Below are 461,373 nucleotides of genomic sequence, written 5' to 3' on the forward strand. Positions count from 1 at the left end.
TTCGCTTTAGGCTTGGCTTTCGCTTTAGGCTTGGCTTTCGCTTTAGGCTTGGCTTTCGCTTTAGGCTTGGCTTTCGCTTTAGGCTTGGCTTTCGCTTTAGGCTTGGCTTTCGCTTTAGGCTTGGCTTTCGCCTTTGGCTTGGCTTTCGCTTTAGGCTTGGCTTTCGCTTTAGGCTTGGCTTTCGCTTTAGGCTTGGCTTTCGCTTTAGGCTTGGCTTTCGCCTTTGGCTTGGCTTTCGCTTTAGGCTTTGCCTTCGCTTTAGGCTTGGCTTTCGCTTTAGGCTTTGCCTTCGCTTTAGGTTTAGCTTTTGCCTTTGGCTTCGCCTTCGATGTTGCTTTTTTCTTAGCAGTTGCCATTATGCATCTCTCCAGACTGTTGTTGAGGATCCCGCGAATCCAAAACTAACAACAATGCAATACCGATACAATAAAATAAATTGTAGAAAGTTCGCATCTGCATTTGGATTTTTCCAGCGCAGTTTTTAAAACAACTACGCGGCTTTCAGATCATCTAAGTTTTTTTATTCTAAGAAATAAACCCTGTCAGGATTCGAGCGCTGCGATAACGGCATTGCAAATATCATCAACGCTGCCAACACCTTCAACACGATGATACCTAGGACTGGATTCGCCCTGCATATCCTTGTAAAAACTGATCAATGGGCTGGTTTGCTCGGCATAGATCTGTAAACGTTTTCGCACTGTTTCTTCAGTATCATCGTCGCGTTGTACTAGAGGTTCGCCCGTCTCGTCGTCCACACCTTCAACTTCCGGTTTGTTAAATAGCACATGATAAACACGACCCGAACCCGGGTGCACACGCCGGCCACTCAAGCGGGCGACAATCTCCTCATCATCAACAGCAATCTCTACCACATGATCTATCGTTACGCCGGCATCGATCATTGATTCCGCCTGTACGATGGTGCGGGGAAAGCCATCGAACAAAAAGCCCTTGGCACAATCGTCATGTGTAATACGTTCTTTGACTAATCCAATAATGATGTCATCGGATACCAGACCACCTGAATCCATGACTTTTTTGGCCGCCAGCCCCAGTTCTGTTTCCGCTTTTACCGCTGCTCGCAACATATCGCCGGTGGATATCTGCGGTATACCGTACCTTTCGCATAAGAACTTGGCTTGTGTACCTTTCCCAGCACCTGGCGCACCCAGTAGGATCAATCGCATTAGAAAAACTCCTCAACCTTGTTTGTGATACGCAGGAACTTCGGCTGCCGTATTGACCTGCCAGCTTCGTTCACTGATGGAAGGGCGCTTACGATACACAGCGCAAGAAAAGGTTACAAGCCCCGTTATTTGGTCTCCAACCGGGCTTTTGCCTGTCGCCATAGCTGATCGTAACGGTCTTCACTCAGCGCGGACAGGTCGCCACCTTCGGCGATTACGGTGGATTCCATTTCCCTGAAACGTCGTTCGAACTTCGAGGTTGCATCGCGCAGGCTTTTCTCTGCGTCCGCACCAAAATGTCGCGCGAGATTGACACAGGTAAACATCAAATCACCGAGTTCATCTCGAATCTCATCTTCTTTCTGTGCGGCAATCGCTGCGCGCAACTCATCCAGCTCTTCCTGCAACTTGTCCACTACAGCAGCGGCGTCCGCCCAGTCAAAATTCAACGTGGCTGCACGTTTTTGTACTTTCTGGGCTCTCGACAACGCGGGCAAGGCAAGAGGAATATCGGCCAGCGCACCGGATTGATTACGGGCATTGCGCTCGCGCTGTTTGATCAGCTCCCAGGTTTTCCCAACCTCATCGATAGAACGTTTACTGGTCACCACACCCTCGAGTTCACCATCAGCGAACACATGGGGGTGGCGACGAATTAATTTCTCCACCAATGTGCTAACGATCTCGTGAAAGGAAAACAGATTTTCTTCTTTGCCTAACTGCGCATAGAAAACGACCTGAAACAGAACGTCACCGAGTTCCTCAGAAACGTGTTGGTAGTCTTCATGTTCAATCGCATGCACCAATTCGTAGCACTCTTCCAGAGTGGAAGACACGATACTCTTGAAATTTTGTTTCAAATCCCAGGGACAACCCGTTTGTGGGTCGCGCAGGCGTTCCATTACACGCAATAAATCCGCGGTAGTGTATCGCGGAGCAGTCATATGACAGTGTTCATTCGGATACCCGGGCTACGGAGACGACGTTTCTCAGCCTCTCTATCCGCTCCAATAGCTTGGACAGGGAACCCAGATCAGGGACCTCTACCCGCAATCGCATAGTTGCTGTATTGCTCTTCTTATTGGTCTGCGTATTGATCGTCAGGACATTGATACGTGCATTGGCGAAAAGCCCGGTAATATCGCTCAACAGCCCCTGCCGATCGAACGCTTCTATGGATACATCAACCTCATAGTTATCCTGGGGACCTTCACTCCACTCGGTTTCGATGACACGTCTGGGAGTGCTTTGCTGTAACTTCGCCAGTCGCGCACAATCGACCCGGTGAATGCTGACGCCGCGCCCCTTGGTGATATAGCCTGCTATCAAATCACCCGGTAATGGCTTGCAGCAGCCAGCCATATGCGTATGAAGGCCACCTACACCGTTGACACTGGGTTGGCTGTGATGATTGTTTCCGGCAACGCTGTTAATGCGCATCAGGGGTTCTGGTGCCCTGTCGACGAGATCGTGTGCGGCGTTGAGGACCTGCGACGATGTCAACTCACCCGCACCCACGGCTGCGAACATATCCTCCACTGTGCTCAACTGCAATTTTCTGGCGATTCGCTGATAGTCTACGCTGGTCAACGCGAGGCGCTTGAATTCTTTCTTCAGCAGGTGTCGCCCGGTGGTTATATTGTCTTCGCGAGCCTGGGACTTAAACCAGTACTGCACTTTGGCCCTGGCCCGGGAGGTTTTCAGGTACCCCAGGCCGGACTGCAGCCAGTCCCGTCGAGGCTGCACTTCATTACTAGTAAGAATTTCGACCCGCTCACCGGTCTGTAGTTGGTAGGTGAGCGGTACGAGGGAGCCATTCACCTTCGCACCACGGCAGCGGTGGCCAATTTCAGTGTGCACGTGATAGGCAAAATCAAGCGGTGTTGCGCCATACGCCAGGTTCACGACATCGCCATCGGGCGTGAAGGTGTATACCCTGTCCTGAGCAACGCTGAAACTGAATTGCTCAGCGACGCCCCGAGCATCGCCGGTCTCCTCGTGCCAATCCAGCACCTGCCGCAACCAGGCGATTTTTTCCTCATAGGAACTCGCAAGGCCGCTCTCTGCATCCGATCCTTTATAGCGCCAGTGGGCGCATACCCCCAGCTCCGCTTCGAAATCCATACTCTCGGTGCGGATCTGCACCTCAAGCGGCTTACCCTCGGGACCGACCACGGCAGTGTGCAGGGAGCGATAGCCATTTTCCTTCGGGTTTGCAATGTAGTCATCGAACTCATTGGGTATGTTGTGCCACAGGCTGTGTACCAACCCGAGCGTGGCGTAGCAATCCCTGATCTCCGGCACCAAAATGCGAACTGCTCGGATATCGTAGACCTGCGAAAAGCCGATGCCCTTGCGCTGCATCTTCCGCCATATACTGTAAATATGCTTGGCACGACCCGCAATTTTAAACTGCAGTCCCGCGCCGCGCAAAATATCAGTCAGCTCTTCAGTGACCTTTGCGATGAATCGATCACGCTCCAGACGCTTGCCATCTAATAGGCGTGCGATCTTGCGGTATGACTCGGCATGAGTGTAGCGAAAGGATAGATCTTCCAACTCCCACTTCAATTGTCCAATGCCGAGGCGGTGCGCCAGCGGCGCGTAGACCTCAAACACCTCACGGCCAATCTGCTTCCGACGCGATTCATCTTCTTTAACGGAACGGATTGCACAGGTACGTTCAGCCAGTTTTATCAACGCAACCCGCACGTCATCGACGAGCGCAATCAGCATTTTGCGAATATTGTCTTTCTGGCCATGCGCCTGTCCCAGCACCGGACTCTCGGTTTGAAGGGGCAAATCACTGATTGCCGCCATACGCAACACACCTTCTATAAGGTCTGTTACGCCCGCACCAAACTGCTGTTGCACCTGCTCCGCGTCGAGCCGCCCCTCACGCACGGCGCGGTATAAAACACCGGCCAGAAGACAATCCAGATCGACATGCAGGTCTGCCAGTATGATGGTGATATCCAGACCGGCGATTAGACAGTTTGACTCCCGGGCCCAGTCTCCCGCATCAGCGGCGGGTCGCTGCTGTGCTTGCTCTACCAACTCACACGCCTGCAAGAGACGCGACCTGTCACTCTCCTCCAGTGCCAGCGGTAAGTGCTCGAGCCACTGGTTGAGGTCGATTGCACCCTGTTCATCCAGCAGCGTTTGTTGACGGACCTGAACCATTACGGCCTCGCTTCGTTACCGCCAAAAATGCCGGTAGAGAGATAACGATCTCCACGGTCGCAAATAATTGCGACAATCACCGCATTCTCCACCTCGCGGGATACACGCAGCGCTCCTGCGACGGCCCCACCAGAGGAGACGCCGCAAAAAATACCCTCCCGTGAGGCCAACGCACGGGTGGTCTCCTCCGATTCTGCCTGGGAAATATCCATTACCGTGTCGACACGCGCCGCCTCATAGATTTTAGGCAGATACGCCTGCGGCCATCGCCGGATGCCCGGAATGCTCGACCCTTCGAGAGGCTGTAGACCAACGATTTGGATATCGGAATTCTGGTCTTTTAGAAAAGCGGAACATCCCATAATGGTGCCAGTGGTGCCCATTGAGCTCACCAAATGAGTCACTGTACCCTCGGTCTGCTGCCAGATCTCCGGCCCTGTACCCACGAGATGGGCACGGGGGTTATCGGGGTTGCCAAACTGATCCAACACCTTACCCCGACCCTCAGCCTGCATCCCCAACGCGAGGTCGCGGGCGCCCTCCATTCCCTCTTCCTGCGAAACTTCTATCAGTTGAGCACCATAGGCCGACATCGCTTGCTTGCGTTCAAGGCTCATATGCGAGGGCATAATCAGTACCATTTTGTAACCGCGTATAGCAGCGGCCATCGCCAGCGCAATACCGGTATTCCCACTGGTCGCCTCGATCAACGTATCACCGGGCTTGATCTCACCGCGGGCCTCGGCCTGCGCAATCATACTCAGCGCGGGGCGGTCCTTGACGGAGCCGGCGGGGTTCGTACCTTCGAGCTTGACGAGAATGGTATTGCTGGTGTTCCCAGGCAAACGCTGCAGGCGCACGAGTGGCGTGTTGCCAATGCATGCTTCGATGGTTGGATACTCTGGCATAAAAAAGCTACCGCGAATCGAGTGACAGATTATATAGAAAGTGCGCCGGTAAAGGCCACGTTGAATTGAACTGGGCCGGATATACCACTGTCATTCGGCCAGCACTGCGAAAGCGACCACATAGTCCATCTCGTCTGCCAGACTCAGTTCAACTCGCGCGCCGCCGCGCTCACTGGCCACGCGTAATGCGCCGCCACTTAACCGTACCAAAGGTGCACCGAATGCATCGTGATCGATCTGGATATCCTGCCAGCTCACACCCCTGCCAATACCCGTACCCAGTGATTTGGCTATCGCTTCTTTGGCGGCAAAACGCTTGGCCAGCAAACGAACAGCCTGCTTGCTGGCATGGTATTCGTCCTGTTCAGCTGCGGTAAGAATACGCTGGACAATACGGTCACCCTGACGCGCCACCAACTCTTCCATTCTCTCAATCTGAAGAATATCGGTACCGACAGCAATCAAGGTAAGTCTCCCGGCACAGTTGGCTCCTGTTTCTCCCTCTCTGCGATTCTGACGCCATGGCTGCTCATTCGACGGAACAACTCGCGGCTGCGCAGAGGCACCCCCCCCAGATGTTCCGCCAGCGCTTCGCGCAACAGTTTTTTGGCGCTCTGGCGGGCGCCCCCGCCGAAGTCGCCGCCGGCCATGGCCAGCAGTTCGGCACCGGGATAGAGCCCCCTGCGACAGACCCCGACATCGGTGACGACATCCGCGCTGGCGACAAGCCCGACGCCGCTCTCATAGCGGTACCACCATCCGGGCCGCACCGGCGCGCCACTGGCACCATCCACATCAAAATCAAAGTTGTAACCCAATTCTTCCAACAGGCGGTATTCAAAGTGCCGCAATACCGTATCGGCCGAACCGTCGCCGGCGAGCGCTTTCAGCGCCTCATCGTAAGCAGCAAACAGCGCGGGGTGCGCATCGTCACGGGGCAATAACCGTACCAACAACTCATTCATATACAGGCCGCAGAAGACCCTCTCATGGCGCAGTGCACAATCGCCCTGTGCCCGCTCAGTCGCCACCAGGGTTTTTAATTCGGAGCGTCCGGAGAATGACAGCAGCAGTGGCACGAACGGCTGCAGCAGTGCAGTGGCACTGCCCTTTCGCGTCTGGCGCCTTGTGCCTTTTGCCACGACTCCGATACGGCCGTATTCAGCGGTAAAGACATCCAACAGGGAACTGCTATCGCGATAGGGGCGACTGTGGATCACGTAGGCTGGCTGCAGGTTGACTCGCATCAATTGCCTCGGGGCGAATCCGGATTCCGGTCCAGCCGCGAATGAAAACAAGACAATTTAGCCTGTCTGAACACGCGCTATTCCTTTTTATCATCGTAGCCGAGACTGCGCAGCGCCCGTTCATCGTCCGACCAGCCAGACTTGACCTTGACCCAAAGACGCAACATCACCTTGCTGTCGAAGAGCGACTCCATATCGCGTCGCGCTTCCGAGCCTATTGAACGCAGGCGCGAACCCTTTTCACCTATCAGTATCCGCTTCTGACCATTGCGCTCAACAAAAATAAGCGCGGAGATATGTAATACCTCGCCCTCCTGGGCAAATTCTTCTATTTGTACTGTCACTGCGTAGGGCAATTCGTCACCCAACTGGCGCATCAATTTTTCGCGTACGATTTCCGCCGCGAGAAAACGTTGGCTGCGATCGGTTATCTGGTCCTCGGGGAAAAAATGCTCAGATTCTGGTAGCAGATCGAGAATTTGTTCCTCCAGTGCGTCGATATTGTGCTGGCGCAATGCTGAGACAGGCAGTATCGCAGCAAACTCTCCCTTCTCAGCCAGTTTCTCCAAATGGGGAAGCAGTGCCGTCTTATCATCCAGCAAATCCACCTTGTTCACCACCAGCATGGTCGGCAAGCCGGCGGCCTGAACCTGCTCTAGAACGACCGCATCCTCTTCCGTCCAGGCTGTGCGATCGACGACAAAGACGACCAGATCGACATCGCGAATGGCGGATCGGGCCTCCCTGTTCATAAACCGGTTGATTGCTCGCTCCGCATTCATATGCAAGCCAGGGGTATCGACGAAGATAATCTGGTGGTTGTCTTCGGTTTTGATGCCCAGTACCTGATGCCGTGTGGTCTGCGGCTTGCGCGATGTAATGCTGATCTTCTGACCCAGAATATGGTTCAACAGAGTAGATTTACCGACATTGGGCCGACCGACTATAGCCACATAGCCGCAGCGCAGAGGCGTTTCAGCGGTCATCCCGGGACAACCTCTGAAGGGCCGTCGCAGCGGCATCCTGCTCTGCTTTCCGGCGACTGGTGCCATTGCCCTCTACCACCAGTGATGGCTTGCTCAGGCGACAGGCGACTTGAAACTGCTGGGCGTGATCGCTGCCCTGTACATTTAGCAGGTCGTACTCGGGGAGGGGACAATTGCGGCCCTGCAGATACTCCTGCAAACGGGTTTTGGCATCCTTGTGGGCGCTGGAGACCGAAAGCGCCTGCAGGCGAGGCTCAAACCAGGACAGCACCGTGCTCCGGCACTGTTCCACATCGCTATCGAGCAGGATCGCGCCAGTGACCGCCTCCAGTGCATCGGCCAGTATTGAGTCGCGTCGATGTCCGCCACTTTTGCGCTCTCCCGAGCCCAGTACGAGATAACCACCCAGCTTCAACTCCCGCGCAACTTCGGCGAGTGTTTCACCCTTGACCACGGAAGCGCGCATTCTACTCATTTCACCTTCGCTCGCTTTGGGAAAGCGGCTGTACAAGGCCTCTGCCACTATGTGGTTGAGAATGGAATCGCCGAGAAATTCCAGCCGTTCATTGTTCTGGCTGCCGGCACTGCGGTGGGTCAGCGCCTGTTGCAGGAGTTCACGATCACTGAAACTGTAGTCCAGCGCTTTCTGCAGGCGCGCAACGTCAGGCATACGCTATTTTTTGTCTTTTTTCGGCAACGGAGGTAATGGATCGGGATTGCCCACCTGGTACAGCAAGTCATCGAACTTCATCACTGAATCAATTCGCCACATCACCGGCAATCTCACCTCGTAGTTGGCATCAATATAGGTGTTGCCGCCCTTGCTGAATACCTCCACATCCTTCGGATCGAGCAGGTAGATCTGGTTGGTGTTGAAAACAGTGGCAATTTTTCGTCGGATTTCTGAGCCGCTCTGATCTCGCGTATCGGGATCCATCGCCACTCTGGAAATGATATCCCGCACACTCAGGTATTCAAGATATCCGGGGAGCATGCGAATGATACACATGGCAAAGAAACCCAGCATCAACAAAATACAGAGCATGCCCAGTATAGACATACCCGATTGGCTACGGCGTGTGCTCATATCATTCCCCCTCACGATGTCCCAATTATTACTGTATTGATCCTGCACGATCGAAATTGGGGATACTTAAAATGGAATCCCAGTGCATCCAGATCGCGAACGCCTTGCCTACTATATCCCTTTCGGGCACCTGGCCCCAAACCCGGCCATCACTGCTATTGTCGCGATTGTCTCCCATCATGAAATAATGTCCGGGCTTTACTACTGTAGTGAAATCATCAGAGGGGCGGAGTTTGTCGACCTGCATGAGGTGCGACTCATCCCCAATCAACTCTTCTTCCAGACGGTATCGGGGTTCCAGCGCGACATCATCGGCCTGAGTACGCGCCAGTTTTTCACCATTCACATAGAGCTGCTTGTTACGGTAGCTCACGGTATCACCGGGAACACCAATCACACGCTTGATAAAATAGGTGTCATTCATGTGCGGGGGGAAAAAAACCACAACGTCTCCGCGCTCGGGCTCACTGATATCGACCACTTTGGTTCGAATCACCGGGAGCCGGATACCATAAGTGAATTTATTAACGAGGATATAGTCTCCAACCAATAGCGTTGGCTCCATCGACGACGAGGGTATCTGAAAGGGTTCCACCAGGAAGGAGCGCAGTACGAATACGATGAACAGCACCGGAAAGAACGATTTGGCGTACTCGATCACTGCCGGTTCCCGGGCACTTTTTGCGGCTTTACCCTGATAGTTCAAGGCATCTGTGCTGCCCTCTACGGCCCACTCCGGGTACTGACTCTGCAAATCGTCGATGGCGCGTTTACGACCCGGCGCCAGGAACAAAGCATCCAGCACCCACAACAGACCACTGACAAAAACCAGAATCACCAGAATCAGGGGAAAATCCAATGTTATATTACTCACTTGTTATCCATCCACCTTAAGTACTGCCAAAAACGCAGACTGGGGAATCTCTACCCGCCCCACCTGCTTCATGCGCTTCTTGCCGGCTTTTTGCTTTTCCAGCAATTTGCGTTTTCGGCTGACGTCACCACCATAACATTTTGCCGTGACGTTTTTCCGTAACGCCTTCACAGTCTGCCTGGCAACAATCTTGCCACCTACCGCTGACTGAATAGCGACATCGAACATCTGCCTCGGGATCAACTCTTTCATTTTTTCCGTCAGCACCCTGCCCCGGTGCTGGATATGGTCACGGTGCACGATAATAGCCAGCGCATCGACGCGTTCGCCGTTAATCAAAACATCCAGACGGGAGAGGCTCGCGGCCTGGAAACGCTCGAAACTGTAATCCAGTGAAGCGTAGCCCCGGCTCACCGACTTCAATCGATCAAAAAAGTCCAGTACCACCTCGGCCATTGGGATATCGTATACCACCGATACCTGGGTGCCCAGGAACTGCATATCACGCTGCATACCGCGTTTTTCCACACACAGCGTAATCACATTACCGAGATAGTCCTGAGGTACTAGGATATTGCAACGCGCGATGGGTTCACGCATTTCCTCAATCTCACCGACATCAGGCAGTGCAGAGGGGTTATCTACTTCAATGACCTCGCCGTTCTTCTTCACCACTTGGTAAATTACGGTAGGCGCAGTGGTAATAAGATCCAGATCGTATTCTCGTTCCAGTCGCTCCTGGATGATCTCCATATGCAGCATGCCGAGGAAGCCACAGCGGAACCCGAAACCGAGGGCATCAGAGGTCTCCGGTTCATACTCCAATGACGCATCATTGAGGGTCAGCTTGGCCAGTGCATCGCGGAAATCCTCGTAATCATCGGATGATATGGTGAAAATCCCGGCATAGACCTGCGGCTTGACCCGCTGGAATCCGGGAAGCGCTGGCACTGAGGTATCTTTGGCATGGATCAGCGTGTCACCGACCGGTGCACCGTGAATATCCTTGATACCGGCCACCACAAAGCCGACTTCACCAGCCTGCAGGATATCCTTCTCCACGCGTTTTGGCGTAAAAATACCCAGCGTGTCGACCTGCTGCGTCTTGCCCACGGACTTGGCGACCAGTTTGTCTCGCTTGCGCAACACGCCCTGCTTGACCCGCACCAGCGACACCACGCCCAGATAGTTATCGAACCAGGAGTCAATAATCAACGCCTGCAATGGCGCGTCCCTGTCACCCTCCGGGGGAGGAATATGTTCAACCAGATGCTCCAGCGCATCTTCAATGCCCAGACCGGATTTTGCACTCACCAGACAGGCATCGCTGGCATTGATGCCGATGATCTCTTCGATTTCCTGTTTCACTTTATCCGGGTCCGCCTGCGGCAGATCCATCTTGTTCAGGATGGGGAGAACTTCAAGCCCCTGCTCGATCGCGGTGTAGCAATTGGCGACGGACTGGGCCTCAACGCCCTGCCCGGCATCGACCACCAGCAGCGCACCTTCACAGGCGGCTAGCGAACGGGATACCTCGTAGGAGAAATCCACATGGCCGGGAGTATCAATAAAATTGAGCTGGTAGACCTGTCCGTCACGCGCGGTGTAATCCAGCGTCACGCTCTGGGCTTTGATGGTGATACCGCGCTCGCGCTCGATATCCATGGAATCGAGGACCTGGGCGTCCATTTCACGTGCGCTGAGGCCACCACAGTGCTGAATAAATCGATCCGATAGCGTCGACTTACCGTGATCGATATGCGCGATAATAGAAAAATTCCGGATGTGCTTGAGATCGCTCACGATTTTTTTGCTCGACTGATGCTGGATGGGACAGACACAGCGTCGGCCCTTGGGGTTGAAAAAACGCGCGATTGTACCCCAATGGGGCTACAACCGCCACGTCCGCTGGCCAGCATCAGCCGGCTGCACCGAGGCTCGGTGTCCCGGCAGTGATTGCGACTAATCAGGCACCTTGAGGCCGATGAATAACGGTGAGCCATCCCGTATCAGGCGCATTGGTACAGAGCTGCCATCCGACAAATCATCGACTGCGTCCTCAAAAGCCTCAGCCGATTTTATCGGGCTGGTATCGATGAGAGTGATAATATCGCCGACGCGGATGCCCGCCTGTGCAGCCACAGACCCGGGCGTGACATTGCGTACCACGACGCCGCCATTGAGTCCAAAACGCTCCAGGCTATCACCTGACACCGTTTCTACCTGCATGCCGAGTCGCCCGCCGCTCTTGCCCTCGGTTTTGCCCGACAGCAGCGAGTAGCTTTCATCGGCATCGAGCCCACCCACTTCTACGGTCAAGATTTTTCTCGACTTGTCCCGCATGACCTCTACCTCCACAGTCGTACCCGGTGCTACGAGTCCGACGACATGGGGCAGATCGGAAGAACTGGGAATATCCTTGCCATCAAATGTGAGAACAATGTCGCCACTGCGCAGACCGCCTCTCTCGGCCGGACTGTCGCTGGAGACTTCCGCCACCAGTGCCCCGCGCGGGCGCTTGAGCCCGAAGGACTCGGCAAGATTTTTATCCACATCCTGTATGGTGACACCAAGCCAGCCCCGGGTTACGCGACCGCTTTCCTTCAACTGCTCAAACACATTGCGCGCCACTGCGGCAGGAATGGCGAATGACAGACCGATTGAGCCACCGCTGCGGGTGAAAATCTGGGAATTGACACCGACCACCTCACCATCAAGGTTGAACAGCGGGCCTCCCGAGTTGCCAGGGTTGATTGCCACATCAGTTTGAATGAAGGGAACGTAGTTTTCGTTCTCCGCAGTGGGCAGGCTACGGCCTTTCGCACTAACGATGCCGGCAGAAACGGAGTAATCGAGCCCAAAGGGCGAGCCTATCGCCAAAACCCACTCACCGACCTCCAGATCTTCATCTTTTGCCAGTTTTAGCGTGGGCAGGCCCGACGCATCGATGCGCAGCAGAGCGAGGTCAGAGCGCGGATCAGTTCCAATGATATCGGCGTCAAATTCGCGGCGATCGCTCATCCGGACCAACACACTATCGGCCCCCTCGACCACATGGTTATTTGTGAGAACATAGCCGTCCTCCGACACAATGAAGCCGGACCCTAGCCCCATACGCTCCTGCTGTGATGGCGGCGCCCCCCTGAACTCGAAAAAGCGCCTCAGCTCTTCAGGAATATCGCCGGGGCCAGGCTGCATCGACCCGCCACTATCCATTCGCTGCTCAACAATGATTTTGACCACGGCGGGAGAATTTTCGCGCACGATCTGTTGAAAATCAGGCAATTGTGCAGCGCGCACTATCCCGGTACTAAAAAGCGCAATAAACAGCGTAAAAAAACCGACTATTGGGAGTTTGGTCTTCATAGATTCAATCCAATCCTGTAACAACGATATTCAGAGAAGAAAGTTCAACGCAGGGTGACAGCCTCTGCCGGCGAGTCGATGACCCGCAACAGCACCGGCTGGAAATCCGGGTCACCGCGGTGCCGGCTGCCATGCCAGCGCATCAGGGTATATCCCAGTGTCAAGCCGCCTATCGCACCGCCCACGGCCAGCAAGTCTTCGTTTCCCGGCAACCAATTGACCGCCAACAGCGCGCCTGCCAGCATGGTCATCAGTGGCAACACATAAGCAATGATCGATCCGCGCAGAATGACTTCTTCAGGAATACTGATCAGCACCTGATCATCCACTTTGTAGTGATCCACCGGATGATCTCCAGGTAAAACGCGGATATAGCCCCGTTTTCCCTCGGCGATACGGTTAAGAATGCCGTGACCGCAGCCTTTTTGCGCGGAGCAGGTCCCACAGGTACTGCGGCGAATCGTCTCCACCCACAGACCATCCGTTTCCAGACCGACAACTCGCCCGCTTTCTGTCAGCATATTACTGTACCCAACTCACTGAATTGGCAACCATTCTGGCGGTATTAACCGGCACCTCGCCTATCACTGTGACCAGTACCGGCCTGCCCGCTATATGCAGGCCCCGGGTATAGGTGATGGTGCCTCCCCGACGTACCAGCCCCTCTCCGGATTGTATTTCGATATTGAGATCTTCCAAAAACACCGAAAATACACTCAAACCATCGGTATAGGTCCGGCGACCGCTGTTACCCTGGCTCGCGTCCGTGGCAGCGAAACCGCGTGGCAGCCAACCGACCGCCCATGCATGAGCGACCGAGTGCGCAGCCTGTGCTTCGCCTTTGCGCGGGTGCTGTGCCGCGTGCACCACGGCGATATTACCGGAGGCAGGTCTTATCGGTTCCGGCTCCGCAGCTGCAGCACTCGCTGCTACAGATACGGCTCTAGCAGAATCGCCTGTCGCAGCAGGTATGCCTGCCGCAGTCTCCTCAGGTGTAACTGGAGGTTCGCCGTAGGTCAAATCCGCGAACTGCATGGTCTCTACTACCTGTTGGCCATTATTGAGGATCTGCGATTTGAGTAACAGACCGGTTTCCGCATCGAGCGCCATCATATAACCGAAGCGGTACATGTCCAGAGGTTCAATCCTGATGCGTACCGCGTTGCGCCCCGCTACTCGTTCGGCATCGGCAAGGGTAAAACGATAGTGCTCGGTGATACCGCAGCGGTCTGCCGGGGACAACGCCTCAAGGCGCAACAAGCGATCGCCGGGATGAATACAGTCAACTGGGTGATAGTCTCGCTCCACCTGCGCGCCCTGACCGGTAAGTTCGGTAAGCCGCTCGGAACTGACACCGTCATGGACGGCATGGGAAACTTGCATCACTTGCATTTCGTCTCCGCGCTGCAGTGTCACCACGCCCTGATAATTGACCTGTCGAAGGCTGCGCGACATTTTGTCCAGCCATTGTAGCGCCGCGGGATCGGCGTCCGGGCAATCTCCAGCGGCCGCCTCTGCTGTGCCCCCTGCTGCTGCGAGCACTGACAGCAGCAGCACCGAGGACGGTTTATAGATGTACTTTAGCCGTTTCAATAACACTCCAGACAGACCTATTCGCGAATCTCGGGCACACGCGCATACGGTACCAGACCCTGCGGAGAGTTTAGTGCCGCCTGCTCTGCATGCAGTTGCATATATTTGCGCAGACGCTGCTCGGCCAGGTCCTGGTAAGCAGTACGCACCGCTGGCTGCAGCTGAGGCACGGCCGGATCCGTGCCAAAACTGGCCTGCACAGGCACCGCACCGGCAATGTTTAGCAAGCCGACAGGTGAAGGATTGCCGGGCACGGATTGCTCAACTGCGTAAGTATCGGGATTGTCCACGCCCGCGAGTTGTTGACCACCAATAACCACTGTAAACGCCACTGACGCCGCCACACCGACACTGATCAACGGTCGCAGCAAACGATTCCTATAGCCTTCGCCCGCGGTACTGACAGACGACGAGCCGGATGTACCCGACGATGCGAGCGCCGACTGCACCCGTCCGGAGATATCCCAATCGAGGTGCGCCAGCTGATCTCCCTGCGCTGCATTATGCGCCAGATTATAGCGCGACCATGTCTGCCGTAATTCGTCGTTGCTGCCCATCTGTGACAGCACCCGCTCCAATTCCAGCTCATTCGCCTCATCATCCATCAGGGCTGAAAGTGATTCGCGCATTCTTTCATTCATACTCTGCTACCTTCCCAGCCGCACATTGTGTCGGCTTTATACCCGTGTAGTTAACTTGCAAACAGCCCACCGTTGAACGCTCACACATCCTGCGCCAAGCTCTCACCATTCATCTGCTGCCCTACCAATCCATCAATTGTCTCTCGCGCCCGAAATATTCTCGATCGCACAGTGCCTATCGGGCAGCCCATGATGTCGGCGATATCCTCGTAGCTGAGCCCCTCAAATTCACGCAGTGTGATAGCAGTGCGTAAATCTTCGGGCAATGCACTGATTGCGCCTTCCACTACGGCCTTCAACTCAGCACCGAACAAGGCATTTTCAGGGTTTTCTATCTCCCTCAAACTGCCGCCATTCTCAAGATATTCGGCATCCTCGAGCTCAATATCGGAACCCGGTGGCCTGCGCGAGCGCGATACCAGGTGGTTCTTGGCCGTGTTGATTGCGATACGGTACAGCCATGTATAGAACGCGCTGTCTCCCCGGAATCTGGGCAGTGCTCGATAGGCCTTGATAAACGCTTCCTGAGCAACGTCCTGTACTTCATCGGCATCACGCACATAGCGACCAATCAATCCAAATATCTTGTGTTGATATTTCAATACAAGCAGATCGAAAGCCCTTGAATCACCTTTCTGCACCCTGGCGACTAGTTGCTGGTCCGTCACCCCGGCTGTCACGTCTGGTTTCCCTCCCTAACTCCTGAAACCACACGATCAATTGATGCAGTCCACTCCCTCAATTGACAACAATAGTGATTTTTAGTTCGCAACAGGTTCCACGAACCCCGATTAAGAGTACCTGCGCGGAGGAAAGTTCCGGTCCGGATTGTTTTCGTATTACCCACGAGGTCGTATATACTCCACTGATTGATCTTTAACCAAAGCTAAGTCTTTGAGACGCATCATATATTTCACCTCCCCGAGCAGCAAGCACTGAACACTATGGCCACTAGTTACCAACACGATGTTCTGGTTATCGGCAGCGGAGCGGCCGGTCTCAGCCTCTCCCTGCGCCTGCCCGGTGATTGCCGGGTCGCCATGCTGTCAAAAGCGGACCTCAATCAGGGCTCAACGTTCTGGGCACAGGGCGGCATGGCTGCGGTATTACACAACCGCGATACCGTGGATTCCCATGTCACCGACACCCTCGCCGCAGGCGCTGGCCTGTGTCATCGCGATGCGGTGGAGTTCACTGTCAGCAATAGTCGCCGCTGTGTTGAATGGCTGGTGGAACAGGGTGTGGATTTTGATCTGCGCAAAGAACAGAGCGACCAACAGAGTCGCGAATTTCACCTGACGATGGAGGGCGGCCACAGCCACCGGCGCATTATTCATGCAGCCGACCGCACCGGGCGCGCGATATCGGAGGTACTCACCGAACGCGCTATTGCCGCTGATAATATCGATATATTTGCGCACCGTGTGGCGGTCGATCTGGTCATTACGAACGGCCGCTGTGAAGGAGCCTATATTCTCGATCAGCGCACCGGACACGTCGACCTCTTTCAGGCTTCGGCAGTCGTGCTGGCCACCGGCGGCGCCAGTAAGGCCTACCTGTATACCAGCAACCCGGATGGCGCCAGTGGCGATGGCGTGGCAATGGCGTGGCGCGCCGGCTGCCGGGTAGCAAATCTGGAGTTCAACCAGTTCCACCCCACCTGCCTGTACCATCCGAAGGCAAAATCTTTTCTGGTCACCGAAGCCATACGGGGTGAAGGTGGCAAATTGATACTGCCCGATGGCACGCGCTTCATGCACCGTTTCGACGAGCGCGGCGAACTGGCACCGCGCGACGTAGTGGCGCGAGCAATAGATCACGAGATGAAGCGCCTCGGTGCCGACTGCGTCTATCTCGATATTTCGCATAAACCCCGAGAATTTCTGCAAAGCCACTTTCCCACGGTGATGTCGCAGTGCATGGAATTCGGCATCGATATTAGTGCCGAGCCCATCCCTGTCGTACCGGCGGCGCACTATACCTGCGGCGGTATACTGGTCGACCAGCACAGTCACACCGATGTCCCGGGGCTGTATGCAGTCGGCGAAGCATCCTGCACTGGTCTGCACGGCGCAAATCGCATGGCGAGTAATTCTCTTCTCGAATGCATTGTCTACGCCGAGTCTGCAGCCAACCATATCGCCGCCAACCGCCGAAAGATGCCCGCTCCCGGCTGCGCCGCGCCATGGGATGAAAGCCAGGTAACAGACTCCGATGAAGACGTAGTGATCTCCCATAACTGGGATGAATTACGCCGCTTCATGTGGGACTACGTGGGTATTGTGCGCACCAACAAACGACTGCAGCGCGCCCTGCACCGGGTCCAGTTGCTGCAGACAGAGATAGCGGAGTACTACGGCAACTATAAAGTCAGCAATGACCTGCTGGAACTTCGCAACCTGGCCATGGTTGCCGAGCTTATGATTCGCTGTGCGATATCACGCAAGGAGAGTCGCGGCCTTCATTACACACTGGATTACCCCAACTTGCTGCCGGAAGCACACGACACAATTCTGCAGCCCGATAACTCACCGCTCTAGCGCAGCAATTTCAAACGGACACGTAACCTTCGCAACTCCTGCTCGGATGAACTGTCCCTGAACAGCCAAATATGCCCCGCACGACCTGAAGGCTGTTCGGCAAACGCCAGATAAATCACCGCGCTCGTGCCGGTACTGCGTTTTGTGGGAGTAATTCTGCGGCATGTGTCACCGCGTTGTAAACACCACAGGCGCTGCTTATAAATGAGCTCAGCTCCGACCATCGGATCGCGGCGCATCTGCCACAGCAACAGGAGTGCTGCAGGTAACAGCAGAAGAGCAATAAGCGCGTAACCGCGTGCACAGATCGCGCCCAGAGCGCAGACAGTGGCAACGCAAAGCGCCACATAGAGCAATGCGCGGTGTCGGGACTCACCTATCCTCAGGTGCAGACTGGGCGAAGTGGAGTATCTGCTTGACAATTTGCGCGTGCTCCTCGTCCTCCGGTGTGACCCGCTGCATAAACCAGGCAAACAAATCCTGATCTTCACACAACATTAACTGCTGGAAGCGCCTTCGATCCGCATCGTTCAGCTGTGCGTAGCGCCATGTCACAAACGGCTCCAACACCAGATCGAGTTCCAACATGCCGCGCCTTGCGGCCCAACGCATACGGTTTATTTCTTCACGTTCAATCATGCCAGTAAACTTGTCCAGGTGGGTCACCAATTGCGGCTAGTATATCGTTATTGGAGCGCCTCTGTGCATTCTCCTTTGCACGCCCGGTATTGCGACAGAATCGCCCATTACCCTTGCCGGTTGCTGACACAGCCGGAAACAGCGCATATCATGGGCGAACCAACAATGAGGTTACGCGCTTGAACTGTTATTACGCTTCTCTTGAGACGGAAGCCCTGCTGTACATCGCCGGGCCGGATACACTCAAATTTCTGCAGGGACAGACCACCTGCGACACGCGCAAGATGGATTCTCATCTGGCAATCCCTGGCTTGTTCTGCACCCCCAAGGGAAGAGTGCTGTGCGACTTCCTCCTGTTTGAGGTCGCGCCAGAGCACTATGCACTGCGTATGCGACGCGATATTCGCGCCGACAGTGCAGCGGCGTTTGGCAAGTACATTATTTTTTCCAAGGCCGAAATCGATGCCGAAAGCGAGGATTGGATCAGTGTATCGGTCTGGGGTTCACAGGCATCGGCTACGCTGGCCAAAGTCTTCCCGGATATCCCCGCAGAACGCTTTGCCACGAGCCGCTCAGATGATTTCGTACTGGTACAAATGGATCACAACGGCCAGCAGTTCGAGTGCTTCCTGTCGCGGGCGGGTAGCGCAGAACGCCTCGCACGCATGGCTGAGCTGATGATTGAAGGCATCGAGGCCGACTGGCAGGCACTGCAAATTGGCAGCGGCATTGCCCGTATCGAAGCGAGTACTGTCGGCGAATTCGTGCCACAGGTGCTCAACTATGATCTCACCGGACATATCAGTTTCAAGAAAGGCTGCTACACCGGCCAGGAAGTGGTAGCACGCCTGCATTACCTGGGGAAATCCAAGCGGCGCGCCTACGCCGCAGAGCTGCCGGTGCAAGTGGACTGTGCAATCGGTACGGCGCTGTTTGATGCAAGCTCCGGACAAAACGTTGGCAGTGTCATCAACTGCTGTAGCAGTAAGGGTAAAACGCGGGTGCTGGTATCTGCAGTCACCGAAAGTGCGACAAATGGACTGCTACTGGGGGCTGAAGACGGGCCCGCTCTGGAACTGCTTGAGTTGCCCTATCCGCTGGAAACTGGCTGAATTATCTGAGCGGGCTGCGCAGCGGCTGTGCCAGACTGCTGGTACATCTCAGGGGTTTCGCGACAGCCGCCAATCGATGGGGGTCTGTCCAAGGTCCTGCAGATACCGATTGGCGGCAACAAAATGCCCACACCCGAAAAAACCCCGGTGTGCGCTCAACGGTGAGGGGTGCGGCGCCTTGAGCACACAGTGTCGGGTACTGTCGATAATCGCTCCCTTGCGCTGGGCGTAGCTGCCCCACAGCAGAAAGACAACGCCCTCGCGCTGTGCATTAATCACCTCAATTACCCGGTCGGTAAATTGCTCCCACCCTTTGCCCTGATGTGAGGCCGCCCGGGCGCACTCCACTGACAGTACGCTGTTGAGCAATAACACACCCTGCTCTGCCCAGGCGGTGAGACAACCGTGATTGGGAATGTCAAAATCCAGCTCAGCCTGCAATTCCTTGTAGATATTTTTCAACGAGGGTGGCACGGCGACCCCGGGTTGTACCGAAAAACACAGGCCGTGCGCCTGACCTTCGCCGTGGTAGGGATCCTGTCCGAGGATCACCACTTTTACCTTGTCCAACGGCGTGTGCTTGAAGGCGTTGAAAAACTCGCTACCTTTAGGAAATATCCGCTTGCCGGACTTTTTCTCCGCCAGCAGAAAATCCCTCAGTTGCTGCATATACGGCTGATCAAACTCTGCGGCTAACGGTAGTCGCCAGCTCTGTTCTAGATCGATGCGCCTGTCTGCTTGCGGAGTACTCATCTCAGCGTGGGGCCACGTCAGTTACAGGCCGCCATCAACACCACACTTTCATAGACGGAGGAATCTGCCGGCGACTGCACCCATGTCACCGGTAGTGCCTGCGGCGTGATATCGGCAGTGATGGCCTCGCCAATCCGCTTGCTACGCTGTCGCTTGCCGGCGGTAGCGCTGTGCACCTCGGCCAGGGGTGAAGCCGCAAACGCGGCCTTTTGTCGCTGCTCACCGGCATCAGCATACAGCGTCGTGCGCATCCGTGGACGGCGACCGGCTGCGCGAATACGCTCCTCCAATTGCGCTGGTGCCCACTCCTGACCGTGGTCTGAACCCGCAGCGCGGGTGATACTTTCATTCATCAGTGAACCGCCGAGATCATTGACGCCGGCGTTCAGGCACACTGCAACACCGTCTTTACCCATCTTCACCCACGAGGCCTGAATATTATCGATCAGGCCATGGAAGGTCAGTCGCGCCACGGCGTGCATCAATACCGCCTCGCGAAAACTCGGCCCGCGCCTGGCCTTGCCCTTGAGGTACATGGGCGCCTCCATATGCACGAACGGCAATGGCACAAACTCGGTGAAGCCGCCGGTGCGCTGCTGCAGTGACCGGATATGCAGCAGGTGGCTGGCCCAGTGCACGGGCCGGTCAATATGGCCGTACATAATTGTCGCCGTAGTGCGCAGCCCCTCGTTGTGCGCCGCCTCCATCACCTCCAGCCACTGAGCGGTATTGAGTTTGTCCGGGCACAGACTGGCTCGCACATCGTCGTGCAGAATCTCGGCCGCGGTTCCGGGCAGTGTACCGAGCCCGGCCGCGCGCAACTGCCGCAGAAATGCCGGAACACTGATGCCCAGCGTCGCAGCGCCCTGCCAGACTTCCAGCGGCGAGAATGCGTGAATGTGCATCGCGGGTGTCACACTGCGTACGGTGTGTACGATATCGAGGTAGGTCTGGCCGGTGTAATCGGGGTGAATCCCGCCCTGCATACAGACCTCAGTGGCGCCGCGCTCCCAGGCTTCAATGCAGCGCTGAGCGATATCCTCTGCGCTGATGTCGTAGGGCCTGCCGCGCAGGTTTTCGCTCTGCTTGCCCTTGGAAAAGGCACAGAACTGACATTTGAAATAGCAGACGTTGGTGTAGTTGATATTGCGGTTGACGACATAGCTTACTGTGTCGCCATTGACAGCTTCACGCAACCGGTTGGCCTGCGCCACCAGGTAGGCGAAATCTGCCCCGCGCGCCTCGAACAACCGCGTCACATCCTGTTCCGTCAGTGCGGCTGTCTCTGTGCAGCGCCGGACAATCTCCTGCACATCACCAGACACTGCAGATATTTGCGGCACGGTTGCCAGCAACTGCGCATCGACAGCGGGTACGGCGTGTTCCTCACCGGGCACCCAGTTGTCGCGGCGGGCAAAACCTGCGGCATCCGACTGTCGCAGCACCGCTGGCACCACTTCAGCATCCAGCCAGCGCTTCCCGTCGACAGCATACGCAGGGTAGATCGTCAGCCGCTGTTCGAGAAACTTTCCGGCCGCTGCGGTCTCTGCCGCCAACCGCTCCAAGTGTGGCCAGGGCGCCTCCGGGTTCACATAATCCGGCGTCAGTGGCGATACACCGCCCCAGTCATTGATACCCGCTGCGACCAGTTGCGGCAGCACCCCGGGGCTTAGATTGGGCGGCGCCTGAATATTCATCTGCGGGCCGAACACCAGTCTCGCCACAGCGATGGTCCAGAGCAGTTCATTCAGATCCGGCTCTGGCGCGGAGGACATCAGCGTACCGGGCTTGGCGCGAAAATTCTGTACGATAACTTCCTGTAGATGACCGTGCCGTGCATGTATCTCACGCAGCGCCAGCAGTGATTCAATTCGCTCTTGACGGGTTTCGCCGATGCCTATGAGTATGCCCGACGTGAACGGTACAGCAGCGCGTCCCGCCAGTTCTATCGTCTGCAGGCGCCGCGCAGGTTCTTTATCTGGCGACCCGTAGTGTGGCATACCCTTCTGGCAGAGCCGCTCCGACCCGGACTCCAGCATAATGCCCATGGAAGCACTCACCCGGCGCAGACCGGCGATTTCGTCGACATCCATGCACCCTGCATTGATATGCGGCAGCAGCCCCGTTTCCGACAATACCCGGCGCGCGACTTCCGCAACGTAATCCAGCGTGCTGGCAAATCCCATCTCTTGCAGCGCCTGGCGCGCCGCGTTGTAGCGCAATTCGGGTTTCTCTCCTAGCGTAAACAGCGCCTCCTGGCAGCCCATTTTTGCGCCTTCACGGCACAGTTCAAGCACATCCTCCACCGGCATATAAGGCTGTTCGATTTTTTTTGGAGTGCGCGCAAACGTACAGTAATGGCAAACATCCCGGCACAGGTGTGTCAGTGGAATAAAGACCTTGCGTGAATAAGTGATTACGTTGCAATGTCCGCGGTCGCGCAGCGCAGCTGCAATCTCCGCCAGTGCAGCGGTATCGTCTATTTCCGCCAGCAACAGCGCCTGTTGATCGCTAGGCACATTGCCCTGGCGCAAGTGCTCTTGTAATGCCTGCCAATCTGACATCAACTGTGCAATCCCCTATTTCCAGCGTCGACAGCCTCTGCGCTGTCTACCATTGTGGCCAACGCAAGCGTAATGCGTGCTCCCAGTTCAGTGTTATAAAGCAGTGCGGCGGTGTTGCTGTGAGGTCGCAAATGCAGGCTGTTCATCACCTGTTCCAGGTCTGCGGGTTCATCCACATCAACGCCGATACCGGATCTTTGCAGTATTTTGACCGGGATGCCAGCACTGCGAGCACTTACCTCATGCCCGGCACAGCTATTTATCCCAAAGCAGAATTGCGGCACACAGCGTGCGCCAAATGCCAGCAGATTGGTGCCTCTGCCCTGCTGATCGCAAGCGACAATAAGGCCGTCTATCTCGCGCTGCGCAGCCAGTGCAGCGCTGACATCCTCTCCCCTCAGCAGTGGCAGATCACAGTGCAGGACCAACAGTGGCTCCTCACTGTGAGCCAGTAACCTGGTGCTGGCGCGCTGCATAAGCGGGTTGAGACCGCAGCATTCAAGGGCATTCTCCGACCAGCAGTCGGCGCCGAATTTGGCGGCGAGCATTGCAGCACCCGGATCATCCGATACCAGGGTGATCCCGGTAATTTCGCTGTGTGCTGCCAGTACCGTCAATACATCTTCGGCCATAGCCTGCGCCAGCGCCCGGCGCTCCGAAGGCCGCAGCAAACCACTGAGGCGCGTTTTGGCCTGTACCAGATCCTTCAGCGGCAACAGTGCGCGGGCCATCGTCTCAGCCCCCCATTAAAGACAGGGTGAAACGCGCCAGGCGCTGTTTGTCTTCCCTGCTCTTCATTACTGTCGATGTCACTGCCACCTCCACGCCCAACGCGGCGATATCAGCGGCCAGTGTAGCGTCACTTTCATCGATCACGAAACAGTCCAGCAAGCCGGGATACCGGTTGCAGTAGTGCTCTGCTACGCCCCTGGCGGTTACTGGCATCGCCAATTCGGCCATCATCTTAGCTGCCGGGCCCTTCAGCGCCATACCGGCCACGATCGGCGACACCAGCACCACTGGCGCTACACTGTCGCGTAAGCTCTGCCACATGCCCGGAATTTGTAACACTGGATCGATACTGACGAACGGGTTGGAGGGGCAGACGACAATGGTCGATACGGCATCGCCGCTTAGCAACTGCATCACATATTCATTGGGCCTGGCGTCGGAAATACCCTCAAAACTGAAACCCGAGACTACGGGCTGGCACTGTTCTTTCACAAAGTAGTGCTGAAACGGCAGGTCGCGCTGTTCGCTGTGCACAGTTGTGCGCACGGGTGAATTGCACATCGGGTGAATATGGCTGGCGATACCCAGCCGCCGGGCCAGCAAATCAGTAACATCGATAAGGCTGTCACCCTGCGCAAGCCTATCGGTTCGCCACAGGTGCGTCGCCAGGTCTTTATCACCGAGGCGAAACCAGGTCTCTCCGCCCAGGCGCTGCAGTGCATCCATCGCATTCCAGCTTTCGCCTTGTAGGCCCCACCCCTGCTCTGCGTTGGCACTGCCCGATAACGTGTACAGCAAGGTGTCGATATCGGGACTGATATGCAGGCCGAGATGGCTGAAGTCGTCGCCGGTATTGACCAGCACGTGCAGCGCACCGGGCGGCAGTTCGTCGGCCAGCCCCAGCGCCAGTTTCGCACCGCCGACTCCACCGGACAGCGCCAGTACAGATTTTTCAGTGGTATTCATCAGCGGAACATGTCGCGGGACTTTTCGCGCAGCAGGCTGTCGGACCCGACATCGGCAGGTTTGAGGCAGGCTCCGCGCGCCAATACAACCGGGCAGGCTTCAGCGGCCTGCCCCATCACCAGTGAGGCGCCCGCCGCCAGTTCATCTGCCACGGCAGGTTCCGTCACCTCCAGCACATTGCCGAACATGTCCACATCCCCAATCTGGTTGTACAGCGGCAGCAGCCCAGCGGTTCCTATGGCAAGGCCCACTGTACCATTGCGCCAGGCCCTACCCATACTGTCGTTGATGATGATCTGCGGTGCCAAACCAGTCCGCTCGGCAAGGCCGCTGCGCAGTGCGCGCGCAGAGGCATCAGGGTCTTCGGGTAATAACAGTACGCGAGGGTCGCAGTCGTCCCTCACGATATTCGATTTGTCGATTCCGGCATTGGCATGCACATACCCGTTGCGATGTTCGACAATTATCACACCCGGCCGCACCCGCAGCACTTCCCTGCTCTCCTGCAAAATCAACTGCACCTGACGCGGATCCTTGTCGGCCTGCGCCGCCAGCGTCTCCGCCTCATCGCCCACGCTCACATCGGCCAATCGCACATAGCGGTTCTCAGACTTGGACACGATTTTTTGCGCTATCACCAGCACATCACCGGCCTGCAGTGACAACTCGTTGTCACCGAGGGCGGCAAAAATAAGCTGTACGAGATCGTCACCGGGTTCTACCAATGGAAAGCGCAGGAGGGGAATCAGTTCCAGTCGGGTTGTCATCTACAGCGGGGCTCCGGGAGGCGACAAAAACGCGAGGCCAATCAATCCAGCCCGCTGATTTTGATACCTGCATGACAACCGTACTGTTTGTTAATGGTAATCAAAACCGAAGTCAGGGCCTCAGCGGCGGCCGCGTTGTTGATCATCCCCGCGTGGAAACCGCGCATCCCGGCCGCTTCCACCAGCTTGATGACTTCCTCACGCGCAGCCTTCTTGTTACCGCACACCAGTACATCACATTCGAGGCCGTGACCTTCCTGCAAATGCGCAGCGGCAACATTCTGGAATGCGGAGACTACGCTGACATCTTCACCGAGCAAATCCTGGGCGATCTGCCCGGCGCTGCCCTGTTCAGGTAGCTGTACACGCGCAACCTTGGGCGGTACCAATGGCACAGTCACATCGATTAATATCTTTCCCTGAAGAGCCGGCTTCACCAGTTCCAGCGTGCCCGCCTGATGGCTGAAGGGCACCGTGAGTGTGACGATATCAGCAGCCTCTGCCGCCGCCAGATTTTCCATTGCCTGCACAGTAATTTCAGCGACGCCGCGCTCCGCCATGACCTCGCGTAAATCAGCCACCGCTGCCTCTGCCTTTTCCTGAGTCCGCGAACCGATGATGACCTGGTATCCGGCCTGCGCCCAACGACGGGCCAACCCCGTACCCAAATCCCCGGTTCCACCCAGAATGGCGAGTACTGGCAAATTTTCGGTAGTCATAGCTTCTATTCCTGATAATGTGCAGCTGCTGGCTGAAACAGCATGTGCAACCGCTTTTGGATTGAATTTCGCGTCTGGAGTTGAGCGCCCGTCGGAAATTTCCTGTCAATGGGAATTCGGTTAGGATACGCGCAGCCCGAGCATCTTATGTAAATCGTGGATTGATCTCAAGCGTGGAAAGCCGCAAGGCACACCCCGCACAAACAGCAGGAGCAACAGAATGGAAAACACGCTGAATTTTAGCGGCAAGGTAGTTATCGTCACTGGCGGCGGCAAGGGCGTTGGCCGGGGCATCACCCAGAGGTTTCTCGAAGCGGGCGCCGATGTTGTCATATGTGGCAGGGCTGAGCCGGACACCCTGCCGGAATTCGAAGGCCGCAAAGCGCTGTTTACCAACTGTGACGTGCGGGATTTCGAGCAGATCGAGGCCTGTGTCGACTTCGCTGTGCAACAGTATGGACGACTGGACGTATTGGTGAACAATGCCGGAGGCGCGCCGTACGCCGAGGCGGCAACTGCCTCGCCTCGCTTTTCGGAGTCCATCATTCGACTCAACCTCATAGCTCCGCTGAATTTCAGCCAGGTAGCCAACCGGGTAATGCAGCAGCAGGATGAAGGTGGTTGTATCATCAATATCGCCAGTGTCAGCACTATTCGTCCGTCTCCAGGGACCGCAGCCTACGGCGCCGCCAAAGCGGGCCTGGTGAACCTGGGCACCTCGCTGGCCGTTGAATGGGCGCCCAAAGTGCGCGTCAATGCGTTGGTGGTAGGCCTCACCAAAACAGAGCAGGCGCATTTACACTATGGCGACGAAGAAGGTATTGCCGCGGTCGGCGCAACCATTCCACTGGGACGGATGGCCGTACCGGAGGACATTGGCAATGCCTGCCTGTTTCTCGCATCGCCAATGGCCTCGTATGTGAGTGGCACTAACTTTGCCATCCACGGCGGCGGCGAGAAACCGGCGTTTCTGGATGCCGCCAACAGCGGATAGTAACCGTCATTTCTGAACGGCTTGCAAGACAATATCGCAAACCGCGTACCAGGCCAACCACCCATTCGGGGGGGTTGTTGTGACACTGGCAGATCAAGGTATACTTCTGCCAATGTTCGTCGAGTTTCGACCACCGCATAAAAATTCGAGGCCCAATGCCTAACGATCAGCAACAGCCCGCAAAGTTATCCGCTTCACTTGCGCTGGGCGATGAAGTGCAGCTGTCTGGACAGTTGTCGTCACTGTCTGACGGGCGCCTGCAACTGGAAACCGTACTGGATGCGGCGGCGGCTGAAGCCCTGTTCAACCTTGCAGTGGACGCTGCTATCACGCTCTCAATCACCGACACCAGCAAACTCAAGCACCCACCTGGCGATGCCAAAGTTAAAATCGCCAGACTCTATCACGACAGCATCACACTGGAGTTCGATGCATCGAACGCCGATTTATCCACGCTCTATCTGAGCGCTATTGAACAGGCACAGTCCGCCGAGGACGATACGCCTGCTGAGGCGGCCTCACCTGTCACCAACAACAAGGTAGGTGCGACAGCAGGTAAAAAACCGGCACCGGGCAAGGTGGCAACATTTGCCGCCGCCACCGTCGCGTCGAAAACGCTCGCTGCCACGGCGGAATACGCTGTTCTACTCGACAAGGTGGAAAAGCAAAGTCTGGAAAAACTGCAATCGGCACTGACACCCTTTTTCGGCGAATTGACCACCTATCTACACGAGTGCGCTTCTCGCAGCAGGCCGCGTGAAGGTGAAAAAAACTTCCACTTTGAAGCGGCTAGTTTTCTGCGCCGCCGGGCAGACAGCGTCGTTGACCGGGTCAGATTGCACATTTCAAACTACTTCCGCGATTTCACGCCGGATCACACTGAGGATCATCTGTGGCGCTATCAGATAGGCAGCGCCGACGAACTGGATCTGATAGACCAGCAGGAGTATGAAGATTTCCTCGCAATAGACCGTATGGTACTGCTTGGCGAGAGTTTGTATAAAATCTCACTGGAGGCACTGACATTGCGTCTGGCGACGCTTGTCGACCTTGACCCCAACGAAGTTCGCTCCCCCATCCATATTCGACAAATCTGCCGGGCGTTCCAGCGAGCACTACTGGATGAGGATGTCCCGCACAGTGTACTACCTGGAATTTACGACTTTTTCACCAAACATTTCATTCACGATATGGACGGCTATTACCTGCCGCTAAACACCCTCCTCGCAGAAGCAGGGATACTACCCGACATAGAGGCGGAGATAGAAAAAAGAGGCTCTCTGCTGAAGCAGGCCCCCCTCGACACGAGGCCGGAACCCCTGATCCGCAGAGACAGACCCCACAAGCCATCATCCTCAACTGCCCAATCACTCTCGGAGCCGCAACCACAATACGTATCCGAGGCGCAACTGAATGCCACGCGTGCGGCGATCCAGCCACTGACCTCCGCCATCACAGAATTGAATGAGGCCGAGAAACAACTGGGCGCGACAATGGGCGGGGCATTCAGCAATGTAAATCCCGCCAACCTGTATCGCTCGGTGGTCGACGCACTCAACTTCAAACGCGAGGCGGAGGGCCTGGCCGAGGGCCGGGTACTGGCCAAAGGTACTGCAATGAGCGGAACCTGGGACGGTGCAACGGTGGCGAGCACAGACCTTGACCAAAGCCGACTGGCTGACGCCAAGTCCATTGCCAAGGCACTCAGCGCGCTACAGCGGAATTCACAGGCGCGCGAAGCGGTGCAGCAAAGTGACTCCCTGCGCGCATACCTGGCGAGTAACAAGGACGATATTCGCGGCCTGAAAGATAGCAGCGGCCTGACTGCGGACAGCCTCAACCAGCTGGATATGGTTGACAACCTGTTCGGTACAATCAAATCCAAACTGGATGTGAGCACCGAAGTAAAACCGGCACTGGGTAACCTGCAAATCCCGCTGGCCAAACTGGCACTGCTAGATCCCCAATTTTTTGTCGATCACACCAACACCGCTCGCAACGTGGTCAATAAACTGTCCCGTCTCGCCTCCTCTGCCAACTTCCCCAACAAAGCGCTGGAAACCCGTATCAACGAGATCGTCGAAGAGATTCTCGCGGACTATGAAAACGACGACTCGGTGTTTGACGCTGCCCTTGAGAAAATCGACGTACTGACGGCTCAGCAGGAGCGCGCACTGGCGCGCAATGTCGATCGTGTGGTGCGCACGCAGGAGGGGCAGCACAAGGTGGCCGAGGCCAGGCGAGAAGTCAGCAATGTCATCAATGAACGGATCAAGCCACCGAGAGCACCGAAGGTACTACTGGACCTGATTGAGAATGGATGGCGCGACCTACTGGTACTCACGCACGTCAGGGATGGCCCCGACAGCGAGGCCTGGGCTGAGCAGGTGCGGACACTGGACGTCTTGAGCGTGTGGCTGGACGAACAGACACACGGCGATGTCGGCGACGATATGCACGTGCAGCGTAGCCTCGAAGCCGAGCCTTTTATCGACCTGATCAACCAGCAGATCTCCAGCGCCCTGCCCACCAACATCAGTCATGAGGAGGTGCTGGATACGCTGCGCGGTATTCTGGCGGGAAATATCAACATCGAATCCGCGCCCGTGGATCCAGAACGGCTGAGTCCCGGACCGGAGCCGTCCGAGGTTCGGGCAAAAGTCGATGAACTGCCACGCCTGCGGCGCTGGGTGAAACGCGTCGAGCAACTGGATTATGGCAACTGGCTGACATACCGCGATAAGAACGACACCAAAAAACGCATGCAACTCGCCTGGATCAGCCCGACACGCGACCGCTTTATTTTCGTCAACGAGCGGGGACAAAAAGTCGGCGATCTAAGTGCGATTCAGCTGGCGAGATTGCTGAGCCGCGGCGCGCAACCTCCGGCGCCGACTGACAACCTCTCTGTTGTCGACCAGAGTATGTACCACGCTCTGGAGCACGTACAAAAATCGCTCAGCTTCGCCCGCAATCACGACATGCTGACCAAACTGATCAATCGCAAAGCGTTCATGGGACAGATGCAACGCGCACTGCAGCACAGCCAGTCAAAACTCTCACAGCATGCGATCCTCTACCTGAACATCGACCAGTTCAAACTGGTTAACGAAGTATACGATCGTATTACAGGCGATCAGGTGCTGTTGGAATTTGCAAAGCTGCTGGCCCAGATGCACGGCAAGAAAGCCTCGTCTGCCAGAATGGAAGCCGATGAGTTCGCAGTATTGCTGATAGATCGAACGCTGGAGCAAGCGGCACAGATCGCGGAACAAATTCGCAGCGATATCGAAGCTAGCTCCATGGACATCGAAGGCGAGAATGTCAGTTTTACTGTTTCCGTCGGCGTGGCACCCATTCTTGAGCACAGTCCCTCCGTCGAGGAGGTCATCGAGGATGCACAGTCAGCAATGCGACACGCCAAACAACAGGGGCGGAATAAGGTAGTCACCTTTGAGGAGGAACAGAGTCGCATCAGTGACTACAAGCTCCAGAAATCACAAAGCCGGCAGGATCTTGAAAGCGCACTGGCGTCAGAACGGTTTATTCTTCGAGCGCAACCCATTGTACAAACGGCCATCGGTGATCGCAGCAGTTCCACACTGCACTATGAACTACTACTGGGTCTGCTCAACAAGGACGGATCGGTGGCATCACCGGAGGAGTTTATCCAATCTGCGGAGCGCTACGGCTTTATGACACTGGTAGACCGCTGGGTAGTGCGTGAGGCCTTTGCCTGGATCAGCCAGCTGATGGATGAGCAAAAAGTCGTCCCCAATCTATCCATCAACCTTTCGGGTGCCAGCGTGACGGACGACAGCTTTATGGAATACCTGCTGGAAAAAATCTCTGAATTCGGTGTGGGCACTAGCCGCCTGTGTTTTGAAATCACCGAGACAGGTACGATTTCCAACCTGATCAAAGCGTCCGATTTTGTGCGAGCGTTCAGGAATATAGGATGCAAGTTTTCCATCGATGACTTCGGCACTGGCCCAGCCAGTCACAATTATCTACGTGAGTTGCCCGTCGACTACGTAAAAATCGACGGTAGTTTTATCACCAGTATTCATACCAACCGCAACGACTACGCGATGGCGCGCTCCATTAATGATCTCGCGCACTTTCTGGGTCAGGAAACGATTGCAGAATCCGTCGAGAACGATGAGATCATAGTGAAGCTAGAGGAACTGGGAGTCGACTATTTACAGGGCTGGGGCATAGGCCGTCCCAAGCCGCTGGCGCACGTCACCGCCGACCTGTCCAACCTCGAGAAGTAAGCTGAACTGAAAGTGAAGCCATCCAGCCGGATCGATCAGGACTTCAGCCGTCTCATTGAGCTGATATATCGCGGCGCACTGGAGCAGCAACCGTGGCAGGCGGCCCTGCCCGCACTGCGTGAGGCAATGGACGCCCAGGTGGTGTCGCTCGTGCTGCGCCCGCCAACAGAAGACGACCAGGGCGTGATATTGAACAGTGTACGCCCTGATCCGTCACGCGCAGACTCTGATACAAGACTCGCCGACCCAAACGACTGGGAAGCCAGCGCCTACCGCGAACAGTTTTTTTCGCTGGACCCATTCGTCAACCTGCCTCCGGATAAAGTCATTGCTTTGGCGGACATACTGCCCGACAAAGAGCTGTTGAGCTCGGATTACTACCTGCACTACCTTAAACCCATCGGGCTGTTCAGAATTCTCGGCGTGGACACCACTGAGCCGGGCGGTATGCTGGCCCGATTGCGCTTCGCAAGGCGCGATACTGAATCGCGTTTCGGGAAACGGGAACGCACCCTGCTTGATGCCCTGACGCCACACCTGCGGTTGGCAATAGAGATTTACGCCAGGCTGAACCGCATGACGTCGGAAAGAGACGTCTACGCAGGTGCCGTCAATCAACTGTCGGTAGCCAGTATCATCCTCGACGAGCGTGGCCGACTACTTACCACGAATGCCGTGGGCCAGGCGCTACTCGATCAGGGTGAAGGTCTCAGCCTCCGGGACGGCTGCCTGCATATCGAAGGCAGGGATATCAACAAGGAATTACAACAGGCGCTGTCCGTTATTATCAAGGCACAATTGCGTGGAGAAACATCTCTGGTGCGCGCTCTGCGGGTACCGCGCTCGACCGGGCGCGCCGATCTGGGGCTGGTGATTCGGCCTGTGCCGGCCTCGCAGTGGAGCAAGGGGCAATCTAGCCCCTCAGTCGCTGTGTTCATCAGTGATCCAGATCTACAAGAGTCAACCTCAGGCCAGATTCTCGGGGAGTTGTTTGAACTAACCCCAGCGGAAGCAAACCTCGCCACCCTGCTGGCGCGCGGCCTCAGCCTGGCGGAGGTATCCACCGCTCAGGGCATCTCACAGCACACCGCACGAGCGCAGTTAAAATCCATTTTCGCTAAAACGGGCGTATCGCGCCAGGCAGAACTGGTCCGGCTGGTACTGAAAAGCGTGGCCTCTCTGGGCTGATCATTACACTGCGCAGGATTGCATTTACCAGCTCATGGGAATCTGATTTTTAGGAAAATTTAGCGAATCGAAGAACCAGGTTTCGATCGCATATCTGGGCTGTTCAGCACTGGAAAGCGACTGTGTTCTGTGCAGTAGCAGGTGATCAAAAAACAACAGGTCACCCTCGCGGAATGTCGGCGCCTTGATGACCTCTTCCGGGTATTCATCCAAAATCGCCTGCGCTGCAACAGTCCAGTCCATTACGCCAGAGCCGGTTCGAAACTTCTGCATCAATCTTATCGGCACAATATCCAACCCGTGCACGTCATAACCGGGCCCACAATTCGACAGGGGTATCCAGCAATTCAAACTGGCTATCTCCTCCCCCATAAAGGCACCATCCTGATGAAAATCGATGGGCTCGGCCGGCGACTGCGATCTTCGCAACGTCCACTTGAAAACGGACACACAGGGTGTGTTACCGAAATAGTCGCGCAGCAGGGTTTTCATCGACTTCCGCTCAAACAGATCGAGAAGTTTCTCGACCACATTCGGCATTTTCACTGTCAGGATCGATCCGCCAAGGCCGAGAGAGCGCCCCAGTTTTGCCCCGTTGGAAACGGTATTCGCATAGGTAGGATTGGATTTCTTCTTCATCGCGATGCTGTCGTTTGTTTCTTTTAGCACCGGGGTGATATCGCATTGTTTAGTCAAATATCGCCCGAGTCGGCCACGGCCACGAGTTCTTACGGAAAAAGAGTAGTCGATATACGATTTCATCGTTTTCACGTCATTCTGATCAAAAAAATTCCTTACGATGACACACCCACTCTCTCGCATCGACTGCTTCAGGAATTCAACCGTGAGTTCTGATGCTTCGACTTCAGGCACACGGCAACTGGCCACCGAGATGGTGTCGGTTCGCGCGTCAATGACACGTTCTGAGGGCTGTGACTCTAATTCCTTGAAGGAGAGAATCCTGTTATTGAGGCGCGACAGGTATTTGTTTCTACTGAGAAGATGATCGCCATAAAGGCTCAGCTTCCGGATGAGATTGGACACAATTACGCTTCGCTCTCGGGAATTCACTAATCGCGCGGAGTCTATTACAGGTATGCGGTAGGCACAACTTGTGGGAACCAGAGTTAGCCAGGACTTTAGCCTGTTGACCTGAATCAACGAAACGATTCCGATCCCCTGTTATTGTCAGGCCTTCGTCGCTACCAGACATGACAAACTGAGTTGGACATGGCGCAATTGCCCACGGATGTGAGCCACCTTGACCGGACAGCCTCTGAGATTCTGGCTGGGCGTGCACTGGCAGAAAAGTATAGCTGTCAGGGGCCTCGCTATACCTCCTATCCCACCGCGCCACAGTTTCGCGAGGACTTTCCCCACGACCAATACACGCATTGGCTGTGCAATAATGACGAGCGTAAAACCGCGCCACTGTCACTGTATGTTCACCTGCCATTCTGCCATGACATTTGCTATTACTGCGGATGCAACAAGGTCGTCACACGCGAGCAGTACGCCGTTCGAAACTACCTGCGTCGCCTCAAAATAGAGGTGGAACACCAAGCTTTTGTGGTCGGCAGTAGTCGACCCGTGACCCAGTTGCACTGGGGTGGCGGGACGCCGAACTACCTGGACAACGGCGAACTGACCGAGCTGATGCACCTACTGGCCAGTCACTTCCGCTTGCTCGACAGCGGCTACCGGGAATACTCTATTGAGATCGACCCCAGAGTAACGGACTTCGATACCATCGCTCTGCTCAAGGGCCTGGGTTTCAATCGCATCAGCCTCGGGATACAGGATTTTGATCCCCTCGTGCAAAAAGCAATCAATCGCATTCAGCCTTACGAACAGGTTGCGCCATTAGTTGAGAACGTTCGCTACAACAACTTTCGCTCATTGAGCTTTGATCTGATTTATGGCCTGCCCCATCAGAGCCGCGAAACCATAGGTGATACGCTGGAAAAGGTTATTGGCCTGAAGCCTGATCGCATCGCCTGCTACAACTATGCCCATATGCCGCAACGCTTCAGCAGCCAGCGCGCGATAGACCGATTGGCCCTGCCAACACCGGATGAGAAGTTACTGATGCAATGTATTATCAGCCAGCGGCTGCAGGATGCTGGTTATCTCCATATCGGCATGGATCACTATGTATTGCCTGAGGACGAGCTGGCCATCGCGCAGCGCGAAGGACGTTTGCAGCGTAATTTTCAGGGCTATTCGCTCAATATCGCCGAAGATATGTTGGGGCTCGGGGTTTCCGCGATCAGCCAGTTGGGTGATTTCTACCTGCAGAATGAGCGCGACCTCGCCGCTTACTACGAGGCGATTGATCAGGGCAGGCCCACCGCGTACCGCGGTTTTAAAGTAAGCCGTGAGGACAAACTACGACGGTTTATCATCATGAGCCTGATCTGTGAACTCAAGCTGGACATTACCGAGTGCAATCGCTGCTTTGGCGTCGACTTTAACGCGAGGTTCCGGCGCGAAATCGACAGGATGCGCCAAATGGAAACGGACGGCCTGCTGCAGATAGGCTCCGATGAAATCCTGATAACGGAACTCGGTAGACCCTTCCTGCGCAATATATGCATGCTGTTTGATGCCTATCTGGATACCCGGGTAATCGACGCTTCTGCAAAAACCTTTTCGGCGACAATTTAACGACTATGGATAGTTTAGCCTACACTGGAAATCCTCTATACTCGCCCCTACGCTATGTAGGGAAAAGCCCGATGACTTCCAACATCTCAACTCCAGCCGATGAAGAGTTCATACCCTGCCAGCACGAGTACCGGGTGAACTGCGGAAACTGCCGTCTCAACAGTATATGCCTGCCCCTCACCCTGGAAGATGACGACATCGTTCAATTGGACGATATTATCCAGCGCAGCAAACCATTGCAGAAGGGGCAACACCTGTACCGTGAGGGCGACGAATTTCAATCTGTGTACGCCGTGCGCTCCGGCACGCTAAAAGCCTACAAGACAACCGATGACGGCCGCGAGCAAGTCACGGGGTTCTACTTTCCGGGCGAAATCGTCGGCATGGATGGCATCAGTAAGAATGTGCACGATTCATCGGCAAGAACACTGGAAACTTCTGCCGTGTGCGAAATCCCGTTCAGCTCCCTGTCCAGGCTCAGCACCCTGATGCCAAACCTGCAGCACCACTTTTTCCAACTGATGAGCCAGAGAATCACTGAAGATCAGGTGTTAATCACACTACTTAGCAAAAATTCCGCCGATGAACGTGTCGCGGCCCTGTTGCTCAGCATCTCCACTCGCAATGCGCGCCGCAAGTTGAGCGCTACCCATTTCCGCCTGCCGATGTCACGGGTCGATATCGGCAACTATCTGGGATTGACAGTAGAGACCGTGAGCCGTGTTTTCAGCCGCATGCAGAAGCTGGCGATTCTTCGTGTCGATAACAAGGAGATCGAAATCCTTGATGCCCAGGCCATGCGAGCTATGGCGAATGTAGCCAACTGAGTACACATGCAAACCACGCTTCTCAATCAACTCTGCCCGCACCAAATACCGATGTTACTCGGTAGAACAAAACGGCATTGTCGTCAAATAAAAACTCCAACGAGGGAGATCTGCCCCCAATGATTCAGCATACCTTTGGTTTATTGGTCAGGCCCACTACACAGTGGCACACCGTTGCCGCAATGAGTGAGAATACCCTGCGTACTCTGCTTCTCTACCCGTGCCTGCTCGCAATACTGCCCGCTGTTGCATGGTATTACGGCACCACAGAAATAGGCTGGACAGTCGGCGATCACGGCGAAACCATACGCCTGACACGTGAAAGCGCTCGCCAGATATGTATCCTCTTTTACCTGACCATGCTCGCGTGTGTCGCGATCATTGGTTATTTCGTGCACTGGATGGCGGCCACCTACGGGGCGGAATCCAGTACTGTGCGGGGCATCGCGATTATTGGCCTGACGGCTACGCCGCTGTTTCTCGCTGGCGCGGTCGGTTTCTACCCGGTGCTGTGGCTGGATATGCTGATCGGCGTCGTCGCTGTCAGCTGGTCGGTGTACCTGATGTATCTTGGAATACCCATTGTGATGAAAATCCCCGAGGAGCGCGGCTTTCTGTTTTCCAGCGCTGTTTTGGCCATCGCACTGGTCATTCTGATCTGTTTGATGGTCGGTTCTGTGATCCTCTGGGATTTCGGCGCCGCACCGGCGTTTACCGATTGAGCGGGCGCTACGGATAGCGCTGCCACTACCTTGCATACTTTTTATATTGGAATAGAACCATGAGCGAGCTCAACACTGCACTGGAACACCCCACATACAACTACAAGGTGGTGCGCCAGTTCGCCGTCATGACGGTGGTTTGGGGTATTGTCGGCATGTTGGTAGGTGTGCTGATTGCAGCGCAGTTGGCTTGGCCTGCCCTGAACTTCGACCAGCCGTGGCTGCACTTCGGCAGACTGCGACCGCTACACACCAACGCCGTTATTTTTGCGTTCGGCGGGTCGGCGCTGTTTGCAACCTCCTATTACATCGTGCAACGCACCTGCCAGACGCGGCTGATGTCCGATGGCCTGGCGGCCTTTACATTCTGGGGCTGGCAACTTGTCATTGTTGCTGCGGCGATTACCCTGCCCATGGGTATCACCACCAGCAAGGAGTACGCTGAGCTCGAATGGCCGATTGATATCCTCATTGCGGTGGTCTGGGTGGTCTATGCGATTGTCTTCTTCGGCACCATCATGAAGAGGAAAACCTCGCACATCTATGTCGCGAACTGGTTCCTCGGTGCCTATATCCTCGCCGTTGCAGTACTGCATATCATCAACAGTATGGAAATCCCCGTCGACATGACCAAGTCCTACTCGGTCTATGCCGGTACAGTGGATGCGATGGTGCAGTGGTGGTATGGGCACAACGCCGTCGGTTTCTTCCTGACTGCGGGATTTCTGGGGATGATGTACTACTTCGTGCCCAAGCAGGCTGATCGGCCGGTATATTCCTACCGCCTGAGTATCGTCCACTTCTGGGCACTGGTCGCCGTATACATCTGGGCCGGCCCGCACCACCTCCACTATACCGCACTGCCCGATTGGGCTCAGAGCCTGGGCATGGTGATGTCCATCATACTTCTGGCACCGTCATGGGGTGGCATGATCAACGGCATGATGACGCTGTCCGGCGCCTGGGACAAACTGCGCACCGACCCCATCCTGCGCTTCCTGGTGGTGAGCCTCTCCTTCTACGGTATGTCGACGTTCGAAGGCCCGATGATGTCGATCCGCACGGTGAACGCCCTGTCGCACTACACAGACTGGACTATCGGGCATGTGCACTCCGGTGCGCTGGGCTGGGTGGCGATGATATCCATCGGTTCCATCTACCACTTGATACCCATCCTGTTCGCGAAGGAGCGAATGTACAGCGTATCGCTGATCAACACGCACTTCTGGATGGCAACCATCGGCACAGTGCTCTATATCGTATCCATGTGGGTGAACGGTATCCTGCAGGGCCTGATGTGGCGCGCCTATAACCAGGACGGCACACTGACCTACAGCTTTGTAGAGGCCGTCGCGGCCAGCTATCCGGGCTATGTAGTGCGCTTTATCGGCGGTGCCATATTCTTCAGCGGCATGCTGGTGATGGCCTATAACGTCTATATGACAAGCCGGCGGGACGTGGAGCCCCTGGCTGCACCCGCAACAGCGAACGCGGCGTAAGGAGTAGATCATGAAGCATGATGCAATCGAAAAAAATGTCGGCCTGATGATCATACTGACGCTGGTGGCACTGAGTTTTGGCACGCTGGTGGAACTGGTACCGTTGATGTTTGCCAAGGAAACGCATGAGCCGATCGCTGGCCTCAAACCACTTCCGGCGTTGGAACTGGAAGGCCGCGACATCTATATCCGCGAGGGCTGCAACAACTGCCACTCGCAGATGATCCGCCCCCTGCGCGCGGAGACTGAGCGCTATGGGCACTATTCAGTCGCCGGCGAATTCGTGTACGACCACCCCTTCTTATGGGGCTCCAAGCGCACCGGGCCTGACCTAGCGCGCGTTGGCGGGCGTTACAGTGACGACTGGCACCGCGCCCATATGTACAACCCGCGCGATGTTGTTCCGGAATCCAATATGCCGGCGTTCAAGTGGCTTTTCGATAACGAGATCGATGCACAGCGCACCCCGAAAAAAATGGCGGCACTGTCCAAAGTGGGCGTGCCCTACACAGAAGAAGATATCGCAGGGGCATCAGCAGCGGTCGAGGGTAAAACTGAAATCGATGCACTTGTCGCCTACCTTCAGCAGCTCGGTACGCTGCTGCAATCACGACGCTAATGCAAGGCTGATCTGATGGACATCAATGATCTGAGAGGCCTGAGCACTGCATTCCTGATGTTCGCATTCATCGGTCTGTGCTTTTGGGCGTATAGCAAGAAACGCAAAAAATCCTTTGATGAGGCGGCGAACCTGCCCTTCGCAGACGAGGAGATGAACCAGCGCACGCTGCAGGAGGAAGAGAAGAATGACTAGTTTCTGGAGCCTATGGATCATTGTGCTCACCAGTATCACCATAGTAGGCATCACCTGGATTCTTTTCGGCAACCGCAAGCGGGAACAGCGCCAGACCGAGCGGACAACCGGGCATGTCGCCGATGGCATTGAGGAGTACGACAACCCCCTCCCCGCCTGGTGGTTCTACATGTTTGTCATGACGATAGTCTGGGGGATTGGCTATCTGATCATTTATCCCGGCATGGGCAACTATCCGGGGCTTATCGGTTGGACGCAGGTCGGGCAGTACGAAGAACAGGTGTCTGTGGCCGATGAAAAGTACCGTGCGATGCGGGACCGGTATCTGGCCCTCCCTATCGAGGAAATTGCCAGCGACCCGGCCGTGCGCAAAATGGGTATGCGGATGTTTTCAAACAACTGTGCGCAATGCCATGGTGGCGATGCCCGCGGTAGTTATGGTTTCCCCAATCTCGCCGATAACGATTGGCTGTTTGGCGGCACGCCCGCCGATATCAAAACCAGTATCACCGCAGGTCGACAGGGCTCCATGCCTGCATGGGGCAGCGTGATCGGTGAGAAGGGCGTTACCGACGTAACCGCATATATCATGTCAATCAATGGCCGCGATGCCGACGAGAAGAGCGTCAACGCTGGCGAGAAGGTGTTTCAAACCTACTGCGTGGCCTGTCACGGGGCGGATGCCTCGGGCAACACCGCAATGGGCGCGCCGAATCTGAAAAATGGTATTTGGTTGTACGGCGGCAGCGCAGAGCAAATCAGCCACAGCATACGCGCTGGACGCGGCGGTGTGATGCCCGCCCACGCCGACACACTAAGCGAGGACAAGATTCATATCATCGCAGCCTATGTTTATGGCCTGAGCCAGTAGGCTGGGTTTCAGGCCGCGGCACGCACACTCGCAAGAGGTCAACCTAATCGCGAGGAGCGCGCCGCTTTACTGTATTAGAGGCTTATGACTGACCCCAACCGGATTGATCTGGAAGAGATCGCGCCAGCGGAAGTTGGCGAGATCGACCTGTACCAGCACCGCGAGAAAATCTACACCCGCAAGATCGAAGGCTTTTTCCAGCGCATTCGACTGTTTTCTGGCTGGCCGCTACTGCTGGGCTATCTCGCGCTGCCCTGGCTGTACTGGGACGGACGCCAGGCTGTACTGTTCGACCTCCCCGCACGCAAGTTCGATATTCTGGGGCTCACCTTCTGGCCACAGGATTTCCCCATGCTGGCCTTTTTACTGATCATAGCCGCCTTTGCACTATTCGCCGTCACCACGCTTGCAGGGCGAATATGGTGCGGTTACACCTGTCCGCAAACTGTCTGGACCAGTATTTTTATGTGGATCGAGCAGAAAACCGAGGGCAGCAGGAACCAGCGCGTCAAACTGGATCAGGCACCGTGGTCTGTAGAAAAGTTTATCCGAAAAACCGCCAAACATACCGGCTGGCTGATCGTTGCGTTCGTCACCGGATTTACATTTGTTGCCTATTTCTACCCTGTCAGAGAGCTACTCGGCAGCCTCACCAATCTGGATATCGACAGCTGGCCACCCTACTGGATCGTCTTCTTCACGCTGGCCACCTACATCAATGCCGGTTGGATGCGCGAACAGGTGTGCAAATATATGTGCCCCTATGCACGTTTCCAGTCTGTAATGTTCGATCACGACACCCTGATCGTTTCCTATGACGAAAACCGCGGCGAACCGCGCGGCTCGCGCAAGCGCGATGCCGACCCCTCGCAACTCGGCCTGGGGGATTGCATCGATTGCGAATTGTGCGTGCAGGTCTGCCCCACCGGGATTGATATTCGCCACGGGCTGCAGTATGAATGTATCGGCTGTGCGCTGTGCGTGGATGCCTGTGACTCCGTAATGGATAAAATGCACTATCCTCGCGGACTCATTCGCTATACCAGTGAGCGGGAACTGCAAGGTGGCAAGACACACTGGCTGCGCCCGCGCATCATCGGGTATGCCATGGTATTGTTTACCATGGTCGGGGTCTTTTCCTACACGATGTTCACGCGGGTTCCGCTGGAACTGACTGCAATCCGCGACCGCAATCAGCTGTTCGTCGCCACAGATACGAACGCCATCGATAATATTTATACGTTGCAGTTGGTGAATATGGACCGTGAAATGCACGAATTCGAAATTGGCCTTACAGGCCTGGAAGGGGCAACCCTCATTGGGGATACCGTGTATACACTCGACGGTGGCGAAGTGCGCTCTATCGGCATGCGCGTGCGTATGGACCCGGCCCTGTTAAGCACACCCAGCACAGAGATCATGTTTGAAGTGCAGGCCACCGATGAACCGCAACTGCGCACGAGTACAGAATCGCGCTTTGTGAAACCGCTGTGACCAACCCCCTCCCCGGTGCAGACACCAAACCGTGGTACCGGCACTTCTGGCCCTGGTTCCTGATCACCCTGCCCGCTTGCGTGGTCGTCGCAGGCATATGGACAGCCTTTATCGCCAGCAGGCACGCCGATGACCTGGTGGCCGATGAATACTATAAAGATGGGCTCGCTATCAACGTGCAATTGGCCAAGAAGCAGCGAGCGGCCGAACTGGGCCTCTCTGCCCAACTGCACTTCAGTGGTGACCTCGTGACGGTGACGTTGTCCGGGCCGGTACAGGACTCCGGTCTGCGTTTAAAGCTCTCTCACCCGCTTGAGGCCGATCGCGACTTTGCGATGCCTCTGACACGGATTGCGCCTGGCTCGTACCGCGGTTCACTGGGCACCGAAATTGCACCCCACTGGCACTGGACACTGCAGGGTCTGCGGCGGGATGACTGGCGCCTGGATGGCAAGGTACAAGCGGCCGACATTGACAATGCCCCCTCCGGCTGAAGCGCGCATACTGGCTACACCGCAGCTGTGTTTCCACTGTGGCGAGCCTGTCCCCCCAAATCTTGAACTGAGCGTGTCCATCGACGGCGAACCCCGCGCGATGTGCTGTCAGGGCTGCTGTGCCGTGGTCAGCCTGATCGCCGGCAGTGGACTGGAGAGTTTCTACCGCCAGCGCACCAACTACAACGAACGTCCCTCCGACGACGAACCTTCCCAGCGCGAGCAGTATGCGGTGTATGACGACCCGGCGCTCGCCGCCACGTTTTCTACGCCGGATAACGAGGGCCGGGTTGAAGCCAGCCTGCTGCTCGGAGGAATAAGCTGCGCGGCCTGCACCTGGCTGATAGAACACTCGCTGACCCGACTTCCGGGAGTCTCGCGCGCGCTGGTGAACCTGCAACAATCCCGATTGGATATTGCGTTTGATCCCGCGCAACTGTTGCTCAGCGACATCTTTAGCCACATCGATGACCTGGGCTACCGCCCTCGCCCCTATCACACGGACGTCGCGCGGCAACAATCCCAGCAGCAGTACCGCGCAGACTTACGCAGGCTGGCCGTGGCCGGGCTCGGCATGATGCAGGTCGGCATGTTTGCCATCGCACTGCACGCCGGTGAAATACAGGGCATGGAGGCGAACTACCAGGCACTGTTGCGCTGGGTCAGCCTGCCGGTGGCAGGGTTTGTAGTGTTTTATTCAGCAAGCGCGTTTTTCAGCTCGGCGTGGCGCCACTTAAAGCGCGGTGCGCTGGTGATGGACCTGCCGGTTTCTCTGGCGATTGGGCTGGCGTTTGCGGCCAGCGTCTGGGCCACCCTCAGCGGCACAGGGCAGGTGTATTTCGACTCCGTCGTAATGTTTACTTTTTTACTGCTGCTGGGCCGCTTCCTTGAACGGCGATCCCAACAGCGCCATCTGTTCACCTGGTCGGATGCCCAGAACAGCTTACCCAGCGCGGCTACCGTGCAGCGCAACGAGGAATGGGTCACCGTACCGCGGATGCAGCTACTGCCGCAGGACACCATTTTGGTCAAGACCGGTGAATCGGTGCCTGTGGACGCCAGAATTCTGCACGGCAGCAGCGCGGTGAAGGAGGATGCCTTCAATGGCGAACACCTGCCGCGCGCGGTAACAACAGGCGACACTATCTATGCCGGCACAGTGAACGTCGACGCAGCCCTGCAAGCACAGGTACTCGTCGACTATGCTGACAGCCGTCTGGCAGCGCTGCAGCGCTCCGTTGAAAGCGCGCAGATGAGCAAGCCGCGGTTGACCATTTTGGCAGACCGTATCGCATCCTGGTTCATTGCCGGCATTCTACTGGTGACTGCTGGCACCGCCCTTGCTTGGTGGCAGGTGGCGCCCGATCAGGCCTTTTGGATAGCCCTCTCCGTGTTAGTGATCAGCTGTCCCTGTGCGCTGGCGCTGGCAACCCCGGCGGCGCTCACCAACGCGGCCAACGCATTGCGCGCCAGCGGCATCATCGTGCGCACCGAGAATGCGTTAGAGTCGCTGTCGGGCTGCACACACCTCGTGTTTGATAAAACAGGAACGTTGACTGAAGGCACCCTGACCGTGGCAGAGGTAAGCCCCCTTGCTGATATGGGCCGCGACACTGTACTGTCGCTTGCCGCCGCACTACAGCGCTACTCTACACACCCCGTTGCGAGCGCCTTCAATGCTATCGACGCGGCCGCTGGCTGCGATCAGGTGGAGTATTGTGTGGGCGCGGGGCTCGAAGGACGCTGTAACGGCCAGCTGTACCGCATGGGCAGCCTGTCGTTCTGCCGCGAGCTGGCCCCTGCGTTTCCCGACGCGCCGGACGCCAACCTCTACTGGATTGGCCTGTGCCGGGAAGGCCAGCCGCTGGCCTGGATAGGCCTCAACGACATTCAGCGGCAAGAGGCTGCGGCCGTCGTAAGTACAGTTCGAAAACTGGGCCTGCAGGTAGAGCTACTCACGGGAGACAGCTCAGCCCAAGGGCCTGTTCTGGCCCGCGAACTGGGTATCGAAACTGTAAATGCTAATCAGACCCCACAGCAGAAAATGGCCCGTGTTGAGCAGCTCCAGAAGGACGGAGCGGGAGTCGCCATGGTGGGAGACGGACTGAACGATGCCCCGGTGCTGGGCCTGGCTGACGCTTCCTTCGCGGTCAGCGGTGCTACCGATCTGGCCCGTAGCCAGGCTGACTTTGTGATAGTTGGCGGCGATTTGGGCAAAATTATCGAAACACTCGACAAAGCCCGACAGTGCCGCCGGATCGTTCGGCAAAACCTGGTCTGGGCGCTGGGTTACAATGTCTGTGCGATTCCGCTGGCGGCACTGGGGTTTGTACCTCCCTGGGCAGCAGCCATCGGTATGTCGCTCAGCTCCCTGCTGGTTGTTGGCAATTCAATGCGATTGAATCGAAGAACGTCATGGCAAGCCTCTACATATTAATACCTATCGCACTACTGTTCTGCGTCATCGCCATCAAGCTACTGCTTTGGGCAATTAACAGCGGCCAGTACGAAGACCTGGACAAGGAAGCTTGGCGTATTCTGGCCGATGAAGAAAAACCGGCAGACTCCGGCTCAGACACATCAGAGAAAGCCGCTACAAACAAAAGTGACGAGCCATGATAGACGCTGCACAGGCCGGATCGGCATTTCTCCTCGGCCTGTCCGGTGCGGGGCACTGCCTTGGTATGTGCGGTGGTATCGCTGCAGCGTTGAATCTCGGGAACGCCCGCACTCCCTCTATCACGATTGCCTATCATGCAGGCCGTATCGCCAGCTATACCACGCTGGGCGCGCTGCTGGGGCTGGCCGCAGCCAGTATCGATATCACCGCGTGGACGATTGCTCTGCGCTATCTCGCCGGGGTGCTACTGATTGGCATGGGGCTGTATATCGGGAACTGGTGGCGTGGAATGGCGTGGCTGGAACGCGGCGGCGCCAGACTGTGGCAGCCGGTGCAACGTCTCTCAGGTCGTTGGCTGCCACTGCGGCGATGGCCTCAGGGTTTCGCACTGGGGTTGTGCTGGGGGCTGATGCCCTGTGGCCTGATCTACAGCAGCCTTGCCTGGGCCGCAACGGCGCAAAACGCTACCACCTCCGCGTTGATGATGTTGCTGTTTGGTCTGGGGACACTGCCGGCGATGCTAACGACCAGCTTTGGCGCCGATCGACTACAGAAGCTATTGCGTCAGCGCGGCTTGAAAATTGTTATTGCACTGTTGCTGATCGGTTCCGGTGTGTGGACACTGTATCTCACTGTGTCGCACAGTGGCCATGGTAATCACACACAGCACACTCCAACTGAGCAGCACCAGCACCATCAACACTGACAGTTTGGATCACAAAGTGCTGCATTTACACATGAAAAACCGGGGCAGATGGCCCCGGTAGCAGAACACGCCGGAGAGTCATGCCCCTATTTGAGCGCTGTCACTGACGGGACCTGAACGCAAGAGCGATTAGAACCTGTAGGCGATACCGATGTTGTAGACCCAGGGATCGATATCCACATCGAACTTCACCGTAGCTGCTGTCGCGCCATTTGCTTTGGCAGTAATTTTAGCGGTGGTATCGATATCGAGGTACCAGACACCGGCGTTGAATGCCCAGTGATCGTCGATCGGGATATCGACACCGGCCTGCAGCGCGAGTCCCCAGGAGTCATCGAGATCCAGATCGGCACCGTTAACTGCACCACCGGTGAGACTTCCAAGCAAGCCAATCAACTCGTTATCCACGTCCTCGTCAAAAAACGTTGTATAGTTCAAACCTGCACCGATATAGGGCTGCCAGCCACTCTGCCCACCGCGGGGGTAGAACTGGAAACTGATTGTGGGAGGCAGTTGCTTGGTAGACCCAGCGTCAAGGTTAGTACCCTTGATGGCGCCCTCGCCCTTCGCTTCGATATTGTGGCTAAACGGTGTTGCGGCCAACACTTCGACAGCAAAATGCTCGGTGAACATGTACACGGGAATAATACCCAACTGCGTATCGTCATCGACATCGGCCTTTGCGACAAGGCCTGTTGGCAGGTAGATATCGTCACTGTCGGTATCCGGGCTAACGGTGGTAGCGCCCACGCGCAATATCCAGTCACCTTGTTCATAAGCTTGCCCTATAGTTGCCGTACACGCCATCGCAGCGGCAGCTGTAATCGTAAGTACTCGTTTCATGGCTCTCCCCATTAGTAGTAGAAAATATACTCGGCTAGCGGTGTATGCGGAAATAGTAAGGCAGTGACTCGAGGTGTACATTGATGCCAATCAAGACTATGCGGTTCTTGCAATCCGGTGTAACTACCAGAGCACAGCAGAGTTGTTGAGGAAATCAGGAACTGAGTACGGACGCTCGAGGGCGCTAATGCCCCAGATGATGAGAATCCGTTTTTCCTGCCCACTGAGGGTGATTGCGAAACAGGCGTCTGGTGTGAGGAGTCTTACCCATCGACCCAATTTTACCGGGAGCTCTGTACCGACTCTCGACAACAGCTCCTACTACTGGGTAGTATCTGCGGATAAAACTCTAACAGGATCTATCACCATGGCTCGCAAACGACCTCATACCCTGCCTCTGTTATTAGTGCTCGCCTCCATCCTGACCTTGCAGGCGTGTTCCAACACCAGCGACTCCAATCACGACTCGGGGTCGCAATACCTACCGATTCCCAACCCCGTGATGTCGATGCCGCCGGATGTTGGCTCAATCAACCTGCTGTCACAGAATTTTGATCTGGGCAGTGTCGGGTATGAGCAGGCAGAGTACTTTTTGGAAGGTACCGCGTCGGCATTCACCAATGTCAGTGAGTTGGGTCAGGATGGCATGTGGACAGTCGAGCCAGGCGAACAGGCCGCCTACAAGACACGCATCGTGGTGTATCGCCCTATCGATCCCGCCGACTTCAACGGCAATGTACTGGTGGAGTGGTTGAACGTCACTGCCGGCTTTGAAACACCGCCGAGTTGGGGTACAGGGCAACTGGAGATGCGCCGCGGCGGTTCGGTATGGGTTGGCGTATCGGCGCAGATTGTCGGTATTGAGGGAAGCTCCGGAGGACTGCTACCCCTCTACCTCAAGGCTGTGGACCCGGCGCGCTACGGCTCGTTGATGCATCCGGGCGACAGCTTCTCCTATGATATGTTCAGCCAGGTCGCTCAGGCTATTCGCAACCCGTCAGGTATCGATCCACTGGATGGCCTGGAGGCAGAACACATCATTGCCTATGGCGAATCACAGTCTGCCGGCCGCCTTGTCACGTATGTCAATGCCCTCCACCCACTCTACAACGCCTACGACGGGTATATGATTCACAGCAGAGGCGATGGCAGTTCACCACTGGCGCAGGACCCTCTGGTATCCATCCCGACACCCGAGTCACCGAAAATTCGCACCGACCTGAACGCACCGGTGATGACCTTTGAAACGGAGACTGATGTCGTTTTTCTTGAGTATCTGGAAGCGCGTCAACCCGATACAGATATGATCAGAACATGGGAGGTAGCCGGCACGGCACACGGCGACTACTATACATTTGTCTCAGGCCGCGACGACACGGTTGGCGACCCTGTCTTTGCGTCCGTAGTTGAAGAGAACTCCGTACTCGGTTTCATCACCTGCGACAAACCGATGAACAACGGGCCACAACACTACGTATTCAACCGGGCGGTGCGCGCACTGAACGATTGGGTGGCCAACGGCACATTGCCGCCTCAGTCCCCTCGCCTGCAGGAAAACGATGATGGTTCCGACTACCTGTATGACGATCTGGGCAATGCACTGGGCGGTATAAGAACCCCGTATGTGGATGCACCATCGGCCGTTTTGCGTGGTGAACCGAATGTGGGAAACAGCTTCTGCCGCCTGTTCGGCACCACAGCATTGTTTAGCGCAGCACAAATGGCCAGCCTCTACAGCGATGAAGCAGGCTTTGTCTCTGCAGTAACAGCAGCAACAAATGAAGCGGTAACCGCAGATTTCCTGTTGCAGGAGGACGCCGATGCCATCATCGCCTGGGCGCCGAACCAGTGGAGAGCACAGACAGCAGCACCCTGATCATGGGGTCTAACCACTCTAACGCATAAGGCCGCGAATGGATTTTCAGTCCGTCATCGAAGACATTTATCAAGAAGTGCTGCCACTGTCCGGCCAGGGCAAGGTGGCCGATTACATACCAGCTCTAAAATCAGTTAACCCCAGAAAACTGGGTATCGCTATAGAAACCATTAACGGCGAGTGTTTCGCGGTGGGAGATGCACAGGAGAAGTTTTCCATCCAGAGCATTTCCAAGGTGTTCAACCTGACCCTGGGTATACAAACCAAAGGCGACAAACTCTGGCAACGCGTGGGTGTCGAGCCCTCAGGCAACCCCTTCAATTCACTGGTCCAGCTGGAGTACGAAAATGGCATCCCGCGCAATCCCTTTATCAATGCCGGCGCGCTGGTTGTCGTGGATGCCTTGTTGGATGACCTGGAGCAACCGAACGACGAAATGCTTGCCTTTGTCGACCGGCTGCGCTGTTCACAAATTGACTATGACGAGGTAGTGGCCCAATCCGAGCAAGATACTGGCTTTAACAATCGTGCGCTGATCAATTTTATGCGAGCCCGTGACAACATCCGCCATAGCGATGAAGCCATACTCGATGTGTACTGCCACCAATGTGCGATAACGATGAGTTGTGCCGGTTTGGCCCGATCTTTTCTTTTCCTGGCGAATAACGGTGTTGTACCCTCTTCGAACGACCGCATCCTCAGCCCAAGCCAGACCAAGCGTGTCAACGCCATCATGCTCACTTGCGGGTTCTATGACGAGGCCGGGGCATTTGCCTATCTGGTTGGCCTGCCGGGAAAAAGTGGCGTGGGTGGCGGTATCGTCGCGATCGTTCCCGGACAACTGAGCATTGCGGTCTGGAGTCCGGAGTTAAACCGTCACGGCAACTCATTGCTCGGCATTAAGGTGCTGGAGATGTTCACCACTAAAACCGGTCTATCCATATTCTAGTGTCCGCCTGGCTTGACCACTGTGAAAGCGACGACCGCATCTTCAAATAATACGCGATCAACAGCGATTATTTGAACCGCTCGTTCCAATTGCCGCTGTTCTCATCGCAAAACCAAGAAAACCAAGGGGTCAGAGTACTTGATCTTTAGCTCTTAGCGGATCAAGTACTCTGACCCCTTGGTCTTAGCTCTTAGCGGATCAAGTACTCTGACCCCTTGGTCTTTCCTGGTCGCTTCAGTAGGATCAAATAAGCAAACTCCTTGATTGACCGTAATTCCGAAATATTACACAAGATAGTGTCAGCGACACTCTTTCGCACAGCCCATGATTTCGCTAGGCTTTTAGGATGACTACAATAATTAGATCTTCGATTCTGTTGGCAGCCATAGCTATTTCCAGTGCCGGTTGCAGTAATAAGAGTGATCCAGACACAGTTGGAGCGACATGCGACGCTGCGATGCCGCCACCTGCACCTCCTTCAGAGTTTTGCTTGACGGAAGCGCCACTCAATCCAGTGGCACCAGCTGGTATTTTTCAAGACCCCGCTTATATGAACACGGCAGATGGGCAGCGCATGATGGAGTGTTTTGCATGGGAAACCTTCATTGCGTACAACTGGCCTGCAGAGCCCGGATGTCGCGGTATTCCTGATACCACGGCGCAGTTGGATGCAACGCAGAAACTGAGCGTACTCGACACTTTCAAGGCCACCTACGAGCTATTCCAACCGACGAACACGGAGTGGGATGCTGGTTCAGTCCGTTGGGAAGACCCGGTGCCTGACACCGGCTCTTGCGGATCACCCATTGTGGAAAACGCCAGCAGTGCTGCACCTTCAATGAATCAAATTGTGTACCAGAAGTCCCCGGCATTTCTAAAAAACACCTCCGTGATTGCCGATCAGAATGGCGAAACTGTCGTTTACACCGTGACCATCAACCAAGACCAGTTCGAATATATCCGCGAGAATGGTTTTGCCGAGCCCAAGGCCTATGGTTTCGCGGGGCCTTCAAGCAGTACAGCCAAGGTTAGCTTTCCGACCAATGCCGACAGCACAACAGGTTACGGCTCGGCGGAACTCAAAACCGCCTGGCGAGTGCTCAGCGATGACAGCGAATGCGATAGCTACGTGTGTCGTACGGCCAAAGTGTACGATGAGGATGAATCAGACTGCAGCGAAGAGATCCTCGGGCTGGTAGGCCTGCACATTGCACGCAAGGTAGACAACAGCCCGAAGTGGATCTGGGCTACCTTTGAGCATGTTAAAAATACCCCGCCGGTAGATGTAAGCGATGATGATGACACCTCGTATAGCTTCTACTCCCAAAGCTGCGCGGCAACAGTGCCAGACGACTGCTATTCCGTTGCAGTAGCCGCATCTCCCGCAGAGGCGGACTATACCTGCTGCGCGAACATTCTGATGGAGGTAGCCTATCTGGGATCGCCAAACCAGTTGACGCGACTGGAGCCCATTCCAGCACTGGCTGATATGAATGACATGTTTCAGGGTGTGCTGGCGGCTCATGATTCAGTACTGCAGAACTATTTCCTGGTGGGTGCCCAGTGGGCAAAACCCGACATGCCCGGCACCGACGCATACGATCGTCCCTGTAACCCCAATGGCGCCTGGCGAGTGTCAGAACCGGCTGACGGCACAGCATGCTACACCCAACTCCCGGCGCACGTGCGAAACGCGGTCATTGAAGGATACAACATCGCAAATGATACTGATGGCGGCCAGTCACTCACTGACAGTTGTATGAACTGCCACTGGGCAACCGGTATTGATGGATCGTTTATCTGGCTCAGCGTGATGAACGACATTTACGAACTGGATCAGTCTCCAGACTGACAAAGCGGTCAATTGAAAATGCCAAGTACAGTAATTGTAGGAACCCCCCACTGGAAACGGTCTGCCACACTGGCGGTAGCTATTGCGCTGTTGCTGTTGTGCATGGTCGTCGTGGCTGACGATAGTTTTTGCAGTGTTGATACCAGTTGTGACAGTAATGTGGCACTGCCCACTGCCACAGAATGCGCGGCTGACGATTGCGCCTGCGCGCAACAAATACAGTGTTTCATCACCAATTCATCACCAGATGACAACTGGTCGACGATCCCAACCGGAGAACTGCACTGGAACGCGTTCTTTTGGCATACGCGATTCCTGGAAACCTATGTCTCACCCACCGGCGAGGATGCGTTTCACGCCGCGTTGGACCCTTCGCAGCCGATGAAACCGCTGCCGGAGGGAACCATACTGTATAAGGCGGGCTATGACCCCATCGATGGTGAGCCGGGAGAGCCAGACATCGATCAAGGTGCTGAAGTATTTGTCGCGGCCAAATTGGAAGGCGGCTACTGTCCCAGCGAATACCAGATCAATGGCTCTTGTCAGGGCGGAGCATGGTTCTGGTATATGGCTGACTATACTGAATCTGATTCGGCCCCATTCTTCTCCGCCTGGGGAAAACCCGACAAATGCACCGCTTGCCATAATACCGCTGAACGCGGCGACTGGATGCTGTCAATAGACATTCAACGCGCCTATCCGCCACAACCTTAACGGATTTAGCTGTCAAGAAAGTTTAAGAAAACCCAGACCCGCGACGGCCAGTCATACGCATATGTAACCGATATCGAGAAGCGATCTATACCGCGTCACTCGGATGATCTTCCCCGTCCAGCGTCGGCGCATTGAGCAATTGCATCTGTGGGGCTCAATCAGGCCCTGTTCTAGTCTCATGATCAAGGGGTCAGACTGCTTGATCAAGGGTGCGGCGACTTGGTCAACCTCGCTCCGCCTCACAGTTTTCAGGGGTCAAACGTCTCTCCCAGTTCTACACTTCCGCCTGAAGCGAGAATTGGGCACCCTTTTGCCATCACGATAGCATCTTCCAGCGAATCTGCTTCGAACAAGCCGTAGCCAGTAGTTGGATTGCTTCCTCCATCACTAGCAACAGAGCCGTCGCTGAGCACGGTTGTCGAGCCACCGATGGGGTTTCCCCCGTCGATTATGGCGGCACCCAGCGATTCGAACCAGCGACCCCACGCCTCCATCGCTTTCTGGCCCTCTTCGGGACTGTCTGGCATGCCCCCACCGTGGTAGATAAATAGATACTTTGCCACACTCACTCTCCTCTACATTCACCCGAAGCCGGAATTGGGTAGCCCATAGCCATTGCGATCAAGTACTCTGACCCCTTGATCTCTGACCCCTTGATCTCTCAGGAATGAATAACCTTGGAAAGCTGCGCTCTCTTTGGCACTAACTGACTTCCCACACCGTAGACTTTTACCTGTGAAAAATACGCCTCAGTGTTCTTCAATTTCGCATAGCGCTACCCAGGCTTACCGCCGTTCAACTTTACGCGCTATGATAAAAACGCTAATGCCCTTCAGGCCATGATGCCATTGGGTTTCGATTGAAAAGCCAGAGTTTCTGATCTCGTCGGCCAACTCGGATTCTGACAGCACAATCAAATCGGGCATTATCCCGAGCAGTTTTCCCAGTGGTGAAAGCAGTTTAATAAAACGGAAGTACGAGCCTCCCAGGCAAGCGGTACTGCTGACAAAAACGCCACCAGGCTTGAGAATTCTGGCTACCTCTGCAAGCTCAGACCGCCAGTCTGGTAGCAAGTGAATGATATTTAGACCCAGCACAGCGTCCAAACTGGCGGTTTCTGCATTGAACTCAACCAGCGTTGCACGAGTAAATGTAATGTTACTAATGTTTGACGCAGCAGCCCTCCCGCGACCAATATCCAGCATGTTCTGTGAAATATCGATCGCATCAATGTGCTGTACATGCGGTGCGTGATGGACGGCTGTTGTGCCCGTCCCACAGCCAAACTCCAAAATTCGCATATTCGGAGAAAGGACAGCTTGAGTTTGCTTGAGCTTCTTCTGATAGAACTCTTCGTCTGAAATCTGACTCTTTGCATATCCTTCGGCTTTGCGGTCCCAGAACTTTTGAGATTGTTTCATATCGGTTCCTTACAAAGACTCCCCAATCTAGCCATACCACGGCAATAATACGCGTAAACCAGCTTCTGTTCAGGCACTGTCATATCGAAATCTTATACGACAACGCCGGTCGCTATCGTGGTATCTGGCGCCGAACCTAAGCCACACCGAACCCAATGCAGGTTTCGGAGGGGGTATTCGCAAGCCCGTGAGCGAATAACCCCATTTCCTACACACGAACCATGTAATACAGACCTCCAACTTGTATTACCAGACCGGTTAACCTAGAGTGGATCAATGGCTGATGGATGTAGAAAAGGGAAGTTATACTAATAATTAGGCAGTTGCTCTGACTTTTAGCTTCTCTGATTTTAACACGAGAGTGTTTCTATGGAGTGTTCTTATGAGGTGTAAAACCAATCGAGCCGTGCGCGAATCACTTCGTTACATTTTCTGTCTGTTCGCGCTGTGTGCCGCGAGTTCACAGGCGTTAACTGTGCCTGTTACGTTTAGTGTCGATGTGCAGACCAGGCAAACGCACGATGGCCTGGGGGGATACAGAGACACAAACTGGATGGTGGATCCATCCTTTACTGGTCGTAACTTTCTAGTCGATTTGGTGTTGAATATTCAGGACACAGATATTGAGGTTTCAGATTATCAAATTGGCATTCGATCAAGTTTCGCGGGTACGCTGCAAAGCCCTTTTACTCCAGAAGTAATGTCTTACTATGCGGGCGGGGAAGTAACCGGTGATTTATCGTTCGCTATTAGCGAGGTATTTCTAGCGGACAGTCGGGTCGGTGTCAGTAGAGGACGGACCGAAACTAACCACGAGGACCCTTTCCAGTCCACACAATTAACTGGATACAGCTACTCACTGAATCACGCCTATGAAAATTTCAAGATTTTTCATCCGGGAGGATTTCCCGTCCAATCGACGCCAACGGCAGAAGATGTCCGTGACGGTCTGTTGGCTCTTTATAACAGCGGTGCCTCATTCGACTTTATTGAATCAGGGACTATCGCCACTGGTACCGCGACCGAATATTTGAGTTCTACGGCTCAACTCACTGGGTTGCGATATACAGGAACCGCTACACTGGTGGCCGTCGGTGATATGGGCCGTGTTTCGGTACCTGCCACAGCCTCATTGCTGATGTTCGGTCTTGTCCTTATCGCAAAATCTCGCAGGGCGTTTAAGGGGTCAGAGCCCTTTAAAGGCGAATCGGGCGTAGTTTCTGCAGTAAAAGGGCTCTGAGTCCCCCATAACTGCGTTGCATTATTGAACGGCCACCACCGTCAATGTACCAGCGCCCTTGGGCACATCGAACCGAATATGGGCGGGGCCATTCGATGTCGTCCACTGCGCAATATACTGGCCAAGAGTCCCGCTGAAAGTGATTGCGCCATCCCCATCGAGGTGGGAAACCAATCGTGTGCGCCAGCGGTCATTCAACAAGGAAAATATCGCCTCTCCGTGCCGGGTGAGATTGCCATCCTCATCATACAGACCAAGATTGAGTCGGCTGCGAGGGCCGAGTGGATTCCAGAAATTCCAGAAAATGATCTCTTCAACTTGCGGGTGCCCCCACCAGATTCGCATAATGGCCTCTGCCTGTGCAGCACGCAGTTCGGGATTATCAGGCGCGGCAAAGGTCACTTCCGTGATATGAATCGGCAACCCTGCTTCGGCAAGTGTTTCCAGTGCTGCGCTGTAGTCATCGACCCGAGTGCGCTGATCAAGCCCTTCGTCGACTCCGACATTGACCAGACCCGGGGCGAAATGCCCCTGTTGCCCGAGCGCATCAACCTGTACACCCGCATCCAGCAGCGCGATCACGCGATCACGCACGGCAATAGCATCTGGCCCTCCCAGGCCGGTGAAGATATCGTTGATCCACTCATTGTAAACCAGCTCGACACCCGGATCTGCCTCTCGCGCCCAACGAAACGCGTCGTCCACAACCGTCGGGCCCAATCGATCCACGAACCAACTGGTGAGCGGATTCAACATCTCATTGGTGACTTCCCAAACATCTATGCGACCGCTGTATCTGGAGATCAAAGCCTGAATATGCGACTTGATCAGGCCGCGCAGGACTTCTTTTTCTGCGGGGCTCAAATCGGTCTCAGGAAACTGTTCGCGCAGCCAATCCGGCGTTCCACTACCGGAAGCCAACGGCGGCTCATTACCCCACAACAGAACGTGCGCCTTAACGTCGAAGCCCAGGGACTCGGCCCACGCCAATTCGAAGTCGGCGAGGTCGAAGGTGAGGTTCCCCGCCTCACGCTCTGTATTGCGCCATTTCAAACTGGTTTCGGCGACCAAAAGAGTCGTGTGTTTACGCGCGATATCGCCATAGAACTCAAGACGACCATCCCCTTCCTCAAATTCGCGGCTATCAAGCGGTACACCAAAACGAAACGCATGTTCAACCTGGGTAATCGATATCTCGGCGTCAGGCTCCCCGACCACGAGGCGTACCTCTCGCTGTCGATGGGTCGCAGCGCGCTCATCCGCAGCTTCGACAACTGCTAACTCTGCATCATCCAGTGCTGCGGATAACACAGCGGGGGCACCGCTTGGAAGCATCGGTAGCGCCACACTGCCCGGCGCAACATTCACCGGCACAAAGCCACACCCGGCCTCGGAACTGGCTCGCTCAGTAAGACACCGATTTTCGCAGTAAGTATTCCCCGGCCCGCATTCAGTTCTACAATCAGCAAACACGACAGAGGCTTGTTCCAGACATGCACTGACCCCGGCCACGCAGGCGGGTGTTTCACATGCGGAGGGAGGTGACACTGACGCGCCCTCACACTGGGATTGCACCGTTGACTGGCTATCGACACATACTGTACTGCAAGCCGCCTGCATCGATATATCACCAAGTCGTTGACACTGTGCTTTACAAACATCCGTTTGTGTCGTTGAGGCAACTACACAGGCATTCGCTACCACCTGCGACCATTGCGCACTAAAATCCCCAGGCGAATCGGAGGAGTTGGAGCACCCTGATACAAGCAATATGCCGAGCAGCAGTGCGGATGCGAGCCATTGAGTCACGGTAGCTTGAGGCATCAGGTAGTCTCCTTTAAAAGCAACATCCCGCGCAGTGCTTGCAAGATGACAGCCTTGCGCCTGCGTGAGTCTTCAGGTGGAAGTTTCTTTGGCCAGAAAGTGGTATGCCCGAGATGCTCAACCACCTGTATCGCTGCTTCATAAAGCAGTGGCTCGCTAGTCACTGGCAAGCCCTCGCTAGCTCGTTGAGTAAACAGCTTCAACAGTGCACTCAAATTATGTGCGCGATGTGCACTGGCTGGTGAGGCCGGATCATGTATCTCCTGATAGATAGGGCCAGCCATCGAACCTATGTTGTCACCCCAGGTAAAATAGGCGTCGACAACTCGCTCCAAAATCAATTCAACATCGTCGGTACCTGCTACCGCAGACACAATCAAGTCACGCAAACTTTCATTCACCCGGCCAATAGCGGCATCAAGCACCTCATATCGGCCCGAGTAGTACCGGTAAAACGTCGGGCGGGATACCCCGGCAGCCTTGAGAATATGCTGCACGCTGGTGCCGTGATAGCCGCGCTCGGAATACACCTTGGCGGTAGCTTCCAGAATCAATTCTTTAAACTGCTCTCCTGAGACCGCCTGGCTTGCAGGCCTGCCCGGACGTCGCGAGATACGTTTGCTCTCGACCTGTGATCTAGCGGAATTTGGCTGAGCTGTCATATGCGCGAGCCGGCCTTTGCTAATTATTATAAGAATCCATTCGCTTAAAGTAACATCAATGTTACTTTAATGGCAAGCCGTAGGCAATTGAAGCAAACCGCACGCAGAAACGCGTAGCCACTGACCTGAAATCAAAGCTGGCATGCGGCGTAAACTGGGCGATATAGCGACCTGATTGAATGCCGATATTGCTCAACAGTGTCACCGCGTCTTTAAGTGTTGCGTATCAAAGGCTCCAGTTCCGGTCTTTCATAAACGACATGAAGCAGCGCACCCTGGCGGCATTGCGTAGATCACCGTGGGTAAGCATCCATAATCCAAAGGTGACCAATGGGCTGTCCAACGCCGTTTCCAGTTCCGGGTAAAGTCGCGCTGTTTTGGGCGCCAACAGGCCCAGCATGCCGTTTTCCCTAACCATTGCCAGCAGCTGACTATTGCTATTAGTGCGCATGGCTATCTGTGCGTTCGGATTGAGGTTGTGCAAAAAACCATAGGCCATAGCTGCTCCGGGCTCGGGCTCCCAAACCACCCACTGTGCCGAATTGATATCCCCTCCCAGCTCCATCAAATATTGCTTGGTGCCATAGGCATAAAGCGAGATATCCGTTAGCCGCCGCCCGACGAGTAGCTCTGGGGGGTTATCAGTAATACGCAGGACAACATCAGCCTGTAGTTCGTTTACGTCCACGTGTTTGGAGGTGGCGAGCACATTGAGGGTAATGCCGGGATAAGCGCGCATGAACGCAGCCAGAGACTGTGAGAGATCTACCAATGTGGTTTCCGGTACCGATACTGTCAGCAGCCCTTCGGGCACATCGGACAAACCTATCATCTGCCGCTCGAAAAAGAGGCAGGCCTTTTCTACGGCCTCACCCTCGGCAAACAGGCGCTCTCCGGCAGCAGTGAGACGGCAGCCATTCTGGCGTCGGTGAAACAGGCGAACGCCCCGCAGGGCTTCCAGTTCAGAGATACGGTTGCCGACCGTAACGTGGGTGACGCCCAATGTTCTGGCCGCCGCACTGAGTGAACCTGAGCGCGCCAGGACGAGGAAGTAGTGAATATCGTTCCAGTTCATTGTAATTATTTTTACATCATTTGAATTTTTATTGAACTATATCTTACTAATGGTCCTCTCGTACACTAGCGTCGCTTCACACAGCCACCACCGTACGAAACATCACTAATTCTAAAAACAGGACGATACCTATGGATAATGACAACGCCTTCCCAGCGGCTCATCTATTCGCCGCCGCGTTAATGATTTCAACAACAAGCTTAACGCTCATCGCTAGCGCACAGGCGCAGGAGCGCGCAGCGGAACTGGAAGAAGTAATCGTAGTTGCCCAACGGGTCGAGGAATCATTACAGGACACGCCCATAGCGGTGTCCGTCTTCTCGCAGCGAAAACTGGAGAACCTGGGCATCCACTCGGCCAATGAAATTGCCCATTACACGCCCAATATGACAAGTGAGAGCCAGCCTGGCTCCACCAGCACCACCAACTACGCGATACGGGGGATAACCACGACAGACCCAACCCTGAGTGTTGAAGCCAGTGTGGGTGTGTACGTGAACGGCATCTATGTTGCGCGCAGCAATGGCGCAATCTTCGACGTTGTGGATCTGGCCAGCATTGAGGTGCTGCGGGGCCCCCAGGGTACGCTGTATGGCCGGAACACAACCGGTGGTGCTATCAATGTCATTACCGCTCGCCCAAAGGGTGAACTGGGCTTCAAACAGGCATTCACCGCGGGGAACCTCAACCGTTTTCGCAGCACAACGACGATCGATACGCCCGAATGGCAGGGTCTGGCGGGCAAGTTTTCCTATATGCACTACCAGCAGGACGGGTTTGTGGACAATACCACCAAAAATTTCCAGCAGGGATCAGCCGGGGATTTCGGGGAGCGCAACGATGATGCGTACAATATTGCACTGACGTGGGCCCCCACCGAAGCGCTGGTGCTGGATTTCAATTACGACCACACCGACAGCACCTCGGTGCCACAGGGCTCGCAGTTGACCTGGGTAGACTCCGATGTTGCCAGGGTAGTCACCGACTACGCGGCTTTCTTTCCGGGCTGCTTTGATACCAGCCCACTATGCGCACCCATCAGGGAAGCCTATGCTACGGCGGAGAACGCGGCGAGCTCCAACCGCGTGAGCAGCCTGAACATGCCCTACGCCGGGGAAGAGGACCTGAATATCAGCGGTTATAGTTTAATTGCCAACTGGGAGTTAAGCGAGCAACTCACGATCAAATCACTGACGGGCGCACGCGACATGAAGATTAAACAGCGCACGGATCTGAGTGGCGGCGGCTTCAGCACTAATCCCGGAGACACAGGCAGCAGTGTGACCACCCTGTTTGCGGCGGGCGCCCCGAATATCAAGAAGCAGGATCAGTTCAGTCAGGAGCTGCAACTTATTGGCAGCCTGGACAGGCTAAGCTTCATCATGGGCCTCTACTATTTTGAGGAGGATGCGAAAGAAACGACCATGGAGCAGACTGCCCTCAACCTCAGTTTCTGGAGCGCCCCTAAAAGCTACAAGATCGATAATCGAAGCTATGCGGCTTACGGCCAGGCGACCTACAGCCTGACAGACACCCTGCGCTTGACCGCCGGCCTGCGCTATAGCCAGGATGATAAAAAACTTTTCCAGGATCAGGCTCCCGATCCGCTTAACCCGCAGGATCGCGTACAGGCTGACTTCAAAAAGGACTTCGACAATGTGAGCGGCACGCTGACACTGGACTACGACTGGACTGATGAGGTATCCACCTACCTACGGTACGCATCAGGATACAAATCCGGTGGATATTTCAGCCGCGCCTCCATTCAATACCAGCAACCCTTCGACGACGAAACACTGGATTCGTATGAGCTGGGGATGAAATCACAATGGCTGGACAACCGCCTGCGCGCGAACGTAGCTGTGTTCTACAGTGAATACGACGGCCTGCAGATATCCCAGTTTGTGCCAGGACTGGGCGGTGCTGAAAGTGTGCTGAGCAATGCCGGCAAGGCCAACTACACCGGCGCGGAAATTGAATTGCTGGCTGTCCCGGTGGTCGGTCTGACACTGAACCTGACCTATGGCTGGCTCGACCCCGAGTACGATGAGTACGAGTTTTTTGACCCCACCGGGCAGTTCTGTGGTGCACCGGAGACCAGTTGCGATGTCAGCGATCGCGGCGTCTTTCCGAATACGTCAGAACAGAATGCCAGTTTTGGCGCTGAGTACGAGTTTGCCCCCCTGCCCTATGGCATCTGGTCAGCCCGGCTGGATCTGGTATGGAACGACGGCTACTCGTTCGGAACGATCGAGATTTCAGACCCGTCAAGAATCGAAACCGACAGCTACGCGCTGCTGAACGGACGAATCACCCTGGATGACATCGACGTGTTTGGAACCGGTATAATGAAGTTGTCACTGTGGGGCAAAAACCTGACAGACGAAGAGTACCGCACCAACTCCATCGGCGCATTCGAGAGCCTGGGTTTTACCACCACTGTCTACAACGAGCCGCGCAGTTGGGGGCTGGATCTGTCTTATGAGTTCTAACAATGACACGACCGAATTGATGGCTTTGGTAAACTGCTATGCGCGGGCGATAGACCGCTGTGAGCCCGACACACTCCGGGAAATATTGACCGAGGATGTGGTGTTGGTTGGCCCCGGGTTTGCAGTCAACGGCATCGAAGAAGCCTGCGCAGTGCCCGCTGGGTTAAGGGAACGGTTTAGAGCCACGCGGCATGTCGTGCATAACCAGAGCGTGACGTTCGATGGCAATACTGCACAGGGTGAAACCTATAGTACCGCTTCCCATATACACCACTGTGAAACCGGTGATGCACAGGTGCTAGTGTGGGAAGTTCGCTATCAGGACCAATTCAAACTCGACGCCGGGCAGTGGCGTATCAGCCGGCGAGAACTACTGATCGACTGGACGGAAACCCGGCCGATCGTACTACCTGAATAACACATCCAAAGAACGACAAACAAAAGACAACTTTGTGGAGAGCGTATGAAAATATTAGTAGTGGGCGGGACCGGTATGATCGGTGGGCATTGTGCAACATTCCTGCAAGCGCAGGGGCATGAGATTACCGTCGCGGCCAGACATGCGCCTATGGCCGGCACACCCATGGCAAGCATGGACCTTCTACTGGGGGATTACGCCGCTGGCGACTTCCCCGCCAGCGCGCTGCAGAAATTTGATGCGGTGGTGTTCGCCGCCGGCAATGATATTCGGCATATTGCCGAAGGTGAAGACCCCCAGCAAGACAGTTATTGGCAGCGGGTGAACTCAGAGGGCATCCCGGCATTTGCGAGAACAGCTCGCGATGCCGGTGTAACACGTTTTGTGAATGTAGGCAGTTTCTACCCACAGGTCGCACCGCAACTCATCGAGCAGAACGCCTACGTCCGCTCAAGGCATCTTGCAGATGCCGGCGTTCGTGCATTAGCTAATGATGCCTTCCATGCCTGCAGCGTGAATGCTCCCTTCGTCGTGGGCACCGTTGCAGGCCTCGCATCCCCGCTCTTCGAGGCCTACACGGCCTACGCACAGGGCAAAATGGAAGGCATGCCTGTTTTTGGCCCGGCCGGTGGCGCCAACTTTATATCAACCTTGTCACTGGCCGAGGCCGTCTCAGGTGCATTGACACGGGGCATATCCGGCACAGCGTATTTGGTGGGTGACGAAAACCTGACTTTCGCCGAGTTCTTTACCGCATTCTTTCGTGCTGTTGGTAGTGATGAGGTTGTGCAATCAAAGGATCAGGAGCATCCACTGCTACCTGACATGGCAATCCTGGCCGGCAGAGGCAGTGTTATCGCCTATGAGCCGGATGCGGCTGAGACAGAGCTACTGGGGTACCGACGACAGGAGATCGGGCGAGCGATTGAGGAGATTGTGGCGCAGTTTCGTACCTAGCTTAAAAAAATGCAGCAAATAGATCTGTCGCAATTGTTTTCACCAACCACCGGATGCATCAAGCGCTTGCTGATGCATACCCGCGCAGGACACTCGCCTCGTCCAGCACCCTTGTTGCCTCGCCTTGGACAAACAACACAACGGTAGGGCTTTTGGGCCTGAAATTGACTATGCTGACGCCCTCCTTGCCGGACTTGAAGGAATAGGGTGTATTAGCCGCAATCGCCAGCGCGGTTCCTGGTGTCAATACACGCCGCCCAAGGTGTAGCTCCCCGGAGCAAACGAAAATAACTTCATCTTCGGTGTGGTAATGGCGCATGACTTCCTTCTCAGGATAGAACCGACTCTCATGGAACCAGACATCACACTGCGGGCACTGGGCATCCAGGTAGGCCGTGTGGAAGCCCAGCCCGATCTCGTCTTCCCCACCCTTGACCTTGCCAGCAGGAACAATGTGCACACTTCCTCCTGACTTGCTTGAGGTATTGGGTTCCCGTTCATGGAAGTCGATAAGTAGCGCATCCTCAGAAGCCTGCAGATTAAGTTCACCGCTAACTTCCACAGCAACTACAGATCCTGATTCGAGCTTCTGACCAGCACACATTACAGAACCACGCCAAACGTAGATTACGTGACTGACCTTCTCGTCTGAAATAGAAAGCTGCTGTCCGTTGGGCAGTGCATGGCACGCCATTAGGACCGACTGGGCACCTTCGTTTGTCACCACCTGGGTGAGCAGGCCTTCCTTATCACTCTTAAGGGCTTCTAAATCGATATGATCTACCTGAAGTTTAGCCATGATCAGAAACTCCTAGTTCCATAGAACCGCACCAAAAAATCTTCCGAAGCGCTCCCGTAAGGCATGTTTTTCAACACCTCAATAATATCGGCAGGCTCACAACGGGTTCGGTAATCAACATCGACAAAGCGCCATACCACTACGCCATCAGGACCCAGTACAAATGTGGCGGGAATCGGCAACACACTACCATTACCGTTATTGATGGTTTCAAGATCAAGGTTGCGATCTACTCGCATGTGCTCGACCAGAAACTCCGGGACTTCCCATGCGATACCATATTGTGACGCTACTTTGGTATCCTGGTCAGACAAAACCAAAAATTCCATTTCGCTGGTTTCATCTGCTGTCATTGATCCGTCAGGGACCTCTGGGCTGATAGCCACTAACGTAGCGCCCAGTGCCTGAATCTCCTGCAAGCGCGCTTGCAAGGCTCTAAGTTGTAGATTGCAGTACGGACACCAGCTGCCACGGTAAAAGGTAAGAAAAACAGGGCCTGTTGATAATAAGGCATCCAATGATATCGATTTCCCTTGCGAATCAGGCAAATCGAAATCAGATGCTTTTTGGCCAAGCGTCATCGCATCATCGCCCTGCTGGAAGGCTTTCGCCTTCTGGATAATCTCGTCGACGCCTTTCATAAAATCAGGATTGGCCTGTCGTCCCGCTGCAATCTTGGCGTCGGTTTGTTCTTTCAACGTTTTCATACTTGCCCCCATACTATTACAGGATTATGCGTTACGAACTGAAAGTCGGGCTAGCTAAAACGCCTGAGGGAAAAGTACCGCGCGACACCTCTTGAAGCAAGGCAGCAATCCGTCGAAAGATGTATCTATGAACGCTCCATGGGACGAGGAAGCTGACGTAATGAGATCCGCCCCTATTATTGCTACTTCACAAGCTATCAGGAAAAGCTCTGAATTGCGGTATGCTCCCGTACGGTTCACACCAATCAGCTTTCGATGCCACGTTGATATGAGCGGCAGGTTTCAAGTCCAAAGGCGTATCTACAGTTGACAATGCAACACAGAAAAAGCTTGTTCTGTCTGGAGAGTAGTTCATTAACCGGGTCCCGCATTCCGAGCAGAATGCTCGATAACCGCCGGCACCACTCTTATGCTCTTTCAAGTAGCCATTCTCATCTTCGACAATTAGGGTTGATGCATTCCCTACGGCCATGGTCACGTAGTCTGCACCATGAGCCTTTCGACAAAACTGACAATGACAGTTAAGTACCTGGTCTCGATAAATTTCGACTTTGTAGCTGATACTGCCACAGAGACAACTTCCTTCGATCATTATGTTTTCCTGTTTCAGACATCTAAAGTTTGCAGAGAGCTGTTCGCCCTGAAGCTTATGGCCAGCTGCGCCATGACACATTAATCTGTTTCCACCGGTCCATTCATTACGGCCTTAACCACGACTGATATTCGATACTTTGGTCTTTCATATCCAGGTACAACCAGACCATTCTATCCACAAACCACGCCTTAAAGACCATGATTAGAATATTACCCAAAAATAAGGACCAAAAATGCAAATACAATGCACCATACAGAAAGAAAGGCACACCCAGCGCGGACATAAACTGCAGTATTCGACACGGAAAACGATGATGCACGGGGAGCTGTTCAGCACTCGATTCCAAATATATCCGTTCTCCAAACGTGCCCATTGATGCCCAATTATTCGTTGATTGTGGCTTAGCAAATATACGAGGATTGACCCAAATCCAGATAACAGACAGTACAATTGGAAATATCGAGAAAATTCCAATCCAGTCTCTTGACCATAGCGCAACGGAAAGTAAGGGTAGAACTGTAAATCGACTATAGACGCTCCAGGGGTTTGCATGCCTCTCCCATGTTTCATCTGTCATCGACATGATTTTCTCTGACCATTTGGGAATACTCAAACAATTACCTCAAGTCATGACGAGACTGTAGAAAAACAGTTTCGATACTACGCTCTTTCAGATCGAAATTCGCGCCAATCTTATTGCAGAACCTTCATAGTGGACATAATCGAGCAGTAATTAAATCTGAACACCATGTAGCCAGCCTCCGCTGCCCAATACTACTGAAGCAGGGGCGGACTGCGCAGCAGACCTTCCTGCACGCGTAGCGTGTAGTATGGCGCGTCTGGTTATGAGCCTTTGTGTTGAATATCGTATTTTTGTCTATGGAGTCCAATTAGTTCTTTCTCCAGCTCTAGAAGAGCCTCGTCATAATCTGTTGGATAATAGCTCCATGAATCAAAGACTTTATTGGTTTCCTTTCTAGTATGCTCCGCCACTCGAAGCAGACAATTCCAGCTTTTCCCGATATAGACTAGTTCTTCGTCGTGAAATAGAAAGTAGACCCCCGGACCATTGCCCTCGAGTCTCTTCGATTTTTTCTGCAGCACTGCTACATCTGGAAGCTTCATGGTCTCACTGGTTTGGCACATAATAGTTTTATATATATTGTAGCAAGTAGCCACTCTGTCGACATCGAACCATACGTAGGCACATCTAGCGATGAATGGCTAATAGCCAAGTCCATATATAGTAACGCCCCTATAAAGCCCGCAAGAGACTCATCCAAACACAAACATTTCACGACTCCAGATTCTTCCCAGGATACTCAAGATATCGCCCACCCCCTATTAATGGACATTGTAAAACCTCACCACGGTATATTGAGGAAACTGCTCACCGATCATGTTATACACAAGGGCCATTGCTGATGATGCGCAATGGCATGGATATGCCTTATGTCAGTACCGCAGCATCCGCCCAGGACTTGAATATTTGGTAACAATCTAGTCAGGTGACTGTATGCCTCGCCCAACTCCTGGGGATTGCCGATATCGAGCTTTTCTGAGGAATCGAGTTCTTGGTGACTGCACTTCGAAGCATTGGCTCGAATACCGCCGATGCGTGTCACCCAATCCGAATCAATATCCAGTACAGGCTCAAAGTGTTCCGGGTGTGCACAGTTGACCATGAAGTAAGCGGGTGCAGATTCAGTCGCTGCATCCACACGCTTAATCGCGTCCTCCAATGATTCACCTGTCACTAGTCGGCCGTTGGTCTCAACCGTGAAAGAGATAATGCTTGGCACATTGACCATCCTGGCCGCGAGCGCAATGCCGATCGCCTCTTCAACATAGTTAATGGTCATTGCGGTTACGCAGTCAACGCCAGCGTCAGCGAGCACTTCTACCTGGCGAAGATGATAGTCCTGTGCCTGTTTCTCCGTCATCCGCTTGTCGGGGACATAACCGTCACCACGCGGCCCGATACAACCACTCACCACAATCGGTGTCTGCGCGGTTTCGTACTCCTGGCTCAATGCGAGCAGTAAGTCGATTGCCTCTCGGTTGAGTTGATCGAGTTCGTCGGGCGTGAAGCCCAAGGCTTCAGCCCATCCCCAACTGCTGCGCCAGGTTGGACTCTCCAAAACGAAGCCAACACCCTGCTCAATAGCCATCTTCAGGTAGGGGGCAAAGTAGTGCCGCAAGTGATTCCGCTTGTCTTCGCTGGCCACCATCACTATCGACGAGAACTCTGGCAACTCAATTTTGTCATGGAAGACCAACGTCGTTTCCATTCCGCCATCGGACAAGCAGAATGTGCCATTCAATTGGGGTAAATTCTGTCTATACTTCATATTCCAGCCTCCCTGGTTACTGCATATTCATACCGTCGCAACGGTATTGTAGGTGCTGATCTATCCTCGGCGGTTTCTCTCTAGCAGTCGCTCACAGCACTAGCTGAGTCTGTGTGATGAGCGCGACCGCTTTACCGTCTTCGCGCTCAATCCGGGTCTGCCAAACAGACAGCCTCTTACCCAACTTCACCGGGGTGGTGATTCCCAGCACAAGACTATTCTCCGGTGCTGCACCCAGAAAGTTGGTCTTGCTCTCAATAGTCGTAGTCCCCGCGGCGCCTTCCGGGAGACTCATGAAAGCACCGATAGCTCCGAGGCTGTCGGCAAATGCCATGGCGGCGCCACCGTGTAGTATCCCACCGGTCGTGCACAAATCAGGTCGCACCGCGAGACGCCCTGACACTCTCTCTATAGAGGCCTCTGTGATTTCTATGCCCATCAATTTCGAAAAAGGCATTACATCAGCTGCATTGCTCATTGCTTTCTCCAGTATCTCATTCATCGATCAGTGTCCATTACAGAAAGTGCAGACCCAGCAGCGCACCGGTGGCTCCAGCCGCGTCAACCCAGTAAAGGGCCCTAATGGGGGTCGTCAGGTTTTCGTCCTGGGGCATCAGCAAAGCTGCCAAGCGCCCCATGATCAGGCCGCCGAAAATCACCAGCGCGACAATCAGCGCCGTCGATTGGCTTAGTACTCCGATGAAAGGGCTAAATTGGCTCAAGGCGGCTGCGCAAAAGAATCCTCCATATTGTGCGCGTATCTCGACCCGCCCCGATCTACCCTGCGTTTCCAGTGCCAGCATTCGAGCAAACACTGTAGGCTGCCAAAAACTCATGACACCTGTGTAGAGAAAGAACAAACCAAACACTACGAGCGTATACGTCACTAAACCCTCCATCACACGACCTCCTTGCGGATAGCTTCAATTTGTCGGGGGAAAGGGCACTCGCTCTTCCGGAATAAACCGCATCATGCCCTGTCAATCGACGATGGTTTCTGCCATTGGCAGTCTCTCGAATACAGCTCGATGTTACATAACATTATTATGTTACGTCAAGAAAAACATAACTATGTTATGTTGATTTTCTAGAACGACATTGATGATGAATACATGGAGTATCTGTGAAGAGAAAGGAAAGCCGAAGCGTAGCTACCCAAGCGCGTATTATTAGTACAGCACAGCGTATTTTCGCCAGGGACGGCTTTGCAAAAGCTTCGCTAGCGGAAATTGTTAGTCAGGCTGAGGTCACCACCGGTGCTGTCTATCACCATTTCGGTGACAAGAAAGGGCTGCTCAGAGCCGTTGCTGAGCACCTGGAGGAGGAGATTTTGCTGGAACTTGCCAAGCTGGTACCGCAGAAAGACCCTTGGGTCGCTTTCGAAAAAGGCGTCCTTGCAACATTGGAAATATGCGCTCGCCCTGATATCCAACGTATTGTATTCCAGGAAGCGCCTAACGTTATGGGTCCCGCAGCTTGGCGAGAGATCGAGGTGCAGTATGCATTTGGCGTGATGCAAAAAACAATCAGGAGTCTCGCAGAGGCTAGGCAGATCCAGGCGCCGGACCCGGACCTCACAGCTCAAATAATCCTGGGCGCTGTCATCCAGGCAGCTCACGGCGTGGCGATTTCAAAGTCCAAGCAACAAGCCCTGGCCGATGCTCAATCCACTGTAACACTCATAATTCGGGCGCTGCGAACAGGGTGAAAGTATAGGCGGGATCAACACTATACGCGCTTATACACACCCTCAACTCCTCGCCGGAGTCGCAATCATTCCCCCGAGTTCAAAGCGCGAATCGCAGTACCTGCTATAGGATGCATCAGGTTTAGATCTGACTGGCTATCCAGGTTAGACATACTGTGTCCATCTAGCCATGTGACGGTGTATCCGCCATGAGTGACTAATCACTATGTCCAAATAGGGCTACAACCACAAAGAGCCCGCGAGAAACACCCAAAACCATAGTAATCACTACTCCAGGTCCTGCCACGGATACTCAAGATACTGCCCGCACCCCTCATAGTGGACGTTATCAAACGTCACCACGGTACGGTAAGGAAACTGCTGATCGCTCATGGTATCCACACAGGCCTGTTCCAGTATTTCCACCTGCATCTCGCGGCCTCCAGCGTTTCCCTTATAGACACGTACGTCATCCTTGTCGGTGGCTACAGGGTTCTTCGCGAGGTCCCGCTTCATACCGTAATCGGAAACGAACAGCAATTGCCGTCCATTCTGGATTTCCAGATGCCAGCCCGGCTCGTTGCCTGTTGCTCGAAAATCCACACCGCGGCGCCGAGCATCCTCCCACGGCACCCGTTCCGGTTGCAGTTGGCAGTTCAGATAACTTTGCCCTCCTACTGTCAGCATGGCCTCATCCCCCTTGCTCCAGAATGAGATATCCTCCTCCTCATACAGGGTGCCGGATGCGCTTCGCACCTGGGAGAGAACAACATATTCATCGGGCAACCATATCGCCATTTCGCCGGGGCCGAGGCGGGCTACAAAGTCATAACCATTGCAGTCATAGACGAAGGTTGTCGCCAGAGGGCGTTCGTCTGGGAGGAAGTTGCCACTCTCCGCAGAAAAACCAGGAATGACATTGCCAGCGCCACAGCCGGCAAGCGTTAAAGATATCAGTGCAGCAACGCGGAGATTCATCCGTTATAGTCCTCTGGAGTGAGTAATACTAATGTCCTGCGGCATCCCGTTGCGGGTCTGCGCTCAGCTTCAATGCTCCGCCACAGTATACCGGTGTTCTGCCGATTCACGGTGCTAACCGAAATTCGAAGTGCCGGTTTTTCATTCAAAATGCCGCCATCAGCGGGAGGGCGATCATACGCAGCGCCAGTAATGTCACCATCCAGCGGAACAGCCGCTGGAAATTAATCTGTGGCACGAAGCGCCGCAGCCGTGTTCCCACCCAGGAGCCGACAATGCTCGCCGTGATCATGCCCGTGAGTAGCGGCCACCACGCTGCAAAGCTGAAACCAATGCCAACAAAGGCCGCCACCCGTATAGCGTGGTTGAGCGTCATATACACCGCCGTGTTGACGACCAGCCAGTCTCGCTCGGTATTGCGCCGGAGCAATACGGCCGCCCCAACGGGCCCTGTGGCGCCTGCCAACATGCCCAGGCCCGTTTGATAGAAGCCCAGCAGTAATAGGGACAACTGCCCTCCCCCGCGAACCGCGGGTAGCGGTGCCCAGGTAAACAGGAGTATCAATACGCCGATTATCGCGGGCAGCCAGTACATATCCAGCCGCAGGTAAATTTCAGACCCCAGCCACGCTCCCAAAATTGCACCCACGACAAACGCCGGAATGATGCCGGGGTCTATATCGCGCCAACCAAACGCGGCCCTTGAACTATTGCTGGCCAGTTGTGTGGCCGCGTGCAGCGGCAGGATGACAGAAGCGGGAACGAGGCCCGGCATCACGGCAATCAGCAAAACCCCACCGCCCATACCCATAACCCCTGTCAGGCAGGAGGTGAAGAATACAATCGGCACAAGCAACAGTTCGCTCATATCTTTCCAATCGCACATGGAGCATCAGGGTATTGGGTTTGCCGGTGGAGCTACAAACCTCAAACAGCGGTGCGCTGTGCTATTCGTCCGCCACAGCATTGCAGCGGCGATCAACACCAAAGCCAACTAGCCCATCGGGTATGGCACGTCTTTCGAGACAGCGTCGATCGCCGCCAGCGTTTCCGGTGTTAACACGACATCCGCTGCCGCCAACAATTCGGGCACCTGTTCCGCCGTGGTGGCACCGACAATGGTGGAGGCGACAAAATCGTGCTGCTTGCTCCAGGCAATCGCCAGCGTTACCACGGAGATACCCAGTTCAGCGGCAATGGCCTGATATCGGCGGGTAGATTCCAGCGTCTTTTCATTCACGAAACGGTGCATCATCACCTGCTGGCGTTTGGGTGCGTGCTGGTACATCGAAAAGCGCGCCCCCTCGGGGAATGCACCATCATTATATTTACCGCTGAGAACACCGCCGGCCAGCGGCGAATACGGCAGCAGGCTGACGCCCTCCTGTCGGCACGCCTGCGCCAGTTCGTCCTCGAAGCGGCGATTATTCAGACTGAAGTTATTCTGTATGGTGTGATGTCGCGCCAGCCCGTGAGCATCGGACGCCCACAAGCTTTTCATCAGGCCCCAGGTGGTTTCATTGCTGCAACCGAGGATGCGCACCTTGCCCGACTGCACCAGTTCATCCAGTGCCATCATGGTTTCTTCCAGCGGGAAGTCCTCATCCGGCCAGTGGGTCTGGTAGAGGTCAATGTAGTCGGTATCCAGCCGCTGCAGGCTGGTCTCCACCGCCCGCACGATGTGGTGTCGGTCCAAGCTGGTCTTGCTTCCGCGCAGCGGCGCTTTTATCCACGAGTGGCTGGGGCCCGCGACCTTGGAAGCAATAATCACCGAGTCGCGATCCTTGGTTTTCAGCCAGCGCCCGACAATCTCCTCCGTCGCACCCACGTATTTCGCATCGGGAGGGACGGGATACATCTCAGCCGTGTCATAAAAATCGACACCCGCGTCGTAGGCCATATCCATGATACGAAAGGCGGTCTTCTCATCCGCCTGGTTACCAAATGTCATGGTCCCCATACAGATATCCGATACCACAATTCCGCTTTTACCCAGTCGATTGCTGTTCATGAATACTCCCTACGTCTGCCAGTTTGTTCGAGGGCATACAGACTACAGGCGTCAGCAGAAAAAATGAACTGTTGCTCCTGCAGGCAGGTCAATTAAACTCTGCGCCATGATCCGCTCCCGCTTTTTTCTTGTCTGCCTCGGCCTCGCCCTGCTGGGAGCTGTGGGCGCCGGGATCTACCTCTACCACAACCTGCCTGAGTTGCTGCGCTTGCAGGCACAGCGCTATCTGCAGCAGTACGGTGTCGAGGATATTGCCTTTGAGCGCCTGCGCATGACCCATAACGAAGCGAGCGTCGCTTCCCTGATACTCGTCGGTACCTACGAGAGTTATACGTACACGGTGCAACTAGAATCAGCAGAATTACAGTATGACTGGGGCATCCTGCTGGGCGGGAAAGTGGATGACCTGTCGGTGGCCTCGCTGGCCATTGCCATCAAACAGACCGGTGAGTCCAGCAGCGGTGAACAAGGGGAACTTGCACTGGATGCGTTGCTACCCCACCGCCTGGTAGAAAAATTGCCACTGGAATCGCTGAGCGTCCCGCTGTGGAGCCTTGACTATCAGGCACCGCAAATCACACCCTTTACCGCCAGCGGCTCAGTATTTCTCAATCACCAATTGGACGCACAGTTGTCTACCACGCTGGCCGGGCGTGATCTTAAGGCGGAACTGCAAGCGGACATCGACACAGGCGCGTCGCAGCTGAGTCTTTCTCTGACAGGAAGTGAGCAGGAGGCAAGCAGTAAACTGCAGGCCCCCAACGCCACCCTCTCTGCCACACTGGCTCTCGTTGATGACGGCAACTGGCAGTGGGACTTGCAGAGCCGGCTAGAGCACACTGCAGTATTGTCGTGGTTGCGTGATTTGAATCACGAGCACTCTCTAACGCCGCATATTCCACCGGCCGCAGAACTCTCACTAATGGGTGAGAGTAATGTAACCGCACAGATCCAACACGCCGATGACCTGACACTCGCCGCCGGGAATGGCTCCGTCGAGGCGCTACTTGAATCGCTGCAAGCGAGTTTTCAACTCTCCAGTGATGTCAGTCAACTGGCTATTCAGGGCCTTGCCGACGCGGTAACCACTGCTGTCACTATCGATGGCAACATCGGCGACGGGCGTGTGCAGGTGGTCTTGCAGCCGTTCAAGCTGACGGGGGAACTCCCGACTCCGCTGCTAACGTTGCCCGCCGATTGGGTAGAGTGGTTGGAGCTGGCGAATACCGTACCTGTGGCACTTGAAATTGCTTCCCCCCTGCTCATCACCTCACTTGAATCCGGCCAATGGTCTGTAAAGGCAAACAATGCACTGGTGACTCTGGGTGACAAGGATAACCGCATCAACCTGCAGAAGCTCAATCTCGATGCAGCCGTGAATGGAGCCTTGAACACCGCCGATAAGATCAAGGCGAAAACGATACTCAGCACGGTTCTCAGTACGCGTGTGCAGAAGCAGACTTTTCCATCGCTGCAGATCGCGCTATCGCAGAGCGGGAGCGCCGCTAACAACACATTCAACCTGCGCCTTGCCGATACCGCAGAGAGCCTGAATGCCACTCTCGAAGGCAGCCATAGCCTGACAACACAAAGCGGAGACGTCCAGCTCAATGCACAGATTACAGACCTCGCCTATTTCTGGACTTCGGTTACACCGCTGCTTCGCCATTTCAAACTGCTGCAGGATGAAGTCGATATCCGTTCTGGAGCAGTACGTCTCCACACCGCACTTATTGGCAAAACTTACGATATCGCCAACTGGCAACAGCGTTCGCAGCTGACACTGGAAAATATAGCGGGCACCGTAAATACCTACGATTTCGAAGGTCTGTCGCTCAGCGCCGGTTGGTCCGGTATTGAGCACTGGAAAACATCGGCGCCACTGGAGCTTGCACTGGCCAGACTCGCTGTCGGCTTTGAAATCAAGGATACTCAGTTACGTGCAAGCTTGCCGAACACCACGCCCGTGGCCCAGCCACACCTGCGAATAGATGCGTTCTCTGCCGACATGTTCGGAGGGCAAATACGCATACCAGAAGTACAACACTGGGATTTTGCCGCAAGCAGCAACAGCATCACGGTGCAGGCGAAACAGTGGCAACTGGGCGAGCTGGCGGCATTGCAGCCCAATGCTGAGATACGGGCCGATGGTGTACTGGAAGGCGAATTGCCCCTGACGATCGCCAACAGCCGAGTCATTATCAAAGATGGCTACCTGCGCGCCCTGCCCCCCGGCGGCAGTATTCGCTACAATCCCAATGATGAAGCCCGCGCAATGGCCGGCAGTAACCCTGAGCTACAGCTCGCATTGAACTTGCTGAGTGATTTTCAGTACCAGGTTCTGAGCACAGAAGTCGCACTGGACAAAGAGGGAAACCTGTTACTCGGGCTGTCGCTGGAAGGCAGTAACCCCGCGCAGTATGAAGGGCAGGCAATCAACTTCAATATCAATGTGGAACAAAATCTGGATCCCCTGTTACAAAGCCTGAGGCTTAGTGATAACTTGTTACACGAAATTGAAGGCGGGCTGAAATGAACTTTTCCCGCAACTGCTGCTCCAAGCTTTCAGCTCAATCGATAATACGATCAACCAGGTCCACTTAAGGAATCTTCATGCGAATCGTTATTTTCTCATGCTTGTTAGCGCTGGTTGCCGCCTGCACGCCCACGGTACAGGTTAATACGCCGAAAGAGCCCATCACCATTAACCTGAACGTAAAGATTGAACACGAGATACGGGTCAAGGTGGACAAAGAACTCGACGAGCTGTTCTCCGACGACAGCGAACTTTTTTAGGAGATAATTACCATGCAACGCACTCACTTCTTTCGCCGCACTCTGGCCGGCCTGGCACTGTCGCTCACTATGACAGTGTCAGCGCTGGCAATGGATCTCGATGAAGCCAAAGCCAGTGGCCTCGTCGGTGAAACCAATATGGGCTATATCGCAGCGGTAAAGCCGTCAGCGGAAGTGGATGCACTGGTGGTGAGTATCAACAGCCAGCGCAAGGTGTACTATCAAGAGATCGCGAAGAAAAATGACATCAATCTGCAGGCTGTCGAAGCCCGCGCCGGCCTCAAGGCCATAGAGAAGACCGCTCCAGGTGGTTACATCAACACCGGCGACGGCTGGATACAGAAATAGAGCCCTTAGCCTAGTCTGGAGCCCTTAGCGTAAATCTGTAGCCCCCAGCGCAGCAGTCGAGCTCTCAACGCACCACAAGAGCCCGATGCGCCACCGGCGCTGATGCCTCACACACCACGCTCTTTGGCCATATCCAGCGCCAGATCCTCGATCATATCTTCCTGGCCGCCCACTGTTTTACGGCGCCCCAGTTCAACCAGGATGTCGCGGCTGGAAAGGCCGTACTTCTCGGCGCTGCGCTTGGCAAACAACAGGAACGAGGAATAGACACCGGCGTAACCGAGTGTCAATGCATCGCGGTCGATGCGTATCGGATGATCCATCAACGGCACGATCAAATCTTCGGCCACATCCATCGCCTTGAACAGGTCGACGCCAGTCTCAATACCCATGCGGTCGCACACCGCCAGAAATACCTCCAGCGGTGTATTGCCTGCACCGGCGCCCAGCCCTGCCAGTGAACCGTCGATACGGTTGGCACCGGCCTCGACAGCCGCCAGTGAGTTGGCGATACCCATGGCCATATTGTGGTGACCGTGAAAGCCGAGTTCGGTTTCCGGTCGCAGTTCTGCGCGCGCCAACGCTACTCGCTCTGTCACGTGGTCTGGCAGCATATACCCGGCTGAATCGGTGATGTAGACGCAGTTGGCACCGAAGTCCTCCATCATCTTCAGTTGCGCCACCAGCTCTTCAGGTCCGATCATATGGGCCATCATCAGGAAGCCGACGGTGTCGAGCTCTTTGTAGTTGGCCGCCATCGCCAGATGCTGTTCCGATACGTCGGCCTCGGTGCAGTGAGTGGCGACACGAATGGTGGAAATACCGCAATCCACCGCCATTTTCAGGTGGTCTACCGTACCGATACCGGGCAATAACAGCGCCGAGACGCGCGTGTTCTTCATCTCCTTACAAACTGCCGTCAGGTATTCCTCATCGCTGGCCGCCGGAAAGCCATAGTTCACCGACGCACCGCCAAGGCCGTCACCGTGGGTGACTTCGATCAGCGGAATGCCGGCTTCGTCCATGCCCTTGGCGATCGTAACCATCTGCTCCACCGTAATCTGGTGTTGCTTGGGGTGCATGCCATCGCGCAGGCACATATCGTGTACGGTGATTTTCTTTCCGGAAAGGTTCATTGTTGTGTTCTCTCGTCGTCTCTCACAATTGTCTGTATCAAAAGGCTGTCTGCACTGCTTCTCGCGGCGCCTTGCCCGGCTGCGGCTCCGTCCGGCACACCCGGTAGCCAGTCAGCAAATCAGGCAGCGGTGGGCACAAAATTGCCAGACAGAATCTCCTGTGCGTACATCTCTGCGGTGCGCAGGCCTGCAGCCGTCATGATATCCAGATTGCCTGCGTACTTGGGCAGGAAATCGCCCAGGCCTTCCACTTCCATATAAATGGATACGCGATTGCCGTCAAACACCGGCCCGTTCTTCAGGATGTAACCGGGCACATACTTCTGCACCTCGGCAATCATCTCGTGCACGGACTGGGTAATAGCGGCCTGATCAGGCTCAGTCTCCGTCAGGCAGTGAATCGTATCGCGCATAATCAACGGTGGCTCTGCCGGATTGATCACGATAATGGCTTTGCCACTTTTGGCGCCGCCGACCTTCTCGATTCCGTTGGCAGTGGTGCGCGTGAACTCATCGATATTCTTGCGTGTTCCCGGCCCTGCCGATTTACTGCTCACTGTGGCGACGATCTCACCGTAGCTCACCGGCTGCACCCGGCTGACGGCCGCTACCATCGGGATAGTCGCCTGCCCGCCACAGGTCACCATGTTCACATTCATGGCCTTGGCATCCACGGCCTGGGCAAGGTTTACCGGCGGCACACAAAAGGGACCGATCGCGGCCGGTGTCAGGTCGATCATCACCGCGCCCTGCTCGTTCACCTTGCGGCTATTCTCAGCATGGACATATGCGGAGGTGGCATCAAAGCATATCTGCACACCGTCTTCACGCATGGTTGGCAGCATACCGTCAACGCCCTCTGCAGTGGTCTTCAGGCCCGCTTCTGCTGCCCTTGCCAGACCGGGGGAATCCGGTACAACGCCGACCATCCACACGGGTTCAATCAGTTCGCTGCGCATGGCCTTCATCAACAGGTCTGTGCCGATATTACCCGGGCCTATGATTGCTGCTTTTACTTTCTTACTCATGACGGTTCTCTTGTTGCTGATCATGTCGGTTACCGATCAGGGCCTGCTGCCGCACTACCCGGATCGCGTTGTGTTCTGTGACTGTAATGGACAGTGCTGCCTTAGAGTGTCGGCGCCGTTCGAGGGTAACCTCTTATGGGCGGCGCTGCAGTTTGAAAACAGTCTATTCTCGGATAAAGGACAATCCGCCTGCTCACACAAACCGGCAGCTGCAGCCACCAATGCCTTCGATTTCCAGCGACATCTCATCCCCGGCTACCACCGGAATCAACGGCGCCAACGAGCCGGAAAGTATCACCTCACCCGCCTTGAACGGAATGCCGAATTCACCCAGGGTGTTCGCCAGCCAGGCCACTGCCGTCAGCGGGTTACCCTGCACCGCGCTGCCGAGGCCCTCGGCATTAAACTCACCATTTTTGTGTATCGTCATCTTCAGGTTGGGCAGATCGAAGTCGCGTGGATCGACCTCATTCTTACCCAGCACATAGACGCCGCAGGAGGCGTTATCCGCTACCGTATCCTGTATCTTGATTTTCCAGTCCTGGATACGCGAATCGACAATCTCAAAACAGGGCATGATGGTGGCGGTGGCATCGAGCACATCCTGCTCGGTGACGCCGGGGCCGACCAGATCGCTTTTCAGGCGAAACGCTATCTCACCCTCAGCGCGCGGCGCGATCATGTTCGCGGCGATAGGGATGTCCGCACCATCAGGATATTCCATGGTGTTGGTGAGAAAACCGAAATCGGGCTGGAACACGCCCAGCATCTCCTGCACAGGTTTACTGGTGACACCGATTTTTTTGCCCACAATGCGCTCGCCATCGCGCTCCAGGCGCAGGTTCACCATGCGCTGGGAGATATGGTAGGCGTCCTCGATGGTGATGTCCGATTCTCTATCCGTCAGCGGAGCCAGGGTCGACTGGCTGCGCAGCGCATCGTACAGTTCCTCGCCCAGCGCGTTAATTCTGTTCTTGTCCATCATCTGCTCTTGTTCCCCAGAATGCCTGTTTCGAGCGCGGCAATATCAGCCGTTCTGCAAGAAATCCAGACAGGTGCGATTAAACATCGCCTCGTGTTCCACCATCACCCAATGGCCGCACTCTGTTACCAGCATCAGCCGCAGGTGCGGAATGTTTTTTGCCATCGCCATGATACCGTTCTCCGGCATCATCTTCTCGTCCATGCCCCAGAAACCCAGCACCGGGCACTGCAATTCGTGCAGTCGGTCTACCAGGTTGGGCACGTGCATGGTCGCCATCACATGACCGTTCATAATCTGCATGATCTGCATGCGCTCTTCCACCAGTTCATCGGTGGCGTGTTGCGGATCATGCATCAGCCCGGTGGCGAACAGATCCTTCATCACTGCTGGCGTCACCGGTTCTCCGGAACCGAATACCTGAAAGACCTTCTGCATGCCGGGCATCTGCTGGTACTCGGGGAGATCACTGAGCCCACCCGGTGCCATCAGGATCAGCTTGTCGACCAGGTCGGGGTAATCCAGCGTCAGCGCAATCGCCACTGCACCACCGAGTGAGTTACCGACCAGTGTACAGCGTTCGACCCCGGCCACATCCAGCGTCTGCTTGACGCACTCGACAAAGAACGAAAGCGGGTGATCGACATCGTCGGGCTTGTCGGAGAACCCGTAGCCAATGAGGTCGGGAATAATACAGCGATAGCCGGCCTCCACCATCTGCGGGTAGTTACCCTTGAAGTTGCTGTAGCCGCTGGCACCGGGCCCAGAGCCGTGCAGAAACACCACGACCTCACCCTGCCCTTCATCCAGATAATGAATACGGTAGCCGTTCGCGCAATCCGCGTAACTACCTTCGAGCAATCGACCCTGTCTTTTCATACTGCCTCCTGCTGCAAGTACTTCGCCCTATAGGGCGAAGTCTGTGTTGGGTTCATCAAACAACACACCGCCCATGTTCACGGCAAAGGGTATGGAATGATTCGCCACATGCGCCTGGCTGGCGAGAATATCGAGGTGGAAAGACAACAGATCGCTGTCCATACGAATACCCCCGCTGCCTGCTGCCTTGAGCATTTTGCTGGAGAGCGCGAGACAGCGATCAGCCACCACCGCAGAATCGTACCGGTAACGCACCCGGTCCTCAATAGGGATGGGTTCACCATTACGGCAGCACTCCATCATCGCATCGAAGTTGCGAATCAACGTCAGTTTCATTTCCTCGATTGATGTTTTTACTTCAGTCGCTATAACCCGTGCGAAGGGATCATCCTTCATTTTATTTGGCCCTACCCGGCGCGTTTTAGCCACTTCGATGAACGCATCCAGTGCGCCATCACAGGCGCCCAGCGTAGCGGTACAAACCGCGCGCACAAACACCTGCATAAAGGGCATACGATACAACGGCGCGGTATTGACCGCGTTTCCGGGATTTTCGCACAGGAATCCGTCTATGGATTTGTGGGTGCGGTGCTCCGGCACAAAAGCATCCTCGACGACAATATCGTGGCTGCCGGTACCCTGCAGGCCCACCACATCCCAGTTCTTCACGATCTTATAATCGCTGATCGGCACCAGAAAGGTCCGGTAGTTGGCCATATCAAACGGTGCTTCGGGTGTCGGCACAACAGCGCCGAGAAACGCCCATTTGCAGTGTTCGGAACCACTGGAGAAGCTCCAGCGACCACTGAGGCGGAAACCGCCATCAACAACCTTCACTTTACCCACCGGCGCATAAGAGGATGAAATCAGGGTTGTGGGGTCGTCCGCCCAGACATCCTGTGCCGCTTGATCGTCAAATACCGCCAGTTGCCAGTTATGAACAGCGATAACACCCAGAATCCAGGCACTGGATGGGCAGAATCGGGCGACCTCCAGACCTACGGCATAGAACACCTGGGGGTCCATCGCGTACCCACCCCATTGTTCGGGCTGCAGTATCTTGAAAAATCCGGCTGCAGCGAAATCGGCCACTGTTTCATCCGGTACGCGCACTTCGGCTTTGGCGCGCGCGCGGCGCTCGATCAGCGCCGGCCCCATTGCTGTCGCCGCATTGATCAATTCCTTTGCGCGCGGGCTGTCCAATCCGTATTTATTCATGCTCTTTGCCTCGTTGCTGTGTCCCCATTGGGGCATCGATATGCGGTAGTTATCTGGCTCCGGCCACCCCGTACGGTGGAGGGAGGGTTAGCACTGTAGTGCTCAGCGGCGCACGGTGCATCCTCCATTTGAGGTATCAGCTGATCTGCTGCCGCGCCGCAATCATTCGACGACAGCATCACCATAGGTGGTCGGGTCGCCGAAAAAGGCCCGGTGCGACATGGGGATACTGCCGCTGGCATCGCAGATACCGTATTCCTCGCCCAGTTCTGCCCCGATCAATACCCTGCCGCTCTTGTCCATGCGTTGCGGGTCGTTCGCCAGTGCATCTATTACCCGGCCGCTGAATTCCGGTGTTTCAGCGGTGGCCACCAGGTCGGCATACTTGTCCGGCTCCGCATCAAAGACCTTGCGGCTGCGTTCGGTCAGCAACAGGCCCATCCAGATCGAAACGACGGCGACATTGAACGGGCGAAAGTCGACCGCCATATCGTGTGCCATTTTATCCACTGCGGCTTTTCCGGCGCCGTACGCAGGGCCGTGCATATAGATACGTCCGCCGAACGATGAAGTATTGACGACCAGGCCTTCGCCGTTTTCCACCAATAGCGGCGCCGCATGCCACGCGGCCGTGTAGTGGGAGCGCATGCCCACATCCCATATCTCTGTCAGCGCCAGCGGTTTTTCCCAGAACGGCCCGGTCTGCGTCAGCGCGTCGTGCAAACTGGTGGCATTGTTCACCAGGATATCGAGCCGCCCCTGCTCCTGTTTCACCTGTTCGAACAACTGCGCGACCTGGTTGTCATCGGCGTGATCGCAGTACAGCGGAATACCTTTGCCACCGGCGGCGGTCACAGCCTGTGCAGTCGCCTCGACGGTGCCGGGCAGTGGCGCATCGCCTTCATTGCGGGTGCGCCCGGTGACATAAACAGTGGCACCAGTGGCACCCAGCGCCAGCGCAATGCCCTTGCCCGCTCCACGACTGGCCCCGGTGACGACAACGATGCGCTCTTTTGAGAGGCCCATAGGCTATTCCTTTACCTGAGTGTGCTGGTTATAGTGTCGACGCACTATCCTAAAGGCAGCAATGCGGGAGGCCAAGCGGCATTAGCGATACACTGGTCACTTAATCATGCCAATCGAGAATAATTAGCGGGACACCCCATCAAAACCGGCACTTTCCAACACCTTCTACGATTTACCCTACTACTCTGGACGATGTCTGCGTGGTCGATGACAGCCGGCGCTACTGACGCGCGCCAGGTGTTCTCCGGTGAATCACACAACTGGCTGCGCGCCGTGGGCAAGCTGAAGGTACCGGGACAGCGCTATGCCGAGGGACGCCGGTCTCACTACGTGGAAGACTGCAGTGCTACACTGGTGTCCAGGCCCGGTCGCAGCACCGCCGACACCATTATCACCGCCTGGCACTGCCTGGAGTGGTACAACGACCTGAGCAAGCCGATCATATTTACAGCTGTCTCCATCGCTGGTGAGCCGCTGCAGCGCGAGGCCTACCGCCTGAAAGATGGCGGAGGCATGCATGCCGACTGGGCCATTCTGCGGCTGCGCAACGCCGTATCCAACAAACAAATCGCAGCGCTGCTGGTGCACCCGGCAATGGCGGACCTTAGTCGCCCCGTGACAATGGCCGGATTCTCCAAAGACGATGGTCTGGGTGCCGGCGGTCTCGCTCTAACCTTCGATGCAGACTGCAATATAAAGGCGCAGAAAAGAAGTTTCGGCGATACGGACTGCACGGCATTTAAAGGCGCCTCTGGCGGGGCGGTGATACAGCTTAGCGAGGCGGGAGAACCGAGGGTGTGCGGGGTCATTTCACAGGGAAACGGTTCCGGAAGAAGTACTTTCGTACCCGTGAGCGGCTTCAGAAGCGCGTTAAAACGCCATGTCAATTGAGCGCGTCTGACGACGAATAGGGCGAAGGCACAACTTACCGCGATCCAGGCCTGACAGACCGTGCCTGATCAACTAAAGTTTCATTGCCGGATTATCCCGAAACCGCGCAGTACCAAACGCCATGCTGTGGGGATTAGGTCTCGAGTTACCTGGCTGCTTCCGGCCAAGCCCAAACACGCAAGCAGCATAAGTAATGCGGTAGAAGGCGCGGGGACACTGCTCACATGTAGTTGCAACTCATAATCCCACTCGTCGATTATGTCATCTAAAAGAAACCCCATGGATAGAGGAGATGTCAAGCGATATAGCCCCGCCCCAAGGGGCAGTACTGTTTCGAATCCCACCTGAAAATCCAGCTCTGCGACTCTGAACCAATCCGTCTCCAAGAAAAAACTGGGCGGCGAAGTCTCAGAGGCATTAAGCCAATATCCAATACTCAACTGGCCGTTCCTCGGATCAACGCGCTGATTGAAAGCCCTGAAGAGAACGTTGTCGAGAATCAGTCCGGGCTCCAACAGAAAGGATATGCTGTCTGAGTCGGGGCACTCCGCCGCCGCAGCTCCGAAGCACCCACTCCCGATTACACTACTTGTGCCCTCAACGAGAGTAAATACAGGCTCCCCTAATCCGGGAAGGTCGCCCGATACCGACTCATCGTAGATGATGCTACCGGTTGCTGTCGGAGAGACCAGAATTGCCATAAAAGCAAGGTCGCGCAAAGTGCAACGTCTCTTTTGCTTCAGTTCCATTGAGTTAGCTAGTCCTTATTCCAAGCGACGGGGATAACTGAGCAAGGTTCATGCCTACGCTCTACACTGTTGAAAAATCTATAGTTTCATTCTGCCTTTTACGGCATGTGTAAAAATACCTGACACTAAAACGGAGAGGCCGCATACATTACACTATGGCTCGGATTTGTAGGTTCTCCCGAGAACGCGAGTTTGCGGTCGCCTATTCGGGGTGGGCTGCTGACGTCTCAAATCACCTGCCTGCGGTCGATGCGATTTAATCTAAGAAGGAGTATGCGCATCAAGCTTTCATAATCAGCAGGAAGAGAGCTTCTGATTAGTAGCTACAGGAGTTCAATAGTGGGGAAACCACCTGCAGATTATGGCTACTTAATGTCCACAATAATAAAATTCTGATCTGCCTCACTCCAGCGAACTACCGCCGTTTCACCCGGCGTGGGGAAGTCTTCCAGTTCATAATTAGCTTCCAGCCCTGTCACAAAGGGCTCATCCAAACCGGCCACCTCAAAATCAACACTTGCGATTTCTCTATCGTTAATAAACGTTTTCATGGTGTGTGGCCCATGGCCGAGCGAACCCCATGCAAAGACTGCTCCATAACCATTGTTGCTATCGCCACAGATGGACTGCGTATCAGTACGCGATGTGCCATAGCCAATCTCCATTCTGGGCAAGTCATCAAACTGAACTTCAACTCTCTTGGCATCGCAAGCCCATCCTCGTATCAACCCAACTCCACTTTGTACCGATCCAGCTGATGGTGTTTCTGGAAACGCAGCAAATGGCGGGTTTGATCTGAGACCCACAAGAAAATTTGCAACCATATTTTCAGGTGCAAAGCGTGGTGCGTCCCGCGGATATCCCCCCTCCAGAAATATCTGCACTTGGTAAGGGACGCCGCCTTCAGGGTGCCTTAAATCACCAATCAAAAAACGTTTAACATCTGGGGCTGGACAGCCCGTAAACACTGCGCTACTGGTTTGTAACGACACTTTGATTTCACCGCTCGCTGAATTAACGGATATAGCATTTTCCCAGATACTACAGACAGCTGAATCCTTTTTAGTCACTTTCAACCAAACCAATTCTGATTCGGTTGGCTGCGCGGGAAACAGTTCGAATACGTAATCGTCAGTCTCCATGCCGGGGCTAAGCCTCTCAGCGAAAGCGGTAAATTCATCCAGAGACATTGTTTCCCGAACCAGTGCACAGCTATTTGGATCCGGAAGCGTGCATCGATCTGGAAGCAGGTTGCCCTCTACCTCATCACCATGGATGACTGCAAAGCTGTCTGTCCATCCGCCGCCGAAGCTACCGTATGCATTAAGTCCAGCCACAGCAATCATCATCTGTGTGCCAACCGGATATTCATGGAGCCAGTTTCCACAGCCCGCAGAAGCTGGAAAGTAGCTACTGTCCAAAACAATTTTATCGACGCTTAGCTCACCGGCGAATACGCGCGACAACTCCACTTCAATCGAGCCGGCATACTGGGGCGGGATGGCAGCTAAATGGCGCAGCACGGTGACTTCCGCAACGAGGGTATTGATCGAGTCAGGTGCCAAAATCGCCTGGGGTCGAAACGTGTGTTGAAACATTGGCGGGCAATCCGAGGCATATACTTCCCTGGACAGTAATATGCTAAAAAATAGCGTAGTTGTAACCAATAGTTTGTACACCGCCTGAAATCCCTCCATAGATAGCGCTATCAAGTGTGCAAAGTAGCGCACAAACAATTATGAAACAAGCCAATCAACTCTTGAGTAGTCTTGCAATGGAAATGTCAAACTCCTTGAGGTGATGGCTGGAGCCATACCATGGAAAACATCAACTGGTAGCGGCGGGAATGTGTTGAAAACAATCTGACTCGAAGTCGTTCCCTTTGTATCCACTGGCGTTGGGAAACCCGGGAACCTCCAATACGCCATTTAACGCTCGTTGCACGGCTGCTGCTTTGCTCGGGGCATGTAGAACTGACTGACCCACTGGCGCATCGATCGGAATTGTCCATCGTGAGGTATCTGAATTAACTTGATTGCCGCCTCCTTATTTTTACAAACTTCGAAGTCAGCGCTAAATGTCTCAAGTCCGCCCGCTTGTTCCTCCCTTGCTTCCCTGCGCTCTGCCTCAGTTGGCACGTCTGTGCTAGCCAGTGTGAGCACGGCGTGTCAAGCACGCGTTCTCCCGTCTTGTACCGGGGTAACGACGACAAATTCGAAACGCACAGTATCGCTATAGCGATGCTTGGAGAACAGAATTCCGGGGCCTGTATACCATGTCACTGTTTGCAGGTAGGCCTGGAAGTAGTCGATAAAGCCACCTCGCCGCTGAATGACTTTGGCACCGGGAAACTCATTTTCGAGATGCTCACAAGGGGCACCGTGCGTCGGCCCCTGGTGGTATACGACAGCTTGATCATGATCCCCTAACTGGTCTACAGGGAACGCCATAAGCAACATTACAGATATTAATCAACCTACATGAAGCAGCGCGCGTGAACCAGGGGAGTTAAAGGCATCGTTAGTTTGTGGAAGGGAGTTACGTTCGGTAATAGATGATATCTTCACGTGATAGAGCTGCTGTATCCCGAATTCCGCCCCAATCGACCGTTGTTGTTCGATGAGATGCTTCAGCCCAAACCCGAGCTTGACCGCGTGTCGGAAACGCTGGGGACAATGCCCCGTTAGATAATTTCCGCAGTATGGTGACCGCTAATGCAAGTGACAACGGCTGACACTGCGGTTGCGGTCAAGTGTGAACCCGGATCTAGGCAGAGGTCTTTTTCTGGCGCGCTGGTGGTGGTGCGCCTACATGCGGTTCACCGCGCTGCGCCGCCAACCGGACCTGCTTCTGGCGCTCGCGAAAACGCGCCTTCTGGTCCGCCGTCTGCTTGTCGAAGCAATGCGGGCAGCACACCCCCTCCTCGTATTCACCGGAGAGTTTGTCCGCCTCGGTAATGGGGTGCCGGCAGCCGTGGCACTGATCGTACTGCCCTTTCTCCAACTGGTGATCCACCGCCACACGGTTGTCGAAAACAAAACACTCACCCTCCCAGGTGCTTTCCTCCTGTGGCACTTCCTCGAGGTATTTCAGGATACCGCCCTGCAGGTGATAGACCTCCTCAAACCCCTCATTGAGCATAAAGGCCGAGGCTTTCTCGCAGCGGATGCCTCCGGTGCAGAACATCGCTACCTTTTTGTGTACACCGGGGTTGAGATTGCTCCGCACATATTCGGGAAACTCCCGGAAGTTGACGGTGCGCGGGTCTACCGCGCCCTTGAAACTGCCGATATCGCATTCGTAATCGTTGCGGGTATCGATCAGCAATACCTCGGGGTCATTGACCAGCGCGTTCCAGTCCTGCGGCCGCACATAGGTCCCGACACGGGCATTGGGGTCCACGCCTTCGACCCCCATGGTGACGATTTCCTTCTTCAGTTTGACCTTCATGCGGTAAAACGGCATCTGCGCGTCCTGCGATTCCTTGTGTTCCAGATCCGCCAGACGGGGGTCGCTGCGCAGGTAAGCCAGCACCTTGTCAATGCTTTCACGCGTGCCGGCTATGGTGCCATTGATGCCTTCGGCCGCAAGCAACAGCGTGCCGCGCGTGCCCGCTGCAAGGCATACGTCGAGCAAGGGCTCGCGCAGTTCATGGTAGTCCTGAAGAGAGACAAACTTGTAAAGCGCTGCAACGACGACCGGATTCATAACTGCGCCCTACTGCTGCTCGGCCTTGCTGCCGCCGTGGCACTCCGGCGATGCCGGTGCTGGCTGCTCGCGGGCCTGCCACTCGTCGGGAGAATAGGTGTGCAGGGCCAATGCGTGCACCGGCCCTGCCAGCTGCTCGGCCAGCGCGGCGTATACCTGTTGATGGCGCGCCACACTCCGACAGTCTTCAAAGCTGGCGCTGACCAACACTACGCGAAAATGCGTCTCGGAATTGGCCGGAACGCTATGCATATGGCTTTCATTGGTCACTTCCAGCACATCGGGTGAAAATGTGGCCTGGAGCTGCTTTTCAATGTCCTGCTGCACCGTCATGAAACTACCTGCCTGTTACGAGATCGGGAAAGTCGCGAATTATAGCGAAGCGGCGGGAAGGGTGACAGCGCTGCGCTCAGCTTTTACGCGCCCTGCGGCTGGTGCGAAACTGGCCCGGTGTCTGCCCAGTCCACTTTTTGAATGAGCGATGAAAGGCACTCGGGTCGGTGAACCCCATCTGTAGTGCCACCTCATTGATCGACAACTCCGGCCTGTCGAGACAGAGCTTGGCCGCTTCACAGCGCGCCTCGTCCTTGAGTTGCTGGAAGGTGGTGCCCTCGCGCTTCAATCTGCGCCGCAGTGTCGGCGCAGACATATGTAGGGCGCTGCTGATTGCCTCGAAGCCCGGAAAGCCCTCGCTGAACTCATGCCCTATCATGGCCTTTACCTGGGCAGAGAGGTTGTCGCCCTGAGGGTTACTCTCCATCAACAGCAGCTGATAGGGGGCGGTGCGCAAAAACTCGCGCAATGAGTGCTCAGTGTGAACCAGCGGCCATGACAGGCAAGCACTGTCAAAATACAGCAGGTCGTTCACCTGGTTAAAATAGAGCGGGCAGCCGAACAATTCCTCGTATTTTTGCGGTCGCTCCGGTGGGTCACCGCTGAAATCCACCCGTTTCAGTTCCAATGGACGACCACACAACCAGCCAAAAAAGCGATGCCAGAGGGACAGGCCGTAACCGTCCGCCACCTCTACCTGCGGGCGCTCCTCCCGCGAGATGGTGCGGTAGCCCACGCGCGCAACCTGATCGCTGAAGTTGGCGTAAAGCTGGCTGCGCTCGTCAAAAAACGTGCGGTAGAACTCAGAGGCCCGCTGAATCGCCTGACCCAGGTTACGGCAGGAAATAATGCAATAACACATCATCCGGAATGCACCCGGCGCGACCAACTCACTACCTCTGGTGCCAAAGGTTTCATCCTGCAGCAGGCTGAGAACACCTTGATAGACCCGCGAGTACTGCATCGCACTGATCTCATCGCGGTAGGCCGGGTCATTGTCATCGAGCGGATTAAAATCGAGCCCGGCATCATCCAGCATGGCACTGAAGTCATAGCCCCTGTCGCCCACCATACGCAGCAGGGTTTTCACAAATCGGGTGGGAACGCGGTCACTCATAAGAAATTTGGGTCACATCACTCTGACGGGCCATCTTATCAGAAGCGCCGGCCGCTGGTCAGGCCTCAGCTGCGAGCCAGCACAAGACCCAGGCGCACGTAAACGTTATACTGGCAACAGAATAATGACGGGAGGGCCGCCCAGTGGAAGAGCGCTACAACATCTTTTTTGCCGGTCAGGTGATGAAAGGGGCCGACGCCAGTGTCGTGCGCAGCAAACTGGCGAAGCTGTTCAATGCGAATGAGGCCACACTGGACAAACTGTTCTGTGGCAAACGCCAACTTATCAAGCGCGAATGCGACAAGGCCACTGCCATCAAGTACAAAAAAGCGCTGGAACAGGCCGGTGCAGTACCGGTAATCCAGCGCGCGCAGGCGCCGGCCACCGAGCCACCCGCTCCTGTGCGCGAGATGACCGCAGCGGAAAAAATAGCGGCTCTGGCCGCTGCCCCGGACGAGACTGACTATCGACAGCGCAGAGATACGCCCGCACCGAAAGTCGCAAAACAGGAGGCTCCTTCTGATGACAGCGGCATAGTGCTGGCACCACCGGGCACGGAAGTGCTGCGCGAAAATGAACGCGCCGAACCGGTTGTGCGCGAGGTGGATACTTCAGGGCTCACCATCGATGCCAGCGCAGAGCGCCTCTCCGAGGCATCCCCGCCGCCGCCTCCGGCACCGGATACAGGCCACCTGAGTATGGGCGAAGTCGGCGATACCATTCCCACACTGGACGCATCCGAAGTACCATTGTCGCCGAATCTGGATGGGCTGGCGCTATCGGCAGCAGGCACGGATTTCAGCGACTGCGCGGCGCCGGAAACAGTAGCCCCGCCGCTGGACCTGAGCCACCTGAGTGCACTTGCACCGGGCGATGCAAGCGCCGATGAGCAAGCGCGCAAACCCGCTCCCCCCGCCTCGCCGTCTACGGATCATATCTCCCTGAAAGAATGATCCAGCTCAGGGCAACTCGACCCGGACCTGCAATCCGGGATTGTTACTGCCCAGTGCCACAGAACCGTTGTGATACTGCGCGATGGCCTGCACCAGGCTTAAACCCAGCCCGTGCCCCGGCTGTTCTGTGCGGCTGGATTCCACCCGGTAGAAACGGCGAAACACATTCTTGCGCTCCACCGCCGGAATGCCCGGCCCGGAGTCGGAGATTATCACCTTGTGCCCGACACCGGCGTATCCAGTGCTCAGCAGAACCTTGATACTCCCCTGCTCTGGTGTGTACTTGAGCGCATTGTCGAGGATGTTGGCAAACATCTGGAACAGCAGGTCGGCCTCGCCCCTGCAGTGCTGCGAGACGGGCATATCCACCAGCAGTGTGATATCGCGCTCCTGAACCAGAGGTTCATACAACTCAACCACATCCCGTAACAGCGCACTCAGATCAACCTCTGCATCTGTGGCAAGCGGGCTGCCCGACTCGAGCGCAGAGATACGCAACAGCGCATTGAAGGTGGACAGGAGATCATCGCACTCCTCGATAAGGCCTTCCAATTGCGCTCCTTCAACTGGCGTCTTGCGGTTGCGCAACTGGCTCAGCTCGTTGCGCATACGCGTCAGCGGCGTGCGCAGATCGTGGGCGATATTATCGGATACCCGGCGCACGCCCAGCATCAGGGTCTCCATCTGCTCCAGCATCTGGTTCATCACAGTAGCCAGGGCGCGGAAGTAGCCGGCTTCCCCCTCTATTTTCAGACGCTGCCCGGGCCCACCGCGCACAATACGAGAGATTTCCTGATTCAGAATTTCCACCTGATTCAATGCGCGGGCCGCGCTGAAAAAGCCGCCGATGATACCCAGTATCAACGTTACGATCATCACCCTGAACAGCGTCTGGAACACCAGTTGGGCGCGCTCCTCGATATCGGCATAATCACTGGCGACCATTGCGCGATAGCCTTCACCCAGCGCAACGGGGAGCGCCACAAAATCGACATCCACTGCCTTGCCCCAGTTCTGCACGTCCATCTCGAAACCCAGCCAACCGTCGTCGAACTCCTGATAGCGCGGCGCTGCCGGCAAATCACCGGCCACCTTGGCGCCGGTGCTATCGGTGATGAGGTAGTAAAAGCGATTCACTGAGGGCAGCGCAGTTTGGTCGGCTATGTACTGGTCCACCCCCTCCAGCCCCTGCCCGCGATAGATCAGTTGCAGGGTGTCCAGTTCATCCACCACATTATCACCGAGTGCCTTGAACGAGGTGTAGCTGAAATACAGATAGAACGCACCCAGCACCAGAAATACGGCAGCACTGAGCACCATCATGTACTTGACGATATAACGAAACGTGAGGCTGCTGATGACTTCCCTGACCTGCACGGCGGCTGACTCAGCTGTCTATCTCGGAGCCCAGACGGTAGCCGGCACCCCGCACGGTGGTGAGCAGGGGATGCTCGAAATCCTTGTCGATTTTCTGGCGCAGGCGGGAAACATGCACATCGATAACATTGGTCTGGGGGTCGAAATGGTAACCCCAGACGTGCTCCAGCAACATGGCCCGTGTAACCACCTGGCCTGTGTGGCGCATCAGGTACTCCAACAGTTTGTACTCGCGCGGTTGCAGGCTGATTACGGTGTCATCGCGCTGCACGTGCTGGCGCAACAAATCCATCGTCAGATCACCCACCGTGAGCTTAGTCGGTTCGTCGGCAGCGGGAACCTTAACTCGCCGATAGAGCACGTCCAGCCGGGCCAGCAATTCGGCCATCGCAAAGGGTTTTACCAGATAGTCATCGGCGCCACACTGCAGACCCTGCACGCGATCATCGACATCACCCAGCGCGCTGAGCACCAGTACCGGTGTGTAATTTCCTTCCTGGCGCAGCGCGTTGACCAAGGTCAGACCGTCCATGCGCGGCATCATCCGGTCGATGACCATCACATCATATGCCGCCTCGGTAGCGGCCCGGTGCCCCTCCTCACCATCGTGACAGTGGACGCACTGATGCCCGGCCTCGCGCAGCTCGCTGACAATAAAGTCGCCCACCTGTTTATCATCTTCCACCAGCAACACATTCATCGGTCACACCTCTCAATACTCGGGGCAATGTAGCACGCACAGGAAAAGGCCCTCAATTTACTTTTCGTTAATACTGCTGGACGGGAAAATGGTAAACTCGCGCCCATGACAAACATTCAAACTCTCCCTCGGCCGTCACTGCTGCGTCATCTGGCGGCGATGTTGTACGACACATTTCTGGTTGTCGCGCTGGTCGCTGTGGTGAACGCCATAGCCCTGGCCGTGGTTGTCAAAGCCACTGGCGGTAAGCAGGAAGTACTGAATGCCCATCTGGTCCAGGCGCTGACTGCCGCTACCATCATCGGTTTTTTCAGCCTGTTCTGGGTGAAAAACGGACAGACGCTGGGCATGCAGGCGTGGCGCATTCAACTGGTGGATTATCAGGGCGCTCGCCCCACTTTCGCCAAAGCGGTCGTGCGCTGTTGCGCTGCCCTGCTCTCCGCTGCCTGTCTCGGCCTTGGCTATCTGTGGTGTCTGGTCGATCGCAATAAACGGTACTGGCACGATTATCTCTCGCATACCGAACTGGTGCTGCTGCCAAAAACCTCGCGCACAAAAAAGCCCTGAAAACTACGCAATTGCGCGCAAGCGGCTTTTTTCGGTTCAGTTTAGCCGCCACCCGACTTAAACTAATGCGCTTTACGTCAAATGAGGATTTCCAATGTCAGCCATGACTTTCAATGCACGCGATATTAAAGATGTCACGACCACCGGCACGCAATGCGCGATAGTCCCGCTGTTTCAGGATGCAAAATTGTCCGGCGCGGCGCTGAAACTGGACAGGGCCGCGTCCGGTGCCATCAAGAGCGCGCTCGCGTTGGGCGATTTCACTGCCAAGGCAGGCGAGACCCTGATGCTGCCGGGCGTTGGCGCCATCAAACGCATCCTGTTGGTAGGCTGTGGCGATGCGAAGGCGTTCGACCGTGCCGGAGTCAGGAAATTCTGCCAGCAGGTGTATCGCGCACTGGAGTCCAAGCAGGCTACTACTGCAATGTTGCACCTCGCCGGTCTGGGCTTGAAAGAGAAAGAGGTGGTCTGGGCCCTGTCCTACCTCGCCCGGCATCTCGTCGCGTCCTCTTACCGCTATACTGAAACTGTCTCCAAACCCAAAGCTGCATGGAAACTTACCCGCCTGGTGGTCAACACCAGTGGCGCATTGTCTGCCCGCAGCGCCGGCGACGCCCTGCGCCAGGGTAGAGCGATGGGTATCGGTGTCAATGAAGCGCGCAACCTGGCCAATCTGCCGGGTAATATCTGCACGCCGGCCTATCTGGCGAACCACGCACGTAAACTCGGCCGCAACAACGCCAAACTCAGTGTTACCGTCCTCGAAGAGAAGAAAATGCGAGAGTTGGGCATGGGTTCCCTGCTCTCTGTCTCTGCCGGTAGCGACCAGCCCGCCAAACTCATCGTCATGCACTACAAAGGCGGCAAAACAGCAGACAAACCTCATGTGCTGGTGGGCAAGGGGATTACGTTCGACACAGGCGGCATCTCCCTGAAGCCCGGCGCCAAAATGGACGAAATGAAATTCGATATGGGTGGCGCCGCCAGTGTCTTCGGCACCATGCGCGCCGTTGCAGACCTCGGCCTGAACATCAATGTAGTCGGCATTGTCGCCGCGGCCGAAAACATGCCCAGTGGCGGTGCCACCAAGCCCGGTGATGTTGTCACCAGCATGTCCGGCACAACCATCGAGGTGTTGAACACCGATGCCGAAGGGCGGCTGGTGCTGTGCGATGCCCTCACCTATGCCGGGCGCTTCAAGCCGGCCTCGGTTGTCGACATTGCCACACTGACCGGCGCCTGTGTCGTAGCGCTGGGCTCGCAGGCTTCGGGACTGTTCACCAATGATGATGCCCTGGCGGAGCAACTGCTGGCCGCAGGGACAGATACACATGACCGTGCCTGGCGCATGCCCCTGTGGGATGAATACCAAAGCCAGTTAAAGAGTAATTTCGCCGATCTTGCCAATATCGGTGGCCCCGGCGGCGGCAGTATCACCGCCGCCTGTTTCCTGTCGCGTTTCACCGAGGACTACACCTGGGCTCACCTCGATATCGCAGGTTCGGCCTGGGACAGCGCACCCAAGGGTGCGACCGGCCGCCCTGTCGCCCTGCTGACCCGCTATCTAATGGACCGCGCCGGCCAATGACGCTGGTAGGCTTCTACGTTGTGCAAAGCGCCGCACCCGGGCAACGCCTGAGTGTGGCCGCGCGACTGGCAGATAAAGCATTTCAGCGTGGGCACCGCATCTTTATCAATGCAGCTGATGAAGATCAGGCGACCGAGTTGGACAAACTGTTGTGGAGTTTTCGCCCCGCCAGTTTCCTACCCCACGGGCTGATCGGACAAGCGCATTCTGACACCATCGCCATCGGCTGGGGCCAGGAACCGGAAAATCACAATGATCTGCTGATCAATTTGCATCTGGCCATCCCCGCATTCTTTAGTCGTTTCGCCCGTGTCGCGGAAGTGGTGACACAGGAGCCGGATAACCTCGCCGCGCTGCGCGAATCGTGGAAGTTCTACAAATCGCGCGGTTACCAGTTGGAGAAGCACGATCTCTAAACGGTGCCGCTTGCGGCGCGACTACAGTATAATCCCCCGCTCGCGCCGCCAGCCCCGACACCTCTCTGGCAGTCGGCACGCCCATAAACACCCGGATTTCCCAAGATATGGATAAAACGTTCAAACCCGCCGAGCTAGAAACCCGTTGGTACCAGGAGTGGGAAGCCAAAGGCTATTTCGCACCACAAGGTGGCGACAAGGCCTACAGCATCATGATTCCGCCACCGAACGTCACCGGCAGCCTGCACATGGGGCACGGCTTCCAGGAGGCGATCATGGACGCGCTGATCCGCTACCACCGCATGCTTGGCGACAACACGCTGTGGCAGGTGGGTACGGACCACGCCGGCATTGCAACGCAAATGGTGGTAGAGCGGCAACTCGCCGCGCAGGGCATCAGCCGCCATGACCTCGGGCGGGAAAAATTTATCGAGAAGGTCTGGGAGTGGAAGGAGGAATCCGGCGGTACCATTACCCGCCAACTGCGGCGTCTGGGCTCGTCACTGGACTGGTCGCGCGAGCGCTTCACAATGGATCCGGGGCTCAGTGCCGCAGTACAGGAAGTGTTTATCCAACTGTACCGCGAAGGCCTGATCTACCGCGGCCAACGCCTGGTGAACTGGGATCCGGCGCTGCACACCGCAATCTCTGACCTGGAAGTGATTTCCGAGGAAGAGGACGGCCATTTATGGCATTTCAACTACCCGCTGGCCGGCGGCGAAGGCCATTTGACGGTGGCAACTACACGGCCTGAAACCATGCTCGGTGATACCGCAGTTGCGGTTCACCCCGAAGACGAACGCTATGCCCACCTGATCGGTCGCACCGTGCAACTACCGCTGTGCGACCGTGAAATTCCCGTCATCGCAGACGACTACGTCGATCGCGAATTCGGCACCGGCTGCCTGAAGATCACCCCCGCGCACGATTTCAACGACTATGAGGTGGGCCGCAGGCACGGCCTGCCGATGATCAACATCTTCAATGATGACGCCGCTATCAACGACAACGCACCGGCTGCCTATGTGGGGCTGGACAGAACAGAAGCACGCACCCGGGTCGTGGCCGACCTCGAAGCACTGGGGCTGCTGGCGAAAGTGGAAAAACACACCCTGAAAGTGCCCCGGGGTGATCGCTCCGGTGTGGTTATCGAGCCCTATCTCACCGACCAGTGGTATGTCGATGCCAGAGAAATGGCCAAGCCGGCCATCGCTGCTGTTGAGAACGGCAATATCCAGTTTGTACCCAAACAGTGGGAAAACACCTACTTTGCATGGATGCGAGACATTCAGGACTGGTGTATCAGCCGCCAACTTTGGTGGGGCCACCGCATTCCGGCCTGGTACGACGAGGACGGCGCATTCTACGTCGGCGCGAGCGAAGCCGCCGTACGCGCCGAAAATGGCCTGGGCGACAATGTCGTGCTGCGCCAGGACGAAGATGTACTGGACACCTGGTTTTCATCGGCGCTGTGGACGTTTTCGACACTGGGCTGGCCCGAGGAAACCGAGGAGCTGAAACTGTTTCACCCCAGCTCGGTGCTCGTGACTGGCTTCGATATTATCTTTTTCTGGGTCGCGCGCATGATCATGATGACCCTGCATTTTCGCAAGGAGGTGCCCTTCCACACCGTCTATGTGCACGGCCTTGTGCGCGATGGTGAAGGGCAGAAAATGTCCAAGTCCAAGGGCAATGTGATCGACCCTATCGACCTGATCGACGGCATCACGTTGGACGAATTGCTGGCCAAACGCACTGCCGGCCTGATGCAACCCAGGCTTGCGTCAAAGATCGAGAAAGCCACGCGCCGGCAGTTCCCTGACGGGATTGCCGCCTACGGCACCGACGCACTGCGCTTTACCTATTTTTCACTGGCCTCTACAGGACGTGATATCAAATTCGATATCGGCCGTATCGAAGGCTACCGCAACTTCTGCAACAAAATATGGAACGCCGCGCGCTACGTCCTGATGAACTGCGAGAACGAAGACTGCGGTATCGAAGAAGGCGCCGAGGTGGAGCTCAGTCTGGCTGACCGCTGGGTTATCGGCCAGGTGCAAGCAACCGCCGCAGACGTGGCTCGCGCCATTGAAAACTACCGTTTTGACATGGCCAGTTCTGCGTTGTATGAATTTATCTGGAATGAGTACTGCGACTGGTATCTGGAACTGTCCAAGCCGGTATTGTGGGACGACGATGCATCGCCACAAGCAAAACGCGGGACCCGCCAAACCCTGATTCGCGTACTGGAAACCTGGCTGCGCCTGCTGCACCCGATGATGCCGTTTATCACGGAAGAGATCTGGCAGACAGTCGGCCCACTGGCGGGAAAATCAGGGCCTACAATCATGCTACAGCCCTACCCCCAGTCTGTTGACAGTAACATCGATCCACTTGCCAGCGACGACATCGAATGGCTGAAGGCGGTAATAGTCGGCATACGCAATATACGCGGAGAGATGAATATTCCTCCGTCCAAGGCGCTCACCGTGCTACTGCGAAATGGCGGCGCAGAGGATCAACGGCGGCTTGCACAAAATTCGCAATACCTCAGAAAGCTGGCTAAACTGGACGAGGTCAGTTGGCTGGCTGAGGGCTCAGAAGCACCTATGGCAGCAACAGCATTGGCCGGCGAGCTTGAAATCCTTGTCCCCATTGCGGGTTTGATAGACAAGGATGCAGAGATTGCCCGGCTCAACAGGGAAATCGGCAAGTTGGACAGTGATCTATCGCGGTTGCGCGCTAAACTGGGTAACGCAGCCTTCGTCGATAAAGCACCGGCCGCTGTCGTCGACAAGGAAAGGGAAAAGCTGCAGGCACAGGAACAGGCGGTGGAGACATTACAGGATCAGTTGCGACGTATAAATAGCATCTGATCACGCGGTCGCCTGCCGAGGCTGTCAGCAGCCACCCTGAATAATAAAAAGCAACAGGTTAGTCCGAGGAAGCTGAGATGAGTGATCGACACAACGGTACGGTCAAATGGTTCAACAACGCCAAGGGATTCGGTTTCATCAACCGCCAGGAAGGGGAAGATGATGTTTTCGTTCACTTCAGGTCGATTCAGGGTGAGGGCTTTCGCACCCTCGATGAAGGTCAGGAAGTGGAATTCACGCTTGTGGAAGGCCCCAAGGGTCTGCAGGCCGAAGATGTACTGAAGATCGGCAAACCGTCCAAATAACGCGCGGCCCACGCGGCATCTTTCAGGCTGCCTATATAGGCGCGTGGGCAAATAGCGTTGCCAGCTGATTTCAATAGTGACTCAGTTTGAAATTCGCAGAAACTGGCGAAGACCGCGGTACTTTCAAACCGGGCCACTGCCAAATTTTCCAGGAAGCAGACCAGACGCCGGGTTTGGTGGTACCATACGCGCCGTGAAATTCCGTGCAATCCTGACGCGGAACATCATTGGGAGAAACCGATGAACCTTATTAGCAAACTGCTGCTCAGTCTCGTTATCGCTGTTATTGCATCCACACTGACCAACCTGCTTTTTACCGGTGAAATATTCGATGCACGACTGCTGCTCGCTTTTTTCGTCGCCACAGCCGCCACCGCCTTGATCGTGGGGGCACAGCGTTCACCAGCTTCTCAGGTCGCGCGAAAAGTCACACAGCAACCAGCCGCCCAGCCACAGGCCCAGGATGGCAAGCGTGAGCACGGCACGGTGAAGTGGTTCAACACATCAAAAGGTTTCGGTTTTATCGTCAAGGAAGATGGCGAAGAGATTTTCGTACACTTTCGCTCCATCCGCGGTGAAGGCCGTCGCAGCTTGCGCGATGGTCAGAGTGTCAGCTTTATTGTGGCCGAGAGCGAAAAAGGCCCGCAGGCAGAAGATGTCGTGGGAGAGGCATGAGCGCCACCCCTACTCGGACTCCATAAAATCCCGCCAGTATAACCGCATCATGCGGGAGGCCTCCTGCATAAGCAGTTCAGGAGACAGCGAGTCATCCTCCAGTGCCATCTCCACAATGGCGTAACCGGACTCGATCGTCAGCCGCGCCTGTACTCTGATCCGGTCGTCTGCCTGTTGACCCAGCACCTCGCCAACAAGCATCGCCAATTGCTCGGACACCAGCCGGTTGGACGCCAGGCGTACCTCCCGCAACGGCGCCACAGCTCGCAAAGCCTGCACAATCTCCAGTCCACCCACCTGCTCCTGGGTCACATCGAAGGTGCGCTGTAGAAGCTCGTAGACATTGTCCAACAGGAGTTCCAGGTCACCAAGCTCAAGATAGTGGTCCAACCACGCCTTGAATACGGTGTTTTGTTTATCCATCAACGCCGCACCCAACGCATTCAGCACAGCGTACTTGTTGGGGAAGTACCGATAGAGCGCGGGCACCGTAATACCTGCTCTTTCTGCAACCAGATTGGTCGAGATACGCTCCACTCCCACCTCAACCAGCAACTGCGCGGCTGCTGCAAGAATGGCCTCGTAGGTGCGTTTTGCCCTCTCCTGCTGTGGCTTGTTCTTCTCCAGAAGCTCTACATTCTGTCTCACAGCCGCGACTGATGACCTCTCCATTGGTCCCTCACATCTCTATCTCAACAACAGTGTGCAATCGTATCGCAGGCGGCCTACAGGTACCAGTGAGGTATTACCGCCTTTTGTTCACCCTATTCCGGGCTGGTGCGCTGCGCCAGACAATGTCACACTATGCGGCTTTGTTAAGGACGCAGACGTGGACAACAAAATCTCCACAGTTCACGCTGGCTTGCTGTCCAGCCTCTGTTACGCCGTGACCATCTCACTGGCCGTGCTGCTGGCATCAACCCGTTTTTCTGCCGCAGAGGCTTTTGAAAGGACAGAGCAACGCCAACCCTGCACAGATTCAGTTGCCATCAAACGTCCGATGTTCGGTGACCTGCATGTTCACACCAGCTACTCGTTCGACAGCTATGTGTCTAGCCAGCGCAACGATCCGGACGCGGCCTATCGCTATGCGCGCGGCGAGGTGATCATACTGCCGGATCCCGATGCCGAGCAAACAGTAAAAGCACAGATTCAACGGCCCCTTGATTTTGCAGCAGTAACCGATCATGCAGAGTTCCTCGGCTCGATCAATTTGTGTACCGAAGATGCATCCAAACTCGCCTACTGGTTTCCCGCTTGCATCGGTACCCGCAGCGAAATCTTTATGGTTCAACTGCTATCTGCCAACTACTGGGTTTCGCTGGGCGTTACCGACACCTCAAACCATAAAAAGCAATCGTTTGTGTGCAGCCTGGATGACTGCGACGCCGCGCACAAGGCCACATGGCAACGCATACAGGACGCCGCCGAAAAACACTACGACAGAACTAGTGACTGCAGCTTCACCACATTTGTAGGTTACGAGTACACCGATGCACCCAACTTTGCGAACCTGCATCGCAACGTTATTTTTCGCAATGAGCATGTCACCGACAGCGCGATCTCCACCTATGATACCGGCTCCAGAAACTATCCCGAGCTGTGGCGACGTTTACGCAAGGAATGCACCGATGGCGACGAAGGCTGCGATGTAATGTCCATCCCACACAACCCCAACCTCAGCCGCGGCCTGATGTTTCCAGATCCGGCAAGCGAGGAGGAAGCCAGGGACCGTCTGTTCTTTGAACCACTGGTCGAACTGGTACAGCACAAGGCGGCCAGCGAGTGTCGCTTCGACCGTATGCTGGGTCGAGGGGTGGCCACCGAGGATGAACTGTGCGACTTCGAACAGGTACAGTCTGACAACCTGTCCATGCTAGGCACTGTGTACGGCGAGGTTCGAATAGAGGACGCCAACGCCGTCACTATCGATGACTTCGGTCGACGCAACCTGGTACGCAATACACTCAAAGATGGCCTTACGCTGCAGCGTACTAGCGGTATCAACCCTTTCAAACTCGGCTTCATTGGCAGTACGGATACCCACAGCGCCACACCCGGCGGTGCCGAAGAAGACAATTATCTAGGACACCTCGGGCGCCGGGATGCCGGGTACCGCAATGTACAGGACCATTTTTTCGACAACCCCGGCGGCCTGGCCGTGGTCTGGGCAGAAGAAAACTCCCGCGACAGCATTTTCGAAGGTATGCGCAACCGCGAGACCTACGCCACCAGCGGCACCCGGCCGGTAGTGCGTTTTTTCGCTGCTGCGGAGTATCCGGCCAATCTGTGCACTGACCCACAGATGATTGAACACGCCTATGCAGCCGGCGTGCCCATGGGCAGTGAAATCTCTGCGCCACCGACGTCGCCGGCGTTTCTGGTCAGCGCCAGCAAGGACGGTGGCAGCCCGGGACACCCCGGTATCGACCTGCAGCGAATCCAGATTATTAAGGGGTGGCTGGACGAAAAAGGCCAGACACATGAGCGGGTGTTCGATGTGGTGGGCAACGCCGGCAATAACGCCGGTGTAGACCCCGACACTTGCGCACCGGTGGGCACGGGCCATGAGAACCTGTGTACCGTATGGCGCGATCCGGATTACAACTCGGGGCAACCGGCCTTCTACTATGCCCGCGTGCTGGAAAACCCCAGTTGCCGCTGGAGCACGCTGCACTGCCAGGCCGCGGGGATAAACCCGTTTGCCACTGACTGCGCCGAGCAGGCCGCCGCGAGAACTGCGCAACTTGTGGATCAGGGTGCTATTGGGGATGTCTATGGCCAGTGCTGCCTCGACCCCGCAACGCAACCCTTTTATTCACCCACCCTGCAGGAACGCGCCTGGACGTCTCCGATCTGGATCAATCCGACCGCCCATAGATGAGGTACAACAGTGAAACCAGGCAAACCCGCTAGCGGTTATCGCTTTCGCGGCATCACCCTACCCAACAGCTCCCACCCGGCCATCCGCAAGGTCAGGCGTCAGGGTATCAAGCCTACGATTCACGGCAATAAACTGTGGAGATCAAGCCTCCTGCTGATCGATTACCTGAACCGGCACAGGCCAGCGCACTGCAATAACGTCATCGACGTGGGCAGCGGCTGGGGTGCCTCTGGTATCTGGTGTGCCAAAACGCTGGGGGCGCATGTCACCGCTGTCGATGCCGACCCGAATGTCTTTCCCTTCCTCGAGGCCTCCGCCATACTCAATGAGGTTGCCGTGACGCCGGTAGTTTCCACTTTCGAAAAGCTCACCACACGGCAACTGTCGCAGTTTGATATGTTAATTGCCGCCGATATCTGTTTCTGGGATGAACTGGTCAACCCCGTTTTCAATCTAGTGAATCGCGCCGTCAAGGCCGGTGTAAAGCATATCGTCATTGCTGATCCGGAGCGCCCGACCTTCTTTGAGATGGCGCGGCGGTGCGAAATCCGCCACTGTGCAGAAATCCTAGAATGGACCACCAGCACCCCGATAAAAGCGAGCGGCGCACTGCTGGTGCTCGAAAATGCGTGAGTCCTCTCGGCGACCAATGATAGTGCGCTTGCAGAGCACGATCAGATTTATCGGGAATAGTTGGCCTGTTGACCAATTTTTGACCAGCGCCAGTGGTCAGCCGCTCTCAACAGTGATATAAACGCGCCGTATTTAACGGGCCGGAATTGCGCTGCATTCGGCGCACTCCCTCTCCCCTGAAGACATGGCTACCGCGGGACCTGAGACATTATGAAACAGTTAGGCATACTCGATTCTGCATTCGTCAATCTTGAGCAGACCAACACTCCACAACATATTGGCGGCCTGGGTATTTACGATCCTTCCACTGCACCGGGCGGATTCGTTCGATTCAAGGACGTGATAGCGAGCTTTGAACGTCGCCTTGGCGATCTGCCGCTATTCCGCACGCGCCTGGTCGAAGTGCCTGGTGGCCTGGATCGGCCCTACTGGGTTAAAGACGCCAATTTCGACGTGGAATTCCACCTCAGGCACATCGCCCTGCCCGAGCCGGGTGACTGGCGGCAGTTGTGTATTCAGGTTGCCAGGCTGCACTCACGCCCGCTGGACATGTCGCGACCACTGTGGGAGGCCTATATCATTGAAGGGCTGGATAATATCCCCAACCTTCCCGCTGGCTGTTTCGCCGTGTATACGAAGATGCACCACTCGCTGGTAGACGGTGCCGGGGGCGCCTCGTTTATGACGGCACTGCACGACCTTGTGCCAAATCCAGACCACTCGAGGGACCCGGAAGCTGAACCCCGACTTGTCGATACCACGCCGTCCGTCGGTGAGCTTTTGACCAAGGCGACGATCAACAATGTGAAGAACACAGTGCAACTCATAACCGGCTCGGCAAGAACGGTCCGCGATATCGGCAAATATGCGCTGGATGTAGCTCGCAAGGAAGTCCCCGCACCGGATGTAAGTGCTCCGAAGACCATACTGAACCGACCGGTGGGGCCGCATCGCGTATTCGATGCTGCTGAGTTCCCACTGGAGGGCTTCAAGGATATCAAAAACGCGGTTGGGGTCACCGTCAATGATGTCGCGCTGGGCGTTATCAGTGGTGCATTGCAACGCTATCTTGAGGCCAAAGGCGAGGCACCTGCCGAAGGATCGCTGGCAGCGGCGCTGCCACTGAATATGCGCATGCGAAGAAGCAGCACAGAAGAAAATAATCAGGTGGGATCTGTGTTCGCCTCCCTCCACAGCGATATCAGTGATCCTGTAGAACGACTGCTAGCAATCAGGCAGTCCACCGATACCGCCAAAGCCAGCGGCGAAGCAAGCCCAATGGTCGATGCCCTGAAACTGGCCGGTGTATTTTCGCCGGTGATATCAAAATCTGTAGCCGGTTTCTGGTCGCGCAATGGGCTGTCTCAACATATCCCATTGAATATCTCGACCTGTATATCGAACGTGCCAGGGCCGAACTTTCCGCTGTACTGTGCCGGCGCAAAAATGGTGGATTACTACGGACTCGGTGTGCTGACACCCGGGATGGGCATATTCCACCTCGTATTCAGCTACTCTGGAAACATCACCCTGTCTGTGCTGGCCGACAGGGGGATTATGCCGGACCCCGAGTTCTACCACGATTGCCTGGTGGCATCCTACGAGGAACTCTACAGTGCAGCTATCAAACTGGGCCCGAAACTGCCAAAAGCAGAAGTAGCCGCCAAAGCGAAGATTCGCTCCCCGAAGCGGGCGAAAAGTACCAAACGTACAGGCAAGGCTGTACCCAAACTACAGGCCAAAACAGCGACATCCGGAAATGCGTCGCCAACCGGCAAAGACAAAACAAAAACCAGAAAAAAAGCCGCCCCCAAAGCCAAGACGGCCAGCAAGGCCAGGAAACCGACTGCTGCCAGACCGAAAACGGCACGACCCAAAATCGGTCGACGCAAAGCCGCCGCAGCCAAACCGAAACTGCAACAGTAAACCAGAGAAAACCCGAAACGCACCGACAGAGCGCGTCGCCTTAACCGGCGGCGCGCTGTCAGTGATTTCCTTCCCCTCCTGACATCCTGCAACACTTTGATGCAACGGCCCGCCCCTTTGCGAACAGACATACCCGGCAAAAAAAAACCCGCCAATGGCGGGTTTAGAGTAACTCAGCAGGACCGGTTGGGGCTCCACACTACTACAAGTGGAGTTCGCTACCCCTGAACACATTGAGGGTAGAACTAGAGTTACCAATAGAGTACATTCAACAGTGATATATATCTAATACATTAAAAATATACAAACCATGAATATGATTCATATGATGTGCTATGGATACCAGAGAGCTTAGTAGAATCGATCTTAACCTGCTGATTTCACTTCAAGTATTGCTGGAAGAAAGAAACGTGTCTCGCGCTGCCGAGCGGCTCTTCATTACGCAACCGGCCATGAGCAAAACACTGGCGCGGCTGCGGGCATTATTCGGGGATGATCTCTTCACCCGCAGCAGTCACGGCATGCAGCCCACTCCGAGAGCGCTTGAACTCACTGCGGGCTTGAGCGCGATCATCGGTGATATCTCGCACCTGTTCTCGGGGCCGCGCTTTGCCCCAGAGACTACCGACGGCGAGATCACCATCGCTCTGTCGGAACACGCAGGGTTTGCACTCCTGCCCCGCTTGCTGGCGCAATTAAGCAAGCGCGCCCCGCTTCTGAACATTCATATAATCACCCGAATAGAGAACCAGCTTGAAGCGCTGGCGCGGGGCGATCTCGACTTTGCCATTCAAATCAGGCAATCCGACTACAGCGCCGATTATAAAGTGGAGAACCTTGGCGTCAGTCCGCTGTCTATACTGGTGAGAGAGGAGCATCCACTGGTGGAGCGACACATAAACTGGGAGATACTTGGCAACTTTCCACTGATCAAACTGTACGCGTCTCCTCAGGAACGCATGGAGTTTGAGAACACAGGTGGCGCTCCTCTCAACGCGCCGGAACACCCCTTGGCAACGCTGGAGATATCCCATTTGCTGACAGCCCTGGAACTACTGCGCCAGAGTGACTATTTTATGCCGGCACCGGCATACCTGCTACACCAGGAGAAAGCCACCGCCGGCATCACCGGCCTACCGCTCCCGCGCGAGTCCGAACTGAATGTTCACTATGCGCTTGTCAGTCATAGGCGCACCTCCAACTCACCACTGCATAACTGGTTGTGGGAACTGATCACGTGTACTATCCGCGAATTGCGGCCCACGCCACAGCGTAAATTACGCCGTCGAATGACCGCGGGCAGCACCAATACCCCATCATAGGATATTATGAGTAACAAGAAACGACGCGACATTCCACACTTTGACACCCCCATCATCGAGACACACTGCCATCTCGACTATCTCGACCAGTCAGCGCTCAGTGTCACTCTGGACAAGTCACTCGCTATGGGCGTTGAACGCATTCTCACCATCGCCGTCTCTGCGGATAATCTGCACCGGGTCATGGAGCTCACCAGAACATCACCCTGTATATGGGGCACGCAGGGCATTCATCCACACGATGCCGACACTTACACACCGGCAGTTGATGACATTATTCGCGCGCACGCTACCGATACGCGCATTGTCGCGATTGGAGAAATCGGGCTGGACTATCACTACGACCACGCGGACCGATCGGTGCAACGCAAGGCGTTTGAAGCGCAACTGCAAACGGCAGTCGATCTGGACCTGCCGGTGGTCATCCATACGCGAGAGGCGGACGATGACACCCGTGCAATCCTGCAAAACTACAGCAGTAAACTCAGGCGCAAAGGTGTTATACACAGTTTCACTTCCAGCCTTGCTCTGGCAGAGTACTGCCTCGAGGAGGGCTTCATGCTCGGCTTCAATGGCATTATCACGTTCAATCGCGCAGACAACGTACGCGAGATTGTCGCTGCCACGCCGCTGTCACAGCTTGTCTTAGAAACCGACGCCCCGTATTTAACGCCCGTCCCCTATCGTGGGAAACCCAATGCACCTTACTACTTGCCCTTTATCGCAGAGGCTGTAGCCGCTATCAAGGCAGTTGATATTGAAGATCTGCTAGCGCAGGCTAACAGCAATAGTCGGAAACTTTTTTTCAGCGACGCACAACGCGACACCAGAACTACACGATGACCAAGCTTCTTTACTCGTTCAATGATAAACTAGCGCCGTTTCGAATGTGCAGCTAGTGCATCTCTGATAATCACAGGCAAAATTCACTGATGGATTACATAGTCGGACAGCGTTGGGTAAGCCACGCAGACGCTCAATTAGGACTTGGTATCGTTGTTGATCTGGAAGGGCGCCGTGTGACACTGGCGTTCCCCGCTGTGGGCGAGGAGCGCACCTACGCCACCGAAAATGCTCCACTGACCCGCTTGCGTTTCAAAGCAGGCGATCACATTTCTACCGTCGGCGATGTCGAAGTTCTGGTCACTGAGGTGAAGGAACACCAGGGTCTGCTGATCTACAAAGGCACGGATCATCACGACGAGGAGGTCGTTGTTTCCGAGCTTGAACTTGATGCGTTCGTCCAGTTGACCACACCACAGCAACGCCTGCTCAATGGGCATTTCGACAAACACAGTGAGTTCGCGCTTCGGGTTTCTACCTTCCACCATACCGATGCCCTGCAACGCTCCAAAGTCCGCGGCCTCACTGGCTCGCGCACCAGCCTGCTGCCGCACCAGATATACATTGCCAATGAGGTGGGGCAACGGCACGCACCGCGCGTGCTGCTAGCCGATGAAGTCGGGCTCGGCAAAACCATCGAGGCTGGCATGATCCTGCAGCAGCAGTTGTTGACTGGGCGTGCCTCACGAGTACTGGTGCTTGTGCCCCCGAGTTTATTACATCAATGGCTAGTTGAAATGCTGCGTCGTTTCAACTTGCACTTCTCGCTGTTTGATCGCGAGCGTATAGCCGAAAGTGATGTCGACAATCCCTTCGAATCTGAGCAGTTGATTCTTAGCAGCCTTGATGTGTTTTTGTCGCAACCGGAAACCCAGGCCCAGGCATTGGCGGCGCAATGGGATTTGGTCGCCATCGACGAGGCCCACCACTTGCATTGGTCGCCCGATGGAGCTGGCGAAGATTATCGCTTCGTGGAAGCACTCGCCCATCAGACAGCCGGCCTGCTGCTACTCACAGCGACGCCGGAGCAAATAGGCCAGGAGAGTCACTTCGCCCGTTTGCGCCTCCTCGATCCCTCGCGTTTTCACGAGCTGCAGGCGTTTCAGGAAGAGGAGCAGCAGTACCGCAAATGGAGTGCGCTAGCAGACCGCCTGGAAGCGGGTGACACCGACGTGGAGCTTCCGCCTGGCATAGATGGCGATGCGCCACCTTCAACCATCATCGACCAGATTCTCGATCGCCACGGTACTGGCCGTGTATTGTTCAGAAACACCCGCGCTGCAGTAGAGGGCTTCCCACAACGGGTACTGCACCCCTACCCGCTACCGGCACCGGAGCAGTACGCGCTTGCGCAGCTCGACCTGAAAGAAAAGCTCTACCCCGAATTACCCTATCTGGATGACAGCTGGCTGTCTTTTGATCCGCGTGTTAGCTGGCTGGAGCAGACTCTCAAGCAACTACGCCCAGCCAAGGTACTGGTTATTTGTGCGCATGCGGCAACGGCCGTCGCACTTGAACACCATTTACACCTCCGCGCAGGTATACGTTCCAGTGCTTTCTACGAAGCACTCTCCATCATTGAAAGGGATCGGGCCGCCGCCTACTTTGCGGATGAAATCAACGGCGCACAAACTCTGGTGTGCTCAGAAATCGGCAGCGAAGGACGCAACTTCCAGTTCGCCCATCACCTGATCCTGTTCGATCTGCCGCTGAACCCGGACTTGCTGGAACAGCGTATTGGACGCCTCGACCGTATCGGACAGAATCACGACGTCAACATCCATGTCCCATATATTGAAGACTCGGCGCAGCACGCACTGTTCCAGTGGTATGACAGCGGCATGAATGTTTTTCGGGAGAGTTGCTCGGCTGGCTATATGATATTTGAGGCATTCGAAGATCAGTTGATTCCACAGTTGGAGAAGCGCACAGACGAGTTCGATGCGCTACTTGAGGAAACTGCGACCTTCACTGCCAAAGCAAGGCAGGAGTTACGCGAGGGACGAGACAAGCTGCTGGAGCGAAACTCATGCAAACCAGAAGTGGCCCAAAACCTGATAGATGACATCGTTGCGGCGCAGTCCAACGATGAACTGCCGCAATACCTCGAAGCGCTGTGTGACACCTTTGGTGTAGACCAAGAATACCATTCAGACCAGGCTTTGATACTGCGCCCTTCCGAACACATGCTCACCGGGCATTTCCCGGGTTTGCGCGAAGACGGCACCACTATTACCTTCAGTCGCGAGCAGGCGCTGGCGCGCGAAGATATGGAGTTTCTCACCTGGGAACACCCCATGGTGCTGGAGGCGATGGATATGGTGCATTCCACAGAGCTCGGCAACGCCGCGCTGGGCACCATAAAACTAAACGGCGTGGCACCGGGCACCATGTTGCTCGAGGTAGTCTACACCGTCAATTGCGTGGCGCCCAAAGACCTGCAGTTGGAGCGGTTTCTGCCAATCACGCCGATGCGGCTTCTGGTGGATGCCCGCGGCAAGGACCTGGCGGACATCGTTCCCCACGAACGGCTCAATCAGCTGATAGAAAAGGTGAAGAAATCCACTGCGCTGGCGATTATCAAGCAGGTCGGAACGGAAGTGGAATCCAAAATGTCGCTGGCCTCGGCACAGGCTGAAACCCAACTACAAAAAATACTGAGCGAAGCAGAGCAGACCATGCGCGCCTCCCTGACCGTAGAACTGGATCGCCTCACCGCCCTGCGCACGGTAAACCCGTCCATTCGACAGGAAGAGATCGACCATATCAACTACAGGATTGAAGAGTGTGCGATACACATCCAACACGCCAACCTGCAGTTGCAGGCTCTGCGATTAATCATCACCACCTGAAGCGCTTTCGCTCTGCGTTGCGTCCCGCTGGAGGCTAGGCAATAGCGCGGTACACCTGCGCTGTCTCTGACGCACAGCGTTCCCACGAAAACCGTGCCGCCTGTTTCAGGCCTTTCCCTGCCCACTCGTTGCGCATTGAACTGCTGTTTAGCAAGGCGTCCAGATTGATAGCCAACTCCTCAGGCTCACCGGTTTCACACATTACACATGCTCCCTGTGAAAACTCTGCCATGGATGTGCCCGCGCGGCAGATCACCGGCGTGCCACTACTCATGGCATCCAGCACCGGTAACCCAAAACCCTCATACACTGAGGGATAGCAGAAAACTGCCGCCCCCGAAAAAAGTACTGCCAGTTCTTCGACGGGAACATAGCCCAGATGGCGCACGGTACCCTGTGCGGCAAGGCCGGCAACCTTCTTAATCAGGGCCTCATTGCGCCAGCCACTGGAACCGGTTAGAACCAGTGGGTAGGCGCGGCGCAATGCTTCTGGAAGCAAGCTCCATGCATCCAGCAACACATCAATGCCCTTGCGGGGCTCAAGCGTCGCGGAGAGCAGCACATACTGTTTATGCCCCAGTCCGAGCCGCGACAGAACAGCGGCCGTCTGCTCTTCGCTGCGCGGCCTGTAGCAAGACTCAACGCCCTCATAGATGGTGCAGACCTTTTCTTCCGGGAGGTTGAAATGCTCTATCAATTCTGCCCTAACGATATCGGACACGGTTATGACACAATCTGCGCGGTTCAGCGTTTTCTGCAAATTGGCGTCAAGCCATTCAATCAGGTGATCGGCATGATAGTGAGGAAATCTGACATGAGAGAGGTCGTGCACGGTCGTCACACAGGGCCCAGCATACGGCCGCAGCACATAGTTTGTCTCGTGGTAAACCGCGTTCGGAATACGATTCGCGCTGCGCTCAAAGCGCCGATCCATCACAGATGTGAACAGCGCCTGCGTGCCGGGAACCTTACTGACGGTATCACGCAGCAGTGAAAATACATCGTCCAGTCTGCTGCGGGCATTTTTCTCTCGCCTGGCGCGTATACCAGCGGTAAGTGTGCGCTGTTCTTTCCCCGCCAGCCAATGGCTGCCGCTGAAGCAGTGCACCTCATCTATATCGTGCCCCTGCAGAAACTGTTCCAGGAGATGATAGGTATAATTGCCGATACCCGTTATCGGTGGGCGCAACGCCTTCGCATTGAGTATCAGCTTCACAGGGCAATTACTGGCCCCACCACGTTATGCCGCTTCGCCGGCCGCTGGCCTCGGCAGAACATCGTGACCGAGCAGGTTCAATTCTGCTTCTGCAAGCAACCTGTCGAGGTTCTCCCGGAATACCTTGCGGTTAAAGAGACCGCTTCGTCGATAAGCGCGCTCGGCCAGCCGGCGACAGTGGCTCCTGTCCCCCATCACAGTCAGGCTGAGTGCCATCAGCTCATCCAGCGTCGAGAAGCGGAAGCCAGATTCTCCGTGCTCGACAATCTCGCGCTGCCCGCCGCCATCAATCACAATTGGCACACAGCAGTTCTGCATGGATTCGACGGTGGTCATGCCGAAGTGCTCAACGCGCTCCGGCCTTTCCTCGTCAAGCCCGCAGGCGTGCCAAAATATGGACGCTCTACGATAATAATCCTTGATCTGGCTGACGGCGGCATTGGCGATGTATTCGATATTGCATTGCGCCCGGGCTATCGCCTCCTCGACTTCTGCAATATAGGTGTTACCCGGTGTACTGCCGCCGATCAACATCAGTTTCCATTCGCGTGTTTCCTCAGGATACTCGCGCACCATCCTGGCGAACGTATCAATCATTTCTACCTGTTTTTTACTCCCGCTGATTTCAAACCGCGATACCGATAGAATGATCTTTTCCTTGTCATCCGGGTTACTCAAGGGGTTATACATATTTACCGGGGGATAGAGCTTCGTGGTGGGCTCCATATTCCAGCGCCGCTTGACCCAGCCACCGGTGTAATCACCGTTGATAACCAGGTGATCATATTTGTCGACCTGGAAAAAACGTGTCCTCTCCTGATCGGGGAAGTGGCAGATAAAGATCGAAACCGCCGAAAGCGGGTTTACCTTGCCCAGCATATTGGCATTGATAAAGATATCGTAGTTAATTGTTTCCCTGGCGATAATATCAAACGGATTGGTGCGCTCTCCCAGCACCATACCCTCGTCCGCTGTATACCGATTCCTATCCTCAAAGAAAGGAATCTTGATAATTTTCATCGAGCACTTGTCCAGGTTCAGGTCGAACCACTCCTTGTACTCGCTCAGTTCCACGTCATTGTTGAAGATATAGCCGACATCGTATCGATCTTGAATGTGATCTGCCATTTCGGCAACATAGCGCTGCCCCCCCCCGGCAAAGTGCCCGGCGTGATCGTAGATACCAACACGGATTTTTCGAAGCCCGAGCAACACTTCCAAATGGGAGAAGAACGTATAAGTTGCGACATCACCCAGATACTCCGGCAGGCGCGCTCTCAGATCCTGGAGTACCTTTTTGACCGTGGCCGCGTCCTGGCAGGTAGTCATTTTTTGCACGGCGTGCAACAGCGACCGATAGAGGTGATCAAGTTCTCCCTTCTTGAAAAAGTGCGATGTGGGTATGCATTCCACCAGCTCTAACGGGAAGTGTTTGGCAACAAACAGAAAGCGGTTACGTGTGCAGAAGTATTCACACAACGCCTGAGACGTACTGCCGTGATACTGGTGATAGAGGATGCTGTAAGGCGAATACCACAGCTTCCAGCCGTGCTCACGACAGCGGGCGCTGTAATCAACATCCTCCATGAACATAATGAACTCTTCGTCCCAGGGCCCTACTTCATTGAGGCATTCCCTGCGGAACATCACAGAACCGCCGGTGACATATTCGCGCTCCTTGGGCTTGGAGTATCGGGCTGAGTCTTTCAGATCAAAACCGATATCACTAAAATAGAAGTGTTCAACTTCCTGAACCCCTACGCTATTAATGGTGTTGGAGTCAGAGAAATATATCTTGCTCTGCACCGCGCCAATCTTGCTATCGCGCTTAAAGACTTTGAAGAATCCCTGAAGCCAGTCGGGGTGTACCGTCGCGTCGTTGTTGGTAATAACCACATACTCACTGGATGAGTTGGCAATCGCGAGGTTCAGTGCACGCGCGTAATTGTTTTCGTCGTTCTCAATTACCCTGACCTGATGAAAATGTTCTCTGACCCAATCGACTGTACCGTCCGTTGAACCGTTGTCTACCAGAATGACCTCCAACTCTATGCCCTGCTGATCTGCCGAGAACAGCGAGTTAAAGAACGTCTCGAGAAAGGCCATACCATTGAAGGTAACCGTTATCGCAGTAACTTTTTTCGTGTCAGACATTAACCCTAGCCTCTCTCTCGAACATTGAAGGAAGAAAGAATAGCCCGCAGCTCGCCTTTCACTTCCTCTGAGTCTGCTCTCATGGTTACCGTTTCAACACGCTTGAAATGAGTAGGTCGGTAACTCGGGGGTTGCAGCTTGCGCCTGTCGATATATTCCGAATCGAGGTCTGGAACATCTGCCGGCGCACCGGGGGATCCTGTCTGAGAGTCGAAACTGATTTGACCCTGACTGCGTACTTCAGCATAGGTATTAATGCGATTTCTGACATTGTTCAACTGGAATTCAACTTCGCTGCTCAGGCGCTGCAGGAATTGTTTGAAATCGCCCTGCTTCAACAACCAGTAAGCATTGGACGCCCTGTCCTTCACATAGCGTATTTTTCTATTTTTGGATGACATTACGTCTCTGCCCTCATGTAAATCTTTTAAGCTTGCCTGTGCAAGGTTCAAGTATTGTTACTTTCCATCAGCGGGCTCATTGCAACCAAGCGTGACCCTTCGATGCTCACTGTGCATAGGGAACAGTAATTTCAGATACTTCCAGAGTCCCACCTGTCTCCAGATGCGGACATTTCTTCGCAATAATAATAGCCTCCTCCAAAGAGCCGGCCTGAAATATGGTATATCCGACCATGGAAGATGGCTTCTCATTCTGAAGAATACCATCTGCCTTCAATACCTTGTTATCCTTCACTGGGACCAACGAGCTACCCCGGGGAACTTGCAATGTTTCCAACCAGCTTCCAAACCGCTCATGCAACTTCTGATAGGCCTGCCGATCCGAAGGCTCAGCGCCGCCGTGATAGGTAACAATAAAGTCCGACGGCTGCCCAGTATCATCCTTCTTTTCATATTGCTTCAGTTTATTCTTGATCACAGGGGCATTGGGCAACACCCTGCTCGCCAGAGTCATTAGTTTGAAAGTCGCCTGCGGGTACCTCTCTTCGATTCGAAGCGCAATGTCCTTTAACAGGTGTCCATCCTTGGGATTCAGCGTAACAGGTGGCGGTCCGATGCGCATACCACCCTGAAAATTAGCCATTTCCGTAACACAGGTAGAGATCACACTCCAAAGACGCGAGTAGGCCTTGGGCATCTCCATATCGATGCCACTCTCTTTTATCAGCGCCACAATCTCAAGCAACAGCTCCGTAAACTCATCGTCGATCATATTACGTGGCAGTTCCATTTCGAACGGCTCGACAAATAACGTATCGACATCGGAAAAGAACTTCTGTCGAAGTAGCTCGTTTGAATCGGCAAAGTCTTGATAGATGGACTGCCATGTCTTCAGATCAGGTTGCTGGCCTCTACCCGCCATTCTCTGCGCAATCAGACCTTGACACTGCTCCCTGAATGCCCTGACCTCCGGCACCCTGGATTTCAAAGGGAACACCAGGTTCACCGCTCGAGCCAATACCTGACCGGCAGGCCGCAGCGATTCATTCTCCAGGCGCACATCCTGATTTAGCGTTCCCACCAACGCTGGATCGATTTTCGCTGTGAAATCATCTAGCAAACTGCTGTTCAAAAACCGGTCTTTGGTAAACAGTGACACATCCAATGCATCAATACCGAAGCACCGTTCCCAATTGGCCAACATATCCAGATAATTGTATTGAATGTTCTTCGGCTTGCATTCTTCCAAGAATTTTTCGAAAGAAACCCTGCCCCCAGCCTTAAGAAACGTAGAGTACCGCCTTGCGCAGCAGGAAACCTGTTCGCGGAGATAACAAACAATCTTCACTTCCTCGAAATGTCCCGAAAAAAACTGATGGACGTTGTCCATATCGCCTTCAGTGACAATTCTGGTGTGAAAATGCTCACTGGAAATGAGTACAGTGTGCACGCTATCGGGCAGACCTCGCAATTCGGCTTCAAAATCGATCAAAAATTGCTTGTTAAACGCTGCCCGCTCTTCGGGTGTGGTAATGCCATCGATACGAAAATAGTCATCGATGCCTGGTTTACTGACACAGTAGGCCGGAAGTGCACGATTATTGGTTTCCCCGGCGCTCTGCAGAAAATGATAGCCTGAGTCCTGTAGATTCTTTCTGTTCAGATACAGAAACTGTTGTATAGAGCCCGCATTGGTTTTTTCCGCGCCTATATGAACAATAGCTTTCAATTCGTATTCCTTGAGATCTCTGAGGCACTGCGAACCAGACCGTATTCACACCCTATGTGCGCTAATAACACATGTTGCGATACCGACTTACTCTGTATATCTGAGCTATGCTCTACAACTGTAGCATCATAACCAAACAACATATCATGTCAATTAATGCATCAGTTAGCGGGGCCTTGTGACGATTTTAAAACCTTTTATTATTAATAACTTATAACGCTTTTCTTGACCGATCCTAGACCGTGAATATTACCCTCCGACTAGAAAAATAACCAGTTGACCGAATCGAGCGGTTTCGCCAGCACTAGCCGTATAGGCTGTCACGAGATTTTACGGCGACGCGCGTCTGTTATGGCCCGGGGCGCACTGAAGCAGCGCATTGCTCTTTCATACAGCGATGCTCAAGCTGGCTGGGAAAGTTGATCGGCAGTCGGGGTATATCGCCCCACCAGCTGCTCCTTAACGTCTGCTGCAGACTGCGAAGACGCCAACAACTCATAGACATCACCGGGCGTCGCATGCAACAGGTTTGTGATCACTTCCCGCTGGTGCGAGTGAGATCCCAATGACGCGGAAAACTCCTCAATCCAGGCAAAAATGTCACCGTGGTGAACGTGAGTAACACCACCAACACCGGAATAGGTACGAACCAGCTCATTCAGAAATACCCGAGTGAACACTGCCCCGTCGGTCTCAGACAGCAGTTGCATCATATCGGCCAGCTGTTCCTCCACCCTATCGGACACCACATCCGGCAAATGGAGTTCGGTGATCCGGGCCTGGTCGACGTTAATTCTGGTCGCCACATATCGCTTCGAAGCCTGGACAAGATAGTTCGATGATTCTCCAAGCACCACAACAGGCACTCGCTTCGAAGTCTTGTCCTTGCCCTTGGTATACTGGCTAATCACAGAATTTGAAATATCGAGCCGAGACTTCAATCCATTCAAGCGATTCTCCGCCACCAGGAAACCCTCAAGGCGTTGAATAAGTTCAATGAAATTTTTACGGTTTTCCAACTCGACCCTGGAGGGCTTCTCCGGGGGAATATTATCCTTGAAGAAATCAATGACCGCCTGCAACTCGTTTGTCGGGAGCGTATGCAACGAAAAATTCACGGGGGAATCCACCTGGTTATACATCAGGGTGATACCTTTTTCGTTACAGAACTTGACGGTATCGGGGATCTCCTTCCAGTTCTGACGCATTGGGCAGTAGCGCCAGGTGTAGGGAAGCCCTTTTCGTTTCATCAGATCCAGATAGTACATGCAGTTTTCCATCACCTGCTCAAACGATGCACCTTTACGGATAGACTCGTAAGTCTCTTTGTACATAGAGTCGATGGACACATGCATCAGGCAGTTAATCCGCTCGAGTAACTCCTTGATCTTGTCATCCAAAATGGTGGCATTCGTCAGAATGCACAATTCCATCTTGGGGTTCACCTTTGCAATACGCTCCCACAACATCTGGTAGGAGTGAATCAGGAAGGGTTCACCACCCATGAAATCGGCTTCAACGACATAGGGAAGAAACGGTTCAATCTGATCTACAAACGCCTCATCATAGGGGTTGGGCATTGGCGACAGTCTCTCGCGGCGCGTACGTATCGCAGAGGACGCCAACCCGTGGCACATCACGCACTCCAGGTTACAGGAGTTGTGGATGTTAAATTCAAGTCGCATCGGTAATGGTGTGATGGCTTGATCTACGTCTGGCTGCAAACCGCGCTGGATTCGCTTCTCTTCGGTCATCCTGGCATATACTGAATAAAACAGCGCATGCGCGCCACCGTAGTCTCTGGCTTCGAGTTGCTGCTCGCACTTCTGGCAACCCTTGGACAGATCGTTATTTTCCAGCGCTTCCCGCAATTCCCGAATCGGTTCGCCGTTCCATATCTCGCTGACAGAATTCTCGGGGTATACGCCCAGTACCTGTTGTCGATTGAAACAGCAGGCGGTGACAACACCCTGCTGAGAGAAGTGCAGATTGATGGAGGCCGCTGGACACGCCGAGGTACCGGCAGGCGTGTTTCGGATGCGATTGAATTCTTCTACTATTTCAGGGGAAAGCATAAGTTCTGGTCAATCTCCGTGATTGCATGAGGCTGGTTCAAACGAGTGTCCCAGTACTTCGTAACACCGCAACTAAAACTCTACGCACCTCTTGAAGTCTATCACTTCATTACCGGCTGCACGACCCCGTCGACACACCCGTCACAAGGTCGTTTCGGGCCACTGTGCACTCTACTCTATGCCGACAGGCAAGTCCGGGCTATGAAGATTGGGTAGAACTGTGATGTGATTCGCACAGACCCCGCCTCGGCCTGAGAAAATGTGATCACCACAGCGTCTGGCAGCTAAATACACGGCGACGGAGGCCGGTAAAATTCAGCGACTCTGTCACGGCAACGCCAACGCTCTCATCTCGCGAACGACAATTTCCTGCCAGGTTATGTGCTCAGGCGCCATCTGGTCGATAGCTACCGATGTGGCACCAATATCAGGTTGGAAAAATGCCAGCACCATGACACCGTTCTTGTAATTTGCCCGCGCCTCCTCATCACTGGCAGATTCCAGCATCATGGATAGCGCGGCAGTGATCTCGGGTTTGGAGTACGGCAGGTGTGAAACGTCATGCACAATCTGACCGTTCATGCCAATACGGCTTAGCTCTGTCATATAACGCTGAGCGATCTTCGCTGCGTCTTCGAACGAGAGTTCTACTGGTTCTGCGGAGGCGTCCTGTGACTGCTCTTGCTCTTGCTCTTGCTCTTGCTCGTGTTCCCGGGCTATCGGATTTCGCTCACTGAGGTCACTTTTAATCAGACAGGCCAACTGCTCTTCAAACAGCGTAACGTATCGCTCTCTGACCGACTGACTCTCTCCCGCCGATAGCAATTTGAATGCCTCGGCATACTGCGGATGGGAGCTTTCGAATACGCTCAAAAACTGCCCGATAATTTTACTATCGTTATTGCTCTGACTGTGTTTCAGCGCATCGGGGTAGTAGCAGCGACAGCAAACGGTGTCTACATCCTCAAGCCCGTCGACTTTCTCGCCGGAAAAAACCGCTCGTGATTTGCGGTAGTTTTCGTTGTTCCAGACATCCCCGAGGGAAACCTTTCCTGGTACGACCGTGCCATAGCGGTCGCTCTCTTTCGCTGTAATACAGCATGGCGTCAACTGCCCACCAGGTTGAATTACGGCTACACTGTAGTGCCAGCCACAAAATGAATCGACCTGGGGGCCATGAGTTGGAATCCAATTAAGGTCAGTGGCTACCGGCATGTAGTAAGCATGCTTCTCATGCTCTTTCCAATAACCGGGTTGACCCGCCTGCTCCCACTGCTTGTCCAGCACATTGACGTCGTCCAGCGAAATAAACGGGATTTCATCCTTTCTGTAACTCGGCAGCCATTCAGCGTCCGGCACCATACCATCCTGGCGCAGAAAGATCAGACCGTGCTCGTCGCAGAACTGCTGGGCGGCCGCGATTTCCCCTTCATTCCAGCTAAACACCAGAAACTTATAGATGATTGCGTTAGTGAGGCCGAGTCGATCTCGAACTCTCGCCGCTTTTACCAGGTTCTCCTTGACGAGTTCGATATCGCCGCCAACACGAAACCGTTCATAGGCCTCCTGTGAAAAACCGTCAACCGAAGCAACCAGCAGGTCTAACCCCGCAGTAAGCACATTCTCTAGTTGCTGCTCTGATAGTTTCAGGGACAGGTTCGTATGCATGACAGTTTCGATCTTGTAGGCATTCGCCTTTCTGATAAATTCAGGCGTATGCTCGTTAAGCAAGGGTTCTCCCCAGCTGTGAAAATCAATCAGAAACAGGTATTCACCCATCTCGTCCAGCAACGTATCAAATAGCTCCATGGAGAGTCTGGATCGATCATTTCGATAGAGCGTGTCATCCAGCGTCCTAAGCCTACGCCCTTCATTTTCGATGCCTGTTGGGCAAGTCGGACAACGCAACTGGCATAGATCACAGGGATCTATCATGGCATAGTATGGTCTGGATTTGACCTGCGACGCCCCCGTATAGGCATCGTATTTTGCCTGCAGGAAATTCAGGTACGCCGGGAGATGGTCTTTATGATAAGTCTGCATAATTTCTGTTCGCAGCCATGATTCGCTACGCTCTCTTGTTCAATTATTCTGTACACCGCCAACGGCAGACAGCACTCCACCCAGACGCACCGACTGACCTTTTTGGCAAGACTGTGCTTCATTCTAGCACTTTTGTGCCTACATGAATGGTCCACTGTAACGCTTCAATCTAACCTGTGAAGACTATGTGCTGCAGCACTACCACATTGACGACCTGCAGCGTGATATCCCCAACCGTGTACGCTAATTGTAGGTCCAGCCCCCGCACTGCCGACTGCCCAACTACCAAGTGTAATCTGCACGATAAACCCTATCACAGGCCCCCTAAACATCGACAATTCCAGAAGGTTGAAGCGCCAGAAAAACTCCTGGCTGCCAACTGAGTCACTATCTGCACAGCACGGGATTGAAGGGGCAAAATGCGTTTGATACGATGCCAGAGCGACTTGACACACGCATTCGGCCACTGCCTGATGGCTGTCAGGCGACGCAACCAGCTCTATAAAACCAAATGGATACCGCATGCCGGATAGCAATACACCGCTCATACTGGTCGTCTGCAACGACTACGGTGAACTCGCGCTCGCCATGTACCTGATTGGCCAACAGTCATTCGCTCAGAATACGACGCTAATGTTGCCGCCTAAGCTGCACGCGCAAAACCCCGACATCCTTCCGGGCAGGACATTTGTCTATCACTCTATAGCTGATATTCAGAAAAGCATGGCACAACAACCTCCAGGGGTGCTTGGGCTGTTCTCTGGATACCTGCTGCCGATACACCGTCTGTGCTCCGTAGATGAGCTGAACTCGCTGTTACACTCCGCGCAGATGCAGGGTTGGAAGCACTTCACAAGTGATCCATTCCTCGCGCTACTGGATGACGTGGATGCCAGTGAACTGGTCACTCTCACGGCGCCAAAATGGAACATCATCTGGGCGTATTTCGCAGCGAAAGAGAAAAAGCGGCTGTCGCAATTGCTCACGGAAACCAACCGTGAGTTGAGTCAGACATTGCATGTGTACCCCTGCGGCGCGTCGACGAGGCATTCGACAGCGAGTCAGAACAACCCTGGACGATTGCACTTTCACAACAACGATTTTTTGTCGCAACCGGGATACACACCCGCAGCCACCGACAAGTACACCCAGCGCTGGCTGTTCATACTGGGGGACCAGGATTACACCGTTCAGGAAGGAAAGTATGGTTCGACAATATGGGCACAGGGCATGTCGCGAAAATTTCGCAAAGTCCTGGTCCGCAAACTGAATGAAGCGCTGGAAGCGGGCCGTGTTCCCACACTGATCGCGCCGACCAAGGTGATCGAATCAGTTCGTAAACACAGCCATGCAGCCGATGCGATGGAATTACTGGGTCATTGCGACTATACCCATTTCCAATCACTGTTACTGGAGTCGGAATACGTCTTCTACTGGAACGCCGTTTCCTTCAGCTGTCTGGTGAGAACGCTGTCGGGAAAACCGTGGTTTACATTCGACGACGGACATCTTCTCAGGGGTATGAACAGCGACTACGCAAACCGTATTTTTGACTGGTTCTATCAAGGAGGTGAACCACCCCGCCTCGACATCGAGACTACGCTCACGGCCGACTCGCTGCTGCAGGCAACACAGCAGTACCTCAAGCCAGCATGGCGTATTCAACAGGCACTTCAGTCCACGGCAGATGTGCAGACCCTGTTGTCTACGCTCTATCCGAGTGAGGCAGAAACAGAGCCAGAGCAGGCCTCCACCTCCGAGGCGTTTCAGATCCTGCAACAACTCGGCGAAGTCATTTCAACCAACCAATTAGACGGAAGCTTCGTCGTCGATGCAGGCCTTCTCGCCCATTCAAAAAATGATATTACTAGCGCTGCAGCGCTGCTGATTGAACACGGAGAGTCTGATCAGGCGGAATTCGCCCGCTCGGCAGTGCCAACACTGGCTTTCTTTCAGTCCGGCGTCGGCGACAGTCCTCATCCCATCGATTCCGCCAGCCCAGATGGCAAACCCTGGAGAGCGGCAGTTGAGAGCGACATGCTCAAAATAGTCGGAGGCCTCCCCGAGGGACCGGCATCCACTCCGTAAAAACTGGGGTTCACAACCACACTGCTGCAACTATCTCAACCAGGCCATTCCCGCAGGTTAGCCTGCCCTCCATCCACTGGCAGAGATGCTCCCGTAATCCAGCGCGCCTCATCACTGGCCAGATACACGGCAGCCCACGCCACATCCCAGGGAGTTCCTTCAGTTTGCAGTGGTACTGCCAGACGCCTTCTTTCCCGAGCCTCCTCGCCGAGTTTCTGCAAAGCAGGCGTGTTTACCATTCCCGCAATCAGGCTGTTGGCGCGAATGCCATCGGCTGCATAATCAGCGGCGATGGACAGCGTCAAACCTATCAACCCTGCTTTGGAAGCTGTATAGGCGGCAAAGCCGATGTCGCCGCGCCGAAATCCCTGCACAGCACCCACTGTCGAAGTATTGATGATGGAACCACCGCCCCCGGCGATCATATGCGGAATACTGTATTTGCAGGTCAACATCGTCGCCTGCAGGTTGGTTTTCATGGCGCGGTCCCACACAGACTGCTCGACGCTCACTACTGTTCCGGGCGCACCGACACCGGCATTGTTATGCAAAATATCTATGCGCCCGTAGGTCGCAATAGCTGTTTCGACCATGTGTTTTACATCGTCTTCGCATGTGACATCGCCGACAAAAACGGCTGCCTCACCGCCCTGTTCGAGGATATCATCACGCAACCGCTGCGCATGCGCTTCAGTCCGGTTGACCAGCAGTACCTTCGCGCCTTCTCGGGCGAATAGTATCGCAGTCGCTGCGCCTATCCCAACAGCGCCATCTGCCGCTGCCGCACCTGAAACAATCGCCACCTTATCCGACAACCGTCCTGTCTGTATAGCGCGTTCTTCAGTCATCACTCGATCCCAGGTGCATGCACATTATTGTTTACCAATGAGCAGTGAACAGTACAGATACCGCCCTGCTATTCCAACCCACAACGCTTTGCTACCGCAATGATCGATTCGATAGACCGGTCTACTTCCGCTTCGCTAATACCTGAATGAATGGGAGGACACAGTTGGCGCCTCAGAGTGGACTCTGCCACTGGAAACAACCCCTCGCTGAATCCAAATTTTTGTCGCAGTACCGGTTGCAGGTGACAAGGTGGGTTATAGATCGCCCCATTCTCTATTCCATAGCCTTCAAACAACATTCGACGAAATACCATACAATCTACTTCTGGTGCCAGTAACGTCGGAAATTTGTAGTACGCGTGCCTGATATTGTCCGTGTAGGCCGGTATCGTCAACCATGCCCTGCCCTGCAGGGCCTCACGATAGCGCTCCACCATGCGATTGCGGTGATCAACGTGAGCATCGATGTGCTGCAACTGGGAACGCCCCATCGCCGCATGGAGTTCACTCATGCACCAGTTATTCCCCAAGAGCACGATATCTTCGAGTCCGCCACCGACCCCATGATGCCGTACCGAGCGCGCATAGGCGGCCAATTTCGGATTGCGAGTGGTCAGCATCCCCCCTACGCATGTCGTCAATATTTTGGTGGGGTAGAAGGAAAAACAACCTACATCCGTCAGCGCACCGGAACTTTGGCCATCAATTTTTGCACCGTGTGCGTGAGAGGCATCTTCGAGTAAAAACAGTCCTTTTTCATCACACACCTGTCGCAGCCGGGCTACATCCGGGGAGATAAGACCGGCGATATGAACGACAATAATACCCGCTGTTTTGTCGGTGATTCGAGCCAGAATGTCATCGGTGTCACCACAGAATGTGTGGGGGTCCATTTCAGCGAGAACGGGTTGCCCGCCCTCGGCAATCACGGCGCTTACCACACCGACAAAATTATTGGTCGGAAGAATAACCTCGCGTCCCTGCACATTGTGAAATCGTAGGGCTATCTGGATCGCAGCTGTACAGCTGCTAACGGCCACTGCATACTCTGCTCCGACATACGCCTTGAATTCCTCCTCAAAACACTGAGTTTGTTCTCCCAGAATGAGCCGGCCCGATTCCAGCACGCTGGCAAAGGTTTCCTGAAGCCCCTGAATATCATTTTTTGAGAACAACGGCCTGGCAGCTGGCACCCTCGGTTTCGAACTTTCGTCGCCAACACTCATCGTGACAGAGGCTCCCATGATTCTCTTTTATTGAATATGTATTGGTCAGCCATCAATCAGAATGCCTGTCTGTAGGCGGGAAAAAACTTATCGCTAAAAGCAGTCTTTTCCACCAGCGCATTATAGCGGGACGCATTGAGAATTCGTCCGCAAAAGTAGGCTGTGCGCTTTTCAGTCGTCCACCCTTCTTTAAAGCGGTGAAGGCCGCTGGAGGCACTATCGCTGTTGCCGGCCACACCGCCAATGTCACACCACCGCACCTTGTCCGAGAAATGATTCAGCGCAAACCAATAGAGCGCATAACTGGCGCCCAGCTTATACCCGATATCGGTAAATGCCAAAACATGGCCAAAGGCGACCTTGCGCTGTTGAATCCACAACTGGGCACCTACTACCTCATCATTATGCTTTGCAACAAGGACGACAATACCTGGTGTTTGCAATTGTTGCTCGAAAGCCCATCTGGAAAAAGCGCGGACACCGGTAATGCTATGTTTTCGTACCAGGTTCTGATGCAGGTCAATCCATTCATCCAGAAACTTGTGCGGATCAAGGCACACTTCGGTTCGAATTTTTCGCTGCGCCTTGCGAATGGCAATCTGGTGATGACGGGAGACCGTTTCATCGAGTGGTCGTTCCATATCAATCACGTAATGTTGTTTGAAAGGTACTACCAGGTCACGGAATGACTCCCGCAGATAGTCAACGTCGTAATCCCCAAACGGATCGGGAACCATCGAAAGACTGACCAGATCATCGCCGATAGCGTCAAAATCGAGATGAATCCTGGACCAATCGGAACAACTGAATATCGGGTAGCAACCCATTGCATCGCGCAGATTGGAGTCCGGGATGCTCCTCTCCAATAGCCAACCACCCGACTCGACAAGTTGCCGCGGGGTACCAAACTCACTGAGAGATTCTGCATAGGCAGAACACGCGTAACCTAACTCCTGCATTGCACACCGTGGCCTAACTATTTGCATTGGAAGTATAAGGGAAAAAACCGCACAACCAACAACACGATATAACAAGTTGAGCGGTCAGTCGCATCACAATGTCCGGATTCCTGAAATTATCCGGACTTTGTGAACTGCAACGTACTCCCTATTCCAATTGCTGTTCAGTGAACAATCAGGGAGGAGAAGTTCCGTTGAACATATCAGCTGCGAGATTGAACGCATCAACGCCTATCTCAATACCCATCAGCCTTCCAGGGATATCATCAAGTGGTGGATGTATGCCGCCCCAGATCCGCGACAGACTGCACTGATCAGAAGCATCGCGGTAGGTCGCCCACTCCAGCGTTATATCGACACTGGGACCTTCTTCAAATACCAGGAACTCGTTGGCTGGCACCGCAAAACCACTCATGCCACCGGGGAAGAATGCATCACCGGTTAACGCCGTCATGATCTCAGCCGCCGCACGTGAGAAGGTCGAGTGGCCCGAGACATAACCGGCGAAGGGCGGTGTGACAAAGCTGGGACGCTGATACGGCCACCAATTCTCCGCAAGAATCCAATCCACGCCGGCATCGTCACTCGCGGGATCGACGATATAGTCTGGCCCACGCCAGGCGAGTACTTTTATTTTACCAACGTGTTCGTTAGCAGTACCTGCCAGAGGGTCACCCACCCCTACCAGTTCCACATAACCCGCTTCCAGCGGTATGCCATTCACATGATATGACGGCAGCGCAGGATCTGAACTCTGCCCGAGATCGGCCATCGCACGCAGCGAGGAGATCGGACGGATATAGTCGTACCACCCCTTCACACCCCAGGCCGTAACTGCTGCATCATGCATACCGCCGCCCAGTGTGAAGTAGGATTTGACCTCCCACTCAAGGTGGCCGAGTTCCGGGCCAGCGCCGGCAAAGCGACGGGTTGACAGCGGATGGTCGTTAACCTCGTTCAGAATGACAAACCAGTGCCCCGGCGGCGTTTCCGATTCCGGGCCGTCGGCCCAGAACTCTGCCAGAACGCGTGCATAATCACCACGCGGTACGATCTGAGGAGCATATGCCTGACCGGTTACCGGGTTCACCGTGTAACCTACGCTCGCATCACCCCCTGCCAGTGTGTTGTAGAACTGGTCATAATCCTCAAACTGTGTCGGGTAGGACTGAATGTTACCGATTGAGGCCGGCGAAATATCCATCATCACACCGTCACCGGGATCCAGATGAGCCGACCAGATAGAGACCAGTGAAAAGGCCCACTTGTAGACATCACTCAGCGTACCATCAACAGTCGGAGGCAATCCGGGATCGTGATATACCCAGTAATCGAAACCCTCGCGCTGGTAAACGTTCAGGTCCGAAGTCTGCAATGCAAACGGTACAACGCTGCCCCACTCCGGCCCCAGGAAAGCCGGCGTATTGCTCACCGGATTGCCGGACTGGTCGATAGACTCCACCAGCGAAAGCGGCTGCCAGCGATTCAAATCGCTGATATTCGGATTCCCGGGAAATTCAGGTTGCAGCGCGATATTGACTGGCTGATAGCTTCTGTTCCTGTATTCGTTTGCCTCATTTGAGCCATCGGCAATACCGAAATCGATATAACACTGCGCAATATGGTTGCCCAGCGCTGCGGCAGAGCCAGGTGTATTATCATTGGCGTTGTAGCCAAGATATGCCATCAGTGCATCCGCATCGCGGGTCGTTGTCCACACACCGGGCGAACTCACAAAGCGGTGATTAAGCAGACGATAGACGGCGTGGCTGATCGCCTCGCGACGCGCGGCCTCTATATCCTCAGGAGGAGTAATGCTGACAAGCGGACAGTTGATGGCCGCGCGCGTTCGGCCGTACAACCAGGTTTCCTCGACATCAGCATAAGCGGCCCAGGCGTCGTACATCGCTGCCGAGATATGGAACAGGTTACGAGCGTGAATCGTCGGTCGCGCAAAATCTTTGCGAATGGCCTGCACCAAAACCTCATTCCAGCGTCTGGCCAAACCGACATCGGCGTCGGGCGAAACCCCGGGCAGGTAGTTCGCCGTTACGATGGTAGCGCCCTCAGGCATCACCAGCGTTGTCGCTGCCGCATGGATATCCGAGATGACACTGCCGTCTGCGCCGGACCAGTGCGAGAAGTAATAATGTGCATCAGCCGGGGCCGCCGTGAGCGTGACTTCAGTGCCCGGTGTATAAGACCCATCGCCATCGCCATTCACTACGAGCAATTCGGCAGGCTGCAGCGGTTCATCCAGCGTAAACAACATCAGGGTGTTCACATCAAACGCCGCCGAACTGCCAACATTGCGGGCATACGCCACAATGACAGAATCCCCGGCATCCGTAGGCGTAAGACCAAAGCTGTTAGACGTGCTGTAATCCTGCCCAAGCATCCAGTTACCCGCGGGAGAACGCACCCAGAATTGGTATTCAACATTGGGCGAGCCACCCGTCGCTGAAGCGGTGAACGTGACTGTCCCGGTTGTTTCATAAGGCCCTGGGCTAGGCTTGTCAGCCTCCAGAGTGAGGCCGGCGATCTGCGGCAGATCGAGCACTTCTACCAGCGTTGCACCAAGCGCCTCAAAAGCAGATGCGCTACCGGCGTTGCGCACAAACACCGATATACTGTAGAGGCCTGCTGCCTCAGGCTGCCAACCCAATACTTCTGAGGTTCCGTATGCCTGGGTGAAAATGGGTGTGCCATCGGTTGAATTGACCTGAAACATATACTCGTAATCGCCACTGCCACCGGTGGCCTGAGCGGTATAAACCGGGACGTTGACGTCTTGAAGTATAACCGGGCCTGACTTGCCGGAACTGACTCCCACGGTTTGAGCCGTAGGCGTGTTCAGCAATTCAAAAGTGAAGAACCCCGGCGCGCCGAGCGGATCAGCACTACCTGCGGCACGGGCATAGACTACGACATCAATACTGCCTACTGACGTGGGAACGGCCGCATAGGTAGCACTTTCGCTATAGTCCTGCACCAGCTGCCAGGAGCCGGCATTTGTACGCGCAAAGAACTGGTACTCGGTACCAGAATCATGTCCGCCGACAGTCGCGGTAAAGTTCACACTACCGATGCCTTGGAACTGCGCCGGACTTTGCTTGTCTGCAGTGATCACAATCTCGTTGGGCGCGGGCGCATCCAATACGTCAAAGATCATCGCATTAATGGCTTCGTAGGGCGCTGTGCTTTCGGCGTTGCGCACCGCCACAGAAATTATATAGCGCCCAGGGCCGGGAGGAGTCGACACATAGGTCGACGATGGCCCGTAATCCTGGGCCACAACGGTGAAACCCTCGGGCGTAGTAACGATAAACTGGTACTCATAGCTACCCGAACCACCGTTTGCTGAAGCGATAATGGCCACCTCTCCCAGTGTGTCGTGAAGCGCGGGTGTGGGTTTGTCAGATGTCAATCCAACGGCCAGTACAGGTGCGACAGGGAACACCTCGAAAACTGTGGCGGTCTCCGCTTCAAAATCGGTGATACTTCCCGCATTCCTGGCCCTGCCAACGACGGTGTATGACCCGGCTATAGTCGGTGTTACATCGAGTGTTGCCAACGAACTCCAATCCTGCACCATGGCCCACTCATCGGCAGGGTCCTTTAGCCAGAACTGGAATTCAGGCGTGCCTGCATCTCCGCTGCTTGTGGCTGTGATAGTCGCCATATCACCATTGTTTAAATACATCGGGTCTGGTTTGTCGACCGCAAGAGACACACCCGTTAAAGGCGCATCCTGGGTGACTACAAATACAAGGTTTTGCTCAATCTCGAACTCGGCGTTGCTGCCGATATTGCGCGCGCGAGCCATTATTCCGTATTCGCCCACGGATACCGGTGAGAAGATATAGGTATTGGCGTGGCTGTAGTCTTGTGTAAGTTGCCAGTCACCGCCCGGCACAAGCTGCCAGAACTGGTATTCATACTGCCCGAAGCCCCCATCAGCGGAGGCAGTGAATGTAATGGCACCCAAATCCTGTAGGCCGCCTGGTGAGGGCTTGTCGGCAACCAGAGACAGGGTGCCGGGCAGCGCATCTGCAAAGGTAATCCGTTGATTCACTGGCTGTGCCGTGTGAAAGGTTTGCACACCGGTGGGCCAATCAATCTGCACATCGACGGTACTGCCCGAGGCCAGCTCACCAAGCCCGAAGTGAAGACTACCTGAGCCATCCTGCGCCATCCAGGTGCCACTGGCACTCACCTCCTTGGTCTGGCTGGCGCCACCGGCCGAAGGTGTCACGGTGACATAAGCGCCGATGCCATTGGCAGCAGAGGCTGTAGTGTTGAGCTTTATCTGCAGCCAATCGCTGTCGTTGACTGTGTCATTGCGGAAGAGGTTCGGTGCAATACCGCGGTTTATTTGCAACAGGTCCTGGTCGCCATCGCCGTCGTAGTCAAATGCAATGACGCCAATCGACACCTCGTTTACAACGATGCCATTGGCCACGGCAACATCTGTGAACACCCCGTTGCCGTCATTTTGAAAAAGCAGAGTCGGTTCGTCGAGAAAGCCACCAACCCAGTTTACGTCCGGAAATTCCTCGACGCAGGACGGGCAGTCGGCAAAGCCATTCGCCTGAAACAAATCGAGATCACTGTCGTTGTCGAAATCGACAGCGACCACTCCCCAGCCCCAATAGCCCTTGCGAATACCTGCGGCATCGGTACCGTCTGTGAAAGTGCGATCGCCATTATTGAGATAGAGCCGGTTACCATCCCAGTGATTATCCGGGACACCGTCATCATCCTGATCCAAAAAAATGGAGGTGGTAACAATATCAAGCAGGCCATCACCGTTGATATCAGCTGTGTCCATGCCCATCTCGGTTCGACCGGTGGCGAACCCTGAGTTTGCAGTCCCATCTGTAAATGTACCGTTACCGTTGTTCCAGTAAAGCCGGCTTTCATCATAGTCAGAAGCGATAACCAGATCCGGCCACCCATCACGGTCGAGATCGGAGAAGCGCGGAGTGTGTGGATAGACTCCGGGGCGGTATCCGGGAATACCGTTTTGAACGAGACCCGCGGTAATAGTGACATCGTCGTAATATCCGGGCTGCAATGCCCCCCGGTTTCTCAGCAAGCGGCTGATGGGTCCGGTCGTTTCCAGCACTTCCATCCATGGCTCGAGGTATTCGGCGACGAAAATATCCAGATAACCGTCCTGGTCATAATCGCCGAAAGCGACTCCTCGGCCAAAGCGAAAACCACCCGGTATAGACGCGCCACGCAGTCCCGCCTCTTCGGTAAATATGCCACTGCCATCGTTGATGTAGAGGTAGTGCCCCTGCTCGATATGGGCTGTGACATAAACATCCAGATCACCATCGTTATCGATATCACCGGCCGCTGCGCTGCGACCATCGGTGACCAAGGTGAATCCAACCTGCTCACCAATTTCACTGAAGCTGCCATCGCCATTATTGCGAAAGTAGAGATCGCGGTCTTCCCGCGTAGGTATGATGATATCGATATCGCCGTCGTTATCGAAATCTCCGGTGGTAGCACCGCCGTCCAGATTAGGCGGCTGACCATTGCTCATGGTCGGCATCGGCAGAGCTGTCGTCGTCACCTCTGTAAAGCTGGCCTGTGCGTGACTGGCCAGGGTAGCCAACCCCAAGAGCAGTACAGCGGAAAAGTGAGTGGGCAGTAAACCTGCCGATGCGGATCGAAACATTTTCATCATCAATTCCCGGGAAGTGTCACAATACGCGATTCTGAGTTATTGCTTATATCTCTCCCGCCGGTCACGCCACGGGGCTCAGGGCCGCTCATATCCATCAGTTGTGCAGTCGTCACAAGGCCATTCCCTGGGCTACACCCGATACTTTATTTGGTCGAGACTTCACTCACAGCACTCCTTGCATTACTCAGGTGTCGACGGATAGTCGCTACCTGGCTCCTATTGAGCTGCACGCCTTGTAGCCTGCTTAGCTTCTTGCAACCTACCTCGCTGCAAAAAAGATGCCATTCTAGCGAAAAGCAGACACAGCAAGCCTTCTAGCGCATCCTGAGCTGCCCGTATTCCCACTGTGTAAAATTTGCTGACACCGGCCCTGCATACGCTTACGCTCCTACAGCAAACAAACTAGCAATGGCTATCCATTCGCAGCCAAAAACAGGGCGCCTCCCGCCCTGACGACACACAATGTCCCTGCCGGATGCTACAAGCTCTCAGCCACCCGAAGTGCATTGGCGGCGATGGTCAGACTAGGGTTGGTTCCGCCGCTGGACGGAAAGAAAGAGCCGTCCACCACATACAGGTTGTCGAGGTCGTGAGCCCGGTTATTGCTGTCGAGTACACTGGTCTGTGGGTCATCACCGAATTTGCAGGTCCCGCAAACATGGCCGTAGTTGATGTTGTTTCGGCCACTGAGTACACGGACACGGTGCTTTCGCGACAGTGTCTGCTTGACCCGCTTGCGGAAGTACGCATTGCGCCATTTCAGCTCTTTCGTGTACTCATATTCGAAGCGCATACCATTGGGCGCACTCTCATCCAAAATGATACGATTATGCTGGTAGGGCAAGTCTTCCACGATAGTCGCAAACATCGTTGACCGGGCGAACAATCGCGGCGCGTACTCAGAGAGCTTTGGCAGTAAAGGGTTGCTTATCTTACGCCACCAGCGAGGGTCGGCATCCGCAACATGACGCATATAGGCAAGGATAAAGACCGATTCAAAGGGAAAACCCACCGTCTGGAAAGTGCCCAGCTTATGCCCGTTATCCATGTAGAAATCGTTCAGCGCCAGGGTTTTTCGAGGACCCTCCGGCGAGAGCCATTCCGGGGAGTCCAGTGCCATAAAATCACTGGTGTGCAACATCAGGTTGCGCCCCACCATGCCCGAGCGGTTGGCCAAGCCGTCCGGCCAGGTCGCCGATGCGGATTTAAGCAATAATCGCGGCGTCATGTAAGCGCCTGCGGCCAGCACGACGGTGCCGGCCTTGATAATAATTTCCTTGCCCTTGTAGTTAGCGCGTATTCCGGTTACCCGCTGTTTATCCGCGAGCAACTCCTCGACCTCACACTCGGGCAGAATCTGGGCACCGTGCTCGGAAAGCGCTGGCAACAGACAGACCTGCCCCGCCTCTCTTTTGCAATTTTTTGGACAAATCTCCGTGCACTCGAAACAATTGGGAACATACTCATAACCAACGTGCGCGCGATAGGGATGCAGGCCTAAATCCTTGAAGGAGTCGTGCAAGGCCTGATCCCGCTCGGCCAGCGGTGGGGGTTCGCGTAAATTTGCGCCCTCGTCTGTATTCAGTACATCCTGGGTACCGCAGACATGAAAGAGGGATTCCGCCTGCCGGTAATAAGGTGTCATAGTTTCGAGCGAGACCGGCCAGTGATCCGGCAGACTGGTTCCCTCGACATGAGCAAAGTGCTCTTTCGGCGAAAAGTCACTGCGCTGGAATCGCTCCAGTTGCGCGCCGTAGTGCCCCGTGGTGCCACCCGAGCCGCAGCCTAATGGTGCGAAGAAATCGGCTTTGCCAAACGTGGTCGTACCCTGCAAGCGGCTGGGCCACCAACCGGTATGTAATCGCATGTCTTCCTCGGACATTGCACCTGAGGGTGGTTCGGGCGCATTGAGCGGCCCGTTGTGGAGGAACTTTCCTTTTTCCAAGTACAGCACTTTGCGCCCTTTTCGCGCCAAGGCAAGCCCGATAGTGGAGCCTCCCATTCCTGTACCCACCACTACCACGTCCCAATCGCCGTCTTCCGGGTTCTGTGGTATGTATTTAGATACGTCCATGCTTCGCCGCTCCTGTCAGTCGCGTACCAATTGGTATCGCATGATGTAGTGTTCGCTCGGGAGCATCACTTACCTGTCCCCGCTGCGTCGAGTATTTGCTGAATCATTGCACCTGAATCAGGCGCACGCTGAAAGCCCCGAACCATCTGCTCCGCTATTCCATTGAAGCCCGCAGTTGCCGCGTCGAGCGACGCCAATGTCAGCGGCTGGTGATGATCCATATAAATTGGTTGTGAACCCTGATAGTACCATTGCACGACAGGCTTATAGATCGCTTCCACATTCCTGACCAGATGCCCGCGGTCGAAAAGAATAACAGGCAAGCCATTAAAGGATCTCAGCAAAATCGTGTGTGATACTGAATTCCAGTAAAAGGCATACTCTGCAGTCAACAATAGCGAGACGAGGCGTGTAAAAGAACAGAAACTGATTAACTCAATATCGTCGTACCCGCGCAGATCTCGTGCCAACTCCCGAATGAATTTTTCCGGAGCGATGAATATCGGTCGCCGCCCCGCGTCCCGTGCCTGCTGTAACAGCCGCACTACAATTTCTCGAAAACCGTGCACCGCCTCAAACATCAGTTGGCCTTCAAGATCAGTGGATGACAGTACGAACAGCCAGTGCGGCCTGGTACTGGTGTCGGGTTCCAGCGATGCTTTGTAGAGAAGATTCGGGTTAAAAAATGCCACCTCGCGCGCAGCTGTCGCCTTCGTCTGCCCGCACTCTGCACTTGCGTGTGCCGGATACAGGTGAAGATGCTCGCGAAGAATGCACTCTGCGCCGGCCAATTGCTCTACAATCTGCTCGTCCTGCTCCTTCTTCACACTCTCCAGATGCTGGAAGACATGCGCGGGCAGCTCCAGATCAGTGGCATCGGGAACATCGATCGATATCAGCTCGGCGATGGGTTTCTGCGACAGCACGCCAAGGAACGGGTCGGCAGTCACCACTTTGCAACCTCGCGTGACCAGCGTGTCGACAAAGACCTCCAGCGCCTGATGTGAGCAAATATCGTGCATGCTATAAAGATATCCGGAACACAAAAACACGATATCCGGTGAAAACGACTCGACCGCCTGATCCAGATCAGCGAACGATTGGTAGCAGAATGTGCGCCCCGGAAACGCATCGCTATTAGCCTCGTAAACGCGCTGTGGCATCTGCACCATGATCCTGTCCGCGCATTTCAACCCCAGAAGCAGATACATCACAGTGGTCAGTTCGCCAAAATCGTTGTCGAGAATAAACAGCATGCGTGCTGTTTGAGCCGGCTGACGGCTACCGGGTTCGGGGTTTTCCGAGCATCGCGCATGCCCGGGAACAAGGCTCTCAAGCCAGCGTTCAACTTCAAACACCCGCGGACCAAAGCGGGCTTCACTCCAGTCCAACTCTGGCAGTGGCAATTCCTCATCTCTGGGTGATGGAGCATGCAATACGGCGCCGGGATTAACCGTCAGGTACGCTTTCTGCGTTTCGAGTTTAAAAACGGCAATACCCAGGTTTCGTTGCAACTGGGCATCATCGGGCCTGGCCACGAGGCATTGCTCATATGCAGACGCCGCTTGCTGCCAGCGTTCCAGTTTCAACCATACACCGGCCTGCAGCTCGGCAAGGCGCAGATCATCAGGCAGCGCCAGCCGGGCCTGGGCATATGCTGCCTCTGCCTCGTGCCAGTATCCCAACTTCGAGAATGCTGTGCCCAGATTAAGGTGAGCTTCGGCATCATCATCGGTGATTGACACACAGTCCTGATAGGCTGCAACCGCTTCATCTAAACGATCCAGCTGCAACAGCGCATTGCCGAGGTTCTTTAATGTCCATGGGCTATCTGGCGATAATGCGAGCGCTTTTTCATAGGCCGGAACTGCACCCGGATAATCTCCCAACCTGCCAAGAGAATCGCCCAGATGGTGATGGGCCCAGGCATTCTCGGCATCCAGATTGATAGAGTTACGATAAGCCTCTACAGCGGCTTCCCACCTGCCCTGCTTCGCGAGTGTTTCGCCGAGTTGCAGGAAAAGCTGAGGCTGCGTGGCATCGGTGGCCAAAGCCTTCTGATAAACTGCTTCAGCTTGTTCCCATTCACCCTGCTCTGCCAGCGCACGACCCAGATTCTTCAACGTCCAGTAATTTTCAGGTGAAAGTGCCAGCGCCTGCTCATACGCGGTTACCGCCTCTGCATACTCGCCGAGATGGCACAGTGCATCACCCAGATGGTGATGTGGCCACGAGTTGTCCGCATCCAACCGAATGGAAGTGCGATAGGCATGTGCAGCGTCTTGCCACTGCCCCTGATGCGAGAGCGCTTCGCCCAGGTGGAGAAATGTCATAGGCTCGGTCCAGTCATAACCGATTGCACTGCGATAGGCAGCCTCGGCCTCATCCCAGCGTCCGAGTCTAGATAATACGTTGCCAAAATTCTTGAGTGTCCACGGACTCTTTGGCGATAGCGCCAGTGCCTGCTCATACGCGACCATCGCCTCAGACAAGTGTCCGAGCCGGGCCAGGGCATCACCGAGATGGTGATACGGCCAAGCGTTCTTCGCATCCAGCGCTATGGATTTTCGAAACGCCTCTACAGCGTCCTCCCAGCGCTCCTGCTTTAATAACGCCTCACCCTGATGCAGGTGTGACAAAGATTCAGTCACCGGTACGCACCATGTCATTGCAGACATTCACCAACTGCGTGCTGCATACCGCCCACAGACATCGATCACAAGCGCGTAAGGCCGATTGTGATGCACCGGGGTCGATTTCAACCTTCTGACCAAACAACTCAGCAGCCTCTTCCAAGTGCTATTTTATAACTGCCTGAATGATACCCCATGAAACCACCCCAGTATCGTATCGTGACAATAGATATGCATAGTGGATCACATTTCGCATGCACCGCGCCGGTGTCCGGCAGCCAAGCAAGTGGTATAGTTCAGGCATGGATATTGACGGCGAGGGATGCGTTCTCGCGTATCAGCGCTTCAACTATTGAATGATCGAGAGAAAATATGAACGAGCAATTATCTGACACCGACTATTTTCGCCCCGATCACTACTTGAAGTATCCCATCGTCTTAAAATCCGCCGACGGCAGTACCATTACAGATGTCAGCGGGAACAAATACCTGGATTTCAGCGCCATAATGGGTGCCGTAAACTGTGGCCACAACGTACCAGAGATCAACTCCAGGCTGGTTGCACAGGTAGGTGCGGTGTGGACATCCAATTTCTTTGCAACGGAAATTCAGTTGGAAGCCATTGCAAAAATTAACGCCATACTTCCGCAGGACCTAAGCCTGGCAGCGCTTTACAGCACCGGTGCTGAGGCCATTGAGTTCGCATTGCGCTTTGCACGGGCGGCAACAGGTCGCAATCGTATCGTATCCTTCAAAGACCATTTTCACGGTAAAACCCTCGGAACGATGCATCTGGTGCAGCATTTCCCCGATTGCTACGGTCCGGTCCCGGAGTCCTACAGAACGGTCATTGACAGCGATGGATCGGATGACCCGGCAGTGATTGAAGCATACCTGAATGCCCTGCCAGTAGAGGATATCGCGGCGCTTATTTTTGAGCCCGTGGTCGGATACTCAGGCCCTAGACTGCTGCACCCCGGATTCCTGAAAACAGTACGCAAATTTTGTAACAAGCATAATATCGTGATGATCGCCGATGAAATACTGACCGGCTTCCATCGCTGTGAGGGCTTTTTCTGCTCTGTTCAAGAGGACATCAAACCTGATGTAATTGTTTTCGGGAAAGGCTTGGGGAATGGGTTTCCCATTTCCGGCGTCGCCTGCTCGCGGCCGCTGTCAAAATATTTGAATAGCGCTCTTCCGGGCAGCACATTCGCCGGTAACAGCCTTGCCTGTGCTGCGGCATGCGGTGTTCTGGAATTAATGGAGCAGCAGAATTTCCCGGAGAAAACGGCGATGCTGGAACGAGCTTTCTACGGGTATTTCTCCCAGCCAGAATTTGAGTCGTACGACATAAAAATCGATGGGCGGGGAGGACTTTTGTCTATCAGTTTTGCAAACCCGGCTCTCAACCGGATACCCGATATCTACTTACAGCTGCTACGGGACGGCGTCATCACGTCTCACACACAGCAATGCATCAGAGTTTCACCGCCTCTAACCATCGATCCGACTGAGTTTAATCGCGGCCTGGAAATCATCGGGAACTGCCTGCATAAGTTATGCGCGCGTTGAGAGCCTCGCAAGAGACTCAATTGGGGTTACTTAGTACGTCGATTGAGGGCACTGGCTAGCCGGTCCAGTAGACGGGGTGCGTCACCCATTTTCTGTCCCGCCAATTTCAGCTTCTCCCTGTCCGCTTTGCGCTTCTCCTTCTCCTCCTTCACTTTCGCTCTGCGCTCCCTTTCGTCCGCCCTCATCTTCTCCTTCAGTTGTTCGGTCTGCCTCTGTTGCCGCCGCTTGCGCTGTCTCTCCTCCTTCTCAGCCTGCCGCTTCGCCGCTCGTATCTGCTGTCTGGCCAGTTGTCTTGCCTGTTTCTCCCGCTCCCTTTCCTCTGCCTTCTCACGCTCTTTCATGGCATTCAGATCTTCGAGTATTGCATCAAACTGTTCGGGGGTTACTCTCTCCAGTGGCTCACCTTCATATAGCGGATAGGAAAACCTCTGTCCGTTAGTGAGGATATTCTCCTCAACCCAACGATTGGAATCAGAGTATTTTTCGCGCACTGCTTCAGTGATCGCTTGCGGAATCTCATACTTTGAAGTGTCGGCTTTACTCAGTTTGCCCAAACCAAAATAGACAGTTCCGTTATTTGGGAGGCCTCGTTTATTGTATTCAAGCTTGAATGCTAATGTTTCACGACTCAGAGAGGGGTTTTCATCGCTCAACATCTGTAGGTTCTGCAACTCCTCACTGGTTAAACCCAGAATGGCAATCAGGAAATCTCTAACCGCATCACCGTCCGTCAGACTACCTCTGTCAAACACCCTGACAGAGATGCCTCTTTCAAAGGCGGCCTGCCATCTTTCCAGAAAAACCCGATAGTTCGGGGAAAATCCTTCCTGATAAAACTGCTCAACAGTCCCTGCGTAGTCAGTTGCGTGAACTTTCTGCAGATAGGAGGAACGCAAGTATGCAGCCTGCTCTCTCAGATAACATACAGGTACGACATCAAAATCCCTGAAAAAATCAGCTACCCTTGCTGGATCACAGGCTTGCAGCTGTTCGCTACTGATAATCACATTTCTACAATTGGTGAGTTCAATCTCACTCTTGAGTTCCAGATATAACTTTTCCAGCGTAGCCTCATCCGCCGAGGGCATTTTATTGCTCAGCGCTTCAGCGATCTCGTGATGAGCGGCAACTCTGATGCCTGCGAGTGGATAGTAATAACCGGACTCAAAGAGCTTGGTTCTGTTGTGATACAGCGTCTTTTGGATAGAGGTAGTGCCACACTTATGCCTACCGAAATGTAAAAACAACCTCTTCATACTTCCATCAATTACCTTGAGATGTGATCACTCCGTAAAAACCGACCGGGACGAATATGTAACGCTGTATAGATTTTAGCGCGCACTCCGTATTCTGGCTGAGCCACCATTGTAGCCCACCGAACAGCTTTTATCCGTCGGTCAGCACTGACCCAAGCAGTCCGGATAGATGAGTATCGCTGCATAGACATGGCGCTTTAAACGACCAATAATCGCCCTACTGGCTTGCACCAGACATCTCGAGCTGAAGTTTCTCAAAGCGTTGACGAGTCTCTTCATCTCCGACACTTATGGCAACTGCCTGCTTGTAAATCATCAGTGCGTCTTCAGCTCTGCCCACTTGTTCGAGCAATGCTCCCAGGCGATTGTAGATGAGCGGGATACCAGCATCTATCTCCATGGCCCTGCAATACGCCGGTATCGCGATTTCTTTTTGTCCAATCTCTGACAGCGCGTCGGCCAACGTTATTAGCAACTCCGCTGAAGATATCATAGTGATCAGTTGGCCATAAACTTCCGCCGCTTCCGAAAGCTTTCCCATCCTTAGAAACAAACGGCCGAGGCGCTCGCGACAATCCGGATTCTCTGGCTCAAGTGAAATACCCGTTCTGTAGCTCATGATTGCTTCCTGCGACCGGCCCAGATGCTCCAACACCTGAGCAAAATTACAGAATGGCAAATACCAGTCGGACTTCAGCTCGATGGCCTGCTGATAGGCGGTGGCAGCTTCGTCCCAACGCTTCAGCTCTGTTAGGGCGCGTCCGAGATTGTAAGGCGGCCAGAAGGAGGTTGGATCGAGCAGTTTGGCATGCCTGAAGGCTACTGCTGCCTCGTCCCAACGCTCCAACTCGAGCAGTGACTGCCCAAGGCGAAAATAGGACCAAAATTCATCGGCTTCAATTTCAATGGCCTTACTACAGGCGGCTGCTGCCTCTTCCCAGCGCTGCAGTTCAACCAGCGCCTGTCCCATTTCAAAATGCGGCCAGAAAAGGTCTGCGTTAATCTGCACGGCTTGCCGGTAGGCCGTGACCGACTCTTCCCAGCGCCGCATCTCCAGCAATGCATGGCCGAGGTGGTAATGCGCCCAGAACACGTTTGGATCTATCTGGATGGCGAATCGATAAGAAGTCGCAGCTTCTTCCCATTGCTGTAACTCAGACAGGGCTCGCCCCAGGTGGTAATGAGACCAGAATTTGCCGGGATCAACGCGGACAGCTTGCCGGTAGGCTGTAGCGGCTTCCTCCCACCGCCGCAATTCAGACAGAGCCTGCCCCAGATGATAGTGCGACCAAAACTTATCCGCATCGATATCAATAGCCAACCGATAAGCGGTCGTCGCCTCCTCCCAGCGCTGCAATTCAGACAGGGCTCGGCCATGGTGATAATGTGCCCACACCTGCTGCGGACTGATCTGGAGCCCACGCTGATAGGCCGCAGCCGCGTCTTCCCAACACTGCAGCTTTGAAAGTGACTGCCCCAGGTTGTAGTGCGACCAGTACACATCGGGATCGACCTCGATCGCCTGCCGATAGGCCGTCACCGCCTCTTCCCAGCGCTCTTGCTTGAACAGCTCGTTGGCATGCTCTTGTGGATTATTGTCGCCCATGCTCTCAGTCTTCTCGTTTCGTACGGTCGTTTGATCGCGCCTCATTGTCACTGACACGCGAAACTTACCTGCCAAATATTTCTTCAATCACCTCTTCGGGAGGAGGCAGTTCTCTCAAATTCTTCACTATATCGTCTGTTTCTTTCTTGTAATCTTTGGAAAGCTCTAGCAGGGCGGCTGCGTCCAGCGCCCGGTGCTGATTTAGACTGGGCGGGGTCCAGTTCTGATAGTACCAACGGACCATACGCTCATGCATTGGTTTTACGTGCCGCGCAAGATGCCCCTCATCGAACATGAACATGGGCAACCCGTTGATGACACGTAAAAAGGTGGAATAGGAGGCCAGATTCCAGTAGAACACATACTCGGCATTTAGCAGGCGGGCATTAAAGTCTTCATACGCACAAAATGTCAGTAAGTCTTTTCGAGCTTGGACGGGTGCGCGAGCCCGCAGTTTTTGCACACACTCATCGGGTGCCAGAAATACGGGGCGTCTGCCGGCCAGCAAAGTCTCTTCCAGCTTCTTCTGCAAAATACCGAGGAACTTCTCTTCACCATAGAATGACGTTTGAAGGTCATAGTCCACTGAACCAAGAATAAACAACCAGTGCCTGTCACTACCTTCCTCAGAGGATATTTTTTCGGCCGGGGTATTCCCGTTATCAGAATCTGCCACATCTCGAACCAGGCTGGGGTTGAAGAATGTAATATTATCAGTACCAACTTCAATCGACTCATCATCGGGATGGGTACGGGTATAGTACAGGTGCGTCGTGTTTCGGATGATGTGAGACGCTCTTGCAAACTGGTTCAATATCCGCATATTGCCAAACGTCGTGCTGAGCCTGTACGGCCAGGGTTGACCCTTGATGATTTCCGTTTCAAACAACTGTAAAGCCTCCGGCGCTGAAGCCTCGGCGGGGTTCAACTGGGAGAAAATCCCGAAAAAGGGATCACTTGTTACCACTTTGCAACTTCTGCCAGACAATAAGTTTACCAGCGCTTCCGTTTCCTCAAGTGAGATGATCTGGTGAAGTGGCAATATATAACCGGAGAATAGGAATACAATGTCTGGTTCGGTTTGATCCACTGTACGGAGAATGTCCTCGATGGAGTCATAGCTGTATGTTTTGCCGGGTAGGGTGTCTTTGTTCTTGGAAAATAAACGCGGTGGAAGTAGTAGCGTTGTAGTGCTCGCCAGATTTCGTCCCTGCAGAAAATACATCGCAAGGCCAAGCTCACCATAATCGTTGTTGAGTATGAACAACAAACGGGGACTTCGAGTATCTTGGCTACTAGTCATAGGATCAGGTTTCAATGTGTTTCGTTAATTGAATAAATCATGGCAACATACTCTGTGGTGAGAGTCCGTTAGCCCCAGAAAGGCTAGCACCTATTCTGCACAGCGATCAATGCTGGGGCTCTCCAAACTCGCCTTATTGACTGTGAAATTGCCGTAACTGTGAATTACGTCCCTCCGCTCTCCGGATTGCGACACCACTATAGAATGAACTGACTCATACCAGCTGCCGCGAATGTGCGCTGGTTCAAGAAACTCCGTGATTACAGGTCGATTTACAACATTAGCGTGCGCTCTTACGAGACAGATAATGACAGTTTGTGCAGCAAGTTCCACTGTAGGGATGAATATTTGCATTGACCTTGGGTATTGGCTAAGTTTGATCGGCGCATTTTATTGAATCAGGTTCCAAACCTACCCCAAGAGGACCCCGCATGATCGTGTCGATAGAAACTCCAGTGTTCAAGGGTAAATGGCTGCAAAAGTGTATCAACTCTGTACTGACCCAATCGTCAAAAAACTGGATATTCTCTCTCGTGTGGGATGGGGGAGACGAAGAATCCTATGCGGTCCTGAAAGAGCTGGAGGCGCAGAACCACCCGAATATCCGCATCTATTTTGAAGAGAACCGCGGTATCGCCAATGCGCGCCATTTCCTGTCTGAGCGCTCTGAGGGGGATTACATACTGCCGCTGGATGATGATGATGTCCTCACCGCCGATGCAGTTGAAAAACTGCTGGCCTTTGCCGAGTCGAAACCGTGGTGCGGAATGGTGCGCGGCCTGCGCAAGTTCATTGATGAGGACGGACGAGTCGTCGACGAGGAGCAATGGTTTCCGTTTGAGCCGCGCCACTATCAACACGGTATGGTGACTGATGTTTTCAATCACTCTCAGCCCTATCTAATCAATCGCGCCATGTACGACTGCACCGAGGGCTGGGCAGGATTCGAGGACTTTATGTTCGCTGGTGAGGATTGCGACATCATTTTGAAAGTGGAGGAACTCGGCCCCATCGAACTGATCGATGAGGTGCTCTACTACTACAGGCTCAATCCGAATCGGGCCAGCGACACACTGGAAGTTCAGGGCGCGCATGAAATGTGGAGACGCCTGGCAGACATAAGCATCGACCGCATCGGTTTACCGATAAAGCGCACAAATGAAGTTCCACCCTACACCTATGAGCGCCTACCGCTTCCCCGCCCGGATAAAGCGATGATCGACTTTATAATCCCTCTAGCTAGTGAGACGGAAGATTCCGAGCACATAACTCGACAACGAGAGGCACTGGCAAAGCATGGTATTGCCAAGGATGCGATACATTTCGTTGCGCCTTCGGACTCTGGTCGAATCGCCAGCTACAACCAGGGCTTTCAGAAAACAGACAGGCCATTGATTTGCCTGTTGGATAAAGAAACCCAAATCGAAGACCCCAATACGCTTGACGCTTTGCTGGATGTGATGCACGAGCAGTTGGCAGATGTTGTCGGCCCCAAATTCGTGAACGCCTCGGGACTGATCGCTTCGGCAGATCCCGGTTTTGATGAAGATCAGCTTCCTGTTCCCAAAGGCGCAGGAGAGCAGGATACACAGCAGTTTGACTACACATGTAATGCGAAATGGCTACCGGACAACTTGCTGCTGATCCGCCGCGAGGTGGTAAATGCTGTCGGTGGGTTTGACGCCGCCTATGAGTGCAGAGTAATCGCAAGCGCAGACTTTTGCCTGAAGGCCAGGGTCAGGGACTTCAAGGTATTGTATAGCGGGAACAGCACCGCAGTCTGTGAGCCCCACAGCCACACGACAGATGCTGCCAGTACTATCAGCAGGTATCACAATAAGTGGTTCGACCACGCTTCCCTGTTCTATGAGCAAAAGCCCGCAGGATAGTATCGCCTGGTACACCGCGGAACGCACAAGCACGGTGTTTTTCCTCTGGACATTACGCCGGACATTGGTCCGGATATAGCATCCCAACGCATGTTTTTTTGTGCTGTATGTCATACCCCGGGGACAATCTATTCGCTAGAAGCCAAACATCCAGCCTATACTAGACGCGCAACTGCCTTCGAATGAGATTTCAGTAACCTATGCAATACCGACCAGATATCGACGGATTGCGCGCTCTGGCCGTATTGAGTGTCCTCTTCTTTCATCTCGGATTCTCAAGCTTTGGCGGCGGCTTCGTAGGGGTCGATGTCTTCTTTGTGATCAGCGGCTTTCTGATTACCCAACTGATCAGGGCAGAAGTAACAAGCACTGAATCTTTCAGCTTCTCCAACTTCTACATGCGTCGCGCCCGTCGTCTCGCGCCCGCCTTGTTCTTTACCTTCGCACTGTGTCTCGTATTTGCCTTTTTACTGTTCTCGCCCAGCGACCTGGAGCGCTTCTCTGGTGCGTTGGTACACGCAGTCGTCAGCCTCTCAAACTTCTACTTCTGGTCAGAAAGCGGCTACTTCGATACCGCTGCGACCATCAAACCGCTGCTTCACACCTGGTCGCTCAGCGTTGAGGAACAGTTTTATCTGATATGGCCGGCCACTCTGGTGTTTTTGCTGCTCAAGACACCCCGCTATGTCATCCCTATAGCACTGCTACTCGCCGGGCTCTTTAGCCTCTACCTGAACCTTGTGTTTTTTACCGGCGACAGTACATTTATACAAAAATATGCGCCATCCATCAACGACTGGTTTTCCGATGGAGCGGCCACCATCTATTACCTGGCACCCTTTCGGATATTTGAATTTGCCATTGGAGCCAGTCTGGTTTTCTTCGACAGCCGCAAGGAGAGTAACCCCGTACTGGCAGAAATCGCTTGTTTACTGGGGCTGGGACTGATCTTTCTCGGTGTGCATTTCTATACTGATGGAACCCCCTTCCCATCGATTTTCGCGCTGCCACCCTGCCTGGGAACTGCTCTTTTAATCCACTTCGGACGTTCGTCCAGATTGTGCAAAATGGCATTGAGCCAGCGTTGGGTCGTCAGATTAGGGTTAATCAGCTACTCGCTGTACCTGATTCACTGGCCGATTATTGTTTTTTACACCTATTACACTAAGACCGTGCTTACCGTCACTGAGCAATGGATAATTGTGGTGACTTCAATTGTCGCAGCGGAAATGATGTACCGCTGGATAGAGAGGCCTTTCCGTTACAACCGCAACGCAGGCAAACAGATGTCTTCATCCAGTTTCGGCCTGAGTTGTGCATTGATTGCGCTGGCCTTCTGTTTTGTCGGTGCCAGTGGCTGGGCAAATCAGGGCTGGGCCTGGCGCTACGGCGACGGCGTGGTGGTACAGGCCCTTAGTGATATAGGAAAACTGCAGCGCGAACGTGCGGCCCACCTGCTGCAGAATCCGCCGGGAGATTTTTCGCAGGATGCGGACAAGCGCCAGATTCTAATAGTAGGGGACAGCCTTGCAGACGACATGCTGGTTGGCCTTGTGCAGAATCTGGGCGACGAGGCCGAAATACAGACACAGCGTTACAACCAGCTTTGTTACCAGATATTTGCCGCACAATCGCCACTGACCGAAGAACCCTGCGCGAGCATCCTGGCAGGCCTTGAGAGTTCAACCAACTTGGGGCTGGCCGATGAAGTCTATATCGTGTTCAGTATGGCACCTAATTTCTGGGCGCCAGAATTTGTTCCGCTCGTGAAATATGTAAAAAGCAGGACAAGGCCAGGAACACGTATCGTCCTACTTGGCCGTCGCCCACAGTTCCCTGACTTTCACTCAATCGCGATTTCAATGGCAGATACTGACAATGCTGTAGAACTCATAGAACGACGTGCGAGGGAGATCGCCGGTGATATTGCACCGCTTGATACACAGGTGAAAGCCACTGCTGAGCAACTGGGGATTGACTTCATTTCTTCATTCGATATTATTTGCCCCGGTGATCGTTGTAAGTTTTTTCTCGACGATGGGTCACTGCTGTTCTGGGACACCAGTCATTTTACTGTAAAGGGAGCCCAATGGTTTGGGTCCCAAATCGTCGATCCACACGATAAAGATCGTCAGGAATGACTACATTTCACAATGATTACACCTAAATAATAGACAGGAGAATATTTTGTCATCAGCACTGGATGAGTTTGAAGATCTGCCACTGGAAGAATCACTGGAGCTCATGCAGAGCTATATGTCGGAGTTAAGCCGTATTGGCATGGACGGCCAGACTGCACATGACATCTCCGTTCTCCCCGACACCAAGGGTAAAATTGCTTCAGCCCTCATTAAGCTGATGAGTGTCACCGACGATCAGGAGACCAAGTCAAACTACCGAACCGGAGTTGCCGTACTTGCCTTCTTTCAGCCAGGCGTTGGCACCGACGGCGTGAGTCTTGATAAGAACGGACCCGGTGAAGAGACCTGGCAGGAAATCGTGGACGAAGAGATGCGAATCCTGAACAAAAAGCTAGCCGGTCTGGGATACGGCATTTAGAAAGAAGCTGCGCAACAATAGTTCAAACAACCTCTGAACAGTTTATCGAGGCAGCGCCTGTGACGTTCAGGGGTATCATCCTGCAGTGACCCTAACACCCTGCTCCGGTTTAACCAGGGGCTTCCTTTCGTGCAGCTATTTCTCGATGAAACCTCTGCATTTCTGACTCGACATCCCGTCGCCAGGCGCTCTGATCTGAGCGTAAGGCGTCGACGTCAATCGCGACTTCCCCTACCATGGGCTGGAAGAATGCCAGAACCGGCGCCGCCTCCCGGGCAAAGCTCTGCTGATCGCTGGGGCCTGTCCCATTGAGGATAGTCACTATCGCAGAAAAAATCGCGTCTTTGGGGTGTTGCAACAAAGAAGCATCATAGACCTTGCTCCCGATGTCGCTTAGAGTCGATACGACAGAGCCAAACTGCTGTAATATTTCGGTCGCCTCTTCGCTCGACAGTTCAGGTTGCGCTGTATCGATATTCTCCACAGGGATTGTCTGTGGGATCTCGTCCCCACTCAAGTGCTGTTCGTAGTGCGCGATGAAACCAGCGACGTCAGCAGACCCGAAACCATCACCCAAAAATGTAAACGCCTTTGACATCTCGGGTTCGGCGGTACCGAACACCTCGGCAAAGCGCTGCGCAACCAAATAGTCATGGCTGTTGTGAAGGTGATGCACCAACTTGGGGAAGTAACAGCGTGTACAGACTGCATCGACATGCGCCAAAGCGTCAGTTGATTTTCCGGCCATAGCCCTGCGAGATTTCGTGTAGTGTTCATTGTTCCACACATCGCTGAAACTCACCTCGCCAGGTACCACAGTGCCGAAGTCATCCGAATCCTTTGATACCGCACAGCACGGCGCGACCGGGCCACCGGCTGTGACCACTGAGTAGCCATAGTGCCAACTGCAGGATTGTGGCAGGATGGCCTCGAGTTCTTTGGGAATGATGTTCCAGAAGGGGTGATGCTCGTGCTCGAAAAAGTAGTCCTCTCGCCCTCCCGAGGATTTCCAACGCTCGACCAGAGCATCCGTCTCGTTCTGTGAGTAATACGGCACCTCATCCTGGCGGTGGCTGGGCAGCCAGCTCTGGTCATGAATAAAGGCGTCACCTGAGAGGAACTGAACGCCGATGTCCTCGGCAAACTGGCGCGCATCCTCAATCTCGTGCTCATTGTGTTTAAAGATAAGAAACTTGTAGAAGATTTCTGTATCCAAGCCGAGTCGATCGCGGGTCTGCGCCAGCCGTTTCAGGTTGTCGTGCACCAGACTCACGTCGCCCCCAACTCGATGTACCTCGTATGCCTGCTGTGAGAACCCGTCTATGGACGCGCTAAGTCGGCCGACGCCTGCACTCAGGAGCTGCTCTATACGCTCATCAGAAAGTTTCAGAGAGAGGTTCGTGTGTAACTCTGTCGCTATGTTATTCGCGGTGGCCTTGGCGATGTACTGATGAATACGCGGGTTCAGCAGTGGCTCGCCATAGTTATAGAACATTATGAGAAACAGTTTGTCTGCCAGTTCCTCCAGCACACTGTCGAAGAGTTCAGGGCTGAGTTTCTTGCGGTCTGCGCGATAGAGAGTCGTGGCTATACCCTTCTGCTTCTTACTCTCATTCTCAATACCAGTGGGACAGGTAGGGCACAGCAGCTGACAGGTATCAGAAGGGTCAATGGTAATGTAGTACGGCAACGTTTCAACCCGCTCGGCCGCCGTGAACATCTCATATTTTGAGCGCAGGAAATTAGTGAACGCCGATCGATTCTGTTTCCGGAACGCCAAAGCCATTATCTTGAATCCCCTCCATCAGGCCGACGAGTCATGGATACAGGGCACATCACTGAGTCGCAGGGCTCGAAGCCAGGTCGCGACTGATTTGCTGTATCTCCGCCTCCACGATACTTCTCCATGTCTGTTGATCAGGGCGCTGTTCATCCAGAGCTACCCCGGCATCCCCAACATCAGGCTGAAAGAAAGCCAGGACGGGAGCCGCCTCTCTCGCGAAAGCCTTTTGATCCGGCGCAACATCTCCATTCAGAACGACAATAATCGCGGATTTTATGTCTTCCTTGGGATGGTGCAGCAGGGATTCATCCATCACCCTGGTACCGTCTATGCCTACAGAAGATATCACGGTGCCAAACTGGCGCAGGACTTCAGTAGCCTCATCTGTCGGGTCGGGAGCGTATTCCGTATCAGAGGCCTCAACCGGTTGTGCAGTAGGAGTTGCGACAACGCTCTCCTGCACAGGTAGTGCCATTGATCTGTCTGGCGGCATCGGATAATCCGGTACCTCAGCGCCAGAAAATTTCGCTTCAATCAATTGCGCAAGAGCGCGACCGGCGACTTCGTTACCGCGCGCGTTGAAGTGCGTGTCGCGCAGGTGATACAAGTGGAGCTGACCGTCGTCGAGCGGCTTCTCAGCCAGAAGCAAAGGCAGCAGGTCCATAATATCGCGATTACCCTCGCGAGCCCATTCGCGGATCTTACGCTGCGGCAAATCGCGCTGTAGCGGCACTTCATGCTTCGCAACAACCGCCTGCCAGAGTTCATCATTAACCTGATATTCATCAGGAATAATCAGAAACGCCAGCGGGATATCACCTGCTGCCTTTTCAATTTCCCCTAACGCCGCGAAAAAGCGGTCATACACACCCGGGTGATCAATAGCTCCCTGATACGCATTGCGTGACTCCAGCTCAAGGTAAATATCCTCGCTCATACTCGGCGTCTCCTGAGACGGATCAGCAACCCATGGATAGCGAGTGACAAGATCCTCGCCCATCACTTCTCCAGTTTCCTTGGTCCAGTCGCTGGCACCCTTCGCACGATCGAGTATCTGTAAACGGTGCCAGACAATACCCGCCATATAATTCTGGGCATCGTACCAGCCGAGTGACGAAGTTGGTGCCGCTTGAGCCACAATGTCATTGCCGACAAAAATTGCTATCACAATCAGATCCGGCTCCAGCGGCAGCGCTTCGTCAACCATCAGATGGCGGTAGTCGACAGGGTTCGTCCCGGGAAAACCGATATTGTAGATCTCTGCCTCTGGAAATGCTCGCTCGGCAACCGTCGAGTAATGATAATAGTGCGGTACCACACCGTAGCTGAATGAGTCACCAATGCTGACTACCATCGGTAAAGAGCGTTCTGAGCGCGGCAGGAACTCGGTATCATAGTGTCCCGTGGAATTTATCGGGAACGAAAATCGGGGCACGCCTGGTTCGATGCGTTCAGAGTCACGACGAATCTCGGACGAGCTATGCTCGGTAACCAGTAAAGGGGTGGGCCATACGGCCGCGGCGACACGCAGTGTAATTTCTGCCAATATCAACGCAATGAATACATTCATGGCGATCAAGTCGGCCCACCGACGCATTTTTGTCGGGGCTCCAAATCCCAGTTTGGGAAGAGCACACCAAAAGCTATAGGCGAGGCTGGCAGTAATCCAGGCAAATATCGTATGCCGTATCCGGAACGGACCTGAGAATGTATCGGGCGTCGAGAGGTAGAAGACACAGATGCACAGACATCCCATTGCAACATAGAGCACGCATCGCAAACGGAACGGCGCATCGGCGGTTAACGTATCCATATGCCGGGTACGCAGCAATTGAACGACAGCACCAGCCCCCGCTATCAGAGTCGAAAGTATTATCAGATAGAGAATCGCCAGCAGTGCAGTACCGCCCATCAAACCGATGATTGGAATGCGTTCGAGCAGCAGGCGCACCAACACCCGGTGCTCCCACATCTGGTCCAGCGTATACAGACACAATAAGGCACCGAGCGTGTGAATAACCACGAATAGCATGCCGTACACTTTATCTTTACCAATCCCGGCCATGGCGATGACTCCGAACCTTTATTTTTGGAATAACGCTCTGTAGACCCTCGCGCTGTGGGCGGCAGGGGTACTTGCTATCTCAACGGACTTTCCCGCTATGGCACGAGACCAACCGGGCTTTGTCCGCCTAGAACAATGTGTATATGAACGGGGCTACCGCTGAACCCTGTGCAACCACAAGGAGCACACCCAACAGGAGCATTACGAGAATGATCGGCGCCAGCCAGAACTTCTTCCGCTCCCGCATGAAACCCCATAAATCTTTTAACAGGTCGACCATTAGAACGGTTTCTCCAAATTCTTCACCGGATTGTCTTTAGAAATAATCCGGTATGTATCAACATCGGCATCCAGCTTTCGTGCCATCGAATCTTTGCCCAGAATTCTCATCACAAAGCCTATAGGTGCAAACACAAGATAGAACACGATGCCCATAATCAGCGGCGTCATCACCTTACTCATCATGATACCGAACTTCATCCAGACGGAATAAATCCCCTTGAGGCTCATGGGCGCAACAATGCCCCAGATGACGAGTAACCCGCCGAGTAGAAAAGGCCAGCGTAAGCTTGTTACGGCCGGGTTCAGAGCACCCCAGAAATCATAGCTGTGTAACAACCGAATCTGCGAGAATATCCACGGGAAGAAGACACCGAACAGGCCGATTATAATAAGACCTGTCACGACTCCGAAATCGCGCAACCCCTTACGATCCAACTCTGGTATTTCATGCATAGCCATCAGTCCAACTCAAACTCATCTTTCCAGCTATCGCTGCCCTCCCAGGCGGGCTGATCCGTTTTCGCGAGCAGGAAGTTATCTATTATCAGGTAGTCCATCTCAGTACGCATAAAGCAGCGGTAGGCATCGTCCGCCGTCATCACAATCGGCTCACCGCGCACATTGAACGAGGTATTGACGAGCACACCACACTCAGTCAGTTTATTGAACTCACTGAGGATACTGTGGAAATAGGGGTTGGTCTCTTTGTGTACGGTTTGAATACGCGCAGAATAATCTACGTGCGTAATGGCCGGCAAGTGTGATCGTGGCACGTTGAGCTTGGCAATACCGAACAATTGCTCCTGCTCTTTCGTCATCGCAATCCTTTGCTCTTCCACCACCGGTGCGACAAGCAGCATATACGGGCTGGGGCGGTCCTGTACAAAGTAGTCGGATACCCTTTCTGCGAGTACTGCCGGAGCAAACGGTCTGAAGGACTCACGGTATTTGATTTTCAGATTCATAACTGACTGCATCTTCGGACTGCGCGGATCACCTATGATCGAGCGCCCACCCAGTGCCCGGGGACCGAACTCCATACGCCCCTGCGCCATGCCCACGACATTTTCATCGGCGAGAATCTGTGCCACGCGAGGAAACAGTTCGGCGTCTGGAAGTTGCTGGTAGACGGCACCGTAGGCATCCAGTTCCCGCTTGATGCCCTGCTGGGAGAATTTTGGCCCGAGATAGGCGCCGGTCATCAAATCGGCCTTGTTATCCACCTCGCGCGGGCCTTCCTTATAGTGGTGCCAAACCACTGAAGCGGCACCGAGTGCTCCGCCGGCATCGCCGGCAGCGGGCTGTATCCAGATATCCTTGAACGGCCCTTCACGTAGCAAGATACCATTGGATACACAGTTTAATGCGACGCCGCCCGCAAGGCAGAGGTACTCCGCGCCCGTTTCCTTGTGCAGCGTCTGGGCCAGGCGCATTACAACCATTTCGGTCACTTTCTGAATCGACGCCGCCAGATCCATTTCGCGTTGGGTGATCTCTGTTTCCGATGTGCGCGCCGGCCCGCCGAACAATTGCGCAAACTTGTCATTGGTCATTGTCAGACCGGTACAATAATTGAAATATGACATATCGAGACGGAACGTACCGTCTGCTTTCAAGTCGATCAGATTTTCCAGGATGAGATCCACATAGACCGGCTGGCCGTAGGGCGCAAGGCCCATCAACTTGTACTCGCCGGAATTGACCTTGAAGCCGGTGAAATAGGTAAACGCTGAATACAGCAGGCCCAGAGAGTGAGGAAAGTCTATCTCCCACAATGGGGTGAGCCGGTTACCCTCCCCCATCCATGCCGATGTGGTAGCCCACTCTCCTACCCCATCAAGGCACAGCACGACTGCCTTTTCATAGGGGCTGAAAAAGAACGCCGAAGCCGCATGGGATTGGTGGTGCTCGGCAAACATCAGCTCGGGCAAATCACCCTGTTTGCAATTGCCGAGCTTGGCCAGTTCACGCTTAAGCGTAGTCTTCAGGTAGAGTTTATCTTTCAGCCAGACCGGCATGGCAGCTATGAACGAGCGGAATCCTTTCGGCGCATACGACAGGTAGGTCTCCAACAGGCGTTCAAATTTGACAAAAGGCTTATCATAGAACACCACGTGATCGATATCGGTGACGCCGATTCCCGCCTCCTCTAGGCAATATTGGATTGCTTCGGCAGGAAAATCCGGATCGTGCTTTTTTCGGGTAAACCGCTCCTGCTGCGCGGCCGCTACGATGCTGCCGTCGCGAATCAACGCAGCCGCGCTATCGTGATAATAGGCTGAAATCCCAAGAATGTATGTCGCGCTCACGCTGTTCTTCTCTATCCTGTTAACACCGTCATACCTGCGACGAGTGTGTGGAAAATTCTTATGTCCAACTTATGCGGAAAATACTGTACAGCCCCGTCAACCCCAGAGAGTACAGGATTACCGCACACCTGGGACAGTGCGTTTTGTGATCACAGTCTCGAAATCGGCCATCGCACTACATCCCTTTCACAAATATGTGCTGACACTACGAGTTCTGCCAAAACATCACCGCCTAAGCCGGAACCCGATGTCTGACCACCTACTGGAACTCTGCTTCGAGTGGTTCCAGCCCCTCGTTCCCCAGACGCTATTATGATGGAGACACAGCAGAAATATCACTAAAACTTGCTGTCTACGGATTCAAAAAACGCGATATCGTCCTGATTCGCCTCTATAAGAGCTCGATACGTTTGGGGAGACATCTTTTCCCGAATGTCTTCAAGCTTCTCATCCATTGTCATATCTATGTCTCTAGAAACATTCTGCTGCGTACTTTTCAATACTATATCTTTAAAACCAAACTCCCGCAGCGCACTCTCCAACTTCTCTAGCGACTGGTCAAAGCGAGAAACCACACCGACAAACGGGAGGTTCATTGCTGCCTTTTGGGCGCGTTCCAATACAGTGCCCGGAGAGCGGGGAAACATTGCGGAAAATCGATGCACGTGAAAGTTCCGACACTGGTAATCATGCAGTCGCGCCAAACGCGCTTCAACATACTGGGACAAATTCGTTCTTCTGGCCAGCTCCGAGCCGTAGGTATCGCTGCCCTGCCTGCGCTCGAACGCATACACCGATGCTACTCTGTCTATAGGGTGACGTAAGAATATGACGGGGAAAATTCGCACGCCCTCAACCTTTGGTAGTGGCAATTGCGCGGTATGCGACGAAAAACATTTGGCATTAACGCTTTCTGCAATCCAGTCGTGTAGCTGCCTCTGATTCTTAGGCGCTTCAGATGAAAACTCCTGGGTCACCCACTGACTCGGCTCAAAGTTGGCCTTAAAACTCTCATCCAGCGAGGTGCCTGCATTTTTAAACAAATGATAATGGAGGATTACGCTCCGCATACCGTCGCACCTGCCCTTTTTCCCCCGCATGAGCTTGGCTATGGTTTTTCGCACCGTCAGCCCTTTACTGCGCGCTTAAGGTTATTTTTGCTATTGAGGCTTGTTTGTTCATGCAATGACGTTACGAGTAGAGTTCGACACTCGCAAGTATCTTTCGGAACTCATTGACGCCGTGTTCAAAAGAGTACTTTTCATTGGCTATAATTTTTTCGTTCTCGGAAAACTTATCCCAGAGATCCTCGTTGTCATACAACTTGATGATGGCGTTCACCCAGGCATCCGGGGTATCAGTGTCGGCTATCAATGCGCTGATACCATGAGACAACCCTGTGCCTTCCGCTGCCATTTCCGAGATGACACAGGGCGTACCATAGGCCATGGCCTCCAATACCTTCCCTTTTATGCCAGCGCCAGAAAGCAACGGTGCAACGAATACCCTGTGTTCGTGAAACACCTCGTCCAGAGTTTCGGCAAAGCCTACGATTTCGATGTTTTCGCAATCGAGCTCATCGTAATCATCCGGCATATTGCTACCGTAGACTGACAGTTTTATATCCGGGCGCACATTCAACAACAGTGGCATAACATCTTCTACCAGATAGTTTAGTGCTTCCCTGTTGGGTGGATGATTGTAACTACCCAGAAACGCAATACCCTTTCTTTGTGCGAAAGCAGGACCCTCTTCTTTCTCTTCCAGTACCCAGGGTGTCAAATGCAGTTTATCCACTTCGCAAATATGGGATGTGATTACTGCGTGCTCCGTATGCGTATAACTCAGCACGGCATCCGCTTTTCTGCAAACATCCAACTCGGCGTCGCGTGTTGCCAGTGCCTTTTGCAACTCCTCCTCACCCGCATTGCCGGACAGGGACGCGCGCATTCTTCGCAGAAAATGTAGATCGGCATTATTGAACAAGATACGAGCGTTCCCTTGTGAACGTATAGTGTCGATATACTTTTCGGCCACGACATAGCGCGTCAGGTAGACCGCGTCCATTTCAGGGAGTCTTCTGGCGAATATCTCACTGATAGTGCTGTAGAAAGGTGCGTACAAAACCTCTACGCCCATACGCTGCAAATCCAGCGTATAAGACCCGAGGTGAGCCAGATTTTCCGGCACGAATGTGACCTTGCATCCCAGCGCCTGGAGTAACTTGATTTCCTGAATCGCTGCGTAGCTGCCTGCATCCTTGTCAGGCTGCGGCGTGGCATAGTCCAGCACAAGGACGCGATGTTCAACATTCCTGTCCTTTTCTATCAGCAAATTGTCGAGGCTGGCGACACCGTTATCCCGAAATGCTTTAAACCATTTTGCGCCAAATTTTTTCTGATTGAGGACCTGGTTTTTCTTCAGCCCTTTGGTGACATCCGTACCGTGACTCTGGCCTTCGAAGTGCACCACCTGTGAAAACGGAGTGTAGATTGTCTTGTAACCTGCCTTCCTGACTTTGAATGCAAGATCGGTATCTTCAAAGTAACACGGTGCAAACTCCTCACTGAACAGCCCTACCTCCTGCCAGAGATCACGGCGAATGCACATCGCAGCTCCGGTCAGATAGTCTACGTTTCGGACGTAGTTGAATTCCGGAGCGATCGGGTTGCAGTTTCGCCCAACATTCCAGGGGTTGCCATCACTCCAGACAATTCCGCCCGCTTCCTGCAAACTGCCATCTGCATTGATCAGTTTGGAGCCAACCATGCCGCACTCCGGATCAGCATCCAAAACCGCGACCAATTCATCCAGCCAGTAGGATGTCACTTCCGTATCGTTGTTCAGGAATAGGATGTACTCACCCTTGGCGAGACTCGACGCCTTGTTACAGTTGCGCAAAAAACGTAGGTTTTCGCTGTTTCTGGACACCACGAGATTACCGATGATCTCCTCTGCTGCGCTGGTCTCGTCGGTGGAGTAATCGTCTGCCAGGATAACTTCATAGCTCGTTTTGTTATATGAAAACGCAATTGACGCGAGACAATGATATGTCAACGCAAACTTGTTGTGTGCCGGGATGATGATACTGACTCTTGGATTATCATATTTGGGCAGTTTGAAGGGCGGGAACTGCTTCCGATTTTCAAATGACTTGACCAGTGCGTTGTGCAGCAGATTGAGTTCTTTAATCGTTAACGACGTCTCACCTCTGCTAATCGCTTCGATCTGATATTCCAGTGTTTCGTAACGATGGCCGGCTTGCTTGGGTAACGACAGAAAACCGGGCTTTTTGTAGCTCTTGTTTATGTGCGTCCAAGGCGTTGGAATACACTCACATTTGACAATTTCCATCCCCAGCATATTGGGAGACCCTTCGATCCCAAATTTCAGGAGTTTGTCTGAACCATCCAACAGGCTGGCGGGTAACGGAGCGCGTATGCCGATGGTTTCGTCATGGCCGGAAATGGTCACCGTGCTGATCGGCTCGTCATCCGAATAGACGACAAACTGCCGACCTTTTAAACTGGCTTTTGCATGCAGCGTTGTATGGATATGCCCATCCGCATACCGGATAGAACCAATGAAGACATCGGTAATATCAGTACATACCGAGAACTCTGAATGCTGTATCGGCTCCAGGGATTCGGCCTCACAGAGAGATAATTCAACGCTCTTTTTATCCGTCACGATATCCTGCAATTCGATAGTGAAAAAATGAAATCCCTTGTGAATATTCATCTCTTCGAGGTCTTTCCGATATTGATCTGCCTTTCCAGTACCCACAATACGCCCCTCACACATTACACTTACGAGCACCGGTTCATCACTAATCGATGAAGCTGACCAGCCAGTTAACGTACCTGCATCCAGGGACTCAATGTGACCGTGAAGAACCTCCTCCTTCACAGAGCGTTTATCAAACTCAGGCTTCCTCCACTTTCTGGTTTTTCTATCTTTGGCACTTAAAAAGCTCATAGTACATCCCTATTTACTAGCCCTATGACTAGCTCTAACGCTATCGCTTCTATCATTTTGGAAAACAGGTACATTTTCAAGAAAAACTCATTTATCCAGTTCTGTCACTGATACAGGTCAAGCAGGTTGACTTAGCAGCTTTAGGATGATTCTACATTCAGAGTGAAAAGATCACTATTAATTAGCTATCAGACTGAGAACGGAGTCCGATTCCCACACGGTTCTGTGCGCCAGTACTCATTCCAATGGCAGCGACGGCCCGGTGCCGGGGCTCCCCGCACCAACATGGTGCCAATAACACCGACACACCAAAAAGCATATAGTCACTAACAATATAGAGTAAATCACTTCAGGTAGTGCGCAAACGCAGCGTGGACTTTTCCGCTGTGATTGAAGTGAAACGATTCTGCTGACAACCCCCGAACTCCGTTATAGATGATTGTAACGCTATTCGAACCTGTTAAAACGTGGAGCTTTTCGAACTTCAAATCTGGGTATTTCTGAAAAGCCTTTGACCAGTAGGCCTTCACTTTTTCCTTTCCTTTGAGAGTCCCCGATGGCTCCTGCATTGCCTCGACAATAACTGGGGATGACATCTCAAAATCACTCGTATAGTGAGACAGAATCTTCTCGAGATCGTGCTGGTTCCAGGCCGCAATCCAGTGATCGGCAAACTCGTTCGCCAATGCGGCGTCCATAATGGCTTCATCTTGTGACACTTTTATTGTCGCCTCCATGTACCAACCCATCATGATGTGTCTGCTGTTAACCTTTCCACACTCAATACTTATTGGCGCAGTACGATTGTATGATACCTCGCCCGCACCCTGGCATGTGAAATAAAAACAGGCATGGAGGATATCGACATTCCAATGGGCAGCCCCCTGCGCTGACACGGTCAGCGGTTCGCACGCGGTGCTAGAACCAAAAAAACCGACACTCTCGCGAATGCCGGCTTTTTGTTTGGTGGAGCTAAGCGGGATCGAACGGGCAGGCCCCCTGCGCTGACACGGTCAGCGGTTCGCACGCGGTGCCAGAACCAAAAAAACCGACACTCTGCGAATGCCGGCTTTTTGTTTGGTGGAGCTAAGCGGGATCGAACGGGCAGGCCCCCCCTGCGCTGACACGGTCAGCGGTTCGCACGCGGTGCCAGAACCAAAAAAACCGACACTCTCGCGAATGCCGGCTTTTTGTTTGGTGGAGCTAAGCGGGATCGAACGGGCAGGCCCCCTGCGCTGACACGGTCAGCGGTTCGCACGCGGTGCTAGAACCAAAAAAAACCGACACTCTCGCGAATGCCGGCTTTTGGTTTGGTGGAGCTAAGCGGGATCGAACCGCTGACCTCAACACTGCCAGTGTTGCGCTCTCCCAGCTGAGCTATAGCCCCAAAAACTGTGCTAACTTGTTGATCAAAATAGCTTTTTAACGCGACTTGATCCACAGGAAGCAGCGCATTCTAGTGTTAGCCACCCCCTCTGTCAACTCTACAAATACCTCAGTGTACACCTTCAGAGGCGAACCAGGTCATCCGGGCGCGCGCATGTGCTAAGCTTCAGCGCACCCCCCACCGATCTTCAGGAGACAATCATGTTGGGTAGAGCACTTCTTTGGGTTTCAGCGCTGGTGTTTATCGGTTATGGATTGGCTTGCCTGTACTCCCCACTACTGCCTGCCGGATACGCCGGTTTCACGCTGACCAACGGCGATGCCTATGCCGAAATGGGGGCTATGTACGGTGGCCTCCAACTGGGCTTTGGGGTTTTTTGTCTACTGGGAGCACTGCGCATGGATTTCAGGGGACCAGCGCTAACAGCGCTACTGTTGCTGGTCGGAGGGCTCGCTATTTCCCGTTTGTACTTCACAGCAACCGGTGCGGAGCCTGTAGCGGGCTATACTTACGGTGCCCTGGTGTTTGAATGGCTGACAGCCGGACTGGCGGCGCTGGCATTAAAGAAAGCCTGACAATACGCGCTGACTAGGTTTCTATATCGGCGGCGCAGATAAACAGACCTTCGGCGGTTGCAGTCACCTTGCCGTTCACGCGCATTTCTCCGCGGCTATGCTGTTTTCGTCCGTCCTTTCGCACATTCATACCGCGCAATTCAATAGGCGTATTCAAGGGCGTTTTGTCATGGTACTTAATCGTAAGGGTACCGGTAAAGCCGGCGCGCCCCGATACCACATTGGCCATCGCAAGGATTTCATCGAATACGGCGGCGATAATACCGCCATGAACCGAGTTGGGTGGGCCGGCATAGGTCGATGAAAAAGTGGCTTCGCCGCGGACCTCATCATCGCCGTGCTTCCAAAGCCTCAGCGGCAGCGCAATAGGGTTGCGCCTTCCGCTGACCGGGCTGTAGGGCATCACGGAGGTGATGTCATCGTCGCGCCAGACAATTTGGGACATGTCGCTGCCGATGGATATCGTAGACCATCCCTCGCCCTGTTGTAACCAGGGCTTGAGTGTTTCCATCGCTCGCTGGATATGCCGGGTTGTTTCCGCCAGCACCTCGTCCGGCGCGTCACTGCAGCGCAGGTGATTCACCAATTGGGCGACATCCTGACTGATCGCCTCGGCCAAGCTTTGAGATTCTACCTCAGCGCTTTCCCCGTGAATGCCCGCAACCTGCTCGTCGGTCACAGGTGCGACCATAGGTCGCGACGATTGGCGGTTCTGGAAACTTCCAGAACACCGCCGGCTTCGAGAAGTGGGCAACTACCGGCAAGTGAGAGCACGGTATCCATATCATCAATTTCCACCAGCGTATAACCGCTCATCGCCACCCCCTTGTCAATCGGAGCGGCATCATCGCGGCTCACAAGCGTGGTATTCGCTACCGCATTGATACTGCTACCTACGGTATGCTTCGAAAACGTGGACAACCAGTCGCTGAATTTCTCACCTATCTCCGCACCCATATCCTCACTCAACGAATCGCCGTCAAAAAAATAAGTGATGATATGTGCAGGTGTGCGGGATTTGGGTTCCCCGGCGGCGGGTTGCGCCTCAAAAGCGTTATCGGTTGCTTCGTGACTGCCGGTATCGGCTTCCCTGGCAAACTCACCCTGTACACGCTTGAGCTTCTGCTTAACCGCCTTGGCATCATCCGCTGAAAACTCCTCGATGAAAGTAACAAGTTTCTCCAGGAAATCCGCAAACTCCATTCTAACGGCTGCTCCCGGATTAAATTCCAGAGCCCATCTGACCACCGGTTGATAGGACTCTCGGGTAGGAACCGGCGGCTCAGCGCTGGAGTGCCCATCGTAATTGTCTGAGGCAACTGGAGTAGGTATTTTGAAATATTCATTGACCCAGAGCAGATCCTCCTCGGTGGCATCCCGGACCTGCTCCAACAGCGCGCGATCATACACAATAGGCGTATCAATATCGGGCGAGGCCTTGATGATGAAATCAGAAATATTTGTCGCAAAAATACCGCCGTGCAGTCGGTTCATGCGCCGCAGCACTTCAGCCTCCTCCAATGTCAAGCTTCGGTTGACCTTCTTCTTCAGCCTTTTCAGACCCTTGGTGTCGATGCCTATAATTTCCGCGAGCGAGCCGTATATATCTTTCTTTGCAACGTCATAATTAACTGCGATTACCTTGTCGCCAAACACACGCACATAACGCCTGAGATATTCCACCGAGCGGTCAAATGCAATATCTGAACTCTGCTCCCCGAAACGGTGGGCGATGGAGCTCCGCTTGATGCCCTGCAGATAGGTTGAATACTGCTGCTCATAGACACTGCGTATGTAAACAATGACAGTGACGTCTATATCGCATTTGGTGCAGATGTCATGAATTTTCTTTACAAATGGCGCCCGGATCCCCTGGAACAATTCACAGCTGACAAGTGCCACATTATTCTTGGGGTTGAAAAAGTAGGTGGTGGTCAACAAGCGTTCCACTTCGTCAAAGTCCTGATCGATCAGCGCGCGTTGCAGGTCGTAGCCATTGCCGGATGAAACCTCACCGGTTTTCGCATGGGGTACCAGATCAGCGTAGTCGACGCCCTGTTTGGACAATTCCTTGGAGTTGAGAGAAAGCCATGATTGAAGTGCAGAGGACCCTGTTTTACCCAGTCCAATATGCAAAAACAATTTCTTCATTTTTAACGTCCACCGAATACGCCATCGGGCATAGTAGTCAAGTCGTAGAAAGGAGGAATGCCGCTTGTTTCAGGCTATACCTGTCTCGGAGCCCTGCGTGCCCTCGTCACCTTTGGGTTCTGATACTATTCGTCCATAAGTACTTGTCTGGAAAAACAATTCACGTATTGTAATGCGAAGCGGCCCTACCATCAAAGATGAATCAAGAGCTATCGGACCGGAATGCGAAAGCGCTCACACCTGAGTCCCTCGCAGATTCCCCATACTGACGTATCGAATGTCACACAGCAATAGAACAGGTAACAGGGCCGCTCTACCGTATAGCGGCTCAATCCGGTTAAGTCAGGGCTAGGAGTTTCCGACTTATGCCTTTACTATCTGCACACCACCCGGCAGAGGAGACAGGCAGTGCAGATAGGACCCGAAACAGTAGTCAGCTTTCACTACACTTTATGCGATGAGTCGGGCAAAGAATTGGAGACTTCACGCGAGGGGGAGCCGGCAACATACCTGCACGGCGCCAACAATATCATCGCCGGGCTGGAATCTGCCATGGCTGGCAGGCAAAGCGGGGACCAGTTCAGCGCCACCGTGAGTCCCGAGGAAGGCTATGGCGTGCGCAATCCCAACGGGGTCCAACGGGTACCGATCAAACACCTCGCTTTCAAAGGCAAATTACGTGCAGGGGCTGTGGTGCAACTGAGTAGCAGTGAGGGTCTGCGCACCGTCACCGTGGCCAAGGCGGGACGGCATACGGCAGATATCGACACCAACCACCCGCTGGCTGGCCAAACGCTGGTATTCGATATCGAGATACTGGAAACAAGAAGCGCCAGCGCCGAGGAACTGGCGCACGGTCATGTGCACGGCCCGGGCGGGCATCAGCACTGAATCGACTGGGTAGCGAGTTCTATCATCGCCGCGCTTTGACGTAAATTACTCGCTGTAGACATCCCACAGGTAGTCGAGAATATCAGCCGACTCAAACAGACCCCGCTCCGTATTCGGGTCATAGAGATAGGGTATTGAAACCTTGCCTTCCGTGTCCTGCAGCAATTGACGGTTCTCCACCTCGCTGTCCGGGTTGATATTCAGGCGTTCCCGCAGTGGCGGCAGCACCCACTCCTCAAAGCGCGTGCGACCACAGTTGCGCAGGATGTAGGGTATTTCCATCTCGCATAACAACTCCCGAACAGGTCTCGCGTAGGGGCTGGATTCAAAGCTGTACAGCTCAAGCATATACTCGGGCAGCCTGCCCGGCTTCGCCTTCATCCCACGGCCAGCCCGCGGTGCGCTGGCCAGCATCGAACCCAGTGTCTGTAACTTGCCCGCCTTCCATTTCAGCGGCAGTTCACGCTGCCCATAAGTGCGGAACAAATAGGCGACGATGTCCAGGGACTCGTACATCTCTGCACCGGTATTGGGGTCAACCAGGTACGGGAACTGGGCCTTACCACCGCGTGCCATCAACTCTGGCCGAAAGCGCTCACCGGCTTTGGGACAGGGATAAATCTCTACATCCAGATCCAGTTCTGTCAGGGCCTCTCGCACCAGTCGGCAGTAAGGGCAGTTTTCGATGTCATACAGTTGCAGGGTTTGCTCCGGCTTCAGCGCCGCTGGCGCACTCTGAATACCGTTGCTGGCGCGCAGCAGCGTCGCCATCATCGAAGAAGCCATATTGCCTGCCATCACTTAACCCTCATTTAACACCCGGTAGCTCTTTTCCAGTTTTTTCATCGCTTTTTTGGATACGCCGCCCAGCACGGTTATCGCGTGGCGTATGCGCGCGCGGCTCATATCAGGCCCTAACAATTCCATCGAGTCTACCACTGAAAACGAGGCACTGGAGCCGGCAATGGCAATAAAAAGCGGGGCCAGAAAATCCTTTACCTTGACATCCAGTACATCTGCCAGCGCCTTCAGCTCATCCCAGATATTGTCTCTGCTCCAGTGTCGCAACTCTTCCAGCCGCCACAGCGCGAATTGCATGTTTCTGACGATATCCTCGCGCTCGCCTGAAACGGAGGAGAAACTCTCTTCGCGGATGGGCAGCGTGCCAGAGACCAAAAAGCCCGCCAGCGGTGCGAGATCACTCAAGGTCTCCATGCGTTTGCGTGCATGGGGCAGAACCTGCATGAGATTCTCGCGGTTGTAGGCCCAGTCTACCAATCGCTGGGCCAACTGGTTGTCATCCAACTCCTCCCGTATCCACATGCCGTTCAGCCAGCTGAGTTTCTCCACATCGAAAATAGGGCCACCGAGGGAAACGCGTTGGATGTCAAAATTCTCCACCATATCCGGCAGTGAAAATTTCTCTCGCTCGTCCGGCATGGACCAGCCCATTCGGCCCAGATAATTGAGCAATGCCTCCGGCAGATAGCCCATGCGCTGGTAGTACAGGATACTGGTTGGGTTTTTGCGCTTGCTCAACTTGGACTTGTCCGGGTTGCGCAACAGCGGAAGGTGGCAGAGGGTGGGCATCTCCCAGCCGAAATACTCATACAGCAATTTATGCTTGGGCGCGGAGTTGATCCACTCTTCACCACGCAATACGTGGGTGATGCCCATCAGATGGTCATCAACCACATTGGCCAGATGATAGGTCGGCATGCCGTCGGATTTCAGTAGTATCTGGGCATCGACCATGCCCCAGTCCAACTCTATCGTGCCGCGCAACATGTCTTCGATGGCGCAGCTGCCCTCCTCTTCCGGCACCAGCATGCGTATCACATGTGGGCTGCCGGCCTGGCGACGCTTCTCCGCCTCCCCTTCACTCAGTTGTAAATCCGAGGGCTTGAGCGCAGTGCTATTACCCGCCGCGCGGCGCGCCTCGCGCAGTTCATTCAACTCCTCTTCTGTGCGGTAGCAAATGAACGCCTTACCGGCCTCTACCAATTGCTGTGCGTACTGACTGTATATCGCCATCCGTTCGCTCTGGCGGTACGGGCCATGCTCACCGCCGGTATCCGGCCCTTCGTCCCAATCGAGACCCAGCCAGCGCAGAGAATCCAGAATGGCCTGCTCAGACTCTGCAGTGCTGCGCGACTGGTCGGTGTCTTCGATGCGCAGCAAAAACTGTCCGCCGTGCGCGCGCGCAAAGCAATAATTGAACAGGGCGATATAAGCGGTGCCTACATGGGGGTCACCGGTGGGAGAAGGTGCAACACGGGTGCGTACAGTCATGGGTATCGGTTGTCTGGAAAAAAGAAGTCGCGATTATACGGTGTCGGGGTGGTAAATCCCACTTGCAACGGTGCTTTAGTCTGCGTCGTGAAGGGGCAGAGCACTGCCAGCACTGGATTACGAATTCGCTGACCAGTCCCAGTAAAAATCAAGCGATGCGATGCGCAACCCTGCTGTCTGCAGTTCAAAATACACCACGCCGCTATGCTGGCCAATCGGCCCGCTGTAATCTACAGTCGCCGATACCGTGTTACCGGCAGCCAGTATTTTGCCCAGACGCAGCTCGCCGCCCTGCGCTATGCAATCGGCAATGCTCAGGCGGCGCCGGGCGTAGGGGAAGCTGATCAAGGCTGTGGGCTCCAGGAACAGGGCCTGTGCACCGGCCACATTACCGGCATTGAAGAACTGCACAAAGCGACCTGCCTGTGCCTTGCCGGCCTCGCCGACACTGGACAGCGCGCGCATAAAGCCCGCCATTCCCAATAAGCCCTGATGGCGCAGCATACGCGCAGTGGATGCTACACCGACACCAATAAACGCCCGGCCTTGGGCCACCTGCTGCTGCAGCATGGGCCGCAGCTCCCAGTGTGCTGCCAGGCGAAATATCTTCAACTCCCCTGCTTCCACGGTGAGCTCATACAGCAGATGCATCGGAACACGCACCACCACCTGCGGTGCCATGGTGATCTCGATAGTCAGGTCCCGAACCACGTGCAAACCGCAGACACTATCCCGCTCAACGTCAAAACGAATCGTATTGGGCGCGATAAACGTGTCGTAGAAACGACTCAGGCGACCTTTTGACCGATACCCTGTGGGTGCATCGAAGACGCCAGTGACGTAAGGCGCGGCACCTACCGGGTCTTCCACAATGCAATACTGAGCAAACAGCGACAACCAGGCTGCTTTATCATGGGCTGCAACCGCCTCGGGTGATCGCTGAACAAATGCCAGGCAATCCTGCTCTGTGAAGCTTCTGGATGCCACGCCCCCTCCCACACGCTATCAGGATAGCTTTAATTAACACACTGTAACCCCCATGCCAAACCAAACCCAAGAAGAGTGACGAGCTTTGAATGTCCAAAGTCATCTCTTGTTACAGGCCGCTTGGAATTTGGCAATCCAACCCCTATACTCCTCGCCTCAATCCTAAGGGGTGGCTTCGGCCTGAGATGTCTGTTGCAGAAACAGACAAACCCTTGAACCTGATCCGGTTAATACCGGCGTAGGAATAGGTGCTCTAAGACCGCTCTAACGTCGTTCTCCGGGTCTCTTATTTTTAGAGGCTCAATATGTCAAAACGCTATTCAATCCTGCCCCCACTGCTTGCTGCGGCAACTTTTTCAGGCTCCCCTGTTACCTTATCTGCAGAAAACCCGCGACTGGAAGAAATTATTGTCACCGCAAACTTCCGCGATACCGCACTGATGGAAACCGTCGGCAGCGTCAGTGTCATCTCAGAAAGCACTATTACCGACCGTGCCGCCCAGCATCTGGAGGATATACTCAACGCCGTCCCCAATGTGACCTGGGCATCCGGTGCATCGCGCAGTCGCTTTGTGCAAATTCGCGGTATCGGTGATCTCGAGCAGTACTACGACCCCAAATACTACCCCTCAGTCGGCATGCGGCTGGACAATCTCGAACTGGGGGACAGCGTCAACGCCGGTATGCTGTTCGATGTCTCGCAGGTGGAGGTGCTGCGCGGACCACAGGGTACCCGCTACGGGTCCAGTGGCCACGCGGGCATGATCAATATCATCAGCAATGCGCCGACAGAATCCTTTGAGGGTGAATTGAGCGGCGGCGTCGGCAACTACGACAGCTACAACGCGGGACTGGTTGTCAGCGGACCTCTGCACGATACCGTGCGGGGGCGTCTGGCAGTGCAGCAGAACAACAGCGATGGCTACATCGAGAACGAAAATCTCGACAAGCACGACACCAACGATTTTGATGAATTTACCAGCCGGGGCAGGCTGCAGTGGTCGCCCACAGAAGCATCACTGTACGAGCTGGGCGTACTCTATTTTGATGCCGACAACGGCCACGACCCCTGGTCAATTGAAAATGAGCGCACCACCTGGTCGGATGAACCCGGACACGACCAGCAAGAGACCTTCGCTGTTGACACCAGCGGCAACTGGTTGCTGTCGGACACCCTCAGGCTGGAAGCCACCGTCAGCTACATCGATATGAAGCTGCACCAAAGCTATGATGCCGATTGGGTGTCCGATGAGTTTTGCGAGATATTCACCTGCTCTGGTGGCCATGAAACAGCGCAGGAAATTTTCAAACGCAACCGCGAGCGCTTGGTCGCTGATGTACGCCTGCTTGGGGGCGAGAACACCTTGTCCGCTGGCGAAGGTAACTATGTGATCGGGCTGTACGCCAATGACGGCAGCGAAAACTACGACTACCGCTTCCCGAGCGTATGGTACGGTGATTTCTCCAGCAACAGCGACTACGACACCACACGGTACGCGATCTATGGCGAGTACGAGTATGCCGTTTCCAGCCAGCTATCCCTGGTAGCGGGCGCGCGACTGGAGCGCTTTGAAGATGATTACAGCGACAGCAACGGCTTCAACAGCGACAACAACGACAACCTCTGGAATGCCAAACTCAGCGCGCGCTACCAGTTCGACGACAACACCATGGTATACGCCACCATCGCGCGCAGTGCCAAACCCGGCGGCGTGAACACGTCAGCCACGGCGAACCAGCCATTCATGTCGCCCGTCTTTCAGGACTTCACGCAAGGCAAGCTGGATTTCGACGATGAGAGTCTGCTAAATACAGAAATCGGTATCAAGACACTGCAGTTTGACCAGCGCCTGGCACTGAGCGCTGCGGTTTTCTACACTGACAGAAGCAATGCGCAGCTGGAAAACTGGATGTGGGATGATGCCGCCGGGTTGTGGATCGGTTATCTGGATTCCACCAGCGATGCACACAACTACGGTCTGGAAGTCGAAAGCAGTTTTGTTCTCAATGACTACTTTGAACTCTTCGCGAATATTGGTCTGCTGCATGCGGAGGTGGACACCATAGAGGCCTTTGATCTCGATGAATTCCAGTTTGTCAGCAAGGACAATCGCGATCAGGCCAAGTCCCCCAAATACCAGTATAACGTGGGCACACGTGTCACTTTCAACGACCAGTGGAGCGGGCACATCGAAGTTGAGGGGAGTGGGGACAGCTATTACGGCTACTACCACGATGGCAAGCTGGACAGTTACGACCTGCTCAATGCCAGCCTGCACTGGCAGCGTGACGCAATTGGCGTAACCGTTTGGGGTCGCAACCTGACGGACAAGGATTTCGCGGTGCACGGCCTGTATTTCGGGAATGACCCGCGCGACGACTATGGTGCCTACCAGAACGAAACCTATACACAACTCGGCGAACCCAGAACCTACGGCATAGAATTCACCTACGCGTTTTGAACACGCAGATGAAACTGCGGCTCAGTAGTCCCACAGTCCACAGTACTGCGCAAAATAGGCCTGCGCTGTCAGCACCTCGGGGCTTTCACCCGGGGTCTGCGCGGCCCGCGCTACCGTGGCGCCAGGTGCCGGAATAGAGAACACGGCGAATGAATAACGTTCAACGCTGTGATCAGTATCAAGACGGACCCGGTGGTTCAACGCCTTTATCCTGCCGCCGCTTAGCCACTCCAGCAGATAACCGGGAAAGGCAATCATGCCGTCTGTAACCGGCGCAGGCACCCACTGGCCACGCGCGTCCTTGTATTCGAAGGCGTTATCGAGTCCAAAGGGAAAGACCGTGAATAGCGACACGTCGGGATGAGCGGAGAGACGGGTATTTCCCTGCGCCGTTGCATCGAACTGTTGCACGGGCGGATAGAAGTTGGCGGACAGCATGTGTGACGCATACTGCCGGTACCACGCTGTGACCTCTACCGGCACAGCGTCCAGCAGCGACAACTCCAGTGTGCGTATCCTGGACACCAGTGATGTCCAGTGTTCCCGGACAAAACCTTGAAATGCTTTCGGGTAGCGCTCGGCTGGAAAGCTGTCCGAAAGGACGAACGAATGCAAAAGGTCATCCGGCGCCTGGTGGGAGCTGTCGGTCTGACCGCAATGGGAATAACCGTCAAAGGCCACGCCATACGCCTTTTGCAGAAAATTACGGCGATAGTGCATGGGCGTCGACATAAAGTCCCGCATAGCGTGCTGTACCGGTGCCACTGGCAGGACGGGTATCTCGGTGAGGATAAGCCCCTGATCGAGGTTCCACTGCGTCATCGCGAGTGTTTTCGGGTAACGACGAACATATACTGATTTCTCTGGGAGTTAAACATTGATGGACGGCGACATTTCAACCGCACTGATTGTAGAAATACTGGCTACCGCTGCCAATCTCTTTTATGTGATTCTGCTGATCCGGGAAAACATTCTCTGCTGGGCTTTTGGTATCATCGGCAGCCTGCTCAGTGTCTACCTGTTCATCGACGCCAGGCTATATTCCGAGGCTTTCCTGTACGTATTCTTTGCCGCGATGGGTTGCTGGGGTTGGCTGCGCTGGCGTCAGCGCACCGCTGAAAATGCCAACCCGGTAACTAAATGGCCGGCACTTTTCCATTGGTGCGCGCTGTTCGCGGGCAGTGCGCTCGCGTTGGCCCTGGGCTACAGCGTGCAAACCTATAGCGATGCGGAGCGCCCACTGCTGGACGCATTCACGACTGTGTTCAGTATTCTGGCCACCTATATGGAAATCGCCAAAGTGCTGGAAGCCTGGATTTACTGGCTGATACTCAATCTGGCATCAGTCTGGCTCTACCACGATCGCAGCCTGGACATTTACGCAGTACTTATTGCGCTTTACAGTGTACTCTCGGTCTGGGGATTTTTCAGTTGGCGAAAAACCTATCAATTGCAGCAGGAGTCGCGATTACATGTATCTGGGTCCTAGAATCTGGCTGATCATCGCCAGTGTATTATTGGCGGCATGTACACCGACACTGCAGGTGACACCCGTTGAGAGCTTTACACCGCAATCTGCCGCTCTCGACGCCGAACACGCTGAACGCTACTGGTGGCAGGTTCGCTTTCGACTGAAGTGGCCCGAAGACGAGCCTCCCGATTTTGCCGCACACCTGCTTATTGCCGAGCAGGTACTCCTACCCGTACTGATAGAGAATCAGCAGGACCTCCCGCTGTGGCGCATTCATCGGCGCGCCGGGCGCGACCGTGCCGGGAACCAGTTCAGCTTGATATTCTACTCCGACCGGGCGACCGCAGACCGCATCGATGAAGAAATCACGTCAGCCCCGGTCACCACGTGGCTGATGGATAGCGGCTTGCTGGACAAAGTCAGCTTCGCACAGCGCAGCCCCGAAGAGCTGGCCCGCCTGGAACTGACCAGCGACCCTGAGTGGCCAATCGAAATCCAGCGTTCATGGCCGTACTTCATAATGGGCGTGAGCCAGACCTGGTTGATGCTGGTGCAGGAGTTAAGCCAGCAAGCGCCGCTTGAGGGTGAGGTGGACTACACCGCGCTGCTGCAACATTACCAGAATGTCGATTCACGCCTTAACGACCAGTGGCGGCGCAATGGGCAACACGCCTACCTGCATCACCTCAGCGCTGTATTTGGCTACCAGCCGCTACAAATACGCTCAAGCCAGCTCAAGACATTCTAGGCTGTAAACCGCGAGCACAGCAGTCACGCCAGCCCCGCACCTGGCAGAGTGATCGGGGCGGCAGCGCACTGGTGCATACCCGTTGAAAATGGTGCCTCACCAAATCCGGAATAATTCCCGCTCCCCGCTCGCATTTCTCCACCCGCCCTTCGCAAAATGTTAAATTGCAAGACCGCTGGGACAGATTCACCTCGATATTTGGACAAACGTACATGACGGGTACCACGACACTGGCAGATCATCGGCGATTCTCGATCGCTCCCATGATGGACTGGTCAGATCACAACTGCCGCTTTTTCTGGCGACTACTGTCCCGGCAGGCGCTTCTCTATACCGAAATGGTCACCACCGGCGCACTCATCCATGGCGATAGGGAACGGTTCCTCCACTACAATGCCGAGGAGCACCCGGTGGCACTGCAACTCGGGGGCAGCAACCCCGATGACTTGGCTCGATGTGCGCAGTGGGCGCAGGAATGGGGTTACGATGAAGTGAACCTCAACTGCGGTTGCCCCTCAGACCGTGTGCAGTCCGGCATGTTTGGCGCCTGCCTGATGGCCCGCCCGCAACTCGTCGCAGATGGCGTTAGAGCCATGGTGCAAAACTGTGACATACCTGTCACGGTGAAGCACCGAATCGGCATCGATGATATGGAGTCCTACAGTGAACTGCAGGCCTTCGTTGAGCCCGTGGCTGCTGCTGGTTGCTCCGTCTTTATTGTGCATGCGCGCAAGGCCTGGCTGCAGGGCCTGTCACCCAAAGAGAATCGCGAGATTCCACCGCTCAATTACGATTGGGTGTACCGGCTCAAGGCCGATTATCCTCAGCTCACGATAGTAATAAATGGCGGCATCCAGACACTGGACGAATGCCGGTTACACCTGCAACACGTCGATGGCGTAATGCTCGGTAGAGAGGCCTACCAGAACCCGTGGATGCTGGCGGACGTGGATGAAGTCCTGTTCGGAATGGACAAACCGGCCGAATCCCGCGATGATATTATCGCTGCGTTGTTGCCATACGCCGAGGCGCAGCTCGCTCGCGGTGCTTCACTGAATCATATTACCCGCCACATACTCGGTTTATACCAGGGTGTTCCGGGAGCCAGGAAATTCCGCCGCCACCTGAGCGAAAATGCTTACAAGAAAGGCGCGGGAATAGACGTACTCGCGCAGGCTTGGGCACTGGTAGCCGATCACTGATAGCAGGATGTAATGAACAGCAAACTCGACCAGTTAAAAAGTATGACAGATGTGGTGGCCGATACCGGCGACATCGAAGCCATTCGACGCTACGCCCCGCGCGACGCCACCACCAATCCCTCGCTGTTACTCAAGGCAGCGGCAATGCCGCAGTACGGGGCCCTGCTGGGCAAAGCCAAACAATGGGCCATCACGCTTGGCGGCAGCGATCAGGAACAGCTCATCAATTGCACAGACCGCTTTGCGGTCGATGTCGGAGCGGAGATTCTCGGTATTGTTCCCGGTCGCATTTCCACCGAAGTCGATGCCCGCCTGTCGTTTGATACCAAGGCCTCTATTGAACGGGCGAAAAAGCTGATCGGGATGTACGAGGAAGCCGGCTTTTCCCGGGAGCGCATATTGATCAAGCTGGCATCTACTTGGGAAGGTATCGCCGCTGCCCGGCAACTGGAGCGCGAGGATATCAACTGCAATCTCACGCTGCTGTTCAGCTTTGGCCAGGCCGCCGCCTGCGCCGATGCGGGTGCCTACCTGATATCACCCTTCGTAGGCCGAATCCTGGATTGGTACAAGGCCAATACAGATATCAGTCTGGAGGATGCCGAGGATGACCCCGGTGTGCAATCGGTAACCAGAATCTATAACTACTACAAGCAGCACCAGTACTCGACTGTCGTAATGGGCGCCAGTTTTCGCAACAGCGGGGAGATCGAAGCGCTGGCGGGGTGTGACCGACTCACCATCAGCCCAGCCCTACTGGAGGAGCTCGCGAACGACAGCGGTGAGTTGGTGTGCAGACTTAGTCCGGATACCGCCAGCAGCAAAGACGCTAGAACGCAGCCCACTGAAGCGGCATTTCGCTTTGATTTGAACGAGGACGCAATGGCCACCGAGAAACTGGCCGAGGGTATCCGTAACTTTGTCGCCGACCAGGCCAAACTGGAACAATTGATAGGTTCGCAATGATTCACGTATTAAAAACTCTGTTCGAACACGCGCCACCGCAAAGCGAAGAATCCAAAGCCCGCAACCTCCGGCTGGCCGCCGCGGCCTTGATGGTTGAAACTGCGAGGGCTGACTTCAACGAATCCAGTGTCGAGATGACCACGCTTGCCAAGTTGCTTCCCACCGTACTGGAGCTGGAAACTTCCGAGGTTGACGCATTGGTCGCTGCTGCGCAGGAAAGTGTGGAGGAAGCTACCTCACTCTACGAGTTTACGCGCGTAATCAACGAGGGCTGGAGCCTGGATCAAAAGGTTCAGTTGATCAGCGCGATGTGGGCCGTCGCCTATGCCGATGGGGATGTGGACAAGTACGAGGAACACCTGATCCGCAATGTGGCAGACCTGATCTACGTGCCGCACTCAAACTACATTCACTGCAAACTGGCCGCGCAGGCCTGAGTCAGCTGCGCTCCAGGGCCGAAATCAAGTCCTTAAAACGATTACGATTTTCTTCTGAAACGCCCATCAGGACCCGATGGGCCTCAAGTACTTTTTCCTTAACAGACTCCTCACTACCGATCACTGTGGGAATCTCTTCGATATCGCTTGGATTCGCACACGCCTCTTCATGCAGTACAAACAGGCGATTGAAATCCATGCTTCTAAGCAGGCGGTTTATACCCGCATCACAGGAGTAGATAGCGGGAGCAAACCCGAATTGCTCCTTCACCCTCAGAGCCAGTTTGGCCAGTAAGCCCAGGGTTGTACTATCGAGTCCCTGTGCGTCACAAAGGTCCACCCAGACACTCGCAAAATGGGGATCCGCAAACATCTGCTCAACAAAATCATCGATAGTGGTACACAGCGTGAGACGTACATCGCCTTCAAGGCGAATGACGTAGGCGCCATCCTGACTGGCGGCGAGAATTCGTCCCTCGCTCACATCAGTCACGTTTTATCACAAACAGCGCTGCTATATCGTCAGGCGCGGTCTCCACATGGTCCAAACCGAGGTGTGACGCCAGCTGATCCGGGGAATCAGCCGTCTGCTCAAACACCTTCAAAAAGTACTGCTCCTTCTCGATGAGGCTCATTGGCGGCAAAATCTCAAGAATGCCATCGGAAAACAGCGCCAGCATAAAACGGTCGGGCAGATCAATCGAGTGCTCCTCATAAGCAGCTTCCTCCATCAAGCCCACAGTGGACCCCTCTCCGTCGAGGTAGCGCGCGCCCTCGTCGGACACCAGTACCGGTAGAGGCAGGTGCCCGGCGACGCTGTAACGCAAGGTATTCCGGCGCATATCAAGCAAACCGACCACCATGGTGGCGAATTTATCTACATCCAGGTCCAGAAGTTCCTTGTTCGCATGTTTTAGCATAGCAACCGGTTCCAGAATTGTCTCATCGTGGCGCCGGGAGTAATCTGAGCGTTTGCGGGCGAAGAGGTTTTTCAGCAGAACGGTTGCGAAAGCGGATGAGCTGCCATGGCCGGAGACATCCGCCATGAAGAAAATCACATAGTCGTCACCCACCGTAAAGTAATCGGTAAAATCGCCGCTGAGGTAAAGCGACGGGATGACTGTATGGCTAAACACATAGTCATTGAGCACCATTGGGGTCGCCGGCAGCATACGCATCTGCACCTGCCGGCCCGCCTGCTGATCCTGCTCAAGCATCTTAACGGTGCCGCGCAACTCCATATTAGCCGCTTCCAGGCGATCGCGTGAGTCCTGTAGCTCCCTGCGCAAGTTGCGCTGACGGACACAGCGCTCTATAGATCTGACGAGGGCATCCTTGTCTTCGATAGGGCGCAGGAAAAAATCGCTGGCACCGAGCCGGAGCGCCGTCATCATTTTCTCGGGGTCAGCAACATCGCAGAACATGATCACCGGAACCTGAACATCCATCTCTCGCAGGGCGTGGCGCGCGGCCACCCAGGAAAAGTCACGCAGATCCAACTCACACAAAATGACGTCCAGATCACTGTCCCCACCCAGTGAATAGGTAGAATTACTGACGTCTGTGATCACCTCGACATTGAAATCAGAATGCGATAGAAAACTCGCCAGCGTTTCGGCGCGGCCGGGGAGATCATCAACAATAAGGACATTGCCATTTGAAGCGGTCATAGCAGGCTTTGATTGTGTATTGGGCGTGACACTACGCCCATCGCGAAGTGCAGGCAACCACGGCAGAAACGCTTTGGCAGGATTTTACAATTTTACTGGTTCTTTCGGCCATTCTGTTCAATCCCATCGCGCCGTAAGGCATTCAGAATTCGAGGTAATCTTCTGGAGGTTCCTGCTCTGTAAAGCTGTCGTTAAGCTCTCCCGTGAGGAAATATTCGCGGCGCTGCAAGTAGGCATTGCGAATGAAGATGTAGCGATCACCAGTGACCAATTCATCTGCATCTATCAGATTGGCACGCAAATCCACGGCTTCAACCGCCCAAAACAGGTAGGCCCATTCCCTATCCTCTATCACACCGGGCAGGCCGGGCAGAGAGGAGTAGGTATCCACCAGGTAGCCGACACTGCCGCGAACGGTACGAGGGCCGAACATTGGCAGTACCACATAGGGGCCCGAATCGACCCCCCAGGTGTACAGCGTCTGGCCAAAATCTGCGGGGCTGTGCTCAATCCCCATCGGCGTCGCTACGTCTATCAGGCCCAACAGACCCACGGTGGAATTCACCAGCAGACGCCCAGCGCTGCGCAATGCGTTTTCGGGGCGGCCCTGCAGCAGCGAGTTGAAGATCGAATTGAACTCGTACACATTGGAAATGAAGTTGGTGACACCCTTTTCTGCCGGATCGGGCATCACATAGCGGTAACCCTTTGCTGCGGGGAGTAGGACATACTCATCCAGGGATTCATTGAAGCTGAAAATATGCCGATTCATCGGCTCCCAAGGGTCAATCTGACTCTCGTCTTCAGACGCACCCGACGAATAATGCGGGAGTGCCATCAGCAGTAGAAGCACGAAACGCTTGAAAGTCATTTCTGGGGCTTGCCAAGGATTAAAGGGAGGGATGGTACGCTGAGGTCGCGGAGGGATCAACTGGTGAATAACTCCCGAATCAGGGCATTGAGACCTGTATCACTCCACTCGCAGCAAATTGGCCCATCTGTTCGCCACCGTGAGCGACTATTTGTTCGGGCGGGAGCCCGAGCTCGGCAGCGAGGCCCTCCAGCACTTTTTGCACGGTTTCGGCGCTGTTTTCGCGGACCAACTCCAGCAGGCGCGCCGTCGCGGCATTGAGTTCGATGAACCCCAGCTTGTCTGCCCAATCCCGGTAGACCACCAGATACGTCGGCTCAGAGGACTCTGTCGGCCTGAACCGGGGGCCAATGCGATGCACCGGAAACTGGTAACACAGGCACCATGCCAGCGGCGACAAGGTCACGACAGCCGTGAGAATATCCTCCACTTCGACCTTTGCAGGCAGTACCTCTTCTGAGACATTCAGGGCCAGTTCCACCCATTCATAATGCGCCAGTTCTGCCAAAAAAGGTGGATCACTGTCCTGCGGCTGATAATCCTGCATCAGGAATTGCAGAAACTCCTGGCTGATCTCCAGAAAATACGGCGTGTGGCAGCGGTGCTGGTGGACAAATGTCCGTACCAGGGAATGCCATGTATCCTCCTCGTAGAGCGAGCGCAGCACCGGGAAACCTCCGCTGATGAAGCTCTCAATATTATTGTAGACAAGGCGCTCATAAATCTTCATACGTCGCGGCTCAATACCTGCCGGAACCGGGTATTTCCCGGGATTGCGCAGGTAGCGCGCCATCTCGAGTTGACTGGCCTTCAATACAGATTCAGCCATGGGAGCCGACCGAGCCGACGTTGCGATGCTGTGCCTGCTGTTGCACTGACCGGACCTGCGCCACCTCCTCCAGCAGGTTTTCCAGTGGCGGCAGGTTAAAATCCCTTTCAAGTAGTGTGGGTACTGGCCCAAGCCGACTATAGGCCGCCGCCAGCAGTTCCCAGACCGCTTCGATGACATCGGCACCGTGGGTATCCACTTTCAGGTCCGGTGCCTCGTCATAGTGCCCGGCAATATGGATATATCGCACTCTGTCGAGCGAAAGCGCATCGAGAAACTCGTTGGGGTCATAACGGTGGTTGATCGCGTTGACGTATATATTGTTGACGTCTAGCAACAGATCACAGCCGCTTTCGCGCTGCACGGCATTGATAAATTCTGCTTCCGTCAGATCCGTATAGGGTTGCGCGTAGTAGGAGGCATTTTCCAGTGCAATGGGCTGGCCGATAATATCCTGCACCTGTCGCACACGTTCGGCCACATGGTGCACGGCCTCCTCGGTAAACGGGATGGGCAGGAGATCGTACAGGTGGCCACCAGCCGCGCAGTACGTCAAATGCTCGCTGTAAAGCGGCACATCGATGTCACCCATCAATGCGCGCACGGCTTTTACCAGGTTTGTATCAATAGGGTCCGGCCCGCCGATGTCCAGCGACAGGCCGTGCAGCACGATGGGGTAGCGTTCAGCCATCGCCCGGAACTGCTTGCCATAGCGGCCGCCAACACCGATCCAGTTCTCCGGTGCTGCTTCCAGAAAATCGACCGCTCCCTGGTCAATAGATGATAACGGGCCCATCAGGGCCCGCCGTAAGCCGAGTCCCGCTCCGTGGAGTACCCGGTCAGCTTGCGGCACTACCTACCCGCCGCAGCTGCCTTCACCATCGGCTTTCTCACCACCGCAGCTGCCTTCGCCGTCAGCCTTTTCGCCACCACAGCTGCCTTCACCATCGGCTTTCTCACCGCCGCAGCTGCCTTCACCGTCAGATTTATCGCCACCACAGCGACCTTCGCCACAACTGCCTTCTTCGTGTTTGTCATAATTGGCGAGATCGTAGCCGCCGCTGAGCTGCTGTGCGGAGAAAGGGTTGGACTCTGCCGTTACCAGAGGAGAGATCGAGCTTGCCAGAAAAGCTGCACCGAGTGCGGCCGCCAGCGGTTTTTTTGATATAGCCATAATATTGTCCTGTTAGTGGTCAGTGATTATTTGAGTACAGTGCAAAACTGCCCGGTGCGCTGTTGGCGTTAATCGGCTAGAAAGTCGACATGCCTCAAGCCTGCCCCGTGGTAGTTAGGACAGAATAGCAAAGGATAAGTTTCACGCCATAAATTTCCCACGGTAAATAAATGCGCCTTTACCTTACTTTAATGAGGGTTATTCTGCAGGTATTGAACGACCCGCTGCCACTGTTCCTCGAGACGTTTTTGCGACACCGCCTGCCGCGTCCCCAGATTCTGTGCAAACAGGGACACGCGGAACTCTTCCAGCATCCAGCGATAGGTGCACACTTCCTCGCTCAACAGCAACAACCCAGGGCGCTTTTGGAGTAGCTCAAATAATGGCTCCTGCAGCGCCTCAAGCACGCCGGTATATTTCTGGTCTTTCGGATACTGCCCCGCCAATCGCTCCAGACGCAACTGTAGCGCCTTCATATAACGGGGATACTGCGCCAGCCACTGTTCCGGCGTATCGCGCTGAAAGGACTCGCGCCATATGCGCGCCAGTTGCGAGTGGATATCCGCTTGCGTATCTAGCCACTTACCGGGCTCCAGCGCCGCCATCTTACGCCGCACATCGCCCAGCGGGCGCAGCGCATTGAGCAGTAGTGCCTCGAGGTCATTGCCGCGCGTAATAACCTCGCCACGAACAGCTTGCTCGACGTTCTGGAACTCCAGCTCCGTATACGGCAGTTCCGGAAAGGCGGCCATGCCCTGCAGATAGGCCGCATCTATCATATCGTCCACCAGCGCACTGCGCTCCAATTGCGCCGCCGCCAGCAACAGGTTGAACTCATTCCCACGCAACAGTTGTTTACGCAGGAACTTCACTTGCTGTGCGCCCGCCAGCCGCAACAAACGCACCACACCAAGCCGATGTCGCAGAAATGCCTCGCCGGAATAGTCGCACAGCTCGATGGCCACGCTGTCGACTTTATCCACCAACGCCGGGTAGGCGACGATATCGATACCGGCCTGTCGAAAGCGCCACTGCCGCGGTATCTCGCCCATGTCCCAGCGTGTGATGCCCTCCCGCGTCAATGATGGCTGAGGGTTAGCACTGATACTCTGCCGTGTATCCGCACGAAACTGCCGCACCAGAACATCCAGATCACGCCCCTGCCCCAACAGCTTGCCCTGTGCATCAACCACGCGAACATTCATGCGATAGTAATCATCAAGCTTCTGAATATCCCAGTCATCGACGGTCAGACGTATGCCCCCCAGTTTTGACAGGTGCCGGGCGAGGCTGGCCCGCAAATCCACATTGTCTGGCTGCAACTCTTGCAGTGCGCGATCGACAAAGTCCGGTGCCGGCACCAGGTGCTTGCGCTTTTCTTTTGGCAATCCCTTCACCAGTTGTATGCATTTCTCCCGTAGCAGACCGGGCACAAGCCAGTCGAAAAGGTCACGCGGCGTCCGATTCAACAGCGCGACCGGAATCGTCACGGACACACCATCTGCAGCGTGACCCGGCTCGAACTGGTAACTCAGCTTGAAACGCATATCCTCCCAAATCAAATGGTCCGGGAACTGCTCACCGACAGCCTCTCCGGGATCGCGTGCGACCAGTACCTCGCGCGTTACATAGAGCGCGCGCTCGCGCTCGGGATTACGCTTCAACCAGGCGTGCAGCGCTGCGGCTGTGTACATCTCCTCGGGAAGACGTTCATCGTAGAACTCAAACAACACCTGTTCATCCACCAGAATATCCCGGCGGCGGGTGCGCGATTCCAGCTCTTCCACCTGCTGTACCTGGCGCCGGTTGTGCTTCAGAAACCTGGGGTACTGACGGAAGTTGCCCAAGACCAGGCCCTCACGAATCAGCAGTGCGCGACTTTCATCCGGCGCCAGCGGCCCATAGTGCACCACGCGCTTGTCCGTCAGGGTCAGCCCATACAAACTGATTCTTTCATAGGCCACGACCTGCCCGCGACGGGATTGCCAGCGCGGTTCATAGTAATGCCGTTTGAGCAGCTCGGGATTGATGTCCAGCGCCCAATCCGGCTCAATGGCACCGACTTCGCGCGCATAAACACGCGAGGTTTCGACGATTTCAGCGGCCACCAACCACTTGGGCGGTTTCCGTGCCTGCGATGATCCGGGAAAAATCTGCAGCTTGCGATTGCGACTACCGAGGTATTCGCGGCGCTCACTGTGCTGCGCAATATTACTTAGCAGACCGCTGAGCAAGGCGGAGTGAATGCCCTGATAATCTTCCTCTTGGGGCAGTGCCGAGGGGACTTTCAGACCCTGCTGGCGGCAGGCGATACTGAGTTGTGTGTGGATATCCCGCCACTCCCGCATCCGCATGAAGGACAGGAATTCACGCTTCAGCAGTTTGCGCAACTGATTCTGGCTCAGCGCCTGGCGCTGTTCATCGTAGTAGCGCCACAGGTTGAGCCACGCTATGAAGTCGGAACGCGGGTGGCGAAACCGAGCATGCATCTGGTCTGCCTGCTGTTGTTTGTCCGCAGGCCGCTCGCGCGGGTCCTGCACGGTCAGTGCACTGGTGATTACCAGTAGCTCCTGCAGACAGCCGCGCTCATCGGCGGCGAGTACCATACGCGCCAACCGGGGGTCTACCGGCAGCCGGGCCATGCGCTTGCCGATAGCAGTGACCTTGCCCGCTGAGCTCACCGCGCCGAGTTCTTCCAGCAATTTATAGCCGTCGCGCACCATGCGCGAATCGGGGGCATCAATAAATGGAAATTGCTCCACCTCACCCAGCCCCAGGGTCAGCATCTGCAGGATAACCGCAGCGAGATTGGTGCGCAGAATTTCCGGGTCGGTAAACTCCGGGCGGCTGGCAAAATCCTGCTCGCTATACAGCCGGATACACACGCCGGGGCCGACACGTCCACAGCGGCCCTGGCGCTGGTTGGCGCTGGCCTGTGATACCGGCTCAATCGGCAGGCGTTGCAGTTTGGTACGATGGCTGTAGCGACTGATACGGGCTTCGCCGGGGTCAATCACGTAGCGGATACCGGGGACGGTTAGCGAAGTCTCGGCCACATTGGTTGCCAGGACCACCCTGATACCGGATTTGCGCCCCGTGCGCTCAAACACGCGATTCTGCTCAGCCTGACTCAGCCTCGCGTAGAGCGGGAGGATCTCCAGTTCGGTGGACTGGCGCAGCACCTTGGCAAGTTCCCGGATATCGCGCTCGCCCGGCAAAAAGACCAGTATATCGCCGCGCGCCCCGAACTGACCCGCGTCTATCTCCTGCACCAGAGAGACAATCTGTGCCTCCGCGCCCTCCTCCGCGCCATCGTCCCGGCTCTTTTCCAATCCCAGGTAATGGGTCTCTACCGGATAGGTACGCCCAGACACCTCGATGATCGGCGCATCATTGAAGTGCCGGGAGAAACTGTCTACATCGATGGTCGCCGAGGTGACGATCAGCTTCAGGTCCGGCCGCCGCGGCAGGATACGCTTCAGGTACCCGAGCAGAAAATCGATATTCAGGCTGCGTTCATGCGCTTCATCAATAATCAGGGTGTCGTACTTGCGCAACAATCGATCATGTTGCATTTCGGCCAGCAAAATACCGTCTGTCATCAGCTTGATGGCGGTATTCTCGGACACCTGATCGGTAAAACGCACCTGGTAGCCCACCAGATCACCCAGCGAGGTCTCCAACTCCTGTGCGATACGCCCGGCCACGGTGCGCGCTGCCAGCCGACGCGGCTGGGTATGGCCGATGAGGCCCATACTCCCACGCCCGAGTTCCAAACAGATTTTCGGAAGCTGTGTGGTCTTGCCGGAGCCCGTCTCGCCGGCAATGATCACCACCTGATGCTCAGCGATCGCGCGCGCAATCTCCTGCCGACTCTCGGCAATGGGCAGTTCTGGTGGATACTTGATGACCGGAGCGAGCCTCTCGGGTCCGGGTGAATCTTGCATGCGTAGGGTCCATCAATCAGATTATTCACGCTCAGGCGCGCGAGTGGGTTAAGCTTCTGCGGGTGTAAGGTCAGGGAATCACGAACATGTCACAAATCAGCAATTATACGTATAACGAGATAACGATAGGGCAAACAGCAACCTATTCCAAGCAGATTGAAAAGCGGGACATCCAGCTTTTCGCTGCGCTGTCGGGCGATGTGAACCCTGTTCACCTCGACGCAACCTATGCTGCAAAAACTCAGTTCAAGGAGTGTATCGCACACGGGATGCTCAGCGGCACCATCATCTCTGCCGCCATCGCGATGAAACTACCAGGGCCCGGCTCGATCTATCTCGGTCAGTCTCTACGTTTTCGCCTGCCGGTGAAAGACGGGGATACGATCACAGTGACGTTGGAGGTGACAGAGAAAAAAGACAAGCGCGGCATCATTGTTCTTGATTGCACAGTACTGAATCAGCACGACAAGCGCGTTGTGACCGGCACCGCCGAAGTGATGGCCCCGACTGAAAAACTCATATTGGAGAGCCCTGAGCCTCCGCAGGTACAGATCGAGAGCTAGGCCGTAGCATCCGGCGCCGAAGTCCCGGCGGTGACAAACTGTGACGGATCAAGGTACATCAGCTGTAGTACGGTAGCAGCTTCGCCCTCACTGGAATCAGTCGCCAGCACCATAACATTGTGCAGATCGTCCTCCAGCGTCACCGCAGTGATACCGAAAATCATCGCACTGCCCTCATTAAGCGCATTGAAGACCTTCAGTTCCCGCTTTTCTTGCAACGCTCTGGAAATATTGGATACCAGCGTCGCCACGCTGGCACGAAAGGCACCGAAATTGAGTCGCCCCTGAAATTCACTGTAGGAAAGCGAGAGCTGAAAGGTCGCCGTAGAGTCGTCGGCCAGTGTCACCTTGGTCAAATTGACGATCTCGTCGTCGGTAATGCGCTTATAGAGTGTCTTGGCCTCGGTCCTCGTCGCCTCGATAAAGGCTTTGTGTAACAGATTCACCGCCACCAAGAGGAATGTTTCCTGTGGCATGGACTGGACTTGCGATTGCGACATGGAGACCTCCGGCTGTAAAGCACGCAGTCTAATGCCCTCACGCAGGACGGGCAATGCCTTGCGCCACGCTTGTACGGCGCAGTTGCAGAACGCCCGCAACGCCGCTGTGCTACTGGCGCCACCACTGCAAACTAAGTAGTATGCGGCTGTGAAATTACCCGCATACCCACCGCTAACAGACATCGTGCCGAAACTCCTCGTTGCGGTCAGCTTGTTGGCCGGTTTTTTATCTCTGCTTTTCAATTGGTTCTTCTGGGCACGGTTTCGTATCGATATACCGATCGAAGACACTGTGAGCCTGCTACCCCTTGTGCAATCCGTTGTGGAAACAGGTTGGAGCAGCATCTCGCTGCAGGACTGGATTGCACCCCACGCCTCGGCACACAGAATTGCCGTCGGTCGCCTACTAATGGCGGCGGATTACACCTATCTCGCAGGCGACAACACGCTTTTTTATCTGGGAAGCTGGCTGAGCATCGCGACCCTGTGCTACCTGTATTTCAATGTTGCCCGCTTATCGAAACCACTATACGCACATGTACCGCCTTTCATACTGGGAATGGCGTTGATTTATACCTGTAGCTATACGTTGACGAGAAACTTGATCAGCCCGATAAACTCCCTGTGGTATATCAGTGCAGCGTGCAGTGCGCTTGGCATCTATCTGTTTATTGCACCCGGAAGAAAAATAACGGTGCTGCGGGCGGCCGGTGCGTGCCTGCTGTCAATCATCGCGGCGTATACCACTTTCCTCGGAGTTATCGGCGCGCTGGTGCTGGTGCTACTGGCTGTGCATTTCCGCTCCAGACACAGCCTATGGGTCATCCCTATTATGCTGGCTTTCGTCGCTCTCTATATGCACGACATCAGAACCGTGGCCCAGATGGCACTCGATGCTATCAATGCGGGAGGCGGCCCCAATCCATACGGCAACCATCTGGATGTTTTGATCGATTTCAGGGAACGATTCTTTGACTTTACTATCGGGTTTCTCAGTGCGCCCATGTCGAAGTCCCCGACTCTGCTGGCCTACCTCTATGTCATACCGTCGGTTTGCCTGATTCTTTTTGGCTGGGTGAAATTGGCTCGCCAGCGGTTTGCCGCGCAGCCTGATAGCGGCTCAGCGGAAACATTCTATCTCGCGATGGCCACCCTGCTGCTGGGTACAGCGCTGGCGTGTTCCCTCGGCAGAACAGGTTTCAATGAACCCTCAGACCCGAGATATCAAACCATCGTAATGCTGTACTGGTTGAGCGTGGGCAGCTTTCTAATTAGCCAACTGCAAGACGTGCAACTGCCTGGTGTCAAGGCAGGTAGTATGTTGTTGGTGCTGCTGATGCCCCTTGGCTTGCTCTATCATCAATCAGCTTTTGACTTGATTTCGGTAGTTCAGAAAAGTTCTTCTGCGAAAAATATCGAAGTGAGCACGCGTATGGGGGTTCCCGTATTCGAGGACCCTCGCCACGCTGGCGCTCTTCACTTTTCACAATATCTTAAGTTCGCAGAGTTCCTCACGCAGAACACGAGAATGGGTGCAACTTCCTGGCACGATACCAACAATGAACGCGCTATCACTCGCGATTGCGACGTGATGCGTCTGGAGTTAGCACCCGGGCAAAACCAAAAGTCCAAGGTTATGGGCGTCAAATTAACAATAGATGACAGCCAGTTGCAGCGCTTCAGGGAGGTGCGCCTGTCAGGAACCGATGGCGGTTGGGGCTACTTATATGAGAAGCCCTCCTCACCGTTGTCGTTGATGGACCTGGTGTGGGGCGGCATGTCATGGAGTGGTTACTACAGCGGTGAAGATGTCTCATCATCCTACACATTGGAGTTTGATTCGATTCTGGGACCAGACTTTCGCTGTCGGTTGAATACTGAATCTTGAGAGACGCGAATGCACTGCTTTCTGTATATTATGGGCTCATGCGAAGGGTATTTCTAAAAATGCAAGAAGTTAAGCGCCACCGCCTGGTTCACCTGGCGCTGCTGTGCGCATTTGTGGTGAGTGGACCTTCAGGTGCGCAGTCTCCCGAGGTCAACAGGAAGCTGCAATTCCTGACCGACCAACGCCTGATGCTGACAGCAGAGCTGGACCAATTCCGTGAAACCCTGGAGATGGTGCATCCCGACGAGACTCCCCCGGAACAAAGTCCCAATTCGGCGGTGCGTACACTGGCAATCGGTGCAGTCGATATCAAAGAACGTTTGATCGAGGTCACCGAAGAGGAAATAGAACTGTTACAACAGCAGATTCGCGCGGCAAGGGGCAAGATCAGAGTCACACAGCAGCTGAGTGCCTCCGACACGTCAGACGAGATCACCGCGGCGACAACTTCTACCGCTAAAGCCACAGCTCCCGTTGCAGAGTCAATAGAAAGTCAACACGCTGCCCCACTCGAGGATCAATACTCACTGGCGCGGGAAGCCGAGAATGTCGAACGCCTACACGAATTGCTGCAAAACTACTATCAGGAACTAGAAGAGTCCGCACGCATACTCCCAACGTCCGAAGAATTGGCCCAGCGCGAACTGGCACAGCGCGACGCTGAGTCGCTAGACAAGATACCCTTCAGCGAAGACAAGGTGCGGCTCAGCGGCAGTGAGGCCAGCACTGCACTGGCGGAGATTAGCCAGCGACTGATGGACCCCCGCATACCTGAAAGTCGTCGCGACATCGCCCCAATCTGCAATATCAAAACCCACTTGCTCGATACGCTTGTCAGCATGGAGAACAGGAGCCTGAAACCGGTCGGCAAGAATCACTTTATCGGCAAGGTCAGACTACAGCCAGGAGAGACAACGATAAGTCTCCTGTCGGATCAATGGGCCGTGGAACTACCCGAACACAGTGGCGTACAGGATTTCGTGATTACTCTGTATCGACCGGTGGACGGCGCACCAGAATTGCACGTATTCGCAGTGGACGATCTGCTGGCCGAAAGCAAGCCCCACATTCCTGCGTGGCTTCCCGAGGAGCTGGATATCAAGATGCAGGCCGGATGAAACGCGACAATCTGCCGTGGCGGCCGCTACCGACAGCCACACTTCGCTGGAGTGAAACCGGGGTACCGACCTCCGACAATTTTGGCGACGTATACTATTCACAGGACAACGGGCTGGAGGAAAGCCGACACGTTTTTTTGCAGGCGAGCGAACTGACCCAGCGTTGGAAAACACCATCCTGTACGCGATTTTGTATCGCTGAACTGGGCTTTGGCACCGGCCTCAACTTTCTACTGACCTGGCAGGCCTGGCGCGATATGCCGCTGCCCCGCCCGCAACTGCACTTCGTGTCGATAGAGAAGCACCCCCTCACAAGGCGGGACCTCGCGCGCGCACTGTCTGCCTGGCCAACGCTGAGCCACCTAACTGAGCAACTGCTGGCTGCGTACCCCGAGCCTTTGGCTGGCTTGCACCGTCTGTTGCTGGAGGAAGGTCTGCGGCTTGATCTCTGGTGGGAAGACGCAGACGACGCCCTCGCCGACTTGGCGGGCAGGGAACAGCGGCTGATAGACGCCTGGTATCTGGATGGATTTGCTCCCAGCCAGAATGAAGAAATGTGGTCGGCGTCGATAATCGATGCGGTGGCGGCTCTCAGCCGCCCCGGCGCCACGCTAGCGACCTTCACGGCTGCCGGCCACGTCCGACGCAAACTGTCGGCGGCCGGGTTCTGTGTCAGCAAGGTACCGGGCTATGGCCGCAAACGAGAGTGCCTGCGGGGCGTCATGAATGCGACAACCCCGGCATCACCAACCACGGGCCTGTCCCCATGGGATCTGCCCAAAGACTCGCCGGACAGGCCCGAACATGTGCTAGTGCTCGGCGGCGGGCTGGCAGGCTGCACCACAGCCGCAGCACTGGCCAACCGCGGGATAAACGTCACGCTGCTGGAACAGGATGCACTGTCCAGCGGTGGCTCGGGCAACGATCAGGGCGTTCTCTATACGCGACTGTCACGCAAGCACTCTGCACTGGTGGATTTCGCTTTGCAGGGATTTATCTTCGCAAGCACGTTCTATCGCACCCTGTTCCGTGATGGCCAGTTACAACAAGATCTCGATGGCGATCTGTGCGGCAGCTTTCAACAAACGGACAATGTCGATGAGATGGCCGCACTGCGCGAAGTACTTGCGGGGCTGGAGGACCTGGCGCAGGTACTTGACGCCGAACAGGCCAATCGCATTCTGGGCATTGCGCAACCTCGCGCGGGATACTGGTACCCGGGATCGGGCTGGATACGCCCGGCGGCAGTGTGTCGAGCGCTCACTAATCGGGACAATATCCGCGTTCTGGAATACTGCGGCAATGTGAGCCTGCACAGCGATGGCACTGCGTGGCACGCCACAGCCGATGGCCGAACGCTGGCCCGGGCCAGTGTTGCTGTCGTCGCCGCAGGTACCGGCACCACCGCACTTCAACCCCTAACTTGGCTGCCATTGCAGACGATACGCGGCCAGATTACCGAATTACCTTTAAACGACGAGACCGCCACACTGCGCGCCGCGCTCTGCCATGAGGGCTATATCGCCCCCGCCCGCGAGGGCACCCACAGCATGGGTGCATCCTTCAACCTAAATACTGCAGACCCCGCGCTACGCGAGGAGGACACGAGAGACAACCTGGCCAAGCTGGCCGCTGCCGTCCCGGGCTGGAGTTCGACGCTGACGGCGCTGGACCCATCGGTGCTGAAGGGCCGCGTTGGATACCGCTGCGCCAGCCCCGATTACCTACCCGTAGCGGGGCCGGTGCCGGAGATTGACGAGTTTATTGATACTTTTGGCGCGCTGCGCAAAAATGCAAGGCAGTCGATCCCACAGCGCGGACGGTATCTCCCCGGCCTGTATGTCAATGCGGCGCACGGGTCGCGCGGCCTGGCCTCAACACCGCTTATCGCGGAGTTGCTCGCCAGTATGATCTGCGGAGAACCCCCACCGCTTAGCCGCACCCTGTGTCGCGCGCTGTCACCGGCGCGCTTTATCATCCGCGATCTGTCCCGCAACCGGATACCGCAATGACCTTACTGCGCATTCTGCTGTTACTCACTGCCTGCCTGCCGGCCTTTGCCGACCCGGTACAGCAGTACCGTGTCATAGTCACGGACCAGAAACCCCAGTCGCGAGACCACTTTGTGCAGGGTCTGGAGATCCTGGATGACTACCTCTATGTGAGTGCTGGCAATTACGGTGAGTCGCGACTGTTGCGCTACCACTTCCCCGACGGTCGGCTCGATGCAGGAACACACCTGGACAAGCGGTTCTTCGCCGAAGGGCTTACCGTGTTGGACGGCTATATCTACCAGCTGACCTGGCGCAATCGCGCGATGCTGGTCTACCGGCAATCCGACCTTGCATTGCAGCGCTCGCTGCCGATTAGCGGTGAGGGTTGGGGCCTGACGAACAATGGCAGCGAACTGATCTACAGCGATGGCAGCGCCCGGCTGCACTTCATGTCACCGGCCACTGCACACATCCTACGGTCCATCACTGTCACTGAGGCCGGCAGACTTGTCACCCTGCTGAATGAGCTCGAATGGGTCGATGGCGCGATATGGGCGAATATCTGGTACAGCGACCGTATCGTCATCATCGATCCGCGCACCGGCAAGGTCACCGCCAGCATCGATTTGCAGGGGCTGTTGCCGGCGGAGGAATATCGCCCGGGCACCGATGTTTTGAACGGCATCGCCCGCAACCCCTCCGACGGCGGAATCTGGGTAACCGGCAAGCGCTGGCCGTGGATGTACCGGATTGAATTGCAGCCAGCGGGTGATATTCCGCAAACCCCAGTACAGTGAATCAAATTCGCGTTAGAATAGCGCCCTTTGCCGGTTCCAAACTGGGCAACACCCTCGCCCACACATACATTTTTGTCGAGATACACTATGAGTAACAGCGCCCGCGCCCATCCCAACGCCCACCCCGCCTTTGAGGCTGTCCGCGAGGAGAGCATTGAATCGCTGAATATACGGGTGGAGCAGTACAAACACAAAAAGACCGGCGCGGTCCACTACCACCTCGCCTCCAGCAACAGTGAGAACGTATTTCTGGTCGCACTGCGCACGGTACCACAGGACTCTACCGGCGTTGCTCACATTCTCGAGCACACAGCGCTCTGCGGCAGTGCCCACTACCCGGTACGCGACCCCTTTTTCATGATGCTGCGCCGCTCCCTCAACACCTTCATGAACGCCTTCACCAGCTCGGATTGGACAGCCTATCCATTTGCCAGCCAGAACCGCAAGGATTTCGACAACCTGTTGCAGGTCTATCTGGATGCCGTGTTCTTTTCACGACTGGACCCGCTGGACTTTGCCCAGGAAGGCCATCGAGTTGAATTTTCCGAGGCTGACAATCCCGACAGCGATCTCGTATTCAAGGGTGTTGTGTTCAATGAGATGAAGGGTGCAATGAGCTCCATCACCAGCGTACTGTGGGGCAAACTGTGTGAGCACCTCTTCCCTACCAGTACCTACCACTACAACAGTGGCGGTGATCCCCGGCATATTCCGGATCTGAGCTATGAACAGCTGCAGGCGTTCTACCGCAGCCACTATCACCCCAGCAATGCCATATTTATGACGTTTGGCGATATCGCAGCCAGCGAACACCAGCGAATGTTTGAAGAGAAGGCTCTGCACCACTTCGACAAATTGCCCGAGCGCATTCAGGTACAACCAGAGCAACGTCTGCCACAGCCACTGCGTGTGCAGGACAGCTTTGTCTATGACGAGAACGACACTACCGACAACAAAACACATCTGGTAATTGGCTGGATGCTGGGTGAAAGCTCGGACCTGAAACAGCTGCTGGAAGCGCAGCTATTGTCCAGCGTACTACTGGACAATAGCGCCTCACCCCTGCAGCACGCGCTGGAAACCACTGAGCTGGGACGCTCCCCTTCGCCGCTTTGCGGTCTGGAGGACTCCATGCGTGAGATGGTATTTTGCTGTGGCATCGAAGGCAGTGAGGCGGAACACGCCGATGCACTGGAAACACTGGTACTCGGCGTCATCGAGCAGGTCGCAGAAGAAGGTGTAAGCCAGGAGCGACTGGAGGCAGTACTGCACCAGTTGGAACTGCACCAGCGCGAAATCACCGGTGATGGCTATCCCTATGGCCTGCAACTCATTTTGCAGGCTCTCGGTTGCGCCACACATTACAGTGACCCCATCGCCGTGCTGAACCTGGAGCCTGTGATCGCCGACCTCCAAAAGCAGATCCAGAACCCCGACTATATCCGTCAGTTGGCGCGGCAGCTGCTGCTGGATAACACGCACCGCGTAACACTGGTGATGACACCGGACAAACAGCTCTCTACCCGCCAGCGCGAGGAAGAACAAGCGCGCCTGGCCGATATCAAATCCGCTATGACAGCAGAACAGCGCGAAGCTACCGTGCAACTGGCCGCCGATCTGATCGCGCGTCAGGCGCAAGTCGACGACGACAGCGTACTGCCCAAGGTGGAACTTAGCGATGTACCCGCCTCGCTGCCCGAGCTGACTTTCAAGGAAATGCAGCTGCACGGACTCCCGTTTACCACGTATGCTCAGGGAACCAATGGCATCGTCTATCAGCAGACGGTGGCCCCGCTGCCGCCACTGGACGATGAACAGCTGCAAATTCTACCTCTGTACAGCAACATTCTCACCGAAGTGGGCCTCGGTGAGGAATCGTATATGGCAGTGCAACAGCGTCAGGCGGCAACCGTAGGTTCGATTTCTGCATTTGTCGCCATGCGCGGCAACGCCGACAATGAACAGTCGATCAACGCGCATTTTTCACTGTCGTCCAAGGCGCTGCTACGCAATACCGAAGCGCAGTCGCAGCTCATGCACGACACGCTACACAGCGTGCGCTTTACTGAGACCAACCGCATTCGGGATTTAGTGAATCAACAGCGCGCGCGCCGCGATCAGTCAATCACCGGCAATGGTCACAGTCTTGCGATGACAGCAGCCTGCGCGGGTATGAGCCCTCTGGCGCAGCTTCATCACCACCAGTCCGGGCTGGCCGGCATACGTAAACTGCGCCTGCTTGACGACAGCCTGGCGGAAACCGATGGGCTGCAGAAACTGGCGGATCGGCTGTCGCAGCTACACGAAAGCCTGCTGGGCTCTTCTATGCAATTTGTTGCAATTGCGGAAGAGCACAAGGTAGGCGAAGTCGCAGAGACCGCCAGTGCGATCTGGTCACAGGCCGAACCCGGTGCGCAACGCCCCGCTTTCATCCTGCCAACCATTCGCGAACGCCGCGCCGAGCTGTGGCTGACCAACACACAGGTCAACTTCTGTGCCCGTGCTTACCCCACCGTGCCGGAACAGCATCCCGATGCCGCCGCACTCACGGTACTCGGTGGATTCCTGCGCAACGGTTATCTGCACCGGGCCATACGCGAGCAAGGCGGCGCTTACGGCGGTGGCGCATCGCAGGATTCTGGTGTGGCGGCATTTCGTTTCTACTCCTACCGTGACCCAAGGCTTGCGGGAACCCTGCAGGATTTCGATCTGGCGGTGTCATGGATGCTGGACAATCGCCATGATTACCGCGCGCTGGAAGAATCGATCCTCGGCGTCATCGGCAGCATGGACAAGCCCAGCTCACCAGCCGGGGAGGCAAAGCAACACTTCCACAACCGCCTTTTCGGTCGCAGCCACGAATCCAGGGAATTGTTCCGACAACGCGTACTAGGCGTTACGCTGGATGATCTGCGCCGAGTCGTGGAAACATACTTGAAGCCAGAACTAGCCAGTACGGCAATAATTACCAGCTCAGGACAACTGAATGCGACCGCTGCATTGCGCGAGGAGCTGGGTTTGAGTGTAGAGGAGCTCTAATGGGGTTCTTGCAGTTCCCCTTCAATGGGGCTGTGGGAGTCAGGTATAACGCAGCGTACCTATCTGTATTTGAGAAGCAGCAAAAAAGGGCGGCCGAAGGGCCGCCCAACAGGACCTGGTAAGGGGGTTACCAGAGTTCGCTAAAAGGGAGCCCCACGGTGGCCGCCGCGCTTACCGTCGCGCTCACGCCTGTGCTCGGCCATTTCGGCCATCATTACGCGCTGCTCATCATTGAGTAACTGAAAAATTTGGGCACGGTCGTTTGCCCTGCGGTATACCATACGACTGGTGATCTGCCCGATTTCGTCTGCAGCCGTCTGGGCGGTGGCTGAATTAAAACTGCCCGGCTGCCCGTACAGCTGATCTCTCAATTCCCGCAGTCGCTCCCTGTCAGCTTCGGACTCATCAAACGAGGTGGTCAGCAAAGTCTGCACTGTGGACTCCTGCTCGTCAGTGAGTTCGAGCATTTTTGCCAGATGTGTGATGCGGTGCTGGGGATCGGGTCGCTTCCCACCGTCCTCGGGCAACGACCAGCTAGCAGCGGCGACGAATAGAGTTGCTATGGCAGGTGCGACGATACTCAGAAGGACCTTCTTCATGTTCAATTTCACGGTGTTCTCTCCTGCAAAAATTAAATCGTAGTGTCCGCGATGCGTTTGCGTGCTGTGCCACGCATCGCCTGACGTGAAGAATAATACGCCCGGACCGCCGTTAATCTCTGCCCTGACAGCGTAAAGAAATGTTAAATAAAGCCGACTGCGGTTAAGCTGGGTGACAAGCTTCTACGCTTTGTTCACACTGCGGCTGTAAGAACAACGGGAGCGCGCTGAATGAGTACCAATGTACTGATTATCGATGATGACAGGGAGCTATGTGCCCTGCTGTCCGATTTTCTGTCTCTGGAGGGATTTTCCACACAGGCGATTCACGATGGCGCCGAGGGCGTGTCGCACTGTCGCGAGCACGAGCACGATGCGATCGTACTGGACATAATGCTGCCTGGCTTGCAGGGGCTGGATGTATTGCGCCAGATACGCCATTTCAGTAACACTCCGATACTGATGCTGACCGCACGCGGTGAAGACACAGACAGGATACTGGGACTTGAACTCGGTGCCGACGACTACCTGCCCAAACCCTGCAACCCGCGGGAGTTGGCAGCACGGCTTCGCGCCATCCTGCGCCGTGGAAGCCGGCTGGCCGACGATACTCCGACGTCAGTCCTGCAAGCGGGAAAAACGACCATGAATACCGCGGATCGCAGCGCCATGTATGACGGTACCGACCTGCAGCTCACCAGTACCGAATTCAATGTGTTGCACGTGCTGGTGACCAACGCCGGCACTGTGGTCAGTAAAGAACTCCTCAGCGAGAAGGCACTGGGCCGAGCGCTGTCCGCCTATGACAGGAGCATTGATGTTCACATCAGCAAAATACGCAGAAAGCTCGCGGCTCTCGGTGGTGATAACCTGATTGTCAGTGTGCGCGGCAGCGGCTATCAGTACCGCACGGGCGGCTGATTCATGAAATTGCGGGGCAATCTGTTTCTCAGGATTTTTCTCGGCTTCTGGCTGATGTCGATCGCCATTCTCGGGAGCTGGATGCTGGCCTCAAACTATTTCGAAGAACTGCCGCCGGGGCGTGAATGGGGCGATAATAAACGTCCCGGGCCGCCGCACCGGTTCCTACTGCGCACAATCTACAGCCTGGAGAACCAGCAGGGCCCGGAGCTGGCGGCAACAGTTGACGATGTGCGAGACAGACACGATATCCAGATCTACGTGATATCGCGCGAAGGTCATGACCTGCTGAAACGAAAAGTACCCTCGGCAGTGGCGCAAATCGCTGAGCAATTGCGCTCTCGCCCGAACATGCCGATCGTGCGGCAACCGAATAACCATATGGTGGCCTACCGTATCTATCGACCCTACGAGGGTGCCGCTGCCGCTGTTTTCGTGTTTCCCTCGCACCGCGGCTTTATTATCAATGCACTTGGTGACAGCCTGTGGCTGCGGATTGTTCTTGCAGTATTGGTCAGCGGTCTCGTCAGCTTCGTGCTATCGCGACTGATGACCAACCGGCTGAAGGATTTGCGCCTGGCATCTAGACGGCTGGCCAATGGCGAACTGGATACACGCTTGCAGGTACGTGAAAAAGGTGGTGATGAGACCGACGAACTTGCTCGCGATTTTAATACGATGGCAGAGCAGTTACAGGAGCGGATACAGGCGCAGAAGCGTTTACTCGGGGATGTCTCACACGAATTGCGCTCACCATTGGCGCGCCTGCGCATCGCGCTGGCGCTGGCGCAGGAAAAGCCTGGCAATGTAGACAACTATATGCAGAGAATTGAACAGGAGGCTGAGCGACTGGAGGAGTTGATCGGGCAATTGCTGGCCACTCAGGCGCAGGACCTCACGCTCGATACGCATATCGATCTTGTATCCCTGCTGGAACAGTTGTGTGCGGATGCCAACTTTGAAGGACAGGTGGCGGGCAAGCTGTTCAGCTTCAACACAAATACTCCCCAGGCCCTGGTCGACAGTTCAGGGGATCTTCTGCACAAGAGCTTTGAGAACATCCTCCGCAATGCCCTGCAGCACACCGCTGCTGACACCGAGGTCCGTGTGTCCCTACTCTCCAAGGGGGGGCGTTATTTGGTGGTTGTCGAAGACCGTGGGGCGGGTGTACCAGTGGGCGACGAAAAAACGATTTTCGATGAGTTCTACCGCGTCGATACCGCCCGTACGCGAGAATCCGGGGGCTATGGACTCGGCCTCGCCATCGCCAGGCGAGCCCTACAGCAACACGGCGGGGAAATTACAGCGCAGAACACTGGCACGGGGCTGAAGATTACCGTCAGCCTGCCCGCGATGGATGAAGGGAGCGTACAGGAGTAGCGCAGAAAGCACCGGGAACTTAGCGGAATATCAGACGATAGATTTTTCTATACATATGGCGATACGCATAGAACGTGCGATTGTCGAATACCAGCTTGTTAATTTCTGCCTTGGTGTCTTTCTTGTAGCGGGCATAAATCGTTTTCAGTGCCCGCTCCGTTTTGGTCTTCTCAATGCCACGCAATACATTGAAGATGGTGCCGGCAAACTGTAACGGGTGATAAATTATTCGCGTTAACATAAAGCTCAGGTAGGCTTTCTTGCGCACCCAGTCCAGCTCCTTGCTACCGACCTCGTCGTTAAACGATACCGCTTTGGCCAGATCGCCCACAGTCAGAAGGTCCAACCAATCCAGATCCTTGATCTTGTGCTTGCTGGGTTCCCATAACGGCGTGCCCGGCAACGGAATAAACAGCCCGAAGTTGACCTCGTCCACGCCCACTCTGGCGAGTTCTTTGGCATAGGAAATGGTCATCTCCATATCTTCGCGCGTTTCACCAGGCAGACCCAATACAAAATAGGCCGCCACTTTCAAGCCGAGCTTGTGCGCGGTAGCACCGCAGTCTCGCAAGTGATCGAGGTCGAAATCCTTGCCTTTCTGGATAATGTCAGTGAGTACGCGGGGCGAGCCACTCTCAGGAGCCAGCGTCACATGCTCACATCCGCTTTCTTTCATCGCCGTGAGCATTTCTTCATCGATACGGCTGGCGCGAATACCATTGGGTGTCTGCCAGCTGATATCCAGCTTGCGGCGTTTAATCTCATTACAGATCTCTATCAGGCGCTTGACGTTGATCGTCATATTGTCATCTTCAAAATGGAATTCACGAATGTTCCATTCATTGATGCAGTACTCGATTTCATCGACGACATCAGTCGCACTGCGCGAGACCCAGCGCGTTTTTCTGGACGCACAAAATGTACAACCATACGGACAGCCGCGCGAACTAATCAGTGACGTCCAGCGGCCATTGGAATAACCGTGCGACTCCTGTGCCTTGATATATTCTTCCATCGGCAGAAGGTGGCGCGCTGGAAACGGTATGGTGTCCTGATTCAACTTGGTGTTGCGCTCGAGCTTTTCGGTGCCCATCACACAGTTGCCGTTGTCATCGAGATAGGCAAGATTACTGATGTCACTACCGATATTGCTCTGGAACAGGATGTTGTCCTGCAGTAGTTTCTGGCACAGGTAGAGGAACGGATTCTCACCCTCACCAAGCACAACGAAGTCGACGAGTTCGCGATCCTCTTCCAGAATCTCAGCATATAGTGCGCTGGGGTGGGGTCCACCGAGCACGATCTTAATCTCACTGTTGTGCGCCCGGATCTGTCGGCACAGTTCCTGCACCACCGGGTAGGCAAAAGAGAACAGATTGGATATACCGACGATTTTCACCTCGTCGTCGAGTCGCGCCACGATGTCCTCAAAGCTCAAACCGCGGACAAAGGTTTCTTTTTCGAAGGCGTTGATAGAGCCGGGGTCAAGCCCCACTGCATCGATAATATCTACCGATATATCGTGATGCTCCAGCACGGAGGCAAGATAGGCAATCCCCAGCGGAGGCGTAATACCGCTCGCCACCTGGTTCTTGGTGAACACCTGTGGCGGGTTAATCAAGATAACCTGGTGACTCATCGGTGATTACCTGAGATGAGCATGTTTAATGACCCGTTCGCGTGTGCGTCTTTTTTAAAAAACCCTAATAAAAACAAGGGTTTTTACCAGCCTGCTGTTAGTATAGAAACTTATGACTGGGTTGTACAGACAGCCCATGTCGCAATTGCCCTGTGGAACCTGCACCTTTTATTCATAAGGAGGATGCGCGAGCATTTATGCATTTGTAAAGGAAATGCTTGTTTGCCACAAGCCAGGCGCAAAAAACTTCCTCCCAGAGTGTGACAAGGTTCAATATTCCTGCGCCCCGGTGCGGTGCCCAGTACGCTAGACCTTCCGCCCCTTCACGCTCCAGCTATAGCCATGGCGATGGTGAATTTCAATGTCCTTGAAGCCCGCAGCCTCGAGTAACGCGATGGCCTCATGCTTTCTGTAGTACTTTAGATACGTGGGGTTAAGCTGGTCGTAAATCACCAGGCGCCGTTTTTTGGCCGACATCGGCCACCAGATTTTATCGAGGTAGCGCATTAACGGCAGTGGTAGTAGCTTGCCGATCAGACGGTAAAAACACAGTGCCCAGTAAAGAAGGTGCACTATTCCCACCAGCATAAAGTGCGGGAGAAACGTCGTGAGCTTGCGCAGGGGTTGCACGAACTTCAGGTAGAGTTCGTTGCCCTCATAGCTGCAGAGCCAGAAAAAGATATCGCCACCGGGCTTCAACGCCTCATAGCAGCGCTTTACGGTGGGGCCCGGGTCGCTGATGAACTCAATCACGCCGATCGAGATGGCGAGATCGAGAGGTTCATCGACAGCCCAGTCATCGCCGCGCGTATTCAACGCGGTGACATCCCTGCCCCGCTCCATGGATGCCACATTGTTTTTCAGTTTCTCGAAAGCACCCTTCGCAGGCTCCACCGCGTACACATGGTCAGCGCCGGACTCAAGTAACATGCCGACAATCCTGCCGGTACCGCTGCCGATATCGACAACCTTCTTGCCCTTGAAATCATCGGTATGCATCAGCGGCGATACAATGTCAGAAAACAGGCCGAAGGATGCATACCAGCCATCATTATCATCATAACGAGACCACTGCTCGTCAAAATCCTGAATCGTTTTGTCGTCTAAGGCTGACATTCATCAACTCCTGCTGGCGGCTTGGGTTCCCGATTGCTCTCGGTGATCATCGCTATGATACTCCCTCAGCGGTCGGTACGTTTGGGGCGGCACACTACGCCCTGGAGAAACCATGAATCAAGCAGCGGCGATAGCAGATACAGTGCCGCCACTGCCACGCGTTGTAAGGGTTGCAGTGTCAGCGTGCGCAGCGGCAGGTTCCGGCTGAAACGGTGCACGACCTCAAACCCCGATTTATCCAGCGCGTACTCCAGGCTCCTGCGATTGAAATGGTTTAGGTGGTGCACCTCACAGATACGTTCCAGCGCACCGAAACTCCGTCCACCGGTAATACGGTAGAGTATTTTTGCCATGCGGAAGATCAGTGAATCTGAGTCGACAGTCATGCAGATAAAAATGCCATCCTCGGCCAGACTGCGCCGAATACCCTCCAGAAAGGGCACGGGATCAGCAACGTGCTCAATCACGTAGATATTGGTGACCACCGGGAAAGGGATTTCGGGGACATACGTCTCGATATTGGCCGCCTGCAGGCGAGGAATTTTCAGCTCTTCGGTGCCGTAACGCACGGCATCTTCGCTGATATCGAGCCCGCAGCTTTCATAACCAAGCGCGCCAAAATGTCTGGGCAGATAGCCGGTGGCAGTACCCACATCCAGCGTTCGCACCTCAGCCCGCTGTCGGGGCATATATTCCTGAATCAGGGCGTCGAGATCATTGAACAACACCTCTTCCGGGTTCTCCCAATGCTCGGCGTTGGCTTCGAGGAAGTAGTCTGCTTCATACGCCTCCGGCTCCACTTTTAATTGTGAGAACAGATGCGTACAGCCCGGGCAAACCAACAGATTAAACCGCGGCAGTGTGTAGGCGATGTCAGTGCACTGCGTATCGCACACCGGGCAGACCTCAACCGTCCCCGCATGCGCTTCGGCCGCACCGCCACTTTTATTACTGTTCATCACAATACTCGCTATGAATTCCTGACATGCTAAACCCCTTAAACAATATGCTGCTTTTCTGTTTAGGCAACTACCACAGGCAGCACTGGGGAATCGTTCAAACCGCTTTTCGCAGCCGATGAGGGTAACTTGTTACGCGAACGCTATAGTTATAATTTACCAACGATGTGAGACCTCTCCCGAGACAACAGCCCGTATCCGCCTGAACGGCTCCCTCAGTCTCCCCCGAGAATCTCCTCCACCTGGTACATCGGACGCTTTTTGACCTCCATGTACATCTTGCCGACATACTCGCCGACCACCCCGATAGCCAGCAACTGCAAGCCGCCGAGCAGGTACATGGGGATAACTGTCGAGGCCCATCCGTCTATGCCCGTCTCGATGTTTGTCAGCTTGGCCCACAGCGCCCAGCCGCTCAGCCCCAGCGATACCAGAAAAACAACAAACCCAAAAACAGCGATCGCGCGCAGCGGGCTGATCGAGAATGAGGTGATACCGCGCACCGACAGGCCGAACATTTCACGCCAGCCGTACTTGGACTCCCCGGCGTAACGCTCTCCCCGCGCATAGTAAACCTTGCAGGATTTCAGCCCCAGCAGCGGGACAACCCCGCGCAGGTAAATATTGTCCTCGCGGTAATTTCCCAGCATAGCGATGGCTTTTTTACTCATAAGCCGGAAGTCGGCGTGGTTGGGTATCGTTTTAATACCGAAACGGGCCGCCACCCAGTAATGCAGTGCGGCCGTCCATCGTTTGAACTTGCCGTCTGTATGCCGATCATCCCGGACGCCAAAAACGATCTCGTTGCCTTCGCGATAGCGCTCCACCATCTCATCGACAGCGTTGATATCGTCCTGAAGGTCGGCGTCGATAGACACCAGCGCATCGCCCTCGGCGTGCATCAATCCGGCATAGAGGGCGTACTGATGCCCGTAATTCCTGGCTAGCTTGATACCGCGAAACTTCCTGTCAGAACTTACCAGCTTGGAAATAAACGCCCAGGTGCCGTCGGTACTGCCATCATCGACAAAGTAAATACGGGAATCCGGACTTATCAGCCCCTTCTCCACCAGCGAATCGAGTTTCGAGCTCATTGTTCTGGATGTCTCGGGCAGCACCAATTCCTCATTCAGACAAGGTATCACGATCGCGAGGATGGGCAGGGACTTCGTCGACATGGAGCTGACCTTATTTCCACTCTGAAAACGGTAATTGTATATCAGAACACCAGCGATGTTGCTTGCGCAAGCAGCTTGGCTGTAATTTCTTCAGTTTTAGAACCAGCGCGCAATAGTCCTGCCATATTTCTGTTATCTCGCTGTTTGGGCGGCACATGCGGCGGGAAAAAACGGACCAGATTCGTCACAGCGGCGCAGCACACCTCGGCGTCGGCGAAGGACGTTATTCTAGCCAACTGTCTCGCCGAAGGGTATATTGTTGCACTCTTGATTGCTGCGCGCCCACTCCTCCAGCACACATAATAAGCGCTGCAAAACTCATAATACGCCGAACGACTACCCTATGAATACAACCTTCTCTGACCAACAGTTCGAACTGTGCTATCCGGAGGGAATTCAGTTTCACTGGTGGAATATTGCCCGCAACAGGTTGCTGGCGAGTATTCTCAAGCGCGAATCCAGCGACAACAGTGTCTTTCTGGAAGTGGGCTGCGGCCGCGGCCCGGTGGTAAAAGGCTTGCGAGAGTACGGCTTGAATGTCCATGGTGTCGAACTGGCAGAAGTCCAGCCGATAGAAGGCATGCAATCATTCGTGGATGCCGGGGTGGATGCCTGTGACCTGTCCTTTGAGCGGCGCTCACAAGTGACCGGGCTACTGCTGCTGGACGTCATCGAACATCTGCCCGAGCCGGAGCAGTTCCTGGAGAAACTGGTAGCGAGCTTCCCCAACTTGTCGGTTGTGATTATCACCGTCCCCACCCGTCAGGAAATCTGGTCCAACTTCGATGACTTCTATGGTCACTATCGACGCTACACGCTGGAAATGCTCAATGACCTTGCGCGGCAACTCAACTGGACCACCAAGCGCGCGGCGTACTTCTTCCGCCTCCCCTATATCCCGTTGAGAATGATGTCTGCACTGGGCATTGAGCGTGAGACCCAGATGAATGCCCCCGGAAAAGCGATGCGACCGCTGCACCGGCTGGTGTCATCGCTGTGCCACCTGGAGGAGACATTAATGCCGCAGCAAGTCAGGGGGACCAGCGCCTATGCCGTGTACCGCCCTACTCCTGCCGGCGAATAGGTTTCCAGACCTGCACACGAAATGTCCCACCGCCGAGACGATCCATTAGCGGCAGCTTGATCCTGGCCGACAGATGGTAGTGCTCCCGCAGCAGGGCTTTGGTATTGACCTCGGGTTTGAGCAGTGACTCGGGGAGATTCATCTTGTTGTCTATCAGCAACAGATCAAATTCCTGATTCTCGATTTTGCGCTGCATCTGCGCGACAAATCGCTCCCACACAGCCACCACATCGTCCTGCTCCTCGGCCTTCTTCAGGAAACCCGGTTTGTCGCCCCCGAAAATAAAGTAGCGCGTACCGCCACTGAGGTAGATAGGCACACCCTTTGCGACGACCTCCTCCAGCACCAGGGTGGATGCGTAAACATCTTCGGCCCCCGCTATCTCGCTGCGGATCGCTTGCCAGCCCCCATCCTCGACCGTAAAGTCACGGGGCAACATTGTGTAGCTATTATAGAAGGCCAGTACTATTAGTAACCTGAAAGGCCAGCGGGCCCTTGGCATATTCGATATAAGGGCAAACAGCCCCACCAGAAAAAAAGGCGAGACCAACTGAAAAAGATAGGTCAGGTGATTCCCGCGGTTCTTCCCCAGCACCAGTACAAAAATAGTCAGCGAGCAGACCAGACAGAACCAGATATAGTTTAACCTGGGTTGCAGTAGTGGTTTATCCAGTTGCGCCAGGTTAACAGCACCTCGCGGTGCGTTGCCCCCAGCATGCTGCGGTTCCCGTGTTTTGGCGTACCACCGTAGGGCTATCGCAGCAACCCACACTGCCAACAGTGGAAGGTAGATCTGTCCATATTCCTGCAATTGTGTAAAAACGTGCTCTTCGGAGGCTGCCATCCGATACCCGCCGCGAACGGCAAAAAAGGTCGCTTCCAAATAATAGGGCGATGTATAGCAAACCACGACCAGAGCTGCGACAAACACCGCAGCTGCCGCGATGCCAAAATACACCGCGCGCTTCTTGGAAACAGCCAGAAACATGTACAGGGCCACATAGCCCAGACAAGCGACAAAATACTGCTTGGTGTAGAACGCAAGTACCCCAAGTACAATCGCTACCGCAAGACTGCGGGTAGAGAACCCACTCACCCACGGGATGGTGATCGCTGAGAGAAACAGAAACAGGCCGAAGCTGTTGGTACTGGCAACCGGCGTAGAGTAGTAAAGCATCGCGGCATACAGCATCGCCGCTGCAGTCAGGCTCTCCACCGTCCCCGCAGATTCTTTACGACAAAGGTAACAGCACAGCGCGCAGCAGGCGAGAATAAAAAAACCCGAGACAGCGCGATGTAATTCAAACGTATTGCCAAAAATACTGGCCAGTGGCGCCACTACTATATTGTAGAGAACCGGATACAGGCTGATATGTGTTGGCTGGCTGGCGATGGAGTACGGATTGCCACCTTGAAGGATGGTCGACGTGGTTACCAGCATACCGCCTTCGTTGTAATCCAGCGGGAAGGCATGCGAGATCAGCTGGACGTGATTGTGAGCTATCGCAATGGCGAAAACAGCAACACAGATCAGAAAAATCCAGTTCAGGGCAACGCCTGCTCTGGCGGGCAGACTTGTCGTCATACTCATCCTGTTGTTAGCGTTTTAATGCAAAAAATCCCAGAGAATATAGCATAGGCCCCGCTGCGTGAGGCATCATTTTCTGCATTCTGCAGAGCCGGTTGCGAGACCTGCGACCCTGATGTGCCTGTACCCTGCAAACTCTCAGCGCTGAACGGAGATGCCTGTCACAGAACGCAGCTTCTGAAGGGCTTTTTCAGAGGCGACATATGGAGCCCTTCACCTGATTCCACTAGAATCGCCGCTCTGCAAAAACAATCCAGGGCAGGCAGATGGTCGATACCACAAAGTTAATCCGCCACACCTTTGTCGGGGGAAGCAGCGCCGTCCTGCTGATGATTCTCACCTGGCTACTGGTTGATGGATTACAGTTGGAAGTCATTGTGGGTTCCAGCATCGCAGTTGTTCTCACCGGCCTGTACAACTATTCAATGCAATACCACTGGACCTTCTCCACCGACGCACCTCACCAATCGGTACTCGCGAGATACCTGTTGATGTGCGTAGGCATTTTCACCATCAATACACTGGTGATGTACTTCGGAGTCAAAACCTTCGAATTTCACTATCTTATTGTGCAGTTTATTGCCAACGTGACGATGACAGCATGGAGCTTCTGCCTCGGCTCTATCTGGGTGTTTGGCGGTCAGGGTTGAGCGTCCGTCAACGTCCCTGAATGACGTTCTTCACACCGGTTGTGTAGCTGTAGTTGCTGTCATACACCACATAATTACCATCGATGATCAGGGCATGTTGTTGCTCTGACCCACGCCATATGCGCGCATTGATATCCGGCAGGTGCTGGTAACTGATCCACGGCCATAAGTGGTGCTCTGCGTGGTAGTGAAAGTTTATCTTTGAGAAGAAGAGACGCTCCAACCAGGTTGCCCTGACCGAGCGCAGCATCGGCCCGGGCGTATTCATGAAATAAGGTGTTTCGGGTGCTTCAACACGTTCTGAGTGCTCGGGCTGATGCTCGATCAGCGCACGGATTTTGGCAAATAGAAAGCTGACCGTCAGCAGCGGCCACAGCCAGAGTATGAAGTAGTAGGTCGGTATACCGAAATGCAAGGGGTCAAAGGGCAGAAAAATCAGAAAGAGTATACCGTTCGCGACCAAGATGGTGGTCTGGCCACGGCGCAGATTGGACTCAAACTTTTCTATTTCGCCGCTTTTACCAGACTGCATCGCATCGCGCACCTTCACCAGATACTCCAGCCCGGACAGGCTCCTGAAGACCTCGGCAAAGAAACGCCAGCCACGCCAGTCGCGGATATAGGCATCCTTTGAGTCACCGGGCTGCGAAACCAGGCGGTGGTGAATAATATGGCGCTGTCGATACACATTGAAGGGCAGAACGGCCGGCGCAGCAAAAAACCAGGTGCCAATAAAATCATTGATCCGCTTATTCTGGGGCCAGATCAGAAAATGTGACGCTTCGTGCGCGATCAGCGACAGGCCATGCTGCCCGCCGGCGATAATGCAAATGGCGACCAGCCAGCTCCAAATTGAGGGATAGGCAATAAAAAGCGCACAGCCGAGAATAATCTGTAACCACGGCAGTGACAGGTCGACAATTAGACGGGGTATTCTGGGCCGGCGATAGTAATGCCGTTCTTCCGCGGTAAACGGTATGCCCTGGTGGATTGCACTTGAGGTATTCGCCATCATTTGCGCGCACTGAAAATCATGCAGTCACTGCGGCGAAAGAGGTAATCAAAGATACTCAGCGGCGCAGTGAGGAACACGAGCAAGGTCCAGATTCGGGAGTGCCCCGCCTCCAGTTTCAGTGGCGCACCTAACTTGCCCAGCAGGAAATTCTGCAATGTGAGGGCCGGAAACAGGTTGAGTTCCTCAACGATCTCAACCTCGCGGAAACCGCACCTGTTCAGGAGCAGTTCCAGAGACTCCCGAGTAAAAAGTTGCAGGTGACGAGGAAAGTGATAGCCTCCCCAGTAGCGGCCAAAAAACCGGTGCCCGGTACTGGCCAGCTTTGGCGTGCGCCCGGTAAATATACCGCCCTCGGCCAGCAACGAATGCGCTTTTTGCACGGTATCGTAGGGGTCTGTAACGTGTTCGATCACGTGGTTAATCGTAAGCACATCGACCCTTCCCGCGTTGTCTGCTGGCTCGAACTCCTCAAACGTTCCGGCGACAATATCAAACCCCTCATCACAGGCGGCCTGCGCCATCTCCTCATTCATCTCGACACCCGAAAACTTGAAATTGCCGGCCGGTGCCATCGCTTTGAAACGCCGGCAGTCCCCTGCTCCGATGTCAAAAAGATGCAGCGGGCGCTTCGTGGAAAGGCCGAGCAGCCGCTTCGCTTCGCTGCGGCACCACAAATCATAGATCGCCTGCCAGAAACCACCCATTTCCTTGCCGTATGCGTAGTAGTTATCGGGGTACATGCGCCGCAATTCATCCAGCGAAGGACGCGGAAAAACGAACTCCGAGCGACAGGCGTTGCAGACCCGGATGCCAAATTGTGTCGCAATCTCAACCTGATACTCGTAATCCTGTGGCAATTCGGCCAACTCATGGCTGTCGACGGCCCGACACACCGGGCAAATCATTTCAACCTCTATATCCTGAGTCATAGTTTGTTGTTCTCATCAAATGCTTCACATCACCTCGCAATGGCCAGGTCGTGACAAAGTATATTCCAACGCGCGTGGAATTGCTGCTTCTGAAACATGACGCCCCTCTCACACTCTGGAAATGGCACGGACCCGCGGCGGTACCGTGTCCCGCTATGCGTATGAGCCTGCATGTCACCCTGCGTGACTTTCCCGCCATGTTGGAGTGGGCCGCACGCATTGTCGCTCTCATCCTTATCGGCTTTGTCACCGGACTCTCGGGCATGGTAATTAATTTCCAACTGGTGGCACACCCGACCTTGCGCGCCTGCAGGGCGTTGGTGGACAAAGCCCAACCCAAGCCGACTTTTTTGTGCTCAACATGGGAAAGAGTACACAAATTCAAGTTCAACTGTGCGGGGTTTCGCGCTAGAGTCTGAGGTAATAAAAAATGTTGCTTCCATTAACAATAATTACAGTGAATCAAACCTTTCCCTGTGGCGAATTTGAACCGCAAGAGCTTCACCCACTATTCGGCAAACATGCTGATCGCTATCAGCATTGCGGCCGGTGTCTGCTCCCTGCTATTTAGCTGGCTATTTTGGGCCAGATTTCATATCGATATACCGGTAGACGACCTTTTGCGGCTGATACCGACAGCACAGGAAGTTGTGGAAAACGGCTGGAGCAGTGTGACAGTGCAAGAGTGGCTTGCGCCCCACGCCAGTGCACACAGGATTGCCATCGGACGCCTGTTGTTGGCAGTAGAGTATAAGTTCTTCTACGGGCACAACGATTTGCTCTATTTAGGCATGTGGTTGAGTATCGGCGTCCTTTGCTATCTGTACTTTATAGTTTCCAGATTACCAAAACTGCAGAACCCTGATATCAGCTGGTTTATGCTCGGAATGGCATTGATTTATACGCTCAGTTTTTCGCAGTTTCACAACCTCATTTTCCCGATCAACTCGCTGTGGTATATCAGCGCATCCTGCAGCGCACTCAGCGTCTATCTGGTTGTGTGCCGCGGAAAGAATCTAAGCTTATTAAGCGCTCTGACCGCATGTCTGCTTGCCATTATCGCTGCGTTTTCTGTTTTCTCCGGAGTTATCACCTGTTTAATGGTAGCAACCCTTACGATCCAGTGTCGCAGCAGGCACGCGTTCTGGGTTCCCCTCTTACTGGTGGTTTTTGTTGTTTTCTATCTGCAGGGTCTGAAATCAGGACAGGCCCATGTTCTTCAGAAATTGACAGGAGAAGAGGTCGATGTTTCGCTGACAATGCACCTACAATCACTTGTTGCCAATCATGCTCAACTCTTTCAGTACACCGTCAAATTTTTGAGCGCACCCCTTTCGAGATCAGCGACGCCATTATCCTACGTTTACGTGGTTTCATCTCTCTGTTTGATTGTATTTGGCTGGGCAGTTGTGGCGCGGGCATTTTTTCGAGGAGAATCTGAGCTCGCAATCGCGCACAAGTTCTTTCTTGCGATGGCCACAATTTTACTAGGGACGGCTATCGCCTGCTTTATGGGTAGAGCTTTTCAAGATGCGGCGACTGCACCAAGGTATCAAACCGTCGTGATGCTTTACTGGCTGAGCATTAGCGGGTTACTTCTCTATACCTTACCTGCAAAAGTGCATTCAATGGTCAGGCTAGTATGTATGATCCTGATAATGCTGTTACCCGTAGGGCTGCTTTACAACAAGCATGCGCTGAGGATTACTCCGGTGGTTAACACATCAGCCGAAGCCAGCAATACCGAGATAAGCACTAAGCTTGGTTTTCCCGACTTCCACGACGCAGGACACCGGAAAAACAAATTCACACCAATGTACATTGAGTACGAGTCTTTTCTGGCAAACAACAGCTCACTATCCAGAAAGCCTGCGACTGCTCGCCAGGCATTTGCAGCCCTACCCGCTATCTGTCAGGCAATGCGCATCTCGATAAAGCCACACTCAAGCAAGCCCGGTTCTCCCAAGCGCATTAGCAACGTAAAATTGTTTGTGGATCACAGTGATTTGCAACGATTCCGCAGGGTGAACATGACAGGGCCGCAGGGGCACTACGGCGAGTTGTATCTCAGGCACAGCCGCCCGAGTACAGTTTCGGAGCTAATCTGGGGCAGCAGCCAATGGCATGGCTACTACGAAGGGGGCAGGGATTCCTACCCAATTGTCCTGACATTTGAGTCAGTGCTGGGACCCAATTTTGAATGCCTGTTAGCTGCTGCCCCCTGAGCAATCTGTACTCAAAACGACTGGAGTGAAAAAATGTTTCGAGGAGATGTAGAAGGGCTCAGGGCGCTGGCCGTACTCGCTGTCCTGCTGTTCCACTTCGATTTTGAAACAATCCAGGGCGGCTTCCTCGGCGTCGATATCTTTTTTGTCATTTCCGGCTACGTTATCTCCAAAGGTATGATGACCAGACTGGACGCGGGCACATTCAACCTGTCAGATTTCTATACACGTCGTTTCAGGCGAATTCTTCCGGCGCTGCTAGCCACCCTGGTCGCCGTCCTGATTGCAGGCTTTCTCCTGACCCCGTTGATGCACTTCAAAGACCTTAGCTTGTCTGCGATCTATGCCGCACTTTCCGTTTCCAATTTCTACTTTCCAGAAACCACCGGATATTTTGGACACAAGGCGATAGAAATGCCGCTGCTGCACATGTGGTCTCTATCCGTGGAGGAGCAGTTTTATTTCATCTGGCCGCTGTGCCTCATTTTGCTTTTCAAAAAGGTCAGTGCTGAGAAACTGCATGGTGTGCTCACTGGATTGATCGTGCTGTTTATACTGGTCAGCCAGGCCTGGGTCATGGCCAACCCCAAGTACGCATTCTTTATGGCGCCGGCCCGCTTTTTCGAGTTTTTGCTGGGAGCGTGGGTCGTCACCGCAGAAAAGAGATATACCGACACCAGCCCTACCGCCAACGCGGTGATCTTTCTCCTCGGGCTCGCAATATGTATAGCCGCACTATTGGGTATGGACGAATCGATGAGTATCCCCGGCGTAACAGTGCTGATTCCCGGTATCGCTGTCACTATGATGATATTAGCCGGTTCCGGAACAGCATTCTCTCGTGTGTTTTCCAACCCTGTCGCCCGCTTCTTCGGCAAGATTTCCTACTCCCTCTATCTGGTGCATTGGCCGCTGGTCGTCTTTTACAGGAATACCCTGGAGTACAACCTAACACTGCTGGACAAACTCGCTCTGCTGTCTATCTCCATCGTACTGGCAACCCTGATGTGGCGATATATCGAACAACCCTTCAGGACACCGCGACAACACACCAGCCCATCATCTCCCGACGGCCAGCATGCAAGCCCTGTATCGAACAAGGGATTCTATGCAGGCCTGATCGCCACACTATCGTGCATCATTGCACTGTCACTGTTTGTCTATACCAATGACGGCCTACCATGGCGTTTGAGCGCCACCTCGCAGCAAATCTACCAAAACTATACCGCGAAGCAGGGAAAAAACTATCGCTGCAAAGACCGGCCAACGCTGCCAGGTGGGTTCAACTGCTTCGGCGAGCAGGATGACATTCTCTCCGAGGTAATCCTGCTCGGCGACAGCCATGTGACCAACTACCGCTATGGACTGGCAGAGCTGTTTCGCAACACCGGCACCCAGTCAATATTTAAAGTCGTCAATGGCTGCCCGCCACTACCGGATGCAACAATCATTCACACAGATGCGCCCCTGTGGGGACAAATCTGTGCTTCACAGACGAGATCGTCCTTTAATTTCGCTAAAGATGACCGGTTTTCTGCGGTACTGCTCGCCGGCCGCTGGACACTGTATACACAAGTCGAGCAACTGGGTGAGGTTGACTCAAACCCGATCATTCATCTCGGCTTTACCGCCGGAGATGAGCACTCGTTCGAGCATTCCATGACCGTATTTGAAGAAGCCATGAGTGCCGCGATTCGCGAATTGGTCGAAGCGCAGAAGAAGGTTATCGTTTTCGGACAGACGCCCGAATTGGGCTTTGACATAGAGCGTTGCCTGTTTACCCCCGACTACCTTGATCTGCAATATGTGGGCTGCACGGTGCAAGAGGTTGACGCTGTCAGACAGTACACCGAAGCCTCCAATCAGGTACTAAAAGCCATCGCCGACAAGCACGCTGACAACGTGCTGTTCCTCGACTCCACCGATGCTTTCTGTGATCAACAATGTTCTTTCCTTGAGGGCAGCACCCCCCTCTATCGCGACGATAACCATCTCACCTACAGTGGTTCCCTGCGGGTCATTGAGTACCACAGTGACGCTATCACCGAGTTTCTCGGAACTCACGCAACCGCCGCAGACCACAGCGCGAATAAGTGAATCGACTTCCGTGGTGCAAATGATTTTTCGCTGATGTAACGCTTCTTATAAACATGAGAGCACGCTGACGCCAGCCGCCTCCACAAAGCGTCTCGCTCCAGCCACCGTAGCAATTGCGTCACGGCATGGTTTATAGCCCTCGCCTGAATTTCGCACTACGCGTCTCCTGTCGATAGTTGCGATGCTAAACTATCGCACTTGATGCGGATGATCGGGTATCCTGCAGCTTCGACTCACTGCTCTCACACACCTCCGCCTTATGCCTGCACAACACACTCAAACGCTGCCAGACAATACACCCATCATTATCGGTGCCGGACAATTTGTCGCGCGCCTTAACCAGCAGTCCACGCCACCCTTTGCCGCACCGATGGATCTGGCTGCCAACGCCTGCAAAATGGCTCTTCAGGATGCGGGTGTACCGGCCGGGGAAGTCGATACTATTGCGGTGATCCGGCTGTTTGCCGATACCGTAAAGGTCTGGGCATCGCCGCTGGGCGGCAGCAACAATCCGCCAGAATCCATCGCACAGCGTATCGGCGCTGAGCCGAGCCACCGTATCTACAGCAACGCCAGCGGTACCGAGCCACTACATGTGCTGGCAGAGTTATTCGGAGCGATAGCTCGAGGTGAGAAACAGATTGCTTTGTTAACCGGAGCGGAGGCCATCGCCAGTCAGCGCTTTGCACAGCGCAATGGCTTCGCCGAGGACTGGCGCGAGGCATTCGACACACCGTTTGACAACCGTGAATACCTCGATCGCCTGGTCTCTGTAGAGGAAGTCAGTGGCGGGCTGACGATGCCGGTGCGCTCTTACGCCATCATCGAGAACCTGCAGGCGCACCGGATGGGCCACGATCTGAAACAGCACCTGGACTTTATGACGCGGCTGATGGCACCCTTCAGCGCAGTCGCTGCGAACAACCCCTACGCCCAATTCCCGCATGCATACCGGCCAGATGAGTTGGCAACACCAGGGCGTGACAACTACCCCATCAGCCAGCCGTATAGCAAACGCCTGGTTGCGCAGGATGCCGTCAATCAGGCCTCTGCACTACTGCTTACCAGCGTTGGCCATGCGCGGGGACTGGGTGTCGATCCGCGCCAATGGGTCTTTATGGAGGCCTACGCTGAAGGCGCAGACAACTGCCTGTCACAGCGCGAGGACCCTGGCCGTTCCGAGGCCATGGAGCGGGTATTATCCACCGTAATGGACAGGGCTGAGGCTACCCACGAAGCGATGGATTTAGTCGATATCTATAGCTGTTTTCCCTGTGCGGTAACAGCGGCCTGTCTGGCTCTGGGGCTGCCCACGGACGGTTCGCGCCAATTGACAGTAACCGGCGGCCTGCCGTACTTCGGCGGACCGGGCAATAACTACAGTGGACACGCATTGGCGGAAATGGCCATGCGTCTGCGCGGCACTCGCTCACGGGCGCTGGTTACAGCCAATGGCGGCATTTTGTCCAAGCACGCGGCGGCAGTGCTTACGACAGAGCCTGGTAAGGCCGCCGGCATAGACTGGCGCAACAGCGATGATTTGAAGCTCGACTGCTCGAACATCAGTACCCGGAGAATCGCTGTAAATCCCCAGCACGGCACGGTGGTGTCTTTTACGCTGGTGTCACGACGCGACAAGGATGACATCGCCATCGTGCTGGCAGAGACCGGTAACGGCGAACGCTTTCTGGCGTCAAGCACAGATCAAGCGGTCACCGCACCCATGCAGAAAGACAGCCCCATCGGGCGTGCAATCGACGTACTCCAGCATGAAGAGCGGCATATCTTCCACTACCTGAAAGACTAGACCACAGTACCTGCGGCTCTGGCGCTAGTTATTCGCCAGTGCCATCGCTCGCTCGGTAGCCGTCGCTAGCAGGCTTATATTGCCCTCAGACCAGTTCACCACCAGCTCCGATTTACAGATCTTCCAGCGGCCATCAATCTCACGGTAGCGGTTGGTATACTCACCAACCACCACCACAACTTCCTCTGGCGCAATCACCGGCATCTGCGGATTCGCGAAAATCACGTGGTCTGCACGCAGATAGGCACGACAGCAGATCTCACCTTCTGAAAAGAAAAAGCGGTGATTGGTGATTGTGTGGCGAGTGATATCAAAACCGTTGATCACGCCCTGCAGGTTTTTCATCCAATCATCTGCCCGCCTGGGCACTTCAGGGGCTCCGGTAGGCGCGCTGATAGCGCCGTAGTCGATCAGTATTTCATCGGCAAAGCAGGCGCGCACCAACGGCCAATTCTTGCTGTCCAGCCCCTCGGCGTAGTTATTGTAATTGTCGATCAGGGCCTGTCTGACAAGCGGGTCATTCACGGTAGTGGACATGTTTGCTCCTTATTCTGTGCAGCTTGTTGCGCTATCGATTTATTCTCTCAGGGTTAGTTTTTCGTGTAGGTCGGGCGCTACTTGGGGACTGTTTTTGGCACCACACCTTCGGTAATGGTAGTGGTGTTATCGACAACCATCGCTGCGCCGTTCACAGCGCTTGATTCGTCCGACGCCAGAAACAACACCATATTTGCGACATCAGAAGGTTCACCCACCCAGATATTCTCCATCGCTGCGGCGGCATCCGGATCATTCTCTCGCACGGTTGCGGCCACGCCCTCCAGCATCGGCGTGCGCATATTACCGGGGTGAATGGAGTTACAGCGAACGCCGTAACCATTCTGGGCACTGAGTACAGCGACCGATTTCGTCATACCGCGTATCGCGCTCTTGGATGCAGCGTATGAAAAAATCTGCGGACCACCCTGAATACTCGCAGTGGAACACATATTAATAATAGAGCCGCAACCGGCCGGTTTCATCACCCGCAGCGCATGCTTGCAGCCGAAGAACGTACCATCGGTGCCCACCGCATTTACCAGCCGCCACATCTCCTCGGTGGTCTCTTCGATACTGGCCAGTCGTACGATACCGGCGCTATTGAGTAGCACGTCGAGGCGGCCGTATTCCGCCACCACCTTGTCCACCAACGCAATCCAGCTTTCCTCGCGGCTGACATCCAGCAATTCAAAACGCGCGCCCGCTATACCCTTCGCGGCGGCTTCGCCCTGGGCCTGATTGATATCCGCAATGATGACGGAGGCTCCCTCCTCGGCCAGCCGCTGGGCCGACGCCAGCCCCAACCCCGACGCGCCACCGGTAATCAGGGCAACCTTATTCGCCACTCTTCCCATAAAAATGATTCTCCTGCGTTTGAAAGCGCAGACATACCGGGCAAAACCTGAGGCTGTCTGCTTGCATTAAATTATTAGCGTGTTACCTTACCACAAAACAGTCAGGACGTACTGTTTATTCCAATCTTGCTGGAGATGTACCGGATGAACACCGAGAAAGTAGAAAACTATGACGACGTCACGATGTATGGTCTGACGCCGGAGAAACAGGAAGCACTGCTGTTGGCACAGAATGAACTGACGTTTATCTGGACCACCAAAGACGGCCACGGTATGGGCGTCACTATGAGTTATATCTGGCGTAAGGGCCGCATCTGGTGTACTGCGACAGAGCAGCGCGCCCGTATGAAGGCACTCGCGCGAGACCCGCGCTGCGCCGTGGTGATATCCAGCGCCGGTGTCGATGCGGACATCAGCCAGTCCATCACGATCAAAGGCCGTGCCATCCTGCACAAGGATCAGGAAACACGCGATTGGTTCTACCCGGACTTCGCCCGCCATGCCAACAGCCCGGCGCCGACACCGGAAGCCTTCGTAGCGTTTCTCGACACACCCGCGCGCATCATTATCGAAGTGGTACCAGAGAAAACCATTACTTTCGATGGCGGCGTCATGCGCGACACCACCACCGAGGCACTGCAATCATAAGGGCTTAACCGCTCGCCCTTTTTACTCAGGCCGCGTCGATTTCCTTGAACGTGGCCATCCCTTCCTCAAATTCCCAGAATCCGCGCAGCGCGGTCAGCTTGCCCTGCTCGTTGCAACTATAGGTGAATACGCCGTTAACCTGTTGACTGTACTTTTTGCCGTCCATAGTCATCACCACATTCAGCGTCACGACATTCGCGCACTCCAGGTGGGCCGTATAGGTCTGGTGGATGATGTATTCGATATCCGAGTTGGCAATATTGCGATCATAGAAGGCCTCCCTGGCCTCCGGTGTCGAGTGGCCTTTACCTTCAGGGTCGAGCATGGTTGGGCCGATGGGGTCTTCGATAATGCCATCCTCAGCCCACATATCGAGCCAGCGTGCCTTGTCCTTGGTTTTCAGGCACTCCCGTGACCTGAGTGACATCTGGTAAGCAACATTATTTTCGTTCATGCGGTGTCCTCCACGCTACTGCACTATTGCAGATTCTCAGCAACTTGCGCGCGTAGCAGAAGTACGGTGTGCTAACTCCACCTCGCGCGTGAACGGGCAGTGTACACCAGTCTCAGCGCAGAGGAGCTTTGTGAGCGCCATGGCAGTGCCAGTGATCGACAGTGGGCTGGCAAGATATACCAGCTAGGCGGATTCGTGGCCAGGGACTTTACCGTCATAGGACGCCTGAGATATGGCGTCGCCGTCAAACTTGATGGTTTTCTCGGGGATCAGTTCGAGCACGACACGCAGCGGCGTGTCGAGATGCTTGATCGCCGCTTCCAGTGTTGGCGCAGGATACGGGCTGATAATGGCGCCCATCGCCGGGTAAAACCAATCCTTGGTCGCCTGATCGTCGTGGATAACAACCCGGCCCTTATAGGTTATCTGTTTGCCCGGCCCCATATCGGTCCCCATACTGGAGATCACCACCGAAGCGCGAGGGTCGCGGCGCAGGGCTTTGATACGCGCGCGCTGGCTGGTTGCTGTCAGCCAGATGGAGCCGTTGCGCGCGACATAGTTCATAATCACACCCAGGCCGTGGCCCTCTTTGTTGGTCCAGATAAAGTTGCACTCTATCTGCTTCTCCAGCAATTCCTTTTCGCGCTCATCGCTCAGCTGGTAAAGTGTGACATCTTCGTAACCTTGCATACTGTGTCTCCGTTATCAAAAATTCGGTAGTTGGCCATTCTGTTGGCCACCTGCCAGATCCAGTACCTGTCCGTTAATAAAACCCGAGCGTTGCCCGTCGGCGAGGAACAGCGCCGCTTCAGCCATATCATCCAGCGTGCCCATGCGCCCCGAGGGCGTCGCATTGAGATGAGCGCTGATCACCGACTCCATCGAAAAGAATGCATCAGTCATATCCGTCTGTATCAGACCGGCGGCGATGGAATTGAAACGCACCTTTGCCTCGCCGTATTCAATAGCGGCCACTTTCACCGCAAAATCGATACCCGCGCGCGCCGTGGAATAGGTCGCCAGGCCCGTCCCAGGAATACGCGCTGTTAACGACGAAATGGTTATCACCGAACCACCGTCTGGCATGGCCGCCGCGGCATAGCGAAAAAACAGCAGCGCGCCGATTACACTGATTTCCATCGTCGGGCGAATCGCATCGGCATTCAACTCGGCTATCAATCCTGGCGCATGGATACCGGCAGAGAACACCGCGATATCAACACGGCCATAGGTATCTGTGGCAATGCGAAACAGGTTTTCGATATCGCCGTCATGCGTAACATCACAGCTCACAGCAGTGCCATTCAGTTCAGACGCCAGCGCCTGCAAAGGCTCCATGCGACGCGCAGCGACCACCACATTGGCGCCCTCTGCCGCAAGCCGCCGCGCGATGGCGGTACCCAGATTAGCGGTGCCCGATGCACCCAGGATTACTGCCGTCTTGCCTGCCAGTGTTGCCATACGCTCTCAACCGTTCCAGTGTATTTTCAGAGTGTCCAGCCCAGTATCGCTACAGGTCAGACAGGACATGACCACCGTCCACCGTCACGGCCGATCCCGTCATCAGTGAACCCGCCTCGGACGCCAGCAACAACAGCGGCCCGTTCAGCTCGTCAAGGTTGCCGGTGCGGCGCTGCGGGATACGCTTGATCAAAGCCTGTCCATCCGCCGTCTTGAACCACTCGCCGTTCAGCTCCGTCTGGAAATAGCCGGGACACAGCGCGTTCACCCGGATCTTGTGCTGTGCCAGTTCCAGCGCTGCCGTTTTGGTAAACTGCACTACCGCCGCCTTGGACGCCGCGTAATTGGTCAGTGCCTTCTGCACCCGCTCCGCCAGGATGGAAGCGATGTTGACGATACTGCCCCCGGTGCCGGCCGCAATCATGCGCCGCGCGGTTTCGCGGGTGACATACGCCACACCGTTCAGGTTGGTGTCGATGACCTTGTTCCAGTCGTCGTCACTGAGATCGAGCAGGAGTTTGGGTACGGTGATACCAGCGTTGTTGATCACCACGGTGACAACGCCTAACTCGCGCTCCACCTCATCCAGTGCCTGTGCGATACTCGCGCTGCTGGTGACATCCATCGTAACGGCAATCGCTTCGCCGCCTGCGGCATTAATGCTGTCCGCTTCTTTCTGGATCAGGTCAGTGCGCCGCGCTGCCAACACCACTTTGGCACCGGCGCGCGACAGTACCGGGGCGAAGTGTTGGCCGAACCCGCTGGAGGCGCCGGTGACAAGCGCGACCTTGCCCTCAAGTAAAAACGGTTTACACAGATCGTTCATAAGTGATAGCTCCCTACTTTCCACACAGACTCACCGCACCGGGGTACGGTATAAACGCACTCAGGCACTCAAGTACTTGTCCAGTGTCTGGTGAAAGTGACGAATTCGAATTTCCTGATAGTTGGCCAGTACGACTTCGCCGGACTGCAGGTTGTGCAGACCCTTCTGCACCATCTTCAGATTACTGAAGTCCTGGTCAAACACCCTGCCGAGTCCGCCTTCCAACCCCTCGGCCTCAGAAAACAACTGGTCCTTGCCCAGCTTCTGTACCGGGCAATCAGCGGGACGTTCTACGCCCTCTGGATAGCGCATCAACACTATGATTTCCATCGTGCACATTTCCGGGTCATTGCCATAGGGCTTCATCCGGTAAGTGAGATTAGGGTGAAAACCCGCCCAGGGCGCAAAATTGGGAAACACGGAATACAGAATCGAATCCATTATTTCGCTCTGCGTGCAGAAACTGCCCAGATCCGTCTGATACTGCTCGGAATAGTGTTTGAAATAGTACTCCGCCAGCCACTGCCGCGCGCTCATGCCTTCCGGCACTTCCACTTTGGCGCCGTCGGTCAGCCATGCACCGTGCTCCAGCCAATCATTCACTGTCTTGTCCGGTTCAATGTTTTCAAGGTGAGGACTGACCACCCCCATTGGGGAAATCGTGCGGCTGATATTGTCTCCCCAGCAATCGTACTGGGAATTGGAGTCACCGAGGTAAGGCAGGATCTGCGGATGCGTCTGCACCGTATGGTAGGACTCGATAAACGCTTCCCATGCCACTTTCCAGTTGCATTCAATCACCTTTTCAACGTGCATAACCTTGAAGGTGTTCTCCGGCTTCCAGCGCGTGAAGTGCTCCGGCAGGATGCCCAGATAGCTTTGCAGCGACTCGGCCTGCATGTCCATATTGATAAAGACCCAGCCACCCCAGGTATCCACCTGCACCTGCGGCAGGGAGAACGTCTCCTTGTCGATATGCGGGAAATCCCATTCGCAGGGCGCGCCCTGGAACTCGCCGTCCAGACTCCAGCGGAAACCGTGAAACGGACATTTGAATTCCCGCGCGGTGCCGCAATCCTTGCGCAACTGCCTGCCCCGGTGCAGGCAGGCATTGTAATAGCCCTTGATCTCGCCCGCCTCGGTGCGCGTCAGCACAATGGAGTACTTGGCGATGTCGTAGACAAAATAGCTGCCGACCTCTGCCAGTTCGGACTCACGGCAGGTAACCAGCCAGGTACGGTTCCACAATCTATCTTCTTCGAGCTTTTGAAACTCTGGACTGAAGTAGCGATCGACAGACAGGTTCTCGGACCCCAGATAGGTATTCGTATTTTCACGCAGCGAGTCCGGTACCGGTACCGTCTCCTTGTCGAGCATCTGCTGATAGGACTCGCCAGCGGAGCGCGCAGACAGCTGTTCTCTGGTGAGCGTCTTTGGATTGTTCATCGCGATTCTCCCGCTATTTCTGCAGTATGGTGACGGCACTGATGCCCGGTGCACCGTAGACATGGGTATAAGCCAACTTCGGGTCACCGGGCACCTGATGCTCTCCGGCCTGGCCGCGCAGTTGCAGCACGTTTTCATACACCTGACGCAAACCGGACGCACCGATCGGCTCGCCATTGGCCAGACACCCGCCGTCTGTATTTACCGGCATGGCGCCATCGATATGCGTGGCACCAGCCTGAATCAGTGCCTCCTGCTCGCCGTGTTCACAGAAACCGTTCTCTGCCATATGCATGATCTCGGCACCCACCTCGGTGTCCTGCAGCTGCAGCAAGTCCATGTCATCGGGGCCCACACCGGCCATTTCAAAGGCGGCCTTGGCCGCGTCCACAGTCGGCCCGTCAACCTGCTGTAGTGCCTGACTCGGTGCGAACACTTCGAAAGAGCCAAAGCGTCTCGACTTCATTGTCGCGGCCTTCAGGTACACCGGCGTATTGGTATAGCGTTTGGCGTGGTCAGCACGGCACAGTATCAACGACACACCACCCTCGGAGGGCGAGCAGAACATGAATTTGGTCAGCGGGTTATTCACCATCATGGAGTTGGCGATCTCCTCCACGCCTATCGGCTCCCGGCGCCAAGCGTTGGGGTTTTTGGAGCCATTGATAAAGGCTTTCTCTGACACCTTTGCCAGGGTATCAGTACTGATGTTGTAGTCGTGCATGTACTTCTGGATTTTCATCGCGAAAAACTGCGTCGTCATCATCATGCCCGCCTCGCCATACCACTGGCCGATGCCCAGTTCCTTCGGGTCCGCGTTGAATGCGCCGCGATCGTGTTTGTCAAAACCTGCGACCATGCCGATATCGTACTGCCCGGACTTGATCGCGTTGAATGCGGAGATCAGCGAACTGCCGCCGGTCGCACAGCCATTGGCCACGTTGATAAACGGTATACCGGTGAGCCCCAGTTCATTGACCAGCGCATCCGCGCTGCCGGCACTGGCACTGCCGCCAAACGCGAATTGGATATCGCGCCATTCAATACCGGCATCCTGCAGAGCCAGGCGCGCCGCGTAGGCTCCCTGCTGCAGACCACTGCGTGCAGGTGTGCGACCGAAAGGGTGAATTCCAATGCCGACTATTGCTACATCCATTGCTGTCTCTCTCTTAATCAGGCGACGGGTTGGAAGAAGAAGTTGATCACTTCATCGCCATTGTCTTCAGTGCGGTAGGGCGCAAACACCACCTCCATTTCCATACCGATGTGCAGTATCTCGGGGTCGCTTTCGGTGAGCCGCCCCTCTACCCGCACGCCGCCGGGCAGTTCCACATACCCGACACCGTAGGGTTTGAACGTCTCGGGTGTCTCGTTGCTGCGATACGGTGGCTTGGGCATAAACTGCTGGATAGTCCAGGTCCACAGCGTGCCGCGACGTGGCAGTTCCTCCACCACCACGTCCTGGCCAGAGCAGGCCATACAGGACTCCGCAACGGGAAAGCTGGCAATGCCGCAGTTTTTACATCGGCTGGCCAGCAACGCGGGATTGGCGGCAGGCCAGGTGAACAGGCCTTCGGCGATTGGTACTTGATTAGTCATAGCATTCTCTCAACAGGTTGCAGCAGTACAGCGCGATATTCACGTTTGCGCAGCCGCTCGTTCTCGCTGCTACTCTCGCAAATTTATAGCAACATTGACGCCGGATTTTCCAAAAAGCCCTTCAACGACTTCAGGAAACGCGCCGCGACCGCACCGTCTATCGCGCGGTGATCGGCGGACAGGGACACTCGCATCACAGTGGCGGCAACAATACTGTCGCCGCGCACCACCGGTTTTTTCACCCCCGCAGCCACCGCGAGAATGGCCGCCTGCGGCAAATTTATGATCGCGTCGAACTGATCCACGCCATACATTCCGAGATTCGAAATACTGAAAGTGCCACCGCTGAATTCATCGACGCTAAGCGTGCCCGATTGCGCACGCGCGGCAAGATCGCGCGATTCCTCGGCGATCTGCGGCAGGCTCATTACGCCGACATTGCGAATCACCGGCGTAATCAGGCCGCCCTTCACCGCCACCGCCATCGAAATATCCGCCTGATCGAACTGTCGAATACAGTCCGGTGCGTACTGCACATTGACTTCCGGCACTTGTTCCAGTGCGCTGGCGCAGGCTTTGATGACGAAATCGTTCACTGAGATCTTGTGCCCCAGTGTGTCGTTCATATAGGCGCGCTGTTGCAACAGGCTGTCGATATCGATATCCACACTGACGCGGTAGTGGGGGATACTCTGCTTGGATTCAGACAAGCGTGCGGCGATGGTTTTCCGCATGCCGCTCAGTTTTTCTTCGCGGTAGTAGGCCATGCCCGTCGCATTGACGGCAGCCTTTTCCACATCCTCTTTGCTCACTCGACCGCGACGGCCGGTGGCCGTCACATCGTTGAGATTGATATTGAGGCGCCGCGCCAATCGTCGTGCTACCGGTGTCGAGGGCACATGTGAATCATCTGCGCTGGAGCGCTGTGGCTCACTGGATGACACTGCCCCGGGGGCCGCCTTGGCCAGCACCCTGATACCGGCGGCCTGTTCAACATCGTGTTTGGAGACACGACCGTTGCGGCCCGTGGGCGTGACATTGTGCAAATTGATACTGTGCGCTCTGGCAATGCGACGCGCCACCGTGGACGCATTCACGTCACTGTCATCCGGGCCTTCGGACAAGGCACTGGATATAACTGAGGCAGGGGCTGCAGCGGGTGCTGCAACCGCAGCGGGCTGATCCTGTGCCTCAGCGCCCGGCGCGGTCGGTTTGTTGGCAACGCCCGTATTCGCCCCCTGGGCCAGTGCGGAACCGGACGCATCTGGCACAAAATCCGCAATGAATGCATCGATAGCAGCATCATCTGTCTCGCCGGTGGCCAATACCCCCATCAGCATGCCGACCTGCAACGTCTGACCAACTTCGCCGACGATTCGCACGAGTGTACCGGCCACCGGGCTCTCGGCGGCATTGACGATTTTTGACGTTTCGATATCAACCAGTTCATCACCCACGGCAATCTTGTCGCCAACAGCGACGCGCCACTCGGTGATTTCGCCCTCTTCCATCGACATTCCCCACTTGGGCACAGTGAGGGCGTGCAGTGTACTCATCGTGTATACCCCAATACGTCGCGCACGGCCTGTTCGATATCGCTTTCCTGTGGCATCCACGCATCCTCCAGCGCAGGTGCAAAAGGAATTGGCGAATGCGCGGCGGTGACTTTGCGGATCGGAGCGCGCAGTGCACCAAACGCTTTCTCTGCGACAATGCTGGAGATGTCCGCTGCAATACCACAGCGCGGTGTCATCTCATCGACGATTACCAGCCTACCGGTGGTCTCAACGCTTTCGATAATGGCTTCTTCATCCAGCGGCGAGGTGGTGCGCGGGTCTATCACATCACAGCTGATACCCTCGGCGGCCAGGCGGTCGGCAACGGCAACCGCTTTGTTTACTGTGTTGGAAATACCCACGATGGTGACATCGCTACCCTCGCGCAGGAAGTTGGCCTCGCCGAACGGAATGGTGTATATCTCGTCGGGCACTTCACAGCTGGTTTCATAGAGGAATTTGTCCTCGACAAAGATCACGCAATCATTATCGCGTATTGCGGTAATCAACAGGCCTTTGGCATCGTAGGCATTGGTGGGACAGACAACCTTCAGCCCCGGCACCATCGTCACCATCTGCGTCAGGTTCTGTGAGTGCTGCGCACCGCCGCGCAGACCGGCACCGGCCATCGTGCGAACCACCATAGGGCACTGTGCCTTGCCGCCGAACATATAGCGGAATTTGGCCGCCTGATTGTAGATTTGATCGAAACACACGCCGAGAAAATCCATAAACATCAATTCGGCAACCGGACGCAGGCCAGTCTGTGCTGCACCTGCGGCTGCACCCATAATGGCCGACTCGGTGATGGGGGTATCGATCACACGGCTTTCACCAAACTCGGGAAACAAGCCTTTGGTCACCCCCATCACGCCGCCGTAGGCATCGCGATCACCGTCGCAACCGGCACCGCCGGCGACATCTTCACCGATCACTATTACCGTACTGTCGCGCCGCATTTCCTGCGCCATGGCCTCGTTGATAGCCTGTCTGTATGTCTTGATTGGCATTACTTATTCTCTCCGGGTGCTGTCTGTTATCATGCGTGTTCTGCGCCGTCGTATTGCTCTGGCATAGTGCCGTGTCAGTGCCTCAGTAGGCGGAGCTGTAGACATCGGTCAACAGTTCCGAGACATCCGGGCCGGGTGCCGCCAGCGCAGCCTTGGCAGACTCATCGATATACGCAGCCACCTCTTTGTCGATTTTGGTTAACTGTGCTTTTGTGGCGAGTTTCTTCTTGATTGCGTTGGCACTGGCAATCGTCAGGCAATCCATTTCCTTCATCAGGCGCTTGACCTCGTCCTTGCCGCGATACGCCTGTGCATCACCCTCGAAATGTCCGCGAAAGCGCGTAATGCTGGCCTCGATCGCAATCGGTCCCTTGCCGCTGCGACAGTGCTTGACGGCTTTTTTACAGGTGTCATACACCGCAAAGACATCGGCGCCATCGACTTTCAGTGCGGGCATGCCGAAGGCCGCTGCACGGCTGGCGATATCCTTGGAGCCTACCGCATAGCCCGCCGCAGTGCCCTCGCCGTAGCCGTTGTTTTCAAACAGGAAGATAGCCGGCAGTTGCAACACCACCGCCAGGTTCATTGCCTCAAACGTAGTACCCTGATTAGAGCCGCCATCGCCGGTGAACGACACACCAACGCGATCAGTGCCCAGTGTTTTGGCCGACAGCGCAGCGCCGACGATCAATGGCGGCCCGCCACCGACGATGGCATTGGCGCCCAGCATCCCTTTCTCTACAGCCGCAATATGCATGGAACCGCCTTTACCGGCACAACTTCCGCCCTGCTTCGCCATGATCTCTTTCATCATGTCACCGACATCACCGCCCTTGGCAATACAGTGGCCATGACCGCGGTGTGTACTGACGATGTAGTCGTCGTCATCGAGATTCATGCACATGCCGGTGGCGATGGCCTCTTGCCCCGCGTACAGGTGAAGAAAGCCCGGGATATTGCCCTTGCCAAACTCATCGCTCACACGGTACTCAAAATCGCGTATGGTTCGCATGGTGCGATAGGCCTGCAGAAATTGCTTTTTATCCAACGACATTGATTGCTCCTGAAACCTGACGGATAGGGGGCGAGGTCGCCCTGCCGACAGTGTGTTTATAGTCTGTATTGTTAGCTGTCCAGTTCACGCTTTCCCGGCACTGACGGGCTTTGCCTTGTCGTGTTGCCCACAAGCACACTAAAGAGTCAGCCCCTGCATCCAGTTCGCGTGAAACCCATTGGGCACACGCGCGGGGATATGCACTTTGGCGACCGGACCGCTGTCGATATCGCCGGCGCCCAGGATTGACAGGAATGCGCCCTCGCCCGGGTTAAACACAAAACACATCACCCAGCCATCCTCCTCGAGTTCACTGTCGGGGTTGGCCACATACACCGGTTCCCCCGCATTCGCCTCGGCGCCGAACTCCCACAGTTTGGTTTCACCGGTTTCAAAATCGTACCGGCCTGTGCAGTTATAGCCGTGCGCATCGCCCCACTCGCGATTGGACGAGGCCGCGAACCCGTAGCGATAGTCCTTGCCCATACGACGCTCATCCACGCGGGAAAACTCACAGAACACATCGCTGAACTCTTCATCTGTGACTTTGCCGCTGGCCAGATTCAGCGTCATTCGGTGCATGCGACGCGGCTGTTTCTCTGCGCCGCTGCCCTGCGCCTGGGCAAAGGGAATGGAGTTGATCCAGACGTAGTCGATGACGATTTCCCTGCCACCCGCCGAGCCGCGCTCAAAGCCGTTGCAAAAATGCCAACTGAAAAAGGGATCGGTTTCAAATACCCGTTGCTCGCCCTGTCCATCGCGAGGGATAACAATAATTTTGGTGCCCAGTTCGGGTTCCCACATGAACGGATCTTCGCCCTTCATCGCCTTTTCCAGACTGTGGAAGGCCGGTGCGTAAAAAATGATCACGTAGTTTTCGGTGATCTGCAGATCGTGAATGATGCCCTTGCGCTCGAAGGTCACCGGAATGGTACGCAGGTGTTTTGCGTTGGCATCGAATATCTGTACCCAGTAATTGGGGCTGTCCCAGCGCTGTGTGCAGGAGATTAACTGGCCGGTATCAGGGCAGATTTTGGGGTGGGCTGTCAGCGCATCGCCAGGCTGTAGCGCACCGTCGTAGTCATACAGACCCACTGTGCTGAGATCGTTGTTCAGCAGGTGCGGAAAGCCTCCCTCCCACATCGCCAGCAGTTTGCCTCCGTGGTAGAGCACATTGGTGTTGGCGGTGTTGCGCACCGGGTTGGGTTCGCCGCCTGCGTCGATGACTTCCTGTGGCACCGGCACTATCTTACCGACGCTGCCGTAGATCATACGGTCGAACTTGCGCTCTGTTTTCAGGTGCGCGGTTTCCACCCAGCGATTCTTGTACTCGACATGCCCATCCTTGAAATACACCGCGTGCACCATACCGTCGCCGTCCAGCGGGTAGACATAGTAGTTCGGTTGATAGGCGACATTGGCACCATCGCGCATAAATGCGCCACGCAGGCCGCGCGGTACCTCACCCTCGACCCTCAACTCATCCTCGCCAAAATCGCGCTCTTCAGACACAGGCGCATAATTGCCCTGCAGGTAGGGAAAGGCACTTAAATCCATCAGTTCACCTCGCGTGTATTATCCGTATAGTCGTACTGGGAGATTTGATAGGCGATAGTACCAGCTCGCCTTATTAAAAAACAGTCTCGTCTGTTTCTTTTTGACCAAGCCAGCGCTACAGTAGTCTCGAGGCAAACTCCCCCACGACTAAAAAGCCCACAAACCGGCCGTAGACAGGATGACCATAATGACGACACATGACGACGATCTCGCGCTTCGAAACCTTATGGCCCGCTATATTGACGCGGTTAACCGCAATGACGCGGATGCCTGGATAGCGACATGGGACGAGGATGGCGTATGGAACCTGATGGGCGAACCCGTCAGCGGCCGGACCAATGTGCTGAACATGTGGCAGCAGATGATGGGAAATTTCGAATTCGCGGTGATGATGCCCAGCTCCTGCCTGTTCACGGTAGACGGCGATGCCGCCAGCGGCCACTGGTATCTGCACGAATACCTGCGCGATCAGCAGGGTACCGGCATTACCATACTAAGCCGCTATCTCGACACCTACACGAGACAGGATGGGCAATGGCTGTACCAGTCGCGTGTCTATAACATTATCTATAACGGCCCGGCAGATTTGAGTGGCGAATATACACCGCTGCCTCAGGGCTGAGGTTTTTCCGCTGGAGGCCATTGCCTATTGCCCCTGCGCACTGAATTGGGTGTAACATGCACGTCTTATAACAACCCTAACATTGCCTCCCGGTAAAAACAGGAATCCGCATATGACCAAGCCACCCGATTTTAAACGCCGCACTATCGTCAAGGCCCTGGCGGCCAGCTCACTCATCCCGCTGCTGGGCAGCAACCTTATCGGCTGCTCCAACAGTTCGAACAATTCCAACAACGATGGCGGCAGTGGCAACGTCGACAGTATCCCAGCCGACTTCAACCACGGCGTTGCCTCCGGTGACCCCCTGACAGACCGGGTAATTCTCTGGAGCCGCGTAACACCCACCGAAGACGGCGAGGTAGCGGTCACCTGGCAGATCGCTACAGATGCAGGCTTTGCCGACATCGTGGCCGAGGGAGAGGGAATCACCACTGCAGACGTCGACTACACCGTCAAGGTGGACGCCGAAGGCCTGCAAGCGGGCACGGCCTACTACTACCGCTTTATGGCCGGGGACAACACCTCGCCCACCGGTAAAACCCGCACCCTCCCTTCCGGTGCAGTGGCAGCTGCGTCGTTTGCGGTGGTGTCGTGTGCCAACTACCCCGCCGGGTTCTTCAATGTCTACGGCGAACTGGCCAAGCAGGATCTGGACGCCGTGTTGCATCTGGGCGACTACCTCTATGAATACTCTGCTACCGGCTACGCCAGCGATCGCGCCGAGGAATTCGGCCGGGTGGTGGAACCGGCCAATGAGATAATCTCGCTAAGCGATTACCGCACCCGCTACGCACAGTACCGCGGTGATATGGACCTGCAAGCAGCACATGCCGCCCACCCCTTTATCGTGGTGTGGGACGATCACGAAGTGGCAAATGACAGCTGGGAAAACGGTGCGCAAAATCACAATCCGGCAACTGAGGGCACCTATGCCGAACGCCGCATGGCCGCCATCCAGGCCTGGTATGAATGGTTGCCGGTGCGCCCACCCGCCACCATGGACGACATTATCTACCGGCGCTTCCAGTACGGCGATCTGCTCGACCTGCTGATGCTGGACACACGCCATGTAGGCCGCGATGAGCAGCTGCAGTATAGTGATTTCGCCACCGGCGGCATCATCGATGTCGACAGTGCACGCGCCGCAGCCACAGACAGTAATCGCTCGATCCTGGGCGGCGACCAGCTCAGCTGGCTACGCGGGCAGTTGACCGATAGCACGGCGCGCTGGCAGGTTCTGGGCCAACAGGTATTGATGAGCCGCTACAACATCCCTTCGCCCATGCTGGAGGCACTGGACCCCGGCATTTCTCCAGTGCTGGATCTGGGCAAAGGTACCGCTGCCTTGCTGGCCGCCGTCGATGCCAAAGGTAAAGCGCCGGAAGATCGCACCGAGGAGGAACAGGCCCTGCTGGACAGCGCCATCCCCTACAACCTTGATGCCTGGGATGGCTATAGTGCAGAGCGCGATGAAATACTGGAATTCGCCCAACAAATGGGCTCCCGGCTCATTACGCTGGCCGGGGATACCCACAATGCCTGGACGTCACAGCTGCGAACCAGCGATGGCAAAATCGCCGGTGTGGAGTTCGGCTGCACCAGCGTAAGTTCGCCGGGATTTGACGGCCCAGATCTGCTCGGCCCTGCCAATGCGGGGCTGTTCGGTCCACTGGTCACCGGCCTGATCGACGATCTGGTGTACGCCAATCTGGCGGGGCGGGGTTATCTGCACCTGACGTTCAGCGCTGACGATGTCACCGCCACGCACCGCTTTATCACGACAGTGGATTCAAAGGATTACGCTGTGAATGAGGCCGCGACCAAGTCTTTCGTGGTGAACCGCGCCGATCTGCTGTTGAGTTGATGCTGTAAACGCACTGCCGGCGCTATCCCGGCAGTGTGTTAGTCCTCTGGCAGGCGCATCACCAGTTTGCCCTGGTTGGAGCCGTCGAACAGGCGCAGGAAAGTCGGCAGGATATTGTCCAGCCCATCCACCACTTCCTCGCGATATTTGAGCTTTCCTGCTATCACCCACTCGGCCAACTGCCCTATACCCTCGCCGAAGCGATCGAGGTAATCCAACACAGTAAACCCCTGCACGGTAACGCTCTCGGCCACCAGTTGCCACAGGTTGGTCGGGCCCGGTGCATTGGACACATTGTACGTGGATATCCAGCCGCACACGGCAACCCGGGCAAACTTGTTCAGGCACAACAGCGTAGCGTCGAGTATGTCGCCACCTACATTGTCGAAATACACATCGACACCCTCGGGGCAGGCCGCGCGAATGGCGCTTTCATAGTCACCACAGGTTTTGTAGTTGATCACCGCATCAAAACCGAGTTCGTCCTGCAGCCAGCGACATTTATTGTCACTGCCAGCCATACCGACGACGCGGCAACCCTGCATTTTCGCGATCTGCCCCACGACAGAACCGACAGCACCGGCCGCCGCACTCACCAGCACCGTCTCTCCGGCCTTCGGTCTGCCCACTTCCAGCAGGCCGAAATACGCGGTGAGCCCGGTGGGCCCGAGCACCCCGAGAAACAAGCTCAGCGGCATACCAGCGCTGTCATCGAGCTTGTTCAGGGTAGCGCCCTGCACCGTGGTGTACTGCTCCCAACCGCCCATCGTCATCGCGACATCGCCGGGTGCATAATCGGGACTGTTGCTCTTCACCACACGGCCGATAACGGAACTGCGCACCGCATCGCCGATGGCGATGGGTTCGATATAGTTCGGGTCATCCCCCATCCAGCCACGTATTGCCGGGTCCAGTGAGATATACAGGTTGCGCAGCACCACTTCGCCGGGCGCGGGCTCGGGCACAGGGACATCCCGCGCCGGGACGTTACCGTCGTTGGGTTCCCCGCGGGGGCGAGAGGCCAGATAGTACTGGCGATTTATCAGTGTCGTCATGCGCGCACGATAGCGGCTTGCAAAAAATCAGTCAACCCTGATTGTTTTAATATCCCTACTCTGCTACCTTTTCGGGACTCCCCGCTGACAACATTTCAGCGCCCGAACCGCAGGATAATAATATGACCGTACTCATCGCCGGCACCCTGAACTTCCCTGGTGGCAACCGCGAACAGGCCTTGGCAGACACCGCCAGCCTCGTCGAACAAACCCGCGCCCAACAAGGCTGCCTGCACTATGTGTGGTCGGCCGACCCGACCTCCAAAACACGGTGTTACGTGTTCGAGAAGTGGGCCAGCGTTGAAGACCTGGCCGCACATCTGGCCGGCACATTTTACCAGGCGATGCTGGGCAAGCTGGTGGAATACGGGATCGAGGATGTTGAAGTATCCAAATACAAAGTTGCGCTGGAGGAGCCGGTGTACGACCCCGAGGGCAGACCGCGGGCGGACTTTTTCACCGAATAAACGCCAGCTCCCGGAACACCGCCCACAGACAGGCAGAGGAAAAGAATTTGATGGCCGCTAAAACTGTAAAAACCTATTGTCGCTTCTGTCACGCCTATTGCCCGATGGAGGCAACAGTGGAAGACAACCGGCTGATCGCGCTGGTACCGGACTCTAGCAACGAAATCTACGGTGGCTACACCTGCATCAAGGGGCGGCAATTAATTGAGCAGATCAACCACCCGACGCGCTTGCAGCACTCCCAAAAGAAACAGACAGACGGTTCTTTTACGGCTATCAGCACAGAAGCGGCCATGGATGAGATCGCCGAAAAATTACAGGCTATTCTCGACAAATACGGCCCGCGCAGTATCGCCAGCTATAACGGCACCTACTCCTATCAGAACTCTGCCGCCCACGATGTCGCACGCGCGTTCCACAGCTCCATAGGGTCACCCTCCTACTACACCAGTGTCACCATCGACCAGCCAGCCAAGGTCGCGATCGGGCCTACACGCATGGGCTGGTGGAATGGCGGCAGCCACATGTGGAACGATTCCGATGTCGCTATGATCATCGGCAACAACACCCTGGTATCGCACTATTCGATTCCCGGCGGCATTCCGTCCTTCAGCCCACACAACGCATTGCGTGAAGGGAGGCAGCGCGGCGTGAAAGTGATCTGCATAGACCCGCGTGTCACCGAAGTGGCCAGCCGCTCCGATCTACACTTGCAGGTCAACCCCGGCCACGACGCGGCGGTAGTCGCCGCCATTATTGCCGTGATCCTCACAGAAGGCCTGCACGACAAGGCGTTTTGCGACGAGCACATTGCGGGGCTGGATGCGCTGGCAACGCAGACACTGCGCTTCACCCCAGAAGCGGTTGGCGCGGCTGCCGGCATTCCGGCAGAGCAGATCATCGCTGCAGCGAGAATGTTTGCAAACGCGAAACGCGGCACCGCCGTAACCGGTACCGGCCCGGAGATGGGCCCCCACCCCAACCTGCTGCAACACCTGGTGCAGGCACTGAATGCCATTTGCGGGCGGCATTACCGCGAGGGCGAACGCCTGCCTAACCCCGGCGTTTTAACTCCGGCCGGACCGCGCGCCGCGCAGGCCACCGGCCCGCAACTGCAGTGGCTTACAGAGGGTGTGAAAAGCCGCGTGTCAGAGGATATCTGTGAAACTGTGGTGCTCTCACCCTACGGACCGCTGAAGGAAATGCCCACCGCTGTAATCGCCGATGAAATGTTGCTGGAGGGCGAGGGCCAGATCAAGGCCTTGATCTGTGTCGGCGGCAACCCATTACTGGCGTGGCCGGATCAGGAGAAAACACACCGCGCGCTGGCCGGACTCGAGCTTCTGGTGTCCATCGATTTGAGGATGTCGGCCACCGCCCAGATGGCCGATTACATCCTCGCCCCCAAGCTGTGCCTGGAGCGCGAGGACGTCACACTACTTACCGACATCTGGCACGACAAACCTTATAGCCAGTACACCAAAACCGTGGTGGAAGCTGAGGGCGACAAGATCGAGGAGTGGGAGTTTTTCTGGGCGATGGGCAAGCGCATGGGGCTGGAACTGAACCTCGCACACGGTCCTATCGATATGCAGAACAAGCCGGAAAAATTCGATTTGCTGGAGAACATCACCCGCGGTTCGCGCGTACCACTGAAAGACATTTACGACACCGAAGGCGGCAAGGTGTTCGATGTCCCCGACGTCATTCTGGGGCCGCCCGACCCCGAAACGCAGGGCCGGTTGCAACTGAATCCACCCGGTGTGGATGCAGAGTTTGCCGCTGCCTACGCAGACCTGCAAAGCGCAGCGGATGCCGATTACCCGTTGCGCCTGATCAGCCGCCGCATGAAAAACACTTACAACTCTACCGGTCCGGAGCTTAGCCTGTTGAAACGCAAGGGCACTAACAACCCGGCGTTTATGCACCCAGAGGAACTCTCGGCAAGGAACATCGCCGACGGTGAGATCGTCGAGGTGCATTCGCGCCACGGCGCGATTCCGGCCATTGCCACTGCCGCGGAGGATATCAAGCCGGGCGTGATTTCGATGTCGCACTGTTGGGGTGGTTCCCCTGACCCGGCTGCGCAGTCTGATGAGAAAGTTCGAGAGATTGGCAGTAACACAAATCGACTGATCGACAACAGGGACAGTGCCGAAAGGTATTCGGGTATGGCGCGGCAGAGCAGCATACATGTGGCAGTTAGGAAATTGTCCTGATGGGGATAACATCTGTTTTAGTCGTGACATCGGCGTTTGAGCCGCGAGGTCGCACTGGGACACGCCGTAAACCCTTAACCATAACGAAGAACTGGCTCTCCATGGAGGCCCGGGGTAGGTTTGCCCATAACCCGGCGGCAGGCTCTCCTGCCTCGCACGGTCCCAGTGAACCCTGGTGGCTGAAAAGCCTATACGCTATTAGCCAATAGCAGGAGCAAGATTATGAGTGATTTAAAACCGTTTCGGTTTGCTGTGCAGAGTTTCAATACGGATTCACCGGCCATTTGGCGTGAGCGCATCGCCAAAACGGAAGCACTCGATTACTCCACATTTTTTCTGGCCGACCACTTTCTCAGTGAAGGCCCTGCACTGGAGACGACCTATCATCCGCCGCAGATGCTGGCAGCAGTGCCTGCGATAGCGATGGCGCTGGAGCAGACCACCACACTGCGCGTTGGCTGCCGCGTTTTCTGCAACGATTACCGTCAACCCATTGTGCTGGCCAAGGAAGCGGCGACCATGGATTACCTCTCTGGCGGGCGTCTGGAGTTTGGGCTCGGCGCGGGCTGGATCAAGAATGAGTATGACGCGGTCAATCTGCCGTTTGATGAGTTTCCGGAGCGCTTTGAGCGCTTTGCGGAATTTGTGCATGCCTATAAAGCGTTCATGGGCGGCGAGCCATTGAACATCTCAGGCGATTTTATCCGCTGGTCCGGGTTTTCCGGCACACCCTCCCCTGCACAGACACCCTACCCGCCGCTGATGATAGGCGGTGGCAGTAAAAAGATACTGCAGTTTGCCGGGCAGGAAGCCGATATCGTCAGCCTGAACTTCAACAACCGTGCCGGCATGCTCGGCCCCGACGGTATGAACTCCGGGCTGGCGGCGGCCACGGCCAAAAAAATTGACTGGATCAAGGCTGGCGCCGGTAACCGGTTCAACGATCTCGAACTGGAGATCGGTGCCTACAACACCATCATCACCGACCATCAGCAGGCAACTGCCCAGGCCATCGGCGATGCGCTGGGGATGTCGACCGAGGATATTCTTGCGCACCCGCACTGCCTGATCGGCAGCGTCGATTTTATCTGCGAGGAATTACTACGCCGCCGTGAAGCCTACGGCATTTCCTATATCACTGTGCTCGATGACGGGGAAAATAATATGGTGGAAGCTTTTGCACCTGTTGTTGCCCGTCTCGCAGGCAAGTAAACTGCCAGCACGTTTATTCCAGAGATTTCCGATACCATGTTGAAACTGAAAGATCCCACCCTGCTATGCTCCAAACTGTACATCGATGGCGCCTGGGTTGATGCCGACAACGGTGCCACGCTGCCCGTATTGAACCCCGCCACCAAAGAAGAGATTATCGCCATACCCAACGCCGGTGCCGCCGAAACCCGCCGCGCCATCGAGGCGGCAGACAAGGCCTTTGCCAGCTGGCGCAATGTGGTTGCGAAAGAGCGCTCCGCGATCCTCAAACGCTGGTTCAACCTCATAATGGAGAACCAGGAAGACCTGGCCCAGTTGATGACCGCCGAACAGGGCAAACCACTGGCGGAATCGCGCGGAGAAGTCGCCTACGGCGCGGCCTTTGTCGAATGGTTTGCCGAGGAAGGCCGGCGCGTTTACGGCGATACTATCAGTGCGAACAACCCCAACCAGCGCATTGTGACTCTCAAACAACCGATAGGCGTGGTCGCAGCGATTACGCCATGGAACTTTCCCATCGCGATGATCACGCGCAAAGTCGCCCCGGCCCTCGCTGCAGGTTGTACCGCCGTATTGAAGCCCGCGACCGAAACACCCCTGAGCGCGCTGGCACTCGCAGCGCTGGGCGAACGGGCCGGCATACCCGCCGGTGCCTTCAGCGTAGTTGCCGGTAGCAATGCCAGGGCGATTGGCGGTGAGATGACCAGTAGCACCATCGTGCGCAAACTGACCTTCACCGGCTCCACCGAGATCGGCAAGGTACTGATGGCGCAGTGCGCCGAGACCGTAAAGAAAACCTCGATGGAACTGGGCGGTAACGCACCCTTCATCGTCTTTGACGACGCCGATCTGGATGCTGCCGTCGTCGGCGCGATGGCTTCCAAATACCGCAACGCCGGGCAGACCTGCGTGTGCGCCAACCGTATCCTGGTGCAGGAATCTGTCTTTGACGTGTTCGCCGAAAAACTGGTGACCGCCGTTAAAGCACTGAAAATGGGCAACGGTGCCGATGAAGGCGTCACCGTAGGCCCGTTGATCAACGATGCCGCTTTCGAGAAAGTCAGTTCCATTCTCAAGCAGGCCACCGACAACGGTGCGAAAGTACTGACAGGCGGCAAAGGCAGCGAAGAAGCTGGCCAGAATTTCTTTGAGCCCACCGTGCTGGTGGATGTAGACGATAGCATGGAAGTGTACAACGAGGAGATCTTCGGCCCCATCGCCCCGCTGTTCAAATTCAAAACCGAAGAAGAAGCCATCCGCATCGGCAACGACACCCCGTTTGGCCTCTCCGCTTACTTCTACTCCCGCGATATCGGCCGCATCTGGCGCGTCTCCGAGGGGCTGGACTACGGCATCGTCGGCATCAACGAGGGTATCATCTCCACCGAGGTGGCACCGTTTGGCGGTGTGAAAGAGTCCGGCATCGGCCGCGAGGGGTCCAAGTACGGCATCGATGATTACCTGGAGATCAAATACCTCTGCATGGGCGGCGTAAACGACTGACGTTCGCCACCTACCGACCCCGGGTACGGTCGCAACATGGTGCCCGGGCCGCGCCTGGGGATGAATTGCCCTGCGAAAGCGCCGAATCTATGGTAGAAATGATTCACTTGTAGACTGGGTAAACTTTCAAGGCGCCGTGACATGCCCACCGAGAACACCGTATCGACTGCGTCGCTCTGGCGCAGCGAGTTCCTGAGCCAGGCCAGGCGGCATCCCTTTACCGCAGTTGGCCTGCTGCTTGCCGTGCTGGTTCTACTTACGCTGCTGGCACAGAGCCTGTGGCTGGCCGCTTTCAGCGACAACGGCATTTTCCTGCGCTGGGGACTTGCCGGTGGCATGGTCGCGTTTGCCGCAACTGGCCTAGGAGCATTGCCCGCATTAGCGCTGCAGGGAATCTCCAGGCGCTGGGAAGACGCTATGCTGGGATTTGCTGCAGGAATGATGTTGGCCGCGAGTGCCTTTTCATTGATTCTGCCAGCGCTGGATGCCAGCGCCCTGCTGACCCAGAGTGCACTCAGCGCTGCCGGTATTGTCGTTGGCGGTATGGCGCTCGGCGTTGTCCTGATGCTGGGGCTGGACCAGTTCACCCCGCACGAGCACGAACGCGAGGGCCCGTGTGGACCGGGGCACGAGCACTGTAATCGCGTGTTGCTGTTCGTCTTCGCCATCGCACTGCACAACCTGCCCGAGGGCATGGCCATCGGTGTCAGCTTTGCCCAGGGCGATACATCCGTGGCCATCCCGTTTACTACCGCGATCGCCATTCAGGATGTCCCGGAGGGGCTCGCAGTCGCGCTGGCGATGATCGCCGCCGGATTCGGTCGGGGTATCTCAGTACTGATTGCCATCGCGACAGGTCTTCTTGAGCCTGTTGGAGCATTGTTGGGTGTCACCCTGTCAAGCGGTGCTCCACTGGCCTATCCCATTGGCTTGGGTCTCTCGGCAGGCGCAATGATATTTGTCGTCTCCCATGAGGTGATACCCGAAACGCATCGCAATGGCCACCAAACCGTGGCAACACTGGGTTTGATGGTGGGCTTTGCGCTAATGATGACGCTGGATACCGCCCTGGGTTAAACAACTGACGCACCCGCACCGGATCGTATATACTTCGAACACCTGCGACCTGTTTTAATCAGTCGTGTTTGTTTTTAAAGTAGCGTGCGAGGCCCGAGACCCCAATGCCCAGCAAGAAGGAAGATGCAGCAAAAACCAAAGGTGGTGAAGACATAAGCTGGCAGGCGCAAAAAAGCGCCATGACCCGCGACCGCATCCTCGACGCCGCCATCAACTGTTTCATCGAGTTGGGCTACACCAACGTGACCACCGCCAAGGTCGCCAGTTCCGCTGGCGTCTCGCGCGGTGCGATGCTGCACCACTTCCCCTCCAAAACCGAACTCATCCAGGCCGCCGTGGAGTACCTACACGACAAGCTACTGGAAGACTACACCCAGCGCGTAGCCAGCATCCCCCCTGCCCTCAAGGGCCAAAAGCGACGACGCGCGGGCCTCGACGCCTACTGGGATCACCTCACCGGCGATCTCTTCGTGGTATACCACGAACTCTGCGTCGCCAGCCGCACCGACCCGGAACTCAGCGTGATTCTGGAAAACTCGCAACAACTGTTCGAAAAACACGTGCGTGAATCCAACGCCAATATGTTCGACGAATGGAAAGATCGCGGCGACCGTTTCCTGCTAGCAATGGACGTCACCAAATTCATGATGGAAGGCATGGCCGCCGGGCAGCTGATGACGAACAGGGATGAGCGGGTGAAGCGATTGCTGAATTACCTGGCCGATCGGCTAGAGGAAATTTTTGAGGAAGGTGAAGGGTCGGCTATTGGGAGGCATTCGGCTGGGGGGTGATCCCCGAAAAAAGAAAAAAGAAAAAAGAAAAAAGAGCACGATACACTTGAGAAGTAATCCGCGCGTATTGCAAACAACGCTGAGTGAACTTATATTTCAGTTTCACGCCCTTCAAGGATGCAAGGGCTATTTACGATAAGGACGTTGGTGGAAATGATAAGAACACTGTTAGCCATACTGCTTTCACTAAGCATGGCATCAGGCTGCACTCAGCTAAATGTGGGCCAATCAACCGCTAAAGAAAAACCCAATGTCATCTTGTTTCTAGTTGATGACATGGGCTGGATGGACTCCGGCGTTTACGGTTCACAATATTATGAGACGCCGAGTATAGATAAGTTTGCATCTCAATCGATGATGTTTTCGGATGCCTATGCGCATCCACTTTGTTCTGCAAGTCGCGCTTCTATCCTCTCTGGGCAGGAAGAAGGCCGACACGGCGTGCTAGGTGCGACCGGTCACCTGGCCTCAGATGCCGAAATTCCGCCATTTGAAGAAGCCCACGACAGAATGCCTTTCTTGCTTCCCAGCAGTGCCCGGTTTATCAACGAAGATATCATCACACTTGCAGATGTTATGCAAAATGCCGGCTATACAACTGCGTTCATGGGGAAATGGCATCTGGGCAACTCCAGAGAGCACTGGCCCGACCAATACGGCTTCGACCTGACGTTCAGCTCCATCCCGGATCCAGGCCCTCCTGGTGGCACCTACTTTGCCCCTCACGATATTCATCACGAGGGAGTCCCAAGTATGCAGCACAAGGTGGCCAACTATGAAAATGGCCCCGATGGTGAGCACATCACAGATCGCCTTACCAGAGAGGCAATTGACTTTATTCGAAGCAACAAACATCGACCCTTCTTTCTCTATCTCAGCCACTATTCCGTTCATGGTCCGTGGCAAGCTAAAGAAAATGATATCAAACATTTTGCCGGTAAGACCGATCCCACTGGCCGCCAAGGGAACCCAGTTTATGCCGCCATGCTCAAAGTCATGGATGAGAGCCTGGCCTCCATCAATGCTGCTCTTGAAGACTTCAATCTTGAGGATAACACCATCGTAATTTTTTTCTCGGACAACGGCGGCGATGAATCCGCGTGGACTCCGAAGCAAATACAAACCTATCTTGCTCGAACGAAACATCCATTGCACGAAACAGTCAAAACATATGATCACTATGCCGGCAATCAGCCACCGACTAACAATGCACCGCTCAGAGGCGGTAAAGGGAAAATTCGTGAGGGCGGCATCCGTGTTCCCCTAATCGTTCGCTGGCCGGGCAAAATTCCTGCCGCTGGTGTTAACAGCTCTATCATAAATAACATCGATATCTATCCGACTGTTCTGGAACTTACAGGAATCCAGCAACCACCGAACTACATTCTCGATGGGGTTTCCTTCGCTCCGGTTTTACTGAACGAAAGTACGCATACTAATGACACAAGTGTCATCTGGTTCCCGCGAGAGGGAATTGCCTACCGCAAAGGAGATTGGAAGTTGATTCGCCGTTTTAGGCAGCCCCAGATACTAGCAACAAAAGGCGAGGCGCTTATAGAACTCTACAATTTGAAAACTGATCCCGGCGAGACCCGCAATGTCGCCAAAAAGAATCGCAAAAAAGTCAAAGAACTAAATGAACTGATCATCGATTACTTTGATAGAACCGGCGCTCTTTATCCCGAAGCCAATCAGTATTACCTGCCATAGGCATTAATTGGATGAATACATGGACTGCCGGGTGATACTCTGCGATATGAGAGAGCTGGTGTCTAGAAAATGGACAGTTCTAGCCTTCCCTCCCGCTTCGTGGCAGCGACTGTTTATCAACACATGTCAGATCATAAGGAATCTCAATGCCCAGAAGGCTAACTACTACAAAGAATGGAACCAGACAAGCACTTAAGAATTCGTCTTTTGAAAGCCTTGTAGTCGCTTGGCTCATGCAAGACGGATGGCAGGTCTTTTCCCCTGTACTGGACAATGGTCATCAAACTGACATTCTGATATCAGATGGCCCAAATTACTTCAGGGTGCAAGTGAAGACCATTGAGGCATCGGGTGAGGACCACGAGATTGAAAACCGGTGGAAGGAGAGCAACGTTGACGTTGTCGTTGCTTTTGCTCGAAACGCTAATTGGGGATATGTGATGCCCGCATTTTCCCAGAATAAACGCAAACTCAACCATGAATCTCATGAAAAGTTTACACAATCAAAGAACGAGTTTCTTAAAGCGTTCCACAAGGTTTAAAATTGGAAGAGTTCGGGCAGCCCCAGGTTTCGCTCAATTCGAGGCGGCTGTCTTTCCCGGCTCCATGAAAAATACCGCTCTATTCATTGATACGTCCATCCGGTTTCCGCCGTAGTTGATAGTGGGTACCCAATAGCATGAAAAGCGATAACCTTGACTCAAACGACGACTACTCAGAGGAAGAACTTACATTGGAGCAACTCGTCGAGTTGTCAGGTGACACCGTACTTGAGTTCGGCACACCTTGGTGTGGACACTGTCAGGCCGCGAGCTCTGCGATAAAAGAAGTAGTGACCGAGCATCCAGAACTGCGTCATATCAAAATATATGACGGAAAAGGCAAACCACTCGGGCGTGCATTCAAGGTAAAGCTTTGGCCCACGTTGATACTCCTTCGCAGTGGCAATGAAGTGGCTCGCATTGTGAGGCCATTGACATCTGACGAGGTTCGCCGCTTATTCTCAACGCACAATTAGTATATGTTCAATGTACAAGGTGCGGACGATGAATGTGCTCAATAGCGCCACACGCGAATTAGCGGAAATGCCTCACTCCTGGCGTATTGGCCCACTTCGCTATATCAAACGGCACCCCTGACTTTTGAGCACGCCTATTTCCTGCACTACGTCCCCACTGTCACCGTACCCTCTCCCGCTAGCGTTGTTCTATTAGGCCTCGGACTCACCGGGCTTGGCTGGTCACGCCGTAGGAAAGCGTAGAGAGAACCCCACATCAACCGTTATCAGTACCCGCGAATATCCATCCAACTGTCAGGCAACGTGAAGCCTTGAGCTTCGAGTTTTTTCATTTCCTTCTTCAGATCATCGGCAAACAATTTCGGAAAGAAATCCGGCATCTTGATACTCTTAGAACGATTGACCTTGTCGGTCAACAACCCAGAGTCATATTGATGCGGTCGAATTTGTAGGAATTCCTCCAATTCTGCTAACCAGGCTTCAGGGTCCTCATGGATATCTTCAAAGAATGCGATCATGTACTGGTCCGGGTCCAGATTTTTCTTCAGTGATTTGGTCACATCTGAATAGGCGGTACTAGTCCAAAGAGCTTTCGTTCTAATGCTACGATTTATGTCTACGGGATTCAGGTTTTCAGCATCCAGTCCTTCTGGGGTGCGTTCGTGGTGATATTTGTAGTGTGACCATAAACGCTTCACCGGGTGGCGCATTATATATACCACCTTCAGGTTGTCCGTCACTGATTTGACATGCTTCCATTCCCGCTTGCCCAAGCTCGCATACAGGTTACTGAAATCCGCGCAGTACTTTTTGCCCGGATTTGCTGCATAGAGTTGCCGATACCAGGCATCGTCAACAGGCTCAGCCAGATAGTCGGAAAACCATCTGACCATTTCTTCCACATTAGGCGGGAATGTGTCGGCTTTCATGAAACCCATAAAGCGCTTGAAATGTCGGAATCGGCTCCGGCGATTAAGCTGATTTGGATAGAGGCCGGCAGCAAAATAGTGAATTTCCTTCCGTTGGGCGAAGAACACATCCGGGTGGGTATTCATCATGGAGTAGACCCAGGTGGTACCGGCTTTCATCGCCCCAATGTTGAGAAACAAATTATCGAATTTTTCAGGCATATCACTTCTTATCGCTAGGCTGTACGAGGGGGAGTACACGCACTCTATCGGAATCATAATAGACAGAAGAATCTGACGGTGACGAGACCAGGGTAGTTTAACCGATTTATTGCGTACTGGGTTACCGGGCTCAGGGTAGCGGTCGACTATGGGTTTAAAGAAACCAGACAGTTTCTCAGTTCTCTGTATCGAGCGAGCTTATGAACTGAAATAATTGTTCTTAAGCAGTAGCAATGAAACGACAGAATAGAATTTAGTATGCTGACAGCAGGACCACCGATACTCACCACATGTCTATGATCCGGCATGTATCAACCAGCATCGGCAAAGTACCGCCATTCATTGTCCAGTACATGTCAACTTTTTTTACATTTGTATAGGCACTACTCGACTGCAATCCAAATAAGCGAATGTTTTTGCTACAAAAGTAGCACTGTTGGCGTAATTATTGCTTTAACTGCTTTTGTCTATTCGAGATTCCTGATCGCGAAGACTAAGTCGATGTCGGCGACCTCTGGCGGAGCTGACTTTCAGGGTATACAAATTGGCTCCGATACAAATAGGAACTTTCGAAGGGGAAAACAATGCAAAATTCCTTACGCATTACATTCGGCGCACTTTTAATCGGCGCGTGCAGTCCAGCATTTTCCGCTGTTATTGTCGATCCTGCATTATCTGGTCCCGGTGTGAACACCTTCGATCCGGCCGGTTTTCAGACGGTTGATATAACACCCTTTGGTAGCGATTCCCAAGCGTCACTGGAAGCTCTCACCAACATTCGCTCTGTGCAGGATTTCACCGGGTTTACCGCTGGTGGCAATATTATTGCGTTCTCCGACCCCAGTCTTCCGGATATCCAGTTTCGATTGTCTGGCAGTGCAAATGGAGGCCAGGCAGCAGGTGCTCCTCTGTTTAATTCTTCTGCAGGGACTGCGGTGAATCTGGACAATGCCTCAACAGCAGCGGCTTTCTATACAATTGATTTTGGGAGTTACGACTCCACTAGCATGACATTTGATTCAAACCTGAACTCAGTATCTGCAGCCGGCTTTGTCATTACGCAGGCCTTCAACAGTGTCAACTTTCTTATCGATTTTTTGACGGATACGAACGATATCCTGCAGTCTATCTCCTATACTGGCGTCAGCAACTTTGATGGCAATGGGGATCAGCAAGACGCATATGTCGGCCACATCAGCAATACGGACAATATCGGACAGATTCGCATTCGAAGAACTGGATCCACTTTTTCAAGCGCTCTGGACGACCTGGGGTTTACCACAGTCTCGCCAGTACCGGCTCCCGCCACACTATGGCTTGTCCTGCCGGGTCTGCTAGGCACAGCGGTTTTGGCCAAACGCAAGAAGGCATAGGACCTCAATCAACCGACCCGGTTAGTTGCGGCTGCCTGTCTCTATTCACTATCGCCTCTTCAGTAAGCGGCACAGGTCCTCCACACTTTCCGCGCTGACCTGCGAACGCCGACATTAGTCTTCGCAGCAGTTTCCCCTATCGGCTATTGTTATCTGTCCTCCAATACCTCACCCCGATACACCTGAAGTAGCGTGATCAAAACGCCCAGCATGCCGGCTACAAACAGGACAATGCTGGCTCCGAACATTGTCATCACGCTACCTGCCCAAAAGGTGCACGCCACCCCGATCGCAAAGCGACAGTCGAAGTTCAGGGAAACCAACAGCAATGTCATGAAGAGGAAGCAAGTCTTGGACCAATACACATAATTGGCGTCTACGATCATTTCATTCGCGGTAGAAGCAGCGCTATAAGATTCAAAAATGTTGATGCCTCCGCCAAACCACAGACTCAGCGTCATTCTAGCGATCAGCACGCCATAAGCTGCGATCAACAGGTAAAACAGCCAGTTCCCCCGTAACGAATACCGTAACATTGTTACTTTCCCCTGCATTGACGAAGTTGCGGGGACTATAGATATAGTCCACTATCTACACAATATCGTTTTCGTACAACCATTTGGTCCAGTATGGATAAACTGATTGATGTCAGACTCGGTGGAATCAGGGCCCTATCGATCGTTATTGAGCGCGGTTCGATTTCGGCGGCTGCCAATCATATGGGTATCACACCGTCTGCCGTCAGCAAACAGATTACTCGCCTTGAAAAGAACGTAGGCGCTCGGCTGTTGCAGAGAAGTACTCGAAGCGTTCGCCCAACGGAGGCCGGGCTCAAGCTACACAATCGAGCACGCCCCCTACTCGAAGCGCTCGCAGATACTGTTAGTCTGGTATCGTCTGAGGATGCCGAATTAAGCGGTGTCGTTCGAATTTCAGCCACCCCCGCCTATGGTCGCATCCACGTAGTACCCGCTCTGGCACAATTGAGTGAAGAACACCCCCAGCTGCGATTTGACCTGAAGTTAAGCGACAAAATCCATGATTTCATCGAGGATGAAATTGATATCGCGATTCGAGAAGGAGCACTCACCGACTCCGGTTTATATGCAGTTTTATTACGTGAGGGGTCGGTAAAATTGTTCGCCTCCCCCGAGTATTTAGAGAACCACGGGGTGGTAGATTCAATTGATAGCTTAGCACTGCACGACTTGATTCTTGTAGCAAAAACGGGAATGGCAAGCAGATCAATGAACGATCAGGTGAAACAACTTCTGCGAGATAACGTACGGTTTACATTGAATGATGTCTTTGCGGTGTGCGACCTCGCTGTCGCCGGTCGAGGTATCGCTGGACTTCCGGATTATGTCGCCGAGCAACACCTGAAATCCGGTGCATTAATTTCCTGCCTGCCTGAGTTTGTTCCCATGAAGCTACCCGTTCACGCGGTCTACCCAAACAAGCGGCTCGTCCCCAAGCGGGTACAGGCCGTGCTGAACAGACTTAGCAATAGTCCACTGTAGTGTCCCCGACATACAGGTCCTGTCTTACACTTTCGTTCAATCACCCTGTTAACTAACTGAGGATCAGTTGCTGGGTTCCAGCGGCGCTATCAAAAGGTGTTATCTGATTGAGCAAATGCTCTTTGTAGAACTGGACGAAAGCCGTCATCTCTCGCTCATTATCTTTTCTGGTCAGCAGAAAAAGCGGCAGGTTTATCTTTCCGCGTTTTAGTAAGCGGTGTGCAAGACGTCCATAGCGAATCGAGTTCATGAACTGAAACCCGGCTTCAAGCGCCGGCTCAACGCCTTTGAATTCACGATGAAATGCCGTGATGATCCTGATGTCGTGAATACTATATAGATGCTGAATCGCCCTGGGGAAAATACAATGGTCGCATAGGGTATCGACGCCCTCTGTTTCATTCCCGGTGTTGCCGGCTGCAATTCCGCGAGCATGGCGGTAGTTTTCATTGTTCCAGACGTCGGCGAAACTGACTTGCCCCGGCGTCACACGGCCGAAGTCATCCCGCTCTTTCGCGGTTGCGCAACACGGTGAGACAGGCCCGCCGCCGGTAACCACGGAAACCCCATAGTGCCACGAACAGTGCCTCGGAAAGTTATCATCATCATCCAGCGAGTGTGGCATCCACGAGTTGCTCTGTTCATCCTCCAGAAAATAGTCCCGAGCCCAATCGGCAAACTCAATGAAACCTTTGAAATCAGTCGCGCTCACGCGATTGGCGGCAGGCGCTTCACCCTGCCGATAACTTGGGAGCCATGACTCATCGTTAACGGCAGCATCTTCATGCACAAATGCTATACCGATATCTTTACAGTATGTTCTGGCCGCCTCCACTTCGTGCTCATTGTGTCGGAAAATCAACATTTTGTAGACAATGCGAGTGTTCAGGCCAAGCCTGTCTCGTGTCTCTGCAAGAGCTTCTAGATTCCTTTTTACCAAATCAATATCGCCACCTACCCGGTGGACTTGATAGGCCTCTTGGGTAAAACCGTCGATCGAGCCGACCAGCGTATCCAGCCCGGACGACAGCAACTCTTCAATATGCTGTTGCGATAGCTTCAGAGACAGGTTGGAATGAACTTCTGTTTCAATATCGTACTCGTGGGCCTTCTTGATATACCGGGGCAACGACTTGTTCAACATGGGTTCCCCCCAGTTGTAAAACATCACAAGGAAAAGATAAGGCCCCAGCTCATCTATGAGCGAGTCGAAGAGCTCCGGTTTCATTTGCGCCCGACGGCTGCGGCGGATGGAGTCCAATCGACTTTCTCGCCGGCCAGCGTTTTCCTTTCCTGTAGGACATGTGGGACAGTGGAGCTGACAAGCGTCAGATGGATCTATGGTCAAATAATACGGATAGGATGTCACAGATGAGGTGTGAGTGTATGCCTCATACTTGGCGCGAAGAAAATTCGCGAATGCTTCACGATTCTTTTTCTGGAAAGGCTGCATAGGGTACTTCCTCTCTCCTGAGGATCGCAGCGACCAACACTGAATATTGGCACTTGCAACCGGTCATGCACAAACCACTTGTTCGCAATATCATCGGTGACGCGAGCCGCTATATCCGTGTTTAGCCTCACCAAATTTTACGCTAGCGCGCAAAGATCAATGGTGTCAAGCTTCCGGCCGTTTTCCTGATGATTGTGCGGGGCTGTATCACATTCTCGGGGGCCATACGGAGGACCATATCTCAGCGGCACTGGCTCGCTGGTTAATATTTGAAGTAGTGTAGATTAGGGTATCCAATACACAAAAATACACTCACTGTAGCCGGAGGGAACGATTCACTTGAAAGACTATGATTTCAGCAAAACCATGGCTCAACACATAACCGATGGAAACTGGCGTGAAATTGAGCGCTTTTTCAATCAGTCTGGATTGACACGGCATCTGGGTGTCAACGTGGATCTGCAGGATCCAACTCGACCGAAGTGCGAGGTTAAAACCGTACAGAGCTTTCATCTGGGCGGTATCGGCCAGGACTATATCAACGGCGCCGTTATTTCGGCCATGTATGATCTGGCTATTGGTTTAACGGCCCTGCCCTATGCCTCGGAAGGAAATTTTGCAACGACCAACGTCAACATACGATTATTGAAGCCGGTGGAAAACGGCCGGTTTTACATGGTGTCCAGAATCAATCAAAGAATAGGCAACCGAGTGTTCGCAGAAGCCACACTATACAACTTTGACGATGAAGCACGAGGCCATGCCAATGGCGAGATAAGCGTTGGGTTAAAGCGCTAATACGCGACTATTGGCAGGCCGAATGCACCTGCCACTCCTCAACCCGGCGAGAGGTTATCGTATCAGCGGAACTCATCGCCGGTAATGCCAGGCGTCTCGTCAATCGAGACTTCGGCGCGCATGAATGCGGGTTCATCGATGCGCTGATAGTTCCAGGGAAGCGCGCCCAGTTCCGCCATCAGTACACGGACATAAGCATCCTGACGCCGCCGCGCCTCCGCAATAGACACGCCACGGTTGAGTATTGCAAAGTAAACGATGCCTTCTCTCGTGCGCAGTGCACCGGCGAGAGCACAAGCACCATAGTCGCCGTAGGTTCCTGTTTTAGCCACGACAAAGCCCTCTCCTCGAGGGTCAACGAAGCGCTGCTTCAGAGTCCCCTCATCGACTCCGGCGACAGGCATCACACTGGTGAGGTCCAGGCTGTGTTGCGCCAATTCTGTCTCTAGAGCCCGAAGTATCGCAACAGTCACGCGCGGACTCATACGGTTTGCCGCGTGGGCTCCTGCTCCATCACCCAACACCAATTCCTCGCTGTAGTCAGGTGGCAGGTTTAGACGCACTTGCTCCTGCACGGTCTCAATGCCACCGGCGGCATCGGCAAAAGGCGCGAATATGTTGTTGGAGTAGCCATTCAATGCCTTCAGTGTATATCGCAGCGGCTGGGACAGGTGGGTTACCAGAGTTGCCTTAAAGCCACCCGCGCTGGTCTGAGATTGGTCGAAGTGCAGGCGCGGTACTTCAGTGTTTGCAGTGGATTCCGTTTCGCGCACGGCCGCCCAAGCGGCAGCGGGGACATCGCCTTGCAAGGCGCGGCGAAGCCGCGCAACACTATCGTCAACCTCCCAGTTAAAGAGCAGATCGCCCTCTACTACAAGCTCGCCTGACACATTGCGCAGGCCAATTCGGCGCAGGGCCTCGGCGACAAGAAGCACATTCTCGTCGACGAAGTACGGATCGCCGTTCGCACGCACCACCAGCGGCCCGTCAATGGTACCCGACCGCATTGGCCCACCTGCGAAGAACTCTGTTACGAAGCGATAATCAGGTCCCAACTCACGCAGTAACGCTAGCGTGGTGGGGAGCTTCGAGACCGAGGCCGGATGCACAGCGCGCGATCCCTCCTCTGAAACCAGTATGCGACCGTCCTCCATCTCCACGTGCACGCCCTGGCCTTCGCCAACGATACGGCGCGCTTCCATCGCCAAATCTGCAGCTGATACCGGGGTGACCGTCTGAAGAAGCCAGCCAACGACGCAAGACAAGACTCCAGCCAGCTTGCGCCAGTGTGACACTAGCACCATTTATTCCAACACCTCGGAATGAAAAAATGAGAAGTTCAACTTTCAAGTGTTAGCATCAAATATGCAAGCTTTTCGCGGGACACATTATTGTGCAGACAAGCGCCTCTGCGCTTTAACCTGCAGCACGCTAAAATAATCGGAAATACTCAACCCGAGGCAGCGCCTTTTTGCCTGAGGCGCCAAGCATCTGTGTGATTGCGCAGTACATCGAGCGCTGCTCTACGGTATAACCTCCCACTCCGGAGCCTCGAACTCACCGATCAGTTTAATATCCACAAAGGGGGCCTGCTGCGCGATGATATCCTGCACGGCCTGAGCGGGCGAACTCTCCATTGCATCCCGAGCGGCTTTACTCTCCCACGTCGCAATGGCCAGCAGCACATTAGGATCACCGATCTTACGGTGTAACCGCGTACCCTGCGCGCCCGGCGCCTGTTGAATCATTTCGCTCGCGCGCACCCACGCGTCTGCATACTGCTCTGCGCTGTGTCCCGGCTTGATATGAACTTCAAAAATGAAATGCATAGCCACTCCATCTACTGGCCAAGGGCCAAGGGCCAGGGGCCTGTGTCCCCTTCTCCCAATGACAACAATGACAGTATAGAGGGTCAAAACTGCAAGGTCAGCCCTGCGGTAGTCGACGCATATAGCGACGTATAACCAGCAACACCTGTCGGTGCAGTCCGGCAGGACGCTCGCAGATGGCATTCAGGTATCACTGAACCGGTCCCAAAAGTCACACTCGTTGGCTCCAGGTTCCTTGATCTGTACTGCTGGGCATCTATTACCAGCACATTATGTTCGGCTACAGCATAAAAACGCATGGAATGAGCCAGCCGGAGAGCTCTTGTCAGAGTAGAGCTAGATCGGAATCGAGTTGTTGAGATATGTAAATACAAACGGCAATAGCAGCGCTCAGCGAGCGCTACAATCTAGCGCGGCTGTAGTAGTATTGTCGCCACTATAACGAGAGTTCAGGGTGAAGACGTGGCAGGCATCACACGCAGGAAATTCGTTCGCAATACTTCGTTGCTGGCTGCGGCTGCAACCGTGGGCTCCGCATGCAGTAGCAACTCAAACTCCCACAGCGGTAGCACACGCGCTGTAATCATCGGCTCCGGATTTTCCGGCTCCGTCGCTGCGCTGAGACTGGGTCAGGCAGGGATCCAGACAACTGTCCTCGAGCGCGGTCAGGAGTGGGCCTTGCAGGGACCAGATACCTTCCCCACCAGTATGTCCGATCGGCGCACCACATGGTTCGGTGATGTGGATGGCCTAACGGGCCTCTCGTCGGTCTCGCGTTATGCCGGCATGCTGGAACGCGTTCGTGGCGATACACTCGATGCAGTTGCAGCAGCCTGTGTGGGCGGAGGATCACTGACTTACGGCGGAGTATTACTGCAACCGCGCCGTGACATTTTCGAGGGTGTATTCCCTTCGATCAGCTACGACGATATGGACCGTATCTATTACCCTAGGGTACTTGCGAGTATCGGTGCCTCCGCCATCCCCGATGATGTACTGGCCAGCGCCCCCTACGCAGCCCACCGGGCTTTTCTGGAGGATTGCGCCAGAGCCGGCTTTGAAACCATCCGTCCCGCCGCTTCATTCGACTGGGACATCATACGCCGGGAACTGCGCGGTGAAGTACCGCCGGCTGTACTTTCCAGCAACTATTTGTTCGGTTGCAACAGCGGCGCCAAGTTGTCCACTGACAAAAGTTATCTGCACGAAGCCATCGCCACCGGCTACGTGGAACTCAGAAGCCTCTGTGAGGTGGAGATGATCAGCGAGCTGGACAGCGGGTACAAGGTAACCTACCAGAACATTGACCCCGAAGGTCGGTTGCTTGAGCGAGTAGAGATCAACGCAGACTACCTGTTCATGGCGGCGGGCTCGCTCAACACCAGCAAACTGCTTCTGGCCAGCCAGCGAGCAGGCGAACTGAGCGTCGCCAACGACCGAATCGGCAAAGGTTGGGGCACCAATGGCGATGAACTGATGATGGAATTACGCACCACTCCCCTACCGGGGCCACAGGCCGGGCCGGCGTGTATTTCGGCTGTGGATCGCGGCTCACCGGGCTACCCGGTGGTCTACGAGCACTCTCCCGCTGCAGTGAGCGATATCCAGATTCAACTGGCGATGTCCGTCCCCGACGCATTGGGGGAATTGGCCTTCGATAACACCGGTACCTTCGGGATCCGCTGGCCAGACGACAGTGCCACTCCCTCAGCGCAGGCACGCGATGACAGCTTTGCGCGGCTGGTAAGCACAACAGGCGGCCTCAATATTTCCGGCGCTATCGCACGTACCATCTGGCACCCGCTTGGCGGTAGTGTCATGGGTGATGCCTGCGACAACCTCGGCCAACTCTACGGGTATCGCAATCTCTTTGTGATCGACAGCAGCCTGCTGCCCGGCAGTGCCGCCAATGCCAACCCGGCGCTGACGGTTGCCGCGAACGCGGAGCGCATCCTGGAAGCACTCACGCCCAACTTGCGCTAGCGTTGTCCGCTACGAAAATTGAAAAATTTACAGAGGACGACGCCGCGATTGAAAAATCGGCACGTTCCGTTTCGCAGGGACATTTGAGCGGAAACACGAAGCCTTATTTTCGTGCGTAATAGCGCCCCAAATTAGACGGGCGCACCACGACAGCGCAAATATGCGGTTTTTTGACCGTTTTCCCACAAGAACAAGCCCCAAAAGTCGGCACGCTGCTTGCAAGCGTAACCCTGAAACCTGCAATCCGGTTCTCAATCGTCTATGGTGGTTAGAGGAATGGTTGTCAGAAGAACGGTTGAAATATAGGAGCAGCTAACATGTTTACCACAGTGTCCAATTTTCACGACTTTTTGCCACGAGTCCGTGCGCAGTGAGTTGGAAGGACATCCTCGAAGACGCGATTGCAGCCCGCCACTGGTTTCACCGTCACCCGGAGCTCACCTGGCAGGAGAAAAACACAGCTGTTCATATTCGCGAGCGCCTGACTGAACTGGGTATTCAATGGCGGGCGTGTGCCGAGCATGGCTGTGTTGCCTCGCTCGCTGCTACTGCGACTGGCCCGCATATTGCATTTCGCTCGGATATGGATGCGCTGCCGATCACCGAGCAGGCCGCTGTCGACTACTGCTCGTCTGAACCCGGTGTGATGCACGCCTGCGGGCACGACGGGCACATGGCGGCCCTGTTGGGTTTGGCCGCCTGGCTGAAGCAGCATGAGAGCCAACTCAACAACCCGATCAGCCTGATATTCCAGCCCGCTGAAGAAGGCGGCCACGGCGCCAGGAAGATGATTGAAGACGGCGCAATACAAGGTGTGGATATGATCTATGGCTGGCACAACTGGCCCGCCCTGCCCGCTGGCGTCGCCCTGTGCCCCGACGGTGCGGTGATGTCGGGCAATGGCACGTTCCATATGACGATCAACGGCGTCGGCGGACACGCCTCGCAACCCGAGATCTGTGCTGACCCGGTACTGGCGGCATCTGCCATCACAATGAATTTGCAGCAGATTGTCAGCCGCCGCCTGCCACCACAGGCGGCAGCGGTAGTGAGTGTGACGTCGATAGTCGCAGACAGCAATGTCACCGTTACACCGGCATCTGTCTCGCTGGCCGGCAGTATTCGCCTGTCAGACCCGCAACTGCGCGAGAAAATTAACGCACTGATTATCGAGATAAGCCAGCACACGGCTGCCGCCTACGGTGTCAGCGTCGATATCGATATTCAACCGCGCTATGAAGCGACCATCAACCACGCCGGTGCGGCGCAGCAGTACAGGGCGGCGTTTGCGGCAGAACTGGGTGAGGGTTACGCGGACAATGGCCTGATGCTACCCATCATGGCCTCTGAAGATTTCAGCTACTACCTGAACGAGATACCCGGCGCCTTCGCTCTAGTCGGTATGTCGGAAAGCGCTTCTGCCACTTCGGACTATGATGCACCCTGTCATAGTCCTGTCTATCGTTTCAATGACCGTATTCTGGAAACAGTGATACGCGTCTTTGCCCGCCTGGCCGGTTTACCTGTCGGTGAACCAGTCCAGAGCATCTCTAAACCTGGCAGTGCCAGGCCATTCGCAGCCAAGTAACTTGGGAGTTTATATGAACTGGTTTGAATCCTACGAATCCGAAATCCGCGCCTATGCCCGCGTGTATCCGGCGGTATTTGTCAAAGGCGACAACGCTCGCCAAACGGATGAAGAGGGTAAGGAGTACATCGATTTTTATGCCGGGGCCGGCGTGCTGAATTTTGGGCACAATAACCCGAAGATCATCGATGCCATTATCAGCTACCTGCAAAGTGGTGGCGTGATACACACACTCGATATGATGACACCGCCCAAGCGCGAGTTCATCAAGGCGTTTGTACAGACCATACTCGAGCCCAAGGGGATGAACTACAAACTGCAGTTCATGGGCCCCACCGGCACCAATGCGGTTGAGGCAGCGCTAAAACTGGCGAGGCGCGTCACCGGGCGCTCCAATGTCGTTGCGTTCAACCAGGGTTTCCATGGCATGACGCTCGGCGCACTGGCCTGTACAGCCAATGAGTACTTCCGCAATGCCGCCGGCACACCCCTGAACAGCGTGATGCACTGGCCGTTTGAGACCAATGAAGGCGGCGGCGTTGAAAGCTTGAACACCCTGCGCGCGATGTATGAGAACAGTTCCAGCGGCGTGGAGAAACCAGCGGCATTTATTGTCGAGGTACTGCAGGCCGAAGGCGGTGTGAACCTGGCCAGCGAGACCTGGCTGCAGGCGTTACAACAACTCGCCAAAGATGTCGGTGCACTGTTGATCGTGGATGATATCCAGTCGGGCTGTGGTCGTACTGGCAGCTACTTCAGTTTTGAAGACTGCGGCATCGATCCGGACATCATCACGCTGGCAAAAGGCCTGGGTGGTATCGGCACCCCCATTGCGATGAATCTGGTAAAGCCGGAACACGACGACCACTGGCAGCCAGGCGAGCATACCGGCACCTTTCGCGGCCAGAACATCTCGTTCGTCGCGGGCCGTGAAGCACTGCGATACTTCGAAGATGACGAGCTGATGGCCGAATCGCGTCGCAAAGGCCAGGTGATGGCCAACAGCCTTGACGCCATCGCCCAAAAGCATGCCGACAAAGGCTTTGCTGTTAGAGGCAAGGGCATGATGCAAGGGCTGGATATCGGCAATGGCGATCTCGGCAAGGCTATCGCCAATGACTGCTTTGAAAACGGCCTGCTGTTTGGCCCCTGCGGTGTAGGTGGCTCGGTATTGAAACTGATCCCGCCGCTGACCATACCCGACGACGACCTCAACCAGGGCCTTGCGATATTTGCTGACGCGGTTAGCCGTCAGGTGGAGGCAGCAGCATGATTGAACGCGATGATATGACTTTCCCATTTTCGGAATACCAACGCCGCATCGATGAACTGCGATCGCGCATGCAGGAAAGACTGCTGGATGCAGTCATTATTTCTGATGCCGAAAACATCATGTACCTGACGGATTATCAAACCACCGGTTACAGCTTTTTCCAGGCACTGGTGGTGCCGCTGGAAGGTGAACCCTGGATGGTGACGCGGAAACTGGAAGAGTCCAACGTCCATGCGAGAACCTGGGTGAGTGTCACTCGGCCCTACCCCGATACCGGTGACGCGATACAGATGCTGGTTACATCACTGGTGGAGTTCGGGCTGGCCGACAAAACCATCGGCTATGAGCGCAACTCCTACTACTTCACCGCTTATCACCAGGATTTCTTTCATACCGCTTTTGCCAAAAGTCGCCTGATGGATTGTTTTGGCATTGTTGAAGAGGGCCGCGTCGTTAAGTCCAGCTTTGAGTTGGATGTCATGAAAAAAGCGGCCGTTGCGACGAAAGCAGGCATGCAGGCAGGCATCGAGGCGGCGAGACCGGGTGTCACTGAGAATGAAATCGGCGCGGCGATCAGCTATGCAATGTTCTCAGCCGGCGGCGAAACGCCCGCTGTAATGCCCTATGTGACCTCCGGGCCACGCAGCATGATCGGGCACGCCACCTGGGAGGGTAGAGCAGTGCTTCCGGGAGAGCATGTGTTTCTGGAAATCGCCGGCTGCTATCGACGCTACCACACTGCAATGATGCGCACCGTGGTCTGCGGCGAACTAACCGACAGCATGTATAAATCACAGGAGTTGATGAAGCATGCACTGGACACTGCGCGCAGGGAGTTCCGACCGGGCTTGACAGTTTCCGATGCAGATAAGCTGATGCGCAACATTATCAGTGACAACGATGTGGATGCGACACTGATCACCCGCTCAGGCTATTCGATCGGCATCGCCTTTCCACCCAGTTGGGATGAGGGTTATATCGTGAGCCTGTTCCAGGGCAGCTCGCAGATCCTGCGCCCCGGCATGACCTTCCACGTCATTCCGTGGATGTGGGGAATAGACGGCGATAAATCCTGCGGCATCTCAGACACGTTTTACATCACGGAAGACGGCTGCGGCTCGTTCTTTTCCGATGTAGAGCAGGATTTCAGCATTAAGCCCGACACCGGCACAGGGAGCGAGACAGGCACAGGGAAGAGCACGTCATCAAAAGCCCAGGAAGCGACCGGACAGAGCAAAACGCCTGCCGAGAAAAAACCTGTACTGGTAAAAACACATCCAAAATCGGCCTCCTCCAGCGAGCAGGCCTAGGGAACACATTATGTTTATCGCAACCAATCCGACAACAGGAGAGGAGCTGCAACAATACGCCCTGCACACAGAGGCCGAGGTGACTGACAAAATCGACGCATCACTTGAGTCCTACCGGCAGTGGCGCAAGATCAGCTTCAGCGAAAGAGCAGCTCTTTTGCATACAGTCGCTGAGTTGATGCGCGCTGATGAGGAACGCCTGGCCCGGTTAATGACTGTTGAAATGGGTAAACCTATCATAGAGGCGCGCGCCGAAGTACAGAAAGCGGCGCTGTGCGCAGACCACTACGCAGAGCACGCCGAGGAGTACCTGACCCCTCGCGACCTGCCATCCGATGCTGCGCACAGTTATGTGCAGCACCTACCTATCGGCGCAGTACTGGGCATCCTGCCCTGGAATGCGCCATTCTGGCTGGCGTTTCGCTACTGTGCTCCGGCATTAATGGCGGGTAATACCTGCCTGATGAAGCACGACCCGCATGTACCGGCCTGTGCCGAAGCGATCGCAGACTTGTTTGTGACGGCGGGTGCCCCCGCAGGCTTAATGCAGAATCTCCGCTTGAATAACGAGCAGATCGCAACGCTCATTGCCAATGACGCGGTGCAGGCAGTATCCCTCACCGGCTCCAGTGCTGCCGGCAGTGCGGTGGCCTCGCTGGCAGCCGCACAAATCAAGCCCGCAGTACTGGAACTGGGCGGCTCCGATCCCTGTTTGGTACTGGCCGATGCCGATCTCGACAAGGCCGCCGAGGTGCTGACCGTTTCACGCATCATCAATGCCGGCCAATCCTGTATCGCAGCAAAGCGCATTATTGTCGAAGCGTCGGTATATGACAGCTTTGTGGAAAACTATCGGCTGCGGCTGTCACAACTGGTGGTGGGTGACCCTGCTGAAGAATCAACCCAGGTTGGGCCAATTGCCCGCGCAGACCTGCGCGACAACCTGCACCACCAGGTGAGTATGACCATTGAACAGGGCGCAACCTGCCTGCTTGGAGGGAAAAAGCCGGAGGGTGCAGGTTATTTCTACCCGGTGACATTGCTGACGAATGTCACACCGGGCATGCAAGCGTATTGTGAGGAAACCTTCGGTCCTGTCGCGGTCGTGATTAAGGCCGACTCCGTTGAGCATGCAATGACGATGGCCAACGACACACCTTACGGGCTTGCAGCATCGATCTGGAGTGCCGATACTACGAAAGCAGTTGCGATGAGCAGTGACATCGAAGCCGGCCAGGTGGCGATCAACGGCATTGTGAAAACAGACCCACGCCTGCCCAGCGGCGGCATCAAACGCTCTGGCTACGGCCGGGAACTCGGACCTCACGGCATTCTGGGGTTTGTCAATGTGCAGCAGGTCTGGGTGGGAGGCCCATCCTCACAGTAGACTTCGGCTACACGCCACGTTGGTTAGCATTGGGAACAATGACCCAGATGGCCACTTGTCCGCGCACATGAATTGTAACGCCCTCTGGTATCAACGATACTGGGGGCTTTCCTCGCCCACAATAAACAGAGTGCTACTTTCCATGAGCGACACAGAAGGTTCGATCACCACCGAAATTCGCGGCCACATCCTCCTCATCGGCCTCAACCGCCCGAACAAATATAATGGCTATACGCCGACCATGGCCAAACAACTGGTTGCAGCCTATACACAGCTCGACGAAGACGAGAACCTCTGGGTCGGTGTCCTGTTCGGTCATGGTGATCACTTCACCGCCGGGCTGGATCTACCCAAGTGGACCGGCTCCATGGAACAAGGCGTGAGCGGCGATGGCAGCCATATCGATGTCGTTGGTCTAGGCCGCGCCTGTCGCAAGCCCATCGTCACAGCCGTTCACGGCATTACCTTCACCCTGGGTATCGAACTGGCGCTGGGCGGCGACATCGTTGTCGCCGCCGATAACTGCCGCTTCTCCCAATTGGAGCCCAAGCGAGGCATTATGGCAACAGGCGGCGCCACCATCCGCTTTGTCGAACGCGGCGGCTGGGGCAATGCGATGTACCACCTGCTTACCTCAGATAAATTTGACGCGGAAGAGGCCAGGCGTATAGGCATTGTTCAGGAGATCGTTCCCCTGGGTCGTCAGTTGGAGCGAGCAATAGAAATCGCCGAGGTCATTGCAACTGGCGCACCGCTGGCAGTACAGGCAACGAAAGCTTCGTCGCGCCGCTTTGTGCAGGAGGGCTACGATGCGGCAGTCGCGGCGCTTGCGCCTACACAGAAAGCGCTTTTTGAAACCGAGGATGTGGCAGAAGGCGTGCAGTCGTTTGTCGAGCGGCGCGCGGCGCAGTTCAAGGGCCGTTAACGCGACGCTTTATCAGCGTGCGCGCACCTAAACAAACGTTCAATCAATACGTGGTTCAAATATCCACTGGCCGAGCGTGCCAAGATACTGCGCGATCGGCGTACCCGGTGGGATATTTCCTGCCCCCCGCCGGACCTCGCAGAAACCGTCAGTGGCTCGTATTTCTGAAATCCAATCGGGGTGGTAAGCCGCAGCGATGACAAGCTGGCAGATAAGCACACTCATTGGTGTTTTGCGCTTCTCATCAGCGCTGGCGAGAGCTCCAGAAAATAGTTTGGCTACCTCACCGCCGGGGTCCTTATCCAGCACGGCTTGCATGCCTCGCTCCACCAAGTGATCGCTGGACCAGTCCTCCAGTATATACAGCCCGCCCTCACGTATACTAGGGAAGATCATCTCGAAAGTGGCAGTGCTGGGAGTCAAAATATGGCTGGCATCATCGATCACCAAATCAATATCTTCTTCACCAAATGCCTGTGCAAGCAACGCCGGCACCTTCACCGGGTCAGCCTGATCTACACCCCAACAAACGTCGACACGCCCTGCAAGCTCGTGCTCTGACAGAAACTCCATCAATTTGCGGACCGGTTTATTGGAAAGCTCAAACGCAAGCAGCTTCTTCGGGTTGAGTAACTGGCAAAAAAACGAGGTGCTGCCCCCTCTGTCCACACCCACCTCTACCATCTGGCACTCTGAGAACTCTGCAGCGAGACTGAGGTATCGGTTGGTAAAATTCCGGTTTTTACGCAGGCAGATCCAGTCCTTGTGCGTAGGAGTCCGGTGATGGGGCCGCAACTCAAACGTTACGCCATTAACGACCTCAATATCAGGATCATGTTCCATTTCTGCGCTTGCACCTCACCTTATTGGTAGAGTAACGAAATCATCACGACGCCTGATACAACTAGCTCAGACACAACAACCTACGTAGAAAACAAGTTTTGTGTTCCAAGCTTTTTCTTATACAGGGCAATATCAGCCTTGTAGGCTTTCTTGACACACGCCACCAGCTCGTCGTTGTACATGGTGCGGATAGAAGGCATAAAACCCTGGCTTTTGTACTCGAGCAATTCAAGTGGGGAGCGCTTGTACGGCTTTCTCTTGCCCAATTTTTGATAGCCATCGCTACCGTGTCTGGTCAGCGGACGGGCATCCACCAGTTCGAGGCCGATCTTGTCGTTGAGCACTTGCGTCGCTGTGCCCAGGTCTTCAAGGGCAAAGTAGTCATCGTAGTCTTCATAGACAAGGAAATTGCTCTGTGGCATCCAGTGAATGTCCCCATTGCGCACCCGCTCCTTGCTCATGCTTTTGACAAAAAATTCAAAGGTGATGTCAGCCACATCAATCTTCCGATTGTGCAGATCGACATAGCCCCAGGCTGGATTGTTTCTGTTAACGATTTTATCGAGATACACGCTGAGCAAGCGCGCGTAGGGACACCGCAGGATTACAAATGTGTACTTGGCCTTGGCCAGTTCCGAGAGACTCGCACTGAAGGTATTATTGTTCTGGTGGATCCAGTTGAAATCTGTTCTGTCTTTGATGCAGCCATTGGCAATGGCCAGCGATGTTCGCATGGTCGAACAGGCGTTCTTGGGAATAAATGTGTAGATGGCATCACTGGGATAAATATTCAGCGCGAATTGTTGCGCAAAACTGTGCTGCTTATTGGCGCGAAGTGTGCAATAGCTTTGGTGGCTGTAGCGAAACAGGCGTGGCATGGAAGACTCCAGATTGATAGTAAGCTACCGTCCAGACTGCGCGAGGATGGGCGTCGTTTAGCCTGCTCCCTGCCACAGAGGTGTTTCGATCCTATCACAGGAATAACAGTACCTCCTATACAACGCGTTATGCCTTCCGTTTAGAATTCTCGGTACCAGTACCAGAGATTATTCCACCCTATTCCAGGCTACTCACCAGCAGCACGACGACAATCTGCATCACCGACAGCCACACAACAATATGCCTGGCCACGTAGAAATAACGCGAGTACCGACGGACCTTTCCCGGTGTTGGGAAATCGACCCTCAGATCCAGTTCCCAACTGCGCAGAATGACCAACAGGGCCGACATCAAAAGCCCCATACCAATGTTGCCGCCAATAATCCAGTTGGTAACAGCATTGATAGAGTGCCGTATATCGGGATCGGCCAGGGCGATACTTAAACCAGAGACACCCAGAAACACCACTGCGACCAGTGCATCGGAGTAATTGACTATTCGGTCTGCGAGCGCACGACCCTCTGATTTTGGGCTGTTCTCCATATGCAAGCTCCCGGTGAATGCTATAGAGTCCGCCCCACGCTGTGAGTGAGTTATACGCAAGGCATGATCCTAGTGTAGTGGCCCCGTATTAACGGGGCAACGCTATACCACTTGCCGACCGATACCCGGCGCGCATCGCGAGGACGTCGCGACTGATTCATGCCGCACGAGACGCCGCGAGATCGACATATTTCTGCAGATAGTACGCTTCATCGCCATACAGTTTGGCCAACACCATCAGGCGTTTGTAATGGTGACCGACGCACAATTCATCTGTCATGCCGATACCACCGTGCAGCTGGACAGCCTGTTGCGCGATGAACTTCCCAGCCTCGGACACTTTGACCTTTAGCGCCGCACAGGCCGCTGCCGATTCATCGCTGCCCGCATCCAGGGCGATGGCAGCATTGAGCAGCAACGAGCGGGTTTCTTCCACCTTCAGATACATTTCTGCCATGCGGTGTTGAAGCGCCTGAAACTTACTGATCGCCTGCCCAAACTGCTTCCGTGTTTTCGCGTACTCCACGGTTGCTTCGAGCAGCGACTGCATCGCTCCCAGTGCTTCAGCGCCGATCACCACTATGCTGGTATCGATCACCGCCTCCATCAACGGCAAGCTGCTAGCCTCCGCACCCAGTATCTGGGAGGCGTCAAGCTGGACATTATTGAAGCGAACATGAGCACCGCGACTACCGTCCACCGCGACAAAACTCTCACATTCCACACCGGGAGACTTGGTATCGACTATAAAGAGTGTAACGTCGATCTCTGCACGCCCCTCGCGCTGGCTGCGCGCACTGACAATCAGGAAATCAGCACAGTGTGCGTTCAGCACCGCATATTTGCGCCCGCTGAGCAGGTACTCGCCGCCCGCCTTATGCACCACGGTATCGACCTTGCCAATGTCATAGCCGGCGTGTGTCTCGGCAAAGGCAAACGCCCATTGCGTGTTACCGGCGACAATGTCGGGAATGTATCGGCGCTGCTGCTCTTCACTGGCACCGCGTTGCAGCAACCCGCCGCATGTCACCACCGTAGTCAAAAACGGCTCGCGCACCAGCCCCTTGCCCAGAGCCTCGCCCATGACCATCAAATCGACGGCGCCGCCGGCGATTCCCCCGAGTTCCTCATGAAAGGGCACAGACAACCAGCCAAGTTGCGCAAACTGCTGCCAAGCCTCCTGCTCAAAGCCCAGCTCGCTTTTACACAGAGTCCGGTGTCGCTCCACGTCGCAGTGTTCGCGCACATACTTCTCGACACTGTCCTGCAGTAGTACCTGCTCTTCACTGAGGGAAAAATCCACGGTTCGGCCTGTTTCCAGTTATGGGGCTTTGATCCTAACAAAGGGGTCATTACAAAACAATCAATCCATACGGTTTTATTCTCAGCGGAATTATCCTAGACTCAAAGCCCCAACCAACAGGATGCACAATGCCAAAACTACAACTGAGCGCCGACGAAGTACTGACCACCACCCGAGCCGTACGCAAACGACTGGACTTCAACACACCTGTCGAAATGTCTGTCCTGCGTGAGTGCCTGGAGATCGCACTGCAAGCGCCTTCGGGCTCCAACTCTCAAGGTTGGCATTTTGTGGTAGTAACGGATGCAGATAAAAAAGCTGCGATTGCAGAGCTATACCTCAAGGCCTTTGACGACTATGAAGCGGGGCCCGCCCAGCCCACTAAACAGCACCTGGATGACCCCTCCATGGCGCCCACACAGGCGCGGGTACTGAATTCCGCCCGCTACCTCGCCGACAATCTCGCCAGAGTGCCGGCGATGCTGATTCCCTGTTGCGCCGGACGACCGGATATGGAAGGCCTGCCCCACGGGGTTGTCGCCAGTATCTACGGCTCCATTTTGCCGGCAGTATGGAACTTTATGCTGGCGGCCAGAGAACGCGGCCTCGGCACTTGCTGGACCAGCTTGCACCTCAACTACGAAAAGGAAGTGGCCGCCCTGCTCAATATTCCAGACGATTTTGCACAGGTTGCACTGATACCGATTGCCTATACCCGCGGCACAGATTTTAAACCGGCACCGCGCAAGAGTCTGGACAATGTGCTGCATACCAACAGCTGGTAGCAATCGATAGTCGCCGTACTATCAACACCGGTTACATCCGCACAACGCGGCAGCGGCGAATGGCTGCACAGACGGGACGAGCAGGCCAATGACTAAGCGACCGATTCCCCCTGAGGCTGACATCCTGCAGCTAGTTGGCCACCGTTTTCCCGGCGGCTCATATACGGTGGCACACTGGGAGAACTTTCTGCTGACCGAGTGCACCGGCGCCGAACTACTGCCCGCCGGTCAGGTACACCCGGTAGCCCTGTTTCACCTTCCCATCATGGGCGCGAACACATCAATCGCTGAAATGTTCGATCTTGGGCAGGCAGAATCCGATCTTTCCATAATGATTGAAAGCTACGACTGGGAAATGTTTCTGCCCTTGCAGGAAGACCTGCCGTACAGCGTCACAGGCGCTATCAGTGATGCACTGCGCTGCACCAACCCAGAGGGGAACGTTTTCGACCGAATCGTGTTCTGTTTTGATGTGCACACACCCGACGGTGAGCTCGCCGCCCGCACCACCATCATCTGGCACTACACCAGAGGTGCATTATGAGGCCAGCAGTTGACGACCCTATCCCCGAGTGGGTGATGGAGAGCGTAGCGCCCGAGCGCATGCGCACTATGGCCGCAATACTGCGCGATCCCAATCCCCTCCACTGGGATTGCGATGCGGTGGAAGCCCTGCCTCTCGGCTTGGGTAAACGCACTATCAACCAGGGGCCGCTGGGACTGTCGTACATCATTAATATGCTGCACGCCTGGGCGGGCCCGTGCGCGCTGCGGCGTATCGTAATGCGCTTTCCCCAGGTGGTACTTGACAACGAGCGAGTCGTGGCAAAAGGCAGGGTATCTGCGCTGCGAGAGGAGCACGGCATAATGCTGGCCGATTGCCGGGTGTGGTTGGAGCACGCCCAACGCGGTGTGTTACTGGAGGGATCAGCTACCGTTGCCCTGCCGCCGGAAGATGTGTCAACACGCTGAAATATTCGCCCGTTCACTTAGCACCGGCCATCAACTTCCTATAAGGTAAGGGTATCTCACACCCGCTACCACCTTACAGGAGAGTTACACCATGCTGCGCAGGAATATCTGCCCTTTGTTACTAACACTTTGGCTTGCTGGACTGAATGCCCCGGCTTTTAGCAGCTCACCCACCCCGCAGGCTCAGGAACTGATTGAAACGCTGGGATTAACTGAGTCATATACTCCCATCAACAAGCACCCCGGCTGGAAGCCCGGCAAGGTCGTGGTAATGCTGCCATCTAAAGCAGGATTTGGCGGCGCTGAATACGAAGAGCAACTGAGGAACGCTGCAGGCGAGGTGGAACTGGTTATCGACCGTTCCGGCAGCTTCATTCCCTCAGCGGAGATGCTTGCGGGCGCCGACGCGGTGATCGGAATCTGCACCTCTCCATTGCTGCAAAATGCCGATGAAAAACTGATCTGGCTGCACAATTACTATGTGGGCATGGATCACTGCAAAGGCGCAACGGACATGCAGCTGGAGGAAATCGTATTCACCAACAACAAGCGCTTGTCCGGGCCCGCCATCGCTGAACACGCAATCGCGATGCTGTTGGCGCTGACACATAACCTGCCGGCTTACAGTGCAGCGCAGAGCGTGGCGAAATGGGATCGCGCGCCTGCTGAGAATGTCACCTTTGGCGAACTCACAGGTAAAACTCTGCTGGTCGTCGGGCTCGGAGGCATAGGCACGGAGATCGCCTGGCGTGCCCATGGGCTGGGAATGCGTGTGATCGCCACGCGTAACTCCTCACGCGAAGGCCCGGAGTATGTCGCCAAAGTGGGCCTTCCGGATGAGCTGTATACGCTGGCAGGTGAGGCCGATGTCATTGTGAATGCCCTCCCCCTGACACCACAGACAACCGGCATCTTCAACAAGGCCTTCTTCGAAGCGGCAAAACCCGGCGCCATTTTCCTCTCTGTCGGTCGTGGCAAGAGCACAGTCACTAGTGACTTGATCGCAGCACTGGAGTCGGAAAAACTGTTTGGTGCCGGCCTCGATGTCACAGATCCCGAACCACTGCCAACAGACAGCCCGCTGTGGCACCTACCCAACGTGATTATCACGCCACATGTGTCATCAGCCGGCGCCGATAGCCCCCAGCGCACCATGATAATCGCGGTGGAGAATTTGCGACGCTACGTCAACGGCGAGCCATTGCTTAATGTTGTCGATATGAACAAAGGGTATTAGCGACCAACGTGATCGAGTAGCGCTCAGGTCCGGCCGGAACCCCGACTGAGCGCTTTGTTGCGCGCATACATTTTTGCGAGATGCTTGACCGCTCAACAATATTTCAATATGCTTGCGTACTCAAATATGTATCAAGAGTATTAGTCATGGCGAAAGTCAGTAGAAGCAACCTGGTGATTGACATCATCAACCTACAAAGCAAGGTCCAAAGGCGAATGAGCAGCGCGCTCACCCCGCACGGCATAGGACTGACCGAATACCTGGTGTTACATCAATTGTCGCTGGCGGCCAATCAATCCATGAGACGCATAGATCTGGCGGAACGTATTGGCCTGAGCCCCTCCGGTATTACCCGTCTATTAAATCCAATGCAAAAGATAGGCCTAGTCGGGAAGGAGACCAATCCGCGAGATGCGAGAGTGAGCCTGGTAGCAATGTCGAGCGCTGGCAAACGCATCTATCAAGAGGCAACTATCTCATTCGCGCATGCTTCAGACGCTTTGTTTGAAGCATTCGACTCGAAACAGGTCGATGTACTGGAAGACCTATTGACCGCGGCGGATTGATGACACGCTTGGTCGCACTGATACTCGCCTACCTCTGTCTGCTGCTCGCCATTGTGGGTGTGGTATTACCTGGCCTGCCTACCGTTCCGTTCCTGCTACTGGCTGCTTGGTTCTCGGCCAGAGGGTCCGAGCGTCTACACCGGTGGCTCTATGCGCATCCACATTTTGGCAAGCTTCTGATCGACTGGGAGAACCAACGGGCTATTTCACGCTCCAGTAAGGCCATTGCTGTGGTAACCCTGATTGTAAGTTGGGTAGTGATGTATCACCGCATCAGCAATGTATGGGTGCTTGCGGGTACTGCGGTATTTTTCATCGCCATGGCCTCGTTTCTGGTAAGCAGGCGAGAGCCGAGTCGGTAACGCGAAGCGGCCTTTTAGACACCCGGAAAAACACTTCTTCACAGCAGGCTGAAAGACAGGAGTAGTCCTGTTATGATTCTTTCAATCACGCGTTAATCCGGTCAAAGGAATAGCAAATGAAACTGATTCTGGCAGTTTGTATCACAGTGGTTGCCAGCCTCGTCAGCACATCCTGTTCTTCAGACAGGGGGATGGATGGTCGCACAGGTCTATCAGCATCGGCAGAAAAACAAGCTGCGAGTAAAGCGGCCGGCTTGATAAACGGATACCAGTTAGCCGCGCCGGATACCGTCCACATTTTGCCTGACATTCTCGAAGAGGCATCCGGTTTGACTGATGTGTCAGCCACTGAAGTCGCAATGGTACAAGACGAGATTGGCGTCATATTTCTGTACAACATCCGTAACGGACAGATTACCAGGGAAGTGCCATTTGCATCGCGCGGCGATTACGAGGGTATGACCCGGGTCGGGAATGCCATGTATGTGCTGGAAAGCGCAGGCCATTTGTTCGAAGTACAGGATTGGCTGGGAGATGCCAACGTCATCAAACGCCGGCTGCCTCTACCCACCGCTGACAACGAAGGCCTGTGTTTTGACCCTATTGAGAACCTGATCCTGGTGTCGCCCAAAAGCCGATGGAAGAAGGGTAAAGCGTCGAAATCTTTACGGCCAGTCTTTGCCGTGGATATTGAGTCGGGGGACATGCTGACAGAGCCGGTGTTCACGCTGGATACCAACGATATCGTGAAGTTTGCGCTGGAGCACAACCTCGACATTCCGAGTAAGGCCTATAAGAAGTCGGAAGAGAAAATACACCTCAAGTTCAAACCGGCATCGCTGGCCATTCACCCCATTACCGATGAGATATTTGTAATTTCCGCTGTCAATCGTGTACTGGCGTCTTTTAATCGCGCAGGACAAGTGACAGGCGTATATTTTCTCGACGAGAAGAGTTTCCCAAAACCCGAAGGTATCACCTTTCTGCCTGACGCCTCGCTGGTGATCTCAAGCGAAGCCGCGCAGCATAAACCCATGATTGCCGTATATAAGTGGCAAAGTAGTGACGAAGCGAGGATGCTACTGGCCTCCACCGAAAGGCCCTCAGCAACGAAATAAAAAGTTAAACGCATTGAGCTGACGTCCTCGAGATGAAGAATGACCGGGTGCAATGATAAGAGCTTTTAACTATGGAAAGTGAATACCATATTATCTGGGCGATGCTGTTTGGCGCGATAGGGTTTGGCTATTTCTGGTACGGCAGAAAGCAGAGAGCTGCAGTACCGTTCATCGCGGGTATCACGATGTTTGTTTTTCCCTATTTTGTAAGCAATGTGTATGCTCTGGTGTTCATAGGGCTTGTACTAATGGCACTCCCCTACTTTATCAATATTTAGCAGTACGAGGATGATCTGCTGTTTGCCGGCACATCGCACGACATGCAGCTCAATGTGCAGGACGGTGCCCCGCTACCGCCTGTTATAATGTCCACCAGGGTGAAAACAAGGAAAATAACTATGAATTGGTATCTGGAAGTACTACGAAAGTACGCGCAGTTCAGCGGTAGAGCGCGTCGCAAGGAATATTGGTTTTTTGTTCTGTTCAACTTGCTGATAAGCCTCGCTCTGGCTATCGTTGATAATTTTACCGGAACGTTTAATCCGGAAACGGGCTACGGACTGTTAAGTGGCATCTACTCGCTGGCAGTACTCATTCCATCACTGGCGGTCACTTTCAGGCGCCTTCACGATACCGGCCGCAGTGCCTGGTGGATTCTGATCGTGCTTATTCCCATCATCGGTGCAATCGTAATGCTGGTATTCATGCTGCTGGACAGCCAGGAAGGCGAAAATGAATACGGCCCGTCACCAAAACTCGAAGCCTGAGTATGTGCTGCCCGCATGACGGTAAACGAACTGGTTGCGCGTGAAATCGGCTGCCCCTACTGCGGGGAGTTGATAGATGTGGTGTTGGACTGCTCTATCGAGCAGCAGCACTATATCGAGGACTGTCAGGTATGTTGTCGCCCTATCGAATTCCACGTATCGGTGGATTTCGAGGGCGACGCATCTGTCACGGTTTCAGCTGATAACGAGTGAATTGCCCCACAGGTACAGCGCTGCAATTGGCGCCTAGCTGCCAGGTCGCCAGCCGCCGTGAAACCCTGCGGGCACTCGATGGGATAGGTGCACTTTCGCCACCGGCCCATCGGACAATTTTAGCGCATTGAATATATAGAGGCTGCTGGTTCTTGTTTCAAAACTGGTGACCACCGTCAGGAGGTAGCCCTCGCCCTCCCCAGCATCCTTTGATGCCGGCACAAAGATCGCCTCAGACGGCATAGCCTGTCCGCAGGAATAGCGATCAACCTCTCCCGTCTCGTGGTCAACGTGGCCCACCACATTGTAGTATTTGTCCAGTTCATTGGAGCTGCTGTGCAGCTCGCCATCGGGCGAGGTATACCAGCCGTGACGGTACGCCTTACCGGCATAGCGCGGATCGCACTGCGGGAACTCTGATTCAAATTCATCTATGCGTTTAAAGGTTGCGCGTGGCTCTGCGGCATTCATATCGATAGTCCAGCGCGTCAGGTGAGGCGCTGAGCGCGGCGTAGAGTCCCCGTTAGCCATCGGGAATAATGGCGCAGCCTCCAACTGACAGGCATCTACTGTAATCACACCATCCTTGTCATAGCCATTCATGAAGTGGAAGGCAAAGCCCAGGTCCATCTCTATCCAGCGAATGTTCTCAGCGTTTCCGCCATGGCGCGGCATAACACCCAGAAATACGCCCTTCTCCGGTTCCCACGCAAACGGAGGGCCACCTTCCATCGCACGCTCCAGACTGCCGGTAATCGGCATGACAGGGATAACGATGTAATTCTCCGTGACGACAAAATCGTGGACCATGGCGGAATAAGGCGTGGGGATCAGCGTGCTTTCCGTCAAAATGCCTTCCGGGTTGACCTTGTGCACCATCACGTCCGCCGCAAACGGTCCGGTGGCCATATAGGCGAAGAACACCATTTCTCCGGTAACCGGATCCACCTTCGGGTGAGCTGTCATCGCGGTGTTCAACTTACCGCGAAAATTCCAACTGCCAATCGATTCGAGTGTGACGGGATCCAACTCATAGGGGGGGTGGCCCTCTTCCATCACCAACAAGCGCCCACCGTGCCAAACGACGGCCGTGTTGGCCGTGCCGTCTTTATCGGTAAATACAAAGTCGGTGTACTGTGGGTCACATTCGAACGGATTCAGCGGATTGATCAGCGTGCGACCTTCCCTGTCCTCCAGCTTCCACTTGTTGGTGCGTACCCAGCGGTTGTTGTAGTCGACCTGGCCGTCCTTGATATGAAAGGCATGCACCATGCCGTCACCCATAAACAGGTGGTAGTCACCGCGCGGTTTGAAACGCTGGTTGGGGCCGGCGCGGTAGAGGCTGCCACACAAATCAGCTGGGATCTCACCCTCCACGATCAGATCGCGGGCTTCGCATTCCATCTGGATTGACCCAAATGGGAAGTTCAGGAAGGGGTTGGTTTCAGACATCGGAGCGGCCATGACATTCCTCGATTTTTTTATCGGATACGGGGTCCAACACTAGCGCCTAAATTAAAATCAGTCAATTCTGTTTGTTTTTAAAATTGCGATTTGCTACTGTGATCGCTACAAAAATTAGCCGACCTCCCGTAAGGCGGCTCACCACTCCGGTCACGCCGGGTATAAACATAAGATTTCATAGGTAAAACGCATGTCTAATCGTCGTTTGATTTCGGGTATTGCACTATTTCCCCCCCTATTGGCACCCCTGGTGTCTGCGGTGGCTTATGCGCAGGACACACAAACCCCGGCAACCGGCCCCGACCCTCTGGCATTGGAGGAAGTGGTCGTCACCGCAAACCGACGGGTGGAGAGCATTCAGGAGGTGCCTATGTCGGTCACCGCCTTTACCAGTGACTTCTTCAAGAACTCAGGTGTGACCAACCTGGCGGAGTTAGACCAGTACACCCCCAGTCTGAAGATCACGCAAGGTACTGATGCCAGCAGCCAATCGATCAGGATACGCGGCATCGGTTCAGTCGGCACCAATGCGGGGATCGACCCCAGTGTGGGGATGTTTATCGACGGCGTCTACCAGGGGCGTGCCGGGATGAGCATCGGCGATCTTATGGATATCGAGCGCGTAGAGATTCTACGCGGGCCACAGGGCACACTGTACGGTAAGAATACCGCCGCCGGTGCCATCAGCATCATCACCAAGCCCCCCTCCACCGAGGGCTTCGAATCCGAAGTCGAACTCAAGTACAACTCGGACGAGCGCGGTGAGATTCACGCGATGGTGAATGTGCCTTTTGGCGAAAGCGGCCACGCCATGCGCCTGACGGGGTACGGTATCGACGGGGACCACCTCTACGAAAACAAATACAATGGCGATGGTTTGAATGACGCCAACAAATGGGGTGTTAAATCACGCATTCTGTTTGACGCCAGGGGTGAAGGCGATGATGATGGCTTTGGTGAATTCCTGCTGACAATGGACTACAACAAGGAGGATACCGACTGCTGTGCCCTGGCCGTCATTGATTATGCCGGCTTTTCCACGCTGGGTGTCCCCGCCACCGATACACCATCGGCGGATTACCAGCAACAGTTGGGGAAAGACTCGCAGGGCCGGCAGATATTCCAGTACACCTCATTCGAAGACACCGTGGGTATCGCACCTCCAGCGAATTCTGACCCATTCGATAATGATTATTGGATCGATGCGCCTATCCACAACAAGGTAGAGGTTGGCGGCATCGCGCTGGAGTGGAACAAGGACATTGCCAACGAAAACACCCTGACATTCATCAACGCCTGGCGGCATTTTGATTCAGACAGCGCCTATGACGGTGATTTTACCGGCTACAACGCGGTTGATGGCTCACAGAAATACACCTATAACCAGTATTCTTCCGAACTGCGTATCACGTCTCCCGGAGGCGAGACTTTTGACTACCAGGCAGGGCTTTATGCCTTTTACTCGGACATGGACTCTACCGGTAAATTCGCGCAATCAGCGCTTTTGACGAGTATCACCCCGTCCTTGGGATTACTGTTTCCCAACGGCACACTCAACACCGATGACAACAACTACAAAACAACCAGCTATGCCGCCTTCGGACAGTTGGTCTGGAATATCTCAGAGCAGTTCAGCGCGACTTTCGGCTTGCGTTATACCTACGAGCAAAAAGACTTCAAGAGTTCGCAGCTTTCCGATCCGAGTTCTCCGATTTCCATCCCCCCTATTGTCGGGCCGGATATCTATCTGGATGAAACCCGCAACGATGACGATTTCTCTCCGACGCTCATAGGTCGCTACTTCTTTACCCCGGACATCATGACCTATGCCAGCATCAGCCGTGGCTTTAAATCAGGCGGTTTCAACCAGAGAAGGGAACTGGAGGGTAGAAACGGCGAGTTCGATCCCGAGACGGCTACCAACTACGAAATCGGCTGGAAAACCTCCACTGACGACAGACGGTTACAGTTTAACGGCACGTTCTACTTTGTGGATTACGACGATTTCCAGGCGCAATCCTTTGACGGTTCAACATTTACCGTCACCAATGCAGGCGCGATGCAGAGTTATGGTACAGAACTGGATCTTATCTTTGTGCCGCTGGCGGATGTCATCGTCGGTTCGGCCATCGGCTACAACAAGGCCGAGTACAAAGATTTCAAGAATGGGCAGTGTACGGTCAACCAGACGGTAACGGAATACTACGAAAGCCCCAATGGGCCGGTTTTCCTGGGCAATGAGAGCCTGCCTCCAGGTGTTGTAACGGCCTGCGTACAGGATCTCGAAGGCGAGTCTATCGACAACGCACCGGAGTGGACTGTCAGTTCCTACATTCAGTATGAGCGCGATCTGACCTCCGATCTCGTGGGCTCCGTGCGCCTGGAGCACTCATTTACAGATAGCTATTATCTCGATCAGGATCTCGACCCCACGCTGGAAAACCCCTCGGTGGATCTGGTCAATCTGCGCTTTACGCTGACCAACATGGAGAACTCCTGGGAAGTCGCGGTATGGGGCCGCAACATTCTGGACGAGGAGTACTACAATTTTGGCATTGACGCACCGGTGGTCGGCGGCTTCGTTGGCGCTGTTGCACCCGGTTCGATCTACGGTATTACCGTACGCTTTATCAACTAGAGACGATCACATCCGGAGATGGTGCTGCGGATGTCAGGGTAGGATCAGGAGGCTGTAGCATGGCAGACGAATCGATTATCACTACCGATCAGGGTACCGGTCGCATCGCAGCGCCCAAAAAATCCGGCTTTTACTACAATTGGGGGCCGCAGGCCTGGATCGACATGTGGATGTCCAACTCCATGCTGGTCAAGAAAGCGATGCCCATCATCAACCATACCTTTGTACCCATCCTGCGCTTGTCCGGTGACAAGGAACAGGTTGATCGCGATTACGATGAGATTAAATCACGCCGCGAGATCATCGCACTGTTTGATTCACCACGGGAAAAATGGCGCAAGCGCTACGGCAATTTTGTGCGTGAGGCTGAGTGGGCGTTACTGGAACTGCGCAAGTACTACAGTCAGAAACAGTATGAGGACATTGTGATCGGCACATCAGTTGCGCTGTCCCACGAGAACTCGCCCGAGTTTCTCAAAATGATGAACAGCATGTCCGACAAGAACAAAAACAAGAAAGCCAAACCCACAAAGGACGGGGGCCCCTCGAAACCCGGACGCTGGAGTACCTTCCTGTTTGAAACCTTCAATCCGGCGCACTGGCTCACGGGCCCCGCCAGCATCACCGAGTTTGATCCCGCCAACGGGCTTACCGTGATGAAAATTCCAGATTGTGCCTGGCATACCTGCGGGCCACAAGACAGGTTGCCCAACCCTAATGCGCTGCCCGAGGAAGGCTGTCTCAATATTTGCAAGGGGCCGTTTGAGGCGCTGTTCAAAGGCGAGAATGGCGGCCTCAAAATGGAGTTCGACCCGCATCTGCCAGAGACCTCCTGCACTGTCAGAATGAGTTGGCAACCGAACCGGTAACGCAGCCGCGCCGATGATAAAACTGGCTGACATCCTCTCCCCGCAACGACGGCTACTGCAGCAGGAACAGGAGATCGCTCAGCTGCGCGGTGAGCTTGCGAAACTGCAGGCACAGAATGACAGCATGCGCGCGGGCATGCGGCGCTGTGTGACCTGCGAGTACCGTATTGATTTCAAGGCTCGGCAGGACGCCTCAACCACCGGGGAGCACAGCGCGATCAAACACAAAACAACAACCGTAACAGGCACCGACACATCACACTGAACACTAACCCAACGCATTATCGAGAGAGGTCAACCATGTCCGTTATCCTAGTTACCGGCAGCAGCACTGGCATCGGCCAGGAAACCGCCCTGCACATGGCTCGCAGGGGCCACGACGTATACGCAGCAGTGCGCAGCCCGGATACCGCCGTTGAACTGAAAGAGAAGATCGCCGCGGAAAATTTACCCGTCACCGTGATACGGCTGGATCTGGTCGACCCCGCATCCATCAAAGCCGCCATCGCAGACATTATGGAACGCAGCGGCCGTATCGATGCGCTGGTCAACAATGCCGGTATCGGCGGCGGGCGAGCCGTTGAGGAGACCTCTCTCGAGGAGGCCCGTGAAATATTTGAGACCAACTATTTCGGCAATGTCAGCGTACTGCGCGAAGTCACTCCCATCATGCGCAAGCAGAACTCTGGCAGAATCGTTACTGTAGGCTCACTGGCCGGGCGCGTGGTGATGGGCTGCCATGCACACTACTCCGCCTCCAAATGGGCGATGGAGGGCCTCAGCGAGGCGCTGGCGCAGGAAATGGCCGAGTTCAATGTGAAGGTCGCCATCATCGAACCTGGCTGCGTGCTCACGCCTATCTGGGAGAAGGGCTCACTGCCGACGGAACCCTCCCCCTATATCAACTCACTGCAACGCCTCGGACGATTCTTTGAGTTCGGACTGGGCCGACCGGCAATGCCCAGTGACGTTGCCAGCGCCATCGAGCACGCAATCGAATCCGACAAACCCCATTTCCGCTATCCGGTCGGGCCGGATGCCGAGGAAACCATCGCCGCTCGCGCCAAGGTCTCCGATGACGAGTGGCTCGAGGCCAATTGCCTGCAGGGTGAGGCTTTTTACGATCGCTGGAAGGAATTGGTCGGTGTGGATTACTACCGCGAATAGCTCACGGCAAGTGTGATGCTGGTTCTATGGTGGAGCGCGGTGGTGCGACGGCAAGCTGTCCCTGTCCCTGGCTCTTGAGTGGATGGCAGTGGTGCGACGGCAAGCTGGCCCGCACTCGTCCAGCTTGCTCAACTGAAACGGCCATTCGCCACTGAACGAGTCCGGGCCAGCTCGCCTCCCATCGTGCAGTTGCCGGTAGCAATTTTGGCTTTGGCGCTCTCCGATTCGAGTCTTTGTGGGAGACAGGTCCGGGCGCGAATATCTTAGCCTTCTGAGCGACCGGGCCTGTCTCGCGCAAAGACGGTTCGCAGCGACCCGATCTGCGAGTTGTGCAACATAGCGACAAGTCGGGAGTCTGTCCCTATCCCCCTGCCCCTAGATCTTTAATGGATCGCGGTGGTGCGACGGCAAGCTGCCCCGCACTCGTCCAGCTTGCTCAACTGAAACGGCCATTCGCCACTGAACGAGTACGGGCCAGCTCGCCTCCCATCGTGCCGTTGTCATTGCCATTTCCATTGCCGATAGCCGTTTTGGCGTGGCGCTCTCCGATTCGAGTCTTTGCGGGAGACAGGTCCGGGCGCGAATATCTTAGCCCTCTGAGCGACCGGGCCTGTCTCCCGCAAAAACGGATCGCAGCGACCCGATCTGCGAGTTGTTCAACATAGCGACAAGTCGGGAGTCTGTCCCTATCCCCCTGCCCCTAGATCTTTAATGGATCGCGGTGGTGCGACGGCAAGCTGCCCCGCACTCGTCCAGCTTGCTCAACTGAAACGGCCATTCGCCACTGAACGAGTCCGGACCAGCTCGCCTTGCATCGTGCCGTTGTCATTGCCATTGCCGATAGCCGTTTGGGCGTGGCGCTCTCCGATTCGAGTCTTTGTGGGAGACAGGTCCGGGCGCGAATATCTTAGCCTTCTGAGCGACCGGGCCTGTCTCCCGCAAAGACGGTTCGCAGCGACCCGACCTGCTAGTTGTGCAACATAGCGACAAGTCGGGAGTCTGTCCGTATCCCTGGTTCTTTGGCAGATCGCGGTAGTTCGACGGCTGGCTTACTGCGACGCTAATCCATACGCGTCAGCACCTTGCACTGATGGCTGGGGGTGCGCAGTGCTTCGAACGCATCCGGCATCTCGTCGAGGCTGACAATGTCTGTCACCATCGGCGAGACATCGATGCGCCCCTCCCCCAGCATCGCCACACAGGTATCAAAATCATCGCGCGTATAGGCGATCGCAAACTGGATCTGTAACTCTTTCACCAGCCCAAAGAATGGCATGATGTTGTCCGGTTGCTCGCACACGCCGACCGGCACAATCCTGCCACCGTAGGGTGCCATTTCAATACACTGCTGCAGCAGGCCCGGTGCACCGACACATTCAAAGATGACATCTGGCGCACCACCGGCTACATCTGAAAATTGTTGCAACAACCCCTCTGCCCCCTTGGACAAATCGGGGTGAATCACTGCGGTTGCGCCCATTTTCTTCGCCAGATCTGCACGCGTCGTGGCAACCTCGCTGACCACCACTTCCCTGGCGCCGAAAAACCGACACCACAACGCCACCGTCAGGCCAATAGGTCCAGCGCCGATCACGAGAATGCGGCTGCCCGCCTTGACCTTGCCAACCCGCACCGCGTGTATCCCCACTGCCAGTGGTTCCACCAGCGCGGCACTTTGCATATCGAGTGTGTCGGGCAAGCGGATGGTTTCGCGGCAGCCGGTGGTGACGTATTCGGCAAAGCCGCCCTGGTCATCCACCCCGGACACTTTTTTATCGGTGCACTCGAAGAACCTCCCGGCGGCGCACGGCAGGCAACGTCCACAGGCGATAAACGGCATTGCACAGACGCGGTCACCGACCTGCCAGTCCCCCTCTGCATCCCTGCCCACCTCGGCTATCTCGCCGACATACTCGTGCCCGAGAATCTGGCCGCAACAGGCTGTGGTCAAACCCTCGCGGGTGGCGTGTAAATCCGTCCCGCAAATGCCGCAGAAACTGACCTTCATCACCAGTTCTGTAGACTCCGGCGTCGGGTCTGCCACGGTCTCTACCGCCAGTGGTTGACCCACCTCTTTAAATACGGCCGCTTTCATGGTGGTTCCTCGTTTATGCCTATGGGCTGTTCAGCCAATCAAGCCGCTTGGGTGGGGTGCAGGCTCGCAGCTGCGCTGGGGCGCTCGGCAATGCGTTTGAACCAGGCGGCCAGGTTGGGTAGGCCTTCGGGGATGGGCTGGCCGATCAATGTGCCAAAGTCGGCGAATACGAAGAGTTGGATATCAGCCAGCGTGAAGCGATCGCCACAGATGTACGTCTTGCCCGCCATTAGCGATTCCAGCCAAGCCCAGGATTCACGCACGGTGGCTTTGAGATCATCCGCTGCCTGCGGAATCACGTGACAACGATTTTTGAACAGCTCAAGTGCCTCTGCGCTGCGAAAGGCCAGCGACATCGGCTCGAGGATGCGCGCGTCGAAACGACGGTTCCACATCCGGGTTTCCGCCCGCTCTTCAGGCGTTGCACCAATGAGGGAATCGCCGTCGGATATCTCATCCAGATAGCTGCAGATTACGGTGACTTCCGCAATCGTCGTGCCATCGTCCAATTCCAGGCAGGGTGACTGTGCCGAAGCATTGAGTTTGCGATAATTGTCGCCGAGATTTTCACCCGCCATGATGTCCACTTCCTGTTCGGGCAACGTGATACCGCGCTCCACCATAAACATTTTGACCACTCTTGGATTGGGACCTACGGAATAATGAAGTTTCAAGGTGCTCTCCTTATATCGGGTTCACTGCAGCGATTAGCGTGATGCAACTCTACCTGCAGCACTGGCAAAATTGGGCAATTATCAGGGATGTTCTGTGACCCAGAGCACCCACAGTATCGGATACAAAATAAACAGTCAATTCTGATTGTTTTATCGAAACAGGTTTGATAACGTGCCTGCGAACCCGAGTTGAGAGCCCAGGATACAGCCTTATGAGCAAGAGTGATCGTATTGACGTCTACCTTGTCGCCGGCGGCAAGTTTCACAACATAGATCATGCCCGAGTAGAAATCCTCAAACTCCTTGCTGAGCAGCCACGCATCAAAGTACTGGTGGGTTCAGATTTCAGCGATATCGATGCGATCTGCGCCAGTGACTTTCTGATTACTTACACCTGTGATGTTCTTCCCTCCAAGGAAGAAACCCGCCGCCTGATAGGATATGTGCAAAGTGGCAAGAAATGGTTTGCACTGCACGGCACCAATTCCATATTAAGGTTCATGGAGCCCGGAGCAGACGGTTCACCACGGGTCGATTGCCCCGAAGAGAACTTGCCCTTCATGGAATTGCTGGGTAGCCAATTCATGTCGCATCCACCGATACAGGAATACGATGTGCATGTCACCGAACCCGAACACCCGCTAGTGAAAGGTATTCCGACGTTCACGGTGGATGACGAACTCTACCTGTGCAAGTTTCACGGCGAGCACCAAACACTGTTGCATACACACTGGTCGGATCCGGTGGAAAATTTTCTGCGCGACGATTGGATGAAGGACACCGATGTACAACCTGTGTTGTACATCCATCAGTATGGCGCCGGGCAGGTGTTGTACCTGACGCTGGGGCACTGCCGTGGTAAATACGATATGCAGCCATATATCGAGGAATACCCGGAGCCGGAGGAAGGTGCCTGGAAAACGCCGGAATTTTACGAACTGTTGCGCCGCGGTATCCGCTGGTCGATGGAACCATGATCCAGGAGCCTATGCTATGAATCTCGATTTCAGCGAAGAAGAACTGACATTCCAGCGCGAGGTCCGCGCGTTTCTCGCCGAGAATTTACCGGCCCACATCATCGAAGGCACCGCGAACAATGGCAGTGTGTTTGTCGAGAAAGATATCGCACTGGAATGGCAGGCTATCCTGGTAAAACAGGGCTGGGCTGTACCGCAGTGGCCGGTTGAGCACGGCGGCACCGACTGGAGCCCAGCACAAAAATATATCTTCAGCAAAGAGTGCTATCACGCCGGTGCACCCATGCTAATTCCACTGGGGCTGTTGATGCTGGCACCGGTGATAATGGCATTTGGCAGCGAGCAACAGAAAGCGGAATACCTGCCGAAGATATTGAACGGTGAACACTACTGGTGTCAGGGCTATTCCGAGCCCGGCGCCGGTTCCGACCTGGCAAGCCTGCAACTCAAGGCCGAGCCCGATGGCGATCACTACATCGTCAACGGCTCAAAAATTTGGACAACGCACGCCCATCTTGCCGACCACATTTTTTGCCTGGTACGAACGGATACCAGCGGCAAGCCACAGCACGGCATCAGTTTTCTGCTGATCGACATGGACACCCCGGGCGTCACGGTAGAACCCATTATCACGATGGCCGGCGATCACGAAGTCAACCAGGTGTTCTTCGACAATGTGCGCGTGGCCATGGCCAATCGTATCGGCGAAGAAAACAAGGGTTGGAGCTATGCCAAGTACCTGCTCGAGTTTGAACGCGGTGGCGGCTTCAGCGCGCACCGTATCCGGCATGAACTGGACAACCTGCGTCAACTCATCAGCAATGCCCACAGTGACAACCCCGACTTTGATAGCCACAGCGAAATCGATCGCAAGGTGGCACGCATCGAAATAGACCTGAAGGCGCTGGAGATCACCGAACTGCGCATTCTCTCGGCCGTGAGCGGCGGCGGCAATCCCGGGCCGGAGTCCTCCATCATGAAACTGTCGGCGACAAAATTGGAGCAGGACATCAATGAGCTGTCAGTGGATGTACTGGGCTACACCGGGTTCATTATGAACCCGGTGCCGGAAGGCAACCCGGTGCGCGCTGATTACACCAGCTCCGTGGTCCCCCGCTACCTCAATAATCGCGCCGCCTCTATCTTTGGTGGATCACAGGAGATTCAGCGCAACATCATCGCCAAGATGGTATTGGGTTTGTAGGAGAGCATTCATGCAACGGCAACAACTGGTAGAAGAGATCAAAGTGCTGATCGATCTGGTGTCCCGTAACACCACGACCCTGGCAGATAGCGTGATGGAAATCGATGTCGACGAATACACCGATCCGGCGTTGTTCGAACGTGAAAAGCTTGAATTGATACGCAACTACCCGCAGTTTGTCGGACCCAGCTGCGTGGTGCCAGAATCGGGCGACTACTTTGCGTTTGATGATACCGGCGTGCCAATACTCATCGTGCGCCAGCCGGACAAAAGCCTGAAGGCGTTTGTGAACATCTGCTCACACCGGGGCGCCCCGCTCAATGAACGCGACCACGGCAAGGCGAAAAAAGGCCGCATGTTTTCCTGCCCCTACCATGGCTGGAGCTATGACCTGCAGGGGAAACTGGTGGGTGTACCCTTTGGCAAAGAGGGCTTTGACACGATAGACAGGGATGCGCTCGGCCTGCGCCCGCTTGACGTGCAGGAAAAGCACGGCATGATTTTTGTGATGCCCAACCCCGAGTTGACGTTTGACATCGATGAGGTACTGGGTGGAATTCAGGAGCGCCTGTCCGGTTTCGGCTTTGACGAATCCTATTATCTGGGCGCGAAGCAGGTGTTTACCGATTTCAGCTGGAAGCTGAATATGGACACCTTCCACGAGTACTATCACTTTGAGTTTCTGCACCCCAATACTATCGCCACCATGGCGTACAGCAATATCGCCAGCTACCGACAGTACGGGCGCAATCACTCCATGGGCTCACCCGCGCTGGCTATCAACGACCTGAAGGCTATTCCCGAAAGTGACTGGAAGCCGATGGAATACAGTTCCTACGTAAACTATATTTTCCCCAACACCGTAATCTTCGTCGTGGCAGACCACTTCCAGACCTGGCGCGTCTATCCCATAGCGCCCGATCGCAGTGTCGTTTATCACAGTATGTTTCTGCCACAGGAGCCGGCGACACCGGAGCAGCGCCAGGAGTACGAGGAATACTTCCAGATGATCAACGACGTAGCCGTCGCCGAGGATTACTCGCTGGTGGACAAGGTCAATCGCGGGCTGAAGGCGGGCATACCGCGCAAAGTACTGATCGGCCGCAATGAACCTGGCGTACAAAATATGCATCGCCAGCTGCGCGATGTTCTGGGCTAACCCCACCGCATAAATCCCCCTGTTGCAGCCTGAGTGAAGGTAGCCAGGGCGACTTCCGTGTACCATAGGGACCATCGATAGCTTGAACAAGCAACCCTATGAACCACGGCGACTATGAAAACGAGCCCAACCAGAAAATAAACTGGCATATCATCCGCATGATATGGCCCTATCTGATGGAGTACCGCAACCGTGTACTGCTTGCTCTGGGCTTTCTGGTTCTCGCCAAATTGGGCAGTGTCGTCGGCCCGTTTATCCTCAAACATATTGTCGATGCGCTAGACTCGGAAAAGTCCCAGGTCATAGCCGCCCCCATTGCACTAGTGTTCGCCTATGGCTTAGCGCGTTTCGCCAATGTCTTGTTTGGCGAACTGCGCGACACAGTTTTTGGCCGCGTCACCGAGCGAGCGATGCGCAAAATAGGGCTGGAGGTGTTTCAGCACCTACACAACCTTGATCTCGACTTCCATCTCAATCGCCGCACCGGCGGGCTGTCGCGCGATATTGAGCGCGGCACCACCGGCATCAGTTTTCTGATGCGCTTTTTCGTCTTCAATATAGTGCCGACGTTTATCGAGATATTTATGGTCGTGGGCATTTTTCTGTACAACTACGGCTGGGGCTTTGCCCTGATTACGCTGGTGGCAGTAATTCTGTACACGGGGTATTCAGTGGTGGCGACCGAGTGGCGCACCAAATTTGTTCGCGAGGCGAATATGGCCGATTCATCCAGCAACACCCGGGCCGTGGATTCGCTGCTGAACTTTGAAACGGTCAAGTACTTTACCAACGAGAAGTTTGAAGCGGAGCGATACGATTACGAATTGGCAAAATGGGAGCTGGCGCGGCGCAAAAATCGTCTCTCGCTGTTCTCACTCAACGGTGGGCAGGCACTGATCATCGCGCTGGCCATGACCAGCATGATGTGGCTGGCGGCCCACCGGGTGGCTGCAGGCAGCATGACTATCGGGGACTTCGTACTGATCAACGCGTTTATGATTCAGTTGTTCCTACCGCTGAATTTCCTGGGGTTTGTATACCGAGAGATCAAGGGCTCCATGGCCAATATCGAAAAAATGCTGCAGTTACTCGATGTGCAGCCCAGTGTGAATGACAAGGCACACGCTCACGAGCTGCTATCTGTTTCTGCGACTATTGAGTTCTGCGATGTATCGTTTTCATACCGGCCAGACCGAGAGATTTTACGCGGGGTATCCTTTACTATCGCCAGCGGAGAAAAAGTCGCGGTGGTGGGTGCCAGCGGTGCGGGAAAATCCACGCTGGTTAAACTGCTGTTCCGCTTTTACGATCTCGATGGCGGCAGTATTAGCATCGACGGGATAAATATCAGCGACGTCAGCAAACGCTCTCTGCGCCGCGCGATTGGTATCGTGCCTCAGGATACCGTACTGTTTAATGATACGGTGTTCGAAAACGTACGCTACGGCAACCCCGAGGCCAGCGACGCCGAAGTCATCGAAGCTATCCGTATGGCGCATCTGGACGAGTTCATCAGCCGACTGCCGGACGGGCACGCTACCATGGTCGGCGAGCGCGGCCTGAAACTGTCAGGGGGCGAAAAGCAGCGTGTGGCGATTGCCCGTACGATTCTCAAGCGCTCGCCGATACTGGTGTTCGACGAAGCCACATCCTCGCTTGACAGCAAATCGGAACAGGCGATATTAAACGCGCTGAGGGAAGTCGCCAAAGGACATACCAGCCTGGTGATCGCACACCGCCTCTCGACTATCATAGACGCGGACAAGATCGTCGTACTCGACCAGGGTCAGGTGGTTGAACAGGGTACGCACGATCAACTACTGGAGCAACGCGGGCACTATGCAGAGCTGTGGTTTACACAACAAAAAGAGCAGCAAAAGGCGGCAACCACTTAAAGAAGAACCGTTATGATGCGAATCAATATTGTCTGCTGGCACAATGGCGGCGGCCTCAGTAGAGACATCGATACGCTGGTGGATGTCCTGCCGGCCGACCGGTTTCAGGTCTCACTGAACGGCGCGCCCCGCGAGCAGGCCCGCATCAACCGCCGCCGGATTGTCCACCGAGCCCGCAACCAGTTGCAGCTGCGTTTTCATGGCAGGGAACTGGCTGCCGCAGACTATGATATAAACCTCTTTCTCGAGGATATCACCCCCGGGTTCTTTAAGTACGCCAGCGCCAATCTGTTTATCCCCAACCCTGAGTGGTTCAAGGATAACCAGCGCCGCTATCTGCAGGGCATTGATAGTGTACTGTGCAAAACACGCGAGGCGCAGCAGACATTTTCCCAATTCGGCTGCACAGTCAGATTCATCGGCTTCACCAGCGATGATCGCTGCGATCCTCAACACCCTGGCTCTGAAGGCATCACGTTTTTGCACATTGCAGGGCGCAGCTGGCAGAAAGGCACAGCGCCATTGATCAAGCTCTGGCAGCAACACCCCGAATGGCCGATGCTGACCGTGGTGCAAAATGCCAGAACCTACAATCAAGCGAAGGTTGCTCCTGTGGCTGCCCCGAATATCACACACATTCTGAAGCGCCTGAATGATGCCGAGCTGCAGACACTGCAGAACAATCATGCCGTTCACCTTTGCCCCTCCGAGTCCGAGGGCTTTGGACATTGCATTGCCGAGGCGATGAGCTGTGGCGCATTAACCCTCACCACCAACGCCCCACCGATGAACGAGTTGATCACCCGCGAGCGCGGTGTTCTTGTAGACTACAATAGAACGGTAACGCAGCGATCGGGCGCTAACTACTATGTGGATCCCACTGATCTGGAGCGAAAGATTCAGGGGATAATTGCGATGGACGCGAAGACGCGGCAACAACTCGGCGACAACGCACAGTGCTGGTACCGCGACAATGACCGCTTGTTCCGCATCCGTTTTATAGAAGCGCTGCAAGCATCCCTGCCTTCGCGCTAGCGGCAAGGCAAGGCAACGCCATCCTCACGCTTGCCCAGCGGATTGCGACCAGCCCCATTCGCTGGCCCAAAGATCGCCGTAGCTCTGCCGACCTGATCAGGCCAGGATTGAAAGTCAGCATATCCCAGCCCGTAACGTGGCCTCGCAACTTCTTGCAGGATATCTCCTATACCGCATTATTATGCTCTATAATGTGCGCTGCAGTTATGCGGCGCACTGGAGCACCCGGTACACGCCATCCCTATCGCACAGAGCAACGGTAACACCTACTCTCCTTCCGATAAGACTCACAGATGAAAAAACGCCTAGCGCGCTGGTTGCTGCGCCTCACTGGTTGGCAGCTGTCCGGCGCTCGCCCGCAGTACGACCACTACGTGCTGATTGCAGCACCACACACTTCAAACTGGGACTTCCCTCTGATGTTGATGTTCGCTGCCGCATTCGATATCAAGGTGACATGGATGGCGAAGCACAGTCTGTTCTTCCCACCCATGGGCTGGATCATGCGTGCAATGGGCGGCATGCCGATCATCCGCAACAAGAACCAGAATGTGGTGTCGGCAATGGTCGCAGCCTTTGACACAGTGCCCCACCTGGTGCTGGTGGTCCCGACCGAGGGCACGCGGGAAAAATCTGATTATTGGAAGTCCGGGTTCTATCATATTGCCCGTCAGGCGGGCGTGCCGATCGTACCGTCTTTTCTCGACTACGGCACAAAGCGCGGTGGCTTTGGGCCGGCCCTTTGCGTCACCGATAATATGCACAATGATATGCAGTATTTTCGGGATTTCTATTTCGGCATGGTCGGGAAGTTTCCCGAACAATTTGGCCCGGTGAAACTCAGGGAAGAGGACAACAAGCCCTCCTAGACCGAGCCCACAACGACCCTCGCTACGCTGGGGACCCACAGCGAACAATCACTGGTAGAATTGTCCACGACTAATCAGACTTCGGTAACACAATGACGCAGCGCCCTAAACGGGCGGCGGCGCAGGGGAAATAATATGACTCAGGAAGTCCACGCACAGGTTCTTATCGATCTGCCACGCGCGCAAGCATGGGCAAAACTCCGCGATATCTCTCTAGCCCATCACTATGTACCGGGTATCGTGAAAACCGAGATTGTCAGCGAACAGACAGAGGGCGTTAGTGCCAGCCGCTACGTCTACCGCAACCAGAAAAGTTTTATCCAGGAAACCGTAGAGGAATGGCAGGAAGGCAGTGGCTTTCTGATCCACCTTCACCGCGGAGAAAAACCTGCCCCGCCGTTCAAGGATGCCTGGTTCCGGTACGCACTGGAGGACGCAGGCGATGGGCAGACCAGTCTCACCACCAGCCTTAGTTACGACATGCCCTGGGGACGACTGGGCGCATGGCTGGGGCGCAAGATGGCCGGCTTTGTGCAGGCCACCATCAGTGATGTGGCAGTCTCAATGAAACTGTATTACGAGACAGGTGTGCCCACCACAGCCAAAGCGCTGAAAGCCTATAAGGCGAGCATCAAATAACAGTTGGGCTGAAAACGACAATGGCCGCTCCCCGAAAGAGAGCGGCCACCGAACACGCTTAATTAAGCCTGGTACTTAGAAGGTACGTTTGACGGTCAAGGCAATATTGTCCCTGTCCTTGATGAACGCTGCAGTACCCTGCTTCTGCGGGCCGTAGTACATATTGTAGTTCAGCGCGATATTCCATACCTGGTCAATATCGATAGAGCCACCGATACTGGCGTTACCGACTTTCGCGTTACCACCAGCTGAGTTTGGTGCCTGCTTACAGCTGATGGCGTAGCTAACACTACCCAGTGCACTGAAATCCCAGCCCGGACGAACCTGGTACCAGGTAGGCTTGAACACGCCGCCGATATGGGAGCAGAAGTTATCATCCTTGATGTAGCTATTCGCCTTCTCTTCGAAATCACCAAAATCGAGCAGTTGTGACATCGTCAGTTCCGCGAGATACGTACCGCCATCCCACAATCCCCACTCCCCATCGAGGAAGCCGAGACCATTGATCACGATGTGTGCAGTATCACCCGTCGGCCCAGGGTAATTGCCGTTGGTGTCCACATCTGCTGCCGAGGCGTAGGAAGCACCCAGGCTCGCGGTGAGGTCGGGGTTAAGCGCGTTGTTCAAACGAACGACAATATCCGCACCCCAGCTTATATCCCACATCTGCTTGGAGAAAGACAAACCGAATACGTCGATATCTTCCTTGTAAACCCAACCGTAGAGACCCAACAACGTGGCGTTGGTATCAGCCGCTTCCGATATCATACCCGGTGTGACACCACCTGCAGAGTAGAGGCCACTGGTGAGCCTGTCTGTGGCATTCATGTAGATAGCTGAAACTTCCAGGTCCAAGGGCTCGATGTAGTAGCCCACGTTGATACCCCAGTCGCCGGAATCCTTGCTCTTGTAGTCAATTGACCTGAAACAACCGCGGGTATTGGGGCCAGCAATATTCGCAGCCGCAGTAAGACACTCAGAGTTCTCTGTCAGGAGCTCATTCAGGCTGAAGTATGTACCTGATGCCGGCCATCGCAATGGCTCAAAGCCCAGCGCATAGTAGGCACTGATACTCCAGCCACCAGAGATCTGAAACGTCGTGGAAATCTTGTTGTTGGGAATGAACAGCTCTTTGGCCTCACTACCCGGAGTACCCAGACCTTTGGCGAGGTCAAGCGCCGCCATGGAGCCAGCAAAGCCGTGTATTGCGCCGGTAGACAAAAGGCTTTGGCCCCAGTAGATCGTGTGACGGCCCGCGCGGACGTTGGCTGAAACATTTTCAGAGATGTCAAAGTTTGCAAAAACGAAGGCGTCTAGCAACTCACCGCCGCGGTAGTGCAGGTCTTTCGCCGCGTCGTTGTATTCGCCGGGCTGAACAGTCAAATACGCGAATGTGGAGTAAGGTTCGCGACCGGCTTTATTAATGCCATTACTGGGGTAGGCGCTGCCATCGTAGGCAAAGTCATACCATCCTGCGCCGCTGACTCTGAAGCCCAATGTATCTTTCCACACCACGTCCATCTCAGACAGCAGGTCAACCCGCTGGCTGACAAAGTGGCCCTGCTTCACCGAAAAATCAGCGTCATCTGCGATGCCGGCTGCAGTGGGGTTCGGGCCACCATCGGCTCTTGTTCGACTTGGATCATAGACAGAAGGATCCATATCCTCGACCCGCATCATCAAGTTACCCTTGATGGTGTTGTCCCAGCGAATATCCCAATCGCTGGGTGTATCGAACTTGAATGCCTGCGCCTGCATGCTGGCAGCGGTAGCAGTAGCGAGAACCGAAACGGCGAGCAATTTCTTCATCTTTTGACCATCCATTTTAGAGTTATAGAGGGCGGGTATACGAGATACCGGGCTACCCTTTTTACTGGCTGACGGGCTTCAGTGCGGTGCTTCAGCCTCTATTTTCACATCGAATACTACAGCACATTCTCCTCATGTCCAATGCGAAAAATGTGTACTATCTGCGTAAATTAGTCACGGCCACTATCTATACCGCTTGTACATTAACGGATACCAATCTGCAACTCTGCCGTCAGTGTATCCGCACTGTTACTTTGGGGAACAACGATACGCGTCTCCCCGGTAAACTCAAGCTGCGCCTCCTTCACCGCCTCGGCCAACTGCGCAAGCGCGGCGGCCAGCGCCTCTCCCTTTCCTTCAAAAACCTGCGAGGCGCATTTGAAGGGCTGCGTTGTGCGGACCCCAAAGCGGCCGCTGCCACCGATAGAGCCGCGAAATGGCGCGCCCAGTTCTACTTCAACACCGGCCTCACTGCGCGGATCACCGGTCAAAATGATCTGCAACGGACCATCAGCACTGCCACCGGATTTGGCGAGGCTCACGTAAAGCTTGATCAGAGTGCCCTTGAGCGAGGCCATTGTTTCCTCCAGCGGCTTTGAGGACTGCAGATAGAACAGCGACATCGGGGCGACGGTTTTGATTTCAAATGCATTGGAAGGGCCATCCGTCACAGCGGAATCAACCGGGGTTTCAACATTGCTTTTTACCGGCGTATCGGCAGCCTGCAGCGGTTTATCATTAGCGCCGTAGCATATCCCCTCTATCCCGCTGATCTCGTCTTCGGTAGCGGGTGCCCCGTTCATAAAACGAAGCCACTGTGCGGCCTGAGCGTTGACACCCCCGATCAGCGTGGCGTTGATAAACGAGCGCCGCGCAGCTGCCTTATCGCCCAGCTTTAGCTGGCTGACACCCAACAGCAAATTGGCGCGCCCGACGTATTTATCTGGCAGCGGCTTGCCGCAGGCCTGCAACATGGTCTGGTACATATTGTCAAAATCCTGCTCCTCCATCTGTAACTGGGCGAGGTACAGGTACAGATCGATATCACCGCTCAAGCGCGCGGCCTGCTGTAGTGCCTTGCGCGCCCTCTCCTGCTCTCTTGCCTGCAACCAGAACTCGAATAACCGGCGATATGTTGTGGCAGTCTGCGGCACCGCCTGCGTCGCCAGCGCATCCTCCAGCACCTCTGCCGCACTAAAGGGGTTGTTGTTGGCCGCGTGCAGGCTGGCCAGCAACAGGAGATCCCGCTCGGTGAAGGGCACGCCCTTGTCGCGTGCCAAAGTGAGTTGATCCAGGGCCTGTTTCTTTTTGTTCTGCTGCAAGTACACAGACGCCAGCAAATGCCAGTTCTGCGCATTATTCGGCTGCAACTCCAGCAGGCGACTGAGCAGCACCTCGCACTGCGCAAAGGCACCTGCATGATAATACAGTGCCAGCGCCTGCTGCATCTGATCCGCATCCATCGACAGCCCGGCCTTTTGAATACCATCCAGCGCAGCGACAACCGCGACGTACTTGCCCAAGTGATGCTGTGCACGAGCCAGCAACAGGAAATCCCCGATCTCTGGCACCAGGTCGATCGAAAGCACGCGCTGCAGCGTTTGCGCCGCAGCCGCGTAGTCCTTTTTCAGCAGGTAGACCTGCGCCAACTCGCGCAACATCTCGCGGTTGGCCACGTCCGACAACCCTTCTGCGGCCAGCGCCTGCTGATAAAACTCGATCGCCTTGTCGTACTGCTTAAGCTCGACGTAGTGCCGCGCCAGATGCCGACCGGCACTGGATCGGGCGTAAGACTCCTCAATGCTGCCCAGTTGCTGTTCCAGTTCCTCGATAGACAGCTCTGCGCCCTTGGCCCAATCGCCCGCATTCGGTGTTATCAGCACCTTGCTGCGGTACTGGCCTTCATCGGCGTTTGCAGCACCGGAGGCGCCTGCCAACCAGAGAAGGCCGATACTTGATATCGCTGCTATGCAGGTACGCATTTTCTCAGTCAACATTCGGTAAATTCTGTGGGTAGTTCTGCCACTTCACTTCCACTTTCTGCGTCAGTATCACATCGCCTTTAAGTTCGCCGGAGAAACTGATGCGGTAGGTCCAATCCTCGACCGCCGCGATTACTTTCTCTTCGAAAACGCCTCGTGGACTGGCGTCGAGGACACGCACATCGCGCGTTCTGCCCTGGGATGTAACCGAAAATGCCACCAGCACCCAGCCGTCGATTTTATTCTGCCAGGCGACCTCCGGCACATTCGGCCTGCGCGTGTCGAAGGGGACAACCTCGATATAGCCCTGGGCATCCTGGCCTCCGACTACAACCTCGCCCCCGCCCCCACCAAGCGGCGCACTCCAGCGCCTGCCCGCGGACGCGATATCAATATCCCCTGCCGCCATCTCGAGTGCGGGAATTTCCAGTGTATCTGCAGGTACAGGTGCTGCCGGGCTAACGGTCTCTACGGCAAGTGGCTCCATGGTCGGCTCATCCACCGTTTCCGGTTCCGCTTCGGGTGCCTGTTCCTGCGGCGGTGGTTCATCCTCTTGCTGCTGCACGATCTGCACATCGTTGTAGACCACCACCGGTACGCCCTCGTCTTTACCGCGCTGGATGAGGCTGTGCATGAACAGGAAAACCGCCAGTGTAATCAGCAGTGCACCAAACAGGGCGGGAATCAGTCGCATCGTGGGAACCCCGATTACTCCACACGCTTATCGGCGGCGATGGCGATACCCTCGACACCAGCCAGGCGTACCTGATCCATGATATCGACCAGTAGGCCAGTGGCGGCTTCGGCATCCGATTGAATTATTACGGAGCCCTCGGGGTTGTCAGCGTGCAACCGCGCGACGATGGCGCGAACGGAGCGGGGATCTACCGGGCGGCGGTCGACCCACACTTCACCGGCGTCGGTTATCGCGACAAATATATTGGCGTTTTCCTGATTCGCCGCCGTTGCCGCCTGCGGCGTGTTTACCGTCACACCGGACTCCTTGACGAAGGATGTTGTGACGATGAAGAAGATCAGCATGATGAAGACGATGTCGAGCATCGGCGTCATGTCCAGCTCCGTCTCCTCCTCAACCGGAATGTGACGTCGGGCACTCATGTCTCTACTCCTGTGCCTGCGCTATCGTGAGCAACAAGATTGTCCTGCAATTTCGCCGCTTCGCGATCGGCAAGCCGCCGCAGTCGCACGGTAAAATAAATACCTGTGAGTGCAACCACCAGACCTGCCATCGTGGGGATAGTGGCGCGATAGATACCGCGTGCCATTGCCTGCGCATCGTCGTTGCCGCTGATGGCAATCACCTCAAACACACCGATCATTCCTACCACCGTGCCCAGCAAACCCAGCAGCGGACAAAGTGCCACCAGCATCTGGATAAACGGCAACATTGCCCGCAGCTCCAGTTTTACTTCAGAAATAATGGACTCACGAATGCTTTTAGCACGCCAGGAAATACGATCTTCTCGACTGTTCCACTGTTCGATCCAATGCGTTGCACGCGCGGGCCAGGTGACGCGCACAAACCACAAGCGCTCCAGAATCAACAGCCACAACAATAAACAGGTCGCGAAGATCACCCACAATACCGGTCCGCCCTGATCGATAAGGTCCAGTACTGCATTGGCGACAGAGAGGAGTGCGTTCACCGTGCGCGCTCCTGCTCTTCGGCACTTCTGGCGAGAACACCCGCACATTGTTCGTCGAGGCGCTGGATCATTGAGCGCGACAGGTAGGCGATAACACTGTGGCTGAACAGCAGCGGAATAGCCACCACCAGCCCCAGCACGGTGGTCACCAGCGCCTGCGAGATACCACCGGCCATCAACTTAGGATCGCCAGTCCCGAACAGGCTGATGGCCTGAAAGGTCAGAATCATTCCCGTCACCGTTCCCAGCAGACCCAGCAGTGGCGATGTTGCCGCCAGCAGTTTAATCACACCATTGCCCCGTTCCAGTGCCGGCATTTCAGCCAGCACTGCTTCATCCAGCTTCAATTGCAGCAGTTCTTCATCGTGTATATCGATACCCTCGACCGACTTCAGCACCCGGCCCAGCGGGTTTGTCCTTTTGGGGGCCGACAAATTTACCAACTGACTGCGGATACGAAAGTAAACGGCGCCCAGATACACACCCCGCCAACAGGCCATCAACATACCCAGCGTGCCGAGGCCGATAATAATGAGACCGATGGTCCCACCCTGGTCGATGCGTTCGCGCAGACTCGGTGTGTAACTCAGCATACCCAGCAAGCTCCCCCGACTCGGGTCAACAGTAATCGATGACACCTCACCGGGCTGCTCTGCGAACCGGCGGGCAGCCTCGCGAAAACGGGCGGCAGGTTGCCGACTCAGGACCAGTAGTTCACCGGTCTCGGGCACAAAACGCAGAAACTCCCCATCGCTAAACGCGGAGAATGGTCCGATGCGCAAAACTTTGCGCACTGCAGCGCTGCCATTTACTTGCACCACCGGCGTTTCAAATGATGCAATCTGAGCGGCCTCTGTCATCTCCTCCTGCAGCAATACCCAGAGCGCCTGAATTTCATCAATGCTGGGGTGCGTCGTAGCTGAAGCCAGTGCACGCAGTTGCTCGCGTCGCTGGGGAAACTGGGCGCTGATCATGGAGTCCTGCAACACCGCCGAAAAATCGCCGGAGAACTCCCGGAACGTACTGGCCAGATCCCCCATTTCCTGAACAGACTCCTGCAGTTGCGTTTGCAGCCGCTCGATTTCCGCTGCGTTGGATTCAGTGACAGCCAGCAGCGGCTGGTTTTGCTGCTTGTTGCGTTCAAATTCGCGCCGGGCCTGCGTCAGTAATTCCTGCTGTTGCCGCTTGTCGCGCAGGAAGCGCTGTTCCCGCTCGGCATTGCGCGCCTGCTGTTGTCTCTGTGCCTCACGCACAGATTCCAGCAACTGGTTTAGATCGGTAATCTGCTGCTGCGGTGGCACGGCGTCCTGAGCCGACAGGATCATCGGCTGAGACAGGCCCACCCAGAGGCACGCGGCCAACACTACCCTTAAAGCGGGCTTCACGATGGATCTCCCGGCGCCATCATCGGCATCTGCAACAGCTGCGGCGCTATCTGATTCCGGGCGACACGCAGAGCCTGCGCGATCTCTCGATTGAATTCCGATGCCAGCGGGAGCCACTGCTCCTGTTCAGGACTCCAATAACCACTGCTCACCCCATCGAGCGATTGGAAATACAGTGCCACCCTGCCAATTCGCAGGAATTCAACGGAAAGTTCCTCCCCCTGCCACTCCAGTGGCCCACGCCAGGCCTCGATGTCTGTGCCATAACCCTGTTCCAGCTGATACGCTTCCAGCAGCAAACGAAACTTCGCCGACACCGACAAGTCGGCCTCATTCAGGCGCCGCTTTAGCAGCAGCACACCGTTGATGCGCTCCTCATGATGGAAAGGCAGATCCAACACGACAAATTTCTCCAGCGCGTCGGCCATGCTGCGCATCAGCGGTACGATTCTCTGGCGAGTAATAGACGCCTGCGCTATCTGACGCTGCAAGTCGTCGATCTGTTTACGCTGCGCCTGCTCCAGTCCTTCCAGTTCCCGTGTATAGGCTGCCTGATACTCAACTCCATCCTGCAGCCGGCGGTACTCCTCCAGCAGCGCTCGGGTTTCAGTAGACAACGCATCTATTTTTTTCTGCGATGCGGCGGCGCTACTATTGGTGCCCGAAACCACGCTCAGGCTATCTTTAACATCAGCGCCCAGTGCACTGGGCACCGCCAACGCCAAAGCCATTACGCCTGTCGCCAGTGCCTTGTAGATACAACGGTACATGTTCTGAATTTTCCTTCTATCAATAGATACGAGCCAGGCAGCCACTCATACAAAAACGGCCATCAAATGGATATGATGGCCGTCCTATTCACGCCTGTTTCAGTCGCGCGTCGAGCAAGCGTCCCTCATCGACATGCTAAAAACCGGTCTCACGCCGACTGCGAGACATCCTTGGGCTTGATCAAAAATACCGCCAAGGCCGGCATCAGGATCAGCGCGCCAAACATGTTCCAGATAAACATGAAGGTGAGCAGTATGCCCATATCAGCCTGAAACTTGATCGGTGACAGAGACCATGTGACAACACCGGCAGCCAGAGTCACACCAATCAATGCCACAACGCGACCGGTGAAGTTCAGAGTTTCGTAATAGGCAGTGGTGAGATCCGTGCCCTCGCGTGTTTTCGCCAGAATGACAGTCAATACATACAGCGCGTAGTCAACACCGATACCCACGCCAAGCGCAATGACGGGCAGAGTCGCAACTTTGACGCCAATGCCCAGCCACACCATCAGCGCCTCACACAGTATCGAGGTAAGCATCAGTGGCAGCACGGCGCAGATTACACCGGGAACCGAACGGAACGTCAGCAGACACAGCAATATCACTGCGCCATAGACGTAAAACAGCATTTCCGTATTGGCTTTCTTCACGATGATGTTGGTCGCCGCTTCAAAGCCGGCGCTACCCGCCGCACCGAGGAATTGAATATCGGCGCTGGGCCACTCTTCATTGAACTGTTCCAGTGTATCGACCACCTGGGTGAGCGTTTCCGCCTTGTGATCAGACAGATAAATTGGCATTGGCCAGATCGAACAGCCGGGATCGACATAATCCAGATTAGCCAGTTCTGTCACAGAGTAGTTGATCGTATCCTGGTTGCGGAACAGCGCCTCCCATTTCGGGAAGCCCTCATTGAGGCCCATCATGATCTGCCGCGTGCGGATATTCAGGCCGCCGACATCCTCAACACCCTCGAGTTGGCGCATCCGCCATTCGAGTTCATTCGCCAGGCTAAGCCCCTCGTGATCGATACACCCGTTTTCTTCCGTCTTCACGATTACGGCGAAGACGTCGGTGCTGACGGAGTAATTCTCGATCATGAAGGCGACATCCCTGTTGTACCTGGAATCTGCCCGTAATTCCGGAGCGCCGGGGTCGAGATCACCAATGGCGAGGTCCTGCGCGACATAGAAGCCGCCGGCCGCCATCAAAAAGCCCACGATAATTGCTGCCGCCGCAGGTCCCTTTTTGGTAAAGGACAGCAGGAAGCGCCAGAGCACGTGCATATCCTCCGCACTCTTCACTTCTCGACTGGCAAGTGCAGCGCATTTTTTACCGACACCGGTATAGGACAGTGCAACGGGAATCAGAATCAGGTTGGTGAAAATGAGCACCACCACACCGATACTCGCGGTGATGGCCAGATCCTGAATCACCTGAATCTGGATAATCATCAGTACTGCAAACCCGACACCGTCGGACAGCAGCGCGGTCACACCCGCCAGGAACAGTCGCCTGAAGGTGTAGCGTGCAGCGATATAACGGTGCGTACCGCGACCGATATCCTGAATCACGCCATTGAGCTTCTGCGCACCATGGCTGACACCGATAGCAAAAACCAGAAACGGCACCAGAATGGAGAAAGGATCCAACTCATAACCCAGCCACGATAGAATGCCCAACTGCCAGACCACCGCCACCAGCGTAATGAAAATCACCATGACGGTAGACCGGATACAGCGCGTGTACCAGTAAAGCAGTAAGGTCGCGATTACGACGGCTATCGCAAAGAACCCCATTACGGCGAACAGACCGTCTATGAGGTCACCCACCAGCTTCGCGAAACCGATAATATGAATCGATTTGTCGGGATCATCAGCGGTGAAGCGCGTGCGGACATCTTCCAGTTTTTCACTGAGCTCTGCATAATCGAGACGCTCACCGGTCTCCGGATTTTTATCCAGTAGCGGTACGATGATCGTCATCGACTTCAGGTCATTTGAAACCAGATCGCCGAGGATACCGGCGCGCACCATATTTAGCTGAATTTCCGCAATAGACCTCGGTGAATCGGGATCGTAATCACCTGGAATAACAGGCCCGCCCTCAAAGCCTTCCTCGGTCACTACCCGCCACCGCGTGTTCGGCGTAAACAAGGACTTCATCCCGTTGCGATCAACTCCGGGGACGAAGAATATCTCATCGCTGACTTGTTCGAGGTAGCGCAGGTTGTCGGGCGTAAATATATTGCCTTCCTTCACAGCGACAACGATACGCAGGTTGTTGCCAAGCCCCTTCAGGCCGTTCTGGTTAGCCTGATAATTAAGCACGTATTCGTGCGCCTTGGGCAGTGTTTTCTCAAAGCCGGCCTGTAGCTGTATCTTTGTAGCCTGATAACCGAGAACAAGCGTCACCAAAGTGCACAACACCAATACGATGCCGCGGTGGTTAAATACCAGCTTCTCAAGAAAAGTACCGGACTGATCGTCAAAATCCCTGAGGTTGCCTATAACCGGCAGGTCTGACTGGGTTGAGTGGGCCATTACTTATTCTCCAAATTCTGTTATTTCGGCAGCTTGACTTTGCGAATACCGTTAGGACCACCTAACAAAAGCGTGTTGTCCGGGCCTTCTGCAACCGCGTAGATATAGCCGCTACTGGTATAGAGCTGCCCACCGCCTGATACAGGAACGTTGGCAAAACTGACCCCGTTGTTCTCGCTCACCAATACCTCGCCACCAATACCGACCGCCACGAGGCGACCGTCCGACAGCCGTGTGGAATCGACGATGGCACTGGTGGGAGGTTTTTTCACAGTTTCCCAGGTGACACCCACATCGTCAGTGCGAAACATATTGCCGCGCAAACCGCCCATCACCAAACTGCCGTCCTCGGCATCGATGATGGTAAAGAAACTCCCTTCCCAGGGGACGTTTTCAACCCTTCTGGCGATCTCCTCATTGATGTCGATAGACAACAACAGGCCGGCCTCTCCACTGGCAAAAAACTTACCGCTTTGCGGCAGTGGTGCAAAATCAAATATATGGTAGAAGCCGTCGTTCTCGATGTTCTCCAGAACGGGAACCCAATTCTTGCCGCCATTTTCAGTTTCAAGCGTCATGCCATAGGCACCCAGCGCATAACCGTGATCTTTGGTGGGAAATGACACTCTGAATAGCGGTTTGTCGGCACCCTGGGAAATCGCAAATTCCATTTCTTCAACCAGGTAAGGCAGCTCCTCGTTCTCGGGATCGGCTTTCGCCATCGCCTGATAGTACTCCAGACCTTCCTTACCGTAGCGCAGGCCATCGTATTGCTTAACCCAGCTTTTTCCGCCGTCACTCGAGTGCAGTATCACGCCTTCATGCCCTACTGCCCAACCCAGCTCCGAAGTGGGAAAATCGACATCGAGAATACTGCTGCGTACAGGCACTTCCGCCTGTTCCCAGCTTTCGCCACCATCATCCGAGTACAATATATGACCATGTTGCCCGGTGGCGAAATAGCGGTCACCAAACTTGTTGATGGAGTAAATAAGGGATGTCGTAGCCAGTTCACTGGGGACGGCCGGTAACTGCAGAACATCATACCTGCGATCGTCTGACTCCGCTGAGGATGTCGCTGCCAGAGTCAAGGCGCATATCAGCACAACTATTTTTAACTTCATATCACGACTTCCATTACTAACATTCACAAGGCGAGAACCCAGGTATCGAGATTCTCTTCGAACTGGCAGCACAAATGCTCAATTGAACAGACACATTTTCAGCAAAGACATCTTGCTGCTTGGTACTTACACTCTGAATATTATGAATTCCAACTGTACACTTTGAGTGTAGACGATCCATGCGCACCTGCTGCCAATTTGTTATTAAGCGGCCTCGTCAGTAGAGTTTTGCTCTCCACATGTTGCAGCCTTCCCGAACCAGCTCTGCGGCCGGGTGGATCGACTCCAATTTGCGGTAGAGCCATGCCGGTTTGCGCCAATCATATCAGCTATTAATAATGGAACAACACCCGCGGCAATTGAATTGCCAAATTCCTTTGAATGATCGCGCATAGCAAGTCCTTCAGAACCCAAATATGGCACAACGCTTACACTAGTGCTCAACTAAACTCGCACGCAAACAAGAAGAATTCTCGACCACTGAAACTACAGTTCGGTAGTCAAGCCACTACAACATGACGCAGCAATTGTCCGTAGCCGTGAAACTCCGGCACAGCTTCCAGTGCCCCACGACTGCGCAGATGCGCCCGAAGTGCTTTCAATTTATAGCAGGGCACACTCGCCATGAAGTGGTGCTCCATATGGAAATTCACACCACAGGGGGCGAAGATGATGCGCTGCCACCAGGGTGCATCCACCGTACGCGTGTTCAAACGTGAATCCGGATCAAACAGATCTGGCACTGCTGCGTGCTCCGCTATCTGTCTCACGCGGATGATAAACATGAACACCGTCATATAGGCCACCACCCACAGCAGGTAAGTCCAGGCGATTCCAAAGGCAGCCAGAATCAGCAATAACACCAGTTGTACCAGTAATTGCTGTGCAAAGGGGAGCGCCGATGCGCGCTTTTCATTGGAGATTACGCCCGATGCACCGCGAAAGATATAGGACATCAATTTAAATCCGGTCTGGCCGGTCAGATCGCGGATGGCCTTGCGGCGAAAGCTTTCCTGCGTTATCGGGTAGGCCTGGTAATTGGGCAGATCGGGATCGTCATGACTGCCCGCCTTGCGGTGGTGCTCGAGATGTCCGCGCGCATAGGACGGCTGGTCATTCATCACCGGCAAGGCGCAAAGCCATTGACCCACCACATCGTTCAGGCGCGCCGAACGAAACAGCGTGCGATGTCCGCAGTCGTGCATCAGCACCGACAGCGCCAGTTGCCGCCCCGCGAGCAGGATCACCGCAGCCACAATCGTTAACGCATTGGGCCATGTCGCAACCGTGGTAAATATAGCCGCAATAAAAAGCCAGTTGCCCAGTACCATTGCGCCGGCCTGCCAGTCGCTCTTTGCGGTGAAGTACGCTATCTCATCGCGCGTCAAATAGTCACTTACCTTCATCACATACCCCGTGCGCTACGACGCACGCTTTACTCTGCTTGCGGCAGTATATACGCGTAAAACCGCAGGGTTAACTGTGCGCGACCATCATTAGATTAGCTATTGCTAGCGTACCTGGCGCTTCTTACCTAATCTAGGGAAAGTTCGCATCCGCTGCCCCGTCACCACAGGAATCGCCAGCCAGAACACTGGCTTCGATAATCGTCCAGGCATCCTCTGCAGAATCGACAATATGGAACAGTGACAGGTCCTCCTCTGCGATCACGCCCTCCGCCACCAACGACTGGAAATCGATGATGCGTTGCCAGAAGTCTCGCCCCAGTAACAAGACGGGGAGCGCTGCCATTTTGTGCGTCTGTATGAGTGTCAGGGTCTCGAACAGTTCATCGAGGGTGCCGAAGCCACCGGGGCAGGCAACAAGGGCCTTTGCGCGTTTGAGAAAGTGCATTTTGCGAATAGCGAAATAGTGAAACTGGAAACAGAGTTCCGGTGTGACATAAGCGTTGGGTATCTGCTCGAACGGCAAAACGATATTGAGTCCGATACTCTTACCACCGGCATCCATCGCACCGCGATTGGCCGCTTCCATGATGCCCGGCCCGCCTCCGGTTACAACGGTCAACTCCGACTGACTGCCGCTCAGGGCATCGGCCGTAATCAGCCGCGACAGTTCCCGCGCCTCGTTATAGAAGCGACTGTTGTAAATGATACGCTCTGCTACTTTTACCTTACGGGCCAACAAGGCATCATCCGGATTGGCCGCCAGACAGGTTCTGGCATGTTGTAAGCGTTGCGTCGCGGTGTCGAAATCGGGAATCCGCGAACTGCCGAAAATGACCACCGTTGAATGAACCCCATATTCATTCTGCAGGATATCCGGCTTGAGCAGTTCCAGTTGCAACCTGACTGAGAGGAGTTCATCCCGCGACATAAAAGCCTCATCGGTATAGGCCAGCTTGTATGTCGACGAACGAGATTGGTTACTTTGGATTTTGGCTTGTGCCGCGGGCATAGCATCGCAGTCACCCGAACCAGCCGCGGCAGGCTTCACTGGTTTCAATGGCTCTACCATCAGATTGTCATCCTGTTATTTACCGGCACTTCTGTCAGAACGTGATCACTTCACCCTTCTCGGGTATATCAGCCGCCCAACCCTGGTCAGACAGAAAATCGCGGAATGCCTCTTTGGCTTCCAACTCACCGTGCACGAGGTAGAGGCTGGGCCTGGCCTTGGCGAAATTGCTCAGCCAACTGAACAGCTGTGACTGGCTGGCATGCGCCGAAAAGCCACCAATGGTGTGCATTTTTGCGCGCACAGAAATCTCGTCGCCACCGATACGAAATACTTTAGCACCATCTACCAGCGCCCTCCCCGGCGTACCCACAGACTGGTAACCGACGATGATGACATGCGCGTTGCTCTTCCAAAGATTGTGCTTAAAATGATGCCGGATACGCCCCCCGGTACACATACCGCTGCCTGCAATGAAGATAGCACCGGACTCTATCCTGTTGAGCGCCATGGACTCCGCAGTGGTTGTCGAATATCGCAGAACGGGCAAAAAGGTATGCAGACTAGTGCTTTTCCCTCGATTGATGACCTCGGCGTCCTCGGCGTTGTAGACATTCTGGTACCGATGATAGATCTCAGTAACAGCAATCGCCATCGGGCTGTCGAGATAAACAGCCTGTTGCCGCAGTTTACCTCGCTGATAAAGCTCTCCGAGTCGGAAAATAATTTCCTGCGTGCGCCCCACGGCGAAGGATGGAATCAGAATGTTGCCGCCATTCTCCGACGCCTCCTCAATGATCTGCTCGAACTCCTCCAGCGTTTCATCCATCGGTCGATGATTACGATCACCGTAGGTTGATTCCAACAACAGAACATCAGCCGTAGTGACAACTTCAGGGTCTTCCAGCAGCGCGGCGCAGCTATTCCCAAGATCGCCCGAGAATACCAGTTTCTTCTCTTGACCATGCTCTGTGATAAACAATTCTACAATCGATGATCCGAGTATGTGCCCTGCATCGCGAAAGCACACATCGATATTCTCTGCCACGGATCTGCGCTGTCGATAACTGTAGCCGACACATTGCGACAACGTCTGCTCCACATCTTCCAGCGTGTAAAGCGGCTCGATCTCTTCCTTGCCCGACCTGCGCCGGCGCTTATTCTCCCATTCCACATCGCGCTGCTGCAAAGAAGCGGCATCCTTGAGCATCACTTCCAGCAGATCGCTGGTTGGCTTGGTCATCACGATCGGCCCGCTGTAACCCTCTGCCGACAATTTCGGCAGCCGTCCGGAGTGGTCCAAATGGGCGTGGGACAGTACAACGCAATCCAGCGCCTGCACATCGAACGTAAACGGCTCTTCATTCTCCCGCTCTTCGTCGCGCCGCCCCTGATACAGGCCACAATCCAACAGCACCTTGGCACCGGCGGTTTCCAGCAGATACGCTGAACCTGTGACGCCCTCCACTGCACCCAAAAAAGTCAGTTTTGCCATTTCTACCTCATCACCACAGACTGCGAGACTTTACTCGCGTTCCAGATAATAGCAGTCCGGATGGAATTTTGGGCTTGTTGTAGATCAATTAACGCAGTGAACAGAAAGTCATCTGGTCGCTGCGAACCGTCTTTGCGCGAGACAGCCCCGGGCGCTCAGAAGGCTGAGATATTCGCACCCGGACCTGTCTCCCGCAAAGACTCGAATCGGAGAACACCCAAGTTAAAACTGCTATCTGAACGGCACGATGCGAGGCGAGCTGCCCCGGACTCGTTCAGTGGCGAATGGCCGTTTCAGTTGAGCAAGCTGGACGAGTCCGGGGCAGTTCGCCGACGAACCACCGCGATCTCTCAAAGCACCAGAAACACAGGCAGACGCCCGACTTGTCGCATATCTGGCACAACTCGCACATCGGGTCGCTGCGAACCGTCTTTGCGCGAGACAGCCCCGGGCGCTCAGAAGGCCGAGATATTCGCACCCGGACCTGTCTCCCGCAAAGACTCGAATCGGAGAACACCAAAGTTAAAACTGCTATCTGAACGGCACGATGCGAGGCGAGTTGCCCCGGACTCGTTCAGTGGCGAATGGCCGTTTCAGTTGAGCAAGCTGGACGAGTCCGGGGCAGCTCGCCGACGACCCGCTACGGTCACAAAGAACTAAAGCCGCTGGACCAAACCAGCTACCCAAAACTCGCCCACCAATAAAGTGAACTTACTTCAGAAGCTCCGGCGCCAGATTCTGCAATTGCCGGCGCACGCCCTCTCGCCAATCCACCCGAGTCTCACCAATCAGCGAGTGCATTTTTTCCGTATCGATACACAAGCTGCCAAAGGCCTTGGGATTGTCCTGGAACGTCGGCTCAAAGCCGGTTAACTCGCCAATGTAGGCACACCACTCCTCTATGCTGACCTTCTGCGAGCCGCCGAAATTCGTCGTGGTCACATCCGTTGTTGCGGCACCCAGCAGGTAGGGAATCTTCTCTATGTAGTCATCGGCGTGCAGGGGATTGTAGTAGTTGGGCTTGTCCGGGTGCAGGTCGATGGGCATGCCCTGCTGCATCATCAGCATATGGAAATACATCCAGCCGCCATTATCGCCGTAGGGCACGCTCAGTCGCGCGATGGTGGTGGGGATTTTTTGCTGATGCGCAACGAAGCGGCACACGGTTTCAGCGGCAATTTTGGAGATGCTGTAGGTGGGGAACATCACGCGGTGATTGTCGCCCAGCGGCGCATTTTCAGCGCGCGGCTCCTGGCCAACGTACTCGTAGACAGCGGTGGAGGAAAAATGCAGGAACGCCTTGGCACGGCTGCCAGCGGGTCATCAAATTTCCGACGCCCTCGGCGTTGGCGGCGAGGTCGTAATCAAAGTCACCGCTTTTTACCACGGCAAAGTTCAGTACGTAATCGAAGTCCTCCGGCACTGCGGCGAGGCTCGCGGCATCGGCGAGATCGGCCTGCAGCACGGTCGCGCCCAGCCCCTCGATCAACTCACGGTCCTCGGCTTTGCGAAATCGTGCCAGCGCGTAAACATCGGCGATTTTCGCAAAGTGCTCCACCACCGGCAGGGCCACCTGCCCGGTCGGGCCAGTGATTAGGATTTTGGCGTTGGTCAGATCGACGGGGGTTACTGGCATTGGATACTCCTTGATTATGGTTTGTTATCGTCAGGTATCGGCGCGAGGATAAGTGCTGTAGCCTTCTGCGCCTGGTGTATACAGGGTTTTCATATCAAATGTCGCGAGCGCCGCGCCGCGCTGCCAGCGCTCCACCAGGTCGGGGTTGGCAATAAAGGGCCGCCCGAAAGACACTGCTGTGAGTTCGCCTGATGCGACCGCGCTCTGCGCCTCTTCAAAATCGAAGCTCTCATTGCCAATCAGGCGATCAGCCATGTAGCGTCTCCCCAACTCAAGGTTCTGCACGCGCCCTTTGGGAAAACGTATGGCATGAAGATAAGCCAGATCCAGCCGCGCAACGCTCTCCAATAAACAGTCGAACGTCTGTTGCGGGTCATCGTCATGTAGATCATTGAAAGGATTGTCCGGACAAATACGCATGCCTACGCGCCCGGCACCCTCGACGCCGCACATAGCCTGCAACACTTCAAGCACAAAGCGCACCCGGTTTTCCGGGCTGCCGCCATAACGGTCAGTGCGCTGATTGGTGCCCGAGCTCAGAAACTGGGCCGGCAAATAGCCGCTGGTACAGTGCAACTCGACCCCATCGAAGCCTGCTGCGAACGCATTCACGGTAGCGCTGCGATAATCCTCTACCACCGCAGGGATTTCCTCCAGCGCCAACGCACGCGGCTCATCAAAGGGCTGCATACCCTGCTGATCGGTGTACATCTCGCCCTTCGCCCGGATAGCGGAAGGCGCAACTGTCTCGCTTCCGGCAGGCTTGTTCAGAACATTACCCACACGACCCACATGCATAATCTGCGCGACAATCGAGCCGCCCTCCTCGTGTACGGCATCGGTAACTGCGCGCCAGGCAGCAACCTGTGCTTTGTTGTAAATGCCCGGCGTACGGCAATACCCCAGGCCGTCGGCACTGGGGGCAATACCCTCGGAGATGATCAGTCCAGCACTGGCGCGCTGGCGGTAGTAGTCCACCATAATATCGGTAGGCATGCCTTCAGCAGCTGCGCGACTGCGCGTCATCGGGGCCATCACAACGCGGTTGCGTAGCTGAAGTGCGCCTAGCATCGTCGGTGTGAACAGGTTAGTGGTCATCTTCAGGCGTCCTAGTCGTTTAGCGAACGCGAATTTTGGGGTCGGGCGCGCCCCGGCGCATAGTCTGCAGAAACTGTTCCAGTGGAGCCGGTGGCGCGACGTCCGGTGCGCTGCTATCAGGCGGATTGGTCCAGAATTCCTTCCAGCTGGGCCACAGTTCATGATAGGCACCCTCGTAGGGTTCGCGATCCGGCCAGCGCATCTTGTTGTCGCCCACTGGTGGTTTATTGAGATCGGTGGCGTACCAATAGCACGGCAGGCGGCGGCGGAAATACCAGCGGCCGTCGCGGCGTTCGTAGTTGTCCCAGTAAATCATCTGCATGATGACCCACTCGCTGCCGCCATCGGCACAGGGCGTCTCGTGTTCGTTCTTGGAGTACACCACACCGTGTGCCCGATCCGGGTCTTCGAACTCAATGATATGGTTGCCGATATGGTGTGACGTACCGGTGAACTGCAAGCGCAATGTGTCGTCCAGCCAGCGCTTGAGGTGGGCACGACCGGTGTGCTCACGGCTCACCCGAATATCGTCGACAAACAGGTTTACGTGCGCGTCCATATCGCGCATGTCCAGCGACAGGGAGTATTTCGCCGCCAGCTGGCGTATCTCGTCCAGTGACTCCAAACGGTCGATACGTGCCTGCAATCCTTGATCCGTCATAGCTCACCCTCTAGTGCGTCTGCCCCAGGATCAGCGCGCCGGTGGGGACGCCCACACCACTGCTGACCAACACATGCTCCACCGCCTTGGACGGTTGTCCGGTAGACTCGCCACGAATCAGGCGCACACCCTCGGCTATATTGTTCATGCCGTGAATGTAGCCCTCAGATATAAGGCCACCGTGGGTATTGTTTGGCAGGCGTCCATCAATATCCAGCGCACCGTCGCGCACCAGATCCTTGCCCTCGCCGACACCACAGAAGCCAAAACTCTCCAACTGCATGATGATTTCCGAGGTGAACGCATCGTAGAGGCATGCCGCATCGATATCATCGGGACAGAGCTCCGCCATTTCGTAGACACGCTTCGCAGCCATCTCCATTTCCGGCAGGGACAGCAGGTCATCCCGGTAAAAACTGGTCATCTGTTCCTGGCCGCGCGTTGAGGCCTGGGTGACACCGCGAATGACTGCGGGCTTTTGTTTGAGGTCCCGCGCGCGCTCTGCACTGGTGACCAGAATCGCACATCCGCCATCTGTCTCCTGGCAGAAATCGTACAGGCACAGAGGCTCGGCGATCTGCTTTGATTGCAGGTAGTCCTCCATCGTCAGCGGCTTGCCATAACCCCAGGCGCGCGGATTGCGCAGCGCGTGATTGCGCTGGGAGATCGCGACCCGCCCCAGATCCTCTCTGGTTACACCGTACGTGTGCATATACTTGTTGGCGATCATCGCGATCCAGGACCCTGGTACGAGCATGCCGTAGGGCGTATACCAGGACCAGTGAATCAGATCGCTACTGGAAATCTGCCCGGATACGCCCTGGCCCATGCGCTTGCCGGAACGGCCGTTTAAACCGCGATAACACACCACAGTACTGGCCTGCCCTGTGGCTATAGCCATTGCCGCCTGTGCAATCGTACCCACCGCAGCACCACCGCCATAGTTGATGCGGCTGAAAAAGGATAAATCCGCCGCTCCCACCGCACGCGCCACTTCAATTTCGTCGGTGGTATCGAGTGTGTAGGTTACCAGTCCGTCGATCTCAGCGGGGCTGATACCCGCGTCATCACAGGCGGCCTTGATACACTGCGCGGACAGAGACAACTCCGAGACGCCGGAGGCTTTGGAAAATTCGGTCAAGCCGATGCCGGCTATGGCCGCTTCATTTTTTAGGGATATCGGCATCAGCGCGCACTCCGCAGTTTGAACACCGGCAACTTGAAGCCGTCGGGATCTTCCTGGATCAGCATTTCTACAGGCAGGTCAAAATCCACATCCTCCGGTTCACAGCCGACCAGTTGCGAGGTCACGCGCGTCCCTTCCTCCAGATCGACCAGAATAATGATCAGGGGGTACTCATAACCGGGAAACTGCGGGTGTCGCAGCACCGTGTAGCTGCAGATGACACCCCTGCCTGAGGACTCCACCGCATCCCATTCCAGTGAATGACATTCACCGCACATCGGCCGCGGCGGATGTCGTAGTGTCTGGCAACCCAGACAGCGCTGTATACCCAGCTTGCCCTCGTCGGCCATCTGCCACCACCAGGCATTATCCAACTCCATAGGGGGTTTGATACGCGCATCCATGACTCAGACTTCCAGTGCACGTTGGCCCAGGGTGTCATCCTCGGCCAGTAAACGCCCAAGCGCCGACAGCTGCTGGCTGGCATTACCCAGCGAATAACTGATCATCTTGGCCATCAGGAAAAAGCGGTGAATCGGATACTCGACATCGGCCCCGATGCCGCCGTGCATGTGCTGCGTAGAGGAGACAATCCGATGTGCTGCATCACAGGCCCACCACTTCGCGGCCCGCACTTCTGCACGCGCATCCAGCCCTTCGCTCAAACGCCACAATGCCAGCCAGTACGTAGAGCGGATGCCCTCCACATCGATATAGCAATCGGCCATGCGCATCGCCAGTGCCTGAAAGGTACCGAGTGGCACGCCAAACTGCTTGCGCTCACCGAGAAACGCCGCTGTGCGCTTCATCGCCTCTTCGGTGACACCGACCTGTAACGCACAGTGGGCGACATTCGCGCGCTGCTCAAGCCACTCAAGTATCTCTGCGCCCTGCCCCGGGCTGCCCAGCACGGCGTCCTGCGGCACAGTTACGCCATCCAGTGTCAGATGTGCTGCGCGCTCACCGGACAGTCCAATCTCCACCGGCGTTACGGTTACACCCGGGGCATTGGTGTCGACAATAAATACCGATTGCTGTCCATCGCTGTCCTGCGCCGGTACCAGAATAAAATCAGCCACGGCACCATCGGGGACGACAGCCTTGTGACCGTCCAGACGCCATGCCTCACCATCGCGCTGCGCCGTCACCGCAGTCGCCAACGCCGCGTTCATACCCAGCTCTGCGATAGCGGCGCTGAACTTGGCCTTGCCCTCACCCAGGGCGGGCAGGTATTGCTGTTGCTGCGCCTCGGAACCGAACTCAGCTATCGGCAATCCACCCAGTACCAGGGACGCGTACAGGGGGATCGGCGCTACCCGTCGACCCTGTTCCTCCAGCACAAGACACAGCTCTATCAGGCCAAAGCCAGTACCGCCCGCGGACTCCGGAATAGCGACACCCAGTAGGCCCTGCTCCGCCAGGGTTTGCCACAGCGTTTCGTCGTAGGTCTCATCCGAACGAGAAAACGCCAGCAGAAAGTCATCGCTGGAGCGGTCGGTAAAAATCTGATACGCGAGTTCGCGGATAGAATTCTGGTCGTCGCTAAAATTAAAATCCATGACGTTTACCTCATTTGGACTTGACCATTGCGGTCAGGTTACGGGTGTATTTAAGTTGTTTCTCTTGTGGGTGCTGCAGGAACAGCGCGCGGTAGAACATCGTCGTCAACAGTTCAGCAAACTGCTCCACACTGAGCTCCGCTGCACGTAGGGTTTTGCTCTCATTGATAAAATATTCGCGCATCAGCCCCTCGCCGATACCCGCCAGTGAGTAAACCACCATCAGTGCCTGGTGCTTTTTGAATCGCACATCGGGAAAGAGTTTCGGCATCAGCTCCACCAGCCACATCAACTGGTTGCGATAGTTCTCCCGCAACATGCCGGAAAAGGCCTCGTCTTCATCCGCCAGCTGCAACAGACAGCGCATCACGCCGGGTCGCCTGGCATAGCTGCGCACAATAACCAGATTGTGCGCATATATCCGTGAGTACCAGTCACCCGGCGATACATCCTTTTCTATCTGGCGGGGGTCGTTGCTGGCCTGCGCAAAATCGGTGAGCACTTCCAATGTCAGGGATTTCAGGTCCTTGAAATAATGGTAGAACAGCCCTTGGGCGACACCGGCTTCCTGGGTGACATCGGCAATCCGCATTTTGTGGTAACCATCACGCTCCAGCACGACGAGCGCTGCCTGCTTCAGCCCCTCCCGGGCACGCTCCCCGCGAGCGCTGCGCGCGCGGGTCGACTTGTCTGATTTGGCGGATGGTGATGACATAGGCAGACAAAATAGTTGAATTTGAATTCAAAATCAATATTATGGGTTTCATTAATTGGAGGGATCAGGCCATGTTCGTCAATCACACCGAAAGTCAGAAGGCATTGCGCAAAGAATTTCGCGATTATTTTTCCAACCTTGTGAAACCCGAGCACCGCGAAGAATTGCGCAGCGCAGAAAGCGGCGATCTGTACAAATCACTTATCCGGCAGCAGGGTGCAGACGGCATGCTGGCAGTGGGCTGGCCCGAGCAGTACGGCGGGCGCGGCCTGACCGAGAGCGAGCAGTTAATCCGCTATGAAGAGGCCCTACTGGCGGGCGCCCCCACCCCCTTCGTCACGCTGAACACAGTCGGCCCTGCGATAATGAGCAAAGGTACGGAAGAGCAGAAAGCGCGTTTTCTGCCGGCCATCGCAGCCGGCGAACTGCATTTTGCGATCGGCTATACCGAACCGGGTGCGGGCACAGACCTGGCAGCGGTTGCCACCACTGCGGTGCGCGACGGCGATCACTATGTCGTCAACGGCAACAAGATATTTACCAGTGGCGCGGAGGGCGCGGACTATATCTGGCTGGCTGCGCGCACCAACCCGGACGTTCCAAAGCACAAGGGCATCTCGATTCTGGTGGCGGATACCAAAGATCCCGGTTTCTCTTTCAGCCCCATCCACACCATGGGCGGCGTGCGCACCAATGTGACGTATTACTCCGATGTCAAAGTACCGGTTGATATGATTATCGGCGAGGAAAACGGTGGCTGGCGCCTGATCACCGAGCAATTGAATCACGAGAGAGTCGGCCTCGCAGCCTGGGGCATACAGGGCTGGAAGATTTTCAATGCAGCGCTGGAATGGGCCCGCAACACGAAAAATGTACAGGGCCAACGGGTCATCGATGATCCTGATGCACAGCGCAATCTGGCCGAGGTCTATTCCCATCTGGAGGCAATGCGGGTGATGAATGCACGTATGTCGTGGCAGCTGGATCAACAGGAGATGAACCCGGTATTCCCCTCGGCGATAAAAGTCTATTCCACCGAGAAAATGCTGGAGATCTGTCGCCTCCTGATGGATGTCGTAGGCCCGCATGCGCTGATTACTGCCGACAGCGAAGGCACCGTGCTGCAAGGCAATCTCGAACACGAGTACCGACGCGCCACCATCAACACCTTCGGTGGCGGCGTGGTGGAAGTACTGCGCGGTCTGGTGGCCACCCACGGACTCGGTATGCCGACACACCGATAACTAACGCTCAAGACAGACACTGTTTAGCACGAGGAACTTTCTGCAATGACAACTGAAGAGCTCAAGGCCTTTGAGGCCGAGATCTACGCATTTGTGGGCCGCGAGGTTTGCCCGCCCACACCGGCGAAGGACGATGTCAATGTCACAATGATACGACACTGGGCCGAGATCATCGGTGATACCAACCCCGCCTATACCGATACCGACTGGGCAGCGAACAGCGCCCGCGGTCATACGATTGCACCGCCGGCAATGATGTATGTCTGGGGACAGGAGGGCTTTGCCGTGACCACGGGGCGCGCGCCTGACGCCCAGTCGGAACTGGTTAGTTTGTTCAATGAGCACGGCTATACAGGCGTGCTGGGGACCAACGTAAAACAGGAATACTTCAAGGAAGTCAGCCCCGGCGATAACGTTGTCATGGAAATGACCATAGACAATATTTCCGAGCGTAAAACCACAGGTCGCGGTCCCGGCTACTTCTTTGAAACACTGGCCACGTTCAGCAACCAGCTCGGCGAGAGGATCGGCACGCAGCGGTTCAAGGTATTAAAATTCATCCCGCAGGAGCAACCTGCAGCGGCGGCCAGCGAGGAGACACTGCAGGTGCCCACGCGCATCCCGTCGCCGCGCGGCCACGACAACAAATGGTGGTGGGAGGCCTGCGACGCAGGCAAGGTACTCATCCAGCGCTGTAAAAACTGCCAGACGCTGCGTCACCCTCCCCGGCCGATGTGCGGCGAGTGTCAGTCGATGGAGTGGGATTCCATAGAGTCGACGCTGGAAGGTGAAATCCTCAGTCACACAGAGCTACACCATCCCAGGATTCCGGGTTATCAATACCCACTGGTTTGCGCCGTTATCAAACTCGCCGAAGGCACGAATTTCGTGGCCAATGTCGTAGGCTGTGAGCCCTCGGAGGTCCACATCGGCATGAAAGTCAAAGGCGCTGTGGAACAGGTGGACGAAAAAACCATGCTGCCGCAATTCTATCCGGCGTGACCCCTAACGAGCAGGAATAAGACAATGAGTGACTACAAGACATTGACCTGCGCTGACGTATCGATCGGCGACAAATTACCCCCTCTGGAGATCGACATCACCACTGGTCTCGTGGTGTGCGGCGCCCTCGCCACACGCGACTTCGAACCCGTCCATCACAACAAGGCCGCAGCCGTCGCGACCGGACTACCCGATGTGTTCATGAATATCCTGACCAGCCAGGGCCTGATGACGCGCTACGCCACCGACTGGAGCGGACCGGAGGCCGTAGTGAAATCCGTGGACCTTCGACTCGGCGCACCGAATGTACCCGGCATGGTAATGACGATGACCGGTGAAGTGACTGCGATCGACAGCGAAAGTGGTACCGTCGATGTCGCCGTCGTAGGGGAAAACAATATCTGGGGCATGCACATGCAGGGCTCTGTTCAACTCGCACTACCGCAGGGGGCTTGATCCGTGGTTGCCAATGTAAAAGACAAAGCAGTCATCGTCGGAATCGGAAATACAACGTTCAGCAAGGACTCCGGTGTCTCCGAGCTATCCCTGGCGGTACAGGCCATTAAAGCAGCGATTGATGACGCGGGGCTCAAACCCAGCGATATCGATGGCATGGCTACGTTCACCATGGACACCAACGACGAAATTGAAGTCGCACGCGCCCTCGGCGTGGGCGAACTGACCTTCTATGGCCGCTCCCACTACGGCGGTGGCGCTGCCACCAGCTGCCTGCATCAGGCGACCATGGCCATCGCTACCGGCATGGCTGAAACTGTTGTGGTTTACCGGGCATTGAATGGCCGCAGCGGGCACCGGTTTTCCGGCGGCGTCGCCGGCGATATCACTACCGCTGACGCCATCCACTGGGGCTGGTATATGCCCTATGGCCTTCTTACTCCGGCCAGCTGGGTGGCGATGTTCACACAGCGTTGGATGCACAATACCGGCGTAACCAAAGACGCCCTGTTTGAGGTCGCCCATTCGACGCGTACCTATGGTGCCAAAAATCCAGCAGCTTTTTTCTACGGGCGGGAGTTCGACCGCGCGGAGTATGATGCGGCGCGAATGATCGCTGACCCGCTGCAACTGTTTGACTGCTGTCAGGAAAGCGACGGCGGTTCAGCCGTAATTGTGACAACACCCGAACGCGCGCGCGACCTCCGTCAACCCGGCGTGAGCGTGCGTGGCGTGGCCCAGTGTGCTGCGGAAGATCAGGAACAGATGACATCGTTCTACCGCGAGGAGTTTGCCGGTATACCGGAAATGGAAACATCGGCAAAGAATGTCTACGCAATGTCCGGCCTGTCTGCCGATGATATCGACGCCGCCGTTATCTATGATGCCTTTTCACCCATCGTATTGTGGCAGTTAGAAGCCTGGGGCTTCTGTGGTTTCGGTGAGTCCGGTGATTTTGTTAAAGACGGCGCGCTGCGAACAGACGGCCGACTGCCCACCAATACACATGGCGGCCAGTTGAGCGAGGCCTATATTCACGGTGTGAACGGCATCGTCGAGGCTACCCGGCTGGTACGGGGTAGCTCGGTGAACCAGCCGGCGAAGACGGTCAATCACGCGCTCGTCACCTCGGGTGTCGGCATACCTACAGGCGGCGCTATTCTGGGCAAGATGGACTAAATTGCACTGACTTCAGGTGTGATTCAAACCACAGTGACGGCGACCGCGATTACCCTATCGCTGGGAGCACGCGATTGGCTGTCAGGACAGTTGGCCGCTTCTCATTCGCCTGTAAGCGAGTCGCATCTGTTTTTCGATCTCAATGATGGCAAACAGTGCGGCCCCAATTCCCACGATCAGCAATCCGTCGATAAACGGTATCGCCACAGTGGCAAATACCATCTGCAACGGCGCAAAGTAGGTAATGGCGAACTGCGCAACAGTGATTGCAATAACCACCGACCAGACAACGCGGGTACCCCGGACTGCTTTCCACGTCAGGGACGTGCTGTAGATATTGCGGATGAAAAACAGGTGGAATATTTCCATCACCACCAGCGTATTCAGTGAAATCGTGCGCGCCAGTTCCACTGAATAGCCCCGATCAATCGCGTACTGATATATACCAAACACACCACAGAGAAATAGCACTGACACCAGTAACACATGCCAGACCAACTCACCGTTTAACAGTGGTTCATGCCGCTCTCGTGGCGGCCGGCGCATGGTATTCTCCTCGGTCGGCTCAAAGGCCAGGGCGATGCCCAGCGTGATCGCTGTAATCAGGTTGACCCACAGGATTTGAATGGGCGTGATGGGCAGTGTCATCCCCAGAAGCAAGGCGACGACAATCGTCATCGCCTCACCCGCATTGGTCGGCAACGTCCAGCTGATGACTTTTTTAAGATTGTCATAGACGGTGCGCCCTTCGCGCACCGCAGCGACAATCAGACGCGAAATTATCGTCAGCGAGCACCAGGTCCGCCGCCTCCTTGGCCGCTTCGCTGCCGGTTTTTCCCATCGCAATCCCGGCATCCGCCCGCTTCAGCGCCGGCGCATCATTGACCCCGTCGCCGGTCATCGCCACTGTCATTCCATGCGACTGCAACGCCATTACCAGCCGCAGTTTATGTTCCGGGCTGGTGCGAGCGAATATATTGCAGTCGAGCACCGCCTGCCGCAGGGCGGCATCGTCCAGTTTATCGAGATCCGCACCGGTAAGTACATTCCCGGCATTTTGCAATCCAACCTGACTGCCGATCGCGGCAGCCGTGCTGGTGTGGTCTCCGGTTATCATCTTCACCTGTATCGCCGCGTTGCGACATTCGGCAACCGCAGTGATCGCTTCGGCGCGCGGCGGATCTATCATCCCCACCATGCCCAGCAGGGTCAGAGAACCGGCCACATCCTGATGTTCCAATACCGTATGCCCGGGCGGCACTCGCCTGACGGCAAAGGCCAGTATACGTTGACCCTGCGCAGCCACTGATTCCGCGCGCGCGTTCCAGAAATCGGTGCCCAACGGTTCGGTGGTACCATCGGCAGCACGCTGATCGGCGCACATCGTCAGGATTTGTTCCGGCGCACCTTTGACAAATATAAACGCCTGCCCTTCATGATCGTGGTTTAACGTCGCCATGAAGCGGTGTCTGGCGTCAAAGGGAATCGCGTCTGTACGGCCCCAGCGTTTTTGCTCGGCGGCGGCATTCATATCCATTTTCCCGGCACAGGCCAGCAGCGCACCCTCCATGGGATCCCCTTCCACAACCCAGGCATCCTGCTGGCTACGCAAGGTCGCATCGTTACACAGTACCGCTGCCCGGGCGAGCTCCTCCAGCACAGAGTGCTCTGCGTGGGATACTTCAGCGCTATCCAGGGTCAGTGCACCTTTGGGCTCATAGCCATTACCCTGCAAACCAAACAGATGGCTCTGCGTAACTACCGACGCCACCATCATTTCATTGCGCGTCAGGGTCCCAGTTTTATCCGTGCATATCACCGAAACCGAACCCAGGGTTTCAATGGCGGGCAGGCGCCGCACTATTGCGTTGCGACGCGCCATTGCCTGAACGCCGATCGCCAGGGTAATGGTGAGCACCGCCGGCAACCCCTCCGGAATGGCAGCGACAGACAAGCCCACCACAGCCATAAACATCTCGGTTAAATCGTAATGCGCGACAAAATGACCGAAGGCGAGCAGGATGGCAGCTACCACCAGAATCATCACCGTCAGCCACTTGGCGAAAGTGCCCATCTGCGCCACCAGCGGCGTTGTCAGGGTTTGTACTTCTGACAGCAATCCGCTGATACGCCCGATTTCTGTCGCCGAGCCTGTCGCGACCACCACGCCCTTACACTGGCCACCAATTACCAGGGTGCCTGAGAACGCCATGCACGACCGATCCCCCAATGGCGAATTCCCGGCTACTGCCTGGGTCTGTTTCTCCACCGCGACAGACTCACCGGTTAAGATGGCTTCCTGTACGGATGTGCTGTGAGTAGTAAGCAGGCGCAGATCGGCTGGGACTTTATCACCTGCCTCCAGCAGCACGATATCGCCGGGAACCAATTGCTCACCCTCGATAGAGATACGCTCGCCACTGCGAATCACACTGGCACGCGGTGCCAGCATATGTCGAATGGCTTCCATGGCCTGCTCGGCCTTGCCTTCCTGGATGAAGCCGATAATGGCATTGACGATCACCACAGTTAGTATGACTCCGGTATCAATCCAATGACCAAGCAGTGCTGTTATAGCGGCAGAGCCAATCAGCACATAAATCAGGATATTGTGAAAATGCAGCAGGAAGCGTATGAATGCAGAGCGTCGCGCTGCCTGTGGCAGGCGGTTAGGCCCGTGTGCGCCGAGGCGCGCTTCTGCCTCGGTCTCCGTCAAGCCATGGACGGAGGTTTGCAATTCTTCGAGCACAAGCTCGGCAGGCGAACTGTGCCAGTTCGATCCAGTATTTAACTCTTTCATACCCTGCATTCCAGCCTGACGACAACCCGATTACCGACTCAGAAAGTCTTTATGGTAATCGGCGCAGGCTAGACAACATTAATTTGTATCAAATATTTGCCGGAACGCCAGAGCTTGGCGACGAGATGGTTATCCCGCCAACTTCGATGACCAACCCTTACTTCAATCCTGCGGTAACAAGACGCTGTGCTTCTTCACGGCCAGCGAACGCCTCGCCACTGTTTACGGCCGCCTTCAACTCTTTCTCTGCTTCTGCCGTGCGCCCCAACGCCAACAGTGTCACGCCGAGGTGATAGCGTATTTCAGGGTCTGTTGATTTCTGCGAGTAGGCTTTGCGCAAATAGGACAACGCCTCCTTGTTCTCGCCCTTGCGCGCCAGAATCCAACCTACGGTATCAAGCAGTGCGGCGCTGTTCTCTCCAGCAGCAGCCAACCCTTTGCGCGCCACGACCAGCGCCTTGTCGAGATCTTCCTCGGCATAAATGTTCGCCAGATTGTTCAGGATAGCAGGATCGTTGGAGTACGCCTCCAGGTCGAGCAACTTCTCATAGTACCGTGCTGCCTCCGCGAGTTTACCCTGACTCAGATAGCTGTCGGCGACCAGCCTCACCGCCAGCACAGGGAGAGAAGACTTTTTTAACGTTGCGGTCATCACCTCAGTGAATTCACTGGCGTCAATGCCCTGCGAACTCAATTCATAAAGCCGGGCAATGGCATCAATGTTGTTTGTATCCAGTTGAAACGCTGTCAAAAAACAGTCCCGGGCGACTTCCGGCTCGCCGCGATCCAGTGCGATATCACCGAGCAGTAGCGAACTGCCGGTGCGCGGGCCAAATTCGCTCTGCAGTGTTTCAGCGATAGTTTGTGCACGCTCTACTTCTCCGTCTGAAAAATCCAGGCGCGCCAAATCAAGCCTCAACGCGTAGGATTCTGGCTCCAGTGTTAATCCCTGTTGCAACGCTTTGCGCGCCGCCTCCGGGTTGTCAAAACGCACGTAGATTGCCGCCAGTTCACGCATTTTCTGCGGATCGTGTTTCCACATGGGATACAGTCGGCTGAGGGTATTCTGCGCAAGTTCGTCTTCCTCCATTTGCATCGCAATAGTCGCCTGACGCAGCAGATAGTCTACGTTGAAGGGATGCTCACTCACCAGTTTCTCTACGATAAACTTGGCGGCCTCCCAATTTCCTGTCTGGGAGTAGATCTCCAATTGCAGTTCTCGGGACCCAACCGACACGCTGTCGTAGGCATACACCTTGTCGCTCCATTCGATGGCTTCATCATACCTGCCCTGCAAATAAGCGATTCTCGCCATCAGTATCAGTGCTTTGGTATTGCTGGGCATTTGCTCAATGATGCCTTTGAGCACTTTACTCGACGCAGCCAGATCCCCGCGCTTCTTGTACAGCATAGCCTGGTTAAAACGCGCGTCGGGATCAGCGGGCGCCAGCTGCTGTGCTTTTTCGATATAGCGCTGCGCTTCATCCAGGTTGCCGAGTGTCAGATACGTTACCGCCGCAAAATTATTGACGCGCACATTGTCCGGGAAGGAGGTCTGCAGCTGGATCACCGTTTCCTGTGCAGCGTCGGTTCTACCCAGTGCCAACTGCAGTACACCACGCAACAAACCGTAGCCAAGTGGCTCAGCCTCGGTAAACTCCTGCGCGTCCAGCAGATTCAAGGCCTCCTGCAGTTCCCCTGTGGAGCGAATGAGTTCTGCCTCCAGCATGACAACATAGGGGTTGTCTCCAACACCATTCAGCTGCAATTTTTGCAACAGCTCTTTTGCCCTGTAGGTATCACCTGTGTGGGTATAGAGACTCAATAGCTGAATGGACAACCCCGGGTCATTCGCTATTTCCGCCTCCCGGCTACTGAGGAGTTCCGTCGCCCGCCTGATCTCACTGTTGCGAATGTAGATGTCGGCAAGTAATCGCGTGGCCGCGAGGTCGGATTTATTCTTCAGCAAATAGGCATTAAGCAGCGCACTGGCGTTCTCGTCGTTGCCCTGTACATACTCTGCAGACGCGCGAATGAACATCATGGAGTCGTCCGACTGACTCTGTCCGTCATCAAAGCGCGCCAGTTTGCTACTGAGGTCGGCTAACATGGAGTCGCCCAGCTCAGAATCACCGTCTCCGATCAATAATATGGCACTGATAAGTGTCGCGGCCGGATCTTCCGGAGATTGCTCCAGAATCTTATCCAGGTACTCTTTTGTCTTCGCCCTGTCGCCAAGTTGCATATACACCTGCGCTAGCGAGCGCTGTATCCTGATATCCTCCGGGTCGAGCTCGAAGCCGGTCAGCGCGTATTCAAGCGCTTTGTCATAGTCTTTCTCCCTGAATGCCAGCTCGCCGCGCAGCTGCCATGTCTTGGCATTTTCGGCATCGAGTGCCAGTGACTTTTCTATCAGGGCACGAGCATCTTCAATCATGCTGCTGTTCATATAGATAACGGCGATCGTATTATTGGAGCGGACGTTGTTGGGAAGGATGATTGCCGCGCGCTCAAACTCACTGCGCGCGAGTTCCGGCTCGCCCTGCAGCAAATAGCCCTGCCCTTTCATCAATGCCCATTCGAATTGGGTTTCCGTTGTAAAACTATCGGATACCCGCTCGATCTCCATCAGCTTTTCGACATTCTCCTGCAGCAACAACGATTGACCGTAAATTGGCAGCACCAGATTAATATCAGCCCCCAATAATAAGGCCTCTGCGGACTCCTTTTCTGCACTGTATATATCACCGGCATTGAAATATACCTGGGCAAGCAGCAGCCGCGCCGATAGCAGATTGGGATCCTGCTGCAGGGCGTTCTTCAGGTATATATACGACTCTTCGTACTCACCCTCTGCGTATGCCTGCACCGCCTTTTCATAGATAACGCTGGCATCGTCTGCGGCGGGAGCGACGGTAGATGACAACGCCATTGATAGCAGCAGTATGTGAGCAAAAAACCTGGTCACGAACAATCCTCCCAGAGACATACGACGGGTTTCAGGTGGTGGGATCATGGTAACGCAGGCAAAAAAAAACGGAACTTAATAGCTCCGTTTTATGTGAAAAGCGTGAATCAGTCCCGTTACTGGGCTGATGCTTTCCCCTTTCTGCGACCGCGCAGACCAAGCAGGCCGGCGAGAATCAGTGCTGCTGTGCCAGGCACCGGAACCTGTCCGGGAGGTTGAGGATTTGGACCATCGCTTGTGGACGTCTTGATTTTACTTAACTTCATACCGTCATCGCCTGCGTCACCGCCGCTGCCGAATACCGGGTTGTATACACCCACCAGCCACTTGGTGGATTCGATGTTCGTCGGATTGACCGAGTAGTAGCTCAAGCCGACATTGCTGTAGTTGCCCGCAGAATCGTAGCCGACGCTGTTATCAAGCACACCCGACCAGGTTTCGCCCAGTACCGAACCCGAGCCAGAACCACCCCAGGCGAGTATTGAGATATCGGTAGTGTTGTTGTAACTGCCACCGGTGGCCCAGTCGAGATTCAACGATGTCAGATTGACCGCTGTGTCAAATTCCAGCAGCAACATATCGAACTCGCCATCGCTGTCAGACGTCACGCTATCCACTGAGTGGTTTGGCGAACCAGAATTTTCATCGCGATTCACAATGCCCAGCGCTGTGCTCTGGGCCCAGATCAGTTCCGCTGTTTCCACCTCGTCCGCGCCGGACAAATCATCCGTATCTGACCACGCAGTAACTGTCAGGTTAACACCGTCAGATGAGGTCATACTCAATGAATTGCCATTATTGGAGTGATTGAAGCTCTGGTTTGAACTCTTGAAATCCCAGACCTGCACGTTTGCCAATGTCGGCGCACCATATACTGCCGCTAATACCGTTGCAGCACCCAACCCGACCAACCTTCTGTTAAAACCCATCTTAAAGCCCCTTTGTGTAGCAATTTTTTCTCGCGGATCAACTGCAGATCACCGCGAGCACCAAACTGTAGTAATTTCAGTTGGCGGATATAAAGCAATATACGGGCCAATGTTTGTATCTTATTGTTTATATTGATTTTTAAAACTATCTTCGCATAGAACGCAGGTAATTTTCAGCAAAACTGTAAGATTTTTTGACAGGTTCCGATTTCTGGTCTATGAGAGCCCTGTCGCAACAGCAACAAATAGTCTGGAACAGATTCACACTTTGACAATTCAGGGGCTTTCACTGTCATTCCAAAAACCTCATGCTAAAAGGTTTTTTTGCCAATATAAAACTAGCAGTAAAGCGCAAAGCGCCGCCGGTAGCTGCAAAATACACCCCACGGGGAAGCGAAATAACCCATCGAAAATGGGGAGGTTGTGCGGGCCGTTTTACCTCGGAGGCAGGAGGTAGAGTTGCTTCGAATAAGCGGATGGAAAACGGCCGCAGAGACTGCCATCAGATGCGACAGTTACCAAACGGAGCCAGGATGCCCTGCTGCGAAAAGAGGGCCCTGTTACATATAGATCATGATCAGTTCGTAGATCAGCACCGGCCGCTCATCCTGCCCCACGACATGAATGTGCTGCTCCAGTATCACCCGTGTTCCCTTGGGGGTGGCAGCCACCTCTTTCACGCGATTGCGACTGCGCAGCGAACTGCCGACCGGAACCGGGCCGGTAAAACGCAGCTTGTCGGAACCGTAGTTGAGGATATTGTTATAACCGGTTATCTCGTAAGTCGGAGTGCCGCGCATTTTCGGCATCAATACCAAAGTGAGAAACCCATGCGCTATGGTGGTACCGAAAGGGCTGTCAGTTTTTGCTTTTTCCGGATCGGTGTGGATCCAGTAGTCATCGCCCGTCAAATCAGCAAATTGGTTGATCAACTCCTGCGTGATTTCAACCGGCTCACTCCACTGGCCGAAGGTATCGGACACCAACCCCTGCAGCGCTTCGATATCGTTGTACTGGTACTTCTGCATGCTCTGTTCTCCTGATTATTGAGTTTGCGAAAAACTGACCATCTTACATGGCAGCAGCGACCCCGACCAGATGGAGTGCGGCTCAATGAGCTATACCACATCCCTTTCTCACCGGTGACATACTGTATAGAAAACGCCAAGCGCGGCAGAATAGGGATATTGAAGTGACTCCTTTCGTCATTGAAATGCCCTTGCCATCCAGTACACTAAGCCGCTGTTTTTTTCACCGGCAGATGGCTCACATGCCACTCCCTATCATGAGGATCAACCATGCGTGAAGCAGTTATTGTAGAAGCAGTTCGAACACCCATCGCCCGCGGCAAACCCGGTGTTGGAGATTTATGCGACTTTCACGCTACCCAGTTACTGGCACTGTCGCTGAACGAAATCGTCAAGCGCACAGGGCTGGAATACAGCGATGTGGATTATCTGGCCGGCGGCTGTGTGACACAGGCAGGCGAGCAGGCCGGCAATATCACACGCAATGCCTGGCTGACACTGGGCAAGGACTACACCGCCGGAGGCACCACGCTGGACAACCAGTGTGGCTCAGCACAAACCGCCAACCATATGATTTCCTCTATGGTAACCACCGGCTCTGTCGATATCGGTATTGCCTGCGGTGTTGAGGCCATGAGTCGGGTCGGGCTGGGCGCGAACGTCTACAATGGCCCCGGTTACTTCATCCCGGACAACTGGCCGTGGGATTCAAGCCCGGACCAGTTCGCCAGCGCACAGCGTATAGCCAAGAACCGTGGGATTACCCGTGAGATGGCCGATCAGCTCGCCTACAACTCACAACTGCGCGCCAAGCAGGCCTGGGCAGAGGGTCGCTTCGACCGCGAAGTCTTCAGCGTAGAGGCACCGATTCTGGGCGAGGACGGCAAACCCACGGGCGAAACGCGCACGGTCAGCCGCGACCAGGGTTTGCGTGATACCACGATGGAAGCTCTGGCCGGACTGAATCCGGTGACGGAAGGTAACATTCACACTGCGGGCAACTCCTCACAGATATCTGATGGTTCCGCTGCAGTGTTGTGGATGACAGCTGACGAGGCCAGAGCACGCGGCCTTAAGCCACGCGCACGCATCATAGCCGATGTAGTTGTCGGGACTGATCCGTACTATCTGCTCGACGGGCCGGTAGACGCCACCGCCGCGCTGTTCAAGAAAAGCGGCATGACAATGAATGATATCGATCTTGTGGAGATCAACGAAGCGTTTGCAGCCGTAGTGCTATCGTGGGCGCAGGTATACAACGCAGACATGGATAAAGTAAACGTGAACGGAGGCGCTATTGCGCTGGGGCACCCCGTAGGTTCTACCGGTGCGCGCCTGATCACCACCGCACTGCACGAACTGGAACGCTCCGACAAGAACACAGCGCTGATCACTATGTGCTGTGGCTCTTCAGTGGGCACTGGCACGATTATCGAGCGAATCTGAAACAGCGGGCTCTCCCGCTGGCGAGCCCATCCAAACCACAATAAGCTACCAACAGGAGAGACACACATGGGAGACCTGACTGGCAAAGTTGCCGTCATTACCGGCGCCGGTCGCGGCCTTGGCCGCGAGGAAGCGATTCAATTCGCACGACAGGGAGCGCGTGTCGTTATCAATGACATCGACCGTCCCGAAGCGGTGGAAGCGGCACAGTCCGCCGTTGAGGAAATCAAGGGCTTCGGTGGCGAAGCGATAGTTGTACTGGGCGACTGTGCCGACAGCACCGACGCCGAAAACCTGATGAAGGCAACGCTGGATGCCTACGGCGATCTCAACATCATGGTTAATAACGCGGGCTTTTGCCGAGACAAAACCATTTTCGGTATGAGCGACGACGAGTTTGATTCCGTGGTGCGTGTGCACCTGCGCGGGCATTTCGTCAATATGCGCAATGCCACCGCCTATTGGCGCGACAAGGCAAAATCCGGGGCAGATGTATACGGCCGCTTGATCAGCACTTCTTCAGAAGCCGCTATTTACGGCTCTGCCGGACAACCGAACTACGCCTCAGCCAAAGCGGGTATTATCGCGATGACCATGGGTGCAGCACAGTTGCTCGGCAAATACGGCGTCACCTGCAATGTTGTGATGCCCAGGGCACTCACCGATATGACATCCAGCGGGAATACTGCAGAAATGTTCCGCGCACCCGAGGATGGCAGCTTCCACGCATTTGACCCCGCGAATGTCGCGCCGCTGGTTGGCTATCTGTGTTCTCCGGAGGCCGGAAAAATCTCCGGCGAAGTCTTCGTAGTCTGGGGTAATTCAGTGCAGGTGCTGAAACGCCCTACACTGGGGGAAGCCTTCATCAATCCCAAAGGCAACAAAAAATGGGAAGTCGAAGATCTGCACACCTCGCTGGCTGCACATTACGACGAGAACTACGTCTCAGTATGGGGTGGCTATTCCGTACCACCGGGTTGAACATCCGGACAATGCAAGGCGGCCGCAGTGCCGCCTTGCATTGTCCGGCAAACCGGTCCCGCGAACCGGTCCCGACCTATGCGGGCACAAGTTTTACAGCTATCACAGCGCCTTCAATATCGCTGCGTATTCCCTGAAGATTTCCGTAGGGATATGAGCCCCCAGCGCTGAGCCGTTCATCATTATTACGATCACCGCTGAGCTAGCGGGCTCAAACATTACCAACGCGGTATATCCCAGCCCCTCCCCTGTGTGGCCGACCCAGCCCTCCAGTTCACCGATGCCAATACCGTACTTGTCGTATTCGGGACATGTGCGCAGAGGTCGGCCGGGAACCGTGTCCGCACAGGGTTCAAACACCATCGCAGCCAGGCTCGCTAACCTCTCCTGCTGGGTGTCGTCGGCTAACATCGACCCACTACCCAGCGCCTGTGCCCATCTGCGTAAATCTGACAGTCGTGAAACCATCGCACCGGAAGCTGCGGACGAAGATGGCGCGCTGAGCGTAACATCCATAAAACCGTCTTCCGGCCCCGCGAACAAATACCCGCGTGAGAACGGTGAAGGCAGTTCCGGTGAAGTCGGGTACACAGTACCGTCCAGCTCTAGCGGCTCAATAAGTCTCTGCTGTATCTCAACGCCGGCAGGGTTACCGGTGATTTGCTCGATAACCATGCCCAGAATTACGGTGCTGGTGTTGGAATAGTGCCAGTTATCTCCGGCGGGAAAATACGGCGCGTTGCGGTCACCCACATCCACAAGCTCCTGCGGTGTCCATTCCCGCAACAGGTCCTCTATCAACACCGCAACGAAGTCGCCATCCTCGGTATAGTTGTAAATGCCGCTACGCATATTCGCCAGTTCGGCGATCGTCGCGTCGCCATTCTCGATATCCGGCAGAAAGCGGGACACAGGGTCATCCAGAGTCAACAGCCCCTCCTCGACCAGTTGCAGTATCACCGTCACCGTAAACGATTTGGTCACGCTGCCAATACGCATATGATCATCGGAAGACAATGCTGTACCGGATTCCAGATCCGAGACACCTCGGGTAAACACCACCTCGCCCTGGCCCGGCACCCAGATGCCCACTAGCGCGCCGGGAACCTCATAGTCTTCCATATAGTCCGTCAGCACTGTCTCGAACGAATCGATAATGGCTTCGTCAAACGCGGGAGTACCTGAAGAATTGTTATTCGAATCACAGCCGATAACCAAGGCGGCCAACAGCGTAACTGAAACGGCTGAGCGCAGCTTCCCCAACAGCGTGCTCATCGCAAGCATTCGATTTTGTAGACACATAGAGCAGAATCCAGAACAAATAACCCGAAAGTATCAGGGAAGGATGGAAATAAGTGGTCAAATTTAACGCATTTTAATACCGGTGTTAAAGCGGCGTGATTTCACTGTGAACCCTTTCACAGTTCTAACACATTCGACCTCACCAGCACGCCTCCATCCACAACAAGGTCGTGACCGGTAATGAACGATGCACGCTCTGAACACAGGTAGACCACGGCATCGGCAATCTCCTGCGGTGCCGCCAGCCGCCCCATTGCATGAGCATTGAGTACCTTGTCGCGCATCTCGGGCATCTTTTTGAGGTAGAACTCCATGCCGCCGGAGTTAATGCCACCCGGGCAGACTGTATTCACCCTGATACCGCGCTTGGCGTATTCAACGGCCACCGTCTTGCTCAGATTGATGACACCGCCCTTGGCCGCGGCATAGGCTGACTGAAACACCTCGCCACGCAACCCCGATACAGAGGCGACATTGACGATCGCACCACCGCCAGAGGCTTCTATCAGGGGCAGCTGGTATTTCATGCACAACCAGACACCGCGCAGAGTCACGCCCATGCAACGGTCCCACTCCTCCTCAGTCAGCGCTGTCACCTCCTTGTTAGGGGCGCCCAGTGCGGCATTATTGGAGACCATGTGCAGGCCGCCAAAGGCCGCCTCTGTCTGCTCAAGCACCTTCTGCACATCGGTAGCGCTGGCCATATCAGCGGCGACAAACAGGCCTCGCCCGCCCCGCCCCTCAACCAGTGCCAATGCCTCGCGGCCGCTCTTCTCATTGACGTCGGCGATCACCACCGCCGCGCCTTCGCTCGCAAATGCCAACGCAGTGGCACGCCCGGTACCGGCGCCGCCGCCCATGACCAGCGCAATTTTGTTGTTCATAATGTATCCTCTCCCCTAACCTAAGAGCAAAGGGGCTTCACTGTGAGACAATCCCGACGCCACCCGGCTCTTCCATTGCCACAGCTTATACTCGCGCGATGCCGCTCACCGTTCGATGGTAGCCGCGGTCGAAGACATGCCCGAAGAGCGAGTATCTCAACCTTCCGAGCGATCAGGCTTGTTCTCGACCGCGGCGGCGCCCTAACCAGAACCACCCCTCACCAAAAGAGTGCTGCGTCACACCACTAGGCGGGCGTCAACAACACCGGCATCGACTTGAAGCCATGGATACTGTTGGAGCGGATAAACACAGGTTCGCCAACGGATTCTATGCCGGTAAAATGCGCAAAAAATTCCTCAAAAAACACCCGCGCTTCCATCCGCGCGAGATTGGCCCCAAGACACAGATGGATACCGTGACCGAATGCCATATGGGGATTCGGGTTACGCGTGATATCAAACATCATCGGGTCGGCAAACACGTCCTCGTCAAAGTTGGCCGAGCTGTACATCATCACCACGCGGTCACCCGCCTTGATCGCCTGACCGCGAATTTCTGCATCGCAGGTCGCTGTGCGCCTAAAGTAATGCAGTGGTGTGGTCCAGCGCAGCATTTCTTCGATCGCCGCTGGCAACTGCTGCGGATCGTCTTTTAACTGCTGGTAGAGATCGGGGCGCTTGAGCAACTCGTGCATACCGCTGCTGATCAATCCGCGCGTGGTCTCATTTCCGGCGACGGTAAGCTGGACAAAGAGTGAGGCAAACTCCATCTCAGACACCTGATGACCGTCCACCTCCTGATTGATCAGCAGGGAAATAAGATCGTCCCCACCGTTATCCTTGCGTTCGCAGGCCAGCTGAAAACCATAGGTGCCCATCTCCACGCTGGCCTGATGGGTTTCTTCCAGCGTGCCGCCCAGATCCGGGTCTGAGCCGGAGGTCTGCAGATCGGACCAGTGGCGAATCTTACCCCACATATCGCGCGGTATTTCCAGCATGGAGCAGATCACGGCGGTGGGCAGGTCACCCGCCAGGCTCTCGACAAAGTTCACTTCCTGCGGCGCGGTGACCTGCGCCATCACTTCGCGCGCGATCTGGCGCACGCGGGGCTCCAGTGCGGCCAGCATGCGCGAGGTAAAACGGGTGATAACCGCTCGGCGCAGGGGTCCGTGCTTGGGCGGATCCATACCCAGCAACTGGTTGCGCGCCATATCCAGAATGTCCGGGGGCAGATCGTCCACCATCACAAAGCCATCTTCAGCGGAATAGGTTTTGAAATCGCGCGACACGGCCAGTACGTCGGCGTGCTTGCTGACTACCCAGTAGCCGTGGCCGGCGGGGTGTTCATGCCAGTAGACCGGCGCGTTGGCGCGCAGCCAGGCAAATTGCTCGTGCGGGATACCAGCGGTGTAGTTGTCGGGGTTGTAGACATCGATCTGCATGGCTCAATCAACCAGCACATTGGGACGCGGCAGTCCCATCTCGGCGCACACGGCCAGGTAAAACTCCAGTGTTCCAGCGCCGTCCACCACCGACGTGATATTACCCTCGGCATCGAGGTTGATATTGGAGCCATACATCTGGAACCACACCTGGGTGTCATCTTCTATGCACTGCAGTGTATGCATGGAGCCGGCGGGCTCGTACAGGAAGGACCCGGCCCTGTTCACATAATCGTACTCCTTGTATTTCCAGGCACCGGACCGTGTATAGCCCCACACAGGGCCGGTGTGCTTGTGCGTCTCCACCTCGTAACCGGCCTGAAATATGTTTTCCACTATCCACAGGCCCTCTTTCGCTTTCACCTGCAGAACGCGCAGCTTGCTGCCATCGCCGATATCAATATAGGGCAGATCGTCACGCCCGAGATGAACTGCTTCTGGTGCTGTCATGTGCTATCTCCCACTTTACCTATTGGCCTGTCCCGCAGCAGTGTAGCGGGAAATCTGGCGGCTTGACGCGCTATAAGCGCAGTGGCGCGACAATTCTCGCCCGCAGACTAATTTATTACCCCGCACCCCCGGCACTACGCCGGTGCCTGCAGTTGACGCACAACTGCTGCGACACGTTCATCGTCTCGAGGGTCATCCGGCATCGGAAACGTAATACGCCGGGCGAGGCCCGCATAGCGCTGGCGAAACACCGCAGCTATCTCGTCATACGTTCCGCGCGGTACGAATTGCTCCAGCATCTCGTCGGTGACGATGCCCGGCATTGCCGCCCAATCGCCCGAGCGTGTCATATCCAGCAGCTGCTGCCCCTTGTCCTGCCAGCCAAACAATTCAAGGCTGGGCCAGTACGCCGGTGTGGAATAGAGAAAGCCCAGCATGTTGCGCTGTTTTTCCCAGGCGGCTGTCACCTCTGCGTCATCCTTACCCGTTGCTGTCAACGGCCCCAGCACCAGTTTGAAATCGTCTGCACTACGCTGACTATTGGCAAACCCCTGCTGCAGACGCGGCAGACAAACCTCGCGTATATAGCGCGGCGGCGTATTCGTGGGATGAGTGATCATCCCGTCGGCAACACGCCCAACCATTCTTGTCATTGCCGGTCCTACCGCACCACACAGGATGGGTATATCCGGATGCTCTATGGGGCCAGGGTTGAAGAAGGGCTGGAGTTTCGTCAGCGTATAGTGTTCACCCTCAAAATTGAGGCGCTCACCGGTCTGGAAGCTGTGAAAAATGGCCTTCATTGACTGCACGTATTCGCGCAACTGCGGCACGGGTGAGTCCCAGCGCGCGCTGTAACGCTTTTCTATATTCGGCTTTATCTGCGTACCCAGACCGACCTCGAAGCGCCCCCCTGACATCGACTGCAGATCCCATGCCGCTATCGCGGTGGTCATTGGACTGCGCGGAAACGCCACCAATACCGCCGTGCCGACTTTTAATGTCGTTGTCGCATTCAACGCCATTGCTGCCAGTAACAGGCCATCATGTATCGCATCGGGTACCTGCAATCCGTCAAAACCCATCGCCTGCGCCCGAGCGGCGTGCGCGCCGATCTGACCCGGCCCCATATCTTCCGGTGTTGATGCAAATACCTGGAACATCGCTTGACCCCTGAATATATAGAAAGCTAAACTGATTATAAGGTAAACTTATTAAATGGCAATTGCAATGCCCGACGAGTCGCCAATGAAACAGGAGCTGGGCCAGACCTTGATGCTGGTGGCCAGGGATTTTCAATCACGTCTCGACACGGATCTGGCTATCCGCGGCATTCAGGGCATCAGTGCCCGCCACCGCGCTGTCTTTCTGTTTCTCGGACGCAACGGCCCCAGCCGCGCTGTAGATCTGGCAGATGCAGCGGGCATCCGCCCGCAGTCGATGATGAAGATCGTGCACGAACTGGAATCACTGGGCCTGCTTGGGCGGCGTGCAGACCCGTTTGACTCGCGTGCCAAGCTGATCGACTTTACCGCCGGGGGTCGCAAGCTCATCGATGAACTATCGCGCTCAACAGAAACCGTATGGCAGCAGTACGTCGGGATTCTGGGTGAATCACGCCTGGAACAGACCATGGGCAACCTGAATACACTATTGCACGCAGGAGACATCCGCCATGAGTGACAAAGTGGCCTTTATAACAGGGGCAAGTCGCGGCATCGGTGCCGAGAGCGCCGTCGCACTGGCCGCTGCGGGGTACAAGGTCGTCATTACCGCCCGCACGCTGACTGAGGGCGAACATCACGATCATGTCGGCAGCAATGCTGCGCTGCCCGGCAGCCTTGAGGCGACTGCCGCAGCAGTGGAGAAACTCGGCGGCGAAGCGCTGTGCCTGCGCGCCGACATCCTCGATCCACAATCGATAGCAGATGCCGCGCAGGCCGCACAGGCGCATTTTGGCCGCGTCGACCTGCTGTTTAACAACGCGGTATATCAGGGCAATGGTAATATCGAACCCGTGCTTCAGGTGAGCGAAGAGCATTTGCATGCGATTTATCAAGGGAATGTATTCACCCCGCTGGCGCTGGTCAAAGCATTCTTACCCGGCATGCTTGAACGCGGCAGCGGCACACTGCTGAACATGGTATCGCACAGCGCATTCACAGATCCGCCAGCGGCCGCAGACCAGGGCGGCTGGGGCTTTGCCTACCCGTCTTCCAAGGCAGCCCTATCGCGCATGGCTGCTTCCCTGCGCGCCGAACACCCCAACACCAATCTGCGCATCTATAATCTGGAGCCCGGTCTGGTCATGACGGAAGTGATGCGCCTGGCCGGAATTGACGACGCGGTGATGGCCAGGTTCAAACCCTGCACACCGGCGGCCATCGCCGCGGTTGTCGCCTGGCTGGCCGAGCACGAGCCACTGGCGGACTGGGAACCGCGGAATGTTCTGCGCGGCCCCGCCATCGCGAAAACGCTGGGCCTGCTGAACACACCTTCTCTTTTGGGATGACACCACTATGAGCACCGTACTACTGGAGAAACACGAGGGCTACGCCATCGTGACACTGAATCGACCGAACGCGATGAACGCACTGTCGCGAGAGCTACGCGGGGATTTCGTCGCTGCGCTCACAGCGTGCACCGACGACCGGGACATCCGGGTGGTCATATTGACCGGCAACGGCAAGGCATTTTGCGCCGGCTTTGACCTAAAAGAACTGGGCTCCAGCACTGCACAGAACAGCTCTGAAGAAGCCGACAATATCGTGGCTAGAGCGATGGAGGCCTTTGATGGGCCCATTATCGGCGCCATCAATGGACATTGCATCACCGGAGGCTTCGAAATGGCACTGGCCTGCGACATTTTGATCGCCTCGGAGAGCGCACGCTTCGCTGATACCCACGCCCGCGTGGGCATGCTGCCCGGCTGGGGACTCAGCCAAAAGTTGTCACGCCTGATAGGGCTGGCCCGCGCCCGGGAGATGGCATTTACTGGCGCGCCGATTTTCGCGCAACAGGCCTATGAATGGGGATTGGTCAATCACGTGGTTACGGATGCCGATCTCCTGCCTCGGGCCATCAAAATGGCACAGGATATCTGCGGATGCGTGCCCGCAGCACTGAGCGAATACCGGATATTGATCGAAGACGGCTACTCCATGCCCCTCAATGAGGCACTGGACTGGGAGGAGAAACGCGCGATTCAGTGGGCAAAACAAGCTTCAGCAAGCGCGATTGAAAAAAGGCGCGCTGGGGTGCTCGCAAAAGGGCGCAGCGAACGCGACTAACAAGCAGGCCTCTGGGCACCACAACTTTGCGCTGAGGCGTGGAATAGGACAAAACTCATGCCTGTTTAGTTGTTTTAAAACAATAACTTAGGAAATTCCTTTGCAAACCTGTGGGCACATAGGAAAGCGCGGAGACCAATCTCGAAATTCGACACCTATCCGGCTTTACAAAAACAAGTAAATAGTTCACATTAGCCCGCGCCAAATTATTACCTTGTCGCTATCTGTGGCATGCGTAATATTAGCGCCATCCCCGCAATAAAGACTGGGGAAGCCCGTAAGTTTATGAGACCCCGAAAGGAGAACACAATGTTCAAGAAGACCGCATTAGTAGCAGGCATTGGCCTGGCACTTTCAGTAACCGCCCAAGCCGACTACCAGTGGGAACTGGGTGGCGACTATACTTACAGCGAAATCAATGCCGATGTAAGAAACGGCCCAAATGGCAACCAGTCTGACGATATCGACGAAAATATCGGTCAACTGTACGGCACTTGGTACATGGAAACTGTTGACACCAGCAAAGGCCCTCTGAACGAGGCTGCGTTTCTGGATCACGCTTCCAACATCACTGTGTTCGCGACAGACGGCCAAGTTGACCTGAGCTCACTTGACTCCAACCTGGACGACGAAGACGGCCAAACTTACGGCTTCGAAAGCCGCTACGTTGCTGAAGGCCCAGGCTGGAAGCTGTCTGGCTGGTTGATGGAAGTTGGCTACGAATACGCTGATTTTGACAGCACTGTCGATACTTACCATGTTGGTATCGGTAAATACGTTACGCCTAACACAACTCTGGTTGTTGATTACCAGTCAATTGACGTGGACGCCAACAACGGCGGCAGCAGCAGCACTGACGGTTACTCTGCTGAAGTTGAGCACTTCTTCGCCTTCGGTAACGGTGGCCTGAAAGTAAACGCTGGTGGCGGCAAAATCGTTGTTAGCGGCGCTGACGACATTGAAAGCTACAACATTGGCGGCATGTGGTACCTCACCAACAACCTCGGTTTCGGTGCTGCGTACGAAAACACTTCACAAGACGGCTACGAGATCAACAGCTGGGGCGTTGAAGCCAACTGGTTTATCACTGAGTCTTTCGCCATGGACCTGTCCTACGGCCAGAACGACTTTGACGATATCAACCTGGTTCAAGGCAAACTGGAACTGGAACAAGACATCGCTCGTCTGGGTGCAAAATTCCGCTTCTAAGCAACACCTGAAGTCGTAAGACAAAGGCGGGCACCAATGGTGCCCGCCTTTTTTTATGGGCAAAATTCCTGTTCAATCTCAGACCTACATTAACGAGGAGAATTACATGGCACGCTTAGCGGGCAAGGTAGCAATAGTAACGGGTGGCGCACGCGGAATGGGGGAAGCAACGGTTCGGCTATTGATTGAGCACGGCGCCAAAGTCCTGATTGCAGATGTACTGGATGAGCCGGGCCAGGCGCTCGCGGCTGAATTGGGGGAAAGCGCACTATATACCCACCTGGATGTTTCAAGTAAAGCGGACTGGGAAGCGGCAGTAACTCTGTCACAGACACTTGGCTCACTGTCCGTACTCGTGAACAATGCCGCTATCATCTTCCAGAAGACCATCGTAGACACCACTGAAGCAGACTTTATGAAAATTGTCAGCGTCAACCAGCTCGGTGTATTCCTGGGCATGCAGGCCGTCTTTCCTAGCCTGAAAGCCAACGGCGGGGGCTCTATTATTAATGTGTCATCGATAGATGGCCTGCAATCGAAAAACTCGCTGGTCGCCTACTCCTCCACCAAATGGGCAGTGCGCGGGATGACCAAAGCGGCCGCCATGGAAATGGGCAAGTTCAACATCCGTGTAAACAGTGTCCACCCGGGCGGCATCTACACGGCGATGCATGGCTCCGATTTCATGTCTGTTGAAGACGCCGATCAGTTTTATCAAAACCACGCCCTGCCACGTGTCGGCTTGCCGCGTGAAGTCGCCGCATTAACGGCCTTTCTGGCGTCCGATGAGGCAACGTACAGCACCGGGGCAGAGTTTATCGCCGACGGTGGCTGGAGCGCAGGCCTGGTCAACGACTCCCTTCCACAGCTGTAATACAGGAGAAGAAAACATGTTTCAGGGTATTTCCTACAACTACGCCGGCGCCACGATCCTGATCACCGGCGGTACCAGCGGTATCGGCCTGGGCTGCGCGCACGCCTACCGCGATGCTGGTGCAGAGGTTATTGTAACCGGCCGCAAAGCCACCGCAGCAGAGTACGATGCCGATCTCAGCGGCATGTCATACCGTCAACTGGATGTGAATGACCGCGCGGCACTCTGCGCGCTGGCTGACTCACTGTCCAAACTGGACATTCTGGTGAATAACGCCGGTGGCATGCAGGGCAACGAATGGGAGGCCGATGCGTTCGACCAATCGCTGGCGGTAAACGTGGCGAGCGCCTTTCACCTCAGCTCGGCGTGCAAAGATCTGCTAGCGGCCAGCCAGTTCCCCGGCGGCGCCAGCGTGATAGGCATAGCGTCAATGACCTCCTACTTCGGCTTTGAATGGACTCCGGGCTATGGCGCTGCAAAAGCGGCGCTGGTGCAACTGATGAAAACGCTGGGGATCAGTTGGGGGCCGCTGGGCATACGTGCAAACGCCGTCGCTGCGGGTCTCACACGCTCCAATCTCACCGCACCGGTACTGGACGGGATGCCGGATATGGTTGACGAAACGCTGAAACGCCAGGGCCTGAAACGTACCGGCGAACCTCGGGACATTGCCGCAGCCGTACTGTTCCTCAGCTCACCGGCCGCATCCTGGATAACCGGACAGACGCTGCCAGTTGACGGTGGGTTTTCGACTGGCATGACCTGAAATCGCTGTTGCCCGGCTTGCTGATTCGCGCCACCGCTTAGCTGCCGGGAACGTTAACAGGCGTCACTCATGCTAGAAAGGAAAAAACCTGGGCAGCATGAAAATCACTACTGCCGAAAACACTACCGATATGGGCAGGCCTGTTCTGAAGTAGTCCCGGAACTCATAGCCGCCCATGTTCTGCACCATCAGATTGGTAGTGTAGCCAAAGGGTGTCATAAAGCTGGCGCTGGCACCGTAGGCAACGGCCATTACGAACGGCATATAACTTACACCGTAGCTCTGCGCCAAACCAAACGCTAGCGGAAAACACAGTGCCGCTGCCGCGTTATTGGTCATCAATTCAGTGAGTATCAAAGTAAAGAAAAATACGCCTATCATCGCGCCGAACGGCCCCAATACCTCGAGGTGGTTCTGCAATGCATCTGTCAGAACGGTGACGAGACCGGAGTTGGCCAGCGCCTGTGAAATGGTCAGTGCCGATGCGATGATCAACCACAATTCGAAGGGAAAGCGCCGCCGCAATTCCGAGCCGGTGACTACGCCGAGAAACAACATTCCGATCAACAGGAATGCCGCGCCCTTGATAAGCGGCACAATCTCAAGTGACGCCAGCGCCACCACCAGCAGCAACGCACCAGTGACAAAATAGTTCTGGAACGGTGTCAATTGAATCCTGCCAATGGCATCGTTGGTGATAACAAAGTTTTTGTCCAGATTCTTGCGCTCATTGAAATCGGGCCCCACAGCCAGGATCATGCTATCCCCGGCGGCGATGGTGATATTTCCCAACTTGCCTGACAGGCGCTTACCACCTCGTCGCATACCGACGACGGCTGCATCAAACACAGAGCGGAATGCGCTTTCCTTGACTGTCTTGCCCTCAATGGCTGCGTTGGGCAGGACAATAACTTCCATCATGTTTGCACTGAGCAGCCCCTCTTCCACCGCAAATATGCGCAGACCGTCAAAAGATTCAAGTGCCTGCACCTGCCGGATGTCACCGGAGAAAATCAGCTTGTCTCCGGCCTCGATAGGCTCCTGTGGTGATACCGGCGAAATCAAGTGAGTACCGCGTACAATTTCCACCAGAAACAAATCTTCGAGATCGCGCAGCTTGTTCTCGAGAATTGTCTTGCCGATCAGCGCCGAATCCTCTGCCACTTTTGCCTCGATCACATACTCATCGATATCCATAGTGGGCGCACTGCTGCTGGGCAGCAGTTTGGAACTGAAGAACAAGGTTGCCAGGCCCAGTAGTGTCGCAGTGGCTCCTATCGGAAAAAACTCCCAGAAGCCAAGCCCAGTGCCTGTAGCATCTTCGAGAAAACTGTTTACCACAAGGTTGGTTGACGTCCCTATCAGGGTCATCGTGCCGCCCAGAATAGTTGCATAGGAAAGTGGTATCAACAGTTTGGAGGCGGGGTGAAGCTTATTGTTGCGAACCGTATGGGCCAGCGCGGCCACCACGGCGGTATTGTTTACAAAAGAAGAGAAGATCGCCGTAACAGAGCCCATTCGCAGCAGGGTTCCGCCATAACTGGGCACGATCAGTTTGTGCGACATCTGTGTCAGCCACGACACTTTTTCAATACCAGTGGATACGAGCAGCAGCAAAACCAGCGTGATGACTCCGCTGTTGGAGGCTTTGTCCAATACGTCCTCGGTACTCACCAGACCGGTAAAATAGGTTGCCAGCATAATGCTCACAAAAACCCATTCCGCCGCCCACCTGGTGAATATCAGTCCATAGAGCAGCGCTACAAATAACACTGTCATCAGTAACTGTTCAGCCATCAATACACGCCCCGAAACCCATATACATAAAAGAAAATTTACGAAGGGTAGAGTATGCCAAAAATAGCACGCCAGTATCGGTGAATATTGGGATAAACTCGCCTAGACTGATGCGCTACATCCTGCTGAAAACACGGGCGAGAAATCATGAAATCCATACTGAGGGTTGTCCTTCCCCTGCTCATATTGCTTTTTTTACTGGGTTACCTGTTTCGCGAGCCACTAAAGGAACTGGCCTTTGCGCGCTTCACACAGGACATGTTTGTTGCGGCAGACAATGACAATTTCGACCCGGGCCCGGCGGTGGGTTCGCAGTTCCCCGGCCTACAAGCTACCTACGATGGGCGCGTTGTAACGCTCATCGACGAATTCGCGGGCCCCAAGGGTACGGTTTTTATCGCCAGTCGCTCGGTGGATTGGTGCCCTTATTGCATGCGCCAGCTGATCCAGCTGCAGGAATATCAGGACCAGTTTGAAGCGGCCGGTATCGGTATGGTGGCAATTACCTACGACGACCGCGCCCTGCAACAGGCATTTATCGACAAGTACGACATCACTATACCCCTGCTGTCGGATACCGATGCACTGAGCTTCAAGACGCTGGGCATTCTGAACGAGCAATACACACCGGAAGATTTTCAGTACGGCATTCCACATCCTGGAATGATTGTCATTGACCGCAAGGGCCGCGTTGTCGGTAAACTGTTCCTTGAAGCGTACAGTTCACGTGTCGACTCTGCGGCGTCGCTTGCGTTCGCTAAGGACGCACTCGGCATCAGTTCGCGCTAGGCCCGGCCAGGTCTGGGGTCAGGCGACTTTTCCGGATGTTGATCCGTAGCGCTCCACGTGAGCATCGAGCGCTGCGAGTATGCCATCGTGGCGCATCGCGATAATGTCGCGGTAGTCGTCGTGCGTAATAATATAGAAACCGTCTTCACGCACTGCATCCAGCACTTGCTCACCCACTGACAACGGTGAGATACCACTGTCGACATCGGGCGCAACCTGCTTGTGATCAATGCCGGAATTAAGTTCATCGGGACGTACCGCAGATGACTGCGTAATCAGGTTGGTCTTCACAAGGCCCGGGCACAACACAGAGACCCCGACCCCCTGACCGGCGACTTCCATCAACAGCGCCTCTGATAGGCCGACAACGGCAAATTTTGTTGTCGTGTACAAGCCCTCTGGAGGTCCGGATATCAGGCCACCCATCGATGCCGTATTCACGATATGCCCTTCACCCTGCGCCACCAGCAACGGCAAAAATGTTTTGACGCCGTGAATCACACCGTACAGGTTGACGTTTATTAGATATTGCCAATCCTTGATATCCGCGTCGTGCATCATTGCGCCAATCCATACACCAGCGTTATTGCACAGCAGGTGAACAGCGCCAAAGTGCTCCAGTGTTGCATCGCGCAGACCCTCCACCGAGGCCAGACTGGAGACATCCACCTGATGGGCCAGCGCATTCTCACCGATGTCTGCAGCACCCGCCTGCGCCTTAGCCAGGTCGATATCTGCAACCACGACTTTCATACCGGCCTCCGCAGCCGCGCGCACAATGCCCTCCCCTATGCCTGAGCCCGCGCCCGTAACAACAGCAACCTTACCGTTCAAATCCTGCATATATACTCCTGTGTGAATGGCCTGCTCGACTGACCAGCACTATGCCTGGCAGTCGATCATAACTTTTATCGCATTCTGTGGATCGCGCGCCATCGCGAAGGCTGCCTGTATCTCTGACAGTGGAAAATGGTGCGTCACCATCACTGATGGATCTATCTTACCGGACTGCAGCATGGCGAAGACTTCTTCAAATTCATTGTCATAGCCCATGGCTGGAATAATGGCCACTTCTTTCGCCAGCAGCATCACCAGATCGACCGTGGCCGCTTCTTTATGCACACCGGTGAGACAAATACGACTGCGGGGGCCTGCGATAGAAACGATATTTTCAAATACGTCCCGCACTCCGGTGGCCTCAAAAAACAGCGTGCTGCCCGGCATGGGTATACCAAAAAAGTTGCTGCTGCCGTGGTGCCCGATAAGTTTCTGAGGCAGTTCCGGGTCGTCGGCCCGCAGCGGCAGTGCACCCATTGCACGGGCTGCTTGCAACCGTCGATCAGACAGATCGACCACCACGATATTGTCCAGGCCACGGTAGCGTAACACCTGCACCATGGACAGTCCGATCGGCCCGGCTCCGAATATCACAGCCCTGTCAGCAGGGCTCGCAGTGACCCGGTTCGCTCCGTGCTGCGCAACCGACAACGGCTCCACCAGGGCACCGTAGCTCTCGGGTAGTTCCTGCGGGATCTTGAGGGTGCTGCTGCTATCCAGCGCGGCATTGCGCACCAACAGGTAAGGGGAGAAACCGCCCTCGGCACCCCCGTTACCAATATTATTGCCATTGCTCATCGGCTGCACAACGACCCGGTCGCCGGGCACCACATGGGTGATATTGCTGCCGATCTCATTCACGACACCCCAAAGCTCGTGCCCCAGTGGCATGGGTGTATCTGGGCCAGTCAGCCCCCCGATCGCGAGGTACCCAAGGTCTGAGCCACAGATACCGCACTCGCGTACTTGTACTACCAGATCATCGGGGCCGCACGCAGGCGGTGCAATGTGGTCCAGGCGCAGGTCATCGACGCCGTGTATCTGGGCCAAGGGTATTGTTGTCATAAGGTAGTTCGCTACTGCAAGTCCGGACAGGGAAGATACTGACCTTAGAACCGGCACTGTCCGCGGTCAACTAATGTGGCCGGTATATTGAACCGAACCGCCGCATTTGTGGTGGACGCTGGTTCATCACTGCATGCACTGCCACACTGGAGACGGGAATGTTCAGGTAGTAATTGTATGACAGAAGAGAACCCGGATCTGACGGTGGACTGGCTGGTGGTGGGCACGGGCGCAGCTGGTATGACGGGTGCCGTGGTAGCGAACCAGTTGGGCGCTTCAGTGCTGGTGGTGGAGAAAGAACCTGTCTACGGCGGCACCACAGCAAAATCCGGTGGTGTGGCCTGGATCCCGGGCAATCATCGACAGGCAGAAGTGGGTGTCCAAGACACCAGTGAAGAAGGTTACGCCTACCTGAAAGCGCTGATTGGCGACAGTGTCAGCGACGCGCGTATCCGGGCTTACGCCACCCGTGCCAGTGAGATGCTGGCGTTCATGATGGAGCACAGCCATGTATCCTACTCTGCCTTGCCCAAGTATATGGATTACTACGAACACCTGCCCGGCTATAAATCCGGAGGGCGCTCGATGGACAACGCCCCGATCGATCTGCGTAAACTGGGGGCGGATGCGGCCACCATCAGACTGGGGCATTACGATGGGCTGTTACTGCCATTCAATGTCACCGTTGAAGAGGGCCAGGGGCTGCAGGAAATGAATGCCGGTGCATATCTGACCGGCCTGCGCCTGCTGCTGCGCTATCTACTGGATATTCCAGCCCGGCTAAAACGCCAGCGAGATAACCGCCTGACGCTCGGACCTGCGCTGGTCGCCAGGCTGCGACTGTCACTGCAGGATAGACATATTCCGCTGTGGCTGAATTCACCCGTGCGGGAATTATTGCAGAATGATGGTCGTGTCTGCGGGGCACTGGTCGAACACGAAGGCAGGCTGCAGCGTATCCAGACTCGGCGCGGGGTACTGCTGGCCACCGGCGGCTTCTCTCAAAATGCCGAAATGCGACAGCAGTATCAGCGATCACCCATCGGCAGTGAGTGGACTGCCGCCGCGCCGGGGGCCACCGGAGATGCCGTGACCATGGGCACCCAGCTCGGTGCGGCATTGGATTTTATGGACTGCGCGTGGTGGTCTCCCACCTATACGATCCCTGATGGACGGGTGATGGCGCTCATCGCCGGTAAATCTAACCCGGGTTCCATCATGGTCAATCGCCTGGGCAAACGTTTTGCCAATGAGGCGCAACCCTATGAAGACCTCGTCAAGGCCCAGTACGACAGTCACACCAGAGGCGAAGGTGCCATCCCCTGCTATCTGGTATTCGATGCCACCTACCGCGGCAAATACGCCGTCGGCCATCTGAAACCGGGTAAAGTGGAGCAAGATAACAGCCTCGCTCCCGATGTTTTCGAATCCGGTCTGCTCACAAAGGCGGACAGCCTCGAAGCGCTGGCCGGCAAGCTGCAGATTGCGCCCGGCGCATTGGCGCAGACTGTGGAGAACTTCAACCGTCACGCACGCAACGGCGAAGACCCCGAGTTTGGCCGCGGTGCGACCGAACACGATCGCTACTACGCCGACAGAAAAGTGTCGCCCAACCCCTCTCTGGGGCCGCTGGAAACCGCGCCCTTTTATGCGCTGCGCTGCGACCCGGGCGACCTGGATACCAAGGGCGGCTTACTGTGTGACGAGTACGCGCGGGTGCTGCATGCCGAAGGCGGCGTAATCGAGGGGCTATACGCCGCGGGTAACGCCAGTGCGGCAGTCATGGGCAATACCTATCCCGGCGCGGGCGCGACTATCGGTTCGGCGATGACGTTTGCCTACATTGCAGCGCGCCATGCGTTCGATGACGCTGACGAAAAGGAGCCAGTATGAGCCGACACAAGTACGCCTACCTTGAACCGAACCACTATGCGCGCGGCTGGCATATCGTGCTTTTTTCGCAGGAATTACGCGTCGGCGAGGTTAAACAATTGCGCTACTTCGACCGGGATCTCGTCGCCTTTCGCGGTGAGTCGGGGCACGTTGCGGTGCTGGACGCACACTGCCCACATCTGGGCGCCAATCTCGGCAGCGGCGAAGGGCGCGTGCGCGGTGACAATATCGCCTGTCCGTTCCACGGCTGGACATTCAACTCGCAAGGCCAGTGTGTAGACATCCCCTACGCCAGCAATATTCCGCAAAGAGCTGTCGATGCACTCAAGGGCTGGTCAGTACTGGAGCAGGATGGCTTCATTGCGCTGTGGTACGGCGATAATAATGAAACACCTGAGGACTACTTGCCTCGCATCCCCGAGTGGGGATTACAAAACTGGGGTGACTGGACATTCTATCGCTCGCGGATTCATGCCAAACCCTGTGACATCATTGAGAATATCGTCGATATTGCGCACTTTCCCCACGTCCACGGCGGCCGGGTGCAGTCCTGGGAGAATCGCTTTGGTGAGCGCACCGTCACGCAAATATCCACAGTAAAACGCGACCCCGAAGCCAGTATGATTATTCCGCCCGGTGTGGTATTTGACGTCGCATCCGCGCGCGAGGAAGCCGGGGAAGACGCCGATGCCTGGGGTGACGCCACCTATCACGGGCCATCCGTAATGTACTATTACACCGAATCGAAAAGCCCGGAAGTGAGTTTCAGAAGCTGGTGGGTTAATTGCCACACGCCGGTAAATCAGGATGAAGTCGACCTGTGCTCAGCGGTGATTGTCAGCAGCCTGAATGATGACCCGCTGCCACCAGAATTCGCAGAGTTGTACCCGCAGATGGCCCATGTTGCGTTTGGGCAGGATGTTGAAGTATGGAAAGACAAGATATACCGGGAAGACCCGATTCTGTGCGACGGCGACGGTCCGATCAACAAACTGCGGCGCTGGTACGAGCAGTTCTACCTGCCTCTGGAAACGAACAAGCAATAAAAAAGCCCGCACTGTCACCAGGGCGGGCCTTTTACCGAGCGGGGATTAAACCGCTACGATGTTTTCTGCCTGAGGGCCTTTTTGGCCTTGAGTGACAGTGAATTCAACTTTCTGACCTTCGGCCAGAGTTTTGAAGCCTGAGCCTGAAATCGCGCTGAAATGCGCAAATACGTCCGGGCCGGATTCTTGCTCGATAAAACCGAAGCCTTTAGTTTCGTTAAACCACTTAACAGTTCCAGTAGCCATATATATTTCCTATTTTTTCAAAGGTAATTGATGCCTTTCATAAAGGCGGATTGTGCTTGAAGTGCGAAGTAATTACTTATGAAAAACAGGGCGAGGTACTTACGGATAGACTTCGAGATGGTATGCATAAGATCTTTTTTTGCGTACAAGCAAGCGGGATTATACAGAGACCTGCAGTGATGTCAATACGCGTCTAAGGAGAGATAATGGCGTGGCTTGCGATTGCTTTGAGGTGCTGGACCAGAAAATCCTTCGCGCAGGCACAGGACCTGTGCACGCCAGAATCGACAACAAGCCCAATTATGAGGCTGCTGTTTTGTTCCCCAGTTTGATATGTCGGTTGACAGCCATGGAGGGCTGGCCGCTGATACCGGACTGAATAACGTCGATCTTGTTACCCGACTTCAGAAACTGCTTGGTTTGTTCTTCGATGGACTGTGAGGTTTCCACGGCAGCCGGTTGCTTTCTTTTCGCTGGCGCTCTAGTGGGTTTGCGTGCCATATTATTCAGACCTTTTAGGATGGGAAAGCCGGTCATTATACACAATTTGGTCTGCAATAGTTGAAAAACTCTGCGCGACATGCGAAGCAGGTGCCTCCAAACAGCACTGTGCAGAGCACCAGACCTACCTTTATATCAGGAGGCACTTCTTGAACAACACCCGCGAAGGCTGGCAGAGACTTCTGGAGCAGCTACATGAACGCAACGCCAGTGCATTGGCCATGGGCGGTCCAGACAAGGTGCAAAAGCAACACCAGCGAGGGCGGCTCCACGTCCGTGAACGCATCGATCTTCTCTGTGACAAAAACAGCTACAGTGAATACGGTGCGCTGGCCGGCGGCAATCCCCCGGATGGACAAAGCCCACTGGCCGGCGATGGCGTGGTAGGCGGTATCGGGCGTATCGACGGCCGCAGCACCGTGATCATTGCCGAGGATTTCACCGTAAAGGGCGGCTCAATCGGGCATCCCAATGCGGCCAAGCGCTCTCGCCTTGTGCGACTGGCGCTGGAGCAGCAGCTCCCGCTGGTACTGATGCTCGACGGCGCCGGTGAGCGCGCCGGCAACCAGACCGAACGCTACCCCAACTGCCCGAACGACCTGCAGCTGGTCGCCGACCTCAAAGGCCAGGTTCCTGTTGTCACTCTGGTGCTGGGCACCTCAGCCGGGCACGGCGCTCTGACGGGCATGTTCGCCGACCTCATCGTGATGACTGAAGGTGCTGCAATGTTTTCTGCCGGCCCGCCACTGGTGCATGCAGCGCTGGGCATTGAGGCCACCCCCGAGGAACTCGGCGGGGCCGCAATGCATACTCGCGACAGCGGTGTTGCCCACAACCTCGGCAAAAACGAGCATGACTGCATTGCTATGGCGCGCTACTTCCTCTCCGTACTGCCGCCACATACCGGCGCCCCGCTCCCCGAGTTGCGAGATCGCCCGAGCGCGGCACGCCGCGACACGTCCGGCATCATGGATATCATCCCAACCCAGGCAAACCAGGCCTATGATATGCGTCTGGTACTGCATGAAGTGGTGGACGAGAGTTCCCTGTTTGAACTGCAACCCACATACGGTCGCGGCATAATAGCAGCCATAGCACGCATCGGGGGGGTGCCCTGTATGCTGATTGCCAATCAGCCAGCCGTGCAGGCGGGCGCCATCACCGCCGACGGCGCCGAGAAGGCCTGTCATTTCATTGAGGTGGCACACCACTTCGGCCTGCCGTTAATCAACCTGCTCGACAATCCCGGAGTAATGCCCGGACCGGCTGCTGAAAAATCCGGCGTACTCAAAGCCGCCGGACAGATGTTCCTCGCACAGCGCCGTTACCGCGGCTGCAAAATTGTGGTGACGTTGCGCAAGGCATTCGGGTTTGGCAGTTCGGTGATGGGCATGAACCCCTGGGATGGACAAGTGGTGAGTCTCGCCCTGCCCTGTGTGAATCTCGGCGGTATGCCGGCAATCGGCGGCGCCGAGGCAGCGCGTGCCAGTGAAGAGGAGGCAGCCATACTGAGGGAGAGCCAATCCGGGGCCTGGGTCCCGGCAGATGCGATGGCATTCGATAAAGTGATCTCCCCATCCGAGTTGCGCAACGAGATCATTTGCGCACTGCATATGCACCCTGCGGCACTCAGTTAGGCTTTTTCACTGCGTAAGTCACGTTTTTTTGGGTCCAGATAGTGACAGCACACGCCTTTCATGCCAACATCTTTAATTCGCTCAGGGAACGCTCCGGAATTCACGTGACCATAAAAAAAACCACGCAGCATTTGATTGCCGGCTTGTGTGCACTGTTGTGCGCCTCACTGGCACACTCCTCCGTCAAGACTGTCGCAAACTACGACTACCCAATCAAAGACCGCTTCGCCGCGACCGTTGTCGGCACCCCTGAGGAATACCGGGCCAAGCTTCCAAAGTCTATTCCATTCAAGACACGGAGCATCACTATATTCCCCGAGCGCGTCACGCCGGATGTGTTTTTCTACGGCCACGAGTTGCTGTATTCAGTCGCACTGCAAGATCACGATGCGCCGTTGATTTTCCTCATTGCAGGAACCGGTGCCTCGCACAATGGCTCCAAGAACACCAATATGGCCAAGGCTTTCTATCAGGCTGGCTTCCACATCGTATCCATTTCATCCCCGACTTATAACAATTTTGTAATCGCTGCATCCAAGACTGGGGTGGTCGGTCACGCCGAAAAGGATGCGGAAGACATTTACCGCGTTTTCGAGAAAATCTGGGATGAACTGAAAGACGACATCACAGCCACGTCTTTTAATGTCACAGGTTATAGCCTGGGCGGTTTCAATGCCGCCTTTGTCTCGAAGCTTGATGAAGAGCGCAAGTCATTTAATTTTGAGCGGGTACTGTTGATCAACCCGCCCGTTTCACTGTACAACTCGATATCGCTGCTCGATCGTATGACGCAGGATATCCCCGGTGGCGTCAACAATTTCGACAGGTTCGTCGATAAACTGATGCGTGCCTACACTACTACATATCAATCCACCAGTTACAAGGATACTGCGGCAGCGGGCGGCGACGACTTCCTGTACCAGACCTACAAGGCACTGCACCTGAAAGATGAGGAGTTGGCCGCGCTCATCGGCACCTCGTTCAGGGTATCGTCTGCATCGCTGGTGTTCACCTCTGATGTAATGGCGGATTACGGCTACATCAAGCCAAAGGGGCTGGTGCTGAACCGCTACAGCAATCTGCAGATTTATAATGACGTCTCTCTGCGATTAGGCTTTACCGACTACTACCACGAGTTTTTCTATCCGTACTACAAGGCGCGGGACCCAAAGATAACCCGGGACGAGTACATCGCATCGATGAGCTTGACCAGCATCGCTGACTATCTGAAGAATGCAAAGAAGATCAAGATGATGGGCAATGCCGATGATGTCATCCTCGAGCCCGGGGAGATCGATTTTTTCCCCGAGGTGTTCGGCGACAGAGCGACGATTTACCCCTATGGCGGCCACTGCGGCAATATGAACTACCCGGATAATGTCGCCCATATGGTCGCCGTGTTCACTGACGGGGGCAACTGAAAATGAAATCGATACTCTCCCTCTTTTCGATTCCCGTTCTGGCTTTGGCGCTCGGCGCCTGCAGCACAGGCCCGCAACCCCAACAACAGGCCGCTGACTACCCCGAACCCGTGTTCACCGCCAAGCGGCTGCTACCCCCGGAGAAAGACGACCTGGACGACCTGACACCGGTCTACGATCCGTGGGAGCCTATGAACAAGCGTATCTACAACTTCAACTACCACTTCGATCAGGCAGTTTTCCTGCCGGTTGTGAGAGGCTACGAGGCCGTTGTCCCCGAAGTTGGCCGTACTGGTATCGATAATTTCTTCAACAACTTCGTCGATTTACTCACGATCATGAACTCCGCACTGCAACTGCGCGGCGAAAAGTTTGTGCAGAGTACCGGCCGGGTACTTATCAATTCCACCGTCGGCTTATTTGGCCTGATTGATGTGGCCAGTGCCATGGATATCCCGAGGCCAGTAGAGAGCTTTGGTGACACGCTAGGTCACTGGGGTGTCGGCCAGGGGCCCTACCTGGTTATTCCGTTCCTGGGCCCGTCGAACCTTCGAGACGGCCTGGGCCTGCTACCCGATGCCTATGTCCAGAGTTCAGTAAAAAGCGCGGTGCTATCCAAGCCGCTCGACCTTACTACCACCGTACTTTTCCCCATTGATACCCGCGCCAACACCTCGTTTCGATATTATGAAAACGGCTCGGCGTTTGAGTATCAAATGGTTCGCTGGCTGTATTCAACCAAGCGTAAGCTGGACGTAAACCAATAAAATGGGTACTCATGTGATTCGCCACTTAATCCTTGTTACTTTTCTCACCGCGCTTGCACTGTCCCGTGCAGCCCACGCGGATGATACTGATCAGTCAGACAACCCGGTAAGAATTGGCACGACCCAGTCGCTTACTGGACACTATAAAGAGTTTGGCATTGAGCAATTGCGCGGCCTGCAAATGTGGGCAGCGGATGTAAATGCCCGCGGTGAACTATTGGGGCGACCAGTGGAGGTCGTCTATTACGATGATGGCTCACGCGATGCAGGCACCGTTGAAGGTTTCACCAACCTGATAGGAAAGGACAACGTTGACGTACTGGTTGGCCCCTACTCTTCCTCACTGACGCTTGAAGCGACGCTGGTGGCCGAAAAATATGACATTCCCATGGTCACTACTGCCGCATCAGATGAAGCCATCTGGAACCGGGGACTGAAAAATGTATTCGGCGCTGACACACCGGTTGGCGACTATTTGAACGGTCTTAAAGTAGCTGCCGATGCCGGCGTCAAAACGGTAGCCTTTGTCTATGCCGGTACAGACTTCGGCGATGATTTGGCCGCCGTCTCTATAAGCAGATTTGAAGAACGCGGTCTTGAGCTGGTGTTCTCTGAACGCTATGCACCCGAGCAACGCGACTTTGCAGCGCTTGCCAGACGATTGGGTGAAGTCAATGCCGACCTGGTCTTTGGCGTTTCCTATCTGGATGATTCTGTTGCAATCACCCGCGCGCTTACAGCTGAAGGTGTTAAACCCAAAATGCTGGGCTTTACAATAGGCCCCGGACTGCGTGAATTTGCCGATCAACTGGGTGAAGAAGCAGAGGGGATTCTGGGCGTTGTGCAGTGGTTACGCAGCTCTCGTGAACCCGGTGCACAGGACTTCGCGTACCGCTTTGCACGGCGTTATGGCTACCACCCAGGTGTATATGCAGTGATGGGTTACAGTGCTGGTGAAATACTTGAAGCCGCAATCCGCTTGGCAGGCACCACAGAACATTCTGCAGTGCGTGAGCAACTGAGAAACATGTACTTCCAGGCATTGATAGGGTCTTATCAGGTCGATGACACCGGCCGCCAGATAGGCAGGCGTAATCTTGTTCTGCAGTGGCAGAACGGTGAGCGTCGCCTCGTCGCGCCCGAACAACTTGCTAATAGCCCGCTGATTTACCCCCGGTAGCTACTGCCGGGCGGAGCACTCCTCCGCGCATTACCGCCGCTTACGTCGTGCGGTGCCTCTGCCACCAGGCCTGCACATCAATCGGATAGATCTCGGCAGCAGCCTTGAGCGCATCGCTCAGCTGTTCTGGCAACTCGCCTGACTCAGTCGGTATCAATGGCGAGGCTCCACTAACGGGATCAACCCACTCCATATCGATGTGCTTGATCATGGATGCGAAATCAAAGCCCTCGTGATAATCACTCACCTGGTGCTGCAGGAATGAATACCTGTCCACGAAGCTCAACAGGCTGTAATAGGTGTTGGGACGAGCGCCGCGAAAATACTCATACCTTATACAGTTGGGCTCTTCGGCATGCGTGCGGCGATACATTTCTTGCATGACCGCTTCAAACTCATCTTCCTTGCCGGGGTTGATCTCGATATGACAAAGCAGTGTAGCCATGATTGCAGGCCTCCTGTGTTTCCTGTCCCGCGGGAACAAGCGACCCACGTGTGCAAAATGTCTGAAGCAAAGATGATACATTCAATTCAGACGATAGACCCTAAGACTGACCCACATTAGCAGTTTTTGAAATACCAGAGCGGCAGACTTCCAAGCTCGCCGAAGCTCGTCAGTTAGATCGTATCTAACACCCTGTCCATCCTCCGATTAATTGCCCAGCTCCGCTACCCTGTTCCATTGCCCTAATTCGAGCTATGCTCAGACGTATTCACCACGACCTTCTACAAATTTCATGCCTTCTATTGCCCCCTCCTCCGAACGACCACTGTTTAACGCTTTCCCCGACCTACGGTCGAAAATTGCCATGCAGGATATCGCATCGCTACCGACACCCCTAGAACGCCTGTCACTGTCTGAGTCCGCCTGGATCAAACGCGATGATCTGACACATGCGCAGTATGGCGGCAACAAGATCCGCAAGCTCGAGTTTATAGTAGCTGACGCGCTGCAGAAGAAAGCCAAACGGATTGTTACTGTCGGTGCGATTGGCACAAACCATGGCGTGGCTACAGCGATGGTGTGTCAACAATTTGGCCTGGAGTGCGTCATCTATCTTTTCGATCAGCCACTTACCTCCACGGTAACGCAGAACCTGCGACTGATGCAGGCCTACGGTGCGAAGCTCATCTACAAGGGGACCCTGCTAAAAACGATGCTGGCCTATTACCGTAGCCCCTACCGCATAAAAAGTGGTTCCTACTTTCTGTTTGCCGGTGGCTCCAATCTGTATGGCACACTGGGCTTTATCAACGCAGCTTGCGAGTTGAAAAGTCAGATTGAACAGGGCGAATGCCCGCTTCCTGCATCTATTGTCTGCCCTGTCGGCTCCGGTGCCACGCTGGCGGGCCTAAGCTATGGCAGCCAACTGACCGGACTCAATACAGACATTATCGGCGTGAGAGTTGCACCGAAGAGCCTCGGACCGATTCCTGCCTGCACGCCGGGTACGGTGCACAAGCTGATGATGGAAGCCTATCAATATCTGAAGAAAAATTGTCGCCAGCAGATACCCAAACCTGCAGCGGTGAATCTGATCGATGATTTCTATGGGGACGGATACGGCGTGGCCACCGAGCAGGGGCTGCAGGCAATTGAACGCTTCAAGCATGCTGGAATCGCACTGGAGCAAACCTATACCGGAAAAGCTGCAGCGGCCTTTCTACAGCAGTTGGACCGCAATTGCGGCGCAGTAATTTTTTGGAACACCTTTAATTCGCGTGATATGTCAGAGAATGCTGCCACGATCGCAACTGAAGATCTACCGGAGAACCTGCGCAAATTTTTGGATTGAGGTACTAGCTACAGAGTAAAGAAATTGCGGTTGTAAACTCACCCTACCCCGCCACGTCAGCAAGCTCTTTTACATTTACATTTACATTTACATCTACATCTATATTTACTTTTGCCCAGCACACGTTTCTGCTGAAGCGCAAAAGACCCACTGATCCCTGTATATGCGTTTTACTTTAGGGGGAAGATCTATTTAGAGATCTGCGGTTTTTAGCAAAACTCATGAACGAAAACAGGTAAGTGAATATTTTCATAACCGGCGTTGCCCCCAAGAATATGTTTTGGATCAGAATATCGAACGTACTATTCCTCCATCAATTCTAAGCGCCGAACCATTGATTGCCGAAGAGAGGGGGCTGCTTAGGAAGCATACAAAATCAGCTATCTCTTTTGGGTCGATCAAGCGACCTATAATGGAGGTTGGACGATTCTCGCGCATAAATTTCTCTTCAGCGACCTTGTATTCCATTTCGGGAAATAGCTCCTGAATAAATGTTTTAGCGCCTTCGGTACGAGTCGACCCCGGCAGGATGGTATTTACAGTAACGCCTGTGCCTTTTGTTAATTCAGCCAAGCTGCGCGATATGGACATCTGCATTGTTTTAGTAGCGCTATAATGAGCCATTTCCGGTGCTGGATTCACAGCAGATTCACTAGAGACAAAGAGTAGGCGACCTGTGTTTCGGGCAACCATAGCTTGTAAGTAATGGCGGCTGAGACGAACACCGGACTTGATATTCACATCAATGATTTTTTGCCACTGCTCATCGGTGCTGTCGAAGAATTCAACCGACTCATAAATACCCAAGTTGTTAATTAGGATATCAACACTAGGTAGCTCCCTGATCGTCTTTTCATTGCCCTCAAGCGTTGCGTTGTCAGCGACCAGGCTGATTAGTTGCGCATTTGGTACCTGCTTAACAATGGATTCCACTGCGCTCAGAACAGCCTGTTCTGAGCGTCCATTGATGACAACATTAGCTCCTTCAGCGGCTAAAGCGGTAGCGATTTCCAGGCCGATACCTCCTGAAGAGGCTGTGATCAATGCTGTTTTTCCGGTGAGTTCTAGATTCATGGGGTGTCTCTGCTATCTCGTTGAAAGAGATGTAAGAATAATCCGTTTAATTCGTGCGAATAATACCTATAATTGAAAAATACTTTTGCATATATGGAATTAATGAATATTACAGTCGATCAGCTAAGAGCCTTTATCACTGTCGCTCAATCTGGAAGTTTCAGTCGTGCCGCCGAGCTGCTAGGGCAGACGCCATCTTATATTAGCCGGAAGGTCAGTGGTCTTGAGCAGCAACTAAGTATTCGGCTGTTTACTCGAACTACCCGTAAATTGAGTTTGACCCCTGAGGGGAGTGAGGTGTTAGGGAAGGCTTTAGAGGCCATGAGGATTATTGATGACATCGGAGATAATACTCTCCATGGGCTGCGCGAACCTCAGGGTAAGCTAAAGGTCGATGCTGCTTCGCCTTTTTTACAGCAGTGCATCATTCCCAATATTGCTGGTTATCAACAGGCATACCCTAAGGTGGAAATCGAGTTGACGAGCTTTGATCGGATAGTAGATCTGGTCGAAAACCAGATCGATATTGCCTTCAGGATTGGCGAGCTTCGTGATTCTTCGCTGCATTACAAGCTCATTGGACGCTCCGGGTTGCAGATACTGGCTAGCCCGGCTTACCTGGAAAAGTATGGCAACCCGGAGACCCCTGAGGCTCTGAATCAACATAATTGTTTGGGGTTTTCTCAACCGCTTAGCTTGAATAAATGGCCGTTAAAGGTTGGAAATAAAGACGGATTGGCAATTACTCCTATTTTGACGGCAAGTAGTGGTTCGGCACTTAGGCAGCTGGCATTAGAGGGCGTAGGTATTGTTTGCCTGGCAGGGTTTATGACTTACGACGATATAGTATCAGGCCGGCTTGTGCCTTTGTTGAGCGACCAGATTTTAGAACGCTATCAAGTGATCAATGCTGTCTTTTATCGTGATTATCAAAGTTCAATAAAGCTAAACAGTTTCATTAGTTTTATTAGTCAGAATATAGCGGGGCGATTGGACTAAGAGCTGCAACAAAAATGCAAAAATGGGGACGCATTGAACCTCCCTCAGTTTAACGGACACTTTTAACCAGAGGCAAAGCCTCATGAAGGAGTGTCCGATGACAACTAAGGGAAGACCCTATAAAACTTATCCGAAGCGTTCAAACTAGAAGCTCTTACGCTGATGGAAACATCGCTAAAACCTGCCAGTGAAGTTGCTATGCAGCTTGGTATCAGGCGCGACCAACTCTACAAGTGCAGCAAGTTAATCTGTCCCCATTAGTCCAATTATTGCTGCATTTCTGCAGTGGGCCGTACCACCGACCTCCTCTCCGCAAGCGCGCTGGCGCTGGCGTAAACGGCGCTAGCGACTGTAATTGCGCTAGCCACTCGCGTGGCATCTTCCCTTATGTGCTTTCACGATAATGAGCCGTCAATTCGGCTCTGACGAAGCAGCTAAACTGTCAGCTTTATTTACACCAAGCCTGTATTTTCCAGGCCCCGCACCAGTCGCCTTACTCCAAGTTTATGATTAATACCCATATTTCCTTTTTTGGCTCACCCCTTGCCTGCAGAATTTGCTGGCCAATCTAATAGGAAAAAGGAGTAAGCCGTCATGGATCGAAGAAAACTAGCAGCAACAATATTTATCGGCATCGGAGGTTTCGCATCTGTGGCCGTCACAGCCAACCCTCTGCCCAACCCATCGTACTATGTCCGCCCCGCTCTACGTGTTGGTGGCGGCGAATTAATAGACGGGTATGAGGCCAACGGCGCTAAGTCGAAAGCCCTGTCCCAGGGAGTGACCGGTACATCACGATCTCAGGTCAACCTGAGCGACGGGACTGTGAAGATGTATGCAGAAGAAACACTCAATGCTCCGGTGGGCCTGCAGGCCTTTGGAGGATTCGGCGAGCGGATAGATATCCGTAATGGTGCCGGCACTGTCTGGGACTTCGGATTTGGTATCGAAGGCGACATTTTTGGTGATCTTGGCTTTATTGCTCCCGGACAACAACCCGCCACATTTGTCTACAATGTCGGCCTTGTTGTGCATCAAGCGGGAGTGGCTACCGGTCAAGATTTTCTCGGTCTAGCCAATGATCCTTGCTGGGGGCAGGACCCACTCGCCTGCAACCCTGTGCCAGCAGCCCTGGTAAATGAGTTCGCTCAAGGGGTATATACGGTGCCTGCAGAAGAATTCCCGAACATCGAGAATTTCTACCAATACGCATCCGAGTCAGTTTTCGGGAGCATCGAACTACTCTCCAACATTGAGCAATTTGATATCTTTACCTACACAAATATTTTTCTCGCTTTCGACACCACAGGCCCTGAATCTGGGCTGACTCGTTACACGATGGATTTTGAGCACACCGCTACCTTCTCCCAAACTGTTGCACCGGGTGTCGAAATCTATTCCAGCTCCGGCGAGTTTCTAGGCTTGGGTAAGGCGCCGCCAATAGACCCGACGGCTGTGCCCGTTCCTGCGACCCTCGCGCTGTTCAGCCTCGGCCTGTTCGGACTTGGGTTTTCCAGACGTAAAAAGACGTAGACAGCACACCATTGACCGCCCGCCATGCGCGGGCTTTCGATACAAACAAAAAAGCCCTGCTATACAGGGCTTTAGAGATATTCCAAGCTGTTGCTGGAAAGGATTTTGGTCGGGACGGCACCGCATGAATACCTATTTCAAGCTTATGTTTTTAAAGCATTTATATCATAATAATCTCTATATATACCCCCATATATACCCCCAAAATGCTTTGTAACCCCTCTTTTCCAAGTCATCTATACTCCACTAATGGACAGACAGGCATTATTTCAATCAATAGCTAAAAAGCACTTAACTCAAGTATCTCGGCAATCCTATTGGCTAGGTATTGGCCTCGGACTGCTATTTGGAATAATCGCCGGATTCGCGCTAGGCTATGCTTATGGAAGCCCGACAACTGTGGTGATTCCGCTCAGCGCAGGCGTAAAAGTATAAGAGCAAAACTTAACTTAGATCGTTGATTTCAGTACGGTTAGCAGAACTGACTTGTGATGCGATTTTCGGTCCATAAATTCCCTTTTTACTGTCGCAGATAATTCACACCCGATAGTGATTTAGGCGCTTCTAGGGAAATCTATCCTTCTAAGTTTATGGAGAACACCATAGTCTGCTACAGACTCGTTTTTATAGTCGTAAAAAATTGCATTGATTGCAGCAGCCTCTTTATCAAGGCCGTAAATTCCGTAATTTTGTGGTGCGCAAACCGCAGACAAAAAAAAGCCGGTCCAAAGACCGGCTCTTATTGACCTGACACATCTAAGACTTCAGGAGCTTGTCATCGCTTATCCTGAAGCCTGCTCTCCTGAGAGAGTCTCACAAGCCCGACTAGCGGGTAACGGAGCTATTATGATGCTATTTGGGGGGGATTTCAATCCCCATGCTTATCGCCACAGCCCTTCGTATTTCTTGCAGCTGCGCGCCTCCAACACGCCCTGTTTCGTAGACGCCTCTCGATACCCTAATTCTATCGAGCCTATCAAAGCTTACCGTCGCCGCTAGGTCGCATTTGGCCCATAGATCCACTTCTCGCCCCCCAGGGATCGGGTTTGCTTTTAGTTTGTAGTGGTAGCTCTCTACAGGGTCTGGAGCCGTTGTACTGAGTGGCACAACGGTAACTAGACGCCATCTTTGAATACTATTTGGTGAAATGACCACCACGTTCCGAGTTTTTACGATTTCAGGAAGCACATAGCCCCTAAAGTCACAGGACAAAACCATTCCCGCTTTCGGGTGAAAAGTTAACATTTACCGCTTTCCTTTATGCAGGCATTTTTATTTGTACATGCTTGCATTCTAATGGCGCCACGGATATTATGCAAGCATGACATATAACGAGGTGCCTGCATGAAAACGAAAAACGAATCCAAGGTCGCTGGAGGTAAAGCCCGAGCGGAATCGCTTGATCCAGACGCTCGGAAATCAATCTCTATCCAAGCCGCTAATAAGCGCTGGGGGAATGTGCCCGAAGCCACCCATCAAGGCATAGTGAAAGTTGGTAATATTGAAATCGAGTGCGCCGTGCTGGAGGATGGTCGCCGACTCTTATCCGAGCGGGCGGTAACTAAGGCTTTTGGCGGCAAGCGGGGAGGCTCGCACTGGAAGCGAATGAAAGAGGGTGGCGCCAACTATCCTGTATATCTGTCTGCAAAGAACATTATTCCCTTTATTAACAATGATCTGGTATTGGCGCTAACCTCCCCTGTTCAATACAAAACAACAAGTGGCGCCATAGGGCATGGCCTGAATGCAGAGCTGCTCCCAAGAGTTTGTGAGGTTTGGCTAGAAGCAAGAGATGCAGGCAAGGTTTTACCCTCTCAAGCGCACTTTGCCGCACAGGCTGACATTCTCATGCGAGCGTTTGCTACCGTCGGGATCATCGCCCTCGTGGATGAGGCCACAGGTTTTCAAAGAGATAGGGCAGCCACTGCATTAGCGGAGATTCTTGAGAAGTACATCGCCAAGGAATTGCAGCCTTGGGCAAAGACTTTTCCAGATGACTATTACGAACAATTGTTTAGATTAAGAGGGCTGGATTTCCCCGCGCACAAGGTAAAGCGCCCGCAGTATTTTGGGCACTTAACCAATGATATTGTCTACGACAGATTGGCGCCTAAAGTTAGAGAAGAGCTAGGCAAGCTAACCCCCAAAGACAGCAAGGGACGTCGCAAAAGCAAGTTCTTTCAAGGACTAACCCCAGAACTGGGGCACCCAAAACTGAGAGAGCATATGTCTTCTGTTTTGGCGATAATGAAACTTAGCAACGGTTATGATGATTTTCAGGTAAAACTAGATAAAATCCATCCGAAATTTAATGAGAGTTTACCATTAGATTTTGATGGGGGAGAGGAGCTTTGAAAAACTCGATTAAAAACGGCCTTTAGCAAACAAGGCGCTTTTATAGTCGTAGAAACTCGCATTGATTGAGCTGCTGCCCAATCTGGCCTATTTGCGCGAGCCTAGCCTCTAATATGCCTGAAAACTCCGAGACTGGTTAAAACCGCGCTTTTTATGGAGTCCGAAAATACAGTTTAAAGCCTTAGGTAGCTCAGGATTTTAATGTGGAATTTTGAAAGATTTAGGCCGCAGACGGTATCCCTCCGCATAAATCAAGACATTCAATCTACCCCTCCCACCATACGCAAGGGAATTCCCTTGTTACCCACTCCCGTGACCAGCGGTAAACTTATGGCGAATAACCTGGAAACTGAATTCTGAGGAAACAAAAGATTGACTGGGAGTGCGGTGCCCGGGACATGATGCCAGGAATATTGTTCGCGCCCTTTTGATAGGTCATTTAACTGAGTACAATAATTTCGGTGTCAATTGGCGTTTAAAACTGTCCAGTCTAGGCAGCTGATTTAGATGCTTTCTTTCGAGCACCCTGACTTTCTTTGAACCGGTAGGAGTCATTGCCGGTCTCTAGTATTTCGCAATGATGGGTCACCCTATCAAGTAAAGCTGTGGTCATCTTGGCATCCCCAAAGACTTGCACCCATTCACCGAAGTGCAGATTGGTGGTGATGATCAGGCTGGTCTTTTCATAAAGTTGACTGATAAGGTGGAACAGCAGTGCACCGCCGGATTTGGGGAACGGCATGTAACCCAGCTCATCCAGAATGACCACGTCCACCTGCACTAGCCGACGTGCCATTTGACCAGGGTTGCCTGCGGCCTGCTCTTTCACCAGTAGATTGACCAAGTCGACCACATTGAAGAAGCGAACACGCTTGCCCAGATGCACCTGTGCCGTCGCCAACGCGATGCTTAAATGGCTTTTTCCCGTGCCGGTGCCGCCTATCAGAATCAGGTTATGCGCCAGGCCCGTAAAATCGCCCCTGGCGAGGTCATGCAAGTGGTCTTCCTCCAGGGGTGATTCCTTAAAGTCGAAGCCCGCCAGGTCTCTTGGATGGGGGAACCTGGCCGCCTTCATCTGATATTGAAGGCTCCGTACCTGACGATCGGATTGCTCCGCTTGAATGAGCTGCCGCAACGCAGTGTCTAGCGATCCTTTCCGCGGTTTGGACAGGATTTCAGGCAGGGTCTCCGCCATACCGTGCAGTTTAAGTGCTCGCAAATCTTCAACCAGGCTTTGCATGAGAAGCCTCCTTCACCAGACTGTCATAACGGCGGTAATTGGCTTCAGGCAATGCAGAGAGTGGTGGGTAATTGACTGTATTCAGTGGCGCTTCCTGCTGTTGATCTGTCAGTCGGTGCACCCGGTTGATAATGGTTGCCAGCTGACCGGTGCCCTCAGCAAGCGCCATCTCGCAGGCTTTGTTGATCGTATCCAGGTCATGCTGCTGGGCGAGCAGTAGGAGTTCCACAAAGTCCCTGTCGCCTCCAGCTTGCTTGAGATATCGGGAACGAACGCGCTGCATGGCCTGTGGCAACTCCCAATCCTTGAAGGGGGCACCATTGCGTAGCGCTCCCGGCTTGCGCTTCAGGATCGGGACGTAGTGCCAGGGTTCAAAGTAGGATTGATCACGGGCAAAGTGCCTCGTATGTTCCGCCACCATCTCGTGGTCACCGATAAACACCAGCCGAGTCGCATAGGCTCGCAAGGTGATCAGTTTGCTCGCATAACGAGCTGGCACGCTGTAACGATTGCGATCATAGTTCACTAGGCAAGTGCTAGAGACACGCAGAATCTTCTCGCTGTAACCATCGAAGGGTGCCATGGGTGGGCGGCACTCGGCGAGATCCTCCCGGTAGATTTCATCAATTGTCTTATCTTTAAATACAGGGTGTCTGCGTTCGCCCAGGCCATGGCAGCGCATCAGCAGCCAGTCGTTCAGCGCTGCCATATCCTTGAAGCGAGGCTTGGGTGTAAACAGCCACTGACGGATGGAGGATACCTGATTCTCTACCTGCCCTTTCTCCCAGCCAGCAGCCGGTGTGCAAGCAACGGGCTCTATCAAGTAATGGTTCATCATAGATAGGAAGCGAGTATTGAACTCCCGACCTTTACCCACGCCAATAGCCTTCACCATGGTTTTGGGATTGTCGATGATGACCTTGCGGGGAATGCCCTGGAAGAAGGCCAGGGCTCGCATGTGAGCATCGAGCACCATCTCCAGTGTTTCCCTTGGGTAGGCCACCACAAACAGCTTGCGGCTGTAACTGAGCCTAAAATGCGCCACCTTGATCTTCTGGGGCATTCCACCCAGTTCGACTATTTCATGGCTCCAGTCAAACTGATATGCCTCCCCGGGATCAAAGCTCAGGGGGACGTAGGCATCTGAAGGCCTGTCTGGTGCCTGCCGAAATGCCCGTACAAACCGCACCACGCTGTCATAGGCGCCGGCATAACCCTCTCGTTGCAGGTCTTCAAATAGCCGCATGGCTGTGCGCTGTTCGCGCTTGGGCCGGGACAGATCCTGCTCCAGCCAGCGGGTCAGCTGTGCTTCGAAGACTCCTAACCGCGGTCGAGCTCGTGGCTTCTGGAGATAGTATGACGGCGGACCTTCGTCCTTGAGGTATTTGCGAACCGTCGTCCTGGAGAGATGGAAGCGGCGAGCCACTTCACTGATGGATTTACCTTCGACGAGGCAAAGGCGGCGAATCTTGAGCGCTGTTTCCATGCATAACACCTGTCACATACCTCGGATCGTTAAACCCGAGATTGAATCGGACAAGGTGGTCAGTTTTCAACGCCAATCACCCCGCAATTCTGGACAGTTTTGCACGCCAGTTAACAAATTATTAGAGAGTGGGAGCGATAGGGTTGATGATTCATACTCCGCTGCGCTCGCAGAGTCAGGTCCGCGAGTGATTGAAAGTCTACGATACGAGTTCAATCCGCAGAAAAATATGTATGAACCCGTGGGTAAGTAAATGATATAAACCGGGACAGATCTATTTAAATAAAGGAGAAAGCAATCCCAAAGCCCAGCCATTGCGCTGGGCTTTGTCGTTTTAGACGGTTACTAAGAAGCTTGCTGCTGTTGAATTAGGGCATCCAGCATCTCGGTTCTACAGTGGGGGAAAGGTCACGACTGACCCATCACTGCCACATCCTGGAGACAGGCAATGACAGCTATCGACTGAAGCACTCAACAACAAATCAGAAGGGAAAAAAGGACAGCAAGAACCAAAAAACTACGCCATAATCTGGCGTTCAGGGTGGGTCAATATTAGATGCAAATCCTGGGGGGGGGTAAGTGCAAATCAACAACCACGCAATTAGCGGTAGTGATGCTAAAGAACGAATTTCAAAAACTACTTTACCTTCGAGAGTAACACTTATACAGCAACAACGAGGTACATTCCGCAATCTAGCCTCGTCTGGCCAGCAACCCATGGCGGAAGTTGCCCACATATAGCAAGAGGGATGCGTTGTGTCAGCTTTTTTTACAGTTTTAGGCATAATCGGATTTTTGCTTTCAAACATCTCACGTGTCATTGCGTCTGTGTAGTCTGGTACAGATCTTGCATCAGTGAATTAATACGCAACGATTGCATTCAAAAAGTGCATATATATTGATTGAACGCGTGTACTTTGCAGTACATTAATCGAACAATTGAGGAGTTGATGATGTTGAAATTTTGGGCAAGTTTGGTCGGACTCTTTAGCCTCTTGCTGTGGTCCGCAAGCGCCTCCGCAGCACTGATTACAATAAACGCAGATTCAATGGGCTGGATAGATCAGTCTGGTAGATCGAATGGCTCCTCTAGCACAAATAACTATCTTGCTGGAAATTGTGGTGTGTTTGCTTGCCTCGGCGGAGAATATCGCAACTTTTTTAATTTTTCCTTACCAGGGTCACTCGGACTTATTTCCTCTGCGCGTCTTATAGTCAATACATCTAATGTAGTTACGCTACAGAGTCCAAGTATTACCTACGCGCTCTTCTCAACCACAAGCACGGCCAAGTTCTCGGATCTTGGAACAGGTGCACAGTACGGATCAAGGGTCTATTTCGACGCGGACGACAACAAAGTACTTGATATTGCCCTTAACAGCATTGCGATCAGCGACATTCTTGCAAATACAGGTTCGGTTTTCACCACCAGTGGCCGGGTTATTTCACCAACGATGTTCGGTGTGACTCAACTCAATCAGTTGGTATATGGATTAAGTGATAAGGGGGGAAGTGCGCAGCTAGAAATTACATTAGCGGATGGGCAAGTTCCTGTCCCTGCGACTCTCGCCCTATGCGGAATTGGTCTCGCAGGTATGGGATGGTCACGGCGCAAGAACACTAAGAGACCTCCATATCAGCGTTGAGATGGTTTATGATCGGAGATTGATGCGGTTTCAATTGGTCTTGCTAGCAGCGGCGTAGAGCGATGGTTATTGTATAGAAGGGCCTACCATCGAGGCTACTTTTTGTTGCCGGGCTGCGCGAGCTACCCAATGTCTGGGGAATACTGCACCTCATGTTCCATGGGAGGCTATTTACTGTGTAATCCCCCCATTTTTAACCGCCAATTTGAGTAGAGGGTTATGCTGCCTGTAGCAGCTGGGCTGGAGGTACCCCTCCGATTGCCGTATTAGGCCGTTCGTTATTGTATTCCCAAAGCCATTGGGTTGCTAACAGCTGGGCATGGGCAACGCTGTTGAACTCATGCAGATCCAACCACTCATGCTGTCAATTGGCGTTTAAAACTGTCCAGTCTAGGCAGCTGATTTAGATGCTTTCTTTCGAGCACCCTGACTTTCTTTGAACCGGTAGGAGTCATTGCCGGTCTCTAGTATTTCGCAATGATGGGTCACCCTATCAAGTAAAGCTGTGGTCATCTTGGCATCCCCAAAGACTTGCACCCATTCACCGAAGTGCAGATTGGTGGTGATGATCAGGCTGGTCTTTTCATAAAGTTGACTGATAAGGTGGAACAGCAGTGCACCGCCGGATTTGGGGAACGGCATGTAACCCAGCTCATCCAGAATGACCACGTCCACCTGCACTAGCCGACGTGCCATTTGACCAGGGTTGCCTGCGGCCTGCTCTTTCACCAGTAGATTGACCAAGTCGACCACATTGAAGAAGCGAACACGCTTGCCCAGATGCACCTGTGCCGTCGCCAACGCGATGCTTAAATGGCTTTTTCCCGTGCCGGTGCCGCCTATCAGAATCAGGTTATGCGCCAGGCCCGTAAAATCGCCCCTGGCGAGGTCATGCAAGTGGTCTTCCTCCAGGGGTGATTCCTTAAAGTCGAAGCCCGCCAGGTCTCTTGGATGGGGGAACCTGGCCGCCTTCATCTGATATTGAAGGCTCCGTACCTGACGATCGGATTGCTCCGCTTGAATGAGCTGCCGCAACGCAGTGTCTAGCGATCCTTTCCGCGGTTTGGACAGGATTTCAGGCAGGGTCTCCGCCATACCGTGCAGTTTAAGTGCTCGCAAATCTTCAACCAGGCTTTGCATGAGAAGCCTCCTTCACCAGACTGTCATAACGGCGGTAATTGGCTTCAGGCAATGCAGAGAGTGGTGGGTAATTGACTGTATTCAGTGGCGCTTCCTGCTGTTGATCTGTCAGTCGGTGCACCCGGTTGATAATGGTTGCCAGCTGACCGGTGCCCTCAGCAAGCGCCATCTCGCAGGCTTTGTTGATCGTATCCAGGTCATGCTGCTGGGCGAGCAGTAGGAGTTCCACAAAGTCCCTGTCGCCTCCAGCTTGCTTGAGATATCGGGAACGAACGCGCTGCATGGCCTGTGGCAACTCCCAATCCTTGAAGGGGGCACCATTGCGTAGCGCTCCCGGCTTGCGCTTCAGGATCGGGACGTAGTGCCAGGGTTCAAAGTAGGATTGATCACGGGCAAAGTGCCTCGTATGTTCCGCCACCATCTCGTGGTCACCGATAAACACCAGCCGAGTCGCATAGGCTCGCAAGGTGATCAGTTTGCTCGCATAACGAGCTGGCACGCTGTAACGATTGCGATCATAGTTCACTAGGCAAGTGCTAGAGACACGCAGAATCTTCTCGCTGTAACCATCGAAGGGTGCCATGGGTGGGCGGCACTCGGCGAGATCCTCCCGGTAGATTTCATCAATTGTCTTATCTTTAAATACAGGGTGTCTGCGTTCGCCCAGGCCATGGCAGCGCATCAGCAGCCAGTCGTTCAGCGCTGCCATATCCTTGAAGCGAGGCTTGGGTGTAAACAGCCACTGACGGATGGAGGATACCTGATTCTCTACCTGCCCTTTCTCCCAGCCAGCAGCCGGTGTGCAAGCAACGGGCTCTATCAAGTAATGGTTCATCATAGATAGGAAGCGAGTATTGAACTCCCGACCTTTACCCACGCCAATAGCCTTCACCATGGTTTTGGGATTGTCGATGATGACCTTGCGGGGAATGCCCTGGAAGAAGGCCAGGGCTCGCATGTGAGCATCGAGCACCATCTCCAGTGTTTCCCTTGGGTAGGCCACCACAAACAGCTTGCGGCTGTAACTGAGCCTAAAATGCGCCACCTTGATCTTCTGGGGCATTCCACCCAGTTCGACTATTTCATGGCTCCAGTCAAACTGATATGCCTCCCCGGGATCAAAGCTCAGGGGGACGTAGGCATCTGAAGGCCTGTCTGGTGCCTGCCGAAATGCCCGTACAAACCGCACCACGCTGTCATAGGCGCCGGCATAACCCTCTCGTTGCAGGTCTTCAAATAGCCGCATGGCTGTGCGCTGTTCGCGCTTGGGCCGGGACAGATCCTGCTCCAGCCAGCGGGTCAGCTGTGCTTCGAAGACTCCTAACCGCGGTCGAGCTCGTGGCTTCTGGAGATAGTATGACGGCGGACCTTCGTCCTTGAGGTATTTGCGAACCGTCGTCCTGGAGAGATGGAAGCGGCGAGCCACTTCACTGATGGATTTACCTTCGACGAGGCAAAGGCGGCGAATCTTGAGCGCTGTTTCCATGCATAACACCTGTCACATACCTCGGATCGTTAAACCCGAGATTGAATCGGACAAGGTGGTCAGTTTTCAACGCCAATCACCCCGCAATTCTGGACAGTTTTGCACGCCAGTTAACAAATTTCGGCAGGCCTAACACCAATGATTAAACAAAAACCCCTGACGGTAAAACTCTGCAAGTAGCGAAGTAACGCGCAGCCTGCCGCCCGAGCGCTGGGTCTAAGCTACTAGAACCTTACCGGGGCGGGTTACCCCGTTTTCAAAGTCTCATACCTAGCGCCCTAGCCCTAATTACAAACTCTCGCTCCCACCGCTCATCCAACTCCACAAACTTGGCATATCCTCGGTCAAAGGTTTTCTGGTGCATACCCTTCTTTCTGCTCCTGCCCCATGCCCCGTCATACTCCTCGAATATCCGCTTTCCAATCTTATCCTTGGCAATCCGAATTTGGTCAAGGTAGTCACTCTTTTGGGTGGTATACAGCAGTCCCGCGCACTTGCGACAGACAAAGTATTTATCTGTGGAGTACAACACCTCGCAGCGTCGACCACAGCCAAGCCCACGGCACTGGAAGTAGTAACGCTGGCCACCGTACCGGCATGGAATCGCAGTCAGCGGGACTTTGAGCCGTATGGACTCCCAATCCTCACCATGCTCCCGCACCCTATAATCCAAGGTAAAGTGGTTGCCGGTAATGGAATACCCCACTGTTCCACTTGTCTCCCCACGACACTCCCAGCTTAAGAAGCCCCGTCGCCCTGAGTACAGCCAACCGTTTTTCCTGATAAAACGTATATCTACCCGCTTCACTTCGCTGGTAGTCGCAGCCCTACTGCACCCATACCGACCACTACCATACCCGCCCATATACACCTCCTGTTTTTGCTAAATCCTTTGGAAAGTCCAACCTCAGCTGTTAGCGCCTGGTGATCGCCAACGTCCAATAAACATCAGTCGCCAAGTGCTTGCCGCCATTGCTCTACAGATTGATCTTGCGGATTAGTAGCACTGGAAGGGGTATCCCTTGTATCCGTGTCCCTTACAACCTTGTTACCGTAGCTAGTTTGTCCCGTAGCTGAAATCAACGCTATGTCTTGTGTAGTATGACTTTGCCCATGATCACTGTCCGGCAATGTTGTCCGGATACTGTCCGGATACTGTCCGGCCTTTGTCCGGCTGCTGTCCGGGAGTACTGAGTTAACAATCCATTCATGGGGCACCGACAACGGCCTCAGCATCCCGGCATCCAGTCGCTCATTTTTAGGCGACCCATAAAACAGCATCCCCCTCAGATTCCCCATGTAATCATGAAATTTGGACAGTCGGTTGGGAAGCGGAACCCCAGTACCTTGCCAAAATCGAACAAAGTGACTCCCCCTCCCCACTCTGAACTGCCCCTTGGGTAGCGGCTTGCCCTTGTTCGGATTGCGTATCCGTTTCAGTGAAGCGTTGAACACTGCATAAGCCGGTTGTCCCTGCACAAGACTCAAAAATTGTAGCGTTACACCGCCCGCTTTGTGCTTTCCGTAATTGCCGGTCGTATAGCTCTCATAAAAATATGCATCGAGACCTACAGCCAAAAGAATTTCCGACAATACTTGATGTGAATTACTTTCCAACCACTCTATCGGAGGAACCGCGCCGCTTACTGGTGTAATGGTAAGCCTGCCACATTCAATCGATACAATATCTCCACGCGATAGAAGCCTTTTAAGAAGCCCATTGCCCGATGCTTCAGGCGCAGAAGATGGGGGCTTACTTTTCGCCCACATAGCTCAGCACCAGCCGTACGTCGCCGCAAATAGTGTCAAAAACTCTCATCGAGGCATCCTGTCGAGATACCCTGTCTCTTGCCTCCTGCTCGCTATCGGCCACCACCTCAATCAATGTGACGACCTCCTCCCGCACCTCAAACCTATAGCACTTCATAAGCTAACCTCGGGAATCGTTTCAGTCGCCTGTAGATGGCCAGTTTGTCCCGATACAGGTATTACAGCGTCTTTCTCGACCAACCCCCTTGCTCTGGTATCGAGTTGCTCTGGAGCTAAGTGATAGCAGTTCAGCAGTCGAGCCGGGATAACAGTAGTAGTTATCGGCCTTACGGGATGTAGAGGGCAGCCCCTTGACACACAACAATCGATTTGTTGTGCAGCAGAACCCGCATCCAAAGGGTCACAGATACATTCACGACAAAAATTATTGATAGCAGACCTCAGGCTCATAACTCACCCCCAAATTTTGCGCTGTCTGTGGTGAGTCGCTCATCAAATTGATCACGCCATGCTTTAAGTGTTTTGCCGCGATAACGCACCACGGTACCCATCTTGATGTACGCAGGAGCTTTCACTCCTGCCAATCGGCCTGTATGTCGTGAGTTGCGCATGGTAGTTGGTTGAAACCCCAGAAAGACACTGGAAACAGCAGTATCGTATATTCCATCATCTTTTATGGTTGGTAGGTCTAAGTCTTGAGTCATTTTGAGTTGCTCCCAGCTGATTACTAGAAATACGCCAAAGTCAGTTGGCGTCCTAGGGGATCATGGAAACAAACGAATTTCGGTAAGGTATATACCGGGAAATTAAAAAAGCGGTTAGGATATTGGAGTTATTCGTCTAATCGCTATCCACCTTTAGACTCCCGCCAATAGGAGGCTTGGTTTGCGTCTAAAAGCAATCGAAATCCATAGCAGCGTATCGACTCCCATCTCTAGGTTTTCATTATTTCCGTCATCAGCGCTGTCTGGAATGTACAACTCGATTAACTCTCGTCTATAACTGTAATACGCTGCCTTCAAAGCTCGCCAGTTTTTCCGACCGTAGTTCTTCTCACGGAAAAGAGCTTGTGCGGCCCTGTCGCTACCAAGCCCATCAAATCTCAATTTTTCTTGCATATCTAGAAACAGATTTTCCTTTTCAGAGCTATTTTTTTTGGGAGGGCGGCCAGCCTTTCCCTTCTGCGGGATATTTCGTTGAATAAATTTCCACAATTCAAGAATCGCTGTTATGTAATCAGATTCCGAAGGAGCAGCATATGGCTTCTCTAAAAACGCTCGAAACGTAAGCTCCAATATTCGACTTGAATAATCGTCTAGTTCAGAATTGGACTTGATTTCCATAGCACCCCCTAAATGCTGCCCTTATATTTAGAGCAGCGCCAGGCCGTTAAGGGGACGGCTTTTCGCGGGCCATGCTAGGCGCTGCAATCTCGGTTCTATCTAGCAAATTCAATTATCATGTGTGACTTAAAATGTCGCCTCGAATGACCTCCAGTTTATTCTTTAATAGTCAGAACAAATTTAGGTTCTAGCCTCATGATTGTCTGAAGTGCTTGGCGTAGATTTGTTAAAATCTGGAATCTCCTTCCCTTCAATACCGCAATTCTTGTCTCGCGCAAGTATCAGAAGGTGGTTGTATCTCTGGCGATAGGCGTTTACTTCTTGTTGCTCAGCTTGGCTGAGATCCATGAAAAACAAGGGAACGATTAAGAAAAAACCCGTTACGCCAAGGGCAACATTCTTACCGGTCTTTTCTGTTTGTGGCACTAAGCGAGAAATTTCTCCTTGTATAAACACCATCTCTTGCTCAAGTGCTGCACACGACTTATTAGAATCTCCGTACTGCTGAACCATTACCGGGTTAGCTGCCCTCCCTGCACAACCAACCAATATCGAAATTATGACAACCGCAGTAAGACTCTTTCCAATATTTCCTGTCACTGAATACACCCTTCCATGATATTGATTATTGTTGTGCACTTCTGGTGCCAAGATACATCCCATGCTCAAAAAGGCAATGTATCTCTCTACGCTCCGCCGCGTGTTCCAAAAGTAGCAGTTACCACGTTACCAGCTTGCGTCTGGGCTTTTAGGTTATCGAGGTAATCAGCCCATCCCTGCATCATTGCTTTGCGCTGGGATAGGTGCGCAGTCCTGTTATATGCCCTACCGTTGGCATCTCTCACCGCATGGGCCAGTTGGTGTTCAATATATTCTACTCGGTAATTCAACACCTCATCCAGAATGGTACGGGCCATTGCGCGGAAACCGTGAGGTGTCATGGTATCGTTCTCATAGCCCATCGTGCGTAATGCAACCCTTACGCCGTTTTCGCTCAGGCAGCGGCTAGCACCTCTTGCGCTGGGGAATACATACTTCCCCCGCCCTGTTAAACGGTGCTGTGCTTTCAGAATATCCATCGCTTGGCTGCAAAGCGGCACAATATGCGGCTGGCGCATCTTCATCTTACCAGCAGGTAGTTCCCACTGTTCAACCTCCCAATTGATTTCTGCCCACTCCATGCCCCGAATCTCGCCGGGGCGCTGAAATAACAGGGGGGACAATTGCAGTGCTGCTTTAACCGTGGGGGTACCTTGGAATGACTCAATCGCCAATAGTAGTCTGCCGACTTCTGCCGGTTCAGTAATTGCGGCATGGTGCTTTTTCGTTTTGGACTTTAGTGCCCCTTTCAGGTCGGCGCTGGGATCACGCTCTGCCCTGCCAGTCGCCACCGCATATCGGAACACCTGACCCGCCGTTTGCTTGGCTCTATGAGCCATATCTACGGCCCCACGCGCTTCTACCTTGCGCAGTGCCATCAATAGCTCTGGCGCTGATATCTGGCTTATAGGGCGGTTGCCCAGAGGTGGGTACAAGTCATTTTTCAGCAGACGCTTAGTCCGGTCTCGATAGCTATCAGACTTGTCCTGTAATTTGTTCTCGTACCACTCAATTGCCACCGCCTCGAAACTATCAGCATTGGCAATGTCTCTCGTGATCCGCTCCACCCTGCGGGCCTCGCTAGGGTCAATCTGCTTTGCAAGTAACTGCCTTGCCTCCTGTTTACGACTGCGAGCCTCTTGTAGCGATACACAGGGGTAGACACCCAATGCGAGAGCTTTCTCTTTACCGCCAAAGCGGTACTTAAGTCGCCAGTATTTACTGCCCGTTGCCTGAACCAATAGATACATACCCTCGCCGTCGGATAGCTTGTATGGCTTGGCGGCTGGTTTCGCTTGCTTAACCTGTGTCGCGGTGAGTTTCATATGTACCCCCTGAATACTGGCTGTGCTGGCCGTATTGGGGGTATTAGACGTGCGGATATCCAATCTACCCCCATTTGTGCCCCCGCTATTGGGGGTATACTGGCATACACCGAGTGACACTGGCAAACAGGGCAGACACAAAAAAGCCGCATGGGTAGCGGCTTTCAGGAGTATTTAGTGCTTCGAGTTATGCTGGATTACTATGATTTGGTCGGGACGGCAGGATTTGAACCTACGACCACCACACCCCCAGTGTGGTGCGCTACCAGACTGCGCTACGCCCCGAGATCGGCCGTACTTTGAGCAAGTGCGGCGAGGGCGGCATTATACTCAATACGGCGTTTGATACAAAGGCTATTTGGAGGGAGAAAGCACCTTTAGTACGTCTTCCAGTTCCTTGATGGTTTCCTTGATGACTGCCATCAGGTCGGTGGAGTCCATCGTCTTGCCATTCTCGTCCGTCATGCGCTGGCGGGCACCGCCAATGGTGTAGCCTTGGTCGTAAAGCAGACCGCGTATCTGCCTGATAGTGAGCACGTCACCGCGCTGGTAGTAGCGGCGATTGCCTCGGCGCTTGACAGGTTTCAGTTGCGGGAATTCCTGCTCCCAGTAACGCAGAACGTGAGGTTTAACCGCGCAAAGTTCGCTTACTTCACCAATCGTGAAATAACGCTTTCCGGGGATGGCGGGCAATTCATTGTTGTGTGTCGGTTCCAGCATAGGCTTCTACTCGCGCTTTTAGCTTTTGCCCAGGCCTGAAGGTAACCACCCTGCGGGCTGAGATTGGTATCTCTTCGCCCGTCTTGGGGTTGCGGCCGGGACGCTGGCTTTTATCGCGCAAATCAAAGTTGCCAAACCCCGACAACTTCACTTGCTCGTTGTTTTCGAGGCAACCGCGAATTTCCTCGAAAAACAATTCGACAATTTCCTTGGCCTCCCGTTTGTTGAGCCCCAACTCTTCAAATAGGCGTTCTGCCATTTCCGATTTCGTCAGAGCTACCATCGTCCTTTCTACCTAGTTCCTAAGCTCAGCATTATAATTTTTTTCCAGTAGATCAATAACTTGACCCACGGATTGATTGACTACTTCCTCGTCAAGAGTGCGTGAATGATCGCGGAAAGTCAAACCCAGAGCAAGGCTTTTTCGTTTAGGATCAATGCCTTTGCCCGTATAGACATCAAAAAGCCTTAAGTCTGTGAGGTAAGTCCCACTTACGGATCTTACATCATCCATCAAACGTGCCGCGGGGACCGACTTGTCGACAACTACCGCCAAATCCCGGCGAACTTCGGGGAACTTGGACAGTTCGTTGAACTTTGGACGTTCTCCTTCCAGCAGCGCTGCCAGGTCAACCTCACACAGGTATACCGGCACACTGATACCCAATTGGGCTGCAGCACTCGGATGTAGCGCTCCTAGAGTCCCTACGGGCTGCCCCTTTCGGGTTATCCGGGCAGTCTGCCCGGGATGCAGCGCCGATCGCGCGCTGGCTTCGAAGGCAAAACTATCCTGCATGCGTGTCAGGTCAAGCAGGCTCTCCAAATCGCCCTTCAGGTCGTACAGGTCCACTTTCTCGCCGGATGTCGCCCAGGACTCCTCTAAACGGTCTCCTGCGCACACCATGGCCAACGTAGGCACCTGCTGCAGGCCATCATCACCCGGCACGAATCGTAAACCCGTTTCGTACAGCCGGACTCGCGGTTGCTGCCTGTTCACATTGTGCAGCACAGCACCCATCAGCCCGGGCAGCAGGCTGGTCCGCATCACCGCCATTTCTGCTGAAATAGGGTTTTTTAGCGCTACCGGTACGAGTTCCGGATCGAACAGCTGTTGCAGTGCGGGGTCGACAAAACTGTAGGTGATCGCCTCGCGGTAGCCACGCGCGCCGAGATGGCGGCGCAGATAGCGGATGGACAGGTCTGTCTCGGGCTTCGCCTGTACCTGCAGATCAGCGTGAATACGGCTCACCGGCAACTGGTTGTAGCCGTACACCCGCGCCAGCTCTTCCAGCAGATCGACTTCGTAGGCGATATCAAAGCGCCAGCTTGGGATGCCGCAGGTCCAGCCCTCGTCTGTCGCGGTAACTTCGAGGCCCAGCCCGCGCAATATGCGCTCCACATCCTCGCTGGCCAGCTCAAACCCCAACACCTTCTGAATGCGCGCCGAGCGCAGGATGACATCCGGGCGCGCCGGCAAATCGGCGGTCGACTCCACTTCCTGAATCGGGCCGGCTTCACCGCCGACAATTTCCACCAACAACTGCGTCGCGCGCTCCATGGCCTCTATCTGCAACTGGAAATCCACGCCGCGCTCGAAGCGGTGTGAGGACTCGGTGTGCAGGCCATAGGACCGCGCTTTGCCAGCCAGTAGATTCGGCGCGAAGAAAGCGGCCTCCAGCATAATATCCGATGTGGTATCACTCACCGCCGAGGCCTTGCCACCCATAATACCCGCCAGCGCCAACGGCCCGCTTTCATCTGCTATCAGCAGCGTATCCGGGCGCACTTCAATCGTCTGTCCATCAAGCAGTTCCAGCGACTCGCCCTGCCCCGCCTTGCGCACAATAATGCCACCGTGCAACTTCGCCAGGTCGAACGCGTGCATCGGTTGACCCAGTTCCAGCAGCAGATAATTGGTGACATCCACTACCGCATCAATGGCGCGGATACCGCAGCGGCGCAGTTTTTCCTGCAGCCACAGCGGGCTGGGGCGGGAGATATCGATCCCCTTGATTATACGCCCCACGTAACGCGGACAATAATCACCGGCCTGAACATTGACCGAAGGCGTATCGTCAATGGACTCTGTTACCCGTGTATAGCTCGGCGCATTGGTGCCCAGCCGATTGAGCAGGCCCACCTCGCGCGCTATCCCCACCACACCGAGACAATCGGCACGGTTGGGCGTAATACTGATATCGATAACCTTGTCATCGAGATCCAGATACTCGCGCAGATCGGCGCCAACCGGCGCATCGGTCGCCAGTTCCATCAGGCCGTCGGACGCGTCCGACAAGCCCAGCTCCTGCTCTGCACAGAGCATGCCCTGTGATTCCACGCCGCGCAGTTTCGCGCGCTTGATTCTAAAATCACCCGGCAGTACCGCACCAACACAGGCCAACGGTGCTTTCAGGCCGGCACGCGCATTGGGTGCACCGCAGACGATCTGCACCGTGTCAGCCCCGGTATTCACCTGGCAGACACGCAGTTTGTCGGCGTCGGGATGCGGCTCAGCGCTGACGATTTCGGCAACCACTACACCACTGAACTCGGCCGCGACCGGATCAATCGCATCCACTTCCAGGCCCGCCATAGTGATCTGGTGTGCCAGTTCCTCGGTGTTAAGCGCAGGAGAGACCCATTCGCGCAACCATTGTTCGCTGATTTTCACTGTCTATCTCTCCCGTTAAAACTGTTCTAGAAAACGCAGGTCATTGTCGAAGAACAGGCGCAGATCGTTCACGCCGTAACGCAACATGGCCAGCCGCTCCACGCCCATACCAAAGGCGAAACCTGAATACTTCTCGGCGTCGATGCCCGACATTTCCAATACTCTGGGGTGCACCATGCCGCAGCCGAGAATCTCGATCCAACCTGTCTGGCTGCAGACACGGCAGCCCTCGCCACCGCAGTTGACGCACTGGATATCCACTTCTGCAGAGGGCTCTGTGAACGGGAAGTAAGACGGCCGGAAGCGCACCGCCAGTTCGCGCTCAAAAAAGACGCGCAGAAAGTCTTCAATCAGGCCTTTCAGGTCGGCAAAGCTGGAGTGTTCGTCTATCAGAAGCCCCTCCACCTGATGAAACATCGGGCTGTGTGTCAAATCGGAATCACAACGATACACCCGCCCCGGGCAGATAATGCGCAGCGGCGGTTGCTGGCTTTCCATCACCCGCACCTGAACTGGCGATGTGTGTGTGCGCAATACCGTGTGTTCATCGACATAGAAGGTATCGTGCATCGCGCGCGCCGGGTGATGGGCCGGAATATTGAGCGCTTCGAAGTTGTGATAATCGTCCTCGACCTCAGGGCCCTCCACCACATCAAAACCAATGCCCGCGAAAAAATCTTCCATGCGTTCAATAGTGCGCGTCACCGGATGCACCCCCCCGGTGGTCTGACCGCGCCCTGGCAGTGTGACGTCCAAGGTTTCCTGCGTCAGTTTCGCCTCTACCGCCGCACTTTCAAGTGCAGATTTACGCGCCGAAATGAGATCCTGCAGTTCCTGCTTGACGACATTGATCAGTGCGCCGGCCTTGGGGCGTTCCTCGGCAGACAGCTTGCCCAGACCTTTCAACAGGCCGGTGAGTTGCCCCTTTTTACCGAGATAATCGACCCGCAATTGTTCCAGCGCAGCGCTATCTGTCGCTGCGCTGATTGCGGCTTTCGCTTCATTCGCGAGTGGTTCGAGGTTTTCCATTTACGCGTTCTCTGAATTGGGCGGAAACTGGCGAGGTACACAACGGATAGATCCTTGCCCTGCCGGGAATAAACCCTGCTATAAGCAGATTCCGTTTGCCCTGTGTTTTCCAATAAAAAAGGGAAAGAGCGCAGCCCTTTCCCTTTATGTCTTACATGCAGCCAGCGAACCGCAGAAATGCGGTGAGGGTGGGCTTAGGCCAACGAGGCCTTCGCTTGCTCCACGATCGCTGCAAAAGCCTGCTTGTCGTGTATGGCCAGATCAGCCAATACGCGGCGATCCAGGCCGATTTCTGCTTTTTTCAAGCCATTGATCAAACGGCTGTAGCTCAAACCATTGGCACGAGACTGGGCGTTGATACGGGTAATCCACAGCGCGCGAAACTGGCGCTTGCGCTGACGACGGTCACGGTACGCATACTGTCCCGCTTTGGTAACAGCCTGCTTGGCAACACGGAAAATACGGCTGCGAGCACCGTAATAACCCTTGGCTTGCTTCAATATCTTTTTGTGGCGACGATGGGCCACAACACCACGTTTTACGCGAGGCATAAGTCTTCTCCTTAATTATCCAATGAGCCGATTACTTGGCACGCATCATACGATCAATAAGAACTTCGTCGCTCTTATGGATCATGGAGGTACCGCGCAGCTGACGCTTACGCTTGGTCGTCATCTTGGTCAGGATGTGACTTTTATGGGCGCTTTTACGCTTGTATCCGCCGGCAGTTTTCTTGAACCGCTTGGCAGCCCCGCTGTGAATTTTTGCTTTAGGCATAATCAAATACTCCGCATTTGAATGTTGATAATTAAAGAACCTAGGGCATTCACAGGCCGCTAGTTCTTCTTCTTTGGAGCGATAACCATAGTCAGTTGTCGGCCTTCCATTTTCGGAAATTGCTCGACTGAGCCCAACTCGGCCAGATCAGCTTCTACTCGTTTGAGTAGCTCCATGCCAATTTCCTGGTGAGCCATTTCACGTCCGCGATAGCGCAGCGTGACTTTGGCCTTATCGCCATTTTCAAGGAAACGCGTCAGGTTGCGTAGTTTTACCTGGTAGTCTCCTTCCTCCGTCCCTGGACGAAACTTCATTTCTTTAACTTGCGTACGCTTCTGCTTCTTCTTCTGCAGAGACTTTTGCTTCTTGATCTCGAAGACATATTTACCGTAGTCCATCAACTTACAAACTGCGGGGTCGGAATCGGCAATGAGCACCAGATCCATGGTTGCGGCCTCTGCCGCTGCCAATGCCTCTTTCAGGGAGACAATGCCTACCTGCTCACCCTCTGCACCAACCAATCGTACGGGGTCTGCCGTAATCTGGTCGTTGATGATCGCCTTTTTACTGGCTCCCTTGCTACTGTCTTTCTTAATACTAATTCTCCAATACAATACGGCCGCGACATGCAACGTCGTCTGTGAGGCGCGCGATAAACGCGTCGAGATCCATGGATCCCAGATCCTCACCGCGACGGGCACGCACGGCCACAGTCTGTGATTCTACTTCTTTATCTCCTACCACGAGCAGGTAGGGAACCTTCAGAATCGTGTGCTCGCGGATTTTAAAGCCGATTTTCTCATTTCTCAAGTCCGAAGTGACCCGAAAACCGTTGTTTCTCAGGGTATCTTCCACAAATTGTGCATATTCGGACTGTTTATCCGTAATATTGAGTACCACGGCCTGCGTCGGCGCCAGCCATGCGGGAAACACTCCTTCATAATGCTCGATCAGAATACCGATAAATCGCTCGAAGGAACCGAGTATTGCGCGGTGCAGCATCACCGGTACCTGGCGGCTGCCATCCTCTGCCACATACTGCGCGTCGAGGCGTCCAGGCATGGAAAAATCCACCTGAATAGTGCCCAGCTGCCACACACGGCCGATACAGTCTTTCAGCGAAAACTCGATTTTCGGGCCGTAGAATGCACCCTCCCCCGGCAGTTCCTGCCACGGCAGACCCTGCGCATCGAGCGCATCGGCCAGCGCCTTCTCGGCGCGGTCCCAGTCGGCATCCGAACCCACGCGCTGCTCCGGCCGGGTGGACAGGCGGTAGATCACCTCGCTGAAGCCGAAATCCTCATACACGGCATGCAAGAAGTCGATAAAGGTGGAGACCTCGGACTGAATCTGTTCCTCGGTACAAAAGATATGGGCATCGTCCTGCACAAACCCGCGTACCCGCATGATGCCGTGCAGGGAACCTGAGGGCTCATTGCGGTGGCATGAGCCGAACTCCGCCAGACGCAGCGGCAGATCGCGATAGGACTTGAGGCCCTGATTGTATACCTGCACATGGCAGGGGCAATTCATCGGCTTTACCGCAAAGTGCCTGTCTTCCGACTGCAGCATGAACATATCATCGCCGAATTTGTCAGCATGGCCGGATTTCTCCCACAGCGAGAGATCCACCAGCTGCGGTGTCTTGATCTCCTGATAGCCATTATTGCGTTGTGCGTCACGCATGTACTGCTCGATGGTCTGGTAGATGCTCCAGCCGGCCGGGTGCCAGAACACCATGCCGGGTGCTTCTTCCTGTGTGTGGAAGAGGTTCAGCTTTCTGGCGATTTTGCGGTGATCGCGCTTCTCCGCTTCGGCTATACGGTTCAGGTATTGCTTCAGCTGTTTCTTGTTGGCCCAGGCGGTGCCGTATATGCGCTGCAACATCTCGTTGCTGGAATCACCACGCCAGTAGGCGCCAGCCACCTTGGTCAGCTTGAACGCTTTCAATTTACCGGTGCTGGGTACATGGGGGCCGCGACACAGATCACCCCAGGCACCCTGGGTATAGATGGAGATCTCTTCGCCTTCCGGCAGCTCCTCTATGATCTGTACCTTGTAGTTCTCGCCCATATTGCGAAACTGCTCGATGGCCTGCTCGCGGCTCATAACAACCCGATGAACCGGCAAATCCTGGGCAGCCAACTCCTCCATTCGCTGCTCGATTTTCTCAAGGTCTTCGGGTGTGAAATTGTGGCCGGTGGCAAAATCGTAAAAAAAGCCGTCTTCAATCACCGGACCTATCGTGACCTGCACACCGGGATACAACTCCTGGGTCGCCATGGCCAACAGGTGGGCGGTGGAGTGACGGATAATTTCCAGCCCGGCATCATCCCGGTCGGTGATGATCGCCAGTGCAGCATCGTGTTCAATCACATGGGAGGTATCAACTTCGCGGCCATCCACCACGCCACCGAGGGCAGCCTTGGCAAGGCCGGCACCAATATCGGCTGCGATATCGTGTACGGACAGGGGTTGGTCGAAAGTACGCTGGCTGCCGTCAGGCAGAGTAATAACAGGCATGTGCAATCCTTCTGTCAGTGGTGACCCCTACTAAAGGCCACATGAAGTAAGTCAGTCCGAATGCTGGGTCGCTCAAACAACACCGCAACCCCCAAAACGGGAGCGGCATGATGCCTGATTCAGGCAGAAATTGCCAGCAGAGGGCTGTTGACGTGATGGCTAAGTTTAAAGTCGCAGGGATTGCCGAGGATTTAAATCCAGTTGGCATTGGCGGGGCGTCTGGCGACAGGACGTCGCCAGCCGAGCCTGTAAATGGATGTACGCTTTTTGGCGTCCCCGCCAATGCCAACTGGCTTTAAATCCGTGCGTGCGGCACTTTCAAACTGATCCACTACCGCTGCTTAGCCCACGAACGCGAGCTGCTTGATTTCAGCGACCTGATCGCGCAGGGCAGCGGCCTCCTCAAACTCCAGGTTCTTCGCGTGCTCCTGCATTTGCGCTTCGAGTTGTTTGAGCTTACGCGACAGGGCCGCCGGCGTGAGTTTGGCGATATCCTCCGCATAGGCCGCCCTTGTCTCGGCCACTTTCTGGGCTTTGGTTCTGCCCTTGGTCGGCATGCGCCTGGCGCCTTCCATAATGTCCTGCACCGATTTCTCAACACCGATGGGAACGATATTGTGCGCTTTGTTATGGGCCAGCTGTTTCTCCCGGCGCCGGTCAGTCTCAGCCATTGCCCGCTCCATCGAGCCGGTCACCTTGTCGGCGTAGAGTATTGCCCGGCCATTGAGGTGGCGCGCTGCGCGGCCCATGGTCTGTATCAGCGAGCGCTCGGAGCGCAGAAAGCCCTCTTTATCGGCGTCGAGGATAGCCACCAGCGACACCTCCGGCATATCCAGACCCTCGCGCAACAGGTTAATACCCACCAGTACATCGAACACACCCAGACGCAGGTCACGGATGATCTCCACGCGCTCCACCGTATCGATATCGGAATGCAGATAGCGCACGCGCACTTTGTGCTCGCTGAGGTAATCGGTAAGATCTTCAGCCATACGCTTGGTCAGCGTGGTCACCAACACCCGCTCACCACACTCCACCACTGTGTTTATTTCGCCGAGCAGGTCATCCACCTGCGTGGTAGCCGGGCGCACTTCCACCGGTGGATCAATAAGCCCGGTCGGGCGCACTACCTGCTCCACTGTGCGGCCCGATTTTTCCGCTTCGTACGGGCCGGGAGTCGCCGAGACAAACACACGCTGCGTGGCCAGGCGCTCCCACTCCTCAAATCGCAGCGGACGGTTATCGAGCGCTGAGGGCAGACGGAAGCCATACTCGACCAGGGTTTCCTTACGTGAGCGATCGCCTTTATACATAGCACCGACCTGCGGGATACTGACATGGGATTCATCCACGATGACCAATGCATTGTCAGGCAGGTATTCAAACAGCGTCGGCGGCGGTGCGCCCGGCGCTCGGCCGGACAGGTAGCGTGAGTAGTTTTCAATCCCGTTGCAATAGCCCAGCTCCCGGATCATCTCCATATCATAGCGGGTGCGCTGCTCCAGACGCTGCGCCTCGACCAGTTTGTCGTTCTCGCGCAACTGCTTGAGTCGATCCGTCAACTCTTCCTCAATCTGTACCACCGCGTCCAGCAGGACTTCGCGCGGTGTGACGTAGTGGCTCTTGGGGTAAATCGTGACGCGCGGCACCTTGCTCTCCACCACGCCTGTGAGCGGGTCGAACCAGCAGATATTGTCGATCTCCTCGTCGAACAGTTCGATGCGAACCGCATCCTTCTCCGAGTCAGCAGGGAATATATCGATCACATCACCGCGTACACGATAGGTGCCACGGCGGAAATCGACGTCATTGCGGGTGTACTGTAAATCAGCAAGCTGTCGCAGGATCTCGCGTTGATTGACGATCTCGCCGCGCGACAAGTGAATCAGCATTTTGAAGTAAGACTTGGGATCACCGAGGCCGTAGATGGCAGAGACGGTGGCCACCACAAGGCAATCGCTGCGCTCCATCAGGGCCTTGGTCGCAGACAGGCGCATCTGCTCGATGTGCTCATTCACCGAGGCATCCTTCTCTATAAAGGTATCCGATGACGGCACATAGGCCTCGGGCTGATAGTAGTCGTAATAGGAAACGAAGTATTCCACCGCGTTGTTGGGGAAAAACTCCTTGAACTCGCCATAGAGCTGTGCCGCCAGCGTCTTGTTGTGTGCCATCACGATGGTCGGGCGCTGCAGCTGCTCCACCACATGGGCCATGGTGAAGGTCTTACCCGAGCCGGTAACGCCGAGCAGCGTCTGGGCCGCGAGCCCCGCTTTTGCCCCTTCTACCAGCTGGCGAATAGCCTCCGGCTGGTCACCGGCCGGCTGGAAAGAGGACTCCACCTTAAAACGCCTGGACACTGATTCCGCCCCCTGAGCAATAAAAAAATAGCCGTGTATTATCGTCTACATAGGGTTGAAATGCAGCCTGTAATCACAGCCTGCGTTAAATCACTAAATAGCGGTTGACCGACGAGCAGTCCATCATTAATATACGCGACCTTCGGTTAACGCCATTCCGCCTTAGCTCAGTTGGTAGAGCAAATGACTGTTAATCATTGGGTCGCTGGTTCGAGCCCAGCAGGCGGAGCCATATAACGAAGGGGCTGCAGAAATGCAGCCCCTTTTTTATTTCTCCCGAGCCACACAATAGCCACTCCGCGACAAACCGCGTTCGATAAATGCCAGCATCCGGAATCCCTGTCGCAAGGCTGTGAATCCAGCGCCTTTCATTTGCCGATGCTGCTGCTAGCCACCTGAATCAGCCTTCAGAGCCCGCTCTATTTGAAAAAGCTGGCGGCTCTTGCCTTAATCTCTTCGGCCTTATCCTCACCCGCATCGGCCAGTTCTTTCAGGTAAGCGCGCCCCTCTGCCATCTTGTCCTTGAGCTCGTTAATCTGGGTGAGGAACTGCTCCTCCAGATCCGCTCCAGCCACATCAGCTTCGGCTTTCGCCTTCCTTGCCCTGGCTTCCGCCTGAGCCGCCTCGAGCTGCTCGTCATAGGCTGCCAGCTGCTTTTCCACCTTCTCTTTCATTAAATCTATCAGACTCATTACATGCCCCATCTTCGACCAGATTGAAGGGTAACTCTAACGTATCCTAACGGGGATTGTATTGCGCTGGCGCAAGCCATTGGTGGCGAGGCACGCTAGTTCTCCGGCGCTCACGCTGCTTACCCACCGTAGGCTGGAAAAAAAGGAGGTGCCGCGATACGGCACCCCCCAAACGGGACTGGAATCTCTAGTGGTCAGCGGCCGCACCCGAGCCCACCGGAATACGGATATTCTCAACCATCTCCCGCACCCGCGCTGGCGGCGCCTCTGTTACTTTCGACACAGCAAAAGCGATGGCGAAGTTCACCATGGCGCCTACCACACCGAAGGCGTTGGGCTCGATACCCATAAACCAGTTGGCAGGTGAATCACCGAGGAAGGCAGTGCCGGGAATAAACATAATGCCCTTGTGCTGGAACACGTAGAACAGGGTGACACCGATACCGCACACCATTCCGGCGATCGCACCTTCCTTGGTGATACCCTTCGAGAAGATACCCATCATCAGTGCCGGGAAGATTGAGGACGCCGCCAGGCCAAAAGCCAGGGCCACCGTCCCCGCCGCAAATCCGGGCGGATTGAGTCCCAGGTAACCAGCGCCGGCGATTGCCACCGCCATGGCGATACGCGATGAATTAAGCTCTGCCTTCTCGCTGATATTCGGTGCGATCATACCTTTGAGCAAGTCATGGGAGATCGCCGAGGATATCGCCAGCAGCAAACCCGCCGCTGTCGATAGCGCCGCCGCGAGTCCACCTGCGGCTACCAGGGCAATTACCCAGTTGGGCAGCTTGGCGATCTCGGGATTGGCCAACACTATGATGTCGTTATCGATCTTCACCATCTCATTGGTAGCATTGTCAGCAGAGTATTGGATCAGGCCATCGCCATTCTTATCCTCAAACTGCAATAGTCCGGTCTTCTCCCAGTTCCTGAACCAATCCGGGCGCTCCTCGTAAGCGAGATGCGCTCCGGGTTGTGGTTCGATAGTCTGCATCAGGTTGAGACGTGCCATACCGGCAACGGCAGGTGCGGTGGTGTAAAGGATGGCGATAAATACCAGCGCCCAACCTGCGGAAGATCGTGCATCCTTCACTCTGGGTACAGTAAAAAAGCGGATAATCACATGGGGCAATCCCGCGGTACCAATCATCAGCGACATGGTAAAGGCAAACATATTGATACCACTGAGTCGCACGTTAGTCGTGTACTCTTTGAAGCCCAGATCCGTCACCACCCTATCCAGCTTGTCCAGCAGATAGACATCGGTGCCTACCAGGGTACTGCCGAGACTCAGCTGCGGCACCGGATTACCCGTGAGCTGCAGGCTGATAAAGATAGCGGGAATGGTGTATGCCATGATTAACACACAGTACTGAACAATCTGGGTATAGGTAATCCCTTTCATACCACCGAGTACCGCATAGAAGAACACAATCGTCATGCCCACATACAAACCGGTGTCGTAATCCACCTCCAGGAAACGCGAGAATGCCACACCCACACCCTTCATCTGGCCAATCACGTAAGTCACCGAACAGAGAATCAGGCAGACGACTGCGACAGCGCGCGCAGATTTGGAATAGAAGCGGTCGCCGATAAATTCCGGCACCGTGAACTTGCCGTATTTACGCAGGTAAGGGGCCAGCAGCATCGCGAGTATTACGTAGCCACCGGTCCAGCCCATCAGGAATACCGATCCGCCATAGCCACCAAAGCTCAGCGCGATAAGGCCAGCCATGGAAATAAACGATGCTGCAGACATCCAGTCTGCTGCCGTCGCCATACCATTCTGCACCGGGTGAATACCGCCGCCGGCAACGTAAAAATCCTTGGTGGATCCCGCCCTGGCCCAGATTGCGATACCAATGTAGATGGCGAACGTTAGCCCCACGACGATATACGTTAGAGTTTGCAGTTCCATTTGCGACTCTCCTATTCGTCTTCTTCCACGCCGAACTCGCGGTCCAGCGCAGACATTTTTTTCGCGTAATAGAAAATCAATCCTACAAATACATAGATGGAACCCTGTTGGGCGAACCAGAAACCCAGCTTGTAGCCGCCAATCTGAATCTGGTTGAGTACATCAAAAAGAATAATGCCGCAGCCGTAGCTAACGACGAACCAGATCACCATCAGCTTGACCATAAGCGACAGGTTGCGGCGCCAGTACTCCTTCGCCTGATCTTCGTTTATTGGGGACATTACACACCTCCTTAGGCTTCAAATCATCAATTGCTCTACAAGCCATCCAGTTGCCTGTGAGTATGGGAATGTGAATAGTCTTGTCGCCAGCTCAGGTACACCGAGCATGCGATAAGCTCCTGACGCTTGTTGGCATGCGTCAAAATCTTCACTTGATCTGTTTCTTGCGGCGGGTGCATCACTGCGATTCTCGAAGTGCTCGCCCGGCAGTCTCCACTCTCATGTCAACTCGCCAGAAGCTTCACCATGAATCGTCTGAATCTCTGTAGCGTCTTCATCGACAACAGCTTGATACTGTATGTAACAACCCAAGCGCTACTGATGTGTATTCGAAGATACGCAATCACTGCTGCAATCTTCCCTCCCCTTGGAAGGGGTAGTGAAAAAAATAACGGTTCGAAGAGATGCGTTACCACATGGCCAGGGAGTACAGCAGCAAGATTATATGAGGACCTGTGACAAAGGGATTTATGCGCTGCTCTTGTGCCCCTACCTGAGCAGTAACGTTCAAAGGATTTCGGGAAAGGGTCGCGGCCAGTTTGAAGCCACTCCATTTCCGACTGAACCAAAAGCACATTCCGAGCGTAATTGTGTGTGAAACACGTCTTTTACCGGCCCATGCGAGCCAATACTATTACGGGAGTGATTGTGTCACAAAACACTGTAGTACTCGTCTTGTTTTTCTGCTTTTCAATGGGCCTGCCGCTGTGGGCAATCCAGAACAATTCCTTTGAGAAAGACAGTGTTCATGCCTGCACCGGTGACTGCTATGCGCGTTGGCAGCAGGAAACTGGTGGGGTTGTCGCTGTTGCTGTGGCGCAGGAGGCAGCAAAAGCCAGCGCGACACCATCGGAGATGGGGGAGAAAGCCTACACCACCTGTATTGCCTGTCATGGCAGTCGCGGCGAGGGCGGTATCGGCCCCGCACTTATCGGTCAATCACAAAGCACTATTTACGACAAGCTCGTGCAGTACAGAAACGGCGAATCCAGGGGCCCTCAAAGTGCGTTAATGTGGACGCAGGCGGCCACACTTACCGACAAGGATATGGACAACATAGCCGCGTTTGTCGAGACATTGCAAAGCCGGTGAAGACCCCCGCTCTGTGGCACGAGCCTTTCAACGCAGTCATCGTGGGCAATGGAGCAATCGGGTCTGCACTTGTTCAGCGTCTCTCGCAGGAAGCGCATTTGCAACAGCTGGTTGTTCTGCAACGCTCCAGTGCTGCAGCATCGAGAGACTCAAGGGTGAAGCACATTGCGTTTGATGCATTACAGCCCGAATCCATTGCCGCAGCGGCAGAAATCGCTAACCAATCCGTTGATCGGGTGCACCTGATGATAAATACGGTAGGTCTGTTGCACAGCCCAGGGCAGCGGCCTGAAAAAAGTCTGAGGAAGCTCGTGCCAGCGGATCTGCAGCGCGCTTTCCAAGTAAATGCCATATTGCTGCCGCTTCTGGCCCAGGCGTTTTCAACACTTCTGCGGCATGAGCAACCCACCGTGTTTGCGTCGTTGTCCGCTCGTGTTGGCAGTATCGAGGACAACCGGCTCGGCGGCTGGTACAGCTATCGCGCCTCCAAGGCCGCCCACAACATGTTATTGCGCACTATCGCGCAGGAATGGCGAGTCACCCATCCCAATGTCACCGCCGTCGCACTGCACCCGGGCACCGTGCATTCACCGCTTTCCTCCCCTTTTATCTCATCGAACTACAAGCACCCGGTACGGGCGCCTTCGGAGTGTGCAGAATCCCTCTTGCAGGTGCTTGGGTCATTACCACCACACTCTTCCGGCACCTTCTATGACTGGCAGGGTAAGACCATACCATGGTGAAACAGCCACCGGGAGACAGCGACGAGGACTGCGCCGATATCAGCTTGCGAGGACAGGCGATGCGCCGTGCCACACATACAGAATTACCAAAGACCCTGACACCCTTCGAGTGGGAACAATGGTATGCGAAGCACGGTATACCGGATGCCCATCGCAAGCCCCAAACGGCGCCCGGCAGGAAGCCATGGTGGCGCTGCAAGTGGTTTAGCCCGAAGAACAGCGACACCTGAGACAGCCGGCAAAAAATGCTGTGAACCAGCTGGGACTTCGCTGCGTAAGTTGTTGCAGACAACACACTAAAAGGAGTGACAAAAATGAAAAAGTTTATCCTGAGTTCCTGGTCTGCATTGATGGACAACCGGCGTAACCCACTACGTCATCTGGATCTCGCATCGCAACACTATTTTATGCAGGTGTTGGGCTGGATGTGGAGCATGGTTTTCAGCCTGTCTTTCCTGTCCATCTACAATTTTGGCATCGTCTGGATGGCTCACTTGCTGGTATTTGGCGGTGCCGCCTTCACCGTAGCGGTGTTCAGGGAGAGCGAAAAGCAACGTGCTTTGCTCACTGTGCCTTCGGAAAAGCTGAGTCAGTCATCGCGCTGCGTGTGGAAACTCGATAGCGAAGCCTGATTCCTCGACACGATATCAAACTCGATCAACACAAAATGAGGCTACAATATGCCGTATCGCGCACCTATTAATGATCTGACCTTTCTGCTTTTCGACGTATTGAAAGCAGACCGTCTACAGCACCTGGATCGTTATATGGAAGCCACTCCTGATGTGATGGTGGCCATCATGGAGGAAATGGGGAAGTTTGCCTCAGAGGTACTACATCCCACCAACAAAGCGGGAGATGAGCAAGCGTGCAGTTATGACCCGGAGGCACGTGAAGTCACTACTCCGGACGGTTTCAGGGAGGCATATCAGCAGTTTGTCCAGTCGGGTTGGTCGGGGCTTGATGCCCCGCCCGACTTCGGTGGCCAGGGTCTGCCCCATGTGTTGAAGTTTATTGTCGATGAAATGGTCTGCTCGACCAATATGTCGCTGGGAATGTACCCGGGGTTAAGTCACGGTGCGATCAGCGCACTGCACAGTCACGGCTCAAAGGCGTTGCAGGATGTGTATTTGCCGAAGCTGATCAACGGACAGTGGACAGGGACAATGTGCCTGACAGAGCCCCAGTGCGGCACCGACCTCGGGCTGATACGCACGCGTGCGAAACCAGAGGCCGACGGCAGCTACAGTATCGAGGGAACGAAAATCTGGATCACTGGCGGAGAACACGACCTGTCAGACAATATCGTTCATTTGGTACTGGCAAAACTGCCCGGGGCACCGGATACGACAAAAGGTATTTCCCTGTTTGTGGTCCCCAAGTTCCTGCCTGAAGCTGGCGAGCGCAATGCAGTGTTCTGCGGAGGCCTGGAGCACAAGATGGGAATCAAAGGTTCAGCCACCTGCGTCATGAACTTCGAGGGAGCTCGCGGCTGGCTGGTGGGAGAAGAAAATGATGGCATGAGAGCCATGTTCACGATGATGAACGAGGCTAGACTGATGGTCGGGATGCAGGGCCTCGGCCTCGCCGAGATGGCCTATCAGGAAAGCCTCGCTTTCGCGCAGGAGCGTCTGCAAAGCCGCTCACCAGCCGGCGCCATGAATGACAGCGGCCCCGCTGACCCGATTATCGTGCACCCGGATGTGCGCAGGATGCTGATGCGGCAGAAAGTGCTAAATGAAGGTATGAGAGCGCTGGCGCTGTTTACCGGGCTCCAGTTGGATCTGTCCGTCGCTCACCCCGATGCCGATACACGACAGAATGCCGATGACCTTGTGCAACTTCTCACCCCGGTAGTCAAAGCGTTTCTCACGGATGAGGGTTCGAACAATGCCAATCTGGGCTTGCAGGTGCTCGGTGGAGCAGGCTTCACCACGGATTGGCCCTTGGAGCAGCTGGTACGAGACGGGCGTATAACGCGAATCTATGAGGGTACCAACGGCATTCAGGCGATGGACCTTGTCGGCAGAAAGCTGGGATTGGCAGGAGGGCGGCTGATAACGGCTCTGTTTGCCCTGCTGCAGGATTACCTGGATAGCAATCCGGATGCGGCCTACCACCAGCCGCTCCGGGAGAGCGTGGAGATATTGCAGGACGCAACCAACTGGATCTATACCAACGGTCCCGGGGATCCCGAACAGGCAGCCGCAGCGGCGACGCCCTACCTGCGTCTGGTGGCGCTGACGGTGACAGGCTACCTGTGGTCCAGGATGGCGACCACGGCCATTGAAAAGATGGCCTCTGCCGACGAGCGTTCTGATTTACTGCAAGGCAAGCAGGTATCTGCGCGCTACTATTTCGAGAAGCTGCTGCCTGAAACCCGTTGGCTTCTGGCTGATATAAAAAGTGGCAAGGAAAGCATGATGGCGTTGTCTGATGAGCAGTGGATTGCCTGATCGAAATGTCGCTCCGCCACAAGCTCTGAAGACGCGTGAGCATCAGCTCTTTGACGGCCACTTCATACACCATCGGCGCTGCGCTACCCGGGCGCCCGTCACTTCTGCCGCCTCCAGATTGGCTGCGCAGACGTTGGCGATCAAACATGGGGCATTGAGCCATTTGCCGATTAAATGGCGAACAGGTGATTCTAATCAAGTTATTCCCACCCCGATTGGCAGATACTTAAAACTGGATTTATAAGCTGATTTTCACTAATAGGAGCGATAGTTATGAAAACTGGTCTCGGTTTGGCAACTGTCTGCATATCATCATTGTTAGCTGCGGGCGCGCTCGCAGCTGTATCCGAGGAAGAGGCCAGTAGACTGGGCAAGGAATTGACCCCGGTGGGCGCCGAAATGGCGGGCAATGCCGATGGGAGCATTCCACCCTGGAACCCAGACGGTATCCCGGTTCCGCCCAATTTCGTCGCCGGCTCAGATGACTACGTTAATCCCTTCGCAGATGAAAAACCGCTATACACCATCGATGAGAGCAACTGGAAACAGTATGCACAGTTCCTGACGGTGGGCACTCAGGCATTGTTCGAGAAATACGGTGCCGACGGCTTCAAGATCCATGTTTATCCCACGCATCGGGGCAGTATCCGCCCGGACTGGTATTACGCCAATTCCCAGAAAAATGCGACCACAGCGACACTGGTTGAGGATGGTCAGAAAATTGAGGGGAACCTGCCGGGTGTGCCGTTCCCGATTCCACAATCGGGGCTCGAGGTTCTCTGGAACCATATGATTCGTTACCAGGAAGACTCCAAACTGAATTACGATGTCTACTATGTCGCCAACAACGGTAAGCCGGTGCTGGCAACCAGAGGCTCCTCTGCGCAGATTTTCCCAATGTTCAAGAATCCGGATGAACCTGTCGGCGACAAAGTCTGGGGTAAATTACGCATTAACTACGATGAACCCGCGCGTCGCGCGGGTGAAATCCTGCTTGTACACGAGCCGGCCGCAGACTACTCCGAGGGCAAGGGCCGTAAGGCTTGGCAGTACCTCGTCGGTCAACGCCGGGTTCGCCTGGCTCCCGCCGTCTCCTTTGACACACCCAACCCTGGCGTGGCAGGTACTTCAACCTACGATGATGCATATGTCTACAACGGCTCACCGGAGCGCTTCACCTGGACGCTGGTAGGGAAGAAGGAGATGATTCTCCCTGCGTCCAACTATGACATGGTATTTCAGGACAAGGTCGAGGATTTGCTGGGCGAGAAGTTTCTCAATCCCGAAAAAATCCGCTGGGAGAAGCGTCGCGTCTGGGTCGTGGATTCCAACCTCAAAGAGGGCAAACGACACATCTATGGTCGGCGTACTTTTTACTTCGATGAGGATAACTGGACAGCTATCTCGGGTGAAATGTATGACGGACGGGGCGACCTGTGGCGTGTACAGTACGCTTACGTCGTCAACCTGTATGACCGCAAAACTGAATTTTCACTGGCCTATGGCTCCTACGATATCACGCAGGAGATATACAATCTGAGCGGCAAACCCGTTCCGGGCACCTACACGAACAACATCGAACTGCCCGAGAAGTACTTCTCTTCCAAAGGTATGGCCCGTGGAGGTGTTCGCTGATCGGACTCTGACCGGATCGGCGCCTGAGCGGGTAATGTCTCAGGCGCCGCCACTTTGTGTAATCCATAGCGCATGAGATTGTAACGATTCAGTACCCAAACCTCGCAACACGCTATCGCGGAGCGTCCTGTAATCATCTCGCATACAGCCCCCACGCTTGCCAGCACAGTGTGCAACAAGTAACATCGCTCGACCATACAGACTCAATAGACAAACCCATCTTCCATCGTGAAAACTTTTGTTGCCATGTTTTTCGCTCTCCAGATGCTTATCAACTGCACTCTGGCATTCGCGCATATGGCGAGCGACTTTCTCGACCCACACGATGCAGTACAGGCTCACGCCGGCTCAGATTTACATGATGAACCAACAGGTAGCGACTCCGATCTGGAGGACGGTCCCCACTGTCACCTCTGCGCAGTCGCACTGAATACCGATTCCGCAAGCGCGCCAATCGCGCTGCACTCAGCGACCACGCCCTTTGCACAACAGCGGGCAAATAGCGGCACCTCTCCCCCGGTACGTCCACCAAACACCTGAACTCCCCCACGGCAAACATTTTTTAGTTTTTGACCGGTGCGCTTGCGCGTGCGCCGGTTGCGGGAGTCATCATGTTTTTATCCACACGAAAGGACCGGCAGTTGATAGCTGGCCGGATTGCAGCGTTGGGTGCTGGCCTTGTGCTGGCGCTGGCGGTCAGCCCAGGCGCTAGCGCACAGGCAAGCATCAGCCTTGCCCGTGCGCTACAGCTGTCATTGGCAAACAACCAAGGCCTTCAGCTCTATCCCTACCAGCGCAGTAATGCCGAAGCGTTGCGACTGCAGGCCGGGCTGCGCCCCGCGCCAAGGGCTGAGCTGGTAGTTGCAAACGCAGCAGGCAGTGGCGAATACAGCGACCTTGACGCCAGTGAGACCACCCTGGCGCTGAGTCAGGTCATCGAACTGGGCGAGAAACGCAAGCAACGCATCTCGGTGGCAGAGGCCAGACAGGACCTGTTGTCCACTGAGTATGAATTGAGCCGGCTTGATGTTCTGGCTGAAACCAGCCGGCGCTATTATCAGATACTCGCACTGCAGGCGAAGGCAGAGGTTAATGCACACAGGCTTGCCCAGGACAGCAAGGCACTTGAGATTACCCGCAGCCGCAACCGGGCCGGGGCAACCGCTGCCGCCGATGTCTCCAAACTTGAACTGAGAGTGGCGCGCAGTCGCGCAACCGCTCAGAATTTGCGCAATGAGCAATTACTCGCCGCTCGACGACTCGCCGCCATGTGGCAGGGGGAACCGAATTTTGAACGGGTCGAAGGCGATCTATCAGTACTGCCCGCACTGCCGGACCATCGGGCACTGCACACCGCAATCCAACGCACATCCAGCCTCGAGAGACAGTTTGCACTGCGGCGCCTGGCCGATGCACGCGTGGGGTTGGCGCAGGCCGATGGCCAAAGTGATCTGACCCTGGGTCTGGGCCTGCGGCACTTTGAAGCCAGTGATGATCAGGCGCTGGTCTTATTCGTTTCCATGCCCCTGCATTTCAGCAATCCCAATGAGGGGAGAATCAGGGCGGCCAGAGCGGATCACTCGCGCAGCGCAAAGGGGACCGAAATGCTCACTCAGACGCTTGCGCTGGAACTGCAGCAGCTCTATCAACAACTGCAGAACAACCATGACCAGGCCGTGCAGGTGAGAGACGAACTACTTCCCCGCTCCCGCAAACTCATCGAAGACCTCCGTCAGGGTTACCTGCTCGGCCAGTACTCGGCGCTGCAATGGGTCGATGCCCAGGAAGAACGCTTTGCGCTGGAGCGCGAACTGATTGATCTCTACAGCACTATCCACCTGTTGCTACTTGAACTGGAGCGCATTACCGGTGAGCCGCTGGAAGGCGCCACTGAAGGAGACCTGTCATGAAAATCCATACCCTGTTGATCTACCTCGCTCTCAATCTGGCTCTATATGGCAACGCCGTTCTGGCCAGCGGGGAACACGGTGATCACGCAGAGCCACCCAAAGGGCCTCACGGTGGCACGCTGCTGAGCGATGACCGCGGTCTCTCGCTGGAAGTGACCATTTATAATCGGGGTATTCCACCCGAGATGCGCATCTATGCCTATCGTGATGGCGAACCCGTTTCTCCCACTGAGCTTGTCGTAGATATACGATTGGAACGCCTCGGCGGCGCGGTGCAAGATCTGGCATTCACACCCGAAAACGACTATCTGGTCAGTAATCAAATGGTTTCAGAGCCACACTCTTTCGACGTCTCAGTGAACGCCAGTTTACAGGGGCAGGACTACCAGTGGCAGTATGACAACCCAGAAGGGCGCACCGAAATCAGCAAGCGCCAACAGCGTTTAGCCGGGCTGGCAACAGAACGTGCGGGCGCCATGACGCTGGTCTTTACCGACACGCTGTTCGGCGTCATCGCCGCGGTAGCGGATCAGGTCTTTCACGTTAACGCGCCTTATCCGGGCATTGTAGAGTCTGTGTACGTGAGCGTGGGTGACAACGTCCGCAAAGGGCAGAAAGTCGCCACCCTGCGCAACACGCAGACCCTACAGAGTTACGATGTTGCCAGCCCCGCAAACGGTGAAGTGACTGCCAGGTCTGTCAATACAGGTGATCGCGCAGATGAAGGTGCGCTGCTTGAGATCACTGATCTATCCCAGGTCTGGGTGGAGCTGTCCGCCTTTCCGGAGGACATTGAGAAGCTCGCCACAGGCCAGCTCGTCACCGTCTACGACCTGCACCACCACGAGGTGGCGCGCAGCACCATCAGCTATATCGCCCCGATTATGACAGGCGGCCATATCGCCAGGGCCAGGGCCACCATTCCCAACCCTGAGGGACATTGGCGTCCGGGCATGCATCTCAAGGCCGATGTCGAAATCGCTCGCCGCGAAGTACCACTGGCGATACGTAACAGTGCGCTGCAAACCATTGAAGATCAGCCAGTGGTGTTCGCCCGCTATGGCAATACCTTTGAAGTGCGCATGCTCGAACTCGGCGAGAGTAACGAAGAGTTCTCCGAGGTACTGGGCGGGCTGGAGCCAGACACAGAGTACGTGACCAATAACAGCTTTGTGTTGAAAGCCGACATTCTCAAAGGTGGTGTCAGCCACGATCACTAGGAGAACGACATGATCGACAGAATTATCGGCGCCTCGGTTAAAAGGCGCTGGCTGACCCTGTTCGCCACGCTGCTATTGGCCGCACTAGGTATCTACAACGGTATAAAACTACCGATAGATGCAGTACCCGATATCACCAATATTCAGGTACAGATCAATACGGAGGCAGAGGGCTACTCACCACTGGAGGTTGAGCAACGCGTCACCTATGTAGTGGAAAACGCGATGGCCGGCATACCCATGCTGGACTACACCCGCTCATTGTCGCGCTATGGGCTGTCACAGGTGACGGTGATTTTCAAAGAGGGCACCGATATCTATTGGGCCCGACAACAGATCGCAGAGCGACTGCAGGGCATACGCAGCGAACTGCCGCCCGGACTTGAACCCAGCCCCGGCCCCATTGCCAGTGGCCTCGGCGAAATATTCGTCTATGCCGTCAGGGCCACCCCCGACGCGCGAAAACCCGACGGTTCACCCTACTCCACCGAAGATCTTCGCTCCATTCAGGACTGGATCATCCGCCCGCAGCTGGTGACTACCCCCGGCGTAACCGAGATCAACAGCCTCGGAGGATTTGAACGCGAGTATCAGGTGGCCCCCGATCCACTGAGACTACTGGCGTTTAAAATCACCGTGGAGGATGTCATCAGTGCGCTACAGCAGAACAACCAGAATGCTGGCGCCGGCTATATTGAGCAGCGCGGCGAACAGTGGCTGATTCGCTCCAGCGGGCAATTGCACGACCTCAAGGACATCGGCGAGGTGGTTGTTGCAAAACGAGATGATGCGCCGGTGCGGGTTTCGGATGTGGCAGAAGTCAGCTATGGCAAACAATTGCGCACCGGCTCGGCGACGCTCAACGGTGAGGAAACCGTGCTCGGTACAGCGTTTATGCTGCTGGGCGAAAACAGCCGCACCGTAGCCAAAGCCATTGGCGAAGCACTGGAGCGAGTCAATCTCAGCCTGCCTGAGGGTGTCGAGGCAGTTGCTCTCTACGACCGCACCTCGCTAGTAGACAAAACCATCGCCACCGTACGGACCAACCTGTTCGAAGGTGCCGTACTGGTCATCGCTGTAATGTTCCTGTTGCTGGGCAATATACGCGCTGCATTCATCGCCGCTCTGGTGATCCCCCTGTCCATGCTGTTTGCAATTACCGGCATGTCGACCAATCGTGTTTCCGGGAACCTGATGAGCCTGGGGGCAATCGACTTCGGCCTAATTGTCGATGGCGCTGTCATCGTCGTTGAAAATGCACTGCGACGACTGGGTTCTGCGCAACAGAAACTCGGTAGATTGCTGACGCTGGAAGAACGGTTGCGAGAGGTCACCGCCAGTACGCGTGAGGTCGTACAACCCGCCGTATTTGGTGTATTTATTATTATGCTGGTGTACCTACCGCTATTCGCGCTCACTGGCGTAGAGGGAAAGATGTTCCAGCCAATGGCATTTACCGTCATCGCCGCGCTGGCCGGTTCCCTGATCTTCTCAATCACCTTTGTACCCGCTGCAATCGCTATTCTGGTTAAGGGCAACATCAGTGAGCGCGAGAACCCGCTGATGCGCTTTGCACACAAGGTGTATCGACCGACACTGGCGGGCGCGCAGAGGTTCGCGGTGCCAGTAATCGCTGTCGCGATGTTATTGGTGGTTGCTGCAGGTGTGCAAGCCACCCGGATGGGCAGTGAGTTTCTGCCGCAGCTGGATGAGCACGACATCGCCATGCACGCACTTAGAATTCCCGGAACAGGCATAGAGCAATCAACCAAAATGCAGATGCAACTGGAATCCGAGCTGCGCACATTTGCCGAAGTTGAACGGGTCTTCTCCAAGATCGGCACTCCGGAGATTGCGACAGATCCCATGCCGCCCAGCATGGCCGATACCATCCTGATTCTGAAACCGCGAGAGGAATGGCCCAACCCGTCAAAGCCCAAAGCACAGTTGCTGGCAGAACTGCGGGAGACGGTAGAGCGCATACCCGGAAACAATTACGAGTTTACCCAGCCGATTGAAATGCGTTTCAACGAGTTGATCGCGGGCGTGAGGTCCGATGTCGCAATCCGTATATACGGCGACGATATGGCAACTCTGGAAAGCCTCGGTGAACAGGCCGAGCAGTTACTGCGCCAGGTCAGTGGCAGCACGGATGTGCGTGTGGAACAGACAACTGGCCTCCCCGTTGTGAACATAGAGCCGATACGTGACCACATGGCATTGCTGGGACTGAACGTGGTGGATGTGCAACAGGCCCTGCAGACGGCGATCAGCGGTGTACAGACAGGCCTGATCTATGAGGGCGACAGGCGTTTCCGATTGATCGTGCGGCTGGACGAAAGCCTGCGCCGCTCTCCGGAATCCCTGGCGTCATTACCCGTCATTATTCCAGGCCACACCAATCCGGAACTGGCCTACGTACCGCTGGGTGAAATTGCCGACATCACCGTGACGGAGGGACCCAACCAGATAAATCGTCGCAGCGGTAAACGCAATGTCGTCGTCACGGCCAATGTGTCGGATCGGGATCTGGGCAGTTTTATTGCCGATACGCAAGTCCTCCTGAACGGGCAGCTGAACATGCCCAGCGGCTACTGGCTGGAGTACGGCGGCACCTTCGAGCAACTGCAGTCCGCTTCCCAGCGCCTGTCAATCGTCGTACCCCTGATACTGCTGCTGATTCTCGGCCTACTGTTCGGCGCATTCAACTCCCTGCGTGATGCACTGATCATATTCACCGGCATACCGCTGGCGCTGACGGGGGGAATACTGGCACTGACACTGCGCGACATGCCCCTGTCCATCTCAGCCATGGTGGGTTTCATTGCGCTCTCCGGGGTCGCGGTACTTAACGGCGTGGTCATGCTGACATTTATCGGAGAGCTGCGCAGGCAGGGGATGCCGCTTGCCGAGGCCATTGAGCACGGTGCGACGCAGCGTCTCAGACCGGTCCTGATGACCGCGCTGGTGGCCAGTCTGGGGTTTCTGCCAATGGCTCTCAACACGGGCACAGGTGCGGAAGTCCAGCGCCCACTGGCGACCGTTGTGGTGGGGGGCATCATCTCATCTACCCTACTCACGCTTGTCGTTCTGCCGGCGCTATACAGACTCACCTATCGCCGGCGATCAGATATGCGCTGACATATTCCGCCTCCAAGTGACTAACTGCCCGAATCGTCTACAAACAAGTACCTGTACTCGTCCGCGATCTTCCCGGCGAGTTCAATGGAGCCACTCAAGGTTAAGTGTCCGTAATCAATATAGGCCAGCTCGCCGTCTGCTGTAAAAATCCTGCATGAATCAGAGCATTGGTACTGCTGATAATCGATAAAGGGCGCCAGCGACTCCAAGCTCTGTTTGAGCAGGCGGTTTCCCTCCCGCTCGGAGCTCTCAATATACTGGTTCGCGTACGCTTCCATGTCACTTTTCGATGATGCCCCTGAGCCCACAATCAGATCCGGGACACTGCTGACAAAGCGGATACCGGAGCCAACAACAATCACCCTGTCTGTTTTCGAATAAAGAGTCTCTATTGCTGTTAACAAAAGAGGCTGCTGATCATAGCGCCAGGATGCGGAGAGAATAACGCCATCGATGCGCTTATCGGGTAGAAAATCAGAGACGACAAAATCCAACAGTTGCTCGCAGGTCTCATATTGCACCGCACGAGGGTACGGACTACAGGCCTCCGCAGTGGCCTGTAGAAAATTCACGTCCGGGTAGGCTGCCGACAAAACACTGTAGGAGTCGGCTGCGAAGCTGTCCCCCATTATCAGGTAATTTTTTCTGTCAGGGTCCGTTTTCAGGCAGAGTGAATGGTTGAATTCCGAAAACGACTGGGTTTTCATCAGAAAACATTCGCCCACACGCGTCACTGCGTTCCGCTCCCGCCACATCGCGTCCGCGCTGGGAATAGCATTTATCGTCTCTGGCAGGCGAAACCGCCACCCTTGTGTGTAGATCGCCTGTCCAGAGATCAGCAAGATCAACAGCGCAGCCAGTACAACGGGCGCAAATCCCCTTGCAGATGTTTGGATGCCACGGCGGGTACTCTGCCGAAAGGGCGTTTCAATGTATCGGTACATCAGCGATGCCAATACGTAAAAGGAAAGCAGCAGAAAGCCTTTCGCAGTGAGGCTGAGTTCTGGCCCAAACTGATATTTGAAGAAAACGATGGTGGGCCAATGAACCAGGTACAGTGAGTAGGAAATCGCCCCTGTATAAACCATGGCCGAATTGGTTCGCAGTGCACCCAGAAAGCGATCATCGGCAGCGTAGATAATAAGGGCAGTAGCGATACAGGGAAGCAGCGAGGCGAATCCCGGCATGGGTGTCTTATCGTCAAAAGTGAGGAACGAAAAAAGCAGAGCGGTGTAGCCCAGAAACAATAACAGCACCGTATAAAAACGCTTCGGCGACTGGGAGCGCTGAAATCTGACGACCATAGCCCCGATACAGAACTCGAAAATCCGAAAGGGTGTCAGGAAGAACGCCGCTCCTGGGTTAACACCCTGTACGGACTGGGCAAGCAGCAGTGACAGGATGGCGACTAGAAAAATCGCCGGCCAGAATACACGGCGCTTTTTGGTGCTAAAACACAACGCGAGAAATGCGGGCCATATCAGGTAGAACTGCTCTTCAACGGAGAGCGACCAGGTATGTAGCAGCGGCTTCAGGTGGGCCGCTGTATCGAAGTAGCCCAACTCACTCCAGAACAGGAAATTTGACAGAGAAAAAACGGACAGAATTGCTACGATCGCCAACCTGAAAGAGTGATCCGGCGGGAAGACCAGAAAACTCAGAATCAAGGTAAAAATCAGAGTGACAAACAGGGCCGGTAGCAGGCGTCGGGCTCGCCTGGCATAAAACCCTTTAAAACTGAACTGCCCATTTCCCAAACTGGAGAGGATGTTTCGGGAAATTAGGTAACCCGATATCACAAAAAAGACATCGACACCGAGAAACCCGCCCGGGATAAAAGGAAAATCCAGATGGAACAATATGACGGATAAAACGGCCAGCGCCCGTAAGCTTTCGATATCCTGTCGTTTTGATGATTGTGACACTGCGGCGTTTCCTAACAAGCCAGACCATTTGATCAAGTAGGCCTGACTGCCCCGTCTGGGTTTCATCAGCTGAGCACCCCTGGCTAGCCCCGCAGGCAACCCTGGCTCAAGGGTTCGGCATGACAGGGCTGGATGCATCGACAATTGCGTATATTACCCCCCAACACGCGGGTCAGGCATCACAGCTCGCTACAAACTGTGACACACCTCTAGAACCGGAGCATGTGCACCATTGCTCGGGGCGTCCAAGTGCAAAGCGGGCTGCCTAATTTGGGTACCCTCGCTGCCTTCCACTGCGCCGAAATTGGCCTATCGTCGCACTTAGAGTGAAAGTCTGAAGCCAATAGACCACTCTGGGGCGCTGTGCCAATGCGTGATCAGGCATAGCAAAAACGCAGTAACGAGGACGACGTGATGACAAAAGAACACCGCGCAGTAGAAATTGTGATTTCGGAAGAGGCGTACAAGCAAAATACTGTATACCGCCCGTGGAGCGATATAAAGGCCGGGATCAGTACGACCAAGGCGTACACTGCGCCAGCTCAATTGGGCAATCGAAGGAACCAGGCAAGGCCAATTCGCCAGTAGTGTCTTTCGCAGCATCCCCTCTCCCACCTCCCCGTGAACCTTCTGCGGAGCACATTGTCAAACCCTCCAAGCGCCAAATTTTGGTTCACCGGGAGAGATTCGACGTTTTTTGAGTACCACTCTACACTTCGCCCGAAAATACCCCTGCGGAGCTCTCTCGCGAGTGCTGTTTTGTTGTAATATTTTCGTGCACCACGCATGGCCTGATGATGACCAAAGCTGGCGAAATGGGTAATGCCGAATAAGTGATGATATAGTACCGAAGCGCTTTCAGAGAGGCCGTATCATGCGGAAACAGCAGGTTGCAGATACCGATGTGACGCGTATTACCCTACAGCAGGTGATTCAGCGGGAATCTCTGGGATGGCAAAACCCTCTCGGAACATATAGGCCAACGCTCTTGGGTGTCGGTAGATGTACGTCAGTGCCAGCGATCTTTCGAGCTAGTGGAATTCGGTTATCGCAATTCTTGTCCGAGCCTAGAACCGCAAAATCCAGCGTGACATCAAGAATGCCGCTGTAAATGAAAAATATAAACTACAAGAACTCTGAAGCGTAACGCAAAGAATATATGAAGAACTGTTTATTCGTGTTGGGAATGCATCGCAGTGGGACCTCGGCGTTCACTGGTGTTCTCAGCCTTCTGGGCGTCAATCTCGGCGCAAAAATGCTCGAAACTCAAAGCGATAACCCCAAAGGGTTCTTTGAGAACAAATACGTTGTACTCGCCAACGATTGTATTTTGGAGTCGTTTAACTCTTCCTGGGATGATCCTCTCCCGCTGCCGGAGAACTGGCCGGAAAAATTTGAGGAATCCCAGCTTGTCAATGATGTGCGCACTTTTCTGCGCACCGATATACCCGAGAGCGAGCTCTCGGCCATCAAGGACCCCAGGTTGTGCCGATTGCTGCCGTTCTGGCTGCCCTTACTTGACAGTGAAAATGTCAAGCCGCGCGCCGCGCTGGTGATTCGCAGCCCATTGGAGATTGCTGACTCACTGGCTCGCAGAAATGGGTTTTCAGTCGATAAGTCACTGGTTCTCTGGATGCAGTACATGCTGGAGGCCGAAAAGAATACCCGCCACCTGCCCCGCTGCTTTGTGACGTTCGAGTCTGTACTCGGCGATCCCCAGGCTACTATCGAGCATGTGTTCGAGACCGTCGGGCTGGACAAACCCAACTTCGCAGCGATGGACCAAGAGAAGCTCGATCAGTTTGTCGACCAGGATATGCGGCATCACGAGGTGTCAGATGCAGACCTCGATGCGCGCTGTCACCAAACGATCGCCGACTACTACAGGCTGCTGTGTGATGTTTCACAGCGGGAAGTGACACCAGAAGACTACGTGGCATTTGACAAACTGGGCGAGCAATTTCTGACTAATCAAAGTCTTTTTTACAACAGTGACGTCGCACTGTCTTTAGAAAAGGCCAAGGAAGAAAGTGCCCCCGAATGGTATCAGGCTAAGTTAAACCGTATCAAAGCACAGCTCGACGCCGATAAGACGTTCCGCGAATACCGTTATATCGCCAATACGGAGCACCTCTACCACGACCGGATTTCTCTGCAGAATCAATCCCATGCGCTCAGAGGCGAGATCAACACACTGCAGGATGAAATTGCCAATCTTCGAAATCAGATCGCAGAGTTGCAAAACCAGTTAAACACGCCACATATCACGATCTCATCACTACGAGACGAACTGGCCGGTAAACAGGGCGAGGTCGACTCACTGACCAACACCCTCTCGAACCTGCAGGCTGAGCTGTCCTCCCGAGTAACAGAGATATCAAGGCTGCAGGAGGGCATCTCCGGCAGAGACCGCGAAATCATCGCGCTGCAGCAGGAACAGACAACACTGCAGAATGTCCTTGGAGCCCAGGAAATTGTTCTATCGGCACAGAAAGAGGAAGAGGCCTTACGGCTTCGGGAGATGTCAGATCTGCGCGATGAACTGCAACGGCAAAGGGACATCGAAGCCCAGTTAGTCACCCGATATGACGAATTGGAAAAGATTGTTTTTCAGATCTATACCACACGCCCCTGGAGGGCCTACCAGAAGTATCAGCACGCTGTGGAGTCCGTATTTCCCAAGGGCACCCTACTGCGAAGGCTGTTGCAATGGACTAAGGGTGTCGTAACCGGTGAGAACCCGCAACCTGACGTGCAGGAAGAGAAAGCCGGGAACACGGAAACTGCGAATGCAGAAGTTGGCGAAGCGATAGACGCTTCTGATGTAATCGATACGCCAAAAGAGCTGGCTGTTGATTCACCTACAGTCGAAGACGCTGCCAGCGATACTGTATCTCTGGCAGGGCAGGACGCTGATGAAGAACCCTCCAACAAGGCCGTTGCAGCCAAAGGCAGCAAGGAGATGCCGCCTGCCGACGACATATCGGACGAACAGACTGCGGAAGCTCCGCCGGCGAATATCGCAGTTGATGCGAAGCGGGAGAGCAAGCCGGAGCTCTTCCTCGTTCCGACGACAGCAGCATCTGCGCAGGCAGGTTCGGCAGACGAGGCATCTCCCACTGTAGCACCCCCCTCCAATCAAGAGTTACCTCAAGAGCAGACAGAGGACGGTGTGCACAGAGAGGCCACCCTTTTCTCCGCTGAACACAAGCCCGACAATATCTATGCGGTGGCGATAGAGAATACCGCTGCTGGTGACGCGTCACTTGACGCAGAAGAGCTTAATCTCTCGGCGCAAGCACAGACAACAGAGGCGGGCACAATTGCTGAAGAGGAACCGTCTCACCTGGAGGTACCTCAATCTGTCGATGCAGACATTGATGTAACAGACCCGAAAGATTTCGTATTTCCAACCACTGACACACCACAAGTCAGCATTATTATTCCTGTGTTCAACAACTGGGCCTTTACATACAAATGCCTGCATTCCCTGCTTGCTCATAGCCGGGGAAGCTATGAAATCATTGTGGTGGACAACAACTCGACAGACGAAACGCCGCAGCAACTCGCAGCTATTTCAGGAATTCGGGTTATCACCAACGAAACCAATGAAGTGTTTGTCAACGCCTGCAATCAGGCGGCGCAAGCGGCCAGAGGCAGCTATCTGCTGTTTCTGAACAACGATACGGAAGTCACAGAGGGATGGCTTGAAGCCATGCTCGCGCCCTTCTCGGAAGCCTCTACTGGCGCAGTAGGGGCAAAACTCGTTTATCCCGATGGCAGCCTGCAGGAGGCGGGCGGCATCATCTGGCGCGACGGCAACGGCTGCAATTACGGTCACGGAGATAACCCCGACCTTCCCAAATACTCCTACCGCAAGGCGGTCGATTACTGCTCAGGCGCCTGCCTGATGATTTCAACTCAACTGTGGAATGAGATCGGCGGCTTCGATCAGCGTTTTGCGCCCGCGTATTACGAGGACACCGATCTGTGTTTTACCGTGCGCGCAATGGACTACAAGGTGATTTATCAACCCGCTGCACGAGTAGTACATTACGGCGGGGCGTCCGCCGGTAAAGAAACCAGTTCGGGATACAAGCGCTATCAGGATATCAATCGCGAAAAGTTTATTGAGAAATGGCGGGAAACTCTCGATAGAGACCACATGTACAGCTCCGCCGGACTGTTTGGCACAAGAGAGAGAACGGGCGATAAGCACATTCTGATTATTGACCATCAGGTGCCCACCTTTGACAAGGACTCCGGCTCTTTGCGCATGCTCAACATGCTGAAGATTTTGCAGCAGATGAACTATAAGGTATCTTTCTGGCCGGACCAGCTCACCTACGATCCCAAGTACACGAGGGTATTGCAGGATATCGGGATCGAAACCTATTATGGCGGTCTACAGTTTGAGAACTTTATACGGGAGCACGGCAAGGAGCTGGACTTTGTATTGATGTCGCGCCCTGCGACCACCAAGAAGTACATGCACCTCGTGAAAAAGTACTCCAGCGCGAAAACCATTTTCGATACAGTCGATCTTCACTATGTCCGCGAGCAGCGCCGTCTGGACCTGGAAGTACAACGCTGGAAAAATCTAGAGTTCTTCCTCGCCGAAGAAGCGGATGCCACTCTGGTTGTCAGTCCGACTGAAAAGCAGATGCTCGCTGAGCAGGAATTTGCGAACAAGATTTCAGTGGTCTCGAACATCCATTCATTGGAACCCTGCGAGAAAGGCTTTGAAGAACGCTCTGGCCTGATGTTCATAGGCAGCTTTGCACATCCGCCCAATGAAGAGGGTATCATCTGGTTTATCGACTATATTTTTCCGCTCATCAAGAAGAAGATACCCGACATCCATCTGACTATCGTCGGTAGTGAACCGACAGAGCGCCTGCTGGAAATGGCCAATGACTCGATCACCGTGACAGGTTTCGTGGAAGACGTTTCCGGATACTTTAACGACAGTAAGGTGTTTGTATCACCATTACTTCACGGCGCTGGTGTCAAGGGGAAGATTGGCCAGAGCTTTTCTTACGGACTACCGGTGGTCACCACCAGCATCGGCGCGGAAGGTATGCAATTGACCGATGGCCTTAACGTCCTCATATCGGACAGTGAAACAGCGTTCGCCGATAACGTCATTGAGTTATACAAAGAGAAATTTTTGTGGCAGAAACTATCGACAAATTGCCGCCAGGTGATCAGGGAACAGTTCAGTACTGAAACAATTCGCAACGCTCTGGAAGACATCCTGCAGGCAGAGCCGCCCAAATCAGCACCCAAACCGAATGCACTACGCCCAGTGATAGTACACTGCCATCTGTTCAAAAACGCAGGGAGCACGCTAGACTGGAGTCTTCAACGTCAATTCGGCGCCGGTTTCATCGATCACCGTGATGATGACAAAATGCGGCGCGGCGCGGCCTATCTAAAGCCCTATCTGGAGGCTAACACACAGATTTCAGCAATCTCCAGTCATCACATCCGGTTCCCGCTTCCCAACTCTGAGCAGTTGCAGTTACTACCGCTTATCTCGCTGCGACACCCGATAGATCGCGCGCGCTCGGTGTATGATTTCGAGCGCCGTCAGGATGCTAATACCCCCGGTGCCATACATGCCAAAAGACTGTCGTTTGCTGACTATGTGCGATGGCGCATGCAACCGGACGTGGCTCCTGTCATCCGCAATTTTCACTGTAGTTTCTGTACCAGCAACTTTGACAGCACGATAGGCGAGTCGGCGTATCAGGAAAGCGTAGCGATGCTGATCAAGACACCTCTGCTGGTTATCGTTGAACGCTATGACGACAGTATGGTGCTGATTGAACAGGAACTTGAACAATATTTTCCCGGGATTGACCTGTCCTATCTTCGCCAGAACGAAACCTTCGGCCGCGAAGTCGAACTGGTACAACGTATCGAGTCTGTTTTTGAGCAACTCGGGCCAGAGCTGACTCTCGAATTTCGCGAGAAGAATCACTGGGACATGAAGCTGTATGAGAACTCTCTGGCCATACACGGTGAACGTATGGGCGCACTGGGGAATCTGGATAGACTAATGGCCGATTTCCAGGCGCGGTGCCGATTGCTATCTGTAGCCACGATGCCCAGCAATGCCATAGAGATCCACGAGTCGCATGTGGGCTAATTCGCTCAATTATGCCCCGCGGCAAGAATGGCGGAACATCCAGAACAAAAAAGGCGGCTTCCTGAGTAGCCCAACCCCCATCCCAACGATTATCATGCGATTGGAATTGGCACGGGATCACCGACTATGGCTACAGAATTCAATATAGGCAGTTTTTTCGCTCGATGGCTATTTGCTATCGCCCTGGTTTTTGGAACCTATAACCCGTCAGATTATTCCTACGTCAGTTGGGTCATGGCTCGCAGCGCAGAGTTTGGCCCTGTGATGGCACTGATCGGTGTCATTCTGCTAATCGCGTGGGTCGTTTTTCTGCGCGCTACCTTACTCTCGCTGGGTGTGCTGGGTATCGTGCTGGGGGGAGCGCTGTTCGCCTGTATTATCTGGTGGTTTGTGGACCTCGGACTACTCAGCCTCGACGCCACCGGTGCAATAACCTGGATCATCTTACTGATACTGTCCTTCATCCTCGCCACCGGAATGTCCTGGTCGCATATCAGACGGAGACTGACCGGACAGTTCGATGTCGATGAAAAAGATGGCTAAGTATAAGCGAGGAAATCTGACCCGAAGCTGCGCTGACTGCGCGACTCTGGTGTGTACCTTCTACTGCTGACTCACGGCAGCGTTAATCGACGCTAGGGACTGCCATCCGGGAACAGTTCCTTTACATTGGAGGCGGCCGCAGACTCTATCGCAACCAGCTTGCCCTGTCGCTTCCAGAGATGGTCATAGCGCACCTGGTGATCGCCAAACCCGCTGACTGCAAAGCTCAACACAGAACTGATACCATCGCAGTCGAGTGAATCACAGTGCTTTCGCAGTTTTGCCAGCAGTCTCTCAATCTGGCTGAATGGCAGGCACTCCTCCTCCGCGCGCATAATCATCGGGTGACCTGTTCCTGTCACATTGGTACCCAACAATAACTCCTCGTGCAGTTTCTCGCCGGGACGCAATCCGATGTACTCAATTTCTATCTGGCCAGCGCCCTGGGAATTGTGGCCCATTTCATAGCCACTAAGTCGGATCATACGCTTTGCCAGATCGACAATACGTACCGGTTCACCCATATCAAGAACAAAAACATCACCGCCGGTAGCCATCGCTCCAGCCTGCAGCACCAGTTGCGCAGCCTCCGGAATACTCATGAAGTAACGCGATACATCCGGGTGTGTCACTGTAACCGGGCCGCCGTCCTCGACCTGCTGCCGGAACAACGGCACCACTGACCCCGATGAACCCAGCACGTTTCCAAAGCGGACCATACAAAATCTTGTCCCGTCTTCCTGCTGTGCAAGCCCCTGCAAAATCATTTCGGCCAGCCGTTTGGAGGCACCCATGATATTTGTCGGGCGCACGGCCTTGTCGGTTGAGACCAATACAAAAGTCTCAACGCCGGCCTTGCGCGCTGCGGTTGCCGCATACCACGTACCGAAAACATTATTGGCCACACCCTCGGCAATGTTGTACTCCACCATGGGAACATGTTTATACGCTGCAGCATGATAGACCGTGCGTACTTCAAACGTACGGTAAATACTCTCGAGGCGGTTCTGATCTTGCACGGAACCCAGCAGCGCAACCAGTTCGACCTGCAGGTTTAGGCTTGTCAGCATCGACCGCAATTCTCGCTCTATGCTGTACAGTGCATATTCGGAGTTATCCAGGAGTATCAGTTCGCGCGCTCCGGAGCGGATAATTTGTCGACACAGCTGAGCACCAATGGAGCCACCTGCACCGGTCACCATCACCACCTTGCCAGTGATGCATTTCTCAATCAGTTCAGGATGCGGTGGCACCGGTTCTCTACCGAGAAGGTCATCCAGGTCGATATCACGAATCTGGTTGACGCTGGCTTCACCCGCGAGTAACTCGTTGATAGTGGGCACGGTACGAACATGGACAGGCAAGCCGACAAGCGAGTTGATGATCTCCTTGCGACGCTCCTGTGATGCCGAGGGAATTGCCAGCAGTACCTGTGTGATATCGTGCTGGTCTATCAGCTGTTCCATATCTTCCGGTCGAGCTACCTGAAGCCCGTTAATAATGGACCGTTGCAGGTAGTGATCATCGTCGACGAATACCACCGGGTGGTACTGCTCACCGTGTTGCAGCGTCTGCAATAGTTGACGTCCGGATTGCCCGGCACCATAGATAATTACATTCTCAGATAACGCACGCAGTTTGGTCTGGTAGTACGCGCGCACCGCCAGTCGTGTACCGCCGATACCTACCACCAGGAGTACCCAGTAGATAAACGGCATGGAACGCGGTACTTCAGCGCGTGCAAAAAAGACCGTCGCGCCGAGTATGAGGGTAGAGTAGCCCGCTGCGGTGACAATCGCCCAGATTGCCTGTTGACCCATAAAGCGGATAACCGCCCGATAAAGCCCCAGACGCAGAAACACCATCGCGCTGCCAACGAGAGTTACCGCACCGCAAGCGTATTCGATCAGGCCTAGGTGAAAATCGAGATGACCGAATCGCAATGCCACCGCTAACCACATCGCCGCAGTAACATACACCATATCCAGCGAGAACAGACACGCCTGCTTGATATTGCGCGGCAGTTCAACAGCCTTTTGCAGAACATCTCTAAGGCTGCCGATCACTCCGACAAAGTACTGGGTCACGAATTTGCGAGGACGATTTAGCAAGTCACCTCCTGTGCTCCTGGCTGTGGCGAGCGCGCATTATTCAAACTATACAGCCGCACAATTAGGGTGTTTATTTTACGTCACTCTACCCACTTTCACCATGCCGCAGAGCAGGGGAAGGTATGCCAAAATTACCAAAAATAGTCTGTACTCAGGCCACATCTGTACGGCTGACGCCAAGGGCAGCAGCCACAATACGTTTATCGCCAACAACAGCAGATCGACTCTCAGGTGAGACTTCCAGTAACGGCTCAACCGCTGGTAGGCGTGGGAGCGATGGGGCTGGGTAAACTTCTGCCCGGTGATCATACGCCTAGCCAGCGTCCAGCTGGCATCGGTGACAAAAACGGCTGCCAACACCAGCCAGCACAGCGGATCCAACTGGCCCTGCACGGCCCCCAGCAGCGCCAGTCCCGCCATCAAAAAGCCTGTCGGTACGCTGCCGGCATCACCCATGAACAAACGGGCGGGCGGCGCATTCCAGGCCAAAAAACCACCGTGTGCAGCTGCAAGGATCAGGCAATAAAGGACATAGTTGTCATCGTGACCAGCGAGCCACGCCAACAGCGCCGCGCCGCTGCAGGCCAACACCGCCTGCAAGGCGGCAATGCCGTCGATACCGTCCATAAAATTGTACAGATTCAACGACCACAACATCACAAACGCGCCCAGCAATACATACACTGTATTGACAAACACTCCGGCAGAATTTGCTACGGATAGGAGAGAGGCTGCGGCGAACAGGCACACGATGCCGTACATCAACAGACGCCAGCGCACAGACAAACTACGCAAGTCATCGACGACACCAACCAGCGCCAATACCAGGGTACAGCCTGTCAATATAATCAAGGATACGCCCAGGGGACCGTATAAGGACGCGGCCAGTATCAGGCCCAGTACAAAAGCTACGAGCAATGCGATACCACCGCCATGGGGTGTCGGCAGGGAGTGTGAGCTACGCTCGTTGGGCGTATCCAGAATCTGTCGCCAGCGTGCGAAACGCTCATACAGGCCACACAGAATAATCGACAAGACCAACGTCACCAGAACGACCGTCATGACTTATGTCTCTGCGCGGACTCAACGTCCTTCATCGTGTCTGCAAGTGTGGTAACAGGGCGCCATGAAGTCGCCTGTATCACCGCTGCATTACTGTAAAGTTCCGTGCCAAAGAGTTTGTCGTAGGTGCTATCTCTCGCCCTGCGCGCTAGCGTATCCAAGAGACAGGCGCCCCACTGCCATGCCCGCTGTGGTAGCCAGGATATACCCCGGCCTTTGCCCTGGCTCTCACGCAACAGATCGTATATCTCCCGGGTGCTGTATGCCTGTGGTCCGCAGGCTATCCAGGTATACACGCCCAACGGCGGACGCTGTGCTGTCACGCACAGCAGTTCCACCAGATCGCTAAGCGCAATCATAGAGCGCCTGCCGACCGCAGGAGGGCGTGGCAGCCCCCAGCGCACCCCTGTCGCCAAAGCCTGAAGATTGCCCTTGGCCTCAGCACCGTAAACCAACGCAGGCCGCACGATAACGACCGACATACCCTGCCCGGTATATTCATCGCGCAGTGCGCACTCCGCCTGCCACTTGGACAGGCCATACGCATCGTTGGGCAGTATGCAGGCGGATTCTGTGCGCACGTCAGATGATGGCGGCGCACCCATCGCTTTCACACTGCTGAGAAAGACAAAACACCTGACGCCGGCTGCTGCCGCCAATCGGGCCAAGCGTAACGTTCCAGTATAATTAAGCGCGGCGTACGCTGAATCAGGCGCGCTTTGATGCGCGATACCCGCGAGGTGGAAAACAACATCCACGTCACGCAGCAGGCTGGCGTCTGGATCAGCGCGAGCGAGATCCACAGCAATGGTCGGTTGTCCGCTACCAAGCGGTTCACCGCGATAGCTCAACGGCACGAGGGAGTGACCGTACGCGACCAGTTGCTGGCAAAGCTGTCGACCGATAAACCCGGTCGCTCCGCTGACGAGACATTTCACTGTTCTAAATCACCGCTAAAAAAAGGGGGCAAAGGCCCCCTCATAATACGGATGCGGTTAGCTTATTCCAGTGTTATCACATCGCGATTCATGTCCAGGGTGGAGTTGCCTATACCGCTCACCTCAACCAGCTCATCAGCGGAAGCAAATGGGCCATACGCTTCGCGGTAGCGAACGATTTCTGCAGCACGGGCCTCACCCACGCCCTTGAGATTCGCCGCGAGGGTCTGTGCGTCAGCGGTATTGATATTGACTCGTGCTGCGGAGCTGGTTACCGCGGGTGTTGTCGGTACACTTTGCTCCTCCGCCAGTGCGGACGGTGTGCGCATCAGCATGCCTGCGCACAACAGCAATGCCATTATGAGGGCAGCTACTGCGACGCGACCGACCGCGCCCTGTTGGTTGATAATGTCCCTCGCTGCCAGCGCAGTCCGGGTATTGTGTTGTATCGAAGGGATATTGGTCATAGTAAAATCTCCATATAGGTTAACTGCATCCTTGCAGGCATCCGTACCGGAGAAAAGTCTAGCAGTGTTCTCGGGAAAGAGGGCCCCGGTGATCGCATTTGATAATACGGCGAACGCTGTAACCCGGTGGAACTGGCGCACGCAGCGGCAACACTGCTGCAAAATACAACGACAGTTTCGCCACCATGGCGCTGTTCAGCTTGCGGCCAATTCCTCGTGCACCCGTTGCAGCGCGGCCAGCGGATCATCCGCTGCAGTAATGGAGCGGCCTATGACGAGGTAATCCGAACCCAGTGCCAACGCTTTTGCCGGAGTCATCACACGGCGTTGATCGCCGGCGTCGTCACCCGCCAGCCGGATGCCTGGTGTCACCAGGAAAAAGGCTTCACCGCATTGCCTGCGCAATACCTCGGCTTCTTGAGCCGAGCACACCACACCATCCAGACCGCTTTTCATTGCCAGTGCCGCGAGCCGGGCAACCCGCTGTTGCGCGGTTTCGTTGTAGCCCAGTTCCTGTAAATCCTGATCCGACATACTGGTCAGCACCGTCACACCGAGCAGAATGGGCGGTTGACTGAAAGGTGCGAGTGCTTCCACCGCCGCCTCCATCATCCTGCACCCGCCGCTAGCGTGCACATTCACCATCCAGACGCCCAATTCGGCAGCCGCGCGCACGGCACCGGCAACAGTATTGGGGATATCGTGAAACTTCAGATCGAGAAACACCTCGAAACCGCGCTCCTGCAATTCTTCGACCAGTGCAGGTCCCGCCCGGGTAAAGAGTTCCTTACCGACCTTGACCCGACACAATGAGGGCGACAGGCGCTGTGCGAGATTGAGGGCCTCAGCCGCGGAAGGGAAATCCAGCGCTACGATAACCGGCTTTGTCATGCGCTCTTCGCCACTGCAGTCGCACCTTGCAACTTACTGGCCTCTTCGCGAGCGCGATCCAATTGTTTCTTGCAGGCACTGAGAGAGGCCCGTGTTCGCAGTAAAATTACAGAGGATACGATCATACCGAGCACGCCGCCGAGCGCGAAAGCTACCAGCACCCACAGCGCAAGACTCTGCGGTGCGAACGTGTACACCAAAAGATCCAGCGGTACGGCAGTTTCATTTTGCAGAGCGAACAGTACACTCGCTGCCAGCATGGCCAATACGACGATCACAGTAATAAGAGTTCGCAGTCGTTTCATCGGAATGCCCAGTTCAGTAAAAAGAAGTTAAAAAAAACGGTATGAGCTTTCGACCATACCGCCTGTTTGTGCCACAACACGCCTAATTTTCTAACTGTAAACCCAGATTGACCCGCTCCCGCAACTCCTTTCCAGGCTTGAAATGCGGTACATACTTGCCGGTCAGTTCAACCGCATCTCCTGTCTTTGGATTGCGCCCGCGCCGGGGTTCACGAAAGTGCAGCGAGAAGCTCCCAAAGCCACGGATTTCAATGCGCTCTCCATTGGCAAGCGCCTGTGACATATGTTCGAGAATGGTTTTCACAGCCAGCTCTACATCCTTCGCGGACAACTGGCTCTGCCGGGACAGTATCGTCTCAATCAGTTCGCTTTTGGTCATATCGCCCCCGTTCGAGGTATTCTTATGGCCTACTTTGTGGAACGGGTATTGTGTACCGCACTGAAATTTTTCGCAAGTCCTTATTTTTTAACGAAAAACTTCTAATCTCATGGCCTTGTTGGCAATTTCTCTACGGCAGAAACAAAAAAAGGGCTCACCGAAGTGAGCCCTTTCAGGGTCGAATCAACGCGCCTGACGCGCGCGATTATTCGCCCATTTGTGCCTTGATCAGGTCGCCGATAGTACCGGGAGAAGCTGTCTCGTTCTCAGTCTCCTTCAGAGACTTCACAGCCTCTTTCTCATCGTCGAAGTCCTTGGCTTTGATCGACAGTGACAGGCCGCGACTCTTGCGATCTACCGCAATAATCTTGGCTTCAACCGTGTCTCCCACTTTGAACGCACTGCGCGCATCTTCCACTTTCTCGCGGCTGATGTCGGATGCCTTCAGAATGCCTTCAACCTCGTCGGCCAGTTTGACCGTAACGGACTTGGCATCCACCTCGACCACTTCACCGGTTACGATCGCGCCGCGATCGTTCTCGGCAACATAGTTACCGAACGGGTCGTCTTCAAGCTGCTTGATACCCAGTGAAATACGCTCACGCTCAGAGTCGATGGACAGGATAACTGTCTCGATCTCGTCGCCTTTCTTGTAATTGCGAACGGCTTCTTCACCCGGCTCGTGCCAGCTGATGTCCGACAGGTGAACCAGACCATCGATGTTGCCTTCCAGGCCGATAAAAATACCGAAATCGGTGATCGACTTGATGTTGCCGGTGATTTTGGCACCTTTGGCGTACTGCTCTGCAAACGCGTCCCAGGGATTTTGCTGGCACTGCTTGATACCCAGAGAGATACGACGACGATCTTCGTCGATATCCAGTACCATCACCTCTACTTCATCACCGAGGCTGACGATCTTGGATGGGTGAACGTTTTTGTTGGTCCAATCCATTTCGGATACATGCACCAGGCCTTCAACACCCTCTTCCAGCTCGGCAAAGCAGCCGTAATCGGTGAGGTTGGTGATTTTGGCTTTGACGCGGCTGTTTTCCGGGTAGCGGCCAGTGATTTCCAACCAGGGATCTTCGCCCAGTTGCTTCAGGCCGAGGGATACACGGTTGCGCTCACGGTCGAACTTGAGAATCTTGACGTCGATTTCCTGACCCACTTCCACAATCTCGGAGGGGTGCTTGATGCGCTTCCACGCCATATCGGTAATGTGCAGCAAGCCGTCAACACCGCCGAGGTCAACAAACGCACCGTAGTCGGTCAGGTTCTTCACGATACCCTTGACAGACATACCTTCCTGCAGGGATTCCAGCAGAGCGTCGCGCTCGACGCTGTTCGCTGCTTCCATAACCGCGCGACGTGAAACCACCACGTTGTTGCGCTTCTGGTCCAGCTTGATAACTTTGAACTCGAGTTCCTTGCCTTCCAGGTGCACGGTTTCGCGCACTGGACGAACATCCACCAGAGAGCCTGGGAGGAATGCCCGGATAGTATTAATATCGACGGTAAAGCCACCCTTGACCTTGCCATTGATAATACCGGTAACCACTTCGTCGGCTTCGTGCGCGGCTTCCAGATCCTTCCAGGACTCGGCACGCTTGGCCTTTTCACGCGACAGCTTGGTCTCGCCGAAGCCATCTTCCACGGCTTCCAGCGCAACCTGTACTTCGTCGCCGATGCTCAGCGCGCAATCGCCGTTGGCATCAATAAACTGTGCACGGGGGATAACACCTTCGGACTTCAAGCCCGCGTGTACGGTGACCCACTCGTTATCTATGTCGATGACAACACCGGTTACAATTGCACCGGGTTTCATATCGACGGTTTTCAGACTCTCTTCAAATAGTTCGGCGAAGGATTCGCTCATTACTTAGCACCTGTATGGTTTGATCGAGACAAGGATCTGTCTCTACCGCGCCTCCAGTCGGCCCGGGTTATCCAAATTAAACTGCTTTCCTAACCCTGACTGGAATCAGTTGGAAAAACAGTAAGTTACACCATTGAAAAAGGAATTAAGGGCCGAGGACGGCTAGATAAAACCTCTGTTTTTCACTGCCAGCAGAACCTGCTCAAACACGTCGGTAACGGGCGTGTCACTGCTGTCGATGACAATGGCATCTTCGGCGGGCACCAAAGGGGCGATTGCGCGGTTGCTATCGCGCTCATCTCGCTCCTGTATATCCGCCAGAAGGCGCGGGAGACTAACACTTTCTCCCTTTGCAATCAACTGCTTATAGCGCCGCTCGGCCCGCTCTTCGGCGCTCGCGGTGAGGAAGAATTTGAGGGGGGCGTCGCGAAAAACCACAGTGCCCATATCGCGGCCGTCGGCGACCAGACCGGGCGGCTGCATGAAGTCGCGCTGCCTGGCCAGCAGGGCCTCGCGCACAGCGGGTATAGCAGCCACGGTTGAGGCGCCACGCCCGCCCTCTTCCGTGCGCATGGCAGCGCTCACATCGACACCTTTATACTCCACCAGTATTTCACCGCTGTCGGCGAGAATGAACTTTACATCGAGGTGCCGGGCGATCTCAGCCACCGCGCTGTGATCTTCCCAGCTGACACCCTCGATAACACAGGCCTGGCCAGTAACGCGATACAGGGCACCGCTGTCCAGCAGATGCCAGCCGAGGTGATCGGCCAACATGTGGCTGATGGTGCCCTTGCCGGCTCCTGAGGGCCCATCGACGGTAATCACCGGCACACTGGCCACGCTCAGTTAACCTGCTACCGTGTTAATAGACAATCCAAGGTGGCGCGCTAGCGTGTCGAAGCCGGGGAAGGATGTCGCCACGTGATCACAGTCCTGCACGGTGATCTCGCCGCTGGCGCGCAATGCCGCAATGGCAAACGACATAGCGATGCGGTGGTCATTGTAAGTGGTGATAACACCGCCCCCCATCTCACCGCCCTCTATGATGATACCGTCGTCCAGTATCTCATTGCTCACACCGAGCGTACTCAAGCCCTCCGCCATCGCGGCGATACGGTCACTCTCCTTCACTCGAAGTTCTTCGGCACCGTGCAGCACGGTGCGCCCATCGGCGCAGGCGGCCGCTATAAAAATGGCCGGAAATTCGTCAATCGCCAGCGGCACCTGATCCGGCGGAATCTCGATACCGTGCAGCGGAGCATAGCGAACACGGATATCCGCGACCGGTTCACCACCAACTTCACGCTCGGCCTGCAGCGTAATATCCGCGCCCATCAGTCGCAGGATATTGATCACGCCAATACGGGTGGGATTGATGCCAACATGCTCGAGTAGCAGGTCGGAACCCGGCGCGATGCTCGCACCGACCAGAAAAAATGTGGCCGAGGAAATATCCGCCGGCACCTCGATATCGCAGGCCTGCAGGCGGCCGCCACCGTGCAAGGCTATCTCGGCGCCATCGGAGTTCACTTCATAGCCAAAGCCCCGCAGCATACGCTCGGTGTGATCGCGCGTCGGGGCGGGCTCGGTGACAGAGGTTCTGCCCTGACTGTACAACCCGGCCAGCAGACAACAGGATTTTACCTGCGCGCTCGCCATTGGCAGATCGTAGTGGATTCCCTGTAATTGCTGGCCACCGCGAATCTTGAGTGGCGGCCTGCCGCCTTCGGCAGAGCCGATGCTCGCCCCCATTTTAGTCAGCGGATCGATCACGCGTCCCATCGGGCGGCTGCACAGCGAGGCATCACCGGTGAGTTCAGTATCGAATGGCTGGCCGGCCAACAGGCCGCAGAGCAGGCGCATACCGGTACCGGCATTGCCGAGATCCAGGGCATGCGCGGGCGCTTTTAGCCCGTGCAGGCCGACGCCATGCACCGTCACATTGCCGTTGTCCGGCCCCTCTATCTCCACACCCATCGCGCGAAACGCCGCCAGTGTGGCCAGTGCATCCTCCCCTTCCAGAAAGCCGTTAACGCGGGATGTACCCTCGGCCAGTGCGCCGAGCATAATGGCGCGGTGAGAGATCGATTTATCACCCGGAACTCGGGCTGCACCCTTGAGAGTACCGCCGGGCTGTAACTTGAAATGCATAACGTAAACCTTAAGGTCGTTTTGAATCGCTGCGCCGGGCCAGAAGAGCGGCAAATTCATCCCGGGCCCGCTTGGCCCTGGAGAAGGTGGTCATGAGCGTGTCGGCATCGCCGGCCTCCACCGCGGCGCGCAGGCCGCCCATGTGCTCACTGAACAGGTCGATCGCATCCAGCAGTGCCGACTTGTTGGCCAGCGCGATATCGCGCCACATGGTCGGGTCGCTGGAGGCGATGCGGGTAAAATCGCGAAAGCCGCCGGCCGCGCAGCGGAATATATCATCGCTGGCATCCGAGGACGCCAGCGCATCCACCAACGCATAGGCCAGCAAGTGGGGAAGGTGACTGGTCGCGGCGAGTACGGCATCGTGGCGCTCCACGCTCATATCCAGCACCTCGGCGCCGGTGCTCTCCCACATCGCGCGCACCAGTGCCACTGCCGCCGCATCATTGTTTTCTTCCGGCGTCAGGATAACCCGGTGGTTGACGAACAGATTGGTGTCCGCGGCTTCCACACCGCTGTGCTCTGAACCGGCGATCGGGTGACCCAACACCAGCTGCGGCGGTACGGCACCCGCGATGGCGACAGCGGCATCGCGCAGGCTGCCCTTGACGCTGGCGACATCGGTAATCACGGGTCCGCCGGAGCGGCCTTGCAGACGCGGTAAGATTTGCGCCAGCATTTTTTCGGCCGTCAGTGTGGGCGTGCAGATCACGACGATGTCGGCGCGCGCTACCGCAGCATCCAGATCCAGTGTAAATTCATCGATAACGCCCAGTTCCACGCCGCGCACCAACGAGGGTTCGCGGTGCCCGCAGCCGATGAAATGCTTGCTGAACCCGCTGTGGCGCAGGGCCTTGGCCAGAGACCCACCAATCAGGCCCAGCCCGACAATCACGACTGTATCGGCAGCGTAATTCACGCGGCTATCTATAACAGCGCCTGGGGATAGGACCCCAACGGCTTCAACATGATGGACTGTTCTTCCAGTTCCTCCATGATTGCCGCGATTTTCTCATCGCGCAAATGGCCTTCAAACTCGATAAAGAACACATAGGCCCACTTCTCGGTGCGCGACGGCCGCGTATCGATACGCGTGAGACTGACATTGCCGCGCCTGAATGGCTCCAGCAGACTGAAGAGCGCGCCGGGCTTGTTGCGGCTGGCGACGATAATAGAGGTCTTGTCGCGGCCACTGGGCAGGACTTCCTCGCGCCCGATAATCAGGAACCGCGTGGTGTTGTCGGCGTAGTCCTCAATGTGCGTGGCCAGTGCCTCAAGTTGATACCGCTCCAGCGCCATATCACCGGCCACCGCCGCCACTCCCGGTGTCTGTGCGGCCATCCGCGCAGCCTCACCATTGCTGCTGACCGCTTCGCGCTCCAGCTGTGGCCAGTGTTTATCGAGCCACGAACGACACTGGGCGAGCGCCTGCTGGTGTGCACAAATTCGGGTGATATCGCCCTCAGCCGTGCCCGGCGCTACCAGCAGGTGCAGCCCGATACGCATTTCCACTTCGCCGGATATCTGCAGCGGCGAATCCATGAAATTGTCCAGCGTATGACTGACCATGCCCTCCGTCGAATTCTCGACGGGTACCACACCGTAGTGACACTCACCCGACTCCACCTGGGAAAACACCATGTCGATCGTTGCCTGTGGCACACAGACGGCCGCGTGACCGAAGTGCTTGATGGCCGCCGCCTGCGTGAACGTGCCCTCGGGGCCGAAGTAGGCAACCTGCAGCGGCTTTTCCAGCGCGAGACAGGCAGACATGATTTCACGAAAGATATGCGCCATGTTGGCGCCTTCCAGCGGGCCCTCATTTCGGCTGATAATGCGTTGCAGGACCTGTGCCTCGCGCTCCGGGCGATAGAACACAGGCTCGACACTGGTTTCGCCGCGCGCATGGGCCTCGGCCACTTCGGCCAGCTTGATTTCGGCCACACGCTGCGCGCAGCGCGCACGCTTACTGATCAGAGCCTGAATTTCCTGATCGATAGCATCGATATCTGCCCGGACCTGCTCTAGATTCCTGCTGTCAGCCATAAGTGGTTTTAACCGTTACGTTGCTCAAAATCCTGCATAAAGGCGATCAGCGCATCCACGGCCTCTTCACTCACAGCATTGTAAATACTGGCGCGCATACCACCCACCGAGCGATGCCCTTTCAGGTTGAGTAAGCCAGCTGCCTCGGACTCCTGCAGAAACAGCTTGTCCAGATCGGCATTGGCCAGAATGAAAGGCACATTCATCAGCGAGCGGCTCGCGATCTCCACCGGGTTACTGTAAAAATCACTGCCATCGATCGCCGCGTACAATTTCTCCGCCTTGCGACGGTTGACGACTTCGATAGCGGACACACCGCCCTGCTCCACCAGCCAGTCAAACACCAGACCGGCGAGATACAGCGCATAGGTCGGCGGCGTGTTGTACATGGAATCGTTATCTGCCGCGATCTGCCAGTTGAGCATCGCCGGGCACAACGGGTGCGCCTTACCCAGAAGGTCGCGCCGCACGATCACCAGAGTCAAGCCAGCCGGGCCGATATTTTTTTGCGCACCGGCATAAATAACACCGTAATCCTCCACGCGAATCGCACGCGACAGAATCGTCGATGACATATCCGTCACCAGCGGCACATCGACCTGCGGTGTCCAGAAGAATTCGACGCCGCCAATCGTCTCATTGGCCACATAGTGAAAATACGCGGGGTCTGCGCCCAATTGCCAGGAAGATTGCGGCGGAATCGTGGAGAAATTGCTCTCCTTACCACTGGCGACGACATTCACCTCGCCGTAGCGCTGTGCTTCCTCAATGGCTTTCTTGGACCACTGTCCTGTATTGATATAGTCCGCCCCGGCCTTGTCGCCGAGCAGGTTCAGGGGAACTGCGGAGAACTGCGTACTGGCACCGCCCTGCAGGAACAACACGGCGTAGTCATCGGGAATCCCCAGCAGGCTGCGCAGGGTTTGCTCCGCATGCTTCGCAACCCCCACAACCTCGGCGCTGCGATGGCTCATTTCCATCAATGACAGGCCCTTGCCATGCCAGTCCAGCATGTCGTCGCGGGCAATTTCAAGAACCGGTTCCGGCAGTGATGCCGGTCCGGCGCAAAAGTTATAGCAGCGGGTCATTGTACTTACGTCCTCAACAGATTGGAGAATGCCGCGTCAGTCGGCGTTGTCTTCGGTGCTATCAGGTTCGGTGCTATCAGGTTCGGTGCCTTCAGGTTTGGCACTGACAGATTCCGGGCCTGCTTGGGGTTCCGCACCGGATTCGGATTCCGGCAGTTCATCGGGCTCCTCAATACGCTGCACGCCCACCAGGCTTTCGCCCTCCTTGGTGCGGATGACACGCACACCCTGCGTGTTGCGACTGAGCACAGACACTTCGTCGGTGCGCGTGCGCACGAGGGTGCCCTGATTGGAAATCAGCATCAGCTCATCGCCGTCAAAGACCTGTACCGCGCCGACCATATCGCCGTTGCGCTCACTGGTGGACATCGCGATCAGACCCTTGCCGCCGCGCCCTTTGGTGGGGAAGTCATCGACCTGGGTACGCTTGCCGTAACCGTTCTCACTGACTGTCAGCACCATGCCGGCTTCCTGCGGAATGATCAGGGAGATCATGCGGTGCCCTTCGCCCAGGCGTATGCCGCGGATACCGCGCGCCGTGCGGCCCATTTTGCGCACATCGGTTTCTTTGAAACGAACGGCTTTGCCTTCGGAGCTGAACAGCATGACATCGCTATCGCCCTCGGTGATCGCCGTGCCGACCAGCACATCGCCCTCGTCCAGTTGCAGCGCGCGCAAACCTACGCTGCGCTGGCGGGCGAAGTCTGTCAGCGGTGTTTTCTTGACGGTGCCGTTGGCTGTCGCCATGAAGATGTAGTGGCCCTCGGTGTACTCTTCCACCGGCAGGATAGAGGTCACGCGCTCACCCTCTTCCAGCGGCAGCAGATTGACCATCGGGCGCCCGCGGGAATTCCTGCCCGCCAGCGGTATCTGGTAGACCTTCAGCCAGTACACTTTACCCAGATTGGAGAAACACAGAATCGTCGCATGGGTGCTGGCGATCAACAGGTGCTCGACGAAATCCTCATCCTTCACGGCCGTTGCCGACTTGCCCATGCCACCGCGGCGCTGTGCTTGATAGTCGCTCAGCGGCTGCGTTTTGGCGTAACCGCCGTGGGAGATCGTGACTACCCTGTCCTCTTCGGTGATCAAATCCTCTACCGTCAGGTCATGCTGTGAAGCGGTAATTTCGGTGCGACGCTCGTCGCCGAACTCGGTGACGATCTCTTCCAGTTCTTCACGGATGACCAGCTTTAGGCGCTCCGGATCGCCGAGAATATCGAGGAAATCCGCGATTTCACGCAGTTTTTCCTGATACTCGTTGAGCAGCTTTTCATGTTCAAGACCTGTGAGTCGATGCAGGCGCAACTCGAGAATCGCCTGCGCCTGGGCGGGTGACAGCAGGTATTTGCCGTCGTGCAGGCCATACTGCGGCTCCAGCTCATCGGGGCGGCAGGCATCGGCGCCGGCGCGCTCGAGCATGCCGGTGACATCGCCCGGCAACCAGGGCTGCGCAAGTAGTTTTTCCTTCGCTTCAGCCGAACTCGGAGACGCTTTAATCAGTTCAATAATCGGATCGATATTGCTCAGGGCAATCGCCAGACCTTCGAGAATATGCCCGCGCTCCCGCGCTTTTCGCAGCAGGTAAATCGTGCGCCGTGTCACTACTTCCCGGCGGTGGCGGATAAAGGCTTCCAGAATTTCCTTGAGGTTCAACAGCTTGGGCTGGCCATCGACCAGCGCCACCATGTTGATCCCGAATACCGACTGCATCGCCGTCTGCGCGTACAGGTTGTTGAGAACCACGTCGCCAATTTCACCGCGGCGCAATTCGATAACCACGCGCATGCCATCCTTGTCGGATTCATCGCGCAGCTCGGTAATACCCTCAATGTTCTTTTCTTTTACCAGCTCCGCGATCTTCTCGATCAGGCGGGCCTTGTTCAACTGATAAGGCAGCTCATGGATCAGGATAATATCCTTGCCGCGCTTCTCGTCGTGAATGACCTCGGCCTTGGCGCGCACATAAATCCGGCCGCGCCCGGTGCGATAGGCCTGAATGATGCCGGCCCGGCCATTGATTATACCGGCCGTCGGGAAGTCGGGGCCGGGTATGTGTTCCATCAGCTCGTCGACCGTCAGGTCCGGATCGCGAATCAGCGCCAGACAGCCGCTGACCACCTCAGTGAGGTTGTGCGGTGGGATATTGGTGGCCATACCCACGGCGATACCGGAGGAGCCGTTGATCAGCAGGTTGGGGACCCGGGTGGGCATGACGGCGGGAATACGTTCAGTGCCGTCATAGTTGTCGACGAAATCAACGGTTTCCTTGTCGAGATCCGCCAGAATGGAGTGCGCAATCTTGCGCATGCGGATTTCGGTGTAACGCATGGCCGCCGCGGAATCACCGTCCACCGAGCCGAAGTTGCCCTGCCCATCCACCAGCATATAGCGCAGGGAGAACGGCTGGGCCATGCGGACGATGGTGTCGTACACCGCAGAGTCTCCGTGCGGATGGTATTTACCGATCACATCCCCCACCACGCGGGCAGATTTCTTGTACCCCTTGTTCCAGTCGTTGCTGAGCTCGTTCATCGCAAACAGCACGCGCCTGTGCACCGGTTTCAAGCCGTCTCGCACATCGGGCAGAGCCCGCCCCACGATCACGCTCATCGCGTAGTCGAGGTAGGACTGCTTCATCTCGTCTTCAATATTGACGGGGAGGATTTCTTTGGCTAATTCACCCATTTACTGGAACTTCCTTGACTGGCTGCGAACGCATCTTAAGGACAACGGTTAATTCTTATACAGGGCCATTTTCCAGCAACGCTGAATTTAAGCGTAAATACTTCAGAATCAATGCTGTAGTGCCCCGAAATCAAACCGCCGATTATACGGGATTTTGCGGTGCTACCGCCACGTTTTTGCAGAAAATCGACGCCTTTAGGGCAGCTTCGCCCGATTTGTGGTTATACTTTCGCGCCGGCCGCCCAATTCCCGCCAACCAGCGGGTCTGGAGCTGTCGGGCAGCACCTTCAGACACGCCCGGGATTACGCGGGGAAACAGGAAAATAGACACATGAGTTCACCACCAAGCACTGTCGACACACTGATCCACGCCGGCTGGATCGTGCCGGTACTGCCCCACGGGAAGGTACTGGAAAATCACAGCATTGCGATAACTGACGACAAGATTTCTGCCCTGCTCCCGCGTGATGATGCACAATCCATTGAGGCCAAGCAGGTTATCGAGCTACCCGGACATGCACTGCTGCCTGGGCTGATCAACTGCCACGGCCACGCCGCGATGACCCTGTTGCGCGGCTATGCGGACGACACCCCGCTGATGCCCTGGCTGGAAGAGCACATCTGGCCGGCAGAAGGGGCTCATGTCAGTGAAGAATTTGTCACCGATGGCACCGAGCTGGCCATCGCCGAGATGATACGCTCCGGCACCACCACCTTCAGCGATATGTATTTCTTCCCCAATGCCTGCGCAGCCACTGCGCAGAGACTGGGTATGCGCTGCCAGATTACCTTCCCTATCTTTGATTTCCCGACCGCCTGGGGGCAGGACGCAGACGATTACATCAGCAAGGGACTCGCCCTGCGTGATGACTACAAGCACAGCCCGCTGGTGACAGTGGTATTCGGCCCACACGCACCCTATACCGTATGCGAGGCCAATCTGGCCAAGGTTGCGACGCTGGCGGCCGAGCTGGACACCCCCGTGCATATACACCTGCACGAAACCGCAGGCGAAGTGCTGCTGGCAGTTGAACAATGCGGCGAGCGGCCGCTGGATACGCTGCACCGCCTCGGCCTACTAGGCCCCAGAACCCAGTGTGTCCACATGACAGACCTGGGTGACCAGGATATCGCGCTGCTGGCGGAAACAGGCGCCCATGTGGTGCACTGCCCGCAATCGAATATGAAATTGGCATCCGGTTCCTGCCGCGTCAGCACATTGATGACGCAGGGCGTGAATGTCGCGCTGGGCACTGACAGCGCCGCCAGCAACAATGATCTCAACCTGTTTGGCGAGCTGCAGAGCGCGGCGCTGCTAGCGAAACTGCACTCACAGGACGCCACCTCGCTGCCCGCAGCCGACGCCCTCGCAATGGCCACTATCAATGGCGCCAGGGCAATGGGTCTGGAAGACCAGATCGGCAGCCTGGAGGCGGGCAAGCAGGCCGATCTGATCGCGGTGGACCTGAGCGGCCCGGAGACACAACCCCTCTACAACCCGCTGTCACAGCTGGTTTACGCCTGTAACGGCAGCCAGGTGAGCCACAGCTGGATAGCCGGCCAACCCTTAATGGCCGACCGCAAATTATTGCGGGTCGACCTCAATGCACTCTCGCCCCGCATCAGCGCGTGGCAACAACGGATCGCGAAAACCGCAGGCGCAGCACAATGAGCACTGAACTGAATGTAGACCCTCAGGAAATCGCCAAATTCGAGGCGCTGGCCTCACGCTGGTGGGATCGCGGCAGCGAATTCAAGCCGCTACACGAGATCAACCCGCTGCGCGCCAACTACATCGACGAGCACTCCCCCGTGGCCGGAAAGCGGCTGGTGGATGTCGGCTGCGGCGGCGGCATTCTGGCCGAGGCGATGGCGCAGCGCGGTGCAACCGTCACCGGCATCGACATGGGCGAGGCGCCACTGGCCGTGGCCCGGCTGCATCAACTGGAATCCGGTGTCGAAGTCGACTACCAGCAATCCACTGCTGAACAATTGGCCGCCAAGGAAGGCGCATCGTTCGATATCGTTTGCTGCCTCGAAATGCTGGAGCATGTGCCGGACCCGGGCGCCGTTATAGCGGCCTGTGCCGCTCTGGCAAAACCCGGCGGCTCAGTGTATTTCTCCACCATCAATCGCAACCCCAAGGCCTTTGCGTTCGCGATTGTCGGTGCCGAGCATATCTTGCAACTGTTGCCGGCGGGTACACACGAGTACGCCAAGTTCATCAAACCCTCGGAGCTGGCAGCGTGGATGCGCGAGGCGGGGCTGCTGCTTGAGGGCATGACTGGCCTGACCTACAACCCGCTGAGCCGACGCTACCGCCTGAAGGAATCGGATGTCAGCGTCAATTACATGGTACGCGCGGTGAAGCCGAACTGATGACACCGCGACCCGCCTTCCCGAAAACACTGCGCGCTGTCCTGTTCGACCTCGACGGCACTCTGGTGGATACCGCCGACGAATTCGTCCCCGTGGTGCAAACCCTGCGGGCCGAGTACGGCCGCGACCCCATGGACCCGGCGCTGATACGCGCCTCGGTATCCAATGGCGCGCGCGCACTGGTCAGCCTGGGCCTGGATATGCAGGAGGACGCGCCGGAGTTTGAGCGCAACCGCTTGCGCCTGCTGGAACTCTATAGCGAGGTGCTGGGCACGCTCGCCACCCCCTATCCCGGTATCGTGGAACTGCTTGAACGCCTACAGGAACAGGGTATTGCCTGGGGCGTCTCCACCAACAAGCCGCGCGCCTACACCGCGCCGCTGATGGACAAGCTGGATATCCAGCCGCCGCCGAGCAGCATTGTCTGCCCGGACGACATTGCCAACCGCAAGCCGCACCCGGAGTCGCTCTATCGCAACTGTCGCGATCTCGGCTGCGCTCCCCACGAAGCGATCTACGTGGGCGACCACCTGCGTGACATAGAAGCCGGTCGCAGCGCCGGCATGTATACCATCGCCGCCTGCTACGGTTATATCGAAGCGGACGACGATCCACAGCGCTGGGGCGCGAATGTCGCCGCACAACACAGCACCGACCTGCTCGCACTGATTCTGGGCAGCCAACAACAGGACATCGCATGACAAGCCTTCTGATCCCCGACAATTACACGCCGCGCAGCGACCTGCTGGAAGGGAAAACCATACTGGTCACCGGTGCCGGCGACGGTATTGGCCGCACTGCCGCACTCACTTATGCCAACCATGGGGCGACAGTTTTACTGTTGGGCCGCACCGGCAGCAAGCTGGATGCGGTGTACGATGAAATTGAGACCGCCGGCGGCGCCAAACCGGCGATTATAGAAATGGACCTGTCCACGGCCACGGAGGAAAGCTACATCAACCTGGCCGCCAGCCTGGGCGAGGCGTTCCCCTGTCTCGACGGCATTTTGCACAACGCTGCACTGCTGGGCGAGCGACGCCCGATCTCCGACGCCGGTTACGCCGCGTGGACGGAGGTAATGCAGGTCAATGTCAACGCCCAGTTCCTTCTCACTCGCTACCTGCTACCGCTACTGCAACAGGCACCGAGTGCGTCCATCATACTGACATCCTCAGGCGTGGGCCGCACCGGCAAGGCTTACTGGGGCGCGTATGCGGTATCCAAATTTGCCACGGAAGGGTTTATGCAGGTGCTGGCCGATGAACTGGAGAACATCTGCAAGGTGCGCGTGAACACGCTGAACCCGAGAGGCACGAACACCGCGATGCGCAGGGCGGCGTATCCCGCTGAGGAGCCGACTAAAAATCCTTCGCCGGAGGACATTATGGGGCCGTATCTTTATCTGATGGGTGATGACAGTGTCGGGGTTACTGGCAAGGCGTTTGATGCACGTTAGCTTGTTTATATGCGGATATCGGAACCGGCGTTAACCTGTGCCAGGCGTATTATTGCAACACCAGTTATGATCGGCCGCGTTTCTTCGGAGTGCCGCCACCCGGTGCTCCGCGGCTGTGGCCTCCACGGCCGTGGCGCTTGCCGAACTGGCGCTCCATCACCTCGCGTTCCTTGTCGGTGCTGCGCGCCTGTTCTTTGGGTGCCAGGTTGGCCAGGCGATAAAGTGATTTAACCTCAGAGCGCTCCAGTTCGGTCCACTGGCCCTGCTTGACCTTGGAGGGGATGAAAACATCGCCATAGCGCACGCGCTTGAGTCGGGATACGGTCAATCCCTGGGATTCCCACAGGCGCCGCACCTCGCGATTGCGCCCTTCCATCAGCACTACGCAGAACCAGCGGTTGATGCCGCCCTTGCCGATTTGCTGGATGTCGGTGAAGCGCGCCATACCGTCCTCCAACATCACCCCTTCGCGCATGCGATCGAGCATTTCATCCTGCACATCGCCCATTACGCGCACCATGTATTCGCGCTCGATATTGGATGAAGGGTGCATCAGGCCGTTGGCCAATTCACCATCGGTGGTGAACAGCAGCAAGCCGGAGGTGTTGAAATCGAGGCGACCGATGGAAATCCAGCGGCCTGTTTTGAGGTTGGGCAGACGCTCGAATACCGTGCGACGCCCCTCGGGATCATTGCGCGAGCAGACCTCACCGGTAGGCTTATGGTAGAGAATGCACCGCGCTTCCTCGGCCGGTGGTGGGTCCAACTGGCGGCCATCCACGGTCAACCGGTCGCGCGCTTCAACGCGATCGCCAAGTCGGGCGACCTTGCCATTGACCGTTACCCTACCGGCCTCGATCCAGCGCTCCATCTCCCGTCGCGAGCCCAGGCCGGTTCGCGCCAGTACCTTCTGCAGCTTTTCACCGACGGCGGAATCTGCCGCGGGGGCCTTGGCGTCAGCGGACTTGCTTCTGGCACTTGCGGGCTGCTTTTCCTGCAGACGGGGTGCGTCCCTATGGGACTTCTTTGCCATGGCCGGTCAGCCCTGCGATTCGGGTTTGGAGGACGTGCTGTCGGTGTACTCACTCTGCTCTGGATCGGCGGCCTGTTCGCTGCCTGTGTCGGCATCGGCAACCGGCTCACCCGACCCGGACTGCGATTCTGATTGCGACTCCGTGCCTGACTCCGGTTCAGTTTCCGCTTGTGCGGCACGGGCTTCGAGTTCATCCACGGCCTCGTCCAGCGTAACGGACTCACCGGCATCGTCGCTGTCGGGCGGCGTATGCGCCGTACCTCCGACGACGGACAGTCCTGGACCGTACCCGGCCTCTATCGCTGGTTCCGAATCGCTGGAGTGTTCCGGTTCTTGTTCCGGTGCTAAGCCTGACTCCGATTCTAACTGTGCCGACGCGTTTGATTCTGTCGCCGAATCTGCATCTGCCTCCGGGCCTGACTCTGGCTGCGATACAGCCTCAATCGATGAATCAGAATCTGCTCCCTGCGCCTGTTCTGAGTCCTGCTCTGAATCCTGTTCTGAATCTAGCCCCTGTCCCTGTTCTTGCTCCTGCGCCAGCCCCGGCACCGGGTCGGTAAAGCCCAGCTCAGCATTGAGCGTCTCAAGGTCGCGGATTTCCGCCAGCGCGGGCAACTGATCCAGTGTTTTCAGGCTGAAATAATCCAGAAACTGACGCGTAGTGGCATACATAGCGGGGCGGCCCGGCACATCGCGGTGCCCCACGACCCGAATCCACTCGCGTTCATGCAGGGTTTTGATGATGTTGGAGCTCACGGCTACGCCGCGGATTTCTTCAATTTCGCCGCGCGTGATGGGCTGGCGGTAGGCAACCAGCGCCAGCGTTTCGAGCAGTGCACGCGAATACTTTTGTGGACGCTCATGCCACAGGCGACCCACCCATGGGCTCAGTGACTGGCGTACCTGGTAGCGAAAGCCACTGGCGACTTCCTGCAGTTCAAAGCCCCGGTCCTCACAGCGCGCCTGCGCCTCGGTAAGCGCCTCTTTAATGGCCGTATTGTCTGGCCGCTCATGTTCCTCGAACAGCTCCGCCAAATTGGCGACCGTCAGCGGCTTATCGGCAGCCAGCAGCGCGCCTTCGACAATCTGAACCAAACCGATTTCCGACATATTATTCTGACCTTGCCTTGACGTGGATCGGGCCAAAAATCTCTGTCTGCACGATTTCCACGAGTGATTCCTTAATAAGCTCCATGATGGCCAGGAAAGTCACCACGACTCCCAGCCGCCCCTCGGTGACACTGAACAGTGAAACAAAAGGGACAAACTGCTGGCCAGCCAAGCGCTCCAATACCTCGCTCATACGCTCCCGTGTGGACAGTGCTTCGCGCTCAACATGGTGACTTGCGAACATATCTGCCCGACGCATTACCTCGCCCATCGCCAGCAACAGTTCGCGCATTTCCACGTGCGGCTCGGGCCGCTCGCGATTCAATTCCGGCGGTGCGGCGCTGCCCACCCATGTATCCCGCTCGACGCGCGGCAATTCCTCTATCTCCTCCGCTGCCTTCTTGAAGCGCTCATACTCCTGCAGGCGCCGGATAAGTTGCGCGCGCGGATCTTCCTCGTCTTCATCTACGTCGCTGGCGCGGGGCAGCAACATACGCGACTTGATCTCGGCCAGCATGGCAGCCATCAGCAAGTATTCTGCCGCCAGCTCAAACTGCATCGCATCCATCAGTTCCACATACTGCATGTACTGCTCGGTGATGCGGGAGACGTCGATATCGAGAATATCCAGATTCTGCCGCTTGATCAGGTACAGCAGCAGGTCCAGCGGGCCCTCAAAGGCCTCCAGGAAGACCGCCAGCGCCTGAGGTGGGATGTACAGGTCCTTGGGGAATTCAGTAAGCGTTTTACCCATCACCACCGCGAAGGGCATTTCGCCCTGCTGCGGCCCAACGCCTACCTGTGCAGACATGGGTGTCACTGCGGAGGGCGCTGTGAGCGCCCCCTCAGGAGCGGTCTCACTGGCCGTATCACCGTTGTCTGTGGCTTCTGTATTGGATTCGTTGGCTGACACTGTAATTACCTGACTTTAGGTGGGCGATAGTATACCTGAGTAAATGCCTAAAGCGTGAGAAGGAATACGCCAGACGCGCGCTGGGGCCGCCTGCGCGCGCGAAGCTACTCAGTGGGCTCACTGGGGCGGCTCTGCAGAACCCCCCTCAGAGCGCAAAACGGGCCGCACAACGCGTCGACACCACCAAATCCTTGAAAAAAATCGTGGATATCCGGCGATATTGACGGGTCAGGCCTTCCTCCTTGGCCAGGAATCTATATAATCCCCCTTCTTCCACGCGCCCGTAGCTCAGCTGGATAGAGTAACTGGCTTCGAACCAGTTGGTCGGGAGTTCGAATCTCTCCGGGCGCGCCATATTTCCAGCACCAATTCTCCTCGAGCCGCTGGATGCCCTGTGTTTTTGGCTTTCTCAATGTGACTGCAAAGCACCTATCAAGGCGGCTAGCCCAATGCGCAGGCCTGATATAAAACGGTAACACACCTATCTTTTTGACGACCCGACGTTACCCGTATTCCTTCCTTCTGCTGGCGTTACCGCCTGAATCTCATATCGCCAGTCTATTCTGTGGCAGCCAGAATACGAAGGCAGTGCCGCGATCGGGTTCGCTATAGACGTCCACAGTGCTGCGATGTAATTCCAGAATGCGCTTTACAATTGCCAAACCCAATCCATGTCCCTCACTTGCATCCGGGGACTCTGTTTCGGGTCGGTAGAAGCGGTCAAAAATATGCGGGATATCGTGGGAGGATATACCGCGCCCGGTGTCCTTGACTTCGATACGATAGCGTTCTTCTTCACTGCGAATCGCGACGTTAATGCTGCCCCCGCGAGGGGTGTGTCGTATGGCATTATCCAGCAGGTTATCCAGCACCCGTTGAATCATTGCAATATCGGCAAAGACCATAGCGTTTGGCTCTTCACACTTAGCAGATATGTCGATATCACGTTCATCGCTCCTGAGAGAAAACTCCTGCACCGTGTCGTGGACCAGCTCCATTAGAGGGAACGCTTCCCACTTTGGCTCAGCGAAGCGAGACTCCAGTTTGGATAACTCGAAGAGCTCGCCCACCAATTCATTGAGACGCTTACTGTGCTTGTGCGCCACATTGAGGAAATCCCTGCGCTGCCCCTCACTGAGCGCCTCACCCTTTACAATGAGGGTCTCAATGTAGCCCTGCATAGAAGCCAGGGGTGTACGCAGATCGTGGGACACATTGGCAATCAGTTCACGTCGGGTATTATCGACTTCCTCCAACGCATGGATTTGACTTTCGATACGCAGGCTCATCTCATGGATGGCGATCCCAAGTTCGTCCAATTCATCTCTTGGTGGCGAACGCCCCACAATGGCCATACGACCCTCATAGCTACCCTCGCGATAGTTGCGAACCGTCAGCAGCAGGTGTTGCAGTCGTTTGGTTAATACCGCAAAAATTAGCAGGCCTATCACCACAGCGACAAACAAGCTGGCAATGATTATTAGCGCGCCAACACGCAGGTTATAACTACCCTGCAAAGACTCGCTCACACCCTTGCCGGTGCCGCCGTTCAGTACGGTATACAAATACCCCGCGTGCACTTCGCCGGACATGACCGGCGAGACTGAGAAAACGGCTTGCTCTCCGGGATTGCGCGGATCATCGCCGTAGATAGGCAGTTCCACCGAGTTATCGAGAAAGAGACGAAGCGGCTCCATCTTTACGCTGTCCAGCTCCACGCTGCCATAAGGCAACGCATGGGACAGAATATTGCCCTCCAAATCAAGTAGATACACCTCAACAATCGGGTTGATGAACATCACATGATGAGCCAGCTCCTTCAAGGCAGGCTGGTTGACTTCGTTGTTTTCGAAGAGGGGCATGTCCTGCGCAGCGTGCAGTGCAATATCCCGATTGGTTCGCTGGGTGATCTCCAGGGAGTACCGCTCACTGGTTTTGCTGGTGGCATAGAGGAGAACTCCGGTCAGTGCCATAAACAAACACAGGACGGTGCAGGCGATTTTCGTGTAAAGACGGTGTCGTAGCTTCATACTAAGCGACGCGACCTTCACAAAACTTGTAACCCACCCCCCACACGGTAACAATCCGGGTGGGGTCGGCTGGATTATCTTCTATTTTTGAGCGCAGTCTGTTGATGTGTGAATTAACGGTGTGTTCGTAGCCCTCATGCCCATAGCCCCAAATTTTGTCCAGTAGCTCAGACCGTCTGAATACCTGGCCGGGATTACGCACAAAATGTAGTAACAGATCAAACTCTCTCGAAGTGAGATCCACATTAACATCACCAAGCCGCACCTCCCGCGTTCGGGATTCAACGGTCAGCGCACCACATTTGACAACAGTTTCCCGTTCTTCACTGCGCTCAGCGGCCTGCTGAAATTGTGATACGCGGCGCAGAATAGCCTTGACCCTGGCAGTCAGCTCAAGGGGGCTAAAGGGCTTTGTTAGGTAATCATCAGCGCCCAGCTCCAACCCCAGCACACGATCGAGTTCGCTGGATTTTGACGTGAGCATCAGAATGGGAACCTGGTTACCCTGCTCACGCAGCATACGACAAATTTCAAGCCCCCCCATTCCAGGCAAGCGCAGATCCAGTAGCATCAGATCCCAAGCAGATTTTGTAGCTGCCTCAAGGGCCGTATCACCGCGATCAACATGGAACACTTCTGCACCGATGTCTTCCAGATGCAGACTCACCAAGGCCGCAATATCTGCCTCATCTTCAACAAGCAGTATTTTCCACTGGCTGCCATTCGATTCTTGCGCTTCCATTGTGTACCCAACGCCAGGGAGTGAATCCAGGCTTTATTTATTTGTGTGCAAAGAAACCCGCAAAGTAGCGGGTTAAACGTTAAGAGCAATGTTATCGGCTAAAGTTCCGTCCGTCTTCTGATGGCGTCACCTCAAGCTATTCCACGCGAGTGATAGTGACTGTGGTAACAGGGTTGTCCCAACGGTGTTGCTGGCCCAGAACTGAACCGGCCAGGCCGTCTGCAGCAGTGACGACCCCGCCGTGCATGGTAACCTGATCAGCGACATCGTCGCGGGCTGCATTAAAGCCCTCGCCACCATCCGCAGGCCCGGGAATCGTCCCTTGTGCTTCACTGTTCGCCTCGGTTCCAGAATCATAACCAGGGGTCCTGAATAGCATACCTTCACCTACGGCCAAATCGCCGATATCGGCGCCGTTAACGCCCGTGAACGCATCATTGGTATTCACCAGCATGGTCAAAACAGTCAGACGCAGTGACGTATCGTCATCAACCTCAACGTCCAGATTGAAGCTCGCGCTGCTGCCAGGCCCCAGCGGTGCATCACCACTGACTTCGTCCAGTGAGTCAATGGTACTTAGCAGCCCGGAGTTGTCACCACTTTCGGCCATCAGTTCCAGTGCATTGCTAGCCGAAGAGCCGACCGCGAATGCATCTGGTTGAGAGCCATCGAGAATGAATATCGCAAGGGGCGACAGCGGCTGGCCCACGGTCAAGTTGCTCACCGAGACCTCAAATTTGCGAGTGGGGATGGGATCCGGCGTTGGCTCCACTACGGGTGGCACGACTACTGAGCCCTCGGAGCTTCCATCGTTGTTGTTATTGCCACTACACGCAGTGATCATTGCAGCTGTCGCAAGAGCAACTAAGGCCAGCCACTTTGTTCCGATTATCTGTGTCATCTGATATACCCCTACTCGCTAATGGTAACGACAACGCGCACAACCGGATTTAACCAGCGATGTACTGTGCTATCGATATCGCTGGGGCCCGCCTCCGGATCAGTATCACCCAACACCACGCGGTGAATGTGCACAAAACCTTCTGCGTCCGCATCCACTCCTGAGCCGCCGGTGCCACTGGCAGCCGCAACGGGAGGCGGTGCCGGGTAACCCGCTTCGCCTGGCGCGCCGCTACCAACTATCTCGTCATTGCCCTCGGTACCAGCATCGTAGGCATTTACGTTGAACACATAGGTGCCCACCGCTTCGGGAATTGCAACACTATTGAGTCCCATAAATCCGTCGTTACTGGGCAATAGCATCGCGACAATGGACAAACGGGTATTATCCGGTGCGGCATCAGTATTCAGCGAGGCTGTTGTGGAGGCGCCCGGTGCGAGTAAGCCCGCTGCGGGATCTGCGACTATCGTGGCATTGATGGCGGTCATATCCTCCACCAGCCCAGAAATATCGCCACCTTCTGCCATCGCCTGCAGGTTGGCGCTCGCCTGAGTGGCGTCCGCAAACAACCTTTCTCCCGATGTATGAGCCGCGACCAGCAGGGGCGTAAAGTAACTACCGCGCGTCAGATTGGTGATTTGAATATCGATTTGAGCAGCATGGGTGCTGGCGCTTGCGAATACGGCGAGTGAGGCTAGGAGCTTTTTCATAATAGATCTCTGCGTGATGGACGTGCCCCTATAGTGAACCGTAGAGAGTTCCAGTTATCACACAAGTCTCACGAAACCTTACTGATTCTGTAACATGTCGCTCACAGAGGGCTCAGCGCCAAAAAAGCTGAGTATAGAAACATAGGTTCAGTCCGGCGTTTCGATTAGACCCCATAGCGCGGTGGGCTCCCTGGACAGAGTAATACGTCATACTCGCTTCTCTAAGGCTTGGGATAAAGGAAGAGGGAGGTATCTTGCAGAATCGACTCCCATTCCTGTAAGTCTCGAGCAAACAGTTTCGGGGATCTGGATCCAGGCGCACCAATCTTCCCAAGCTTGACGACTTATGCAGCCGAGCAATTTTCTAGTGCTCGGAATGTATGCATAGAGTTTTCCCACCAGCGTTCGAAAAACGGTATGAAACTACCAATAATGAGCGTGCACATTGTGATGCCAAAAGATAAATAGGAGTCACCGTTGCGCGGGCATACCTGACTTGATGTGCTGATCTATATTTGCACAAAGCGCATAGCTGCAATGACTTATAGCCGCGCCCAAAAGCTATCACTATGAATCCAAATAGTAAGTGTGGGGAATCTTATGCTGCGGGTGCCTTTATCTTTCTGTCTCTCCATTCTATTACTCGGTTCACCAGCCTATGCTCAGCCCAGGCTGCCCGCTGGCTTTGACATCGGCGAGAACAGCATACGCGGCGGGAAAATCGGTGAGAAAGTGACGCTTCAAATCACACCCTACAATGCGGGACGAAAGTTGTACGAAGGTCCGCCATTTTCCGTATACGAGCGTATCAATTCCCTGTCATCCGACTATGTTACCTATGGCGACCCGATTTGTTCGGTGTCCAAGCCTGGTGATGAGTCCCAGTACTTTAGCAACATCATGGTCGTCGTGATGAATATGAGTGCGATAAGGCCATCAGCCGACAGTTACTGTGGGATGAGGTCCGCCCAGTGCTTGCCCGGCCGCCAGTCGTCTCCTGCAGCGGCTGTCCAGCAAAAATTGCCTCGCGAATGAATACTTTATTCTTCCGGCGAAGCGCTGACCAACGCTTGTGCATCGTCGAATCCACCGATATTAGTGACATCAGTGAAGCCTATCGCTTCCAATCGCACTTTGGCATTCGCAGCCCGGCCACCGGACGCGCAGTACAGGTAAATCGGCGTATCCTTGTCGAGTTGCAATCCCACGACACCGGTCTCAATACCATCGAATGGGATTAGCTCCGCCTTTTGCAAATGGCCGCTGGCCGTTTCTGCGGGAGAGCGCACATCGATCCAGACAGCGTCGGCGGGCACGTCAGCCCATGCTGGCTGGACCAGAGAATAAACGGCCAGCACTAGCCACAGCATTACAGATTTGCGCTTCATAAAAAGCCTCCCAGTGGATAAATTGGTCTGCGTCAGCGCAGGTTTCAGTCAGATGGCCGCCGCGCGGCCAAAAGCAGGGCGCGCGGTTGCTCGATCAAGATACGCCCGTACTCGCGGCGTATCATCGTTAACGTATCCAAGATAGTCGGCAATCATCAGACCGAACACGAGCATGATATCCGCTGCGCTGAATGTGTCGCCCAGTATCCAACCCTCGCTGCCCAGCGCTTGCTCGACCACATCTACAATCTGCGGAGCAACCTCCCGACCGCGATCAACGAGTGCCGGTATGCACCTCTCCGGCGGCAGTGGGCCGCTGTGGGCGGCGATTTCCCCCATGATAACGGTGAGCGGATTCTCGCCAAAGTCCAGCCATTGAATCGCGAGCGCGCCCGCCTTCGTGTTGCGCGGCGGCATGAACTGACCCTCGCCGTATTTCGCATCGAGATACTGCAATATTGCGCTCGTCTCCCAGAGGGCAAAACCATCGTCTTCTATCGCAGGCACTTTACCCAGGGGGTTGATCTTTAGGTAGCCTGGACGCTGCATCGCCTCACTGAACATCTCCACGGTTTCCAGCCGGTATTTCAGGCCCATTTCCTCGCACAGCCAGACGACTCGCGTAGAACGTGACATAGGCGAATGATGGATAGTTATCATGATGGCTGGCTTCCCGTGTATTGTTGTCCGTCTTTTTTCTGTATCAAAGCGCAGTATCGCGATACCGAAATAGTCGCACGCCCGCGACCAGCGTTATGTGAAACCACAAACCGGCATCACCTCGGCAATTCCAGCACAAACAGTGCGTTGCCAGGCCCGGCCTGATAGCGCCCATTTACACCCTGGAAAGTGTTGTAACCGGAGTTAATCAACACACCATCCCCGGCCACCACCACGCCCACGGAATCGATAGTACCGCCATTGCCCGGCACACCGTTGATGTCGGTAAAGGTGACTGCGGTATCCATGGACCACCTCTGCGTGCCATCACGTGTATCAAATGCCCTGACCACACCATCGAGCGAGCCGGCGAACAACAGGTCGTTGCTGACCGACAGTGATGCCGAATACAGCGACTGTGACGCCAGACCCTCGTACAGGTGCGTTGGGTGAATCTCCCAGTCTATGGCGCCCGTGGTGAGATCGAGCGCGTAGATACCGGGCCTGGCGCCGGGGATGAGATCAGCCAGGCCGCCACTGGCCTTATCGATACTGAAATCCGTGGCCGCAACGTATACGCGCTGCTGATCGACCGCCATACCCCAGTGAATGCCCCCCAACGTAGAGCCCTCGCTGACCTTGTTTGACCAGTTGAGTGCGCCTGTTGCCGCCTGGATAGAATACACCACACCGCCTTTGTCACCGGCAATCAGTGTCTCGCCATCCTCCAGCAATATTGGCGCCGCGCCAAAATCAAAATCATGCCCGGGTGGCACCGAACAGCGCAGGGAGCCAGCGGTGCTGCAGTTCCCGTTCCAGGTGTCGTTCTCCCGCGCCTGGAAAATCCAGTTGACGTCTCCGCTGTCCATATCCAGTGAAATGATCGCGTCCGATGTCATCGTGGCGGGCTCGGTGTAGTTCTGGCCAGTGCCGATATAGATCGCGTTGCGCGCAATATCGAGTGTCGGCGTGGCCCACACGGGTGCGCCATTGGGGCCTATTCGCTCACCCGGCAATACCGTTTCTTCTGCCTCTTCGGTCGTGTGGTATTGCCACAGTAATTCTCCCGTGCCCGCGTCCAGCGCCACCAGCATGCCGTGGCTGCGACAGCAGGCACCGGGAATGGCGACTGTCGCCAGCACTTCCTTACTGGATACAGGCACAAACAGCCTGCCCGCGTGATACTGCATACCGCCGGTGACAAAATGCAAATAAGAGATAGTGCCGACGAAAGTCTGCCACAAAGGGGCGCCGGTGACTGCATCAATCGCATACACCTGGCCATTGAAATCCGCTGCGTACACTACCGCTGGCAAGGTCTCACTGCCCTCCACCAGCAAGATCGAGCCGGACCGGAAGTTGCTACCGTTCTCCGGGGTGGTGAAAGACCAGTACTGACACCCAGACAACCTGTTGAGTGCGACCAGTTCCCTGCCCGACGTCAGGTAGATGACTTGCGCGGTAACAGCCGGCGCACCGCGCTTTTCGTTCGCCGCGGCCGGGGCATAATAGTAGTTGAGTCTCAGTGTATCGACGTTAGAGGAGTCGATAATCGAAGCGGTATTGCGCGTATTTGAGTGGTTGAACCCAAAGCCATTGACAATAGTGGGCGCCGCCACATCCACTATATCGTTACACTGGCCTCCTCTGGGCTGGGGTGCTGACTCGTAGGAGAGAAACGGCAGAATGGCCGACTCCTCTGTCGTGGTATTGCCGATATTGTTGGTATCGCTGCAGGCTGTTAACAGGATCAACAACAAGATGGAAGACAAAACGCGAAGCATAGCGGTATTCGATTTATTGCGAAAACCCAACGATAGCATTCAGCCCAGCGAATACCAATAATTCGGCCAGTCGCTCTGTGCGCGTTCAATCATCATGGCGCGACTGGATCAAAATCTGAGTCCTTGAGAAAATAAAGGTGGGTCTCTGCCCCGTCAGAGCCTCCTATGTGCAATAGAATGTTCTCACCCTCGACAGGCAGGAATGAGTACAATTTGAACCAGTGGATGCCATAGTGCTCGAGCCCGAGCTCTGCAATCCGGCTACCGGTTTCCAGGTCGTAGCGGTCGAGTTGGAGGTAACTGCTCTGGTTGTATCGGTCGCCCACATGAAACAGCGTATCGCTATCACGATCAACGGCAATTCCTGCTGTCCGCGCAACCTCTACAGAAAAGGGCAACGGCGTTTGGTGCGCCAATGTCGCACGATCCAAAACAGTTCCATCGAGAAAAATAAGCGAATCGCTATCCGTTGTGAAGCGAAGGTAGTCCACAAGTAAGTCTGGCTCACCTATCAGCGCTGATGAAAAACCTGTTGAACTAATATCAAACTCCTGAATAACACGCGTGAACGCAGCAAAAGACTTGTAACTGGCAACAAGTTTTCCGTCCGCAGCAAACTCAGCATACGGATAGCTAGAGCCGAGAGTAAAGCTATCCTGGTCAGCGAGGTTGGACACCAGACGCAGTCTCTCATGGTACCCCGAGTTCCCATGAGCCATCACAAATGTAGAAGGGTTCAATGGGTGAGCCATCAAGTCTACTATCGAGCCAAAAGTGCTTCCGCGTTTATGTCCCAGCCAGTATTGTCCATCGACTTCCTCACTAAGAATATCAAGCCTGCTAACAAAGGAACTAACATCGCTACTAATATACAGCTTTGTGCCATCGGCATTCAGCGTGAGATGCCTGGGCTCTGACACTGCTGGGATAAATTTTTCGATCAGGCCGTTCTGGATATTGATGACCGCAATGCTGTTCCCATTCTGCCCCAGAGTACCCAGAACGCCGGCATACAGCTTATTCCTGAATGGATCATAGACAACCTCCGAAATTGGGCAATCCAATCGTAGGTAGGGCTTACCATTCTCTGCATCGAGGCTTTGTATCGGGCAGCCCTGCGTGTACATCGGTTCTATCTCGTCTTCGGCGATGAGGTACACCGAACTATCGCTATACACCAGCACACTGTCTGTGGACGCTTCAATACCAACGAAACTGCCATCGATGCTCAGCGTGTAGTCTGCCAAAGGTGTAAAGCGTCGTGCATCATTGACGAGCAAGCGGTCATCGCTTGGGAAATAGTAAAACACAAAATCCAGATCCGGTGCGTAGGCTACCTGCACACCAAAGTCTCCCGAGTAATCCTGAGCACGATACTCGCCAATCGGCGACAGCGTTGTTGGGTGCAACGCTGTAAGGAAGGCAAAGACCATGTCCCCCACAAACGTCGGCGTGCCGCCATAGCCAAGCGCATCGGTGGGCTCTCCCAACCCCTCTTCATTCACGGCGACGCTGGCAATACCCTCTCCGTAGAGCAGGGTTCCATCGGGTGAAAACTCAACATCTCCCCTCCAGACATCGCCAGAGGCAATGAACTTGCTCGCGCCAAGTTGGGCTCCGTTTTTGTACAGAGATACGAGGGCAAATTGAGTACCCCATCCGAGTGAGACAGCGATAACGCCAGGTTCCGTGGGTGAAGCACTGATAGATCTTGCTATCAGTGCTTCATCCACGGAACCTACCAAGATAATCGATGTTGTGACTTGCGCGCTTTCCAGATCAAAAACATCGACCTGGTTGTTGTCGGAATAGGCAATGTACAGCGTTTTTTCGTCCGCACTGAGTTCAAGTACATGCCCCTGGTAGGGCAGCAAGGCGAGTGCCTCCACCTGCCCCGTGATGCTGTCCATACGAAGCAGTGTATTCTGCGATGATCCACTACCCCCAGTTGTCGTCAGCAAAAAGCTGTTGTCACTTGGCCAGTAAGTAGCCGCACTGGCACCTATGCCCAGCACTTTTCTGAGAAATTCCCCTGGCTGCGAAACTCGTTCAAAATGAGCGATAAGTGGGGGCAATACATTTCCCCAGGCCTGGCGCACTGCCCCTGCGCCGACGTCAAAGCTACAAACATACTCGCCATCCTCACAGTAGTTTTCCCAACCTACAAAACGCCACCCCGGTTTTGCTACAGGAACATAATCGACATCATATCCATTGATGATCAGGTTTGGGCAGGGGTGCTCACCATCGGCTGTAGCCGTATTGAATTGTTCAAAGGTACAACTGTGCTCCCCTTCATTGTCGATAATGTCGCCCTCACCGATGATTTCCAATGGGTGCGAACACGCAGCCAACAGTATATAGGCTGCACACATACCAAATGCAAAACGTAGATTCATAGAGGCAGTCTATTGTGGTGACAAAAGAGGCTTGGTGTGGGGAGTGACACCAAGTATAAAGCGAGGCAACAGCGTGAATCAATGGGACTTCTGTTGGATTTAACTTATGCAGGCTATGGTCCGCCGTAGCGAAAGTCAGTACATCCTGTATGGCCTTTTCGAGACACCGGTCGTACGTACTTCAGTACTGTCTCGGCGATCCAACTTGCGCCAACAGTGCCCCGGGCTGCACGAGGCGGTACAATCCGGCACAAAACTTCTGGTTTGGGATGCTGTCTTGACATGACCTGCAAAAAAAATCCGGTCAACTGTACCCGCTGCTGCTATCCATACTGCTGTATTGTACTTGTGTATATTCCATCGAACCTGCAGCGATCACGGTTTTCGATGAACGCGTGAGGGTCAATCCGCGGCAGCTTACTCTGCTTGAGGATACGGCTGGTGTGCTCTCCTACCAGCAGGCTGTTAGCGCCTGGCAGAGTGGTCAATTTGCCGCGGCGCAGGCTGACAACCTCAACCTGGGTATTACCCCTTCGGCCTACTGGGCACGGTTGGAAATCGACAACCCGGCTGCAACGCCGCGCCGTGTGATTCTAAGCCACGACTATGCGCCCACCGACGACGTCCGGTTTTATACTGGCCCCGGCCCGGACGACATATGGGTAGCGGGTGATTCAACCGTGCTGCCCAGCGTCAGTTGGCGCACTCGTGTCGCCGCATTTGAGATCGATCTGCCACCCCAGTCATCCCAGGTGGTCTATTTGCGGGTCGCGACAGAGTCCAATCTGAATATGGAACTGTCCCTGTGGCCACCGCAGCAGTACCAGCAATACGAGCAGCTTATCAGTCTCTTTTACGGCCTGTTGTTCGGCGGTGTCGCCGTTACGATGCGAATCAGCCGAGTCATAGAGCAGTGTATAAAATTGAGCTTGGCTATGTGGTACGACCGACCACCCTCGTGGGCGCAGCCAAACCAGATCAGCGCAGCCTACTAATACGCAATGAATGCGGCAAAGTGCGCCAAAACCTTCGCCTGATGACTGCCGCTTACACGAAGTGAGTAGGTAGGAGACATTCGCGGCAAAGCCCAAAACGCTGGCATGGTTACTTCTGCACGCCAATCACCTGTAAATTAGTGAACTCCGCCAAGCCCCACTCGCTGTTTTCAACGCCGATACCAGACTGCTTGATACCGCCAAACGGTGCGACAGGTTTTTTCGCCAGATGATGATTAACCCACACCGAGCCGGCTTCTATTTGGGCCGCAATACGCGATGCCTCATCGACATCCGCACTCCAGACTGAGGCACCGAGGCCAAGCGGTGAATCGTTGGCACGGCGTATCACATCATCGGTATCGGTGAATTTCAGAATTGGCAGAATGGGGCCGAAGGGCTCCTCCCTTACCAATGTGGCATCATCAGGCAAATCAACTGCTATCGATACCGGCAGGAAGTAGCCTTTTCCTTCGGGCACATCGCCGCCGCACAGAAAGCGTCCACCCTCAGGTTCAACGCTGTTGATATAAGCTACCAGTTTGTCGAACTGCATTTTGTTCTGCACTGGGCCGAGCATCACACCCTCCTGCATGCCATCACCAATGACAACCTGTTTGGCGATAGCCACCATGCCGTCACACACCACGTCGTAAATATCGGCGTGGACATACAGGCGTTTTATTGAGATGCAGACCTGCCCGGTGTTCAAAAAGGCGTACCAGAACAGGCGCGGGAGTACCGACTTCAGATCGACATCCGGCATCACAATCGCCGGATCATTGCCACCCAGTTCCAGTGTGACGCTTTTCAGGTTGCTCATGGCACCTGCAGCCATCACCTTTTTGCCAGTGGCCACCGAGCCCGTCAGGGTTATTTTGGCAATATCCCGATGTTCAGTGAGTTGCTGCCCAATAGCGTTATCACCTGTAATGATATTGATGACACCCGGCGGGAAAATATCGCGTATTAGCTCCCCCAGCTTGAGCGTGGTGAGGGGCGTGTATGGAGAAGGCTTCACGATCACGGTATTCCCCGTCGCCACCGCAGGCAGTATTTTCCACACGGCGGTGTTGAGCGGGTAGTTCCACGGTGTAATACCCACCACCACCCCCATCGGGCGGTGGTGCAATTCTGAACGGTGCGTTTCAGTGTCCTCCAGGATCTTCACCGGCAGATCAAACGCGGTAATCGCGCGGCACCACTGTGCACTGGGGCCCACCTCGTGGGTCAGTGCATTATTGAGCGGTTTTCCCTGTTCCAGCGTTAACAGCTCGGCGAGTTCATCAGCGTGCGCCTCTATCGCGTCCGCCAGCTGCAGGATCATCGCATTACGTGCATCGCGCGTAGTGTTCTTCCAACTCTTGAACGCCTCTTTGGCAGCTGCCACAGCCTCTTCAACCTGTGCACTGCTTGCCTGTGGGCATTGTGCAACAATCTGCTCCGTCGCCGGGTTGAAGACGGCAAAGCTATCCGTTGTTTCAACCGCTTTGCCGTTTATTGTCATATTGAAGTTCACACAGCTCTCCTCAAAAAGATTGCGGCTGCTAAAGGTATAGCAAAGTGCCCAGCGAATCAGGGGTAAAAGGATTAAATATTCGTAGGGTATGTTGTGCTGAAACGTCAGTTGGAAAAATACCATCACGGGATATAGAGGATTACGCACGCGGCCGACCATCGGCCCAGGTGCGCTCTTTGGATAGCGTTCAACAAACAATGCCTTGGGAAGTAGGACGCGTTACAATCAGCTCATAATTACTGTTTCAGGGTGATGCGTTGCCATGACCGTCTCCATTCCACCGGGCCGATTGTGCCTGTTACTCGCCGCTCTGTTGTTCTGTACTTGCGCGCACGCCAGCGCACCTGCTGCCATCACAGTACTCAATGATCGCGTGCGGGTCAGCCCGGAGCAGCTAGCGCTGCTTGAGGATGCTGGCGGTGCACTCTCCTACGAGCAGGCTGTCAGCGCATGGCAGACTGGTCAGTTCGCTGCATTTCCGCACGACAGCCTCAATCTGGGTATCACCCCATCGGCCTATTGGGCGCGGTTGCAGATCGACAACCCGGCAGCAACACCGCGCCGGGTGATTCTGAGCCATGATTATGCGCCCACCGACGATGTCCGGCTGTATACCGGTCCAGACCCAGGCGATATTGAGGTGGCGGGCGACTCCGCTACCCTCCCCGAAGGCAGTTGGCGCAGCCGTATCGCCGCATTTGAGATCGATCTGCCGCCTCAGTCGTCTCAGGTCGTCTATTTGCGGGTGGCAACAGAATCCAATCTCAATATGGAACTATCCCTTTGGCCTCCGGCGCAGTACCAGCAACATGAACAGCTTATCAGCCTTTTTTACGGAGTGTTGTTCGGAGGCGTGGCCGTTACGGTGCTATACCTGCTGTTTGCCGCCCAGTTGGCGCGGGAACCCAATGCGCTGCTGCTGGCCGCCTACCTGACATCCTATGGCCTGTATCTGGCGTTTCTGAACGGTTTCCCCAGCCTGTGGCTACCGGGTGCACTGCTGCCATACATCAATGTCCTGCACATGGCCAGCCTCGGACTGTTATTCGGTTTTGGCGCCTTGTTCTATCGCCGCTACCTACAATTGTCTGACGAATACGTGTGGGTCGACCGCTTGGTGGCCCTGCTGCAGTGGCTGGGTTTCTCTGTCGTACTCTATGGCGTTTTACCCTTCTCCGTTTTTGGCGTCATCCTCCTGCTGGTGACAGGTATCGGACCCGTTTTCACCATAGGATTCGCCTTTTACCTCTGGTATCGGCGCCGGCCACACGCGTCGATATTCGCGCTGGGCTGGGTCATAGCGCATCTGGGCTCCATGCTGGGCACGCTGCGGGTCACCGGTGTACTGCCCAATAGTGACCTGATACTGCACCTGCCCGCCATCGGGTGTGCGATCGCATTTGCCTGCTTCACATGGTCGATTGCGCACCGCCTCTCGATAGAGCGCATTTACGCCTATACGGATTTCCTCACCGGGCTGGCCAACCGGCGCCAGCTGAGCAGTCAGGGGGAGATGGAGTATGACCGGGCGCGACGTTATGGCCACCCGCTGTCGCTGGTGCTGCTGGACGTCGATCATTTCAAGACCGTCAACGACACCTGGGGCCATGCATTTGGTGACAAGGTGTTACGCAAGCTGGCCGAGCACTGCCGCAATGAATCGCGCACGTCAGACCTTGTGATCCGCCTCGGCGGGGAGGAGTTCGCTATCCTGCTGGTGGAAACGCCTATCGCCGAAGCGCGCAAGATCGCCGAGCGCGTTCGGCTAGCACAGATGGCTGAAAAACTGGAAGGCAGGCAGATCACCGTGAGCCTCGGCATCAGTGAACTGCTGCCGGACGATCGAGGAATAGAGGATTTGCTACAGCGAGCGGACGTCGCGATGTATCGGGCCAAAGAAACCGGGCGCAACCGCGTTGAATTGCAGATGACGGGCGATGCCGCACTCTGACCGCGCGCTCGCTGTGTTAATCCTCAGCGCTACATGTATAGGCATACAGCGCGAATTGCCGCTGAACACTGCCCTTCAGTGAACCGTCGACATACTCGGGGACGGTACCGCTGCGATAATTTGTGTCGACGCAGCAGAAGCCGAGTCGTTCAAAGAAGCTTACTGTCTTACCTCGATTCGCATGCTCCAGTTGTACTTCAGCCTCCACTGTTTCACCGACACGCAATCGTTTGAGAAGCTCTGTGGCGATGCGACTGCCCAATCCGAGAGAACGGGATTCGCTATCTACAACAATGATCAATCTGGGGTTTGAATAATGCTCAGGGCTCCGAATAAGCACACCTGTGCCTATCAGGGGCGGCACTGTGTCCGCTGCCAGCATCATATGTGCAGTAACAAACTGGGCCCTGCCGCTGACGGCCAGTTCACACAGCTGGTCGGAGGACAGCGGCGTACTCCACGGTACTTCGCCAACGCCGGTAGCTGGCATCTGGGCATCCGCAAACGCCCTGAGTTGCAGCGCGTCGAGACGAGTCTCTGATAGCTTGATATTGCAGTCGTAAAATTCTGTGGGCTGGACGTCCAATGTTTCTAACATGCTCTTCCGATCCCTATGCCGTTTATTATGACTCTCTTAATAATAGTAGATCACGCGCGAGCTGTAGGACGAAAAAACGGGCACCGGTCACAGTCTGGAATAAAAAGGCACCGGACTAAATGGTAGCTTCAACTAGCTGTAAACGTCGGGATCGCCCAGAATATCAATCAGCGGCTGAAGGTGGCGGCGATAGTGCTTCCAGCGATGCCTGGCATCTGTGTATATCGGTTGGTTGGCCTGGGAATAGCTCAGCGTCGTTATGAGCCGCTCAGACTCGTGGGACGCAAGGCACTTATCATTCCATTCCAGCCCTGTGTGCTGAATCAAAGCCCGGGTTACCTCCTCCTGATTGGCAACAAGGTCCTCATATCTGAGACTGAAGATAGCGCTATCGGATTGCATCCAGCGAGCCATCAGTTCACTGTATTTTGCGTAAAATCTGGCTATATCTGTCAGATTGCGCGCGTACAGATGATCGTCATTGAAGCGTTTAAAGTAGATCGATAGACAGGTATCAAACGGATGTCGGTGGCAGTGAATGATACGGGCCTGCGGAAACAATTGCCTGATCAGGCCGATCTGCATAAAGTTATGTGGCAGCTTGTCTGTTATGCGCAACGCGTCAGCCGCCAGTTGCTCTATAAACGCCAGATAGCGATCGGCGAATTCGTTAGCGCTCTCCCGGCTCAATGCGCGCAAATGTTCTGAGTAATTCTGCAGATGTTTACTGTTGCACATGTCCCGCCCGATGCTCCACAGCGCGGTGATTTCGCCTGCGCCATAGGCATCCGGGTGGGAGGCGATGATCTGCTCGGCGAGCGACGTTCCCGAACGCGGCATACCCACGATGAATATCGGCTTGCAGGAAGTGCAATCTGAGTGAGTTGCACTGTTCATCGCGTCACTCCCGATGCCACTGCATATATCATCCAGCACCTGAAGATAGCGATTGATATCGCTTGTGTACGCCGCTGCGGTATTGGCCTTCCTGTATTGGGTAAACGCAGCATCATAGCGCTGCATCTTGTCGTAGCTGTCTCCCATGGAGAACAGCACCACTGATTTCATATCATCCGGTATACCCGTCGTTTTCAGTGTTTTTTGCAGCGTGTTGATACTTTCATCGTAGCGCCCGGTGAGACGGCAGGCGTGAGCGTAAGCCAGCGCAAGTCCGGGTGAAATAATTTGTGCCTGCTGTGATGAAACAAACCCATCGAGTAGAACAAAAGCCGCTTCGTACTCCCGTTTCAGAATATGACAATTGGCGCGCTCGACCAGCGCCGGCTGATACACAGCATCGATTTCCAGAGCCCGTTCGATCTGAGCCAGTCCCTCGTTGAAGTCACCTAGCGTACGACTCACCCGGCCATGGGCGACAAGCAGCTCCGGGTTATCAGCACAGCTTACAGCGCCTTCGCGATAAATCGTCCTCGCCTGTTCTGCGCGATTGCTTTGCTCATAGAACTTGCCCAGCGTCACATACAGTTCGGGACGATCGCTGAAGGTGGCTTTGGCTTCGAGCAACACCTTCTCCGCGTTGGCCAGATCCCCGGTAAGGCGATAGGTTTCATAGAGACTATGAACAGCCCCGTAAAACTGCGGCTGGGCGAGACTGAGGTCCGTAAGGGTCGTTATCGCCTTTTCCTGCTGATTGCAGTGTCTGTAGCACAGGGCCAACAGGTTTATGTACATCGGGTTTTCGCTATCCTGCCCGACCGCTTTTTTAGCATGTTGCAGGGCTTTGGCTGTCTCCTGCGTTTCCAGATAAGCCCTGGTGATATGTGCGTGCGCCGGCGCAAAGGCCGCGTTCAGCGTCAATGACTTTTTAAATGCGCGGATTGCCTCGCTGAATTTTTTTTGCGAGGACAGCACCAGCCCCAGGTCGGTATAGGCCGGAAACAGGTCCTTGTTTAACTTTACGGTACGGCGATAGTACTTTTCGGCTGCAGCATGACGCCCCAGTCGTGCACAACAGATACCGGCCAGATAGGTCGAATCTGCGTCTCTGGGAGCGCCCTTGCTGTTCTGCTCCAGCAGCGCTAACGCCTCGCCCGGCTTTCCGCTTTCCAGCAATTTCCGGGCCTGGTCCCGCATGTGCTGATGCTGCTTCATCTGCTGAGTAGCCTGTCAGCTCTCAAACGGAGCAACCTCCCCCTTACCGACACGGATCACCACCGGCGTCTCGTCCGCCAGATCCACGACTGTCGTGGGCTCCAGCCCGCAGTAGCCGCCATCGATCACCAGATCGACATGGTGTTCCAGCGTTTCGCGAATATCGTAGGGGTCCATCAGCGGGAATTCATCGCCGGGTAGAATGAGCGTCACGCTCATTAGTGGCTCCCCAAGGTCGGCCAGTAATGCCGCTGCAATAGCGTTGTCCGGCACCCGCAAGCCTACCGTTTTACGTTTGGGGTGCATCAGGCGCCTGGGCACCTCGGAGGTGGCCCGCAGAATAAAGGTATACGGCCCGGGCGTGGTATGGCGCAGCAGACGATAGACGCTGTTGCTGACCTTGGCATAGGTCGCGATCTCGGAGAGATCACTGCACACCAGCGTGAAATTGTGCTTGGCATCGAGCTTGCGGATGCGCCGAATTCTGTCCAGCGCATTCTTGTCGCCGATGTGGCAACCCAACGCGTAGGCGGAGTCTGTGGGGTATACCACCACCCCACCGCCCTTGATGATATCAACCGCCTGGCGGATCAGCCGAACCTGCGGGTTGTCAGGGTGGATCTGGAAAAACTGGCTCACAGTCGTGTCTCTTGTTTAGGTATCGCGCGACCTGCGCACTCTGGTTGCCGCGTTGTGCCGGATGGCGTTGTTATATTCTGAGTTCAGTTCGCTGCTGTGTCCATTCGGCTGTGCTTGCGTCCCTGCCTTCAGCTAGCTCATTCAGGCGGCGGGCTGCCATCGCTCCCAAACGCCCCTCAATCCTTCAAACGGGCTAGATTCTACACCGAGTTCGGCGCTGTAGGGCGCATCCCGGTGGAAATCACTGCCCACTGACACCTCCAGATCGAAATCCCGTGCCAATCGACTCAGGTGTGTCGTCTGATCGCGTGTCTGCCTGCCGCTAAGCACTTCGATACCACAGCCTCCCGCTGCCACAAATGCCTCTATAAGGCGGCGCAATTTCATACCGGTAAAACGGTATTTCAGCGGGTGAGCGATCACGGCGGCACCACCGGCGGACACGATCCAGTCCACTACCTCGGCCAGTTCTGGCCAGAAAGCTTTCACATCACCGGTCTTGCCCTGCCCCAGATACTGGTCAAACGCCTCGTTCAGATCCGCCACGAAACCCTGCTCAACCATCCACGCGGCAAAATGGGGTCTTCCCAGCTGACTCTCACCTGCCTCTTGCATTGCCCCCTCCAGCGCACCGTGAAAACCCCGTGCCGCCAGCCGTTTGGCTATTTTTTCGCCGCGTTCGACGCGCGCGGCCGCCATTGTCACCAGCGCTTGGCGCATCACGGGGTGCTCGGCATCGATATCCAGGCCGAGAATGTGGATAGTCACGCCCGACCACCTGCAGGAAAACTCGATTCCAGCGATGAGCTGCATACCGCCGGGGCTTTCCCTATGATAAGCTGCTGCTGCCTTGTGGCCTGCCATAGTGTCATGGTCTGTGATCGCCAGCAGTTCGATATGACTGTCCAGCGCGCGCGCCACCAACTCGCAGGGATCAAGCGCGCCGTCGGAAGCGGTGGTGTGAGTGTGGAAATCAATCAGCATAATTTGTACGCTGGGGCCTGAGTAGCGTTGCTACGGGTCGAATGACTAAAACACTCGCGGATTCAACTTGAATATTCATCTCCACATGGTAACAGCCGGAGCACGAAACAATCCATGAAGCAAATCGCTGAATTCATCCCCATCGCCCTGTTTTTTATCGTATACCAGTTCGATGGACAAAGTATTTCCCTGTTCGGCTGGCACTACCAGTTCGATGGCATCTACTCTGCAACTGCGGTGCTGATGATCGCCACGGTACTGCAGGTGGTCTTTACCTACGCACTGACACGCCGGTTCGAGAAGCGCCTGATGTGGCTGGCGGCGGCGGTCCTCGTGTTCGGCGGTGCAACACTGTTTTTTCACAACCAGATGTTTATCCAGTGGAAACCGACGATTTTTAACTGGGCGCTGGCACTGGCTTTCGGCCTCTCACAATTCATTGGCGAGAAGAACCTGATGCAGCGCACACTGGGCAGCCAGATTCATTTGCCAAGGCCGGTCTGGACCAAGCTCAACCTGCTGTGGACAGCCAATTTCACTATTGTCGGAGGACTAAACCTGTTCGTCGCGTACGGTTTCAGTGAGGCGACCTGGGTCAGCTACAAAATGTACTCCGCTATCGGTTTTACGCTGGTACTGACGATTCTCACCGCCGTCCTTATCAGCCCACACCTGAAAGAAGGTGCTGCAGAAGAGCAACAGCTGTAACACCCACCCGCATAAAACGGAGATCACCCTGCATGTACTACGCAATCTATTGTGAAGACGTCGAAAACAGCACCCCGTTGCGCAAGAGCGCACGGCCCGCCCATCTCGCCCGCCTGCAGGAGCTGGTGGATGCGGGCAAGCTGCTGGCAGCCGGACCACACCCGGCTATTGATGCCGAAGACCCGGGCGAAGCAGGTTTTACCGGCAGCCTTGTTGTCGCCGAATTCGACAGCCTTGAAGCGGCCACCGCATGGGCGGATTCCGACCCCTATGTCGACGCGGGTGTTTTTAGCAAGATCACTGTAAAACCCTTTAAACTGGTTCTGCCCTAGGCTTCACCTTCACCCCTGACGGGGTTACATTAGTGGTTTGTAACAACGTCCTTTAGAGGAACAAACTTTGCGATTTTCACTTCCCTTATTGATCGTGTGCTGGTTGTTTTCCGCTGCCGCACTGGCCGAAGACATCCGCTATGTCAGCGGCACCCAGAATGTGGCCCTGCGCAGCGGCGCCGGGGATGACAATCAGATCGTACACCGGGGTATTCCCGCCGGTGTACGCGTCATGGTCGCGCGAACCTCTGACGATGGCCTCTGGGCTGAAATTACCACAGACGATGGCGATGCCGGCTGGATTCCCACCCAGAAACTGCTGGTGGAACCTCTCGTACCGACTGATTCAACAGCAACAATCGCCACAGCGGCACTGCCTGCCGTCGAGGGCGAGGACGCCAGTGCCGACTTGGCGGACACAGATGCCACGGCCGAGGGCGCACCAATAGATATTGAGGAACAGATGCGGCTGCGCGATGAACAGTTCAATGCTGTTGCACAAGAACTCTACCGCCTGAAGCGGGTTTCCGGCCAGGCTGAGCAATTGGATATCGACAATCGCCGGCTGGTGGAAAATACCGAGAATTTGCGCTCCAAAGTGGAAATGCTGCAGGCGGAAAACCTGCGCCTGCACGACAAGGTTGAAAGCGAAGACTTCATGAACGGCGCACTGGCTGTGTTATTGGGTGTTGTCATTGCACTGGTCGCGCCCAGGCTGGTGCCCAAGCGACGTAAAAATTCCGGCTGGGCATAAGGAGTAAACCATGATGCGTACACTATTACTTTGTCTGTTTCTGGCGTTTCCCGCGCTGGCCTGCGCCGATGAAACTGTATCCAAAAATCCGCAGCTAGTGATTAAAACGAGCGAGGGTGATATCACGGTACAGCTATTTGCCAAGGATGCGCCGGTGACCGTCGAGAACTTCCTCAACTACGTGGACAGCGGCTTTTACAAGGGCACCGTCTTTCATCGAGTGATTCCCAACTTCATGATTCAGGGCGGCGGTTTCACCGCGGATCTGGTGGAGAAGGATACCGACGACCCCATCGTCAATGAATCCAAAAATCGTAAACACAATACGCGTGGCACACTGGCAATGGCTCGCACCAGCGATCCGGATTCGGCCACCTCGCAGTTCTTCATCAACCAGCGCTCCAATCTGCGACTGGATTGGGCGCCGGGTAAAGATGGCTACACCGTATTTGGTGAGGTTATCCAGGGCATGGATATCGTTGATTTCATTGCCACAGCACCCACCGGCGTTGCCGGTGGCATGCAGAATGTGCCTGTGAAGCCGATCCTCATCGAAGACATCGTGCGGCAGTAGTCGCAATGATCGCGCTCAGCGTCAATCTCAACAAAATCGCGTTGATTCGTAATTCGCGCGATACGACCAATCCGGACATACCGCTGCATGCACAGATGTGCATAGATGCGGGCGTCGACGGCATCACGGTGCACCCGCGCCCGGACCAACGCCATATCCGCGTGCAGGATTGTTTTGATCTCGCCGCCATGCTGGACGTTGAGTTCAATATAGAAGGCAACCCGATGACCGGACCACGGAAGAGTGAGCGCGCAAACATCAGCGATTACCCGGGCTTTATGGCGCTGGTCAAGGAAATCCGCCCCACGCAGTGCACGCTGGTGCCCGATGGTGACGCACAGCTCACCTCGGATCACGGCTTTGATCTCAAGCGTGACGGTGACAAGGTTGCACCGCTGGTGCAGGAGTTAAAGGCACTGGGTATTCGCACCAGCCTGTTTATGGACCCCGATCCCGAGCAGATCCGCCTGGCCGCACAAACTGGCACAGATCGCATTGAGTTGTATACCGAAACCTATGCCCGTGCGTTCGCGTCGGCCTCCGGGGTGGACGAGGTGTTCCACCAGTTCGCACTGGCGGCAGAGGTCGCCGCTGAGGAGGGCCTCGGGATAAACGCTGGGCACGACCTGGACCTGCAAAACCTGCCCCGTTTTGCCACCATTGCAGGCCTGCTGGAAGTCTCCATTGGCCACCATCTTACGGTGGATGCGATTCGTATGGGCCTGGCTCCAACGGTCGCCGCCTATCAGCGAGCGCTTGGCAAACCCTGATGGATGCACGTGTGCAACGCCTGCTCGACAAGCAGGACATCACGGAACTGATCCACAGTTACTGCAATGCGGCTGACCGCCACGATTACGACAAGATGCGCGCGCTCTACCACGAGGATGCCACTGACGATCACGGCGCCTTCTTCAAAGGTCTGGCGACGGCATTTATTGACCAGTTGCCGGCAATACAGGAGCCCATGCTGATCCTTCACCACAATATCACTACGGTGAATATTGCGCTGGACGGGGATTATGCCGAAGGCGAGGTATATGTCCTCGCGTTTCATCAGGTACGCACGGACGATGGTCCGGTCGACCTGCTGATAGGCGGGCGCTATTTCGATAAGTATGAAAGGCGCGATGGCGAATGGAAGTTCAGCCACCGCGCAGTAGTCGCGGATTGGGCCAACTACAATGATCCGTCCACTGTGCGCCTGGACCACCCGATGATCGAAGGCTCCTATATTGGCAAGCCCGGCCTCGCCGATCCCTCCTACGACTTCTTCCGGCTGCTCAAGCGCGGGCAGCGCTAGCGCGCCGCCAGCTTTTCCCGCAACAGGTCTGGAATACGGCTGGGGGAATGAGTCTCCACATCCATATGTACCAGCACGGCCTTGCCGCGCACGGTCTGTTTCTCGCCCTGCCACATCTCGCAGTGCAGCGTTAATGAGGTGTTGCCGATGCTGGCATCCACGACTTTGCCTGTCACATCGGAGCCGTAGAAGGTCTCGGCGATAAAATCGATCTGCACGGAGGCCAGTATCCAGCTCTTCAGGTGCGCCTCGTTGGTATCCGCCAGTGACTCCAGGAAGCGCATGCGGATGACTTCGAACCATGCGGCGATGGTGGCGTTGTTGATGTGGCCCAGGGCGTCGGTTTCGTACAACCGTGGACTTATCGTAACTGCAAATTCTTTCAATGTTTTCTCCTTGGTGTGGCGCGATATCGACGGTTCTGCATGTGTGAGGGGGTTGCCTGTGGAACGGGCAACCCCCTCACACATGCAGAACCTACCAAACCGCTGCTCAATGAAATCCGTTTAACCTATACATTTAGACTCAGTGAGCCCGCTAAACTGACTTACGCCATACCGACACTTAGATTCAAATTATCACAGCATCGGCTGGGTATTAAACCGTATAATGCGCCCATATTGACTACGAGTGGGAATACAATGCGCGTGATGATCGCCCCTATGGAGGGCGTAATTGACCACACCATGCGGGAGTTGCTCACCTCTCTGGGCGGCGTGGATCGCTGTGTCACGGAATTTGTGCGCGTCAGCGAACGATTGCTGCCGCCCCGTGTGTTCCATCGACTGTGCCCGGAGCTTGCCACAGACGGGAAAACGGCTTGGGGTATACCGGTTTTCGTGCAATTGCTCGGCGGGCAGCCCACGGTGATGGCGGAGAATGCCGCGCGGGCGGCAGAACTGGGCGCGCCGGGCATTGACCTGAATTTTGGTTGTCCTGCCAAGACAGTTAATCGCTCGGATGGCGGCGCGATCATTTTACGCGAACCGCGGCGGGTGCACGATATCGCTGCGGCGGTGCGCGCGGCGGTGCCTGGGCATGTTCCGGTGACGGTCAAAACACGGCTTGGGTTTGAGGACAAGGAGCTGTTTCTGGATATTGTCGAGGGAATTGAGGCCGCCGCTGTCAGTGAACTGACGATACATGCGCGCACCAAGCGCGACGGCTATCGGCCGCCGGCTTACTGGGAGTCTATCGCGCAGGCACGTGAACGGGTGTCGATGCCGGTAATCGCCAACGGTGAAATATGGAGTGTGGACGATGCGATGCGCTGTCGCGCAGTCACCGGGTGTGAGGATTTGATGTTGGGGCGTGGCGTTATCGCTCGCCCCGACCTTCCGCGCCTGATTGCGGCAGCGAACACGCAGGGCGACACGATCGATGCACTGGGCTGGAGCGGCATAACACCGCTGCTGCTGCGCTTTTTTGAAACGACGCTGCGGCACTACGATGCGCATTGTGCCGGCAATCCGCTGAAGCAGTGGCTGGTGTATATGCGCAGCTATTTTCCGCAGGCCGGGCAATTGTTTGAGCAGGTCAAACGGCTGCGCGAACCCGATGCCATTCGCGCGGCGCTGTTGCAATCCCAACCGGACTCATCGACGGATCGGCACGCGGCATAGCATACCTAGCGTTCCAGCAAACCCTGATCGGCCAGCTCTGAGTGGATACCCTGTGCCAATACCTTGTAGCCCTGTGCGTTGGGGTGGATTTCATCGGCGCGCAGTGCGCTGTCTGACAGCACTTCTGAGAAGATATCGGGGATCAGTATTGCGTCTTCCTCTTCGGCCAACTCTGCGTAAATCTGCGAATCGGAGAGCGCGCCTATGCTGGCCCGCAGCAGGGACAGGCGCGGTACGGATACCAGCGCCACGGCTGCACCCGATGCCGCCGCTTCACGGATGATTCCCTGCAGGAATGTCTTTACCTGCGGCTCCGGGGTCTTCCTGAGGAAGTCATTACCGCCCAGTTCGACGATGACCAGATCGGGCCGATGCCTCGACAGCAGTGGTGCCAGGCGACCACCGGCCGCGCGAGCAGTGTCACCGGAAACACCGGCGTTGATGACATCCAACCCCGATAACGCGGCCAGCTGGCTGGGATAATCCTCACCAGCGTCGGCGCCCACGCCGTGCGTCACACTGTCTCCAAAGGCCAGCACGACTGCATCCGACCCTAAGGTCGTGTATTGTGCGCGGTCGGCACAGCTGGCCAGGGAGAGCATGCAGAACAAGGCCGCAAGCAACCAGCGTACCGCGTGTATTAATCGCGTGTAAGGCATGAGGAAAAGCTTACCACAATCGTTTTGCCACTATCACGATGGGGGAACCCGAAACCCAATTTCGACACTCTGTTTATTCAGTATAAGCTGGATATCAGCGCCGACAGAGCAACGCGCTAGAAGGTCGCACCGAGTCCGATGGGGAGGCCGAACTGTAAGCCCAACGCAGGGTCTCCGTCGTCGGTGACACCAACAAACAGTCCCAGCGGAAAAGGCAGTTTGCCGGCTTCTTCAAACAGTGCCCCGGGATAGATATTAGCGCGCACGGCCAGACCTTCGGTGCCCCTGACAATCAATGATGCCAGTAGGCTGTTGTTCCTGTCGTAGAAAACGCCGGCGCTGGCGCGGAACTTGTCGGGATTGATGGACTCCGTCGAGGCGCCCAGGCCCCAGGAAAAGTCATCGCCAGTGTCCATCGCGTGTGACAAACCCAAGAGATTGGTGATCCCCATATAGACAAACATACGCGTGTCGTCTGTCGCAAACCAGCGCGGGCGCACTACATAGCTCATGCCGACGTTCAGCGCCTCGTTCTCTTCGACGTCGTACATCGTCATATGCGGCCACTCAACCGGGTCGAGGTTATCCTTTATCCAGCGCGCGCGTTTGTCCGAACTGTAAAGCCAGATACCCAGCGGACGGAACAGGTAGAAATCGGCAATTTCATCGGTGCTGTCTGTGGCCGGTTTTTCAAAACCCTCGGCCAGGAACTCGGTCACCATGGACAACACGCCAGAGGTGACATACGGCCAGGGCACACCGTGCTCCTGAAACCATTCGGCATTCTTGCGGTAAATCATGCCGCCCCCGAACAGGTGCAGGCCATAGTTGGGCAACATGGCGCCGCTGTCACTGATATTGTCCGGGTCCACCGGGAATATTTCAGTGTTGATAAACCGCCGTGTACCACCCTCTTCATCAATACGATTACCCGGGCTGCGCAGGTTGTCACGGACCATACGCAATTTGTCGGCATAGTTGTCGGTGGTAAAACTGCGCTTTACCTGTAGGGAATCCAATGTGTAGGAAGAGAAGGAACTTAGCGGGTTGAACAGTGCCTCGGAACCGTACTCCTTTGGCTCATAGAAAATCACGGCCTTATCTTCTGCCTGTGCAGCAACACTGACAAGAGTGATCACCAGCACGCCCCATACACATCGATATCGGTTGTTCAAAACGTCTGTTTCTCCTTTCTTATTATGTCTGTTGCCGGCGAACGCTGAGCGGGTTATCCCATCTCACAACAAAATGCGGTAGCGCTCAACAACAGGCGCGCTAACAGGCACTACCTGGCTAACGATATGAAAGTGCGCCCGCGTTACCGCCTCTGCAGTATAGGAGATATACACCAACTGTGTGCGGGACTGAGCACAGGTACGACGCGGGCCGGCGCTAAACAGCCTGCGACCTATAGAAAAGATAATGTATTACATTTGTTGACGTTTGTATTACATTTATTATACTGCGGAGGTACGCTAATCGCTGCAGCCGGCGAGGCGATGCCCAACGACGCTTCTGGGCGTGTCGGGCAACACACTCTCTACAGAACTTTCTGGAGGCACGGCATGAAAACGGGATCAACTCTGCACGGGAGTGCGAATCTGGTATTTGACGCGGCAGATGGCATCACACACATTGTCGAAGGCATGTACCGCAATATAGCCTCCACCCCCCTCCCGCTGGGTGATGCCCCCCAGGGCAGTGCACCCGGTATCGCCGGACTGGTTCTGGACTCGGTGAGAAAGATCAACGGGGTGACGCGCGGCGCTGCCAATCTGGTACTGTCCCGGCTTATTCCCGAACTCGACCGCAGGCTCACGCCCGGCCCTCACCGCGAAGCCGCGATCGCGGCCTTGAACGGCATCTGCGGCGATCACCTGGCACGCAGCGGCAATTCACTGGCCATTCCGATGCAACTGCGTGTGCTGCTTCCCGACGCCACATCGCCAGGAATGTCATCGACAAAGCCACCGCCGTTAGCCAAGCTGTTCGAGATACACAAACGCCCCGTCCAGATCTCGCCATACCCGATCGCGCTGGGCGAGAAAGACTTTGTGCCGGGCAGCCGCCCGCTGGTACTGATACACGGCCTGAGTATGAGTGACCGCGAATGGACCTCGCACCAGCACAATCACGGCGAAGCACTGGCCCAGCACAGTGGCTATACAGCCATTTACGCGCTGTACAACTCGGGTCTGAATGTCTCAACCAATGGACGTGAACTGTGCCGGCAACTGACAGACCTGTTTGATGCATGGCCGGTGCCCATTGAGTCCGTGACAATGATCGGTTTCAGCATGGGCGGCCTGCTCGCACGCAGCGCCCTGCACCACGCAGCGCAAGAACAGCACGACTGGCTCGACAAAGTCGACAAGGCGGTTTACATCGGGACGCCACATCACGGTGCGGTGATGGAACGGGGCGGTTACTGGCTGCAGAAAAGCCTGACTTACAGCCCCTATACGGCACCTCTAGCAGCGCTGGGTCGTATTCGAAGTGCCGGTATTACTGACCTGCGCCACGGCAATGTGCGAGACGAAGACTGGCAGCACCACGATGAGCACGATGATCACACTGACCGGCGCCAGCCCACGCCGCTGGCAGACGGCATCACACACTATGCGATAGCGGCCACGGTATCCAAACGCTCGGGCGCTCTGTCAGGGAAGTTGCTCGGCGATGGCCTGGTACACCCTTCCAGTGCCACTGGTCGACACCGCAATCCATCCCTGAATCTGGCGTTTGAGGAAGGTCATACCAGAATACTGTACAACATCGGTCACCTGGCAATGCTGCACGATGTGCGTGTGCGGGAACAGTTGACGCAGTGGCTTGGCCGCGACGACACAGGGAAGCGCTAGCCGACTTTCGGCATCGCCCGGAGCGCCGTAACCACCCTGTCGCCAAACTCTGCCGTGCTGATCATTTTCACATCGCTGCCCGGTTTGGACAGGTCCGCGGTGGAATAGCCATCGGCAAAGACACTCTGCATCGCGCTCCACACATTTTTGGATTCCTGCAACATACCGAAGCTGCTCTCCAGCATCATCGCAACGGAGCCAATCATGGAGTACGGGTTGGCAATGTTCTGGCCGGCGATATCCGGCGCCGAGCCGTGTGAAGGTTCGTAGTAGCTCTTCTCCGGTCCCTTGCACTCGGAGGGCATCAGGCCGAGAGAGCCGAGAATACCGCCGCCCTGATCGCTCAGGATATCGCCAAACATATTCTCCATCACCATCACATCGAACTGCCCGGGATTGAGGCAGAGCATGGTAGCCGCTGCATCGACGAGTATATGCTTGATCTCGACTTCGGGGTACTCAACGGCGACTTCACCGAGTACCTCATTCCACAGCACGCTGGATTTCAGCACGTTGCTCTTGTGAATATTGTGCAGCACTTTTTTGCGGCGCATGGCCAGTTGCAGCGCCTCGTGCATGATGCGGCGAATCTGCTCCTCGTCGTACTCCAGTGTCTCGCGCACATAGCGCAGCCCCTGCGCGTTGACGCCCTCTTCCTTGTCGCCAAAATACAGGCCGCCCACCAGCTCTCGAACCATCACGAGATCGATGCCCTCACCGATAACCTCGGCTTTCAGAGGCGAGAAATGCCCCAGGGATTTGGGCAGGAATACGGGGCGAAAGTTAGCGAAGGTGTTGTAGCGCCGCCGCATTGGCAGCAGTGCACCGCGCTCCGGGCGCATGTCGTCGGGGATTTTCTTGGAATCTTCGTGGTTCAGGCCGATAGGCCCTTTGATAATCGCGTCGGCTGCATCACAGATCGCTACGGTCTCTTCGGGGAACGGGTGGCCACATTTGAAGTAGGCTGAGGCGCCAAAATCCGCTTCTATCAACTCGAAAGTCACATCGTTGCGCTCTTCCACGAGGCGGAAGACCTTTACTGCCTCGGCCATGATTTCGGGGCCGATACCGTCTCCGGCCAGCAGGGCGATCTTGTAGTTTTTCATACTGTAGTTCTCTGGATTCAGTTCAAGGTTGTGCCGAGGACAGGCGGCCCCGACTGCAAAAAGGCGGCCATTCTACTTTAGATGCCTAAAAGTTTCACCGATTTGGTCCAGACCATAATGATTCGCATCTGCACGATTCAGCTACGTAGACGAAGAGACTGATCTATTTCCGCGCGGTCGGGGGCGTGCGGCGACAGGAGGGGCTGCCCCGCTTTATGGGCACGTCGCCCCGAGCCTGCAGATGGAGAGCCCACCCCTCTTTAAGAGCAGGCTCGCCCACCCGCAGGGTTTCCACTGCAAAGCAATTGAGGATGAATATCCTCAAAACAGCGTGGGTACCATCGCGTCAATCAGCCTGGGGCCGCGTGAGTTCATAGCTTCGGCGAACAACTCATTGAACTCTTCTGCGGAGGTGGCGCGCTCCGCCTGTACACCCATGCCGCGTGCCAGTGAAACAAAGTCGAGGTCGGGGCCGTCGATGCGCAGCATACTGGCCGCCTTTGGGCCGGGCTTGCCGCCGCGAGCGCCGGTGCGGCCGAATTCCAGTTCTAGGATGCTGTACTTGCGGTTATTGAATATGACCACAGTGACATCGAGGTCTTCCCGGGCCATCGTCCACAGCGCCTGGATGGTGTACATCGCGCTGCCATCCCCTTCGAGGTTCACGACTTTGCGGTCGGGGCAGGCTATTGCGGCACCGACTGCTGCCGGGAGGCCCCAGCCGATGCTGCCGCCGGTGAGACTCAGCCAGTCGTGCGGTCGCGCTGTGGCGGTGACCGGTGCCAGCGCGAGGCCGCTGGTATTCGCCTCGTCCACTACCACGGCCTGCTCGGGCAGGTAGTGGGCAATTGTCTGCGCGGCGGCATTTACATCCAGGTTTCCACTGGGCAGATCCGGCAGCGCAAGCGGATGCACATCCGGTTCCACAGCATCGGCGTCGAGGCGATCCAGCAGTGCCTGCAGGCACTGGTCGATATCGTCGTCGGGACTGGCGAGCCTGAACTCATCGCACTGTGCAGGTGCCATGCAGCTGGGTACGCCGGGGTAGGCGAAGAACGAGACCGGCGCTGCGGCACCGATCAGGATCAGGTGGTCGAGGTCCTTGATATGGTCGATGGCCAGTTCGGCCAGGTAGGGCAACCGCTCCAGCACACCTGTGCCTGCGCCGCGCGCCTGCCGTGTCGGGAAGGTATCGGTACTGATGCGCGCACCGCAGGCTTTACCGATACGGCTCAACAGCAAACCGCGCAGCAGATCCACCTCGCGCCCGCCAATCATCAGCATGCAGTTTTTTCCGGAGGTAAGTTTCGCCACGGCCTCATCGATGCGGCTGTTCGGCACCGGTGTTGGCACGGCAATCTCGATAGCGCCCTCTGCGCCATTGGGGTTGTCGCCCCAGGAGACATCGGCGGGCAGCATCAGCGTTGCAACCTTGCCGGTGCCCGCCTGACGTACTGCTTCTGCCCCATCGCGCGCGATATCATCAGCAGATTTGGCGGTATGTACCCAGTGCGAAACCGGGCCGGCGATGCCCTCTATGTCGGCTGTCAGCGGCGCGTCGTACTGCAGGTGGTAGGTGGCGTGATCACCGACGATATTTACGATCGGGACATGCCCTTTCTTTGCATTGTGGGTATTGGCCAGTGCATTTCCCAGTCCGGGGCCGAGGTGCAACAGTGTCGACGCGGGCTTACGTGCCATACGCGCATAGCCATCGGCGGCGCCGCTAAGGACACCTTCGAACAGACACAGGACACAGCGCATGCCCTCCACCTCATCCAGTGCCGCGACGAAATGCATCTCAGAGGTGCCGGGGTTGGTGAAACATACCTCGACACCATTATTGATCAGGGTAGTCAGTAAACTCTCTGCGCCGTTCATGCGTTACTCCACAAAATGGTGGGACGATTTTTCAGCTGGCTGCCAGTGCTTCAGCGGTAAAAATCTTGTTCGGGTTAAGGATGTTTTTCGGGTCCAGCATCTTTTTCATAGCCATCATCAGCTGTAACTCCTGCGCACTGCGACTGCGATACAACTGTTCGCGTTTGCTGATACCTATGCCGTGTTCCGCCGAAACGGAGCCCCGATGGTGCTGCACCGTTTCGTACAGCAAGTCACTCAGTGCCTGATGATCGAACTCCGCGGGATCTTTCGAGCCGAGGATCAGGTGCAGGTTACTGTCGCCGAGATGGCCGAACACTATACAGACAGGGTCCTGCAATGTATTCATACCGCTGCGAATGTCATCGATAAAGCCCTCCATCCTGTCCAGCGTAACACTGACATCGAAGGGGATAATGGGCCCTAACTTGAAGAGTTCCAGCACATCATCACGGATTTCCCACAGCGAATTGCGCTCCGCTTGCGAACGCGCCAGCACGGCATCAGCGATCAGGCCTTCCTCCATGGCCTTCCCCAGCACGGCTTCAAACTGTTCCGCATCACTTTCAGGCGCTGACCCCAGCGTCTCGACCAGCACGTAGTAGGCACTGCCGTGCGGCAGTGGCGGTGTGTGCAGGCTGCCCTCGCGTGTGATGTACTGGTAAAATTCAGGCCACATCACTTCAAAGCCTGATAGCAGCCCTGCCGTGCGCGCGTCCAACCAGCGCAACAAGCCGGTCAGTGCCTCGAAGCTGTCAACCGCCAGAAGCGCGGTATTCTCGCTTATCGGGTTGGGGCGCAGGCGAAACACGAGACGAGTGATCACCCCCAGCGTACCTTCAGCGCCGATAAACCACTGCTTGATGTCATAGCCGGTATTGTTTTTGAGCATTTTGTTCAAACTGGTGATCACGGTGCCATCCGCCAGGACCACTTCCATCCCGAGGATCAGTTCACGCGCCATACCGTAGCGGATCACCCTGTTGCCGCCGGCATTGGTTGCTGCAATACCGCCGAGCGTCGCGGAGCCACGGGCGCCGAAATCCAGCGGCAGCAACAAATCCTGTTCCGCGGCAGCCTCGACCGCCACCTGCAGGATACAACCGGCCTGGACGGTCATCGTGCGATTGCTGGCGTCAATCTCCTCAACTGCGTTCATTCGCTCCAGCGAAAGGCCAAACTCACCGCCGGTCTTGATATGCCCATTGGCCAGCCCCGTTTTACCCCCGATCGGGACCACGGACTGATCGGCTGCGGAACACAGGCGGAGAATGCCGGACACCTGCTCGGTGGTCTGCGGCCGCAATATAACATCGGGCAGTACATCGTCAGACTGGATACGCAAACCGGTTTCTCCCAGCAGTTCGCGCAGCTGTTGAAGCAGTTCCGGGGCGGGTTCGGATACCATCTGTTCGGCTCCTTGCGGTGTCGGCCTACCAGCCATCCCCATAGTCTAGATGATGCAGCCCCGGCCTGCTACGCGGAATCCACCCGCGGAACCGAGGCCAGTAGCGCCTGCGTGTAGGGGTGCTGCGGCCGGGTCAGTATTTGCTCGGCGCTGCCCTGTTCCACCAGTTTCCCGGCCTGCATCACTCCTACGCGGTGGGCGAGGCTGGGGACAATGGACAGATCGTGCGTAATGAACAGATAGGACACCCCAAACTCGCGTTGCAGTTCCTGCAACAACTCCAGTACCTCGGCGCGGATAGAGACATCCAGGGCGCTGGTCGGTTCGTCGCAGATGATCAGTTCCGGTTCCACGGCCAGCGCCCTGGCGATGGCAATACGTTGTAACTGGCCGCCGGACAATTCATGCGGATGGCGATGACTGTAAGCCGCGTCCAGCTGAACGCGCTTCAGCAATGCCGCGACACGTTCATCGCGCTGCGTGGTGGTCAGGCCCATGCCGAGGCTGTCCATCCCCTCACTGATAATCTGTGCCACAGTGAGGCGTGGGTTCATCGACGAGTACGGGTTCTGGAAAACCACCTGGATTTTTTTACGATAGGGCAACATTGCGCGCCGGCCCAGCGTTTGAATGGGCTGCCCGAGAAAGGTAATGGTTCCCTCCGCGACGGGCTCGAGGTTCAAAATCGCGCGCCCCAGCGTGGATTTGCCACTCCCCGACTCGCCCACCAGCGCATAGGTCTCGCCGCGGCCGATCTGCAGTGACACACCGTCTACTGCGCGCGTGTAATCCACCACACGTTGCAACACGCCCTTGCGGATGGGGAAGTGTACTTTGACATCCTCGAGTTGCAACAGGGCTTCATCCACCGCACTTTCGTGGAAGTGCGCTAGATCTGGCAGCGCATCGATCAGACGGCGGCTGTACGCTTCACGCGGGTTGCGGAAAAATTCTGCTACCGGGGCGCGCTCGATGATTTCACCGCGGTACATCACCGCCACCTCATCGGCGATATGCTTGACCACACCCATGTCGTGCGTAATCAGCAGTACCGCCAGTTGGCGAGAACGAGTGAGACCGCGGATCAGGTTGAGCACCTGCGCCTGTATGGTTACATCCAGTGCAGTAGTGGGTTCATCGGCAATCAGGATATCGGGCTCACAGGCTAGCGCCATCGCGATCATCACACGCTGTTGCTGCCCGCCCGACAGCTGGTGCGGGTAAAAACTGTAGCGCGCGTCTGCCTCGGGGATACCCACTTCTGCAAAGAGTTGCACCACACGCTGTCGCAAGGTATCACCGGCCAGACGGGTATGCAGTCGCAGCGTCTCCGCCACCTGCTCACCGACCGTTTGCACCGGGTTCAGCGCACTCATCGCATTCTGGAAAATCATCGCCACGCGCTCGCCGCGCACCGTCTGCATGCTCGCCTCGGACAGATCGAACAGATCTTCATCGCCCACCCGCACTTCGCCGCCGGTGATACGCAGGGCGCCGGGCAGCAGGCGCATAGCCGCCAGTGATGTCACCGACTTACCGCTGCCGGACTCACCCACCAGTGCAAATATCTCGCCGGCATGCAGCTCCAGACTGACACCCTTGAGGATCACCTCAGCGGTCTCAGCCACTTCAACCTTGAGATCGTTCACCTGCATCACGGCGGGAGTGGGTGTTGTCATGTGGCAGACCTCCCGGTAGCGGAACGGGGGTCGAAGGCATCGCGCACCAGGTCTGAAAACAGGTTGGCCGCCAGCACCAGCACAAACATGAAGAAGAAGGCGCCGCTCAGTGTCCACCAGACAACCGGCTCACGCGACAATTCCGACCGTGCGCCGTTGATCATATTGCCCCAGCTGGCCATGCTCGGGTCGATGCCGACGCCGATATACGACAACACCGCCTCGGCCAGCACCAGCGCGCTGAAATCCAGCACGAAGGTAATCAGGATAATATGCGTGACATTGGGCAGGATATGGCGCACCAGTATGCGCTGGTGACTGACGCCAAATGCATGCGCCGCCTGTACATAGCCCAACTGGCTGATTTTGAGCGTCTCGGCGCGTATCAGTCGGCACAGGCTAGACCAACTGGTCACGCCGAGAATAAAGCACAGTGCGAGAAAACGCGCGTCGGCTTTCTCCAGTCCGACCGTGAAGAAATCCGGGTTGAGGTCGATATACACCTGGAATAACAGCACCGAAGCGGCTATCAACAGAATGCCGGGAATGGAACTCAAGGTGGTGTACAGGTATTGCACCACATCGTCCACCCAGCCCTTGAAATAACCCGCCATCACGCCCAGCGACACCGCGATGGGCAGCATAATCAGCGTGGCAAGCGTACCCAGTAATACACCGGTGCGTATGCCCTTGATACTCTGGTACGCCACATCGGCACCGCCCAGGTCAGTGCCCAGCACATGATAGTAGCGGCTGATATGTACCAGCCACACCGACAGGCAGATCACCACCGCCTGCGTTATCCAGGACGTGTGCCAGGGGAAGGGGCTGCGGCGCAGCAGCAGCCACTGCGGCGCTATCAGCAGTACGGAAAACAGCACACCCCAAAGCAGCGCCGTCACCGAACGCGCTAACACATCGTCCCAGCGATCATCCGGATGTGACAGGTGCACTCCGGCGTGTTCCAGCGGCGGAAAATCGCGATAGGTATGGCCGGCGTCATCCTTCATATCCTGCTTCTCGAAGGAGTCCAGCGCAAAGGGTGCGGAGTACGTCCGCTCGTATCGATCCCCCATGCCTCCCAACATCACATCCAGTACGCTGGTGACTTTGTTATTGTAAAAAACCTCGCCATCGGGCGAGCCGGCCACTGGCTCAAGTGCGCGGCGGAAGTGCATTGAATCCAGCAATGCGACACCCACGTAAACCAGAATAATGGTCACGCTGACCATACCCAGACGTGTACTAAATACCTGCCGCCAATGCTCCCGCGTCTGCGGATCGCGCCGCAGGCGAAGGAAGAATAGGCACAGCACAAAGACCAGAAGGTAAATCAGCAGATCTGACCACAGTATCAACGGCTTCATGAGCTAATCCAGCCGCAGCCGAGGATCGGCCCAGGTGTAGGAGATATCAGTCAGTATCAGGCCGACGATGTAGAGGATGGAGCCAATAAACACCATCGCGCGCACTATCGCAAAATCCTGCGAATTGATCGCATCCAGCATATAGCTGCCAAGCCCGGGTATGCCGAAAAACGATTCAATCAGCAATCCGCCCATAAACAGGGTCGGAATCACCACCACTACACCGGTCAAAATCGGTATCAGCGCATTGGGCAAAATGTGCCGAAACAGAATGCGGATTTCGCTGGCGCCCTTGGCCCGGGCGGTGCGCACATAGTCCTGACTGGACTCCTCCAGAAACAACGTGCGGTACCAGCGGGCACCGGCACCGATGCCGGCTATCACGCCGACCAGCACCGGCAGTAGCAGGAACTTCCAAGGCTGGATATCGCCATTGAATCCCGATATGGGCACCAGCTTCCAGGTTTTGGCGACCAGATACTGGCCACCGATGATATAGAACAGATAGGAAATCGACATCAGCGCGACAAACACAAATACTGCCCAGCGATCCAGTCGCGTGGCGTGAAACATTACGACCATCAGCGCCACACAGATATTCACCCAGATACCGATCACAAAGGTGGGCAGCGCTACAGCGAGACTGGGCCACATGCGCGTCGACACGTCGGTAGTGATATCGCGGCCGCTCTCGGAGCGGCCGAAATCAAACGCAAACAATTTCACCGACTTGGTAAAGAAGATTGTCTCCGTTACGGCGTCACTGCCCTGCCCCTGCGGATTGTAAAACAGCGGCAGATCGTAGCCATTCTTACGTTTCCATGCCTCGATAGCATCCGGCGTCACATATTTTTGCCCGAGTTGTGAAACCGCCATATCGTCCGGTGAATTCACCACAAAGAACAGCATGAACGTCAGCAGGTTGACACCGATCAGGATGGGAATCGCGTAAACCAATCGCCTGATGATATATGCAAACACAGCTATCTCCCGTTGTGCCTGGCCGTGGCATTCTGGCGGCGACGATAAGCGACAATACCCGGCAGTAACAGACTGGCCAGCAACAACACAGCCGCGTAGAGCGGCCAGGTCACCGGCTGATTCCACTTCAATTGCATTTCCTCGCGTTTGGCGTCATCCACGCGCGTGTACTTGAGGGTAGACTTGGAAATACCGTGCCGCTTGTTGTTGTGTACCCAACTGTTATTCAGGTAAATCTCCTTGGGGAAGAAGGCATAGAGCCACACCGCGTCGCGCCGGTACAGCTCCACCATACGCGCCACCAGTTCGTCGCGCTCGGGTCCGGGCGGCAACACGCGCATTTTACGGAACAGTTCATCGTATTCTTCACTAGCGTAGTTGGAGTTGTTGGCGCCGTCGCAGGCACATTCCAGCGGACTCTCAGGACCATACAGCAGGAATAGGAAGTTTTCCGGGTCCGGGTAGTCAGCCAGCCAGCCGTGCGAGTAAATCTGCGTGTTTCCTGTCAGCAGCTTTTCCCGCGTGCGATTGAAATCTGCCGGACGGAACTCCACCTGCACACCGATATCGGAGAACACGCGGTCGATCCAGTTCATCGAGGTATTGCCAATCGCCTGCGACTGCACATCGATGAAAATCTTCAGCGGCTCCCCGGTACGCGCATCGCGTCCATTGGGATATCCGGCTTCGGCTAAAAGCTGTCGGGCGTATTCAATGGACTTGCGCCGCGGCTCCCCGTCCACCCAGTCATACACATAGGGGTTGATACCGGCCTCCCCCTCGAGGTGTCCGGGTATTCCCGGTGGAATCAGGGTTTGCGCAGCGATGCCATTGCCTTTGTAAAAGACGTTGAGGTATTCCTCTGTCAGAAACGCAATCTGCAGCGCCTGACGCAATTTGCGCTTGTCCTCGGTATAACCGCCCACCACAGGGTCACGCATATTGAAGCCGTAATAGTACAGACCCGGTTTCACATCTGGCGACATAGTGATGTCATGAGCACTCAGCTCCGGCGCCATTTCCACGCCTTCAGGGCGCACCACGAATGCCTGGTCGAACACGCCCGTCGTATGCGAGTGCACTTCACCGGAGCGGTCATAGTAGCCCTGCATAAACTTGGTCCACAGCGACAGACCCGATTTTTCCAGACGGAAAACTGCGCGATCGATAAACGGGATGGGCTTTCCGGCATCGACCAGATTGCCGGCCTCAAAATCACCCGGCGCGCCCTCGGTGGGAAAAAAATCCGGGTGATAGTTGGGGTTTCTCTCCAGCACAATTTCGCTATTGGGATCATTTTTTACCATCATGAAGGGACCGGAGCCCACCGGCCACCAATCCAGTGTCAGGTTGCGATCAGCAAAACCCGGATTGTGATAGAAGCGATCCACTTCCGGTGCCACCGGCGAGAAAAACGGCATGGCCAGCCAGTAGACAAACTGCGGATAGCGACCCTTTATCGTAATGGTGAGCGTGAGATCATCCACGACATCCAAGCCTTCTAGCGGGTACTCATCGAGATTCAGCCAGGTATCTCTCGGAAGCTCGGCGACACGCTCTGAAAACGCCTTCATGCCCACGATGTACTGGGACATAAACCCCAGCATCGGGGAGGCATTGAGTGGATCAGCGAGGCGTTTGATCGCGTAGGCGTAATCGTTGGCGTTGACAGGCCGATCTCCGGTCACGGGGAAATCCGGGACCTGCTTGTACTGCGCGCCGTCTGCTGCAGTCTCAAACAGGTACAGCGGCTCACCCTTTTCATCGAGCGCGAAAGCGGGGTGCGGCTGATAGCGCAGATCATCGCGCAATGTCAGCGTATAGCGCGTGAACGCCACCGCGTCGTCGCTCTCCTCTACCGGCTGCCCTTCGCTGTTGAGGTAGGTGACCTCCGGTCCAGACGCAAGTGCACCCGGTATCAGTTCGTACGGCCGTTTGAGGAAGTGATAAGCCATCGGCGGCTCATAAATCTGCATGATGAACAGTGATTCATCAGTGGCATAAGACAGCGCCGGATCCAGGTGCTTGGGTGGTGAGGGCGACATCATCGACTGATATGTCAGTTTGCCGTCGGACAACGGCGGGTTGGGATTATTCCATGGCGGCTCGCCGCAGGCGGCCAATCCACCAAGCACCAGAAGCAACAGCACGCGCATGCATCGGTAGGTGGCAGTCCTGTTATCGATAATCTTTTCGGCTGTCATTGGTCGTGCGGTAGCTAACATTAACGCAAGCGCGCAAGCATAACCTGTTGACGCGCCGCGCGCACCCCGAAAAAGGGCGCGACACCCGCGCCTTAACCCCTATAATGCATTGCTACTAACACCACCACCCGATCAGAGGAGCATACTGCAGCAATGCCCGACGCCGACGTCGCTGCTTCGCCGCCGATTGATACCCGTTTTCTCGGTCATCCGCGTGGGCTATTTGTCTGCTTCGCCACTGAGTTGTGGGAGAGGTTCTCCTTCTACGGCATGAAATTCCTGCTGTTGCTCTACCTGACAAAGTATCACCTGTTCAGCGACAGCAACGGGCTGGAAGTACTGGGCGGTTACGCCGCGTTGGTTTACGCCATGCCGGTACTGGGCGGTCTGCTGGCCGACCGCTATCTCGGAATGCGCAAAGCCGTTGTTTTCGGCGGTGTGTTGCTGGCATTGGGCCATCTTGGTATGGCGTTTGAAGGCGAGCAGGCGCGCATGGTCGGCGGTCAGGTCGAGCGCGATGAATCCGCATTGCAGGTGTTCTACTTCTCGCTGGCGCTGATCGTGATCGGGGTTGGATTTCTGAAACCAAATATTTCCACCATCGTCGGCCGCCTCTACGCCGTGGATGATACCCGCCGCGATGCGGGCTTCACCATTTTCTACATGGGAATCAACATCGGCGCCTTTGTCGCCACCCTGCTGTGCGGCTATTTGGGCGAGACTTTCGGCTGGCACTATGGCTTTGGCGTAGCGGGAATCGGCATGGTAATCGGATTGATCACGTTTCTGCGTGGACAAAAGCACCTGCACGGCCTGGCCGAACCCCACGACGCTGCGCTGTTGCAACAAAAATCACCACTGGGGCTGAACGTGGAATACACAATTTACCTGTGCGGACTACTCGCCGTTGTCGCTGCCTGGCAAATGCTGCAGTTTCATGGTGCGGTTGGCCTCACACTGAATGTGTTGTCAGTGGCTGTGCTGATCGGTCTCACCTGGTTTATCACGGTGCGGTGTTCGCGAGTAGAGCGCGGCCGTATGCTGGTGCTCGTCATACTGACGATGTCGAGCGTGGTATTCTGGGCGCTGTTTGAGCAGGCGGCGGCATCGATGACCCTGTATGCGGACCGGGTGCTCGATCGCAATATTCTCGGCTGGGAACTGACCGCCTCCCAGTTCGGCTCGATGAACGCATTTTTCATCTTTTTGTTCGCTCCGCTGTTCGCCTGGCTGTGGATGTTTCTCGGCCGCCGCGGTCTGGAACCCGGTACACCGGTCAAATTTGCGTTAGGCATAGCGCAAGCCGGGCTGGGATTCGGCGCGCTCGTAATCGGTGCGGCGACGCCCGATGAAGCCGGTCTGGTGGCCGGCTACTGGATGGTACTGGCATACCTCCTGCACACCACGGGCGAGCTCTGCCTGTCCCCCGTCGGGTTGTCCGCCGTAACCAAGCTGGCGGTGCCGAGTGTGGTCGGCGTCATGATGGGTTCCTGGTTCCTTGCAACGGCCTACTCTGAGTTTGTCGCCGTACAGTTGGCAAAGCTCGCCTCAATTGAAACTATCAACGGCGAGGTCAGCGATATCGGAGCAGCGCTGGCAAGCTACACTGAGTTATTCACGGGCCTGCTGTATCTGGGCTTGGGCGTAGCAGTAGTGTTGTTGCTGTTATCGCCGGCACTGAAAAAAATGATGCACGGTATTCGCTGAAACCGCAGATATGCCGCGCAAACGAAAACAGGCAGTATATGAAGCTGGATGTCACTTGAGGGCGAGGCTATGGATAAACGCGATTTCGATGTAGTTGTATGGGGTGCCACCGGCTTTACTGGCCAACTGGTGGTTGAGTACCTGGCACAAACCTATGGGTTAGACGGCGAATTACGGTGGGCCATCGCTGGGCGCAACCGTAAAAAGCTGGAAGCTGTTCGACACACCTGCCTGCACGCAGCCAAGCGCGACAAACTGCCAATACTGCTGGCCGACAGTGATGACGCTGCCAGTCTGGCTACTTTGGTGCGTCAAACCCGCGTGGTATGCACCACCGTCGGCCCCTACGCGAAGTACGGTACACCACTGGTCGCGGCCTGTGTCGAGGCCGGCACCGACTACTGCGACCTGACCGGTGAAGTACAGTGGATGGCACGAGTCATTCCACAGTACCAGCACGCAGCCCAAGCAAGCGGTGCACGCATTGTACATACCTGCGGCTTTGACTCGGTGCCGTTTGATATGGGCAACTGGTTTGTGCAACAACAGATATTCGAGCGACATGGTGTCTATGCACAGCAGGTCAAGGCGCGCGTCGGGCGCAATCGGGGCGCGGCGAGCGGTGGCACTATAGCCAGCGTCCTGAACATGATGGAGGAAGCGGGGCGAGACCCTTCGATCAGGCGCGAGGTAGCCAACCCCTACTCACTGTATCCGGCCGGGATGCCACCCGGTAAGGACGGCGCAGACCAGCGCGGTGCAATCTACGATGAAGATTTCGGGCGATGGACCTCGCCCTTCATCATGGCGGCGGTCAATACGCGAGTGGTAAGGCGGAGCAATGCGCTGCTGAATTTCCCCTGGGGCGAAAATTTCCGCTATAACGAGGCCACACTGGATTCTTCACACGCCAAGGCAATACGCAACACTGTCGCGGGAGCCATTGGTATGGTGGCACTGGCAGTGGGGCCAACACGAAAACTGGCGCAGCGCTTTCTCCCCGCGCCCGGAGAGGGCCCCTCTCAGAAACAGCGCGAAGCCGGATATTACGAAGTCTTTTTTCTGGGGATAAACCCTGCTGATCGCGGTATGGATACGCTGGTCAAAGTCAGTGGCGACATGGATCCTGGATATGGATCAACGTCCAAAATGCTAGGAGAAGCCGCGGTATCCCTCGCACAGGATGAAGCTATCACAGAGGGAGGTTTCTGGACTCCGGCATCCGCGTTGGGCGGCAGCTATCTCCAGCGCCTTGTCGACCGAGCGGGTCTGAAATTTGACAGTATCAACCCGGATAAGGTCAGGAGCGTGACCATATGAGTAACCAAGCCTGGCAGAGGCAACTATTCAACACTGGCGGCGCTGGTAATACACCGGAAAACCTCGTACATTCCCCGTCATAAACGAGAAAAACACAGGGGCAAACAGGCGCGAGGTGAACAGATTTAACCTCACGTTTAGCGGAGAAATTCTTGCCGGCGAAGATCCGGAGCAGGTTAGGCTTCGATTCGCCGACATGTTTAGCATCGACGACCGCGCTCAACTCGAGCGTGTCTTCAGTGGCGAAACCATTATTCTGCGGCGTAATCTGGAGCGCAAAGACGCTGCCGAACTCTATCACCAACTCCAACTATTGGGCGCGGTGGGTGCATTGGTTAAAGTCACGACTAGTGAGATGGCCGATGAGATCGTCAGTGCAAGCGCGCCAAAAATGCCCGCAAAAAACCAATCCGGCAAACGCATACACGACACTGCCAGCAGCGCACAGACTGCAGCGGCACCCGCTACTGGCACAGTAGCATCTGCCCCCGATTCTAGCTGGACATCACACGGCAACGATGCTGCGGCCGAGATAAAAGCCCGTAAACTGGCAGCGCAACGCCTTGCCGCAGAACATGCCGCGAGGGAAAAATCCGAGAAAGAGACCCGGCAACGCCTCGCAGCAGAAAAGGCTGCGCAGCAGGCGGCGAAGGAAGCAGAGCTGCAACGTCTGGAGCAGGAACAAGCCGCCCAAAAAAAAGCGTTGAAAGTGGAAGCCCGACGCAAGGCCGCAGAGGAAGCCGCACAACGCAAAGCCGAGCGCGCCCGCGAAAAAGCGGAGAAGGCACAGCGCAAGGCGGAAGCTGCGGAACGGCGAAAAGCCGAGGCCAGGGAAAAAAGGCGTCTCGCTGCCGAAGAGGAAGCCCGGCGCAAGACTGAACTCGCAGAGCAAAAACGCCTGGCCGAGGAAGCGGAAGCGCGTCGCAAGGCCGAACTCGAAGAGCAAAAACGTCTTGCAGAGGAAGCAGAGACCAAACGGAAAGCAGAGATTGCAGAGAAAAAGCGCATGGCCGAGGAGGCAGAGGCCAGGCGCAAGCGAGAGTTGGAAGCGAAACAACGACAGGTAGCCGAGAGAGAGGCCCGACGCAAAGCTGCAGTGGAAAAGAAAAAGCGCCTGGAGGCTGAAAAGGAAGCGCGGCGTCTGGCCGAACTCGAACAGGCGAAGCGGCTGGCGGCAGAGGAAGAGGCCCGAAAAATCTCGGCAGAGGCCAAAAAAGCTGCGGCATTGCAGGCCGAGCTGGAGGAAAAAGCCCGCCGGGCGACGGTACAGGCTGCCAAGATCAAGGCCGAAGCACAGCGGCTGACGCAGGAAGCGCTGCGTAAATCACAGGGGCGGCGCCTCGGCGCTACCGAAAACGCAGCGACAGATGGATCTGCGGCCATCGATCGCAGCGACTCAACGAAGCCTGACCGGGAACGGGCCAACACCTTACAACGCGGTGGCACGTTGCGCGCAGGCAAGCCCGGCAAAAGCCGTGTAAAAACCAGCCTCGGAGTCCCGTTACGACAGACTGGCCAAACACCGGAAATTGGCAAGCCCGCACAGCGCACGCGTCAGTCAGCTGCGCCCAATCTGTACAAAATCCGTCCCTTTCGCAACTCTGAAGCAGTGCAGGCGCGCAGCGCACTGGCCCGACAGCGCATGCGAACGGCCTGCGCCGTCGGTGGTATAGCACTGGCTATTCTACTCATCGTCGCCGGTAGTTTCCTGCAAACCAGGGGCGGTCCAATCATCACAGGTGCAAGTGCAGTAGCGATCAACACGCATTCCGAGCCGGTAATACTGGCGGGCGATTCCCTGTTGTTCCATGATCGCGCCGGTGTCAGCAGCACTACCGTCTCGCTGAATACGTTGGGAGTGGATGCGCTGGAGCCGCCGTTGGTATTTGCCGCCGAGGGGACACTCGTCGCACTGGGTCAGCTAAGTGAGGAACAAATCGCCCCCGAGCCACTGCGGTGCAACCTTGCACTTTCACGTTGTGAGCAATTCAGCGCACAGCTGACGCAGAATACCATCGATACCTTTGTGATCAATGCACTCGATGGCAGTGTTCTGCTGGCAGATCCCGCACACAAAAAGCTGCTTAAAATCGATAGTGCGGGAGCGCTCGTCGCCAGTACAGACGTCACTTTCGCCCCTCATCCGGTACTCCAACTGCACGACGGCCTGTTGTTGATGAACAGTGCCTCGGGGCCGGCGATCAGTGTCTACCGCTATGAAAACAGCGCCTTCGGACAGCAGCTGGATGAAATACTGTTGCTTCCACCCTCCGAATTACCGCTGGAATCCTCGCGGGTCAGTGATTTCATCTGGTCGGGCAATGCCTGGTGGGTGCTGCTGCGCGACACTCAGTCAGGCTCCGCCGCACTGCACCGTTTTGACAGGGACTGGAGCTATCTCGACACGGTACCACTGGTATCGGATAGGGGTCCTGTACAACTCATCCGCTGGGGTGAGAAAACGCTGGTCAGCGATCCCCATAATCTCGCCATACAACGATTCAGCGCACAGGGAACAGTAGAGGCGCCCTTTATTTCCACACAATTGCAGTCCCTGATCAATACGCAACAACAAGATGCCCGGCTCGCCAGAATTGCCTGGCACGGCGGCTTGCTGCTAAGTGCGCTCGCAACGGTGTTGTGTTTCGGGCTCGGGTATCTGCACTGGCTGCGTATTCTGGTGTACCGGACGCAGCGGGAACTGGGCGCTGAGCCACTGGACGACCACGCCAATGCACTACAATGGATTGAGCCGATTCAGAACCGTGCCTCACAGCTGCATCACACTGGCATGCTGTACGGCGTTGGCGCACTCTGTGCAGTGCTGCTGGCCATTGCCCTCGGCGTCAGCGTATGGCAACTCGCCGCGCTGCTGTTGGCACTGTGCGGGCCGGCCATTGCCCTGCTATTGCTGAGCAGGCAACCAGTTGGACACATTGGTGTGCTGCCCGACAGGCTGTTGCTGGTCGACCACAGTGGCGAGTATCACCTGGGGGGAGGCCCGCGACTGTCCTATCGCGGGCCATTCCTGTCGATTGACGATATCGTGGTGTTCACTGGAAGCCGGCTGCTACCTGCGTTCTCCCCAGCACAACTACAGCGACATATCAGCCCTGCGGCAATGGGCGGCATTAAAGTGGACACCATAACCATCGCCGTAAAGCTCCTGGAAAGTCGTCACCCGCTCGCGCTGGGAGGCGTCTCAATTGCAGCCGCCGTCGCTGCAGGGGCCCTGCTCCTCCTGGCACAGAGCCTTTTCTAGATGGTGGGGCGACACCGCTTCCTCCATTTGGATATACTGCACCCTCCGGAGCGGCGACAACCGCTCCTCCATCGCAAAAATACGCGGAAAGGTTAGCGCCTGCATGAATGAGCGAGATCATGAATACTCGTCCCCCCGCAGAGGAAAGCGGGTTGCACTGTTTGTCACCTGCTTGGCGGATTTGTTTCGACCTTCTGTCGCCTTTGCCAGCTTGAAACTGTTGGAACAGGCAGGCTGTGATGTCAGCGTGCCACTGCAGCAGACCTGCTGCGGTCAGCCGGCCTACAACAGCGGCAGTTATCAGGAGGCAGCTCCACTGGCACAGCAGGTGATTACCCTGCTGGAAGATGCCGACTATGTCGTGGTGCCCTCCGGCTCCTGCGCCGGCATGATCTGCCATCACTATCCCAAATTACTTGAGGGTGTGTGGCGCGAGCGGGCCCTGGAACTGGCGGCCAAAACGTTCGAGTTAACGGTTTTCCTCAATGATATCGCCGACATCAAGCCGCGAAAACACAAGTCCTCCCGCAGTATCTCCTCTCTCGCCTATCACGATGGCTGCGCCGGGTTGCGCGAGCTCGACATCCACGACCAACCGCGCCAACTGCTACAGGAACTGTGCGGCATCGAAGTCCGCGAGATACAACAAAGCCAGGTCTGTTGCGGCTTTGGCGGTACATTTTGCGCGAAAATGCCCGAGATTTCCGGCAAAATGGTCGACGACAAACTCGACAATATTCTCGCCACCGGGGCAGATGTTGTCGCCGGAGGCGATCTGGGCTGTCTGCTCAATATCGCCGGCCGAGCACATCGTAAAGGGGAAAACCTGGAGGTGCGACATATCGCCGAAGTGCTCTATCAGGATCTGGACGACCCCGCTATCGGTGAGGGGAACTAGGCGATGGAGCAGCACAGCGACACTTTTCTGGAGAACGCCAGTGCAGCGCTGAAGAATACTGCACAAGCCCAGCGGCGCGATGTAATCGCTGCCTTCGCGCCACTTATGCGCTCCGCTGCGATAGAGGGTTTCGACGAATTCGACAATTTGCGCAAGCACATCAAGCGCGTGCGCCAGCACGCGCTGGATCACCTGGAGTACTACCTCGGCCAATTCGAGTACCAGGCGGTACAAAATGGCAACCACGTGCACTTTGCCCGCGATGGCGAGGAACTCAACAGCCTCGTGCTGGACATTTGCCAACAGCACGATGCGCGACGCATCGCCAAGGGCAAATCCATGGTCACAGAAGAGACGGGACTCAATGCATTTTTGCAGAGTGCCGGTCTGTCCGTGACGGAGACCGATCTGGGGGAGTACATCATCCAGCAAGCCGGTGAGACACCCAGTCACATTGTCGCCCCGGCACTGCACAAATCCGCCGAGGAAATTCGCCAGCTGTTTCAGTCCAGGCATGACCTCGGTGAGAGGGAGCTACCCGAGACGGTCGATCTGGTGAGCGAGGCGCGCGAGGTATTGCGCGAACACTTTCTGCAAGCCGAGGTCGGCATCATAGGGTCCAATGCACTGATCGCAGAAAATGGCTACTCGATGCTGGTGACCAACGAGGGGAATGGCGACCTCTGCGCCAACCTGCCCCGGGTGTTGATCGTCTGCACCACTATCGACCGCGTTCTACCACTGGCACAGGATGCCACGGCCATGCTGCGCCTGCTGGTGCGTTCTGCCACAGGGCAAACACAGACCTGTTATACCAGCTTTTATTCCGGACCGCGCCGCGAAAGCGACCTCGACGGGCCCATCGAAACGCACTTTGTTTTGCTGGACAACAAGCGCAGCGAGATTCTGGACAGCGATTATCGGGAAATGCTGGAGTGTATCCGTTGTGGTGCATGCCTCAACCATTGCCCCATCTACACCAGCGTCGGTGGACATGCCTATGGCTGGGTCTATCCCGGCCCAATGGGTTCCATACTCACTCCACTGCTGACATCGCTGGAACAAAGCAACGCCCTGCCTAACGCCTGCACCAGTTGCGGCCGCTGTGCCGAAGTCTGCCCTGCCGACATCCCGCTGCCGGACATGCTGCGCGACTTGCGGCACGAGGAGAACAGCCAGAAACTATCCGCAAGTCGCTGGCGGCAGGGGCTTAAGTTTCACACCTGGTTGGCCAGACATCCCAGGCTCTATCAGATGCTGACGTCATTCGCGATTTCCACGCTGCATTTCTTCGGGCGCAAGCGCGGGCGCTTTGCGCGCCTGCCGATGGCTGGGGGCTGGACCAGTGAGCGGGATTTCCCGGCACCTCAGGGCAAAACGTTCATGCAGCAGTACAAGGCACGTCTGAAGCGACTCGCGGAGCAGCAGAATGAGCACTAGTGCCCGCTCCGAAATTTTTGCACGCCTGCGCGATATCTCACAAACAGCCAGTGCAGAGCGAATTGAACTGGACCGCCAGGCACTGGGCAGTGCACCGGTGCCTGCGCCACCCGCACCCGAAATGTGTGAGGCCTTTCTGGTGAATGTGTTAAAAAACCAGGGCAGTGCCGACTGCGTCGGCAATCGTGCTGAGGCGGTGGCCGCAATAGGACAATACATCTATTCCCATTTTCGCAGCCACCGACTGGTTGCCGGCAATGACCCGCGCCTCGCCGCTATGCCGTGGCGCGATGCCGGTGTGCTACCACGCTTCGGCCGACTGGAAGTAGGCGAGCCCGTGGCATTGAGCTTTGCCCAGCTGGGCGTTGTAGAGACCGGTGCGGTGATGACATGGACCGGCAAATCCAACCCCGGGGCCAACAACCTGCTACCTGAGCACCACATTGTACTGGTGGACACTTCAGACCTGGTGCCCGACATGGAACACGCCTGGGGCAGGATCAAACAGGAAATGGAACAGAACGGCCCACCGCGCGGCATCAACTTTATCGCCGGTCCCTCCAGTACTGCCGACATTGAGGGACAACTGGTCTACGGCGCACACGGGCCGAGGAAATGGCATGTGATCTTGATGGGCAAGGTCCCCACAGACGCAATTGCGCGCGCCCGGACTATCGCCGAGGGATAAGCGGTGCTGACCTGAGGCAGTGCAAGTCTGCCTCTCGGTGATAATTACTCTAATGAAATAACGCTTGTAGCGGCTTATAGCGGTGTATAACTGAATTTCTGCCCCGCCACGGCCACCTGAAACATCAGGCCACCTGTGGCGATGGTAAAAATGGCCATGCCCTTGCGATAACCGCCAGACACCGTCGCAGCATCGTTGCGACCGCCACTGATCCCCGCAGCTGTTCCGCCACTGGTTGTGGCCTCCGCAGATGCGCCGGCCGTAATCGCCACCGCCGATGCGGTGGCGCTGAGTTCAAAGTTACCGGAGGTAAAATCGTTAAAGGCCTGCTCGTGTTCGAAGAAGATTATCTGGCTGTACGCCTGCCCTCCCCACTGTGCGCCCACCGAGACCTGGCTCATCGTGGAGTTGCCCACATGTTTGCTGCCCACGAAAACTTTGCCCTCACCATAGGCGCCACCAATAATAAAGGCACCCTTGCCGATAGTCGGGAACACAGCATAACCATAGGCCGTTTTAAAATAGCGGCCGCTTTCGCCAGCATTGCTGAATGCCTTTATCGCATCGCTGTAACTGTTAGCCGAGGTAGCGGGGCCGGCAACACACAGAAACGACACCAGAAATACAAGCTTTATCACTTTGGACATAATGGGAACCTTGAGTTTAATGTGCAGCTTCGACCCTGCTCCAACGGAAGCAGGTTTTGCACGCGTTGTCACACCTGCGACGACGCTGCCTATTCTGTGTACACAACAGAGTCAGGTCAAGTCTCTTAATCGGACCAGCAGATCGCAGACCCGGCTGGAATAGCCCCACTCGTTATCGTACCAGTTCAATACCCGCAAGTATCGCCCTGCGGTGACACCGGTAAAACCGGCATCGTAGATCGACGAGTGTGAATTACCGATGATATCCGTGGAGACGATAGGCTGTTCACTGTAATGCAGGATACCCTGCAAACGCGGCGACACCGATGCCGCCTGTACCGCCTCGTGTACATCATTCACCGCGACCTGTTTATTGAGTTTTACAAACAGGTCCACCACCGAACCATCCGGTACCGGGACACGGGCGGCGATGCCGTGCAGCTTGCCCTTTAACTGCGGCAACACCTCGCCAACGGCCTTGGCCGCACCGGTAGACGTCGGGATAATATTTTCCGCCGCCGCACGACTGCGGCGCCAGTCAGTATGCGGCACATCCGCCAGCCGCTGATCGTTAGTGTAAGCATGAACGGTGTTGATGACGCCCTCCTCTATACCAAACGCCTCATCCAGTACGCGAGCCATAGGCGCCAGACAATTGGTGGTACAACTGGCATTGGATACAATGCGGTGCTCTGCGCTCAGCCCCTCCTCGTTCACACCAAGGACCACGGTGTAGTCGATCGCGTCCTTGGCCGGCACTGTTAGCACCACTCTGCCCGCACCGGCGGCGAGATGTTGTTCCAACTGTTCACGCTTGCGAAATACGCCGGTTGATTCAATAACCGCATCAACACCCAGTTCGGCCCAGGGTAAATCCTGCGGGTTGCGCTCGCTGAGCAGCTTTACCCGCCCCTTGTCAGTAACGAAATGATTGTCTTCCAGTTTGAGCGGCTTGGCGAATGGCCCCATAACCGTGTCATAACTGAGCAAATAGCGCAGCGCGTCATAGTCAAACAGATCATTGATCGCAACGACTTCAATATCGTTACGCGCCTCCAGTATGCGGAATACCGAGCGCCCGATACGGCCAAACCCATTGATCGCTATTCTCATCATTTTTTCTCCTGCGGCAGAGCCAACGACGAATAGAGGCGTGCCACCTCAAGCAACCGCGCGGCATGGCCCAGCGTTTCATACCAGCCAAGCATCTTGATGGTATTGCTGCCCGCCTTGATAGTGCCCTTGGTATCAAATAGCAGGGAATTGGCGTTGCCGATGACATCCGACGACACAATCGGGTCTTCCACTACACCGATAATACCGTCGTGTTTGGCAGCGGCAGCGCGCATCGCCTCGTTGATATCCTCCGCCCCGATGGCGGCATCCTTCATCGCCAGCGTCACATCCAGCAGGCAGCCTTCCTGCACAGGCACATTGAGCGCCCAGGTCATTATCCTGTCATCGAGCGCCGGCAGTACATGCCCCAGCCAAAGCGACGCCTCATGGGTATTGGGAATAATATTTTTGGCCGCCGAGCGACTGCGGCGAAAATCGACTCCGGCATAGTCCTGCAGTGACTGATCGGATGTATAGGCATGCACTGTCGTCATGCTGCCGCATTCAATTTCAAAATTCTCGCAGACGCTATGTAGCAACAGGCACAGGGCTGACATGGTGGGCGATCCCGCCG

The 461,373-nt window shown here is 55.2% G+C and carries 402 protein-coding genes, 4 tRNA genes, 2 pseudogenes and 1 riboswitch (2 of these 409 only partly in view); of the genes and pseudogenes, 172 read left to right on the forward strand and 236 right to left on the reverse strand.

Annotated features, from left to right (window positions below; all coding sequences use genetic code 11):
- The 17 genes from AC0L6S_RS06505 to rpoE all read right to left on the reverse strand — a co-directional run.
- Window positions 1-356, reverse strand: the 5' portion of a protein-coding gene (locus AC0L6S_RS06505) for a hypothetical protein (protein ID WP_473427611.1). The gene continues 178 nt to the left of window position 1, outside the view; only the first 356 of its 534 coding nucleotides appear in the window; its start codon is at window positions 354-356; the stop codon falls past the left edge of the window.
- Between the two features lie 186 nt (window positions 357-542).
- Window positions 543-1,190 (reverse strand): adenylate kinase, encoded by a 648-nt coding sequence (adk, locus tag AC0L6S_RS06510; RefSeq protein WP_473427612.1) that lies wholly within the window; start codon window positions 1,188-1,190, stop codon window positions 543-545.
- A gap of 125 nt (window positions 1,191-1,315) precedes the next feature.
- Entirely contained in the window at window positions 1,316-2,134 is an 819-nt protein-coding gene (mazG, locus tag AC0L6S_RS06515; RefSeq protein WP_473427613.1) for a nucleoside triphosphate pyrophosphohydrolase, read from the reverse strand.
- Window positions 2,135-2,144: 10 nt separating this feature from the next.
- Window positions 2,145-4,373, reverse strand: coding sequence for a GTP diphosphokinase (gene relA / locus AC0L6S_RS06520; protein WP_473427614.1), 2,229 nt, complete (start codon window positions 4,371-4,373; stop codon window positions 2,145-2,147).
- Window positions 4,373-5,281 carry a cysteine synthase CysM gene (gene cysM / locus AC0L6S_RS06525; protein WP_473427615.1) on the reverse strand — a complete coding sequence of 303 codons (909 nt, stop codon included), beginning with the start codon at window positions 5,279-5,281 and terminating at the stop codon, window positions 4,373-4,375. Before cysM ends, relA begins: the two co-directional genes overlap by 1 nt.
- A gap of 90 nt (window positions 5,282-5,371) precedes the next feature.
- Window positions 5,372-5,746: a holo-ACP synthase gene (gene acpS, locus AC0L6S_RS06530; RefSeq protein WP_473427616.1), complete on the reverse strand. Its 375-nt coding sequence runs from the start codon at window positions 5,744-5,746 to the stop codon at window positions 5,372-5,374.
- Window positions 5,743-6,528: a DNA repair protein RecO gene (gene recO / locus AC0L6S_RS06535; protein WP_473427617.1), complete on the reverse strand. Its 786-nt coding sequence runs from the start codon at window positions 6,526-6,528 to the stop codon at window positions 5,743-5,745. Before recO ends, acpS begins: the two co-directional genes overlap by 4 nt.
- A gap of 77 nt (window positions 6,529-6,605) precedes the next feature.
- Window positions 6,606-7,514: a GTPase Era gene (gene era / locus AC0L6S_RS06540; RefSeq protein WP_473427618.1), complete on the reverse strand. Its 909-nt coding sequence runs from the start codon at window positions 7,512-7,514 to the stop codon at window positions 6,606-6,608.
- Window positions 7,504-8,184, reverse strand: a complete 681-nt coding sequence (gene rnc, locus AC0L6S_RS06545; RefSeq protein WP_473427619.1) for a ribonuclease III — start codon at window positions 8,182-8,184, stop codon at window positions 7,504-7,506. Before rnc ends, era begins: the two co-directional genes overlap by 11 nt.
- 3 nt (window positions 8,185-8,187) lie before the next feature.
- Window positions 8,188-8,601 (reverse strand): DUF4845 domain-containing protein, encoded by a 414-nt coding sequence (locus tag AC0L6S_RS06550; RefSeq protein WP_473427620.1) that lies wholly within the window; start codon window positions 8,599-8,601, stop codon window positions 8,188-8,190.
- Window positions 8,602-8,629: 28 nt separating this feature from the next.
- Window positions 8,630-9,466, reverse strand: a complete 837-nt coding sequence (gene lepB, locus AC0L6S_RS06555; RefSeq protein ID WP_473428560.1) for a signal peptidase I — start codon at window positions 9,464-9,466, stop codon at window positions 8,630-8,632.
- A gap of 12 nt (window positions 9,467-9,478) precedes the next feature.
- Window positions 9,479-11,278, reverse strand: coding sequence for a translation elongation factor 4 (lepA, locus tag AC0L6S_RS06560; RefSeq protein WP_473427621.1), 1,800 nt, complete (start codon window positions 11,276-11,278; stop codon window positions 9,479-9,481).
- A 159-nt stretch (window positions 11,279-11,437) separates the two neighbouring features.
- On the reverse strand, window positions 11,438-12,841 hold the full coding sequence (locus tag AC0L6S_RS06565) for a DegQ family serine endoprotease (protein WP_473427622.1): 1,404 nt from the start codon (window positions 12,839-12,841) through the stop codon (window positions 11,438-11,440).
- A gap of 44 nt (window positions 12,842-12,885) precedes the next feature.
- A complete protein-coding gene (locus AC0L6S_RS06570) occupies window positions 12,886-13,362 on the reverse strand; it encodes a SoxR reducing system RseC family protein (RefSeq protein WP_473427623.1) in 477 nt (158 codons plus the stop codon).
- A gap of 1 nt (window position 13,363) precedes the next feature.
- Window positions 13,364-14,434, reverse strand: a complete 1,071-nt coding sequence (locus tag AC0L6S_RS06575; protein ID WP_473427624.1) for a MucB/RseB C-terminal domain-containing protein — start codon at window positions 14,432-14,434, stop codon at window positions 13,364-13,366.
- Between the two features lie 17 nt (window positions 14,435-14,451).
- The gene (locus AC0L6S_RS06580; protein ID WP_473427625.1) at window positions 14,452-15,075 is read right to left on the reverse strand and encodes a sigma-E factor negative regulatory protein; all 624 of its coding nucleotides are present in this window, start codon (window positions 15,073-15,075) and stop codon (window positions 14,452-14,454) included.
- Window positions 15,076-15,155: 80 nt separating this feature from the next.
- Window positions 15,156-15,755 carry an RNA polymerase sigma factor RpoE gene (gene rpoE / locus AC0L6S_RS06585; protein WP_473427626.1) on the reverse strand — a complete coding sequence of 200 codons (600 nt, stop codon included), beginning with the start codon at window positions 15,753-15,755 and terminating at the stop codon, window positions 15,156-15,158.
- Between the two features lie 264 nt (window positions 15,756-16,019).
- On the opposite strand from rpoE, the gene nadB reads away from it, so the two are divergent.
- Entirely contained in the window at window positions 16,020-17,615 is a 1,596-nt protein-coding gene (gene nadB / locus AC0L6S_RS06590) for an L-aspartate oxidase (protein ID WP_473427627.1), read from the forward strand.
- Here the strand turns inward: nadB and AC0L6S_RS06595 are convergent.
- Together AC0L6S_RS06595 and AC0L6S_RS06600 are read right to left on the reverse strand one after the other, a co-directional pair.
- Window positions 17,612-17,962 (reverse strand): protein YgfX, encoded by a 351-nt coding sequence (locus tag AC0L6S_RS06595; RefSeq protein WP_473428562.1) that lies wholly within the window; start codon window positions 17,960-17,962, stop codon window positions 17,612-17,614. The genes nadB and AC0L6S_RS06595 overlap by 4 nt on opposite strands.
- A 25-nt stretch (window positions 17,963-17,987) precedes the next feature.
- On the reverse strand, window positions 17,988-18,254 hold the full coding sequence (locus tag AC0L6S_RS06600; RefSeq protein ID WP_473427628.1) for an FAD assembly factor SdhE: 267 nt from the start codon (window positions 18,252-18,254) through the stop codon (window positions 17,988-17,990).
- A 179-nt stretch (window positions 18,255-18,433) separates the two neighbouring features.
- Here AC0L6S_RS06600 and ygfZ point away from each other — a divergent pair, with 179 nt between their 5' ends.
- Complete coding sequence (gene ygfZ, locus AC0L6S_RS06605) at window positions 18,434-19,366, forward strand: CAF17-like 4Fe-4S cluster assembly/insertion protein YgfZ (protein ID WP_473427629.1); 933 nt, start codon at window positions 18,434-18,436, stop codon at window positions 19,364-19,366.
- Between the two features lie 48 nt (window positions 19,367-19,414).
- Here ygfZ and ung read toward each other — a convergent pair whose 3' ends face one another.
- The 6 genes from ung to npdG are packed head-to-tail and all read right to left on the reverse strand — an operon-like array spanning window position 19,415 to window position 25,867.
- Window positions 19,415-20,119 carry a uracil-DNA glycosylase gene (gene ung / locus AC0L6S_RS06610; RefSeq protein WP_473427630.1) on the reverse strand — a complete coding sequence of 235 codons (705 nt, stop codon included), beginning with the start codon at window positions 20,117-20,119 and terminating at the stop codon, window positions 19,415-19,417.
- A gap of 17 nt (window positions 20,120-20,136) precedes the next feature.
- Window positions 20,137-22,683 (reverse strand): 5-amino-6-(D-ribitylamino)uracil--L-tyrosine 4-hydroxyphenyl transferase CofH, encoded by a 2,547-nt coding sequence (gene cofH / locus AC0L6S_RS06615; RefSeq protein WP_473427631.1) that lies wholly within the window; start codon window positions 22,681-22,683, stop codon window positions 20,137-20,139.
- Window positions 22,683-23,414 (reverse strand): 2-phospho-L-lactate guanylyltransferase, encoded by a 732-nt coding sequence (gene cofC / locus AC0L6S_RS06620; RefSeq protein ID WP_473427632.1) that lies wholly within the window; start codon window positions 23,412-23,414, stop codon window positions 22,683-22,685. Before cofC ends, cofH begins: the two co-directional genes overlap by 1 nt.
- Before the next feature lie 4 nt (window positions 23,415-23,418).
- Window positions 23,419-24,381 (reverse strand): 2-phospho-L-lactate transferase, encoded by a 963-nt coding sequence (gene cofD / locus AC0L6S_RS06625; protein ID WP_473427633.1) that lies wholly within the window; start codon window positions 24,379-24,381, stop codon window positions 23,419-23,421.
- Window positions 24,381-25,148: a coenzyme F420-0:L-glutamate ligase gene (gene cofE / locus AC0L6S_RS06630; RefSeq protein ID WP_473427634.1), complete on the reverse strand. Its 768-nt coding sequence runs from the start codon at window positions 25,146-25,148 to the stop codon at window positions 24,381-24,383. Before cofE ends, cofD begins: the two co-directional genes overlap by 1 nt.
- A gap of 41 nt (window positions 25,149-25,189) precedes the next feature.
- On the reverse strand, window positions 25,190-25,867 hold the full coding sequence (gene npdG, locus AC0L6S_RS06635; RefSeq protein WP_473427635.1) for an NADPH-dependent F420 reductase: 678 nt from the start codon (window positions 25,865-25,867) through the stop codon (window positions 25,190-25,192).
- Between the two features lie 220 nt (window positions 25,868-26,087).
- On the opposite strand from npdG, the gene AC0L6S_RS06640 reads away from it, so the two are divergent.
- From AC0L6S_RS06640 to AC0L6S_RS06650, 3 genes are all read left to right on the forward strand, one after another.
- Window positions 26,088-26,861 carry an SDR family oxidoreductase gene (locus tag AC0L6S_RS06640; protein ID WP_473427636.1) on the forward strand — a complete coding sequence of 258 codons (774 nt, stop codon included), beginning with the start codon at window positions 26,088-26,090 and terminating at the stop codon, window positions 26,859-26,861.
- Window positions 26,862-27,016: 155 nt separating this feature from the next.
- Window positions 27,017-31,138 carry a DUF1631 family protein gene (locus AC0L6S_RS06645; RefSeq protein ID WP_473427637.1) on the forward strand — a complete coding sequence of 1,374 codons (4,122 nt, stop codon included), beginning with the start codon at window positions 27,017-27,019 and terminating at the stop codon, window positions 31,136-31,138.
- Between the two features lie 12 nt (window positions 31,139-31,150).
- On the forward strand, window positions 31,151-32,326 hold the full coding sequence (locus tag AC0L6S_RS06650) for a helix-turn-helix transcriptional regulator (protein ID WP_473427638.1): 1,176 nt from the start codon (window positions 31,151-31,153) through the stop codon (window positions 32,324-32,326).
- Window positions 32,327-32,350: 24 nt separating this feature from the next.
- On the opposite strand, the gene AC0L6S_RS06655 is transcribed toward AC0L6S_RS06650, so the two are convergent.
- A complete protein-coding gene (locus tag AC0L6S_RS06655; protein ID WP_473427639.1) occupies window positions 32,351-33,370 on the reverse strand; it encodes a hypothetical protein in 1,020 nt (339 codons plus the stop codon).
- Between the two features lie 186 nt (window positions 33,371-33,556).
- Here AC0L6S_RS06655 and hemN point away from each other — a divergent pair, with 186 nt between their 5' ends.
- From hemN to AC0L6S_RS06715, 12 genes are all read left to right on the forward strand, one after another.
- Complete coding sequence (gene hemN / locus AC0L6S_RS06660) at window positions 33,557-34,993, forward strand: oxygen-independent coproporphyrinogen III oxidase (RefSeq protein WP_473427640.1); 1,437 nt, start codon at window positions 33,557-33,559, stop codon at window positions 34,991-34,993.
- Between the two features lie 71 nt (window positions 34,994-35,064).
- Window positions 35,065-35,820: a fumarate/nitrate reduction transcriptional regulator Fnr gene (gene fnr, locus AC0L6S_RS06665; RefSeq protein WP_473427641.1), complete on the forward strand. Its 756-nt coding sequence runs from the start codon at window positions 35,065-35,067 to the stop codon at window positions 35,818-35,820.
- A gap of 119 nt (window positions 35,821-35,939) precedes the next feature.
- On the forward strand, window positions 35,940-36,542 hold the full coding sequence (locus tag AC0L6S_RS06670) for a Yip1 family protein (RefSeq protein WP_473427642.1): 603 nt from the start codon (window positions 35,940-35,942) through the stop codon (window positions 36,540-36,542).
- 59 nt (window positions 36,543-36,601) lie between these two features.
- The gene (ccoN, locus tag AC0L6S_RS06675) at window positions 36,602-38,041 is read left to right on the forward strand and encodes a cytochrome-c oxidase, cbb3-type subunit I (RefSeq protein ID WP_473427643.1); all 1,440 of its coding nucleotides are present in this window, start codon (window positions 36,602-36,604) and stop codon (window positions 38,039-38,041) included.
- Window positions 38,042-38,051: 10 nt separating this feature from the next.
- The gene (gene ccoO, locus AC0L6S_RS06680; protein ID WP_473427644.1) at window positions 38,052-38,660 is read left to right on the forward strand and encodes a cytochrome-c oxidase, cbb3-type subunit II; all 609 of its coding nucleotides are present in this window, start codon (window positions 38,052-38,054) and stop codon (window positions 38,658-38,660) included.
- Between the two features lie 15 nt (window positions 38,661-38,675).
- Window positions 38,676-38,855: a cbb3-type cytochrome oxidase subunit 3 gene (locus AC0L6S_RS06685; protein ID WP_159168154.1), complete on the forward strand. Its 180-nt coding sequence runs from the start codon at window positions 38,676-38,678 to the stop codon at window positions 38,853-38,855.
- Window positions 38,848-39,726, forward strand: a complete 879-nt coding sequence (ccoP, locus tag AC0L6S_RS06690) for a cytochrome-c oxidase, cbb3-type subunit III (RefSeq protein ID WP_473427645.1) — start codon at window positions 38,848-38,850, stop codon at window positions 39,724-39,726. The genes AC0L6S_RS06685 and ccoP overlap by 8 nt, the downstream gene beginning before the upstream one ends.
- An 84-nt stretch (window positions 39,727-39,810) precedes the next feature.
- Entirely contained in the window at window positions 39,811-41,220 is a 1,410-nt protein-coding gene (gene ccoG / locus AC0L6S_RS06695; RefSeq protein WP_473427646.1) for a cytochrome c oxidase accessory protein CcoG, read from the forward strand.
- Window positions 41,217-41,714, forward strand: a complete 498-nt coding sequence (locus AC0L6S_RS06700; RefSeq protein ID WP_473427647.1) for a FixH family protein — start codon at window positions 41,217-41,219, stop codon at window positions 41,712-41,714. The genes ccoG and AC0L6S_RS06700 overlap by 4 nt, the downstream gene beginning before the upstream one ends.
- Window positions 41,698-44,151: a heavy metal translocating P-type ATPase gene (locus AC0L6S_RS06705; RefSeq protein ID WP_473427648.1), complete on the forward strand. Its 2,454-nt coding sequence runs from the start codon at window positions 41,698-41,700 to the stop codon at window positions 44,149-44,151. Before AC0L6S_RS06700 ends, AC0L6S_RS06705 begins: the two co-directional genes overlap by 17 nt.
- On the forward strand, window positions 44,130-44,333 hold the full coding sequence (ccoS, locus tag AC0L6S_RS06710; RefSeq protein ID WP_473427649.1) for a cbb3-type cytochrome oxidase assembly protein CcoS: 204 nt from the start codon (window positions 44,130-44,132) through the stop codon (window positions 44,331-44,333). The genes AC0L6S_RS06705 and ccoS overlap by 22 nt, the downstream gene beginning before the upstream one ends.
- Window positions 44,330-45,040 carry a sulfite exporter TauE/SafE family protein gene (locus AC0L6S_RS06715; RefSeq protein WP_473427650.1) on the forward strand — a complete coding sequence of 237 codons (711 nt, stop codon included), beginning with the start codon at window positions 44,330-44,332 and terminating at the stop codon, window positions 45,038-45,040. Before ccoS ends, AC0L6S_RS06715 begins: the two co-directional genes overlap by 4 nt.
- Window positions 45,041-45,169: 129 nt before the next feature.
- Here the strand turns inward: AC0L6S_RS06715 and AC0L6S_RS06720 are convergent, their stop codons facing one another.
- Window positions 45,170-45,883, reverse strand: coding sequence for an OmpW/AlkL family protein (locus tag AC0L6S_RS06720; protein ID WP_473427651.1), 714 nt, complete (start codon window positions 45,881-45,883; stop codon window positions 45,170-45,172).
- 367 nt (window positions 45,884-46,250) lie between these two features.
- On the opposite strand from AC0L6S_RS06720, the gene AC0L6S_RS06725 reads away from it, so the two are divergent.
- The 4 genes from AC0L6S_RS06725 to AC0L6S_RS06740 all read left to right on the forward strand — a co-directional run bounded on the left by AC0L6S_RS06725 (window position 46,251) and on the right by AC0L6S_RS06740 (window position 51,274).
- A complete protein-coding gene (locus AC0L6S_RS06725; protein ID WP_473427652.1) occupies window positions 46,251-47,759 on the forward strand; it encodes an alpha/beta hydrolase domain-containing protein in 1,509 nt (502 codons plus the stop codon).
- Window positions 47,760-47,796: 37 nt separating this feature from the next.
- On the forward strand, window positions 47,797-48,708 hold the full coding sequence (locus tag AC0L6S_RS06730; protein WP_473427653.1) for a glutaminase: 912 nt from the start codon (window positions 47,797-47,799) through the stop codon (window positions 48,706-48,708).
- Window positions 48,709-49,258: 550 nt separating this feature from the next.
- Entirely contained in the window at window positions 49,259-50,560 is a 1,302-nt protein-coding gene (locus tag AC0L6S_RS06735) for a hypothetical protein (RefSeq protein ID WP_473427654.1), read from the forward strand.
- A gap of 18 nt (window positions 50,561-50,578) precedes the next feature.
- Window positions 50,579-51,274 carry a hypothetical protein gene (locus tag AC0L6S_RS06740; protein WP_473427655.1) on the forward strand — a complete coding sequence of 232 codons (696 nt, stop codon included), beginning with the start codon at window positions 50,579-50,581 and terminating at the stop codon, window positions 51,272-51,274.
- Window positions 51,275-51,522: 248 nt separating this feature from the next.
- On the opposite strand, the gene AC0L6S_RS06745 is transcribed toward AC0L6S_RS06740, so the two are convergent.
- Window positions 51,523-51,837 (reverse strand): YciI family protein, encoded by a 315-nt coding sequence (locus AC0L6S_RS06745; protein WP_473427656.1) that lies wholly within the window; start codon window positions 51,835-51,837, stop codon window positions 51,523-51,525.
- A gap of 222 nt (window positions 51,838-52,059) precedes the next feature.
- Complete coding sequence (locus AC0L6S_RS06750; protein ID WP_473427657.1) at window positions 52,060-52,695, reverse strand: class I SAM-dependent methyltransferase; 636 nt, start codon at window positions 52,693-52,695, stop codon at window positions 52,060-52,062.
- Window positions 52,696-53,077: 382 nt separating this feature from the next.
- Between AC0L6S_RS06750 and AC0L6S_RS06755 the strand changes: the two genes are divergently transcribed.
- The gene (locus AC0L6S_RS06755; protein WP_473427658.1) at window positions 53,078-53,935 is read left to right on the forward strand and encodes a hypothetical protein; all 858 of its coding nucleotides are present in this window, start codon (window positions 53,078-53,080) and stop codon (window positions 53,933-53,935) included.
- A 21-nt stretch (window positions 53,936-53,956) separates the two neighbouring features.
- Here AC0L6S_RS06755 and AC0L6S_RS06760 read toward each other — a convergent pair whose 3' ends face one another.
- The 3 genes from AC0L6S_RS06760 to AC0L6S_RS06770 form a co-directional block, all read right to left on the reverse strand.
- Complete coding sequence (locus AC0L6S_RS06760) at window positions 53,957-55,309, reverse strand: endo-1,4-beta-xylanase (protein WP_473427659.1); 1,353 nt, start codon at window positions 55,307-55,309, stop codon at window positions 53,957-53,959.
- Between the two features lie 449 nt (window positions 55,310-55,758).
- Window positions 55,759-56,421, reverse strand: coding sequence for a TetR/AcrR family transcriptional regulator (locus AC0L6S_RS06765; RefSeq protein WP_473427660.1), 663 nt, complete (start codon window positions 56,419-56,421; stop codon window positions 55,759-55,761).
- 226 nt (window positions 56,422-56,647) lie between these two features.
- Complete coding sequence (locus tag AC0L6S_RS06770) at window positions 56,648-57,496, reverse strand: LysR family transcriptional regulator (RefSeq protein WP_473427661.1); 849 nt, start codon at window positions 57,494-57,496, stop codon at window positions 56,648-56,650.
- Between the two features lie 131 nt (window positions 57,497-57,627).
- Between AC0L6S_RS06770 and AC0L6S_RS06775 the strand changes: the two genes are divergently transcribed.
- Genes AC0L6S_RS06775 through AC0L6S_RS06785 form a run of 3 tightly spaced genes read left to right on the forward strand, consistent with a single transcriptional unit; the run spans window position 57,628 to window position 61,363 of the window.
- Window positions 57,628-59,988: a TonB-dependent receptor gene (locus tag AC0L6S_RS06775; protein WP_473427662.1), complete on the forward strand. Its 2,361-nt coding sequence runs from the start codon at window positions 57,628-57,630 to the stop codon at window positions 59,986-59,988.
- Window positions 59,978-60,406, forward strand: a complete 429-nt coding sequence (locus AC0L6S_RS06780; protein WP_473427663.1) for a nuclear transport factor 2 family protein — start codon at window positions 59,978-59,980, stop codon at window positions 60,404-60,406. Before AC0L6S_RS06775 ends, AC0L6S_RS06780 begins: the two co-directional genes overlap by 11 nt.
- A gap of 45 nt (window positions 60,407-60,451) precedes the next feature.
- The gene (locus AC0L6S_RS06785; protein ID WP_473427664.1) at window positions 60,452-61,363 is read left to right on the forward strand and encodes an NAD-dependent epimerase/dehydratase family protein; all 912 of its coding nucleotides are present in this window, start codon (window positions 60,452-60,454) and stop codon (window positions 61,361-61,363) included.
- A gap of 58 nt (window positions 61,364-61,421) precedes the next feature.
- On the opposite strand, the gene AC0L6S_RS06790 is transcribed toward AC0L6S_RS06785, so the two are convergent.
- The 7 genes from AC0L6S_RS06790 to AC0L6S_RS06820 all read right to left on the reverse strand — a co-directional run bounded on the left by AC0L6S_RS06790 (window position 61,422) and on the right by AC0L6S_RS06820 (window position 66,702).
- Complete coding sequence (locus AC0L6S_RS06790; RefSeq protein WP_473427665.1) at window positions 61,422-62,162, reverse strand: cupin domain-containing protein; 741 nt, start codon at window positions 62,160-62,162, stop codon at window positions 61,422-61,424.
- Between the two features lie 2 nt (window positions 62,163-62,164).
- On the reverse strand, window positions 62,165-62,869 hold the full coding sequence (locus AC0L6S_RS06795) for a peroxiredoxin-like family protein (protein ID WP_473427666.1): 705 nt from the start codon (window positions 62,867-62,869) through the stop codon (window positions 62,165-62,167).
- 187 nt (window positions 62,870-63,056) lie between these two features.
- Window positions 63,057-63,542, reverse strand: a complete 486-nt coding sequence (locus AC0L6S_RS06800; protein ID WP_473427667.1) for a GFA family protein — start codon at window positions 63,540-63,542, stop codon at window positions 63,057-63,059.
- 25 nt (window positions 63,543-63,567) lie between these two features.
- Window positions 63,568-64,047, reverse strand: a complete 480-nt coding sequence (locus tag AC0L6S_RS06805) for a DUF6653 family protein (RefSeq protein WP_473428563.1) — start codon at window positions 64,045-64,047, stop codon at window positions 63,568-63,570.
- Window positions 64,048-64,861: 814 nt separating this feature from the next.
- Window positions 64,862-65,815 (reverse strand): homocysteine S-methyltransferase family protein, encoded by a 954-nt coding sequence (locus AC0L6S_RS06810; protein WP_473427668.1) that lies wholly within the window; start codon window positions 65,813-65,815, stop codon window positions 64,862-64,864.
- A gap of 91 nt (window positions 65,816-65,906) precedes the next feature.
- Entirely contained in the window at window positions 65,907-66,293 is a 387-nt protein-coding gene (locus AC0L6S_RS06815) for a PaaI family thioesterase (protein ID WP_473427669.1), read from the reverse strand.
- A gap of 37 nt (window positions 66,294-66,330) precedes the next feature.
- Window positions 66,331-66,702 (reverse strand): DUF4345 family protein, encoded by a 372-nt coding sequence (locus AC0L6S_RS06820; protein WP_473427670.1) that lies wholly within the window; start codon window positions 66,700-66,702, stop codon window positions 66,331-66,333.
- Window positions 66,703-66,938: 236 nt separating this feature from the next.
- Here AC0L6S_RS06820 and AC0L6S_RS06825 point away from each other — a divergent pair, with 236 nt between their 5' ends.
- Window positions 66,939-67,523: a TetR/AcrR family transcriptional regulator gene (locus tag AC0L6S_RS06825; RefSeq protein WP_473427671.1), complete on the forward strand. Its 585-nt coding sequence runs from the start codon at window positions 66,939-66,941 to the stop codon at window positions 67,521-67,523.
- A 267-nt stretch (window positions 67,524-67,790) separates the two neighbouring features.
- On the opposite strand, the gene AC0L6S_RS06830 is transcribed toward AC0L6S_RS06825, so the two are convergent.
- The 3 genes from AC0L6S_RS06830 to AC0L6S_RS06840 form a co-directional block, all read right to left on the reverse strand.
- Window positions 67,791-68,480, reverse strand: a complete 690-nt coding sequence (locus AC0L6S_RS06830; RefSeq protein ID WP_473427672.1) for a COG3650 family protein — start codon at window positions 68,478-68,480, stop codon at window positions 67,791-67,793.
- A 145-nt stretch (window positions 68,481-68,625) separates the two neighbouring features.
- Window positions 68,626-69,348 carry a TSUP family transporter gene (locus AC0L6S_RS06835; RefSeq protein WP_473427673.1) on the reverse strand — a complete coding sequence of 241 codons (723 nt, stop codon included), beginning with the start codon at window positions 69,346-69,348 and terminating at the stop codon, window positions 68,626-68,628.
- Window positions 69,349-69,474: 126 nt separating this feature from the next.
- Window positions 69,475-70,491, reverse strand: coding sequence for an aldo/keto reductase (locus tag AC0L6S_RS06840; RefSeq protein WP_473427674.1), 1,017 nt, complete (start codon window positions 70,489-70,491; stop codon window positions 69,475-69,477).
- 106 nt (window positions 70,492-70,597) lie between these two features.
- Between AC0L6S_RS06840 and AC0L6S_RS06845 the strand changes: the two genes are divergently transcribed.
- The 3 genes from AC0L6S_RS06845 (at window position 70,598) to AC0L6S_RS06855 (ending at window position 73,635) form a co-directional block, all read left to right on the forward strand.
- Window positions 70,598-73,027: an intermembrane phospholipid transport protein YdbH family protein gene (locus AC0L6S_RS06845; RefSeq protein ID WP_473427675.1), complete on the forward strand. Its 2,430-nt coding sequence runs from the start codon at window positions 70,598-70,600 to the stop codon at window positions 73,025-73,027.
- Between the two features lie 77 nt (window positions 73,028-73,104).
- Entirely contained in the window at window positions 73,105-73,287 is a 183-nt protein-coding gene (locus tag AC0L6S_RS06850) for a YnbE family lipoprotein (protein ID WP_473427676.1), read from the forward strand.
- 12 nt (window positions 73,288-73,299) lie between these two features.
- Entirely contained in the window at window positions 73,300-73,635 is a 336-nt protein-coding gene (locus AC0L6S_RS06855) for a YdbL family probable chaperone protein (RefSeq protein WP_473427677.1), read from the forward strand.
- A gap of 107 nt (window positions 73,636-73,742) precedes the next feature.
- On the opposite strand, the gene dmpG is transcribed toward AC0L6S_RS06855, so the two are convergent.
- From dmpG to AC0L6S_RS06885, 6 genes are all read right to left on the reverse strand, one after another.
- The gene (dmpG, locus tag AC0L6S_RS06860; RefSeq protein ID WP_473427678.1) at window positions 73,743-74,771 is read right to left on the reverse strand and encodes a 4-hydroxy-2-oxovalerate aldolase; all 1,029 of its coding nucleotides are present in this window, start codon (window positions 74,769-74,771) and stop codon (window positions 73,743-73,745) included.
- 119 nt (window positions 74,772-74,890) lie between these two features.
- Complete coding sequence (locus AC0L6S_RS06865; protein WP_473427679.1) at window positions 74,891-75,799, reverse strand: acetaldehyde dehydrogenase (acetylating); 909 nt, start codon at window positions 75,797-75,799, stop codon at window positions 74,891-74,893.
- 193 nt (window positions 75,800-75,992) lie between these two features.
- The gene (locus AC0L6S_RS06870) at window positions 75,993-76,784 is read right to left on the reverse strand and encodes a fumarylacetoacetate hydrolase family protein (protein ID WP_473427680.1); all 792 of its coding nucleotides are present in this window, start codon (window positions 76,782-76,784) and stop codon (window positions 75,993-75,995) included.
- A 42-nt stretch (window positions 76,785-76,826) separates the two neighbouring features.
- Window positions 76,827-77,660 (reverse strand): alpha/beta fold hydrolase, encoded by an 834-nt coding sequence (locus AC0L6S_RS06875; protein WP_473427681.1) that lies wholly within the window; start codon window positions 77,658-77,660, stop codon window positions 76,827-76,829.
- Between the two features lie 27 nt (window positions 77,661-77,687).
- On the reverse strand, window positions 77,688-78,878 hold the full coding sequence (locus AC0L6S_RS06880) for an acyl-CoA dehydrogenase family protein (RefSeq protein WP_473427682.1): 1,191 nt from the start codon (window positions 78,876-78,878) through the stop codon (window positions 77,688-77,690).
- A 162-nt stretch (window positions 78,879-79,040) separates the two neighbouring features.
- Window positions 79,041-79,904, reverse strand: a complete 864-nt coding sequence (locus tag AC0L6S_RS06885) for an SDR family NAD(P)-dependent oxidoreductase (RefSeq protein ID WP_473427683.1) — start codon at window positions 79,902-79,904, stop codon at window positions 79,041-79,043.
- A 207-nt stretch (window positions 79,905-80,111) separates the two neighbouring features.
- On the opposite strand from AC0L6S_RS06885, the gene AC0L6S_RS06890 reads away from it, so the two are divergent.
- Window positions 80,112-80,795: a trypsin-like serine peptidase gene (locus AC0L6S_RS06890; protein WP_473427684.1), complete on the forward strand. Its 684-nt coding sequence runs from the start codon at window positions 80,112-80,114 to the stop codon at window positions 80,793-80,795.
- Between the two features lie 1,114 nt (window positions 80,796-81,909).
- Here AC0L6S_RS06890 and AC0L6S_RS06895 read toward each other — a convergent pair.
- From AC0L6S_RS06895 to AC0L6S_RS06920, 6 genes are all read right to left on the reverse strand, one after another.
- Window positions 81,910-83,142, reverse strand: a complete 1,233-nt coding sequence (locus AC0L6S_RS06895) for a hypothetical protein (protein ID WP_473427685.1) — start codon at window positions 83,140-83,142, stop codon at window positions 81,910-81,912.
- Between the two features lie 330 nt (window positions 83,143-83,472).
- Window positions 83,473-83,706 carry a hypothetical protein gene (locus tag AC0L6S_RS06900; protein ID WP_473427686.1) on the reverse strand — a complete coding sequence of 78 codons (234 nt, stop codon included), beginning with the start codon at window positions 83,704-83,706 and terminating at the stop codon, window positions 83,473-83,475.
- A gap of 6 nt (window positions 83,707-83,712) precedes the next feature.
- The gene (locus AC0L6S_RS06905) at window positions 83,713-83,994 is read right to left on the reverse strand and encodes a hypothetical protein (RefSeq protein WP_473427687.1); all 282 of its coding nucleotides are present in this window, start codon (window positions 83,992-83,994) and stop codon (window positions 83,713-83,715) included.
- A gap of 316 nt (window positions 83,995-84,310) precedes the next feature.
- On the reverse strand, window positions 84,311-85,252 hold the full coding sequence (trhO, locus tag AC0L6S_RS06910; RefSeq protein WP_473427688.1) for an oxygen-dependent tRNA uridine(34) hydroxylase TrhO: 942 nt from the start codon (window positions 85,250-85,252) through the stop codon (window positions 84,311-84,313).
- Between the two features lie 9 nt (window positions 85,253-85,261).
- On the reverse strand, window positions 85,262-85,585 hold the full coding sequence (locus tag AC0L6S_RS06915; RefSeq protein ID WP_473427689.1) for a BolA family protein: 324 nt from the start codon (window positions 85,583-85,585) through the stop codon (window positions 85,262-85,264).
- 76 nt (window positions 85,586-85,661) lie between these two features.
- A complete protein-coding gene (locus AC0L6S_RS06920) occupies window positions 85,662-86,702 on the reverse strand; it encodes an AraC family transcriptional regulator (protein ID WP_473427690.1) in 1,041 nt (346 codons plus the stop codon).
- 143 nt (window positions 86,703-86,845) lie between these two features.
- Here AC0L6S_RS06920 and AC0L6S_RS06925 point away from each other — a divergent pair, with 143 nt between their 5' ends.
- Window positions 86,846-87,655: a hypothetical protein gene (locus AC0L6S_RS06925; RefSeq protein WP_473427691.1), complete on the forward strand. Its 810-nt coding sequence runs from the start codon at window positions 86,846-86,848 to the stop codon at window positions 87,653-87,655.
- A gap of 6 nt (window positions 87,656-87,661) precedes the next feature.
- On the opposite strand, the gene AC0L6S_RS06930 is transcribed toward AC0L6S_RS06925, so the two are convergent.
- Window positions 87,662-89,032, reverse strand: a complete 1,371-nt coding sequence (locus AC0L6S_RS06930; RefSeq protein ID WP_473427692.1) for a sensor histidine kinase — start codon at window positions 89,030-89,032, stop codon at window positions 87,662-87,664.
- Between the two features lie 10 nt (window positions 89,033-89,042).
- Window positions 89,043-89,732 carry a response regulator transcription factor gene (locus AC0L6S_RS06935; protein ID WP_473427693.1) on the reverse strand — a complete coding sequence of 230 codons (690 nt, stop codon included), beginning with the start codon at window positions 89,730-89,732 and terminating at the stop codon, window positions 89,043-89,045.
- 105 nt (window positions 89,733-89,837) lie between these two features.
- On the opposite strand from AC0L6S_RS06935, the gene AC0L6S_RS06940 reads away from it, so the two are divergent.
- From AC0L6S_RS06940 to AC0L6S_RS06965, 6 genes are all read left to right on the forward strand, one after another.
- Window positions 89,838-90,299: an RDD family protein gene (locus AC0L6S_RS06940; protein WP_473427694.1), complete on the forward strand. Its 462-nt coding sequence runs from the start codon at window positions 89,838-89,840 to the stop codon at window positions 90,297-90,299.
- 94 nt (window positions 90,300-90,393) lie between these two features.
- Entirely contained in the window at window positions 90,394-91,887 is a 1,494-nt protein-coding gene (locus AC0L6S_RS06945; protein ID WP_473427696.1) for a leucyl aminopeptidase, read from the forward strand.
- The gene (locus AC0L6S_RS06950) at window positions 91,884-92,303 is read left to right on the forward strand and encodes a DNA polymerase III subunit chi (protein ID WP_473427697.1); all 420 of its coding nucleotides are present in this window, start codon (window positions 91,884-91,886) and stop codon (window positions 92,301-92,303) included. Before AC0L6S_RS06945 ends, AC0L6S_RS06950 begins: the two co-directional genes overlap by 4 nt.
- A 107-nt stretch (window positions 92,304-92,410) precedes the next feature.
- Window positions 92,411-95,179 (forward strand): valine--tRNA ligase, encoded by a 2,769-nt coding sequence (locus AC0L6S_RS06955; RefSeq protein ID WP_473427698.1) that lies wholly within the window; start codon window positions 92,411-92,413, stop codon window positions 95,177-95,179.
- 77 nt (window positions 95,180-95,256) lie between these two features.
- On the forward strand, window positions 95,257-95,484 hold the full coding sequence (locus AC0L6S_RS06960; protein WP_473427699.1) for a cold-shock protein: 228 nt from the start codon (window positions 95,257-95,259) through the stop codon (window positions 95,482-95,484).
- Window positions 95,485-95,970: 486 nt separating this feature from the next.
- Window positions 95,971-96,159, forward strand: a complete 189-nt coding sequence (locus AC0L6S_RS06965) for a cold-shock protein (RefSeq protein ID WP_473428565.1) — start codon at window positions 95,971-95,973, stop codon at window positions 96,157-96,159.
- Between the two features lie 9 nt (window positions 96,160-96,168).
- Here the strand turns inward: AC0L6S_RS06965 and AC0L6S_RS06970 are convergent, their stop codons facing one another.
- Window positions 96,169-96,831: a TetR/AcrR family transcriptional regulator gene (locus AC0L6S_RS06970; RefSeq protein ID WP_473427700.1), complete on the reverse strand. Its 663-nt coding sequence runs from the start codon at window positions 96,829-96,831 to the stop codon at window positions 96,169-96,171.
- Window positions 96,832-96,988: 157 nt separating this feature from the next.
- On the opposite strand from AC0L6S_RS06970, the gene AC0L6S_RS06975 reads away from it, so the two are divergent.
- From AC0L6S_RS06975 to rapA, 6 genes are all read left to right on the forward strand, one after another.
- The gene (locus tag AC0L6S_RS06975) at window positions 96,989-99,043 is read left to right on the forward strand and encodes a DUF3604 domain-containing protein (RefSeq protein ID WP_473427701.1); all 2,055 of its coding nucleotides are present in this window, start codon (window positions 96,989-96,991) and stop codon (window positions 99,041-99,043) included.
- A 9-nt stretch (window positions 99,044-99,052) separates the two neighbouring features.
- The gene (locus AC0L6S_RS06980; protein WP_473427702.1) at window positions 99,053-99,676 is read left to right on the forward strand and encodes a class I SAM-dependent methyltransferase; all 624 of its coding nucleotides are present in this window, start codon (window positions 99,053-99,055) and stop codon (window positions 99,674-99,676) included.
- A 210-nt stretch (window positions 99,677-99,886) separates the two neighbouring features.
- A complete protein-coding gene (locus tag AC0L6S_RS06985; protein ID WP_473427703.1) occupies window positions 99,887-101,602 on the forward strand; it encodes a WS/DGAT/MGAT family O-acyltransferase in 1,716 nt (571 codons plus the stop codon).
- A gap of 335 nt (window positions 101,603-101,937) precedes the next feature.
- Window positions 101,938-102,924: a LysR family transcriptional regulator gene (locus tag AC0L6S_RS06990; RefSeq protein ID WP_473427704.1), complete on the forward strand. Its 987-nt coding sequence runs from the start codon at window positions 101,938-101,940 to the stop codon at window positions 102,922-102,924.
- A gap of 6 nt (window positions 102,925-102,930) precedes the next feature.
- The gene (locus tag AC0L6S_RS06995; protein ID WP_473427705.1) at window positions 102,931-103,767 is read left to right on the forward strand and encodes a TatD family hydrolase; all 837 of its coding nucleotides are present in this window, start codon (window positions 102,931-102,933) and stop codon (window positions 103,765-103,767) included.
- 89 nt (window positions 103,768-103,856) lie between these two features.
- Entirely contained in the window at window positions 103,857-106,619 is a 2,763-nt protein-coding gene (gene rapA / locus AC0L6S_RS07000; protein ID WP_473427706.1) for an RNA polymerase-associated protein RapA, read from the forward strand.
- Between the two features lie 34 nt (window positions 106,620-106,653).
- Here the strand turns inward: rapA and AC0L6S_RS07005 are convergent, their stop codons facing one another.
- The 6 genes from AC0L6S_RS07005 to AC0L6S_RS07030 form a co-directional block, all read right to left on the reverse strand.
- The gene (locus AC0L6S_RS07005; protein ID WP_473427707.1) at window positions 106,654-107,835 is read right to left on the reverse strand and encodes a glycosyltransferase family 4 protein; all 1,182 of its coding nucleotides are present in this window, start codon (window positions 107,833-107,835) and stop codon (window positions 106,654-106,656) included.
- 24 nt (window positions 107,836-107,859) lie between these two features.
- Entirely contained in the window at window positions 107,860-109,989 is a 2,130-nt protein-coding gene (locus AC0L6S_RS07010) for a glycosyltransferase (protein ID WP_473427708.1), read from the reverse strand.
- A 5-nt stretch (window positions 109,990-109,994) separates the two neighbouring features.
- Window positions 109,995-110,390 (reverse strand): hypothetical protein, encoded by a 396-nt coding sequence (locus AC0L6S_RS07015; RefSeq protein WP_473427709.1) that lies wholly within the window; start codon window positions 110,388-110,390, stop codon window positions 109,995-109,997.
- Between the two features lie 106 nt (window positions 110,391-110,496).
- Window positions 110,497-111,882: a YciI family protein gene (locus AC0L6S_RS07020; RefSeq protein ID WP_473427710.1), complete on the reverse strand. Its 1,386-nt coding sequence runs from the start codon at window positions 111,880-111,882 to the stop codon at window positions 110,497-110,499.
- Window positions 111,883-112,520: 638 nt separating this feature from the next.
- Complete coding sequence (locus tag AC0L6S_RS07025) at window positions 112,521-114,194, reverse strand: radical SAM protein (protein ID WP_473427711.1); 1,674 nt, start codon at window positions 114,192-114,194, stop codon at window positions 112,521-112,523.
- Window positions 114,195-114,521: 327 nt separating this feature from the next.
- Window positions 114,522-116,237 carry a radical SAM/SPASM domain-containing protein gene (locus AC0L6S_RS07030; RefSeq protein WP_473427713.1) on the reverse strand — a complete coding sequence of 572 codons (1,716 nt, stop codon included), beginning with the start codon at window positions 116,235-116,237 and terminating at the stop codon, window positions 114,522-114,524.
- A gap of 522 nt (window positions 116,238-116,759) precedes the next feature.
- Here AC0L6S_RS07030 and AC0L6S_RS07035 point away from each other — a divergent pair.
- Window positions 116,760-118,325 (forward strand): hypothetical protein, encoded by a 1,566-nt coding sequence (locus AC0L6S_RS07035; RefSeq protein ID WP_473427715.1) that lies wholly within the window; start codon window positions 116,760-116,762, stop codon window positions 118,323-118,325.
- Between the two features lie 35 nt (window positions 118,326-118,360).
- On the opposite strand, the gene AC0L6S_RS07040 is transcribed toward AC0L6S_RS07035, so the two are convergent.
- The 6 genes from AC0L6S_RS07040 to AC0L6S_RS07065 all read right to left on the reverse strand — a co-directional run bounded on the left by AC0L6S_RS07040 (window position 118,361) and on the right by AC0L6S_RS07065 (window position 131,784).
- On the reverse strand, window positions 118,361-119,173 hold the full coding sequence (locus tag AC0L6S_RS07040) for an SDR family NAD(P)-dependent oxidoreductase (RefSeq protein ID WP_473427717.1): 813 nt from the start codon (window positions 119,171-119,173) through the stop codon (window positions 118,361-118,363).
- Window positions 119,174-119,241: 68 nt separating this feature from the next.
- Window positions 119,242-120,399, reverse strand: coding sequence for a DegT/DnrJ/EryC1/StrS family aminotransferase (locus AC0L6S_RS07045; protein ID WP_473427718.1), 1,158 nt, complete (start codon window positions 120,397-120,399; stop codon window positions 119,242-119,244).
- Between the two features lie 56 nt (window positions 120,400-120,455).
- Window positions 120,456-121,358: a GNAT family N-acetyltransferase gene (locus AC0L6S_RS07050; RefSeq protein WP_473427719.1), complete on the reverse strand. Its 903-nt coding sequence runs from the start codon at window positions 121,356-121,358 to the stop codon at window positions 120,456-120,458.
- A 175-nt stretch (window positions 121,359-121,533) separates the two neighbouring features.
- Complete coding sequence (locus AC0L6S_RS07055) at window positions 121,534-127,056, reverse strand: FG-GAP-like repeat-containing protein (protein WP_473427720.1); 5,523 nt, start codon at window positions 127,054-127,056, stop codon at window positions 121,534-121,536.
- A 481-nt stretch (window positions 127,057-127,537) separates the two neighbouring features.
- Window positions 127,538-129,133, reverse strand: a complete 1,596-nt coding sequence (locus AC0L6S_RS07060) for a GMC oxidoreductase (protein ID WP_473427721.1) — start codon at window positions 129,131-129,133, stop codon at window positions 127,538-127,540.
- Between the two features lie 65 nt (window positions 129,134-129,198).
- Complete coding sequence (locus AC0L6S_RS07065) at window positions 129,199-131,784, reverse strand: tetratricopeptide repeat protein (RefSeq protein WP_473427722.1); 2,586 nt, start codon at window positions 131,782-131,784, stop codon at window positions 129,199-129,201.
- 354 nt (window positions 131,785-132,138) lie between these two features.
- On the opposite strand from AC0L6S_RS07065, the gene AC0L6S_RS07070 reads away from it, so the two are divergent.
- Window positions 132,139-133,341 (forward strand): class-III pyridoxal-phosphate-dependent aminotransferase, encoded by a 1,203-nt coding sequence (locus tag AC0L6S_RS07070; RefSeq protein WP_473427723.1) that lies wholly within the window; start codon window positions 132,139-132,141, stop codon window positions 133,339-133,341.
- A gap of 26 nt (window positions 133,342-133,367) precedes the next feature.
- Here the strand turns inward: AC0L6S_RS07070 and AC0L6S_RS07075 are convergent, their stop codons facing one another.
- The 3 genes from AC0L6S_RS07075 to AC0L6S_RS07085 all read right to left on the reverse strand — a co-directional run bounded on the left by AC0L6S_RS07075 (window position 133,368) and on the right by AC0L6S_RS07085 (window position 137,521).
- Window positions 133,368-134,597 (reverse strand): hypothetical protein, encoded by a 1,230-nt coding sequence (locus tag AC0L6S_RS07075; protein WP_473427724.1) that lies wholly within the window; start codon window positions 134,595-134,597, stop codon window positions 133,368-133,370.
- A 217-nt stretch (window positions 134,598-134,814) separates the two neighbouring features.
- The gene (locus tag AC0L6S_RS07080; protein WP_473427725.1) at window positions 134,815-136,203 is read right to left on the reverse strand and encodes a tetratricopeptide repeat protein; all 1,389 of its coding nucleotides are present in this window, start codon (window positions 136,201-136,203) and stop codon (window positions 134,815-134,817) included.
- A 64-nt stretch (window positions 136,204-136,267) separates the two neighbouring features.
- Window positions 136,268-137,521 carry a hypothetical protein gene (locus AC0L6S_RS07085; protein WP_473427726.1) on the reverse strand — a complete coding sequence of 418 codons (1,254 nt, stop codon included), beginning with the start codon at window positions 137,519-137,521 and terminating at the stop codon, window positions 136,268-136,270.
- 416 nt (window positions 137,522-137,937) lie between these two features.
- Between AC0L6S_RS07085 and AC0L6S_RS07090 the strand changes: the two genes are divergently transcribed.
- From AC0L6S_RS07090 to AC0L6S_RS07100, 3 genes are all read left to right on the forward strand, one after another.
- Window positions 137,938-139,395 carry a glycosyltransferase family 2 protein gene (locus tag AC0L6S_RS07090; protein WP_473427727.1) on the forward strand — a complete coding sequence of 486 codons (1,458 nt, stop codon included), beginning with the start codon at window positions 137,938-137,940 and terminating at the stop codon, window positions 139,393-139,395.
- A 200-nt stretch (window positions 139,396-139,595) separates the two neighbouring features.
- On the forward strand, window positions 139,596-141,536 hold the full coding sequence (locus AC0L6S_RS07095) for an acyltransferase family protein (protein WP_473427728.1): 1,941 nt from the start codon (window positions 139,596-139,598) through the stop codon (window positions 141,534-141,536).
- Window positions 141,537-141,582: 46 nt separating this feature from the next.
- On the forward strand, window positions 141,583-141,954 hold the full coding sequence (locus tag AC0L6S_RS07100) for a hypothetical protein (RefSeq protein ID WP_473427729.1): 372 nt from the start codon (window positions 141,583-141,585) through the stop codon (window positions 141,952-141,954).
- Window positions 141,955-142,063: 109 nt separating this feature from the next.
- Here AC0L6S_RS07100 and AC0L6S_RS07105 read toward each other — a convergent pair whose 3' ends face one another.
- The 9 genes from AC0L6S_RS07105 to AC0L6S_RS07145 all read right to left on the reverse strand — a co-directional run bounded on the left by AC0L6S_RS07105 (window position 142,064) and on the right by AC0L6S_RS07145 (window position 153,758).
- Window positions 142,064-143,740 (reverse strand): radical SAM protein, encoded by a 1,677-nt coding sequence (locus AC0L6S_RS07105; protein WP_473427730.1) that lies wholly within the window; start codon window positions 143,738-143,740, stop codon window positions 142,064-142,066.
- Window positions 143,741-143,789: 49 nt separating this feature from the next.
- Window positions 143,790-145,802, reverse strand: a complete 2,013-nt coding sequence (locus AC0L6S_RS07110) for a hypothetical protein (RefSeq protein ID WP_473427731.1) — start codon at window positions 145,800-145,802, stop codon at window positions 143,790-143,792.
- Window positions 145,803-145,929: 127 nt separating this feature from the next.
- Window positions 145,930-146,082, reverse strand: coding sequence for a DUF5989 family protein (locus AC0L6S_RS07115; protein WP_473427732.1), 153 nt, complete (start codon window positions 146,080-146,082; stop codon window positions 145,930-145,932).
- Window positions 146,082-146,537 carry an SxtJ family membrane protein gene (locus AC0L6S_RS07120; RefSeq protein WP_473427733.1) on the reverse strand — a complete coding sequence of 152 codons (456 nt, stop codon included), beginning with the start codon at window positions 146,535-146,537 and terminating at the stop codon, window positions 146,082-146,084. The genes AC0L6S_RS07115 and AC0L6S_RS07120 overlap by 1 nt, the downstream gene beginning before the upstream one ends.
- A gap of 5 nt (window positions 146,538-146,542) precedes the next feature.
- On the reverse strand, window positions 146,543-148,393 hold the full coding sequence (locus AC0L6S_RS07125; protein ID WP_473427734.1) for a carbamoyltransferase family protein: 1,851 nt from the start codon (window positions 148,391-148,393) through the stop codon (window positions 146,543-146,545).
- 338 nt (window positions 148,394-148,731) lie between these two features.
- Window positions 148,732-149,463, reverse strand: coding sequence for a sulfotransferase family 2 domain-containing protein (locus tag AC0L6S_RS07130; RefSeq protein WP_473427735.1), 732 nt, complete (start codon window positions 149,461-149,463; stop codon window positions 148,732-148,734).
- Window positions 149,464-149,584: 121 nt separating this feature from the next.
- Complete coding sequence (locus tag AC0L6S_RS07135) at window positions 149,585-152,179, reverse strand: glycosyltransferase (RefSeq protein ID WP_473427736.1); 2,595 nt, start codon at window positions 152,177-152,179, stop codon at window positions 149,585-149,587.
- A gap of 536 nt (window positions 152,180-152,715) precedes the next feature.
- The gene (locus tag AC0L6S_RS07140; RefSeq protein WP_473427737.1) at window positions 152,716-153,123 is read right to left on the reverse strand and encodes a nuclear transport factor 2 family protein; all 408 of its coding nucleotides are present in this window, start codon (window positions 153,121-153,123) and stop codon (window positions 152,716-152,718) included.
- Between the two features lie 559 nt (window positions 153,124-153,682).
- Window positions 153,683-153,758, reverse strand: a tRNA-Ala gene (locus tag AC0L6S_RS07145).
- A gap of 200 nt (window positions 153,759-153,958) precedes the next feature.
- On the opposite strand from AC0L6S_RS07145, the gene AC0L6S_RS07150 reads away from it, so the two are divergent.
- Window positions 153,959-154,333, forward strand: a complete 375-nt coding sequence (locus AC0L6S_RS07150) for a DUF4345 family protein (RefSeq protein ID WP_473427738.1) — start codon at window positions 153,959-153,961, stop codon at window positions 154,331-154,333.
- A 13-nt stretch (window positions 154,334-154,346) separates the two neighbouring features.
- On the opposite strand, the gene AC0L6S_RS07155 is transcribed toward AC0L6S_RS07150, so the two are convergent.
- Together AC0L6S_RS07155 and AC0L6S_RS07160 are read right to left on the reverse strand one after the other, a co-directional pair.
- Window positions 154,347-155,012 carry a PaaI family thioesterase gene (locus tag AC0L6S_RS07155; RefSeq protein ID WP_473427739.1) on the reverse strand — a complete coding sequence of 222 codons (666 nt, stop codon included), beginning with the start codon at window positions 155,010-155,012 and terminating at the stop codon, window positions 154,347-154,349.
- A complete protein-coding gene (locus AC0L6S_RS07160; protein WP_473427740.1) occupies window positions 155,009-156,484 on the reverse strand; it encodes a hypothetical protein in 1,476 nt (491 codons plus the stop codon). The genes AC0L6S_RS07155 and AC0L6S_RS07160 overlap by 4 nt, the downstream gene beginning before the upstream one ends.
- A gap of 408 nt (window positions 156,485-156,892) precedes the next feature.
- Between AC0L6S_RS07160 and AC0L6S_RS07165 the strand changes: the two genes are divergently transcribed.
- Window positions 156,893-157,375, forward strand: coding sequence for an FKBP-type peptidyl-prolyl cis-trans isomerase (locus tag AC0L6S_RS07165; protein WP_473427741.1), 483 nt, complete (start codon window positions 156,893-156,895; stop codon window positions 157,373-157,375).
- Between the two features lie 45 nt (window positions 157,376-157,420).
- Here AC0L6S_RS07165 and AC0L6S_RS07170 read toward each other — a convergent pair whose 3' ends face one another.
- The 3 genes from AC0L6S_RS07170 to AC0L6S_RS07180 all read right to left on the reverse strand — a co-directional run bounded on the left by AC0L6S_RS07170 (window position 157,421) and on the right by AC0L6S_RS07180 (window position 160,654).
- Window positions 157,421-158,173, reverse strand: coding sequence for a glutathione S-transferase N-terminal domain-containing protein (locus tag AC0L6S_RS07170; protein ID WP_473427742.1), 753 nt, complete (start codon window positions 158,171-158,173; stop codon window positions 157,421-157,423).
- 3 nt (window positions 158,174-158,176) lie between these two features.
- A complete protein-coding gene (gene gltX, locus AC0L6S_RS07175) occupies window positions 158,177-159,667 on the reverse strand; it encodes a glutamate--tRNA ligase (protein ID WP_473427743.1) in 1,491 nt (496 codons plus the stop codon).
- 117 nt (window positions 159,668-159,784) lie between these two features.
- Entirely contained in the window at window positions 159,785-160,654 is an 870-nt protein-coding gene (locus AC0L6S_RS07180) for a nuclear transport factor 2 family protein (RefSeq protein ID WP_473427744.1), read from the reverse strand.
- Between the two features lie 155 nt (window positions 160,655-160,809).
- Window positions 160,810-160,916, forward strand: a riboswitch (TPP riboswitch).
- Window positions 160,917-160,959: 43 nt separating this feature from the next.
- Here AC0L6S_RS07180 and AC0L6S_RS07185 point away from each other — a divergent pair.
- Entirely contained in the window at window positions 160,960-163,116 is a 2,157-nt protein-coding gene (locus AC0L6S_RS07185) for a TonB-dependent receptor (protein ID WP_473427745.1), read from the forward strand.
- A 21-nt stretch (window positions 163,117-163,137) separates the two neighbouring features.
- On the opposite strand, the gene AC0L6S_RS07190 is transcribed toward AC0L6S_RS07185, so the two are convergent.
- Window positions 163,138-163,938: a 2OG-Fe(II) oxygenase family protein gene (locus AC0L6S_RS07190; protein ID WP_473427746.1), complete on the reverse strand. Its 801-nt coding sequence runs from the start codon at window positions 163,936-163,938 to the stop codon at window positions 163,138-163,140.
- Window positions 163,939-163,996: 58 nt separating this feature from the next.
- Here AC0L6S_RS07190 and pnuC point away from each other — a divergent pair, with 58 nt between their 5' ends.
- The 5 genes from pnuC to AC0L6S_RS07215 all read left to right on the forward strand — a co-directional run bounded on the left by pnuC (window position 163,997) and on the right by AC0L6S_RS07215 (window position 167,940).
- The gene (pnuC, locus tag AC0L6S_RS07195; protein ID WP_473427747.1) at window positions 163,997-164,605 is read left to right on the forward strand and encodes a nicotinamide riboside transporter PnuC; all 609 of its coding nucleotides are present in this window, start codon (window positions 163,997-163,999) and stop codon (window positions 164,603-164,605) included.
- Window positions 164,589-165,335: a hypothetical protein gene (locus tag AC0L6S_RS07200; RefSeq protein ID WP_473427748.1), complete on the forward strand. Its 747-nt coding sequence runs from the start codon at window positions 164,589-164,591 to the stop codon at window positions 165,333-165,335. Before pnuC ends, AC0L6S_RS07200 begins: the two co-directional genes overlap by 17 nt.
- Window positions 165,336-165,547: 212 nt before the next feature.
- Window positions 165,548-166,537 (forward strand): tRNA dihydrouridine(20/20a) synthase DusA, encoded by a 990-nt coding sequence (gene dusA / locus AC0L6S_RS07205; RefSeq protein WP_473427749.1) that lies wholly within the window; start codon window positions 165,548-165,550, stop codon window positions 166,535-166,537.
- 12 nt (window positions 166,538-166,549) lie between these two features.
- Window positions 166,550-167,503, forward strand: coding sequence for a transaldolase (tal, locus tag AC0L6S_RS07210; protein ID WP_473427750.1), 954 nt, complete (start codon window positions 166,550-166,552; stop codon window positions 167,501-167,503).
- Window positions 167,500-167,940, forward strand: coding sequence for a tellurite resistance TerB family protein (locus tag AC0L6S_RS07215; protein ID WP_473427751.1), 441 nt, complete (start codon window positions 167,500-167,502; stop codon window positions 167,938-167,940). The genes tal and AC0L6S_RS07215 overlap by 4 nt, the downstream gene beginning before the upstream one ends.
- A 1-nt stretch (window position 167,941) precedes the next feature.
- Here AC0L6S_RS07215 and AC0L6S_RS07220 read toward each other — a convergent pair whose 3' ends face one another.
- From AC0L6S_RS07220 to hrpA, 7 genes are all read right to left on the reverse strand, one after another.
- Entirely contained in the window at window positions 167,942-168,433 is a 492-nt protein-coding gene (locus AC0L6S_RS07220; protein ID WP_473427752.1) for an STAS domain-containing protein, read from the reverse strand.
- Complete coding sequence (locus AC0L6S_RS07225; protein WP_473427753.1) at window positions 168,426-169,610, reverse strand: PP2C family protein-serine/threonine phosphatase; 1,185 nt, start codon at window positions 169,608-169,610, stop codon at window positions 168,426-168,428. The genes AC0L6S_RS07220 and AC0L6S_RS07225 overlap by 8 nt, the downstream gene beginning before the upstream one ends.
- A gap of 142 nt (window positions 169,611-169,752) precedes the next feature.
- Window positions 169,753-170,481 carry an MlaA family lipoprotein gene (locus AC0L6S_RS07230; protein WP_473427754.1) on the reverse strand — a complete coding sequence of 243 codons (729 nt, stop codon included), beginning with the start codon at window positions 170,479-170,481 and terminating at the stop codon, window positions 169,753-169,755.
- A 79-nt stretch (window positions 170,482-170,560) separates the two neighbouring features.
- On the reverse strand, window positions 170,561-171,310 hold the full coding sequence (locus AC0L6S_RS07235; RefSeq protein ID WP_473427755.1) for an HvfC family RiPP maturation protein: 750 nt from the start codon (window positions 171,308-171,310) through the stop codon (window positions 170,561-170,563).
- Window positions 171,303-172,163: an HvfB family MNIO-type RiPP peptide maturase gene (locus AC0L6S_RS07240; protein ID WP_473427756.1), complete on the reverse strand. Its 861-nt coding sequence runs from the start codon at window positions 172,161-172,163 to the stop codon at window positions 171,303-171,305. The genes AC0L6S_RS07235 and AC0L6S_RS07240 overlap by 8 nt, the downstream gene beginning before the upstream one ends.
- Window positions 172,164-172,166: 3 nt before the next feature.
- On the reverse strand, window positions 172,167-172,484 hold the full coding sequence (locus AC0L6S_RS07245; RefSeq protein ID WP_473427757.1) for an HvfA family oxazolone/thioamide-modified RiPP metallophore: 318 nt from the start codon (window positions 172,482-172,484) through the stop codon (window positions 172,167-172,169).
- 188 nt (window positions 172,485-172,672) lie between these two features.
- Window positions 172,673-176,431 carry an ATP-dependent RNA helicase HrpA gene (hrpA, locus tag AC0L6S_RS07250; RefSeq protein WP_473427758.1) on the reverse strand — a complete coding sequence of 1,253 codons (3,759 nt, stop codon included), beginning with the start codon at window positions 176,429-176,431 and terminating at the stop codon, window positions 172,673-172,675.
- An 86-nt stretch (window positions 176,432-176,517) separates the two neighbouring features.
- Here hrpA and AC0L6S_RS07255 point away from each other — a divergent pair, with 86 nt between their 5' ends.
- On the forward strand, window positions 176,518-176,994 hold the full coding sequence (locus AC0L6S_RS07255) for a MaoC/PaaZ C-terminal domain-containing protein (RefSeq protein ID WP_473427759.1): 477 nt from the start codon (window positions 176,518-176,520) through the stop codon (window positions 176,992-176,994).
- Here the strand turns inward: AC0L6S_RS07255 and AC0L6S_RS07260 are convergent.
- Window positions 176,991-177,494: a hypothetical protein gene (locus AC0L6S_RS07260; protein WP_473427760.1), complete on the reverse strand. Its 504-nt coding sequence runs from the start codon at window positions 177,492-177,494 to the stop codon at window positions 176,991-176,993. The genes AC0L6S_RS07255 and AC0L6S_RS07260 overlap by 4 nt on opposite strands.
- A gap of 148 nt (window positions 177,495-177,642) precedes the next feature.
- Between AC0L6S_RS07260 and AC0L6S_RS07265 the strand changes: the two genes are divergently transcribed.
- The 5 genes from AC0L6S_RS07265 to AC0L6S_RS07285 all read left to right on the forward strand — a co-directional run bounded on the left by AC0L6S_RS07265 (window position 177,643) and on the right by AC0L6S_RS07285 (window position 186,330).
- The gene (locus AC0L6S_RS07265) at window positions 177,643-179,382 is read left to right on the forward strand and encodes a hypothetical protein (RefSeq protein ID WP_473427761.1); all 1,740 of its coding nucleotides are present in this window, start codon (window positions 177,643-177,645) and stop codon (window positions 179,380-179,382) included.
- A 59-nt stretch (window positions 179,383-179,441) separates the two neighbouring features.
- Window positions 179,442-180,500, forward strand: a complete 1,059-nt coding sequence (locus AC0L6S_RS07270; protein ID WP_473427762.1) for a hypothetical protein — start codon at window positions 179,442-179,444, stop codon at window positions 180,498-180,500.
- Window positions 180,497-182,512, forward strand: coding sequence for a bifunctional tRNA (5-methylaminomethyl-2-thiouridine)(34)-methyltransferase MnmC2/FAD-dependent 5-carboxymethylaminomethyl-2-thiouridine(34) oxidoreductase MnmC1 (mnmC, locus tag AC0L6S_RS07275; protein ID WP_473427763.1), 2,016 nt, complete (start codon window positions 180,497-180,499; stop codon window positions 182,510-182,512). The genes AC0L6S_RS07270 and mnmC overlap by 4 nt, the downstream gene beginning before the upstream one ends.
- The gene (locus AC0L6S_RS07280) at window positions 182,509-183,291 is read left to right on the forward strand and encodes a glutaminyl-peptide cyclotransferase (protein ID WP_473427764.1); all 783 of its coding nucleotides are present in this window, start codon (window positions 182,509-182,511) and stop codon (window positions 183,289-183,291) included. The genes mnmC and AC0L6S_RS07280 overlap by 4 nt, the downstream gene beginning before the upstream one ends.
- Before the next feature lie 87 nt (window positions 183,292-183,378).
- Complete coding sequence (locus tag AC0L6S_RS07285) at window positions 183,379-186,330, forward strand: insulinase family protein (RefSeq protein ID WP_473427765.1); 2,952 nt, start codon at window positions 183,379-183,381, stop codon at window positions 186,328-186,330.
- 140 nt (window positions 186,331-186,470) lie between these two features.
- Here AC0L6S_RS07285 and AC0L6S_RS07290 read toward each other — a convergent pair whose 3' ends face one another.
- Entirely contained in the window at window positions 186,471-186,941 is a 471-nt protein-coding gene (locus tag AC0L6S_RS07290) for a Spy/CpxP family protein refolding chaperone (RefSeq protein ID WP_473427766.1), read from the reverse strand.
- A 219-nt stretch (window positions 186,942-187,160) separates the two neighbouring features.
- Between AC0L6S_RS07290 and AC0L6S_RS07295 the strand changes: the two genes are divergently transcribed.
- Window positions 187,161-187,850 carry a response regulator transcription factor gene (locus AC0L6S_RS07295; protein WP_473427767.1) on the forward strand — a complete coding sequence of 230 codons (690 nt, stop codon included), beginning with the start codon at window positions 187,161-187,163 and terminating at the stop codon, window positions 187,848-187,850.
- 3 nt (window positions 187,851-187,853) lie between these two features.
- The gene (locus AC0L6S_RS07300) at window positions 187,854-189,230 is read left to right on the forward strand and encodes an ATP-binding protein (RefSeq protein WP_473427768.1); all 1,377 of its coding nucleotides are present in this window, start codon (window positions 187,854-187,856) and stop codon (window positions 189,228-189,230) included.
- A gap of 19 nt (window positions 189,231-189,249) precedes the next feature.
- Here the strand turns inward: AC0L6S_RS07300 and AC0L6S_RS07305 are convergent, their stop codons facing one another.
- From AC0L6S_RS07305 to AC0L6S_RS07320, 4 genes are all read right to left on the reverse strand, one after another.
- On the reverse strand, window positions 189,250-190,869 hold the full coding sequence (locus AC0L6S_RS07305) for a B12-binding domain-containing radical SAM protein (RefSeq protein WP_473427769.1): 1,620 nt from the start codon (window positions 190,867-190,869) through the stop codon (window positions 189,250-189,252).
- 306 nt (window positions 190,870-191,175) lie between these two features.
- Window positions 191,176-191,985, reverse strand: a complete 810-nt coding sequence (locus AC0L6S_RS07310) for a class I SAM-dependent methyltransferase (RefSeq protein ID WP_473427770.1) — start codon at window positions 191,983-191,985, stop codon at window positions 191,176-191,178.
- Window positions 191,986-192,050: 65 nt separating this feature from the next.
- Window positions 192,051-192,944, reverse strand: a complete 894-nt coding sequence (locus tag AC0L6S_RS07315; protein ID WP_473427771.1) for a class I SAM-dependent methyltransferase — start codon at window positions 192,942-192,944, stop codon at window positions 192,051-192,053.
- A gap of 215 nt (window positions 192,945-193,159) precedes the next feature.
- A complete protein-coding gene (locus tag AC0L6S_RS07320) occupies window positions 193,160-194,122 on the reverse strand; it encodes a glycosyltransferase family 2 protein (protein WP_473427772.1) in 963 nt (320 codons plus the stop codon).
- A gap of 343 nt (window positions 194,123-194,465) precedes the next feature.
- Here AC0L6S_RS07320 and AC0L6S_RS07325 point away from each other — a divergent pair, with 343 nt between their 5' ends.
- Entirely contained in the window at window positions 194,466-195,206 is a 741-nt protein-coding gene (locus AC0L6S_RS07325) for a class I SAM-dependent methyltransferase (RefSeq protein ID WP_473427773.1), read from the forward strand.
- On the opposite strand, the gene AC0L6S_RS07330 is transcribed toward AC0L6S_RS07325, so the two are convergent.
- Entirely contained in the window at window positions 195,187-196,791 is a 1,605-nt protein-coding gene (locus AC0L6S_RS07330; RefSeq protein WP_473427774.1) for a hypothetical protein, read from the reverse strand. The two genes, AC0L6S_RS07325 and AC0L6S_RS07330, sit on opposite strands and share 20 nt — an antisense overlap.
- 269 nt (window positions 196,792-197,060) lie before the next feature.
- Between AC0L6S_RS07330 and AC0L6S_RS07335 the strand changes: the two genes are divergently transcribed.
- Window positions 197,061-197,444 (forward strand): GtrA family protein, encoded by a 384-nt coding sequence (locus tag AC0L6S_RS07335; RefSeq protein WP_473427775.1) that lies wholly within the window; start codon window positions 197,061-197,063, stop codon window positions 197,442-197,444.
- A 7-nt stretch (window positions 197,445-197,451) separates the two neighbouring features.
- Here the strand turns inward: AC0L6S_RS07335 and AC0L6S_RS07340 are convergent, their stop codons facing one another.
- Both AC0L6S_RS07340 and AC0L6S_RS07345 read right to left on the reverse strand, forming a co-directional pair.
- Window positions 197,452-198,459 carry a fatty acid desaturase gene (locus AC0L6S_RS07340; RefSeq protein ID WP_473427776.1) on the reverse strand — a complete coding sequence of 336 codons (1,008 nt, stop codon included), beginning with the start codon at window positions 198,457-198,459 and terminating at the stop codon, window positions 197,452-197,454.
- On the reverse strand, window positions 198,456-199,388 hold the full coding sequence (locus AC0L6S_RS07345) for a class I SAM-dependent methyltransferase (RefSeq protein WP_473427777.1): 933 nt from the start codon (window positions 199,386-199,388) through the stop codon (window positions 198,456-198,458). Before AC0L6S_RS07345 ends, AC0L6S_RS07340 begins: the two co-directional genes overlap by 4 nt.
- 50 nt (window positions 199,389-199,438) lie before the next feature.
- Between AC0L6S_RS07345 and AC0L6S_RS07350 the strand changes: the two genes are divergently transcribed.
- The 4 genes from AC0L6S_RS07350 to AC0L6S_RS07365 all read left to right on the forward strand — a co-directional run bounded on the left by AC0L6S_RS07350 (window position 199,439) and on the right by AC0L6S_RS07365 (window position 205,517).
- Window positions 199,439-199,807, forward strand: coding sequence for a hypothetical protein (locus tag AC0L6S_RS07350; RefSeq protein ID WP_473427778.1), 369 nt, complete (start codon window positions 199,439-199,441; stop codon window positions 199,805-199,807).
- Between the two features lie 57 nt (window positions 199,808-199,864).
- Window positions 199,865-201,613, forward strand: a complete 1,749-nt coding sequence (locus tag AC0L6S_RS07355) for a hypothetical protein (RefSeq protein WP_473427779.1) — start codon at window positions 199,865-199,867, stop codon at window positions 201,611-201,613.
- A 33-nt stretch (window positions 201,614-201,646) separates the two neighbouring features.
- Entirely contained in the window at window positions 201,647-203,710 is a 2,064-nt protein-coding gene (locus tag AC0L6S_RS07360) for an acyltransferase family protein (protein ID WP_473427780.1), read from the forward strand.
- Window positions 203,711-203,969: 259 nt separating this feature from the next.
- On the forward strand, window positions 203,970-205,517 hold the full coding sequence (locus AC0L6S_RS07365) for a hypothetical protein (protein WP_473427781.1): 1,548 nt from the start codon (window positions 203,970-203,972) through the stop codon (window positions 205,515-205,517).
- A 24-nt stretch (window positions 205,518-205,541) separates the two neighbouring features.
- Here the strand turns inward: AC0L6S_RS07365 and AC0L6S_RS07370 are convergent, their stop codons facing one another.
- Entirely contained in the window at window positions 205,542-206,054 is a 513-nt protein-coding gene (locus AC0L6S_RS07370; protein ID WP_473427782.1) for a nuclear transport factor 2 family protein, read from the reverse strand.
- A 77-nt stretch (window positions 206,055-206,131) separates the two neighbouring features.
- Window positions 206,132-206,911: an SDR family oxidoreductase gene (locus tag AC0L6S_RS07375; RefSeq protein WP_473427783.1), complete on the reverse strand. Its 780-nt coding sequence runs from the start codon at window positions 206,909-206,911 to the stop codon at window positions 206,132-206,134.
- 144 nt (window positions 206,912-207,055) lie between these two features.
- Here AC0L6S_RS07375 and AC0L6S_RS07380 point away from each other — a divergent pair, with 144 nt between their 5' ends.
- Complete coding sequence (locus tag AC0L6S_RS07380) at window positions 207,056-207,559, forward strand: pyridoxamine 5'-phosphate oxidase family protein (protein WP_473427784.1); 504 nt, start codon at window positions 207,056-207,058, stop codon at window positions 207,557-207,559.
- Between the two features lie 25 nt (window positions 207,560-207,584).
- On the opposite strand, the gene AC0L6S_RS07385 is transcribed toward AC0L6S_RS07380, so the two are convergent.
- The 11 genes from AC0L6S_RS07385 to AC0L6S_RS07435 form a co-directional block, all read right to left on the reverse strand.
- On the reverse strand, window positions 207,585-208,013 hold the full coding sequence (locus AC0L6S_RS07385; RefSeq protein WP_473427785.1) for a nuclear transport factor 2 family protein: 429 nt from the start codon (window positions 208,011-208,013) through the stop codon (window positions 207,585-207,587).
- A gap of 183 nt (window positions 208,014-208,196) precedes the next feature.
- A complete protein-coding gene (locus AC0L6S_RS07390) occupies window positions 208,197-208,703 on the reverse strand; it encodes a pyridoxamine 5'-phosphate oxidase family protein (protein WP_473427786.1) in 507 nt (168 codons plus the stop codon).
- 15 nt (window positions 208,704-208,718) lie between these two features.
- Complete coding sequence (locus AC0L6S_RS07395; protein ID WP_473427787.1) at window positions 208,719-209,474, reverse strand: SDR family NAD(P)-dependent oxidoreductase; 756 nt, start codon at window positions 209,472-209,474, stop codon at window positions 208,719-208,721.
- A 49-nt stretch (window positions 209,475-209,523) separates the two neighbouring features.
- Entirely contained in the window at window positions 209,524-210,300 is a 777-nt protein-coding gene (locus AC0L6S_RS07400; RefSeq protein ID WP_473427788.1) for an SDR family NAD(P)-dependent oxidoreductase, read from the reverse strand.
- A gap of 60 nt (window positions 210,301-210,360) precedes the next feature.
- Window positions 210,361-211,746, reverse strand: coding sequence for an aromatic ring-hydroxylating oxygenase subunit alpha (locus tag AC0L6S_RS07405; protein WP_473427789.1), 1,386 nt, complete (start codon window positions 211,744-211,746; stop codon window positions 210,361-210,363).
- 13 nt (window positions 211,747-211,759) lie between these two features.
- Window positions 211,760-212,902 (reverse strand): thiolase family protein, encoded by a 1,143-nt coding sequence (locus AC0L6S_RS07410; RefSeq protein ID WP_473427790.1) that lies wholly within the window; start codon window positions 212,900-212,902, stop codon window positions 211,760-211,762.
- A gap of 17 nt (window positions 212,903-212,919) precedes the next feature.
- Window positions 212,920-213,345, reverse strand: coding sequence for a Zn-ribbon domain-containing OB-fold protein (locus AC0L6S_RS07415; RefSeq protein WP_473427791.1), 426 nt, complete (start codon window positions 213,343-213,345; stop codon window positions 212,920-212,922).
- An 83-nt stretch (window positions 213,346-213,428) separates the two neighbouring features.
- Window positions 213,429-214,901 carry a 2-oxo acid dehydrogenase subunit E2 gene (locus AC0L6S_RS07420; protein WP_473427792.1) on the reverse strand — a complete coding sequence of 491 codons (1,473 nt, stop codon included), beginning with the start codon at window positions 214,899-214,901 and terminating at the stop codon, window positions 213,429-213,431.
- Window positions 214,898-215,911, reverse strand: coding sequence for an alpha-ketoacid dehydrogenase subunit beta (locus AC0L6S_RS07425; protein WP_159169546.1), 1,014 nt, complete (start codon window positions 215,909-215,911; stop codon window positions 214,898-214,900). The genes AC0L6S_RS07420 and AC0L6S_RS07425 overlap by 4 nt, the downstream gene beginning before the upstream one ends.
- A gap of 82 nt (window positions 215,912-215,993) precedes the next feature.
- The gene (locus AC0L6S_RS07430) at window positions 215,994-216,965 is read right to left on the reverse strand and encodes a thiamine pyrophosphate-dependent dehydrogenase E1 component subunit alpha (RefSeq protein WP_473427793.1); all 972 of its coding nucleotides are present in this window, start codon (window positions 216,963-216,965) and stop codon (window positions 215,994-215,996) included.
- Between the two features lie 138 nt (window positions 216,966-217,103).
- On the reverse strand, window positions 217,104-218,522 hold the full coding sequence (locus AC0L6S_RS07435; protein ID WP_473427794.1) for a carotenoid oxygenase family protein: 1,419 nt from the start codon (window positions 218,520-218,522) through the stop codon (window positions 217,104-217,106).
- A gap of 187 nt (window positions 218,523-218,709) precedes the next feature.
- On the opposite strand from AC0L6S_RS07435, the gene AC0L6S_RS07440 reads away from it, so the two are divergent.
- Both AC0L6S_RS07440 and AC0L6S_RS07445 read left to right on the forward strand, forming a co-directional pair.
- Window positions 218,710-219,144, forward strand: coding sequence for a YybH family protein (locus tag AC0L6S_RS07440; RefSeq protein ID WP_473427795.1), 435 nt, complete (start codon window positions 218,710-218,712; stop codon window positions 219,142-219,144).
- Window positions 219,145-219,256: 112 nt separating this feature from the next.
- Window positions 219,257-221,008, forward strand: a complete 1,752-nt coding sequence (locus tag AC0L6S_RS07445; protein ID WP_473427796.1) for an alkaline phosphatase D family protein — start codon at window positions 219,257-219,259, stop codon at window positions 221,006-221,008.
- Window positions 221,009-221,046: 38 nt separating this feature from the next.
- On the opposite strand, the gene AC0L6S_RS07450 is transcribed toward AC0L6S_RS07445, so the two are convergent.
- Complete coding sequence (locus AC0L6S_RS07450; RefSeq protein ID WP_473427797.1) at window positions 221,047-222,063, reverse strand: NADP-dependent oxidoreductase; 1,017 nt, start codon at window positions 222,061-222,063, stop codon at window positions 221,047-221,049.
- Between the two features lie 122 nt (window positions 222,064-222,185).
- Between AC0L6S_RS07450 and AC0L6S_RS07455 the strand changes: the two genes are divergently transcribed.
- From AC0L6S_RS07455 to AC0L6S_RS07500, 10 genes are all read left to right on the forward strand, one after another.
- Complete coding sequence (locus tag AC0L6S_RS07455) at window positions 222,186-222,530, forward strand: putative quinol monooxygenase (protein WP_473427798.1); 345 nt, start codon at window positions 222,186-222,188, stop codon at window positions 222,528-222,530.
- Between the two features lie 50 nt (window positions 222,531-222,580).
- Complete coding sequence (locus tag AC0L6S_RS07460; RefSeq protein WP_473427799.1) at window positions 222,581-224,749, forward strand: molybdopterin-containing oxidoreductase family protein; 2,169 nt, start codon at window positions 222,581-222,583, stop codon at window positions 224,747-224,749.
- A gap of 222 nt (window positions 224,750-224,971) precedes the next feature.
- Entirely contained in the window at window positions 224,972-225,961 is a 990-nt protein-coding gene (locus AC0L6S_RS07465; RefSeq protein WP_473427800.1) for a TIGR03621 family F420-dependent LLM class oxidoreductase, read from the forward strand.
- Window positions 225,962-225,997: 36 nt separating this feature from the next.
- Entirely contained in the window at window positions 225,998-227,464 is a 1,467-nt protein-coding gene (locus tag AC0L6S_RS07470) for an NAD-dependent succinate-semialdehyde dehydrogenase (protein WP_473427801.1), read from the forward strand.
- Window positions 227,465-227,605: 141 nt separating this feature from the next.
- Window positions 227,606-228,541, forward strand: a complete 936-nt coding sequence (locus AC0L6S_RS07475) for a ZIP family metal transporter (RefSeq protein WP_473427802.1) — start codon at window positions 227,606-227,608, stop codon at window positions 228,539-228,541.
- Between the two features lie 104 nt (window positions 228,542-228,645).
- Window positions 228,646-229,332, forward strand: coding sequence for a TetR/AcrR family transcriptional regulator (locus AC0L6S_RS07480; RefSeq protein ID WP_473427803.1), 687 nt, complete (start codon window positions 228,646-228,648; stop codon window positions 229,330-229,332).
- 153 nt (window positions 229,333-229,485) lie between these two features.
- The gene (locus AC0L6S_RS07485) at window positions 229,486-231,042 is read left to right on the forward strand and encodes a sulfatase (RefSeq protein WP_473427804.1); all 1,557 of its coding nucleotides are present in this window, start codon (window positions 229,486-229,488) and stop codon (window positions 231,040-231,042) included.
- Window positions 231,043-231,188: 146 nt separating this feature from the next.
- Window positions 231,189-231,584, forward strand: coding sequence for a hypothetical protein (locus tag AC0L6S_RS07490; RefSeq protein WP_473427805.1), 396 nt, complete (start codon window positions 231,189-231,191; stop codon window positions 231,582-231,584).
- A 137-nt stretch (window positions 231,585-231,721) separates the two neighbouring features.
- Window positions 231,722-232,060, forward strand: coding sequence for a thioredoxin family protein (locus AC0L6S_RS07495; protein ID WP_473427806.1), 339 nt, complete (start codon window positions 231,722-231,724; stop codon window positions 232,058-232,060).
- A gap of 141 nt (window positions 232,061-232,201) precedes the next feature.
- Window positions 232,202-232,303, forward strand: a complete 102-nt coding sequence (locus AC0L6S_RS07500; protein ID WP_473428568.1) for a VPLPA-CTERM sorting domain-containing protein — start codon at window positions 232,202-232,204, stop codon at window positions 232,301-232,303.
- A 23-nt stretch (window positions 232,304-232,326) separates the two neighbouring features.
- Here the strand turns inward: AC0L6S_RS07500 and AC0L6S_RS07505 are convergent, their stop codons facing one another.
- Window positions 232,327-233,190: a sulfotransferase gene (locus AC0L6S_RS07505; RefSeq protein WP_473427807.1), complete on the reverse strand. Its 864-nt coding sequence runs from the start codon at window positions 233,188-233,190 to the stop codon at window positions 232,327-232,329.
- A gap of 584 nt (window positions 233,191-233,774) precedes the next feature.
- Between AC0L6S_RS07505 and AC0L6S_RS07510 the strand changes: the two genes are divergently transcribed.
- Complete coding sequence (locus AC0L6S_RS07510; protein ID WP_473427808.1) at window positions 233,775-234,563, forward strand: hypothetical protein; 789 nt, start codon at window positions 233,775-233,777, stop codon at window positions 234,561-234,563.
- Window positions 234,564-234,712: 149 nt separating this feature from the next.
- Here AC0L6S_RS07510 and AC0L6S_RS07515 read toward each other — a convergent pair whose 3' ends face one another.
- Complete coding sequence (locus AC0L6S_RS07515; protein WP_473427809.1) at window positions 234,713-235,099, reverse strand: hypothetical protein; 387 nt, start codon at window positions 235,097-235,099, stop codon at window positions 234,713-234,715.
- Between the two features lie 93 nt (window positions 235,100-235,192).
- Between AC0L6S_RS07515 and AC0L6S_RS07520 the strand changes: the two genes are divergently transcribed.
- Entirely contained in the window at window positions 235,193-236,083 is an 891-nt protein-coding gene (locus AC0L6S_RS07520) for a LysR family transcriptional regulator (RefSeq protein ID WP_473427810.1), read from the forward strand.
- 52 nt (window positions 236,084-236,135) lie between these two features.
- Here AC0L6S_RS07520 and AC0L6S_RS07525 read toward each other — a convergent pair whose 3' ends face one another.
- Window positions 236,136-237,536, reverse strand: coding sequence for a radical SAM protein (locus tag AC0L6S_RS07525; protein ID WP_473427811.1), 1,401 nt, complete (start codon window positions 237,534-237,536; stop codon window positions 236,136-236,138).
- A 339-nt stretch (window positions 237,537-237,875) separates the two neighbouring features.
- Here AC0L6S_RS07525 and AC0L6S_RS07530 point away from each other — a divergent pair, with 339 nt between their 5' ends.
- The gene (locus AC0L6S_RS07530) at window positions 237,876-238,334 is read left to right on the forward strand and encodes a PaaI family thioesterase (RefSeq protein ID WP_473427812.1); all 459 of its coding nucleotides are present in this window, start codon (window positions 237,876-237,878) and stop codon (window positions 238,332-238,334) included.
- A gap of 62 nt (window positions 238,335-238,396) precedes the next feature.
- Here the strand turns inward: AC0L6S_RS07530 and AC0L6S_RS07535 are convergent, their stop codons facing one another.
- The 3 genes from AC0L6S_RS07535 to AC0L6S_RS07545 form a co-directional block, all read right to left on the reverse strand.
- On the reverse strand, window positions 238,397-239,536 hold the full coding sequence (locus tag AC0L6S_RS07535; RefSeq protein WP_473427813.1) for a D-alanyl-D-alanine carboxypeptidase: 1,140 nt from the start codon (window positions 239,534-239,536) through the stop codon (window positions 238,397-238,399).
- Window positions 239,537-239,857: 321 nt separating this feature from the next.
- Window positions 239,858-240,163, reverse strand: a complete 306-nt coding sequence (locus tag AC0L6S_RS07540) for an antibiotic biosynthesis monooxygenase family protein (RefSeq protein ID WP_473427814.1) — start codon at window positions 240,161-240,163, stop codon at window positions 239,858-239,860.
- Between the two features lie 449 nt (window positions 240,164-240,612).
- Entirely contained in the window at window positions 240,613-240,750 is a 138-nt protein-coding gene (locus tag AC0L6S_RS07545; protein WP_473427815.1) for a hypothetical protein, read from the reverse strand.
- Between the two features lie 91 nt (window positions 240,751-240,841).
- Here AC0L6S_RS07545 and AC0L6S_RS07550 point away from each other — a divergent pair, with 91 nt between their 5' ends.
- The 6 genes from AC0L6S_RS07550 (at window position 240,842) to AC0L6S_RS07575 (ending at window position 248,629) form a co-directional block, all read left to right on the forward strand.
- A complete protein-coding gene (locus AC0L6S_RS07550; protein WP_473427816.1) occupies window positions 240,842-242,146 on the forward strand; it encodes a GMC oxidoreductase in 1,305 nt (434 codons plus the stop codon).
- 370 nt (window positions 242,147-242,516) lie between these two features.
- Entirely contained in the window at window positions 242,517-243,734 is a 1,218-nt protein-coding gene (gene doeB2 / locus AC0L6S_RS07555) for a N(2)-acetyl-L-2,4-diaminobutanoate deacetylase DoeB2 (protein WP_473427817.1), read from the forward strand.
- 13 nt (window positions 243,735-243,747) lie between these two features.
- Complete coding sequence (locus tag AC0L6S_RS07560; protein ID WP_473427818.1) at window positions 243,748-245,007, forward strand: diaminobutyrate--2-oxoglutarate transaminase; 1,260 nt, start codon at window positions 243,748-243,750, stop codon at window positions 245,005-245,007.
- The gene (gene doeA, locus AC0L6S_RS07565; RefSeq protein ID WP_473427819.1) at window positions 245,004-246,317 is read left to right on the forward strand and encodes an ectoine hydrolase; all 1,314 of its coding nucleotides are present in this window, start codon (window positions 245,004-245,006) and stop codon (window positions 246,315-246,317) included. Before AC0L6S_RS07560 ends, doeA begins: the two co-directional genes overlap by 4 nt.
- A gap of 10 nt (window positions 246,318-246,327) precedes the next feature.
- On the forward strand, window positions 246,328-247,704 hold the full coding sequence (locus tag AC0L6S_RS07570) for an NAD-dependent succinate-semialdehyde dehydrogenase (RefSeq protein WP_473427820.1): 1,377 nt from the start codon (window positions 246,328-246,330) through the stop codon (window positions 247,702-247,704).
- A 142-nt stretch (window positions 247,705-247,846) separates the two neighbouring features.
- Window positions 247,847-248,629: a crotonase/enoyl-CoA hydratase family protein gene (locus AC0L6S_RS07575; RefSeq protein WP_473427821.1), complete on the forward strand. Its 783-nt coding sequence runs from the start codon at window positions 247,847-247,849 to the stop codon at window positions 248,627-248,629.
- 39 nt (window positions 248,630-248,668) lie between these two features.
- On the opposite strand, the gene AC0L6S_RS07580 is transcribed toward AC0L6S_RS07575, so the two are convergent.
- The 4 genes from AC0L6S_RS07580 to AC0L6S_RS07595 form a co-directional block, all read right to left on the reverse strand.
- A complete protein-coding gene (locus AC0L6S_RS07580) occupies window positions 248,669-249,472 on the reverse strand; it encodes a class I SAM-dependent methyltransferase (RefSeq protein WP_473427822.1) in 804 nt (267 codons plus the stop codon).
- Between the two features lie 80 nt (window positions 249,473-249,552).
- Entirely contained in the window at window positions 249,553-250,350 is a 798-nt protein-coding gene (locus AC0L6S_RS07585; protein WP_473427823.1) for a sulfotransferase family 2 domain-containing protein, read from the reverse strand.
- A gap of 178 nt (window positions 250,351-250,528) precedes the next feature.
- On the reverse strand, window positions 250,529-250,894 hold the full coding sequence (locus AC0L6S_RS07590) for a hypothetical protein (protein ID WP_473427824.1): 366 nt from the start codon (window positions 250,892-250,894) through the stop codon (window positions 250,529-250,531).
- 157 nt (window positions 250,895-251,051) lie between these two features.
- A complete protein-coding gene (locus AC0L6S_RS07595) occupies window positions 251,052-252,197 on the reverse strand; it encodes an acyl-CoA dehydrogenase family protein (protein WP_473427825.1) in 1,146 nt (381 codons plus the stop codon).
- 128 nt (window positions 252,198-252,325) lie between these two features.
- Here AC0L6S_RS07595 and AC0L6S_RS07600 point away from each other — a divergent pair, with 128 nt between their 5' ends.
- The 10 genes from AC0L6S_RS07600 to AC0L6S_RS07645 all read left to right on the forward strand — a co-directional run bounded on the left by AC0L6S_RS07600 (window position 252,326) and on the right by AC0L6S_RS07645 (window position 258,217).
- Window positions 252,326-252,982: a nitroreductase family protein gene (locus tag AC0L6S_RS07600; RefSeq protein WP_473427826.1), complete on the forward strand. Its 657-nt coding sequence runs from the start codon at window positions 252,326-252,328 to the stop codon at window positions 252,980-252,982.
- Window positions 252,983-253,070: 88 nt separating this feature from the next.
- Window positions 253,071-253,526, forward strand: coding sequence for a hypothetical protein (locus AC0L6S_RS07605; RefSeq protein ID WP_473427827.1), 456 nt, complete (start codon window positions 253,071-253,073; stop codon window positions 253,524-253,526).
- On the forward strand, window positions 253,523-253,954 hold the full coding sequence (locus tag AC0L6S_RS07610) for a MaoC family dehydratase (protein ID WP_473427828.1): 432 nt from the start codon (window positions 253,523-253,525) through the stop codon (window positions 253,952-253,954). The genes AC0L6S_RS07605 and AC0L6S_RS07610 overlap by 4 nt, the downstream gene beginning before the upstream one ends.
- A 91-nt stretch (window positions 253,955-254,045) precedes the next feature.
- Window positions 254,046-255,191 carry a D-2-hydroxyacid dehydrogenase gene (locus tag AC0L6S_RS07615; protein WP_473427829.1) on the forward strand — a complete coding sequence of 382 codons (1,146 nt, stop codon included), beginning with the start codon at window positions 254,046-254,048 and terminating at the stop codon, window positions 255,189-255,191.
- A 146-nt stretch (window positions 255,192-255,337) separates the two neighbouring features.
- Window positions 255,338-255,757, forward strand: a complete 420-nt coding sequence (locus tag AC0L6S_RS07620) for a MarR family winged helix-turn-helix transcriptional regulator (protein ID WP_473427830.1) — start codon at window positions 255,338-255,340, stop codon at window positions 255,755-255,757.
- Window positions 255,757-256,119, forward strand: coding sequence for a YbaN family protein (locus AC0L6S_RS07625; RefSeq protein ID WP_473427831.1), 363 nt, complete (start codon window positions 255,757-255,759; stop codon window positions 256,117-256,119). The genes AC0L6S_RS07620 and AC0L6S_RS07625 overlap by 1 nt, the downstream gene beginning before the upstream one ends.
- Before the next feature lie 116 nt (window positions 256,120-256,235).
- Window positions 256,236-257,237, forward strand: a complete 1,002-nt coding sequence (locus tag AC0L6S_RS07630) for a hypothetical protein (protein ID WP_473427832.1) — start codon at window positions 256,236-256,238, stop codon at window positions 257,235-257,237.
- Window positions 257,238-257,308: 71 nt separating this feature from the next.
- A complete protein-coding gene (locus tag AC0L6S_RS07635) occupies window positions 257,309-257,515 on the forward strand; it encodes a hypothetical protein (protein WP_473427833.1) in 207 nt (68 codons plus the stop codon).
- Window positions 257,516-257,635: 120 nt separating this feature from the next.
- Complete coding sequence (locus AC0L6S_RS07640; protein WP_473427834.1) at window positions 257,636-258,004, forward strand: DUF805 domain-containing protein; 369 nt, start codon at window positions 257,636-257,638, stop codon at window positions 258,002-258,004.
- Between the two features lie 15 nt (window positions 258,005-258,019).
- Window positions 258,020-258,217 (forward strand): CPXCG motif-containing cysteine-rich protein, encoded by a 198-nt coding sequence (locus AC0L6S_RS07645; RefSeq protein ID WP_473427835.1) that lies wholly within the window; start codon window positions 258,020-258,022, stop codon window positions 258,215-258,217.
- Between the two features lie 33 nt (window positions 258,218-258,250).
- On the opposite strand, the gene AC0L6S_RS07650 is transcribed toward AC0L6S_RS07645, so the two are convergent.
- Window positions 258,251-259,669 carry a carotenoid oxygenase family protein gene (locus AC0L6S_RS07650; RefSeq protein WP_473427836.1) on the reverse strand — a complete coding sequence of 473 codons (1,419 nt, stop codon included), beginning with the start codon at window positions 259,667-259,669 and terminating at the stop codon, window positions 258,251-258,253.
- 202 nt (window positions 259,670-259,871) lie between these two features.
- Here AC0L6S_RS07650 and AC0L6S_RS07655 point away from each other — a divergent pair, with 202 nt between their 5' ends.
- From AC0L6S_RS07655 to AC0L6S_RS07670, 4 genes are read left to right on the forward strand one after another with little or no spacing between them, the layout of a single operon-like run.
- Window positions 259,872-262,319 carry a TonB-dependent receptor gene (locus AC0L6S_RS07655; RefSeq protein WP_473427837.1) on the forward strand — a complete coding sequence of 816 codons (2,448 nt, stop codon included), beginning with the start codon at window positions 259,872-259,874 and terminating at the stop codon, window positions 262,317-262,319.
- A gap of 59 nt (window positions 262,320-262,378) precedes the next feature.
- Window positions 262,379-263,188, forward strand: coding sequence for a hypothetical protein (locus AC0L6S_RS07660; protein ID WP_473427838.1), 810 nt, complete (start codon window positions 262,379-262,381; stop codon window positions 263,186-263,188).
- Window positions 263,189-263,201: 13 nt separating this feature from the next.
- Window positions 263,202-263,453: a hypothetical protein gene (locus AC0L6S_RS07665; protein ID WP_473427839.1), complete on the forward strand. Its 252-nt coding sequence runs from the start codon at window positions 263,202-263,204 to the stop codon at window positions 263,451-263,453.
- Window positions 263,454-263,488: 35 nt separating this feature from the next.
- Window positions 263,489-264,355 (forward strand): SDR family oxidoreductase, encoded by an 867-nt coding sequence (locus AC0L6S_RS07670; RefSeq protein ID WP_473427840.1) that lies wholly within the window; start codon window positions 263,489-263,491, stop codon window positions 264,353-264,355.
- Window positions 264,356-265,415: 1,060 nt separating this feature from the next.
- Here AC0L6S_RS07670 and AC0L6S_RS07675 read toward each other — a convergent pair.
- Both AC0L6S_RS07675 and AC0L6S_RS07680 read right to left on the reverse strand, forming a co-directional pair.
- Window positions 265,416-266,450, reverse strand: coding sequence for a zinc-binding dehydrogenase (locus AC0L6S_RS07675; protein ID WP_473427841.1), 1,035 nt, complete (start codon window positions 266,448-266,450; stop codon window positions 265,416-265,418).
- A 38-nt stretch (window positions 266,451-266,488) separates the two neighbouring features.
- Window positions 266,489-267,124: a glutathione S-transferase family protein gene (locus AC0L6S_RS07680; RefSeq protein WP_473427842.1), complete on the reverse strand. Its 636-nt coding sequence runs from the start codon at window positions 267,122-267,124 to the stop codon at window positions 266,489-266,491.
- Window positions 267,125-267,336: 212 nt separating this feature from the next.
- Between AC0L6S_RS07680 and AC0L6S_RS07685 the strand changes: the two genes are divergently transcribed.
- The 7 genes from AC0L6S_RS07685 (at window position 267,337) to AC0L6S_RS07715 (ending at window position 274,902) form a co-directional block, all read left to right on the forward strand.
- Window positions 267,337-268,101 carry a ThuA domain-containing protein gene (locus AC0L6S_RS07685; protein WP_473427843.1) on the forward strand — a complete coding sequence of 255 codons (765 nt, stop codon included), beginning with the start codon at window positions 267,337-267,339 and terminating at the stop codon, window positions 268,099-268,101.
- A gap of 16 nt (window positions 268,102-268,117) precedes the next feature.
- Window positions 268,118-269,305 (forward strand): acyl-CoA dehydrogenase family protein, encoded by a 1,188-nt coding sequence (locus AC0L6S_RS07690; protein WP_473427844.1) that lies wholly within the window; start codon window positions 268,118-268,120, stop codon window positions 269,303-269,305.
- Between the two features lie 10 nt (window positions 269,306-269,315).
- Window positions 269,316-270,464 (forward strand): aromatic ring-hydroxylating oxygenase subunit alpha, encoded by a 1,149-nt coding sequence (locus AC0L6S_RS07695; RefSeq protein WP_473427845.1) that lies wholly within the window; start codon window positions 269,316-269,318, stop codon window positions 270,462-270,464.
- Between the two features lie 98 nt (window positions 270,465-270,562).
- A complete protein-coding gene (locus AC0L6S_RS07700; protein ID WP_473427846.1) occupies window positions 270,563-272,359 on the forward strand; it encodes an ABCB family ABC transporter ATP-binding protein/permease in 1,797 nt (598 codons plus the stop codon).
- Between the two features lie 12 nt (window positions 272,360-272,371).
- Window positions 272,372-273,394: a glycosyltransferase family 4 protein gene (locus AC0L6S_RS07705; RefSeq protein ID WP_473427847.1), complete on the forward strand. Its 1,023-nt coding sequence runs from the start codon at window positions 272,372-272,374 to the stop codon at window positions 273,392-273,394.
- A gap of 293 nt (window positions 273,395-273,687) precedes the next feature.
- Window positions 273,688-274,263 carry a lysophospholipid acyltransferase family protein gene (locus tag AC0L6S_RS07710; RefSeq protein WP_473427848.1) on the forward strand — a complete coding sequence of 192 codons (576 nt, stop codon included), beginning with the start codon at window positions 273,688-273,690 and terminating at the stop codon, window positions 274,261-274,263.
- A 135-nt stretch (window positions 274,264-274,398) separates the two neighbouring features.
- Window positions 274,399-274,902 (forward strand): SRPBCC family protein, encoded by a 504-nt coding sequence (locus AC0L6S_RS07715; RefSeq protein WP_473427849.1) that lies wholly within the window; start codon window positions 274,399-274,401, stop codon window positions 274,900-274,902.
- 75 nt (window positions 274,903-274,977) lie between these two features.
- On the opposite strand, the gene AC0L6S_RS07720 is transcribed toward AC0L6S_RS07715, so the two are convergent.
- The 20 genes from AC0L6S_RS07720 to AC0L6S_RS07815 all read right to left on the reverse strand — a co-directional run bounded on the left by AC0L6S_RS07720 (window position 274,978) and on the right by AC0L6S_RS07815 (window position 296,953).
- Window positions 274,978-276,711, reverse strand: a complete 1,734-nt coding sequence (locus AC0L6S_RS07720) for a DUF1302 domain-containing protein (RefSeq protein WP_473427850.1) — start codon at window positions 276,709-276,711, stop codon at window positions 274,978-274,980.
- A gap of 203 nt (window positions 276,712-276,914) precedes the next feature.
- Window positions 276,915-278,708: a tetratricopeptide repeat protein gene (locus tag AC0L6S_RS07725; protein ID WP_473427851.1), complete on the reverse strand. Its 1,794-nt coding sequence runs from the start codon at window positions 278,706-278,708 to the stop codon at window positions 276,915-276,917.
- On the reverse strand, window positions 278,698-279,387 hold the full coding sequence (locus tag AC0L6S_RS07730) for a TonB family protein (protein WP_473427852.1): 690 nt from the start codon (window positions 279,385-279,387) through the stop codon (window positions 278,698-278,700). Before AC0L6S_RS07730 ends, AC0L6S_RS07725 begins: the two co-directional genes overlap by 11 nt.
- Window positions 279,388-279,401: 14 nt before the next feature.
- Window positions 279,402-279,812 carry an ExbD/TolR family protein gene (locus tag AC0L6S_RS07735; protein ID WP_473427853.1) on the reverse strand — a complete coding sequence of 137 codons (411 nt, stop codon included), beginning with the start codon at window positions 279,810-279,812 and terminating at the stop codon, window positions 279,402-279,404.
- Window positions 279,809-280,360 carry a MotA/TolQ/ExbB proton channel family protein gene (locus tag AC0L6S_RS07740; RefSeq protein WP_473427854.1) on the reverse strand — a complete coding sequence of 184 codons (552 nt, stop codon included), beginning with the start codon at window positions 280,358-280,360 and terminating at the stop codon, window positions 279,809-279,811. The genes AC0L6S_RS07735 and AC0L6S_RS07740 overlap by 4 nt, the downstream gene beginning before the upstream one ends.
- Window positions 280,357-281,745: a MotA/TolQ/ExbB proton channel family protein gene (locus AC0L6S_RS07745; RefSeq protein ID WP_473427855.1), complete on the reverse strand. Its 1,389-nt coding sequence runs from the start codon at window positions 281,743-281,745 to the stop codon at window positions 280,357-280,359. The genes AC0L6S_RS07740 and AC0L6S_RS07745 overlap by 4 nt, the downstream gene beginning before the upstream one ends.
- Entirely contained in the window at window positions 281,742-282,515 is a 774-nt protein-coding gene (locus AC0L6S_RS07750; RefSeq protein WP_473427856.1) for a DUF3450 domain-containing protein, read from the reverse strand. The genes AC0L6S_RS07745 and AC0L6S_RS07750 overlap by 4 nt, the downstream gene beginning before the upstream one ends.
- 149 nt (window positions 282,516-282,664) lie before the next feature.
- The gene (locus tag AC0L6S_RS07755; RefSeq protein ID WP_473427857.1) at window positions 282,665-285,061 is read right to left on the reverse strand and encodes an efflux RND transporter permease subunit; all 2,397 of its coding nucleotides are present in this window, start codon (window positions 285,059-285,061) and stop codon (window positions 282,665-282,667) included.
- Between the two features lie 20 nt (window positions 285,062-285,081).
- A complete protein-coding gene (locus tag AC0L6S_RS07760) occupies window positions 285,082-286,185 on the reverse strand; it encodes a WD40/YVTN/BNR-like repeat-containing protein (protein WP_473427858.1) in 1,104 nt (367 codons plus the stop codon).
- A 500-nt stretch (window positions 286,186-286,685) separates the two neighbouring features.
- The gene (locus AC0L6S_RS07765) at window positions 286,686-287,591 is read right to left on the reverse strand and encodes a fatty acid desaturase family protein (protein WP_473427859.1); all 906 of its coding nucleotides are present in this window, start codon (window positions 287,589-287,591) and stop codon (window positions 286,686-286,688) included.
- 133 nt (window positions 287,592-287,724) lie between these two features.
- Window positions 287,725-288,603, reverse strand: coding sequence for an LOG family protein (locus AC0L6S_RS07770; RefSeq protein WP_473427860.1), 879 nt, complete (start codon window positions 288,601-288,603; stop codon window positions 287,725-287,727).
- A gap of 94 nt (window positions 288,604-288,697) precedes the next feature.
- The gene (locus AC0L6S_RS07775; protein ID WP_473427861.1) at window positions 288,698-290,098 is read right to left on the reverse strand and encodes an MBL fold metallo-hydrolase RNA specificity domain-containing protein; all 1,401 of its coding nucleotides are present in this window, start codon (window positions 290,096-290,098) and stop codon (window positions 288,698-288,700) included.
- Between the two features lie 711 nt (window positions 290,099-290,809).
- Window positions 290,810-291,391: an NAD-dependent epimerase/dehydratase family protein gene (locus tag AC0L6S_RS07780; RefSeq protein WP_473428569.1), complete on the reverse strand. Its 582-nt coding sequence runs from the start codon at window positions 291,389-291,391 to the stop codon at window positions 290,810-290,812.
- Window positions 291,336-291,734, reverse strand: coding sequence for an NmrA family NAD(P)-binding protein (locus tag AC0L6S_RS07785; RefSeq protein WP_473427862.1), 399 nt, complete (start codon window positions 291,732-291,734; stop codon window positions 291,336-291,338). The genes AC0L6S_RS07780 and AC0L6S_RS07785 overlap by 56 nt, the downstream gene beginning before the upstream one ends.
- Before the next feature lie 30 nt (window positions 291,735-291,764).
- Window positions 291,765-292,832: an alkene reductase gene (locus tag AC0L6S_RS07790; RefSeq protein ID WP_473427863.1), complete on the reverse strand. Its 1,068-nt coding sequence runs from the start codon at window positions 292,830-292,832 to the stop codon at window positions 291,765-291,767.
- A 19-nt stretch (window positions 292,833-292,851) separates the two neighbouring features.
- Window positions 292,852-293,493: a nuclear transport factor 2 family protein gene (locus AC0L6S_RS07795; protein ID WP_473427864.1), complete on the reverse strand. Its 642-nt coding sequence runs from the start codon at window positions 293,491-293,493 to the stop codon at window positions 292,852-292,854.
- A gap of 10 nt (window positions 293,494-293,503) precedes the next feature.
- Complete coding sequence (locus tag AC0L6S_RS07800; protein ID WP_473427865.1) at window positions 293,504-294,679, reverse strand: lipid-transfer protein; 1,176 nt, start codon at window positions 294,677-294,679, stop codon at window positions 293,504-293,506.
- Window positions 294,679-295,083, reverse strand: a complete 405-nt coding sequence (locus AC0L6S_RS07805) for a Zn-ribbon domain-containing OB-fold protein (protein WP_473427866.1) — start codon at window positions 295,081-295,083, stop codon at window positions 294,679-294,681. The genes AC0L6S_RS07800 and AC0L6S_RS07805 overlap by 1 nt, the downstream gene beginning before the upstream one ends.
- A 3-nt stretch (window positions 295,084-295,086) precedes the next feature.
- Window positions 295,087-296,238 (reverse strand): acyl-CoA dehydrogenase family protein, encoded by a 1,152-nt coding sequence (locus tag AC0L6S_RS07810; RefSeq protein ID WP_473427867.1) that lies wholly within the window; start codon window positions 296,236-296,238, stop codon window positions 295,087-295,089.
- A 10-nt stretch (window positions 296,239-296,248) separates the two neighbouring features.
- On the reverse strand, window positions 296,249-296,953 hold the full coding sequence (locus AC0L6S_RS07815) for a TetR/AcrR family transcriptional regulator (protein WP_473427868.1): 705 nt from the start codon (window positions 296,951-296,953) through the stop codon (window positions 296,249-296,251).
- A gap of 71 nt (window positions 296,954-297,024) precedes the next feature.
- On the opposite strand from AC0L6S_RS07815, the gene AC0L6S_RS07820 reads away from it, so the two are divergent.
- The 4 genes from AC0L6S_RS07820 to AC0L6S_RS07835 are packed head-to-tail and all read left to right on the forward strand — an operon-like array spanning window position 297,025 to window position 300,834.
- A complete protein-coding gene (locus tag AC0L6S_RS07820; protein WP_473427869.1) occupies window positions 297,025-298,197 on the forward strand; it encodes an acyl-CoA dehydrogenase family protein in 1,173 nt (390 codons plus the stop codon).
- A gap of 45 nt (window positions 298,198-298,242) precedes the next feature.
- Window positions 298,243-299,199: a bifunctional MaoC family dehydratase N-terminal/OB-fold nucleic acid binding domain-containing protein gene (locus AC0L6S_RS07825; protein WP_473427870.1), complete on the forward strand. Its 957-nt coding sequence runs from the start codon at window positions 298,243-298,245 to the stop codon at window positions 299,197-299,199.
- Window positions 299,200-299,223: 24 nt separating this feature from the next.
- Window positions 299,224-299,655 (forward strand): hotdog family protein, encoded by a 432-nt coding sequence (locus tag AC0L6S_RS07830; RefSeq protein ID WP_473427871.1) that lies wholly within the window; start codon window positions 299,224-299,226, stop codon window positions 299,653-299,655.
- Window positions 299,656-299,658: 3 nt separating this feature from the next.
- Complete coding sequence (locus tag AC0L6S_RS07835) at window positions 299,659-300,834, forward strand: lipid-transfer protein (RefSeq protein ID WP_473427872.1); 1,176 nt, start codon at window positions 299,659-299,661, stop codon at window positions 300,832-300,834.
- A gap of 81 nt (window positions 300,835-300,915) precedes the next feature.
- On the opposite strand, the gene AC0L6S_RS07840 is transcribed toward AC0L6S_RS07835, so the two are convergent.
- The 5 genes from AC0L6S_RS07840 to AC0L6S_RS07860 form a co-directional block, all read right to left on the reverse strand.
- Entirely contained in the window at window positions 300,916-301,590 is a 675-nt protein-coding gene (locus AC0L6S_RS07840; protein ID WP_473427873.1) for a cation transporting ATPase C-terminal domain-containing protein, read from the reverse strand.
- Window positions 301,565-303,634 (reverse strand): cation-translocating P-type ATPase, encoded by a 2,070-nt coding sequence (locus AC0L6S_RS07845; protein WP_473427874.1) that lies wholly within the window; start codon window positions 303,632-303,634, stop codon window positions 301,565-301,567. The genes AC0L6S_RS07840 and AC0L6S_RS07845 overlap by 26 nt, the downstream gene beginning before the upstream one ends.
- Window positions 303,635-303,791: 157 nt before the next feature.
- Window positions 303,792-306,602, reverse strand: a complete 2,811-nt coding sequence (prsT, locus tag AC0L6S_RS07850) for an XrtA/PEP-CTERM system TPR-repeat protein PrsT (RefSeq protein WP_473427875.1) — start codon at window positions 306,600-306,602, stop codon at window positions 303,792-303,794.
- A 116-nt stretch (window positions 306,603-306,718) separates the two neighbouring features.
- A complete protein-coding gene (gene xdp1, locus AC0L6S_RS07855) occupies window positions 306,719-307,531 on the reverse strand; it encodes an exosortase-dependent surface protein XDP1 (RefSeq protein ID WP_473427876.1) in 813 nt (270 codons plus the stop codon).
- A gap of 560 nt (window positions 307,532-308,091) precedes the next feature.
- Window positions 308,092-308,559 (reverse strand): MaoC family dehydratase, encoded by a 468-nt coding sequence (locus AC0L6S_RS07860; RefSeq protein WP_473427877.1) that lies wholly within the window; start codon window positions 308,557-308,559, stop codon window positions 308,092-308,094.
- 270 nt (window positions 308,560-308,829) lie between these two features.
- Between AC0L6S_RS07860 and AC0L6S_RS07865 the strand changes: the two genes are divergently transcribed.
- Both AC0L6S_RS07865 and AC0L6S_RS07870 read left to right on the forward strand, forming a co-directional pair.
- The gene (locus AC0L6S_RS07865; RefSeq protein ID WP_473427878.1) at window positions 308,830-310,005 is read left to right on the forward strand and encodes a steroid 3-ketoacyl-CoA thiolase; all 1,176 of its coding nucleotides are present in this window, start codon (window positions 308,830-308,832) and stop codon (window positions 310,003-310,005) included.
- A gap of 66 nt (window positions 310,006-310,071) precedes the next feature.
- On the forward strand, window positions 310,072-310,986 hold the full coding sequence (locus tag AC0L6S_RS07870; RefSeq protein ID WP_473427879.1) for an SDR family NAD(P)-dependent oxidoreductase: 915 nt from the start codon (window positions 310,072-310,074) through the stop codon (window positions 310,984-310,986).
- A 102-nt stretch (window positions 310,987-311,088) separates the two neighbouring features.
- Here the strand turns inward: AC0L6S_RS07870 and AC0L6S_RS07875 are convergent, their stop codons facing one another.
- From AC0L6S_RS07875 to AC0L6S_RS07895, 5 genes are all read right to left on the reverse strand, one after another.
- Window positions 311,089-312,288 carry a serine hydrolase domain-containing protein gene (locus AC0L6S_RS07875; protein ID WP_473427880.1) on the reverse strand — a complete coding sequence of 400 codons (1,200 nt, stop codon included), beginning with the start codon at window positions 312,286-312,288 and terminating at the stop codon, window positions 311,089-311,091.
- 116 nt (window positions 312,289-312,404) lie between these two features.
- On the reverse strand, window positions 312,405-313,172 hold the full coding sequence (locus AC0L6S_RS07880; protein WP_473427881.1) for a glucose 1-dehydrogenase: 768 nt from the start codon (window positions 313,170-313,172) through the stop codon (window positions 312,405-312,407).
- Between the two features lie 245 nt (window positions 313,173-313,417).
- Window positions 313,418-314,614 carry a cytochrome P450 gene (locus AC0L6S_RS07885; RefSeq protein WP_473427882.1) on the reverse strand — a complete coding sequence of 399 codons (1,197 nt, stop codon included), beginning with the start codon at window positions 314,612-314,614 and terminating at the stop codon, window positions 313,418-313,420.
- A 3-nt stretch (window positions 314,615-314,617) separates the two neighbouring features.
- A complete protein-coding gene (locus AC0L6S_RS07890) occupies window positions 314,618-315,064 on the reverse strand; it encodes a 2,4'-dihydroxyacetophenone dioxygenase family protein (RefSeq protein WP_473427883.1) in 447 nt (148 codons plus the stop codon).
- Window positions 315,065-315,198: 134 nt separating this feature from the next.
- Window positions 315,199-316,227: a TIGR03617 family F420-dependent LLM class oxidoreductase gene (locus tag AC0L6S_RS07895; RefSeq protein ID WP_473427884.1), complete on the reverse strand. Its 1,029-nt coding sequence runs from the start codon at window positions 316,225-316,227 to the stop codon at window positions 315,199-315,201.
- A 55-nt stretch (window positions 316,228-316,282) separates the two neighbouring features.
- Between AC0L6S_RS07895 and AC0L6S_RS07900 the strand changes: the two genes are divergently transcribed.
- From AC0L6S_RS07900 to AC0L6S_RS07925, 6 genes are all read left to right on the forward strand, one after another.
- Window positions 316,283-316,747 (forward strand): MarR family winged helix-turn-helix transcriptional regulator, encoded by a 465-nt coding sequence (locus tag AC0L6S_RS07900; RefSeq protein ID WP_473427885.1) that lies wholly within the window; start codon window positions 316,283-316,285, stop codon window positions 316,745-316,747.
- A complete protein-coding gene (locus tag AC0L6S_RS07905; RefSeq protein ID WP_473427886.1) occupies window positions 316,740-317,576 on the forward strand; it encodes an SDR family oxidoreductase in 837 nt (278 codons plus the stop codon). Before AC0L6S_RS07900 ends, AC0L6S_RS07905 begins: the two co-directional genes overlap by 8 nt.
- Before the next feature lie 7 nt (window positions 317,577-317,583).
- Window positions 317,584-318,354: an enoyl-CoA hydratase gene (locus tag AC0L6S_RS07910; RefSeq protein WP_473427887.1), complete on the forward strand. Its 771-nt coding sequence runs from the start codon at window positions 317,584-317,586 to the stop codon at window positions 318,352-318,354.
- 309 nt (window positions 318,355-318,663) lie between these two features.
- The gene (locus tag AC0L6S_RS07915) at window positions 318,664-319,563 is read left to right on the forward strand and encodes a hypothetical protein (RefSeq protein WP_473427888.1); all 900 of its coding nucleotides are present in this window, start codon (window positions 318,664-318,666) and stop codon (window positions 319,561-319,563) included.
- A 106-nt stretch (window positions 319,564-319,669) separates the two neighbouring features.
- Entirely contained in the window at window positions 319,670-320,437 is a 768-nt protein-coding gene (locus AC0L6S_RS07920) for a glucose 1-dehydrogenase (RefSeq protein WP_473427889.1), read from the forward strand.
- Window positions 320,438-320,453: 16 nt separating this feature from the next.
- Window positions 320,454-321,203: an SDR family NAD(P)-dependent oxidoreductase gene (locus AC0L6S_RS07925; protein ID WP_473427890.1), complete on the forward strand. Its 750-nt coding sequence runs from the start codon at window positions 320,454-320,456 to the stop codon at window positions 321,201-321,203.
- Window positions 321,204-321,275: 72 nt separating this feature from the next.
- Here AC0L6S_RS07925 and AC0L6S_RS07930 read toward each other — a convergent pair whose 3' ends face one another.
- On the reverse strand, window positions 321,276-323,000 hold the full coding sequence (locus AC0L6S_RS07930; protein WP_473427891.1) for an SLC13 family permease: 1,725 nt from the start codon (window positions 322,998-323,000) through the stop codon (window positions 321,276-321,278).
- Between the two features lie 147 nt (window positions 323,001-323,147).
- On the opposite strand from AC0L6S_RS07930, the gene AC0L6S_RS07935 reads away from it, so the two are divergent.
- A complete protein-coding gene (locus AC0L6S_RS07935; protein ID WP_473427892.1) occupies window positions 323,148-323,789 on the forward strand; it encodes a peroxiredoxin family protein in 642 nt (213 codons plus the stop codon).
- 18 nt (window positions 323,790-323,807) lie between these two features.
- Here the strand turns inward: AC0L6S_RS07935 and AC0L6S_RS07940 are convergent, their stop codons facing one another.
- Window positions 323,808-324,632 carry an SDR family NAD(P)-dependent oxidoreductase gene (locus AC0L6S_RS07940; RefSeq protein ID WP_473427893.1) on the reverse strand — a complete coding sequence of 275 codons (825 nt, stop codon included), beginning with the start codon at window positions 324,630-324,632 and terminating at the stop codon, window positions 323,808-323,810.
- A 39-nt stretch (window positions 324,633-324,671) separates the two neighbouring features.
- Window positions 324,672-325,691, reverse strand: a complete 1,020-nt coding sequence (locus AC0L6S_RS07945) for a zinc-dependent alcohol dehydrogenase (protein WP_473427894.1) — start codon at window positions 325,689-325,691, stop codon at window positions 324,672-324,674.
- Between the two features lie 177 nt (window positions 325,692-325,868).
- Between AC0L6S_RS07945 and AC0L6S_RS07950 the strand changes: the two genes are divergently transcribed.
- A complete protein-coding gene (locus AC0L6S_RS07950; RefSeq protein ID WP_473427895.1) occupies window positions 325,869-327,584 on the forward strand; it encodes an FAD-binding protein in 1,716 nt (571 codons plus the stop codon).
- Window positions 327,581-328,630 (forward strand): Rieske 2Fe-2S domain-containing protein, encoded by a 1,050-nt coding sequence (locus AC0L6S_RS07955; protein ID WP_473427896.1) that lies wholly within the window; start codon window positions 327,581-327,583, stop codon window positions 328,628-328,630. The genes AC0L6S_RS07950 and AC0L6S_RS07955 overlap by 4 nt, the downstream gene beginning before the upstream one ends.
- 45 nt (window positions 328,631-328,675) lie before the next feature.
- Here the strand turns inward: AC0L6S_RS07955 and AC0L6S_RS07960 are convergent, their stop codons facing one another.
- Entirely contained in the window at window positions 328,676-328,882 is a 207-nt protein-coding gene (locus AC0L6S_RS07960; protein WP_473428571.1) for a cold-shock protein, read from the reverse strand.
- A gap of 294 nt (window positions 328,883-329,176) precedes the next feature.
- Entirely contained in the window at window positions 329,177-329,377 is a 201-nt protein-coding gene (locus tag AC0L6S_RS07965; RefSeq protein WP_159171636.1) for a hypothetical protein, read from the reverse strand.
- A 149-nt stretch (window positions 329,378-329,526) separates the two neighbouring features.
- On the opposite strand from AC0L6S_RS07965, the gene AC0L6S_RS07970 reads away from it, so the two are divergent.
- From AC0L6S_RS07970 to AC0L6S_RS07985, 4 genes are all read left to right on the forward strand, one after another.
- The gene (locus AC0L6S_RS07970; RefSeq protein WP_473427897.1) at window positions 329,527-331,014 is read left to right on the forward strand and encodes an acyl-CoA carboxylase subunit beta; all 1,488 of its coding nucleotides are present in this window, start codon (window positions 329,527-329,529) and stop codon (window positions 331,012-331,014) included.
- Window positions 331,015-331,118: 104 nt separating this feature from the next.
- A complete protein-coding gene (locus AC0L6S_RS07975; protein WP_473427898.1) occupies window positions 331,119-332,435 on the forward strand; it encodes a hypothetical protein in 1,317 nt (438 codons plus the stop codon).
- Between the two features lie 2 nt (window positions 332,436-332,437).
- Window positions 332,438-333,202 carry an MlaA family lipoprotein gene (locus AC0L6S_RS07980; RefSeq protein WP_473427899.1) on the forward strand — a complete coding sequence of 255 codons (765 nt, stop codon included), beginning with the start codon at window positions 332,438-332,440 and terminating at the stop codon, window positions 333,200-333,202.
- A gap of 13 nt (window positions 333,203-333,215) precedes the next feature.
- On the forward strand, window positions 333,216-334,382 hold the full coding sequence (locus AC0L6S_RS07985) for an amino acid ABC transporter substrate-binding protein (RefSeq protein ID WP_473427900.1): 1,167 nt from the start codon (window positions 333,216-333,218) through the stop codon (window positions 334,380-334,382).
- A 40-nt stretch (window positions 334,383-334,422) separates the two neighbouring features.
- On the opposite strand, the gene AC0L6S_RS07990 is transcribed toward AC0L6S_RS07985, so the two are convergent.
- Entirely contained in the window at window positions 334,423-334,827 is a 405-nt protein-coding gene (locus tag AC0L6S_RS07990; protein WP_473427901.1) for a putative quinol monooxygenase, read from the reverse strand.
- 364 nt (window positions 334,828-335,191) lie between these two features.
- Between AC0L6S_RS07990 and AC0L6S_RS07995 the strand changes: the two genes are divergently transcribed.
- The gene (locus tag AC0L6S_RS07995) at window positions 335,192-336,178 is read left to right on the forward strand and encodes a 1-aminocyclopropane-1-carboxylate deaminase/D-cysteine desulfhydrase (protein WP_473427902.1); all 987 of its coding nucleotides are present in this window, start codon (window positions 335,192-335,194) and stop codon (window positions 336,176-336,178) included.
- Between the two features lie 285 nt (window positions 336,179-336,463).
- Here the strand turns inward: AC0L6S_RS07995 and AC0L6S_RS08000 are convergent, their stop codons facing one another.
- A complete protein-coding gene (locus tag AC0L6S_RS08000) occupies window positions 336,464-337,252 on the reverse strand; it encodes an SDR family NAD(P)-dependent oxidoreductase (RefSeq protein WP_473427903.1) in 789 nt (262 codons plus the stop codon).
- Between the two features lie 102 nt (window positions 337,253-337,354).
- Here AC0L6S_RS08000 and AC0L6S_RS08005 point away from each other — a divergent pair, with 102 nt between their 5' ends.
- Both AC0L6S_RS08005 and AC0L6S_RS08010 read left to right on the forward strand, forming a co-directional pair.
- Entirely contained in the window at window positions 337,355-338,251 is an 897-nt protein-coding gene (locus tag AC0L6S_RS08005) for a LysR family transcriptional regulator (protein ID WP_473427904.1), read from the forward strand.
- A gap of 594 nt (window positions 338,252-338,845) precedes the next feature.
- On the forward strand, window positions 338,846-339,784 hold the full coding sequence (locus tag AC0L6S_RS08010) for a PEP-CTERM sorting domain-containing protein (protein WP_473427905.1): 939 nt from the start codon (window positions 338,846-338,848) through the stop codon (window positions 339,782-339,784).
- Between the two features lie 852 nt (window positions 339,785-340,636).
- Here AC0L6S_RS08010 and AC0L6S_RS08015 read toward each other — a convergent pair.
- Entirely contained in the window at window positions 340,637-341,029 is a 393-nt protein-coding gene (locus AC0L6S_RS08015; protein WP_473427906.1) for a type II toxin-antitoxin system PemK/MazF family toxin, read from the reverse strand.
- Window positions 341,030-341,128: 99 nt separating this feature from the next.
- On the opposite strand from AC0L6S_RS08015, the gene AC0L6S_RS08020 reads away from it, so the two are divergent.
- Window positions 341,129-342,139, forward strand: a complete 1,011-nt coding sequence (locus tag AC0L6S_RS08020; protein ID WP_473427907.1) for a P63C domain-containing protein — start codon at window positions 341,129-341,131, stop codon at window positions 342,137-342,139.
- 490 nt (window positions 342,140-342,629) lie between these two features.
- On the opposite strand, the gene istB (AC0L6S_RS08025) is transcribed toward AC0L6S_RS08020, so the two are convergent.
- On the reverse strand, window positions 342,630-343,379 hold the full coding sequence (istB, locus tag AC0L6S_RS08025) for an IS21-like element helper ATPase IstB (RefSeq protein ID WP_473427908.1): 750 nt from the start codon (window positions 343,377-343,379) through the stop codon (window positions 342,630-342,632).
- Entirely contained in the window at window positions 343,363-344,865 is a 1,503-nt protein-coding gene (gene istA, locus AC0L6S_RS08030; protein WP_473427909.1) for an IS21 family transposase, read from the reverse strand. The genes istB (AC0L6S_RS08025) and istA (AC0L6S_RS08030) overlap by 17 nt, the downstream gene beginning before the upstream one ends.
- Before the next feature lie 411 nt (window positions 344,866-345,276).
- On the opposite strand from istA (AC0L6S_RS08030), the pseudogene AC0L6S_RS08035 reads away from it, so the two are divergent.
- Window positions 345,277-345,393: pseudogene (locus AC0L6S_RS08035) on the forward strand (ATP-binding protein); the annotation flags it as partial.
- A gap of 425 nt (window positions 345,394-345,818) precedes the next feature.
- Window positions 345,819-346,511, forward strand: a complete 693-nt coding sequence (locus AC0L6S_RS08040) for a PEP-CTERM sorting domain-containing protein (protein WP_473427910.1) — start codon at window positions 345,819-345,821, stop codon at window positions 346,509-346,511.
- Between the two features lie 217 nt (window positions 346,512-346,728).
- On the opposite strand, the pseudogene AC0L6S_RS08045 reads toward AC0L6S_RS08040, so the two are convergent.
- The 19 genes and pseudogenes from AC0L6S_RS08045 to uvrB all read right to left on the reverse strand — a co-directional run.
- Window positions 346,729-346,875 (reverse strand): annotated as a pseudogene (locus tag AC0L6S_RS08045) (integrase core domain-containing protein); the annotation flags it as partial.
- 26 nt (window positions 346,876-346,901) lie between these two features.
- On the reverse strand, window positions 346,902-347,651 hold the full coding sequence (gene istB, locus AC0L6S_RS08050) for an IS21-like element helper ATPase IstB (RefSeq protein ID WP_473427908.1): 750 nt from the start codon (window positions 347,649-347,651) through the stop codon (window positions 346,902-346,904).
- Window positions 347,635-349,137 (reverse strand): IS21 family transposase, encoded by a 1,503-nt coding sequence (istA, locus tag AC0L6S_RS08055; protein WP_473427909.1) that lies wholly within the window; start codon window positions 349,135-349,137, stop codon window positions 347,635-347,637. Before istA (AC0L6S_RS08055) ends, istB (AC0L6S_RS08050) begins: the two co-directional genes overlap by 17 nt.
- Window positions 349,138-350,085: 948 nt before the next feature.
- Window positions 350,086-350,907, reverse strand: a complete 822-nt coding sequence (locus AC0L6S_RS08060; protein WP_473427911.1) for a hypothetical protein — start codon at window positions 350,905-350,907, stop codon at window positions 350,086-350,088.
- Window positions 350,891-351,064: a hypothetical protein gene (locus tag AC0L6S_RS08065; protein WP_473427912.1), complete on the reverse strand. Its 174-nt coding sequence runs from the start codon at window positions 351,062-351,064 to the stop codon at window positions 350,891-350,893. Before AC0L6S_RS08065 ends, AC0L6S_RS08060 begins: the two co-directional genes overlap by 17 nt.
- A gap of 289 nt (window positions 351,065-351,353) precedes the next feature.
- Window positions 351,354-351,611: a hypothetical protein gene (locus AC0L6S_RS08070; protein WP_473427913.1), complete on the reverse strand. Its 258-nt coding sequence runs from the start codon at window positions 351,609-351,611 to the stop codon at window positions 351,354-351,356.
- A 153-nt stretch (window positions 351,612-351,764) separates the two neighbouring features.
- Window positions 351,765-352,250 carry a hypothetical protein gene (locus tag AC0L6S_RS08075; RefSeq protein ID WP_473427914.1) on the reverse strand — a complete coding sequence of 162 codons (486 nt, stop codon included), beginning with the start codon at window positions 352,248-352,250 and terminating at the stop codon, window positions 351,765-351,767.
- A 180-nt stretch (window positions 352,251-352,430) separates the two neighbouring features.
- Window positions 352,431-352,850, reverse strand: a complete 420-nt coding sequence (locus tag AC0L6S_RS08080; protein WP_473427915.1) for a hypothetical protein — start codon at window positions 352,848-352,850, stop codon at window positions 352,431-352,433.
- 86 nt (window positions 352,851-352,936) lie between these two features.
- Window positions 352,937-354,175 (reverse strand): tyrosine-type recombinase/integrase, encoded by a 1,239-nt coding sequence (locus AC0L6S_RS08085; protein ID WP_473427916.1) that lies wholly within the window; start codon window positions 354,173-354,175, stop codon window positions 352,937-352,939.
- A gap of 208 nt (window positions 354,176-354,383) precedes the next feature.
- Window positions 354,384-354,460, reverse strand: a tRNA-Pro gene (locus tag AC0L6S_RS08090).
- A gap of 69 nt (window positions 354,461-354,529) precedes the next feature.
- Entirely contained in the window at window positions 354,530-354,895 is a 366-nt protein-coding gene (locus tag AC0L6S_RS08095; protein ID WP_473427917.1) for a MerR family transcriptional regulator, read from the reverse strand.
- On the reverse strand, window positions 354,870-355,178 hold the full coding sequence (gene ihfA, locus AC0L6S_RS08100; protein ID WP_159171652.1) for an integration host factor subunit alpha: 309 nt from the start codon (window positions 355,176-355,178) through the stop codon (window positions 354,870-354,872). The genes AC0L6S_RS08095 and ihfA overlap by 26 nt, the downstream gene beginning before the upstream one ends.
- Before the next feature lie 12 nt (window positions 355,179-355,190).
- Window positions 355,191-357,566 (reverse strand): phenylalanine--tRNA ligase subunit beta, encoded by a 2,376-nt coding sequence (pheT, locus tag AC0L6S_RS08105; RefSeq protein WP_473427918.1) that lies wholly within the window; start codon window positions 357,564-357,566, stop codon window positions 355,191-355,193.
- A gap of 15 nt (window positions 357,567-357,581) precedes the next feature.
- Window positions 357,582-358,595: a phenylalanine--tRNA ligase subunit alpha gene (gene pheS, locus AC0L6S_RS08110; protein WP_473427919.1), complete on the reverse strand. Its 1,014-nt coding sequence runs from the start codon at window positions 358,593-358,595 to the stop codon at window positions 357,582-357,584.
- A gap of 194 nt (window positions 358,596-358,789) precedes the next feature.
- Window positions 358,790-359,146, reverse strand: a complete 357-nt coding sequence (rplT, locus tag AC0L6S_RS08115; RefSeq protein WP_159171655.1) for a 50S ribosomal protein L20 — start codon at window positions 359,144-359,146, stop codon at window positions 358,790-358,792.
- A 31-nt stretch (window positions 359,147-359,177) separates the two neighbouring features.
- A complete protein-coding gene (rpmI, locus tag AC0L6S_RS08120; protein ID WP_159171656.1) occupies window positions 359,178-359,372 on the reverse strand; it encodes a 50S ribosomal protein L35 in 195 nt (64 codons plus the stop codon).
- 59 nt (window positions 359,373-359,431) lie between these two features.
- The gene (gene infC, locus AC0L6S_RS08125) at window positions 359,432-359,986 is read right to left on the reverse strand and encodes a translation initiation factor IF-3 (protein WP_473427920.1); all 555 of its coding nucleotides are present in this window, start codon (window positions 359,984-359,986) and stop codon (window positions 359,432-359,434) included.
- The gene (thrS, locus tag AC0L6S_RS08130; RefSeq protein WP_473427921.1) at window positions 359,970-361,895 is read right to left on the reverse strand and encodes a threonine--tRNA ligase; all 1,926 of its coding nucleotides are present in this window, start codon (window positions 361,893-361,895) and stop codon (window positions 359,970-359,972) included. Before thrS ends, infC begins: the two co-directional genes overlap by 17 nt.
- Before the next feature lie 341 nt (window positions 361,896-362,236).
- On the reverse strand, window positions 362,237-364,255 hold the full coding sequence (uvrB, locus tag AC0L6S_RS08135; RefSeq protein ID WP_473427922.1) for an excinuclease ABC subunit UvrB: 2,019 nt from the start codon (window positions 364,253-364,255) through the stop codon (window positions 362,237-362,239).
- Window positions 364,256-364,411: 156 nt separating this feature from the next.
- On the opposite strand from uvrB, the gene AC0L6S_RS08140 reads away from it, so the two are divergent.
- Window positions 364,412-364,487: transfer RNA gene (locus tag AC0L6S_RS08140), tRNA-Asn, on the forward strand.
- A gap of 187 nt (window positions 364,488-364,674) precedes the next feature.
- Here the strand turns inward: AC0L6S_RS08140 and AC0L6S_RS08145 are convergent.
- From AC0L6S_RS08145 to AC0L6S_RS08155, 3 genes are all read right to left on the reverse strand, one after another.
- Window positions 364,675-364,947: a hypothetical protein gene (locus AC0L6S_RS08145; protein ID WP_473427923.1), complete on the reverse strand. Its 273-nt coding sequence runs from the start codon at window positions 364,945-364,947 to the stop codon at window positions 364,675-364,677.
- A 187-nt stretch (window positions 364,948-365,134) separates the two neighbouring features.
- On the reverse strand, window positions 365,135-366,871 hold the full coding sequence (locus AC0L6S_RS08150; RefSeq protein WP_473427924.1) for a sodium:solute symporter family protein: 1,737 nt from the start codon (window positions 366,869-366,871) through the stop codon (window positions 365,135-365,137).
- A gap of 11 nt (window positions 366,872-366,882) precedes the next feature.
- Window positions 366,883-367,152 carry a DUF4212 domain-containing protein gene (locus tag AC0L6S_RS08155; RefSeq protein ID WP_473427925.1) on the reverse strand — a complete coding sequence of 90 codons (270 nt, stop codon included), beginning with the start codon at window positions 367,150-367,152 and terminating at the stop codon, window positions 366,883-366,885.
- Window positions 367,153-367,800: 648 nt separating this feature from the next.
- On the opposite strand from AC0L6S_RS08155, the gene AC0L6S_RS08160 reads away from it, so the two are divergent.
- From AC0L6S_RS08160 to AC0L6S_RS08200, 9 genes are all read left to right on the forward strand, one after another.
- Complete coding sequence (locus AC0L6S_RS08160) at window positions 367,801-368,244, forward strand: c-type cytochrome (RefSeq protein WP_473427926.1); 444 nt, start codon at window positions 367,801-367,803, stop codon at window positions 368,242-368,244.
- Window positions 368,241-368,987 (forward strand): SDR family NAD(P)-dependent oxidoreductase, encoded by a 747-nt coding sequence (locus AC0L6S_RS08165; RefSeq protein WP_473427927.1) that lies wholly within the window; start codon window positions 368,241-368,243, stop codon window positions 368,985-368,987. The genes AC0L6S_RS08160 and AC0L6S_RS08165 overlap by 4 nt, the downstream gene beginning before the upstream one ends.
- A complete protein-coding gene (locus AC0L6S_RS08170; RefSeq protein WP_473427928.1) occupies window positions 368,981-369,217 on the forward strand; it encodes a hypothetical protein in 237 nt (78 codons plus the stop codon). The genes AC0L6S_RS08165 and AC0L6S_RS08170 overlap by 7 nt, the downstream gene beginning before the upstream one ends.
- Window positions 369,218-369,301: 84 nt before the next feature.
- The gene (locus tag AC0L6S_RS08175) at window positions 369,302-369,619 is read left to right on the forward strand and encodes a hypothetical protein (RefSeq protein WP_473427929.1); all 318 of its coding nucleotides are present in this window, start codon (window positions 369,302-369,304) and stop codon (window positions 369,617-369,619) included.
- Window positions 369,620-369,667: 48 nt separating this feature from the next.
- On the forward strand, window positions 369,668-371,443 hold the full coding sequence (locus AC0L6S_RS08180) for an acyl-CoA dehydrogenase C-terminal domain-containing protein (RefSeq protein ID WP_473427930.1): 1,776 nt from the start codon (window positions 369,668-369,670) through the stop codon (window positions 371,441-371,443).
- 273 nt (window positions 371,444-371,716) lie between these two features.
- A complete protein-coding gene (locus AC0L6S_RS08185) occupies window positions 371,717-373,078 on the forward strand; it encodes a DUF1329 domain-containing protein (protein ID WP_473427931.1) in 1,362 nt (453 codons plus the stop codon).
- Between the two features lie 611 nt (window positions 373,079-373,689).
- Window positions 373,690-374,988 carry a TolC family protein gene (locus tag AC0L6S_RS08190; protein WP_473427932.1) on the forward strand — a complete coding sequence of 433 codons (1,299 nt, stop codon included), beginning with the start codon at window positions 373,690-373,692 and terminating at the stop codon, window positions 374,986-374,988.
- The gene (locus AC0L6S_RS08195; protein WP_473427933.1) at window positions 374,985-376,208 is read left to right on the forward strand and encodes an efflux RND transporter periplasmic adaptor subunit; all 1,224 of its coding nucleotides are present in this window, start codon (window positions 374,985-374,987) and stop codon (window positions 376,206-376,208) included. The genes AC0L6S_RS08190 and AC0L6S_RS08195 overlap by 4 nt, the downstream gene beginning before the upstream one ends.
- 9 nt (window positions 376,209-376,217) lie before the next feature.
- Window positions 376,218-379,349 (forward strand): efflux RND transporter permease subunit, encoded by a 3,132-nt coding sequence (locus AC0L6S_RS08200; protein WP_473427934.1) that lies wholly within the window; start codon window positions 376,218-376,220, stop codon window positions 379,347-379,349.
- A gap of 20 nt (window positions 379,350-379,369) precedes the next feature.
- On the opposite strand, the gene AC0L6S_RS08205 is transcribed toward AC0L6S_RS08200, so the two are convergent.
- On the reverse strand, window positions 379,370-381,274 hold the full coding sequence (locus tag AC0L6S_RS08205) for an acyltransferase family protein (protein WP_473427935.1): 1,905 nt from the start codon (window positions 381,272-381,274) through the stop codon (window positions 379,370-379,372).
- A gap of 1,159 nt (window positions 381,275-382,433) precedes the next feature.
- Between AC0L6S_RS08205 and AC0L6S_RS08210 the strand changes: the two genes are divergently transcribed.
- Window positions 382,434-387,428 (forward strand): glycosyltransferase, encoded by a 4,995-nt coding sequence (locus tag AC0L6S_RS08210; protein WP_473427936.1) that lies wholly within the window; start codon window positions 382,434-382,436, stop codon window positions 387,426-387,428.
- A 126-nt stretch (window positions 387,429-387,554) separates the two neighbouring features.
- Window positions 387,555-387,971, forward strand: coding sequence for a DUF6524 family protein (locus AC0L6S_RS08215; protein WP_473427937.1), 417 nt, complete (start codon window positions 387,555-387,557; stop codon window positions 387,969-387,971).
- A 92-nt stretch (window positions 387,972-388,063) separates the two neighbouring features.
- Here the strand turns inward: AC0L6S_RS08215 and AC0L6S_RS08220 are convergent, their stop codons facing one another.
- The 14 genes from AC0L6S_RS08220 to gyrA form a co-directional block, all read right to left on the reverse strand.
- Window positions 388,064-390,082 (reverse strand): polysaccharide biosynthesis protein, encoded by a 2,019-nt coding sequence (locus AC0L6S_RS08220; RefSeq protein WP_473427938.1) that lies wholly within the window; start codon window positions 390,080-390,082, stop codon window positions 388,064-388,066.
- Between the two features lie 75 nt (window positions 390,083-390,157).
- A complete protein-coding gene (locus AC0L6S_RS08225; protein WP_473427939.1) occupies window positions 390,158-391,144 on the reverse strand; it encodes an MraY family glycosyltransferase in 987 nt (328 codons plus the stop codon).
- The gene (locus AC0L6S_RS08230; RefSeq protein WP_473427940.1) at window positions 391,141-392,082 is read right to left on the reverse strand and encodes an NAD-dependent epimerase/dehydratase family protein; all 942 of its coding nucleotides are present in this window, start codon (window positions 392,080-392,082) and stop codon (window positions 391,141-391,143) included. Before AC0L6S_RS08230 ends, AC0L6S_RS08225 begins: the two co-directional genes overlap by 4 nt.
- A 62-nt stretch (window positions 392,083-392,144) precedes the next feature.
- Window positions 392,145-392,549, reverse strand: coding sequence for a ComEA family DNA-binding protein (locus tag AC0L6S_RS08235; RefSeq protein ID WP_473427941.1), 405 nt, complete (start codon window positions 392,547-392,549; stop codon window positions 392,145-392,147).
- 195 nt (window positions 392,550-392,744) lie between these two features.
- Window positions 392,745-393,440 (reverse strand): orotidine-5'-phosphate decarboxylase, encoded by a 696-nt coding sequence (gene pyrF, locus AC0L6S_RS08240; protein ID WP_473427942.1) that lies wholly within the window; start codon window positions 393,438-393,440, stop codon window positions 392,745-392,747.
- Window positions 393,437-393,745, reverse strand: coding sequence for a lipopolysaccharide assembly protein LapA domain-containing protein (locus tag AC0L6S_RS08245; RefSeq protein WP_473427943.1), 309 nt, complete (start codon window positions 393,743-393,745; stop codon window positions 393,437-393,439). Before AC0L6S_RS08245 ends, pyrF begins: the two co-directional genes overlap by 4 nt.
- Window positions 393,746-393,827: 82 nt before the next feature.
- The gene (gene ihfB, locus AC0L6S_RS08250) at window positions 393,828-394,208 is read right to left on the reverse strand and encodes an integration host factor subunit beta (protein ID WP_473428573.1); all 381 of its coding nucleotides are present in this window, start codon (window positions 394,206-394,208) and stop codon (window positions 393,828-393,830) included.
- Between the two features lie 121 nt (window positions 394,209-394,329).
- A complete protein-coding gene (gene rpsA, locus AC0L6S_RS08255; RefSeq protein WP_473427944.1) occupies window positions 394,330-396,003 on the reverse strand; it encodes a 30S ribosomal protein S1 in 1,674 nt (557 codons plus the stop codon).
- 162 nt (window positions 396,004-396,165) lie between these two features.
- Complete coding sequence (gene cmk, locus AC0L6S_RS08260) at window positions 396,166-396,846, reverse strand: (d)CMP kinase (protein ID WP_473427945.1); 681 nt, start codon at window positions 396,844-396,846, stop codon at window positions 396,166-396,168.
- A 6-nt stretch (window positions 396,847-396,852) separates the two neighbouring features.
- Window positions 396,853-398,157, reverse strand: coding sequence for a 3-phosphoshikimate 1-carboxyvinyltransferase (gene aroA / locus AC0L6S_RS08265; RefSeq protein WP_473427946.1), 1,305 nt, complete (start codon window positions 398,155-398,157; stop codon window positions 396,853-396,855).
- 10 nt (window positions 398,158-398,167) lie between these two features.
- Complete coding sequence (locus tag AC0L6S_RS08270) at window positions 398,168-399,076, reverse strand: prephenate dehydrogenase/arogenate dehydrogenase family protein (protein ID WP_473427947.1); 909 nt, start codon at window positions 399,074-399,076, stop codon at window positions 398,168-398,170.
- Window positions 399,077-399,084: 8 nt separating this feature from the next.
- Window positions 399,085-400,203, reverse strand: coding sequence for a prephenate dehydratase (gene pheA / locus AC0L6S_RS08275; protein ID WP_473427948.1), 1,119 nt, complete (start codon window positions 400,201-400,203; stop codon window positions 399,085-399,087).
- Window positions 400,204-400,211: 8 nt separating this feature from the next.
- Window positions 400,212-401,291 (reverse strand): 3-phosphoserine/phosphohydroxythreonine transaminase, encoded by a 1,080-nt coding sequence (gene serC / locus AC0L6S_RS08280; protein WP_473427949.1) that lies wholly within the window; start codon window positions 401,289-401,291, stop codon window positions 400,212-400,214.
- A 36-nt stretch (window positions 401,292-401,327) separates the two neighbouring features.
- A complete protein-coding gene (gyrA, locus tag AC0L6S_RS08285; protein ID WP_473427950.1) occupies window positions 401,328-403,979 on the reverse strand; it encodes a DNA gyrase subunit A in 2,652 nt (883 codons plus the stop codon).
- Between the two features lie 331 nt (window positions 403,980-404,310).
- Between gyrA and AC0L6S_RS08290 the strand changes: the two genes are divergently transcribed.
- From AC0L6S_RS08290 to AC0L6S_RS08305, 4 genes are read left to right on the forward strand one after another with little or no spacing between them, the layout of a single operon-like run.
- Entirely contained in the window at window positions 404,311-405,651 is a 1,341-nt protein-coding gene (locus AC0L6S_RS08290) for a TRZ/ATZ family hydrolase (RefSeq protein ID WP_473427951.1), read from the forward strand.
- The gene (ubiG, locus tag AC0L6S_RS08295; RefSeq protein ID WP_473427952.1) at window positions 405,648-406,358 is read left to right on the forward strand and encodes a bifunctional 2-polyprenyl-6-hydroxyphenol methylase/3-demethylubiquinol 3-O-methyltransferase UbiG; all 711 of its coding nucleotides are present in this window, start codon (window positions 405,648-405,650) and stop codon (window positions 406,356-406,358) included. The genes AC0L6S_RS08290 and ubiG overlap by 4 nt, the downstream gene beginning before the upstream one ends.
- Window positions 406,358-407,059, forward strand: a complete 702-nt coding sequence (locus AC0L6S_RS08300; protein WP_473427953.1) for an HAD family hydrolase — start codon at window positions 406,358-406,360, stop codon at window positions 407,057-407,059. The genes ubiG and AC0L6S_RS08300 overlap by 1 nt, the downstream gene beginning before the upstream one ends.
- Window positions 407,056-407,814, forward strand: a complete 759-nt coding sequence (locus tag AC0L6S_RS08305; RefSeq protein WP_473427954.1) for a YciK family oxidoreductase — start codon at window positions 407,056-407,058, stop codon at window positions 407,812-407,814. The genes AC0L6S_RS08300 and AC0L6S_RS08305 overlap by 4 nt, the downstream gene beginning before the upstream one ends.
- Window positions 407,815-407,878: 64 nt before the next feature.
- On the opposite strand, the gene rluB is transcribed toward AC0L6S_RS08305, so the two are convergent.
- Genes rluB through AC0L6S_RS08320 form a run of 3 tightly spaced genes read right to left on the reverse strand, consistent with a single transcriptional unit; the run spans window position 407,879 to window position 410,768 of the window.
- Entirely contained in the window at window positions 407,879-408,847 is a 969-nt protein-coding gene (rluB, locus tag AC0L6S_RS08310) for a 23S rRNA pseudouridine(2605) synthase RluB (protein ID WP_473427955.1), read from the reverse strand.
- Between the two features lie 6 nt (window positions 408,848-408,853).
- A complete protein-coding gene (scpB, locus tag AC0L6S_RS08315; protein ID WP_473427956.1) occupies window positions 408,854-409,957 on the reverse strand; it encodes an SMC-Scp complex subunit ScpB in 1,104 nt (367 codons plus the stop codon).
- Between the two features lies 1 nt (window position 409,958).
- On the reverse strand, window positions 409,959-410,768 hold the full coding sequence (locus tag AC0L6S_RS08320; RefSeq protein ID WP_473428574.1) for a segregation and condensation protein A: 810 nt from the start codon (window positions 410,766-410,768) through the stop codon (window positions 409,959-409,961).
- A gap of 379 nt (window positions 410,769-411,147) precedes the next feature.
- Here AC0L6S_RS08320 and AC0L6S_RS08325 point away from each other — a divergent pair.
- Window positions 411,148-411,224, forward strand: a tRNA-Arg gene (locus AC0L6S_RS08325).
- Between the two features lie 191 nt (window positions 411,225-411,415).
- Here the strand turns inward: AC0L6S_RS08325 and AC0L6S_RS08330 are convergent.
- From AC0L6S_RS08330 to AC0L6S_RS08345, 4 genes are all read right to left on the reverse strand, one after another.
- A complete protein-coding gene (locus AC0L6S_RS08330) occupies window positions 411,416-412,900 on the reverse strand; it encodes a sensor histidine kinase (protein WP_473427957.1) in 1,485 nt (494 codons plus the stop codon).
- A gap of 1 nt (window position 412,901) precedes the next feature.
- Entirely contained in the window at window positions 412,902-413,642 is a 741-nt protein-coding gene (locus AC0L6S_RS08335) for a response regulator transcription factor (RefSeq protein ID WP_473427958.1), read from the reverse strand.
- Window positions 413,643-413,778: 136 nt separating this feature from the next.
- On the reverse strand, window positions 413,779-414,543 hold the full coding sequence (locus AC0L6S_RS08340; protein ID WP_473427959.1) for a spondin domain-containing protein: 765 nt from the start codon (window positions 414,541-414,543) through the stop codon (window positions 413,779-413,781).
- 11 nt (window positions 414,544-414,554) lie between these two features.
- Window positions 414,555-415,253 carry a spondin domain-containing protein gene (locus AC0L6S_RS08345; RefSeq protein WP_473427960.1) on the reverse strand — a complete coding sequence of 233 codons (699 nt, stop codon included), beginning with the start codon at window positions 415,251-415,253 and terminating at the stop codon, window positions 414,555-414,557.
- A gap of 609 nt (window positions 415,254-415,862) precedes the next feature.
- Between AC0L6S_RS08345 and AC0L6S_RS08350 the strand changes: the two genes are divergently transcribed.
- Entirely contained in the window at window positions 415,863-416,288 is a 426-nt protein-coding gene (locus tag AC0L6S_RS08350; protein WP_473427961.1) for a hypothetical protein, read from the forward strand.
- 5 nt (window positions 416,289-416,293) lie between these two features.
- Here the strand turns inward: AC0L6S_RS08350 and AC0L6S_RS08355 are convergent, their stop codons facing one another.
- The 4 genes from AC0L6S_RS08355 to AC0L6S_RS08370 form a co-directional block, all read right to left on the reverse strand.
- Window positions 416,294-416,641, reverse strand: coding sequence for a rhodanese-like domain-containing protein (locus AC0L6S_RS08355; protein ID WP_473427962.1), 348 nt, complete (start codon window positions 416,639-416,641; stop codon window positions 416,294-416,296).
- Window positions 416,642-416,689: 48 nt separating this feature from the next.
- A complete protein-coding gene (locus AC0L6S_RS08360) occupies window positions 416,690-417,277 on the reverse strand; it encodes a glutathione S-transferase family protein (protein ID WP_473427963.1) in 588 nt (195 codons plus the stop codon).
- Window positions 417,278-417,417: 140 nt separating this feature from the next.
- Entirely contained in the window at window positions 417,418-419,085 is a 1,668-nt protein-coding gene (locus AC0L6S_RS08365; protein ID WP_473427964.1) for an outer membrane protein assembly factor BamB family protein, read from the reverse strand.
- Between the two features lie 92 nt (window positions 419,086-419,177).
- Window positions 419,178-421,484: a YncE family protein gene (locus AC0L6S_RS08370; RefSeq protein ID WP_473427965.1), complete on the reverse strand. Its 2,307-nt coding sequence runs from the start codon at window positions 421,482-421,484 to the stop codon at window positions 419,178-419,180.
- A 395-nt stretch (window positions 421,485-421,879) separates the two neighbouring features.
- Between AC0L6S_RS08370 and AC0L6S_RS08375 the strand changes: the two genes are divergently transcribed.
- Window positions 421,880-422,479 (forward strand): 7TMR-DISMED2 domain-containing protein, encoded by a 600-nt coding sequence (locus AC0L6S_RS08375; RefSeq protein ID WP_473427966.1) that lies wholly within the window; start codon window positions 421,880-421,882, stop codon window positions 422,477-422,479.
- 109 nt (window positions 422,480-422,588) lie between these two features.
- Here the strand turns inward: AC0L6S_RS08375 and AC0L6S_RS08380 are convergent, their stop codons facing one another.
- A complete protein-coding gene (locus AC0L6S_RS08380) occupies window positions 422,589-423,998 on the reverse strand; it encodes an aldehyde dehydrogenase family protein (RefSeq protein WP_473427967.1) in 1,410 nt (469 codons plus the stop codon).
- A gap of 262 nt (window positions 423,999-424,260) precedes the next feature.
- On the opposite strand from AC0L6S_RS08380, the gene AC0L6S_RS08385 reads away from it, so the two are divergent.
- Window positions 424,261-425,949 carry a diguanylate cyclase gene (locus AC0L6S_RS08385; protein ID WP_473427968.1) on the forward strand — a complete coding sequence of 563 codons (1,689 nt, stop codon included), beginning with the start codon at window positions 424,261-424,263 and terminating at the stop codon, window positions 425,947-425,949.
- A 16-nt stretch (window positions 425,950-425,965) separates the two neighbouring features.
- Here AC0L6S_RS08385 and AC0L6S_RS08390 read toward each other — a convergent pair whose 3' ends face one another.
- The 4 genes from AC0L6S_RS08390 to AC0L6S_RS08405 form a co-directional block, all read right to left on the reverse strand.
- Complete coding sequence (locus AC0L6S_RS08390; protein WP_473427969.1) at window positions 425,966-426,547, reverse strand: GNAT family N-acetyltransferase; 582 nt, start codon at window positions 426,545-426,547, stop codon at window positions 425,966-425,968.
- Between the two features lie 132 nt (window positions 426,548-426,679).
- Window positions 426,680-428,659, reverse strand: coding sequence for a tetratricopeptide repeat-containing sulfotransferase family protein (locus AC0L6S_RS08395; RefSeq protein ID WP_473427970.1), 1,980 nt, complete (start codon window positions 428,657-428,659; stop codon window positions 426,680-426,682).
- 15 nt (window positions 428,660-428,674) lie between these two features.
- Window positions 428,675-429,298, reverse strand: coding sequence for an L-threonylcarbamoyladenylate synthase (locus AC0L6S_RS08400; protein WP_473427971.1), 624 nt, complete (start codon window positions 429,296-429,298; stop codon window positions 428,675-428,677).
- Between the two features lie 141 nt (window positions 429,299-429,439).
- Window positions 429,440-430,282 carry a PHP domain-containing protein gene (locus AC0L6S_RS08405; protein ID WP_473427972.1) on the reverse strand — a complete coding sequence of 281 codons (843 nt, stop codon included), beginning with the start codon at window positions 430,280-430,282 and terminating at the stop codon, window positions 429,440-429,442.
- A 114-nt stretch (window positions 430,283-430,396) separates the two neighbouring features.
- Between AC0L6S_RS08405 and AC0L6S_RS08410 the strand changes: the two genes are divergently transcribed.
- The 6 genes from AC0L6S_RS08410 (at window position 430,397) to AC0L6S_RS08435 (ending at window position 433,953) form a co-directional block, all read left to right on the forward strand.
- The gene (locus tag AC0L6S_RS08410; RefSeq protein WP_473427973.1) at window positions 430,397-430,990 is read left to right on the forward strand and encodes a septation protein A; all 594 of its coding nucleotides are present in this window, start codon (window positions 430,397-430,399) and stop codon (window positions 430,988-430,990) included.
- Window positions 430,991-431,022: 32 nt separating this feature from the next.
- Complete coding sequence (locus AC0L6S_RS08415; protein WP_473427974.1) at window positions 431,023-431,322, forward strand: YciI family protein; 300 nt, start codon at window positions 431,023-431,025, stop codon at window positions 431,320-431,322.
- Window positions 431,323-431,389: 67 nt separating this feature from the next.
- A complete protein-coding gene (locus tag AC0L6S_RS08420) occupies window positions 431,390-432,076 on the forward strand; it encodes a TIGR04211 family SH3 domain-containing protein (RefSeq protein WP_473427975.1) in 687 nt (228 codons plus the stop codon).
- A gap of 10 nt (window positions 432,077-432,086) precedes the next feature.
- Entirely contained in the window at window positions 432,087-432,650 is a 564-nt protein-coding gene (locus AC0L6S_RS08425; protein ID WP_473427976.1) for a peptidylprolyl isomerase, read from the forward strand.
- Between the two features lie 5 nt (window positions 432,651-432,655).
- Entirely contained in the window at window positions 432,656-433,420 is a 765-nt protein-coding gene (locus AC0L6S_RS08430; protein ID WP_473427977.1) for a pyridoxine 5'-phosphate synthase, read from the forward strand.
- Window positions 433,420-433,953 (forward strand): nuclear transport factor 2 family protein, encoded by a 534-nt coding sequence (locus tag AC0L6S_RS08435; protein ID WP_473427978.1) that lies wholly within the window; start codon window positions 433,420-433,422, stop codon window positions 433,951-433,953. The genes AC0L6S_RS08430 and AC0L6S_RS08435 overlap by 1 nt, the downstream gene beginning before the upstream one ends.
- Here AC0L6S_RS08435 and AC0L6S_RS08440 read toward each other — a convergent pair.
- Window positions 433,950-434,339, reverse strand: coding sequence for an acyl-CoA thioesterase (locus AC0L6S_RS08440; RefSeq protein ID WP_473427979.1), 390 nt, complete (start codon window positions 434,337-434,339; stop codon window positions 433,950-433,952). The genes AC0L6S_RS08435 and AC0L6S_RS08440 overlap by 4 nt on opposite strands.
- Before the next feature lie 255 nt (window positions 434,340-434,594).
- Between AC0L6S_RS08440 and AC0L6S_RS08445 the strand changes: the two genes are divergently transcribed.
- Window positions 434,595-435,575 carry a tRNA dihydrouridine synthase gene (locus AC0L6S_RS08445; protein WP_473427980.1) on the forward strand — a complete coding sequence of 327 codons (981 nt, stop codon included), beginning with the start codon at window positions 434,595-434,597 and terminating at the stop codon, window positions 435,573-435,575.
- A gap of 5 nt (window positions 435,576-435,580) precedes the next feature.
- Here AC0L6S_RS08445 and AC0L6S_RS08450 read toward each other — a convergent pair whose 3' ends face one another.
- Window positions 435,581-436,234 carry a GDSL-type esterase/lipase family protein gene (locus tag AC0L6S_RS08450; protein WP_473427981.1) on the reverse strand — a complete coding sequence of 218 codons (654 nt, stop codon included), beginning with the start codon at window positions 436,232-436,234 and terminating at the stop codon, window positions 435,581-435,583.
- A gap of 116 nt (window positions 436,235-436,350) precedes the next feature.
- Entirely contained in the window at window positions 436,351-437,409 is a 1,059-nt protein-coding gene (locus AC0L6S_RS08455) for a hypothetical protein (protein WP_473427982.1), read from the reverse strand.
- A gap of 390 nt (window positions 437,410-437,799) precedes the next feature.
- On the opposite strand from AC0L6S_RS08455, the gene AC0L6S_RS08460 reads away from it, so the two are divergent.
- The gene (locus tag AC0L6S_RS08460) at window positions 437,800-439,095 is read left to right on the forward strand and encodes an esterase/lipase family protein (protein ID WP_473427983.1); all 1,296 of its coding nucleotides are present in this window, start codon (window positions 437,800-437,802) and stop codon (window positions 439,093-439,095) included.
- Here the strand turns inward: AC0L6S_RS08460 and leuB are convergent.
- The 7 genes from leuB to AC0L6S_RS08495 all read right to left on the reverse strand — a co-directional run bounded on the left by leuB (window position 439,092) and on the right by AC0L6S_RS08495 (window position 449,721).
- On the reverse strand, window positions 439,092-440,201 hold the full coding sequence (gene leuB, locus AC0L6S_RS08465) for a 3-isopropylmalate dehydrogenase (protein WP_473427984.1): 1,110 nt from the start codon (window positions 440,199-440,201) through the stop codon (window positions 439,092-439,094). The genes AC0L6S_RS08460 and leuB overlap by 4 nt on opposite strands.
- Window positions 440,202-440,522: 321 nt before the next feature.
- Entirely contained in the window at window positions 440,523-442,082 is a 1,560-nt protein-coding gene (locus tag AC0L6S_RS08470; RefSeq protein ID WP_473427985.1) for an acetolactate synthase large subunit, read from the reverse strand.
- A 31-nt stretch (window positions 442,083-442,113) separates the two neighbouring features.
- Window positions 442,114-443,490 carry an FAD-binding oxidoreductase gene (locus AC0L6S_RS08475; protein ID WP_473427986.1) on the reverse strand — a complete coding sequence of 459 codons (1,377 nt, stop codon included), beginning with the start codon at window positions 443,488-443,490 and terminating at the stop codon, window positions 442,114-442,116.
- A gap of 68 nt (window positions 443,491-443,558) precedes the next feature.
- Complete coding sequence (locus AC0L6S_RS08480) at window positions 443,559-445,169, reverse strand: ABC transporter ATP-binding protein (protein WP_473427987.1); 1,611 nt, start codon at window positions 445,167-445,169, stop codon at window positions 443,559-443,561.
- Window positions 445,166-446,536, reverse strand: coding sequence for an ABC transporter permease (locus AC0L6S_RS08485; protein WP_473427988.1), 1,371 nt, complete (start codon window positions 446,534-446,536; stop codon window positions 445,166-445,168). Before AC0L6S_RS08485 ends, AC0L6S_RS08480 begins: the two co-directional genes overlap by 4 nt.
- 3 nt (window positions 446,537-446,539) lie before the next feature.
- Window positions 446,540-447,517, reverse strand: coding sequence for an ABC transporter permease (locus tag AC0L6S_RS08490; protein ID WP_473427989.1), 978 nt, complete (start codon window positions 447,515-447,517; stop codon window positions 446,540-446,542).
- A gap of 2 nt (window positions 447,518-447,519) precedes the next feature.
- Window positions 447,520-449,721, reverse strand: a complete 2,202-nt coding sequence (locus tag AC0L6S_RS08495; RefSeq protein WP_473427990.1) for an ABC transporter substrate-binding protein — start codon at window positions 449,719-449,721, stop codon at window positions 447,520-447,522.
- A 153-nt stretch (window positions 449,722-449,874) separates the two neighbouring features.
- On the opposite strand from AC0L6S_RS08495, the gene AC0L6S_RS08500 reads away from it, so the two are divergent.
- From AC0L6S_RS08500 to AC0L6S_RS08525, 6 genes are all read left to right on the forward strand, one after another.
- The gene (locus AC0L6S_RS08500) at window positions 449,875-451,428 is read left to right on the forward strand and encodes a peptide MFS transporter (protein WP_473427991.1); all 1,554 of its coding nucleotides are present in this window, start codon (window positions 449,875-449,877) and stop codon (window positions 451,426-451,428) included.
- 69 nt (window positions 451,429-451,497) lie between these two features.
- Complete coding sequence (locus AC0L6S_RS08505; protein WP_473427992.1) at window positions 451,498-452,748, forward strand: saccharopine dehydrogenase family protein; 1,251 nt, start codon at window positions 451,498-451,500, stop codon at window positions 452,746-452,748.
- Window positions 452,749-452,863: 115 nt separating this feature from the next.
- Window positions 452,864-456,010 (forward strand): hypothetical protein, encoded by a 3,147-nt coding sequence (locus AC0L6S_RS08510; RefSeq protein ID WP_473427993.1) that lies wholly within the window; start codon window positions 452,864-452,866, stop codon window positions 456,008-456,010.
- Window positions 456,011-456,113: 103 nt separating this feature from the next.
- Window positions 456,114-456,908 (forward strand): (Fe-S)-binding protein, encoded by a 795-nt coding sequence (locus tag AC0L6S_RS08515; protein ID WP_473427994.1) that lies wholly within the window; start codon window positions 456,114-456,116, stop codon window positions 456,906-456,908.
- Window positions 456,909-456,911: 3 nt separating this feature from the next.
- Window positions 456,912-458,348 carry a lactate utilization protein B gene (locus AC0L6S_RS08520; RefSeq protein WP_473427996.1) on the forward strand — a complete coding sequence of 479 codons (1,437 nt, stop codon included), beginning with the start codon at window positions 456,912-456,914 and terminating at the stop codon, window positions 458,346-458,348.
- Complete coding sequence (locus AC0L6S_RS08525) at window positions 458,338-459,036, forward strand: LutC/YkgG family protein (RefSeq protein WP_473427999.1); 699 nt, start codon at window positions 458,338-458,340, stop codon at window positions 459,034-459,036. The genes AC0L6S_RS08520 and AC0L6S_RS08525 overlap by 11 nt, the downstream gene beginning before the upstream one ends.
- Before the next feature lie 74 nt (window positions 459,037-459,110).
- On the opposite strand, the gene AC0L6S_RS08530 is transcribed toward AC0L6S_RS08525, so the two are convergent.
- From AC0L6S_RS08530 to AC0L6S_RS08540, 3 genes are all read right to left on the reverse strand, one after another.
- A complete protein-coding gene (locus tag AC0L6S_RS08530) occupies window positions 459,111-459,683 on the reverse strand; it encodes a lipid-binding SYLF domain-containing protein (protein ID WP_473428000.1) in 573 nt (190 codons plus the stop codon).
- A 111-nt stretch (window positions 459,684-459,794) separates the two neighbouring features.
- Window positions 459,795-460,799: a type I glyceraldehyde-3-phosphate dehydrogenase gene (gap, locus tag AC0L6S_RS08535; RefSeq protein ID WP_473428001.1), complete on the reverse strand. Its 1,005-nt coding sequence runs from the start codon at window positions 460,797-460,799 to the stop codon at window positions 459,795-459,797.
- Window positions 460,796-461,373: the 3' portion of a type I glyceraldehyde-3-phosphate dehydrogenase gene (locus AC0L6S_RS08540; RefSeq protein ID WP_473428003.1), read on the reverse strand. Its footprint extends 445 nt past the window's final position; 578 of the gene's 1,023 nt are visible here — the last part of the coding sequence; its start codon lies off the right edge, out of view — the gene reads right to left on this strand; its stop codon occupies window positions 460,796-460,798. The genes gap and AC0L6S_RS08540 overlap by 4 nt, the downstream gene beginning before the upstream one ends.

The sequence above is a fragment of the Halioglobus sp. D3-4 genome (assembly GCF_055809315.1).

Coding starts and splice junctions, on each gene's coding strand:
- adk (WP_473427612.1), bottom strand. CDS start 1,190: ATGCGATTGATCCTACTGGGTGCGCCAGGTGCTGGGAAAGGTACACAA.
- mazG (WP_473427613.1), bottom strand. CDS start 2,134: ATGACTGCTCCGCGATACACTACCGCGGATTTATTGCGTGTAATGGAA.
- relA (WP_473427614.1), bottom strand. CDS start 4,373: ATGGTTCAGGTCCGTCAACAAACGCTGCTGGATGAACAGGGTGCAATC.
- cysM (WP_473427615.1), bottom strand. CDS start 5,281: ATGCCAGAGTATCCAACCATCGAAGCATGCATTGGCAACACGCCACTC.
- recO (WP_473427617.1), bottom strand. CDS start 6,528: ATGCGAGTCAACCTGCAGCCAGCCTACGTGATCCACAGTCGCCCCTAT.
- era (WP_473427618.1), bottom strand. CDS start 7,514: ATGACCGCTGAAACGCCTCTGCGCTGCGGCTATGTGGCTATAGTCGGT.
- rnc (WP_473427619.1), bottom strand. CDS start 8,184: ATGCCTGACGTTGCGCGCCTGCAGAAAGCGCTGGACTACAGTTTCAGT.
- AC0L6S_RS06550 (WP_473427620.1), bottom strand. CDS start 8,601: ATGAGCACACGCCGTAGCCAATCGGGTATGTCTATACTGGGCATGCTC.
- AC0L6S_RS06565 (WP_473427622.1), bottom strand. CDS start 12,841: ATGAAGACCAAACTCCCAATAGTCGGTTTTTTTACGCTGTTTATTGCG.
- AC0L6S_RS06570 (WP_473427623.1), bottom strand. CDS start 13,362: ATGCTGACAGAAAGCGGGCGAGTTGTCGGTCTGGAAACGGATGGTCTG.
- AC0L6S_RS06580 (WP_473427625.1), bottom strand. CDS start 15,075: ATGAATGAAAGAATGCGCGAATCACTTTCAGCCCTGATGGATGATGAG.
- nadB (WP_473427627.1), top strand. CDS start 16,020: ATGGCCACTAGTTACCAACACGATGTTCTGGTTATCGGCAGCGGAGCG.
- AC0L6S_RS06600 (WP_473427628.1), bottom strand. CDS start 18,254: ATGATTGAACGTGAAGAAATAAACCGTATGCGTTGGGCCGCAAGGCGC.
- ung (WP_473427630.1), bottom strand. CDS start 20,119: ATGAGTACTCCGCAAGCAGACAGGCGCATCGATCTAGAACAGAGCTGG.
- cofH (WP_473427631.1), bottom strand. CDS start 22,683: ATGTCAGATTGGCAGGCATTACAAGAGCACTTGCGCCAGGGCAATGTG.
- cofC (WP_473427632.1), bottom strand. CDS start 23,414: ATGGCCCGCGCACTGTTGCCGCTGAAGGATCTGGTACAGGCCAAAACG.
- cofD (WP_473427633.1), bottom strand. CDS start 24,381: ATGAATACCACTGAAAAATCTGTACTGGCGCTGTCCGGTGGAGTCGGC.
- cofE (WP_473427634.1), bottom strand. CDS start 25,148: ATGACAACCCGACTGGAACTGATTCCCCTCCTGCGCTTTCCATTGGTA.
- npdG (WP_473427635.1), bottom strand. CDS start 25,867: ATGACTACCGAAAATTTGCCAGTACTCGCCATTCTGGGTGGAACCGGG.
- AC0L6S_RS06640 (WP_473427636.1), top strand. CDS start 26,088: ATGGAAAACACGCTGAATTTTAGCGGCAAGGTAGTTATCGTCACTGGC.
- AC0L6S_RS06645 (WP_473427637.1), top strand. CDS start 27,017: ATGCCTAACGATCAGCAACAGCCCGCAAAGTTATCCGCTTCACTTGCG.
- hemN (WP_473427640.1), top strand. CDS start 33,557: ATGGCGCAATTGCCCACGGATGTGAGCCACCTTGACCGGACAGCCTCT.
- fnr (WP_473427641.1), top strand. CDS start 35,065: ATGACTTCCAACATCTCAACTCCAGCCGATGAAGAGTTCATACCCTGC.
- AC0L6S_RS06670 (WP_473427642.1), top strand. CDS start 35,940: ATGATTCAGCATACCTTTGGTTTATTGGTCAGGCCCACTACACAGTGG.
- ccoN (WP_473427643.1), top strand. CDS start 36,602: ATGAGCGAGCTCAACACTGCACTGGAACACCCCACATACAACTACAAG.
- ccoO (WP_473427644.1), top strand. CDS start 38,052: ATGAAGCATGATGCAATCGAAAAAAATGTCGGCCTGATGATCATACTG.
- AC0L6S_RS06685 (WP_159168154.1), top strand. CDS start 38,676: ATGGACATCAATGATCTGAGAGGCCTGAGCACTGCATTCCTGATGTTC.
- ccoP (WP_473427645.1), top strand. CDS start 38,848: ATGACTAGTTTCTGGAGCCTATGGATCATTGTGCTCACCAGTATCACC.
- ccoG (WP_473427646.1), top strand. CDS start 39,811: ATGACTGACCCCAACCGGATTGATCTGGAAGAGATCGCGCCAGCGGAA.
- AC0L6S_RS06705 (WP_473427648.1), top strand. CDS start 41,698: ATGCCCCCTCCGGCTGAAGCGCGCATACTGGCTACACCGCAGCTGTGT.
- ccoS (WP_473427649.1), top strand. CDS start 44,130: ATGGCAAGCCTCTACATATTAATACCTATCGCACTACTGTTCTGCGTC.
- AC0L6S_RS06715 (WP_473427650.1), top strand. CDS start 44,330: ATGATAGACGCTGCACAGGCCGGATCGGCATTTCTCCTCGGCCTGTCC.
- AC0L6S_RS06720 (WP_473427651.1), bottom strand. CDS start 45,883: ATGAAACGAGTACTTACGATTACAGCTGCCGCTGCGATGGCGTGTACG.
- AC0L6S_RS06725 (WP_473427652.1), top strand. CDS start 46,251: ATGGCTCGCAAACGACCTCATACCCTGCCTCTGTTATTAGTGCTCGCC.
- AC0L6S_RS06730 (WP_473427653.1), top strand. CDS start 47,797: ATGGATTTTCAGTCCGTCATCGAAGACATTTATCAAGAAGTGCTGCCA.
- AC0L6S_RS06735 (WP_473427654.1), top strand. CDS start 49,259: ATGAACACGGCAGATGGGCAGCGCATGATGGAGTGTTTTGCATGGGAA.
- AC0L6S_RS06740 (WP_473427655.1), top strand. CDS start 50,579: ATGCCAAGTACAGTAATTGTAGGAACCCCCCACTGGAAACGGTCTGCC.
- AC0L6S_RS06750 (WP_473427657.1), bottom strand. CDS start 52,695: ATGAAACAATCTCAAAAGTTCTGGGACCGCAAAGCCGAAGGATATGCA.
- AC0L6S_RS06755 (WP_473427658.1), top strand. CDS start 53,078: ATGAGGTGTAAAACCAATCGAGCCGTGCGCGAATCACTTCGTTACATT.
- AC0L6S_RS06765 (WP_473427660.1), bottom strand. CDS start 56,421: ATGACAGCTCAGCCAAATTCCGCTAGATCACAGGTCGAGAGCAAACGT.
- AC0L6S_RS06770 (WP_473427661.1), bottom strand. CDS start 57,496: ATGAACTGGAACGATATTCACTACTTCCTCGTCCTGGCGCGCTCAGGT.
- AC0L6S_RS06775 (WP_473427662.1), top strand. CDS start 57,628: ATGGATAATGACAACGCCTTCCCAGCGGCTCATCTATTCGCCGCCGCG.
- AC0L6S_RS06780 (WP_473427663.1), top strand. CDS start 59,978: ATGAGTTCTAACAATGACACGACCGAATTGATGGCTTTGGTAAACTGC.
- AC0L6S_RS06785 (WP_473427664.1), top strand. CDS start 60,452: ATGAAAATATTAGTAGTGGGCGGGACCGGTATGATCGGTGGGCATTGT.
- AC0L6S_RS06790 (WP_473427665.1), bottom strand. CDS start 62,162: ATGGCTAAACTTCAGGTAGATCATATCGATTTAGAAGCCCTTAAGAGT.
- AC0L6S_RS06795 (WP_473427666.1), bottom strand. CDS start 62,869: ATGAAAACGTTGAAAGAACAAACCGACGCCAAGATTGCAGCGGGACGA.
- AC0L6S_RS06800 (WP_473427667.1), bottom strand. CDS start 63,542: ATGTGTCATGGCGCAGCTGGCCATAAGCTTCAGGGCGAACAGCTCTCT.
- AC0L6S_RS06805 (WP_473428563.1), bottom strand. CDS start 64,047: ATGTCGATGACAGATGAAACATGGGAGAGGCATGCAAACCCCTGGAGC.
- AC0L6S_RS06810 (WP_473427668.1), bottom strand. CDS start 65,815: ATGAAGTATAGACAGAATTTACCCCAATTGAATGGCACATTCTGCTTG.
- AC0L6S_RS06815 (WP_473427669.1), bottom strand. CDS start 66,293: ATGAGCAATGCAGCTGATGTAATGCCTTTTTCGAAATTGATGGGCATA.
- AC0L6S_RS06830 (WP_473427672.1), bottom strand. CDS start 68,480: ATGAATCTCCGCGTTGCTGCACTGATATCTTTAACGCTTGCCGGCTGT.
- AC0L6S_RS06835 (WP_473427673.1), bottom strand. CDS start 69,348: ATGAGCGAACTGTTGCTTGTGCCGATTGTATTCTTCACCTCCTGCCTG.
- AC0L6S_RS06840 (WP_473427674.1), bottom strand. CDS start 70,491: ATGAACAGCAATCGACTGGGTAAAAGCGGAATTGTGGTATCGGATATC.
- AC0L6S_RS06845 (WP_473427675.1), top strand. CDS start 70,598: ATGATCCGCTCCCGCTTTTTTCTTGTCTGCCTCGGCCTCGCCCTGCTG.
- AC0L6S_RS06850 (WP_473427676.1), top strand. CDS start 73,105: ATGCGAATCGTTATTTTCTCATGCTTGTTAGCGCTGGTTGCCGCCTGC.
- AC0L6S_RS06855 (WP_473427677.1), top strand. CDS start 73,300: ATGCAACGCACTCACTTCTTTCGCCGCACTCTGGCCGGCCTGGCACTG.
- dmpG (WP_473427678.1), bottom strand. CDS start 74,771: ATGAACCTTTCCGGAAAGAAAATCACCGTACACGATATGTGCCTGCGC.
- AC0L6S_RS06865 (WP_473427679.1), bottom strand. CDS start 75,799: ATGAGTAAGAAAGTAAAAGCAGCAATCATAGGCCCGGGTAATATCGGC.
- AC0L6S_RS06870 (WP_473427680.1), bottom strand. CDS start 76,784: ATGATGGACAAGAACAGAATTAACGCGCTGGGCGAGGAACTGTACGAT.
- AC0L6S_RS06875 (WP_473427681.1), bottom strand. CDS start 77,660: ATGAAAAGACAGGGTCGATTGCTCGAAGGTAGTTACGCGGATTGCGCG.
- AC0L6S_RS06880 (WP_473427682.1), bottom strand. CDS start 78,878: ATGAATAAATACGGATTGGACAGCCCGCGCGCAAAGGAATTGATCAAT.
- AC0L6S_RS06885 (WP_473427683.1), bottom strand. CDS start 79,904: ATGGGCCTCTCAAAAGAGCGCATCGTTGTCGTCACCGGGGCCAGTCGT.
- AC0L6S_RS06890 (WP_473427684.1), top strand. CDS start 80,112: ATGACAGCCGGCGCTACTGACGCGCGCCAGGTGTTCTCCGGTGAATCA.
- AC0L6S_RS06895 (WP_473427685.1), bottom strand. CDS start 83,142: ATGTTTCAACACACGTTTCGACCCCAGGCGATTTTGGCACCTGACTCG.
- AC0L6S_RS06905 (WP_473427687.1), bottom strand. CDS start 83,994: ATGGCGTTCCCTGTAGACCAGTTAGGGGATCATGATCAAGCTGTCGTA.
- trhO (WP_473427688.1), bottom strand. CDS start 85,252: ATGAATCCGGTCGTCGTTGCAGCGCTTTACAAGTTTGTCTCTCTTCAG.
- AC0L6S_RS06915 (WP_473427689.1), bottom strand. CDS start 85,585: ATGACGGTGCAGCAGGACATTGAAAAGCAGCTCCAGGCCACATTTTCA.
- AC0L6S_RS06920 (WP_473427690.1), bottom strand. CDS start 86,702: ATGAGTGACCGCGTTCCCACCCGATTTGTGAAAACCCTGCTGCGTATG.
- AC0L6S_RS06935 (WP_473427693.1), bottom strand. CDS start 89,732: ATGAATGTGTTGCTGGTGGAAGATGATAAACAGGTGGGCGACTTTATT.
- AC0L6S_RS06940 (WP_473427694.1), top strand. CDS start 89,838: ATGACAAACATTCAAACTCTCCCTCGGCCGTCACTGCTGCGTCATCTG.
- AC0L6S_RS06945 (WP_473427696.1), top strand. CDS start 90,394: ATGTCAGCCATGACTTTCAATGCACGCGATATTAAAGATGTCACGACC.
- AC0L6S_RS06950 (WP_473427697.1), top strand. CDS start 91,884: ATGACGCTGGTAGGCTTCTACGTTGTGCAAAGCGCCGCACCCGGGCAA.
- AC0L6S_RS06955 (WP_473427698.1), top strand. CDS start 92,411: ATGGATAAAACGTTCAAACCCGCCGAGCTAGAAACCCGTTGGTACCAG.
- AC0L6S_RS06960 (WP_473427699.1), top strand. CDS start 95,257: ATGAGTGATCGACACAACGGTACGGTCAAATGGTTCAACAACGCCAAG.
- AC0L6S_RS06970 (WP_473427700.1), bottom strand. CDS start 96,831: ATGGAGAGGTCATCAGTCGCGGCTGTGAGACAGAATGTAGAGCTTCTG.
- AC0L6S_RS06985 (WP_473427703.1), top strand. CDS start 99,887: ATGAAACAGTTAGGCATACTCGATTCTGCATTCGTCAATCTTGAGCAG.
- AC0L6S_RS06990 (WP_473427704.1), top strand. CDS start 101,938: ATGGATACCAGAGAGCTTAGTAGAATCGATCTTAACCTGCTGATTTCA.
- AC0L6S_RS06995 (WP_473427705.1), top strand. CDS start 102,931: ATGAGTAACAAGAAACGACGCGACATTCCACACTTTGACACCCCCATC.
- rapA (WP_473427706.1), top strand. CDS start 103,857: ATGGATTACATAGTCGGACAGCGTTGGGTAAGCCACGCAGACGCTCAA.
- AC0L6S_RS07010 (WP_473427708.1), bottom strand. CDS start 109,989: ATGTCTGACACGAAAAAAGTTACTGCGATAACGGTTACCTTCAATGGT.
- AC0L6S_RS07015 (WP_473427709.1), bottom strand. CDS start 110,390: ATGTCATCCAAAAATAGAAAAATACGCTATGTGAAGGACAGGGCGTCC.
- AC0L6S_RS07025 (WP_473427711.1), bottom strand. CDS start 114,194: ATGCTTTCCCCTGAAATAGTAGAAGAATTCAATCGCATCCGAAACACG.
- AC0L6S_RS07030 (WP_473427713.1), bottom strand. CDS start 116,237: ATGCAGACTTATCATAAAGACCATCTCCCGGCGTACCTGAATTTCCTG.
- AC0L6S_RS07035 (WP_473427715.1), top strand. CDS start 116,760: ATGCCGGATAGCAATACACCGCTCATACTGGTCGTCTGCAACGACTAC.
- AC0L6S_RS07040 (WP_473427717.1), bottom strand. CDS start 119,173: ATGACTGAAGAACGCGCTATACAGACAGGACGGTTGTCGGATAAGGTG.
- AC0L6S_RS07045 (WP_473427718.1), bottom strand. CDS start 120,399: ATGAGTGTTGGCGACGAAAGTTCGAAACCGAGGGTGCCAGCTGCCAGG.
- AC0L6S_RS07050 (WP_473427719.1), bottom strand. CDS start 121,358: ATGCAGGAGTTAGGTTACGCGTGTTCTGCCTATGCAGAATCTCTCAGT.
- AC0L6S_RS07055 (WP_473427720.1), bottom strand. CDS start 127,056: ATGAAAATGTTTCGATCCGCATCGGCAGGTTTACTGCCCACTCACTTT.
- AC0L6S_RS07060 (WP_473427721.1), bottom strand. CDS start 129,133: ATGGACGTATCTAAATACATACCACAGAACCCGGAAGACGGCGATTGG.
- AC0L6S_RS07070 (WP_473427723.1), top strand. CDS start 132,139: ATGAACGAGCAATTATCTGACACCGACTATTTTCGCCCCGATCACTAC.
- AC0L6S_RS07075 (WP_473427724.1), bottom strand. CDS start 134,597: ATGAAGAGGTTGTTTTTACATTTCGGTAGGCATAAGTGTGGCACTACC.
- AC0L6S_RS07080 (WP_473427725.1), bottom strand. CDS start 136,203: ATGGGCGACAATAATCCACAAGAGCATGCCAACGAGCTGTTCAAGCAA.
- AC0L6S_RS07090 (WP_473427727.1), top strand. CDS start 137,938: ATGATCGTGTCGATAGAAACTCCAGTGTTCAAGGGTAAATGGCTGCAA.
- AC0L6S_RS07095 (WP_473427728.1), top strand. CDS start 139,596: ATGCAATACCGACCAGATATCGACGGATTGCGCGCTCTGGCCGTATTG.
- AC0L6S_RS07105 (WP_473427730.1), bottom strand. CDS start 143,740: ATGGCTTTGGCGTTCCGGAAACAGAATCGATCGGCGTTCACTAATTTC.
- AC0L6S_RS07110 (WP_473427731.1), bottom strand. CDS start 145,802: ATGGCCGGGATTGGTAAAGATAAAGTGTACGGCATGCTATTCGTGGTT.
- AC0L6S_RS07115 (WP_473427732.1), bottom strand. CDS start 146,082: ATGGTCGACCTGTTAAAAGATTTATGGGGTTTCATGCGGGAGCGGAAG.
- AC0L6S_RS07120 (WP_473427733.1), bottom strand. CDS start 146,537: ATGCATGAAATACCAGAGTTGGATCGTAAGGGGTTGCGCGATTTCGGA.
- AC0L6S_RS07130 (WP_473427735.1), bottom strand. CDS start 149,463: ATGCGGAGCGTAATCCTCCATTATCATTTGTTTAAAAATGCAGGCACC.
- AC0L6S_RS07140 (WP_473427737.1), bottom strand. CDS start 153,123: ATGATGGGTTGGTACATGGAGGCGACAATAAAAGTGTCACAAGATGAA.
- AC0L6S_RS07150 (WP_473427738.1), top strand. CDS start 153,959: ATGTTGGGTAGAGCACTTCTTTGGGTTTCAGCGCTGGTGTTTATCGGT.
- AC0L6S_RS07160 (WP_473427740.1), bottom strand. CDS start 156,484: ATGAAGAAATTGTTTTTGCATATTGGACTGGGTAAAACAGGGTCCTCT.
- AC0L6S_RS07170 (WP_473427742.1), bottom strand. CDS start 158,173: ATGGCAGGCAATATGGCTTCTTCGATGATGGCGACGCTGCTGCGCGCC.
- gltX (WP_473427743.1), bottom strand. CDS start 159,667: ATGACTGTACGCACCCGTGTTGCACCTTCTCCCACCGGTGACCCCCAT.
- AC0L6S_RS07185 (WP_473427745.1), top strand. CDS start 160,960: ATGTCAAAACGCTATTCAATCCTGCCCCCACTGCTTGCTGCGGCAACT.
- AC0L6S_RS07190 (WP_473427746.1), bottom strand. CDS start 163,938: ATGACGCAGTGGAACCTCGATCAGGGGCTTATCCTCACCGAGATACCC.
- pnuC (WP_473427747.1), top strand. CDS start 163,997: ATGGACGGCGACATTTCAACCGCACTGATTGTAGAAATACTGGCTACC.
- AC0L6S_RS07200 (WP_473427748.1), top strand. CDS start 164,589: ATGTATCTGGGTCCTAGAATCTGGCTGATCATCGCCAGTGTATTATTG.
- dusA (WP_473427749.1), top strand. CDS start 165,548: ATGACGGGTACCACGACACTGGCAGATCATCGGCGATTCTCGATCGCT.
- tal (WP_473427750.1), top strand. CDS start 166,550: ATGAACAGCAAACTCGACCAGTTAAAAAGTATGACAGATGTGGTGGCC.
- AC0L6S_RS07215 (WP_473427751.1), top strand. CDS start 167,500: ATGATTCACGTATTAAAAACTCTGTTCGAACACGCGCCACCGCAAAGC.
- AC0L6S_RS07225 (WP_473427753.1), bottom strand. CDS start 169,610: ATGACCGCTTCAAATGGCAATGTCCTTATTGTTGATGATCTCCCCGGC.
- AC0L6S_RS07230 (WP_473427754.1), bottom strand. CDS start 170,481: ATGACTTTCAAGCGTTTCGTGCTTCTACTGCTGATGGCACTCCCGCAT.
- AC0L6S_RS07235 (WP_473427755.1), bottom strand. CDS start 171,310: ATGGCTGAATCTGTATTGAAGGCCAGTCAACTCGAGATGGCGCGCTAC.
- AC0L6S_RS07245 (WP_473427757.1), bottom strand. CDS start 172,484: ATGGCTATATCAAAAAAACCGCTGGCGGCCGCACTCGGTGCAGCTTTT.
- hrpA (WP_473427758.1), bottom strand. CDS start 176,431: ATGCAAGATTCACCCGGACCCGAGAGGCTCGCTCCGGTCATCAAGTAT.
- AC0L6S_RS07255 (WP_473427759.1), top strand. CDS start 176,518: ATGTCACAAATCAGCAATTATACGTATAACGAGATAACGATAGGGCAA.
- AC0L6S_RS07260 (WP_473427760.1), bottom strand. CDS start 177,494: ATGTCGCAATCGCAAGTCCAGTCCATGCCACAGGAAACATTCCTCTTG.
- AC0L6S_RS07270 (WP_473427762.1), top strand. CDS start 179,442: ATGCAAGAAGTTAAGCGCCACCGCCTGGTTCACCTGGCGCTGCTGTGC.
- mnmC (WP_473427763.1), top strand. CDS start 180,497: ATGAAACGCGACAATCTGCCGTGGCGGCCGCTACCGACAGCCACACTT.
- AC0L6S_RS07280 (WP_473427764.1), top strand. CDS start 182,509: ATGACCTTACTGCGCATTCTGCTGTTACTCACTGCCTGCCTGCCGGCC.
- AC0L6S_RS07285 (WP_473427765.1), top strand. CDS start 183,379: ATGAGTAACAGCGCCCGCGCCCATCCCAACGCCCACCCCGCCTTTGAG.
- AC0L6S_RS07295 (WP_473427767.1), top strand. CDS start 187,161: ATGAGTACCAATGTACTGATTATCGATGATGACAGGGAGCTATGTGCC.
- AC0L6S_RS07300 (WP_473427768.1), top strand. CDS start 187,854: ATGAAATTGCGGGGCAATCTGTTTCTCAGGATTTTTCTCGGCTTCTGG.
- AC0L6S_RS07305 (WP_473427769.1), bottom strand. CDS start 190,869: ATGAGTCACCAGGTTATCTTGATTAACCCGCCACAGGTGTTCACCAAG.
- AC0L6S_RS07310 (WP_473427770.1), bottom strand. CDS start 191,985: ATGTCAGCCTTAGACGACAAAACGATTCAGGATTTTGACGAGCAGTGG.
- AC0L6S_RS07315 (WP_473427771.1), bottom strand. CDS start 192,944: ATGAACAGTAATAAAAGTGGCGGTGCGGCCGAAGCGCATGCGGGGACG.
- AC0L6S_RS07320 (WP_473427772.1), bottom strand. CDS start 194,122: ATGTCGACGAAGTCCCTGCCCATCCTCGCGATCGTGATACCTTGTCTG.
- AC0L6S_RS07325 (WP_473427773.1), top strand. CDS start 194,466: ATGAATACAACCTTCTCTGACCAACAGTTCGAACTGTGCTATCCGGAG.
- AC0L6S_RS07330 (WP_473427774.1), bottom strand. CDS start 196,791: ATGACGACAAGTCTGCCCGCCAGAGCAGGCGTTGCCCTGAACTGGATT.
- AC0L6S_RS07335 (WP_473427775.1), top strand. CDS start 197,061: ATGGTCGATACCACAAAGTTAATCCGCCACACCTTTGTCGGGGGAAGC.
- AC0L6S_RS07340 (WP_473427776.1), bottom strand. CDS start 198,459: ATGATGGCGAATACCTCAAGTGCAATCCACCAGGGCATACCGTTTACC.
- AC0L6S_RS07345 (WP_473427777.1), bottom strand. CDS start 199,388: ATGACTCAGGATATAGAGGTTGAAATGATTTGCCCGGTGTGTCGGGCC.
- AC0L6S_RS07360 (WP_473427780.1), top strand. CDS start 201,647: ATGTTTCGAGGAGATGTAGAAGGGCTCAGGGCGCTGGCCGTACTCGCT.
- AC0L6S_RS07365 (WP_473427781.1), top strand. CDS start 203,970: ATGCCTGCACAACACACTCAAACGCTGCCAGACAATACACCCATCATT.
- AC0L6S_RS07370 (WP_473427782.1), bottom strand. CDS start 206,054: ATGTCCACTACCGTGAATGACCCGCTTGTCAGACAGGCCCTGATCGAC.
- AC0L6S_RS07375 (WP_473427783.1), bottom strand. CDS start 206,911: ATGGGAAGAGTGGCGAATAAGGTTGCCCTGATTACCGGTGGCGCGTCG.
- AC0L6S_RS07380 (WP_473427784.1), top strand. CDS start 207,056: ATGAACACCGAGAAAGTAGAAAACTATGACGACGTCACGATGTATGGT.
- AC0L6S_RS07385 (WP_473427785.1), bottom strand. CDS start 208,013: ATGAACGAAAATAATGTTGCTTACCAGATGTCACTCAGGTCACGGGAG.
- AC0L6S_RS07390 (WP_473427786.1), bottom strand. CDS start 208,703: ATGCAAGGTTACGAAGATGTCACACTTTACCAGCTGAGCGATGAGCGC.
- AC0L6S_RS07395 (WP_473427787.1), bottom strand. CDS start 209,474: ATGGCAACACTGGCAGGCAAGACGGCAGTAATCCTGGGTGCATCGGGC.
- AC0L6S_RS07400 (WP_473427788.1), bottom strand. CDS start 210,300: ATGAACGATCTGTGTAAACCGTTTTTACTTGAGGGCAAGGTCGCGCTT.
- AC0L6S_RS07405 (WP_473427789.1), bottom strand. CDS start 211,746: ATGAACAATCCAAAGACGCTCACCAGAGAACAGCTGTCTGCGCGCTCC.
- AC0L6S_RS07410 (WP_473427790.1), bottom strand. CDS start 212,902: ATGGATGTAGCAATAGTCGGCATTGGAATTCACCCTTTCGGTCGCACA.
- AC0L6S_RS07415 (WP_473427791.1), bottom strand. CDS start 213,345: ATGACTAATCAAGTACCAATCGCCGAAGGCCTGTTCACCTGGCCTGCC.
- AC0L6S_RS07420 (WP_473427792.1), bottom strand. CDS start 214,901: ATGAGTACACTGCACGCCCTCACTGTGCCCAAGTGGGGAATGTCGATG.
- AC0L6S_RS07425 (WP_159169546.1), bottom strand. CDS start 215,911: ATGCCAATCAAGACATACAGACAGGCTATCAACGAGGCCATGGCGCAG.
- AC0L6S_RS07430 (WP_473427793.1), bottom strand. CDS start 216,965: ATGTCGTTGGATAAAAAGCAATTTCTGCAGGCCTATCGCACCATGCGA.
- AC0L6S_RS07435 (WP_473427794.1), bottom strand. CDS start 218,522: ATGGATTTAAGTGCCTTTCCCTACCTGCAGGGCAATTATGCGCCTGTG.
- AC0L6S_RS07440 (WP_473427795.1), top strand. CDS start 218,710: ATGACGACACATGACGACGATCTCGCGCTTCGAAACCTTATGGCCCGC.
- AC0L6S_RS07445 (WP_473427796.1), top strand. CDS start 219,257: ATGACCAAGCCACCCGATTTTAAACGCCGCACTATCGTCAAGGCCCTG.
- AC0L6S_RS07450 (WP_473427797.1), bottom strand. CDS start 222,063: ATGACGACACTGATAAATCGCCAGTACTATCTGGCCTCTCGCCCCCGC.
- AC0L6S_RS07455 (WP_473427798.1), top strand. CDS start 222,186: ATGACCGTACTCATCGCCGGCACCCTGAACTTCCCTGGTGGCAACCGC.
- AC0L6S_RS07460 (WP_473427799.1), top strand. CDS start 222,581: ATGGCCGCTAAAACTGTAAAAACCTATTGTCGCTTCTGTCACGCCTAT.
- AC0L6S_RS07465 (WP_473427800.1), top strand. CDS start 224,972: ATGAGTGATTTAAAACCGTTTCGGTTTGCTGTGCAGAGTTTCAATACG.
- AC0L6S_RS07470 (WP_473427801.1), top strand. CDS start 225,998: ATGTTGAAACTGAAAGATCCCACCCTGCTATGCTCCAAACTGTACATC.
- AC0L6S_RS07475 (WP_473427802.1), top strand. CDS start 227,606: ATGCCCACCGAGAACACCGTATCGACTGCGTCGCTCTGGCGCAGCGAG.
- AC0L6S_RS07480 (WP_473427803.1), top strand. CDS start 228,646: ATGCCCAGCAAGAAGGAAGATGCAGCAAAAACCAAAGGTGGTGAAGAC.
- AC0L6S_RS07485 (WP_473427804.1), top strand. CDS start 229,486: ATGATAAGAACACTGTTAGCCATACTGCTTTCACTAAGCATGGCATCA.
- AC0L6S_RS07490 (WP_473427805.1), top strand. CDS start 231,189: ATGCCCAGAAGGCTAACTACTACAAAGAATGGAACCAGACAAGCACTT.
- AC0L6S_RS07495 (WP_473427806.1), top strand. CDS start 231,722: ATGAAAAGCGATAACCTTGACTCAAACGACGACTACTCAGAGGAAGAA.
- AC0L6S_RS07505 (WP_473427807.1), bottom strand. CDS start 233,190: ATGCCTGAAAAATTCGATAATTTGTTTCTCAACATTGGGGCGATGAAA.
- AC0L6S_RS07510 (WP_473427808.1), top strand. CDS start 233,775: ATGCAAAATTCCTTACGCATTACATTCGGCGCACTTTTAATCGGCGCG.
- AC0L6S_RS07515 (WP_473427809.1), bottom strand. CDS start 235,099: ATGTTACGGTATTCGTTACGGGGGAACTGGCTGTTTTACCTGTTGATC.
- AC0L6S_RS07520 (WP_473427810.1), top strand. CDS start 235,193: ATGGATAAACTGATTGATGTCAGACTCGGTGGAATCAGGGCCCTATCG.
- AC0L6S_RS07525 (WP_473427811.1), bottom strand. CDS start 237,536: ATGCAGCCTTTCCAGAAAAAGAATCGTGAAGCATTCGCGAATTTTCTT.
- AC0L6S_RS07535 (WP_473427813.1), bottom strand. CDS start 239,536: ATGGAAGCGCGCCGTATCGTTGGCGAAGGCCAGGGCGTGCACGTGGAG.
- AC0L6S_RS07540 (WP_473427814.1), bottom strand. CDS start 240,163: ATGCATTTCATTTTTGAAGTTCATATCAAGCCGGGACACAGCGCAGAG.
- AC0L6S_RS07545 (WP_473427815.1), bottom strand. CDS start 240,750: ATGATTACAGCGCGTGTGCTACCGCTGTGGGAGTTTGAGTTGCTACTG.
- AC0L6S_RS07560 (WP_473427818.1), top strand. CDS start 243,748: ATGAACTGGTTTGAATCCTACGAATCCGAAATCCGCGCCTATGCCCGC.
- doeA (WP_473427819.1), top strand. CDS start 245,004: ATGATTGAACGCGATGATATGACTTTCCCATTTTCGGAATACCAACGC.
- AC0L6S_RS07570 (WP_473427820.1), top strand. CDS start 246,328: ATGTTTATCGCAACCAATCCGACAACAGGAGAGGAGCTGCAACAATAC.
- AC0L6S_RS07575 (WP_473427821.1), top strand. CDS start 247,847: ATGAGCGACACAGAAGGTTCGATCACCACCGAAATTCGCGGCCACATC.
- AC0L6S_RS07580 (WP_473427822.1), bottom strand. CDS start 249,472: ATGGAACATGATCCTGATATTGAGGTCGTTAATGGCGTAACGTTTGAG.
- AC0L6S_RS07585 (WP_473427823.1), bottom strand. CDS start 250,350: ATGCCACGCCTGTTTCGCTACAGCCACCAAAGCTATTGCACACTTCGC.
- AC0L6S_RS07590 (WP_473427824.1), bottom strand. CDS start 250,894: ATGGAGAACAGCCCAAAATCAGAGGGTCGTGCGCTCGCAGACCGAATA.
- AC0L6S_RS07600 (WP_473427826.1), top strand. CDS start 252,326: ATGCCAAAACTACAACTGAGCGCCGACGAAGTACTGACCACCACCCGA.
- AC0L6S_RS07605 (WP_473427827.1), top strand. CDS start 253,071: ATGACTAAGCGACCGATTCCCCCTGAGGCTGACATCCTGCAGCTAGTT.
- AC0L6S_RS07610 (WP_473427828.1), top strand. CDS start 253,523: ATGAGGCCAGCAGTTGACGACCCTATCCCCGAGTGGGTGATGGAGAGC.
- AC0L6S_RS07615 (WP_473427829.1), top strand. CDS start 254,046: ATGCTGCGCAGGAATATCTGCCCTTTGTTACTAACACTTTGGCTTGCT.
- AC0L6S_RS07620 (WP_473427830.1), top strand. CDS start 255,338: ATGGCGAAAGTCAGTAGAAGCAACCTGGTGATTGACATCATCAACCTA.
- AC0L6S_RS07625 (WP_473427831.1), top strand. CDS start 255,757: ATGACACGCTTGGTCGCACTGATACTCGCCTACCTCTGTCTGCTGCTC.
- AC0L6S_RS07630 (WP_473427832.1), top strand. CDS start 256,236: ATGAAACTGATTCTGGCAGTTTGTATCACAGTGGTTGCCAGCCTCGTC.
- AC0L6S_RS07635 (WP_473427833.1), top strand. CDS start 257,309: ATGGAAAGTGAATACCATATTATCTGGGCGATGCTGTTTGGCGCGATA.
- AC0L6S_RS07640 (WP_473427834.1), top strand. CDS start 257,636: ATGAATTGGTATCTGGAAGTACTACGAAAGTACGCGCAGTTCAGCGGT.
- AC0L6S_RS07645 (WP_473427835.1), top strand. CDS start 258,020: ATGACGGTAAACGAACTGGTTGCGCGTGAAATCGGCTGCCCCTACTGC.
- AC0L6S_RS07650 (WP_473427836.1), bottom strand. CDS start 259,669: ATGTCTGAAACCAACCCCTTCCTGAACTTCCCATTTGGGTCAATCCAG.
- AC0L6S_RS07655 (WP_473427837.1), top strand. CDS start 259,872: ATGTCTAATCGTCGTTTGATTTCGGGTATTGCACTATTTCCCCCCCTA.
- AC0L6S_RS07660 (WP_473427838.1), top strand. CDS start 262,379: ATGGCAGACGAATCGATTATCACTACCGATCAGGGTACCGGTCGCATC.
- AC0L6S_RS07665 (WP_473427839.1), top strand. CDS start 263,202: ATGATAAAACTGGCTGACATCCTCTCCCCGCAACGACGGCTACTGCAG.
- AC0L6S_RS07670 (WP_473427840.1), top strand. CDS start 263,489: ATGTCCGTTATCCTAGTTACCGGCAGCAGCACTGGCATCGGCCAGGAA.
- AC0L6S_RS07675 (WP_473427841.1), bottom strand. CDS start 266,450: ATGAAAGCGGCCGTATTTAAAGAGGTGGGTCAACCACTGGCGGTAGAG.
- AC0L6S_RS07685 (WP_473427843.1), top strand. CDS start 267,337: ATGAGCAAGAGTGATCGTATTGACGTCTACCTTGTCGCCGGCGGCAAG.
- AC0L6S_RS07690 (WP_473427844.1), top strand. CDS start 268,118: ATGAATCTCGATTTCAGCGAAGAAGAACTGACATTCCAGCGCGAGGTC.
- AC0L6S_RS07695 (WP_473427845.1), top strand. CDS start 269,316: ATGCAACGGCAACAACTGGTAGAAGAGATCAAAGTGCTGATCGATCTG.
- AC0L6S_RS07700 (WP_473427846.1), top strand. CDS start 270,563: ATGAACCACGGCGACTATGAAAACGAGCCCAACCAGAAAATAAACTGG.
- AC0L6S_RS07705 (WP_473427847.1), top strand. CDS start 272,372: ATGATGCGAATCAATATTGTCTGCTGGCACAATGGCGGCGGCCTCAGT.
- AC0L6S_RS07710 (WP_473427848.1), top strand. CDS start 273,688: ATGAAAAAACGCCTAGCGCGCTGGTTGCTGCGCCTCACTGGTTGGCAG.
- AC0L6S_RS07715 (WP_473427849.1), top strand. CDS start 274,399: ATGACTCAGGAAGTCCACGCACAGGTTCTTATCGATCTGCCACGCGCG.
- AC0L6S_RS07720 (WP_473427850.1), bottom strand. CDS start 276,711: ATGAAGAAATTGCTCGCCGTTTCGGTTCTCGCTACTGCTACCGCTGCC.
- AC0L6S_RS07725 (WP_473427851.1), bottom strand. CDS start 278,708: ATGTTGACTGAGAAAATGCGTACCTGCATAGCAGCGATATCAAGTATC.
- AC0L6S_RS07730 (WP_473427852.1), bottom strand. CDS start 279,387: ATGCGACTGATTCCCGCCCTGTTTGGTGCACTGCTGATTACACTGGCG.
- AC0L6S_RS07735 (WP_473427853.1), bottom strand. CDS start 279,812: ATGAGTGCCCGACGTCACATTCCGGTTGAGGAGGAGACGGAGCTGGAC.
- AC0L6S_RS07750 (WP_473427856.1), bottom strand. CDS start 282,515: ATGTACCGTTGTATCTACAAGGCACTGGCGACAGGCGTAATGGCTTTG.
- AC0L6S_RS07755 (WP_473427857.1), bottom strand. CDS start 285,061: ATGGCCCACTCAACCCAGTCAGACCTGCCGGTTATAGGCAACCTCAGG.
- AC0L6S_RS07760 (WP_473427858.1), bottom strand. CDS start 286,185: ATGAAGTTAAAAATAGTTGTGCTGATATGCGCCTTGACTCTGGCAGCG.
- AC0L6S_RS07765 (WP_473427859.1), bottom strand. CDS start 287,591: ATGAAGGTAAGTGACTATTTGACGCGCGATGAGATAGCGTACTTCACC.
- AC0L6S_RS07770 (WP_473427860.1), bottom strand. CDS start 288,603: ATGCCCGCGGCACAAGCCAAAATCCAAAGTAACCAATCTCGTTCGTCG.
- AC0L6S_RS07775 (WP_473427861.1), bottom strand. CDS start 290,098: ATGGCAAAACTGACTTTTTTGGGTGCAGTGGAGGGCGTCACAGGTTCA.
- AC0L6S_RS07785 (WP_473427862.1), bottom strand. CDS start 291,734: ATGCCAGTAACCCCCGTCGATCTGACCAACGCCAAAATCCTAATCACT.
- AC0L6S_RS07790 (WP_473427863.1), bottom strand. CDS start 292,832: ATGACCACTAACCTGTTCACACCGACGATGCTAGGCGCACTTCAGCTA.
- AC0L6S_RS07795 (WP_473427864.1), bottom strand. CDS start 293,493: ATGACGGATCAAGGATTGCAGGCACGTATCGACCGTTTGGAGTCACTG.
- AC0L6S_RS07800 (WP_473427865.1), bottom strand. CDS start 294,679: ATGCCGATATCCCTAAAAAATGAAGCGGCCATAGCCGGCATCGGCTTG.
- AC0L6S_RS07805 (WP_473427866.1), bottom strand. CDS start 295,083: ATGGATGCGCGTATCAAACCCCCTATGGAGTTGGATAATGCCTGGTGG.
- AC0L6S_RS07810 (WP_473427867.1), bottom strand. CDS start 296,238: ATGGATTTTAATTTTAGCGACGACCAGAATTCTATCCGCGAACTCGCG.
- AC0L6S_RS07815 (WP_473427868.1), bottom strand. CDS start 296,953: ATGTCATCACCATCCGCCAAATCAGACAAGTCGACCCGCGCGCGCAGC.
- AC0L6S_RS07820 (WP_473427869.1), top strand. CDS start 297,025: ATGTTCGTCAATCACACCGAAAGTCAGAAGGCATTGCGCAAAGAATTT.
- AC0L6S_RS07825 (WP_473427870.1), top strand. CDS start 298,243: ATGACAACTGAAGAGCTCAAGGCCTTTGAGGCCGAGATCTACGCATTT.
- AC0L6S_RS07830 (WP_473427871.1), top strand. CDS start 299,224: ATGAGTGACTACAAGACATTGACCTGCGCTGACGTATCGATCGGCGAC.
- AC0L6S_RS07845 (WP_473427874.1), bottom strand. CDS start 303,634: ATGAAAGAGTTAAATACTGGATCGAACTGGCACAGTTCGCCTGCCGAG.
- xdp1 (WP_473427876.1), bottom strand. CDS start 307,531: ATGGGTTTTAACAGAAGGTTGGTCGGGTTGGGTGCTGCAACGGTATTA.
- AC0L6S_RS07860 (WP_473427877.1), bottom strand. CDS start 308,559: ATGCAGAAGTACCAGTACAACGATATCGAAGCGCTGCAGGGGTTGGTG.
- AC0L6S_RS07865 (WP_473427878.1), top strand. CDS start 308,830: ATGCGTGAAGCAGTTATTGTAGAAGCAGTTCGAACACCCATCGCCCGC.
- AC0L6S_RS07870 (WP_473427879.1), top strand. CDS start 310,072: ATGGGAGACCTGACTGGCAAAGTTGCCGTCATTACCGGCGCCGGTCGC.
- AC0L6S_RS07875 (WP_473427880.1), bottom strand. CDS start 312,288: ATGTGTCTACAAAATCGAATGCTTGCGATGAGCACGCTGTTGGGGAAG.
- AC0L6S_RS07880 (WP_473427881.1), bottom strand. CDS start 313,172: ATGAACAACAAAATTGCGCTGGTCATGGGCGGCGGCGCCGGTACCGGG.
- AC0L6S_RS07885 (WP_473427882.1), bottom strand. CDS start 314,614: ATGCAGATCGATGTCTACAACCCCGACAACTACACCGCTGGTATCCCG.
- AC0L6S_RS07890 (WP_473427883.1), bottom strand. CDS start 315,064: ATGACAGCACCAGAAGCAGTTCATCTCGGGCGTGACGATCTGCCCTAT.
- AC0L6S_RS07895 (WP_473427884.1), bottom strand. CDS start 316,227: ATGTTCCAGGTATTTGCATCAACACCGGAAGATATGGGGCCGGGTCAG.
- AC0L6S_RS07900 (WP_473427885.1), top strand. CDS start 316,283: ATGGCAATTGCAATGCCCGACGAGTCGCCAATGAAACAGGAGCTGGGC.
- AC0L6S_RS07905 (WP_473427886.1), top strand. CDS start 316,740: ATGAGTGACAAAGTGGCCTTTATAACAGGGGCAAGTCGCGGCATCGGT.
- AC0L6S_RS07910 (WP_473427887.1), top strand. CDS start 317,584: ATGAGCACCGTACTACTGGAGAAACACGAGGGCTACGCCATCGTGACA.
- AC0L6S_RS07915 (WP_473427888.1), top strand. CDS start 318,664: ATGTTCAAGAAGACCGCATTAGTAGCAGGCATTGGCCTGGCACTTTCA.
- AC0L6S_RS07920 (WP_473427889.1), top strand. CDS start 319,670: ATGGCACGCTTAGCGGGCAAGGTAGCAATAGTAACGGGTGGCGCACGC.
- AC0L6S_RS07925 (WP_473427890.1), top strand. CDS start 320,454: ATGTTTCAGGGTATTTCCTACAACTACGCCGGCGCCACGATCCTGATC.
- AC0L6S_RS07930 (WP_473427891.1), bottom strand. CDS start 323,000: ATGGCTGAACAGTTACTGATGACAGTGTTATTTGTAGCGCTGCTCTAT.
- AC0L6S_RS07935 (WP_473427892.1), top strand. CDS start 323,148: ATGAAATCCATACTGAGGGTTGTCCTTCCCCTGCTCATATTGCTTTTT.
- AC0L6S_RS07940 (WP_473427893.1), bottom strand. CDS start 324,632: ATGCAGGATTTGAACGGTAAGGTTGCTGTTGTTACGGGCGCGGGCTCA.
- AC0L6S_RS07945 (WP_473427894.1), bottom strand. CDS start 325,691: ATGACAACAATACCCTTGGCCCAGATACACGGCGTCGATGACCTGCGC.
- AC0L6S_RS07950 (WP_473427895.1), top strand. CDS start 325,869: ATGACAGAAGAGAACCCGGATCTGACGGTGGACTGGCTGGTGGTGGGC.
- AC0L6S_RS07955 (WP_473427896.1), top strand. CDS start 327,581: ATGAGCCGACACAAGTACGCCTACCTTGAACCGAACCACTATGCGCGC.
- AC0L6S_RS07965 (WP_159171636.1), bottom strand. CDS start 329,377: ATGGCACGCAAACCCACTAGAGCGCCAGCGAAAAGAAAGCAACCGGCT.
- AC0L6S_RS07980 (WP_473427899.1), top strand. CDS start 332,438: ATGAAATCGATACTCTCCCTCTTTTCGATTCCCGTTCTGGCTTTGGCG.
- AC0L6S_RS07990 (WP_473427901.1), bottom strand. CDS start 334,827: ATGGCTACACTGCTTTGTCATATCGAGATCAACCCCGGCAAGGAAGAT.
- AC0L6S_RS07995 (WP_473427902.1), top strand. CDS start 335,192: ATGCAGGATATCGCATCGCTACCGACACCCCTAGAACGCCTGTCACTG.
- AC0L6S_RS08000 (WP_473427903.1), bottom strand. CDS start 337,252: ATGAATCTAGAACTCACCGGAAAAACAGCATTGATCACAGCCTCTTCA.
- AC0L6S_RS08005 (WP_473427904.1), top strand. CDS start 337,355: ATGAATATTACAGTCGATCAGCTAAGAGCCTTTATCACTGTCGCTCAA.
- AC0L6S_RS08010 (WP_473427905.1), top strand. CDS start 338,846: ATGGATCGAAGAAAACTAGCAGCAACAATATTTATCGGCATCGGAGGT.
- AC0L6S_RS08015 (WP_473427906.1), bottom strand. CDS start 341,029: ATGTTAACTTTTCACCCGAAAGCGGGAATGGTTTTGTCCTGTGACTTT.
- AC0L6S_RS08020 (WP_473427907.1), top strand. CDS start 341,129: ATGAAAACGAAAAACGAATCCAAGGTCGCTGGAGGTAAAGCCCGAGCG.
- istB (WP_473427908.1), bottom strand. CDS start 343,379: ATGCAAAGCCTGGTTGAAGATTTGCGAGCACTTAAACTGCACGGTATG.
- istA (WP_473427909.1), bottom strand. CDS start 344,865: ATGGAAACAGCGCTCAAGATTCGCCGCCTTTGCCTCGTCGAAGGTAAA.
- AC0L6S_RS08040 (WP_473427910.1), top strand. CDS start 345,819: ATGTTGAAATTTTGGGCAAGTTTGGTCGGACTCTTTAGCCTCTTGCTG.
- istB (WP_473427908.1), bottom strand. CDS start 347,651: ATGCAAAGCCTGGTTGAAGATTTGCGAGCACTTAAACTGCACGGTATG.
- istA (WP_473427909.1), bottom strand. CDS start 349,137: ATGGAAACAGCGCTCAAGATTCGCCGCCTTTGCCTCGTCGAAGGTAAA.
- AC0L6S_RS08060 (WP_473427911.1), bottom strand. CDS start 350,907: ATGTGGGCGAAAAGTAAGCCCCCATCTTCTGCGCCTGAAGCATCGGGC.
- AC0L6S_RS08065 (WP_473427912.1), bottom strand. CDS start 351,064: ATGAAGTGCTATAGGTTTGAGGTGCGGGAGGAGGTCGTCACATTGATT.
- AC0L6S_RS08070 (WP_473427913.1), bottom strand. CDS start 351,611: ATGACTCAAGACTTAGACCTACCAACCATAAAAGATGATGGAATATAC.
- AC0L6S_RS08075 (WP_473427914.1), bottom strand. CDS start 352,250: ATGGAAATCAAGTCCAATTCTGAACTAGACGATTATTCAAGTCGAATA.
- AC0L6S_RS08085 (WP_473427916.1), bottom strand. CDS start 354,175: ATGAAACTCACCGCGACACAGGTTAAGCAAGCGAAACCAGCCGCCAAG.
- AC0L6S_RS08095 (WP_473427917.1), bottom strand. CDS start 354,895: ATGCTGGAACCGACACACAACAATGAATTGCCCGCCATCCCCGGAAAG.
- ihfA (WP_159171652.1), bottom strand. CDS start 355,178: ATGGTAGCTCTGACGAAATCGGAAATGGCAGAACGCCTATTTGAAGAG.
- pheS (WP_473427919.1), bottom strand. CDS start 358,595: ATGGAAAACCTCGAACCACTCGCGAATGAAGCGAAAGCCGCAATCAGC.
- rplT (WP_159171655.1), bottom strand. CDS start 359,146: ATGCCTCGCGTAAAACGTGGTGTTGTGGCCCATCGTCGCCACAAAAAG.
- rpmI (WP_159171656.1), bottom strand. CDS start 359,372: ATGCCTAAAGCAAAAATTCACAGCGGGGCTGCCAAGCGGTTCAAGAAA.
- thrS (WP_473427921.1), bottom strand. CDS start 361,895: ATGCCTGTTATTACTCTGCCTGACGGCAGCCAGCGTACTTTCGACCAA.
- AC0L6S_RS08145 (WP_473427923.1), bottom strand. CDS start 364,947: ATGAGTCTGATAGATTTAATGAAAGAGAAGGTGGAAAAGCAGCTGGCA.
- AC0L6S_RS08150 (WP_473427924.1), bottom strand. CDS start 366,871: ATGGAACTGCAAACTCTAACGTATATCGTCGTGGGGCTAACGTTCGCC.
- AC0L6S_RS08155 (WP_473427925.1), bottom strand. CDS start 367,152: ATGTCCCCAATAAACGAAGATCAGGCGAAGGAGTACTGGCGCCGCAAC.
- AC0L6S_RS08170 (WP_473427928.1), top strand. CDS start 368,981: ATGGTGAAACAGCCACCGGGAGACAGCGACGAGGACTGCGCCGATATC.
- AC0L6S_RS08175 (WP_473427929.1), top strand. CDS start 369,302: ATGAAAAAGTTTATCCTGAGTTCCTGGTCTGCATTGATGGACAACCGG.
- AC0L6S_RS08180 (WP_473427930.1), top strand. CDS start 369,668: ATGCCGTATCGCGCACCTATTAATGATCTGACCTTTCTGCTTTTCGAC.
- AC0L6S_RS08185 (WP_473427931.1), top strand. CDS start 371,717: ATGAAAACTGGTCTCGGTTTGGCAACTGTCTGCATATCATCATTGTTA.
- AC0L6S_RS08190 (WP_473427932.1), top strand. CDS start 373,690: ATGTTTTTATCCACACGAAAGGACCGGCAGTTGATAGCTGGCCGGATT.
- AC0L6S_RS08195 (WP_473427933.1), top strand. CDS start 374,985: ATGAAAATCCATACCCTGTTGATCTACCTCGCTCTCAATCTGGCTCTA.
- AC0L6S_RS08200 (WP_473427934.1), top strand. CDS start 376,218: ATGATCGACAGAATTATCGGCGCCTCGGTTAAAAGGCGCTGGCTGACC.
- AC0L6S_RS08210 (WP_473427936.1), top strand. CDS start 382,434: ATGAAGAACTGTTTATTCGTGTTGGGAATGCATCGCAGTGGGACCTCG.
- AC0L6S_RS08215 (WP_473427937.1), top strand. CDS start 387,555: ATGGCTACAGAATTCAATATAGGCAGTTTTTTCGCTCGATGGCTATTT.
- AC0L6S_RS08225 (WP_473427939.1), bottom strand. CDS start 391,144: ATGACGGTCGTTCTGGTGACGTTGGTCTTGTCGATTATTCTGTGTGGC.
- AC0L6S_RS08235 (WP_473427941.1), bottom strand. CDS start 392,549: ATGACCAATATCCCTTCGATACAACACAATACCCGGACTGCGCTGGCA.
- pyrF (WP_473427942.1), bottom strand. CDS start 393,440: ATGACAAAGCCGGTTATCGTAGCGCTGGATTTCCCTTCCGCGGCTGAG.
- AC0L6S_RS08245 (WP_473427943.1), bottom strand. CDS start 393,745: ATGAAACGACTGCGAACTCTTATTACTGTGATCGTCGTATTGGCCATG.
- rpsA (WP_473427944.1), bottom strand. CDS start 396,003: ATGAGCGAATCCTTCGCCGAACTATTTGAAGAGAGTCTGAAAACCGTC.
- aroA (WP_473427946.1), bottom strand. CDS start 398,157: ATGCATTTCAAGTTACAGCCCGGCGGTACTCTCAAGGGTGCAGCCCGA.
- pheA (WP_473427948.1), bottom strand. CDS start 400,203: ATGGCTGACAGCAGGAATCTAGAGCAGGTCCGGGCAGATATCGATGCT.
- serC (WP_473427949.1), bottom strand. CDS start 401,291: ATGACCCGCTGCTATAACTTTTGCGCCGGACCGGCATCACTGCCGGAA.
- gyrA (WP_473427950.1), bottom strand. CDS start 403,979: ATGGGTGAATTAGCCAAAGAAATCCTCCCCGTCAATATTGAAGACGAG.
- AC0L6S_RS08290 (WP_473427951.1), top strand. CDS start 404,311: ATGAGTTCACCACCAAGCACTGTCGACACACTGATCCACGCCGGCTGG.
- ubiG (WP_473427952.1), top strand. CDS start 405,648: ATGAGCACTGAACTGAATGTAGACCCTCAGGAAATCGCCAAATTCGAG.
- AC0L6S_RS08300 (WP_473427953.1), top strand. CDS start 406,358: ATGACACCGCGACCCGCCTTCCCGAAAACACTGCGCGCTGTCCTGTTC.
- AC0L6S_RS08305 (WP_473427954.1), top strand. CDS start 407,056: ATGACAAGCCTTCTGATCCCCGACAATTACACGCCGCGCAGCGACCTG.
- rluB (WP_473427955.1), bottom strand. CDS start 408,847: ATGGCAAAGAAGTCCCATAGGGACGCACCCCGTCTGCAGGAAAAGCAG.
- scpB (WP_473427956.1), bottom strand. CDS start 409,957: ATGTCGGAAATCGGTTTGGTTCAGATTGTCGAAGGCGCGCTGCTGGCT.
- AC0L6S_RS08320 (WP_473428574.1), bottom strand. CDS start 410,768: ATGTCTGCACAGGTAGGCGTTGGGCCGCAGCAGGGCGAAATGCCCTTC.
- AC0L6S_RS08330 (WP_473427957.1), bottom strand. CDS start 412,900: ATGAAGCTACGACACCGTCTTTACACGAAAATCGCCTGCACCGTCCTG.
- AC0L6S_RS08335 (WP_473427958.1), bottom strand. CDS start 413,642: ATGGAAGCGCAAGAATCGAATGGCAGCCAGTGGAAAATACTGCTTGTT.
- AC0L6S_RS08340 (WP_473427959.1), bottom strand. CDS start 414,543: ATGACACAGATAATCGGAACAAAGTGGCTGGCCTTAGTTGCTCTTGCG.
- AC0L6S_RS08345 (WP_473427960.1), bottom strand. CDS start 415,253: ATGAAAAAGCTCCTAGCCTCACTCGCCGTATTCGCAAGCGCCAGCACC.
- AC0L6S_RS08355 (WP_473427962.1), bottom strand. CDS start 416,641: ATGAAGCGCAAATCTGTAATGCTGTGGCTAGTGCTGGCCGTTTATTCT.
- AC0L6S_RS08360 (WP_473427963.1), bottom strand. CDS start 417,277: ATGTCACGTTCTACGCGAGTCGTCTGGCTGTGCGAGGAAATGGGCCTG.
- AC0L6S_RS08365 (WP_473427964.1), bottom strand. CDS start 419,085: ATGCTTCGCGTTTTGTCTTCCATCTTGTTGTTGATCCTGTTAACAGCC.
- AC0L6S_RS08370 (WP_473427965.1), bottom strand. CDS start 421,484: ATGAATCTACGTTTTGCATTTGGTATGTGTGCAGCCTATATACTGTTG.
- AC0L6S_RS08385 (WP_473427968.1), top strand. CDS start 424,261: ATGACCGTCTCCATTCCACCGGGCCGATTGTGCCTGTTACTCGCCGCT.
- AC0L6S_RS08390 (WP_473427969.1), bottom strand. CDS start 426,547: ATGTTAGAAACATTGGACGTCCAGCCCACAGAATTTTACGACTGCAAT.
- AC0L6S_RS08395 (WP_473427970.1), bottom strand. CDS start 428,659: ATGAAGCAGCATCAGCACATGCGGGACCAGGCCCGGAAATTGCTGGAA.
- AC0L6S_RS08405 (WP_473427972.1), bottom strand. CDS start 430,282: ATGCTGATTGATTTCCACACTCACACCACCGCTTCCGACGGCGCGCTT.
- AC0L6S_RS08410 (WP_473427973.1), top strand. CDS start 430,397: ATGAAGCAAATCGCTGAATTCATCCCCATCGCCCTGTTTTTTATCGTA.
- AC0L6S_RS08415 (WP_473427974.1), top strand. CDS start 431,023: ATGTACTACGCAATCTATTGTGAAGACGTCGAAAACAGCACCCCGTTG.
- AC0L6S_RS08425 (WP_473427976.1), top strand. CDS start 432,087: ATGATGCGTACACTATTACTTTGTCTGTTTCTGGCGTTTCCCGCGCTG.
- AC0L6S_RS08430 (WP_473427977.1), top strand. CDS start 432,656: ATGATCGCGCTCAGCGTCAATCTCAACAAAATCGCGTTGATTCGTAAT.
- AC0L6S_RS08435 (WP_473427978.1), top strand. CDS start 433,420: ATGGATGCACGTGTGCAACGCCTGCTCGACAAGCAGGACATCACGGAA.
- AC0L6S_RS08445 (WP_473427980.1), top strand. CDS start 434,595: ATGCGCGTGATGATCGCCCCTATGGAGGGCGTAATTGACCACACCATG.
- AC0L6S_RS08450 (WP_473427981.1), bottom strand. CDS start 436,234: ATGCCTTACACGCGATTAATACACGCGGTACGCTGGTTGCTTGCGGCC.
- AC0L6S_RS08460 (WP_473427983.1), top strand. CDS start 437,800: ATGAAAACGGGATCAACTCTGCACGGGAGTGCGAATCTGGTATTTGAC.
- leuB (WP_473427984.1), bottom strand. CDS start 440,201: ATGAAAAACTACAAGATCGCCCTGCTGGCCGGAGACGGTATCGGCCCC.
- AC0L6S_RS08470 (WP_473427985.1), bottom strand. CDS start 442,082: ATGAACGGCGCAGAGAGTTTACTGACTACCCTGATCAATAATGGTGTC.
- AC0L6S_RS08475 (WP_473427986.1), bottom strand. CDS start 443,490: ATGGTATCCGAACCCGCCCCGGAACTGCTTCAACAGCTGCGCGAACTG.
- AC0L6S_RS08480 (WP_473427987.1), bottom strand. CDS start 445,169: ATGACAACACCCACTCCCGCCGTGATGCAGGTGAACGATCTCAAGGTT.
- AC0L6S_RS08485 (WP_473427988.1), bottom strand. CDS start 446,536: ATGAAGCCGTTGATACTGTGGTCAGATCTGCTGATTTACCTTCTGGTC.
- AC0L6S_RS08495 (WP_473427990.1), bottom strand. CDS start 449,721: ATGACAGCCGAAAAGATTATCGATAACAGGACTGCCACCTACCGATGC.
- AC0L6S_RS08500 (WP_473427991.1), top strand. CDS start 449,875: ATGCCCGACGCCGACGTCGCTGCTTCGCCGCCGATTGATACCCGTTTT.
- AC0L6S_RS08505 (WP_473427992.1), top strand. CDS start 451,498: ATGGATAAACGCGATTTCGATGTAGTTGTATGGGGTGCCACCGGCTTT.
- AC0L6S_RS08515 (WP_473427994.1), top strand. CDS start 456,114: ATGAATGAGCGAGATCATGAATACTCGTCCCCCCGCAGAGGAAAGCGG.
- AC0L6S_RS08520 (WP_473427996.1), top strand. CDS start 456,912: ATGGAGCAGCACAGCGACACTTTTCTGGAGAACGCCAGTGCAGCGCTG.
- AC0L6S_RS08525 (WP_473427999.1), top strand. CDS start 458,338: ATGAGCACTAGTGCCCGCTCCGAAATTTTTGCACGCCTGCGCGATATC.
- AC0L6S_RS08530 (WP_473428000.1), bottom strand. CDS start 459,683: ATGTCCAAAGTGATAAAGCTTGTATTTCTGGTGTCGTTTCTGTGTGTT.
- gap (WP_473428001.1), bottom strand. CDS start 460,799: ATGATGAGAATAGCGATCAATGGGTTTGGCCGTATCGGGCGCTCGGTA.